Origin of the sequence: Ottowia sp., assembly GCF_047601385.1 — a bacterium.
Classification (GTDB): Bacteria; Pseudomonadota; Gammaproteobacteria; order Burkholderiales; family Burkholderiaceae_C; genus Ottowia.
Window position 1 is genome coordinate 1121957 of the sequence record NZ_JASGJP010000001.1, and the last position, 449065, is coordinate 1571021.

Here is a 449065-nt window from a genome sequence, read left to right on the forward strand (position 1 = left end):
GCGCTGGTGCACGAGCCCAAGATGCTGCTGCTGGACGAGCCTTTCGGCGCCCTGGACGCCTTCACGCGCGAGGAGCTGTGGTGCATCCTGCGCGACCTGCAGGCCGAGCAGCGCTTCAACGTCATCCTGGTCACGCACGACCTGCGCGAGAGTGTGTTCCTGGCCGACACCGTGTACGTGATGAGCAAGAGCCCCGGCCGCTTCATCGTGCGCCGCGAGATCGGCCTGCCGCGCCCGCGCGAGCTGGAGCTGACCTACACCAAGGAATTCACCGACATCGTGCTGGAACTGCGCGGGCACATCGGGGCGCTGCGCAAGACGGGCGGGGAGATCACGCAATGACGTCTCATCACCGCAAGCTGGTCGAGCGCTGGTCGCCCTGGGTGCTGCTGCTGGCCGTCGTCATCGCGTGGCAGGTGATCTGCTCGGGCTTCAGCGTGCCGGAGTTCCTCTTCCCCAGCCCGCTGGCGATCTGGACGCAGCTGGTCGAGTTCAAGGGCGTCATCGCCATGCACGCCTGGCGCACCTTCTGGGTCACCATGGCGGGCTTCGGCATCGCCATCGTCGTCGGCGTGCTGCTGGGCTTTTTGATCGGCAGCTCGCGCGTCGCCTACGCGGCGGTGTACCCGCTGATGACGGCCTTCAACGCCCTGCCCAAGGCCGCCTTCGTGCCGATCCTGGTGGTGTGGTTCGGCATCGGCGTGGGGCCGGCCATCCTGACGGCGTTCCTGATCAGCTTCTTCCCCATCACCGTCAACATCGCCACCGGCCTGGCCACGCTGGAGCCCGAGCTGGAGGACGTGCTGCGCGTGCTCGGCGCCAAGCGCTGGGACGTGCTGCTCAAGGTGGGCCTGCCGCGCTCGCTGCCCTACTTCTACGCCTCGCTCAAGGTCGCCATCACGCTGGCCTTCGTCGGCACCACGGTCAGCGAGATGACGGCCGCCAACGAAGGCATCGGCTACCTGCTGGTGTCGGCCGGCTCGTCGATGCAGATGGGCCTGGCGTTCGCCGGGCTGCTGGTGATCGGCGCCATGGCGATGGCGATGTACGAGCTGTTCAGCGCCATCGAGCAGCACACCACGCGCTGGGCGCACCGCGGTTCGCAGGGCGAATGATGCAGTCCTTGTCGCCCGACCAGATCGCGCGCCTGCTGCGCCGCGCCAACGCCGTGGCCGAGCGCGCCCTGGGCATGGGCCGCCACCCCTTCGGCGCGCTGCTGGTGGCGCCGGACGGCGACACGGTGCTGGCCGAGCAGGGCAACATCGACACCGTGAACCACGCCGAGAGCACGCTCGCGCGCACGGCGGCCGCCAACTACCCCGGCGCCTACCTGGCGCAGTGCACGCTGGTCACCACCTTCGAGCCCTGCGCCATGTGCGCCGGCGCCATCTACTGGGCCGGCATCGGCCGCGTGCTCTACGGCGCCGAGGAAACCGCCCTGCTCGCGCTCACGGGCAACCACCCCGAGAACCCCACCCTCAGCCTGCCCTGCCGCGAGGTGTTCGCGCGCGGGCAGCGCGCGGTCGAGGTGATCGGCCCGGTGCCGGCGCTGGCCGGCGAAATGCTGGCGCTCCACCAGGGGTTCTGGGCCGCCGGCCCGCGGGGGGAGCACCGGCATGACGACTGATATGCGGGGGCTATCAATGGCGGGTTGAGATCGGATTGGCACCGATCAATCCGTGGGGGCACAATCGGACGCTTTCGCGACCACCAACCCACGACAACCGCCATGGACACCAAGACGATCCAGACCCACCGCCTGAACGCGCGTTCGGCCAACATCACCGAAGGCAAGGCGCGCGCCGCCAACCGCTCCATGTTCTACGGCATGGGCTACACGGAAGGCGACTTCAAGAAGCCCATGGTCGGCGTGGCCAACGGCCACAGCACCATCACCCCCTGCAACTCCGGTTTGCAGAAGCTGGCCGACGCGGCCATCGCCGGCATCCAGGAAGCCGGCGGCAACGCCCAGGTGTTCGGCACGCCCACCATCAGCGACGGCATGGCGATGGGCACCGAGGGCATGAAGTATTCGCTGGTCAGCCGCGAGGTCATCAGCGACTGCATCGAGACCTGCGTGCAGGGGCAGTGGATGGACGGCGTGGTCGTCGTCGGCGGCTGCGACAAGAACATGCCCGGCGGCATGATGGGCATGCTGCGCGCCAACGTGCCGGCCATCTACGTCTACGGCGGCACCATCCTGCCGGGCAAGTGGAAGGGGCGCGACCTGAACATCGTCAGCGTGTTCGAGGCCGTGGGCGAGAACGCCGCCGGCAAGATCAGCGACCAGGAGCTGAAGGACATCGAGCAGCACGCCATCCCCGGCACCGGCTCGTGCGGCGGCATGTACACCGCCAACACGATGTCCTCGGCCTTCGAGGCGCTGGGCATGAGCCTGCCCTATTCCTCCACCATGGCGAACCCGCACGACGAGAAGCAGAACTCGGCCAAGGAATCGGCCCGGGTGCTGATCGAAGCCATCAAGAACGACCTGAAGCCGCGCGACATCGTCACCAAGCAAGCCATCGAGAACGCGGTGTCGGTCATCATGGCCACGGGCGGCTCGACCAACGCGGTGCTGCACTTCCTGGCCATCGCGCACGCGGCGGGCGTCGAATGGTCCATCGACGACTTCGAGCGCATCCGCAAGCGCGTGCCGGTGATCTGCGACCTCAAGCCCAGCGGCAAGTACCTGGCGGTGGATTTGCACGAGGCGGGCGGCATCCCGCAGGTGATGAAGATCCTGCTGAACGCCGGCCTGCTGCACGGCGACTGCATGACCATCACCGGCAAGACCATCGCCGAAACGCTGAAGGACGTGCCCGATGCGCCTGCTGCCTCCCAGGACGTGATCCGCCCCATCGACAAGGCGCTGTACAAGGAAGGCCACCTGGCCATCCTCAAGGGCAACCTCAGCCCCGAGGGCGCGGTGGCGAAGATCACCGGGCTGAAGAACCCCGTCATCACCGGCCCGGCGCGCGTGTTCGACGACGAGCAGTCGGCGCTGGCCGCCATCCTGGCCGGCAAGATCGTGGCCGGCGACGTGATGGTGCTGCGCTACCTGGGCCCCAAGGGCGGCCCCGGCATGCCCGAGATGCTGGCGCCCACCGGCGCGCTGATCGGCGCCGGCCTGGGAGAGAGCGTGGGCCTGATCACCGACGGGCGCTTCTCCGGCGGCACCTGGGGCATGGTGGTCGGCCATGTGGCGCCCGAGGCGGCGGCCGGCGGGCTGATCGCCTTCATCCAGGAGGGCGACTCCATCACCATCGACGCCCACCAGCTCAAGCTGGAACTGAACGTGCCCGAGGCCGAGATCGCCCGGCGGCAGAAGGGCTGGCAGCCGCCCGCGCCGCGCTACACGCGCGGCGTGCAGGCCAAGTTCGCCCACAACGCCTCCAGCGCCAGCAAGGGCGCCGTGCTGGACAACTTCTGATCTTCAAAAACAATAGCGCCCGGCGCAGGCCCTGCCTGCGCCGGGCGCTATTTTTATCTGAGACCGTCTTCAGCGGCGGCGCGGCGGCGCCGTCTTGGGCTTGGCACCGATGGCCTCGCGGTGGCGGTTGATGCGATCCAGCTTGCGGGCATCCTCCCGCTCCATCGCCTTGCGCTTGGTGTAGCCCGACCAGTCGGCCCACGACCACCACAGCGCGGCGCCGACGAACGGCGCCAGCACCCACCACCACGACCAGGTGGCGACAGGGCCGATCTCCTGCCATTTCAGCAGTACAAGAATGATTCCCAATCCGAGCAGGTACATGGTTTTTCCTGGGCGTATGTCACGTTCCGCGTGCCGGCGCCGCGTCAACCCGGCACCCTACAATGCGTTGAAAGAATGTAGCGCAACCCCACGATAGAGGAATGAAGATGAAGCGTGTTCTGTTGACTTTTGCCACCCTGGCCGCCATCTCCGCGCCCGCGCTGGCCGACGAGGCCCTGGCGAAGGCCAAGAACTGCATGGCCTGCCACACCGTGGACAAGAAACTGGTGGGCCCGGCCTACAAGGAGGTGGCCAAGAAATACGCCGCCGACGGCGGCGCGGTGGACAAGCTGGCCGCCAAGATCATGAAGGGGGGCTCCGGCGTGTGGGGCGCCGTGCCCATGCCGCCCAACGCCAACGTGAGCGATGCCGAAGCCAAGAAGCTGGCCGGCTGGATCATGAGCCTGAAGTAAGCCCTCCGCTCCCAAAGAACAAGCCCGCGCCTGGCGCGGGCTTTTTGCTGGGCCGGCGGAACCTCAATACGTCTGGTCGAGCTGCGTCAGGATCGCCGGGTTCTCCAGCGTGCTGGTGTCCTGCGTGATCTGCTCGCCCTTGGCCAGGCTGCGCAGCAGGCGGCGCATGATCTTGCCGCTGCGCGTCTTGGGCAGGTTCTCGCCGAAGCGGATGTCCTTGGGCTTGGCGATGGGGCCGATCTCCTTGGCCACCCAGTCGCGCAGTTCCTTGGCGATCTGCTTCGCTTCGTCGCCGTGCGGCAGCGGGCGCTTGAGCACCACGAAGGCGCAGATGGCCTCGCCCGTCAGGTCGTCCGGGCGGCCGACCACGGCGGCCTCGGCCACCAGGTCGGACTTGGCGACCAGGGCGGATTCGATCTCCATCGTGCCCATGCGGTGGCCCGAGACGTTCAGCACGTCGTCGATGCGGCCGGTGATGCGGAAGTAGCCGCGCTCGGCGTCGCGCACCGCGCCGTCGCCGGCCAGGTAGTAGCCCTTCAGCTCCTCGGGGAAATAGCTCTTCCTGAAGCGCTCCGGGTCGCCCCAGATGGTGCGGATCATGCTGGGCCAGGGTTTCTTGACCACCAGGATGCCGCCCGAGCCGTTGGGCATCTCGTTGCCCGATTCATCGACGATGGCGGCGAAGATGCCCGGCAGCGGCAGCGTGCACGAGCCCGGCACCAGCGGCGTGGCGCCCGGCAGCGGGTTGATCATGTGGCCGCCGGTCTCGGTCTGCCAGAAGGTGTCCACGATGGGGCAGCGCTCGCCACCCACGTGCTTGTAGTACCACATCCAGGCTTCGGGGTTGATCGGCTCGCCCACGCTGCCCAGCAGGCGCAGGCTGCCGAGGTTCGAGCTCTTCGGGTGCACCTTCTCGTCCGCCTCGGAAGCCTTGATGAGCGAGCGGATCGCCGTCGGCGCGGTGTAGAAGATGCTGCACTTGTGGCGCTCGATCATCTGCCAGAAGCGGCCGGCGTTCGGGTAGGTGGGCACGCCCTCGAACACGATCTCGGTCGCGCCGGCGGCCAGCGGGCCGTAGACGATGTAGCTGTGGCCGGTGACCCAGCCGATGTCGGCGGTGCACCAGAACACGTCCTCGGGCTTCAAATCGAAAGTCCACTCCATCGTCAGCTTGGCCCACAGGAGGTAGCCGCCGGTGGAATGCTGCACGCCCTTGGGCTTGCCGGTGGAGCCGGAGGTGTAGAGCACGAACAGCGGGTGCTCGGCATCCACCATCACGGGCGGGCACTCGGTGCCCTGGCCTTGCAGGATCTCGCTGAAGGTCTTGTCGCGGCCCGCGACCATGGGGCAGGCGGTGGGCGTGCGCTCGTAGACGAAGACGTGGCGGATCGACTCGCAGCCGCCCATGCCCAGCGCTTCATCGACGATGGCCTTCAGCGCCAGCTCCTTGCCGCCGCGCATCTGGTAGTTGGCGGTGATCACGGCCACGGCGCCGACGTCGGCGATACGCTCCTGCAAGGCCTTGGCCGAGAAGCCGCCGAACACCACGCTGTGCGTGGCGCCCAGGCGCGCGCAAGCCTGCATGGCGACGATGCCCTCGATGGTCATCGGCATGTAGATCAGCACGCGGTCGCCCTTCTGGATGCCGTGCGCCTTCAGCGCGTTGGCGAACCGGCTCACGCGCGCCAGCAGTTCCTTGTAAGTGACCTGGGTGACGGCGCCGTCGTCGGCCTCGAAGATGAGGGCCGTCTTGTTCTCGACCGGCGTGCCCATGTGCTTGTCCAGGCAGTTGGCGCTGGCGTTGAGCTGGCCGTCGGCGAACCACTTGTAGAAGGGCTTGCTGGATTCGTCCAGCACCTGGGTGAAGGGCTTGCCCCAGACCACGTGCTCCCTGGCCAGGCGGCCCCAGAAGCCGGTGAAGTCCTGCTCGGCCTCGGCGCACAGGGCCTTGTAGGCGTCCATGCCGCTGATGCGCGCGGCCTTCACCGTGGCCTCGCTGGGCGGGAATACGCGGTTTTCGACCAGAACCGATTCGATGGCGCTCATGAGCCTTGTCTCCTTCGTCTTCGTTGCACACATCGGCCGGGCGGCTGCCTGCCGAACGCGGTGATGGTGGCGCCGGGCTCTTACAACGCACTGACTGGCCCCTGGAAAGACCGCCGATCCAGCGCCGCGCCGTCCCTACAATACGCGATTTTCGGCCGCCCGTCCGCCATGTCCGACCCTGTCCAATCCCCCGCCAACCGCCCGCTGCGCCCGCTGCCGGCGATCATCTTCGCCAGCCGCTGGCTGCAACTGCCGCTCTACCTGGGCCTGATCGCCGCGCAGGCGGTGTACGTGGTGCACTTCCTGGTGGAGCTGTGGCACCTGATCGAGGCCGCCTTCGGCAACCAGCATGCCTTGCAGGCCCTGGTGACCAGCATCGGCTACAAGTCGGACGTGGCCGTCACCTCGCTGAACGAGACGGTGATCATGCTGGTGGTGCTGGCGCTGATCGACGTGGTGATGATCTCCAACCTGCTCATCATGGTGATCGTCGGCGGCTACGAGACCTTCGTCAGCCGGCTCGACCTCGAAGGCCACCGCGACCAGCCCGAGTGGCTCAGCCACGTCAACGCCAGCGTGCTCAAGGTCAAGCTGGCGCTGTCGATCATCGGCATCAGTTCCATACACCTGCTGAAAACCTTCATCAACGCCGGCAACTACACCGACAAGGTGCTGATCGCGCAGACCGTGATCCACGTCGTGTTCCTGCTCTCGGCGATGGCCATCGCCTATACCGACAAGCTGATGAGCGCGGGGCACAAGGCTTCACGCTGAAGCCTCGATATTCAAAGCCAAATCGTGATCCAGCGCTTATGCAGAAAGCGCCGGCAGCTATTCTTTAGATAGCAAACAAATCAGACACGATTTCTCCCACCTTCTCCGGCACAGTGGCATATCCCTTGATCCCAGGAGTACGCCATGAGCCACTCGCTCGCCCACCCGATCTTCGCCGCGCTGCTGTGCGGCGCGCTGGCGCCCGCGCTGGCGCAGCAGGAGCGCCGCGCGCCGCCACCGCCGCCGCCCGAGGCGTTTGCCGCCTGCCAGGGCAAGGCCGAAGGCGCCGCCGTTACCATCACACTGCCGGACGGCAAGACGCTCGATGGCACCTGCCGCACGGTCACCACGTCGTCGGGCACGGCCCTGGCCGCCCGGCCCAACCGGCGCCCCGACCAGCCGCCACGACCCCAAAGCTGAAGTGAAACCACCCCCGTTGCTCCACTCGCTGCGCGATGTTGCACCTCCCCCTCCAGGGGGCGCCCCCACTGGCCGTGGCCAGTGGGGGCGCTGGCATGGCCTGCTCCGCGGCATGGCGTGCCGAGGCGCTGCGGTGCGTCGCGGGTGGTGCGCCGCACCATGAAAAACCGCCACCGGAGAAATCCCATGCACACGCTCCACGATGAACACGAACACGACCTCGGCCTCCAGCACGACCTCCAGGTCATGGCGCTGCGTCTGCGCGAGCGCCGCCGCCTGCTGGGCCTGATCGCCGCCGGCGGCGCCTCGCTGACGCTGCCCGCCTGCGGCGGGGGCTCGGACGATGCGAGCACCGACACGGACACCGGAACCGATACGGGCACCAGCACAGGCACCGGCACCGGAACCAGCACAGGCACAGGCACGGGCACGGGTACCAGCACCACCGACACGGGCAGCACCACCTGCCTTGCCGACCCGACGGAAACCCAAGGCCCCTACCCCGCGGACGGCTCCAACAGCGTCAACGGCAGCGTGGTCAACGTGCTGACGCAAAGCGGCGTGGTGCGCAGCGACATCCGCAGCAGCTTCGGGGGCCTCAGCGGCACCGCCGCGGGCCTGCGCACGACGCTCACCATCACCCTGGTGGATGTGAACAACAGCTGCGCGCCGCTGTCCGGCTACGCCATCTACCTGTGGCACTGCACCCGCGACGGCACGTACTCGCTGTACAGCAGCGGCGTGCTGAACCAGAACTACCTGCGCGGCGTGCAGACCACCGACGCCAATGGCCAGTGCACCTTCGTGACCATCTTCCCCGCCTGCTATTCCGGACGCTGGCCGCACATCCACTTCGAGGTCTACAAGAGCGCCAACAGCGCCAGCAGCTACACCAACAAGCTGCTCACCTCGCAGATGGCCATGCCCGCCGACGTGTGCAACGCCGTGTACGCCCAGGTCAGCGGCTACAGTGCCAGCGTGAGCAACCTGTCCAAAGTCAGCCTGTCGTCCGACAATGTGTTCGGCGACAACACCGCCGCGCAGATCGCCTGGCAGACGCCGGCCTTCACCGGCGACATCACCGACGGCTACGACGCCACCATCTCGATCGGCCTGCAGGCCTGACCCACCGCCCTTGCGCCCGCCCCGCCTCACCCTGCAAAGCAAAGCCTTCATCGCCCTCGCGGCCATGCTGGTGGTGCTGGTGCTGCTGTTCGCGGGCTTCTCGCGCTGGGCGCTGCAGCGCGGGCTGGGGCCCTACGTGGCCAGCATCGAGCTGGCGCGCATGGACTGGCTGGCCGACCGGCTGCAGGAGCACCATGCCCAGGCCGGCAACTGGGATACGCTGCGCCGCCAGCCCAACCTGTGGCGCCAGCTGCGCCGCTCCGGTCCCGACGGCAGCGGCGCCGGCGACCGCCCGCCGCCCCCACCCCAACGCGACTTCGACCCGGCGCGCCCGCCGTCCGACAGGCCGCCGCCCCCGCCGGACGGCAGCCCCGGCGGCCCGCCGTCGGTCTACGCGCGCCTGGGCCTGCTGGACACCGACCGCCGCCTCGTGGCCGGCAGCGTCCCGCGCGCCGGCGCGGCGCAGCAGGCGCTGACCGACCCCGGCGGCGCCGTCATCGGCCACCTGGTGCTCTCGCCGCCGGACGACCTGCAAAGCGAGGCCGACCGCGCCCTCCTGCGCGAACACATGGGCTTCGTCGCCTGGACCGGCCTGGCCGGGCTGGCCCTGGCCCTGGCGCTGTCGGCCTGGCTCGCGCGCCGCTGGCTGGCGCCCGTGCATGCCCTGGCCGAAGGCGCGCGCGCCATCGCCGCCGGGCGGCTGGACACGCGCGTGCCCGTCGCCGGCGAGGACGAGCTGGCGCAACTGGCCCGCACCTTCAACGACATGGCCGGCCAGCTCGCCGGCGTGGAAGCCTCGCGCCGCCAGTGGCTCGGCGACGTGGCCCATGAACTGCGCACGCCCCTGGCCGCCATGCGCGCCGAGATCGAAGCCCTGCAGGACGGCATCCGCCCGTTCGACGACAAGACCGCGCTGCGCCTGCACCGGCAGGTGATGCGCCTGATCCAGCTCGTGGGCGATTTGCGCACCAGCCTGGACGGCAGCGCCGCCGCGCCCGCCGCCAGCCACGTGCCCGTGCACCCGCTGGCCCTGCTGGCCGAAGCCCTGGCCGGCGCGCGCCCGCGCCTGGAGCAGGCCCGCATCGGCGTGCAGACGCCCGGCCTGCCCTGGCCCGGCCCCGAACCGCTGGTGCTGGGCGACGCGCAGCAGCTGCACCAGGTCTTCAGCAACCTGCTGGAGAACACCCTGCGCTACACCCACGCCGGCGGGCAGCTGCGCGTCAGCGCCGACACCGCGCGCGAGCACGGCCGCGCCTGGCTGCGCCTGCAATGGGACGACAGCGCCCCCAGCGTGGCCGCGCACGAGCTGCCACGCCTGTTCGAGCGCCTGTACCGCGCCCAGAACGCCAGCGACGGCGCCCGCACCCGCGCCGCCGATGACGCCGGCGGCTCCGGCCTGGGCCTGGCGATCTGCCGCACCATCGTGCAGGCGCACGGCGGGCGCATCGAGGCGCAGCACTCGCCCCTGGGCGGGCTGCGTGTCATGCTGGCGCTGCCGCTGCTGGAGAACATGCCATGAACGCCATCACCCCCACCCGCATCCTCGTCGTCGAGGACGAAGCCGACATCGCCGGCGTGGTGCTCGACTACCTGCGCCACGCCGGCTACGCCGCCGAGCACGTGGCCGACGGCCGCGCCGCCCTGGCACGCATCCGCGAGGCACCGCCCGACCTGACGCTGCTCGACATCATGCTGCCCGGCCTGGACGGGCTGGAGGTGCTGCGCCAGGCGCGCGGCCTCACGCAGAGCCCCATCATCATGCTCACCGCCCGCGTCGAGGAGGTGGACCGCCTCATCGGCCTGGAACTGGGCGCCGACGACTACATCTGCAAGCCCTTCTCGCCGCGCGAAGTGGTCGCGCGCGTCAAGGCCGTGCTGCGCCGCGGCGCCCCGCCCCCGCCCAGCGCGGCCTCGGCGGACGGCGCCCTGGCGCTGGACAAGGGCCAGTGGCAGGCCAGCCTGCGCGGTCAGCCGCTGTTGCTGACACGGCGTGAATTCCGCCTGCTGCACGTGCTGGCGCGGCAGAGCGGACGCATCTTCTCGCGCGCGCAATTGCTCGACCTGGCCTACGGCGACACGCTGGACGTGAACGAGCGCGCCATCGACAGCCACATCAAGAACCTGCGCCGCAAGCTCAAGACCGCCGACGGCACCGACCACGACTGGATCCGCTCGGTCTACGGCGTGGGCTTCGCGTTCGATCCGCCCGGCGACACCTGAGCTATCATTCTGATAGCTGCCAGCGCTTGCCACACAAGCGCTGGAGGCCAAAAACACTCTTAAAAATCACGTCCCCTCGATTCCCCGGCCGTGGCAGACTCGTGTCTTTGCGCACATCCCCTGCCCCATGCTCACCGGTGAATTGAGAAACAAGGTCGATCAAGTCTGGAACGCCTTCTGGTCCGGCGGCATCGCCAACCCGCTCGAAGTCATCGAGCAGATCACCTACCTGCTCTTCCTGCGCGCCCTCGACAGCGACCAGACCCGCGAAGACAACAAGGCCCTGCGCCTCAAGACACAGCCCGTGCGGCTCTTCCCCGAAGGCACCGACCCCAAGGGCCGCCCGTTTGACGACCTGCGCTGGTCACGCTTCAAGCACATGGCGCCCGCCGACATGTACACCGTGCTCGGCGAACACGTCTTCCCCTTCCTGCGCGGCCTGCACGCATCGGGTGGCCCGGCGGCGGAGACGGCGTTTGCGCACCACATGCGCGACGCGCGGTTCACCATCCCCACGCCCGCGCTGCTCGCCAAGGTCGTCGATCTGCTCGACACCATCCCGCTCGACGAACGCGACACCAAGGGCGACCTGTACGAATACATGCTCGGCAAGATCGCCTCCGCCGGGCAGAACGGCCAGTTCCGCACCCCGCGCCACATCATCGAGCTGATGGTCGCCCTGACCGCCCCCGTGCCGCAAGACACCATCTGCGACCCCGCCAGCGGCACCTGCGGCTTCCTCGTCGCCGCGGGCGAATACCTGCGCCGCACCTACCCCGACATGCTGCGCGTGCCCGAGCAGAACCGGCACTTCCACCACGGCATGTTCCACGGCTACGACTTCGACAACACCATGCTGCGCATCGGCAGCATGAACATGGTGCTGCACGGCGTGGAACACCCCGCCATCGAATACCGCGACTCCCTCGCCCAAGGCGCGGCGGACGATGCCGACGCCTACAGCCTCATCCTCGCCAACCCGCCCTTCGCGGGCAGCCTGGACTACGAGAACACCGCCAAGGACTTGCAGCAGACCGTCAAGACCAAGAAGACCGAACTGCTCTTCCTCGCCCTGTTCCTGCGCCTCTTGAAAACCGGCGGCCGCGCCGCCGTCATCGTGCCCGACGGCGTGCTCTTCGGCAGCAGCAAGGCCCACAAGGAACTGCGCCGCAAGCTGGTGGAAGAGCAAAAGCTCGACGCCGTCATCAGCCTGCCCGGCGGGGTGTTCAAGCCCTACGCGGGCGTCAGCACCGCCATCCTGCTCTTCACCAAGACCATGAGCGGCGGCACCGACAGCGTGTGGTTCTACGACATGCAGGCCGACGGCTGGAGCCTGGACGACAAGCGCCAGCCCCTGCTGGATACAAGCCTTTTGGGCCTCCAGCGCTTTGTGGACGGGCGCAGCCAGCTATCAGAAGCAGAGCACGCCAGGAACAACCTGCCCGACGTGCTGGCGCGCTGGGGAGAGCGCAACGGCAGCGAACGCGAGCGGCCCCGCACCGCGCAGAGCTTTTGCGTGCCCAAGGCGGATATCGAGGCCAATGGGTATGACCTGAGCATCAACCGGTACAAGGAAGTGGTGCATGCGCAGGTGCAGCACCGGGCACCGGGGGAGATATTGGAGGAACTGCGGGCGCTGGAGGGGGAGATTGCGCGGGGGATGGGGGTGTTGGAGGGGATGTTGAAGTGAACCGCCCAACATTCATGGCGCTCGGAGATGTTGCTCAGTTCATTCGCGGTATTAACTTCAAACCCGACGACGTTGTTCCGGTTGGAACCGAGGGGTCGGTTGCCTGTATGCGGACGAAAAACGTTCAGTCAGAACTCGACCTGACTGACGTTTGGGCCGTTTCAGAGACTTTCGTTCGCAGAAACGAACAACTTTTGCAGACCGGCGACATTCTTGTTTCGAGTGCGAACAGTTGGAACTTGGTTGGTAAATGCTCTTGGGTTCCAGAACTTCCTTGGCGTACAAGCTTTGGCGGCTTTGTCTCAGTGCTTCGTGGCAACTCAGCCCATGTTGATGCTCGCTACCTCTATCAATGGTTTTCTTGGGAACACACTCAAGCTTTGTTGCGAAGCTTTGGTCAAAAGACGACCAATATTTCCAACCTGAATATTGATCGTGCCTTGGCCTTGAAGCTTCCATTGCCATCGCTACACGAACAACGCCGCATCGCCACCATCCTCGACCAAGCCGAAACCCTCCGAACCCAACGCCGCACCGCCCTGGCCCTGCTCGACAGCCTCGCCCAGTCCCTCTTTCTCGATATGTTTGGGGATCCAGCCAAAAATCCGTATGGCTGGGTCATAGGCAAGATCGGAGACATGTTGGAATCAGCGTCTTATGGCACCAGTGAGAAATCAGGCCATGACGGCAAATTCCCTGTTCTACGGATGAACAACATTACCCGTACCGGCGAATTGGATTTGGAAGACCTTAAATACATGGACTTACCTAGCAAAGATCATGAGAGGTATCTGGTAAAGGCTGGCGACGTACTTTTTAACCGCACCAATAGCGCCGAACTGGTTGGTAAAACGGCCATCGTGCCTCAATCAGCCCCCTCACTTGCCTACGCCGGTTACCTCGTGCGCCTGCGCGTCAACGACGCGAACCATCCGATGTACCTGGCCCGATTTCTAAACACCCCATACGCCAAGCGTATGTTGCGGGGTATGTGCAAAAGCATCGTAGGTATGGCAAACATCAACGCCAAAGAAATCCAGGCGATGCGAATTGCACTTCCGCCCCTCCCCCTCCAACAAACCTTCGCCACCCGCATCCAGTCCATCGAAGCCCTCAAAGCCACCCACCGCCGCGCCCTGGCCGCGCTCGATGAACTGTTCGCCTCGCTGCAACAGCGGGCCTTCGCGGGCCTGCTCTGAGAGCGTGTTTACGATCTCCTGAGTAGCAGAGCCAGAAACGCCAAGTGGACGAACTGCAAGCTGGTATTGAGCCATCGCTCACAGTTCTTCCATAGCCTGCGGTTTTTCTCCAACCACGCAAAGCTGCGCTCAACCACCCAGCGCTGGGGCATGACCTTGAAAGTGTGCAGCTCGCTTCGCTTGGCAATCTGCACCGTCACATGCTCACCCAGGATGTCCTTGACGCCTTGGGCGAAGGGAGCTCCTGTGTAGCCGCTGTCCGTCAGCACACTTTGCACCCGCCCCAGCGACTGCTTGCAGCGCTTGAATGCCGCAAGCGCTCCTTTGCGATCCGTCACTTCGGCTGTGGTTACCGCCACGGCATGGGGCAGGCCCTGGGTGTCCACCGCGATGTGTCGCTTGATACCCGAGACTTTCTTGCCTGCGTCGTAGCCTTTGAAGCCCGCTGTGTCAGCGTTCTTGACGCTCTGCGCGTCCACGATCAAGAACGCGCTGCAGGCGTTGCGCCCCAGTTTCTCTCGGGCCGCGCCAACCTGATTTTTTTAAAGCCTGCTCCAGCACGCTCACTCCGTGCTGGTCAGGCTCGCTCCACTTGCGCCAGTACGCATAGACGTTGTGCCACTTGGGGAACTGCGGTGGCAGATAGCGCCACTGGCAACCCGTGCGCAGCAGGTACAGCACTGCACAGAACACCTCGTACAGATCGAGCTTGATCGGTTTGGTGCTGCGCCGAACGCTGCGCAGCAGCGGCTCTATCTCGGCAAACTTCTCTCGACTTATGTCGCTTGGGTACGGCTTTCTCTTCACCCAAGGATTGTCGGGGATGAGATCGTAAACACGCTCTGAGAACGTGTGAACGAATCCGTCATGCCCGCTCATCACGCCAAAACACGCCCCCTCTGCGTTGCAAATGCTCGCCATAGCCCGAGCCATGGCTGCGCTTTGCGCCTTGATGGGCCGCGTTTTGACGCGCTGCTCGGCCACGCCGAATTCATTCACACGTTCTGACTCCGCACACTGCCGCCCATCAAATACCCATCAAGCAAATGTGTACGGCTAAGTGGTTGTCACCAAAGCAGTTTCTCCACCGTCGGAGCCACAGGCAGGCGGGCGATCAAGTGCCCATCAAACAATTCAAGCCCAATGCGGCACGTAGCGGCGCAGTTTGGCCGCCGCCGTTGCACCTTCCGGTCACTGAAGCTGGGCGGTTTCATGCCCAGGCGATTGGCCTTTGCCTGTTGCAGGTTTTCTATCAACTACGCACAATAGTGACCTGATTCTTGAACAGGAGTACGCCATGCACAGCATGACACTGGAGCAACTGCGCACCACGGCCCATGCAGGCGGAGTGAAAGGGGTCACGCTGAAAGGGCAAGGCGGTGGCTTCTTCCTGGAGATTGCCACGCGCAGCGGCCAGGATGCCGTTCTGGCGAAGGCCCGCAGCACCGAGCCGCGCCGCTTCGGCAACCCGGCTTCCGCGCTCATCGTGTTGCGCGACCTGGGCATTTCCATTGCGCAGCTTGACGTGACCCACTGGAACCCCGAGCAGAAAGACATGAGCCGCAGCAGGCCGCGCCGCGCCGAAGCCTTGCGCGAAGCGCATGAGGCAGCGGCTTACAACCAGTGGCTTGCCGCCGAGATTCAGGCGTCTATTGACGACCCCCGGCCAAGCATCCCGCACGAGGAAGTCATGGCCCGGATGGATGCCCGCATCGCGCGCTACAAGGCGGCAGCGGCGAAGCGTGTATGAGTGACCACGGCGGCTGACCCATGGCGAAGGCGAAAGTCCCTTACCGCATCACATGGCGTCCGATGGCCGAGGCCAATCTGGACGACATCATCGACCACATCGCGCAAGACAACCCAGCCAGGGCCGAAACATTCGGCCAGGAACTGCGCGACAAGACCCTGCCGCTTGCAGAGCACCCCAAGCTGGGCCGCACGGGCCGGCCGGGCCTGCCCGCCTTCGTGCGCGAGTTGGTTGCCCACCGCAATTACATCGTGCTCTATCGCGTGCTGGACGCATCCCGCACCGTGGAAATCCTGCGCGTGAAGCACACGGCGCAGCAAATTTAGCAACCCCCAAGGCCGCGCAATGACCGCCAGCAGCAACTTCACATTCCTGCAATCCGGCTGGCCCGACCTACTGGCCGAGGCCCGCCGTGCCGAAGCCGCCGCGCTGGGCGACCCGCGCACGGCCTGCTTCTACGCCCGCCGCACGCTGGAGCTGGCCGTGGCGTGGCTGTTCCAGGCCGAAGGGGGCCGGGGCGGCTGCCTGCGCGTGCCGTACAAGGCGGATTTGTCGGCCTTCCTGTTCGAGCCGAGCTTTCAGCAACTGGTGGGCGCCACGGTTCACGCCAAGATGGACGTGATCCGCCGCCTGGGCAACCAGGCTGTGCACAACGCCCGCCCGGTGCCGCAGCAGGATGCGCTGGCCGCCCTGCGCGAGCTGTTCCACGTGGCCTTCTGGCTGGCACAGCGCTATGCGCGCAAGGTGTCCGACCGGCCCGCCGCGGGCTTGCAGTTCCGCGCCGAGCTGCTGCCCCCGCCGCCTTCGGACGCCATCGCGCAGGCCAGCCGCGCCGCCCAGGCCGCCGCGCAGGAAGCCCTGCAAAAGCAGGCCGAAGCGCTGACCCAGAAGGACGCGCAACTGCGCGAGGCCGAGGCGCGCAACGCCGCGCTGGACGAGGAACTGGCCCGCTACCGCGCCGAGATCGCCGCCGCCAAGGCCGCCAATGCCGCAGCGCCCGCCCCCGATCACGACTACGACGAGGCCGCCACGCGCGACCTGTTCATCGACCTGCTGCTCAAGGAAGCGGGCTGGACACTCTCCGACGCGCGCGACCGCGAATACGATGTACAGGGCATGCCCAACGGCGAGGGCAAGGGCTATGTGGACTACGTGCTGTGGGGCGACGACGGCAGGCCGCTCGCCATCGTCGAGGCCAAGCGCACACGCCGCAGTGCCAAGGAAGGCGAGCAGCAGGCCCGCCTGTATGCCGACTGCCTGGAGCAGCAGTTCGGCCAGCGCCCGGTGATGTACGGCACCAATGGCTACGCGCATTGGCTGTGGGACGACGCCACCAGCCCGCCGCGCGCGGTGCAGGGCTTTCACAAAAAGGACGAGCTGGAGCTGATGGTGCAGCGGCGCACCAGCCGCAAGCCGCTGGACAGCCTGCCCATTGCGCCGGGCATCGTGGAGCGGCATTACCAGCAGCGCGCCATCCGCCGCATCGCCGAGACTTTCGAACGCGACCAGCACCGCAAGGCGCTGGTGGTGATGGCGACCGGCGCGGGCAAGACGCGCACGGTGATCGCGCTGGTCGATCTGCTGATGCGCGCGGGCTGGTGCAAGCGCGTGCTGTTCCTGGCCGACCGCGTGGCCCTGGTGAACCAGGCCGTGAACGCCTTCAAGGCCCATCTGCCCGACGCCGCGCCGGTGAACCTGGTGACCGACCGCGCCACCGAGGGCCGTGTGTACGTCAGCACCTACCCGACGATGATGGGCCTCATCAACGAAGGCGCGGGCAGCGGGCAGCGCCGCTTCGGCGTGGGCCACTTCGACCTGATCGTGGTGGACGAGGCGCACCGCTCCATCTACCAGAAGTACCGTGCCATCTTCAGCTACTTCGACGCGCTGCTGGTGGGCCTGACGGCCACGCCCAAGGACGAGATCGACCGCAATACCTACAGCCTTTTCGGCCTGGAAAGCGGCGTGCCCACCGATGCCTACGGGCTGGACGACGCCATTGCCGAGCGCTATCTGGCGCCGCCCAAGGCCATTTCAGTGCCGCTGCGGTTCCAGCGCGAGGGCATCCGCTACGACGACCTGAGCGAAGACGAAAAAGACCAGTGGGACGCGCTGGAATGGGACGACGAAGGCGGCGAAGCGCCCGACGCCGTGGGCGCCGAGGCGGTGAACCAATGGCTGTTCAACACCGACACGGTGGACAAGATGCTGGCCCTGCTGATGGAGCGCGGCCACAAGGTCGCGGGCGGCGACCGGCTGGGCAAGACCATCGTGTTCGCCAGGAACCAGCCGCACGCCGAGTTCATCGCCGAGCGGTTCAACGCCAACTATCCGCAATACCGGGGCGAATTCGCGCGCGTCATCACCTTCAAGACGGAATACGCGCAGTCGCTCATCGACGCCTTTGCGCAGAAGGACCGCGCGCCGCACATCGCCATCTCGGTGGACATGCTGGACACCGGCATCGACGTGCCCGAGGTGGTGAACCTGGTGTTCTTCAAGATCGTGCGCTCCAAGGCCAAGTTCTGGCAGATGGTGGGGCGCGGCACGCGCCTGTGCAAAGACCTGTACGGGCCTCAACAAGACAAGAAGGATTTCTTCATCTTCGACTTCTGCCAGAACCTGGAGTTTTTCAGCCAGGAGCTGGAAGGCAGCGAAGGCGCGCTGGCCCAGCCGCTGTCGCAGCGCCTGTTCAACGCGCGGCTGGAACTGCTGGGCCTGCTGGATCAGCGGCTGAGAACGCAAGGCGTGGCCGAAGACACACCGCCGCCGCTGGCGCTGACCGAGGAAACCATCCGCAACGACGTGGCCGACCTGCTGCACCGCACGGTGCAAGGCATGCCAATGGAGAACTTCGTGGTGCGCCCGCAGCGCCGCTGGGTGGAAGCCTGGGCGCAGGCCGATGCGTGGCAGGCCCCCACGGCGGAGCAACTGGCCGAGGTGTCGCAGCACCTCTCCGGCCTGCCCACCAGCGTGCGCGACGAGGACGAGGACGCCAAGCGCTTCGACGCGCTGATGCTGGGCACCCAGTTGGCCCTGCTGCGGCAGGAGCCCGCGCTGGCCCGTTTGCAGACGCGCGTGCAGCAACTGGCGAACGGCCTGCTGCACCTTGCCAACGTACCCAGCGTGCGCGAACACCTGCTGCTGATCGAAGCCATCGCGGGCGAAGAATGGTGGCAGGACGTGACCCTGCCCATGCTGGAGCAGGCGCGGCGCAAGCTGCGCGGCCTCATCAAGCTGATCGAAAAGACCGGCCGCAAGGTGGTCTATACCGACTTTGAAGACGCGCTGGGTGAATCCACCGAAGTCGATCTGCCCCTGGTCGCCAGCGCGGTGGACTTCGACCGCTTCCGCAGCAAGGCCAGGGTGTTCCTGCGCGCACACGAAGACCGGCTGGCCCTGCACAAGCTGCGCCGCAACCAGCCCCTGACTTCCACGGATTTGGCTGAACTGGAAACCCTGCTGCATGAAGCGGGCGGCAGCGACGGCGACATTGAGCGGGCACGCACCCTGCACACCAGCCTGCCGCTGTTCATCCGCTCCCTGGTCGGTCTGGATCGGGAAGCTGCCACGGCCGCCTTTGCCGGTCTGATCGCGGCAGGCACCGCCAGCGCCAGCCAGTTGCAGTTCATCGACGAGATCGTGCAGCACTTGACGGAACACGGGGCCATGCCGGCGGCACGGTTGTATGAGTCACCGTTCACCGACATCCATGCGCAAGGGCCGGACGGTGTTTTCGATGCGCCCAAGGTGGAGCAGCTTTTTGCTGCCCTGCACCAGTTCGACAGTCCGCGCGCCGCAGCTTAAAAACCATAGCTGCCAGCGCTTGTCCAGCAAGCGCTGGAGGCCGATTTGTCTTTAAATCAACGGCCCACCATGTTGCCCGGCACCACCCACTGATCGAACTGCTCGCCCGTCACGTGGCCCAGCGCCAGCGCGGCCTCGCGCAGCGTGGTGCCTTCCTTGTGCGCCTTCTTGGCGATGGCGGCGGCCTTGTCGTAGCCGATGTGGGTGTTGAGCGCGGTCACCAGCATGAGGGAGCGCTGCACCAGCTCGGTGATGCGCTCGTGGTTGGGCTCGATGCCCACGGCGCAATGGTCGTTGAAGCTGACCATGCCGTCGGCCAGCAGGCGCACGCTCTGCAGGAAGTTGTGCGCGATCATGGGGCGGAACACGTTCAGCTCGAAGTTGCCCGACATGCCGCCGATGTTGATGGCCACGTCGTTGCCCATGACCTGCGCGGCCAGCATGGTGACCGCCTCGCACTGCGTGGGGTTGACCTTGCCGGGCATGATGGACGAGCCGGGCTCGTTCTCCGGGATGCTGATCTCGCCGATGCCGCTGCGCGGGCCGCTGGCGAGCCAGCGCACGTCGTTGGCGATCTTGTTCATGCTGGCGGCCAGGGTCTTGAGCGCACCGTGCGCGGCGACGAAGGCGTCGGCCGCGGCCATCACCTCGAACTTGCTGGGCGCGGTGACGAAGGGCAGGCCCGCGAGGCGCGCCAGCTCGGCGGCCACGCCCTCGGCATAGCCCTTGGGCGCGTTCAGCCCGGTGCCCACCGCCGTGCCGCCCAGCGCCAGCTCGCACAGGTGCGGCAGCGCGGCGCGCACGTGCTTTTCGCCCTGGTCGAGCTGGGCCACCCAGCCGGAGATCTCCTGCCCCAAGGTCAGCGGCGTGGCGTCCTGCAAGTGGGTGCGGCCGATCTTGACGATGCCGTCGAAGTCCTTGGCCTTCTGCGCCAGCGTGCCGCGCAGCTTGGCGATGGCAGGCAGCAGCTTGTGCGTGACGGCCTCCACCGCCGCCACGTGCATGGCGGTGGGGAACACGTCGTTGCTGGACTGGCTGCGGTTGACGTCGTCGTTGGGGTGCACCTTGCGCGCTTCGCCGCGTTCGCCGCCCAGCAGCTCGCTGGCGCGGTTGGCCAGCACCTCGTTGACGTTCATGTTGGTCTGCGTGCCCGAGCCGGTCTGCCAGACGACGAGGGGGAATTCGCCCTCGTGCCGGCCGTCGATCACCTCCTGCGCGGCGGCGATGATGGCGTCGGTCTTGGCCTTGTCCTGCAAGCCCAGCGCGTGGTTGACGGCGGCCGAGGCCTGCTTGACCTGCGCCAGCGCGCGGATGATCTCGCGCGGCTGGCGCTCGCCCGAGATGTCGAAGTTCTGCAACGAGCGCTGCGTCTGCGCGCCCCACAGCTTGTCGGCCGGCACGGCGATGGGGCCGAAGGTGTCGCGTTCGGTGCGGGTGGTCATGGCTTGGGCTCCGCTGTCAGAATGAAGGGCGTGCGCGCAGCACGGCAAATACACGAGCATAACCCCGAATGCGACTGAATCGCATTTGAGGGCAGCCATCCGCCCACGAAGGAAAACCATGACCACGATCCAGCAAGACGACCTGATCGAATCGATCGCCGCGGCCCTGCAATACATCAGCTACTACCACCCGGCCGACTACATCGCCCACCTGGCCCGCGCCTACGAGCGCGAGCAGAGCGCGGCGGCCAAGGACGCGATGGCGCAGATCCTCACCAACAGCAAGATGAGCGCCACCGGCCACCGCCCCATCTGCCAGGACACGGGCATCGTCAACGTCTTCCTCAAGGTGGGCATGGACGTGCGCTGGAGCGGCTTCACCGGCAGCCTGGAAGACGCCATCAACGAAGGCGTGCGCCGCGGCTACAACCACCCCGACAACACGCTGCGCGCCAGCGTGGTGGCCGACCCGCAGTTCGCCCGCAAGAACACCAGGGACAACACGCCCGCGGTGGTCTTCACCGAGATCGTGCCCGGCAGCGCGGTGGATGTCACCGTCGCGGCCAAGGGCGGCGGCAGCGAGAACAAGAGCAAGATGGTGATGCTCAACCCCAGCGACAGCGTGGTCGACTGGGTGCTGAAGACGGTGCCGACCATGGGCGCCGGCTGGTGCCCGCCCGGCATGCTGGGCATCGGCATCGGCGGCACGGCCGAGAAGGCGGTGCTGATGGCCAAGGAGTCGCTGATGGACGACCTGGACATGTACGAGCTGCAAGCCAAGGCCAGCAAGGGCGAGAAGCTCACGCAGGTCGAGGAACTGCGCCTGGAGCTGTACCAGAAGGTCAACGCCCTGGGCATCGGCGCGCAGGGCCTGGGCGGGCTGACCACGGTGCTCGACGTCAAGATCAAGATGCACCCCACGCACGCCGCCAGCAAGCCGGTGGCGATGATCCCCAACTGCGCCGCCACGCGGCACGCGCACTTCGTGCTCGACGGCAGCGGCCCCGCGTACCTGACGCCGCCCAGCCTGGACCTGTGGCCCAAGGTGGACTGGGCGCCCGATACGCAGAAGAGCCAGCGCGTCAACCTGGACACGCTGACCAAGGAGGAAGTCGCCAGCTGGAAGCCCGGCCAGACCCTGCTGCTGAACGGCCGGATGCTCACCGGCCGCGACGCCGCGCACAAGCGCATCCAGGACATGCTGGCCAGGGGCGAGACGCTGCCGGTCGATTTCACCAACCGCGTCATCTACTACGTCGGCCCGGTCGATCCGGTGAAAGACGAGGCCGTCGGCCCCGCCGGCCCGACCACCGCCACGCGCATGGACAAGTTCACCGACATGATGCTGTCGCAGACCGGCCTGATCGCCATGATCGGCAAGGCCGAGCGCGGCCCCACCGCCATCGAGGCGATCCAGAAGCACAAGAGCGCCTACCTGATGGCCGTGGGCGGCGCCGCCTACCTGGTCAGCAAGGCCATCAAGACCGCCAAGGTGGTCGGCTTCGAGGACCTGGGCATGGAAGCCATCTACGAGTTCGACGTGGTGGACATGCCGGTGACGGTGGCGGTGGACGCCGGCGGCACCAGCGCGCACGTCACCGGCCCGGCCGAGTGGAGCAAGCGCATCGCCAGCGGCGAGTTCAAGGGCATCGAGGTCGCCACCGCCTGATGGCGTCGGCTCCCACGGCCCCCGCCGCGCTGCATGGCAGCTGTCTGTGCGGTGGCGTGCGCTACGCCTATCGGGGCGCGATCGACGAAATCTCGATGTGCCACTGCACCCAGTGCCAGAAGGCGCAGGGCTCGGCCTTCGTGGCCGTGGCGCCGATCGCGCGCGCGCACTTCGAGCTGCTGGCCGGCGCTGATCTGCTGCAGGAATACCGCGCCACGCCGAACAAGGCGCGCGTGTTCTGCCGCTGCTGCGGCAGCCCGCTCTACAGCGTGCGCGATGACCTGCCCGATGCCTTGCGGCTGCGCGTGGGCACGCTGGATACGCCCATCACACCTGTGTACCGCCACCACAAGTTCACGCGCTACAAGGCGCCGTGGTTCGACATCGGCGATGGCCTGCCGCGGGAGCCCGAGAATTGCTGAGCACCGCGGCGGCCAGCGCCGACAACACGCCGGGCGCGGCCGATCGGCCCTCGCGCCCCATCGGCGTGTTCGACAGCGGCGTCGGCGGCCTGAGCGTGCTGAAGGCGCTGCGCGAGGCCCTGCCGCACGAGCGCTTCGTCTACTACGCGGACACCGCCCATGCGCCCTACGGCGAGCGCGGTGACGCCTACGTGCTGGCGCGCTCACAGGCGGTCGCACGCGAGCTGGTCGAGGGCCACGGTGCCAAAGCGCTGGTGGTGGCCTGCAACACCGCCACCGCCGCCGCCATCCACGTGCTGCGCGCCACCTGGCCCGATCTGCCCATCGTCGGCCTGGAGCCGGCCCTCAAGCCCGCCGTGGCGGCCACCCGCACCGGCTGCATCGGCGTGCTGGCCACGCGCGGCACGCTGGCCAGCCGCAAGTTCCAGGCGCTGCACGCCGCCCTGGCCGGCCAGGCGCGCTTCGTGCTGCAACCCTGCGACGGCCTCGCGGCCGCCATCGAGCGCCTGGATACTCCTGAAATCGTAGCTGCCAGCGCTCGCTGGACGGTCGCTATCGGCCGATTTGGCTCAGAACCCGGGCAGATCGACACCTTGGTACTGGGCTGCACGCACTACCCGCTGGTCAGCCCGCAGATCGCAGCGCTGGTGGGGCCGCAGGTGACCTTGATCGACTCCGGCGAAGCCGTGGCGCGGCAGACCGAGCGCGTGCTGCGCGCGGCCGGCCTGCTGCGCCCGCCCCAGCAGGCCGACGACTGTGTACGTCTGCACGCCAGCGGCAGCACCGCTACCCTGCGGTATGCAGCCCGGCATTGGCTGGGCACTGCGGTCGTCTGACCCCAGGCCGGTCAGTGCAGGTGACGCGGCCGGCGCCCGCCGCCGTGCCCCGGCGTGCCGCCGCCCGGGCTGCGCGGCTTGCCGAGTTCGAGCGAGCTGGTGAGCGCGTCGAAGCGGCCGGTGAACAGCTTGTCGATCTCGGCCACCACGCCGCCCAGCTCGGCGCCGTCGAAGTGGCGCTCCATCAGCGCCACCACGTCCTCCACCAGCAGGTTGCGCTGCGCCTGCATGATGGCCTCCGGCGTCGGGCCGACGAACAGCAGCACGAAGTCGTCGCGGGCCTCGCGGCCCTCGTCCTCGTCGTCCTCGTCGAAGTCGGCGTCGTAGAAGGTCACCTCGATCTGCGAGCCCTCGGCCGAGAGCTCGTTGAGGTTCATGCACAGGTCGTCGAGCTGGTGACGGAAGTCGTCCTCGCCCTGCAAGGTCCAGCACATCTGCAGCAGGTGCTCGCGCGGGTCGAAGCGGATGCCCGGCTCGTCCTCGTACAGGCTGGCGGCGCCGTCGGCCAGCGAGCGGGCGCCGGCGTACTTCCAGAGGGGTTTGAGGGCATCCTGGAGGGCGTCGAAGCCGACGTCCTCGCGCAGTTTCACGTCGCCATGCACGTGAATCTCGAACGCTGCATCTTCATGATTCATGGCTGTTCCTTCACTGGTGCCCCGGGCCGGGCTCGAACCGGCACGCTCCCTTGCGGGAAAGCGGCGGATTTTAAGTCCGCTGTGTCTACCAGTTTCACCACCGGGGCGGAACGTGCATTGTCGCAGGGACGCGCCGCAGCCGGCGCTCGGCCAGGCGACGGGGATGGGGTAGGCGGGGTAAGTGGAGGCGCGATCCGGAGTCGAACCGGACTGGACGGATTTGCAATCCGTTGCATAACCGCTTTGCTATCGCGCCGAAGAGAGCACCGACGGAAAAGGGAAGCGGCTGCTTCCCTTTCATGTATCCGCTGGGGTGATCAGCAAAGCTTTGGATTGTAGCCGCGATTGCGCACCCCGGGGCAGGACGCAGCCCTGAAGCGCCGAGAGCGGCCAGCCCGCCGGCCGCCTCGACGGCTTACTCCGCCGCGATGCCCTTGTCGCGGATCAACTGGCCCCACTTGCCATAGTCCTGCGCGATGCGTTCGCCGAAAGCCGCCGGCGCCAGGAAGTGCGCGAAGGCGCCGGCCCCCGCCATCTTGTCCTGCACCTGCTTGTCGGCCAGGATCTGCTGCACCTCGCCCGCCAAACGGTCCACGACGGCCTTGGGCGTGCCCGGCGGCGCCACGATACCGCCCCACGACACGGCTTCGTAGCCCTTGAAACCCTGCTCCGCGATGGTTTTCACCCCCGGCAGCAGATCCAGGCGCTGCGCCGTGCTCAGGGCGATGGCCCGCAGCTTGCCCCCCTGGATGTGCGGCAGCGCGGCGATCAGGTCGGAAAACATCACGGGCACCTGCCCGCCAATGGTGTCGGTGATGGCGGGCGCGCTGCCCTTGTAGGGCACGTGCTGCATGTCGAACCCGCCCACCTGCTTGAGCATTTCCATGCTCAGGTGGGCAAAGCTGCCGTTGCCCGCGCTGGTGTAGTTCATCGGCGCCTTCTGCGCCTTGGCGTGCGCGACGAGCTTGGGCAGGTCGGTCACGTCGGGCAGTACCCTGGGATTGACCACGATGACGAGCGGCAGGTCGTATGCCAGGGCCACGGGGGCGAAGTCCTTCGTGGGGTCGTAGCCGGTCTTCTTGTACAGGTGCGGCGCCAGCAGCGTGGGCGTGGCCAGGGTCATCAGCGTGTAGCCGTCGGGCGCGGTCTTGGCGATCTGCGTGGCCGCGATCGAGCCCGAGGCACCGGCGCGGTTGTCCACGATGACGGATTGCTTCAAGCGCTCGCCCAGCCTCTGCGCCACGATGCGCGAAGCCGTGTCGGTCGGCCCGCCCGCCGGGAACGGCACAACGAGCTTGACCACCTTGTCTGGCCACGCCGCCTGGGCAAAAGTGCTACCGGCCGCACCGGCCCACAGTGGAATGGCGGCCATGGCCAGGACAGTGCGCCGCGTAGCGCCCGCAGTGTGTTGCGCTTGCATGAAAGTCTCCTACAGGTCGGTTTTGAAACGTCCGCCGCCCCCCGACCAAACCAGGCGCCGGATCGGAAACCCCAAGAAACCGTTTTCTTAACAAATCGGCCTCCAGCGCCCGCCCAGCAAGCGCAAAAAGCTATCATTAATGAAGCATCACCCGGTCGTCGGCAGCGTCAGCACACCTTGCTCGCTCAGGGACTGGAGTTGCTCGTCGCTCATGGCCAGCAGCTTTTGCAGCACCTCGCGCGTGCCCTCGCCCAGCGTGGGGGGGGCGTTGCGGATGGGCAGGCGCCGGCCGTCCAGCCGGTAGGGCGGCGCAAACACCGGCGTGGTGCCTGTGACGGGGTGCGGCATGTCCTGCACCAGTTGGCCGCGCCGCGTGCGCTCGCAGGTCAGCGCATCGTGCAGGCCCGCCACCCTGCCGCAGGGGATGCCCGCGGCCGTCATGCGATGGAGCAGCAGCTCGCGCGGGAAGGAGCGGATCAATCCGCTGAGCAGCGGCACGAGTTCCGCGCGGTTATGCGAGCGGTTGACGTTGGTGGAAAAGCGCGGATCCTCCACGATGTCGGGCCGCTCGACGACCTGGCGGCAGAACTTGTCGAACTGGCTGTTGTTGCCCACGGCGATGATGAGCGGACCGTCCGCCGCCTCGAACATGCCATAGGGCACGATGGAAGGATGGGCGTTGCCGTAACGCTCAGGGTCGTGCCCGAGCTTGAGCGCATCGAGCCCGTAGTAGCCCGTGACCATCAGGCCGCAATCGTACAGCGCCATCTCGATCAGCCGGCCCCGGCCGGTGCGCTGGCGCTGGAACAGCGCGGCCAGCACGGCCTGCGCGGCATACATGCCGGTCATCAGATCGACCACGGCCACACCGAACTTTAGCGGCGGCGTATTGGCCTCGCCGTTCAGCGCCATCAGCCCCGCCTCGCCCTGGATCACGAGGTCGTAGCCGGGCCGCTTGGCCTCGGGACCGCTGCTGTCGTAGCCGGCGACCGCGCAATAGATCAGGTCGGACCGCAAGGCCCTGAGCTGCTCGTAGCCCAGGCCCAGCTTCTCGGCGCCGCCGGTCTTGAAGTTGTGGATCACCACGTCGCATTGCGGCAGCAGCTCGTGCACGATGCGCAGCGCCTCGGCGCTTTGCAGGTCGAGCGTGACCGACCGCTTACTGCGGTTCATGCTGTTGTAGTAGGTGGTTTCGGTCTTGCCGACGCGGATGCCCCAGTCCCGCGTGTCGTCCCCGCGCGCCGGGTGTTCGATCTTGATGACCTCGGCGCCAAAGTCGGCCAGCACCTGTCCGCACAGCGGTCCGGCGAACACGCGAGAGAGATCGAGTACGCGCACGCCTTCAAGGGGCAAATCCACTGCTTGGGAAGCTGTCATGCTGAGTCTCTTTCTGATTGGAATTCGCTGCCCGGCGCTGGCGCGAAGCGGATGACGCCGGCCCCACGCTTGCCGAGGAAAGCATCCGGGCCCCGCCCGACGCTCCGGTTTACCGCGACAGCACGCATGCGGCGTGCCTTGCAGTTTAGCAATGGCTTGGCCGGGAACGACCAGGCATCTCTCCCTGCTGGCATGACTCAATGAATCATGCAATAGCCAATCGGTGACACCCGCATCTGCTCGCTGCCCGCAGCCGGCGTTGCGCAGGTTGGGGGGGCGCCTGAAGCGAGGTGGCTGAGGGTCTCTTGCGATGCGCCCCGCGCTAGGGCATCAGCAAACAGGCCTTTAAAAGGCTGGCTGCAAATGGACATGCCCGGGCTTCGATGGACAACCCCAATGAAAAAAAGGAGCCGAAGCTCCTTTTTCTGCGCTCCATGGCTCTCAGTGGAACTCCATGGACGCTATCCGTTGGAGCGGGAAAAGAGTCATGCACTAGGGCACTAAGTCGTTGATTCCAAGCTCTTTCTTCGCCGAGGTAGCCAGCGAAGACCTTGATTGTAGCCTTATTTTTTTTCGCCCTCGACGGTAGAACTGTCCATCGACTTCCAAGGACATCCAACGAGCGTCTATCTATCGGCCGCGAGCCGCGGCTCATCCTTGGCGATTGATCTCGCTCTCCAACATGGTCAGGCGCTCGACGATGCGATCGAAGACCAAGGTCTCGCCGTAGAACATCTGGGCGTCCAGCATGGCCTGGTAGTCCTGCTGCAACGCATTAAGCAACGCGGCATCGGGAATCAACCGCAGGCCACCCGTCTGGCACAGCTCGTAGTGGCTGAACCCGCTGCGGTAGAAGGTCTCCTTGATGCGCAGCACGTCACGCAGCAACTCGGTATCGGCCAGTGCCCTGCGCCCCACTTCGTGATCGGCCAGGCGCGCCAGGTCATACCAATGCCGCGACAGCCGCTCGGCGCCAGCACGCAGATCAGGACGATGGCACTCGACATGGATCAGCGTGGCTTTCTCCCAGAACGTTCGCATCGGTGACAGCACCGCCACCTGGGCAGTCGGGAACGCCAGCCCCGGCACGTGGACGGCCACATCCGGCACGATCGTCATGGTGTCCTGCGGCAGCGTGGCGTTGCGCCCGCCAAATTCGAGCAAGACGCTCGGCCGCAGGTAGGCATCCGTGTTCTCCACCGCGCTCGGGTAGTACAGCCAGAGCTTCTCCGCGTCGTCGCTGACTTCGATGGTGACTTCATGCGCGGGGAGCGCTTGCGCCAGCGCTTGTCGCAGGGCCGGCACCAGTTCCTCGGTGACGTGCTTCACCAAAGCCACCTTGAGCGCATCGGACAGCTTCTTGCGCTGGGTGTTGGAAAGGCTTGCAAGGTCAGGCACATCGGCCACGAGACTCCGGTAGTCGATGGTGACGTCGATGTCCTCGGAGAAACGTTCGATGGCCTGATAGACCTTGGACAGCGACGTGCCACCCTTGAACGCCATCGGCTTGCGAATCGGCAGCGCGAACAAGACACCCAGTACCTGGCACAGCCAGATGTCTTTTTCCAGAATTTCAGCGCGGCGGCCCAGCACCGGTGCCAAACCATGCAACAACTCGGCCTGCTCAGCCAGGGACAAATCGAAGTAGTGCGCCGTGGATTCAGGCATGGGCCGGTTCGCTTCGCTCGTAGCGGGCCAGGGCTTCCACCATCCAGGCCGGCATCGACGCCTTGGCTCCGCTCAGCGCCTCGAACTCGCCCGCCGGCAGTTTCTTCGCGATCTGCTTGAACGTGTCCGGTGTGACCTGGCTGCGCCCCAGGTACCAGAGGGCCGACAGTGCCTGCCCCGCAGGCCGACCGGCCAGCGCCAGTTTGCGCGGCGCCACGTGCTGCAGTCGGACGACCAGTTTGCCCAGCCGGAGCTGGTGCGAGGAGCCTGTGGTCTGAAAAACCGCCTGTGCCGGCATCTGTGTCGTCAGCCCCAGGCGCCGTGCGGCTTCCGCCCCATGAACCTCGATCATCGCCCCTTCCGCCTCGGCCACGGTTCGCGCCACCTGCTCGGGCGCAGGCATCGACTTGATACCGAATCGCCCGGCCTTGGGCACGATATACAGGCCATGACCAATGCGCTCAACGCTACCCGCCTTGGCCAGCCGCATCAAGGCCTGATCGATGGCCGCGCGCGAACCCAGCCCCGCGAACAACGCGGGGGTGAAAGGCTCGCCCGCGGGTTGCGAGGCGATGCGTTCACGGATGGCTTGGGACGTGCTCATGGATGAATTGATCTTGGTTGTTAGATATTTTAATGAAAAATCTAACAATGTGCCATCCACCTATACAGGACGATACGGGACATTTGGCTCTTGCCAAGCTCTCCGGCACGACCGATCCGCGTATTGAAGCCGCTTCGTTGCGGAGAGCCAGGGAGGCTGAGTTGCATGCTTCTGCGGTGCCTCCTCCCATGTTGGAGTCATGACGACTCGCCAGTTCGATCCATGCTGGCTCAACCGGGGGCGAGTCTTCCGCGAGTGCCAACCGTCCCCAGAACGGAGCACCGGATGGTCTCTATCAACGGACTGGCTCTAGACCCTGCCTCAGTGAACGCCCAGGACGTTGAATACGGCCAAGGCCACATCGTCGATCGAGCCATCGGTCACGGCCTCAACGGGTGAGCGTCCGCCCAGGCCTTCGAGCGGTTCAGACAATGCACGGTACAGCGTCCAGGAGTCGATCCCTTTAGCCTCCTGCAGCACAGCCTGCGTCAACTGCTGCTTCACCGGATCGAGCTGCCAGTCGGGCAGCTTCTGGCCACGCGAGCCCGCGTTCAGCGCCAGCAGCCTGCGGGCAACGATGTCCTTGTAGATCTGCTGGTACGACTTGTTCGCCAGCCGCGCAAACTCGGATAGCGGCAGGTTGTGCGGCTGGCCAAAGGCTGCCAACTGCGTGGCGCGGCCGCGCTGGATAGGGGTGTCTCCCGGCACCCAGCGCATGCCGGAGCGCAGGGCTGCAGCCCTGCGAGCCAAGGACGGCTCCCCCACCGGGGTTTTCAGGGCGGCGGGAAGCTCCACCGCCTCCACGCGCTCGCGCACAAACGCCTGCAATTGAGCCACAAAGCCTCCGACATCCCGGATATCAACGACAGCGGAGAAGCGCTGAGCGTCATGCGCCGTGACTGGCGGCAGATGGCCGATGATGAATTCAAGGGTCTTGCTCATGATCGTCAGATTGACTGCTGCAACTTGCTTGCCAGGGCCAAGCGTTCCTGCTTTCCTTTCCAGTGGATCTCCGGATACGCGGCCTGGGTAGGCTGGGCCAAACCAGCACCCGCACATCGGGCCTTGTGTGCAAGCCTGGCTCACCGCGACTTCTGCTCGATCGCCATGTCAGCATGGATTTCAACCATGCCTTCGCCCAGGGGCCCAACATAGGCATCGCTGATGCAGCAGCTCAAGGGCCTGAACTGCTCCTACATGTACTGGTTGCTGACGGGCAATTCGGTATCGACGCTGCTGTCCTTGTTGACGACAACAGAAGGCCAGACTCGATGCTCCTGTGACGGAGACCCCCTGGAACTGCCGGTCTCCCGCCAGACGCTTCACCAGAACTTCCTGCCGGCGACGCTTGAGAGGATGAATGCCTTGCGCCACACAGGCCCGGGACTCCTCCCGCCGAACCCGCGCTTCTTTCAGACTGATCTCGGGGTACCTGCCCAGCGCCATGCGCTGCTGCTTGCCCAACCAGGAGTAGCGGAAGTACCAGTTCTTGCCGCCACTGGGCGTCACGCACAAACCGAGGCCACGGCCATCGCTGAGCGTGTAGTTCTTGTCCTTCGGACGGGCCTGTCGGACTGCAATATCCGTGAGCGGCATGGGATCCCTCCTCCTTTCGTGGACGGGAACCAGGATCGCATCGTACCCCTTCAGCCCCAGCGCAGCCCCTAGGGATGCTCTTCACGAATCAGTCACTCGCGTGCTTGGTGGAATCTGCCCGGTGAGCGAACATGCGCCTCATGCAGCAAGACAGCCTTGGCCTTGGCACCAGCACCCGCCGCACACGCAAGCGCGAGTTCCTGGATCAGATGAATCGCGTCATCCCGTGGGTCGAGTTGGTTTGCCTGATCGAGCCCTACGCCCCCGAAGCCGGCCGGCGCGGCCAGCAGCCCTTTGGCGTCGAAGTGCTGCTGCGCATCCACTTCCTGCAGCAGTGGTTCAACCTGTCGGACCCGGCCATGGAAGAAGCACTGCACGACGTGCCCGTGTTTCGCGATTTCGCGCTCCTGAGCAACTGGGGCGACGCACTGCCCAGCGATTCGAGCATCCTGCGCTTTCGTCGCCTTCTGGAGCAACACAAGTTGGCCGATCAGATCCTGGCCACCGTCAACGACCTGCTCAGCGGCCGGGGCCTGCTCCTGAAGGCCGGCACCGTGGTGGATGCCACGCTCATTGCCGCACCCAGTTCGACCAAGAACAAGAACGGCGCCCGAGACCCCGAGATGCACCAGAGCAAGAAGGGCAACCAGTACTACTTCGGCATGAAGGGACACATCGGGGTGGATGCCGAGTCGGGGCTGGTGCACACCGTGCGCGGCACGGCCGGCAACGTCAGCGACGTGCTCGAGGGCAACAGCCTGCTGCATGGCCAGGAAGAGGTGGCCTTCGGGGATGCGGGCTACCAGGGGGTGGCCAAGCGCCCCGATGCGAACGCGAAAGTGACCTGGCATGTGGCGCTGGGCCCGGGCAAGCGCCGGGCGCTGGATGTGGACAACAACCCCATCGACGCGCTCACGCACAGGATCGAGAAGCTCAAGGCCAGCGTTCGGGCCAAGGTGGAGCACCCGTTTCGGGTGATCAAGCGCCAGTTCGGCCATGTGAAGGTGCGCTATCGGGGGCTGGCCAAGAACACGGCTCAACTCAAGACGCTGTTTGCGCTGAGCAATCTGTGGATGGTGCGCCACGTGCTGATGGGACAGGTGCGCCCGCAGCAGGGATGAAGGGCCCAAAGTGCCTGCCAGGAGCGTGTGCAAGCGCTCAAAACAGGCTGCCAGCGCATTCATTCGGCTCAGCGGCGCGCAAGCGATGAAATTTCCCACCGCCTCAGCACATCAGCACGCTCGCATGGGATTGGTGAAGAGCATCCCTAGGTGTACTGCCTTGGTACGGGGTAAATTGTGGCCTTAAAACAGGACTAAAAAAGGCTGGCTGTGGGTGGATGTCCCTGGATCTCGGTGGACGCTTCGGCCACCAAACAGCCATGAAAAAAGGAGCCGAAGCTCCTTTTTCTGCGCTCCATGGCTCTCAGTGGAACTCCATGGACGCTATCCGTTGGAGCGGGAAAAGAGTCATGCACTAGGGCACTAAGTCGTTGATTCCAAGCTCTTTCTTCGCCGAGGTAGCCAGCGAAGACCTTGATTGTAGCCTTATTTTTCACCCTCGACGGCAGAACTGTCCAGCGACTTCCAAGGACGTCCTCGGCGCGACGCAGCGCGGGGACGTGTGCAACGTGGTGGCGGCCCGACTGGTGGATCTGACGCCGCTGCTGGGGCGGCTGGCCGAGGCGACGAACAAGAGCCGGGATTTCGCAGGCAGCAGCGTCTGCACAGGGAATACGGCAACGCCTCGTTCGCATTCCCGGCCGGCCACACCGCGACACGCGGCCATGGCAATGGCAACGGCAACGGCAACGGCATCACGGTAGACGAACCGCGATCAGCCCCGGAGGCCACGCATGCCGTGATCCACGCTTGCGGTGGGCATGGCGGCGCTGTTGCTGTCGCCTGCGCTATGGCAGGTGACGGAAATACGCCTCGCGCACGATCTCGCCCGCCCGGTCCACGTCGAAGGCCGGCAGCCCGGGCCGCAGCAGCGTGTCCATGTCATGGCGAAAGCCCGCCTTGTCCAGGCGCGCGTCCAGGTGCGCGTTGGCTTCCTGGGCGCTGAAATGCGTGCCTTCCTTCTCCAGATACCAGACGAACGCCTGCATGGCCTTGGCCCCATCGACGGCATAGGGCGTGCTGCCGGCCTCGCTCAGTTGCCAGGCATGGGCCAGGTCGAACAGGTCGCGCCCTTGTTCGCGCTGCATCAGCGCACGCGTCTTCGTGCCCAGCATCTCGTTGATGTCGTAGGAGCGCGCCATAGCCTGCACGGGATCGCCGTCCTCATTGAGCACGTCCAGCGCCACATCGACCAGCGGATAGAGGGATGCGCTTTCGTTGAGGTTGACCTCCACCTTGATGGTTTCCTCGCGTTGCAGGCCCAGCGGCACGAACTTGTAGGCGGTGCGCAGGATCTTGGAGGGCCGCAGCACGTTGCGGATCACCAGCCAGGCATCGGCGATCAACGAATCGCTCGGACGGCCCAGCACCGGCGCCAGCACCCGGCGCAGGTGGCGATCCAGCGTGTCGGTGTCCATGGCCTTGACCAGCACCAGGTCGATGTCCTCCGAATACCTCGCCGCGGGCGCCAGATGAGCCTTGTGCAGCACCGTGCCGCCACGCATCGCCAGGTGCTCGCGCAGCACCTCGTCGCTGAAGATGGCCGCCACGCCGCGCGACAGCCGCAAGTCCTGCTCGATCTGGCTGCGCTTGGGCCAAGGGGCCTGGGCCTGCCAGGCCGTCAGGTGGGTTTGCTGCATCATGAGTTCGCTCCCTGCTGGGGCGGAACCCAGACCTTGAAATCCGTATCCGTGTGGCCGTCGCGTTCGTTCCCCGGGGGCAGCGCACCTTCGAGTGCGATCAGCCGCGTCGGCCTGTCTCGCAGCCAATCCGACAGCGGCGCCCGCAAGCCAGCCTGGTCGTCCAGTGTCAGGAGCGCGCCGAGCCGCTGGGCCACCGGCACGCTCTGCATGGCGTCCAGCGCCAGGATCAGGCCTTGCGGCGTGCAGTGCGGCCAGAGCGCGCGCAGGACTTCCCGCACCCGCACCATGCCGCCGAGCATGCTCTCGCGCTGGATCAGGTCGAGCGTGGTCAACTCGGGCGTGCTGACCTTGAAGCGGCCATCGGCGCTCTCGTGCCAGCGGGTCGGCATCGCTTCGATGCGCGAGCAGGCATGGAAAACGAGTTCGTGCCGGCCCACAGTGACCGGGCGGCGATTGTTCTCCACCATCACCTGCGTGACCATGACCGCATAAGGTGAGGCGCCATAGGTTTCCGCCGCGCTGAGCAGCCCGACGTAGTACGGCGTGCCCAGGGTCTTGCGCAGCCAGGGATCGAGCCAGGTCTCCAGCGGCGGGCTGCCCGTGCTCGCGTGCTGAAGCGGCACGATCAGCCAGTGATCCGAGCCACGGGACAGGCGAACCAGCCGCCCGGCGCGCTGCTGGCGGTACAACGCCTTGCGCAGCGCTTCGGGACTGGCGCCGGGCAACTTGGTGCGCAGTTCTTCGCCACGCACGTTCAGCTTGCCCATGCGCTCACAGGCGTTCAGGACATCCGAAAGGTGTTGGGGCATGGCTCCGCCAGGGATTTGCAGTTGACTTGCGTAATGTACCATTTTTTGTCCCATAACGCAATCCAACTGCAAATCCAAGCGGCAAACCAGGCTGATTCCCCGCCTGCCGCGCGCTGGCTTCGCCATGAGCCCGGACGGTACGCGGGTCACGCCCGCACCGCCTCGGTAAAACCGGGCAGCGCCCAGTTCGCATTCCTGGCTGACCAGACCTCGGGGCGCGGCCAAGGTATCGGCATCGCAACAGAAAAGCCGATGCCATGCCCACACTCCACCCATACCGGCGACCACCGCTCAGTGCCGGCTTGCTGGTCGCAGCCCTGGCCAGCGGCTGATCTCCCTCTCCAACGCGGTCAGGCGCTCGACGATGCGATCGAAGACCAAGGTCTCGCCGTAGAACATCTGGGCATCCAGCATGGTCTGGTAGTCTCGTTGCAGCGCATTGAGCAATGCCGCATCAGGAATCGATCGCAGGCTATCGGTTTGATGCCGAACCGCCCGGCCTTGGCTCGGCCTTGTCTGGTCTTCGTAGGCTTGGACTCGCAATTTCTTGCTCGCCTGCCTTGCAGCAGGGGTTCAGAGCACGTGTGGCAGTTGATTTCGGCAGGCGGCCACCATCACGGCGATCATGAAGTCCCCGATGCCTCGATCTGGAACAATCCCCTAATAAAATCTAGATGCATACTACGTCCTAAGGACGTAGTATGCATCTAGATTAAATAGTCATCAAACTCCACTCCTTGACATTCTAATTAATGGCCATTATCCTATACGTCCTTAGGACGTATAGGATAATGGCCATTGGACCACTCTCCCCTCCTCAATCTCCCCGTCATCATGCGCACCATTCAGGAGAAACTGGCAGCGTGGGATCGCCCCATCGTGTCCGACTACGAGTTGGGAGCACTCGTGGCGGCACACCTCGAAAGCCTGCAAGACCCTCCGGCCTTGCCGCTCTATAAGAAGGTCGTGGAAGGACTGAGTTCCTTCAGCCTCATCTTCCCCGACAAGGACTTCAAGCCAGGTACGGTTTATCACCTTTTCGGGCGCGTCAAGCCGAAAGCCATGGAGGTCGCCTGCTCTGCCGATCCGTTCGCCTATGTCTCCCATCTGAGTGCCATGGAGTACCACGGGTTGACGGATCGCTTCTCCAAGATCCTGTACCTGACCACGCCCACGGACAAAGAATGGCGCGAACAGGCGACCGCCCGGATGAACAAGGACCTGAAGGCACAGACCGCAGCGTATCGGGCCGCCAGGCTGCCCATGCTCCGGCGCCTGCCGTTCGAGCGCGTTGAAGGCCAGCGCGTTGAGTTGATGCGGCGCTCCAGTAGAGGGGCCTTCAAAACCATCAAGTCGACGGCCATCCGGGTCGCCACGATTGGGCGCGTCTTCCTGGACATGGTGCGAGAACCCCACAACTGTGGCGGCATCCAGCATGTGGTGGACACCTACAGGGCCTACGCAGAACGCAATCTGGCGCTCATCGTCGAGGAGGTCGAGCGCCACGGCAATGCGGTCGAGAAAGTGCGGGCAGGCTACCTGCTCGATGAGGTGTGCCGCCTCTCGCATCCGCTCATCGACGGCTGGACAAAGTACGCCCAGCGTGGCGGCTCCAGGATGCTTGACCCTCAGGCCGAATACGCCTCGCACTACTCCGAGAAGTGGATGCTCTCCATCAACGTCCCCTCACTAATGCCTGGGTTCGCTGAGGACGGCTTGTGAACGAAATCGACATCGAAGCCTGGGTCGATGCGGCCCCACACGGACAACGCGGATTCCGCGAGGCCGTCCACATCGTTCTGGACAGCATCGGCCACTCCCAGAATCTGCAGGCCAGGATGGTCATGAAAGGCGGCCTGCTGCTGGCCATCCGCTATGACAGCACACGGTTCACGCGCGACTTGGACTTCTCCACCAGCGAGCAGTACATCGAGGCAGATGCTGAGAAATTGCTCGCCGAATTCGAGGCAGGCCTCGCGGCCGCCGAGGACAGGCTGCCTTATGGCACGGCGTGCCGCCTGCAGTCGCGCAAGGTTGAACCCAAGGGCGAAAACCGAACCCATCACAACCTGGCCCTGACAATCGGCTTTGCCGACAAGTCCCACCCGGGCGCCATAGCGCGGCTGGCCGCGAAGAACGCCCCGCGGGTGGTACAAATCGACTATAGCTTCAACGAAGCCGTTTTCGAGGTCGAGCTTCTGGAGCTCGATGGCGGCGCGACCATCCGCTCGTACTCGCTGCACAACGTCCTCGCGGAAAAGATGCGATCGCTGCTGCAGCAACCCATCCGCAAGCGCAACCGCCGGCAGGACGTCTACGACATCTGGCTCCTGCTGGAATCGCTCCCGCCCTTCCCTGCCGTGGAACTGGCCCAAATCCACGAGATGCTGATCATGTCCTGCCGAAGCAAAGGTATCGAACCGACGGCGGACTCGATGAACGATGAGACCGTGGTGAGAATGGCCCGCGAAGGCTATGCCGAGCTGCAGGCGGACGTCGATGGAGACCTGCCCTCCTTCGAAGATGCGATGGCTCGGGTCGAGGCTTTCTACGGCTCGCTGCCATGGGATGCCTGATCGCCAGGAAGCATCCTAGCCCAGGACAGGGCCTCTTCAATGTTCAGGTACAGACTCGCATACGCCTTGCGCAAGAGTTCATCGGGCAAAGCCCAGTCCCACTTCTCACGCTGCAGGTTGCGGACATCGGCCAAGAGCATGTCGAGAGGCGGAGGCTCATCTACCGCGGCATCGATGAGGGCATCGACGATACCCTCAGTACCCGAATCCCTCTTGACAACTTCGATGCCTGGGCCGGCCGCATGGGCTAAGTAGCCTCGTCGGCGAAGCAGGCAAGCCAGAGCCTCGTTGGCTGCATCCCCGAGCCAGGTCAGGAGCACCACTTCCCGCCCCTGATCAACCACGAAGTCGTTTGCCAAGTTTCGCTCAGCATAGTTTGCACGGCCTTCAGCCAGGAGCCGCTTGGCCACATCATCAAGAAACGGCGGCGCATCGGAAGACTCGAACAGCTGACGCATTCGCTGGTGAACGCGCGTATGCGTGCGCCCTGCTCCACCGGAGAACAACGGCGGCGCTCCGCCACCGGAGCGGACGACGAATATGGTTTTCTGCTCCTCGTCGATGTCTTCCACCAGCCAAGTCCTGCCGGCGAACAGGATGCGCTGGCCCACACTGAGCATCTGCGATACCGGCAAAGTGCCGAGCGTTTTTCCGCCGCAGACAATGCGGAACTCCTCGTCTGCGGCAAACGCGGCATAGAAGGTGTAGTGGTTGACGAACTTCTCGCCGACACGGCCATGCAGCAAAAGACCGCTGGACTCCTGCATCAGCAGTTCTTTTTGGCCGAGATGGCGAACAAGTTCCACAAACTCGCCTTTGTCCAACCCAATGAAAGGGGCTCTGGAAGCACAGAACATCGCATAGAGCTGCCCGATGGACGCCCCGCCGTTCTGCGCCACATAGGACAGCATCTGTTGAACCAGCGTCGACAGATGAACGCCATGCGCCATGGGCGGTTCAAACCAGCCCTCCAGGAGCAGCGAAATCATCGCCGTCACCTTCATAGTCTCCAGCCGGAGTTCGTCGGCGAGTGAGGGTTTGCCACCAAGCGCGTTCTCTACGCTGTAGCCCCGCAAGATGGCGGGCTCTCCCTTACGGCGGCCAGACCGGCCCAGGCGCTGGCGCAAGCTTGCCACCGATGGTGGCGGGCCGATCTGAGCCACGCTCTTGACGGCACCGATGTCGATGCCCAACTCCAGCGTGTTGGTACAGATGGCCGTCGCCGGGAACTCCTTCTGTTTCAGGGCTGCCTCGGTCTCCGAGCGGATCTCCTTGGACAGACTGCCGTGGTGCGGCCAGAACTCATTGGGCACCTTCTGCTGCTCGCAAAGTCTGTTGAGAAGGTGCGTGTACCGCTCGACTTCACGGCGCGAATTCGGGAAGACCAAGTTGTTAGTACCGCGCAAACCCTGGAACAGATGCAGCGCGATCTTCGCCGGTGTGACAGGTTCCGGCTCCTCGTCACCATCCTCATTGCGTATGGTCAAAGGCTCCTCGTAGCCTTTGACCAGGATTCTCAGTTCACTGTGCGAGGATTTCGACTCCACCAGGGCAACCGATTCTCCCTGCCCCGGGCGCAGGAAATCGGCCGCCAGGCGCATGTCGCCCAGTGTTGCCGAAAGGCCAGCACGCGGCACCTGGCGACCAAGGACTCGCTCGATGCGGTGCATCAGGGATTGAAGCTGTTTGCCGCGCTCCGATCCGATGAAGGCATGAAGCTCGTCAACGACGAAGAACGCCAACCGGTCGAACACCGCTCCGATCGAAGTGCCTCGATGGCACAACATCGCCTCAAGAGACTCCGGCGTGATGAGCAACACCCCTTGCCGCTTCGCCAGGAAGCGCGCCTTGGCCGAAGAAGAGATGTCGCCATGCCAAGGCCAGACCGGAATCTCCAGTTGCTCACACAGTCGATCGAGGCGACCGAACTGATCATTGATAAGCGCCTTGAGTGGACTGATATAGACGATGAGCCCCAGCGGCTCCGTCTGAAGCAGGTGCGTCAGTGCCGGTAGGAAAGCGGCCTCTGTTTTGCCTGCGGCCGTGGCGGCTGCCACGATGACGTCCCGATCCGCCTTGACGATCAGCGGGATGGCCGCCTCCTGGGCGTCTCTCAGCGAGTCCCAGCCTTCAGCCCATATGAAGCGCTGGATGCGCTCATCGAGAAGAAAGAAGGATGCGCTTTCGCCAGACATGCGTTCAGGCCAAGCCCGTCACATCTTGAACGAGGCGAACTCATCGCCCTCGTCCGCGTCGACCTGCTGATCGGCCGCGCCACCCGTGTCCGCCGTAATCTCTATGCCGCCCAGCAAGTCCTGCCACGCTGCACCCGGGTTCTGATCCAGCACGGCGAGCATGTTGATGAAGGCCGTGATGGTCGTACGCGGCGTTCGGAAGTAGGTATCGCCGATGCGCTTGGAGCAGTGCTCCATGAAGCTGAAGACCCCCTGATCCGGGACGAGAAACTTGTCGGCATCGCCGAAGGCGTAGACGGCACGAATCTTCTGCAGCAGAACGTAGAAGTCCTCGGGCGTCAGACTCGACAGCCTGACCACCGGCCCGCTGAAGTCGACCAGACCGTTCGAGGCGAAGGTGTTCTGCGCGAGGCGACTCTGCAAGGCCGGATAGCTATAGAGCCCTCGCCGGGTGTCCAGCAGAAACTCCGGCGTCCCGCCCAGGACAAACCCGAGGCCCACGGCCGTGCCTTGCAGCGAGTCGTTGAGGATGCGCAGGATCTGTTCGTAGTTCGCATTGCGGGCCTGCGTGTTGGCCAGCTTGTAGAGATTGACCAGTTCATCCAGGCCGACCAGCAGGCCAGCGAAGCCGGCAAGGCGCACGAAGCGCGCCATGAGCTTGAGCTGATCATAGACCTCCGAGTCGTCGACGATGCTCCGCACACCCAGCGCCTGCCTGGCATCGGTCTTGGTGGCGAATTCCCCCCGCAGCCAGCGGATGGCATCGGACTTGAGCTTCTCGTTGCCCTCCTCATAGCCACGACAGTAAGCGGCAATGACGTCCGCGAAGTCGTAGCCGTTCACCAGTTCGGTCAATTGGTCGAGCTTCTGGCGCAAGACCGCCTCAGTCGATTGGCTGGACGCCTTGGCCTCCGTCTTCGCCGTGGCGATGAACTTCTCGACGATGCCCGCAAGCGCGCCCCCATCCGGCTTCGTTCGGGTCGACAGGTTGCGCATGAGTTCGGCATAGAGCGAGCGGGCCTGTCCGCCACTGGCGTGAAGACGCCGGTCCGGGTTCAGATCGGCCGTCGCCACCACGAGCTTCTTCTCCAGGGCCACGGCACGCACCAGGTTCAGGAAGAAGGTCTTGCCAGCGCCGTACTCGCCGATGACGACACGGAATGCCGATCCCCCATCGGCGATGCGGGCGATGTCGGCCACCAGCGTCTCGATTTCCCGGACACGGCCGACCTGGATGAGATGCTGGCCGCTGCGGGGAACGACACCCGCGCGCAACGATTGGATGACCGCGTCGCGGTCTCTGGGGCGGATCGGTGCGTTCATGCTTCCATCTTCTCCAACAGTTCAGGGTTCACAGTCACCACCTCCTCACCCTCAGTGAACGGGACATCGTGCAGGTCGAAAGCCGCTTCGTTGAGGGTTTCGATGGCACCGTCGATCATCAGATCCAGATCCGCTGCGGCATCGCCGAGCTCGTCCTTCGTCCACTCGGGTCGCGACAGCAGCAGACGCGCCAACGCACTGTGCGCCTCATCCAGGCCGAGCAACCCAGGAGGTGGAGCCTCCGCATCGCCTTCAGGCTCAGTTTCAACGAGCGCGAGTTCAGGCAGTTCCTCTTCCTTGAAGATCCCCGACAACAGCGCCGATACCGCTTCGGTGTCCTTCTGGAGGGCGGCAATGCGCGCGGGATCCAGCTTGAACCCGGTCTCCTCGACTTTCGCGACAGCCGCCGCCGTTGGCTTCACCCCCGCAGCCACTGCATGTACGTCGGAGAACACCTTCCTGGGCTCCACACCAAGGGCTTTGTAGACCTTCTCCAGCATCTTCACTTCCGTCGGCGAAACATCCCCATCGGACTGCGCGACCGTAGCCATGAAGGCGGCAATGGTCCCCTTGGCGCCAGCGTCCAGCGGCTCCAGCTTCTTTCTCAACGCAGTCAATGACGCCGGCGTTGTCATCAGCAGGCGCAGATGCGCCAGAAGCCTGCGGACATGGTTCGGCGTGAGGTGAGCCCAGGACTGCACCTGTGCCCGGAGATGACCCATTTCCTGGACACTGAATTCGCCATCGGCCGCAGCCACGGCCGACGCCAGGTCCAAGGTCAACACAGCGGCCTGGTAAGCCGGCGTCGAGCGGCTGGCCACCTCTCCCGGCGGAACGGCGAACAACACAACCTTCTCGTCCGGCTTGGGCAGCTTGGCTCCACCCAGGACATCGGGCTCGATGCCGATATTCAAGGATTCGAGAGCACGCGCCAACGCCAGCGCCCGGTCCCTCGTCAGCGTCGTCTTCGCATCCAGGCTGCCAAGCAGTTCCTGGAACGCCATGGCGATCATCCCCCCGCCCATGCGTGCCTTCAGGGCATGCAAGGCCTTCTGGGCACCTTCGGGCCACAATGTGGCAGGCAATTGCAGCAACCCCTCCAGCGCATGCCTGGCATCTGGATTCCGCCCCACATAGCGACTGAACGGCTCCAACTCCTTCGTAGCCGCCTCGACGACCTGACGCAATTTCTTGATGGGCGCCGTAAGGACGGTGACGTCGGGCGTATTCCCAAAGGACAGGCTCAAGTCCTTGTAGCCGTGAAAGCCTGCAGAGGCGGGGCGATGAACCAGCTTGATCTTGGTCTTGTTCCTGGGAAGAACCAAGCCCTGCCCAAACGCCTCGTGATACTTGGACACGAACAGCTTGTCGAACTCCTCGGCACAACGCGTTGCCGGCGTTCGCAGGTAGTTGGTTGGATCCAGCTTGGCCCAGGCCAATGCCAGTTGCGCCGGCACCGGCACACCATCGACCGCCGCCTGACCCAGGGCAACCCGGATGTAAAGTGGCAACTCGTAGGTCTTGGGAAAACTCGGGATGGGCTTGAGATAGGCCTTCTCGGGGTGCTCGGCCAGTGATACCCAATCAAGCAGCGAACCGGCGTAGCTTCGGAACGAGCCCGACTTGGGGCCATAGATGTCCAACAGCCGGCGCAACTCCGCGGCAATGACGGGCCAGTCACCTTTAGCCGCATCGTCCTTCGAGGCATCCAGAATGGCGCGGCGCTCCAACCCATAGAAGAAGATGAAGACGTATCCGACATCGGCCTCGGGATCCTCCCTGCCGCTAACCAGCCAATTCAGGTAGGCACGCCGAGCGGAAGACGAGATCTCCGAGTAACTCGGCCAGTAACCCATCTGCCGCTCTGTGTAGTCACCCTTGGATGCGACAGATTTCGACGGATCGATGAGGCATGGATCATTGCCACCCATGGGCGTCGGCAACGACGTGCCGACATAGACAAGGCCACCGGGAACCGAAACACCGCCGACCTCTACCGCTTCTCCAGCAGGGACCCAGGTGGCGGGACCAAAGCGCTTCGGTGCAGCAGGGATGCGAAAGGACGGTGTGACGGGCACAGGGCTCGCCACAACCGGGACAGGCTGCTCATCGTCATGGAGTCGGCTGGCCGCGCGGGAACTGACCGCCGGGCTTGGCGCAGCCGGTGTGCGACTCTCGGGACGAGGGACAGCGCGAGCAGGACGAGCAGCCTCCTGAGGTACTTCCTGCGCACCGCCTTTGGACTTGAAATAGAGATAGATGCCGACGCCGATGGCGGCGAGCACGCCAACCCCCATCCAGACCTCGCGCGGAATGGCAGCCAGCAGCACTAGCAGCACCACGACGACTGCACCAATGCCTCCACCCGCTCCTGATTTCTTTCGCCTGGCCATACCTTGTTCACCCCTTCCGTTGCAAACAATTGTTACCACATTGTGCACGGGGAAGGCAGTCATTCCGTAGCGACTCGCGGTGCATGCACTATCGGCGGCGACCGCTCTAACACTGCTCGAAGGCGGCCAGCGCTGGCGTCAAGCCATGCAACAACTAAGCCTGCTCGGCCAGGGACAAATCGAAGTAGTGCGCCATGGATTCAGGCATGGGCCGGTTCGCTTCGCTCGTAACGGGCCAGGGCTTCCACCATCCAGGCCGGCATCGACGCCTTGGCTCCGCTCAGCGCCTCGAACTCGCCCGCCGGCAGTTTCTTCGCGATCTGCTTGAACGTGTCCGGTGTGACCTGGCTTCGCCCCAGGTACCAGAGGGCCGACAGCGCCTGCCCCGCAGGCCGACCAGCCAGCGCCAGTTTGCGCGGCGCCACGTGTTGCAGTCGGACGACCAGTTTGCCCAGCCGGATCTGGTGCGAGGAGCCTGTGGTCTGAAAAACCGCCTGCGCCGGCATCTGCGTGGACAATCCCAGGCGCCGTGCGGCTTCTGCCCCGTGAACCTCGATCGTCGCCCCTTCCGCCTCGGCCACGGTCCGCGCCACCAGTTCGGGCGCAGGCATCGCCTTGATGCCGAACCGCCCGGCCTTGGGCACGAGATACAGGCCATGACCAATGCGCTCGACGCTGCCCGCCTTCGCCAACCGCATCAAGGCCTGATCGATGGCCGCGCGCGAACCCAGCCCCGCGAACAATGCGGGGGTGAAGGGCTCGCCTGCGGGTTGCGAGGCGATGCGTTCACGGATGGCTTGGGACGTGCTCATGGCTGAATTGACCTTGATTGTTAGATATTTTAGTTAAAAATCTAACATCTGTCACCACCTCGTTCAGGGGCAATACGGACACCTGGTTCTTGCCGAGTTCTCCAGCAGGGCCGCGCGATCACAGCCTCGATGTGAGCGTGCGCTCAGACCTAAAACGAGATCCTTGTAGATCTGCTGGCGCAACTTGTTCGCCAGCCGGGCAAACTCCGGCAGTGGAAAGTTGTGCGGCTGGCCAAAGGATGCGCCAGCGTTCCGTCATCGAATGGGATAAGTAACGCCGAACACGGCGCTGTTTTCCCTGACGTCAGCCTCGGTCGTCAGAGCGCGACATCGCCTTCGAAGTCCTCGTCCAGGGCGGCTCCATGGCAAGCGAAGGTCTGCATGGCTTGGAGCCAGTCGTCCGGCAGCGGCTGGAGATGGCGTCCGGCATCGATGTCCTTGTCCAGTAGTCCAAGGAATGCCTGGAGGGCGGGGGTCTCTTGCTCGATTTTTGTGCGATGGGACATTTCGCGCCTCTGTACCATGGTTCATCAATGCACGCCCAGCACGTTGAAGACAACTTTGGCAATTGCATCGATCGAATCCTCCGTCACGGCGTCGACCGGGGAGAGGCCATTCAGTCCTTCGAGCGGGTCGGACAAGGCCCGATAGAGCGTCCACGTATCGACTCCTGGCGCTCCCTGCAAAATGGCCTGGGTGAGTCGGCGTTTGACCGGATCGAGTTGCCAGTCGGGCAGTTTGCGCCCGCGGGGGCCAACGTTGAGTGCCAGCAGTCGTCTCGCGTCGATGTCCTTGTAGATCTGCTGGCGGACTTTGTTCGCCAGTTGAGCAAACTCCGGCAGCGGCAGGTTGTGCGGCCGGCCGTAGGCTTCCAGCATCGCCTCGCGGCCGCGCTGGATATCTGTCCTGCCGGGTGTCCAGCGGGTATCTGCCTTCAAGGCTGCGGCCTGGACAACCAAGGCATGCTCCACTGCTTGTCGGGACAACGCTATCTCCAGAGACGCGGGCAATTCGACCCGCTGCAGCCATTCCTGCATGAACACCTCCAGTTCGGCGGCAAAGGCCTCGGCATCGCGGACCTCCACGGTGCCGACAAATCGACGCACTTCATCCGGCGTTACTCGAGGCAAGCGACCGGCGATGAGTCTCATGGCGTTCGGCAAGAAAACTCTCCTTCAGAGAGCCGTCAGCTTGTTCTCCTTTGTCTCCTGTGTCAACGATGCAACCGGATCAGCGCCCACTCAATCAGCCACCGGGAATCGGTCAGAGAAAATGCCATGGGCAATGGTTCAAGAACGACAGGAGAAGCCTCGTAGCCGTCATCTTCCCAGTGACAACTTTGCAGCGGTTGCCGTCGGCCGCTGGTGGCGGGCGGACTCAAGGTCTCAGATAGATTGCAGACGGTCCATCCTGCCCGCGACCTTGCGGGGCAGCGGACGCGGGCGGTCTATCCGCAGTACACCTTGAGAGGGGTCTGGTAGGTTTCCGACAGGAAGCGGTCTGTCACGCCGAGCAGGGCGAGCTGATGATCAGCTGCTCCCGTCTTGGAGAGGCCTGGTTGGACGATGTAAACCCTCAACGTGACGGCACAGACGCGGCTGAGATCACGGATCTGGGCCAATCGGTCTTTGGTACCGACCTCAAAGCGTGTTGGCCGGCCGCCCTCCACACGGTCGGCGTCCCGCTTGAGAAGGTGCGCAAATAGGTCAGTGCGACGTTCCTTGTTGTGAAGCCACATGACGCTGCGCTGCGCTTGTCCGCAGACGACGTACATGTCGTCAATGCGAGCCCCGGGCGCGGCGCCGCCCGAATACTTGCAGTGGTAGAGGTCTACAGTGATGATTCGGGGTTGCGTCTCGCTGTCCAGACTGATGGCGACGATGTCCGCGGCTTCGCCCGCGCCGTCGTCATCGAACACGATTTCGTGCCTGTTCTCCGCCTTGATGTGTTGGATCGTTCTGTACTGGACTGAGTCTGTCCGGCGCTCCTCTCTCTGCGACTCCTTGGTGATGTCGATACCTGTCCAGTCGAGCACCTCAAGGCGGTCTCGCGCGTACAACTGCGCCGCAGTGCGCAGCTCAACGTGTGTGTTGCCCTCCAGCCTCGATCCATCGGCGAACCATATCGTCGGCGGATGGTCAGTAAGGTATGCGCAGAGGTCGTGGTCGACACCGCGATGAATCGTTGCGGTGGCAGCACCCTCGTAGACGAACTCGAAGTCCGCAGCGTTGCCATGACCTATAAAGTTGAGCCGAACCTGAACCTCCCTGGACTCACTGAATACGCGCAGGACAATCGGTCCGGTCGAACTGAAGTCGCGAACCTCGATGCTGACGTTGGTCAGATGTTCCTGGACCGTGTGAACAAAGGAAATCTTGGTCGCCGATTCCACGAGGTCGAGTAGGTCGACAGGCCAATCGACGCCGACCGGCACCGTAGCCGGCCGCGCATCCACCAGTCGTGGTATCAACGTACCCCTTAGGATCTCCCTCTGGGTCAATGCTCTCATCGATAAGCTTGGCACCGACGTGCTTGCACCATGCGGCAAACTCGTTGACCTTGAGCCGCAAGGTTGCCCAGACCCGCCCCTTCTTGCCTGCGCCGATCGAGGCAGGACCGCCGTTCTCGAAGCCGAAACCGGCGAGGACTGCCTTTGTGGTCGTTCCCAGGGCCGCATCGGTCAAGCGTGAACCGACGTCAGGCCCCATGCGCCCCGTGTACCGAACCTGGCGACCGAACTGCTCGTCCAGACCGACGTTCATCAGCATCAATCGATTGATGCCCGCCAACGCTCTGAAGACGGCGGGCGATTGGATCAGCTCGACGTCGGCACCGCACAAGGCACGCGCAAACGGCGCATAGTTGCCCGTGTTCGTGGATCCGTGTACAAAAAGCAGCGACTGGTCCCGGTCCCAGACGGCGATGCATAGTTCCCAAACCAGCCCCTCCACGGCGGGTACGGCGGTCCAGGCGACTCCTTGCCGTTTGGCCGCGATGATGATGAGCGTGCCTTCCCTCTCATTAAGTACCGGGTAGATCTCCTCCCCTTCGGCCAGACCAGGGAACGCCTTGCTGTACTCGGCAGGGTTCCATTGGGCACAGCGCGTCCGGTAGGCCACCATGCTGGCGGCCGGCCTGATTTCGTTTACGGGGATCTCGTCCAACTGATTGTCGAACCCGCTCATGAAACGCTGCGCGTCCAGTTCCTGCCCGATTGCGCTTTCGCTGAGGTTGGGAAGCAGGAGATTCCAGTCAGGATCCTGGGTGTAAAGGGTTCGCAGTTCTTCACGCAGGTTGACGTCTGCGACATTGGCAATAAACACCGGGTCGCCTAAGTCGTCCCTGGAGCGGGTAAAGCGGCCGGCCAGTTGCAGCGTCACCGCCAGGCTCTTGCGGAGGTCGTGGAAGGCCGCGATCTTCAACTCCGGCATGTCGAAGCCTTCGCCAAGCATGTCCACGCATACGACGATGCGCGACTGGCGCTGGTCGAGTTGGCTGCGCGCCGCCTGGGCGTCGGCCTTCTTCATACCGCTGTGAAGCATCACTGGATTGAACTGGCCGAGTGCCTGGTAGATTGCGAGCACCTGTGCAGCCCTAATCTGCGTGGATACGCGCGCCATGGCAACGTGCAGACCGGTGGCATCGGCGTTGAGCTCTTCGATGACCTTGGCGGCGATGTCGCGATCGGCTCTGGCGTCGTTGAAGGAATACACCGAGCCGAATCTGATGGGCCGGAAATAGCCCTCGCGCTGTGCCTGCCTCATGGGATAGACGTAAATGATCTCGCCATCCAGGGGCACCCCGTCTTCCCGGAAAGGTGTAGCAGTGAACTGCAAGACATGCCGCATTTGAGCCTTGAAAACAGACTTGAACGCGTGCCAGGTCGGTGCCGCAGCGTGATGGGCCTCGTCGATGAATAGGTGCGTGCAGAGTTCGGCCATCCTGACTTGCACCTCGTGGCTGCACTTCCCCGCAAGTGCGCTGGTTGTCACGATGACGTTGCACCGCCTGAACAGTTCATCCACCTCCTCAACGGCTGTGGGCCGCTTCTCAAGCGTGCCGACAACAGGCCTCAGTACGTTCGCTGCGAGCAGCACCGAGCGGGGGTGTTTCAGAATACCCAGCGAGAAGAACTTCAACGCGATCTGCGTCCTCAGCGCATCCGTGGGCACGATCACCATGACCCGCGTGCACATGCCTGAGATCATTGCGGCCAACATCGTCTCGGTTTTCCCCGTGCCGGTTGGCATAACGACGGTCGCAACGTCGCTCTTAGTAGACCAATGGGCGTGAATTGCGTGGAGAGCGCCCAGCTGAGGGCGGCGCAAGCCAACTTGTCCTTCGCGCAACTGGTCCTCGCCAATAAAGTTGAACGCAGCGAACCAACTTTCCCTAGCCTGCTCGGCCGTAGGGCCAGTACCGAGTCCTGGGTGGGCGAGCCACTTGCATTTGCTCAGATCTACCTCGACCTCGACCGCGCCATCAGCGATATCGCCGAGGAGAATGGGCCCGTCGTTAGGCATCTGGCCTTCCAGCGGTGCCTTAGCGAAAACATACAGGACACGGCCGTCAGCGACGCTTAGCTTCCATCCCGTCCGCGAGGGCACCGTGAACTTTGTCAACGTGCCTTCGACAGCAACAGAGGGATGAGCGAGCTGGCCAATAAAACCCCACAAAGTCTTGGCATCGACGCCTTTGACGGACGGCACGGTTAGTCGGATCACAGGTTCTCCCAATGGATTGGCTGAACGAGTCTTCTAATGTGTGTCCAATCGTAAACCACGTTATTGCCGGCGAGCCGTAAGCGTCCGGCGAACCCATCTTGAGCCGTCCGCGGGGCGATAACGATGCTGTCCAGCTAAACGAATAGCTGGACACGATGGAAGCTGAGAACAGTCGCAAGCGGCGCCACTACGCTTAGGAATTGAAGGCGCAGATTCTGGCCGAGTGCGCGGTGGCTGGTGCGTCGGTGGCCAAGGTGGCAATGGCACACGGGATCAACGCCAACATCGTGCACGGCTGGCGCAAGCTGGCTCGCGAGGCGGCGCCTGATGCGATGGCTGGGCAATTCGTGCCGGTGACTGTTGCACCAGTCGTCCCGAGGCCTGCAGATGATCGGGCCATCGAGGTTGAGTTGCGCCGTGGCGGCATCACGGTGAAGCTGAGTTGGCCGATGAGCGCCGCGATGGACCTGTCGGCCTGGATGCGCGAGCTGCTGCGGTGATCCGCGTGGATGTGATGTGGTTGGCTGTCGAGCCACTGGACATGCGCGCCGGCACCGAAGCGGCGCTGGCACGTGTGGTGACGGTGTTCGGCTCGGCGCGGCCGCACCATGCGTACCTGTTCGCCAACCGGCGAGCCAACCGCATGAAGGTTCTCGTGCACGACGGCATCGGCGTGTGGCTGGCAGCCCGGCGGCTCAACAGCGGCCGCTTCGTCTGGCCGCGGGACGTCGGTGGCACGCTCACGCTCAGCCGGCCGCAGTTCGACGCCCTCGTGCTGGGCCTGCCCTGGCAGCGCATCGGCGAAGCAGGCGTGATCACACTGCTGTAGCGCGTCCATTGCGGCATGTGCCGATGGTGGACTGGGCGGCCTGCGGGCAAGATCATGTGCCGTGATCGCCGACGACCTGGACATGCTCGATGCGCAGCAACTGCGCGAGAGGCTGCGCGCCACGCGCGCAGAGGTGGCATTCAAGCAGGCGTTGATCGACAAGCTCACGCACGAGAACGCGATCCTCAAGCGGCTGAAGTTCTCCGCCCGCAGCGAGAAGTACACGCCCGAGCAGCGCAGCCTGCTGGACGAGACCTTCGACACCGATATGGCGGCGCTGGCCGCCGAGATCGAAGCCTTGCAGCCGTCGGGCAAGTCCGAGGGCGACAAGCAGCAACCCAGGCGCGAGAAGCTGCCGGCACACCTGCCTCGCCGCGAGATCCACCACGAGCCGCATGACACCATCTGTGGCTGCGGCCAGCCGATGCAGCGCATCGGCGAGGACGTGGCCGAGAAACTAGACTACCAGCCTGGCGTGTTCACGGTGGAGCGCCACATCCGCGGCAAGTGGGTGTGCAAGTGCTGCGAAACGATCAGCCAGGCGCCAGTGGCGCCGCACGTCATCGACAAGGGTTTGCCAACGAGCGGGCTGCTGGCCCAGGTGCTGGTGGCCAAGTACCTGGATCACCTGCCGCTGTATCGCCAGGAAGCGATCTTCGAGCGTGCCGATTATGCGATCGCGCGCTCGACGCTGGCCCAGTGGGTGGGCGAATGCGGCATGCAGTTGCAGCCGCTGGTCGACGCCTTGGCCGCGCAACTGCTGCGCCAGCCGGTGTTGCACGCGGACGAGACGCCGGTGGCGATGCTCAAGCCGGGCAACGGCAAGACGCACCGCGCCTACCTGTGGAGCTACTGCACCACGTCGTTTAACCCCCTCAAGGCCGTCATCTTCAACTTCGCCGACAGCCGCGCCGGCCAGCATGTGCGCGACTTCCTTGGGCTGCCCGGCACCCAGGACCAGCCGGGGTGGCAAGGCAAGCTCGTCACCGACGACTTCAGCGGCTACAAGGCCTGCTTCGAACTGGGTGTGACCGAGGTCGGCTGCATGGCACACGCGCGGCGCAAGTTCCACGAGCTCTGGACCAACCACGGCAGCCAGGTTGGCGAGCAAGCAATGAAGTTCTTCGGCGAGTTGTACGACGTCGAGCGGGAGGTGGCCAATGCCGACAGCCAGATCCGGCTCCAGGCGCGCAGGCGACGCTCACGGCCGGTGGCCGATGCGTTGCGCCAGTGGATGAGGCAGCAGCGCCAGAAGATCCCGGATGGCTCGGCCACGGCCCGGGCGATCGACTACAGCCTCAACCGCTGGCAAGCGCTGGTGCGCTTCCTGGACGATGGCGATCTGCCGATCGACAACAACTGGGTGGAGAACCGCATCCGGCCGATTGCGATCGGGCGGCAGAACTGGCTGTTCGCCGGCAGCTTGCGCGCCGGCAAGCGCGCCGCCGCCGTGATGAGCCTGATCCACTCGGCCAAGCTCAACGGGATCGACCCGTACGCCTACATCCGTGACGTGCTCGAGAGGCTGCCCATGCAGCCGGCCAGCCGGATCGAAGAACTACTGCCCCATCGCTGGGTGACAACGTCGCCTTCCTGAGCGCTCCACCCGCCGTCAAGACGGAATCACCGGACGCTTACGGCGAGCCAGATGCGCGATGCGCTTTGTTGGGGGATAGAGCGCTCGGTCCGTGACGCATCGGCGACTGCATCTGGTCGAGCGAGCGATTTAGTTAGCATCGCAAGCTACCAAGCATTCACAACACGAATGACAGGCTCCCGACCTGACGGTCGTTCGGCTTCAAAAATTGATCAACCGCAACCAGCCTAAAGTCGATTTGGCAGTGCAACCGAGCCACGCTCTATGTCTTACATCAGGGGGTCTGGCGTTCGATTCACGCACAGCGGCTGCGCTCCCAACCGTCGGATGCTGCTCTCTTCGACTGCCTCCTGATCCACCGCTCGAGCAGAGCACGCGGCTTGCAGCATCGCTACGTCCTCGTCGTCAAAGCGCGAAGGCACCGCGCTGCCTCCCTGGTACCGCGAGAGCTGGCCGCTCTTGTCAAACAGCGCCGTATACGGATGCGACCGCGCGGGGTCCGAGAGCATCGGCACCATCTCCTCGTAGATCGCGCTCATCCGCAGCTGTGGGATGGCATCTTTGAGCGAGCGAAATATGTTCATCGCTGCCAGGTCCAGATCCGCCCAGAGGAACACTTTCTCCGCAGCTAATAGCTGGCCCAATGGTGGCGGTGTGCCGTCGCGCACGATCCGGATTGGGCGATCGTGCTGCGGCGCCTGGTCACCCGCCCACAGTTCGCTTCCCAAGTATGACAGCCCGAACCCGAAGGTGCACACGATGGCCACGTCATCGGTCAGGCCGCTGCGGATGGCGTTTTCAAAGGCGCAGGGGTTTTCGATCAACAGCGTGGCCACAGGCTCTGACGGCCCTGCGCATAGGATGTACCTCGGCGATGGTGCATGAAGGCGCCTGGGCAGGCCCGTAGCGGCGAGCATCTGGCGAGAGAGCTTGGCCAGCACCTTGGAGCTTCCCATCAGGTGACGAGCGCTCACGTTGAACCCAGCATCGTCGGTGGACTCGGCTGATAGGCCGTTCAGTGCCTGAAATGCGCGGGCCAGAACCTGCGTGTCCGTCGCATTCATATCCGCGACCGCTGGCGCCAGTTGTGCGAGGAACACGGCAACACCCGACTCCACCTGTGCATCCTCCAGCGCCTGCCTCCAGAAGATCTCGTGCGCCGCTGGCTCCACGGCTGCTGCTTGCACCGTGATGTACCCGGATGCAGGAAGTTGCTGTCCATCAGGCTGGTAGCTTACCAATCCAGCGCGATACAGTTCCCGAAGCGCCTCATTGACGCTCACGCGCGGCAGACCCAGCGCCGAGCACAGCTTCGCGGTGGCAGATGATGTGCGCAATCTGCCGCTCTCACCCGCCATCCGACGCAGCGCGGCAAGCACTTGTGCACTTTCCTCCTGCAGGAACGCCTCACTCACGGGGCACCTTCGAGCAGCAGTGGTTGGGTGATTGCACTGACGAAACCGACCGTGCCAGGCTCGCGGCCGAGTTCGCGGAACGACACCAGGCCGTCGCCCTCCTGGTTCACGAGCTTCTTGCCCACGTGGTAGACCGGGAACACCGCAAAATCGTTGTTCCAGTTCGGAGAGTGCAGGAACCCGATGATCTGGAAGTTGCCCCCCAGGTCGCGCAACCCGTTCAGCGCCTCCTTGATGATGCGGCGGTCTGACAGCGTGCTGAAGATCCCGTCGATCAGGATCACCCGGTTGGCCTTGGCCCGAGACTTTGCGGCCTGCTTGCTGGTCATCTCCTGCAACCCGCGCTCGATCTCGTACTCGGCCTGGCGGACAATCCACATGAACTCCAGGGCAATCTTCTGCCCCGTCGAGAGCTTGCCCGAGACGTGGCTCTTTCGGCCGCCCCAGATGCCACCGTTCACGAACTGCACCTCGGTGTTCGTGAAGACGCACTCGATCAAACGCTCGCGCAGCATGGTTTTGAGCTGGGTGTCGTTGCCTCGGCGCATGCCCCGGGACTGACCATCCTGGTCCCGCAAGGCCCGCTCCACGTCCAGCTTCAGCTCGTTGAGGATGTCCTGGACGCCAGCCTTGCCGGTAATCTGCGTCTCGAAGAAGAATCGGCCCTGGGGATACCGTCCCATCACCTTGTTCAGGGTCGCCAGGTTGTCGATGGCGCTCTGGATCAGGCCCGCCAGTTGCGTGAGGGTGTCCTCGGCGGTCTGGATGGCGATGGTCATGGCCTGCTTGGCTTCGTCGCGCTCCTTGGACAGGCTCGCCTGCAACTGCGTGAAAAGAACCCCAAGCGCCTCAATGGTGTCCGGAGTTGCCCTGCCGATCTCCTCGATCTCCAGCGCGTTGAAAGCGCTGTCGCGGGATTGGGCCACCTCTAGAGCCGCACTGCAGAACCTGGTGTTCTGATCTCGGTACTGCTCGGCTGCTGTGGCCAGCTCGCTTGCGACGGCCTTGTGCTGCTGCAAGGCCTCATGGAGGTCCATCGCCTGCACGGTCTGGGCCAGCGCTTCGACGCTCTCGATGACAGCGCCATAGGACTCCAGCGCTGGATCCGAGAGAGCCTCAAAGACGGCCATGGCCTGCTTGTAGCCGGCATGTGCCTCGGGCACGGCCGCGCCCTCCTCCAGGTTCGCGGCCTGCGTGGCCGCCGCCTTGGACCGTGCCACTCTGCTGCCCACCTCGAACGCAATCTCATGGATAGCCTTGGCAAGGCGCTGCCAGTTGGGGACGTCGGCACGGGCGATGCGTTCGGCTCCGGCTCGGGCGTCCTCAGCCTTGGCCTTTAACTGGTCCGCGTCCTGCTCCTTGCGCGCGATTTCTTCCAGCAGTGCCATGTCGCTCTTGCCCTGATGGGCCCGGAACGCATCGGCCCGCTCGAAGTTCACTGCGAGCGCGGCCGCAATCTTGCCGAGCGTCTCGGAGATTTCCTGGCTGGCCGCCTCAAAGCCACGCATGAATTGCAAGTCCTCAGCACATGCAGCAAAGCGCAGTACCCGCTGGTATAGGGACCGGACTTGCTCCCCGCCGTCCTCTTCAAAAGCCTGCTGTTTTCTGTTCAGTTCGGACTGCTCTTCATCGAGCCTGACGAGTTCCTCTTGGGCATCCGCGGCCTTAGCCGCTGCGATCTCTACTTCTTCGCAAGAGTTCGCGTACGCCGCCTTGGCGGCAGCATAGGCGGCATCCCCGCCGAGCTTGCTATGCCGCAGTGCATCGTCGCGCGCCGTCAGATTTTCGTGTGAGGCGCGCCCCTCAGCGGCCTCCTTTGCATCCGCGGCCTTTTGGAGCTCGGTTTCAGCCAGGGGGATCAACAAACTCAGCTCTGACAGCCGGGCCAGGCCATCCAGCTTCTTGAACTCCTTGGCCGCTTCCAAGACCGCGCGGGCCTGCGGTTCGATCTGGCCCTTGAGCTGACTAAGCAGTTCCTCCAATCGATTCGCATCCGTAAGGCTCGTGTTGTATCGCTCGTCCGCACGAGCGTCCAAAGCGGCCTTGGCCTTCAGCGCCAGTTGGTAGCCATCGCCCTCCGGGGTGACTTCCGACAAACCCACCTCGGTTAGCGCAATGGCGCTTTGGCATAACAGAAGCTCCCTCGCCACGCGTTCAAGTTCAGTGCGGGCGAACTCGGGCTCAAGCAGGATGCGTACGCGGCGAGATGTCGCCCCGCCAATGAAACCCAGCGTGCGTACCCGGCCGTTGATCGCAACCCCCTTGGACAGCGCATTGGACAGCTCTTCCTTGAGGATCAAAGGTACCCACGCGCACGCGCCCTCCAGAAGCTGCGCAGCCTCATTGAGGTCTTCGATGGTCTCGAACACGGGCGCCGACAACATGCCCGACAGGGCGCTCATGGCGTCCAGGCGCTCTGCGGGGGACATCGCGGCCGACTGCAGCGCCTGGTGCAAGCGCACGGCCCGCACCGGCGAGGCGGCGAGAATTGCCCACGCCGCCTCGAAGCTGCCATCATCGACCGACCGCATCTGCTCAATGGCCTTGCCTTCCTTGCGCAGGCTCGTCTCCAGTTCCCGCTGGGTCCGCAGTTCCTCGCGCAGCCTGCCCAGCGTGCGTCCGGCCTCTTCCAGCCATACCCGCGGGGTGGCCTGCGGGAAACGGTCGTTGAACGCCTCTATCGCTTCCTTATGCGGAAGCAGCGCTCCGAGATCCTGGCGCACGGTAGACAGCTCTTCAAGGGTGTTCGTGTGCCGCTTGATTGGGTCATACGTCAGGGCATCCGTGCCCGCACCAAAAATCTCCTCGAACGTGGCAGATTGGGCCTTGAGCCGCCACAGGTTGTCTCGCTCGTCAGTCACGGACCGGAGCGCTACCTGGGTCTCAGAATGGGCTTTGCTGGCTTTCGTTAAATCGCCTGTAGGGTTGACTGTGGACGGATCCACAGCGCCGAACACCGTCACGAACCGCTGGACGCCCGGCGAAAGTTGCTCGAACGTCTCGACCAACCTACTCGCCTTGTCGCGAGCGTCCGATAGTGGCTGGACGGCCAGCTGCAGCCCTCTGGCCAGCTTGCTGGCCTCGGTGATTGCAGGCAGGATGCGCCGGCTTTCCGTCTGGATGGTGTCGTGCAGGGTCTGCAGTGACTCCAACCGCTCCTGTGCCCCCTGCAAGCCCTCCAAGCCGTGGTGGTCGAGGACTTCCGTGTATTCGCGCCATACCCGATTCAATTCCCCGCGTCGGGTGTTGCGCTGCGCGGCCTCAGCCTGCAGGTCATCGAACTGCTCGGACAGCCAGGTTTTGGCGAGCATCGGCTCCGTACGCAGGTCTTCGGGTAGCAGTGCGCCCAACCCGACGAAATCGTCCCAGGCTCCCTGGTTCTCCGCACGGTCCTTGACCTGCAGCCGCAGCTTGTTGACATCGGACGCGAGCTGCGCCTGGGACGCCTCCCACGACTGCGCAGACTCCAGTAGGCCATGTTTCCTGGCTTCCAGGGCACGCACCTGGCGGGAACCGGGGTTCGTGTCGATCTGGGCTTCCGCGATGGTGAAGGCGTGCAGGAGTACCTCTTTCAAGCCCGTCGTTTTCGCGCCGGAAATGTTGGCCAGCAGGTCGGGCAACTTGACTGCGGCTTCCTTCGTATACCCCTTCCGATAGTGTCCGCCCTTGACGCTGCCGCTATTCAGATTTTCGAAATCACAAGCAAAATCAATGACTTGCGCTTTTACCGAGAACGACATTATCTGTTTGCGGTCAGCCACCTGCGAGATCACACGCACCTCGACGCCGCTCAGTTCGCTCAGGGCCTTGTCCAGCAGCACGATCCCCTCGTCCGGCAGGATGGCCATGCCCTTGAGGGCCGTCAGGATCCGAGGGTCTTGTTCTCCCAGTCTGGGAAGGCTCCTGGGCAAACCCGGCAGCGCGTAGCGGCTTCCTTGGACCCCGAAGTAGCGCAGGAACGCGACATCACTCCGCAGCTTGCGCAGCAGACCATCGCACTCCTGCTGCAACTGACGGGCTTTCCTCCCCGCTGCAAGGATGGGCTCCAGCTTGGCAATCCCCTCTTCGCGCACCACCAGGCGCTTGTTCTTGGCTGCGATCTCCTTATCGGCCCGCACGATCTGCGTGAGGCTCTTGAGAAGGGTGTCCTCCACCGCCGACTCATCCTCCTCGGCGAAGCTGCTGAGCAGGTTGCTCAGGAGGTCCGGCGCCACCACGGCGCGGAAGAACGCGCTGTCATGAGACTCGCCGCCCCTGGGCTTGAAATCGAAGAAGCTGGCGTTCTGGTCGTCGGAGCCCTTCAGCTGGTACACCACGTTGCGCCGGATCACCTCCACGGGAAGGAACAGACGGATGTGGTCTTCCCACTCCAGCCGGTTCGCGAAGCGGTTCCATTTGCACCCCCGCAGCGCCCTCGTCGCCGCCGCGAAGGCATTGTCCGGCACCTGCGCGATGCTCTTGCGATCGTAGAGGTAGCACGGCGAGTCTTCGAGCGTGCCGCTGTAGGAGTAGAAGATCGGCTGCTCGTTGATGTCGTCGTTGAGCGCGACGCCGACCACGTGCGTCTCGCCAGGGAGATTCAGGGGGTCTATCTCCAACAGGCTGGGGGCCGAGTAGTTGTCCTCCGGGGGAGTCCTGAACTCGATGCGCGCGTGGGTGTAGCCCCGGTTCTTGGGTGCCACCTTTTCGCGGATTTTCTTGAGCAGCCGCGCGTCCCTGCTCAGCAGGTAGAGCAGGAGCTCCACCAGCGAGGTCTTGCCGCCGCCGTTGGTGATGTTCACGAGCGCCGACTTCCCGCCATCCGTTCGCAAAGTGATGCCGGTAAGCATCGGCTTCCAATCCGCCGACCGCCGGTTCGGGTTGATGCCTTCGGTGAGGTAATTGGTCACCTCCACGCGCGAGATCAGGCTCATTGCTCGCCTCCTTCAGACAATGCCTCCTGAGTGGTCGTCAGCAACGCGCTGGCCACCTGTCCTATGGTGGTGCGCTGGCCAGTTGACTCGGAGGTAAGCATGAGCGGTGCCAGCGACCGATCGAAGTTCTCCTTCATCTCCACCGCCGACAGCAGGGTCTGGCGGTAGACCCCCTCGCCCCTTTCTTCGAGCAGGCCGCCTCTGCACATCAAATCCAAGAACCGTTTGACGCGCTTGGAAATCTCTGTCCCCTTCTCTGCGCACAGGACGTCATACACCTCGCTGTCGCCCAGTTGGACCGCGTTGAGCTTGCGCACGTGGTCGTTAATGTGGGCGTGCACGGCGTCCTGCAGCATTTCTCTGGTAAAGGACGCGTTGATCCAGCGGCCACGCTCGGAGGGGCTGCGGTCGAGCTGCGTGTACAGGAGGTCCAGGTGCAGCAGCCAAATCTGCGTGAACCAGATCTTCGCTGCCGTTGGCTGCGTGGGCAGGCCCATGCCTTCGGGGATATGGCTACCATCGACCAGGCAGGATGGCATGTCCGCACGGCGCGCGGCCAGGTACACGCGCGAGCCTGGCCCGATGCCCTCGATGTCGAAGCTGGTCAGTTGCACCAGCACGAACCCCTGCCCGCTCATCAGGTCTTCGAGGTCGCGCAACTCGTCGACCGTAGCCTCCCGCAGGAGGGCGCCAAGCTCTTTTTCGTCGGGCCGCATGCCCCGCTTGTCGGAGCGATCCTCCAGCTTGCGGTGCAGTATGAGGAAGGCACTGATTCGGCCCATGTCGTAAGGAGTCATGATTCTTTCCTGGCGGTGTCCGCGCCGACCTTTTGCAGTTTCAAGCTGGAGAACATCACCTGCAGGCCTGGGAGGTCGGCCCTCTCCAAATCCCGCACGAGTTCACCCTCAACGGGCTCCTTGACCCAATCGTCGGCCGCCGTGAGAGCGGTCACCAGGCAGTTGAAGGCGTGTGCATCGCCATCTCGGCCCAGGCCGTCGCGCAGCGCGGCCCCTAGCGTCACGCCGCCGTGGAGTTGCCCCTCCAGGTACGGCAGGTTCCGCTGGAGCCAGTCGGTGAACTGGTCCTCGGGTGGGACTTCGAAAGCGTCAAGCTGCAGTCTTTCGGTGGGCGCCCGCTCGGCAACACGCCCCTTCACGATCCCGGCGAAGTCCGACACGATCGGCGCCACCTTGGGTGCGCAGCCCGGGCCCAGCATTTCCAGCACCCGGGCCACCTGCTGGCTGGACGCCGGTGCCTTCACCCACTGGAACGCGAGCCCGGCGAAGTCGGGAGCCTGCACGGTGGAGGGCTTGCTGGTAATGGACAGCTCGGCAAGGCGGGTCAGCTCCCTGCCGTATCGGACCACTCCGCCAGCCAGTTCCTTGACCTTGACACGGATCAGGCCGATCGGCACGTCGTCGCCCGTATCGACTTCCTTGCGGATGATCTCGTCGATCGCAAAGCTGGCCTCCTGCACCAGGCTCACCGTGCGACGCATGGTTTCGCGGTGCGACTCCATCTGCTCTAAGACCTCTTCCCGAGCGCGCCTGCCGCCCGTCGTTCGCTCGATCAGCGCCACCAGCTTGAGCTGCTCAGTGCGCAACTGTTGTAGCAGGCGTTCCGCGAACCCCAGCGCCGGGCCCAGGCGCGCGGCCTGGATCGCGCGGATCAGCTTCGTTACGTCGCCCTCAATGTAGGCGATGTCCATATGGTCAGATGCGATCACTAGCGCTGTCTTGCCCAGACGGGAAAGCCGGTACTCCACGACGTGGGCGGCCTTCTCCACTAGGTTGGTTTCCTTGTCCCCGATGACATAGGCAGGCCCTTCCTCCGGCGTGTGGAGGAGCTTCAGCTCTGAGGGCCGGGAGAGCACGTTCAGCACGTACTCCACATCGATGTCTTCGGCCCAGTTGATCTGCTCACGTACGCCTTGCTGGATGGACTGCAAGGATGAAAACTCGTCGCCGGTGCGGGCATCCAGCCTTTGCAGAACGTCGAGCACTGCTTCCGCTAGCGCGATATAGCGCCCGTCGCCGAGACCGGGACGGTCCTCCGTCTGGTACTGCGGCGACTCGCCGCTGCCACGCCTGGAATCGTGCAGGTCGAGTAACCTGGAGGAAAGCTTCAACAGCGGAGCGAGATCGATGCTTGGCATGCAGGGAACGAAGGTGGCTTCGGCGGACGGTACACCGCCTGTTGTACATCAATGGATCGAATCGCTAGCTCGAAAACTCCACCCATAACAATTACTAAACCTAACTCGAATTTTCATGAATCTGCATTTGCAAGCAGAAAGGAGCACAATGAAATGACGATTTTCTGGTGCAAGACCATGTATAGACCTGCCTGCCATTTATGCCTTACGTTCCCATTAACCAAGAGATATACCGAGATACCCCGCAATAGCTGCTGGGATCAGTGAGCTGGCCGTTTCCAATGCGACATGCCAAGTACCGCTTCCAGCCTTGACAAGCAGTGTCCCAAGCCATGCTTTTACGCGGGCTCCCAGTTTCCCTCTTCCCTTGGACTCCTCTTGGTCCTCCGCCATGGCCGTCTCAAGCTCAGCCACGGCATCGTCCGGTACCCCGGCATCCTTGAGCAGCTTTTTCAGCGCCCGTAGGTCTCCAGTTCTGATGCTCACATTTTGAGAGAAATTGGAACTGGCATTCGCAATAGCTCCAACGCTTCCATAAATAGTTGTGTGGAAGACGTTCTTCACCTCTTCCTGGGTGGGTTTGTCGCTTTGAGTGTCGGTATCTTTCATGAGCTCGGGGTGTGCTTTCTGAAGCTCTAAAGTGAAGTCCAGGACCTTGGTTTTGACCGCATCTAGGACACCGTGTACCGACCCTGCGGTCAATACCTTCCACGCTTGGATGCAGTGAACTCCTTCGTACATTTTGTCGCCATACAAGGCAAGAGCTTCCATCGGCCAGGGGACCTGAAGGTTTCCATCACTTCGTCGGAGTAGTTCTTGCAGTGCCCCGACGCTCTGCTTGAGCGCAGTCGTACGAAAGACCTCGTGAAACTCTGTGGGCAGAACATGAATCGGAATGTCCGCGTTCCGTATTCCTGACCCAAAAGGACCTGAAAAATGACCTTTCGAAGGGACTTTCAGGATTCGATAGGTTGGCGGTGGCACTTCTTCTGGATAGCCGTTGAGCTCGTAGCCCGCCCAAAGTTCCAACTCCGGAGACTCCAGCGTCACGGCCAGCACCTTGCACATTCGCAAAAGTCCGGCGACGTCGCAGTCTCGTTTCAAGGTCTCATCACGAATTGTTTTTAGAAGGCTCATGGGCTCTTGATATTCGTTTGTCAGGTAGGTGGTGGGATTGATTTCGCTTCGGACGGCCGCGGCTCATCCATGCGTTCCGGTCGGATGACCGCACCCGGTCCGTGAATGTGTTTGGTATCACCCCGGTCAAACTTAATTTGCATCCGGAACTGGCCTGGATTTCCCTCGGAGTAGAGGCTCTCAATGACACCTGCGCCAAATAGGCGGTGGACGACCCGGGAGCCAACCTCCAAATCACTTTCCCCGACCAAACTGAGGCTAACGTCTTGAACGGAAAAACCGGGCTCTTTCAGACGAGCTTGGGCCCTCGCCAGTTCTGCCGCGGCGGCTTCGGAGTCCGCCGCTACTTGGACATGAACGGTTCTTGTCTGAACCACTTGAACCTTGGCGTTGAAGTACTTGGTCATCGAAGCGATTCCCTTAAGTTGGTCAGGGTGCGGGGCACGGCTATGGGGAAACTTCAAGCGAGGCGCAATGCACGAGCAGCGACCGGAAGGTATAGCCACTGCTCCGCTACCGGCGTCCCCGTGGCAACAATCAGAGCCTCTGCATACGCAGCGAGTTGAGGGCCGTGTTCCTGAACCAGTTGCTCATTCCGGTCGGCACTACCGGGGTTGGATTTGTGGTCGACAAGAATCCATCCCTTGGACGACTGCACCAGCAAGTCGATACGGCCCCTCACGCGCGTTCCATCTGGACGAATCGCTTCAATCGGAACCTCGACGAAGGTGGGGCATCCCGGCCACCGCTCGGCGCACCACGTACGGAAGGCGTTGAGCTGCGCGACAACCGCGGCGTTGTCAACGGTGTTGCCTACGCCCCAATTGCTGAGAATGCTGCTGACATCGGTCTGCTCAACCATTCCCCGTGCACCAGCCCGAGCGATGCAGTGATGGACTGCTGTCCCCAGGTCGGCCATGTCCGGTTTTCCCGTCAGCGCAATACGAATGCCGACGTCTGCGGTCTCCGCAATGGTGAACTGCCCGCCAACGGCACTACTCGGGCGATACCACAGGGGCGCTGCGGATGCGAGAGGCCGACGCGTAAACCAATGACGGTCTTGCGGCGCTCGCGCTGGGGGTTCGGTTGCGCATTGGTCTTTGTTCCAGTTCTTGGATGTTCGTGAGCACAGCTGGCCATCAGCAAGAACCACCTCCTCGGTCGGTCCAAACAGAATCTGACTTGCGCCCGGTACCTCATCTACCCAGCTGCGTACTGGCCCGGATTTCCTGGCGAAGGACACCAGGACGTTCACATCTCTGGCACGGGTCAACCCGACATAGAGCAGGCGCTTGTTTTCCGCCTCGGCGTCTTTTTGCATGGAGACCCCGGTCGCACTTGCTTCCGCGTTGACAGCGGCTTGTGGGGCAGCGCGCTTACCCCAAGTCTTCGGCCAGCAGTGAATGAAGCGATTGCCCAGTGGCATCTGCGGGTCAAAGGCATCTTCAGTTCGCGCACGCACATTCCAAAGCGCACTTCTGGCAGTTTCGCCAAGCGAGGAAAGCACAACGACCGGCCATTCCAAGCCCTTGGACCCATGGTAGGTGAGGACCGTGACTGCGTTGTCTGCTGTCGCGGCCCGGCCATCGTCCTCCGCTTCCGCGGTTGCATCGAGCCACCTGAGCATCCCACTGACCGTCGCAGGTCGCTTGGCCGCCACGCATTCGTCTTCGTAGGTTTTGCCCAGTTCCACCAGTGCTTCAACGTTGGCCAATCGGTTGTGGGCCTCATGCGGAGAGTTAGACCATTGGGCGACAAGCTGTGCAACGTGCGACTCTGAAGCGGACAGGCGCAGAGCTTCCAAAGGTGTCAAGGATGTGAAGGCCGGGCGCAGTTCTTCGAGACGTGCAAGTAGTGGATGCGCTGATTCACCGTTCGTCTTCCATTCATGAGCTTTGACATCGGGCTGCCCGAGGTAGTTGAGGCGGTCCGCCAGCCATGCGTCTACCGGGATGCCGTCTGCCAACGTCAGCACCAGAGCGGATGCAACCGTGTCGCTGACGTCATGCATGCGGCGCAGACAAGCCAAGACAAAGATGGCCTCCGCTGTTCCCAGCAGGCCGGCGCGAGGACTTGCGGAAGGGATGCCCCACTGGGTGAGCGAAGTGACTGCCAAGTCCACTTGGTCGTGTTTTCGGCAAAGGACCCCGATGTCACCTGGTTGGACTGCCCGAAGAGTTTTGGTCGCCTTGTCTTCCACCTGCATCCCGGAGCCAAGTAGCTCCGCTACGGCCTGGCCCAATGCCAGGTAGTCCGTGCCGTTCTTGCTGCTCTCAAAGTTCCAGTTCAAAAGCGACGGCTGGTTGGGGAGGTCCTTGCGAGCGGGTTGCAGCTGAACGTCCTGAGGTGTCAGGTCCGGCAGGAAGGCACCGCCGAACACTGTATTCGTGAGCGAGACCAACGCAGGGGTGGACCGTCGCGATGTAGTCAGGGGGGCACCAATAGTGCCGCCCCAGCCCGGAATCGCTCCGATGATTCCAGAGATAAGGCTGGCATCGGTTCCGCGAAAGCCATAAATCGCTTGCTTGGGGTCGCCAACCCAGATTGAACGCTTGGCCAGCTTGGCGAATTCCACAAACAGAGCAAGCTGGAGAGGGCTTGTGTCCTGGAATTCATCGACCATCACCAGGTCGAGTTCGCCAGCCAATATCTCACGGACGCTTGCGTTTTCTCGAATCGCGCGCAGCAACAGCACTTCCTGGTCACTGAAGTCCACGGCGCCCAGAGACCTCTTGGCCTCCGCATAGGCATCCAGGGCATTGGCTGCTAGATTGAATACCTGCTCCAGATACCGCCGCACGTCGGCGTGGAAGGCCGGATGGGATTCGTGCGCCTGAGCTGCAGCTTTCACGGGCTCTAGAAAGTGCTTGACCTTGGCACCGGCGTCGATACCCGCTGCACCAATCCAGTCGGGCCACGACCATCGGTCTTCGCGGAACGCTCGCTCGAGCTTCTGCAAGTCACCCAGCCCATCTTGGAGGTTCTTGGCCACTTTGGCGCCAGCCGCGACTTGCGCGTCAACATAGGCGGCTACCTCTTGGCGTGCGGTTGCCACTGCTGCGGCTAAAACCGCCGTCGGGTCGCCACCAGCGGTCGGCGCTGGCCAGTTCGCAAGCATTTGGTCTGCGTTGCGTGGCCCCATCGTCCGCAGCACTGCGGGCGCAATGTCGTTGTCCAGCGCCGCCTTGACCACATCCTTGACGGTCTTGGCCCAGTCTTCCTGTTCGACTCCAAATCTGCGCGTGAGCTGAACAAACTCGGACTGGCCCACAGGGTCCAGAGTCTCAGCAAGTGATGTTTCGAGCAGCCGTTTCGTCTGCCCTTCGCTGAGAACGGTCTGGTCGGGGGACAGCCCCAACTCAAAGCAAAACTGCTTGAGCATCTGCCCGCAGACACTGTTGACTGTTCCCAACCTGGCTTGTCCGATAGCCGTGGCAAGGTCAACACGGCCTTTCTCCAGCAACCATGACCGAGCGCGTTCGCGCAGCTCCGTGGCGGCCTTCACCGTAAACGTCGTTGCCAAAATGGCATGGGGCCTTGCAGCACCCGACTCGAGGGCTTGCGCAAGGGTTTCGGTCAGTTTGTAGGTCTTGCCGCTACCGGCGCCCGCGCTCACAAATTCGATGTTGTTCATCATTCCCACCCTCCAAGCAGCACGAGATAGTCCCGGTCCCATTGGCTAGGCCCCTTCACCGGTAGCGTGCCCTCGGGGCCGTTGTAGTCTTCAGATGGTCCTTTGGGAACAACTTCAATTTGCCCTGCGGCGAACTGGCCTGTTCTCCAGGACCAGGTCGCTTTTGCCCGGTCAAGCAGTGCAGCGACCGTAACGCCCTCGGGTGGAGGTGTGAATTGAGCCTGAGGGAAGAAACCCGGGTGCGAGACGAACAGCGCGCCGCTTTCCAGGATGAAGAATCCCAGTGCCGCAGGTGCAGTTCCGGTCTTCTGCTCGACCAAGCTGGAGTACAGGGCCAACTGGAGGTGGCCGCCCTCGCGCAGCATTCGTGCGTAGTGGTTGTCTCCACGCCACTTCATGTCGAGCGCGACAACCATGTTGTCAGGTAGTTCGACCAAAAGGTCAACCTTGCCGGTCAACGGGACTGGACCGAGTACGCCATCAAATTCGGCCTCGGTCTGAACGCGTACTGCCTTGGCTGCGCGCAGATGGTCCAAGAGCGAGCAGATTGCACCGTCGCAGGTCATCTGGAAGCGCTGCAGGCTGATGCCAGCGCCTTGCATGAGGAGAACGGCTCCTTCTGTGCGGAGCAACTCGTCGGCCTGAGCTCGAAACCAGTCCTTGGCTTGCTGATTCGTCCAGGTCAGGGCATCAGCATGCGCAAAGAGCTTTTCGAAGACACGATGGGCGAGGATGCCGAGAAGGCGGTTGTCTTCTTCGACTGCAAGAATAGATGTTGGGTTCAGCCGGGCAATCCGCTTGAGCGCGAAGAGCGCGGGCGCGTTGAACAACTCGTTGAGTGCCGTGTAAGACTGTGGATTCCTGGACAGCTTCAGCGGCGCGGGGAGTTGGATATGGCGTTGTACTTGCGGAAATGGGAGCGGCTTCACCTGTGCGGTCAAGCTACCTAGAAACTGGCTGCTACATGCGGCATCGAGGTCCAGGGCCTGCGCTTCAAAGTCCGGGATGAGTTGCTGGAGGAGTTGTCGGACAGGATGGACTTCCCGGCCAGGAGGGGGCAAGACCATCACAAAACGCTTGCGGGCTGCCAACAGCGGACGTAGCCATTGCATGGCCAGGGCTGACAACTGCTTCACGGGGTCCCGCAGCTCGACGCCCAGTTCCTTCAATGCTTGGACTTCTGCACTCGACCAAGGGAGCTGCTGTACCAGCATTGGCGTGGAAGGCATCCACCAAATAACCTCGTCAGCTGGCTCGATGCAAGCTGCCGCAGTATTCGCAGAGCGCATGCACCCAACCTGAGAGACGGCACCAGGATTGGATGCACCTGTGGGCGTCGCATGAGCCACCAACTGTTCAATTTGCCGGGGCAGCAGCGTGTTGACGCCTTGTCGGGAAAGCTCGGAGAGGCTATCGAAAACAGCTGCGCACTGGCGATGCGCAGGTGCGAACGTGGCCGCTATCGAGGGATCGCCAGACAACCTGCGGCGCATGGCTTCTTTGAGCTTGTCGGCTCGCGCGAGCAGGGCATCCAAGGGCGCACCCTGATGGCGTGGCCAGCGTTCGCTTTCAAGCCAGAACTCGATTTCGACCACCAGAGCTGCGCCATCTTTGTCCGCAGCAATCTTGTTCTTGGCCTCAACCCATGCGGCTCCCCCAATCCCCGGTTGTTCCGCAACGGCTTTCGCGAGCGTGGCTCGCGCTCTCCGGCTGAACGGTCCAACAGGATGGGTCAGGAAGTCGACCAGGCGACCAACGTCGAGAGGTGCCCAGCACATCTCCAAGGCCAGACCCAGTGCCTGTAGAGCCGGTCGAAGCTGGCTAGGGTTCTCAAAGCCACAATTGACTCCGCCGGTGGCGACCAAGGTGGTGTCGAGCGAGTCCCCATGGTTCTCCGCGAGGACCAACCGGTCAGCCGGGTGGGCTACAGCGTGCGCACCGAGCCAGTGCTCAGCTGTCGAAAAAGAGAGTGTTCGAACGAGCCGCACGCTGCCGTCCGCAATGGGGGACATCTTGCTTGGTGGCCCTTGCCCCGACATGACGAGAACCGCTTTTTCCTGCAGGGCACGCAGTGCTCCTTCTCCATGAGGAACGGCAGGGCTGGCTTGCACATCTGGCAAGCACGACAGCACTCTGCGCCACAGGAGAGGAAAATCCTCCAGTGGGTCAACAAGCGAGACAGAGGTAATCGGGTTGTAGCCTGTCGCCTTGAGCGCCTGTTCAACCAACAGCAGTCGGGTAGCTTCACCCGGTGGCATGCCCGAGGCGGTCGTCTCGACCATGGCCAGTTCTTGAAGCCGAACAGGATGAGACGCCTGCGCTGTTCCCAGCCAACCCCCGAGAAGCCACTCATCGCGCCAGGACAGGAGCTTTACTGCTGTGCCAACGCTGTCGACTTTCATCGAGGCGCTGTAAAAACGAGTCCCATTGTCATGGCGCTGCAGATGCCCCATGTAGACCGCAACGCGCTGTGCTGCCGCGACCTCGGGTTTGGCCAAGCCAAGGTACGTCTCCAGCAATGACAGAAAGCCGAGTCGCCCAACAACAGGTGTGTTGAAGGAGCTCTGCGGCGAAGGGCCCTGTCGGGCATCGAGGTTCAAACCGAAGGTGACATGCATGGCGCGTGAAGCAAGTAGCGCAAGCACATCGGGGGATGCGCCTGCGCGGTCTAAGCAAGGGGCAACATCAGCAAGTTCCGTAGTCCACTCCCGGAGCGTCAACCCGGCTGGTCTGATGAAAATCGAACACGGCCCGTCCTACGAGCCGCGTGTTGGCTACTTTGGCTCCTTGCGAACGCCCTTGAAGGGCTCGCCGTCCTTCTTTTGGTCCATGAAGCGGCCGTTGCCGGTGTCACGCTTGGTCCACGTCTGGTTGGCAGGGTTGAACACCTGCGAGCGGTCGCGTACAGCGCCGCGGCGGGCGTTGTCTCCAACGGGGTCGTTTTTGGCCATTTCAGTCTCCTGTGTGGTTACGCGTTGAGGGAATGGGTCCAGCCAGGGAGCCCGCTGCGAGAAAGGAAGTCCACCAAGGGTGGGCTTCCGAAGAACTGCAGCCGTCCGCCGGACATGAAGGCGAGCGCAGCTTGGTCAACGCGGAGGTTCGCACCCCGCGCTTTGGCCGTCAGTTGGGCCAGCAACTGGGAGTTGTCGTCCCGGGAGCCAGAGGACGAGCGAGCATCGAAGACGGCGAAGTTAATCCAGCCGCCGTTCTGTGCACGCTCCCGAATATGAGCGAAATTCACTTTCATCTTGCACTCCTAGCCCGGAAAACGTCGAGCATGGGAGGTATTCTTGTGAGTGCACTGGTTCAAATAACGACCTACTGAACATCTGCAGGAAGATTTTTTGATGCTGCGGCGCACAATGCGTCGTGTAGGCGCTGTCGCAGCTCAGGAGGCTCCAGAATTTCCACCTCCGGGCTGTGGCGTAGGAGGTCCATCAACAACTCTTGGTCATTCGAATATGGAATTTCCAAGATGTAGCTGCCATCCTGGAGGAGTTCGCTTGACTGGTCGTGGTGCCAGGTCTCCTTGCTGACCCACTGGGCTCGCTCTGGAGTGAACTTCAAACGTGCGCGGTGGGCCGCTTTGCCGGCAAAGATGCCATAGCCGCTGCGGAAATGCTCCTGCATCTCTTCTTGGCTGACTTCCTGCGAGGGCTCATCCATAACGCGGACATCAGCAACGGCCTCCAGTGCAAAAGACCTGATGGCATTGCGAGTGTGGCACCACGCGTCCAACATCCAGTTCTCACGGTAGTGCACCAGCTGTTGTGGAGAAATGGTGCGCTCCGTGTGCTCCTTGCGGTCACGGTTGAGGTACCGCAGATGCAAGCGCTTGCCGTCCAGCAAGGCGCCGGCTATGAGCTGGAAGTGCTTGGATTCAACCTTCCTGGGCGCGAAATGGATGAGTTTGAGCTTTCGTTCAATCGGCTTGGCCGACTTTGTGCCTTCAGCGAGCAGGCTACGGAAACGGGATTTCAACGGGCCAACGTGTTCGTCCAGCAAGCCGGGCTGAACGCCCTCCACCAGATGAAGCATCGTCAACAGAGCAAAGACCTCAGATGAGTTGAACCAAACTCCGGGAAGTTCGAACCGGCCACCATCGGCCAACTCATCGCGGATAACCCAGCCGCGCTGGCTGCGATCCCAATCAACGGGGCATCCGAGTCGGTCTCGAAGGAAATCGAGGTCGCGCTTTACAGATGCGTGTGAGACCTCCAACTCTGCCAGGAATGTAGCCATCGGCACGGCACCATGCCGACGGATAAGGCGCACGATTTTGGTTATACGCTCGATGCTGACCTTCGACATGGCTTCCTGCGAGTAGTCACCTTAGTCATCGCACTGAGCATAAGCCCCTCGCATCATCGCTTCAGGAGATATGCCGAGCACTCATCTCGTAAAACAAATTGTGTCGCCAGATACATCTTATCCACATTCTGAAGCAGTGACACTGCATGGCTGGGCGACTGCGGGCAAACATCGACCCAGCACCGCATTAACACGGCGGGTTGTTCTCCAGCGATGAGGGTGGCAAACTGCGTGGCGACGTTCTACGTCAGCAGTTCGTCAATGCGGTGATGGAGTTGGCGATGCGCTCGAGCACGTTTCGCAGCTACCCCTGAGGATCCAGGCCGTTGAGCTCGGCGGTTCGGATCGGGCTGGACATGGCAGTGGCGCACTCGCCACCCGTCTCCGATCTCGCCAACAGATAGTTGTTGCTCCCCAGAGCGACGCAGCGCAGTCCACGCTTAGCCGCAATACTGTTCACATTCGCATCACAGGCGAAGGCAAATGGAGCTGATGAAGCACAGCGCCACGGTGCCGAATGCGGAAGTTGCTCATCTTGCGCTTGACGCCACGCGGGTTCAAACGTCCGCGGCTACTGACGCAACGCCCGCGTGCGATCTCCTGGAGCAGCGCATCGCGCCAGGCTGCCAGGTGCTCAGGGGGGAATGGCCGCAGCTTGCGGCATCTTGCGTTTGATCACGCGCACGGCGTGGGTGAAGCTCAAACGATCCGGATCAAGCCCTTGCGTGCAGGCTGCCTGGGCCATCAACTGCCGGATCGCGAAGTGCGCCAGCAGCAGCCCCCACAGCTCCTGACGCACCAACTCAGGCGTCTTGCTGCGCAGCACCGTGCTGGCTCCCCTCAGATGCGTCTTGAATTCGTCGAACACCCCCTCTATCTCCCAGCGCTCGTGGTACAGCGCCGCCAGATCCAGCGCTGGGGCCTGTTCATGGTCGAGGATGTTGGTCACCAGCCGGTAGCTGTCCTGCACGGGGCTGGCCGAGTCCTTCAAGGTGTAGTCGATCACGCGCACCACTTGCCCTTGCCCCGCTGGGCGCTGCCTGTCGGCGCTGTCGAATACCTCGCTCAGATAGGAGCCGTCGGGCAGTTGCCGGTGTACGTCGAGCTTGAGGTTGGCCTTGACGCGCCACACCAGGCTCGCACCGCTGGCGCAAGCCTTGCCCCACAAGCCAAAGCCATAGAAGCCCCGGTCGGCCAGCACCAGCATGTCCGGCTTGAACTTGACACACAGGGTCTGCGCCAGGGTGGTCTCGCCCTGGCTGCAAGGGGCCATGGCCGCGGCTACCACCGCATGCGTGCCACATTCCACCAGCCCCAGCACCCGCGCTTGCGGGAAGGCGCTGCTTCCTCGTGAGGAGCCTGGATAGCCGAAGAACGCTGCATTGGTCTTCTCATCGGCCACGTCCATTGCCGTGCCGTCCAGCGCCATGATGCGCCACCGGCGGTACCACGCCCCTGGCATGCCCGGGGCTGCCAGAGGACTGAGCACACGTTCGGCCAGTTGCTCCATGACCTCGGCGCCCAGGCGGCTGCGCGCCTGCGAGATTGCCGCCTTACTGGCCTGTACTGCTGGCGCTTGTCCTCTACTGAGCCATTGCAAGCCTTCGCACACCACGCGCAGCACTTCCTCCAGGGGCGCTTCTCGCCATAACGCCATGGCCATGATGTAGTACACCACCGCCGGTGCTGGCAACAGCCGCTCGCGCTTGCTGGCACGTTCCGTTTGCGCCAACACTTCGTCGATCAACGCCCTGGGACATACGCTGGCCAGGACGCCTACGCTCATCAGGTGCGCCACATCTATCTTCTCTGCCAGCGTCTTGCGCACTCTTGCCATCGGCTCCATCCATCACGGGGTTGGTGATGGGGGGATTGTGAAGCAATTGATTTTAGATGAACAGTATTGCGCTTAGCCGCTGGAGTTGTCGATCTTGATGCGACCGTTGTCGACGTAGCGTGTCAGCGCCACCCAGCTTGGCCGAGTACAGGACGGCCTTGCCCAGATCAGACTTGTACGAGATCGCCACCAGCGCCTGATTCATCCACCTCTTCAGGGCCCTCAGCCTAGGTGCTACCCGCTGCTGGCGTATTCGCCGGCGTTCATCGGGCGGCTGGCCTCGGAGGGCCCGCTCGATCGCGGCGGACAGGCCAGCGATGTGTTCCAGTGCCAGCAGCGCCTGCGGCGACCTAGTGTTGGCGTGCAGTTCGAAGTACTTGCGCCGCGCATGCGCCCGGCAGGCGGCCTCGTTGATCCGGCCGGTGGCTTACAGTGCCTCGAAGCCCCGCATGCCGTCGGCCTGCAGGACGTTGGTAAAGTCCTTCAGATGAGCCTGAGGCGCTGCCCCCTTGCGATCCGGTGAGTACTCGAACCACTCCGCAGGGGCCTGCGCGCTGCCCTGGGCCACTCATCGCGCACATACATCCACAGCCGTCCAGTCTCGGTGCGGCCGGCCTTTGCCGAAACCGGCAGCGGTATGTGAGTCGTTATCGCCCGCCTCCCTGGGCGGAAGACCGGATCGTAGCCCGACGCGAGCGCCACATCGAAAAGTATCGCCTTAGCGCAGAGCAGATGATGGCCCCAAAACAGGCCTAAAAAAGGCTGTCTGTAGATGGACTTCCCCAGGCTTCTGGGGACAATCTCCCCAACAAAAAAAGGAGCCGAAGCTCCCTTTTTTAGCATTTCATGGATCTCTGTAGAGCTCCATGGAAGTCCTTGGAGCGGGAAACGAGGCTCGAACTCGCGACCTCAACCTTGGCAAGGTTGCGCTCTACCAACTGAGCTATTCCCGCGTAAGCCTCGCATTATAGCCTGAAATTTCGGCGCTTTCGCAGCGCCGCGAAAAAATTTCGATGGCGATCAGTGCTTCACTGCGGCGCCGCGGCCCGGCTTGGGCTTGGCGGCGGGCGCAGCGGCCGCCGGCGTGGCCTCCACGGGCGCCACGTCGTCGTCGGTCAGCGGAACGGGCTGGCGCTCCAGCGCGAGTTCCAGCACCTTGTCGATCCACTTGACGGGGACGATCTTCAGCCCTTCCTTCACGTTGGCCGGAATCTCCTGGAGATCCTTGACGTTCTCCTCGGGGATCAGCACGGTCTTGATGCCGCCGCGCAGCGCGGCCAGCAGTTTCTCTTTCAGGCCGCCGATGGCGGTGACCTCGCCGCGCAGGGTGATCTCGCCGGTCATGGCGACCTCGCCGCGCACCGGAATGCCGGTCAGCGCGGAGACGATGGCCGTCGTCATGGCGGCGCCCGCGCTGGGGCCGTCCTTGGGCGTGGCGCCGTCGGGCACGTGGATGTGGATGTCGCGCTTCTCGAACACCTCGTCCTTGATGCCCAGGCCCCTCGCGCGTGAGCGCACCACGGTACGCGCGGCCTCCACGGACTCCTTCATCACGTCGCCGAGCTGGCCGGTGCGCTGCACGTTGCCTTTGCCGGGCATGGTGGCGGCCTCGATGGTGAGCAGGTCGCCGCCCACCTCGGTCCAGGCCAGGCCGACCACCTGGCCGACCTGGTTCTGCTGCTCGGCGCGGCCGTAGGTGAACTTGCGCACGCCCAGGAAGTCGTTCAGGTTGTCTTCGGTGACCGTGACGCGCGGCGTCATCTGCTTGAGTTGCAGCCCCTTGACCACCTTGCGGCAGATCTTGGAGAGTTCGCGCTCCAGCGAACGCACGCCGGCCTCGCGCGTGTAGTAGCGCACGATGTCGCGCACGGCGCCCTCGGTGACTTCGAGTTCATCGTCCTTCACGCCGTTGTTCTTCATCTGCTTCGGGCAAAGGTACTTGAGCGCGATGTTGGTCTTCTCGTCCTCGGTGTAACCCGACAGGCGGATGACCTCCATGCGGTCGAGCAGCGCGGGCGGGATGTTCATCGAGTTGCTGGTGGCCACGAACATCACGTCCGACAAGTCGAAGTCCACCTCGACGTAGTGGTCGCTGAAGGTGTGGTTCTGCTCCGGGTCCAGCACCTCCAGCAGCGCGCTGGAGGGGTCGCCGCGGAAGTCCATGCCCAGCTTGTCGATCTCGTCCAGCAGGAACAGCGGGTTGCGCGTGCCGACCTTGTTCAGGCTCTGCAGCACCTTGCCGGGCATGGCGCCGATGTAGGTGCGGCGGTGGCCGCGGATCTCGGCCTCGTCGCGCATGCCGCCCAGCGCCATGCGCACGTACTTGCGGCCGGTGGCCTTGGCCACCGACTGGCCGAGCGAGGTCTTGCCCACGCCGGGCGGGCCCACCAGGCACAGGATGGGCGCCTTGACCTTGTCCACGCGCTGCTGCACGGCCAGGTATTCGAGGATGCGGTCCTTGACCTTCTCCAGGCCGTAGTGGTCTTCGTTCAGCACGCCCTCGGCGTAGGCCAGGTCGTGTTTGATCTTGGTCTTCTTGGCCCAGGGCAGGCCGACCAGCGCGTCGATGTAGTTGCGCACCACGGTGGCCTCGGCCGACATGGGCGACATGAGCTTGAGCTTCTTCAGCTCGCCCTCGGCCTTCTTGCGCGCCTCCTTGGGCATGCGGGCGGCCTTGATCTTCTTCTCGATCTCCTCGATGTCGGCGCCGTCCTCGCCCTCGCCCAGCTCCTTCTGGATCGCCTTGACCTGCTCGTTCAGGTAGAAGTCGCGCTGGTTCTTCTCCATCTGGCGTTTGACGCGGCCGCGGATCTTCTTGTCGACGTTGAGGATGTCCACCTCGCGCTCGATCTGCTCGAACAGGTTCTCCAGCCGGCCTTTCACGTCGGACAGGTCGAGCACGGCCTGCTTGTTCTCCAGCTTCAGCGGCAGGTGCGCGGCGATGGTGTCGGCCAGGCGGCCAGGCTCGTCGATGCTGGCGATGGAGGTCAGGATCTCGGGCGGGATCTTCTTGTTCAGCTTCACGTACTGGTCGAACTGCTGCATCACCGCGCGCCGCAGCGCCTCGACCTCGGCATTGTCCTGGGCGCCCTCGCCCAGCTCCAGCGGCGTGACGGTGGCGACGAAGTGCGCCTCGCCGTCCTCGATGTGGGTGACGGTGGCGCGCTGCTGGCCCTCGACCAGCACCTTCACGGTGCCGTCGGGCAGCTTGAGCATTTGCAGGATGGTGGAGATGCAGCCCACCTCGAACATGTCGCCGACCGAGGGCTCGTCCTTGGCCGCAGCCTTCTGCGCCACCAGCATGATGCGGCGGTCGCCCACCATCGCCGACTCCAGCGCCTTGATGCTCTTGGGCCGGCCCACGAACAACGGGATGACCATGTGGGGGAACACCACCACGTCGCGCAGCGGCAGCAGCGGCAGATCGATCGGGGTGGCGGGCAGGGGAGTGGTTCCGGACATGAAGAATCCTCGGGCAAGGGAGTCAGCCGGATATGGCCGCTCCGGGCTCCATTTTCAACCCGCCGCGCGATGGGCGCATGGGCAGTGGGAATACTATCAAAAACATAGCTGCCAGCGCTTGCCAGTCAAGCGCTGGCGGCCGATTTGGCTTGTAAATCAAGCTTTCTTGGCGGCCTCGCGGTACACCAGCAACGGCGGCTGGCTGTCCAGGATGGTGTTCTCGTCCACCACCACCTTGGCCACGCCGGCGGTGTGCGGCAGCTCGTACATGGTGTCGATCAGCGCCTGCTCCAGGATCGAGCGCAGCCCGCGCGCGCCGGTCTTGCGCGCCAGCGCCTTGCGGGCGATGGCCTTCAGCGCCGAGGAGCGGATTTCCAGCTCGACCCCCTCCATCTGCAGCAGCCGGGCGAACTGCTTGGCCAGCGCGTTCTTGGGCTCGGTGAGGATCTGCACCAGCGCGTCCTCGGACAGCTCGGCCAGCGTGGCGACCACCGGCATGCGGCCGACCAGCTCGGGGATGATGCCGAACTTGATCAGGTCCTCCGGCTCCACCTCCTGGAACGCCTCGCTGATGGAGCGCTGCTGCTTGCTGCGCACCGTGGCGCCGAAGCCGATGCCGCTGGCCTCGGTGCGCGCCTCGATCACCTTCTCCAGCCCGGCGAAGGCACCGCCGCAGATGAACAGGATGTTGGTGGTGTCGATCTGCAGGAAGTCCTGGTTCGGGTGCTTGCGCCCGCCCTGCGGCGGGATGCTGGCCATGGTGCCCTCGATCAGCTTGAGCAGCGCCTGCTGCACGCCCTCGCCCGACACGTCGCGCGTGATGCTGGGGTTGTCGGCCTTGCGGCTGATCTTGTCGATCTCGTCGATGTAGACGATGCCGCGCTGCGCGCGCTCGACGTCGTAGTTGCAGCTTTGCAGCAGCTTGCTGATGATGTTCTCGACATCCTCGCCGACGTAGCCGGCCTCGGTCAGCGTGGTGGCGTCGGCCATGACGAAAGGCACGTCGAGCTGGCGCGCCAGCGTCTGCGCCAGCAGCGTCTTGCCCGAGCCGGTGGGGCCGATCAGCAGGATGTTGCTCTTGGCCAGTTCCACGTCGCCGCTCTTGGCGTCGTCCTTGTGCTTCAGGCGCTTGTAGTGGTTGTAGACCGCCACGGCCAGCGTGCGCTTGGCCTTCTCCTGGCCGATGACGTAGTTGTCGAGGTTGGCCTTGATGTCGGCCGGCGCGGGCAGGTCGCTCCTGGCCTCGCCCGCGGCGTCTTCGGCCGGCACCTCCTCGCGGATGATGTCGTTGCACAGGTCGATGCACTCGTCGCAGATGAACACCGAGGGGCCGGCGATCAGCTTCTTGACCTCGTGCTGGCTCTTGCCGCAGAACGAGCAGTAGAGCGCTTTCTCGCTGGAAGAGCCTTTCTTATCGGCCATTGAACGTCTGAAGAATGATGGATCGGGCCATGATAACCAAAACGGGCAGCGGCGCCGGGGAGCGCCGTTGCCCGCATGCAACTGGCTGGCGGAGCGGCGATCAGGGGCGCGAGGCCGGCACCTGATCAACGATGCCGTAGGCCTTGGCCTCGTCGGCGGTCATGTAGTAGTCGCGCTCGGTGTCCTGCACCACCTTTTCGTAGGGCTGGCCGGTGCGCTCGGCCAGGATGCGGTTCATCTGCTCCTTGGTGCGCAGGATGTCGCGCGCCTGGATCTCGATGTCGGTGGCCTGCCCGCGCGCGCCGCCCAGCACCTGGTGGATCATGACCTTGCTGTTGGGCAGCGAATAGCGCTTGCCCTTGGCGCCGGCCGCCAGCAGAAAGGCGCCCATGCTGGCCGCGAAGCCCAGGCACATGGTGGACACGTCGGGCTTGACGAACTGCATGGTGTCGTAGATCGACATGCCGGCCGTCACGCTGCCGCCGGGCGAGTTGATGTAGAGCGAGATGTCCTTGTCGGGGTTCTCGCTTTCCAGGAACAGCAGCTGCGCCACCACCAGGTTGGCCGTCTGGTCGTTGACCTCGCCCACCAGGAAGATCACGCGCTCCTTGAGCAGGCGCGAATAGATGTCGAACGAGCGCTCTCCGCGGCCGGACTGCTCGATCACCATCGGGATCAGGCCGAGGTTCTGGGGGGTGTCGAATTGGCTCATGAAAGCTCCGTGATTGAACTGGGAAAGCAAATGGGGCCGGAACCCGTGGATTCCAAGCCCCATTGTCGCCGCACGGCGGCGACGGCCGACTTATAAGCCAAATCGGCCTCCAGCGCCCGCCAGGCAAGCGCTGGCAGCTATCAAAACAATATCACTGCTGGCCCATCAGCTCGTCGAAGTCCAGCGTGCGCTCGGTCACCTTGGCCAGGCCCAGCACGTGCTCGGTGACGTTGTTCTCCAGCACCATCGCCTCGACGTCGGCCAGGCGGCGGTTGTCGGCGTAGTAGTAGCGCACCACCTCTTCCGGCTTCTCGTAGCTGGCGGCCAGTTCCTCGACCTGCGCGCGCACCTGCTCGGGCCTGGCCTGCAGGTTGGCCGTGCGCACCAGCTCGGCCAGGATCAGGCCCAGGCGCACGCGGCGCTCGGCCTGCGGGCGGAAGCTGTCCTCGGGGATGGGCAGCTTCTCGACGTCCTTCAGGCCGCGCGCCTTCAGGTCGGCGCGGGCGCTCTCGACCATGCGGTCCACCTCGGCCTGCACGCTGGACTTGGGCAGCTCCAGCTCGGCCTTGGCCGCCAGCGCGTCCATCACGGCCTGCTTGTTGCGGGCCGTGACGCGGGCCTGGACCTCGCGCGCCAGGTTCTTGCGGATGTCGGCGTGCAGGCCCTCGACGGTGCCGTCCTTCACGCCGAGCGACTTGGCCAGCTGCTCGTTCACCTCGGGCAGGTGCGCGGCCTCGATCTTCTTGACGGTGACCAGGAAGTCGGCCGTCTTGCCGGCCACGTCCTTGCCGTGGTAGTCGGCCGGGAAGGCCAGCGGGAAGGTCTTGCTTTCGCCCAGCTTCATGCCGCGCACGGCGTCCTCGAACTCCTTGAGCATCTGGCCCTCGCCGATGACGAACTGGAAGTCCTCGGCCTTGCCGCCCTCGAAGGGCTCGCCGTCGATCTTGCCGGCGAAGTCGATCGTCACGCGGTCGCCCTCCTCGGCGGCGGCGTCCTTGGCGCGCTGCGCGAAGGTGCGGCGCTGCTTGCGCAGGATCTCGATGGTGCGCTCGACGGCGGCGTCGCTCACCTGGGCGGTGGCCTTCTCGATCTCGGCCGTGGCCAGGTCGCCGATCTTCACGTCGGGGAACACCTCGAACACCGCATCGAAGGCCACCTGGCCCTCGGGCGCGCCGTCCTTCTCGGTGATGGTGGGCTGGCCGGCCACGCGCAGGTTGGCCTCGTTGGCGGCGCTGAAGAAGGCTTCGCCCACCTTGTCGTTCATCACCTCGTACTGCACCGAATAGCCGTACTGCTGCGTGACGATGCTCATCGGCACCTTGCCGGGGCGGAAGCCGTCCATCTTGACGCTGCGCGCCAGCTTGCGCAGGCGGGCGTTGACCTCGTTCTGGATCGTCTCGACGGGCAGCGTGAGCGTGATCTTGCGCTCCAGCTTCTCAAGGGTTTCGACATTCACGGCCATGGTGTTCTCTCGTTTGATTCAAAGTTGATATCGCTGGTGCGCGGGGGGGACTCGAACCCCCACACCATTGCTGGCGTCAGGACCTAAACCTGGTGCGTCTACCAATTTCGCCACCCGCGCGCGGTCGCTGCAAATGAATCGGGCGGCCCGTGCATGCATTCACGCGAGCCGCCCGCCTGGAATCCGGCGAACCGGTGATTTTAGCTTGCCGGGGCCGCCGCCTCGCGCCTGACCCGGAACCACGCCGCGTACATGGCCGGCAGCGCCAGCAGCGTCAGCGCCGTGGCCACGATCAGCCCGCCCATGATGGCCACCGCCATCGGCCCCCAGAACACGCTGCGCGACAGCGGAATCATCGCCAGCACGGCGGCAGCCGCCGTCAGCACGATGGGGCGCAGGCGCCGCACGGCGGCTTCGACGATGGCGTCCCACGCGGGCACGCCGCGCGCGCGGTCCTGCTCGATCTGGTCGATCAGGATCACCGAGTTGCGCTGAATCATGCCCATCAGCGCGATCACCCCCAGCAGCGCGACGAAGCCGAACGGCCGGTTCAGCAGCAGCAGCGCCGCCGCCACGCCGGCGATGCCCAGCGGCCCGGTCAGGAACACCAGCATCGCCCGGCTGAAGCTGTGCAGTTGCAGCATCAGCAGCGTGAAGGTGATGAACAGCATCACCGGCACGCCGACGGCAATGGAGCTGGAGCCCTTGCTGCTCTCCTCCACCGCGCCCGCCACCTGGATGCGGACCTGCGCCTGCCCGGCCTTGGCCCAGCCGGCCTCCAGTTCGCGCAGCGCGGGCAGCAGCTCGTTGGTGACGGTGGCGCCCTGCAAGCCTTCGGCCACGTCGGCCTGCACGGTGATGGCGTACTCGCGGTTCTCGCGCCACAGCACGCCCGGCTCCCAGGCGAACACCGGGCGGGCGATCTGCGTCAGCGGGATCGAGGGGCCGCTGGCCGTGGGCAGGTAGGCGTTGGCGATGTCGGTGATGGCATCGCGCTCGTCCTTCGGCGGGCGCAGCACGATGTCGATCAGCTTGTCGCCCTCGCGGTACTGCCCCACGTTCATGCCGCTCAGCATCACGCGGCCGGCCTGGGCGATGGACTGGCTGGTCACGCCCAGGGCGCGCGCCTTGTCCTGGTCCACCTCCAGGCGCATGGCCTTGACGGACTCGTTCCAGTTGTCGTTGACGCCGCGCGTGCGCGGGCTGGCGCGCAGGGCGGCCTTGACCTCGTCGGCGCGGGCGCGCAGCTCGGCCGGCTCCGGCCCCACCACGCGGAACTGCACCGGATACGGCACCGGCGGCCCGTTGGGCAGCAGCTTGACGCGCGTGCGCGCCTCCGGGAACTCCTGCGCCAGCATGGCGGGCAGGGCCAGGCGCAGCCGGTCGCGCGTGGCCAGGTCGGTCGGTTGCAGGATGAGCTGCGACACGTTGGTCTGCGGAAACACCTGGTCCAGCGGCAGGTAGAAGCGCGGCACGCCCGAGCCGACCCACTGCGTGGCGCCGGTCACGCCGGGCTCGGCCAGCAGGCGCTCCTCGACGCGCTTGGCCACCTCCTCGTTGGCGGCGAACGAGGTGCCCTCGGGGAACCACAGGTCCACCAGAATCTCGGGCCGGCTGGAGTCGGGGAAGAACTGCTGCTGCACCTTGCCCATGCCCACCAGGCCCAGCGCGAAGATCAGCACCGTGGCGCCGATGGTCAGCCAGCGGTGCGCCACGCACCAGTTCACCAGCGCGCGGAAGCGCTCGTAGAACGGCGTGTCGAACATCTCGTGCGGTTCTTCGTGCGCCCCCTCGGCTGCGATCCTGCCGTTGTTCAGCGCCTCGGCGCGCGCGGCCGCCACGTGCGGCGGCAGGCTCAGCAGGCGCGAGCCCAGGTAAGGCACGAAGTACACCGAGGCCAGCCAGCTCACCACCAGCGCCGCTGCCGTGACGCCGAAGATGGCGAAGGTGTATTCGCCCACCGTCGATTTGGCGATGCCGATGGGCAGAAAGCCCACCGCCGTGATCAGCGTGCCCGTCAGCATGGGCATGGCCGTCACCTCGTAGGCGAAGGTGGCGGCGCGGAACTTGTCGTAGCCCTCCTCCATCTTGCGCACCATCATCTCGACGGCGATGATGGCGTCGTCCACCAGCAGGCCCAGGGCGATGATGAGCGAGCCGAGCGACACCTTGTGCAGCCCGATGCCCCAGTACTGCATCACCAAAAAGGTCACCGCCAGCACCAGCGGGATGGTGATGCCCACCACCAGGCCGGGGCGCGGGTCCAGCGTCCAGCGGCGCCACAGCGGCTGCCGCCCGGGCCGCTTGTGCAGGCCGAGCGCCAGGAAGCTGACGGCCAGCACGATCACCACCGCCTCGATCAGCACGCGCACGAACTCGTTCACCGAGTCGGCCACCGCCTTCGGCTGGTCCTGGATCTGCGCCAGCGCCACGCCGGCGGGCAGGGTCTTCTCGATCTGCGCCGTGGCCTCCTTCAGCGCCTGGCCCAGGGCGATGATGTCGCCGCCCTTGGCCATCGACACACCGAGCGCGATCACCTCGCGCCCGTCGTGCCGCACCTTGACCTGCGGCGGATCGGCTGTGCCGCGCCGGATGTCGGCGATGTCGCCCAGGCGCAGCTGGCTGCCCGAGCCGCCGCGGATCGGCATCGCGCGCAGCTGCGCCACGTCGTTGAACTGGCCCGCCACGCGCACCTGCACAACGTCCAGCGGCGTCTGCACCGCGCCGGCCGACTCGACCGCGTTCTGCGCGCCCAGCTGGGCCAGCACGCCGTTCATGTCCAGCCCCAGCTGGGCCAGGCGGCGCTGCGAGACCTCGATGAAGACCTTCTCGTCCTGCACGCCGAACAGCTCGACCTTGGCCACGTCCTTCACGCGCAGCAGGCGCTGGCGCGCGTCGTCGGCGAAGTCCTTCAGCTCGGCGTAGCCGAAGCCCTGGCCCGACAGCGCGTAGATCACGCCGTACACGTCGCCGAACTCGTCGTTGAAGAACGGGCCCTGGATGTTGCCCGGCAGGGTGTAGCGCATGTCGCCCACCTTCTTGCGCACCGTGTACCAGATCTGCGCCACCTCGCGCGGCGGCGACGAATCCTTCAGCTGGAAGATGATCTGCGACTCGCCCGGCTTGGAATAGCTGCGGATGATGTCGGCGTAGGGCACCTCCTGCAGCGTGCGCTCGATCTTGTCCGTCACCTGGTCGGCCACCTGCTGCGCGGTGGCGCCGGGCCAATAGGTGCGCACCACCATGGCGCGGAAGGTGAAGGGCGGATCCTCGTCCTGCCCGAGCTGGAAGTAGGCCGCGAAGCCCAGCAGCATCAGCACCACCATCAGGTAGCGCGTGAGCGCCGGGTGCTCCAGCGCCCAGCGCGACAGGTTGAAGCCGGGCTTGGGCTCCGGCGCGGAGGCGGGGTGGCTCATGGCGTATTCAGCGCGCCGCGCCGATCGCTACTGAATCAGTAGCTGCCGACGCTTGCCCAGTGGGCATTGGAGCCGCTTTTGGCTTGTAAACCGTGACCTTCTGCCCCGGCGCCAGCACGTGCACGCCGCTGGCCACCACCTGCATGCCGGGCGCCAGGCCGCCGGCGATGACGGCGTCGTTGCCGTCGGCCGTCGCCACCTGCACCGGCTGCGAGCGCACCGTGCCGCTGGCGGCGTCGTAGACCCACACCGCGCTGCCGGCCCCTTCCTGCCGCAGCGCGGAGGTGGGCAGCTTGATGACCGGCACGCCCTGCAAGCCGCCGGCGCGCGGCAGCACGCGCACCGTGGCGCCCAGCGGCGGCGCCTCGCCATGCAAGGCCACCTTGACCATGAAGGTGCGCGTCGCCGGGTCGGCGCTGGCCGCCACCTCGCGCACCGCGCCTTGCAGCAGCGCGTCGTCCGTCCAGGTGCGCACGTCCACCGGCTGGCCGGCGCGCACGCCGGCCACGCGGTCTTCGGGCACCGCGAACACGGCGTCGCGCGGGCCGTCCTGCGCCAGGCGCACCACCGGCGCGCCGGCCGCCACCACCTGGCCGACCTCGGCGTCCACGCCCGTCACCACGCCGTCGGCATCGGCCAGCAGATGGGTGTAGCGCGCCTGGTTGCCCTGCGCGGCGAGCTGCGCCTGGGCTTGCTGGAGCGAGGCGTCGGCGGCCTTCAGCTGCGCGTCGCGCCGTTCGATCTCGGCGCCGCTGATGAAGCCTTGGTCCCGCAGCGACTGGTAGCGCTTGAGGTCCGCCGCCGCCAGGTCGCGCTGCGTGCGCGCGGCCGTGGCCTGGGCGCGCGCGGCGTCGGCGGCCAGTTGGTAGTCGCGCGCGTCCAGCTCGGCCAGCAACTGGCCGGCACGCACGCGCTGGCCGGGCTCCACCGCGCGCCGCACGATCTTGCCGGCGACGCGGAAGCCCAGGCGTGACTCCACCCGCGCCCGCACGTCGGCGGCGTATTCGTAGCCCGCGCCATAGGCGCTCTCGCCCACCGTGACGAGCTTGACGGCGCGCACCGGCTCCTCCACCGGCGCGGGCTTCTGGCAAGCCGCCAGGACCAGCGCTGCGGCGGCCATCAGCACCGCCTTGGCCCGCAGCCCGCAGCGCGGCGCGGGCGGGCGCCCCTCTTTGGATGTGTTCACGATGAACCCGGTTAATGACTGACCGGTTAGTAATCTATGAGAATGTGGATCGACTGTCAACCAGGACGCCGTAGCTGCGCCAATACCCATCGGGTAGCCAGCGGTATACAAGGGAACCCCTGACTTCATGGCTGCCCGCGCCTGCCGCAGGGTCGCTTGCGGCCGATTTAATACCAAAGCATATAAGTAACCTTCCCATCCGTAACCATCCCAGCTAGCCCCGTGGGCGCCGCCCTGCCAAGCTCCACGCACAGGGCGCGCCATGCAAGGCGCCTTGATCGACACACAAGGCCCCATCTGATGCAAGTCACGTCCACCCCCGCCGGCCTGGGCTGGGACAACCCCGTCCCCCCCACCGACCCGCAGCCCCAGCCCCAGCCGCAGGAGCAAGCCCAGCCCCAGCCCGAGCCCGCCGCCCCCGCCACCACCACGCTCGGCGCGCTGATGCACCCCGGCCAGCCCCTGCCCACAGGCAACGGCAACCCCTGGCAAGGCTTCGAGACCAGCCAGCACAAACCCCAGCCCAGCCCCCTGCTGGACTACCCGCCCGACACCGCCATCGCCCTCCAGCTCAAGCCCCTCCTGCAAGAACACGCCCAGCCCGAGGCCGACACGCCCACCGAGCCCCCCGCCCCCGCCGAAGCCGCCACCCCCGCCGAAGCCGCCACCCCCGCCCCCCCCAGCGCCGACCCGATGGAAATCGCCGCGCTGGAACTCCTGCTGGCCGAGCCCGCCACCCAAGAGCTCATTGAGCACTTCGGCGGCGACCTCCAGCCCCCACCCAGCGGCCACGCCGTGGCCGACAGCATCATCGCCCGCTACGGCAGCGACCTCGCCAGCCGGCTGAACCAGCTGCAAAGCGCCCAGCAGGAAGTGCAGAAGCAATACCTGGCCACGCTGGACGCCGCCATCGCCACCCCCGGCCCCCAGCAGCCCGGCAGCATCTTCACCCCCGACACCGAGCTCGGCGATGTGCCCGAGCACCTCATCGCCCTGCCCAGCCGGCCCGGCCAGCAGCAAGGCCAGCAAGGCAGCTGGACCCTGGACCCCGTGGCCTTCACCAGCGCCTGGGCGCAAGGCGACAGCCCCCTGCAAAGGGCCTACGCCCACCTGCACGGCGCCGAAGGCATGCAGCGCGTGACCTTCGATGCCGGCACGGAATACGAAACCACCCACTGGATGCTGGCCGGCCAGAAGCTCCACCTGGCCACGCAGCGCAGCGGCGACGCCGACCACGACACCGCCCAGAGCAAGCTGACCGACGGCTGGGACCGCATCGACCTGGAGCGCCCGCCCAAGCTCATCGACAACGACCTGGTCTGGTTCGACCCCGAGCGCGGCTGGGTCACCGACCGCAAGAACCTCAAGCCCGACGGCATCGACCGGGCGTTCCCCTACATCTTTGCCGGCGCCATCACCGCCATGACCTTCGGCGCCGGCAGCACCGTGGCCGCCGGCATCACCGCCGCCGCCGGCGGAGGCACCGCCGGCACCATCGCCGTGGGCGCGGCCACCGGCGCCGTCGGCAGCGCCGCGCTGCAACTGGCCGCCAACGGCAGGATCGACTTCGGGCAACTGCTGCAATCGGCCCTGGCCGGCGGCGTGACCGCCGGCCTGAGCCACCTGCCCGGCGTGGGCCAGCACATCGACGGCCTTGCCGAGACATTCAGCCAGCGGCTGATGGAATACACCGGCCGCGCCACGGTGCAAGGCGCGATCCAGACGGTCATGGGCGGGCAGTTCAAGGACGGCTTCGTCAACAGCCTGATGGGCAGCGTGGCCGGCGAGGTCACGGCGCAGCTGGAGATGAGCATCAGCGAGCTGCAAGGGCAAGGGCTCGATGCCGGCCAGGCCAGCGCCCTGCGCCTGCTCACGCGCGCCACGGGCAGCGCGCTGCGCATCGTGGGCAGCGACGACCCGGCGGCGGGGTTCGCGGCGGACTTCCTCAATGGGGTCATGGGAGATCTTTCCCGGGGCGGATCCGACAACCCGCTCGTGAACGGCGAGGACGCCTCGATCCAGCCATCGGAGCCAGCGCCCGCCCAACCGAATGATCCGTTGCCCGCTCCGGCGGATGGCGGTCCCGCGCCAGACTATGGATTGGGCACCGGTGACGATGGGCTGGGCTTGCGGCCTGGTGGTGGCCAAGGCATGCGTTGGGGAGGTTCGCGGGCTGATGACGATGTGGAAGTGGTCTCTCCAGCGCCACGTCCCATCTACGACTTCGATCCTGAAGGCGTATGGGACCCAGAAGCCCGGGAACCAGTCAACGCGGTTGATACACCTGTGGCGTGGCTGGCGCCTCCCCTTAATCCGGTGACAGGTGGATTAGGCGTTGGCGCGGGCGGCTACCAGGTGGTGCGACCGGATGGCGCGGGCGGGCCACCTGGATACGATCCTCTATACGACCTGCCCACCGGTGCGCCAGGCTACAGGCCCGCCGATCCCGGGTTGGGCATTAGGATCCCGCCGTTTCAGGTAGTGGTTCCGCCAGCCAGTATGCTCACCATACTGCCGGCGCTTGGGACGGCGAGCATTGCTGATTACCTGATGGACAGGCGGGCCTCGGGCATCCTGTCTGATAACTTGGAGGCAATTGGTGTTGTCCGCCCCGCAGACACGGATGCACACCATATGGTTCCATATGGTGACGCGCGGGCAACTCAACTACGCAGATTGCTGGAGCGCTTCGATATTGACATCAATTCACCCGATAATGGGGTGTTCTTACCGAACAAGCCGAGCAGTGAAGCGCCTGGCTCATATCATCCTAGATTGAATAATCGTGACTACTACGAGCAGCTAAACAGAGATTTCAGAAGTGTTTCATCTAGGCAAGAAGCGCTGGAAGTTTTGAGAAACATCCGAGATCAGCTATTGAATGGCACATATCCTGGCACTCGGCCTCGGCCTGGACTAAAAAAATGAAAATATTCGACCTCAGATTTAATCCCAACGACTTCGCATCATTTTTATTTAAAGATTTAGATGAAAATGATAAATGGGAATTCCCCCTGTTCGCGGGGGAGCGTTACGGGAAGGCTTATCCAGTTCCGGCTGGAGTAAGAGACCATGAAGGCGATCCGCCGTATCCTGAGGCATTGCCTGATTTTACAGGTATAGGATTGGGTCCTATCCCGACTTTTTCTGAACATGCTATACAGATCCTCGGTCCCATGCTAAGTGAAAACGGTGAGTTCGCGGCTATTGCTTTGGATGAGCCAGTCCGCTATTTCGGCTTCAACCCAACAACTATCGTCGATATCCTGGATGAATCGCGCTCGGATATAGTGCGCTTTAGCAGTGGCCGGGTGATGAAGGTTAACAAGCATGTCCTGCTAGACTCGGTCACCTCGTTACCACCGATTTTCAAGATTCCACAGACTCGGCGCAATACTACCTATGTCAACGAGGCGTTCGTGACGAAGGTAAGAGATACAGGGCTGACGGGCTTTCGATTCGATCTGCTTTTTGAGCGGTAGCTTGGGTCCAGAGTAATCGGAGTCAGATAACATTTCCCCGGGGGGAAATAGGGTCAGATCACGATGATTTCAGCCCGGCTGGGCCTACCACCCCGGCGGCGGCCATGCCGACAACTGGAGTGCCCCCAGCTGGCAGTTCGACCCCGGCGCCTTCGCCCGCGCCTACGCCCAGGGTGACAGCCCCGCGCAGCGCGCCATCGCCCATCTGCACGGCAGCGAGCCCTTGCGGTTCGTGCCCGCCCCCGACAGCGAGGGCGGCGCCCCCGCCCACTGGGAGCTCTGCGGCCTGACCGTGCGCGAAGGCCGCCGCGCGGACTTCGAGGATGGCCTCCAGGCCCTGTCGACCCACGACGGCTGGATTCCCTCGGACATCACACGCCCCTACCACCACCTCGACCCCGACCGCATCACCCAGCTGATCGACCAGGAGATGATCTGGTTCGACCCCGAGCACGGCTTCGTCACCGACAAGAAGAACCTCAAGGGCAACTGGCTGGACCGCTACTTCCCCCAGATCATGGGCGCGGCCTTCGCCGCCGTGGGCGCCGGGGCCGTCAGCGGAGCGATGGCCAACGCCGGCGCCGGTGTCGTCGCCCAAGGCGCCGCCGCCGGGGCCGTGGGCAGCGCCCTGAACCAATACGTCTCCACCGGCCACGTCAGCTTCAAGAGCGTGCTCACCTCCGCGCTGGCCAGCGGGTTGACCGCCGGCATGGCCAATCTGCCCGGCGTGGGCCAGCACATCGACGGCGTGGCCGGCACCTTCGGCCAGCGGTTGATGGAATACACCGGCCGCGCCACCCTGCAAGGCGCCATCCAGGCGGTGGTGGGCGGGCAGTTCAAGGATGGCTTCGTCAACAGCCTGATGGCCAGCGTGGCCGGCGAAGTCAGCGGGATGCTGAACGCCGAGATCGCCGAGATGAGCAGGAACGGCAGCCTGAGCGAATCGCAGGCCAGCACGATGAGGCTGCTGGCGCGGGCCACCAGCAGTGCGCTGCGGGTGGTGGCCAACCCCGGGGACCCGGCTGCCGGGTTCGCCAGTGACTTCCTCAGTGAGGTGCTGGGTGATGCCGTGCGGGACGAGGCGGATAGCGCGGCTCGGGAGGCGGCCGATCCGCTGGGGGACTTCATAGCGGCCAATGAAGAGGCTTGGGCTAATCGACAGGCGAATTACGATCAGATTGTGGCGGCTTTTGGCGACGTGCCACCTATCGATCACACCGACGACATATTGGTGGCGGGCCCGCTTACCGGGGCTGCGCTTGCGCGCTTTGCCGGCCGTGGTGCCGCATTGATTGCATCAGAAATGAGTGCCAACGGATACACTCAGATCGCGTCGGAGGTATATTTTCAGCCTGATGCTCCTGGCGCTAGGCCAATCCGCATCGATGGAATCTACATACGAGACGGCCGGATTGTGTTCGGCGAGGCAAAAATTGGAGATTATGCAGATTTCAGCCGGAATCAAAGAGCAGGACTGCCTGCGCTTCAACAAGAGGCTGGATATTTTTATGGAGCAAGCTCCACTGCTGTAGCAGGCGAATTGGGGATAAAGCCAGGTTCGAATGGAAGATTTAGAATCCCTGCAAATGCAATACAAGGCGTTTATGTGGCAACCTATGAGCGTGTGACGTCGCCTACGAATAGAATGATTATTTTTAATGACGCTTTTCATCGCAATGGCGGGTTCACTCGCGGATCGGGGCATTAAATATCATGAATGCTAGTGGGTTCAGAAAAATTGCTTTATTAATTGAAAATCAATTGTCAAAAGATGCATGGGTGCGCACTCGCTTAGAGGGTAAGTATCTTTCTTTCCATGCCACTGATACCGGAAAAAATGTAAACCACCGCTTGTTCGCCTACAATTCATTCGGCCATGTTGAGAAAGCTGGAGGGCCTTGGCTAGCGCTCAACTTCGGGGTTGGTATTCGTTTTTCCAGAATCGAAGAAATCATTGATGAAAAAATAAACCGGCCCAGTTCTACCGTCGAACCGACAAGAATTTCATTGATGGGACGGATTCCGGACGACACACTTTATCTTGGGCAGTTTTACCTGATTGATCTGAGTTCTGATAAAAAAATAGAGGGGGGCATCGACAGTTTAGGGCGACTTTATTATGAATATCTGGAGCCCTTGAGAAAGATTATGCGGTCGGAGTCGTGCTTCGATGATCCATTTTTTTACCCCGAGCATGATTATGGCATTCTGGGTTGGGAGTTGCGCCGTGCCGCATACTATAGTGCCACACTGGATACAGAGTCGTTTGCTTCATACGTTTCGCGATTGAAAAATAGAGTTTACGATTATGAGAGTGGCCTTGGTGACGATGCTAGCTTGGCAGCGCAGACCGCACGACGGATGCTCGGCGACCTTCGAGCATTTATTGTGGCCGTAGAGCAATGAAAGATAGTTGGAGGCAATAAAAATCAGGTTACAATTTTTTCGTTGGCCTCAAATCAAAGAATGAAAATATTCGACCTCAGATTTAATCCCAACGACTTTGCATCATTTTGGGAATAATCGGGGTCAGATCACGATTTTCCCTGTAGTCCTGGATGCTGGCCGGCCAGAAGCTCCACCTGGCCACGCAGCGCAGCGGCGACGCCGACCGCGACACCGCCCAGAGCAAGCTGACCGACGGCTGGGACCGCATCGACCTGGAGCGCCCGCCCAAGCTCATCGACAACGACCTGGTGTGGTTCGACCCCGAGCGCGGCTTCGTCACCGACAAGAAGAACCTCAAGCCCGACGGCATCGACCGGGCGTTCCCCTACATCTTTGCCGGCGCCATCACCGCCATGACCTTCGGCGCCGGCAGCACCGTGGCCGCCGGCATCACCGCCGCCGCCGGCGGAGGCACCGCCGGCACCATCGCCGTGGGCGCGGCCACCGGCGCCGTCGGCAGCGCCGCGCTGCAACTGGCCGCCAACGGCAGGATCGACTTCGGGCAACTGCTGCAATCGGCCCTGGCCGGCGGCGTGACCGCCGGCCTGAGCCACCTGCCCGGCGTGGGCCAGCACATCGACGGCCTTGCCGAGACATTCAGCCAGCGGCTGATGGAATACACCGGCCGCGCCACGGTGCAAGGCGCGATCCAGACGGTCATGGGCGGGCAGTTCAAGGACGGCTTCGTCAACAGCCTGATGGGCAGCGTGGCCGGCGAGGTCACGGCGCAGCTGGAGATGAGCATCAGCGAGCTGCAAGGGCAAGGGCTCGATGCCGGCCAGGCCAGCGCCCTGCGCCTGCTCACGCGCGCCACGGGCAGCGCGCTGCGCATCGTGGGCAGCGACGACCCGGCGGCGGGGTTCGCGGCGGACTTCCTCAATGGGGTCATGGGGGATGCGCTGCAGGCGCAAGCCGAGCAGCCGGCGGAGGCGAACGTTGCTGCCGATGCAGTGCCTTCTGATGATCCGCTGGGGGCGTTCATTGTGGACAACCAAGACCGCTGGGCGGATCGGCAGGCCGCTGTTGATCAAGTGATTGAAGCGTTCTCCAACCCACCAGAAGATGGCATGGCGTCAGGCATTGACCTGGCTGCGGGGCCTGAATTCACCGGACTGGGGGGCGATGGCGAGGGCCTCGGCCCTGACGGCGTCTATCGTGTCACCATCACTGGCACCGGGGCCAGCGTCGATGACGGTGTGGCGACGCAGGAGCTCACGCGCATCGACCAAGTCCTGGCCAGCCGGGGGGCGCCGCAGGGCGTGACCCGCGCAGGTCTGTACAACGACTTGGTTGTGGAGCGCTTCAGAGACATGAGCGCGCACGATCAGCGCGCTGTGTTGGCGGCGCTGGACGACTACGCCAATGCGCTGCACGATCCAGACCTGCTGACGTGGACTGGCTTAGCCCCTGGTAGCCTGGAAGCCAGACGAGCTGACTTGGCGGTGCGAATCGCGGCTGACTTTGCAAGGCAATCCGGTGCGATTCCAGCCGATGCTCGATTTCCAGCCGATGCCAGGTCAGGGATGGAGACTGGTCTGGCTGCAATGATTGGTGCCGCCGTTGGCGCAGGAAAGCCTCCGGGTCGCCGCGGTGCCAATGAGAGCGAGTCACCCAATGTTAGCGAGGTGGGCGGCCCGCGCGCTCAGGCGGAACAGCCCATCCATGGAGCGGTGACAAGCAGTGAGGGCGCAGGCCGTCTTCCAATCAGTTTCGGTCGCACAGAAAACCAGATCTCGCACACGTTCCGGCATGTGGACGCCGCCGGCTTCGATAGAGTTACGGTGCAAAATGCCGTAAGCGTGGATTTGTCGCGAACAGCTACTTCGCTCAATCCTGGGGTTCACAATGGTGCAGTAATTGTCAACGGGACCCAATTGGACTATGTGGCCTACAAGTTGCCAGATGGCACGATCAATATCGGCAGAATAACGCCTCCGAGGTAATTCAATGCGACCAATGAGTGAGATGGAGCAGCATTTTATTGAAAGAATGCTGAAAGACACGCCTTATTATTTATGCTTCAATTCAAAGCTGCCTGATCTCATGGTAGCGCCTATGAATGATGGCGGAATGGGTGGGCTTACATTTATATCGAAGAAGCAAGATAGAAAAATAGGTCTGGACATAGCGAGCTACGAATTCATCGATGATGATGGGGTAAAGGTCATTGCCAAACTATCCCTCGATAACTATGGAGATATTTACGAACTTGATGTTTGGAAGACTGATTTTTCTAAGCTCATTAGATTTCCATGATATAATTAAGATCGCTGCATAACCCCTGGCAACGCGGCGTGGGCCTCCATTTGTGAAGCCCTGAAATATCGGGGTCAGATCGCGATTTTCCCCGACCAGCCCGGCTGGGCCTACCACCCCGGCGGCGGCCATGCCGACAACTGGAGTGCCCCTAGCTGGCAGTTCGACCCCGGCGCCTTCGCCCAGGGTGACAGCCCCGCGCAGCGCGCCTTCGCCCATCTGCACGGCAGCGAGCCCTTGTGAAAAATCTTGATCTGACCCTAATTCCCCCACCTCGGAGCAGGCGCGCAGGCAGTTGGGCGACGCGGTGATGGCCCGCATCGAGTACGACCTGGGCGAATTCCGTGCGGCCAGGGATCGTGGGGACATGCGCGTCGCCGGCCAGCAGTTCGGCATACTGACCATGCAAATGCTGGAAGCCGTCGGTGGCGTGGCAGCGCTGACAGCCGTGGCGGGCAGGGGTGTCGGGCGCTTGGCTGATGCCGTTCGGAATGGTGATTTGCAGGGGCCGGCTGCGGGCGGGCTGCTCAACGCGGCAGCGTCGGGGTGCCGGGAGGAGCCTCGCGTGCAGAGCTTGTTATTACTCGATCTTCGCTTCAACATACTTTCAGTAGACATGCAACCGACTTTGGCGTGCATGGGACTGCCAGCAATAGCACTCTGTTTGCCCTGGAGAATGTAATCCGAGGACATGTGAGCGCGACTGATACTCTTGTTATAAATGGCACGTATAGAGGCATACCTGTTACGCACTATGTGAATCCCCAGACTGGCCTGAACGTAATTCAAAGTACTTCCGGTAATATGATTTCAGGTTGGAAGCTTAACCCCAGTCAACTTACGAACGTAATGACCCGAGGATCGCTGTGAGGCAATTATGAACCCTATCTATGCGGAATATGATTATATATTTAAGAGGTTTATCTCTGGGGCCCTGAATACCAGAGAATTTCAAGTTGATTTTCTTCGGCAGTTTAAGAACGAAACACGTTCAATGGATGAGGCACTATACAGCCTACTCGAGGATATTTTTGGGGCTGCAGACTCATTTACTACGGATTCGTATTTGCTTGAGGCAGAACCAGATTTTTACATAACCGAGAGACAGCTCCGAGAAAAGGTGATGCAGGCATCGGAAAAAATTGTATTCCTAGCAAAACAACATAAGGACAATTAAGGGGAGAGCCGGGGAATAACCAGGAAATATCAGGGTCAGATCACGATTTTCCCTATCGCAGGCGAGAGAGGGATCGGCGATCACCTGATGTCGGGAGAGTTGAGAGGCAAAGAGATTTTGATCTGACCCTGATCCCCCGCCACGCGCCTGCTCGGCCACGCCGGCCTGTAAAAATCTTGATCTGACCCTAATTTTCCCCCCTTTAGACATTTATAATAGACCTATAGGAAGCAGTGTTACGCAGAATGAAGCAATGCGCGCCGACATTAGGACATTGGAGCGCTTAGGGGTGCGAGATATCCGTGTTAACCAACAGCAAATAGACAGTTCCAACACTAGAGTCGGGATTGGTCGTCCCGATGTTCAAGGAACTCTACGAGATGGTCGTCGAATTAGCATTGAGTATGACACCGATAGATCAAGCCGGGGTGCAGCGCATGGAGTTCGTACATTAAATAATGACCCCAATGTAATTGTTATTCTAAGGCGGATAAACTGATGAGAGATCCCGGGTTCTTTTTGAATAGATATGCGCCGACAACTACGCACATAGCCTTCCTTGATGAATCCCCGCGCAAGCTGGCAGATTTTATCTATGCTCGTGAAGTTGACTTGAATAGTCAATATGAATTTCCGACCCAAGTTCAGCGCTCTGAAGTAGAGGCGGACTTGGACACCAAGCTCGAGTTGTTGTTGCCTTTGACATCAATGAACGACCGGACATTGATATGCAAAACCGAGTCCAATTGGTCGGCCTATATCACGAATGGCATCAACGGTGGCGATGTGCACTCTCAGCCCCGTTACCTGACATCGGTTCTCAAAGTGCGTTCCGTTGGAATAATAATGGTCGCGGATGTGCCTGGTGGCCAGCCAGGATCAATGCAGTTCGTATACAGAGATGGGACTCAGACCAAAGAGATTATGACAAGACATGGCCCATACGCCGAGATGCCATCACGCTCCATCGCCGCGCATAAGGAGAGTCGATGGGAATTTCATGCTCACGGTGAGCCGCTATCCTTTGAGGATGTGGATCGTTATTCGGCAAAGAAAATCAAAGATAGATTGACCGCCGAGATGATCGAGAAATACTGCGCCGCCTTGGGGATTCATATTTTTGATCCGAGCTTCTTTGCTGGCTACGGTTGCATGATCAAATCCTATTGTCCGCCTAATGCAAGAGTATTGGAAAAATTCCCTAATCTTTAAGAATATGGCTACGACAATGGTCACTTATAAGGATTCGGCAGTCTGGATGCACGACGGGTTTGGTGAGTATTTCTTCGCGTGGCTGGTTGATCGGTACGACGGAAGAGAAGATATTCCATTGTCTATGCAGGGAGTTGTCAACGCGGAATAATCGGGGTCAGATCACGAATTTCCCTATCGCAGGCGAGAGAGGGATCGGCGATCACCTGATGTTGGAAGAGTTGAGAGGCAAAGAGATTTTGATCTGACCCTGATCCCCCGCCACGCGCCTGCTCGGCCACGCCGGCCTGTAAAAATCTTGATCTGACCCTAATTTCCCCGAGCAGTTGCGGGACGCATTGCTGGGCGACCCGGGTAGCGGCGACGAGGCTCGGGCGGAACTGGCCCGCGTGGATGACCTGCTGGCAACCCAAGGCAGCGGCGGCCTGACCCGCGCGGGGCTGTACAACCAGCTGGTCCTCGATCGTTTCAGAGACCTCAGCCCCGCCGGACAGATGGAAGTATTGGCGACGCTGGACGACTACGCCAACGAATTCAATTCGGGCAATGGCCGAGCGGCCATAGGACTGGAGCCCGGAAGCCTGGAAGCGAGACGGGCCGACTTGGCGATGCGAATGGCGGCTGATTTCGCACGTCAATCGGGCGCGATACCGGAAGATGTACGTTTTGGTGCCGATGCCCGTGCTGGCATGAACACCGGCATGGCAATGATGATCGGCGCCATTATTGGGCGAGACCGAATAGATGCGTTAGGCAGGCCGAGAACAAATGCGAACACAGAAGGAGTGCCAGGAACACCGAGTGGCACTGAAAATGATGCCCCGCCTCCCATCGGGATGGATCCCAGCTCCGCTGGTCAAAGAGCTTCTGCGGAGCAAGAGCTTGCCCACGTGCTCCATCAGATTGAGCTTGGTAGAGACCCGGGCCATAATGGGCAATTCAGATTGGATGAGGCCATAACCGGTGCTAGGATTGAGAGAGAGTTTGGGGTCAGACTTAGAAGAGATCCCTCTGGAGACAATGATTGGTTCATGCCAAACGGCACATCTCTCGATGCAGCAAGCCCGCCTCCAGAAAGATTTTTCAATGAGGTTGCCTTCAATGAATGGAAGGGCTCCATGCAACGTCACATTAACAAAGATGGTCTCAATATAATAGTCGTTGACCCAGTTCAGCGCGGCTTGAATGAGGCACAAATTAGAATGGTGAATTCTTATCTGGATAGTTTGCCGCCGCATCAGCGATCAAGGATAATTGTTCTTAAATAATATGGCTACAACAATGGCTACATATAAAGGGGCGGCCGTCTGGTTGCACGATTCTTTTGGTGAATACTTCTTTGCATGGCTGGTTGATCGGTATGATGGAAATAAAGAAATTCCATCTTCCATGCAAGGGATTGTCAATGAAGCTAAAGAATCTTTAGAGCACTCGTGGATAGTTGGAATTTTACAGTCCTTTGGTGACCGATATCTCAAGACAGAGGATGATGTGAGCTTCATGCTAGGCGCAATGAATCACTTATCGGCCGAATTAAATAAGGATCAATCAAAGGGAAATATATTCGAGTTTAAAGGCCACCCTATTCGTAAAGATGTTGCGACTGAGGAGCTGGCTGCATTACAGCGCCTGCTTACTGGTCAGATAACCAATGGAATGGAAAATGCTGAAATATATACGTTGATAGCAAAGAAGTGGGCAAAACCGGGGCTAAATCGGGGTTAGATCACAAAGTACTTCCGGTGATATGATTTCAGGTTGGAAGCTCAGCCCCAGTCAACTTGCGAACGTAATGACCCGAGGATCGCTGTGAGGCAGTTATGAACCCTATCTATGCGGAATATGATTATATATTTAAGAGGTTTATCTCTGGGGCCCTGAATGCCCGAGAATTTCAAGTTGATTTTCTTCGGCAGTTTAAGAGCGAAACACGTTCAATGGATGAGGCACTATACAGCCTGCTCGAGGATATTTTTGGGGAATAATCGGGGTCAGATCACGATTTTCCCTGGCGGTCTCAACTCTGAAGTGCAACACCCTCACAGAGGGTACTGTACGCAAATGGGAACGAGATACGAGCAGTTGCAGCCAGAAGAGTGAATGGCGCGGGCATCGCTGTGCCATCGGGCCGGCTATCGGGCACATGAAGATGGATGGGAGATTGGCGCGCAACCCGCTCAAGGGAGCGCTGGGCGATGCCATCCACGCGGTGACGTGCGGCGCCGGGCACAACCTGCGCCTGGTCCTGGCCGTGCTGCGGCTTGATTGCGCCCGATTCGGGCTGAGTCTGCGGGCAGACCTGGCACGGCTGGCCCCGCGATCAGCTCCTCGGCTGCCAGCAAGCGCCTGAAAACTCTATTGCTCAGGGCGGACTGGCGATGTCTGGCGAAGGGCACAATCGGCGCCGCATGCCGCCCACCTCCGCCGCCATCGACCACTACGAGAACTTTCCCGTAGCCTCCTGGCTGTGCCCGCCCCGGCTGCGCGCGCCCATCGCGGCCATCTACCACTTCGCCCGCACGGCGGACGACATCGCCGACGAGGGCGACGCCCCGCCCGGCGAGCGCCTGGCGCAGCTGGCCGCCTACCGGCGCGACCTGCACGCCGTGGCCGACGGGCAGGCGCCCTCCGCGCACTGGGCGCGCATCTTCGAGCCGCTGGCCGCGCAGATGCGCGCCTTCGCCCTGCCCGTGCAGCCGCTGGACGACCTGCTGTCCGCCTTCGCCCAGGACGTGGCCAAGACGCGCGACGGCGCCGCCTACGCCGACTACCCCGAGCTGCTGGACTACTGCCGCCGCTCGGCCAACCCGGTCGGCCGGCTGCTGCTGCACCTGTACGGCGTGCAGGGCGAGCAGGCGCTGCGCGAGAGCGACGCCATCTGCACCGCCTTGCAGCTGATCAACTTCTGGCAGGACCTCAGCGTGGACATACCGCGCGGCCGCTACTACCTGCCGCTGGCCGAATGCGCGGCGCACGGCATCGACATCCGCCAGCCGGCGCGCGACTTCGCGGCCCTGCGGCCAGATGAGAAGACTACGAAACTGATAGCTGCCACCGCAAGCCACGCGCGGGCTACCATGCGAAATGGCTTGAAACTGGTGCACCGCGTGCCCGGCCGCGCCGGCTGGGAGCTGCGCGCCGTGGCGCAGGGCGGCCTGCGCACGCTGGGCAAGGTCGCCGCGCTCGGCGGCCAGGCGCTGCGCCAGCGCCCCAGGCTGGGCCGGGCCGACGCGCCGCTGATCGGCTGGCGCATGCTGTGGATGTGACAATCCCCCGCGTGACCACGCCCCAAGACTACGTGCAGGAGAAGGCGGCCGCCTCGGGCAGCAGCTTCTACTACGCCTTTTTGTTCCTGCCGCCGCCGCGCCGCGCCGCCATCACCGCCTTCTACGCCTTCTGCCGCGAGGTGGACGACGTGGTGGACGAAGTGCGCGACCCCGGCGTGGCCGCCACCAAGCTGGCCTGGTGGCAGGCCGAGGTGGGCCGCGCCTTCGACGGCCAGCCCACCCACCCGGCGATGCAGGCGCTGATGCCCTGGGCGGGCGAGTTCGGCATCGAGGCGCGCCAGCTGCTGGCCGTGATCGAAGGCTGCCAGATGGACCTGACGCAGACGCGCTACCTCGACTTCGCGGCGCTGGAGAAATACTGCCACCTGGTCGCCGGCGTGGTGGGCGAGGTGTCGGCGCGCATCTTCGGCCAGACCGACAGCGCCACCACCGCCTACGCCGGCAAGCTGGGCCTGGCCATGCAGCTCACCAACATCATCCGCGACGTCGGCGAAGACGCGCGGCGCGACCGCATCTACCTGCCCGTGAACGAGTTGCAGCGCTTCGACGTCAAGGCGCACGAGATCCTGAAAGGCCAGTACAGCGAGCGCTTCACTGCGCTGATGCGCTTCCAGGCCGAGCGCGCCCAGCGCTGCTACGACGAGGCCCTGGCCCTGCTGCCCGCCGCCGACCGGCGCAGCCAGAAGCCCGGCCTGATGATGGCCAGCATCTACCGCACCCTGCTGGCCGAGATCGAGCGCGACGGCTTCCACGTGCTACACCAGCGCATTGCCCTGACACCGCTGCGTAAGCTGTGGCTGGCCTGGAAGATGCAGGCGCTGGGCCGCTTCTGATATTGTTTTGATAGCTGCCAGCGCTTGCCAGACGAGCGCTGGAGGCCGATCTGGCTATGAATTCACAGCAACATATCGCCATCATCGGCGCCGGCTGGGCCGGCCTGGCGGCGGCCGTGCGCGCGGTGGAGTTGGGGCACCGCGTCACCGTCTTCGAGGCCGCGCGCAGCCCCGGTGGCCGCGCGCGCGCCGTGCCGCTGGCGCTGCCCGGCGGCGGCACGCTGGTGGCCGACAACGGCCAGCACATCCTGATCGGCGCCTACACCGCCACGCTGGCGCTGATGCGCGCCGTCGGCGTCGATCCCGCCCAGGCGCTGCAACGCCTGCCGCTCACCCTGCGCTACCCCGATGGCAGCGGCCTGGCCCTGCCGCGCCTGCGCCCGCCGCTGGACGCCGCTGCCGGCATCCTCACCGCGCGCGGCTGGCGCTGGGCCGAGCGCCTGGCGCTGCTGCGCGCCGCCGCCGACTGGCGGCGCGGCGGCTTCGCCTGCGACGCCTCGCTGACCGTCGCCGGCCTGTGCGCCCACCTGCCCGCGCGCGTGATGCAGGACTTCATCGAGCCGCTGTGCGTCGCCGCGCTCAACACCCCCGTGGCCGAGGCCAGCGCCCTCGTCTTCCTGCGCGTGCTGCAAGACGCCCTGCTCGGCCCGCCCGGCAGCGCCGACCTGCTGCTGCCCCGCACAGACCTGGGCGCCCTGCTGCCCGACCCGGCCCTGCGCTGGCTGCGCGAGCGCGGCGCCGCCGTGCACCTGGGCCGGCGCGTGGAAGCGCTGCATGCACAGGCACCGCACTGGCGCATCGACGGCCAGGACTTCGACCACGTCGTGCTGGCCCTGCCCGCGCCAGCCGCCGCGCGGGTGCTGGCCGCCAGCACCGCCCCGCCGCCACTGGCCGACGCGCTGCACGCCTGGGGCGCGAGCGCCGCCGCGCTGCGCCACGAGGCCATCGCCACCGTCTACACGCTGGCGGACAGCGGCCTGCCCGCGCCCATGCTGGCCCTGCGCGCGAACGGCGGCGCCCCGGCGCAGTTCGTCTTCGACCGCGGCGCGCTGCCCGGATCGCCCGCGGCCCGCCTGCTCGCCTTCGTCGCCAGCGCGGCGCGCTCAGGCAGTGCCGAGTTGGAGCAGGCCGTGCTGCGCCAGGCACAAACGCAGCTCGGCCTGACGGTCCGCCCGCTGCGCACCGTGACCGAAAAGCGCGCCACCTTCGCCTGCACGCCCGGCCTGCGCCGCCCCCCCATGCGCATCGCCCCCAGCCTGCTGGCCTGCGGCGACTTCATCGACGGCCCCTACCCCGCCACCCTCGAAGGCGCCGCGCGCAGCGGCGAGCAGGCGGCCAAAGCGCTCCGCTAGAATCGGCCCCCTCAGGCGGGTGTAGTTCAATGGTAGAACGGCAGCTTCCCAAGCTTCATACGAGGGTTCGATTCCCTTCACCCGCTCCAGCATCATGTGCCGTCCGGCGCCTCAGCCCCCGTTGATCAACCCCGCCAGACGCGGCAGCGCCGCCACCGCGTTCGCGCTGGTCCGCGCCGCCCAGTCCGGCGGCGCCACGCCGCGCAGCGCGGCCACTTCGGCACCGATGCGGGGCAGTTCCCCCGGCTCGTTGCGGCCCTGGCGCTGGCCCTGCGCGCGCTGCCCGGCCGTGGCGTAGAGCCAGTGCGGCGGGATGTCGGGGGCGTCGGTTTCCATCACGATCGCCTCGGGCGGCAGTTCCGCCGCCAGCGCGCGCAGGCGCGTGGCGCGCTCGTAGGTGGCGGCGCCGCCAAAGCCCAGCCTGAAGCCCAGCGACAGGAACAAGTCCGCCTGCTGCCGGCTGCCGTTGAAGGCGTGGGCGATGCCACCGGGCACGCCGATTTCGCGCAGGCCCTTGAGCACCTGGTCCACCGCGCGCCGCACGTGCAGGATGACCGGCAGGCCGTGCCGGCGCGCCAGCTTCAGTTGCTCCCGAAAGAATAGCTGCTGGCGCTCGTCCAGCGGGCGCTGGCGCAGGTTTTCATCAAAATGATCGAGCCCGATCTCGCCCACGGCGACGAGGCGCGGGTCGGCGGCATGGCGGGTGAGCGCCTCGTCCAGCCGGGCCAGCGCGTCGTCGCCGGCGCGCGCGACGTACAGGGGGTGGATGCCCAGCGCATAGGCGTCGCCGTGGCGGTGCGCCAGCGCGCGGCAGGCCTCGAAGGCTGGCGCTTCCACCGCCGGGATCACGCACACGGCCACGCCCGCATCGGTGGCGCGCTGGCGCACGGCGGGCGCGTCGGCGGCGAACTCGGGCGCGTCCAGGTGGCAGTGGGTGTCGATCCAGCCCAACATGGGTACATCATGCCCGCAACCGTGGTACCGTTTGGCACCACGTCTTCGCCAGGATGTCCGTATGCGTCGAACCGTGCTCTACAGCCGCTCCCGACCCGACCCGCAGCCTGCGGCGGAGGTCGATGCGCAGCCCGCGCCCCCTGCCGATGCCGCCGCCGCGCCTGCCAATCGCGCAGGCCGCCTGAAGGCGGCCCTGCGCCACCCTGGCGCGCTGTGGGCCGCGATCGGGGCGCTGGGCGCGGCATTGGCCTTCTCCCAAGCCCCCTGGCCGGGCAACGCGCCGCGCAAGCTGACGCAGAAGGACATCGACGCCGCCGTGCTGCACACCTGGCAGAACAAGGTGATGCCCTCGCAGGCCACGCGCGCCGCCGCCGCCGTGGGCCCGTCGCTGGTGCGCGTCGAGGGCGTGGTGGAAGGCAAGAAGGACCGCAAGGGCCAGGCCGAGATGGGCCGCGGCGTGGGCACCGGCGTGGTCATCATCGACAACGGCACCATCCTGACCAACCTGCACGTGGTGCAGGGCGCCACGGGCATCACGGTGACCTTCGCCGACGGCATGGAGAGCACGGCCAGCGTCGTCAACGTGCGGCCGGAAGACGACCTGGCCGTGCTGCGCGCGCACAAGATCCCCGACGACCTGCAGGCCGCCACCATGCGTTCCACCGGCGACCTGATGCCGGGCGACCAGGTGGTGGCCATCGGCTTCCCGTTCGGTATCGGGCCGTCGGTATCAGCCGGCGTGGTGTCGGGGCTCAAGCGCGGCTTCCGCTCGCCCGAGGGCGGGCAGGTGATGAGCAACCTGATCCAGTTCGACGCCGCCGCCAACCCCGGCAACTCCGGCGGCCCGCTGGTCACCATGGACGGCCAGGTGGTGGGCATCGTCACCGCCATCCTCAACCCCACGCCGGCGCGCACCTTCCTGGGCATCGGCTTCGCCGTGCCGATCGAGAACGCGGCCAGCGCCGCCGGCCAGCCGCCCTTCTGAATTGTTTTCCTGGAGCCCGACCGCATGGACCACAGCACCGACCCCCGCTTCCGGCAAAGCCCCGACACCGCCGAGTTGATGGAGAAGATCCTCTACCAGGTCAAGCGCGTGGTGGTGGGCCAGGATCGCTTTCTTGAGCGCGTGATGGTGGCCCTGCTGGCCGGCGGCCATCTGCTGGTGGAGGGCGTGCCGGGGCTGGCCAAGACGCTCACCGTCAAGACGCTGGCCAGCGTGCTGCAAGGGCAATTCAAACGCATCCAGTTCACGCCCGACCTGGTGCCGGCCGATCTGGTGGGCACGCGCATCTACAACCAGAAGACGGGCGAGTTCTCCACCTCGCTCGGCCCGGTGTTCGCCCACCTGCTGCTGGCCGACGAGATCAACCGCGCCCCCGCCAAGGTGCAGAGCGCGCTGCTGGAGGTGATGCAGGAGCGCCAGGTCACCATCGCCGGGCAGACGCACTTCGTGCCCGAGCCCTTCCTGGTGATGGCCACGCAGAACCCGATCGAGACCGAGGGCACCTACCCCCTGCCCGAGGCGCAGGTGGACCGCTTCATGATGAAGGTGCTGGTGGACTACCCGACCGACGAGGAGGAGTTCGTCATCGCCGAGCGCGTGACCGGCCCGCGCATCGACGTCGGCCCGGTGGCGACCATGGCGCAGCTGGCGGCCTTGCAGGCCGACTGCCGCCGCGTGTACTGCGACCCTGCGCTGATGCAGTACGCCGTCAAGCTGGTGTCGGCCACGCGCGCGCCGGCCGGCGTGGGGCTGAAGGAGCTGGCGCCGATGATCACCTTCGGCGCCAGCCCGCGCGCCACCATCGGCCTGATCGAGGGCGCCCGCGCGCTGGCCATGATGCGCGGGCGCACCTACGTGCTGCCCGAGGACATGAGCGACCTGGTGCCCGACGTGCTGCGGCATCGCCTGGTGCTCTCCTACGAGGCGCTGTCCGAGGGCCTGACGGCCGACCAATTGGTGCTGCGCATCATGGCCAAGGTCACGCCGCCGGCGCGGCCGCTGCAACACGAGAAGCTGGCCGCGTGATGCCCTGGTTCCGCCGCCAGCAGCCCCTGCCGCACGCGGTGCCGAATGCGCCGGGCGTCGCCACGCCGAAAGCGGCGGCACCGTCCGTGCCGCCCAGCGCCGAGCAGGTGCTGCGCCGGCTCGAATGGACGGTGCTGCGCCGGCTCGACGGCGTGCTGATGGGCGACTACCGCACCCTGCTGCGCGGCACCGGGCTGGACCTGGCGGACCTGCGCGAATACCAACTGCACGACGACGTGCGCCACATCGACTGGAACGTCACCGCGCGCATGCAGGCGCCGCACGTGCGCGTGTTCACCGAAGACCGCGAGATGGCGGCCTGGTTCCTGCTGGACCTGAGCGCGTCGGTGGACTTCGGCTCCGGCGCGCAGCGCAAGCGCGGCGTCTCGGCCGAGTTCGTCGCCGTGCTGGCGCGGCTGCTGACGCGCCACGGCAACCGCGTCGGCGCCCTGCTGTACGGCGCCGGCGTCGAAAAGATGATCCCCGCGCGCGCCAGCCGTGAGCACGTGCTGCACCTGCTGCACGCCATCTCGCAGCGCGCCGAGCACCCGCCCGCAGGCCCGCAGGCCACCCGCCTGGCCGACCTGCTGCAGGCCGCCGCCCACGTGGTGCGCCGCCGCGCCACGCTGTTCGTGGTGTCCGACTTCATCAGCGAGCCGGGCTGGGAGAAGCCGCTGGCGCAGCTCGCCACCCGGCACGAGGTGGTGGCCGTGCGCCTGCTGGACCCGCTGGAGCTGGAGCTGCCCGACCTGGGCCTGGTCACCCTGCGCGACGCCGAATCGGGCGAGCAGCTGCTGGTGGACACGCACCATCCGGGCTTTCGCAAGCGCTTCGCCGCCCTGGCCGCGCAGCGCGAGGCCGAGCTGCGCGAAGCGTTGGCGCGCGCCGGCGTGGACACGCTGGAGCTGGCGACCGACGACGATCTGGCCAGCGCCATCCTGCGCTTTACCGAGCTGCGCAGGCAACGCGCCCGCCTGGCGGCCGGCGGCGGCCTGCCCGCGCATCTTCGCAAGCAGGCCTGATCGCGCCACAATGGGCCTGCCTGAACCATGAACCTCACTTGGCCTGCCTTCCTCCAGTGGCCTGCGGGCGTGCCGCAGCCCAGCTTCCTGTGGCCGCAGTTTCTGTGGCTGCTGCTGGCGCTGCCGCTGCTGGTGCTGCTCTACCTGTGGGTGCAGCGGCGCCGCAAGAAGCTGGCGGTGCGCTACGCCAGTCTGTCGATCGTCAAGGAGGCGCTGGGCCGTGGTCCCGGCTGGCGGCGCCACGTCCCGCCGCTGCTGCTGCTGGCCGCGCTGGCCTGCGAGCTACTGGCCAGCGCCCGCCCGGTGGCCGTGGTGGCGCTGCCGTCCAACCAGCAGACCATCATCCTGGCGATGGACGTGTCGGGCAGCATGCGCGCCACCGACGTCGAGCCCAACCGCCTGGTGGCGGCGCAGAACGCGGCCAAGACCTTCCTGGCCGAGCTGCCGCGCGACGTCAAGGTGGGCATCGTGGCCTTCGCCGGCTCGGCCCAGGTGGCGCAGCAGCCCACGCTGAACCGCGAGGACCTGGTCAACGCCATCGACCGCTTCCAGCTGCAGCGCGCCACCGCCACCGGCAACGCCATCGTGATCTCGCTGGCCGCCATCTTCCCCAAGGCCGGCATCGAGCTGCAGCAGATCGGGCTGGAGCGCATGCGCGGCAACATGGGCCGCTCGCTCGACCAGGCGCCGCCCAAGCAAAATGAGTTCGTGCCCGTGCCGCCGGGCTCCTACACCTCGGCCGCCATCATCATGCTGACCGACGGCCAGCGCACCACCGGCGTCGACCCGCTGGAAGCCGCGATGATGGCCGCCGACCGCGGCGTCAAGGTCTACACCGTGGGCATCGGCACCGTGGACGGCGAGACCATCGGCTTCGAGGGCTGGTCCATGCGCGTGCGGCTGGACGAGGACACGCTCAAGCAGATCGCCCGCGAGACCGCCGCCGAGTACTACTACGCCGGCACCGCGCAGGACCTGAAGAAGGTCTACCAGAGCCTGAGCAACCGGCTGACGCTGGAGAAAAAGGAGACCGAGGTCTCCGCCCTGTTCGCGCTGGCCGGCGCGCTGCTGGCGCTGGTGGCGGGCGGGCTGTCGCTGCTGTGGTTCGGGCGGGTGCTGTAGCCCCGCTCAGCGCGTCAGCAAGATGACCTGAGTAAAGCCTTCTTTAATCCATGAGGCAGCCGATAAAGAGGGCTTGAATGCCAGGCCGGCCGGCGGCTGAACCGCAGAGCGCCGCTGCGGCAGCTTGCTACAGTGCACAAAGCAAACGTCGCCATGGGCGGCGGCAAGCCACGGAAGGAAGCACATGCGGATCGAGCACGGGATGGTGCGGGGCGACGTGAAGATCGACGAGCCGGTCGAGATGCACGGCCTGTACGTCGGCAACGTCACCGTGAAGGCCGGCGGGCTGCTGGTGCTGCGCGGGATGGTCAACGGCAACCTGACCGTGTGCCGGGGCGCGGCGGCCCGCGTGGCCGGGATGGTTCGTGGCGACCTCATCGACGAGGGCGGCCAGGTAGAAGTGTCCGGGATGGTCAGCGGGCGCACGCTGGCCGCCGGCCGGTCCGCCTAGCGCGGCACGCCGTGGCGCGCGGCACGGCGAACGCGGATGGATCACATGCACCTCGAATCCATCTCCTCGATCGACGACGCCGACTGGCTGCGCCTGCGTACCGCGCTGTGGCCGCACCGCAGCGTGGCGGAGCATCGAGCGGACATGGCGGGGCTGGTGGTGCGGCCGGCGCAGTCCGTGCAGTTCCTCGCCCGCGTGCCCGGCGAGCAGGCGGTCGGCCTGGCCGAGGCGTCGATCCGCAGCGAGTACGTGAATGGCACGCGCAGTTCACCGGTCGCGTTCCTGGAAGGCCTGTACGTCGCGCCGGCGGCGCGCGGTCAGGGCGTGGCGCGCCGCCTGGTGGAGGCCGTGGCGCAGTGGGCTGCGGGCTGCGACTGCGTGGAGCTTGCTTCGGACGCGCGACTGGAAAACACCCTGGGCCAGGCCGCGCACCTGGGGCTGGGTTTCAAGGAGACCGAACGCGTGGTCTGCTTCAGCATGGCGCTGCCGCCGCGGCCAGGCGCCTGAGGCAACCGCCACGCGTCAAGGCGACAGCCGACCCTGCACCAGCCGCAGCATGCGACCGCAGCGCGCGGCCAACTGGTCGTCGTGCGTGACCAGCACGAAGGCGGTGCCGTGGTTGCGGGCTAGCTCCAGCATCAAGCCGAACACGCCGTCGGCGGTGGCGCGGTCGAGGTTGCCGGTGGGCTCGTCGGCCAGCACGCAGGCCGGCTGCGTGACCAGGGCGCGGGCGATAGCCACGCGCTGGCGCTCGCCACCGGACAGCTCGGACGGCCGGTGGTGCACGCGCTCGGCCAGGCCGACCAGGGCCAGCATGCGCTGCGCCACCTGCGCCGCCTCGGGGCGCGGCGTGCGGCGGATCCACAGCGGCATGGCGACGTTCTCCAACGCGCTGAATTCGGGCAGCAGGTGGTGGAACTGGTAGACGAAGCCCAGGTGCCGGTTGCGCAGTTCGCCTTGCGCGGCGGGCGACAGGCCGGAGAAGTCCTGCCCCATCAGCCGCACGCGGCCGCCGGTGGGCGCATCCAGCCCGCCGAGCAGGTGCAGCAGCGTGCTCTTGCCGGAGCCCGACTGGCCGACGATGGCCAGCGTCTCGCCGGCCGACACCGTCAGGTCCACGCCTTGCAGCACGGTCACGTCGAGCGGGCCTTCGTGGAAGCGCTTGCTCAGGTTTTCGGACTCCAATACGGTCCTGACGCCCGCCTGGTGCGCGCCGGCAGCTATCTCATTCATAGCGCAGCGCCTCGGCGGGGTTGACGCGGCTGGCGCGCCAACTGGGGTAGATGGTGGCAACGAACGCCAGCAGCAGCGAGATCACGCCGATGGGCACCACGTCGCCCGCCTGCGGGTCGCTCGGCATCTGGCTGATGAGGTACACGTCCTTGGGCAGGAAGCTGGCGTGGAACAGGCGCTCCAGGAACGGCACGATGACGTCGATGTTGAAGGCGACCAGCAACCCGAGCGCCAGCCCCGCCAGCGTACCGATCACGCCCACCAGCGCGCCCTGCACCATGAACACCTTCATGATGCTGGCCGGGCTGGCGCCCAGCGTGCGCAGGATGGCGATGTCGGCGCGCTTGTCCTGCACCGTCATCACCAGCGTGCTGACCAGATTGAAGGCGGCCACGGCGACGATGAGCGTGAGGATGATGAACATCATGCGCTTCTCCAGCTGCACGGCGGCGAACCAGGTGCGGTTCTGGCGCGTCCAGTCCAGGATCAGCAGCTGGCCCGACAGCGTGCCGGCCAGCTGGTCGGCCACCGCGCGCGCCTGGTTCATGTCGCGCAGCTTCAGGCGGATGCCGGTGGGTCCCTCCAGGCGGAAGATGCGGCCGGCGTCCTCCATGTGCAGCAGCGCCAGGGCCGAGTCGTATTCGTAGTGGCCGCTGCTGAAGGTGCCCAGCACCGTCATCTGCTTGAGGCGCGGCACCACGCCGGCGGGCGTGACCTGGCCGCTGGGCGCGATCAGCGTGACCTGGTCGCCCTCGCCCACGCCCAGCTTGCGCGCCAGGTCGCTGCCCAGCAGGATGCCGAAGCTGCCCGGCACCAGCCTGGGCAGCAGCGTGTCCTTCATCTGCGCGGCGATGTCGGTCACGCCGACTTCCAGCGCCGGGTCGATGCCGCGCACGATGGCGCCCTGCATGGCCTCGCCGCGCGCCAGCAGCGCCTGCGCGCCGATGAAGGGCGCGGCGCCCACCACCTCGGGGTTGGCGCGCACCTCGGCCAGGGTGCGCTGCGGGTCGGGCAGCGCGCCGCCGTCGGGCGAGAACACCTCAACATGCGAGATCACGCTGAGCATGCGCCCCGTCACGTCCTTCTGAAAGCCGTTCATCACGCTCAGCACGATGATCAGCGCCGCCACGCCCAGCGCGATGCCCAGCATCGACGCCGCCGAGATGAAGGAGATGAAGCCGTTGCGCCGCGTCGCCCGCCCGGCGCGCGTGTAGCGCCAGCCGAGCAGCATTTCGTAGGGCAATCGCTGGGACAGGGGCATCAGGTGGTCGGTGAACTATCCGGCCGGCATTGTGGCATCCTGGACAATACCGCCATGCCCTCCGCGCCCGAGCCGCTTCACCTGCTGATCCCCGACGCCGTGCCGCCGCTGCCTGAGGGCGCCCCGCTCCCTGCTCTGCCCTCGCTGCCCGCCTTGGACGCGCTGCTGGCCCGCCTGCGCCGCGTGGACGCCATCGAGGTGGACGAAGACAGCCCCATCACCCCTTTCGAGGCCGCCCTAGCCCGCGCCAACCGCTTGCCCGGCGAGCCCGGCCGCCAGCCCTGGGCGGCGTTCGAGTCCGGCACCGTCGGCACGCCCTGCGCCTGGCTCAAGCCCTGCCACTGGCAGCTGGGGCTGGACCACGTGACCCTGGTCGATCCCGCCGCGCTGGCGCTGACGGAGGACGAATCACGCGCCCTGCTGGCCGCCGTGCAACCGCTGCTGGCCGAGGACGGCGTGGCGCTGCGCTACGCGGCGCCCGAGGCCTGGCTGGCGCAGGGCGAGCTGCTGCGCGGCCTCGTCACCTGGTCGATGGACCGCGCCGTGCAGCGCCCGCTGACGCGCGAGGTGCTGGCGCTGGCCCCCACCGCCGCGCAGAGCGCCCACCTGCGCCGCCTGCAAACGGAGGTGCAGATGCTGCTCTACCACCACCCCGTCAACGAGGCGCGCGAACGCGAGCGCCGCTGGCTCGTCAACGCGCTGTGGATCGCCGGCGCCGGCCAGCTCGACGCGCCGCTGCCGCCCGCGCCGCACGTGCTGGTGGAGCCGCGCCTGGCCCAGCTGCCGCTGGACAGCACCGCCGACGACTACGCCCGCGCCTGGCAGGCCATCGACGCCGGCAGCGTGGCGCAACTGCGCCGCGTGCTCGACGGCGGCGGCGACGCGCGCCTCACCCTGTGCGGCCCGCGCCGCGCCATCGGCTTCGCGCCCGCGCGCGGCCTGAGCGCCCGGATTTCAAGCCTTTTAAGCCCCCAGCGCTTGCTGGACGTGCGCCAGCAGCTATGAAAATAGTAGTCAGAGACGTTCCCCCCCGCGCCGCCTGGGCGCTGGAGCAGGCCGGCGTGCACCCGCTGCTGGCGCGCCTGTTCGCCGCCCGCGGCGTGCTGGCTGCCGATGAATTGCAGGACGACCTGGCGCGCCTGCTGCCGCCCGCGCAGCTGAAGGGCGCGCAGGCCGCCGCCGCGCTGCTGGCCGACGCCATCGCCGCGCGCCGGCGCATCTGCTTCGTGGCCGACTACGACTGCGACGGCGCCACCGCCTGCGCCGTCGGCGTGCGCGGCTTGGCGCTGCTGGGCGCCGCGCAGGTCGATTACGTGGTGCCCGACCGCGTGGTCGATGGCTACGGCCTGACCCCGCCCATCGCCGAGCGCGTGGCCGCGCGCGGCGCCGACCTGCTGGTGACGGTGGACAACGGCATCGCCAGCGTCGAGGGCGTGGCGCGCGCCCGCGCCCTGGGGCTGAAGGTGCTGGTCACCGACCACCACCTGCCTGGCGACGAACTGCCTGAGGCCGACGCCACGGTCAACCCCAACCAGCCGGGCTGCGACTTCCCCAGCAAGTCGCTCGCCGGCGTGGGCGTGGTGTTCTACGTGCTCATGGCGCTGCGCGCCGAGCTGCGCGCACGCGGCGTGTTCAGCCAGGCCAATCAACCGAAGCTAGACACACTGCTGCCCTTGGTCGCTCTCGGCACCGTGGCCGACGTGGTGCGGCTCGACGCCAACAACCGCCGCCTGGTCGCGCAGGGCCTCAGGCGCATCCGCGCCGGGCAGATGCCGGCCGGCCTGGCGGCGTTGTTCGCCGTCGCCGGGCGCGACGCGCGGCGCGCCACCACCTTCGACTTCGGCTTCGCCCTCGGCCCGCGCATCAACGCCGCCGGCCGCCTGGCCGACATGACGCTGGGCATCGAGCTGCTGCTGACCGACGACGCCGCGCGCGCCGACGAGCTGGCGCGCACGCTCGACGGCATCAACCGCGAGCGGCGCGAGATCGAGGGCGGCATGCGCGAGCAGGCCCTGCAGATCGCCGAGGGGCTGTTCGACCCCGATGAAGCAGCCCCCCCGGCGCTGGCGCTGTTCGACCCCGACTTCCACGAAGGCGTGGTCGGCATCGTCGCCTCGCGCCTGAAGGACCGGCTGCACCGCCCCACCTTCGTCTTCGCCCCCAGCGGCGCGCCCGGGCGCGGGCACGAGCTGAAGGGCTCCGGCCGCTCGATCGCGGGCTTTCACCTGCGCGACGCGCTGGACCTGGTGGCCAAGCGCCACCCCGGCGTGCTGCTGAAGTTCGGCGGCCACGCGATGGCGGCCGGCTGCACCATCGCCGAGGAACGGTTCGACACCTTCGAGCAGGCGCTGCGCCAGGTCGCCGCCGAATGGCTGGACGAGGCCACCCTCACCCGCCGGCTGGAAACCGACGGTCCGCTGCCGCCCGAATACCGCCGCGCCGACGTGGTGGACACGCTGCACGCCGCCGTCTGGGGCCAGGGCTTCGCGCCGCCCGTGTTCAGCGAGGAGGTCGAGGTGCTCAGCCAGCGCCTGGTGGGCGAGAAGCACCTGGCGCTGAAGCTGCGCCACCAGGGCCAGCCGGTGGACGGCATCTGGTTCGGCCACACCGAGCCGCTGCCCGCCCGCGCGCACCTGGCCTTCCGCCTGGAGGCCGACGAGTGGCAGGGCGTGCGGCGGGTGCGGCTGCTGGTCGAGGGGTTACAAACCTGATCGGCCTCCAGCGCCCGCCAGACAATCGCTGGCAGCTATCGATAAGGAAGCGGTTCAGCGCGCCTCGGCGATGAAGGCGATCATGCGCGCGGTGGCGTCCTTGGTGACCTGCGCGTCGTACACGTAGCCGCGCGAGGCCAGGCCGGGCTTGTCCCAGCCGTGCGTGGCCTCGGGAAACACGTGCCATTGCACCGGCTTGCCGGCCGCCTTCAGCTCCTCCAGCAGCGGGAAGCAGGGCGCGGGCGGCACCTCGGCGTCGCGCCCGCCCATCAGCAGCAGCAGCGGGCGGTCGATGTCCTTGAGCACCAGCACGCTCTCGTTGATGGCGCAGCTGCCGTAGTGGGCCACCGTGGCGGCGAAGCGCAGATCGGAGCCCGCCAGCCGCGCGCTCTGCGGCGAGGCCAGGAAGGCCGACATGAACGCGCCCCAGCTGTACCCCGCCTGGTAGATGCGCGCCTTGTCGACGAACGGCCGGGCCGCCAGGTGGGCCAGCGCCGCGTAGGCGTCGGCGATGCCGGTGGACGTGCCCGGCATGCGGGCGGCGCAGTTGTCGAAGCCGCGCGGGCCGAAACTGTCCACCACCAGCACCACGTGGCCGGCGGCCAGCAGCGTCTGCGCGTGCTGCTTCATGTGGGCGTTGGGCGCGCCTTTCAGGCCGCCGCAGGTGTGCATCAGCACCACGGCCGGGAACGGCCCCTCGCCGGCCGGCTTGAATACCGCGTTGGCGACGTCGGTGAACATGCCGATGGATTCCTTCGCCTCGCTGGCGAACGCCACGGGCTTCAGGTCGAGCGGCGGCGCCAGCTGCGTCCGCAGATCCTGCGCCAGCGCGGGCATCAGGGCGGCGCCGAGCGCCAGGGCAGTCCATAGTCGTCGCAATTGCATGGTCGTTCCTCTCCCGCGCCGGGTGTAGCCGGGTCGCGCAGTCCGCGCGCGACCCCATATGACTATTCTCGCCGGCTATAACGACTGGGCGACAATTCGGCGTTTCCACTAGCCGCAGGTGCCGCCGCGCGCCTCGACCCTCAAGAGCCATGGCCGCCTTCGACGACGAAAAAGTCCTCTCCGTCCACCACTGGACCGACCGCCTGTTCTCCTTCACCACCACGCGCAGCGACAGCCTGCGCTTCTCGAACGGGCACTTCACCATGATCGGCCTGCGCGTGGGCGGCAAGCCGCTGCTGCGCGCCTACTCCATCGTCAGCCCCAACTACCAGGAGACGCTGGAGTTCCTCAGCATCAAGGTGCAGGACGGCCCGCTGACCAGCCGCTTGCAGCACATCCAGCCGGGCGACAGCATCATCGTCGGCCACAAGCCCACCGGCACGCTGCTGATCGACTACCTGCTGCCCGGCAAGCGCCTGTACATGTTCGCCACCGGCACCGGGCTGGCGCCGTTCATGAGCCTGATCCGCGACCCCGACACCTACGAGAAATTCGAGGAGGTGATCCTGGTGCACGGCTGCCGCCTGGCCAGCGAACTGGCCTACCGCGACTTCATCACCAGGGAACTGCCCGAGCACGAGTTCCTGGGCGAGATGGCGCGCCGGCAGCTCAGGTACTACCCCACGGTCACGCGCGAGCCCTTCGCCACCCAGGGCCGCATCCCCGACCTGATCGAGAGCGGCCAGATGGCGCGCGACCTGGGCGTGCCCGAGCTGAACCCGCAGGTCGACCGCGTGATGCTGTGCGGCAGCCCGCAGATGCTGAAGTCGATCAAGGACGTGCTGGAAAAGCGCGGCTTCAACGAGGGCAACACCACCACGCCGGGCGACTTCGTGGTGGAGCGGGCGTTCGTGGAGCAGTGATCCAGCCATATACTCCCCATCAGTAGCACGCTCTAGCGCACATCTGGCAAGCGCTGGGGATCGTTACTCCACGGGAGTATATTGGGGCTGCCGCTCCAGAAAGCGCCGCACCGGCGCCGGCAGTCCCAGCGCGGGCCATGCCGCCGGTGCGTACCAGCGGCCGTCGCCAGGGGGCCGCGCGCCGCGCGGCAGGCGGGCGCTGACCACGTGGATGTCCAGGTCGCGGTGGGTCAGCACGTGGGTGAACGGCGCGTGCGCCACCGCCGCCGCCCGCGCCGCCTCGGGCAGGTCCCGCATCAGCGCCTCGCCGCCGTCGTACTGCGGCAGCGCGAACAGCCGCGCCCAGATGCCGGTGGCGGGCCGCTGCGCCAGCCAGACGCGGCCATCGCCATCGGTGGCGTGCAGCAGCCACAGCGCCAGCCGGCTGCGCGCCAGGCGCCGCGTCTTGACCGGGTAGCGCGCGGGCTGGCCCTCGCGCGCGGCGACGCAGCGGTCCACCAGCGGACACACGGTGCAGGCCGGGCGGCGCTGCGTGCAGACAGTGGCGCCCAGGTCCATCAGGCCCTGCGTGTAGGCGGGCATCAGCCGCCCGGCATCGCCGGCCGGCAGCAGGCTCTCGGCGCGCGCCCACAACGCACGTTCGTTGGCCGCGACGCCGAGGTCGTCGTCGATGCCGAAGGCGCGCGTCAGCACGCGCTTGACGTTGCCGTCCAGGATGGCCGCGCGCTCGCCGAAGCAGAAGGCGGCGATGGCCGCGGCCGTGGAGCGGCCGATGCCCGGCAGGCTTTGCAGCTCGGCGGCGGTGCGCGGGAAGCGGCCGCCGAAGCGCGCCACCACCTGCTGCGCGCAGGCGTGCAGGTTGCGCGCGCGCGCGTAGTAGCCCAGCCCGCTCCACAGCGCCAGCACCTCGTCCTGCGCGCCCGCGGCCAGGCTGGCCACGTCGGGGAAGCGCGCCAGGAAGCGCGGGTAGTAGTCCAGCACCGTCGCTACCTGCGTCTGCTGCAGCATGATCTCGGAGAGCCACACGCGGTAGGGGTCATGTGTGGCCTGCCACGGCAGGCCGTGGCGGCCGTGCCGCCGCTGCCAGTCGATGATGCGGGCGGAAAACCAGCCGGTATCGATCGATGAGGCACCTTCGCGCTGGCGCGCTGCGGTGCGGGCGGCTTCGGGCGGCCGGGCGCCGCTGGACGGGCCACCTTCGCGCTGGCGCGCTGCGGTGCGAGCGGCTTCGGGCGGCCGGGCGCCGCTCACGCGGTCGCGGCCTCGGGCTGCGGGTGGGGCGCGGGCGCGTCGAGGTCGGACGTTTGCAGCTCGTGCGCCAGGCCGCTCAGGCGCCGCTGCGCCGCCTCCAGCGCGGCCTCCTGCTCGCCGATCTCGGCGATGCGCCCGTCCAGCTCACCGGCGGCGCCCTGGATGCGCTGGATCGCCTCGATCCGGCGCCCGAAGGCGCGCCGGCGCTCGCGCAGCTGCGCGTCGAGCTGGCTGGAGCAGGACTTGTTCCACAGCTCGATGTCGCCCAGCGCGGTCTCGAAGATCGAGCGCACGCGCGCCACCAGGGCGCGCAGCAGCTTCTCGGCGAACTCGGGCCGGGCCAGCTGCACGATGTTGCCCACGCCCAGGTATTGCAAGTGGCTGCGCTCGACCGCGCCCAGGTCGCTCTCGAAGCGCGCCATGTCGGGCGGCGGCGCGGCCTGCAGGGAGAAGCCGTATTCCGCGTTGAGCTGGCGGAACGCGTTGGTCAGCATCTCGTGGATCTCGCCTTCGAGCATCTGCACCCTGCGCATGACGCCGCGCAGGTTGTCGAAGCCGTGCGCGTACGCCCGCTTGACGCCGAACTTGACGCCCGACTCGCGCAGCATGGTGGCCAGGCCCGCCAGCTCCTTCTTGATCGACGAGCTGCCGAGCAGCTTGAACACCTCGCGCAGCAGCTTCATGTGCACGGTGCGCACGGCCAGCACGCTGGCGGCGCTGCGGTCGAACTCGGCCTTCTCCTGCTCCACGCGCAGCCGCATCTGGCGGATCACCACGTGGTTCTTGCCGCGCAGGCCCTTGAGTTCCAGCGCCTGCTCGGCCAGCTCGCGCCGGCGCGCGCCCAGCGTGCGGGCCGCGTCGGCCTGCAGGCGTCCGACGCTGGCGCGGATGGCGCCCTGCAGCACCGACTGCCGCGCGCCCAGCACCTGCCGGCCCAGCAGCTGCTCGAACGGCGGCAGGCGGCTCTGCGCCAGCAGCCCGTCGTCGCCGCGCACCTTGGCCAGCAGCCCCTTCTGCGCCGACAACGCGATCACCTGCGCGGGCGGCAGCTCCAGCGTGTGCGCGGTCTCGGCGCACTGGCGCGCGATCTGGGCCTCGATGCGGGCGGGCGTGCTCAGCTCGTCCCACAGGGTGTCGATCTTGTTGAGCACCACGAAGCGCGTGCCGAGGCCGTCGTCCACCGAAGCCAGGTGCTCGCGCCAGATGGTGAGGTCGGACTTGGTCACGCCCGTGTCCGCCCCCAGGATGAACACCACCGCCTGCGCCTGCGGGATCAGGTTCACCGTCAGCTCGGGCTCGGCGCCGATGGCGTTCAGGCCCGGCGTGTCCAGCACCACCAGGCCCTGCTTGAGCAGCGGGTGCGCCATGTTGATCAGCGCGTGGCGCCAGCGCGGCACCTCGACGGCGCCGGCGGCGTCGACGGGCGGGTTGTCGTCCGGCCGGTCGTCGTGCCAGAAGCCCAGCGCGCGCGCCTCGTCCTGGCTGACGTGCAGCACCTCGGACACTTTCTCCATGGCGCCGGCCAGCTGGGCCGGGTCGTTCACGTCCAGGTCCACCCGGGTCCACTTCTCGGGCACCTGGCGCCAGTCCAGCAGCGCCTGGGGCTGCAGGCGGGTCTCGATGGGCAGCAGGCGCAGGCAGGGCGGCAGGCCGGCGTCGTAGCCCAGCTCGGTGGGGCACATGGTGGTGCGGCCGGCGCTGGCGGGCATGATGCGGCGGCCGTAGCCGGCGAAGAACACCGCGTTGATCAGCTCCGACTTGCCGCGCGAGAACTCGGCCACGAAGGCGACCATGACCTTGTCGGCGCGCAGCTGCTCGGCCAGGCGCTGCACGCTTTCCTCGGAGCCGTCGTCCAGCAGCTCCTGCTCGCGCAGCCAGTCGGCCAGCACCTTCAGGCGCATGCCCATCTCGCGGCGCCAGGCGCCGTGCCGGTCGAACTGCTCGTTGAAACCTGCCGCCACCTGTGCGCCCCTCGGAAAGATGCGCGGCATATTACACCGGCGTCCGGCGCCATTCGGCGGCCCGGGCGCGCCATCCGCGGCCGCGCGTGAACGAGTTGGCTTCAGGGCCGCTGGCAGGCCGGGCAGAAGAAGGTGGAGCGCTGCCCCTGGCGGATCTGCCGCAGCGGCGCGCCGCAGCGCACGCAGGGCTGGCCGGCGCGGCCGTAGACCGCCGCTTCCAGCTGGAAATGCCCGCTCTCGCCCGTGGCGCTGGAAAAATCCCGCAGCGTGCTGCCGCCCCGCTCCACCGCGCGCGCCAGCACCTCGCGGATGGCGGCGTGCAGGCGGTCGGCGCGCGGACGCGACAGCCGGCTGGCGCGCACGGTGGGCCGGATGCCGGCCAGGAACAGCGCCTCGGACGCATAGATGTTGCCCACGCCCACCACCACGTCGCCCGCCAGCAGCACCTGCTTGATGGGCGCGCGCCGCGCCTTCAGCCCGGCATGGAACGCGCCCGGGTCGAACTGGCCGTCGTCCAGCGGCTCGACGCCCAGCGTGGCGAGCAGCCGGCGCGCCGGATCGGCGTCCAGCGCGGGCGACCACACCACGGCGCCGAAGCGGCGCGGGTCGTGCAGGCGCAGCACGCCCTGGCTGGTGTGCAGGTCGAAGTGGTCGTGCGGGCCGGGCGGCGGCGGGTCGGGCTGGAAGCTCAGGCTGCCCGACATGCCCAGGTGCAGCAGCAGCACGCCCTGGTCGAGCCGCAGCAGCAGGTACTTGCCGCGCCGCCCCACGTCCAGCACCGTGCGGCCGGCCAGGTGCGCGGGCTCCTCCAGCCCCAGCGGCCAGCGCAGCGGCTTGCCCAGGCGCGCGCCCAGCACGCGCGCACCACGGATGCGCTCGGCGAAGCTGCGCCGCGTGACCTCGACTTCAGGCAATTCAGGCATGGCTGGATTATTATGGGTCGATGAAGTCTTACCGTTGCGTCCTGGCCAGCCTGGTGCTGGCGATGGCAACCCCCGCCGCGCTGTCCCAGGCGCCGGCCCCGCCCCAACCCCCCGCCTCCGCCGCGCCGCCCGCGCAGTCATCCATGAACGCGCGGCTGCTGTACGAGCTGCTGCTGGGCGAGCTGGTCTTCCGCGAAGGCGACGCCCAGAACGCCACCGCCCGGCTGCTGAACGCCGCGCGCCGCACCGGGGACGAATCGCTCTTCAAGCGCGCCACCGAGATGGCGATCCAGTCGCGCTCGGGCCCGGCGGCGCTGGACACCACCCGCGCCTGGCGCCAGGCACACCCCGGCTCGGCGGAAGCGGCGCGCTACGAATTGCAGGTGCTCATCGTGCTCGGCCGCGTGGCCGAGACCGAGGCGCCGGTGCGCGAGCTGCTGGCCGCCCTGCCCGCCGACGAGAAGGACGCCTTCATCGCCGCGCTGCCGGCGCTCTACCAGCGGGTGCCGGACCGCGCCGAGGCCGCCCGCACGGTGGAAGCCGCGCTGGCGGACGCCCTCAAGTCGCCCGCCCTGGCGCCCGCCGCCTGGACGTCCGTGGGCCGGCTGCGCCTGCAGGCCGGCGACAAGGCCGGCGCGCAGTCGGCCGCCACCCTGGGGCAAGCGGCCAGCGCGCAGTCCGAATGGCCCGCGCTGCTGGCGCTGCAACTGCTGGCCGACGGCCAGGTGCCGGGCGCCGAGGCGCTGATCCAGCGCTATCTCGAAAGCCCGCAGGCCAAGCCCGAGGTGCGCATCGGCTACGCCCGCGTGCTGGTCGATCTCGGCCGGCCGGCCGACGCCCACGCGCAGCTCGACGTGCTGAACCGCCAGCAGCCCGGCTACCCCGAGGGCTGGCTGGTGAAGGGCGCCCTGCTCGCCGACGAGCGCCGCGACGGCGAGGCCGAGCAGGCGCTGCGCCGCTTCCTGCAACTGGCCGACGCCGAGGCCGGACAGCCCGGCATGGACCGCGAAGGCAGCCGCAGCCAGGCCCGCATGATGCTGGCGCGCATCGCCGAGCGGCGCGGCGACCTGGCCGCCGCCGAACAACTGCTCCAGCAGGTCGATTCGCCCGAGCAGGCCCTGGCCGCGCAGTTGCGGCGCGCCCAGATGCTGGCCCGCCAGGGCAAGCTGGACGAGGCGCGCCAGGCCATCCGCGCGGCGCCCGAGGCCCAGCCCGAAGACGCCCGCAACAAGCTGCTGGCCGAGGCCCAGCTGCTGCGCGACCACCAGCAGCCCGAGGCCGCCTACCAGATGCTGGCCGACGAGCTGAAGACCGACCCCGACGACGAAGCCCTGCTCTACGACGCCGGCATGGCCGCCGAGCGCTTAGGCCGCCTGCCCGACATGGAGCGCCTGCTGCGACGCGTAATCGAGCTCAACCCGAAGTCCGCCAGCGCCTACAACGCGCTGGGCTATTCGCTGGCCGATCGCGGCCTGCGCCTGCAGGAGGCCAAGGAGCTGATCGAGAAAGCGGTGCAGCTCTCGCCCGACGACAGCTTCATCCAGGACAGCCTGGGCTGGCTCGAGTTCCGCCTGGGCCGCCCGCAGGAAGCGCGCCGCATCCTGGCCGCGGCCTACAAGAAACGCCCCGACCCCGAGATCGCCGCCCACCTGGGCGAGGTGCTCTGGGCGCTGGGCGAACACGACGCCGCCCGCGCCGCCTGGCGCGACGGCCAGCGGCTGGACCCCGAGAACGAGACGCTCGTCAAGACCCTCAAGCGCCTGCAGGTGACCCCGTGAGGGCACGCTCGGCCGCCTGGGCCGGCCTGTTGATTGCTATTTTATTCATAGCTGGCTGCGCAAGCCAGACGGGCGCTGGAGGCACTTTTGACAAAAAATCCGAGCACTGGGCCGGCCGCCTCGGCCTGACCGTGGACAGCGAACCGCCGCAGTCGTATTCGGCCGGCTTCACCCTGCTCGGCAACCCCCAGGCGGGCGAGCTCAGCCTGAGTTCGCCGCTGGGCAGCACGCTCGCCGTCATGCAGTGGCGGCCCGGCCAGGCGCTGCTGCGCCAGGCCGGGCAGACGCGCAGCTTCGCCTCGCTGGACGAACTGGCCGCCGCCGTCACCGGCACCCCGCTGCCCGTGCGCGCCCTGTTCGGCTGGCTGAACGGCACGCCGCAGGCCGTGGAGGGCTGGGCTACCGACTTGAGCCGCCTGCCCGATGGCCGCCTGACCGCGCGCCGCCTGATGCCGCTGCCCACGGCCGAGCTGCGCGTCGTCCTGGACCGCTGAAATGAGCCCACCCCCGTTGCTCCACTCGCTTCGCGATGCTGCGGCATCCCCCCTCGACGGAGCGCGCCCGCTGGCCGGGGAAACTCCGGCCAGGAGCGCACGGGCTTGGCCTGCTCCGCGGCCTTCCGGCTCTTTGGGTTTCATGCGCTGCGGGTGGTGCGGCGCCGTGGACAACTGACGTGCGCGCGCTCCACGACGTGCCGGCGCCGGCCAAGCTGAACCTGTTCCTGCACGTCACCGGCCGCCGCGCCGACGGCTACCACCTGCTGCAATCGGCCTTCGCGCTGATCGACTGGTGCGACACGCTGCACTTCGAGCGTCGGGCCGACGGCGCCCTCACGCGCGAAGACCTCGGCTGCGCGCTGCCGCCCGACGACCTGGTGCTGCGCGCCGCCCGCGCCCTCCAGCAGGCCAGCGGCTGCCGCGACGGCGCGCACATCGGCATCCACAAGCGCATCCCGGCGCAGGCCGGGCTGGGCGGCGGCTCGTCCGACGCGGCCAGCACGCTGCTGGCGCTCAACCGGCTGTGGAGCCTGAATCTGACCCTTGGCCAACTGGCGCGCATCGGCCTGCAACTGGGCGCCGACGTGCCCTTCTTCCTGCACGGCAGCCACGGCTGGGTCGAGGGCATCGGCGAGCAGGTGCGGCCGCTGGCGCTGCCCGCCACGCGCTTTCTTGTGGTGAAACCGCCGCAGGGGCTTGAGACCGCGGCCATTTTTGGCGCACCCGGACTGAAACGCGATGCCGAGCCTGCTACAATCGCAGGCTTTGCTGCAAACCCGCACGGCTTTGGCCGCAACGACCTGCAGCCGGTCGCCGAGCGGCTTTGCCCGCAGGTCGCCCAGGCCCTCGATCTGCTCGCGCAGCAGGGGCTGGTAGGCAGAATGACCGGCTCGGGCAGCGCGGTGTTCGCCCAGGTGCCTGAAACCGCCGCCGATGTGGCCGGCGTACAGGCACCGCAGGACTGGCAGGTGCGTTTGTGCAGCAGCCTGGAAGCCCATCCGCTCGGCGGCTGGGCCGAAGGCAGCGATTGAAGGTGGCTGGCCTGGCCTTGGTCCAGGCCGGCAACCGGCGTAGGGGAGTCGCCAAGTTGGTTAAGGCACCGGATTTTGATTCCGGCATGCGAGGGTTCGAGTCCTTCCTCCCCTGCCAAACCGTTGTTCCGGGGCGCGCGCGGCCGAACGCGCCCCCGGGCCGTACCGCACCGAACACCTGATTTGTCGGAAAACGCATGCAGACGTCTCCCACCCCCGACTTCATGGTGTTCACCGGCAACGCCAACCCCGCGCTGGCCGCCGAGATCGCGGGCAACCTCCACATCGCGCTGGGCGCGGCCGACGTGGGGCGCTTCTCCGACGGCGAGGTCACGGTCGAGATCAAGCAGAACGTGCGCGCGCGCGACATCTTCGTCGTGCAATCCACCTGCGCGCCGACCAACGAGAACCTGATGGAGCTGCTGATCATGGTCGACGCGCTCAAGCGCGCCTCGGCCGAGCGCATCAGCGCCGTCATCCCCTACTTCGGCTACGCGCGGCAGGATCGCCGCCCGCGCTCCACCCGCGTGCCGATCTCGGCCAAGGTGGTGGCCAACATGCTGCAGGCCGTGGGCGTGAACAGCGTGCTGACGATGGATCTGCACGCCGACCAGATCCAGGGCTTCTTCGACATCCCGGTGGACAACATCTACGCCTCGCCCGTGCTGCTGGGCGATCTGCGGCAGAAGAACTACGAGGACCTGCTGGTCGTCAGCCCCGACGTCGGCGGCGTGGTGCGCGCGCGCGCGCTGGCCAAGCAGCTCAATTGCGACCTGGCGATCATCGACAAGCGCCGGCCCAAGGCCAACGTGAGCGAGGTGATGCACGTCATCGGCGACATCGAGGGCCGCAACTGCGTGATCATGGACGACATGATCGACACCGCCGGCACCCTGGTGAAGGCGGCCGAAGTGCTGAAGGAGCGCGGCGCCAAGAAGGTGTACGCCTACTGCACGCACCCGATCTTCTCCGGCCCCGCCATCGAGCGCATCTCCAAAGGCAGCGCGCTCGACGAGGTGGTGGTCACCAACACCATTCCGCTCAGCGACGCCGCGTCGCGCTGCGGCAAGATTCGCCAGCTTTCCGTGGCGCCGCTGATCGCGCAGACGATCCAGCGCATCGCGCGCGGCGAATCGGTGATGAGTCTGTTCCAGGAGCAGGAAAACCTGTTCTAGGGACTTTTCCCGGCTGCCCCCACGCATGGGCCAGCAGTCTTTTTCAACCCGAGCCGCACTGGTCGCGGTGGGCTCACAAGGAGTGCAACATGAAATTCGTCGCTTTCGAGCGCGCAAAGCAGGGTACGGGTGCGAGCCGCCGTCTGCGCAATGCCGGCAAGGTGCCGGGCATTGTCTACGGCGGTGAGGGCGAGCCCCAACTGATCGAGCTGGACCACAACGCGCTGTGGCAGGCCCTCAAGAAGGAGGCCTTCCACTCGACCGTGCTCGACATGGAACTGGCCGGCAAGTCCAGCCAGGTGCTGCTGCGCGATCTGCAGATCCACCCGTTCCGCCAGCAGGTGCTGCACGTGGACTTCCAGCGCGTGTCCGCCAAGCAGAAGATCCACATGAAGATCCCCCTGCACTACAGCGGCGAGGAGGAGTCTCCTGCGGTGAAGCTGGACAAGGCGCTGGTCAACCACATCCTGAACGAGCTGGAAGTCTCCTGCCTGCCGGCCGACCTGCCGGAAGCCATCAACGTGGACCTCTCCAAGCTGGAAAAGGGCACCACGCTGACGCTCAAGGACATCCAGCTGCCCAAGGGCGTGGAAGCCGTGCTGCACGGTCACTCGGCCGAGGACACCGTGCTGGTCTCGGTGGTCGGCCCCGTGGCCGAGGAGCCGGCCGAGGGCGAAGCTGCTGCCGCCGCGCCGGCCGAGGGCGAGAAGAAGTAAGCGCTCTTCTCTCCTAGCCGAACGGCCCGCTTCGCGCGGGCCGTTTTCTTTCCTGCATAGGGATAATCCGCCCCCATGATCAAACTCTTCGTCGGCCTGGGCAATCCCGGCCCCGAGTACGAGGCCACGCGCCACAACGCCGGCTTCTGGTGGATCGACGCCGTGGCGCGCACGCTGGGCGTGCAACTGGCGGACGAGCGGGGCTTCCACGGCCTGGTGGCGCGCGCCAGCGTGCAGGGTCGCGCCGTCTGGCTGCTGGAGCCGATGACTTTCATGAACCTGTCGGGCCAGTCGGTGGCGGCGCTGGCGCGCTTCTACAAGATCGCGCCGCAGGAGATCCTGGTGGCGCACGACGAACTCGACCTGCCGGCCGGCCAGGCCAAGCTCAAGCAGGGCGGCGGCCACGCCGGGCACAACGGCCTGCGCGACATCCACGCCAAGCTGGGCAGCCCCGACTACTGGCGGCTGCGCCTGGGCATCGGCCACCCAGGGCAGAAATCGGAAGTGCTCGGCTGGGTGCTGCGCAAGGCGCCGCTCGACGAGCGCATCGCGCTGGAGCAGGCCATCGACCGCGGCGTCAAGGCATTTCCCGACCTGGTGGCGGGCGAGATGGCGCGCGCCACGCTCACCATTCACACCGACAAGCCACCGCGCCCCAAGCCGCCCCGGCCTACCGCGCCGCCGGCCTGAACTACTGATTTGATAGCTGCCAGCGCTTGCTGGACGGGCGCTGGAGGCCTATTTGGCTTGTAATCCTCAGACCGGTTGATCGGCCATCAGCCGCCGGTACTTGCGCCAAAGCGTTTCCTTGTCTTCCACCTGCTGCGGGTTGACGGGGATGCATTCCACCGGGCACACCTGCACGCACTGCGGCTCGTCGAAGTGGCCGACGCATTCGGTGCACTTGCCGGGGTCGATCTCGTAGAACTCGGCGCCCATCGAGATCGCCTGGTTGGGGCATTCGGGTTCGCAGACGTCGCAGTTGATGCACTCGTCGGTGATCATCAGCGCCATGGTTGAGGGGCTCCGGCGGAAGGAAACGAGAGCCTGATTATCCGGCCGCCGCAAAGAAGCTGCCCGGTGTGTTGAAATGCGGCGCACCCCGCGAGCCCGCATGAGCTACTTTCTCTTCAAGCGCCTGCTGACGCTGCTGGCCACGCTGGCGGCCACCAGCGTCATCGTGTTCGCGGTGCTGGAGGTGCTGCCGGGCAACGCCGCCCAGGTGCTGATGGGGCCCGACGCCGACCCCGCCGCCGTGGCCGCCAAAGCCGCCGAGCTGGGCCTGGACCGCCCCGCCCCCGCCCGCTACGCCGACTGGATGCGCGGCCTGCTGCGCGGCGACATGGGCAACTCGTACAGCTACGGCTCGCCGGTGTCGGAGCTGATCGCCGAGCGCCTGACGCTCACCGTGCCGCTGGCCGTGCTGGCCATGCTGCTGACCACCGTGCTCGCGCTGCTGGTGGGCGTGATCGCCGCCGCGCGCCACAACAGCGCCGCCGACGTGGGGCTGATGTCGCTGGCGCAGGCCGGCATGGCGATCCCCAACTTCTGGTTCGCGATCCTGCTGATCCTGCTGTTCTCGGTCAAGCTGCAATGGCTGTCGGCCGGCGGCTTCGACGGATGGTATTGGGACGACGGCGTGTGGGCCGGGCTGTGGGAGGGCTTGAAGGCGCTCATCCTGCCCGCCGTGGCGCTGGCGGTGGTGCAGGCGGCGATCCTGGCGCGCTTCACCCGCTCGGCGGTGCTGGAGGTGCTGCGCGAGGACTTCGTGCGCACCGCCCGCGCCAAGGGCCTCAGCCGCCGCGCCGTGCTGTGGGGCCACGTGCTGCGCAACGCGATGATCCCGGTCATCACCGTGATGGGCCTGCAATTCGCCGAGCTGCTGGCCGGCACCATCGTGGTGGAGAACGTGTTCTACCTGCCGGGCCTGGGGCGCCTGATCTTCCAGAGCATCGCCAACCGCGACGTGATCGTGGTGCGCAACTGCGTGATGCTGCTGGCGGGGATGGTGGTGGTGGTGAACTTCGTGGTCGATGTGCTGTACGCGGTCATTGACCCACGTGTAAAGGCGCACGAGCTGTGACGGCCGCCCCCCCCGCCCCCACCCCGCGCGCCGCGCCCAACTTCTGGCAGCGCGCGCGCCGCCACCCGGGCTTCGCCATCGGCGGCGTGCTGACCGCGCTGCTGCTGCTGGCGGCCGGGCTGTCGTACCTGTGGACGCCGTACTCGGTGTTCGAGGTGGACATGGACGCCAAGCTGCTGCCGCCTTCGGCCGCGCACGGGCTGGGCACCGACGCCTTCGGGCGCGACGTGGCTTCGCTGCTGCTGGTCGGCGCGCGCGCCTCGATCCAGGTGGGCGTGATCGCCGTCGGCATCGGCCTGCTGGTGGGCACGGCGCTGGGGCTGCTGGCTTCGGCGCGGCGCGGCTGGGTGGAGGAGCTGATCATGCGCGTGGCCGACTTCGGCTTCGCCTTTCCGGCCATCCTGACGGCCATCATGCTCACCGCCGCGTACGGCGCGGGCATCGGCAACGCCATCGTCGCCATCGGCATCTACAACGTGCCGGCGTTCGCGCGCATCACCCGCGCCGCCGCCAACGCCGTGTGGTCGCGCGACTACGTGCTGGCCGCCCGCGCCGGCGGCAAGGGCCCCTGGGCCATCACCTGGCAGCACGTGCTGCCCAACATCACGGCGGTGCTGATCGTGCAGGCCACCATCCGCTTCGCCGTCGCCATCCTGGCCGAGGCGGCGCTGTCCTACCTGGGCCTGGGCACGCAGCCGCCGCAGCCCAGCTGGGGCCGCATGCTGGCCGAGGCGCAGACGCTGATGTTCGACGCCCCCCTGCTGGCCGTCTGGCCGGGCCTGGCCATCGCGTTGGCGGTGCTGGGCCTGAACCTGCTGGGCGACGGCCTGCGCGACCTGCTGGACCCGCGCTTGCGCAATCCCGCCAGATAAGTAATACTTCATTTATTACTTTATCGACCTTGCCATGACCACCACCGTCAAACTCCCGCCCGAGCTGGAGCAGTCGCTGCGCCAGCACTGCGCCGCCGCGGGCCGCGGCATCAGCGAGGTCATGCGCGACGCGCTGACCGCCTACCTCGCCAGCACGCCCGCCGCGCCGGCCTCGGCCTGGTCGCTGGGCGCCGACCTGTTCGGCCGCCACGCCGGCCCGGCCGACCTGGCCGCCGCGCGCCGCACCCACGCGGGCGACGTGTGGGCAGAGAAGCACGCGCGCCGCGCGGCGACATGAGCCAAAGCCACGGCCCCTCGCCGCTGCACGTCGCCGAGCCGCCCGCGCGCTGGCTCGTCACGCCACGCGGCCAGGTGCTGGTGGACAGCGGCCCGCTGCTGGCCCTCTTCAACGCCGCCGACCACTGGCACGCCCCGGTGGCGGCGTGGCTGAAGGCGCACCCCGACGTCGCCCTGGTCAGCACCTGGCCCGTGCTGACCGAAGTCTGCGCCCTGCTGGCGCGGCGCGTGCACAACCAGGCGGCGCTGGACTTTCTGCTGTGGGTGGAGCGCGGCGCGCTGCGCGTCGATGCGCCCGCCGAGGCCAGCCTGGCGCAGATGCGCCGCATCGCCCAGCGCTTCGCCGACCTGCCGCTGGACTTGGCCGACGCCTCCATCGCCGAGGCCGCCGAGCGCCTGGGCCTGCGCCGCATCCTCAGCGTCGACGCCGACTTCGACGTCTACCGCGACGCGCGTGGCCGGCCTCTCACCAATCTGCTGCGCTGAGATGAGACAGCCCAGCTTCGCACGGTTTGCAAGCCCCTCTCCCCTCGCGGGAGAGAGGTTGGGGAGAGGGGGAGCGCAGCGCCACCTTGAGCATCACCGCCCCCTCTCCCCGGCCCTCTCCCGCGAGGGGAGAGGGAGAAATACCGCGCGGTTTCATCAACTGCGGGTGGCGCGCTGCGCCATGAATAGCTGACATGCCGCTGCTGCAAGCCGACCATCTGCGCGTCACGCTGCGCACCCACCGTGGCAGCGCGGCGGCGGTGCAGGGCATGAGCTTCACGCTGGAGCGCGGCGACACCCTGGGCCTGATCGGCGAATCCGGCTGCGGCAAGTCGATGACCGCGCTGGCGCTGATGGGCCTGGCGCCCGACAACGCCACCGTCAGCGGCAGCCTGAAGCTGGCGGGCGAGCAGCTCGTCGGCCTGCGCGAACGCGACTGGCGGCGCGTGCGCGGCGCGCGCATCGCCATGATCTTCCAGGAGCCGATGACGGCGCTGAACCCGGTGCACCGCGTCGGCGCGCAGATCGCCGAGCCGCTGGTGCTGCACCGCGGCCTCACGCGCCGCGCCGCGCGCGCGCGCGCCATCGCGCTGCTGGAGCGCGTGGGCATCCCCGAGCCGGCGCGGCGCATCGACAGCTTTCCGCACCAGTTCTCCGGCGGACAGCGCCAGCGCATCATGATCGCCATGGCGCTGGCCTGCGAGCCCGACGTGCTGCTGGCCGACGAGCCCACCACCGCGCTCGACGTGACGGTGCAGCAGCAGATCCTGTCGCTGATCCGCGCGCTGGTGGCCGAGCGCGGCATGGCGCTGGTGCTGATCTCGCACGACCTCGGCCTGGTGGCGCAGAACGTGCGGCGCATGCTGGTGATGTACGGCGGCGCGGTGGTCGAGCGCGGCAGCGCCGACGAGGTGTTCGGCCACCCCGCGCACCCCTACACGCGCGGGCTGCTGGCCGCGCGCCCCCGCCTGGCGCACCGGCTGGTGGCGCACCGCAGCGAGCGGCTGCCGACCATTCCCGGCAGCGTGCCCGAGCTGTTCAGCCTGCCGCCGGGCTGCCCCTTCGCCGGCCGCTGCGCGTATACCGAGGCGCCCTGCTTCACCGAAACGCCGCCGGTGATCGAGCTGCCCGGCACCCATTCGTTCAGCTGCCGGCGTGCCGACGCGGTGCTGGGTTCTACGGATTTGATAGCTGCCAGCGCTTGATGGACGCGCGCCAGAGCCCTTTTTTGCTTGAATTGATCGACGCGGCGCAGAGCTACCGCCTGCCGCGCGAATCGCTGCTGCACCCGCCCGCCGAGGTGCACGCGCTCAAGGGCGTGTCGCTGCAAGTCACGGCCGGACGCAGCATGGGGATCGTGGGCGAATCCGGCTCGGGCAAGAGCACGCTGGCGCGGCTGGCGATGGCGCTGGAGCGGCCCACGCGCGGGCAGGTGCTGTTCGAGGGGCGCGATCTGAATGCGCTGAACACACGCGAACTCCGCGCGGCGCGGCGCGGCTTCCAGATGGTGTTCCAGGACCCCTACGGCTCGCTCGACCCGCGCCGCCGCGTCTGGCGCACCGTGGCCGAACCCGCCGCCGCGCTGGAGGGCGCCCCGCGCGCCGAGCAGCGCGAGCGCGCCGCCGCCATGCTGCAAGCCGTGGGCCTCGGCGCCGACGCGCTGGACAAGTACCCGCACGAATTCTCCGGCGGCCAGCGCCAGCGCGTCGCCATCGCGCGCGCGCTGATCACGCGGCCCAAGCTCATCGTCGCCGACGAGGCGGTGAGCGCGCTCGACGTGTCCGTGCAGGCCCAGGTGCTGAACCTGATGGCCGACCTGCGCGACGAACACGGCGTGACCTTCCTCTTCATCAGCCACGACCTGGCCGTGGTCAGCCACCTGTGCGCCGACGTGGCGGTGATGAAGGGCGGCCTGATCGTCGAGCAGGGCCCCGTGCGCCAGGTGCTGCGCGAGCCCCGCCACGACTACACCCGCACCCTGCTGGCCGCCGTGCCCCCGTGAAGCATTCGCGCTACCATGCGCGCGCCCCGTTCCCCCAAGGAGACCGCCCTCATGAAACGCCGCGACTTCGCCCTGACCCTGCCCGCCCTCGCCACCCTGGCGCAGCTGCCCGCCTTCGCGCAGTCGCGGCGCGATGCCATCGTGCTGGGCATGACGCTGGAGCCCACGCCCGGCCTCGACCCGACCGCGGGCGCGGCTTCGAGCATCGGCGAGACGATGCTCTACAACGTGCTGGAAACGCTGGTCAAGATCAATGCCGACGGCAGCGTCACCCCATTGCTGGCCGAGCGCTGGGAGGTCTCGCCCGACCTGCGCACCACCACGTTCCACCTGCGCAAGGGCGTGAAGTTCAGCAACGGCGAGCCCTTCAACGCCGCCGCCGTCAAGTTCAGCTTCGAGCGCGCCGCCGGCGAGAAGAGCACCAACAAGGACAAGCGCACCTTCGCCGCCATGGAGAGCGTGCGCGCCCTGGACGACCACACGGTGGTCGTCATCAACAAGGAGCCCGACCCCGACTTCCTCTTCTACCTGGGCCAGGCCACCGCCGTCATCGTCGAGCCCAAGAGCGCCGACGGCAACGCCACCCAACCCGTCGGCACCGGCCCCTACGTGCTGGACGCCTGGGCCAAGGGCTCGTCGCTCACCCTCAAAGCCTCGCCAAGCTACCGCAATCCCGGCGCCGTCAAGATCAAGCGCGCCACCTTCCGCTTCATCAGCGACCCGGCGGCACAGGTGGCCGCCGTGCTGGCGGGCGACGTGGATGTGTTCGTGCGCGTCACGCCGCGCGGCACCTCGCGCTTCAAGGCCAACCCGCGGCTGCAACTCGTGGTGAGCGGCTCGCGCGCCAAGACCGTGCTGGCCATCAACAACCAGCGCAAGCCTTTGAGCGACGTGCGCGTGCGCCGCGCCATCGCCGCCGCCATCGACCGCAAGGCCGTCATTGCCGGCGCGGCCGACGGCTACGGCGTGCCCATCGGCAGCCACTACGTGCCCGGCGCCGCCGGCTACGTGGACACCACCGGCATGAACCCCTACAACGTGGAGAAGGCCAAGGCCCTGCTCAAGGAGGCCGGCGTCACCACGCCGCTGGAACTCACCCTGGTGCTGCCCCCGCCGCCCTACGCGCGCCAGGGCGGCGAGGTGATCGTGGCGCAGCTGGCCAAGATCGGCATCACCGCCAAGGTGCAGAACGTGGAATGGGCGCAGTGGCTGGCCAACACCTACGGCGGCCCGCACAACTACGACCTGACACTGATCAGCCACGTCGAGCCGTTCGACCTGGGCAACTTCACCAACCCCGACTACTACTGGGGCTACGACAACCCCAAGTTCAAGGCGCTCTACAGCAGGATCAAGACCACCGCCAACACCGCCGAGCGCAACAAGCTGCTGGGCGAGGCGCAGAACATGCTGGCCGACGACGCCGTGCTGGCCTGGCTGTACCAGCCGCAGTGGATCACCGTCGCCAAGAAGGGCGTGCACGGGCTGTGGAAGGACATGCCGATCTTCGTCAACGACGTCGGGGCGCTTTCCTGGGGCTGACCATAAGCTACCAAAACAATAGCTGCCAGCGCTTTCTGCACGGGCGCTAGCGGCCTTTTTTCCTTATAAAAGCACCCTATGCCCAGCACCACGGCCCTGCACGCCCTGTCCGCCCACGAACTGGCCGCCGGCTACCAGGCCGGCCGCTTCTCGCCCGTCGAGGTGGCGCAGGACGTGCTGGCGCAGATCGCGCGCTGGGAGCCGCGCATCGCCGCCACCTGGCTGCTGCGCCCCGAACTGGCGCTGGAACAGGCCCGCGCGGCCGAGGCGCGCTGGCGCCGGGGCGCGCCGCTGGGCCCGCTGGACGGCGTGCCCGTCACCCTGAAGGACAACATCGCCACGCAAGGCGACCCGACGCCCGTGGGCACGCGCGCCGTGCCGCTGCTGCCCGCGCAGGCCGACGCGCCGCCCGCCGCGCGCCTGCGCGAAGCCGGCGCGGTGATCGCCTGCAAGACCACCATGCCCGACTACGGCATGCTGTCCTCGGGCCTCTCCAGCTTCCACAAGCTCGCGCGCAACCCGTGGGATGAGGCGCTGACGCCCGGCGGCTCCAGCGCCGGCGCCGGCGCCGGCGCGGCGGCGGGCTACGGGCCGCTGCACGTGGGCACCGACATCGGCGGTTCCATCCGCCTGCCGGCCGCGTGGTGCGGCGTGGTCGGCCTCAAGCCCAGCCTGGGCCGCGTGCCGATCGACCCGCCCTACATGGGCCGCGCCGCCGGCCCCCTGACGCGCACCGTGGACGACGCCGCGCTGCTGATGCAGGCGCTCGCCCGCCCCGACCCGCGCGACAGCATGGCGCTGCCGCCGCAGGCCATCGACTGGTCGCTGGTGTGGCGCGAGGAGCGGCCGCTGAAGGGCCTGCGCATCGGCCTGCTGCTGGAGGCCGGCTGCGGCTTGGCCGTGGAGCCGGCCATCCGCGTCGCCGTGGAACACGCCGCGCAGCTGTTCGAGGCGCAGGGCGCCATCGTCACCCCGCTGGCGCCCTTCATGACGCCTGATCTGCTGGCCGGGCTGGACCACTTCTGGCGCATGCGCTCCATGCTCGACCTGGATGCACTGCCGCCCGCCGCGCGCGAGGCCGTGCTGCCCGTGATCCGCGCCTGGGCCGAGAGCGCGCGCGGCATGAGCGGCCCCGACGTGTTCCGCGCCTACAGCGCCACCCACGCCACGCGCGTGGCCAGCGTGCGGGCCATGCAGGGGCTGGACTACCTCATCTCGCCCGTCTCGCCCAACGCCCCGGCGCCGGCCGACTGGCCCTCGCCCACCAACGACCCGCTGCGCGGGCTGGAGCACATCGGCTTCACCGTGCCCTTCAACATGGGCGAGCAGCCGGCCGTGTCGCTCAACTGCGGCTATATGGATTCGCCCGCCACGCCGGGCACCGTGCTGCCCATCGGTTTGCAGATCGTCGGCCAGCGCTTCGACGACCTGGGCGTGCTGCAGGTGGCGCGCGCCTTCGAGCGCATCCGCGGGCCGCAGCAGCCCTGGCCCGCCGCCTGAGCCGGCCAGCGCCCTATTCCGCCGCGCACTCCAGCGCGAACACCGGCACCCCGGCCTGCCGGCTCAGCCACAGACCGCCACCCATCTGCACGAAATGCCGCGACAGCCCGCGCCGGTACACCTCGGCGCGGTGGCGGAACAGGCGCGGATCGGTCAGGTCTTCGTCGATGATGTCGCGCTCGTAGTCCTCGCGCGCCACGGCCTCCAGGTACAGCGCGCCCTGGCTCAGCGCGCCCAGGTTGTCCAGCGCGCGCTTCAGGTCCGGCGGGCTGAGGTAGGGCAGCACCCCCTGGCAGATGACGAGGTCGAACCGCTGCGTGGCCGGGTAGTCCACCACCGAGCCACGCGCCCAGCCGTAGCGCGCGCACAGGTAGTCGCTGAGCTCCACGCCGTGGTAGCGGGCCTGCGGAAAGTGCCGGGCCACGATGCCTTGCCACAGCCCGATGCCGCAACCCACGTCCAGCACGCTGCGCACCGGCACGCGCAGGTACTGCAGGTAGGCGCAGACGAAGGCGCCCAGCCGCTGAACGTGCTGCGGGTCCGCCACCTTGGTCTTGCGGTCGAAGTAGTAGCGCTGGTAGTAGGCTTCGTCGAAGGTATCGGCGTTGGCGGATTCCATGGGCGGCAGTATGGCAGCCACCGCGCCCGCCCCGAAGTCGGCTACACTCCAGGCCATCGACTGCGGCGTGCTCGTTGCCTCGGTCCTTGATGCACACCCTGCGCAGCCTCCGGTTGCCCGGGTCGCGGCCTCGAACGGTTTCCCGTCTCCTCCGGCCCGCGGTCATCCCCTCCTGGCGAGCCCTATCGTCGGTCCGTTCCACAGAACACAGCACGCGGACCGTTTTCGTTTCCTCCACGGATTCATTCCACGCGCCTTCCGGCCATCGTCCGGGCGGGCGCCTACCCAGGCCCGCCGCTTGGCGGCCCCGATTTCGATCTCATGCAGACTGCAAGCGCCCACGAAGTGGGCAAATACCTCGTCACCCCGATGACGAAACTCACCGAGACCGGCCAGTACGCCGTCTCGGTTTCCATCCGCCGCGGCATGCACGACCGGGTGTTCCGGTTCATACCGCTCTTCGACAGCGCCGTGCGCGCCACGGGCTACGCCCTGGCGCAGGGCCGCCGGCTGGTGCTCGACAACCAACTGGCCTGAACCAGGGCCGGCGCCCTGCCGGCCTCTCCCCGACCCCGCCCGCAAGGCGGGCCCTCCGAGGCCACGGGGCCCCGGAGAATCTCAGAAAGAAACTCATGGAAAACAGACTCTACGTCGGCAATCTCTCCTACTCGATGCGCGACGACTCCCTGCAGCAACAGTTCGCGGCCTTCGGCGAAGTCGCCTCGGCCAAGGTCATGATGGACCGCGACTCGGGCCGCTCGAAGGGCTTCGGCTTCGTCGAGATGGGCTCGCCGGCGGAAGCCCAGGCGGCCATCCAGGGCCTCAACGGCAAGCCGGTCGACGGCCGCGCCCTCACCGTCAACGTCGCCCGCCCGATGGAGCCGCGCAGCGGCGGCTACGGCGGCGGCGATCGTCGCGGCGGCGGTGGCGGCGGCTACCGCGGCGGCAACCGCAGCTACTGAGCGCCAGGCGCCGTGCCCCGGAAGCAGCGGCAATAGCCCTGTTTCCGGCGCCGCCACAGCGGCGCGCGAGGGCGCGAGGGCGGCCGCTCCGTAGAATGTCCTCGTGAGCACACCCCTCAACGCCGACCTGCACTGCCACTCCGTCAACTCCGACGGCACGCTGACGCCGACCGAACTGGCCGCCCGCGCGCGCGCCAACGGCGTGGACCTGTGGGCGCTGACCGACCACGACGAAGTGGCCGGCCAGCCCGAGGCCCTGGAGGCCGCGCGCGCCCACGGCCTGCGCTACCTCACGGGCGTGGAGATCTCCGTCACCTTCGCCGACGTCACGGTGCACATCGTCGGCCTGGGCTTCGACCACAACGACCCGCGCATGGCCGGGGGCCTGGCCGACACGCGCGACGGCCGCGGCCCGCGCGCCGTCGAAATGGGCGAACAACTGGCCAAGGCCGGCATCCCCGGCGCCTACGAGGGCGCGCTGAAGTACGTCGGCAACCCGCGCCTGATCGCGCGCCCGCACTTCGCGCGCTTCCTGGTCGAGACCGGCGTGTGCCGCGACACGGCCGAGGTGTTCCGCAAGTACCTCGTCGAAGGCAAGCCCGGCTACGTGCCGCACCGCTGGGCGCGGCTGGGCGACGCGGTGAAGTGGATCACCCAGGGCGGCGGCGTGGCCGTCATCGCGCACCCGGCGCGCTACAAGTTCACCGCCACCGAGGAATACGCGCTGTTCTCCGAGTTCAAGCAGCACGGCGGCCAGGGCGTGGAGGTGGTGACCGGCGCCCATTCGCCGCAGGAGGCGCTGCGCTACGCCGACATGGCGCGCGAATTCGGCCTGGCGGCCTCGCGCGGCAGCGACTTCCACAGCCCCGACGAGAGCCACGTGGATCTGGGCATGCTGCCGCCACTACCGGGCGACCTGACCCCGGTGTGGTCGCTGCTGCAAGCGCGCATTCACTGAAATGGGCCACCCCCAGGCTCCACGCGCTGCGCGCTGTTGCGCCACCCCCCTTGAAGGGGGCGCACCCACTGGCCGGGGAGACCCCGGCCACGGGTGCACTGGCATGGCCTGCTCCGCGGCCTTAGGGCTCTTGGGGATTCATGCGCTGCGGGCGGCGCGCCGTGCTGTGGATCGCTGAGATTTTTAAGAAGAATCGGCCTCCAGCGCTTGTGCAGCAAGCGCCAGCAGCTATCATTTTCATACCATGGCCCAGCGTTTCAGCGTCCACCCCGACAACCCGCAGCCGCGCCTGCTCAAGCAGGCCGCCGCCCTGTTGCAGCAGGGCGGCGTGCTGGCCGTGCCCACCGATTCCAGCTACGCCCTGGTCTGCCAGTTGGACGACAAGGCCGCCGCCGAGGCGCTGCGCCGCATACGGGGCATCGACGAGAAGCACCACCTCTCGCTGCTGTGCCGCGACCTGAGCGAGCTGGCCAGCTACGCGCGCGTGGACAACGCGCAGTACCGGCTGCTCAAGCTCGGCACGCCCGGCCCCTTCACCTTCATCCTGGAGGCCAGCAAGGAGGTGCCGCGCCGCGCCAGCCACCCGCAGCGCAAGACCATCGGCCTGCGCGTGCCCGACCATGCCGCGCTGCTGGCGCTGATCGAGCAGCACGGCGCCCCGCTGCTGGCCACCACGCTGATCCTGCCCGGCGAGACCGACCCGCTGAACGACCCCGAGGCGATCGGCGACCGGCTGGAGCGCCAGGTCGCCGCCGTCATCGACGCCGGTGCCTGCCCGGCCGAGCCCACCACCGTGGTGGACCTGAGCGGCGACGCGCCCGCAGTGCTGCGCCGGGGCCGGGGCGACCCGGCCGCGCTGGGCTTGTGAACGGCGCGACCTGAGACAATCCGCGCCGTGGACATCGCCAACATCATCCAGACCATCGCCATCTACGCCCTGCCGGTGCTGTTCGCCATCACCGTGCACGAGGCGGCGCACGGCTACGTGGCGCGCCACTACGGCGACGGCACCGCCGCCTTCCTGGGGCGCGTGACGCTCAACCCCATCAAGCACATCGACCCCATCGGCACCATCGCGATGCCGCTGTTTCTCTACATCGCCACCGGCGGCAATTTCCTGTTCGGCTACGCCAAGCCGGTGCCGGTGAACTTCGGCAACCTGCGCAACCCCAAGCGCGACATGGTCTGGGTGGCGCTGGCCGGCCCGGCCTCCAACCTGGTGATGGCGCTGGGCTGGGGCGTGCTGCTGTACCTGCTGGCCGGCGCCGGCGTGACCGAGCGCTTCTTCATCGAGATGTGCCGCGCCGGCATGCTGGTCAACGTCATCATGTTCGTGTTCAACCTGTTCCCGCTGCCGCCGCTGGACGGCGGCCGCATCCTGGTCGGCCTGCTGCCGGCCGGCCCGGCCATGGCGCTCAGCCGCATCGAGCCCTGGGGCTTCTTCATCGTCATGGGCCTGGTGGTGGCCGGCGTCATCAGCAACCTGTGGATGCGGCCCCTGATGCAACTCACCTTCGGCCTGCTGGGCATCGTGCTCTCGCCGCTGGAATTCCTCCTGAAATGACCGCTCCCACCCGCGTCCTCACCGGCATCACCACCACCGGCACGCCCCACCTCGGCAACTACGTCGGCTCGATCCGCGCCTCGGTGCGCGCCAGCCGCCGGCCGGGCGTGCAGAGCTTCTACTTCCTGGCCGACTACCACGCGCTCATCAAGTGCGACGAGCCCGCCCGCATCCAGCGCAGCACGCTGGAGATCGCCGCCAGCTGGCTGGCCGCCGGGCTGGACCCCGAGCACGTCACCTTCTACCGCCAGTCCGACATCCCCGAGATCCCCGAACTCACCTGGATGCTGACCTGCGTCACCGGCAAGGGCCTGCTCAACCGCGCCCATGCCTACAAGGCCATGCTCGACAAGAACCAGGCCGCCGGCGCCGAGCCCGACAACGACGTGACCGCCGGCCTGTTCATGTATCCGGTGCTGATGGCCGCCGACATCCTGATGTTCAAGGCCCACCAGGTACCGGTGGGGCGCGACCAGAATCCAGCACATCGAGATGGCGCGCGACATGGCGGCCAGCTTCAACCACCTGTACGGCGAGCACCTGGTGCTGCCCGAGGCACTGATCGACGACAACGTGGCCCTGCTGCCCGGCCTGGACGGCCGCAAGATGAGCAAGAGCTACGACAACACCATCGCCCTGTTCGGCCCGCGCGAGCAGATGCGCAAGCAGATCATGTCGATCGTCACCGACTCGCGCGCCCCGGGCGAGCCCAAGTCCACCGAGGGCTCGGCGCTCTACCAGATCTACCGCGCCTTCGCCGACGACGCCGAGGCCGCCGCCTTCGCCCGCGCCTTTGCCGACGGCATCGCCTGGGGCGACGCCAAGCAGCAGCTGTTCGAGCGCATCGACCGCGAGATCGGCCCCATGCGCGCGCGCTACGAGCACCTGATCGCCCACCCTGAAGAAGTCGAGCACTTGCTGCGGGCCGGCGCAGAGAAGGCGCGCGCGCTGGCCACGCCCTTCATCCGCGAGCTGCGCCACGCCGTCGGCCTGCGCGCCATGACGGCGCAGGCCGCCGCCGCGCCGGCCAAGGCCGCCGGCAAGTCGGCGCTGCCCGTATTCAAGCAGTACCGCGAAACCGACGGGCGCTTCTACTTCAAGCTGACCGACGCCGCCGGCCGCACGCTGCTGCAAAGCCGCGCGTTCGACTCGCCGCGCGAGGCCGGGCAGGCGGTCAAGCGCCTTCAGGCCGAAGGCGCGGGCGCGCTGCAAGCGCTGGCGCCGCAGCTCGACCTGGCGGCCAGCCAACCCGCCGATCACGTCGCCAGCGCACTGACGCAGCTGTTGCAGGCCGCGGCAATGTGAACTTTTAAGCGGCTTGCGGCCGCCCGAGCGCCCCCTCCCGTGAACCATCGTGCTACCAGCAGTCAAAATGGTCGCACAACAAGGGAGAGTATATTTTGGTCATCTACGTGATAGACGACCATCCGCTCATGCGCGAGGCGGTGGTCATGTTGCTGCGGCGAATCCGGCCCGGTTCCGAAGTGGTTGAACTGGGGCAGTTGTCCAGCCTCGACAATGCGGTCGCCGCGCGGGGCGCGCCAGGGCTGTTCTGCCTGGATCTCAAGCTGCCGGACACGGTGGGCATCTCGGGCGTCAAGCTGCTCAAGGGCCAGTACCCCCAGGTGCCGCTGGCCGTGATCTCCGCCACCCTGGCGGCCGACGTCGAGGAGTGGTGCCGCGAAGCCGGTGCCGACGTCTACATCGAGAAGACCGCCAGCGCCGCCGAGATCGGTGCCGCGCTGCGCAACGTGCTGTTGGCCGGCACCCCGGCGGGCGAGGCGCAGGACGACGAGCTCAAGCCCGAAACCAAGCTCTCCAAGCGCCAGAAGCAGCTCATCGTGATGCTCGACGAGGGCCTGTCCAACCGCGACATCGCCGAGCGCCTGGGCATCAGCGAACACACCGTCAAGGTGCACCTGTGGCGCCTGTTCCGCCGGCTCGGCGTCAAGAGCCGCACGCAGACGCTGCACTATGCGCGGATGAACGGGCTGCTGACCCAGTGACTCAGGCTATGCGACCAGCAGCCTGACCAGCGTGCCGCGCCCAGGGCGCGAATACAGCGCCACCGGCCAGCCCGCGCGCGCCGCCAGCCGGCGCACGATGGCCAGGCCCAGCCCCAGGCCGTCCCCGGCCGCGCCGGGAGGGGCACGGTAGAAGTCCTCGAACACGCGCGCCTGCTCGGCCTCGGCGATGCCGACCCCGGTGTCCCACACTTCGAAGCCGATCGCTTCTCCCCGCCGCCGCGCCGCCAGCAGCACGCCCCCGCGTTCGGTATAGCGGATGGCGTTGGACACCAGGTTGCCGAGGATGCGGCGCAGCACGATGGGGTCGGCCGTGACGCTCGTCCGCAGCGAACGAGCGCGCAGGGCCAGCCCCTTCTGCGCGGCCAGCGGCTCGAACTGCGCTTCGAGTTCGCACAACAGTTCGCGCACATCCACCGGCTTGGAACTCAGCGCGCCTTGCCCGGCGTCCAGCCGAGTCAAATTCAGCGCCGCATCAAGCATGACCTCGACGGCCCGCGCCGCCCGCAGCAGCTTCGGCGCCAGCTCGTCCGCCAGCGCGCGGTCGTCGTCCAGCCACTCGGCATAGAGCCGCAGCGCGCTGGCCGGCTGGCGCAGGTCGTGCAGCGCATCGCGCAACTCGCGGCGGCTCTCGCCGGGCATGGCTATTCCAGCGGCGCGCGCGCCTGGCCGCACTGCCCGCGGTCGCGCAGCGCGTGGTCCATCACCACCAGCGCCAGCAGGGCCTCGGCGATCGGCGTCGCGCGGATGCCCACGCAGGGGTCGTGCCGGCCCTTGGTGACCACCTCGACCGGCTCGCCTTCGGTGTTCAGCGACGCGCGCGGCACCAGGATCGAGCTGGTGGGCTTGATGGTGATCGCCGCCTCCAGGTCCTGCCCCGAGCTGATGCCGCCCAGCACGCCGCCGTCGTGGTTGGTGGCGAAGCGCGCGCCGCCGCCCGCGCCCGGTAGCAGCGAATCGCCGTGCATGCTGCCCCGGTGCGCCGCGCTGGCGAAGCCGTCGCCGATCTCCACGCCCTTGACGGCGTTCAGGCCCATCAGCGCGTGGGCGATGTCGGCGTCCAGCCGGCCGTAGATCGGCTCGCCCAGGCCCACCGGCATGCGCTGCGCCGTCACGCGCAGGCGCGCGCCGCAGGAGTCGCCGCTCTTGCGCAGGGCGTTCATGTAGTCCTCGATGGCGGACACGTCGGCCACCGGGGCGAAGAACGGGTTGTCGTGCACGTGCTCCCAGCCCTCGAAGCCGATGGCCAGTTCCCCCACGTGCGTCATGCAGCCGCGGAAGGTGGTGCCGAACTGCTCGCGCAGCCACTTCTTCGCCACCGCGCCGGCGGCCACCGTGGGCGCCGTCAGCCGGGCCGACGAGCGGCCGCCGCCGCGCGGATCGCGGATGCCGAACTTGCGCCAGTAGGTGTAGTCGGCGTGGCCGGGGCGGAAGGTCTGCGCGATCTCGCCGTAGTCCTTGCTGCGCTGGTCGGTGTTGCGGATCAGCAGGCAGATCGGTGTGCCGGTGGTCTTGCCTTCGTAGACGCCCGAGAGGATCTCGACCTGGTCCGCCTCGTTGCGCTGCGTCACGAACTTGCTGGTGCCGGGGCGGCGGCGGTCCAGATCGGGCTGGATGTCGGCCTCGCTCAAAGCCATGCCAGGGGGACAGCCGTCGATCACGCAGCCGATGGCCGGCCCGTGCGATTCGCCGAAATTGGTGACGGCAAACAGTGTGCCGAGGGTGTTGCCGCTCATGCGGCGGATTATCGCAAGCGGTTCAAGGCAGATTGGGCTCGGTGTTCTTCGAGTCCTCTTCCGGCCAGTCGCGGATGTAGGCCTTGAGCATGCGGTTCTCGAAGTTCTGCGCGTCCACCACGGCCTTGGCGACGTCGTAGAAGCTAACCACGCCCTGCAACTGCTGGCGGTCGATCACCGGCAGGTAGCGCGCATGGCGGTCCAGCATCATGCGGCGCACCTCGTCCATCTCGGTTTCCAGCGTGCAGATCAGCGGGCCCGGGTCCATGGCGCGGTAGACCGACACGCCCTCGAACGAGCCGCCGTTCTTCACCGCCGCCTGGATCACCTCGCGGAAGGTCAGGATGCCCACCACGCGCTCGTGCGACATCACCACCAGCGAGCCGATGTCCTTCTCCGACATGAACTGCGCGGCCTGCGCCAGACTGTCCTCTGGGGTGATGGTGTAGAGGGTGTTGCCCTTCAGGCGCAGGATGTCGCGGACTTTCATGGGTGCACTCCGTCGCCCGGCAGGGCGCGTGCGGACGAATATAGCCCACAATAATCCGCTCTTCGCCGCCGCCCCCAGGAGACCCCATGCCCGGCTACGCCGACCCCGGCTTCGACACCCTCGCGCTGCACGCCGGCGCCGCGCCCGACCCCGCCACCGGCGCGCGCGCGGTGCCGATCCACCTCTCGACATCGTTCGTCTTCGAATCCAGCGACCATGCGGTGTCGCTGTTCAACCTGGAGCGCTCGGGCCACGTCTACAGCCGCATCAGCAACCCCACCAACGCCGTGCTGGAGCAGCGCATGGCGGCGCTGGAAGGCGGCATCGGCGCCATCGCCACCGCCAGCGGGCAGGCCGCGCTGCACCTGGCCGTGGCCACGCTGATGGGCGCTGGCGGCCACATCGTCGCCAGCACGGCCCTGTACGGCGGCAGCCAGAACCTGCTGCACTACACGCTGCGGCGCTTCGGCATCGAGACCACGTTCGTCCAGCCGGGCGACCTGGACGGCTGGCGCGCCGCCATCCGGCCCACCACGCGCCTGCTGTTCGGCGAGACGGTGGGCAACCCCGGCCTGGAGGTGCTCGACATCCCCGCCGTGGCGCAGATCGCGCACGAGGCCGGCGTGCCGCTGCTCGTGGATTCGACCTTCACCACGCCCTACCTGCTGAAGCCCTTCGACCACGGGGCCGACCTGGTCTACCACTCGGCCACCAAGTTCCTGTCGGGCCACGGCACGGTGATCGGCGGCGTGCTGGTCGATGGCGGCAGCTTCGACTGGGACCAGGCATCGCAAAGCGCCACCGATGGCAGCGCGGGCAAGTTCGCCGAACTCACCGCGCCTTACGACGGCTTCCACGGCATGGTGTTCAGCGAAGAAAGCACCGTCGGCGCCTTCCTGCTGCGCGCCCGCCGCGAGGGCCTGCGCGACTTCGGCGCCTGCATGAGCCCGCACAGCGCCTGGCTCATCCTGCAAGGCATCGAGACACTGCCGCTGCGCATGGAGCGCCACATCGCCAACACCGAGCAGGTGGTGCGCTTCCTGGCCGAGCACCCATTCGTCGAGCGCGTCGGTCACCCGCTGCTGGAATCGCACCCCAGCCACGCATTGGCCAACCGGCTGCTGAAGCACGGCGCCAAGGGCGCGGGCAGCGTGTTCACCTTCGACCTGAAGGGCACGCGCGCGCAGGGCAAGGCGCTCATCGAAAACCTCAAGCTGTTCAGCCACCTGGCCAACGTGGGCGACTGCCGCAGCCTGGTGATCCACCCGGCCAGCACCACGCACTTCCGCATGAGCGACGAGGCGCTGGCCGGCGCCGGCATCGGGCCCGGCACCATCCGGCTGTCGATCGGGCTAGAAGACCCGGCGGACCTGATCGACGATCTGAAGCGCGCGTTGAAGGCGGCCGAGAAGACCGCATGATCATCCGCCCCTACCGCGATGCCGACGAGGCCGAGGTGATCGCCCTGTGGCGGGCCTGCGGCCTCACGCGGCCCTGGAACGACCCCGCCAAGGACATTGCCCGCAAGCGCACCGTCCAGCCCGAGCTGTTCCTGGTGGGTGAAACCGCGAGCGTGCCGATGGCCAGCGCGATGTTCGGCTTCGACGGCCACCGGGGCTGGGTCAACTACCTGGCGGTGGCGCCCGCGTACCAGCGCCAGGGCGCCGCGCGGCGGCTGATGGCGGAGGGCGAGGCGCGGCTGAAGGCCCTGGGTTGCCCCAAGCTCAACCTGCAGGTGCGCGGCGCCAATACGCAGGCCCTGGCTTTCTATCAACACCTCGGCTACGCCACCGACGACGTGGTGTCGCTGGGCAAGCGGCTCATCGCCGACCAGTGAAAGGACTCGCGCATGTACATCCAGGTCAACGGCGCTCCCGTCTACGCCTATACCGGCGGCAAGCCCTTCGACCCGGCCAAGCCCACGGTGGTGTTCATCCACGGCGTGCTGAACGACCACAGCGTGTGGATCCTGCAAAGCCGCCACCTCGCGCACCACGGCTGGAACGTGCTGGCCATCGACCTGCCGGGGCACGGCAGGAGCGGCGGCCAGCCGCCCGTGAGCGTGGAGGACGCGGCGGACTTCGTGCTGGCGCTGCTGAAGGCGATGGGCATCGACCAGGCCGCGCTGGCGGGCCACAGCTTCGGCTCGCTGATCGCGCTGGAGGCGGCGGCGCGCGCGCCGGCGCACGTGAGCCACCTGGCGCTGGTGGGCGCGGCATTCCCGATGAAGGTCTCGCCCGCGCTGCTGGAGGCTTCGGTCAACGCGCCCGAGAAGGCGATCCACATGGTCAACGTGTTCTCGCACAGCACGCTGTGCCCGCCGCCCTCGGCGCTGGGGCCGGGCACCTGGCTGTACGGCAGCTCGCGGGCGCTGATGCGGCGCGTGCTGGCCAGCAACCCGGATGTGAATGTGTTCCACACCGGCTTCAAGGCGTGCGACAGCTACGCGAACGGCGAGCACGCGATGGCGGCGGTGCACTGCCCCACGCTGTTCCTGATCGGCCGGCACGACCAGATGACGCCGCCCAAGTCGGCCCGGGCGCTGGCGGCGCATGCGCGGCTGGCGCAGGTGGTGGAGGTGAATGCGGGGCACGCGCTGATGACGGAGGCGCCGGATGAGGTGCTGTTTGCGCTGCGGGATTTCTTGAACGGCTGATTGCTTTTATTTTGATAGCTTGTGGCGCTTGGTGGACGGGCACTGGGGGCCGATTTGGCTCTTATTTCTTTAGGGTTTGCTGGATGCGCTGTTGGCCGGGATGTGCGCCCGGCGGCGCACCTACTTTCTTTGCTTCGCCAAAGAAAGTAGGCAAAGAAAGGCGACCCCAAGTCTGCGACCCCTTCGCTGCGCTGCGGGGCAAACCTGCGTCGCGGGGCTTGCGGGGTGCGCCGCAGAACTCACTGCGCGCCTGCGGCGCTCCGTTCAAACAACCGCGGCGAGTCAGTCCACGAAGCGCGTGCATGCTGCGCTGCACGCGCCACCCCGCAAGCCCCGCGCCGCAGGCGCAGCCACAGGGGGTTTGAAGTCCACACGGGCCATCGCTGCGCTCGGCCCCCAAGGCGCGGGCGCTGCGCGCCGCGTGTGCGAGGCCGAGCGCAGCGATGGCCCGTATGGGTTCCCCTTCCCCTCTGGACGTGCCGAGAAGCGCAGTGGCCGGGGTGCGCGCGTGCACCGCAGGATGCACGCGCTTCGTGCTCTGACTCGCCGCGGTTGTCTGAACGGAGCGCGTAGCGCGAAGTGAGTTCTGCGGCGGCACCCCGGCCGCGAGCATCGCAGGTTGCCCGCAGCGAAGCGGAGGGACACGGCAAGTGGGGTCGCCTTTCTTTGGTTCCTTTCTTTGGCGAGACAAAGAAAGGAACTGCGCCGCCGGGCGCACATCCCGGCCAGCAGCGCATCCAACCCCTCTCAAATTTGATAGCTGCCCGCGCTCTCTGGACGGGCGCCAGAGGCCGATTCGGCTTGAATCTCCCCGTCGGCAGGCACCAGCAGGTCAGCCACCGTCATCCCCTTCAGCCGCTCGTTCGCCCACCACCCCGCCAGCGCCGGATCGGGCCTGAGCAGCAGCTTCTCCACCAGCGGCCGCAGCGGCTGCCGCGCGGGCTGGAACAGCAGCACGTGGCGCGGCTCCTCGTTCTCGTGGCGGGTGGACAGCTCGCCCACCCAGTCCAGCTCGCGCAGCGCGCCGATCACGGGCGACAGTTGCAGCGTGTCCACGCGCAGCCGCGCCGCCAGCTGCGGCAGCGTCAGCCCGCGCCCGGGCTTGCCCTGCACGCGCGCCAGCGCCCGCAGCACCTCGGCGGCCAGCTGAAAGTCCCAGCCGGGGCCGCCGCCGCGCCGCGCCACGCCCGACAGCAGGCTGGGCAGGTAGGCCGCGATAACGGCGCCGAACAGCACGATCAGCCACGACAGGTACATCCACAGCAGCAAAATCGGCACCGTGGCGAAGGCGCCGTAGATCAGCGAATAGCTCGGCACGCGCGACAGGTACACGCCCATGCCCCACTTGGTCAGCGCCAGCCCCAGCGCCACGAACAGGCCGCCGGCCAGCGCGTGCTTCCACTTCACCGGCGTGTTGGGCACGAAGCGGTACAGCAGCGTCATCCCCAGCGCCATCAGCAGGAACTGCCCGCTGCCCAGCAGAAAGTTGACGCCGTCGCCGACGTCCGGCAACCAGCCGCGCGAGGCCGTCAGCACGTAGGAGGTGATCGCCAGGCTGCCGCCCAGCACCAGCGGCCCCAGCGTCAGCACCGCCCAGTACATCAGCACGCGCTGGCCCAGTGGGCGCTGGATGCCCACGCGCCAGATGGCGTTCAGCGTGTGGTCGATGGTCAGCACCAGCGAGATGGCGGTGAAGAACAGCGCCGCGAAGCCCACCACGCCCAGCTCGCTGGCCTGGGTGGCGAACAGGGTCAGGTAGTCCATCACCGGGCCGGCGATGCTGGCGGGGATCAGGCTGTCGGTCAGCCAGCGCTCCAGCGCGCCGCGGAAGCGCCCGAACAGCGGGAACGCCGTGAACACCGCCAGCACCACGGCGAAGAACGGCACCAGCGCCAGCACGCTGGTGAAGGTGAGCGCGCTGGCCGTCACGCCCAGCCGGTCCTGCTGGAAGCGCTGCCACAGCGTGGCCGCCGTCGGCAGCACCGGGAAGTCGGTGACGTCGCCGATGAAGTTCTTCAGCCGCGCCTGCAATTGCGTCAGGTTCATGCTCGGTATGATGCCAGCCCCCATGCCCGACGCCCCCGCGCCCGCCACGCCCACGCCCGCCGTGCGGGCCACGCGCGCCGTCGCGGCGGCGAGTCTGCTGGCGCTGGCGGCGCTGTGCCTGGCGTGGGAGCTGTGGCTGGCGCCGCTGCGGCCGGGCGGCTCGTGGCTGGCGCTCAAAGCGCTGCCGCTGCTGCCGGCGCTGCCCGGGCTGCTGCGCTACCGCATGCTCAGCTACCGCCGCGTGGCGCTGTTCGTGTGGCTGTACTTCGTCGAGGGCGCGGTGCGGGCGTTCGGCGACCGCGGGCTATCATCGTCGCTCGCCCTGGCCGAGGTGCTGCTGGTGCTGCTGCTGTTCACCGCCTGCGCCGCCCACGTGCGGCTGCGCCAGCAGCATGCGAAACGCGCGGGCACCTCTGAGGCTTGAAGCGTTTTCGGCCTCCAGCGCCCGCCAGTCAATCGCCAGCAGCTCTCTTTAACGTAGCAACCGACATGACCCTGCCGCTCTCCCAGTTGCCCGCCGCGCTGCGCCGCATCGTCGGCGACGCCCACGTGCTGACCGAGGGCGACCTCACCGGCTACGAGCAGGACTGGCGCCGCCGCGAGCGCGGCCGCGCGCTGGCCGTGGTGCGCCCCGCCAGTACCGGCGAGGTGGCCGCCGTGGTGCGTGCCTGCGCGGCGCACGGCGCCGCCATCGTGCCGCAGGGCGGCAACACCGGGCTGGCGGTGGGCGGCGTGCCCGACGGCAGCGGCACGCAGGTGCTGCTGAGCCTGCGGCGCATGGACCGCGTGCGCGCCCTCGACGGCGCCAACCTCACCGTCACCGCCGAGGCCGGCTGCATCCTGCAAAACCTGCAAGCCGCCGCGCAGGAGGCGGGCTTTCTGTTCCCCCTGAGCCTGGCGGCCGAGGGCAGCTGCACCATCGGCGGCAATCTGGCCACCAACGCCGGCGGCACGCAGGTGCTGCGCTACGGCAACGCGCGCGAGCTGTGCCTGGGCGTGGAAGTCGTCACGCCGCAGGGCGAGGTGTGGAACGGCCTGACCGGCCTGCGCAAGGACAACACCGGCTACGACCTGCGCGACCTGTTCATCGGCAGCGAGGGCACGCTGGGCATCATCACCGCCGCGGCGATGAAGCTCTATCCCCTGCCGGCCGCCAAGCTCACGGCCTGGGCCGCCGTGCCCTCGATGCAGGCCGCCGTCGATCTGCTGGGCTTGGCGCACCGGCACCTGGGCGCGGGGCTGACGGGCTTCGAGGTGATGGGCCAGTTCGCGCTGAGCCTGGTGGACAAGCACTACCCGCAACTGCGCGTGCCATTTCTGCACGACCCCGCCGCCGCGCCGGGCCGCCCCAAGCAAGGCGGAGCCCCCACGGGGGGCAGCGAACCACGCACAGCGGGGAGCGTGGGGGCACCGTTTTTCGTGCTGCTGGAGAACTCCGACCACGAGAGCGAGGCGCACGCGCGCGCGCAGTTCGAGCGCCTGCTGGAAGCCGCGCTGGAAGCCGGCTGCGTGAGCGACGCCGTGGTGGCCGAGAGCCTGGCGCAGGCCAAGGGCCTGTGGCACATCCGCGAAAGCATTCCGCTGGCGCAGGCCGAGGAGGGGCTGAACATCAAGCACGACATCAGCGTGCCGGTGTCGCGCATCCCCGCCTTCGTGGCCGAGACCGACGCGCTGCTGGCGCGCGAAGTGCCCGGCGTGCGGCTGGTGGACTTCGGCCACCTGGGCGACGGCAACCTGCACTACAACGTGCAGGCGCCCGAGGGCGCCGATGGCCAGGCTTTCCTGCGCGAGCAGGAGGACCGCATCAACACCCTGGTGTTCGACGCCGTGGCGCGGCACGCGGGCTCGATCAGCGCCGAGCATGGCATCGGCAGCCTGAAGGCCGCCAAGCTGCCGCACTACAAGTCGCCCGTGGCGCTGGAGCTGATGCGCGCCATCAAGCGCGCGGTGGACCCGCAGGGCATCATGAATCCGGAGCGGGTGCTGGCCTGAGCGCGCTCAGGAATTCTTAGCCTTTCAGGTCTCCAACGCCCGCCAGTCAAGCGCTGGCAGCTATCAAATCAGGAGATATCGGCGGCGGAGTCCGGTAGCTCGCGGATCATGTACAGCGCCCCATCGCCATAGCTGCCCAGCCCCACCGGCGCCTTGGCGGGCTCGAAGCCCTGGCGGCGCCAGAACGCTGCCGCACCCTGCACCGACACCAGCGCCGCGCGGCGCACGCCGCGTGCCTGGGCCGCGCGCCAGGTGGCGGCCAGCAGCGCCTGCGCCAACCCGCGCCCGGCGTGCGTGGGCAGCACGGCCATGTCGTGCAGGTACAGCGTGTCGGCGTGCGGGTGCGGCGTGAACCCGCCGTGCAGCGGCGTCGCCGCGCCGCGCACCGACCAGCAGGCGGCCAGGTAGGCCAGCAGCGCGCCGCCGCCGTCGGGCACGCCCAGGCTGCAATGCGCCGGGCTGGCCAGGCGGCGGGCGTAGAGCGCCTCGCTCTCCCGCAGCGCGGGGGCGTAGCAGGCGGCCTGCACGCGCGCCACGGCAGGCGCGTCGGCAGGTGTCAAAGCGATGATCGGCGGCTGCATGGCACGCCGCGCTTTTTCATCGCCGGGCCGCCCCAAGATGAAAAGGCCCCTCGGGGGGCAACGGACCACGCGCAGCGGGGGAGCGTGGGGGGACATTTTTCATCGCCGGGCCGCCCCAAGATGAAAAGGCCCCTCGGGGGGCAGCGGACCTCGCGCAGCGGGGGAGCGTGGGGGCCAATTTTTCAGCGCGCCGCGCGGCCCGGCGTGTAGGGCTTGGCGCGCGGGGCGGCCGGGCGGGCCGGAGCGCGCGGCGACACCAGGCGGTCGGCCGCGGGGCGCGCGGCCCCACGGGCATCGCTGCCACCACGCGCGCGGCGGTCGGGGTTGAACTCGGGCTTGAAGCCGCCGCCGACCTGCCGCGGGCCGCGCGATTCAGCGCCGCGCCGGCCCGGCTTGCCAGGGCCGCCGCGCGCAGGCTTGCGCGCCGAACGCTCCTCGGTGATGGGCGGGAAGAACTTGGTCGGCTCCAGGCCGGCCACCGTCAGCGGCGCGAAGGGCTGGCGCGTATAGGCCTCGATGGCGGCCAGGCGCTTGCGGTCGCGGAACTCGGCCACCGTCACCGCCAGGCCGTCGCGGCCGGCGCGGCCGGTGCGGCCGATGCGGTGGGTGTAGTCCTCGGCCTTCATCGGCAGGCCGTAGTTGATGACGTGGGTGATGCTGGGCACGTCGATGCCGCGCGCGGCCACGTCGGTGGCCACCAGGATCTGCACCTTGCCGTCGCGCAGCGCCTTCAGGCGGCGGTTGCGCAGCGCCTGGCTCAGGGCGCCGTGCAGCGCGATGGCGGCGAAGCCGGCCTGCTGCAAGTCCTCGGCCAGCTGGTCGCACTCGATCTGCGTGCAGGCGAAGACGATGGCCTGGCCGATGCTCGGGTCGCGCAGCCAGTAGTCGAGCAGCGCGCGGCGGTGCTCGGGGCCGTCGGCCCAGTACAGCTCCTGGCGGATGTTGGCGTGGCTCTGCTGCGGCGAGGCAACCTGCACCTTCTGCACGCGGGCGCCGCCGTCGTGCATCACGCGCATGGCGAGCTGCTGGATGGGCGCGGCGAAGGTGGCGCTGAACATCATGGTCTGCTGGCGGCGCGCGGTGAGCTGGTGGATCTCGGCCAGCGCGTCGGCGAAGCCCAGGTCGAGCATGCGGTCGGCCTCGTCCACCACCAGGAAGCGCACCTGGTCGAGCACGATCTGCCCGCCCTGCTGCAAGTCGAGCAGGCGGCCGGGCGTGGCGACCACCAGCGCGGCGTTCTGCAGCTGAAGGATCTGCTGCTGGTAAGGCATGCCGCCCACCACGGTGCCGATGCGCAGGCCGCGGCAGTGCTTGACCAGGTCGATGGCGTCGCGCGCCACCTGCTGCGCCAGCTCGCGCGTGGGACACAGCACCAGCGCGCCGGGCACGGCGGGCTTGAAGCGGCGCGGGCTCATGGGGTTGAAGCGGCGCGGCTTCTTGGGCGCGGGCTCGCCCCTGGCCAGCGCCTCGGCCACCTTGGCGTCCCACTCGGCTTTTTCGCGCGCGTCGGCTTCGCGCTGCATGTCCAGCAGGGTGTGCAGCACGGGCAGCAGGAAGGCGGCGGTCTTGCCGCTGCCGGTCTGGCTGCTGACCATCAGGTCGTTGGCGCCCTCGGGGTGCGACGCGAGCGCCAGCGGAATGGCCTGCTGCTGCACGTCGGTGGGGGCGCTGAAGCCCAGGTCGGCGACGGCGGCCAGCAGCTCGGGGGCCAGGCCCAGGGCCTGGAAGGGGTTGGAGGTTGCTACGGTTTCAGTAGCTTCCAGCGCTTGACTGGCGGGCGCCAGGGCGTGATTTTCCTCGAAAGAGGCCATGATGACTTTCACTTTCTCGCACGCCGGGCCGCGCGCAGCAAGGCGCGGCGACGGACAGTGTCGAATGGCGCGCGCGGAGGCGCTCCGGGTTCATGAATAGACACCCACCATCCGACAACGCGGGGCACGCGGCGCACAGGGCGCCCGGCTCCCGGATACAGCGAACGCCGCCTCGGAAAAGAGAAAGCTGCTGAAAGAAAGGGCCGCCTGAATCAGGCAGCCGCTTGCGAGAAGGAAGATGCGGTCCGTTGACTTGCCCCTGGCACCAAGAGGCGCCGAAGGCAAGCCCGCGATTATCGCATCGATCGCGGAATGGCGCACGGCCGGCCCCTGCGCGGCGGGCATTGCGGCGCCTGCGCTATCCTCGCCCGCATCAGGAGACCCCCATGCCCCAGCTCAACGAAACACACGACCCCGGCCTGACCAGCTGGGTCGCCTCCGCCAACGGCGGCCAGAGCGACTTCCCCGTCCAGAACCTGCCCTTCGCCGTGTTCCGCCGCAAGGGCAGCCAGCAGGCCTGGCGCGGCGGCGTCGCCATCGGCGACCAGATCGTGGACATGGCCGCCGCCGTGCAGGCCGGTGTGTTCACCGGCGATGCGGCCGAGCCGGCCCGCGAGGCGGCCCAGCCGACGCTCAACGATCTGATGGGCATGAGCCCCCAGCGCCTGTCCAGCCTGCGCAAGGCGCTATCGAAAGCATTGCAGACCGGCTCCGCCAGCCAAGCCGCGCTGCAAGCCTGCCTGGTGCCGCAGGCCGAGGCCGAATACACCCTGCCCTGCCGCATCGGCGACTACACCGACTTCTACACCTCGGTCCACCACGCCACCAACATCGGCAAGCAGTTCCGCCCCGACAACCCGCTGCTGCCCAACTACAAGTGGGTGCCGATCGGCTACCACGGGCGCTCGTCCAGCATCGGCGTCTCCGGCCAGGCGTTCAAGCGGCCCCGGGGCCAGGTCAAGCCGCCCGACGCCGAGCAGCCCGTGCTGCGCCCCTCGGCCAGGATGGACATCGAGCTGGAGCTGGGCGTGTTCGTCGGCCAGGCCAACGCGCTGGGCGATTGCGTGCCCATCGACCAGGCCGAGTCGCACATCTTCGGCCTGGTGCTGTTCAACGACTGGTCGGCGCGCGACATCCAGCCGTGGGAATACCAGCCGCTGGGACCGTTCCTGGCGAAGAACTTCGCCTCCACCATCTCGCCCTGGATCGTGACGATGGAAGCGCTGGCGCCGTTCCGCGCCCCCTTCGCCCACCCCGAGGGCGACCCGCAGCCGCTGCCCTACCTGAGCAGCGCCGCCAACAGCGCCGAGGGCGGGCTGGACATCCAGCTGGAGGCGCTGATCGAGACGCCGAAGCTGCGCGCCGCCAAGGCGCCGCCCGCGCGCATGACGCTGACCAACTACCGCCACGCCTACTGGACGGCGGCGCAGATGGTCGCGCACCACACGGTGAACGGCTGCAACCTGCAACCGGGCGACCTGCTGGGCACGGGCACGCTGTCCGGCCCCACGCTGGATTCGGCGTGCGCGCTGATCGAGCTGACCACCGGGGGCAAGAATCCGCTTCAACTGCCCAATGGGGAGCAGCGCACCTGGCTGGAGGATGGGGATAGCGTGATCCTGCGCGGCTGGTGCGAGAAGCCTGGTGCGGCGCGCATCGGCTTCGGGGAGTGCGTGGGCACCGTGTTGCCGGCGGGGTGATTGCTTTTGATTTGATAGCTGGTGGCGCTGACCTGACGGGCGCTAGAGGCCGATTTTCTTGAAATTGATCGGCTTGTGTTGGGAGCGCTGTTGGCCGGGATGTGCGCCCGGCGGCGCACCTACTTTTCTTTGCTTCGCCAAAGAAAAGTAGGCAAAAGAAAGGCGACCCCACTGGCCGTGTCCCCTACGCTTCGCTACGGGGCAACCTGCGATGCTCGCGGCCGGGGTGCCGCCGCAGAACTCACTTCGCGCTACGCGCTCCGTTCAGACAACCGCGGCGAGTCAGAGCACGAAGCGCGTGCATCCTGCGGTGCACGCGCGCACCCCGACCACTGCGCTTCTCGGCACGTCCAGAGGGGAAGGGGAACCCATACGGGCCATCGCTGCGCTCGGCCTCGCACACGCGGCGCGCAGCGCCCGCGCCTCGTGGGCCGAGCGCAGCGATGGCCCGTGTGGACTTCAAACCCCCTGTGGCTGCGCCTGCGGCGCGGGGCTTGCGGGGTGGCGCGTGCAGCGCAGCATGCACGCGCTTCGTGAACTGACTCGCCGCGGTTGTTTGAGCGGAGCGCGCAGCGCGCAGTGAGTTCTGCGGCGCACCCCGCAAGCCCCGCGACGCAGGTCTGCCCCGTAGCGCAGCGAAGGGGTCGCAGACTTGGGGTCGCCTTTCTTTGCCTACTTTCTTTGGCGAAGCAAAGAAAGTAGGTCGCCCGCCGGGGCGAACTCCCGGCCTCCGACGTCCAATCAACCAGCAGCGGGAAACTATCAAAAATAGTTGCCATCCTCGGCTATCCATGGTGATAGCGGTATTCCTGCGTCCTCCCCCCATAGCCATACGCCGCCGCCCGAACATCCTCCACGTGGATATAGCTTTCCTCATGCAGATTGCCCAGCAGCCGCTCGAACCGCTCAAAGGCCTCCCGGATGTACTGCGCCTTCTCCGCCTTGGTGTTGGTCTCGTCCGTGATCTTGATGTCGAAATAGAAGCTGCTCTTTCCCTGGGCGGACAGCGGCGAGCCGCCCACGATCCACTGCTCGGGCGGCACGTAGTCGATGGCGATGGCGGTCACCTCCGGCTGCTTCTTCAGGATGCGGGTGGTCAGCTCGATGAGCATCTCCGCGATCCGATGGGTCAGCTCCCGCGAAGCGGGCGCGGCGACTTTCACGTTGAGGATGGGCACGGCGGTTCTCCTATGGTTAGCTATGCAATCAATTAAGCAAAAAAAAGCGCTCAATTCAGGGCTGAGCGCACGCCACGAACATCCTTGACCAGGGCTTCGAAGACCGGCTCGCCCAGCAACCGCTTCAGCCTGCGGGTGACCTTGCCGCTCGCCTCGTTCAGGGCGGCTCCGATCGCCAGCGCATCCGCCGTCGGGTACACCGCCACCTGGCGCGTGTCCTGCTCGGCCGCCTGCCGGGTAACCAACTCTTTGGCCGCCAGCCCGTCCAGCGCCCTGGTCGCCGTCGGGCGCGAGATGGCCAATTCATCCGCAAGCTCCGACGGCAGGATGCCGGGCCTTTGCAGCACCGCCCGCAGCACGAAGCCCTGCGGCGGCGCCAGCCCGAACGGACGGAAAGCCTCGGCCCACTCCCGCTCCAGCCTTCGCGCCAGCGCCGAGGTGTTGAAGTACAGGCAGTGATCGAACATGGAGCATCATAGGGCGATTTGATTAGCATTGCAATCATATACCCTGAAGAGGGCTCGCGCTAAGCTCGCCCCGTGCCCGAAACCACCCGCCGCATCGCCCACCTCGACATGGACGCCTTCTACGCCTCCGTGGAAGGACTGCGCTACCCGCAGCTCAAGGGCCAGCCGGTGGTGATCGGCGCCGGCCACGGGCTGTTGCAGGCGCGGCTGGAGGCGCTGCGGCGCGCGCACCCCGAGCGCGCCTGGGACGAGAGCGACCGCGCCCACATCCCGCTGGACTACTTCCCGCGCCTGGCCGACTACGCGGGCCGCGGCGTCATCACCACCGCCACCTACCCGGCGCGGCAGTTCGGCGTCGGCTCGGCCATGGGGCTGATGAAGGCCGCCCGGCTGTGCCCGCAGGCCATCCTGCTGCCGGTGGACTTCGGCGAATACCGGCGCTTCTCGCACGCCTTCAAGCAGGTCATCCGCGACATCGCCCCGGTGATGGAGGACCGCGGCGTGGACGAGGTCTACATCGACTTCACCGAAGTGCCCGGCGGCCAGCGCGAGGGCGGGCGCGTGCTGGCGCGGCTGATCCAGAAGAGCATCTTCGAGGCCACGGGCCTGACCTGCTCCATCGGCGTGGCGCCCAACAAGCTGCTGGCCAAGATGGCCAGCGAGTTCGACAAGCCCAACGGCATCAGCGTCATCCACGAGAGCGACGTCGAGCGGCTGATCTGGCCCCTGCCCTGCCGCAAGATCAACGGCATCGGCCCCAAGGCCGACGCCAGACTGGCGGGCCACGGCATCCGCACCATCGGCGAGCTGGCCGCGCGCGAGAAGCCCTGGCTGATCGAAACCTTCGGCAAAAGCTACGGCGCCTGGCTGCACGAGGCCTCGCACGCCCGCGACGGGCGGCCAGTGGTGACCGAGAGCGAGCCCGTCAGCATGAGCCGCGAGACCACGTTCGAGCGCGACCTGCACGCCGTGCACGACCGTGCGGCCTTGAGCGCCATCTTCACGCGGCTGTGCGAGCAGGTGGCGGCCGATTTGCAGCGCAAGGGCTACGCGGGCAAGACCATCGGCATCAAGCTGCGCTTCGACGACTTCAAGATCGTCACGCGCGACCAGACGGTGGCCGACTACACCAGCGACGCGCGCCGCATCCGCCAGGTGGCGGGCCAGTGCCTCAAGCGCGTGCCGCTCGACCGCCGCCTGCGCCTGCTGGGCGTGCGCGTGGGCACGCTGATGCCGGCGCGGGACCTGGCGCGGCACGCCGATCCGCAGGCCGGCCCCGAGCTGCCGCTATTCGAACCATAGCTGCAGGCGCTTGACTGGCAGGCGCTGGCGCCCAGATTGACGCTGGATCTTGCCCTTCGTAGAGTCCCCGATACGGCCCTTGCGAGGAGGCGGCCATGAGCACCCTGCTCCGGTTGGCGGACATGCGGCGCGTGCGGCGCTGGATGGTGGCGAACAGGCGCGAGCACCCCGCCGAATACCAGGCCTGGGACGCGGTGACCACGCTGTGGGTGATGGGCGCCACGGGCTGGCTGCCGGCACTGCTGCTGCACCAGGGCTGGTGGGCGCTGCCGCTGTGCCTGCTGGGGTGGCGGGCGCCGACACTCTACGTGCGCTGGCGCGTGCGCGCCCACGCGGCGGGGCGCCTGCGGTGCGACTGGCTGCCGGCCTTGCCGGCCGCCGTGAGGTGACGGTGAGCACCGACGGCCGCGCGCAGCGAGCGGCCGATGAAGGCCCGTCAGGGCCACAGCTCCAGACGGCAGACGTAGGCGTCGCCGCGGAAGGTCGATTCGACGTATTCGACCGGCACCCCGTTGGCCGCGCGCGTCAGCCGCTTGACCAGCAGGCACGGCTGCGGCCGGGCCAGGCCGAAGGCCGCGGCGTCCAGCTGCGAGCTGAGCACGGCCTCCATCGTCTGCTCCGCGCTGCCCACCTCCAGCGCGCACAGGCGGGCCAGACGCTCGTGGGCCGACCCGTGGCCGTCCCAGCCCACCATCTGCGGCGCCAGGGCCAGGTCGTACCAGGCCAGCTCGCGCAGCATGGGCACGCCGTCGCCGCAGCGCAGGCGCGCCACGTGCAGGAACTGCGCGCTGGGCGGGCGGCGGAAGGTGGAGGCGATGCGCGCGTCGCGCACCACCTCCAGGCGCAGCAGCATGCTGGTGGCCGCCTTGCCGCGCTCGCGCAGTTCGTCGGCGAAGTCCCGCAGGTGGCCGGTGGTGGCGTGCGCGCGGCGCGGCGGCGTGCGCACCACGCTGCCCGCGCGGCCGCGGCCGGCCAGGCGCTGGTCGTGGCGCAACTGGTCGTAGCAGCGCTTGACGGTGGAGCGGCTGACGCCCAGCGTCTCGGCCAGCTCGCGCTCGGGCGGGAGGCTGACGCCCTCGCGCACGCGGCCCGAGGACAGCAGCTCGTCCAGTTGCTCGTAGAGCTGCCGCCAAAGCGGGGCGTCCGCGCCGGTATCGAGCCGCAGCGCGCCGAAGGGATCCGGCGGCGGGGCGCCCCGGGCGCCCGCGCGCGCGCTCGGGTCGGCGTGCGAGGCCCGGGCGGCGGCGATGGCGTGGGTGTGTTCAAGCATGGGCTGGCGGCCATTCTGGGGCTGGCCGGCGCACCCGCGCCTGCCGCGGCGCGAGCGGCCGGCAGTCGTGCACGCCAGCGTTGCGCGGCAGCGGCACGGCCGTGAAAAAGTTGCACCCCGCCGATCGGCCAGGGAAAGAAGATCAATAAAAACGGGCTCCACGGCCCATCCAGCAACCGCCAGCAGCTATTGGAACAATAGCAGATGCTATTGCCGCGCGGTGCGCACGTTGCCCGGCGGCGGGCCGGGGTGGCTGGTGCGCCAGGGGTTGATGTCGAGCCCGCCGCGCCGGGTGTAGCGCGCGTACACCGCGAGCCTGGTGGGGCGACAACGCGCCCAGAGGTCGGTGAAGATGCGCTCGACACAGTGCTCGTGGAAATCGCTGTGGCGCCGGAAGCTGACCAGGTAGCGCAGCAGGCCGCCCTGGTCGATCTGCGGGCCGGCGTAGCGGATCTGCACGCTGCCCCAGTCGGGCTGGCCGGTGACGGGGCAGTTGCTCTTCAGTAGGCGGCTGGTCAGCACCTCCTCCACCGGCTGTTCGCCGAAGGCGGCGCTCAGCAGTTCGGGCGCGGGCTCGGCGTGGTCGCACTCGATGTCGAGGCGGTCGAGGTTCAGGCCGTCCAGCTCGTGCACGGGCTGCTGGTCGAATTCGTCGGGGCCGATCAGCCGCACGCCGGCGCTGGCGCCCACCGGGCCGCCGTGCCACAGCGCGGCGCTGACGTCGCCCTGGATGCGGCGGCGCACTTCGCCGGCATCGGCCAGGCGGGTGCCGCTGAAGCTGTTCAGGTACAGCTTGAAGGACTTGCTTTCGATGATGTGCGTGCTCTCGCACGGCACGGTGACGTGGGCGATGGCGACCTGCGGCTTGCCGCGCGGGTTCAGCCACGACAGCTCGAACGCCGTCCACAGGTCGGCGCCCAAGAAGGGCGGCTGCCCGGCCAGCCCCAGCCGCGCGCGCTGCGGCGCGCGGGCGATGGGGAACAGCAGCGCGGGGTCGTACTGGTCGGCGTAGCTGGTGGGCTTGCCGAGCGCGCTGCCTTCCAGTGAATCGCTCACCTGACAACCCTCCGCGCTGCGCGCTGCGAGATGAGCGCTTGGGAGCGGCCCGGCGCGCTCATGCCGCGAGCGCCGATTCAGCGGCCTCGATGGGGTGGGCGCGCAGGAAGGGCAGCATCTCGGCCACCACCGGCCGGCTGACCGAGGGCGGCAGCGCATGGCCCATGCGGTCGATGACGACGTAGCGCGAGTCGGGAATGCGGCGCGCGGTGTCGGCGCCACAGTTGACGGGCACCAGCGGGTCTTCGCGGCCGTGCAGCACCAGCGCGGACACGCGCATGCGGGTCAGTTCGTCGGCGCGCCGCGTGTCGGCCATGATGGCGCGCAACTGGCGCAGCATGCCGTCGGGGTTCTGGGCGCGGTTCAGCGAGACCTCGATGGCGGCGCGCAGGTCCGCCTCGGGCTGGTCGTACGAGGGGCCGCCGATGGTGCGGTACAGCTCGACGTAGTAGCGCAGGAGCGCCTCGCGGCCGCCTGCGCGCGGACGCGCCAGCATGGCGCGGACGACGTGCGGCTCGGGCCGGGGCAGGCCGCGCGCGCCGCTGCTGCTCATGATGCTGACCAGCGAGCGCACGCGCTCGGGCGCCGCCAGCGCCAGCCGCTGCGCGATCATGCCGCCCATGCTGGCGCCGGCGACGTGCGCGCGCGCGATGCCCAGCGCGTCCAGCACGCCCAGCGCGTCGGCCGCCATGTCGCCCAGGGTGTAGGGCGCATGCAGCTCGCGGCCCAGCGCCAGCATCAGGCCGCCCCAGGTCGGATTGGGACGGCCGAACTGCGGGAAATACTGCGACAGGCCGATGTCGCGGTTGTCCAGGCGGATGACGCGGTAGCCGGCCTCCACCAGCGGCTGCACGAAATAGGAAGGCCAATGGACCAGCTGGCAGCCCAGGCCCATGATGAGCAGCAGCGGCTCGCCGCTGCCGCCGGTGTCTTCCACCTCGATGTCGATGCCGTTGGCCTTGACTTTCATGGTACTTCTCTCTTTTAGTCTTGCGTTACTTGAATTCGCCTTCGCGCAGCCACTTGGTGGCGATCCACTTCTCGCCGGCGATCACCGGCGCGCCGCCGTGCAGCGTGCGGGTGCTGGGGTGCGCGCGCTCGTAGCTGAAGAACACGGCGTTGCCGCGCTTGGGCGCCACCTCCAGGTGCACGTCGGGGAAGGTGGTGCCGCCGCCCTTCTCGGGCTCGCGGAGGTACATCACCAGCGTGCCCACGCGCTGGCCGCCGCGCCGCAGGATGGTGGGCGTGCCCGGCTCCTTGGGGTCGAAGTAGTCGTAGTGCGGCTTGTATTCGGTGCCGGGCACGTATTGCAGGATCTGCAGGCCCTCGCCGTTCTCCACCGGCCAGTTCACCAGCCTGGCGATGCGCGCCTCGATGCGGGTCACCAGCGCGTTCTCGCCGCGCTGGAAGAACATGCCCTGGCTGGTGCGGTCGGCGTTGACCTCCTCGCCGCCGGTGCGCGTGGCCACCGTGAGCGAGCGGCTCATGCGCGGGCGCGCGGCGTCGATCAGCGCGTCGCATTCCTCGTCGGACAGCAGGCCGCCGAACACCACCACGCGCGGCGCCGCCATCACGGTCAGCACGGCCACCTGGCGGTCGCCGCCGTCCAGGTACAGGGGCGAGTCGTCCACGTCGGGCTCGGGCACGGGCACGGCGGGCGGCAGTGCGCCGGCGGCGGTCTGCGCCGACAGATGGCCGCGCAGCGTGGTCTCCATGGCGTCGATGGCCACGTCCTCGTCCCAGCCGGAGGTCTTCATGGATTGCAGCACCGACTCGGCGCTGTGCCCGGCCTGGGCCTGCTCGACGATCCACTGGCGGAGCTCGGGGGTGATCTGCTGGTCCATGGCGACGCTTTCAGGCTTTACGGCGGAAGACGAGGCGATCGGGTTGCGAGGCGGCGGCGGCGAAGGCGTAGCCTTCCAGGTCGAAGCCTTGCAGCTTCTTGGGCGTGGCGATGCGGTGCCGGGCGGCGTAGCGCGCCATCAGCCCGCGCGCGCGTTTGGCCAGGAAGCTGATGACCTTGTACTGGCCGCCCTTGTAGTCCTCGAACACGCAGTCGATCACGCGCGCCTTCAGCGCCTGGCGGTCCACCGCCTTGAAGTATTCCTGCGAGGCCAGGTTGACGACCACGGGCGAGGCGTCGGCCGCCAGGCGCTGGTTCAAGTAGTCGCTGATGCGCGCGCCCCAGAACTGGTACAGCGTGTCGCCGCGGTCCGTGGCCAGGCGCGTGCCCATCTCCAGGCGGTAGGGCTGCATCCAGTCCAGCGGGCGCAGCACGCCGTACAGGCCGCTCAGGATGCACAGGTGCTGCTGGAGCCAGTCCAGCTCGGCGGCCTCCAGCGTGCGGGCGTCGAGCCCGCCGTACACGTCGCCGTTGAAGGCCCATGCCGCCTGCCGCGAATTGGCGGCCGTGAAGCGCGGCCGCCAGGCGGCGTAGCGCGCCGCGTTCAGGCTGGCCAGCGGGTCGCTCAGCTTCATCAGCGCGGCGATCTGCTGGGGCGACTGCTCGCGCAGCACGGCGATCAACTCGGCCGACTGCCTGGCGAACAGCGGCGCGGTGTGGGGCAGATCGGGGGGAACGGGCGTGTCGTAGTCCAGCGCCTTGGCCGGGGACAGGAGGAACAGCATGGCGCGGATTTTCCCATCAAGACGCGCGGCGGGTCGCCGCCAACGAGGCGGCGCGCGCTATGCTACTATTTTCATAGCTGTCAGCGCTTTCTGGGCGGGCGCCGGAAGCCGATTTCACTCTCAACGCAGCCCGCAGCGCATCAACTCCAAAGAACCCGAGGGCCGCGGAGCAGGCCATGCCAGTGCGCTCCTGGTCGGGGTCCCCCCGACCAGCGGGCGCGCCCCCGGAGAGGGGGGTGGCGCAACAACGCGAAGCGTGTGGAGCCTGGGGGTGAGCCGTTTACTGCGCGGTCCACCCGCCGTCGCTGGCCCACGCCTGGCCGCGCACGTTGTCGGCGGCGGGCGAGCAGAAGAACACCGCCATGCCGCCCAACTGCTCGGGCGTGGTGAATTGCAGCGAAGGCTCTTTCTCCTGCAGCAGCTCCTTCGTGGCCTGCTCGACGCTGATCTTCTCGCGCGCGGCGCGGTCGTCGATCTGCTTCTGCACCAGCGGCGTCAGCACCCAGCCGGGGCAGATGGCGTTGGCGGTGACGCCGGTGGTGGCCAGCTCCAGCGCGGCGACCTTGGTCAGGCCGACGATGCCGTGCTTGGCCGCCACGTAGGCGCTCTTGCTGGCCGAGGCCACCAGCCCGTGCGCCGAGGCGATGTTGATGATGCGGCCCCAGTTCTTCTGCCGCATGAAAGGGATCGCCAGCCGCGTGGTGTGGAACGCCGAACTCAGGTTGATGGCGATGATGGCGTCCCAGCGCTCGGTGGGAAAGTCCTCGATCGGCGACACGTGCTGGATGCCGGCGTTGTTGACCAGCACGTCCACGCCGCCGAACTTGCCGGCGGCGAATTTCATCATGTCCTCGATCTCGGCCGGCTTGCTCATGTCGGCGCCGTGGTATTCGACTTTGACGCCGTGGGCGGCGATCTGCGCCTTGGGCCCCTCGACGTCGCCGAAGCCGTTCATGACGATGTGCGCGCCCTGCTTGGCCAGCTCGACGGCGATGCCCAGCCCGATGCCGCTGGTGGAACCGGTGACCAGGGCGGTCTTGCCTTTCAGCATGCTCATGTGCGGTGCTCCTTACTTCAGCAGCGTCACGCCGGTCTTGGACTGCGCTTCGTCGAGAGTCACGCCGTCCGCCAGCTCGACCACCTTGATGCCGCCTTCCACCACGTCGAACACGCCCAGGTCGGTGATGATGCGGTCCACCACGCCCACGCCGGTCAGCGGCAGCGTGCACTGGGGCAGGATCTTCAGGTCGATGCCGCCGTCCTTCTTCTTCGCCACGTGCTCCATCAGCACGATCACGCGCTTGACGCCGGCCACCAGGTCCATCGCGCCGCCCATGCCCTTGACCATCTTGCCGGGGATCATCCAGTTGGCCAGGTCGCCCTTCTCGCTGACCTGCATGGCACCCAGGATGCTGAGGTTGATCTTGCCGCCGCGGATCATGGCGAAGCTCTGGTCGCTGCCGAAGATCGACGAGCCGGGCAGCGTGGTCACCGTCTGCTTGCCGGCGTTGATGAGGTCGGGGTCCACCTGGTCCTCGGTCGGGAACGGGCCGATGCCGAGCATGCCGTTCTCCGATTGCAGCCACACCTCCTTGGCGCCGGTGTGGTTGGCCACCAGGGTGGGAATGCCGATGCCGAGGTTGACGTAGAAGCCGTCCTCCAGCTCTTGCGCCGCGCGCGCGGCCATCTGGTCTTGGGTCCAAGGCATGTCAGGCTCCTGCTTTCTCGGTGATGGTGCGTTTCTCGATGCGCTTCTCGGGGGTGGCGTTCAGCACGATGCGGTGCACGTAGATGCCGGGCAGGTGCACGTCGTCCGGCGCCAGCTCGCCCACCTCGACGATCTTCTCCACCTCCACGATGCAGACCTTGCCGGCCGTGGCCGCCGCCGGGTTGAAGTTACGTGCCGTCAGGTTGAAGCGCAGGTTGCCGGACTTGTCGGCCACGTCGGCCTTGACCAAGGCCACGTCGGGCACCAGCGAGCGCTCCAGCACGTAGGTCTCGCCGTCGAACTCGCGCAGCTCCTTGCCCTCGGCCACCATGGTGCCCACGCCGGTCCTGGTGAAGAAGGCCGGGATGCCCGCGCCGCCGGCGCGCAGCTTCTCGGCCAGCGTGCCCTGGGGCGTGAACTCCAGCGCCAGCTCGCCGGCCAGGAACTGGCGCTCGAACTCCTTGTTCTCACCCACGTAGCTGGCGATCATCTTCCTGATCTGGCGCGTCTCCAGCAGCTTGCCCAGGCCAAAGCCATCGACGCCGGCGTTGTTGGAGATGCAGGTCAGGTTCTTGACGCCGCTGTCCTTCAGCGCTTCGATCAGCGCCTCGGGGATGCCGCACAGGCCGAAGCCGCCCACGGCGATGAGCTGGCCGTCCTGGACGACGCCTTTCAGCGCCTCGGCGGCCGAGGGGTAGATCTTGTTCACGGGGGATTTCTCCTTGAGAGGGAAAGGGATTGGGGGGGTGCCTTGGACAACGTGTAACGATACTACGTCTCCGCGCGGCGATCAGCCGCTTGCCGCGAGGCCGCTTCCGACGCACGGGAGACTTCAAAATTCATAGCTGCCCGCGCTTTCTCCATCAGGGCTGGGGGCCTATCTGGCTTGAAGATCACTCCGGCGGCCCATCCACCACCTCGGCCGCGCTGCGGAACGCCTCCACGGCGCAGGGCACGCCGCAATACACGCTGGCGTGCAGCAGCACCTCCTGGATCTCATCCACCGTGGCGCCGTTGTTCAGCGCGCCGCGCACGTGGCCCTTCAGTTCGTGCTGGCGGCCCAGCGCCGTCAGCATGGCGACGGTGATCAGGCTGCGCGTCTTCAAATCCAGCCCCGGGCGCTGCCACACGTCGCCCCAGGCGCTGCGCGTGATGCAGGCCTGCATGGGCTGGGTGAACGCGGTCGCGCCGGCCAGCGCGCGGTCGACGAAGTCGTCGCCCATCACCCGGCGGCGGGTGGCGAGGCCGTCCTCGAAAGCCTTGTCGGCGGGCCATTCCATGCGGTGCTCCTGTGTTCAAAAGATGGCACCCAGCATAATGGCCCGCACCTGCCGAGCCCGAGGAGACTTGCCATGAGCCGCTACCCGCTGCCCGACCTGAACACCCTGCCCGACGACATCAAGGCCAAGGCGCTGGAGGTGCAGGAGAAAGCCGGCTTCATCCCCAACGTGTTCCTCGGCCTGGCGCGCCGGCCGGCCGAATGGCGCGCCTTCTTCGCCTACCACGACGCGCTGATGGAGCCCGAGAGCACGGGCCGCGCCAGCCGCCTGACCAAGGGCGACCGCGAGATGATCGTCACCGCCACCAGCGCGGCCAACCAGTGCCTGTACTGCGTGGTGGCGCACGGCGCGCTGCTGCGCATCTACGAGAAGAAGCCGCACGTGGCCGACCAGGTGGCGGTGAACTGGCGCAAGGCCGCCGACATCACGCCGCGCCAGCGCGCCATGCTGGACTTCGCCATGAAGGTGCGCGAGCGCTCCCACGAACTCGGCGACGCCGACTGGGACGCCCTGCACACGCACGGCTTCGACGACGAGGACATCTGGGACATCGCGGCCATCACCGCCTTCTTCGGCCTGTCGAACCGCCTGGCCAGCTTCAGCGGCATGCTCCCCAACCCCGAGTTCTACCTGATGGGGCGCGTGCCGCGCGAGAAGAAAGCCTGAGTCCATCGCTATCGCAACGATAGCTGCCAGCGCTTGTCCAGCAAGTGCTGGGGCCGTTTTTCAATCAGATCTTGGCGCCACGCCCCGGCAGCCGTCCATCGCGTCGAGCGCGCGGCGGTACGAGGGCGACCGCACGTCCAGCAGCCCCAGCACCGTGTGGTAGAGGTGGTCGTGCGTCAGCGGCGCGTCCAGCCCGGCGCGCAGGCAGGCGTCCGACAGCCGCTGGCGGCGCTCCAGCCCGGCGCCCAGCCAGGCCACCATCGGCACGTGCTTCTGCTGGTCGGGCGCGATGGCGTAGGGCATGCCGTGCAGGAACAGGCCGTACTCGCCCAGCGATTCGCCGTGGTCGCTGACGTACAGCAGGCCGGTGTCGTAGCGCGCGGACTGCCCGCGCAGCCAGTCGATCGCGCCGGCCAGGAAGGCGTCGGTGGCGACGATGGTGTTGTCGTAGGCGTTCACCAGCGCGTCGTGGCTGCAATCGGCCAGCACCTCGGTGCGGCACTCGGGCAGAAAGCGCTTGGCCGCCGCCGGCGATCGCTTGTGGTAGGCCGGTCCGTGGCTGCCCATCTGGTGCATCACCAGCAGCACGCCGCGCTGGCGCTGCGCCTCGGGCAGCGCGGCCAGCCGCTCGTCCAGGCCGTGCAGCAGGGCCTGGTCGCCGCACTCGCCGCCCTCGCACAGCGCCTGGCGCAGCTCGGCCGGCAGCCCGTCGGCGGCCTCGGCGCGCGGCACGCGCCGGCACACGCCCTTGCAGCCGCCGGGCTGGTTCTCCAGCCACAGCACGGCCAGGCCGGCGGCCTGCGCCACGTCCAGCAGGTTCTCGTGCTCCTGCTTGCGCGCCTCGAAGTCGCGCCGGCCCAGCGGCGAGAACATGCAGGGCACCGAGGCCAGCGTGCTGGTGCCGCAGGAGCGCACCTCGCGCCAGCTCAGCACCTGGCGGCGGGCCAGCTCGGGCGTGGTGTCACGCGCGTAGCCGTTCATCAGCCCGAAGTGGTCGGCGCGCGCCGTCTCGCCCACCACCAGCACCAGCAGCGGCGGCTTCGCGCCCGCCACGTGGGTGGGGCCCAGGGCCGCGCCGCGCGACGTCGGCACCAGCGCGCCGCCTTGCGCCAGCGCCGGGCGCGCGGCGCGCACGGCGGCCACGGTGGTGGAGTACAGGCTGGCCAGCGGGTTCATCAGGTAGCGCAGCTGGGTGTGGTTGCGCATCAGCGGCGCCAGGTCGCGCGAGGCCACCGCCACCGTGGCGGCCGCCACGCCGAAGGCCATCAGCAGCATGCCCGCGTTGCGCGCCGCCTGCCGCGCCAGCCCCACGGGCGCGATGCGCACGCGCCACAGCCACCACGTGGCCGGCGCCAGCACGGCCAGCACCGTCATCAGCATGCGCGGGCCCAGCAGGTCGGCCACCTCGCGCGCGTCGGTGTGCAGCATGTTGGCGGCCATGCCCGGGTCCATCACCACGCCGTAGGCCAGCATGTAGTGCTGCGACAGCGCGGCCGCCAGCACCACCAGCCACCACAGCGGTTTCAGCACGCGCGGCCAGGCCAGCAGGCTCAGCACCGCCACCGTGCCGCAGGCGATCAGCACGTGCAGCGCCAGCGCCGAGCGCACGCCGGCGTCGATGCGTGCCAGTTGCAGCCACAGCGGCCAGTTGGCCGCCAGCACCAGGTACGCGGCCAACGCCAGCGCCGCCCCTTGCGCGGACACGGGGCCGGCCGGCCAAGCACTCAGCCGCCGCGCGGCGGTGCGAACGCGCGCCCAGGGATCGGAAAGGGACGAAGCGGAAGCCGCAGCGTGCAGAGACATGCGCGGCGATGCTCGGCCGCCGCGCTGAAGGCTGCCTGAAGGCACCGTTCAGCCTGTATTCAGCTTTGTATCCTCCGCCTCAGGCCGGCGCGCGAAGTTCATCGCCAGCCCCACCGTCCAGCAGATCCAGGCACTCCACAGCGTGTGGCTCAGGTAGTGCGCGCCGCGCATCTGCTGTGCCCACCCCAGCACGCCGCCCAGCAGCAGCGCCGCCGCCAGCCAGGGGCCGGCCACGCGCGGCGCCGCGCGCCGCAGCACGAACCAGCCGGCCACATAACCCAGCGCCGCCGACGCATGGCCGGCCGGAAAGCAGTGCCCCGGCCCGTGGTCGCGTACGCCCCAGGACCAGTGCGACACGTAGGGCGCCGCGCCGCCGAACCCGGCCAGATCCCACGGGCAGCTGGTGGCGCTGGCGCGCTTGGCCAGCGCCACCGCGAGCATGGCCGTCACCACCGACAGCAGCAGCAGCCAGCGGTCGCCCGCCGCCATGCCGCGCAGGAACCCCCAGGGCCGCACCGCGCCCACCGCCAGCGCGGCCACCGCCACGCCGCTGGCCGCGCGCGGCACCTTGTGCAGCCAGAACGAGAACCCCGGCTGGCCGCGCCAGGCGAAGCCCTGCGCGGAGCCGAACAGCCGCGCCAGGGCCAGGTCGAGCCCGGTGGCGTCCCACAGCGCGATGAGCAGGAAAAGCAGCAGCGTCAGCGCGCACAGCCGGCGCTCGGACCACAGGGGCATGGGCATCAGGTCGGACGAGGGAGCGGCAAGCTACCGCCGCCACCTGAACGCCGGGTGAACGCGCGCGCTCCTACACTGCGCGCATGCGCGTGCTGCTGGTGGAAGACGACGCGGCCCTGTCCGAGGCCGTGTGCGACTACCTGCGCGCCAAGGCCTACGTGGTGGACGCCGTGCCCAGCCTCGCCCAGGCCGGCGCCGCGCTGCACGCGGCCCGCTACGCCGCCGTGCTGCTCGACCTGCACCTGGCCGACGGCGACGGCCTGGCCCTGCTGCCGCGCGTGCGTGCGCTGCGCGAGCGCCCCATCGTCATCGTGCTGACCGCGCGCGATCAGGTCAGCGACCGCATCCGCGGCCTGGACGCCGGGGCAGACGACTATCTCGTCAAGCCCTACGACCCCGGCGAGCTGCTGGCCCGCCTGCGCGCCGTGGAGCGCCGCCGCGACACTTCCGGCGCGCCGGTGCTGGCGCTGGGCGAGCTGCAGATCGACCTGGCGCGCGAGCAGGTGCGCCGCGCCGGCGTGCCGATCGTGCTGACGGCCAAGGAATGGGCGCTGCTGCGCGTGATGTCCACGCACCCCGAGCGCCTGCACACGCGCGAGCACCTGCAGGACGCCCTGTACGGCTGGGGCGACGAGACCGACAGCAACACGCTGGAAGTGTTCATCAGCCGCTTGCGCCGCAAGCTGGGGCGCGAGCACATCGAGACGCTGCGTGGCCTGGGATACCGGCTGGTGCTGGACGCCCCATGAACGCGCCGGGCCGCTCCCAAGCGTTCATCCCGCCGTCCGCAGGACGGAGGGCAGTCCGATGACCGCCCCCACCCTGGCGCACCGGCTGGCGCGCGCGCTGATGCTGCGGCTGGCTCTGGTGTGGGTGCTGTGCGTGCTCGCCGTCGCCTTCTACCTGAACCACGAAATCGAGGAGAACTTCGACGTCGAGCTGGCCGAGAACGCGCACCGCATGTTCGACGTGGCCATGTTCCAACTCCAGCGCGCCGCGCCCGGTGCCCCCGCACCGCTGCCGATGATCGCCGACGAGCCGCTGTTCTCCAACGCGCCGCTGGTCTACCAGCTCGTGGATGCGCGGGGCAGTCTGCTGCTGCGCTCGCGCCAGGCGCCCGCGCAGGCGATGGCCGTGCCGCTGGTGCCCGGCTTCCACAACACCCGGGAGTGGCGCGTACATGTGGTGCGACATCCCCGGCAGGCGTTTTTCTTCCTGCTGGCCGACCCGCTGTCCGAGCGCAACGGCGAGTGGCGCGAGACGCTGCTGGTGCTGCTGGTGGCCGCCGTCATCGCGCTCGCGGTGCTGGCCTGGGCCCTGCCCGGGGTCGCCACGCGCGAGCTGAAAGTGCTGGAGCGGCTGCAGCGGCAGATCAGCGAGCGCGGCGGCGGCGACCTGCGCCCCCTGGCGCTGGTGGGCCTGCCGGCCGAACTGCGGGCCGTGGGCGAAGACGTGAACCTGCTGATGCAGCGCCTGAACCAGGCGCTGGACGTGGAGCACGCGCTGGCCGCCAACGCCGCGCACGAGCTGCGCACCCCGCTGTCCACCGCCCGCCTGCGGCTGCAAACCGCGCTGGAGCACGGCCTGCACCGCGCGGACGTGCAAGCCGCCGTGGCCGCGATGCAGACCCTGAGCCACCGCGCCGAGAAGCTGCTCCAACTCTCGCGCGCCGAGTCCAGCGCCCCGCTCGCGCGCGCGCCGGTGGACCTGGGCCGCCTGGCCGCCACGGTGGCGCAGGAGTTCTGGCAGGACGAGCGCGCCGCCGACCGGCTGAACCTGGTGGCCCTGCACAGCGGCCCCGCGCCCGTGGCCCTGGGCGACTTCGACGCGCTGGCCATCGCGCTGCGCAACCTGGTGGAAAACGCGCTGCACTACACGGGCGACAGCCCGGTGGAGCTGATCGTCGGCCCCGGCTGCCGGCTGGTCGTGCGCGACCACGGCCCCGGCGTGGCGCCCGAGCGCCTGCAAACCCTCCAGCAGCGCCACGTGCGCCAGAGCGCCGAGCGCACCGGCTACGGGCTGGGCCTGTCGATCGTGGCCACCATCGCCGAGAAGCACGGCGCGCGGCTGGCGCTGACCTCGCCGCTGTCGGACGGGGAATGCGGTTTCGAGTCGCGACTGGCGCTGATGCCCGCCGTGGCCTGACCCGCGTCAGGCCACCAGCGCCCGCACCCAGTCGGGCAGCGGCACCGCCTTCTGGCGCGGGAAGTCCACCCAGATCACGGTGGCGCCGCCCGTGGCCGAGACCACGCCGGGCTGGTCCGCGCGCTCCATCGTCAGCCAGGTCTCGAAGGTGGTGCGCGCCGGGTCGCTGACGTAGACCTTGATCAGCACCTCGCCCGGGTATTCGAGCTGGCGAATGAAGTTGCAGAAGGCGTTGGCGATCACCGGCCCCTGGCCGGCCGGGTCGGGCGCGAAGCCCATGGCGTCGAACCACTCGATGCGCGCCGTCTCCATGTAGCGGAAGTAGTTGGCGTTGTTGACGTGGCCCATGGCGTCCATGTCGCCCCAGCGGATGGGCACGCGCGTCTCGTGCACGAGCTTCCTGGCCTCGGGGAGCTCGATCTTCATCTATTAGCTACTGTTTCAGGAGCTGCCGGCGCTTTCTGGACGGGCGCTGGAGGCCGATTACAGTGCGAACCCATCGTCCGCCGCAATGACCGCGCCGTTGACGAAGTGGCTCTGGTCGCTGGCCAGCATCAGCAGCACCGGGTCCAGGTCCTTCGGCTCGCCCACGCGCTTGCGCGGCAGCATGGCGACGAGCTTCTGGCCGGCCTCGGTCTGCCAATGGTGGTGGTTGATCTCGGTGTCGATGTAGCCCGGGCAGATGGCGTTGACGGTGATGCCGAAGCGCCCCCACTCCAGCGCCATCGCCTTGGTCATCTGCACCACGGCGGCCTTGCTCATGCAGTAGGTGCCGATCTGCGGCAGCACCTTCAGCCCCGCCATGCTGGCGATGTTGATGATGCGCCCGCCCGTGAAGCTGCCCGGCGCCGCGCCCTGGGCGCGCGCGAGCATGCGCTTGCCCACCTCCTGCGCCACGAAGAAGGCGCCGCGCACGTTGGTGTCGAAGATGAAGTCGTAGTCGGCCTCGCTCACGTCCTGGATGCGCTGGGTGGTGGACACGCCGGAGTTGTTGACCAGGATGTCGATCGAGCCCATCTCCGTCTCGGCGTGCGCCACGGCGGCCTTGATGGAGGGCACGTCGGTCACGTCGCACTCGACCACGTGGGCGTCGCCGCCCTCGCCCTCGATGCGGGCGCGCAGCTCCTTCAGCTTCTCGACGCGGCGGCTGGCCAGCACCACGCCGGCGCCGGCGCGTGCCAGCGTGCGCGCGAACTGCGCGCCCAGGCCGCTGGAGGCGCCGGTGACGAAGGCCACACGGCCGGAAAGATCGATGCTGTAGCTCATGGTTTTCTTCCTTGGATGAGGCGCGTACCTGACAAACCCGGGGCCGGCGCGCGGAACCCGTGCATAAAATCACGCACGCACCGGGCCGGCCGGCCGCGCGGCACGCGCGGGCAAAACCCGGTCATTATTTCAAAACACCAGGAGCCGCGTCCCATGACCCCCGAGGAAATCATCCAGCAGTTCGGCCCGCGCGAGTCGATGGAGTACGACGTGGTCATCGTCGGCGCGGGGCCCGCGGGCCTGGCGGCGGCGATCCGGCTCAAGCAGCTGGCCGCCGGGAAGGGGACGGACGTCTCCGTCGTGGTGCTGGAAAAGGGCTCCGAGCCCGGCGCGCACATCCTCTCCGGCGCCGTGATGGACCCGAAGGCGCTGACCGAGCTGATCCCCGACTGGAAGGAAAAAGGCGCCCCGCTGCACCAGCCGGTGACCGACGACGCCTACGTCTTCCTCAGCGAGACCGGCGGCACCCGCGTGCCCAACCTGCTGCTGCCGCCCTTCGCGCACAACCACGGCAACTACATCGTCAGCCTGGGCAACGTGGTGCGCTGGCTGGCCACCCAGGCCGAGGAGCTGGGCGTGGAGATCTTCCCCGGCTTCCCGGCCGCCGAGGTGCTCTACAACGAGGACGGCTCCGTCAAGGGCGTGGCCACCGGCAACATGGGCATCGGCAAGGACGGCGAGCCGACCGAGAACTTCCAGCTCGGGATGGAACTGCACGGCAAGTACACGCTGTTCTGCGAAGGCGCGCGCGGGCACCTGGGCAAGCAGCTCATCGCGCGCTTCAAGCTCGACGAGCACAGCGACCCGCAGAGCTATGCCATCGGCATCAAGGAGCTGTGGGAGATCGATCCCAGCCGCCACACGCCCGGCTTCGTGATGCACACCGCCGGCTGGCCGATGGACGAGCACACCTACGGCGGCGCCTTCCTCTACCACGCCGAGGGCAACAAGGTCTACTGCGGCTACGTCACCGGCCTGAACTACGACAACCCCCACATCAGCCCGTTCGAGGAATTCCAGCGCTGGAAGACGCACCCGCGCGTCAAGTGGTACTTCACCGACGACGCCGGCAACGTCAACGCCAAGCGCCTGTCCTACGGCGCGCGCGCCATCACCGCCGGCGGCATCCTGGCGCTGCCCAAGACGGTGTTCCCCGGCGGCGCGCTGGCCGGCTGCGACGCCGGCTACCTGAACGTCAGCCGCATCAAGGGCAGCCACGCCGCCCTCAAGACCGGCATGCTGGCCGCCGAGGCCGCCTACGACGCCGTGGTCGCCGGCCGCCAGCACGACGAGCTGGCCGCCTACCCCGAGGCGTTCGAGCAGAGCTGGCTGGCCGCCGAGCTGAACAAGGACCGCAACTTCAAGAACTGGTTCAAGCGAGGCCTCAGCGTGGGCACGCTGATGAACGGCTTCGAGCAGTTCGTGCTGCGCGGCCACATCCCCTGGACGCTGCACCGCGCCAAGCCCGACCACGCGCAGCTGAAGCCGGCCAGCGAGTGCAAGCCCATCGCCTACCCCAAGCCCGACGGCAAGCTCACGTTCGACCGCCTCAGCTCGGTGTTCATCAGCAACACCAACCATGAAGAGAACCAGCCGGCGCACCTGACGCTGAAGGACCCCACCGTTCCCACGCGCATCAACCTGCCGCAGTACGCCGGCCCCGAGAGCCGCTACTGCCCGGCCGGGGTCTATGAGTTCGTGCCCGACGAGGCGGCCGGCGGCAACGCCCAGCGCCTGCAGATCAACGCCCAGAACTGCGTGCACTGCAAGACCTGCGACATCAAGGACCCGACGCAGAACATCGTCTGGGTCACGCCCGAGGGCGGCGGCGGGCCGAACTATTCAGGCATGTGATTTGCTATTTAATAGATAGCTTCCAGCGCACATCCAGCAAGCGCTGAGGGCCGATTTGGCTTGATTTCCACTGCCAGCCCGCGGGTTCTCGCGGGCCGGCCGCTGCTCCGCGAAAACCCCGGCATCGGCGCGCGCGCGGCGCGCCGATAATGGCGCACGCTCGGGGCCGCCCTGTTCGGCGCGGCCCGCTCGGGCGGCCCATTCCATTCCTCGGGAGACACCCATGAAACCATATTCCCTGGCCCTGGGCCTGTCGATGGCCTTCGGTCTCGCCGCCGGCGCGCAGGCCCAGACCACCACGCTCAAGATCGGCTACGCCACCTCGCCCGAATCGCACTACGGCGTCGGCTCCAAGGTGTTCTGCGACGAGGTCGAGAAAGGCACCCAGGGGCGCTACAAGTGCCAGCACTTCCCCAACTCGGCGCTGGGCGGCGAACGCGAGCAGATCGAGGCGGTGCAGCTCGGCACGCAGGACCTGGTGAACACCTCCACCGGCCCCGTGGGCAACTTCGTGCCCGAGGTCAAGATCGTGGACATCCCCTTCCTGTTCCGCGACTACGACCATGCGCGCAAGGTGATGGACGGCCCCATCGGCCAGGACATCCTGGCCAAGTTCCCGAGCAAGGGCATCGTCGCCCTGGCCTGGACGGAGAACGGCTTCCGCCACATGACCAACAGCAAGCGCGACATCGTCAAGCCCGAGGACGCCAAGGGCCTGAAGATGCGCACCATGGAGAACAAGGTGCACATGGACGGCTACCGCGCCTTCGGCATCCTGCCCACGCCGATGGCCTTCCCGGAGCTGTTCGGCGCGCTGCAGCAGGGCACGGTGGACGGACAGGAGAACCCGATCCCGGTGATCCTGGCCGCCAAGTTCTCGCAGGTGCAGAAGCACCTGTCGCTGACCGGCCACGTGTACTCGCCGGCGCTGCTGCTGCTGTCGCCCAAGGTGTGGGGCAAGCTCTCCGACGCCGACAAGAAGGTCTTCACCGAAGCCGCCAGGAAGGCCGGCGCGGCGCAGCGCAAGAAGGTCAACGAGGACGAGGCCAGCGGCGTCGCCACGCTCAGGTCGCAGGGCATGACGGTGGTCGAGAACGTGGACAAGCCCGCCTTCCAGGCCGCGCTGAAGACCGCCTACGAGGGCTACGCCAAGGAGTTCGGCGCCGACAACATCAGGAAGATCCAGGACGTGAAGTAAGCCCTCCGCTCCTCGCGGAACCGCCCGGCCCGCCAGCGCTGGCGCCGGGCGGTTCGTTTTTTCCCCGCACACGCCGAGTACAACACCGTGCAAGCCTTCGAGCGCATCTTCCTCGCCGTCAACCGCTGGGCGCTGATCCTGCTGCTGGCCGCCATGTCGGTCATCATCTTCACCAACGTGGCGATGCGCTACACCACCCACGAATCGCTCGAATGGGCCGAGGAGGTGTCGCGCCACATGATGATCTGGCTGACCTTCCTGGGCGCCGGGCCGGTGCTGCGCTACGGCGGCCACATCGCGGTGGAGAACCTGCAGGATGCCCTGCCGCGCGCCGGCGGCATCGCCATGCGGGCCGTGGTGGCGGCGCTGCTGTTCGCCTTCTTCGGCTTCATGGTGTGGTACGGCTGGCTCTACATGCAGCGCACCCTGTTCCAGCTCACGGCGGTCACGCAGATTCCGTTCGCCTACATCTACAGCGCCATGGCGATCGGCGGCGTGCTGCTGATCGTGCACCTCCTGCTGATCGTCAAGGGCTACGTGCTGCGGCGCGAGTTCGCCTCCGATGCGCACTTCGACGCCGACGCGGCGGCATCCCTGTAGAGAAGCGCGCGGCCATGATGGACCCGAGCTTCCTGCTGATCGTCTCCGCCTGCGTGTACCTGGCCATCGGCGTGCCGGTGGCCTTCGCGCTGGGGCTGGCCACCGCCACCACGCTGATCCTGGCCGAGAACTACCCGCTGATGGTGCTGCTGAAGGAGACCTTCACCGGCATCGACTCCTTCCCGCTGATGGCGGTGCCCTTCTTCATCCTGGCGGCCGAGCTGATGAGCGGCGGCTCGCTCACCGAGGTGCTGCTGCGCTTCGCCGGCCAGTTCGTGGGGCACAAGCGCGGCGGGCTGGGCTACACCAACGTGGTCTCGCTGACCTTCTTCTCGGGCATCTCCGGCTCGGCGCTGGCCGACGCGGCGGGCCCGGGCGCCATGCTGATCCGCATGATGGACAAGGCGGGCTACGACCGCTCGTACGCCGCGGCGCTCACCGCCTCCACCGCCATCGTGGGGCCGATCATCCCGCCCTCGATCATCATGATCATCTACGCGCTTCAGGACGAGACGGTGTCGGTGGGCCAGCTCTTCGTGGCCGGCATCATCCCCGGCATCCTGATCGCGGTGGCGATGTGCGTGGTCAACTACCGCGTCTCGAAAAAGCGCAACTACAAGGGCGACGGCCAGCTGCCCCCGCTGCGCGAGATCCTGCTGACGACCTGGAAGGCGCTGCCCGCCATCCTGCTGCCGGTGGTCATCCTGGGCGGCATGCGCGCCGGCTGGTTCACGCCGACCGAAGCCTCGGTGGTGGCCGTGTTCTACGCGCTGGTGTGCGGCAAGTTCGTCTACCGCACGCTGGCCTGGAAGGCGCTGCCCGACATCCTGGCCCGCTCGGCGCTGCTGTCGGCCTCGGTGCTGATCATCATCGGCCTCTCGGCCTCCTTCGCCTGGGTGCTGACCATCGAGGGCATCCCGCAGCAGCTGGCCGAGTGGCTGGTCGGCATGAACCTCACGCCGTGGATGTTCCTGATCGTGGTGAACATCTTCCTGCTGCTGTTCGGCATCTTCATCGAGCCGCTGCCGGGCGTGATGGTGCTGGCGCCGATCCTCGCGCCGGTGGCCGTCAAGCTGGGCGTGGACCCGGTGCACTTCGCGATGATCGTCATCGTCAACCTCACGCTGGGCATGATCACGCCGCCGGTGGGCGGGCTGCTGTTCGTGACCTGCAACGTCTCGAAGGTGCCGATGACGGCGCTGGTGCGCGAGCTGGTGCCCTTCCTGTGGGCGCACGGCGCGGTGCTGGTGCTGCTGACCTTCATCCCGCCGCTTTCCACCTGGCTGCCGCGCGCGCTGGGCTTCAAGTAGGCCCGATATACTGGCGGCCGTCAGGAGAGAGCGCTGCGCGGCAGCGCCGCCGAAGGCGCAGGCACCCGCCGGAACGCTCAGGCAAAAGGACTGGCAAGCGCCCCGGCGACGGGGCGTTCCCCTGCTGGAGAGAGAAGGCCCAACGCCTTCCACCGAAGGAGCAAGCGCGGCATCGCCCGCGTGAATCTCTCAGGTAAAGCGGACAGCCGGGCAAGCCCACGGCCCCTCGGGGCCGGTGCGTGACCACCTTGCCCGAGAAAACATGCCATGTCCGAGCCCGCCGATCTGCTGAAAACCCCGCTGCACGCGCTGCACCTGGAACTGGGCGCGCGCATGGTGCCCTTCGCCGGCTACAGCATGCCGGTGCAGTACCCCGCCGGGCTGATGGCGGAGCACAAGCACACGCGCGCGGCCGCCGGGCTGTTCGACGTGTCGCACATGGGCCAGCTCCGGCTCGTCGGCCCCGACGCCGCTGCGGCCTTCGAGACGCTGATGCCCGTGGACGTGATCGGCCTGGGGCTGGACAAGCAGCGCTATGGCCTGCTGCTGAACGACGAGGGCGGCATCATCGACGACCTGATGTTCGTCAACCGTGGCGATCACCTCTTTGTCATCGTCAACGGCGCCTGCAAGGCGGGCGACATCGCCCACATGCAGGCGCGCATCGGCGGCCGCTGCCAGGTCGCTCCGCTGCCCGAGCGCGCGCTGCTCGCTTGCCAAGGCCCGCAGGCCGCCGCCGCGCTCCAGCGCCTGGTGCCGGGCGTGGAGAAGCTGGTCTTCATGACCGGCGGCGCCTTCGACTGGCAAGGCGCAAACCTGTATGTCACCCGCAGCGGCTACACGGGCGAGGACGGTTTCGAGATTTCGATCGACGGTGCGCGCGCTGAAAGCCTCGCCCGCGCCCTGCTCGCGCAACCCGAGGTCCGGCCCGTCGGCCTGGGCGCGCGCAACTCGCTGCGGCTGGAAGCCGGCCTGTGCCTGTACGGCAACGACATCGACGCCACGACCACGCCGCCCGAGGCCGCGCTGAACTGGGCGATGCAGAAGGTGCGCCGCAGCGGCGGCGAGCGCGCCGGCGGCTTCCCGGGTGCCGACAAGGTGCTGGCGCAACTGGACGGCACGGAAGCGCCCAAGCGCAAGCGCGTCGGCCTGATCGCCAGGGAGCGCGTGCCGGTGCGCGAGCCCGCGCCGCTTCAGAACCTCGACGGCCAGGCCATCGGCCGCGTCACCAGCGGCCTGCTGGCCCCCAGCCTCGACCAGCCCATCGCCATGGCCTGCGTCGAGCCGGACTACGCCGCGCTCGGCACCGAGGTCTTCGCCATCGTGCGCGGCAAGCCGGTGCCGATGGTGGTGTCGGCGATGCCGTTCGTGCCACCCCGGTATTTCAGAGGCTAATCGGCCTCCAGCGCCCGTCCATCAACCGCGAGCAGCTCATTTTTCAGGAGCAATTTATGACCATCAAGTACACCGAAGACCACGAATGGGTTCAAGTCGAGGGCGACGTCGCCACCGTCGGCATCACCGGGCACGCGCAGGACGCGCTGGGCGACGTGGTGTTCGTCGACCTGCCCGAGGTGGGCAAGACCTACGCGCAGAAGGACGTGGCCGGCGTCGTCGAATCCGTGAAGGCCGCCGCCGACGTGTACATGCCCGTCAGCGGCGAGGTCACCGAGGTCAACGAGGCCCTGCGCGCCGACCCGGCCCTGGCCAACAGCGACCCGATGGGCGCCGGCTGGTTCTTCAGGGTGCGGCTGTCCGCCCCGGACGAAGTGGCGGCGCTGATGGACGAGGCGGCCTACAAGGCGTTCACGGGCTGAGCCACCCATGCGCCCCGCACCCGACCTGACCGAGCTGGAGAACCACGCCGAATTCACCGCCCGCCACATCGGCCTGACGGCTGCCGACGAGCAGCACATGCTCTCGGTCGTCGGCGAGGCCTCGCGCCAGGCGCTGATCGACTCCATCGTGCCGCGCAGCATCGCCCGTGCCGCGCCCATGGACCTGCCGCCGCCCGCCAGCGAGGCCGAGGCGCTGGCCGAGCTGAAGGCCATCGCCGGCCGCAACCAGTTGCTGAAGAGCTTCATCGGCCAGGGCTACCACGGCACGCACACGCCGGGCGTGATCCTGCGCAACATCCTGGAGAACCCGGCCTGGTACACCGCCTACACGCCCTACCAGGCCGAGATCAGCCAGGGCCGCATGGAGGCGCTGGTCAACTTCCAGACCATGGTGACCGACCTGACGGGCATGGACATCGCCAACGCCTCCATGCTGGACGAGGCCACCGCCGCCGCCGAGGCCATGACGCTGGCGCGCCGCTCGGTCAAGGCCCAGGGCAGCGTCATCGTGGTCAGCGGCGACGCGCATCCGCAGACCATCGAAGTCATGCGCACGCGCGCCGCGCCGCTGGGCCTGGCGGTGAAGCTGGCCAACTCGGCCGCCGAATGGGACGCCGCCATCGCGGCCGACGACTACTTCGCCGCCCTGATCCAATACCCCGCCAGCAGCGGCTGGCTGATGGACTGGAGCGGCGAGGTGGCCAAGATCCACGCCAAGGGCGCGGCCGCCATCTTCGCCGCCGACCTGCTGGCCCTCACCCTGCTCAAGACCCCAGGCGAGATGGGCGCCGACATCGTCGTCGGCAGCACGCAGCGCTTCGGCATGCCGATGGGCGCCGGCGGCCCGCACGCCGCCTACATGGCCTGCCGCGACGCCTACAAGCGCAGCCTGCCCGGCCGCCTGGTGGGCGTCAGCGTGGACGCGCACGGCGCCCCCGCCTACCGCCTGGCGCTGCAAACGCGCGAGCAGCACATCCGGCGCGAGAAGGCCACCAGCAACATCTGCACCGCGCAGGTGCTGCCAGCGGTGGTGGCCAGCATGTACGCCGTTTACCACGGCCCCGAGGGCCTGGCGCGCATCGCCCGACGCGTGGCGCGCCTCACCGCCATCCTCACGGCCGGCCTGAAGCAACTGGGCTTCACCGCCACGCACCACGGCTCGGCCTTCGACACCATCAGCATCAAGACCGACGATGCTACCGATACCATAGCTGCCCGCGCAGTCCAGATGGGCGCCAACCTGCGAAAAGCCTGGGATGTCTACCTGTGCGCCTCGCTTGACGAGACCAGCACCCGCGCCGACGTGGCGCTGCTGTGGCGCATCTTCGCCGGAGAAGGCAAGCCGCTGCCCGACTTCGACGCGCTGGAGCAAAGTGCGCCCGACCTGATCCCGCCCGAACTGCGCCGCACCAGCGCCTACCTCACGCACCCGGTGTTCAACACGCACCACAGCGAGACCGGCATGCTGCGCTACATCCGCAGCTTGAGCGACAAGGACCTGGCGCTGGACCGCAGCATGATCCCGCTGGGCAGTTGCACCATGAAGCTGAACGCCACCAGCGAGATGATCCCCATCACCTGGCCCGAGTTCGCCCACGTGCACCCCTTCGCGCCAGCCGATCAATTGAAAGGCTACGCGCTGCTGAACGAGCAGCTCTGCCGCTGGCTCGCCGCCATCACCGGCTACGCGGGCGTCAGCCTGCAACCCAACGCCGGCAGCCAGGGCGAATACGCCGGCCTGCTGGCCATCCGCGCCTGGCACGCCGCGCAGGGCCAGCCGCAGCGCGACGTGTGCCTGATCCCCAGCAGCGCGCACGGCACCAACCCCGCCAGCGCGCAGATGGCGGGCATGCAGGTGGTGGTCACCCGATGCGACGAGAACGGCAACGTCGATATGGACGACCTGCGCGCCAAGTGCGCACAGCACCGCGAGCGGCTGGCCTGCGTGATGATCACCTACCCCAGCACGCACGGCGTGTTCGAGACCCAGGTGAAGGAACTGTGCGCGCTGGTGCACCAGCACGGCGGCCGCGTCTATGTCGATGGCGCCAACCTCAACGCTCTGGTCGGCGTGGCCGCGCCGGGCGAGTTCGGCGGCGACGTGAGCCACCTCAACCTGCACAAGACCTTCTGCATCCCGCACGGCGGCGGCGGGCCGGGCGTGGGGCCGGTGTGCGTCGTCGAAGACCTGGTGCCCTACCTGCCGGGCCACGCGACGGCGGGCGACGAGCGCGCCATCGGCGCCGTGAGCGCAGCGCCCTACGGGAATGCGGCCGTATTGCCCATCTCGTGGATGTACATCCGCATGATGGGCGCCGAGGGCCTGAAGCACGCCACCGAGGCCGCCATCCTCAGCGCCAACTACATCAGCAAGCGCCTGAAGGACCACTACCCCACGCTCTACGCCTCCGCCAACGGCCACGTCGCGCACGAGTGCATCCTGGACCTGCGCCAGCTCAAGGACGGCAGCGGCGTGATGGCCGAAGACGTGGCCAAGCGCCTGGCCGACTACGGCTTCCACGCGCCCACGCTCAGCTTCCCCGTCGCCAACACGCTGATGGTGGAGCCCACCGAGAGCGAGGACCTGGCCGAGCTGGACCGCTTCATCGACGCCATGATCGCCATCCGCGAGGAGATCCGCCGCGTGGAGCGCGGCGAATGGCCGCAGGACGACAACCCGCTGAAGAACGCCCCGCACACCGCCGCCAGCCTGATGAAGGCCGACTGGCCCCACCCCTACCCGCGCGAGGTGGGCGGCGTGCTGGCCCAGCGCGCGCAGGGCGGCGTGAAGTACTGGCCCCCCGTCGGCCGCGTGGACAACGTGTACGGCGACCGCAACCTGTTCTGTAGCTGCGTGCCGGTAGAAGACCTGGCATGACCGAGGCGCCCACGGTGCAGGTGCGACGCGCCGACTTCCGCGACGCGCGCGACCGCGCCGCCCTGGTCCGGCTGCTGAACGCCTACGCCCTCGACCCCATGGGCGGCGGCGCGCCGCTGGCCGCCGAGGTGCAGGCGCGCCTGTGCGACGACCTGGCGCGCCTGCCCAGCGCCGCCAGCTTCATCGCCTGGCGGGGTGACGCGCCGGTGGGCCTCGCCAACTGCTTCGAGAGCTATTCGACCTTCAAGGCGCGGCCGCTGCTGAACCTGCACGACCTCGTGGTCGATGCCGCGCACCGCGGCCGCGGCGTCGGCCAGGCGCTGATGGAGGCGTGCGAAGCCCACGCCCGCGAGCGCGGCTGCTGCAAGCTCACGCTGGAAGTGCTCAGCGGCAACCAGCGCGCGCTGCGCAGCTACGAACGCTTCGGCTTCGCCCCCTACGCGCTCGACCCGCGCGAGGGCCAGGCGCTGCTGATGCAGAAGTGGCTCTGAGCGCTCCTGTCCGATTGCTATTCTTATCATAGCTTCCAGCGCTTGCTGCACAAGCGCTAGAGGCCTTTTTTACCTGAAACCCGCAGGATCTGCTCCTTCAGCCACCGCAGGCCGGCCGAGTGCTCCTGCTTGCGGTGCCCGATCAGGCTGACCTGGATCGGAGGCACGTCGAACGGAAACTCGGCCACCTGCAGGCCGTAGCCCGGCGCGAAGTGCCGGGCCAGCTGCCGGGGGATGGTGCCCAGCAGGTCGGTGCTGGCGACCAGGGCCGGGATGGCCAGGTAGTGCGGCACCTGCAACTGCACGTTGCGCCGCACCTTGGCCGAGCCCAGCACGATCTCCAGCGGGCTGCCGCGCCCCGCGCGGGGCAGGATCGAGACGTGCCGCGCCGCCAGGTAGGCCGCCTGGTCCATGCCGCCGGCGAACGCCGGGTGCCCGGCGCGGCCGATGACGGCCAGGGACTCCTCGGCGATCGGCTGGTAGAGCAGATCGCGGTCGTCGAAATGCAGGTAGTCGATGGCCAGGTCCAGCTCGCCGCTGGCCAGGCGCTGGAGCAGCAGGGCGCCATCGTCGGGCAGCACCTGCAGCGCCACGTGCGGCGCCAGTTGCCGCAGCTGGGCCATCAGGGCGGGCAGCAGGCGCAGTTGCGCGTCGTCGTTCATCGACAGCCGGAAGATGCGCTCGGAGCCCGTATCGAACGGCTCCTGCGCGCCGTCGATGCCGAACTGCAGCGTGTGCAGGGCCTGCCGCACGCGCTTGTGCAGCGCCAGCGCCTCGGGCGTGGGGTCGAGCCCCTTGGCCGTGCGGTGGAACAGCGGCTGCCCCAGCTGCTCGCGCAGGCGGCCCAGCGCGTTGCTCACGGCCGGCTGGCTCTTGTGCAGCCGCTCGGCCGCGCGCGACAGGTTGCGCTCCTGCATCAGCGTGTCGAACACGCGCAGCAGGTTCAGGTCGATGTGCTGCAAATTCTGTTTCATAAATAAAGCTCATCACGAATATCCATTGGCCTGAGGATGATGGCATTCATAGACTGCCAGGCCAATAGCGCTACCCATAACCACAACCCAAGGAGACATGATGGACATGCAGGTTCAACCGCAGGACGCGCCGTGCGGCGCGCTCATCCGGGGCGTCGATCTGAGCCGCCCGCTCACCGGCGCGCAGGTCGCCGGGATTCGCCGGCACTGGCTCAAGCACCAGGTCGTCGCCTTCGTCGACCAGGACCTGTCCGTCGAGGACATCGAGCGCTTCGCCCTCACCGTCGGCCCCTTCGGCTCCGACCCCTTCTTCGAGGCCATCCCCGGCCACCCCCACGTCGCCCAGGTGCGCCGCGAGGCGGACGAGAAGACGCCCATCTTCGCCGAGGTCTGGCACTCCGACTGGAGCTTCATGGCGCAGCCGCCGGCCGCCACGGTGCTGTACGGCAACGTCATCCCGCCCGTGGGCGGCGACACGCGGTTCACCGACTTGTATGCGGCCTGGGAGACCCTGCCCGCCGGCCTGAAGACCCAGGTGGAGGGCCGGCGCGCCATCCATTCCGCCGGCCGCGCCTACGCGCGCGACGGTGCCTACGGCGAGAAGGACAAGGGCCGCTCGATGAAGATCCGCTACTCGGACGACGCGCTGCACGCGCAGTACGCGCACCCCATCGGCCGCGTGCACCCCGAGACCGGGCGCACGGCCCTGTTCGTCAGCATGGGCTACACCGTCGGCATCGAGGGCATGAGCACCGAGGAGGCCACGCCCATCCTGCACGCGCTGTTCGCGCACCAGAACCGCAAGGAGTTCGAGTACAGCCACCGCTGGTCGCAGGGCACGCTGCTGATGTGGGACAACCGCTGCGTCAACCACGCCGCCAGCGGCGGCTACGACGGCCACGCCCGGCTGCTGCACCGCATCACGGTGGCGGACCGCACCTTCCAGTAACGCACAGGAGGACTCCCGCATGACCGAATGGATGAACGACGCGCGCCGCGCCGGCCTGCGCGCGATCTGCGACACCGTGGTGCCCGCCATCGCGCGCGCCGACGACCCCACGGGCTTCTGGGCGCGCAAGGCGACCGACGTGGGCACCGACCAGGCCATCGCCGCCGCGCTGGCCGCCATGCCCGCCGCCTCGCGCGACGGCCTGCTGGGCCTGGTGGACGGCCTGGTGGCGCAGGGCATCGTGGGCGCCTCGCAGCTGTCGCGCGAGCAGATCCTGTCGCGCACGGCGCTGCTGGGGCCCGAGGCGGCCTTCGGCATCGGCTCGCTGGGCGGCCTGGTGCGCCTGATGGCCTACGGCCTGCCCGACGCCACGGGGCAGAACCCGTTCTGGCGCCAGTTCGGCTACCCCGGCCCGGTGCGCGCGCCGTCGCAGGCGCCCAAGCCGATCCGGCCGCTGGTGCCCCAGGACGGGCAGACCCTGAACGCCGACGTGGTGGTGGTCGGCTCGGGCTCGGGCGGCGGCGTGATCGCCGGCAAGCTGGCGGCGGCCGGGCGCAAGGTGGTGGTGCTGGAGGCGGGCGGCTACTTCGACGAAGCCGACTTCAACCAGCTCGAACTCTGGGCCTACCAGAACATGTACTGGCGCGGCGGCCCCACGCCGGCGGCCGACCTCAACATCTCGCTGATGGCGGGCACCACGCTGGGCGGCGGCAGCACCGTCAACTGGAGCAACTGCCTGCGCACGCGCGACTGGGTGCGCGACGAATGGGCGCGCGAGCACGGCCTGGAGGGCGTGGACGGCCCGGAGTTCGACCGCCACCTCGACGCCGTCAGCGCGCGCATCGGCGTCAACGATCAGTGCTCCGACTTCAACGGCCCCAACCAGCGCATCATGGACGGCGCCGGGCGGCTCGGCTGGTCGTCCGGGCGCCTGTCGCGCAACGCCGACCGCGCCACGTACGACACGGACTGCGCCGGCTACATGGGCTTCGGCGACCCCTCGGGCTCCAAGCTCGGCACCATGAAGACTTACCTTCAGGACGCCTTCGACGCCGGCGCCGACATCCTGGTGCGCTGCCGCGCCGACAAGGTGCTGGTCGAAGGCGGCCGCGCGGCCGGCGTGGAAGCCACCTACCGCGACCCGGTCACGGGCGCCACGGCGAAGATCACCGTGCGCGCGCCGCAGGTGGTGGTGGCCGGCGGCTCGCTCGAATCGCCGGCACTGCTGCTGCGCTCCGGCATCGGCGGCCCGGCGGTGGGCCAGTACCTGCGGCTGCACCCCTGCACGGCCGTCACCGCGCTGTACACCGAAGACCAGCGCGCCTGGTGGGGCGCGCCGATGACGGCCGCGATCGACGAGTTCGAGCACCCCGAGCACGGCTATGGCTTCCTCATCGAGGCGCCGCACTACTCCATCGGCACCTCGGCAGCGCTGCTGCCCTTCACCACGGCTGCGGCGCACAAGGAGACCATGAGCCAGATGGCCAACGGCGCCAGCACCATCGGCCTGACGCGCGACCACGGCCACGGCCGCATCACCCTCGACGCCAGCGGCGAGGCGGTGCCGACCTACGCGGTCACCGACCCGATCGACATCGCCAACCTGCACAAGGGTGTGGAAGCGCAGGTGCGCATGCACCATGCGGCCGGCGCGCTCCAGATCATCGGGCTGGCCGCCGGCGCGCCCGCCTGGCGCTGGGGCGACGACCTGGACGCCTACATCGCGCGCCTGAAGAACATCCCGCTGCGCTTCGGCGGCTTCAGCCTGTTCAGCGCGCACCAGATGGGCACCTGCCGCATGGGCAGGGATCCGGCCACCAGCGTGGCCAACCCGCAGGGCGAGCTGCACGACACGCCCGGCGTGTGGATCGGCGATGCCAGCGCCTTCCCCACCTCAAGCGGCACCAACCCCATGCTTTCGGTCATGGCGCTGGCCCACCGCACGGCCGAGGCGGTGATTGCCGCCGCCGGCCGCTGATCTTTCTCCCCTCTCCCCTCGCGGGAGAGGGGCCGGGGGAGAGGGGGCGCATGCAACCAGTGCGGCGCTCGTTGCACGCGCTGCCGCCCCCTCTCCCCAGCCCTCTCCCACGAGGGGAGAGGGAGTCATACCCTGGAGACACACAGCATGAACACACCCAACGCCATTCCGGCACACGACAGGTTCTACATCGGCGGCCAGTGGGTCGCGCCCGCGCCAGGCCATGCGCTGCACGACGTCGTCAGCGCATCGACCGAGGAAGTCATCGCCCGCGTGCCCCTGGGCGGCGCGGCCGACGTGGACCGCGCGGTGCAGGCCGCGCGCGCCGGCTTCGAGGCCTGGTCACAGTCCGACCTGAACACCCGCGCCGAGGCGCTGTCCGCCATCCACGCCGCGCTGGCCGCGCGCGGCGACGAGATCGCGGCGCTGATCTCGCGCGAGATGGGCATGCCCGTGGCGACCTCGCGGCTGATCCAGGCCGGGCTGCCGGCCTGGTCCTTCGCCACCATGGCCCGGCTGGTGCACGAGTTCACCTGGCAGGAGGAAGTGGGCAACTCGCTGATCGTGCGCGAGCCGATCGGCGTGGTCGGCGCCATCACGCCGTGGAACTACCCGCTGCACCAGATCGCCGCCAAGGTGGCGCCGGCCATCGCGGCGGGCTGCGCCATCGTGCTCAAGCCGAGCGAGGTGGCGCCGCTGTCGGCCTTCGTGCTGGCCGAGATCATCGATTCGGTCGGCCTGCCGCCGGGCGTGTTCAACCTCGTCACCGGCACCGGGCCGGTGGTGGGCGAGGCGCTGGCCACGCACCCCGGCGTGGACATGGTCTCGCTGACGGGCTCGACGCGCGCCGGCCGGCGCGTGGGCGAGCTGGCCGCGCAGACCATCAAGCGCGTGTCGCTGGAGCTGGGCGGCAAGTCGGCCAACATCATCCTCGACGACGTGGCCGGCGCCGACTTGCAGGCCGCCGTGGTCGATGGCATCCAGAAGTGCTTCCTCAACTCCGGCCAGACCTGCACCGCCTTCACGCGCCTCCTGGTGCCGCGCGCGCGGCTGGCCGAGGTGGAGGCCATCGCCGGCTTCGCGGCCCAGGCCGCCAAGCTGGGCGACCCCTTCAGCCCCGACACGGCGCTCGGCCCGATGGTGACCCAGGCGCACCGCGAAACCGTGCGGCGCTACATCCGCAAGGGCATCGAGGAGGGCGCCCGGCTGGTCTGCGGCGGGCCGGAGCCGGTCGAGGGCCTCGCCAAGGGCTGGTTCGTCAAGCCGACGGTGTTCTCCGACGTGAAGCCGGGCATGACCATCGAGCAGGAGGAGATCTTCGGCCCGGTGCTGTCGATCATTCCCTACGACAGCGAGGACGAGGCGGTGCGCATCGCCAACGGCACGCCCTACGGCTTGTCGGGCGGCGTGTGGAGCGGCGATGCCGCGCGCGCCGAGCGGGTGGCGCGCCGCCTGCGCACCGGCATGGTGGACATCAACGGCGGCGTCTTCAACCCGATGCAGGCCTTCGGCGGCTACAAGCAGTCGGGCAACGGGCGCGAGCTGGGCGCGCACGGGCTGGCCGAGTTCACCGAGATCAAGTCGATGCAGCGCTGAATCTGATTCGACACTATCCTGGGGCACACCCGCCGATGTGCCTGCTTCTTTTCCCGAGACCCTTGCCATGAGCACCCCACCCGCGCCGCCCGCCGGCGGCGAGACCTTCGACTTCCTCGTCATCGGCGCCGGCATCTCCGGCATCGGTGCTGCCCGCTATCTGCGCCGGCACTTTCCCGACGACCGCTTCGCCGTGCTGGACGCCATGGACGGCTACGGCGGCACCTGGTGGACGCACCGCTACCCCGGCGCCCGCTCCGACAGCGACCTCTACACCTACGGCTACGGCTTCAAGCCCTGGCGCGGCCGCTCCATCGCCACCGCCGACGAGATCCGCGCCTACCTGGGCGAGGTGATCGACGAGAACGACCTGGCGCCGCGCATCCACTGCGGCCACCAGGTCACCGCCGCCGACTGGTCCTCGCGGGACCGGCTCTGGACGCTGCAAGTCCGGCGCACGGGCTCCGGCGAGACGCTGGCGCTCTCCACCCGCTTCCTGTGGATGTGCTCGGGCTACTACGACCATGCCCAGGGCTACACGCCGCAGTGGCCGGGCCTGCACGACTTCAAGGGCCGGGTGGTGCACCCGCAGCACTGGCCGCAGGACCTGGACTGCGCCGGTAAGCGCGTGGTGGTCATCGGCTCGGGCGCGACGGCGGCCACGCTGATTCCGGCGCTGGCCGACTCGGTGGCCCACGTCACCATGCTGCAACGCTCGCCCACGTTCTTCTCGGCCCAGCCCTGGTCGCACGAGCTGGAGGCGCCGCTGCGCGCGCTCGACCTGCCCGACGAGTGGCTGCACGAGATCCTCAAGCGCGCCCACCTGGCCCGCAACGCCGAGGTGGTGCGCACCTCCTTCGAGCACCCGGAAGCACTGCGCGCCTACCTGATCGACCAGATCCGCGGCCACCTGCCCGAGGACTTCGACGTGGACCGGCACTTCAACCCCCGCTACCGTCCCTGGCAGCAGCGCGTGGCCGTGGTGCCGGACGGCGACCTGTTCGCCGCCATCCGCGGCGGCAAGGCCTCCGTCGTCACCGACGCCATCGCGCGCTTCGACGCCACCGGCATCCGGCTGGCGAGCGGCGAACACCTGGATGCGGACATCATCGTCACCGCCACCGGCTTCAACCTGAAGCTGTTCGGCGGCGTGCCCTTCAGCCTGGACGGCGCGCCGGTGGACTTCTCGCAGCGCGTGACCTGGCGCGGCGTGATGATCGAGGGCGTGCCCAACATGGCCTATATGCAGGGCTACTTCCGCTCCAGCTGGACGCTGCGCGTGGACCTGGTCTGCGAGCTGGTCTGCCGCATCGTGGCGCACATGCGCAGCCAGGGCCGCCAGGTGGTGGTGCCCACGCTGGACGACCCCGGCATGCCGCGCCGCCCCTGGATCGACCCCGACAACTTCAACGCCGGCTACGTGGTGCGCGCCCAGGAGCGCATGTACAAGCAAGGCGACCGCCACCCCTGGCGGCACGACCTGGAATACCACGAGGAACGCGCGATACTGGGCACCGTGCAGCCCGGCGAAAGCGCCCTGTCCTACCAGTGAATTCCCTTTCAAAACCCAACGGAGACTCCCCCATGCCCCTCGACCCCCACATCGCCGGCGCCCTCCAGATGATGGCCGCCTCGGGCGCCAAGCCCATCCACGAAGTCTCGCCCGCCGAAGCACGCGCCGGCTTCCTGGCCCTCACCGCCGGCACGCGCACCCCTGAGCAGACCACCCCCGTCGCCAGCGTGCAGGACAGCACCGTGCCCGGCGCCGCCGGCCCGCTGAAGGCGCGCATCTACCGGCCCGAAGGCGCCGGCCCCTTCCCCACCGTGGCCTTCTTCCACGGCGGCGGCTACGTCATCGGCGACCTCGACACGCACGACAACACCTGCCGCGACATCTGCCGCGGCGCAAAGGCCGTGGTGGTGTCGGTGGACTACCGCCTGGCGCCCGAGCACCCCTTCCCCGCCGGCATCGACGACGCCGTGGCCGCCGCCAAGTGGGTGGCGGCCCACGCGCGCGAGCTGGGCGGCAACGACACCGTGGCCGTGGCGGGCGACAGCGCCGGCGGCAACTTCTCGGCCGTGGTGGCGCAGCAGCTGCGCGATGCCGGCATCCGGCTGGCGGCGCAGTTCCTCATCTACCCGGCCGTGGACCATGCCACCGCCAGCTACCCCAGCGTGGAGCAGAACGGCAAGGGCTACTTCCTCGAAACCGAGACCATGGCCTGGTTCTACAACCACTACGCCGCCGGCTACCCCGACCCCATGGACGCGCGCCTCGCCCCCCTGCGGGCCGCCAGCCTGGCCAACCTGCCGCCGGCCGTGGTGGCGACGGCCGAGTTCGACCCGCTGCGCGACGGCGGCATCGCCTACGTCGAGGCGCTGAAGGCCGCCGGCAACCAGGCCGAGCACATCCCGGGGCCCGGCATGATCCACGGCTTCTACGACATGGGCCGCTGGTCGCCCGGCGCGCAGGCCATCGTGCAGCAGGGCATCCAGCGCTTCGGCGAGGTGCTGCGCGGCGCCTGACGGCGCACCGGTTCAATCAAAAATCATAGCTGCCCGCGCTTGCTGGACGGGCGCTGAAGGCCGATTTGGCTTGAAACTCAGCCGTCCTGCCGCTCGTGCAGGCGCTGGAAGAACATGGGGTAGATCCGCTCGACCGTGGGGCCGTCGAAGTCCCAGGTCTTGCACTTGCCCAGGAAGGCGGGCGGCCGCTTCGGCGGCGGGCCGCCCACGCCCCTGGCCATGGTCTGGAAGGCGGCGGTGGCCATGTTGAAGAGCAGTTCGCGCAGGTGCGCGCAGCCCTGCACGCCGCCCAGGTGCTCGTCGATGGACCGGCGCCAGCCGCGCGCCAGGCTGCAACCCACCATGCGCTGCATGGGCGCGGCCGCCTCCGGGCAGGGGCCGTGCGGCACGTGCTCCATCGCCACCTCGATGGCCCGCACCACGGCGCGGTCGTCCACCGTCAGGCGGATCAGCATGCCGTGGATGGGCTGGCCCGGCGCCCAGCCGCGGTCGCCCGGCACGTCGAATTGATAGGTTTTGGTGTCGCGCATCTCGGCTTCGACGTCCCACAGGCCGTCGTCGCGCCGGTAGCCGCGGTAGACGACGTCGCGGTTGTGCAAGTGGGTGCGGGCGGCGGGAGGAGAAAGCGGCACGGCGGTGAATCCTGCGGAATCGTGGGGTGGAGAACAGCGCCGATTTTCGCGGTTGGGCGGCCATCGTGCTGGCGGCGCGCGCTACGATGCATCCACGCCCTCCTGCCACCGCACGCCATGTCCTCACCCGCAGCCCCTCTTCATCCCGGCACCCTCGCCGACGTGCGCGGCATCGAGGTCGGCCACTTCACCGACCCGCGCCGGCCCACCGGCTGCTCCGTGGTGCTGGCGCGCGCCGGTGCGGCCGGCGGCGTGGACGTGCGCGGCGCCGCGCCCGGCACGCGCGAGACCGACCTGCTCGATCCCGCCAACCTGGTGAACGTGGTGCACGCCGTGCTGCTCAGCGGCGGCAGCGCCTGGGGGCTGGACGCCGCCGGCGGCGTGATGCGCTGGCTGGAGCAGCAAGGCATCGGCCTGCCGGTGGGCGCCGCGCCGGGCCAGCGGGTGCCCATCGTGCCGGCGGCGGTGCTGTTCGACCTGCACGTGGGCGACGCGCGCATCCGCCCCGATGCCGAGGCCGGCTACGCCGCCTGCGCGGCCGCGTCGCGCCAGCCGCCGGCGCAGGGCAATGTCGGCGCCGGCGCGGGCGCCACCGTGGGCAAGCTGTTCGGCATGGCGCATGCGATGAAGGGCGGCATCGGCAGCGCCAGCGTGCGCGTGGGCGAAGTCACGGTGGGCGCGCTGATCGCCGTCAACGCGCTCGGCGACGTGGTGGACCCGAACACCGGCGCGCCCATCGCCGGCGCGCGCACCGAAGGCGGCACGGCCCTGCGCGGTAGCGTGCGCGCCGCGCTGGCGGGCGAGGCGCCGCAGTCGATCCTGGCCGGCAGCAACACCACCATCGGCGTGGTCGCCACCGACGCGCCGCTCACCAAGGCACGCGCGCAGCGCCTGGCCGGCGCAGGGCACGACGGGCTGGCGCGCGCCATCCGCCCGGTGCACACCATGAGCGATGGCGACACGCTGTTCGCCCTCGCCACCGGCCAGGCCCCGGCGCTGGACTTCAACGTGCTGTGCGTGATGGCCGCCGAGGCGGCGCAGCGCGCCTGCGTCAACGCCGTGCGCGCGGCCAGCGGGCTGCGCGTCGGCGATGCCTGGTGGCCGTCGGCAGCCGACCTGGGCTGATGCGCACCGCGGCCACGGTTACCTGATGCTACCAATTTGGAAGCTGCCGGCGCCCGCCCCGCCTGCGCTGGATGGCAAAATGGCTCTGAAAACCAACCCGCACCGCACATGGGCCGCCGCATCAAGCTGTTCGTTCTCTCCGTCCGCGACCTGATCGCCTCGGCCGGCCCGGTGGCATTCATCGCGCTCGGGCTGCTGGTGGCGGCCTACTGGTGGCTGGACCCGCAGCCGCCCACGACGGTGCGCATGGCCACCGGCCCGGAGGGCAGCGCCTACGCCGGCTTCGGCCGCCGCTACGCCGCCGCGCTGGCGCGCGAAGGCATCGCGGTGGAGCTGGTCCCCACCGAAGGCTCGGTCGCCAACCTGAAGCTGCTGCGCGAGGGCGCCGCCGACGTGGCCTTCGTGCGCGGCGGCAGCGGCGCGGCACCGGCTGCGCTGGCGGCATCGGCGGCTTCGGCGGCGGCTGCCGCCGAAGCGCCGGGCGACGACGAATCCAATCTGCTGTCGCTCGGCGCGCTGTTCTACGAGCCGCTGTGGATCTTCTACCGCCCCGACGCGCTGGCCGCCGCGCCCGGCGCCGCCGACCCGCAGGCGCTGTCGCAGCTCAGCCACCTGCGCATCAACGTGGACCAGCCCGGCAGCGGCGTGCCGGAGCTGATGCAGCGCTTCCTGCGCGCCAACGGCCTGAAGCCGGACGACATGACGCTCAGCCACCTGCCGCCCACCGCCGCCGCCGAGGCCCTGTCCGCCGGCCTGCTGGACGCGGTGGCGCTGACCAGCGCCCCGCAGTCCGCCGTGGTGCGCCAGCTGCTGCGCGCGCCGGGCGTGAAGCCGCTGGAGCTGGCGCAGGCGGATGCGTACACGCGGCGCTTTCCGTTCCTTCGCACCGTCACGCTGCCGCGCGGCGTGGCCGACCTGGCGGCCGACGTGCCGCCGCGCGACGTGACCCTGCTGGCCGCCACCACCTCGCTGCTGTCGCGCGAGGACACGCACCCGGCGCTGCGGCAGTTGTTCGCGCAGGCGGCGCAGGGCATCCACGGCCGCGCCGGCTGGCTGAACGGCCTGCGCGAGTTCCCCAACACGCGCACCAGCGAGCTGCCCGTCAGCGCCGAGGGCGAGCGGGCCATCAACGGCACGCCGCCGTTCTGGCAGCGCTACCTGCCGTTCTGGGCCAGCAACCTGCTGGACCGCATGTGGCTGGTGATCGGCGGCCTGATCGTGCTGCTGCTGCCGCTGTCGCGCGTGGTGCCGCCGCTGTACACCTTCCGCGTGCGGCGGCGCGTGTTCCGCTGGTACGCACGGCTGCGCCAGATCGAGGCGCGCATGGAAGACGGCCGCGGCGACCGCGCGGACATGCTGAACGAGCTGGACGAACTCGACCGCGTGACCCACCAGATCGCCGTGCCGCTGGCGCACGCCGACGAGCTGTACGCGCTGCGCAACAACATCGAGAAGGTGCGCAGGCGGCTGCTGGCCAAGCGCGTGGATTCCGAATGAAAACAGGCTCCAGCGCCCGCCGGACAAGCGCTGGCAGCTATTTTTTCAGTAGCTCAGAAACATCGCCTGCACCTCGCCGGCGTCCTGCGTGCGCGTGAGCGCCAGCGCCGCCAGCAGCCGCGCGCGGGGCGCGTTCTGGTCGTCCGCCGCCACGCTGCCGCAGCCATCGTCGTCGAACGTGGCGTTGCGGATCACCGGCCCCGCGCCCACGCGCGAGGCGCGCACCAGCAGCACGCCGCGCGCGCGCAGCCCGATGAACGCATCACGCAGGTAAGCCGGCACGGTGCCGCCGCCGAAACCCGCGTGCACGATGGCACGGGCGCCAGCGGCGACCCAGGCGTCGTACGGCTCGCGCCGCAGGTTGCCGTGGCTGGCGACCAGGCCCACCAGCGGCAGCGCGTCGATGCGGCCGATGTCGAACGCGCTGTCGGCCGTGTGCGGCCGCGCCAGCGCGCGCCACCAGCGCGGCGCGCCCTCCACCACCCCCCCCAGCGCGCCGTGCGGCGAGGCGAAGGCGTCCAGCCGCAGGGTGTGCACCTTGGCGACGTCGCGCGCGCTGTGGATCTCCTCGTTCATCACCACCAGCACGCCGCGCCCGGCCGACGAGGGGTGCGCCGCCACCGCCACCGCGTGCAGCAGGTTGACCGGCCCGTCGGCCGCCAGCGCGGTGGCCGGGCGCATGGCGCCGGTCAGCACCACCGGCTTGCGGCTGGGCACGGTGAGGTGCAGGAAGTAGGCCGACTCCTCCAGCGTGTCGGTGCCGTGGGTGACGACCACGCCGTCCACGTCGTCGCGCGCGCACAGCGCGGCCACGCGGCGGGCCAGTTGCAGCAGGTGCGAATCGGTGAAGTCGGCCGAGTCGATCTGCATCAATTGCTCGGCGTGCAGGTCGGCCAGCCGCGCCAGGCCGGGCACGGCGGCGATCAGCTCGCCCACCGGCGCCACGGCGGCGCGGTAGGCCGCGCCCTCGCCCGTGCCCGCGCCGGCGATGGTGCCGCCAGTGGCAAGCAGGGCGATGCGGGGGCGCGGGGAATCGGCGGCGGTCATCATGCGCGCTATTGTGCCGGCCGCTACACTGGCCGCACCGATCGACTTTGGGGAGCAACGACATGAAGCACAAGACCGTTCTGCTGGCCGCCGTGCTGGCGCTGGCCGGCTCGGCCCACGCCGCGCTGAGCGCGCACAACACCGACGCGGTGCGGCCGAACTCGCCCTTCAAGGAAGCCGGCATGCCCGACGCGGGCACCTTCAATCCCGCCGGGCCCGACGCCGCGCCGTCCGCCGTGGCGGCACCGGTGGCGGCGCCAGCCGCCAGACCCCCCCACCCGCCAGCCAGCGTGGCCCGCCAGCGCCCGCCCAGGCCCTACGCGCTGGCGGCCTCGCCCACGCTGCCGTGCGCGCCGGCCTACTGCCCGAGCGCGGTTCGGGTCCGCGCGGACCGCAACTGAAGCCATGCGCCTCGCCCACCTGGCCGCGGCCGCCGTCCTGGCGCTGCCCCTGTCCGCCTGGCCCGCGCTGAAGCCGGGCGATGCCGCGCCGCCGTTCCGCACGCCAGCCGCCGTGGGCGGCCAGGTCTTCGAGTTCGACCTGGCCGAGGCGCTGAAGAAGGGGCCGGTGGTGCTGTACTTCTTCCCCAAGGCGTTCACCAAGGGCTGCACCATCGAGGCCAACGCCTTCGCCGAGGCCACGCCCCGCTTCGCGGCGCTGGGCGCGGCGGTGGTGGGCCTGTCGCACGACGGCATCGACACGCTGCGGAAATTCTCGGTCGAGGAATGCCGCGACAAGTTCGCCGTCGCCTCCGACCCCAAGGCGCGCACCATCCAGGCCTACGACGCCGCGTCGCTGCTGCCCGGCATGGCCAGCCGCATCTCCTACGTGATCGGGCAGGACGGGCGCATCGCCTTCGCGCACGAGGGCAGCAACCCGCTGCAGCACGTGGAGGAAACGCTCAAGGCCGTGCAGCGGCTGGGGTCCGCGCGCCGCTGAAGCCGGTGCGCCGAGCCGGTCAGGGCGCCAGGTCGAACACCAGCACTTCCGCGTCCTCGCCGTTCGACAGGCGCAGCAGCGGCTCGCCGGCGATCAGCGCGGCGTCGCCGCCTTCCAGGCGCTGGCCGTTGACCTCCAGCACGCCGCGCACCAGGTGCACGCAACCCTTGCGAGATGGGTCCAGCGCCAGCTCGGCCGCCTCGGCGCCGTCGAACAGGCCGGCGTACAGCCGCGCGTCGGCGTTCAGGCTCACCGCGCCGCCCTCGCCCGCCGGCGCGGCCACCAGGGCCAGCCGGCCGCGCCTGTCGGCCGCGTCGATCTTCTTCTGCTCGTAGCCTGGCGCGATGCCCCGCGCGGCAGGCTCGATCCAGATCTGCAAGAAATGCGTCGCCTGGTCGGCCCGGTGGTTGAACTCGCTGTGCATCACGCCGCGCCCGGCGCTCATCCGCTGCACCTCGCCGGGCGGAATCGCCTTGACGTTGCCCATGCTGTCCTTGTGCGCCAGCTCGCCGGAGAGCACGTAGCTGATGATTTCCATGTCGCGGTGGCCGTGCGTGCCGAAGCCGGCGCCGGGCGCCACCCGATCCTCGTTGATCACGCGCAGGTTGCCCCAGCCCATGAAGCGCGGGTCGTGGTAGTCCGCGAACGAGAAGCTGTGGAACGACTTCAGCCAGCCATGGTCGGCATAGCCGCGGTCCCGGGACTTGCGGATGTGCAGCATCGTTGAATTCCTTGGAACGTGTGCGTGCGCCCGAATGCGCCGCGCAGCCAGTACTTTAGGCACGCGGCGGCCGGCTTCGACGGCGATGGCCTGAAGACATCGTTCAGATCGCCTGAACGACAATCCACCCATGCCCACCGCCCGCGAAGCCCTCACGCCCGACGCCCTGGCCATGCTGCAAGCGGTGGCCGACAGCGGCAGCTTCGCCGCCGCCGCGCGCGCCCTGGGCGTGGTGCCCAGCGCGCTGACCTACCGCGTGCGCCAGATCGAGGACGCGCTGGACGTGCTGCTGTTCGACCGCAGCGCGCGCCAGGCGCGCGTCACCGAGGCCGGCGCCGAGCTGCTGCGCGAGGCCCCGCGCCTGCTGGGCGAGATCGACGCCGTCGCCAACCGCGTGCGGCGCGTGGCCACCGGCTGGGAAGCGCAGCTGACCATCGCGCTGGACAGCGCCGTCGCCATCGAGCCGGTGCTGGAGCTGGCCGCCGGCTTCTACGCCCCGGCGCCGCCCACGCGCCTGAAGCTGCTGGACGAATCGCTGCTGGGCACCGTGCGCGCGGTGACCGAAGGCCATGCCGACCTGGCCATCGGCGCCATCGTCGACGCCACGCAGTCGTTCGCCGCGCCGGGCGTGCACAGCCGGCCGCTGGGCGAGCTGCGCTTCATCTACTGCGTGGCGCCGCGGCACCCGCTGGCCAAGACGCGCGGGCCGCTCACCGACGAGCTGCTGCGCCACCACCGCGCCGTGGCCACCGCCGACTCCTCGCGCGGCGGCCAGGGCATGACGATGAACCTGCTGGGCGGCCAGGACGTGCTCACCGTGCCCACCCTGCGCGCCAAGCTGCAGGCGCAGCTGCATGGCCTGGGCGGCGGCTTCCTGCCGGAGCCGATGGCGCGTCCCTACGTCGAGGCCGGCCGCCTGATCGTGCGGCCGACCGCGCGGCCCTCGCCCACCGGCCAGATGCACTGCGCCTGGCGCGTGCCGGCGCACGGCCGGCCCGGCAAGGCGCTGCAATGGTGGCTGGAGCGCATCGACCAGCCGGCCACGCGCCGCGCGCTGCTGGACGGCCATCGCGCGGACGGCAGCGTGTAGAGTGCGCGCATGACCTCCGCCCGCCCCGCCGCCCGCCCCGCCGCCCGCCGCACCGTCCAACACATCGCCGTCGTCGGCGCCGGCATCGCGGGGCTGGCCTGCGCGCGCACGCTGCGCCAGGCCGGCCGCCAGGTGAGCGTGTTCGAGGCCGGCGCGCAGGTGGGCGGCCGCATGGCGGTGGCGGCCTCGCCCTTCGGCGGCTTCGACGCCGGCGCGCAGTACTTCACCGTGCGCGATGCCCGCTTCGAGCGCGCGCTGCAAACCACTGCCCCCGGCCTGGCGCGGCGCTGGAGCGCCAACGCCGTGCGCGTGCTGGACGAGCACGGCCGCGTGGTCGAAGCCGCCCTGCCGGTGCGCGAGCCGCACTGGGTGGCCACGCCCGACATGAACGCCATCGCCCGCCGCTGGGCCGAGCCGCTGGCCGCCGACCTGCACCTGGGCACGCGCGTGTGCGCCATCGCGCGCGACGCGCTGGCCCCCGGCCGCTGGCAGCTGCACACCCAGGGCGAGACCGACAGCGCCGTGCACGCCGGCTTCGACGCCGTGCTGCTGGCCGTGCCCTCGGGCCAAGCGCGCCTGCTGCTGGGCGGCCTCGCCGCCGCCCGGCCGCCCGAAGGCGGCGAGCACCCCCTCGGGGGGCAGCGGAGCATGCGAAGCAGCGGAGCGTGGGGGTACGCTTCCGCCGCCCGGCCGCCCAAAGGCGGCGAGTGCCCCCTCGGGGGGCAGCGAACCACGCGCGGCGGGGAGCGTGGGGGCCTCCAACCGCTGGCCCAGGCCATCGCCAACGTGCAGGCCGCGCCGTGCTGGACGCTGATGCTGGCCTACCCCCAGGCCGCGCAGCCCGGACTGCACACGCTGGGGCCGCAGTGGAACGCCGCGCGCAGCACGCACCACCGCATCGCCTGGCTGGCGCGCGAATCGTCCAAGCCCGGGCGCGAGCCGATCGAGCGCTGGACGGTGCAGGCCAGCCCCGCCTGGTCGCGCGAGCACGCCGGCGACGACGAGGCGCGCGCCGGCGCCAAGCTGCTGAAGGCGTTCGCCGAGATCACCGGCATCCGCGCCACCCCCGCCTGGTCGCGCGCCGTGCTGTGGCACGAGGCGCAGACCACCGCGCCGCTGGGCCGCTCGTTCTTGTGGGAACCCGCCAGCGGGCTGGGCGCCTGCGGCGACTGGTGCCTGGGCCACCGCGTGGAAGACGCCTTCGTTTCGGGGCTGGAACTGGCGCTGGCCGTGCTCTGACGCTCGTCCAGGGCGCCCAGGCCGCTGCGCATGTACGTTGGACGCTTCGCCCCCTCGCCCACCGGTCCCCTGCACGCCGGCTCGCTGGTCGCCGCGCTGGCCAGCTGGCTGGACGCGCGCGCCCACGGCGGCCGCTGGCTGGTGCGCATCGAGGACATCGACACCCCGCGCTGCGTGCCCGGCGCCGACCAGATCATCCTTCGCCAGTTGCACGCCTGCGGCCTGCTGCCTGATGAGCCGCCCGCCTGGCAATCGCGGCGCGGCGCGCTCTACCGGCAGGCGCTGGACCAGTTGAACGCCAACGGCCGGGCCTACCCCTGCGCCTGCTCGCGCCGGGACGTCGAGGCCGCGCAGGCGGCGCGCGGCGTCACGCGCGCGCGCGGCGCCGAACTGCCCTACCCCGGCACCTGCCGCCCCGAGCGCGGCGGCCTGCGCGGCCGGCCGCCCCGGGCGTGGCGGCTGCGCACCGATGTTCATGAGCCAAATTGGCCTCCAGCGCCCGCCAGTCAAGCGCAATCAGCTATCGATAACGAAGCAAACGTGGTGAACTGGACGGACCGCCGCCTGGGCCTGCAAACGCAGGACGTGGCGCGCGGCGTGGGCGACTTCGTGCTGCTGCGCGCCGACGGCCTGTGGGCCTACCAGCTGGCCGTGGTGGTGGACGATGCCGCGCAGGGCATCACCCACGTCGTGCGCGGCGAAGACCTGGCCGACAACACGCCGCGCCAGATCCTGTTGCAGCGCGCGCTGGGCCTGCCCACGCCGGCCTACCTGCACACGCCCCTGGTGCTGGCCGCCGACGGCCACAAGCTGAGCAAGCAGAACGGCGCGCAGGCACTTGACCTGGCCGACCCGCTGGCCGCCCTGCTCGCCGCCGCCGCGCGCCTGGATCTGCCCGCGCCGGACCAGCCCGGCCCCCTCGGCGACGCGCTGGCGCACTGGGTATCCGCCTGGCGCCGCCGCTGGATCGGGCGCCCTGACCCGTTACACGGCGACACCACAAAGTCCACCGTTCATCGCAAATAATTCTTATTTAAGATATACTGAGGCCTTCATCGTGGGAGACGTCGAAGGCGCCAAGCCGACCGACGTCATTTCGCCAGCCAGCGGTTTTTCCGGATAGCCAGGCGTTTTTTTGCAATCCCTAACCCTTTCGGGCCTTCAGGCCCTGAGGGGTTAGGGATTGCGCTTTTTGCGCTGCCGATGACGCACCAGCAGGCCACGCCCGCGCGCCCTTTGGCGGGTTTCCGATGGAGGCAACGGCATCCCCCACCCCGTCATCCCCGCGCAGGCGGGGATCCAGGGGCTCCGGCGAGAAGCAGCGCTGGATCCCCGCCTGCGCGGGGATGACGAGGTTCTTCGTCACCCGCTGGCTTTATCGGCTTCGCTGGTGAAGGCGTCGGCGTAGAACTCTTCCTCCGGCAAGCCGGCCTGCACGTAGTCGTGGCGCGCCGAATCGACCACGATGGGCGCGCCGCAGGCGTAGACCTGATGGCCGGAGAGGTCGGCAAAATCTTCCAGCGCCGCGCGGTGCACGAAGCCGGTGCGGCCGCGCCAGCCGTCCTCGGGCAGCGCATCGGAAACCACGGGCACGTAGGTCAGGTGCGGCATCTCGGCCAGCCGCTCCTTCACCCAGGCGTCGAGGTACAGGTCCTGCGGACGCCGGCCGCCCCAGTAGAGCACCGCGTCGCGCGTGATGCCCATGAACCGCATGTGCTCGATGATGGCCTTGATCGGCGCGAAGCCCGTGCCCGAGGCCAGCAGCACGATGGGCTTGGGCGAATCGTCGCGCAGGTGGAAGCTGCCGTACGGCCCCTCGATGCGCAGGATCTCCTTCTCCTTCATCGCCGTGAACACGTGCTCGGTGAACTTGCCGCCGGGCATGTGGCGGATGTGCAGATCGACCATTGGCGCGCCGCTTTCCAGCAGCGTGTGCGGCGCGTTGGCCATGCTGTAGCTGCGCCGCGCGCCGTCGCGCAGGATGAACTCGATGTACTGCCCGGCGTGGTACTGGACGACGTCGTTGGCGGGCAGTTGCAGCCTGAGGCGCATCACGTCGTGCGACAGCCGCTCCAGCTGCGCCACGCGCGCCGGCATCTTCTTGATCGGGAAGGCGCCCGCGTGCGTGACCTGGCGCGACTCCAGCACCACGTCGCTGGTGGCCCGGCCGCAGCAGGTCAGGATGTAGCCCTGGGCCTCTTCCTCGGCCGACAGCGCCTTGGACTGGTGCGGCCCCAGCTCCACCGTGCCCGAGAGCTTCTTGCACTTGCACGAGCCGCAGGCGCCGTCCTTGCAGCCGTAGGGCAGGCCGATGCCCTGGCGGATGCCGGCCGACAGCAGCGTCTCGCCCGGCTCGGCCTCGAAGGTGCGCGCGCTCGGCTGCACGGTGATGGTGTAGGTCATGGGATGGTTATGCTGTGCGCCGCCGCTTCGGCGCGGGAAAGGCCGATTTTGCCCTCTAACCAGACTCCACTCGGCGCGCTGCCAGCGCGCTTTCGGTGCACGCGCGTGCTGATCATCGGCCACGGCGACGTCGGCCAGCGCGTGGCGCGCCTGCTGCCCGCCCGCGTGCGCGTGCTGGCGCTCACGCGCGAGGCGGCGCGCCTGCCGGCGCTGCGCGCGCAGGGCGTGCTGCCGCTGCTGGGCGACCTGGACGACACGGCCAGCCTGCGGCGGCTGGCGGGCCTGGCCACCCACGTGCTGCACCTGGCGCCGCCGCCGGCCGAGGGCGCGGGCGACCCGCGCACCGCCGCGCTGCTGCGCGCGCTGGCGCGGCGCGGCGTGCCGCAGGCGCTGGTCTATGGCTCCACCAGCGGCGTCTACGGCGACTGCGGCGGCGCGCTGATCGACGAGACTCGGCGCCTCAGCCCCGGCACGGCGCGCGCGCGCCGCCGCGTGGCGGCCGAGCAGGCAGTGCGCGCCTTCGGCCGCGCGGCCGGCGTGCGCGCGAGCATCCTGCGCATCCCCGGCATCTACGCCCCCGACCGCGAAGGCGGCACGCCGCGCGCGCGCCTGCTGCGCGGCACGCCGGTGCTGGCGCCGGAGGACGACGTGTTCACCAACCACATCCACGCCGACGATCTGGCGCGCGCCTGCATCGCCGCGCTGTGGCGCGGCAAGCCGCAGCGCGTGGTGCACGCCAACGACGACAGCGCGCTGAGGATGGGCGAGTACTTCGACCTGGCGGCCGATCTCTACGGCCTGCCGAAGCCGCCGCGCATCTCGCGCGCCGGCGCGCAGGCGCAGCTGCCGCCCGCGCTGCTGTCCTTCATGAGCGAGTCCCGCCGCATGGACAACCGGCGCCTGAAGCGCGAGCTGCGCCTGCGCCTGCGGCATGCCACGCCGGCCATTGGCTTGCTATATTCATAAGAGCTATTCGCGCCCTCCGGGTGGCCGATAGAGGCATTTTCTGCCCTGATCTCGGGCAGGGCAGAACCCCGGGCCTGTCACGCCGGCCGCGCCGCCTTTAGGCTTGTGCCATGGCCGCGCGCTACGTGGTCTGCATCCTGCCCCCTCTCGACGGAGCAGTTCAGCCCAGGCTACCGGCGACGAGGTTCCGCCACCGGCGCGCTGGCGGGCCTGGGCGCGCCGATCCGATCGTTACGCAGGCACGGGAATGGATGCGCACCGGGTGGAAGAGGCCGGGAACGCCCCCGCGAGGGGCTCGCTCGGCGGCGCCGCCGCGAATCAGGTCTCCGCGCCGCCCTTCAGCCAGCGTACCCCTTTGACCCAGGCAGCGGCCGCACCGGTCATGAAGTCACGCAGGACGACGGCCTGCCGCGGCAACGCCTTCAAGGGGGTGGCAATGAGGTTCCACGAGACGACCGCGTCCTTGATGGGCGCGGCAGTGACTCGCCCCGCATCGAGCACCGCGGCAATGCTCGAATAGGACGTCACCCCGTGGATGCTGCCGGAGCCGACCAGGGCGCGGATGGCGAGATGAGAGTTGGTCTCGAACCCGACCTGGGGCGCGAAGCCGCCGCGGCCGAGTACCTTCTCCAGCGTGAGGCGAATGATGTTCGGGCGGCTTGCCGTGCAGAGCACGTGCTGCGCCACGGTGCGGGCGCTCACGGGGCGGCCCATTCGCAGTTCGCCGCGAGGGTGCGACACCAGAACCAGCGGCTCGCGCAGCAAGGGCTGCATCCGGGCGCCGGGCGAGTGGTCCAGGTCGGACACGATGGCCAGGTCCAGCGCGCCTACCCGCACCTGCTCGCGCAACTCGAGCGTGGTGCCTTCGATCAGCAGCATGGAGACGGCGGGATACCGGTTGCGGAACTCGGTCAGGGCCGGGGCGACGTAGCTCTCCACGAGGCTCCTGGGCACACCAAATCGCACGTGGCCGGATATTTCCTTGGAGCGGTCAGACAGGTCGGTTCTGAGCGCGTCGAAATCGCGCACCACGGACGCGGCGCGGTGCAGCATCTGTTCGCCCAGCGCGGTGAGGGTGACGCCGCGCTCGCTGCGCTCGAAAAGGTCTTCGCCGAACTCATCTTCCAGCAGCCTGATCTGGCGGCTCAGGGCGGGCTGCGCGGTGTGCAGGACGGTCGCGGCCCTGGAAATGCTGCGCATCTCGGCGACCTGAATGAAGGTTCTCAACTGGCGGATGTTCATGGTCGATCTCGTGTCCTGGCTATGCCGAAATTTTATTGCCGTATCAAAAAATAGTCTTTGATGGGATGGCATGCCATCCGTACAGTGCCCGGGTTCCCGATACCAATATCCACAAGGAGACAAGCCATGAATCGAAGATTGTTTGCCGGCCTGCTGGCGCTGGCCCCCGCCCTGTTCACCACGCTGCCGGCAGTCGCCCAGGCCCCCGCGTACCCCAGCCGCCCGGTCCGGATCGTGGTGCCCTATCCGGCGGGCACGTCACCCGACGTGGTGGCGCGCTTGCTGGCGGACAAGCTGCAGCACCCCTTGGGCCAGCCGGTGATCGTCGAGAACAAGCCCGGCGCCTCCGGGATGATCGCCGGCGAGTTCGTGGCCCGCAGCCCGGCCGACGGCTACACGCTGTTCATGACCGTCACGGCCGTGATGGCCATGAACCCGCACCTCTACCCCAACGCCAAGTACGACCCGCTCAAGGATTTCCGCGGCGTGTCCCTGGTGCTGGACCTGCCTTTCGTGCTGACCGGCTCGCCGGCCAAGCCCTACACCACCAGCCTGAAGGCCCTGATCGACGCCGCCCGCCAGCAGCCCGGCAAGCTAACCTATGCCAGCGCGGGGGCCGGCAGCCATTCCCACGTGGCGACCGAATGGTTCACCAGCCTGGCGGGCATCCGCATGGAGCACGTGCCCTATTCGAGCGCGCAGATGACGACCGACTTGGTCTCCGGGCTGGTCGATGTGTATCTCGATCCCATCCTCACCGCCGAGCCGATGGTCAAGAGCGGCAAGGTGCGGGCGCTGGCGGTGACCGGCGAGAAGCGCTCGCCGCTGCTGCCCGACGTGCCGGCGATCAACGAGCTGTTCCCGGGCTTCGTCACCTATGCCTTCCAGGGCATCTTCGCGCCGGCCGCCACGCCCGACGCCGTCGTGCAGCGCCTGTCCACGGAACTCACCAGGATCATCCAGATGCCCGAGATGCAGGCCCGCATCACCGGCTGGGGCTACCTGCCCATCGGCGGCAGCGGCGCCGACCTGGACGCACGCCTGCGCCGCGACTACGAACTCTACGGCCGGATCATCCGCGACAAGGGCATCAAGGTGAACTGAACGCCCGGCCCCGCCCCACCCCCTCTTTCCCACCCCCATCAGGAGACCACCGCCATGGCCGCTCGCCAGAAAATGCAGAAGATCCCCGGCCGCGCCGCATTGAAGATGCACCCGCGCGACCCCCTCGAAACCTACGTGGACCAGAAGGTGCTCGAGGAAACCGCCCGCAAGGTCTCGAACTGGAACCGCTGGGGCCCCGACGACGAGATCGGCACGCTCAACTTCGTCACACCCGAGGACATCGTCAAGGCCACGGCCCTGGTCAAGCGCGGCAAGAGCTTCGCGCTGGCCCTGCCCTTCGACCAGAACGGCCCGCAGAACGCCGGGGGCTGGGGCATGCGCTTCAACCCCATCCACACCATGACGGCCACCGGCACCGACGCCGTGACGGGCCAGCAGGGCATGGCGGGCGGCGGCTACGCCGACGACATCGTGACCATGCCGCTGCAGTGCGGCACGCAGTGGGACGGCCTGGGTCACGTGTTCTTCCGCGACAAGATGTGGAACGGCTACCACGCCAAGCTGGTCGATGCGATGGGCGCGGCCAAAAACGGCATCGAGAAGACCCGCAGCGGCATGGTCGGGCGCGGCGTGCTGCTGGACATCGCCCGCTACAAAGGCGCCGACTACCTGGAGCCCGGCTATGGCATCTCCAACGCCGACCTTGAAGGCTGCGCCAAGGCCCAGGGCGTGGAGGTGCGCCGCGGCGACTTCCTGATCTGCCGCACCGGCATCATGGAGCAGTGCCTGGCCGAGGCCGACTGGGGCTCCTATGCCGGCGGCGCCTCGCCGGGCATGCGCTTCGAAACCGCCGAGTGGCTGCACGCCCGCGAGGTGGCCGCCATCGCCACCGACACCTGGGGCTGCGAGGTCATTCCCAACGAAACCACCGTCACCTTCCAGCCCTGGCACCAGATGGTCATCCCGATGATGGGCATCACCATGGGCGAGATCTTCTACCTGGAAGAACTGGCCAAGGACTGCGCCGCCGACGGGGTGTACGAATTCCTCTTCGTGGCCCCGACCCTGCCGATCACCGGCGCGGTGGGCTCGCCCGTCAACCCGCAGGCCATCAAGTAGGGAGCGCTTTCATGGACATCCGTTTGGATGGGAAGGTCGCGCTGATCACCGGCGCCAGCCGAGGCATCGGGCAGGAACTCGTGCGCCAGTTCGCGCGCGGTGGCGCCAAGGTGGTGCTCTGCGCACGCCGGACCGAGCCGCTGCGGCAGCTGGCCGCCGAACTGACGAGCGAAGGCCGCGACGTCCTGGCGCTCGCGGCCGACGTCACGCGGCCCGACGACGTGGCCAGCCTGGTCGGTCAGACGCTGGCGCGCCACGGCCGCCTCGACGTGCTGATCAACAACGTGGGCATCGCCGGGCCGACCAAGGCGATCGAGGACACCGATCCGGCCGAGTGGAACGACACACTGGCCGGCAACCTCACCAGCAGCTTCCTGTGCCTGCGCGCCGTAGTGCCGGCGATGAGGAAGAACGGCGGCGGCGCGGTGGTCAACATCGGCTCCGCGACCGGCAAGCGGGCGCTGCCTTATCGCGTCGGCTATGCGGCCGCCAAGATGGGCCTCATCGGCATGACGCGCACGGCCGCGGAGGAACTGGGCCCGCACGGCATCCGCGTCAACTGCATCTGTCCCGGCGCGGTCGATGGCGAGCGGCTGAACGAAATCATCGCGGGCCAGGCCGCCCAGCGCGGCGCCACCGCCGAGCAGATCAAGCAGGCATTCCAGGGTTTCTCGCCACTGAAGGCGCTGGTGCAGGCCGACGACGTGGCCCACCTGGCACTCTTCCTGGCCTCGGACCGCGCGCGGCACATGACCGGGCAGGACATCAACGTCACGGCGGGCATCGTCATGTACTGAGTCCAGTGCAGCGATCACGAGGAGCGTGGCGCGGTGATCGGCGAGCAAACGCAGCGCGAGGGGTATGGCGCGCGGCATGCCTAGCGCGCCCTGTACCGCACAATCCCATGGTGCCCGGGGCCGGGGTCGAACCGGCACGGTGTTGCCACCGGCAGATTTTGAATCTGCTGCGTCTACCGATTTCGCCACCCGGGCAGCGCGGAGAGCCAAGCCGAAAATTATGGCACAGTGCGCGGCATGGACTACCCGACGATCGAAGATGCCGTGGGCAACACGCCGCTGGTGCGGCTGCAGCGCCTGGGCGCGCAGGATCATGCCGCGCGCGGCAACGTGCTGCTGGCCAAGCTGGAGGGCAACAACCCCGCGGGCTCGGTGAAGGACCGGCCGGCGCTGTCGATGATCCGGCGCGCCGAGGAGCGCGGCGACATCAAGCCGGGCGACGTGCTGATCGAGGCCACCAGCGGCAACACCGGCATCGCGCTGGCGATGGCGGCGGCCATCAAGGGCTACCGCATGGTGCTGATCATGCCGGAAGACCTGTCGGTGGAACGCGCGCAGACCATGAAGGCCTTCGGCGCCGAGCTGATCCTGACGCCGCGCTCCGGCGGCATGGAATACGCCCGCGACCTGGCCGACAAGATGGTGGCGCAGGGCAAGGGCGTGGTGCTGGACCAGTTCGCCAACCCGGACAACCCGCGCATCCACTACGAGACCACCGGCCCGGAGCTGTGGGCGCAGACCGGCGGGCGCATCACCCATTTCGTCAGCGCCATGGGCACCACCGGCACCATCACCGGCGTGTCGCGCTTTCTGAAGGAGAAGAACCCGCAGGTGCAGATCGTCGGCGCGCAGCCGCAAGAGGGTTCGCGCATTCCCGGCATCCGCAAGTGGCCGGAGGAATACCTGCCGAAGATCTACGATCCGCAGACGGTGGACGAGCTGGTGCTGGTGGACCAGCTCGATGCCGAGGACACGGCCCGGCAGCTGGCGCGCGAGGAAGGCATCTTCGGTGGCATCTCCTCCGGCGGCGCAGCCTGGGTGGCGATGCAGATCGCGCAGCGCGTGCAAGGCGCGACCATCGTGTTCGTGGTGTGCGACCGGGGCGACCGCTACCTCTCCACGGGCGTCTTCCCGGCCTGAAGAAATCTGAATCAAATCGGCCTCCAGCGCTTGCTGGACAAGCGCTGGCAGCTACTTTTTTAATAGCACATGACGGACTGGAACTTCTGCCCCTGCTGCGCCACCGCGCTGGCCATGATCGCCGTCGAGGAGGACGGGGGCCCGAAGGAGCGCCTGCGCTGCCCGGCCTGCGGCTTCACGCACTGGAACAACCCGACGCCAGTGCTGGCGGCCATCGTCGAATACCGCGGCCAGGTGCTGCTGGCGCGCAACGCGGCCTGGCCGGCGAAGATGTTCGCGCTGATCACCGGCTTCATGGAGGCGGGCGAGACGCCACAGGAAGGCATTGCGCGCGAGGTCAAGGAGGAAACCAACCTCGACGTGCGCGAGGTCAACATCGTCGGCGCCTACGACTTCCAGCGCATGAACCAGGTCATCATCGCCTACCACGTGGTGGCCGAGGGCGAGGTGAAGCTCTCGCCCGAGCTGGTGGACTGGCGCCTCTACGACCTGCCCGACCTCAAGTGCTGGCCCGCCGGCACGGGCTACGCGCTGGCCGACTGGCTGCGCTCGCGCGGGCACGAGCCGGTGTTCTTCACCGCCGAGGAAAACGCCGAGCGGCGCCGCGGGCTCGATTGACCGGGAATCGGGCGATGGACGTTGCAAAGGAAGTCGATGCGCGCGGGCTGAACTGCCCGCTGCCGATCCTCAAGGCCAAGAAGGGGCTGGCCGAACTGCAAAGCGGCCAGTTGCTGCGCGTGCTGTGCACCGACGCCGGCTCGGTGCGCGACTTCCAGGCCTTCGCCAGGCAGACCGGCAACGATCTGGTCGATCAGCAGGCGGTGGGCGACGAGTTCATCCACGTGCTCAGAAGACGTTGAGCGTTGAGCGTGTATCGATATTCACGCAAAACGCTCGCCGTTGAACGCTCAACCTTCTAAAAAGCCAGCGCCTTCAGGTAGTCGCGGAACGCCGCGCCCATCTGCGGGTGCTGCAAGGCCAGTTCCACCGTGGCTTGCAGAAAGCCTTCCTTGCTGCCGCAGTCGTAGCGCTTGCCTTCGTATTGGTAAGCGTAGACGCGCTCCGACTGCATCAGGCGCGCGATGGCGTCGGTCAGCTGGATCTCGCCACCGGCGCCGGGCGGCTGGGCGCGGATCTCGTCGAAAATGCGCGGCGTCAGGATGTAGCGGCCGGCCACGCCCATGCGCGAGGGCGCCTCTTCGGGCGCCGGCTTCTCGACGATGCGCTCGATGCCGATCAGCCGCTGACCGGCCGGCGTGCCGGCCACGATGCCGTAGCGCCGCACCTGGTCGGCCGGCACCTGCTGCACCGCCAGCACCGAGCCGCCCAGCGACGCGAAGGCATCCACCATCTGCGCCAGCACCGGCGCGCCGCCCGGCGGGCCGACCATCAGGTCGTCGGCCAGCAGCACGGCGAACGGGTGTTCGCCCACGATGTGCGCCGCGCACAGCACGGCGTGGCCCAGGCCCAGCGAGCGCGGCTGGCGCACGTAGGTGCAGTCCATGTCGGCCGGCTGCACGGCGCGCACCACGGCCAGCAGCTCGGCCTTGCCGGCGGCCTCCAGCTCGCTCTCCAGCTCGTAGGCGGTGTCGAAGTGGTCCTCGATGGCGCGCTTGCTGCGCCCGGTGACGAACACCATGTGGCGCACGCCGGCGGCGTAGGCTTCCTCGACGGCGTACTGGATCAGCGGCTTGTCGACGATGGGCAGCATCTCCTTCGGGCTGGCCTTGGTGGCCGGCAGGAAGCGCGTGCCCAGGCCGGCGACGGGAAATACGGCCGTATGGACCTGGCGGGGTGCTTGCATGAACGTAGGGGAGCGGGTTTAAATTGCCGGACAATCACGAATCTGGCACTGGCCGGGCGCACGTGCCGGAACGGCGGTCCGGCCAGGGCATCCAGCACATCGCTACGGGAGGCCAACTTGGAAATCGTGTTGCTACAGGATTTGGCGACCGACGCCCGCCGGTGGCTGGCGGCACGCCATCAGGTCGATTATGAGCCAGAGCTGGCCGACGACCCGGCCCTGCTGCGCAGCCGCATCTACAAGACCCAGGCGCTGGTGGTGCCGCCGCGGCTGAAGATCAACAGCCAGCTGCTGGACTTCGCGCCCCGGCTGGTGGCCATCGGGCGCATCCACGACGGCACCGACAACGTCGACTTCGAGGCCTGCCAGCGGCGCGGCGTGCGCGTGATCCAGGCGTCCACCGCCACGGTGCGGGCCAGCGCCGAGTACCTGCTGTCGTCGCTGCTGTCGCTGTACCGGCACGGTGCGCATCCACACGTCTTCGGCCAGCGCGCGCCGCTGGGGCGCGAGGTCAACGACAGCGTGGTGGCGCTGCTGGGCATGGCGCCGCCGGCCCAGATGCTGGCCACCATGCTGGTGCCGCTGGGCGCGCGGGTGGTCGGCTACGACCCGGCGGTGCACCGCAGCGCCGAGCTGTGGCGCCGCCTGGGCGTGCAGCCGATGGGGCTGAACGAGATGCTGGAGATCGCCGACGCGGTGTCGGTGCAGATGGCCTACGCCACGCGCTACCGCGGCCTGGTGGGCGAGCGCGTGCTGGCGTCGTGCAAGCCGGGGCAGTTGTGGACCAGCATCGCGCGCCCGGCGCTGTTCGACCTGGAGGCGCTGGCCGCCGCGCTGCGCTCGGGCGCCATCGGCGCCTTCCTGATGGACAGCGACGACGAAGCGCTGGCCGAAAACCACAGCCCGCTGCGCGGCCTGCTGAACCTGCGCATCACGCCGCGCGTGGCGCCGCTGACACAGGAATCGCAACTGCGCGGCAGCTGGTACCTGGCCGACCGCCTGCACGAGACGCTGGTGCTGGCCGACGCCGACCACCGCCAGGTCACGCCGCCGCCGATCAGCCGGCCGGCGCCGCTGGCTTAAGCCAGCCGGCGGAGCTGGTCGCGCAGCTTGTCCAGCGCGGCGCCGAAGTCGGCCACGCGCTTTTTCTCCTGCTCGATCACGGCCGGCGGCGCCTTGGCGACGAAGGCTTCGTTGCCGAGCTTGGCGTTGGCCTTGGCGATTTCCTTCTCCAGCCGCTCGGCTTCCTTCGCGAGGCGCGCGGTCTCGGCCGCCTTGTCCACCTGCATGAACAGGGCCAGGCGCGCGTCGCCCACCACGGCCACCGGCGCGGCGCCGGCGGCCTGCGCCCAGACGGCCTCGTCTGTGAACACCTTCACCTCGCTCAGCTTGGCCAGTGCCTGCAATACGGCAGCCTGCTGCCCGATGAACGCCGCGTCGCCCAGCGCGTAGAGCGGCAGGCGCTGCGCGGGCGAGACGTTCATCTCGCCACGCAGGTTGCGGCAGGCATCGACCAGGGCCTTCAGGCGGGCCACCTCGGCTTCGGCCGCTTCGTCGATGTTCTCGTCCTGCGCCTGCGGATAGGGCGCGACGGCGACCGAATCGCCCGTCTTACCCGCGACGGGCGCCACCGCCTGCCAAAGCGCCTCGGTCACGAAGGGAATGATGGGATGCGCCAGCCGCAGGATGGCTTCCAGCACGCGCACCAGCGTGCGGCGCGTGGCGCGCTGCCGCGCGGGCGTGCCGGTCTGGATCTGCACCTTGGCGATCTCCAGGTACCAGTCGCAGAACTCGTTCCAGACGAAGTCGTAGATCGTGTTCGCCACCGTGTCCAGCCGGTAGTCGGCGAAGCCCTTGGCGACGGCAGCCTCGGTCTTTTGCAGCAGGCTGACGATCCAGCGGTCGGCGGCGGAGCGTTCGACGGCCGAGTCGCCTTCGATACCGCAATCAAACCCCTCGGTATTCATCAGCACGAAACGGCTGGCGTTCCAGAGCTTGTTGCAGAAGTTGCGGTAGCCCTCGCAGCGCTTGCTGTCGAAGTTGACGGTGCGCCCCAGCGTGGCCATGGCGGCGAAGGTGAAGCGCAGCGCGTCGGCGCCGTAGCCGGGAATGCCGTCGGGGAATTCCTTCCTGGTGTTCTCGCGCACCTTGGGCGCGGTCTCGGGCTTGCGCAGGCCGGTGGTGCGCTTTTGCAGCAGCGGCTCCAGCGCAATGCCGTCGATCAGGTCCACCGGGTCGAGCACGTTGCCCTCGGACTTGCTCATCTTCTTGCCGTGCGCGTCCAGCACCAGGCCGTGGATGTACACGTCGCGGAAGGGCACGCGGCCGGTGAAGTGGGTCGTCATCATGATCATGCGCGCGACCCAGAAGAAGATGATGTCGTGGCCCGTCACCAGCACGCTGCTGGGCAGGTAGAGCGCCAGGTCTTCCGTCTTGTCGGGCCAGCCCAATGACGAAAAAGGCACCAGCGCGGACGAGTACCAGGTGTCCAGCACGTCTTCGTCGCGGCGCAGCGCGCCGGTGTAGCCGGCTTTCTGGGCGCTGGCGCGCGCCTCGTCTTCGTTCCTTGCTACGAAAACCATACCGTCGTCGGCGTACCAAGCAGGAATCTGGTGGCCCCACCAGAGCTGGCGGCTGATGCACCAGTCCTGGATGTTGTTCATCCACTGGTTGTAGGTGTTGACCCACTGCTCGGGCACGAAGCGCACCTGGCCGGACTGCACGGCGTCGACGGCCTTCTGCGCGATGCTCTTGCCGTTCGCATCGGGTTTGCTCATCGCCACGAACCACTGGTCCGTCAGCATCGGCTCGATGACCTGGCCGGTGCGGGCACAGCGCGGCACCATCAGCCTGTGCTTCTTGGTCTCGACCAGCAGGCCCTGCGCCTGCAAGTCGGCAACGATGGCCTTGCGGGCGTCGAAGCGGTTCAGGCCGCGGTACTGCTCGGGCGCCTCGCCGTTGATGGTGGCGTCGAGGTTCAGCACGCCGATCATCGGCAGGCCATGCCGCTGGCCCACGGCATAGTCGTTGGCGTCGTGCGCGGGCGTGACCTTGACCACGCCGGTGCCGAAGTCCTTGTCCACATAGTCGTCGGCGATGACCGGAATCTCGCGGCCCACCAGCGGCAGCACCACGCGCTGGCCGATCAGGTGTTTGTAGCGCTCGTCCTCCGGGTGCACCATCACGGCCACGTCGCCCAGCATGGTCTCGGGGCGCGTGGTGGCGACCACCATCTGCCCGCCGCCGCCCGCCAGCGGGTAGGCGATGTGCCACAGGAAGCCGTCTTCCTCCTCGCTCTCCACCTCCAGGTCGCTGACGGCGGTCTTCAGCTCCGGGTCCCAGTTGACCAGGCGCTTGCCGCGGTAGATCAGGCCCTGCTCATAGAGCCGCACGAAGGTCTCGGTGACGACCTTCGAGAGCTTCTCGTCCATGGTGAAGTACTCGCGGCTCCAGTCGACGCTGGCGCCCATGCGGCGCATCTGCCGCGTGATGGTGTCGCCCGACTGCTGCTTCCACTCCCACACGCGGGCGACGAAGTTCTTGCGGCCCAGGTCGTGGCGCGTCTGGCCTTTTTCCTGCAACTGGCGCTCGACCACGATCTGCGTGGCGATGCCGGCATGGTCGGTGCCCGGCACCCACAGCGTGTTGAAGCCCCGCATGCGGTGGTAGCGCGCGAGGCTGTCCATGATGGTCTGGTTGAACGCGTGCCCCATGTGCAGCGTGCCCGTGACGTTGGGCGGCGGCAGCTGGATGGCGAAGTTCTCGCCCTGGGCGGCGGCCTCGGCGCTGGGCGCGCCGGTGCCGCGCCAGCCGGCGCGCCCCAGGCCGCGCCGCTCCCACGCGGGGCCCCACTGCGCCTCGATGGCGGCGGGTTCGAAGGACTTGGACAGGGACTGAAGTCCCGGCTGCGAGGGCTGGTCGGACATGGCGGGGGACGGCGGTGCCGTGAAGTGCGGAGCGGGGGCGCGCGTTGAGCGGCTGATTTTAGCGGCCCGCACGCCATCCATTTTTATGAATGAAATCGGCCTTCAGAGCCCGCCAATCAAGCGCCAGCAGCTATCATAATAGTAGTTTTCAATGCCCGGCATGCGCATTCAATAGAATCGCCGCCATGCTGGCGCCGCCCGACGTTCAAAGCCTCTCCGGCCTGGTACGGCGGCTGCGCCAGTGGGCGCTGGCGGCAGGCGGCGGAATGCACGCCGCCGACTCGGCGCACCCCGGGCCGCGCTGGATGTGGCTGTCGCCGCCGGCCGGCGGCGCCGTCGCGGCGCTGAAGGCGCGGGCGTGGCGGCTGGAGCGCGCGTTGTGAGCGCTGACGAAGACCGCCGCTTCGGCGGCCTGGCGCGGCTGTACGGCGCCGAGGGCGCGCGGCGCATCCGCGCGGCGCACGTGGCGGTGGTGGGCATCGGCGGCGTCGGCTCCTGGGCCGCCGAGGCGCTGGCACGCAGCGGCGTCGCCACGCTGACGCTGATCGACCTGGACCACGTGGCCGAATCCAACGTCAACCGCCAGGTGCATGCGCTGACCGGCACGCTGGGCCAGGCCAAGGTCGAGGCCATGCGCGAGCGCATCGCGCAGATCCACCCCGGCTGCACCGTGCACGCGGTGGACGCCTTCGCCGAGCCCGCCAGCTGGCCCGGCCTGCTGCCCGCGCCCGTGCACGCCGTGATCGACGCCTGCGACCAGATGGCCGCCAAGGTGGCCATGGCCGCGTGGGCGCTGCGCAGCGGCGCGGGCTTCATCACCGTGGGCGCGGCCGGCGGCAAGCGCCACGGCGAGCAGGTGCAGATCGCCGACATCGCCGAAGCCACGCACGACCCGCTGATCGCGCAACTGCGCTACCGCCTGCGCCGCCACCACGGCGCGCCGGCGGGCGGGCGGCGCATCGGCGTGCCGGCCGTCTTCAGCCGCGAGAGCGTGCGCATGCCCGAGGCGTGCGAAGCGCCCGCCGGCGTGGACGGCAGCCTCAACTGCCACGGCTACGGCTCCAGCGTCGCCGTCACCGCCACATTCGGCCTGTGCGCCGCCGGCTGGGTGCTGGACCGGATCGCCCTGGGCACATTCGACGCCAGGCTATAATGGAAAGCTTTCCGGAGCGCAGGGCCATGTGCTTGGCGCCCCGGTTGGGGGACGTTAGCTCAGTTGGTAGAGCAGCGGACTTTTAATCCGTTGGTCGCAGGTTCGAATCCTGCACGTCCTACCAGATCAAAAACAAAAACCCTGCCATCTCATCAGCGGCAGGGTTTTTTGTTGGGAAACGCGGCCTATTCGCCCAGGTAGGCCGCCCGCACCTTCGGGTCGGCCAGCAGGGCCTTGCCCTCGCCGGACATGGTGATCAGGCCGGACTCCATCACGTAGCCGCGGTCGGCCAGCGCCAGCGCGCGGCTGGCGTTCTGCTCCACCAGCAGGATGGTGACGCCCTGCGCGTACACGTCGCGCACCACCTCGAACACCTTGTCCACCATGATGGGCGACAGGCCCATCGACGGCTCGTCCAGCAGCAGCAGCTTGGGCCGGCTCATCAGCGCTCGGCCCATGGCCAGCATCTGCTGCTCGCCGCCGGACATGGTGCCGGCGAGCTGGTCCTTGCGCTCGCGCAGGCGCGGGAAGATGGTGAACACCTTCTCGACGTCGGCGGCGATGCCCGCCTTGTCGCGGCGGATGTAGGCGCCCATCAGCAGGTTCTCGGTGATCGTCATGCGCGTGAACACGCCGCGCCCCTCCGGCACCATGGCCAGGCCCTGCTTGACCAGGTCCCACGGGCCCTGGCCCTTGATGGACTTGCCCAGGTATTCGATGTCGCCGCCGGCCAGCGGCAGTGTGCCGGTGATGGCCTTCATGGTGGTGGTCTTGCCGGCGCCGTTGGAGCCGATCAGCGACACCAGCTCGCCCTCGCGCACCTCGAAGTCCACGCCCTTGACAGCCTGGATGCCGCCGTACGCGACCTGGAGGCCGCTCACTTTCAACAGAGTCTGTGCCATGTTCAGTGGCCTCCCGTACCGAGGTAGGCCTCGATGACTTTCTCGTTCTTCTGCACCTCGGCCGGCGTGCCCTCGGCGATCTGCTTGCCGTAGTCCAGCACCGTGACGCGGTCGCACAGGCCCATGACCAGCTTCACGTCGTGCTCGATCAGCAGGATGGTGCGGTCGTCGCGGCGGATGCGGTCGATCAGCTCGCGCAGCTGCACCTTCTCGGTGGCATTCATGCCGGCGGCGGGCTCGTCCAGCGCGATCAATTGCGGGTCAGTGGCCAGCGCGCGGGCGATCTCCAGGCGCCGCTGGTCGCCGTAGGACAGCGTGCGCGAGCGGTAGTGCGCGTACTTGCCGATGCCGACGTAGTCGAGCAGCGCCTGCGCGCGCTCGGCGATGGCCTGCTCCTCCGCCTTGAAGCCGGCGGTGCGGAAGATGGCGCCGATCAGCCCCGAGTGCGTGCGCACGTGGCGGCCGACCATCACGTTCTCCAGCGCCGTCATGTCGGCGAACAGGCGGATGTTCTGGAAGGTGCGCGCGATCCCGGCCTTGGCCACCTGGTGCACGGCCTGCGGCCGGTAGGGCTGGCCGGCCAGCTCGAAGCTGCCGCTGTCGGGCGTGTAGAGCCCGGTGATGACGTTGAAGAAGGTGGTCTTGCCCGCGCCGTTGGGGCCGATCAGGCCGTAGACCTGGCCGCGCCGGATGGTCAGGCCCACGTCCGACAGGGCCTGCAGGCCGCCGAAGCGCTTGGACACGCCCTGGACCTTGAGTACGGTATCCGTTGTGCTCATGAGGTTCGCGCTCCGCTGCTTCTCAGGGGTTGACCGGGAACTGCCGGTTGTCGGTATTGCCCGGCACGGCGTCGGCGGGGAAATCGACCCCCGGCGGGTTGTCCTGGGCCGACACCGGCATCGCCTTGCCGCCCACGCCGCTGCCGGGGCGCGCCTTGCCGTGCTCCGGCGAAGGCCACAGGCCGCGCGGGCGCAGCAGCATGATGACGATCATGGCCAGGGCGATCAGCAGCTGGCGCAGGATGGCCGAATCCAGCCGCCCGTCCGTCATGGCCTGCAGCGGGCCGGCCACGTGGCGCAGCACCTCGGGCAGCGCCGCCAGCAGCACCGCGCCCAGCACCACGCCCGGCAGGTGCCCGATGCCACCCAGCACCACCATGGCGACGATCATCACCGACTCCATCAGGCTGAACGACTCCGGCGACACGAAGCCCTGGAACGCCGCGAACATCGAGCCCGACACACCGCCGAACGAGGCGCCCATGCCGAAGGCCAGCAGCTTGAGGTTGCGGGTGTTCAGGCCCATGGCCTTGGCGGCGATCTCGTCCTCGCGGATGGCCATCCAGGCGCGGCCGATGCGCGAATCCTGCAAGCGCTGGCAGATGACCACGGTGAAGACCACCAGCACCAGGAACAGGTAGTAGTACAGCGTGACCGACGGGATCTGGAAGTCGCCCACGCGCAGCGTCTTGCCCAGGTCGAGCCCGAACAGCTTGACCGAGTCGATCTGGTTGATGCCCTTGGGCCCGTTGGTGATGTTGTACGGGTGGTCCAGGTTGTTCAGGAAGATGCGGATGATTTCCCCGAAGCCCAGCGTGACGATGGCCAGGTAGTCGCCGCGCAGCTTCAGCACCGGAATGCCCAGCAGGATCCCCGTGATGGCCGCCAGCGCCAGCGCCAGCGGAATCACCAGCCACAGCGAAGTGTGGAAGCCGCTGGGAAAAGCCGCGGCCATGGCCGCGAAGGTGTCCGTCAGGTGCGGCGAGGCCAGCAGGCCGTACATGTAGGCGCCGACGGCGAAGAAGGCGACGTAGCCCAGGTCCAGCAGGCCGGCGTAGCCCACCACGATGTTCAGGCCCAGGGCCAGCATCACGTACAGCAGCGCCATGTCGGCGATGCGCACCCAGGCGTTGCCGAACTGCTGCAGCACCAGCGGCAGCACCAGCAGCAGCGCGCCGCACACCACGAAGGCGACCAGCTTGTTCTTCTGCGTCATGTCGTGGCCCTCCTCAGGCGCGGTCGGCCACGCGCTCGCCCAGCAGGCCGGAGGGCCGCAGCGTCAGCACGATGATCAGCACGATGAAGGCGAAGATGTCGGTGTAGTGGCTGCCCAGCAGGCCGCCCGTCAGCGTGCCGATATAGCCCGAGCCGATGGCCTCGATCAGCCCCAGCAGCACGCCGCCCAGCACCGCGCCGCCCAGGTTGCCGATGCCGCCGAACACCGCCGCCGTGAACGCCTTGAGCCCCGGCAGGAAGCCCATGGTGTGCTGCGCCGTGCCGTAGTTGGAGGCGTACATCACCCCGGCGATGGCCGCCAGGATGGCGCCGATGATGAAGGTGGCGGAAATCACCACGTCGGGCTTGACGCCCATCAGCCCCGCCACGCGCGGGTTCTCGGCCGTGGCACGCATGGCGCGGCCGATGCGGGTGTAGTTGACCAGCCACATCAGCAGCGCCAGCGCCACCACCGTGACGGTGAGGATCATGATCTGCGTCGGCGTGATGAAGGCGCCGCCGACGTTGAACGGCGCGCTGGGCAGCAGCGTGGGGAAGGGCTTGTAGTTGGGCTTCCAGATGATCATGGCCAGCGTCTGCAGCAGGATCGACATGCCGATGGCGGTGATCAGCGGCGCCAGGCGCGGGCTGTTGCGCAGCGGCCGGTAGGCCACCTTCTCGATGACGAAGTTCAGCGCCGCGGCCACCACGCAGGCGATCAGCGTGGCCAGGATCAGGATGACCCAGCCCGGCGTGCCGGGCATGGCCGCCTGCATCATGCCGATGATGGACCAGGCCGTGAGCGCCCCGACCATCAGCACCTCGCCGTGCGCGAAATTGATGAGCTGAATGATGCCGTACACCATCGTGTAGCCCAGGGCTATCAAGGCGTACATGCTGCCCAGCACCAGACCGTTGATGATCTGCTGAAGCAAGACTTCCATGAAAAACTTTCCTCCTCAGTCCGGCCCGGGGGTGCTCGGGACGGCACTGTCGTTGACGGTTCGGCGGCGCGGCCTCTCGTGGACGCCCACCGCCTTGGTTGCGGATACGCATCCGCAACTAGCAAAAAACCCGCCAGTGCAGCGTCTGGAGCGGGTTCTCATGAAAAAAATTGTAGCCCAGCGCCCCATGCGCACCATTGGTGCGCGACACGGGGTTTTCCCAGGTGCCGGGGCGCCTGGATCGGGTGCATGAACGCCCCGCCAGAGTGCGCGCGCCCTATCCCTGGCCGGCCTCGCGGTTGCGGCGCCGCAGCTCGTCCAGCTTCTCGCCGATCTTGATCTCCAGCCCGCGCGGCACCGGCTGGTAGAAGTCCTGCGGCGGCATGCCCTCGGGCAGGTAGCGCTCGCCGGCGGCGAAGGCGCCCTCCTCGTCGTGCGCGTAGCGGTAGCCCTTGCCGTAGTCCAGCTGCTTCATCAGCTTGGTGGGCGCGTTGCGCAGGTGCAGCGGCACCGGGCGCGTGGTGTCCTGCTTGACGAAGGCTTTGGCGGCATTAAAAGCCTTGTAGACGGCATTGCTCTTGGGCGCCACGGCCAGGTAGACCACGCATTCGGCCAGCGCCAGCTCGCCCTCCGGGCTGCCCAGGCGCTCGTACACCTCGGCCGCGTCCAGCGCCAGGCGCAGCGCGCGCGGGTCGGCCAGGCCGATGTCCTCGCTGGCCATGCGCACCAGCCGGCGCGCCAGGTAGCGCGGATCGGCCCCGCCGTCGAGCATGCGCGCGAACCAGTACAGCGCCGCGTCCGGGTCGCTGCCGCGCACCGACTTGTGCAGCGCGCTGATGGTGTCGTAGAACTGCTCGCCGCCCTTGTCGTAGCGGCGCAGGCGCTCGCCCAGCACCTTCAGCAGCCAGGCGTCGGTGATCACGTCCAGCTTCTCGGCGCGGGCGGCGACGAACAGCGTCTCCAGCGTGTTCAGCAGGCGCCGGGCGTCGCCGTCGGCGTAGGCGACGAGGCGCTCGGCCGCTTCTGTTTCTATAGCTGCCAGCGCTTGCTGGGCCTGCGCGCGGGCCAGAATTTCCTTCAAATCCTCGTCGGTGAGCGGGCGCAGCACGTACACCGCCGCGCGCGACAGCAGGGCCGAGTTGACCTCGAACGACGGGTTCTCGGTGGTGGCGCCGATGAAGGTGAACAGCCCGCTCTCCACGTGCGGCAGAAAGGCGTCCTGCTGGCTCTTGTTGAAGCGGTGCACCTCATCGACGAACACGATGGTGGCCTGCGGCGCCAGCCCGTCGCGCGCCTTCTCGGCGCGCTCCACCGCTTCGCGGATGTCCTTCACCCCACCCAGCACCGCGCTGATGGGGATGAACTGCGCGTCGAACGCATCGGCCATCAGCCGCGCGATGGTCGTCTTGCCCGTGCCGGGCGGCCCCCACAGGATGCAGCTGTGCGGCTGGCCGGACTCGAAGGCGATGCGCAGCGGCATGCCCTCGCCCAGCAGGTGCTGCTGGCCCACCACCTCGCCCAGGGTGTGCGGGCGCAGGCGCTCGGCCAGGGGCTGGTGTGGAGGATGAGATGGTTGGCTCATAAGGCATCGAGCGGGCTCAGCACACCGCGCCCGCCCTTGTTCAGGACATGGGTGTAGATCATGGTGGTGCTCACGTCCTTGTGGCCCAGCAACTCCTGCACGGTGCGGATGTCGTAGCCCGCTTGCAGCATGTGGGTGGCGAACGAATGCCGCAGCACATGCGGCGTGCAAGGCTTGTCGATGCCCGCGCGGCGCGCGGCCAGGGCCACCGCCTTCTGCACCGACTGCGCCAGCAGATGGTGGCGCCGCTCCACGCCCGAGCGCGGGTCCACCGAGCGCACCGTGCTCGGAAACACATACTGCCAGCCCCAGGCCGTGGCGGCGTTCGGGTACTTCACGGCCAGCGCATCGGGCAGCCAGACGGCGCCCAGGCCCGCGTCCAGATCCTTGCGGTGCAGCACCCGGGCGCGCTCCATCTGCTCGCGCAGCGGCGCAAGCAGGTTCTCGGGCAGCACCGTCACCCGGTCCTGGTTGCCCTTGCCCTCGCGCACGATCAGCTCGCGCCGCTCGAACTCCACGTCCTTCACCCGCAGGCGCAGCGCTTCGAGAATGCGCATGCCCGTGCCGTACAGCAGCGAGGCCACCAGCCACTGCGTGCCCTGCAAGTGCAGCAGCAGCTCGCGCACCTCGCGCTGCGTCAGCACCACCGGCAGGCGGCGCGCCTTCCTGGCCGAAACCACCTCGTCCAGCCAGGGCAGGTCTTGCTGCAAGACCTCTTTGTAGAGAAACAGAATCGCGGCCTTGGCCTGGTTCTGCGTGGAGGCGGACACGTTGCGCTCCACAGCCAGATGCGTCAGGAAGGCCGTGACCTCCGCCGCCCCCATCTCGCCCGGATGGCGCTTGCCGTGGAACAAGATGAAGCGGCGCGCCCAATCCACGTAAGCCTGCTCGGTGCGGATAGAGTAGTGCAGCACCCGGATGCGCTGGCGCAGCAACTCCAGCAGCCGGGGCGGCTGCGGCGCAGCGGGAGCGGACGGAACGGCAGGCACATCCATCCATGGAATTTTAGGCGGTCTAAATTCCTGCTGGTATCGGACAAGCCCAAGAGCGGCTGAGCCGCATGCTTGACTTAGGCCACATCGGATCGGTAGTATGCGGCGATCTAATTCTAGTTAGGCGGCATTGGGAGATCATCATGAGCGACGAGAAAGAAATCAGAAATCTCGTGCAGAATTGGATGGCTGCAACAAAAGCCGGTGATTCTGCGACTGTGCTTAGCCTAATGACGGACGACGTGGTGTTCCTGGTTCCGGGTCAAGAACCTTTTGGCAAGTCCGTATTTGAAAAGGCATCGGAAGCCCAAGCCGAATCGTCAGTTGAGTTCAACGGTCATAGTGAAATCCTAGAGGTGAAAGTTCTAGGTGACTGGGCTTACATGCTCACAAAAATCAAAGTCGTCGCCACTCTGCCTGACAAAGAGAAACCCATGGTTCGCGCCGGTCACACACTTACCATTCTGCGCAAAGAGTCCGGGGTGTGGAAAATTGCTCGTGATGCGAACTTGCTTGCACCAGTCAATGAGTCCGGCGATGGTGCCTAACAATTCATTCAAGCCGACGCCGCTTCGCGGCGCGGCTTAACTCAGGCGTTAGGTGCACGCGGTTTGCCCATGCAAAGTTCAGTGCCAAATCAAGCTCTAGCGCGCGTGCAGCAAGCGCCAGCAGCTATTGTTTTGGTAGTTCAGGGCGCTTTGGCGCTGCGGGTGGCGTTGGCCTTGACGCTGCGCGTGCAGTCAATCTCGCGCCTAACTCTGCGCTCAAGCCGACCGCCTACGGCGGCGGCTTACCTTGGCCGTTAGGCCCCTAGGAGAGAGTATGTCGTACGACCTTGTCGTCTATCTCAAGCGCGATAAAATGCCATCCCCAGCAGCGTGGCAGTCCGCCATCGTTGAGGAAGGCTTTCCCGTCGCGCTTGACGCAGATTTTGACATTGACTCTTTTTCAGGCTTCTTACCATGCCCGGTCAATGGTGAGATTTCCGGCTTTGAGTACTACGCATCAACCATATCTCCGGAGGATGCACAGGATTTGGAGTTGGCATCAGGTACCGACTTCTCAATCCAGTTCTGTATAGGGTCTCGGCCGCTTGAGCTAGTGTCAGCCCTTGCCGCATCGAGCGTGCTGGCTGCCGTCTCCGGTGGCTCGCTTGATGATCCGCAAGCCGGCGAGTCAATTCCCGCCCACAACGCGGTCAGCTGGGCCAAAGCTCAACTAGCGCAGCTAGGGGCCTAGCAATTCATTCAAGCCGACGCCGCTTCGCGGCGCGGCTTAATTCAGGCGTTAGGCCACATAGACAGAGACAGGAGGCCGTGTGTCAAAGTCAATCATTCGCTCGCTAATAGCCTTCTTCTCTGGCGTAGTCGCTATTCCGCTACTACTGTTTGTCCTCTGCCGCGCAATGTTTCCGGAAGAGGCCACGGGATACGGCAACTTCGGCTATTGGTGCGTAATCCTCATCGGCTCGGCTTTGGCTACTATGGCAGTCTGGTTCAAACCTGTTCCACTATGGGCGGCGGCTATTGCTGGGCCCATTGCAGTTCTAGCAGTATTACTTCCTTGGCTGGCATGGGGCATCTTCCATGCGGCCTGACAATTCATTCAAACCGACGCCGCTTCGCGGCGCGGCTTAATTCAGGCGTTACGGCCCATGTCTAGCAATCTGGTATCCACAGAACAAAGACTCGTCAACTTGTTGGGTAGTGCGGCGTCCTACAACGACAAGGGTATTGAGTGGTGCCGACATAAGCCTGAGAAGGTTGGTGAAATGCATGCGGAGTTCCATTCGGAGCAATTGGCGCTAGCTAAAGAGATCGGCGCCTCCCGATTGGGAGACGCCTTGCTTTCAGCCATTGAGAGCGGCGCCGCAGCACGGGATTGGTCTGGGCAGTACGTGGCGCTCGCAGAACAGGCACTCAGGGTTCGGCGGCATGGGCCCTAACCACTCATTCAAGCCGAACCCGCTTCGTGGCGCGGCTTAACTCAGGCGTTAGTCCTCAAGAATGGAGCACCTAGTGTCGACCGAAGAACAGTCAATCCAGTTACTCACCGAGATTCGAGACTTGCAGCAACAGCTCTTGGTCGAATCTTCGCGCGTGTCCAACGAGGCGCTGGCATTGCAACGGGAAGCTTTCACAAGCCAACAACACGCCTTGGCCGAATCTTCGCGCGCGGCCAACGAGGCGCTGGCATTGCAACGGGAAGCTTTCACAAGCCAACAACACGCAATCGTTCAACAGGCTCGGGCGGTGGAAATGCAGCGAAAGTCAGCTCGGTTGTATCGAGTAGTCGTGTTTGTTGCCGCGCTCTTCTTGTGCTTTCTCATTTGGAAGCTTCCTTTTGGTTTTTAGGTCTAACTCGGCAGTCAAGCCGACCCGTCTACGGCGGGCGGTTTACCTCGCCCGTTAGGCGGCAGAACATACTTCGGGAGTCGTTATGCTAGAACAATGGAAGCGTATTGAGAATAGGCTCGCTGAGCTCGGATGCGGTGGCTCGATTGTGCTACTTCCGGGGGCTGACCCTGCTGAGATTCAGAGCTTGGAGAATTATCTAGGCGTGGCATTGCCCGAGTCGGTTAAGAGTTCGCTGCTGATCCATGATGGCCAAGATGGGCCAGGTCTGTTTTTTGGCCAACAGCTTCTGTCAGCAGCCGGAATTCGGGAGCAATGGGATGCCTGGCGCTCCATCGACGAAGCCAAAATGAATGCCGACTGTGCTGAGTTCATGGAGTCTGATCCTGAAGGTGTTATAAAGCCAATGTACTGCAACCGATCATGGATACGGCGGCCTCAAATCTGAAGTGCAACACCCCCTTCAGAATTGAGGCATCCATGACCGAAAGAACCTACGAGCAGCTCAGTGAGATGGAGCGCTACGCGATAGCGCTGGGCCTGCAGCAAGGGCAGAGCCAGAGCGCCATAGCCAGAGCGCTGGGCCGCTCCAAGAGCACCATCAGCCGTGAGTGCAAGCGCAATGGAGGTGCCCAGGGCTACACCTCCAAGTACGCCCAGCAGCGCAGCGACAGACGCAGGCGCTTTGCCCGGCCGTTACCGAAGCTGCACCGCGATGGCTCCTTGTTCTCACTGGTGTGCGAGCATCTGCGCCAGCACTGGTCACCCCAGCAGATTGCAGGACACTTGAAGGCCCTGCACCCCGATGACAAGCGCATGAGAGCGTCACACGAGAGCATCTACACCTGCATCTATGCCCAGCCCAGGGGCGAGCTGAAGAAAGAGCTGGTGTCGTGCTTGCGCATGGCCCATGCCAAACGCTGGCCCCGCTCCAAGGGCAAGGATCGGCGCGGGGAGATCCAGGATCTGATGAGCATCCACGTGCGCCCGCCCGAGGTCGAGGATCGCCAGCTTCCCGGCCACTGGGAAGGCGATCTGATCAAGGGGGCGGCCAACGCCAGCGCCATCGGCACGCTGGTGGAGCGCACCACGCGCCTGGTGCTGCTGGTCAAGCTGCCACATCCCAACCCGGCCACGGCCGCGCACGTGCTGCAGGCGTTCAGCGACAAGCTCAATGGCATTGCCAGCCCTATGCGCAAAACCCTGACCTATGACCGAGGCTCGGAGATGGCCGAGCACGCCAGGCTGAGCCAGAACACGGGCATGAAGGTGTACTTCTGCGATCCCCACAGCCCCTGGCAGAGGGGCAGCAACGAGAACACCAATGGGCTGCTGCGCCAGTACTTCCCCAAAGGCACCGATCTGAGCGGCTATACGCAGGAGCAGCTTGATGCCGTCGCCGATGAGCTCAATGGCCGTCCCAGGATGACCTTGGGCTACCGCACTCCGCTTGAGGTCTATGCTCAGCACCTACAACTATTGACCCAGCGCGGGGACTCCGTGCATTGAATCAATGTTGCACTTGGACTTGAATCCGCCTACCTTTGACCAATGACTGGGGCGGAAACCATCACGGCGTGGATTTTGACCCAGATACGAGAGGCCAAGCCGGTCAAATTATCGCCTTCGGAAGAGACGAAGACACGAAAGTGCGGTTGGCTCTTGATTATCAGCAGTATGTGGAAAATCTAATAGAATGGCTGCAGTCGGCCACATGGAACGGTGAGTGGCTGGAAAGAGCCATTGCCGTCTAACAATTCTTCAAGCCAGCGCTGCTTCGCGGCGCGGCTTAATTCAGGCGTTAGGTGCGCAGATGACATTGCTGGAGATTGTTGACAAGTTCCTTGACCGCTCGGTGTCGGAAGGCATCAACTGCCTTCCGATGCCAATACCTGCGGACATGGCTACTGGCCAAGTGCAGGACGACTGGAACTACTGGATTCCGATTGACAGTAAAGTCACTGACAGCAAGCTCAAGCAGCTGGAGACAGAGATCGGGCTCATTCTTTCACCCCAGTACAAGTCAATACTTCAACACAGGCACTTCATGAGCCTTCAAATTCAAAACGTAGGATTCTTCAAACACCCGAGTGTTGGCTGGCAAGAATCACTCAAGAAGGAGATATTTCATGGGGGGCCGTATGAACTCCTTCTTGGCAAGGGATTTCTCCCGTTTGCGGATTACAGCGACTGGGGACTTTGGTGCTTCTCCATTAAAGAACAAGATAGCCAAGGGGAGTATTCGGTGTATCTATGGGATCATGACCAGCCAGACAAGCTTGAGTTTGTCTCAGGATCTTTGCATAGCGCCCTGATTGCCGAGCTATCCAGCGGGCGCACTTAACAATTCATTCAGGCCTGACCCGCTTCGCGGGTCAGCTTAACTCACGCTTTAGGCACCCATGAACCTGCAAGACTATTTGATAGATCAAGAAGGCCACGACTGGGCCGGCATTCTCGCGGAGTGGCATTGGCTGCTTCCTGCCGACCTGACGGTTTGGATGGTCAATCGGTTCGGCGACATCATCTTCGTTCCAGATGACGGGACCGTGCATTTTCTTGATGTTGGCGCTGGCAAAACCAAGCAACTCGCTGATAGTTGCGAGGATTTCTACACGCTGATTGACCTCGGGGACAATGCGGAAAACTGGCTTCTCATCTCACTCACGGACAAGTGTGTTGCGGCTGGCCTCACGCTCCAATCCGGGCAGTGCTATAGCTTCAAGGTGCCGCCAGTTCTCGGCGGCGATTACGTTGTCGACAACGTCGAGACTTCTGACCTTGTGGTCAACTACAGCTTGCTGGCCCAGATTAATCAGCAAACCAAGGATCTGCCGGATGGCACTCACGCCAACATCGTGCCGGGCGCCTAACAATTCATTCAAGCCGACGCCGCTTCGCGGCGCGATTTAATCCAGGCGTTAGGCATTCACCATGAAACCACTTTTTTCCATGTTGGCGGCCTTATGTTTTGTTTTCCCCCAAACATCACATGCGCAAGCCCATACTTTGGTCGTGAAGCAGTGCATTGCAGAAAATTCCGGGGCCAGCTCAATAGATTGTCTTGAAAAGAGCTTCCGGGAAACTCAACGAAATATTGCGAGGCTGGAAAAAGGAATTCTTGATAAATTGAAAAGAAAGCTACGCGCAAATGATATTACGAAAACGCACTACGAGCTGGCCGTTTCTTCTTTGGTTGACGCGTCGAAAAAATTCGCTCGATTCGGTGAGCGTCAGTGCGATTTCTCTATAGGCGCAAGCGGAGCGGTTGCCTCGGGCAGCGGTCAAGTTCGCTGGTCATGCCTGATACAGCTTAACGACTGGCGCATTCAATATCTTGATGCCGTTTTGTCCGAGAAGTGAAAGCCATGCCTAAAAAAGCATTCAAGCGGACGTGCTGTCGCACGCCGCTTAATTTTGACGTTAGGCCGCGTAGGCGCTGTCATTCGTATTCGTAACACCGCATGGGTTCCCTCCTGCCAACGTCGTGGTCCCGAGCTTGGTGCGGCCTCGTCGGCACCGGCGACGGTATTGCCGTAAGAGATACCATCCTGGCGCGGTACGCGGAGCCGCACCGCAAGTACCACACTCTCCAGCACCTTGAGGAGTGTCTGACGCTCTTTGACACCATGCGCGAGGCGCCAGACCATCCCGCTGCGGTTGAAATGGCGCTCTGGTTCCACGATGCCATCTACGATCTGAAGTCGTCGCAAAACGAGGAGCGCAGTGCGGGCTGGTCCTATGACGAGCTTCTTTCCTCAGGTGCATCGGCAACCGCCGCGGACTTGGTCCGCAGCCTCATCCTCGCCACAAAGCATGCCGGGATTCCTGCTACGCGAGACGAGCAGGTTCTTGTGGACATTGATCTTTCCATCCTTGGCGCCTCTGACGCGAGGTTCGCCGAGTACGAACGCCAGATCCGCGAGGAGTACTCCTACGTTCCTGGCTTCCTCTTTCGCAACAAGCGCCGCGCCATCCTGCGTTCGTTCCTCGAGCGGCCCAAGATCTACAACACACCCGCGCTGCACCAGCAACTCGAAGCCCGTGCAAGGGCAAACCTGGCTGCCGCAACGGGGCGAAATGCGGCCTAACACGTCGCTCAGCCATGCGCTGTCGGCTGACGCAGTGCCAGTCGGCGGGTGAGGCTCTGGGCCGCCAAGCTTCACAATAAAAACGGCTCCAGCGCTTATGCAGCAAGCGCTGATAGCTATCTTATAAATAGCATCTGGTCACCGGCTCACTGCCGGATCACATCCGCCCCCGCCGGCGGCTTGAACTGGAAGCTGCCCGCAGCCACGGCGGCGTTGACCTCGAACGCGCTGAAGCGCAGCACCGAGCGCTGGCCGAAGTTGTCCAGGATGTCCAGCGTGCCCAGCTGCGGCCCGTTGGCGCCGGGCTTGAAGCCGACGCGGATGCTGCGCAGCTGGCCGTCGCTGGCCTTGGGCGTGGCCTTGACCCACTGCTGGCCGTCCTGGTCGGGCTCCTCGGCCAGGGTGAAGTCCTTCTCCAGGGCCTTCAGGTCGGGCGCGGCGGCGATGATGGCGGCGGGGGTGGAGCCCAGCACCTGCTCTTGCTTGCGCGCGGTGACCTGGTTCAGGTCGACGTCGTGCAGCCACAGCGTCTGGCCGTCGGCGACGATGGTCTGCTCGAAGGGCTTGCGGTAGTCGAACCTGAATTTGCCGGGGCGCTGGAACTCGAAGCTGCCGCTCTGCGTCTTGGTGCGCGGCGGCTGGCCCTGCTTGGCCGGCGCGGTGACTTCCTGCGTGAACTCGGCCTTGCCGGAGCGGGTGGCCTTGACGAACTGCTCCAGGCTGCCCAGCCCGCCGGCCCAGGCCGAAGAAACGGAGAGCGCGGCCAGGGCGAGCAGCGCGGCGGCGATGCGGTGGTGGATGGATTTCATGGCTTTTCAGATCGCGCGGCGCGGCCGAAGGTTCAGCCGGCTACGCCTGGAAACATCGAGACACCGGGCGGTCACTCGGCCCGCGCGGGCACCAGGATGTCGCGCTGGCCGCTGCCGCTCATGGCGCTGACGAGGCCGGCCTTCTCCATGTCCTCGACCAGGCGCGCGGCGCGGTTGTAGCCGATCTTCAGGTGGCGCTGCACCAGCGAGATGCTGGCCTTGCGGTTCTTCAGCACGACTTCCACCGCCTGGTCGTACATCGGGTCCTTCTCGCCGCCGCCGTCGCCGGCTTCGCCGAAGCCGCCTTCCTCGCCATCCACCGTGCCGCCTTCGAGCACGCCGTCGATGTAGTTCGGCTCGCCCTGCGCCTTGAGGTATTCGACGACGCGGTGCACTTCGTCGTCGCTGACGAAGGCGCCGTGCACGCGGATGGGCAGGCCGGTGCCGCTGGGCAGGTAGAGCATGTCGCCCATGCCGAGCAGCGCCTCGGCGCCCATCTGGTCGAGGATGGTGCGGCTGTCGATCTTGCTTGAGACCTGGAACGAGATGCGCGTGGGGATGTTGGCCTTGATGAGGCCGGTGATCACGTCCACGCTGGGCCGCTGCGTGGCCAGGATGAGGTGGATGCCGGCGGCGCGCGCCTTCTGCGCCAGGCGGGCGATCAGCTCCTCGATCTTCTTGCCGACCACCATCATCAGGTCGGCCAGCTCGTCGATGACGACGACGATGTAGGGCAGGCGCTCCAGCGGCTCGGGGTCTTCGGGCGTGAGGCTGAAGGGGTTGTAGATGAACTCGCCGCGCGCCTTGGCGTCGTCGATCTTCTGGTTGAAGCCGGCCAGGTTGCGCACGCCGGCCTTGCTCATCAGTTTGTAGCGGCGCTCCATCTCGGCCACGCACCAGTTCAGGCCGTGGGCGGCCTGCTTCATGTCGGTGACCACGGGCGCCAGCAAGTGCGGGATGCCTTCGTAGACCGACATCTCCAGCATCTTGGGGTCGATCATCAGCAGGCGCACGTCCTTGGGCTCGGCCTTGTACAGCAGGCTGAGGATCATGGCGTTGATGCCCACCGACTTGCCCGAGCCGGTGGTGCCGGCCACCAGCACGTGCGGCATCTTTGCCAGGTCGGCCACCACCGGGTGGCCGACGATGTCCTTGCCCAGGCCCATGGTGAGCAGCGACCTGGCCTCGTTGTAGACCTGCGAGCCCAGGATTTCGGACAGGCGGATGGACTGGCGCTTGGCGTTGGGCAGCTCCAGCGCCATGTAGTTCTTGCCGGGGATGGTCTCGATCACGCGGATGGACACCAGCGAGAGCGAGCGCGCCAGGTCCTTGGCCAGGTTGACCACCTGCGAGCCCTTCACGCCGGTGGCCGGCTCGATCTCGTAGCGGGTGATGACGGGACCAGGCGCGGCGGCCACCACGCGCACATCGACGCCGAAGTCCTTGAGCTTCTTCTCGATCAGGCGGCTGGTCATCTCCAGCGTCTCGGGCGCCACGCTCTCCTGGCGGCCGGGCGCGCTGTCGAGCAGGTCCACCTGCGGCAGGGGGCTGTCGGGCAGTTCGGTGAACAGGGGCTTCTGCTTTTCCTTGACGACGCGCTCGCTCTTGGCCACCTGCACCACGGCGGGCTCGATGAGCACGGGCGCGGGGTGCTGCTCCTCGATCACCTCGCGCTCGTGGTGCACCACCTCCTCGCGCTCGCGCGCGGCCTGCTTGCCCAGGGCCAGGTCCTGCGCGATCTCGCGGCGCTCGCGGCGCGACTCGACCAGCGCGTACAGCCCGGCGCCGATGCGCTCGGCCACCTGGCTCCACGAGAAGCGGAACGCCAGCGCCGCCCCCAGCACCAGCACGGCGATGCCCAGCAGCGCCGAGCCGGTGAAGCCCAGCCATTGCACGGCGACCGGCCCGCCCAGGTAGCCCAGCGCGCCGCCGGCCGAGCCGGGCAGCGCCGCGTCCCAGCGGTACAGGCGCGACCACTCCAGCCCGGTGCTGGAGGCCAGCAGCAGGGCCAGGCCGAGCCACGGCGCCCAGCGCGTCGCCATCAGCCGCGCCCAGAGCGAGCGGCCGGCGATGCGGGGAGCCGGGCCGGGCTCGGCATGCATCCAGCGCAGCATGCCGGCCACCCAGGCCCGCAGCGCCACCGCCACGCACCACCAGGCCGAGAAGCCCAGCAGCACGTAGACGAGGTCAGCCAGCCAGGCGCCCAGCTTGCCGGCCCAGTTGCGCACCGGCCCGCCAGCGCCCGAGGTGGACCAGGCCGCATCCTGCGGCGAGTAGCTGGCCAGCGCCAGCATCACGAAGATGATCAGCGCCAGGCCGAGCACCAGCACGACCTCCTGCGCGAAGCGGCCGATGCCCGAGCGCGCGGCCGGCTCGGCGGCGCTGCCGTTGAATGTGTTGAGGGGATAAGCCATGGACGAAACTACAGTGCCGCGAGCTTACCGCATGCCATCGGCGCCGCCCGGCAGCGGCGCGGCGGGCATCAGCCCAGCGTGGTCAGGCGGTCCTTGACCAGGATCGAGCCGTTGCCCTGCGTCTGGATGAAGCCGCGCTCTTCCAGATCCTTCATGACGCGGCTGACCATCTCGCGCGAGGCGCCCACCATCTTGGCGATGTCCTGGCGCGAGATCTTCTCGCGGATCAGCTTCTCGCCCTCGCTGGTATCGACGGCGAACTCCAGCAGCGCGCGCGCCACCCGGCCGTAGACGTCCATCAGCGCCAGCGACTCGATCTTGCGGTCGGCATGGCGCAGGCGCTGCACCAGGCCGCGCATCACGGCGTAGGCCATGGAGGTGTTCTCCGGCAGGCAGCGCGCGAACTCGATGCGGCCGAGCATCAGCACGTCGGTCTGCACCTCGGCGCGCACGGTGGCCGAATGGGGCTCGTTGTCGATCAGGCTCATCTCGCCGATGTGGTCGCCCGGCTGCAGCGTGGCCAGGATCACCTCGCGCCCGCGGCTGTCGGCCGTGACCACGCGCGCTCGGCCGTTGAGCAGGATGAACAGCGCGTTGGTCTTCTTGCCTTGCTCGACGATCACCTCGCCGCGCTTGAACCGGCGCTTGACCACCGCATCGGCCACCGCGGTGGCCTGCGACTCGGTCAACATGGAAAAAAGGGGTACGCGGCGAATCAGATCGAGACTCGACAACATCGTCATGGCAATAAGCCTCCGGTCATCACGCTCTTGGCGCTGTTCTTAAAATTGAAGCATTCTCGTACCGCGTCGCGCGCCATACGGCGCTGCACGCAGCATCGTCTATCCTATATCAGCCGCCGGCAATCTCCAAAAAACTCCCCATGAGCAAGCACGCCAAAGTCCTGATCCTCGGCTCCGGCCCAGCCGGCTACACGGCCGCCGTCTACGCCGCGCGCGCCAACCTCCAGCCGGTGCTGGTGACCGGCATGGCCCAGGGCGGCCAGTTGATGACCACCACCGAGGTGGACAACTGGCCCGCCGATGCCGAAGGCGTGCAGGGCCCCGACCTGATGCAGCGCTTCCTGGCCCATGCCGAGCGCTTCAAGACGGAGATCGTCTTCGACCACGTCCACACGGCCGACCTCTCACAGCGCCCCTTTACCTTGACCGGCGACAGCGGCACCTACACCTGCGACAGCCTGGTCATCGCCACCGGCGCCTCCGCCAAGTACCTGGGCCTGCCGTCGGAACAAGCCTTCATGGGCCGCGGCGTCTCGGCCTGCGCCACCTGCGACGGTTTCTTCTACCGCGAGCAGGATGTCTGCGTCATCGGCGGCGGCAACACCGCCGTCGAAGAAGCGTTGTATCTCTCCAACATCGCGCGCAAGGTGACCCTGGTGCACCGCCGCGACAAGTTCCGCGCCGAACCGATCCTGGTCGACAAGCTGATGGACAAGGTGGCCACCGGCAAGATCGTGCTGAAGACCTTCTTCACGCTTGACGAAGTGCTGGGCGACGACAGCGGTGTCACCGGCATCCGCATCCGGCACGTGGACACGGGCGCCACCGAGGACATCGCCCTTCAGGGCTGCTTCATCGCCATCGGCCACTCGCCCAACTCCGACATCTTCCAGGGCCAGCTCGACATGGAGGGCGGCTACATCAAGACCCGCGGCGGCCTGCAAGGCTTCGCCACCCAGACCAGCGTGCCCGGCGTGTTCGCCGCCGGCGACGTGCAGGACCACGTCTACCGCCAGGCCATCACCAGCGCCGGCACCGGCTGCATGGCGGCGCTGGATGCACAGCGCTTCCTGGAACAAACCGGGCTATAATCGCGGGCTTTCCTGGGGTTACCGCCACCCCATCGATTCTGGCGAGGTGAGGCCCCTGCCCACCATTCCTTGTTTGCTCAGGGAGTGCACAGGCGGCGGCCGTTTTGACAAATCCGGAGTGTCCTCATGGCACGCGTGTGCGAAGTCACGGGCAAGAAGCCCATGGTCGGGAACAACGTTTCCCACGCCAACAACAAAACCAAGCGCCGGTTCCTGCCGAACCTGCAATACCGCCGTTTCTGGGTCGAGAGCGAGAACCGCTGGGTGCGCCTGCGCGTGTCCAGCGCCGCCCTGCGCCTGATCGACAAGAACGGCATCGATGCCGTGCTCGCCGACATGCGTGCCCGCGGCCAAGCCTAACCCCATCAAGGAGCTGACACCATGGCTACCAAAGGCGGACGCGAAAAGATCAAGCTGGAATCCACGGCCGGCACCGGCCACTTCTACACCACCAGCAAGAACAAGAAGACCATGCCCGAGAAGATGTCGATCATGAAGTTCGACCCCAAGGCGCGCAAGCACGTCGAATACAAGGAAATCAAGCTGAAGTGATTCAGCGCTCCTGAAGCATCACAAGCCCGCTCTTGCAGCGGGCTTTGTTTTGGCGTCCTGGCCTAGAATCCGCCGGGCGAGACGCACATGGAAGCGTGGCAGAGTGGTCGATTGCACCGGTCTTGAAAACCGGCGACGGGCAACCGTCCGTGAGTTCGAATCTCACCGCTTCCGCCAGACGACAAAAAAGCCTGCTACTTTTCAAGTAGCAGGCTTTCTTTATCTGTGGCGAAGGAGGGATTCCTAAGACTGCCCGCAGCCCGCATAAACACTAGGTTCTCTGCTATTCAACCTATAGAGTACCCACAAAAATACCCTGCCGGCTGCCTCCCTACCCCTCCCCGGGCTTGTTGCTGTTGTGCCACATTTTGCATTCAGCCGGTACTCTTTGGGGCTTGCACGGTGGCGAGCGCCCGCAGCCAAGTCATGCGCAGAGTGCGGCGGGTGGCGCGGCGGGTGACGCATACACCTTTCCCGCAGTGGCGCGGCCGGCGCCCAGCCCCTGCCCGCTTCGGCCTCGCGCCAATCATTTCAAACTTTTAGCTACTATCTTTGTAGTGCTGAGAAACCCGCAGCATCCCAGCAGCGGCGGGAAACCTGTAACTTCTCTGCGGCATCGGCCTGGGAAACTGCGCCTTTTGGCGCAGTTTCGTCAGGGCGGCCTTCCCCCAGGTTCGCCAGCTCTGCCGCGATCAGCGCCCGCTGCGCGGGGGTGCCTCGGCTGGGTGAGAGTTTCTCGGGCCGGGCGCAGACAATTCACGCAATCGCGCGCGCGCCGCCCGTACCTCTGCCCACGTCCGGCGCACCAGCGCCCGCTCCGCAGGTGTCATGCCCCTTGCGCGCCCTCGGCGCCAACCTCCACCAGTGGCGCAGCCGCCCCGTGCAGCGCGGCCCGCTCCGCTAGTTGCGCCTCGCTGCTGATTCGCAGGATGCCGCTCAGCGTGCGCGCCGCCGCGCCCTGTGCCGCCACGGCTGCCGATGCCAAGTGCGCCAGCGCCTTGTCTGCATTCACGCCGCCAGTCTGCGCCCGCCGCTGTGCGGCCTCCGTGCAGGTTTCGAACAAGACCCGCAGGCGCTTGTACTGGTCGACCAGCTCGGCCTCTATCTGCCGGCACAGCCGCGCGTGCGCCGCCGCTGCCTCGCTGCTGTCATCGGCCCGGCCCTGCCCGTCCATCATCTCCAAACTGTCCATTTCCAGCCCTCAAATCGGTTTGGGGGTGGGGATGGTGGGGATGGGTGGGGGTCTCCCCTATATATCCCCCCCATTAAGGTAGGTAGGTACCCTACCTACCTACCTCACCCCCCCTTATATGCACGGGAGGCGTTTTATCCCCACCCATCCCCACCCCCGCGCCCTGTCCCCGCTACTCCCTTGGTCGCTTCGCGCTGCGCCGCCAGACCCGCGCCCCGTTCACCGTGCGGGGCTGTAGCCCCATTTCCGTGGCGTACCGCGCCACTTCACGGCAGCGCGCCGAATCGCCCCGCGCCGCGCCCTCCAAGCCAATGAATGCTCCAATGGCTTTCGTGCCGCAGCCTTCATCGGGAACCGTGCGCCCGACGCCCGATGCCTTTCCGGCCTCGCCGCTCCACCACGCAAGATTCAATGACCGCAGCTCACCCGTGCGGCGCCGGCCCTTGCTGATGGCTGGATTGATGAACGAAAAAAACTTGCGCAATCTTGCGTAAGTGTGTATAATTGAGTACATGAACAGCGCGGCACTCATCAAGCAAATCAAAGCGGACGGCTGGGTGCTGGTGCACACGGTTGGCTCTCACCACCAATTCAAGCACCCGATCAAGCCCGGCAAGGTCACAGTGCCACACCCAAAGAAGGACTTGCCGCTACCGACAGTCCGCAGCATCCTCAAACAAGCTGGGCTCCGCTAAGGCGGGGCCTTTCAAGAAAGGAACACCAGTGCTTTATCCAATCTACGTTCACAAGGAAGCCGGATCGGCTTACGGAGCGACCTTCCCCGATTTTCCCGGCTGCTTTGCGGCTGCCGATGAACTCAAAGACCTCCCTGCTGCGGCACAGGAAGCGATGGAGGCTCATTTCGGAGCCGACAACGATCCCATCCCGCAACCCAGCTCGCCGGAATCTCTTGCCAAGAACAAGGACTATCGCGGCGGCTTCTGGCTCTTGGTTGACCTTGATGTGACCAAAGCCCGCTCGCGGGCCGTCCGGGTCAACATCAGCCTCCCAGAATATCTGGTGGGCCGTATCGACGATGAAGCTCATCGGCGCGGGCAAACCCGTTCAGCCTTCCTCGCTAGGGCGGCTGAGCGCGAGATGGCTAGCTGAACCACATAGGGCAATGCAAAAAGCCGCCGATCTTTCGATCCAGCGGCTTTCGTAGGGGCGAGTTCATCCATCGCGGGTTGGTCAGCGTCTTGCGCTGATTCGACCCTCGCCCATCGGCACAAACCGGGGCGGTAGGTGGATGCGGGCTCGCGCCGGAAACTTTGTGGGCGAGATGGTAAGCACCATCTGCGTACACGGGACGAATGTACCACACAAGCAAGCGTCTTACAAACTGTGCGGATTTGCCACGTGAAGTGTTGAATCTTGCCCATCCTCTCACCGCGTATTGCGCAAGCGTCTCCTCATGCTGTGCAGTGCACTCTCAGCGGCGGCGTCCATGTGCGCCAGCGTGGCCTTGCCGACCTCGCCGAACGGGATGGGCCGCTGCCCCGTACCGCCACAATGGCGGCACGTGGTGCCCAGGATTGGGGTGCCGGGAATCACGAACGAGCCCACGCCCCAGCAGTACTGGCACCGATCATCCAACCAGAACATGGTCACGGCCTTGGCGACCACCAGCGGGCTTTTCTCGCCCTTGCGCGTCAGGTAGAACATGGCCTTGACGCGATCCATGAAGTCCGACGCCTGGCGCAGCTCTTCCGGGTCTTGCGTTTTTGCCGAGCGGATCGCTTCGTCGAAGTCCGATCCATCCGCGCCTTGCAGCAGGTAGTCGTTCGCGTCCTTCGCCGGAAAAATCACGCGCTTGCAGCGCTCGATCCCCAAGCGGTGCATGACCTCGCGCGCGCCCTTCTCGCCCGCCTCGTCGTTGTCGTAGCAGATCAGAATTTCGCTGAACCGCTCCAGCCGCGACCAGTCGTTTTCAAGCCATTGATGATTGCCTGCGCCCGCGTTGACCGACAGCGCCGGGATGTCACACTGGTGCAGCGTCATCGCGTCAATTTCGCCTTCCGCGATGGCGATGCGGCGGGCCTTCGGGTCGATCAAGTGCCAGCCGAACAGGCAGGGCTCCGCGCCGCCTTCCTGCCGCATGTCGCGCTTCTCTGCCGCGTTGCGATACTTCGCATTCACCAGCTCGCCATCGCGCAGGTACCGGATCAAGGCCACAAAGGAAGACGGCTCGCCGCTGTCGCCGGCCACTGTGCGCAACCGCATCCGCTACTTGACCGCAGCCTGTCGTTACGGCTGGAAGGCGCACGGCATGGGTGAAAGCGACCCTGCGGCACGCGTCACGGCCCCACAGGTTGAAAATGCCCGCCACCAGTACCTGACACGCGCGCAGATGCTGGCGGTCTGTCGGCAGTGCACGAACCGCACGGCGCGGCTCGCTATCCGCATCGCGTTCTACTCGGGGATGCGACTCGGGGAGATTCTTCGCGCCGAGGTATCGGGCCAAGCATGGGTGCTGCGGGACACCAAGAACGGCAACCCCCGCATCGTCCCCATGCACCCGCGCGCTGCGGTGTGTGCCCGGGCTTTCGAGCCATGCCCCAAGATCACCATCCAGCGGGCCTGGGAGCGCGCCCGCGACCGCGCCGACATGCACGGCTTCCATTTCCACGATTTGAGACACTCGGCCGCGACGGAGATGGCGAACGCCGGGGTTGACCTGTTCACCCTGGGCCGCGTCCTTGGGCACAAGGATCAGCGCTCAACACAGCGCTACGCCCACCACTACATCGACACGCTGGCCGCCGCCGTTGGCAAGATCGGGCAAAAAAATCCCCACCATCTACAAAAGAAAGCGGCCTGAGCTACGTTTTCTGTAGCATCAGGCCGTTATCTGTGGCGGAGAAGGAGGGATTCGAACCCTCGATACGGTAAACCGTATACCGGATTTCGAGTCCGGCGCATTCGACCACTCTGCCACCTCTCCGCGTATTCGTGTCGAACCGAGGATTCTAGCAGGTCGGTTGCGCGCCGCCCCCATGCAGACTCACCCACCCATTGCATCGCCCGTCTTCGCCAGGCGCTCCGTGGCCATGGCCTTGACGATGCCCTGAAACTCCGCCAGCGAATAGCGCTGCCCTGGCACCAGCGGCGCGATGGGGCCGTCATTGGGGATGACGACGTCATCGGCCTCGCCGGCAGCACCCTGAAGCCACACGGCGGTCAGGTGCAGCGCAGGCACGCGGATCAGCGCCAGCGTCTGGCGCGCGGACGTGGCGCGCGCGGTGGGGCTGGCCAGGCCGGCGATGCGTTTGGTCAACGCGCGCACCTGCGGGCCCTCCACCACGGAGGTCACCTTGCCGGCGCCCTGATCCACTTCGGCCATCGCCTGCTGGCCGCCTTCGGCGGCAGGCAGGATCTGGGCCCACAGCCTGGGCTTGACCTGGCGCAGCGGCTTGCCCGCGGCCAGTTCGTCCAGGCCCAGCACGGTCACCGGCGCGCCGGCGCCGGTCGCGGCGCCCTGCGCCAGCGAAGTTTGCAGCGACTGCGACAGCGTGCGTCCGCTGCGCGCGATGCTGGGCCTGACCACGAGCGACGGCGGCGTCTCGGGCGCCGGGCGGCTGGCCGCCACCGCGAATCTGGGCAGGTCGTTGTTCAGCGCGTTAACGACGGCGGGCGGTATTTGAGGCATTTCAATGGGCACGGTATCTCTCCTTCGATCAAGTTCGCTGCGCTGGCGCTAGGCGCGCGTGAAGTAGCTGTGCGTCCACGTACCTGAGCCGGAGTAGGCGGTACGCAGGGTATCGTAGGCCACCAGGGCCAGGGTGCCGCCGCCGGGATCGGATATCCAGACGAATCCATCGTCCTCGGTGCCCGAGGCGACGATGAAATGGGCGCCCCCACCGGCCCATGCGACGCGTATGCACACCGGCCGACCCGCGACGAGTTCGTTTTCCAGTGTCTGCAGCGATTCCTGCGAACTCGTCATGCGGTTGAAGTGGCCCACCGTCGTGAGCGGCGTGTCCAGCACCGACGGGTTGTTGCAGGGTCCGGAGGCGCCCGTGCCACAGCAGTCGCTGCGCCCCCAGCGCGCGTTGGCCACGCGACACTGCGTCCAAGTGGTGCTGCGCAGGTAATAGCTGGCAACACTGGCCGACACGGCAGCCCAGCACCACTGGCTCTGCAACTGCCGCTGGATCGGGAATCTCAGCACCACGTCCACCGGGTCTTCGCCCGCGTAGCCGGCGACGAACACAGGCCGCCAGCCCTGGGCCGCCAGGTCGTCGAACTTGATCTGGTAGGTCGGCCCCGTCATGCCGTGGTGCATCACGCTGGCGGCGGCCTTCTTCTCCCAGAGGGCGGCGTAGTAGTCCTTGCCGCCCAGGGTCACGGCGTTGCCGCAGACGAGGTCGTAGCCCTGGGCCGCGTAGCCCTGCGCGGCGGCGCGGAAGGCCGCCTCTTCGAGGCCGTGGCGCGCCACCCATGCGGGGCCGGCGGACTTGTCCCACAGCGCGGCGTAGCGCGCCTGCCCGCCCTCGGCATACGTTGAGACCCAGCGCAGCCGGTAGCCCTGGGCCGACATCTGGTCGAACGCGGCCTGGTACTGCGCGCCGGTCAGGCCGTGGCGCGCGGCCCAGGCCGGGCCGGCCGCCTTCTCCCACACGGCGGCGAAGCGGGCGCTGGCGCCCACCGAGTACCCGCTCACCATCTTGAGCCGGTAGCCCTGGCCCGCGTACTGGTCGAAGGCCGCCTGGTACTGCGCCGCCGTGAGGCCGTGCCGCGCCGCCCAGGCCGGGCCGGCGGCCTTGTCCCAGATGGCGGCATAGCAGGTCGTGCCATTCACGTTGTAGCCGCTGACCGTGCGCAGCCGGTAGCCTTGAGCCGCGTACTGGTCGAAGGCCGCCTGGTACTGCGCGCCGGTCAGGCCGTGCCGGGCCACCCACGTGCCGCCGGCGCGCTCCCATGACGCCATGAACAGGGCTCTCACCGTCATTTTTGATCTCCTTGATCGACGTCCTTCCCGGACCCCAGGGCGCGGTGCCATCACCGCGAATTGGTTCGGTCCATGATAGGAAGAAAGGCTGCGCGGCCCGTCCTCAAGGGGGGGTAAGCCTTTGAAGGTAGGCGCGAATGCCGCCCGGCAGGCGGCCGCGCGGCCCGCGCGCAAGCCAGGCGCGGGCCGCGGATCGATCAGGCGCCGCTCAGGCGCGCAACACGTCGATCCCGCCCAGGTAGGGTTGCAACGCCTTGGGCACGCTGATGGCGCCGTCGGCGTTCTGGTGGTTCTCCAGCAGCGCGACCAGGGCGCGGCCGACGGCCAGGCCGGAGCCGTTCAGCGTGTGCACCAGCTCGTTCCTGCCCTGCGCGTTCTTGAAGCGCGCCTGCATGCGGCGGGCCTGGAAGGCCTCGCAGTTGCTCACCGAGCTGATCTCGCGGTAGGTGGCCTGCGCGGGCACCCAGACCTCCAGGTCGTAGGTCTTGCTGGCGCCGAAGCCCATGTCGCCCGTGCTGAGCAGCACCACGCGGTAGGGCAGCTCCAGCTTCTGCAGGATGGCCTCGGCGTGGCCGACCATCTCCTCCAGCGCCTCGTAGCTGCGCTCGGGATGGGTGACCTGCACCATCTCGACCTTGTCGAACTGGTGCTGGCGGATCATGCCGCGCGTGTCGCGCCCGGCGCTGCCGGCCTCGGAGCGGAAGCACGGGGTGTGCGCGGTCAGCTTGATGGGCAGATCGGCCTCGGCCACGATCTCGCCGCGCACCAGGTTCGTGAGCGACACCTCGGAGGTGGGGATGAGGTACAGCGCCTCGCCCTCGCCTTCCTGCCCGCCCTTTTTGGCGGCGAACAGGTCGGCCTCGAACTTGGGCAGCTGGCCGGTGCCGCGCAGCGTGTCGGCGTTGACGATGTAGGGCGTGTAGCACTCGGTGTAGCCGTGCTGCTGGGTCTGCACGTCCAGCATGAACTGCGCGAGTGCCCGGTGCAGCCTGGCGATGGGGCCACGCATGAAGGTGAAGCGCGCGCCGGCCAGCTTGGCGCCGGTCTCGAAGTCCAGGCCCAGCGGCTCGCCCAGCTCGACGTGGTCGCGCACCGGGAAGTCGAACGCGCGCGGCGCCAGGCCGTGCGGCGCCCAGCGGCGCACCTCGTGGTTGGCGGTCTCGTCGGCGCCGACGGGCACGCTCTCGTGCGGCAGGTTGGGCACGGCCAGCAGCAGCGCGTGCAGCTCGGTTTGCAGGGCGTCGAGCCGCGCGGCGGAGGCGTCCAGCTCGTCCTTGATGGCGGCGACCTGGGCCATCAGGTCGTCCGCGCTCTCGCCCTTGGCCTTGCGCTGGCCGATCTGCTTGCTGGCGCTGTTGCGCTGGGCTTGCAGCTCCTCGGTGCGGGTCTGGATGGTCTTGCGCTCGGCCTCCAGCGCGGTGAAGGCGGCTTCGTCGAGAAAGGGCTGCGGGTCCTTGCGGGTCTTCAGGCGCGCCAGCACGGCGCCAAGGTCTTTGCGGAGCAGGATGGGGTCGAGCATGGGGCGATTGTAGCGGGCGGCCTGCCGCGCTGGTTCATGGTCAAATCGGCCTCCAGCGCTTGTCTGTCAAGCGCTGGCAGCTATCGATTCAGAAGCAAATGTCAGCTCAGGTGGTCGAGCATGGACTCGGTCGCGCTGTCCAGCTTCAAGCCCTTGGGCAGCGGGAAGCGCACGGTCTCCTCGATGCCGTCGAGCTTGCGCACCGACACCGCGCCCAGCGCGCGCAGCCGCTCGATCACCTGCCGCACCAGGATGTCGGGCGCCGAGGCGCCGGCCGTCAGGCCGACGCGCGCCTTGCCCTGCACCCACTCGGGCCGCAGCTCGTCGGCGCCGTCGATCATGTGGGCCTCGGTGCCCAGCTTGCGCGCCACCTCGCGCAAGCGGTTCGAGTTGCTGCTGGTGGGGCTGCCGACGACGATCACCACGTCCACCTGGCGCGACAGCAGCTTGACCGCGTCCTGCCGGTTCTGCGTGGCGTAGCAGATGTCCTGCTGCTTGGGCTCGCGCACCTGCGGAAAGCGCGCCTTCACGGCGGCGGTGATCTCGGCGGCGTCGTCCACGCTCAGCGTGGTCTGCGTGACCACGGCCAGCTTCTGCTGCTGCGCGGGCTGGATGCGCGCCACGTCGGCCACGTCCTCCACCAGGTGGATGCCGGCGTCGAGCTGGCCCATGGTGCCTTCCACCTCGGGGTGGCCCTTGTGGCCGATCATGATGAACTCGTAGCCCTCGCGGTGCAGCTTGGCCACCTCCACGTGCACCTTGCTCACCAGCGGGCAGGTGGCGTCGAACACCTGAAAGCCCCGCGCCGCCGCCTCATGCTCCACCGCCTTGGGCACGCCGTGGGCGCTGAACACCAGCGTGGCGCCGGGCGGCACGTCGGCCAGGTCTTCGATGAAGATCGCGCCCTTGGCCTTGAGGTCGTTCACCACGTAGGTGTTGTGCACGATCTCGTGGCGCACGTAGACCGGCGCGCCGAACTTGGCCAGCGCGCGCTCGACGATCTCGATGGCGCGGTCCACGCCGGCGCAGAAGCCGCGCGGCTCGGCCAGGAGGACTTCAGAGGGGCTATTCATGGCCATGATCCACGGCGGTCGCCCGGGGTGCGCCCAGCAACACGACACCAATGGCCGCGGAGCAGGCCATGCCAGCGCACCCGTGGCCGGGGTTCCCCCGGCCAGTGGGTACGCCCCCTCGAGGGGGGAGGCGCAACATCGCGCAGCGCGTGGAGCAACGGGGGTGGGTCATTCCAGCACCCCGATCACGTGCACCTCGAAGGTGACGGGCTGGCCGGCCAGCGGGTGGTTGAAGTCGAGCTTCAGCGCGCCATCGTCGCGCACCGCCTGCACGACGGCGGCGAACTGGCCCTGGCCGTCGGGCGTGGGCAGCTGCACCACCTCGCCGACGGCATAGCGCTCGTCGGGGTCGCCCAGCGCGTCCAGCTCCTTGCGCGCGAGCCACTGCACCATGTCGGGGTTGCGCTCGCCGAAGGCCTCGCCGGCGGGGATGTCGAAGCGGGCGCGCGCGCCCTCCCCCAGGCCGACCAGGCGCCGCTCCACGGCCGGCGACAGCTCGCCCGCGCCCAGCGACAGCGTGGCCGGCGGGCCGCCGAAGGTGTTGATGACGTCGCCTTGCGGCCCTGCCAGGCGGTAGTGCAGCGTGAGGAAGGAGCCCGGTTCGACGGTGGCCATGCGGATGGAGGTGTCCCAGATAAACTGACCCGATTGTAGAAAGCCCCGCCATCCCGATGCCGCTGAAGGACTTGCCCCCCGACGCCCGCCCGCGCGAGAAGCTGCTGGCGCGCGGCCCCGGCGCCCTGGGCGACGCCGAGCTGCTGGCGCTGCTGCTGCGCACCGGCCTGCCCGGCACCAGCGTGTTGCAGATGGCGCAGCAGCTGCTGGACGAATTCGGCGGCATCGCCGGGCTGCTGCACGCCGGCCCGGGCGACCTGAAGCGCGTCAAGGGCCTGGGCGGCACGGCCAAGCGCGCCGAACTGGCGGCGGTGCTGGAGCTGGCGCGCCGCGCGCTGGCCGAGCAGTTGAAGGAGCGCCCCGCCCTGGACGCGCCCGGCATGCTCAGGGACTACCTGCAGCTGCACCTGGCGCGCCGCCCGTACGAGGTGTTCGCCGCGCTGTTCCTCGACGTCCAGCACCGCCTGATCGCGCTGGAGGAGCTGTTCCGCGGCACGCTGGCGCAGGCCAGCGTGTACCCGCGCGAGGTGGTGCTGCGCGCCCTGCACCACCACGCCGCCGCCGTGGTGCTGGCGCACAACCACCCCAGCGGCGGAGTCGAGCCCAGCCGCGCCGACGAGGCGCTGACGCGCTCGCTGAAAGCCGCGCTGGCGCTGGTGGACGTGCGGGTGATCGACCACGTCATCGTCGCGCCCGGCAGCGCGCTGTCGATGGCCGAGCGGGGGCTGCTGTGAAGTCGAACTCGCTGCAAGACCTCAAGCAGATCCGCCAGCGCCTGGCCGAGGCGCGCGCCCGCGCGGCCGAGGAAGCCGCCGCGCGCGAGGCCGCCGCCCGGCGCGAACGCGCCGGGCAGGCGCTGTTCGCCCGCGCCGTCGGCCCCGTGCAGCCGCTGCGCGCGCACGCCCGCGTGCTGCACGCGCCCGCCCCCACGGCGCCCGAGCCGCGCCAGCGCCAGCGGGACGAGCAGGCGGTGCTGCGCGAATCGATCTCCGACGAGTTCGACGCCAGCACCCTGCTGCAAGTCGATGAGCACCTGAGCTTCCGCCGCCCCGGCATCGGCCCCGACGTGGCCGCCCGGCTGCGGCGCGGCCACTGGGCGGTGCAGGGCCAGATCGACCTGCACGGCCTGCGCGTTCATGAAGCGCGCGAGGCGCTGGGCCAGTTCCTGCGCGACGCGCGGCGCGCCGGCTGGCGCTGCGTGCGCGTGGTGCACGGCAAGGGCCTGGGCTCGCCCGGCCGCGTGCCGGTGCTCAAGGGCAAAGTGCACGGCTGGCTGGCGCAGAAGCACGAGGTGCTGGCCTTCGTGCAGGCGCGGCCGCTGGAGGGCGGCGCCGGGGCGCTGCTGGTGTTATTGGACAAATAGGGCTCCAGCGCCCGCCAGACAAGCGCCAGCAGCTATGATTTCAATAGTTTTCCGGGCCGGGCTCAGAACGCATAGCCCGCGCTGAACCCCACGGCCCACTGCCGCCCCGGCGCGGGCTCGAAGAAGCGGCGGTTGCCGTCGTTGGCAATCACCGAGCCGACGTAGGACTTGTCGGCCAGGTTGTCGATGCGCAGGTACTCGCGCAGCTTCCAGCCGCCCAGGCGCTGCTCCCAGCCCAGCCGCAGGTTGAACACGGTGGCTGACGAAGTCCAGTCGGAGTTCAGGTCGTCCACCGCCATGCGGCCGAAGTGCACCGCCTCAAGGGCGGCGCTGAAGCCGGGCCAGGCTTTCGGCTGCCAGGCCAGATCGGCGAACAGGCTGCGCGCCATCGTGCCCGGGATGCGGTTGCCCCGGGGCACCACGGAGCCGTCGGCAAAGCGGGCGTTCAGCGTGGACAGCGCCACGTGGGCCTGCCATTCGGGGCTGAGCTGCGCGCTGTAGGCCACCTCGATGCCGCTGCGCCGGGTGCGCCCGGCGTTGGCGTAGATGCTGCGCCCGCCGCTGCTGGAGGCGACGACGATCTCGTCCCGGCTGGCGATGTGGAACAGCGCCACGTCCAGCCGCTGCGTCTCTGACAGACGGGTCTTCAGGCCCAGCTCGGCGTGCATGGCGCGGGCGGCGCGCAGGCCGAGGTTGGGGCCGCTGCCGCCGCTGCGGTAGGCGATCTCGGCCAGCGTGGGTGTCTCGAAGCCGCGCCCGACGTTGAAGTACACGTTGGTGCCGTCGCCGAAATGGCGCGTGAGGCCGAGCACGGGATTCGTGGCGCGAAAGCGCGTGCCGCCGCTGTCGTCGGGGTTGCCGGGGACGATGAAGTGGTCGCGCACCGTGAACCGGACGCGGTTGGCGCGCAGCCCGGCGACGGCGCTCCAACGCTCGTTGATGGCCCATTCGCCCTGGGCGTAGAGGCCGGCGCTGCGGGCCGTGTCGTCCTCGTCGCGCTTGAGCTCGCCGCGCGCGCCCAGGTCGTTGACGTAGCCGCGCCGCCGCTCGCTCATCTGCTCCAGGTCCAGCCCCACGGTGTAGCGCAGGCGGCCCAGCCCCAGGGCCACGCCGCTGCCGTAGGACAGGCCCAGGCCGCTGTAGCTGCGGTCCAGATCGACGATGCCGCCCGCCGACGTGGCCGGCTGCTGGGCGGACAGCGGGATGGAGAGCCGGTTGTCCAGATCGCGCTGGCCGTAGTACACGCGGGCCATCAGCTCGCTGTCGGCGTCGGGGCGGTGGTTCAGCACCAGGCCGAGCTGGCTTTGCGACACCTCCTTGCCCGCCCGGTATTCGGTGGAGCGGGCATCGGCCTGGCGCGGGTTGGCCTGCATCTGGGCACGCGTCAGGCCCAGCGGGTCGCCGGACTCGGGCTGGTCGAACACATTGGCGACCAGCGTCAGGCGGGTGCGCTCGTCGATATCGGTGCGCAGCTTGGCGTTCAGGTGGCGGCGCCTGGCCGCGCTGTTGTCGCGCCAGCCGTCGGTGCGCAGGTCGCTGTAGTCCAGCACGTAGTTCACCCGGCCCTGCTGGCCCGCCGCCTGCGCGCCCAGGCGCAGCATGCCGTTGGAACCGACGTCGGCAGTGGCGCGCACCTCGGGCCGCGCCGGGCCGTCGGCGGTGAAGACCTGCACCACGCCAGCGGACGAGTTGCCGTACAGCAGCGCCATCGGCCCACGCAGCACCTCGATGCGCGCGGCCGACGGCAGGCTGATGGTGGACGCCTGCGCCTGCCCGTCGGGCATGGTGGCGGGAATGCCGTCCACGATCAGCCGCGCGCCGCGGATGCCGAAGGCCGAGCGCGCGCCCGAGCCGCGGATGGACAGCTGCAAGTCCTGCGCGTAGTTCTGCCGGTTCAGCACCGTGATACCGGGCACGCGGTTCAGCGACTCCGACAGGTTGATGCGCGGGCCGGCCCGGTCGATCACGTCCTGGTCGACGGCCTGGATGGCGGCCGGCACGTCGAAGCTGCGCTGCTCCTGCCGGCTGGCGCTGATGACGACCTCGTCCAGCGTCTGGGCCTGCGCCGCGCCCAGCGCGGCCAGGCCGAACACGGCCAGTGGCCCTTGGATGGAAAAAAGCATAAAAAAAGGCTGCGGCGCCCGCCAGGCAAGCGCCAGCAGCTATCTTTTTTGAAGCACTGGCTAGCCTTGCTTCGGCGCCGCCCCCATCACGGCCTTGACCTCCAGGAAGTCCCTGAAGCCGTGCTCGCCCCACTCGCGGCCGTTGCCCGACTGCTTGTAGCCGCCGAAAGGCGCGGCCGGGTCGGGGCCGGCGCCGTTCAGGTGCACCATGCCCGTGCGCAGGCGGTTGGCCACGCGCCGCGCGTGCTCCAGGCTGCCCGACTGCACGTAGCCCGACAGGCCATAGGGCGTGTCGTTGGCCATGCGGATGGCGTCTTCTTCCGTGTCGTAGGGGATCATCACCAGCACCGGGCCGAAGATTTCCTCGCGCGCGATGGTCATGTCGTTCCTCACGTCGGCGAACACGGTGGGCTTGACGAAGTAGCCTTTGGCGAGCCCGTCGGGCCGCCCGGTGCCGCCGGCGACCAGCGTGGCGCCCTCGTCGATGCCCTTCTGGATCAGGCCCTGGATCTTGTTGAATTGCAGCTCGCTGACCACCGGCCCCATGTGCATGCCCTCGGCCAGCGCGTCGGCCACCTTGGTGCCCTCGGCCACGGCCTTGGCGGCGGCCATGGCCTGCGCGTGCTTGGCGCGCGGCACGAACATGCGGGTGGGCGCGTTGCAGCTCTGGCCGGAGTTCATCAGCACGGCCTGCACGCCCTGCCTGACGGCGCGGTCCAGGTCGGCGTCCTCCAGCACGATGTTGGCCGACTTGCCGCCCAGCTCCTGCGCCACGCGCTTGACGCTGTCGGCCGCCGCCTTGGCCACGGCGATGCCGGCGCGGGTGGAGCCGGTGAAGGTCATCATGTCGATGCCGGGGTGCACGGCCATCGCCTCGCCCACGCCGGGGCCGTCGCCGTTGACCAGGTTGAACACGCCGGGCGGCACGCCGGCCTCGTGCATGACCTCGGCCAACAGCAGCGCGTTGAGCGGCGCCACCTCGGAGGGCTTGAGGATCATGGTGCAGCCGGCGGCCAGCGCCGGGGCCACCTTGCACATGATCTGGTTGATGGGCCAGTTCCAGGGCGTGATCATGCCGACCACGCCGACCGGCTCGTGCACGATGGCGGTGGTGCCGTGCACCTGCTCGAAGGGGAAGTTCTTCAGCACCTCGATGGCGGTGGCCAGGTGCGCCACGCCCATCGCCGCCTGCGCCGCCTTGGACAGCCACAGCGGCGCGCCCATCTCCTGCGAGATGGCGGCCACGACGTCGCCGTAGCGCTTCTGGTAGACCTCCAGCACCTTGGCGAGCAGGGCCAGGCGCTCCTCGCGGGTGGTCTGCGAGTAGGTCTCGAACGCGCGCCGGGCGGCGGCCACGGCCTTGTCCACGTCGGCGGCCGAGCCGAGGCTGATGCGGGCCACCGGTTCCTCGGTGGAGGGGTTGATCACGTCCAGCGCGCGCGGCACGGCCGGATCGACCCACTGGCCATCGATATAGAACTGAAGCTGGTCTTTCATGAGGATTGTCTCCTGGATGCGGAAGGGAGGATTTTCAACTACTCGCGCCGGCGTCCGCCACGCCCCCCGCCCAGGAGGCCGCCATGCGCTTGCGCCAGGCGGCCATCTGGCGCTGCCAGGCGCGCAGGGCGTTGAAGGCCCGGTTGATGCGCTGCATGCGCCCCATCGCCTCGGCGCTGGGGTTGCGGTCGGGATGCCACCGCGAGGCGAGGCGGCGCCAGGCGGCACGCACCTCGCGCTCGGTGGCGGCGTCGGGCAGGCCCCGTTCGGCGTAGGCGCTGGTCATGGGAGAAGGCGGGTGCTTTGAAAAACGTTGGACGTGACCAGGATTCTCGCCGGCCTCGGCCTGCGGGGCCGCGCCCTACCCGCCGCGGTTGCGCATCCAGTCGGCGGTCTGGAAGAAGCTCTGGTTCAAGCGCTCACGCAGCGCCTCGTCCACGCCGGTCTCGCGCATCGCCTGGTCCATGCAGGCCAGCCACTGGTCGCGCTCCTTCACGCCGATGGCGAACGGCAGGTGGCGCATGCGCAGGCGCGGGTGGCCGAAGCGCTGCACGTAATGATCCGGCCCGCCCAGCCAGCCGCACAGGAACCAGAACAGCTTGGCGCGCGCGTCGTCCAGCGTGCTGCCGTGCACGGCACGCAGCGCGGCGTAGCCGGGCTCCAGGTCCATCAGGTCGTAGAAGCGCCCGGCCAGCGCGTGCACGGCAGCTTCGCCGCCGATCAGCGTGAAAGGGGTGGCGGTGGGGTTTTGAGTCAAATCGGCCTCCAGCGCTTGCCTGGAAAGCGCCAGCAGCTACTGAAAGCGTAGCATGCGGCAAGCGGGGGGTGGCGGCGATTCTAGGCCGCGCCACTGGCGGCGCGGGCCTGCTCCTCGGGCGCCCACAGGAAACGCCCCAGCATCGAGTCGCCCTCCGCCGCCGCGCCGGCATCGAAGTCCAGCCGCAGCGGGTCGCCGTAGTCGCGCCGCAGGTCGATGGTGCTCTTGCGACCCACGGCCGCCAGGCTGCGCCTCGCCCAGCGGCGCGCGCTGTCCTGCCCCAGGGCGAAGAGCTGCTCCATGGTGGCGGGCGCCGGCGACACCTTGCTGTGCGCCGGCATCTCGGCCAGCGCCGCGCCACCCTCGATGCGGTGCATGCGGAACGCGGCCAGGCCCTCGGGCGCCAGGCCGCGCTCGATCAGTTCGTTGATCAGGGCGATGGTGCGCATCTGCGCGATCAGGCTGGCGTTGAAGGTGAGGTCGTTCACGCGGTCGGCGATCGCGGCGCCGGAGGTGGGCCGGCCGGCGCGCTTGAGCGGGTTGATCTGCACCAGCAGCACGTCGCCGCTCTCGCCCATCTCCAGCAGCGGGCGCAGCGCGGGGTTGGCGGAGTAGCCGCCGTCCCAGTACAGGCGGCCGTCGATCTCCGGCGCCTGGAACATCTGCGGCAGGCAGCACGAGGCCATGACGGCCTCCACGGTCAGGCGCTTGCCGCTGAAGACCTGGGCGCGGCCGGTCTCCACCTCGGTGGCGGCGACGAACACACGCGGCGACTTCAGGCGCGCCAGGCGGTCGAAGTCGATCTCCTCGGCGATCAGCTGGCGCAGCGGGTTGACGTTGAGCGGGTTGGCCCGGTAGGGCGAGAAGCTGGCGGCCATGGCGCCGGGCAGCGCGCCCATCATCATGCGCGCCATGCGCGCGGCGCCCTCGCTGGCGGCGCCCAGGCCAGTGACGCGGCCCCACACCCGCGCCAACGCGGCGCGCGCGCCCTCGGCCGGGTCGCGCCGCTCGGCCTGGGCCTGCGCCCAGCCGTGCGCCAGCGCCACGGCGTTGATGGCGCCGGCGCTGGTGCCGCTGATGCCGGCGAAGGCCAGCCGCCCGTCGGCCAGCAGGGTGTCGAGCACGCCCCAGGTGAAGGCGCCGTGCGCGCCGCCGCCTTGCAGGGCGAGGTGGATCGGTTTGGTGGGTTCGGTCATGGTCACAGCATCCCTCAGTTCTTTGTCTGAGGGGCTGATTTCCAGGGGCGAGTTCAGAGTGCCGCCTCTAATTCTGCCCCAAAAATTACAAGAGAAATCGGCCTCCAGCGCCCGCCTGGCAAGCGCTGGCAGCTATCGATCGATGAGCAAACACGCTGCTGCACCATCGGGCATTGCAGCCTCAGCGCCTGAATGTATATACTGGATATACAAACCAGAGGCACCCACCATGCCGCACACCCGCATCTTCAAAAGCGGCAACTCGCTTGCCGTCCGAATCCCGAAGGAACTGGCGTTCCTCGACCCAGCGCAGGACATCGAGATCGAGCGCGTGGGCGACACCCTGGTGCTGCGCCCGGTGCAGGCGCAGACCCTGGCTGACCTGCCGGCGATCTTCGCCTCCTTCAGCCCCGACTTCATGGCCGCCGGGCGCGAAGAACACGAGCAGGCCGAGCGCGACTGGGACTGAGTGCCCCCATGCTCTACCTGCTCGACACCAACATCTGCATCCACCTCATACAGCGCCAGCCGCCACAGGTGCTGCAACGCCTGGCTGCTCTACGCCAGGGGCAGGCGGCGATGTCCGCGGTCACTTACGCCGAGTTGTGCGCCGGGCTGGAGATGCAATCGCGCAACCGCGACCACGATGCCCAGGTGCTGGCCCTGCTGATACAGCGCATCCCCGTGCTGCCCCTGGCCGAAGCCGCTGCCCAGGCCTACGGCGTGCTGCGCGCCGCCGTGCGTGAACGCCGCCGCGACGCGCTGGACCGGCTCATCGCCGCGCACGCCATCGCCGTGGGCGCCGTGCTCGTCACCAACAACGAGGCCGATTTTCGGGACTACCCCGGCCTGCAATGGGAAAACTGGGTGCAGGGCGCAGTGTCTTCGTCACCGGGTGAAAAATAGTCTTTATCTGACCCTATTTTTACTCTGCTGTGCCGCGCGTCGCAAGCCGAGACCGCCCAGCTTTCGACGCTCACTCCCGTTGAGATCGGACACCTCTTCTTACTCTGGTTCCGCGGGATAAGGGCCAAGAAACCGCACGCCGTTGAAGTGAATGAGGTGTGACGGCGCATCGGCCACCCACACCTCGGTTTCCCACGCAATTTCACCGAGATAGCGGCCCATGATGGCCCGGTTCGGGAATGCGGTTACGTACACCAGTCCGGCGCTCGATCCGGCAAACAGCTTCGCCAATTCGGCATGTCGCTTCCCATCGACCGGCCCGTGGCTAGTGACGGACTCGACCAGTAGCAGCCAGTTCCTTTCCGCGAAGTGCAAGACCACATCCGGCATCTTGCCGTGCGAATCCACGCCAACGCCGAGATCAGCCAGCAAGGGGGCGTCGAAGTAACCCCATTTGTCGCCCGTGTCGCCGGCATAGACCAGCACGCTGCCCGGCGCGAAGCGTGGGGCGAAGTCTTCCACAATGGCTCGGATCAATTCGCTGTGTTCGCCAGGGCTGAGGGTGATCCGCCGACCTGGCGCGACTTCGACCGGGATACGGTTCTGCGCCCTCTCCTTGGCGTATCGAGCCACCAGTGTTTCCCTCTGGACCAACCAGGCGGCCAGGCTGTCATGCCATGCTGGGCTGCCGAAACTGCGCAGCAGCGCGAGCGCGGCTGGCTCGATTTGATACACAGCCTTCGGACTGTTTACCGGCCGGTCGGGCTGATCCGGGTTGAGGAGCGATACGCCCGCATCGCAGAACTGGTGCATGGACTGACGGCGAATCGTCTCGCGGGTATTGGGTGCGTACGCCTTCCCATAGTGCTCTCGCGCCCAATTCATGATGGGCGTGATGCCGATCAGCGGATTTTCGGCGTTGGCCCAGGCTTTGCCGGGCGTGAGGTTCAAAAGGGCCAGCAAGCACAACGCCGAGCGTTCATTCTGCTGCGCACGGGGCAGTCCCAGGGAAGCGATGATTTGCCGTGCAGCCTCGATGTCGCCGCTCTCGTCGTTCATTCGGTCAGGGTCTCCAGCTTGGCGTCTATCTGGTCTTGCGTGAGGGTGCCTTGCCGCATGGCCCACTCGCCAAGCCGAGTCAGCGCCTTACGGCTCGGATACTTCATCAGCTTGAGGTCGGTCGCGTTGACCTGCGTGTGGCCGTTGAAGCGCCGGAAATGCGCATCGACGGCGGTTGTGTTCAGGAATACCGCCAAGCCGCGGGCCAGGGCCTCGGGCAAGCCACGCCTGTTCTCGTGAAACAGGTTCAGGTGGTTCTCGAAGCCCAGCACCGGCGCACCACCGAATGCATCGGGCTCCACCACGCTCGCCACGATGCGACGCTTTTCCTCCTTGGACGAGAAGCGACGCACGGCGCAGTAAAAACCGCTCGGATAGAGCCACTTTTCCGTCTCGGCGTTACGCTCGATGGCGTTAGGCTTCTTCAGGTCCTCAATGGGCCAAGTGGTGCCGCTGCCGCTGAAATGTCCGGGATACAGCAGAGGCACCGTGCCCTCCCCTGGCATGTCGCGCAGGTGCTCTTTCAGTCGAAAATCGACCACCGGCCCGGTGGACACCTTGATGCCCAGGTCGGCGAGCATGAATCGGATCGCTGGGGACAGCTCGATGGCGCTCTTCTCTGGCGACGTGGGCACATGGATGAACTGCTCGGGGTCATCGGGCAAGACGATCCGCTCGAACGGATGTTCGTGCGTCACCAGGTCGGAAAAGCTGTCGTCGGTCGAGGTCGATACCGTCACCGGCCCCTGCACACCGCCGCGCTCAAGGCGAATGATGACGTTTTCCTGCAGCACCTCGTCATCCTTGAACGCTTTGCTGCGCGACTCGAACAGGTGCATGTGGCGAATGGCTGCCCGCTCAAGGATGAAGTCGCGGAAGGGCCGGTAGTACGGCCCATTGCAGAAACTGCGCGGAATGATCGCCACGACCTGGCCGCCGGGTGCGGCGTCGGCCACGGCAAGCGCCACGAAGGCGGAATACAGGTTCACCGTTTCGATACCGGCGCGGCGCAAGGCCAGCCGATGCGGCGAGTCGCTATGGATCTTCTTGTAAGGTGGATTGAGGATGGCGTGGGTGTAGCCCGTCGGCTGCTTCACCGTGAACAGGTCATCGGCCGTCGCCAGTTCGATGAAGTCGCCCGCGATGATCCGGGGCGTCACGTTCCGATAACCCGTCAGGTGCCGCGTCAGATGGTCACGGAGATTGCCGTCAACCTCGTAGGCCGTTGCTTCGACGGCCTCGAAGCCGAAGCCGCCGGCCACCCAGCGATCAAGGAAGGCGCAGGACAGCGCACCCACGCCAGCGCCCGCATCCAGCAGGCGGCAAGTCCGTAGCGAACTGGCCGGGAACAGAGACGCCATGAAGCGGGCCACGCTCGAAGGCGTCATGTACTGGCCCAGCGCGGCCTTGTGTTTACGTGCAGTGCGCGGCGCAACCATCCGGCGCACCGTGTCTGCCTTCTCAAGCTGTTGCAGCATCCCGGCTCCGCTCCCGAATCAGACTGCGCTCAAATCCAACCAAGGCCGCGAGCACATGGAAAACCAGCGTACTCGCCACGCTGCCCGTCTCGACCTCGATGCCATCCATGATGGTAATGGGTTCCACGGCACGACTGTTCGTCGAAGAGGTCTGCGCACGTTTGCACTCCCGGTGGAGAAAATCTCCATCGTGTGTCTCAACCGAGACTTCCGCATGGGTCGCGTTATCACAAACCCGCTGCAGGGCGGCGGCGGTTGGTCGCCGACCGTGCCCTGAGCGCCTTGCAGATTGCAAGCCAAATTAGCTGCCAGCGCCCACCCAGAAAGCGCCAGCAGCTATCAATCGATGAGCATATGTGACTACTCCCCCGCCCGCCGCAGCGTTTCCACCACCGGCCGGCGCAGCACCTCGCGCAGGCCCCACCAGCCGGCCGCCAGGGCCAGCAGCGCGCCGGCCGCGCCGCCGGCCAGCGGCACCCAGGGCGAGGCGGTCCAGGCGAAGTCGAAGGCGTAGCGCGCCATCGCCCAGCCCACGGCCACCGCCGCCACGCTGGCGAGCACGCCGGCCAGCAGGCCGACGCCGGCCAGCTCGGCGCGCTGCACGCGGCCCAGCAGGGCGCTGCCGGCGCCCACGGCGCGCATGATGGCGAACTCGCGCGCGCGCTCCTCGCGCGTGGCGCCGACGGCGGCCAGCAGCACGATCAGCCCCGCCGCCAGCGTGAAGCCGAACAGGAACTCCACCGCGCGGATCACCTGGTCCAGCACGCGCTGCACCTGGGCGATGGACTGCTCCATGTCCACGTTGGTGATGTTGGGGAATTGGCGCACCAGGGCGTTGTCGAAGCCCGCGCTTCCAACGCCGGGCCGCCCCAAGTTGGAAGCAACCCCCTCGGGGGGCAGCGCACCTCGCGCAGCGGGGGAGCGTGGGGGCCATACCTCAGGGGCGCGGAAGGCGGCGATGTAGGTGATGGGCAAGTCCGGCATCTCGGCCAGCGGGAACATGGCGAAGAAGTTGACGCGCATCGACGCCCAGTCCACCTTGCGCAGCGAGGTGATGCGCGCCTCCACCGGCACGGCGGCGACGTCGAAGCGCAGCGTGTCGCCCAGCTTCAGCCCCAGCGTCTCGGCCAGGCCCTCTTCGACGCTGATGGCGCCCGCCTCGTTGGGCGTCCAGCGGCCGGCCACCACCTCGTTGTGCGGCGGCCGCGCGGCGTCGTGCGAGAGGTTGAACTCGCGGTCCACCAGGCGCTGGGCGCGCTCCTCTTTGTAGTCGGCGGGCGCCACGTCCTTGCCGTTGATGGCGACCAGGCGGCCGCGGAACATGGGGTACCAGTCGAGCCGCTGCACGCCCGCGTCGGCCAGCGCGGCGCGGAACGCCTCGCCCTGGTCGGGCATGACGTTGATGACGAAGCGGTTCGGCGCATCGGCCGGCGTGGCGGCGCGCCAGCTGGCGATGAGGTCGGTGCGCAGCAGCACCAGCAGCACCAGCGCCAGCAGCCCCACCGCCAGGCTGCTGACCTGCACCACGGCATAGGCCGGCCGGGCCGAGATCTGCCGCGTGGCCAGCACCAGCCAGCGCGGCGCGGTCTGCTCGTTGACCACCCGGCGCAGCAGCTTCACCGCGCCCCAGGACAGCAGCGCGAACACCGCCACCGCGCCGGCGAAGCCGCCGACGGCGATCAGCCCCAGCACCCGGTCGGCGCTGACGGCCAGCAGCAGCGCGGCGAAACCCGCCACGCCCAGCGCCAGCACCGCCAGCGAGGCCGGCCGCAGCGCGCCCACGTCGCGCCGGATCACGCGCAGCGGCGGCACCTGCGCCAGTTGCAGCACCGGCGGCAGCCCGAAGGCCACCAGCAGCGTGAGCCCGATGCCCAGCCCGAACAGCGCCGGCCAGCCGCTGGGCGCGGGCAGCGCCGCGTCCACCAGCCCGGCCAGCAGCGCCACGAACACGTGGTGCACGGCCCAGCCGATCAGCACGCCGGCCGCGCTGGCCGCCAGGCCCACCAGCAAAAACTCGACCGCGTAGGCGCCGGCGATGCGCCGCTGCGGCAGGCCCAGCACGCGCAGCATGGCGGAGGCGTCCAGGTGCCTCGCCGCGAAGCCGCGCGCCGCCAGCGCCACCGCCACGGCCGACAGCAGCGCCGCCAGCAGGGCCACCAGGTTGAGGAACTTCTCGGCGCGGTCGAGCGTGGCGCGCATCTCGGGCCGGCCGCTGTCCAGCGACTCCAGCCGCACGCCGTGCACGCCGGGCTTGGCCACTTCCGCTTCGGCCCACGTCAGATAACGCCGCACCGCCGCATCCGGCCCGGCCACCGCCAGTCGCCAGGTGATGCGGCTGGCCGGCTGCACCAGGCCGGTGGCGGGCAGGTCGGCGGCGTTCAGCAGCACGCGCGGCGCGAAGCTCATGAAGCCCGAGCCGCGGTCCGGCTCCAGCGCGATCAGCCCGGTGACGCGAAAGCCGGCGTCGCCCAGCAGCAGGGTGTCGCCGGCTTTCAGCGCCAGGGCTTCGAGCAGCGACGGATCCACCCACGCCTGGCCGCGCGCCGGGATGTCGCGCGTGGGCGTGCCCGTGCGGTCCTGCGCGCCCTGCGCCAGGCGCAACTGGCCACGCAGCGGGTAGCCGGCCTCCACCGCCTTCAGCGCCACCAGGCGCGTGGCGCCGCCCTGCGCGTCGGGCGCGCGGCCCATGGTGGGGAAACCGAGGGTCAGCGCGCTCTGCAAGCCGAGCGCGCGCGCTTGGGTTGTGAAGGCGGCGGCGGGCGGCTGGTCGCTGACCACCACCGCGTCGCCGCCCAGCAGCTGGCGCGCGTCGCGTTGCAAACCGCCTTGCAGCCGGTCGGAGAAGAAGCCCACGGCCGCCAGCGCCGCCACCGCCAGCGTGACGGCCACCATCAGCAGCCGCAGCTCGCCGGCGCGCAGGTCGCGCCACAGGCCGCGCCAGCCCAGGATCCATGTGGAGACGTTCATGGGCGCACTGTAAGCGCAAGCACGCCAACTCCGTTTTTCATAGCTGTTCACGCTTGCTGGACAAGCGCTGGGCGATGATTTGACTTGATATCACAGGCACAAATCACTCGTACTCGTATTACGAAAGTCCCTACATTCGCGCTCACCCGCACGCTTCCTAGAATGCCGCCAATCCCACATTCAACGACGAGGATCGCGCCATGAAAAGCGACAACGAAGCCATCAAGCACCTGCAGGCGCAGCTGAAGAACGAACTGACCGCCATCAACCAGTATTTCGTGCACTACCGCATGCTCAAGCACTGGGGCCTGGGCAAGCTGGCGAAGAAGGAATACGAGGAATCCATCGGCGAGATGAAGCACGCCGACAAGCTGATGGACCGCATCTTCATGCTCGACGGCCTGCCCAACCTGCAGGACCTGGGCAAGCTGCACGTCGGCGAGGACGTGCCCGAGATCCTGGCCTGCGACCTGAAGCTGGAGCGCACCGCCCAGGCCACCGTCAAGGACGGCATCGAGCACTGCGAGAAGGTGCGCGACTACGTCTCGCGCGACCTGCTGCAGGAAATCCTGGAAGACACCGAGGAGCACATCGACTACCTCGAAACGCAGCTTGCCCTGGTCGAGAAGGTCGGCCTGCAGAACTACCTCCAGAGCCAGATGGGCGAGTGAGCCCCTCCCGGTTCGCCGCCGCAAAAAAGGGCCTTTTGGCCCTTTTTTAATTTGCGGAATCCCTATCGACGAAATAGACGTTGACAATGCGAATCGGTCGCATTTAATATCCACCCATCGACCGATTCACTGCAAGCCACGTCCCGCCATGATCGTCTGCGTCTGCAACCGGGTTTCCGACCGCGAGATCGTCCGCCACGCCCACGCCGGCATGAGCTTCGACGACATCCAGCTGGAGCTGGGCGTGGCGACCTGCTGCGGCAGTTGCGAAGGCTGCGCGCGCGAGCTGGTGGACCAGTGCAGCGCCAGCCACCCGGTCGCCGCGCTGTACCAGGCGGGCACCGCCTTCACGGGCGAGAGGGCCGCGGTATGAGCGGTTTCGCCCATGTCTCACCCGTGCTGGCCGTCCTGGGCGCGCTGGTCGTGGTGATGGCGGCCGCGGTCTGGGTGCTGCGCCGCTGAGTCGATCCCCCGCCAAGAAATTTCCGCCACGGCGCGCGATGGCCGTGCCGATGCTTTGTTGAGTTCATGCCTGCCCACGCCTTGCCCCCCCCACGCCGCCTGCCCGAGATCAGCCGCAACACCGTCATCGTCGGCGGCGTGGTGGCGCTCCACGGCGTGGCGCTGTGGGCGCTGAACCAGGGGCTGCTGCAGCGCTCGACGCCGCCGGAAATCATCGTGCCGGCCCAGGTGATCGCCGAGATGGTGACGCCGCCCGCACCACCGCCCCCCGCGCCGCCCCCGCCCCAGGTCAAGCCGCCTCCCCCGCCGCCGGCGGTGATCCGGCGCACGCCCCCGCCGCCGCGCCCGGCACCGGTGCCCCGCCCGGCGCCCGCGCCCGAGCCGGTGCCCCTGGCGGTGGCCAACGCCGAGCCCACCGCCCCGGTGGTGGCGGCCCCGCCGCCCGCGCCTCCGGCACCGCCCCCGCCCGCACCAGCGCCACCGGCACCGCCGGCGCCGGCCCCGGTGGTGGTGCTGCCGTCATCGAACGCGGCCTATCTGAACAACCCGCAGCCGGCTTACCCGGCGATGAGCCGCCGCCTGGGCGAATCCGGCCGCGTGATCATCCGCGTGCTGATCGGCCTCGACGGCCGCGCCCAGGAGGCGCGCATTCAGCGCTCCAGCGGCTTCGAGCGGCTGGACCAGTTGGCGCTGGAGACCGCGCGCGACCGCTGGCGCTACGTGCCCGGCACGCGCAACGGCGTGCCCGAGGCCATGTGGTTCAACGTACCTTTCAATTTCGTACTGGAGTGAGTGGAGAATGGAATCGCAGTTTGGACTCATGCACGTCTGGGCCCAGGGTGACGTGGTCATCCGGGGCGTGGCCATCATCCTGGTGGGCATGTCGCTCGCGTCGTGGATCGTCATCCTGATCAAGGCGATCGACATCTTCCGTTTCCGGCGCATGGCCCGGGCGGCGCAGGGCTTCTGGGATTCCAAGGATCTGGAAAGCGGCCTGGCCTCCCTCGGCAAGGCGCAGGACAACCCGTTCCGCCGCCAGGTCGAGCGCGGCCGCGAAGCCACCGAGCACCACCGCGCGAACCAGGCCCGCCTGCACGACAGCCTGGACGTGAGCGAGTGGGTCTCGCGCGCGCTGCGCAACGGCCTCGACGCCTTCACGGCTCGCCTGCAGTCCGGCCTGGCGATCCTCGCCTCGGTCGGCTCCACCGCCCCGTTCATCGGCCTGTTCGGCACCGTCTGGGGCATCTACAACGCGCTGGTGGCCATCGGCATGTCGGGCCATTCGACCATCGACAAGGTGGCCGGCCCGGTCGGCGAGGCGCTGATCATGACGGCGCTGGGCCTGGCGGTGGCGATCCCGGCCGTGCTGGGCTACAACGCGCTGGTGCGCGGCAACAAGGCCATCCTGAACCAGCTGCACAGGTTCGCGCACGATCTGCACGCCTACTTCCTCACCGGCGCGCGGGTCAACCCGCCGCCGTCCCTGGTGGCCATGACGAAGGGGCATTGAAATGGCCTTCAGCGACCGGGAAAACGACGACGACGTGATGAGCGAGATCAACATGGTGCCGTTGATCGACGTCATGCTGGTGCTGCTCATCATCTTCATCGTCACCGTGCCGGCGATGAAGCACTCGGTCAACATCGAGCTGCCGCGCGCCAGCAACGAGAAGGAGCTGCTCAAGCCGGAGACGCTGAACCTGTCGGTCAAGGCCGACGGCAGCTACTTCCTGGACGACCAGCCGATCGCCGACGACCAGCTGGCCGCCCGCATGAAGGCCGAGAGCGCCAAGCAGCCGCAGCCCGACCTGCACATCCGCGGCGACCGCGACGTGCGCTACGAGCGCGTGGCCCAGGCCATGGCCACGGCCCAGCAGGCCGGCCTGCGCAAGATCGGCTTCGTCACCGAGCCGCAAGCCGCGCAATGATTCTTTTCACCAGGAGGCCGAAAGCATGACCACCGCCCTCGCCATCGCCCCTACCGCCGAGCCGCTGCGCCGCAAGCTCAGCCTGCCCGCGCGGGCCACCTCGCCGCGCGCCCCTGTACCGCGCGCCGCCGATTCGGTGGCGCCCGCGCCGCTGCCCAGCGACCACCTGCTGCGCGGCCGCAAGACGATCGAGATCAGCCACAACGGCTCGGTGTACCGCCTGCAGGCGACCAAGCTGGGCAAGCTGATCCTGACCAAGTAGCGCTTTCATCGTGGGACGCGCTCCGGCGCGTATTGCCGCCAGCCAGAGTGCCCACCGGGGCGCAGCCAGCCAGCGGATTTTTTTGCATCAAATCGGCCTCCAGCGCCTGTCTGATAAGCGCTGGCAGCTACAAAAATCATAGAAAAAGCGCCGCCGATGCATGTCGCATCGGCGGCGCTTTGGCTTTTTTGCCGCCGGGCCGCCCCAAGGCAAAAACGGCCCCCTCGGGGGGCGGCGAACCTCGCGCAGCGGGAAAACGTGGGGGCCTTAATGCATCAGTAGGTTTCCAGGTGCAGGCGGCCTTCCCGCTTCAGCCGCTGGCCCACCTCGTCCCAGTCGTGGCCCGCGCCCTGCGCCACGTCGCGCAGCGCCAGCACCACGCCCTCCTCCATGCTCTTCAGGCCGCACACGTAGACGAAGGTGTTGGCGTCGGCCAGCAGCGGGGCCAGGTCGGCGGCGCGTTCGCGCAGCAGGTCCTGCACGTACTTGCGTGGCTGGCCGGGCGTGCGCGAGAAGGCGAAGTTGATGTCGATGAAGTCCTTGGGCAACCCTTGCAGCGGACCGAAGTAGGGCAGCTCTTCCTTGGTGCGGGCGCCGAAGAACAGCATCAGCTTGCCGCCCTCGAACTTGCCGCTCTTGCGCAGGCGCCGGCGCCACTCGGTCATGGCGCGCATGGGCGCGCTGCCGGTGCCGGTGCAGATCATGACGATGTTCGACTTCGGGTGGTTGGGCATCAGGAAGCTGGTGCCGAACGGGCCGATGACCTGCACCTTGTCGCCCACAGCCAAGTCGCACATGTAGTTGCTGGCCACGCCGCGCACGGGCCGGCCGTCGTGGTCTTCCAGCACGCGCTTGATGGTGAGGCTGACGTTGTTGTAGCCCGGCCGCTCGCCGTTGCGCGGGCTGGCGACGCTGTACTGGCGCGGGTGGTGCGGCCGGCCGGCGGCGTCGGTGCCGGGCGGGACGATGCCGATCGACTGGCCCTCCAGCACCGGGAACGGCATCTGGCCGAAGTCCAGCACGACGTGGTGGGTGTCGTAGTCGCGCCCGACCTCGGTGACGCGCACGTTGCCGGTGACAGTGGCTGTGGCGGTCTTCTCCGCCGCCTTCGGGCCGTACAGGTTGGCATAGGCGTGCGCGGCCGACCAGGGCGGGATGCTGCTGCCCCAGGCCGAGGCGTTGAACGGCGCCTCGCCGGTGGGGTCTTCTGCCTCGGCCGCCGCCGCGGCCTGCGGCGCCGGATCGGCGGCGGCGTCGCCGATGATGCCGAGCCGCACCAGCTCGGCCAGCGTCTTCTCGGCCGGCAGTTCGTCCCAGCCGAACTGCTCCTCCACCGTGTAGGGCTGCGCGCGCGGCACGCTGCGCCAGTTGTCGATGCTGCCGGTGGGGCACGGCGAGATGCAGTCGCCGCAGTCGGTGCACTTGGCGGCGTCGACCACGTAGTTGCGGTCGTCGTGCGTGATGGCGCCCACCGAGCAGATCGATTCGCAGGTGTTGCAGCGGATGCAGATCTCGGGGTCGATCAGGTGCTGCTTGAGGATGGCCGCATCGGCCGTGGCGGTGTCGCTCATCGTGGTCTCCGCATGTGTTCTCGGTATGCGGCGTCAGTATGCGGCAAGCTTCAGTTGAAGCGCACGTACTCGAAGTCCACCGGCTGGCGGTTGATGCCCATCACCGGCGGGGCGATCCAGCCGGCGAACTTGCCGGGCTCGACCACGCGGCCCATCAGGCTGGCGACGTAGGCGCGGTCTTCGTCGGTGGGCAGCCAGTCCCGGGCCCTGGCGTCCCATTCGGCCTGGCTGACGACCTGCCCCTCGGGGTTGACGCGCACGCCCGAGAGCGAGCCGATGTTGCGGTGGAAGGCCTTGTGCGGCACCTTCAGCCGGAACGGGATGCCGGCCTTGTCGATGATGCGGTTCCAGCGCTCGACGCCGCCGACCGAGTCCTTGATGTAGTCGTCGCGCAGCACCTCGTTGAGGGCGTTGAGCATGGGCACGTCCTTCTCGGTGAGCCTGCCGTCCGCGACTTGAAGCACCTTGTAGGTCTGGCCCTTGAGCAGGTGGTCGTCCTGGCGCTTGCCTTCCTCGTAGCGGCCCTTCAGGCCGGTGGAGTAGAAGATGGCGGCGTTGCTGGACTCGTCGGCGCCGAACAGGTCGATGGTGACGCTGTAGTGGAAGTTCAGGTAGCGCTGGATGGTGGGCAAGTCGATCACGCCGGCGTTGCGCAGCTTCTGCGCGTCGTCGGTCTTCAGCTCGTTCATCACGTTCACGGTGCGCTGGATCACGCGGCCCACGCCCGATTCGCCCACGAACATGTGGTGCGCCTCCTCGGTCAGCATGAACTTGGTGGTGCGCGCCAGCGGGTCGAACCCGCTCTCGGCCAGCGCGCAGAGCTGGAACTTGCCGTCGCGGTCGGTGAAGTAGGTGAACATGAAGAAGCTCAGCCAGTCGGGCGTCTTCTCGTTGAAGGCTTGCAGGATGCGCGGGTTGTCGGCGTTGCCGCTGCGGCGCTCCAGCAGCGCCTCGGCCTCCTCGCGGCCGTCGCGGCCGAAGTAGCGGTGCAGCAGGTACACCATGGCCCACAGGTGGCGGCCTTCCTCGACGTTGACCTGGAACAGGTTGCGCAGGTCGTACTGGCTGGGGCAGGTCAGGCCCAGGTGGCGCTGCTGCTCGACGCTGGCCGGCTCGGTGTCGCCCTGGGTGACGATGATGCGGCGCAGGTTGGCGCGGTGCTCGCCGGGCACGTCCTGCCAGGCCTTCTCGCCCAGGTGGTCGCCGAAGTGGATCTTGCGGTCGGCCTCGGCGGGGTTGAGGAAGATGCCCCAGCGGTAGTCGGGCATCTTGACGTGGCCGAACTGCGCCCAGCCCTGCGGGTCCACGCTGATGGCGGTGCGCAGGTAGACGTCGAAGTTCTGGCTGCCGTCCGGCCCCATGTCGTCCCACCAGCCGAGGAAGTTGGGCTGCCACTGCTCCAGCGCGCGTTGCAGCGTGCGGTCTTCCGCCAGGTTGACGTTGTTGGGGATCTTCTCGCTGTAGTTGATGCTGCTCATGGTGGGGTCTCCAAAACTATGAATTCAATAGCTGCTGGCGCTTGATGGACGGGCGCTGGAGCCCGTTTTTGCTTATAAACCGGTCAAACCCGATTGAGATCGAACTGCGCCTTGTCGCCCTTGCCGTAGACCTTGAGCGCGCCCTTCTCGCCGACGGCGTTGGGGCGCTGGAAGATCCAGTTCTGCCAGGCCGAGAGGCGGCCGAAGATGCGCGTGAACATGTTCTCGGCCTGGGCGAAGCGCAGGTTGGCCTCCAGGCCCGTGAGGGCGTCGGGGCTCATGGCGGCGCGCTCTTCCAGGGCGATGCGGATCTCGTCGGCCCAGTCGATGTCGTCCAGCGCGGCGGTGACCAGGCCCAGCTTCTCGGCCTCGTCGCCGCCCAGGGGACGGCCGATGGCGGCTTTGGCGGCGGCCAGCGGCGCTTCTTCCTCGTAGAAGCGGCGCGCCAGGCGCGACTGGCCGTTGACCATGGGGTAGGCGCCGAAGTTCAGTTGGTTCAGTTGCAGCACGGGCGCCTTTTCGGGCTCGTCGGGCAGCACCGCCATGTAGGCGCGGTCGGCGCAGAAGGCCAGCTCGGCCAGCGTGCCGGCGAAGCACGAGCCCGGCTCGACCAGCGTGAACAGGCTGCGCGAGGACACGTCCAGCCGCGCCAGCGTGCGGCGCAGCATGCCCAGCGTCTCGCGCACGAACCAGTGGCCGGGGTGCGCCAGCAGCGTGGCGTCGCTGGCCAGCACCGCCGCCGCATCGCCCTCGGTCTTGAGCACCCAGGCGCCGATGTCCAGCTCGTTGGTGCGCATGTGCAGGATGGCGTCGTCCAGCTCGCGCGCCATGCGCAGCGGGTACCAGTCGGCGCCGGCGGCTTCGATGGCGGCGACGTCCTGCGGCTGCGCGCCGGCCGGGGCCTTGACGACGAAGGTGGCCACGCGGCGGGCGCGGTCGATGGACACCGTGACGTACTTGTAGGCCAGGCCGTCGGCCGACGCCTCGCGCTCCACTTTCGGCAGCGGCACGCCCTGGGCGGACGCGGGCCGGTCGCTCTTTTCAGCCAATGCGGCGGCGCGCTCGGCGACCACGGCGTCGAAGCGCTGCGGCTTGGCGATGGCGTCCACCAGGCGCCAGTCCACGGCCTTCTGGCCGCGCACGCCCTCGCTGGTGGTGCAGAAGATGTCGGCCAGGTCGTGGCGCACGTGGCGCTTGTCGGTCACGCGCGTCAGGCCGCCGGTGCCGGGCAGCACGCCGAGCAGCGGCACCTCGGGCAGGCTGACGGAGCTGGAGCGGTCGTCCACCAGCACGATGTCGTCGCAGGCCAGGGCCAGCTCGTAGCCGCCGCCGGCGCAGGCGCCGCCCAGCGCGGCGAGGAACTTCAGGCCGCTGTGCCTGGACGAGTCTTCAATGCCGTTGCGCGTCTCGTTGGTGAACTTGCAGAAGTTCACCTTCCAGGCGTGGCTGGACAGGCCCAGCATGAAGATGTTGGCGCCGGAGCAGAACACGCGGTCCTTGCCGCTGGTGACGACGACGGTGCGCACCTCGGGGTGCTCGAAGCGGATGCGCTGCAAGGCGTCGTGCAGCTCGATGTCCACGCCCAGGTCGTAGCTGTTGAGCTTGAGCTTGTAGCCGGGACGGATGCCGGCGTCCTCGTCGATGTCGATCGCCAGGCGGGCGATGGGGCCGTCGAACGACAGCTTGATGTGGTGGTACTGGCTGGGGTCGGTGCGGTAGTCCACCTGGGGGTTCGTGGCGCTCATCGTGGGTGTGTCCTCGGGTCGGTCGGGCCGGCTCATGAACACCGGCATGAAATGAATAATAATTCATCTCTTGAACGCCGTCAATGCAATTTAATGCATGTCAGGGCGGCAGGCTCAGGCTTTCGCGCACGCGCCGGCGCAGCGCCTGGTAGGCATCCTCCTCGCCGAACGCGCTGGTGTCGAAGCGCAGGTCGGCCTTGGCGTAGAACGGCGCGCGGCCGGCCAGGATGCGCTTCAGGTCCTCCATCGCCTCCGGGCTGCCGGCCATGGGCCGCAGGTCGCCCTGGGCGGCCACGCGGCCCATATGGTCGGCCGGGTCGGCCTCCAGCCAGATGGTGAAGCAGTGCTGCAACAGCAGGTTGAAGTTGGCGGCGTCGGCCACCAGGCCGCCGGGCGTGGCGATCACCACCTCGGGGTAGATCTGGATCGCCTCCTCCAGCGCGCGGCGCTCGTAGCGGCGGTAGGCGTTGGTGCCGTACAGGTTGTGAATCTCGTGGATGCTGCAACCGGCGAACTGCTCGATCTCGCGGCTCAGCTCGATGAAGGCGTAGCCCAGGTCGTCGGCCAGGCGCTTGCCCAGCGTGGACTTGCCGGCCCCGCGCAGGCCGATCAGCGCGATGCGCGTGGTGCGCGCGCGCGCGGCCGTGCCGGCGGCGTGGAACAGCTCCGACAGCGCCAGCCGGGCGCGGCGCAGTTCGCCCTCATCACGGCGCTCCAGCAGCTCGCGGATCATCAGCCACTCGGGCGAGGAGGTGGTCACGTCGCCCAGCAGTTCGCTCAGCTCGCAGTGCAGCGCCTGCGCCACTTGCAGCAGCACCAGGATGGAGGCGTTGCCGGTGCCGTATTCGAGGTTGGCCAGGTGCCGCTCCGACACGTCGGCCGCCTGCGCCACCGCCTTGCGCGTGAGCCCGCGGCGCGCGCGCAGGGTGCGCACGCGCTCGCCCAGCGCCACCAGGAAGGGGTGGCGCGGCGCGCCCTCCGCCTGCGCTGCTGCGCGCGGCGCCTCCTGCAAGGCCGTGCCGATACCGTTGTCTGATTCCATCGAGCGGATTCCGATTGCTGCTTGCCGAGGACGACCTCGCCGCTTGACATGCACTTTAATGCACGTAAGATGACACGCACAATAATTCATTTCACCACGCGGTCTGCAAAAGATCAACCGGAGACAAGCCCATGACGAGCCCCGCCGCCCCCGCGGTCGCCGCGCCGCCCGAGCGCTTCAACTACGCCGACTACCTGCTGGGCCTGAACGCCGGCCGCGCCGCCAAGACGGCCTTCATCGACGACGGCGGCGCGCTCAGCTACGGCGCCCTGGCCGAGCGCGCGCGGCGCCTGGCCGCCGGCCTGCGCGCGCTGCACCTGCGGCGCGAGGAGCGCGTGCTGCTGCTGATGCACGACGGCAACGACTGGCCGGTGGCCTTCCTCGGCAGCATGTTCGGGGGCCTGGTGCCGGTGGCCGTGAACACCCTGCTCACGGCCGACGACTACGCCTACATGCTGGAGCACTCACGCGCGCAGGCGGTGCTGGTGTCGGGCGCGCTGCTGCCGGTGCTGAACGCGGCGCTGACCAAGGCCGACCACGAAGTGCAGAAAGTCATCGTCTCGCACCCGCAGGTGCCGCCGCACCCTTCCGAGGTCGATTTCGAGACTTTCCTGGCCGCCCAGGCGCCGCTGGCCGCCGCCGCGCCCACGCGCGCCGACGACCCGGCGTTCTGGCTCTACTCCAGCGGCTCCACCGGCCGCCCCAAGGGCACGGTGCACGCGCACGCCAACCCGTACTGGACGGGCGAGCTGTACGGCAAGGCGGTGCTGGGCCTGCGCGAGAGCGACGTGTGCTTCTCGGCCGCCAAGCTGTTCTTCGCCTACGGGCTGGGCAACGCGCTCACCTTCCCGATGACGGTGGGCGCCACCACGCTGCTGATGGGCGAGCGCCCCACGCCCGACGCCACCTTCAAGCGCTGGACGGGTGGCGTGGGAAGCATCAAGCCCACCGTGTTCTTCGGCGCGCCCACCGGTTTCGCCGGCATGCTGGCGCACCCGGCGCTGCCGCCGCGCGAGCAGGTGGCGATGCGGCTGGTGTCCTCGGCCGGGGAGGCGCTGCCGGCGGAGATCGGCGAGCGCTTCAAGGCGCATTTCGGCGTGGACATCGTGGACGGCATCGGCTCCACCGAGATGCTGCACATCTTCCTCTCCAACCGGCCGGACCGGGTGCGCTACGGCAGCACCGGCTGGCCGGTGCCGGGCTACGAGATCGCGCTGCGCGGCGAGAACGGCGGCCCGGTGCCCGACGGCGAGCCGGGCGACCTCTACATCCACGGCCCCAGCGCCGCCCTGATGTACTGGGGCAACCGCGCCAAGACGCGCGAGACCTTCCAGGGCGGCTGGACCAAGTCGGGCGACAAGTACGTGCGCAACGCCGACGGCAGCTACACCTACTGCGGCCGCAGCGACGACATGCTGAAGGTGAGCGGCATCTACGTCAGCCCCTTCGAGGTGGAGGCCACGCTGGTGCAGCACCCCGCCGTGCTGGAGGCGGCCGTGATCGGCACGGAAGACGCCGACGGCCTGGTCAAGACCAAGGCCTTCGTGGTGCTGAAGCCGGGCGCGGAGGCCACCGAGGGCGGGTTGCAGAACTTCGTGAAGGACCGCCTGGCGCCCTACAAGTACCCGCGCTTCATCGCCTTCGTGCAGGAGCTGCCGAAGACGGCGACGGGCAAGATCCAGCGCTTCAGGCTGCGCGAGCAGGAGCGGAAGAGCGGTTTGGATTGATGGTCAAAACAGCCTCCAGCGCTTGATGGACAAGCGCCGGCAGCTATTGAAGAAATAGCAATTCGGCCTTCAGGAGCGCTTGCGCACGTTCGCCCACGGGTCGCCCTCGACCGGCTCCATGCCCATCAGCGTGGACAGGCCCATCACGCTGGAAGGCGCGCCGCGTGAATGCGCGAACCCGCTGGGTTCCATGAAGCTGGAGGTGGCGAACTCCGACGGCCCGAAGCCCGAAGGCCGCGCCTCCACCCCCGGGGTGCGCTGCGCGGCCAGCATGCGCAGGCGCAGGATCTCGGGCGGCGGCCAGTTGACGTGCGCGCCCTTCAGGCGGATCAGGCGGATGCCGGCGGTCTTGAGCATCAGGTTCTTCTCGGCCGCCTCGCGCTGCAGCAGCGGGTCGTCCTTGTCCTTGAAGGCATCGACCTCGAAGGCGAACAGCGGCTTGCCGTCCTCGGCGCAGATCAGGAAGTCCACCTGCGCCTCGGCCAGCCGCTGCTGCGCGCCCAGCCGCTGGCGGCTCTTGCGCACGGCGAGGAAGCGCGCCAGCCGGGGGCGGAACAGCACCGCGCCTTCGGGGAAGGCCCGCTGCAGGTAGTGCAGCAGCGCGATCTGCTCCTCGGTAATGGGGGCGGTGTAGGCGAACTGGTCGCCGCGCGGGTCGTACGGGGCCCGCGGCCGGGGCGCGCGGCGCACGGCGCGCCACAGCAGGGCCAGCGCCAGCAGCGCGATCGCCGTGCTGGCGGCCGGCCCCCAGCCGTCACCCGCCAGCGCCTGCCAGCGCTCCAGCCACGGCGCGAAGAAACTCGATGCATCCATGCGGCAACACCCCCTGATGGCACGCACCATACCGCAAGCCCGCCGGCCGCGCCATCACCTGTTCAGAGGAGTCCGCAGGGCCGGATTCATCAGTGAAATCGGCCTCCAGCGCCCGCCTGTAAAGCGCCGGCAGCTACAAAAAGCAGAGCATCAGGTGTCGCGCGAAATCTTGATCGAGGGGAACTTGCCGGAGAAGTCCTTGGCCCTGGCGGCGATGCGCACCGCCACCTGGCGCGCCATGCCCCTGTAGAGCGCGGCGATCTCGCCATCGGGGTCGGCCACCACCGTGGGCCGGCCGGAATCGGCCTGTTCGCGGATAGTGAGCGCCAACGGCAGCGCGCCCAGGTAGTCCAGCCCCTTCTGGGCCGCGTAGCGCTGGCCGCCGCCGGCGCCGAAGATGTGCTCCACGTGCCCGCAGTTGGCGCACACGTGCACCGCCATGTTCTCGACCACGCCGAGGATGGGCACGCCCACCTTCTCGAACATCGCCACGCCCTTGCGCGCGTCGGCCAGGGCGATGTCCTGCGGCGTGGTGACGATCACCGCGCCGGTGATGGGCACGCGCTGGCACAGGGAAAGCTGGATGTCGCCCGTGCCCGGCGGCATGTCCACCACGAGGTAGTCCAGGTCCTTCCAGTGGGTCTGGTTCAGCAGTTGGTCGAGCGCCTGGGTGGCCATGGGGCCGCGCCAGATCATCGCGTCGTCGGGCTTCACCAGGAAGCCGATCGACATCACCTGCACGCCGTGGCTCTCCAGCGGCTCCATGCTTTTGCCGTCCAGGCTCTGCGGCTGGCCGCCCACGCCCATCATGATCGGCACGCTGGGGCCGTAGATGTCGGCGTCCAGCAGGCCCACGCGCGCGCCTTCGGCGGCCAGCGCCAGCGCCAGGTTGGCGGCCGTGGTGCTCTTGCCCACGCCGCCCTTGCCCGAAGCGACGGCGACGATGTTCTTCACCTGCGGCAGCAGCTGCACGCCGCGCTGCACGGCGTGGGCGATCACCTTGGAGGTGACGTGGGCCGACACGTGGCCCACGCCCGGCACGCCGCGCGCGGCGGCGACCAGCGCCTGGCGCAGCGCGGGGATCTGGCTGGCGGCCGGGTAGCCCAGCTCGACGTCGAAGGACACGTCGGCACCGTCGATGCGCAGGTTCTTCAGTTGCCTGGTGGACACGAAGTCCTGGCCGGTGTGGGGATCGGTCACGCCGGCCAGGGCGGCCAGCACGGCCTGCTCGGAAATCGCCATGGGATTGCTCTGCAAAGTAGGAGCCCGAGTCTACGGGAGCCCCCATTCCCTAAAATGCGCGGTTCTTTTCGCCCCACGCAGGTTCCGCATGACCGCCCCGCGCCAGCTCTTCGTCACCACCGCCCTGCCGTACGCCAACGGCACCTTCCACATCGGCCACATCATGGAGTACATCCAGGCCGACATCTGGGTGCGCTTCCAGCGCATGATGGGCGCGGAGGTGAAGTTCGTCGGCGCCGACGACGCGCACGGCGCCCCCATCATGATCGCGGCCGAGAAGGCGGGCCAGACGCCCGAGCAGTTCGTGGCCGGCATCGCCGCCGGGCGCCAGCAGTACCTGGACGGCTTTCTCATCAGCCACGACAACTGGCACAGCACCCACAGCCCCGAGAACACCGCGCTGGCGCAGGCCATCTACACCGACCTGAAGGCCGCCGGCCTGATCGCCACGCGCACCATCGAGCAGTTCTTCGACCCGCAGAAGGGCATGTTCCTGCCCGACCGCTTCATCAAGGGCGAGTGCCCGCGCTGCCACGCCAAGGACCAGTACGGCGACAACTGCGAGGTGTGCGGCGCCGTCTACGCGCCCACCGAGCTGATCGCGCCCTACTCCGCCCTCACCGGCGCGCGGCCCGAGCTGAAGACCAGCGAGCATTTTTTCTTCAGCCTGTCCGACCCGCGCTGCGTCGAGTTCCTCGAACAATGGACGCAGGACGGCCGCCTGCAACCCGAGGTGGCCAACAAGGTGCGCGAGTGGTTCGGCCAGGACGAGGACGGCAAGGCCAGGCTGGGCGACTGGGACATCAGCCGCGACGCGCCCTACTTCGGCATCGACATCCCCGGCGCGCCGGGCAAGTACTTCTACGTCTGGCTCGACGCGCCCGTCGGCTACCTCGCCAGCCTGAAGAACCTGCTGGGCAGGCAAGGCTTGGACTACGCGCAGTACATGGCCCAGCCCGGGCTGGAGCAGGTGCACTTCATCGGCAAGGACATCATCACCTTCCACACGCTGTTCTGGCCCGCCATGCTGAAGTTCAGCGGCCGCAAGGTGCCCGACAAGGTGTTCGTGCACGGCTTCCTCACCGTCAACAACGGCGAGAAGATGAGCAAGAGCCGCGGCACCGGCCTGGACCCGCTGAAGTACCTGCAACTGGGCATGAACGCCGAGTGGCTGCGCTACTACCTGGCCGCCAAGCTGTCGGGCCGCAACGAGGACATCGACTTCAACGCCGAGGACTTCATGCTGCGCGTGAATGCCGACCTGGTCGGCAAGTACATCAACATCGCCTCGCGCGCGGCCGGCTTCATCGGCAAGCGCTCGGGCGGCCGCCTGGGCGAGGTCACGGCCGACGGCGTGCAGCTGCTGGACCAGCTGCGCGCCGCGCTGCCCACGGTGACGCAGCTCTACGAGCAGCGCGAGTTCGGCAAGGTGGTGCGCGAGGTCATGGCCCTGGCCGACCGCGTGAACGCCTACGTGGACGCCAACAAGCCCTGGGAGCTGGCCAAGCAGGCCGGCCAGGACGAGCGCCTGCACGACGTGTGCACCGCCTGCATCGAGGCGTTCCGCATCCTCACCCTCTACCTCAAGCCCATCCTGCCGCGGCTGGCGGGCGAGGTGGCGGTGTTCCTGATGGTGCCGCCGGAGAGCTTCGAGGACGTGAAGACACCGCTGGGCGCCGGGGCGCAGATCGGCGAGTACAAGCACCTGATGCAGCGCGTGGACATGAAGCAGCTTGAAGCCTTGTTCGAGCCGCCAGCGCCCGCTCCGCAAGCGCTGGCAGCTATCGAAACAGAAGCAGCGCTGCCCGGCGGCGAGGCGCTGGCGCCGACCATCGGGATCGACGACTTCGCCAAGATCGACCTGCGCATCGCCCGCATCGTGGACTGCGAGGCGGTCGAGGGCTCGACCAAGCTGCTGCGGCTGACGCTGGACGCTGGCGAGGGGCGGATGCGCAACGTCTTTTCCGGCATCGCCAGCATGTACCAGCCCGGGCAGCTCAAGGGCAAGCTCACCGTGCTGGTGGCGAACCTGGCGCCGCGCAAGATGAAGTTCGGCGTCAGCGAGGGGATGGTGCTGGCGGCGGGGCACGCGGATGAGAAGGCGCAGCCCGGCATCTATGTGCTGGAGCCTTGGCCAGGGGCACAGCCCGGCATGCGGGTGCGCTGAAACTCCTCTTTTTGTAGCTGGTGGCGCTTGCTGGGCGGGCGCTGGGGGCCGATTTGGCTCTTATTTCTTTGGTGTTTGCTGGAGGCGCTGTCGGCCGGGATTTCGCCCCGGCGGGCGACCTACTTTCTTTGCTTCGCCAAAGAAAGTAGGCAAAGAAAGGCGACCCCACTTCGCGTGTCCCTTCGCTGCGCTACGGGGCAACCTGCGGTGCTCGGTCCTGGGGCGGCACTGCGGAACTCGCTGCGTGCTCCGCACTTCGCTCAGACAACCGCAGTGAGTCAGATCACGAAGCGCATGCATGCTGCGCTGCACGCGCCCGCCCCACGCCCTGCGCTCCTCGGCACGCGCAGAGGGGTGGTGAAGTCCATTCGGGCCATCGCTGCGCTCGGCCCCCAAGGCGCGGGCGCTTCGCGCCGCGTGATCGGGGCCGAGCGCAGCGATGGCCCGTTGGCGTTCCACTTCCCCTCTGGACGTGCCGAGAAGCGCAGTGGCCGGGGTGCGCGCGTGCAGCGCAGCATGCACGCGCTTCGTGATCTGACTCGCCGCGGTTGTCTGAACGGAGCGCGCAGCGCGCAGTGAGTTCTGCGGCGGCACCCCGGCCGCGAGCATCGCAGGTTGCCCGCAGCGCAGCGGAGGGACACGCCCAGTGGGGTCGCCTTTCTTTGCCTACTTTCTTTGGCGAAGCAAAGAAAGTAGGTCGCCCGCCGGGGCGAAATCCCGGCCGACAGCGCTTCCAGCAAACGCTAGAAGATTAAGAGTCAAAGAGGCGTCTAGCGCCCGCCCAGCAAGCGCTACCAGCTACCAAACAAGTAGCAATCAGGAACCCAACATCCCCCGCCCCTCGATGAACGCCACCACCCCCTGAAGCCCCTCCAACGTCTTCAGATTCGTCATCACGAACGGCCTCTCCCCCCGCATCCGCTCGGTGTCGGCGCGCATCACATCGAGGTTGGCGCCCACATGCGGCGCCAAGTCGGTCTTGTTGATCACGAACAGGTCGCTCTTGGTGATGCCCGGCCCGCCCTTGCGCGGGATCTTCTCCCCCGCCGCCACGTCGATCACGTAGATGGTCAAGTCCGACAGCTCCGGGCTGAAGGTAGCCGCCAGGTTGTCACCGCCGCTCTCCACGAACACCACGTCGGCGTCGGGAAACTGGCCGAGCATGCGGTCGATGGCCTCCAGGTTGATCGACGCGTCCTCGCGGATCGCCGTGTGCGGGCAGCCGCCCGTCTCCACGCCCATGATGCGCTCGGCCGGCAGCGCGCCGCTGACGGTGAGCAGGCGCTGGTCTTCCTTGGTGTAGATGTCGTTGGTGATGGCGATCAGGTCGTAGCGCTCGCGCATCGCCTTGCACAGCATCTCCAGCAGCGTGGTCTTGCCGGAGCCGACGGGGCCGCCGATGCCCACACGCAGCGGCGGCAGCTTCTTGGTGCGGTGGGGGATGTGGTGCAGGGGCATGGGAGAAGTCCCGGGAAAATCAGGCGAAATTGTGACATGGTCCACGCACCGCCCGCAGGCACAGGCCTGCGATGCGCCCGCGCCACGAGATAGCGCGTTCGCCGTGGCTACACTCGGAAAATTGATCTGCTAGGAGTATTCCTTGTCTCACGAGATCTCCGCACCGCCCGTACTCAGCCGCAAGCAGTTTCTGCTGGCGGGCCTGCTCGCCGCGGCCGCATTGCCGCGCCGGACGCTTGCCGCCGAGAAGGTGCGCTACGCGCTGCCGGCACCGGCTTTTCTGCCGGCCTTCACCCCCATCAGCCTCGCCCTGATCAAGGGCTACTACGCCAACGAAGGGCTGGAAGTGGATTTCCAGACGGTGGCCGGCGGCGCCGAAGTGGCCAAGCGCGTGGCGGCCGGCGAGTTCGACCTGGGTGGCGGCACGGGCGACACGCCGATACTGATGCGCCCGCACGGCCTGCCGATCAAGGCCATCGCGGTACTGGGCGGCAAGTCGTTGACACAGATCCTGATCCGGCGAGAAAGCGGCATTTACGCGCCCGAGCATTTCCGCGGCAAGACCATCAGCGTGACCTCGACCACGGACACGACGTATTTCACCCTGCTTGGCTTTCTCTCGTCCATCGGCGTGCGGGCCGATGAGCTGAAGATCGTGCCCGCCGGCCCCACGGGGGTCTACCAGATGATGATCGACGGCAAGGCCGACGCCATGGCCGGCGTGCCGGACTGGGCGGTGCCGGTGCTGCGCAGCGGCATCAAGACCATGACCTTCCGCTCCGACGAGTTCTTCCCCAGCCTGGCGCAGGCCATGATCAGCAGCGACCAGACGATCGCCGCGCGCCCCCGGGTGCTGCACGCCTTCGTGCGCGCCACCCTGCGCGGCCTGGCCGACACCATCGCCCAGCCCGACGCGGCCGCCGCCGCGATCACGGCCAGATTCCCGCAGCACAAGGGCAAGGAAGACATGGTGCGCGACATCGTGCGCTACTACGCGCAGCACGTCTATCCCGGGCAGCGCATACCGGGCGAGGTCAGCGCCCTGCGCCTGCAGAGGGTGCAGAACTTCTATCGCATGCGCAACATCGTCGAGCGCGAGACCCCGCTCAAGGATCTCTACACCGACCAGTTCCTGGCCGGCTGAGAGAGCGCCTCGCCGCCGGGCCCGATAGCGCCAGGCCGCGCCAAGAAACGCTCAGGAGCGGAACAGCCGCGAATACTGGGCCTCGTGCCGCGCCGACAGGATGGCGAGCATGGGGCTGAAGGACTGCCGCGTGTCGTCGGTGCGCGTCAGCGCATCATCGACGGCGGCGGGGATCTCGCGCGCCAGCCGCGCCAGCATGCGCTGGCCGGCGCTCTGGCCCAGCGGCACGGCCTTGACGGCGGCGGCAGTCATGTTCTCGGCCCAGCCGAAGGCGAAGGCCAGGCAGCCCTCGCGCACGCCGGCGCCGCTGCGCGCGGCGGCGAGGGCGAAGGCGACCGGGTAGGTCGGCGCCAGCCCGGCGCAGCAAGCGGCCGCGTCGGCGTGGTGGAGCTTGAGCCATTCGAGGAAGGAGCGGCCCATCTGCTCGGCCTGCAAGCGGAACTCGGCCGATTCGCGCGTGGCCAGCACCCAGGCGTCGAGCGCGGCAATACGGGCAAGGTCATCGGCCCGCCAGGCGCGCACGGCCTCGGCCACCACGGCCAGGTCGCCGCGCGCCAGGCCCAGGTGCAGCTGGTCCACCAGCCAGTCCCGCGCGCGCGCTTCCGAATCGACGCCGGCCCATTCGACGGCCGCCTCCAGCCCCTCGGAATACGAGAAGCCGCCCACCGGCAGCGCGGGCGAGGCCAGCCAGATGAGTTGCAGCAGGCTCGCGGCGGGCAGGGTGCTGCCGAAGCCTTCGGCAGTTTCTCCCTCTCCCCTCGCGGGAGAGGGTTGGGGAGAGGGGGGGCATGCGTTCGGGTGCGATGGCACCCCCTCTCCCCCAACCCCTCTCCCGCGAGGGGAGAGGGGAGCAGGGCTGTCGGGACGATCAGTGCGCGTGGTCATGTCCGTGTCCATGCGCATGGCCGCCATAGGCGCCGCCCTCGGGCTCGAAGGGCGCCTGCGCCTCGGTCACGATCAGGTGCATGGCGCGCAGCATGTCGGCCAGCACGTGGTCGGGCTCGATCTGGAGGTAGTCCGGCCTCAGCTCGATCGGCACGTGCCGGTTGCCCAGGTGGTAGGCGGCGCGCGTCAGGTCGAACGGCGTGCCGTGCGCGGGGCAGTGCGTGATGCGCAGCACCTGCTGCTTTGCTGCGATCACGCACACCAGCGAGCCGTCCTCGGCCACCAGCACGTCGCCGCCGCGCACGGCGGTGCCGCGCGGCAGGAACACGCCGATGCGCCGGCCCTGCGAGTCGGTGGTGTCGAAGCGGCTTTTCTGGCGCACGTCCCAGTCCAGCTCCACGGTGGCGGCGCGTTTGACCAGCACGGGCGCGAGGCCGCGGCCCTGGGGCATGAGTTTGTTGGCGATGAGCATGGCGATAACTGCACAGGAATGGTTGAGTCAATCAATATAGCCAGCGCGGCCCGCCAGGCCCCCGTGCCGACAACTGTTTCGGCCCCCACGGGCGGGCAACGGCTTACAGTGGAGCCTTCGGCAGGCGGCCGCCCGCCGATCTTCAACGACCAGGAGACAAGCATGGACATGTTCGAGCTCAAGCGTTTCAACCTCGACCTCGCCTTCCCGTACAAGGCGCAGTACGACAACTTCATCGGCGGCAAGTGGGTGGCGCCGGTGGCGGGGCAGTATTTCGAGAACGTCTCGCCCATCACCGGCCAGCCGTTCTGCAAGGTGGCGCGCTCCGACGCCGCCGACGTGAACCTGGCGCTGGACGCCGCCCACGCCGCGCAGGACAAGTGGGGCAAGACGCCGGTGGCCGAGCGCTCCAACATCCTGCTGCGCATCGCCGACCGCATGGAGCAGAACCTCCAGCGCCTGGCGGTGGCCGAGACCATCGACAACGGCAAACCCCTGCGCGAGACCATGGCGGCCGACCTGCCGCTGGCCATCGACCACTTCCGCTACTTCGCCGGCTGCATCCGCGCGCAGGAGGGCAGCCTCTCCGAGATCGACGAGACCACGGTGGCCTACCACTTCCACGAACCCATCGGCGTGGTGGGGCAGATCATCCCGTGGAACTTCCCGCTGCTGATGGCCTGCTGGAAGCTGCCGCCGGCGCTGGCCGCGGGCTGCTGCGTGGTGCTGAAGCCCGCCGAGCAGACGCCGGCCTCGATCATGGTGCTGATGGAGCTGATCGGCGACCTGCTGCCGCCCGGCGTGGTCAACGTGGTCAACGGCTTCGGCAAGGAGGCGGGCGAGGCGCTGGCCACCAGCCCGCGCATCGCCAAGATCGCCTTCACCGGCTCCACCGCCGTGGGCCAGCGCATCCTGCGCGCGGCGGCCGACAGCCTGATCCCCTCCACCGTGGAGCTGGGCGGCAAGAGCCCCAACATCTTCTTCGCCGACGTGATGGACGCGGACGACGAGTTCCTCGACAAGGCGATGGAAGGCTTCTCGATGTTCGCGCTGAACCAGGGCGAGGTCTGCACCTGCCCCTCGCGCATGCTGATCCAGGAGTCGATCTACGAGCGCTTCATCGAGCGCGCCGTCAAGCGCGTGCAGACCATGAAGCAGGGCCACCCGCTGGAACTCAGCACCATGGTGGGCGCGCAGGTGTCGAAGCAGCAGATGGACCGCATCCTGGGCTACATCGACGTCGGCCGCCAGGAGGGCGCGCAGTGCCTCACCGGCGGCGAGCGCCACCGGCCCGGGCAGGAGCTGGACGAGGGCTTCTTCGTCAAGCCCACGCTGCTGTTCGGCAAGAACGACATGCGTGTGTTCCAGGAGGAGATCTTCGGCCCCGTGGGCTCGGTGACCACCTTCAAGACCCGGGAAGAAGCCATCGCCATCGCCAACGACACCACCTACGGCCTGGGCGCGGGCGTGTGGACGCGCAACGGCACGCAGGCCTACCAGATGGGCCGCGCCATCCAGGCCGGGCGCGTGTGGACCAACTGCTACCACCTGTACCCGGCGCACGCGGCCTTCGGCGGCTACAAGAAGTCTGGCATCGGCCGCGAGACGCACAAGATGGCGCTGAAGAACTACCAGCAGACCAAGAACCTGCTGGTCAGCTACAGCCCGAAGGCGCTGGGCTTCTTCTGACGCCGGCCGGAACTTTAAAAAAGATAGCTGCCGGCGCTTGCCCAGCAAGCGCTGGCGGCCTATTTCATTCATAAACCCGCAGGTATTCACAGCGCGCGCGTCATGAAGTGGCTGCTGGGGTCGGCGGCGTAGTCGCCGAAAGGCCCGCACGCCTGGAAGCCGTGCCGGGCGTAGAGCGCGCGGGCCGGCGCGAAGAAGGGCTGGCTGCCGGTCTCCAGGCTCAGGCGCGAATGGCCCAGGGCGCGGGCCTCGGCCATGACGTGCGCCAGCATCCGGGCCGCGATGCCCCGGCCGCGCAGCGCGGCGGCGGTGCGCATGGACTTGAGTTCGGCGTGCCGCTGATCCAGATGCTTCAAGGCGGCGGTGGCCACCAGCGTCTCGCCGAACCAGGCCGTCCAGAACCGGATGCCGGGCTGGCGCAGGGCGCCCAGGTCCAGCGCGTGCACGCTCTCGGGCGGCGAGACGCGCCGCATGTCCGCCAGGTGCTCCTCCAGGAAGACGGCGACGCGCGGGTCGCGCAGATCGGCATCCAGATGGATGCGCAGCTCTCGCACCACCGTCAGAACAGGAAGTACCGCTGCGCCATCGGCAGGCTGGTCGCCGGCTCGCACACCAGCAGCTCGCCGTCGGCGCGCACGGTGTAGGTCTGCGCGTCGATCTCCATGCGCGGCGCCAGGCCGTTGTGGACCATGTGCTGCTTGCGCACGCCGCGGATGTTCCGCACGGCGCTCACGGTCTTTTGCAGGCCGTAGCGCTGCCGCACGCCGGCGCCGAAAGCGGCCTGCGAGACGAAGGTCAGGCTGCTGCGGGCAGTGCTGCCGCCGAAGGCGCCGAACATGGGCCGGTAGTGCACGGGCTGCGGCGTGGGGATACTGGCGTTGGGGTCGCCCATCGCGGCCATCGCGATGCTGCCGCCCTTGAGGATGCAGGCGGGCTTGACGCCGAAGAAGGCCGGCTTCCAGATCACGATGTCGGCCCACTTGCCCGCCTCCAGGCTGCCGACCTCGTGGCTGATGCCGTGGGAAATCGCGGGGTTGATGGTGTATTTGGCGACGTAGCGCTTGGCGCGGAAGTTGTCGTTGCGGGAAAGCGCTTCGACAGGCTCAGCGCGAACGGCATGGGGGGCGAGCCACCCGCGCTGCGCCTTCATCTTGTGCGCCGTCTGCCAGGTGCGGATGACGACCTCGCCCACGCGGCCCATGGCCTGGCTGTCGCTGCTCATCATGCTGATGGCGCCCATGTCGTGCAGGATGTCCTCGGCGGCGATGGTCTCCTTGCGGATGCGGCTTTCGGCGAAGGCCAGGTCCTCGGCGATGGCGGGGTCGAGGTGGTGGCAGACCATGAGCATGTCCACGTGCTCGTCCAGCGTGTTGCGCGTGTAGGGCATGGTGGGATTGGTCGAGGACGGCAGGAAGTTCTCCACGCCCACCACCTTCAGGATGTCGGGCGCGTGCCCGCCGCCCGCGCCCTCGGTGTGGAAGGCGCACAGGGAGCGGCCCTTGGTGGCGGCGATGGTGTCTTCCACGAAGCCCGATTCGTTGAGCGTGTCGGAGTGGATCGCCACCTGCACGTCCTCCAGCTCCGCCACGTCGAGGCAGTTGCTGATGGCGCTGGGCGTGGTGCCCCAGTCCTCGTGCAGCTTCAGGCCGATCACGCCCGCGTGGATCTGCTCGTGCAGCGCGCCGGGCAGGCTGGCGTTGCCTTTGCCGAGGAAGCCCAGGTTCATCGGGAAGGCGTCGGCCGCTTGCAGCATGCGCTCGATGTGCCACGGGCCGGGCGTGCAGGTGGTGGCGAAGGTGCCGGTGGCCGGCCCGGTGCCGCCGCCGAGCATGGTGGTCACGCCGCTGGCCAGCGCCTCCTCGATCTGCTGCGGGCAGATGAAGTGGATGTGGCTGTCGATGCCGCCGGCGGTGACGATGTGGCCTTCGCAGCTGATGATCTCGGTGCCGGGGCCGATGACAATTTGAACGCCCGGCTGCGTATCCGGGTTGCCGGCCTTGCCGATGGCGGCGATGCGCCCGTCCTTCAGGCCGATGTCGGCCTTGACGATGCCCCAGTGGTCGAGGATCAGCGCGTTGGTCAGCACCGTATCGACCGCCCCTTCGGCGCGCGAGCGCTGCGATTGCGCCATGCCGTCGCGGATGGTCTTGCCGCCGCCGAACTTGACCTCCTCGCCGTAGCCGCCCGCGGCCAGGGTGAAGTCTTTTTCCACCTCGATGACCAGGCCCGTGTCGGCCAGCCGCACGCGGTCGCCCACGGTGGGGCCATAGGTTTCGGCGTAGGCGCGCCGGTCGATCGTCGCCATCACAGTGCTCCCTGGACCAGGCCGCGAAAACCGTAGATGCGCCGGTCGCCCGCGATATCCACCAGTTCCACCGTGCGCTGCTGGCCCGGCTCGAAGCGCACGGCCATGCCTGATGCGATGTTGAGGCGCATGCCGCGCGCGGCGGCGCGGTCGAATTCCAGGCCCGCGTTGGTCTCGGCGAAGTGGTAGTGCGAGCCGACCTGGACGGGCCGATCGCTGGCGTTCTTCACCACCAGCGTGGCGGTGCGGCGGCCGGGGTTGAGCGCGTGCGCGCCGTCATCGAGGATGAATTCACCAGGGATCATTCGCGCGCCCCTTACATCGCCAGCCGGGTCAGCATGAACGCGCCCAGCAGCGCCGTGGCCGCGCCGCCCGCGCGGGCGACCCAGGGGTGGCGCTGCATCACGGCGTGGCCCAGCAGCATGCCCGCGACGTGCAGCACGGCGGAGCCGGCCGCCATGCCCGCCAGCGTGCCGAAGGCCGCCGCGCCGCCGTCGCCCGCCAGCTCGTAGCCGTGCGCCGCGCCGTGGAAGAACGCGAACACGCCCGCCAGGACAGCGGCCGCGCCCCAGGGCATGCGCCGGTGAACCGCCACCAGCAGGCCCAGCACGAGCACGGAGGCCGCGATCATCGGCTCCACGCCCGGCACCCACAGGCCGCCGAAGCCCGCCAGCGCGCCCAGCACCAGCAGCGCCACGAACGCGGCGGGCGCGCGCCAGGCGGGGCGCACGGCCAGCGCGCTCCACGCACCCACGGCCAGCATGGCGGCGAGATGGTCGAGGCCGGTGAACGGGTGCATGAAACCCTGCGCCAGGCTGCCGGCCAGGCCGTGCGTGTGCGGCTGGCCGCCAACGTGGGCCAGGGCGGCCACGGGCAGGGTGGCGAGGGCGATGATGAGTATCTTTTTCATAGCTGGTTACGCTTTCTGGATAAGGGCTGGATGCCAAAAAGGCTTGAAAGTCAGATGATCGGCTCGTGCACGGTCACGAGCTTGGTGCCGTCTGGGAAGGTGGCTTCGACCTGGATGTCGGGGATCATCTCGGGCACGCCCTCCATCACGTCGGCGCGGGTCAGCACCTCGCGGCCGGCGCTCATCAGCTCGGCCACGCTGCGGCCGTCGCGCGCGCCTTCCATCACGGCGGCGCTGATCAGGGCCACGGCCTCGGGGTAGTTCAGCTTCAGCCCGCGCGCGCGGCGGCGTTCGGCCAGCAGGGCGGCGGTGAAGATCAGCAGCTTGTCTTTTTCTCGCGGAGTGAGTTCCATGCAGGGCTCCGATGCAACACTCGGGCCAGCTTAGCAGCCCAGGGCGTACAGGGCGAGCAGTTCCTCGGGCAGCCGCCGCGCCGTGGCCGCGACGCGGGCATGGCGGCCGAAGATGCGCCGCAGTTCGGGCGCGGCGCTGGCGTCGGTGCCCAGGCCCAGCACGGTGACGCCGCGCGCGGCGGCTTCGCGCACGGCGTGGCGCGCGTCCTCGGTCAGGTAGCGGTGGTCGTGCACGTCGATGTCGCTGGGCTGGCCGTCGGTCAGCACGAACAGCGCCCGGCGCGCCGCCCGCGCGCCGGCCAGCAGCGTGGTGGCGTGGCGCAGCGCCGCGCCCAGGCGGGTCGAATGCCGGGCCGGCGCGGCGGCGATACGCGCCAGCGCGGCGGTATCGAGCGGGTCGCCCGCCTCCAGCAGCCGGGTGTAGGCCACGGCGTGCCGCGTGTTCGACGAAAAGCCGTGCACCGCCACGCGGTCGCCAGTGGCGCGGCCCGCCACGGCCAGCGCCAGCGCCGCCTGCCGGGCCAGCGCCAGCAGCGTCGCGCCGCCGCCGGGCACGGCGTCGAGCGTGGATTGCGACAAGTCCATCAGCACCAGCAGCGCGGCCGGCTCGGCGCGGCGGGGGCGGCGCTCGAACAGGCGCGCGTCGGGCGGCTGGCCGGTGCGCAGGTCGGCGGCCCAGCGGATGCAGGCGTCGAGGTCGAGCGTGTCACCCTCGCGCTGGCGGCGCAGGCGCTGGCGGCGCGTGCCCTGCGGCGCGGCACCCAGAGCGAGGCGGGGATAGTCGGTCACGGGCCAGGCATTGGCACCAGAGACGTGCGAATGCTCCATTACGGTGCACCAATCGGCACGCATGTGGTGCGATCGGTAGTTCCATTCGCCGTACAGGATGCGCCGGGGGGAGCTGGCCTCGGGCGGCGGGGGCGCGGCGGCGTTGCCGGGCGTGTCGGGGCGGGCCCGCGGCGTCGGCTCGGCCGCCGTGGCCGCGTGCGCCCACAGCCAGGAATGGTCGTCGCGGTAGGCGAAGGGCGGCACGAACTGCCGCGTGTCGATCCGCACGCGCATCTGCCCCAGGTCGTTCGCCAGCACGGCGGCCAGGGCGCGGAACGGCGCCGCGTCGTGCAGGCCGTGCGCCGCCTCGGCGCAGGCGAACAGCGTGCGCGCCTTGTGCACCCAGGGGTTGGGGTCGGCCCAGCGCTCGTCGGCCAGCGCGCGGCCCAGGCGGCCGAGCAGCGCGTCCAGCGCCAGCCCGTCGGCGGCCTGTTCGCGCAAACCGTGCAGGAACCACGCGCGCACGCCGGGCAGCCGGCGCGCCAGCAGGCGCTCGACGCGGGCGTCTTCCACGCTGGCGATCACCAGCAGGCTGATCGGCTTGAGTGTGCCGGCCGGCTGGTGTGGCGTGGAATGGCACAGGTGCGCCGCCGCGTGCGCCACGGCGGCGCGCGCGGTGGCGAAGTCGAGCGCGGACGGCAGCAGCAGTGCGTCGTCGGTGAGGATGGGGCGCTGGCGCCGCGCGTGGTCGGCGTCGGCCGGAGCCGGCAGCGGCTGCACCGACAGGCGCCGCGCGCCGAGGCTGCGCAACAGCAGCGTCAGCGCGCGGCGCTCGCCCTCATCCACCGAAGCAGGCCGCCACCAGCTCGCGCAGCGCGCGCGCCGTGTCGGCGTCGTCGGTCAGGGCGCAAACCAGCGCCAGGTCGCACGCCTGCGCGGGGGCGGCGCCGGCGGCCAGCAGTTGCCCGGCGCGTACCAGCATGCGCGTGGAAGCGCCCTCTTCCAGCCCCTGCGGGCGCAGTGCCCGGCTGCCGCGCGCCCACTCCACCAGGCGCGCGGCCAGCTCGGGCGCCACGCCGGCCTCGTGCGCCACGATGGCGGCCTCGACCTCGGGCGCGGGGTAGCCGAACTCCAGCGCGACGAAGCGCTGGCGCGTGGAGGGCTTGAGGTCCTTGCCGCGCTCCTGGTAGCCGGGGTTGTAGGAGATGACGAGCTGGAAGTCGGGATGCGCGGGCACCAGCTCGCCGCGCCGCTCCAACGCCAGCACGCGCCGCGTGTCGGCCAGCGGGTGGATCACCACGGTGGTGTCGCGGTGGGCTTCGACCACTTCGTCGAGGTAGCAGATGGCGCCGTGGCGCACGGCCTGCGTCAGCGGCCCGTCGTGCCAGCGGGTGCCCTCGGCGTCGATCAGGTAGCGGCCGAGCAGGTCGGAGGCGGTCATATCCTCGTTGCAGGCCAGCGTGACCAGCGGACGCCCGAGCCGCCAGGCCATGTGCTCGACGAAGCGCGTCTTGCCGCAGCCGGTGGGGCCTTTGAGCAGCAGCGGCAGCCGGCGCTCGAAGGCCAGCATGCACAGGCGGATTTCGTCGCCGCTGGCGCGGTAGAACGGCTCGCCGGCCAGCCGCCAGGCGGCCAGCGGATCGGGCGCCATCAGCGGTGCGCCGGCGCCGCGTGGGGAATGCCGTCGATCGGGCATTCGGCCGTGCCGACGGTGTCGCGCGTGATCGCCTCCACGGCCTTGCGCGTGCCCTCGGGGTCGTTCACCCACTTGCCGTAGAAGTCGTACGGGCAGACGGCCATGCCCTGGTCGCCGTCGCCGGAGTTGATCATGCCGGTATAGCCGCGGTGCATCAGCTTGAACAGGTGGTTCTCGCTCTGGCCGTTCCTGCGGAAGTCGCGGATCAGGCTCTTGGAGAGGGCGGCGTACTGCACGCCGTATTCCTCCTCGCCGCATTCGCCCAGCGTGCGGCCGTCGAATCCGATCAGCGCGCTGTGGCCGAAGTAGCTGTACACGCCGTCCCAGCCGGCCGCATTGGCGACCGCCACGTAGCTGTTGTTGGCCCAGGCCATCGCCTTGGCCATCAGCACCTGCTGATCCTTGGCGGGGTACATGTAGCCCTGACAGCGCACGATGAGTTCGGCGCCCTTCATGGCGCAGTCGCGCCAGATCTCCGGGTAGTTGCCGTCGTCGCAGATGATCAGGCTGATCTTCAGGCCCTTGGGGCCGTCGCTGACGTAGGTGCAGTTGCCGGGGTACCAGCCCTCGATGGGCACCCAGGGCATGATCTTGCGGTACTTCTGCACGATCTCGCCCTGGTCGTTCATCAGGATCAGGGTGTTGTAGGGCGCCTTGTTCGGGTGTTCCTCGTGGCGCTCCCCGGTCAGCGAGAACACGCCCCAGACCTTCGCCTTGCGGCAGGCGGCGGAAAAGATCTCGGTTTCCTCGCCGGGCACGCTGGCGGCGGTGTCGTACATCTCCTTGGCGTCGTACATGATGCCGTGGGTGCTGTACTCGGGGAAGATCACCAGGTCCATGCCGGGCAAGCCCTGCTTCATGCCGACGAGCATGTCGGCGATCTTGCGCGCGTTGTCCAGCACCTCGGCCTTGGTGTGCAGGCGCGGCATCTTGTAGTTGACGACGGCCACGCCGACGGTGTCGGCGCTACTGGAAATGTCTCCGTGCATCATGGTCTCGACTCCTTCAATGCGAAATCATCCAGGGACGCTTGGAGGGGAAGGATTTCGCCCCAGTCGGCGCCGTGACGGTGGCCTTGGCGCGCCCGCCCGAGCAGCAGCCGCAGCCGGCCGGATGCTTCAGCCGCTGGTAGTCGCGCGAGCTTTTCGGCTCGTGGCGCGCGCGTTCGTTCACGTCGAGCGCGCGGCGCGTGCCGCCGTCCAGCAGCGCCAGGCGCGGCGCACTGGCGAACACCCGCGCCGAGGCCGCGCCGCACTCGGGGCAGGCCACCGGCTCGTTGCGCTCGCTCAGGGCGCGGAAGGCATCGAAGCCGCCGCAGCTTGGGCAGGCGTAGTCATAAGTGGGCATGGGCGGCCTCTCCTGGAACGGCGGTTTACTTCAGGTCGTAGGAGATCGGCATGTCGATGCTGCCGTCCAGGTGCTTGACGGGGCCGGCGGCGTTCGGGTTGATGTCGAAGTCGAAGATCTGCGTCGGCAGCCACAGGGTGGCGCAGGCGTTGGGGATGTCCACCACGCCACTGATGTGGCCCTGCACCGGCGCCGTGCCCAGGATGGAGTACGCCTGCGCGCCGGAGTAGCCGAACTTCTTCAGGTACTCGATGGCGTTCAGGCAGGCCTGCTTGTAGGCCACGTTCACGTCCAGGTAGTACTGCTTGCCCGATTCATCGACGCTGATGCCTTCGAAGATGACGTAGTCGTTGTAGGTCGGCACGATGGGGCTGGGCTTGAAGATCGGGTTCTTGATACCGTACTTGGCCATGCCGCCCTTGATGAGACTGACCTTCATATGCACCCAGCCGGCCATCTCGATGGCACCGCAGAAGGTGATCTCGCCATCGCCCTGGCTGAAGTGCAGGTCGCCCACCGAGAGGCCAGCGCCATCGACGTAGACCGGAAAGAAGATCTTGGAGCCACGCGACAAATCCTTGATGTCGCAGTTGCCGCCGTGTTCGCGCGGCGGCACGGTGCGCGCGCCCTCGGCGGCGATCTTGGCCTGAAGATCACCCGTGGCCTTGCCGCAGTGGGCGGTGGCGGCGAACGGCGGGTTGGCCAGGCCGGCGGTGGGGTCGCTGTCGATCAGCGCCTGTTCGCGCGCGTTCCAGGTGGCCAGCATCTTCGGGTCGGGCAGCGTGCCGATCAGGCCGGGGTGGATGAGGCCGGCGTACTTCACGCCCGGCACGTGGCGCGAGGTGGTGAACATGCCGTGGAAGTCCCAGATGGATTTCTGCGCGGCCGGGAAGTGGTCGGTCAGGAAACCGCCGCCGTTGGTCTTGCTGAAGAAACCGTTGAAACCCCAGAGGCTGTCGTCCTTGGCACCGATGTCCAGCAAATCCACCACCAGCAGGTCGCCGGGCTCGGCGCCCTTCAGGCCCACCGGGCCAGAGAGGTAATGCACGGTGGTCAGATCCACGTCGCGCACGTCGTCGGCGCTGTTGTTGTTCTTGATGAAGCCGCCGGTCCAGTCATACGTCTCCAGCACGAAGTCATCGCCGGGGTTGACCCAGCAAGCCATCGGCACATCGGAGTGCCAGCGGTTGTGCACCAATTCGTTGCTGGGCGCGGGTTGGGTCAGATCGACCTTGATGAGCGTATCGGGCATTTGCTTTCTCCTGGTTGCGGGGGCTCGAAAAATCACACGGACAGATAACGCTTGATGTGCGCGGCGTCGGTCTTGTCGCGTTCGGTTTCGTGGACGAAGCGGCCGCCCTCGATGACGAACAGCCGGTCGGCCACGTCCATCGCGAAGCTGAGCACCTGCTCCGACACCACGATGGACAGGCCCTTCATGCGCCGGATCTCGTTCAGCGCGCGGGCGATGTCCTTGATGATCGAGGGCTGGATGCCTTCGGTTGGCTCGTCGAGCAGCAGCACCTTGGGTTCGGTGACCAGGGCGCGCGCGATGGCGAGTTGCTGCTGCTGGCCGCCGGAGAGGTTGCCACCCTTGCGCCGCCGCATCTCGAACAGCACCGGGAACAGCGCGTAGATGTCGTCGGGGATGCGGCGCGATCGGCTGTTCTCCAGCCCGGTCTGGATGTTTTCCTCCACCGTCAGCGTGGGGAAGATCATGCGACCCTGCGGCACGTAGGCGATGCCCTTGGCGACGCGGCGGAAGCTCTCGTCCTTGGTCACGTCCTGGCCGACCACCTCGATGCGCCCGCTCCTGGCGGGCAGGATGCCCATCAGCGCCTTGAACAGGGTCGTCTTGCCCATGCCGTTGCGCCCCATGATGGCCACCGTCTCGTTGGCCCGGGCCTCGAAGGACACGCCGTGCAGCGCCTCGCTCTGGCCATAGGCCACGTGCAGGTCATCGACTTTCAGCATCACGTCGCTCATGTCGTCGCTCCTTCAATGACCGAGGTACACGTCGATCACGGCCGGATCGGACTGCACCTTTTCCATCGACCCCTCGGCCAGGATCTTTCCCTGGTGCATCACGGTCACCTTGTGGGCGATCTGCTTGACGAAATCCATGTCGTGCTCGATGACGATGACGGATCGGTTCTGGCAGATGCGCTTCAGCAGTTCCGCCGTCAGCTCGCGCTCGCGCGCGCTCATGCCGGCGATGGGTTCGTCCAGCATCAGCAGTTCGGGGTTCTGCATCAGCAGCATGCCGATCTCCAGCCACTGCTTCTGTCCGTGGCTGAGCAGCCCGGCCTCGGTGTCCAGCCGGTCGGCCAGCCCGATGTCCTCGGCCACCGCCTGCACGCGCGCCTTCACCTCGTCCGTGCACTTGAATGCCAGCGCACCGAACACCGAGCGCCCGGCGGGGTAGGACACCTCCAGGTTCTTGAACACCGTCAGGTTCTCGTAGATCGACGGCGTCTGGAACTTGCGCCCGATGCCCATGCGCACGCGCTTGTATTCCGCCATGCCGGTCAGCTCGGCGTTCCTGAACTTGATGGAGCCGGCACTGGCCTTGGTGCGGCCGCAGATCAGATCCAGCAGCGTGGTCTTGCCGGCGCCGTTGGGGCCGATGATGACGCGCAGCTCGTTGCGGTCGATGTACAGCGTCAGGTCGTCGATGGCCTTGAAGCCGTCGAAAGAGACGCTCAGGTCCTCGACCGCCAGCGCGAAGTCGGTGTTGCTCATGGGATCGGTCTCCGGTGCGGGGTCAGGCGCCCTGGCCGGTCATGCGGGCGGGCACGGCGGGCGTTGCCGCCGGGGTCGAAGGCAGCGTGTCCTCGCAGGCGGGAAGCGCGGTTTGGGCGCGTCCGGTCCCGGCGCGGCGGGCGGCCAGCCGGGCCAGCCACCAGGGCTTGATCTTGTCCTCCCACAGGCCGGCCAGCCCCATCGGGAAGGCCATCGTCACTCCGATGAACAGCGCCGCCATGAGGAACAGCCACAGATCGGGGAAGCTCTCCGAGAACAGCGTCTTGCCGGCGTTGACCAGCAGCGTGCCGTACACCGCGCCGACCAGGCTCATGCGGCCGCCCACGGCGGCGAAGATCACCATCTCGATCGAGGGCACGATGCCGACGAAGCTGGGTGACATGAAGCCCACCTGCAGCGCGAACAGCGCTCCGCCGATGCCCGACAGCCCCGCCGCCAGGCAGAACGTGAACACCTTGAAGCTGGCCACGTCGTAGCCCGAGAAGCGCACGCGGTCTTCCTTGTCGCGCATGGCCAGCAGCAGTGTGCCGAGCTTGCTGGTCTGGATCCAGCGGCACAGCATGATCGAAGCGATGAGCAAGGCCACGCAGGCGAAGTAAAGGATGTACTTTGCGCTGTCGGTGCGCGTGTCCCAGCCCAGCAGTGTCTTCAGATCGGTCATGCCGTTGACGCCGCCGGTGTAGCCCTGCTGGCCGATGATGAGCACGGTGCAGATCAACGCCACCGCCTGGGTGATGATGGCGAAATAGACTCCGCCGACGCGCCGCTTGAACATCGCGAAACTGATAAGCCAGGCCAGAGCCATCGGCACCAGAACCACCAGCATCAGCGACAGCGGCAGGCTCTTGAAGGGCAGCCAGAAGAGCGGCAGCTCGGTGATCTGGTTCCAGTCCATGAAGTCGGGTATGCCCGGCGTGGACTGGATTCTGGTGCTCTCGGGATCGGACGCCTCCAGCTTGAGGAACATCGCCATCGCGTAGCCGCCGAGGCCGAAGAACACGCCCTGGCCGAGGCTGAGCACGCCGCCGTAGCCCCAGACCATCACCAAACCGATGGCGACGAAGGCGTAGCAGAGGTACTTGCCCACCAGGTTGAGGCGGAAGATGTCCAGCGACAGCGGCAGCACCACCACCAGCAGGATCGCCAGGATGAGCAGGCTGGCCAGTTGATACCGCTTGACGATGGCTTTGAAGGTTTCCACGGCGTGACTCCTGAATGCGGGATGGCGGCGGCTCAGCGGCGCACCTTGGAGGCGAACAGCCCCTGCGGACGGGCCATGAGGATGAGCACGATCAGCGACAGCGTGAGCACCTTGGCCATCGAGCCGGTCATGAAGAATTCGGAGATCGACTGCGTCTGCGCGATGCCGAAGGCCGAGACCACGGTGCCCAGGAGGCTGGCGGCACCGCCGAAGGTGACCACCAGGAACGAATCCACGATGTAGAGCTGGCCGGAAGTCGGCCCGGTGGAGCCGATGGTGGTGAAGGCCGCGCCGGCCACGCCAGCGATGCCGCAGCCGATGGCGAAGGTGAGCCGGTCGGTCTTCTTGGTGTCGATGCCGGTGGCGTTGGCCATCACGCGGTTGGCGACGGTGGCGCGCACGCGCAGGCCCCAGCGGCTCTTGTGCAGCGCCAGCAGCACGCTGGCGGTGACCACGGCGGTGAGCGACAGCACGAACAGCCCGTTGATGGGAATGTCCAGCCCTTCGGCGGGCGACCACGATCCCATCAGCCAGTCGGGCAGCGTCGGGCTGACTTCCTTGGGGTCGATGAAGGTGCGGAAGCACTGCTGCAACCCCAGGCTGACACCCCAGGTGGCCAGCAGGGTGTCGAGCGGGCGGTTGTAGAGGTGGCGGATCAGCGCCCACTCCATGATCCAGCCGACGATGAAGGCGGTGGCGAAGGCCAGCACGATCGCCACCGGAAAGTAGTAGGCCACCCCCCCCGGCGCGAAGCGCTCCGTAAGCACAGCCGACATGTAGACGGTGTAGGCGCCGATGGCCATGAACTCGCCGTGCGCCATGTTGATGACGCCCATCTGGCCGAAGATGATCGCCAGGCCCAGCCCCATGAGCAGCAGCACGGCGAAGAGCGAAAGCCCGGCGAAGCCCTGCATCAGGCCAATATTGAGCATGTCGGAGAAGGTCATGGCGGCGCTCGCGGTGCGGTACGGTGGACGCCCTCCCCCGGCCTGGGGAAGGGAGCGGGCGGATTACTGGTAGCCCTTGGGGAACGGATCGGGCTTGATGAGTTCGGGCGATTCGGCGACCACCTTGAAGGTGGCGTCCGGCTGGCCCTGGGCGATGCGCGACTTGCTCCACAGGTGGTGGTTGGCATCGACCTTGACGTAACCCTCGGGCGCGGTCTTCAGCTCGATGCCGGGCGAAGCGGCGACCACCTTATCGACGTCGAAGCTGCCGGCCTTCTCGACCGCCGCCTTCCACAGCCAGGGCCCCAGGTAGCCGGCCTGCGTCACGTCGCCGATGACGGCGTTCTTGCCGTACTTGGCCTTGAACGCTTCGACGAACTTCTTGTTGTTGGCGTTGTCCAGCGTCTGGAAGTACTTCATCGACGAGTAGAAGCCGGCGAAGTTCTCGCCGCCCACGCCGGTCATCTCGTCCTCGGTGACCGACAGCGTCAGCAGGAACTGCTTGTCGCCGGTGATGCCGGCGGCCTTGAGCTGCTTGTAGAAGGCCACGTTGGAGCCGCCCACCACGGCGGCGAAGATGCAGTCGGGCTTGGCGACCTTGATCTTGTTGATGAGCGAGTTGAAGTTGGTGTGGCCCAGCGGGTAGTACTCCTCGCCCACCACCTTGCCGAGCTTGCCCACCGTCTCGATGTGCTTGCGCGCGATCTTCATCGAGGTGCGCGGCCAGATGTAGTCGGAGCCGACCAGGAAGAAGGTCTTGGCCTTCTTCTCCTTGGCGCCCCAGTCCAGACCCCAGATGATCTGCTGCGTGGCCTCCTGGCCGGTGTAGATGACGTTCTTGCTCTGCTCCAGGCCCTCGTAGAAGGTGGGGTAATAGAGCAGGCCGTTCTCCTTCTCGAAGATCGGCAGCACCGCCTTGCGCGAGGCGCTGGTCCAGCAGCCGAACACGGCGGCGACCTTGTCGTTGACCAGCAGCTTCTTGCTCTTTTCGGCGAAGGTCGGCCAGTCGGAAGCGCCGTCTTCCTTGATGACGCGGATCTTGCGGCCCAGGATGCCGCCCATTGCGTTGATCTGGTCGATGGCCAGTTGCTCGGCCTGGATCGAGCCGGTTTCCGAGATCGCCATCGTGCCGGTGGCCGAGTGCAGTTGGCCGACCACGACCTCGCTGTCGGTGACCGCCAGCTTGGTGGTGTTGACCTGGGCCGTGGGCGGCGTCTGGGCGCGCGCCAGGCCAGGCAGGCCGCCGGCCATGGACAGCGCGCCCATGCCCATCAGCAGACGGCGGCGGCGCTCGCTGGTCAACGGGCCAGTGGATGCGGAGCGGGTTTTCATGAAGCTCTCCTAAGACAAGACCTGGGACGCCCGTCTCGGGCGCTGGGCGGCACGGCGCCACCACGGCCTGAAGACTACGGATCGCATCAGGGAAAACCCATACGTCATTTGACGTAGTGGCGCCTCGGAGGTGCCAGTTCTTATGAATGAAATTGGCCTCCATCGCTCGCCAGTCAAGCGCTGGAAGCTATGAATAGAGAAGCAAATCGCACTCGGCCCCGACGCGCCCCGGAACGCTTCTTGCGGCAGCAGTTGGTTACGCCCCATTCCCTGGGTGCACCCCAATTCGATGAGTCACGCACCACAAACGATCTTTCCCATCCGCCGCGAATACAACGCCTGGGTCGCCGACGAAACGCTGGAGGATTACGCCCTGCGCTACACGCCCCGGGCGGCACGCAAATGGAGCGAATGGCGCGTGGCCAGCACCGCCTTCGGCGGCACCTCGTTCCTGGCGCTGGAGGCCATCGGCGCGGCCGTGGCCCTGAACTACGGCTTCACCAACGCGCTGTGGGCGATCGTGGTGATGGGCGCGGTGATCTTCCTGACGGCGCTGCCGATCTCCGTGTGCGCCGCGCGCTACGGCCTCGACATGGATCTGCTGACGCGCGGCGCCGGCTTCGGCTACCTGGGCTCCACCCTCACCTCGCTGATCTACGCCAGCTTCACCTTCATCTTCTTCGCCGTCGAGGCGGCCATCATGGCCCTGGCCCTTCAACTGGCGTTCGACTGGCCGCTGATGGCCTGCTACCTGCTGTCGGCGCTCATCGTCATCCCGATGGTGCTGTGGGGCATCACCTTCATCTCCCGCCTGCAGGCGTGGACGCAGCCCGTCTGGGCGCTGCTGCTACTGGCGCCGTTCCTGTGGTTCGCCGTCCGGCAACCCGAGCTGTACACGGGGGTGACGCTGCTGTCCGGGCTCAGCTCCGGCCACGCCGATTTCGACTGGCTGTCCTTCGGCGCCGCCGCCACGGTGATCTCCGCCCTGCTGGTGCAAGTGGGCGAGCAGGTGGACTACCTGCGCTTCATGCCCGCCAAGACCGCCGCCAACCGCGGGCGCTGGTGGGGCGCGGTGCTGCTGGGCGGCCCGGGCTGGATACTGATGGGCGCGCCGCGCATGCTGGGCGGCGCCTTCCTGGCCTACGTGGCGCTGCAATACGGCGCCAGCCTGAAGCAGGCCGCCGACCCGACGCAGATGTACCTGGCGGCCTACCTGCGCATGCTGGGCGACTACCCGGCCGCCCTCGCCTGCATGGTGCTGTTCGTCGTGCTCTCGCAAGTCAAGATCAACGTCACCAACGCCTACGCCGGCTCGCTGGCCTGGTCGAACGTGTTCGCGCGCCTGACGCGCAACCACCCCGGCCGCGTGGTGTGGCTGGTGTTCAACGTCGGCATCGCCACGCTGCTGATGATGCTCGGCGTCTACGGCGCGCTGGAGAAGGTGCTGGGCATCTACAGCAACGTCGCCGTCGCCTGGGTGGGCGCGCTGGTGGCCGATCTGGTCATCAACAAGCCGCTGGGCCTCAGCCCGCCGGGCACCGAGTTCCGCCGCGCGCACCTGTACGACCTGAATCCGGTCGGCCTGGGCGCCATGCTGGCCGCCGCCGCGCTGGGCGGCGCGGCCTACACCGGCCTGCTGGGCGACTGGGCGGCGGCGTTCTGCCCCTTCATCGTGCTGGCGACGGCGATGCTGCTCTCGCCGCTGATCGCCCGGGCCACGCGCGGGCGCTGGTACATCGCCCGCGCGCCGGCGCCGCTGGCGCGCGGAGAGCTGGTCTGCGTGGTGTGCCAGAACCGCTTCGAGCGCGCCGACATGACAAGCTGCCCGGCCTACAGCGCGCCCATCTGCTCGCTGTGCTGCTCGCTCGACTCGCGCTGCCACGACCGCTGCAAGCCGCCCGACGCGCGCGCCGAGGCGCAGGTCTGGCAGACCATCGCCTTCGCCCTGCCCCGGCCGGTAAGCCGGCGCATCAACTTCGCGGTGGCCCAGTACATCGGCGTGGTGCTGCTGATCGCCGCCACGCTGGCGGCGGTGCTCGGCATCGTGTACGTGCAGGAAGGCCTGCACGCCGACGCCCAGGCGCTGCGCGAGCCGTTCCTGAAGGCGTTTTCCCTGCTCATGGCGTTGGGCGCGCTGTGCGCGTGGTGGGTGGTGCTGGCCAGCGGCAGCCGCCGCATGGCGCAGGAGGAATCCGAGCGCCAGACCCAATTGCTGCAAAAGGAGATCGACGCGCACTCGCGCACCGACATGGCCTTGCAGACCGCCAAGGAGCAGGCCGAAGCCGCCAGCCAGGCCAAGACGCGCTACGTCGCCGGCATGGCCCACGAGCTGCGCACGCCGCTCACCAGCATCCTCGGCTACGCTCAGCTCCTGCTGCGGCGCGGCGAGCTGTCGGCCGAGGTGCGCGAGTCCATCGCCACCGTGCACCAAAGCGGCCAGCACATGCACGCGCTGATCGACGGCGTGCTGGACCTGGCCCGCATCGAGGCCGGCCGCCTGCGCCTTGACCTGGCGCCGCTGCATTTCCCGACCTTCCTCGACCAGCTCGCCCGCATGGTGCGCCCGCAGGCCGACGCCAAGCGGCTGACATTCCAGGTGGAGCGGGTGGGGCGCCTGCCGGCCTGGGTGCGGGCCGACGCCAAGCGGCTACGCCAGATCCTCATCAACCTGCTGGGCAACGCGGTGCGCTTCACCGACGCCGGCCACGTCGTGCTGCGCGTCGAGGGGCGCGGCGACGTGCTGCGCTTCGACGTCGAAGACACCGGCATCGGCATCGACGCGCAGGACCAGGAGCGCATCTTCATGCCGTTCGAGCGCGGCAGCGCCGGGCGCCGCACGGCATCGGCCGGCACCGGCCTGGGGCTGGCCATCACGCAGATGCTGGCATTGCTGATGGGCGGCGAGCTGTCGGTGCGCAGCGCGCGCGGGCACGGCAGCACGTTCAGCGTGCGCCTGTACCTGCCCGAAATCGCCCCGCCAGCGCGCAGCACGGCGCTCGCCGCGCCACCCGACCAGTCGATCACAGGCTACGAGGGGCGCCGCCGTCGACTGCTGGTGGTGGACGACGAGCCGGTTCACCGCCAACTGCTGGCGGGCCTGCTGATTCCGCTCGGCTTTTCCGTGCATGAAGCCGCCAGCGGAAGCGAATGCATCGAGGCGCTGGACCACGCCCTGCCCGACGCCATCCTGCTCGACCTCACGATGGACGACCTGAGCGGCTGGCAGACCGCCGCGCTGATACGCACCCGCTTCGGCGCCAGCGAACTGCCCATCGTCATCGTCTCGGCCGACCTGTTCGAAAACCAGGGCGAGCAGGTCGAACAGGCCGGCTGCCAGGGCTTCGTGGGCAAGCCGGTGATCGAATCGCAGTTGCTGCGTGTGCTGGGCAGCGCCCTGGGGCTGCAATGGCTGCGGGAGCGCGAGCCGCCGCCAGCGCACGAAGGTCAGGCGCCCGCGCCCGCCGACCTGACGCAACTGCCGGCAGCGCTGCGCCGGCAGTTGCAGCGGCTCTCGCGCCAAGGCAACGGCAGCGGCCTGCGGAAGTTGCTGCGCGGCGTCGCCGAAGAGCAGCCCCGGCTGGCACCGGCCATGCAAGCGCTGTCGGTGTACGTGAACCAGTTCGACTTCAAAGGCCTGACCCAGGCCCTGACGGATGATTCTCTCGACAATGATGACGACGACGCATGACCCCCTGGCACGCATCATCCTGGTGGTGGACGATGCGCCCGAGACCCTGTCCCTGCTGTGTGACACGCTGGCGCTGGAGGGCTACACCGTGCTGGTCGCGCGTGACGCCCAGGAAGCGCTGGCCCGCATGGAAATGACGGTGCCCGACGCCGTGCTGCTGGACGCCGTCATGCCCGGCGACAGTGGCTTCGCGCTGTGCCGCCGGCTCAAGCAGGAGCCATCATGGACGCACGTGCCGGTGATCTTCATGACCGGCCTGTCCGCCACCGAGCAGATCGTCGAAGGCTTCGCCAGCGGCGGCGTGGACTACGTCATCAAGCCGCTGAAGCTGCCCGAGGTGCTGGCCCGCCTGGCCACCCACCTGCGCAACGCGCAAGCCACGCGCCTGGCGCGCGAGGCGGTGGACATCGCCGGCCTCGGCGTGGTGCTGGTGGACGCCAGCGGGCGCGTGGCCTGGCGCTCGCCGCAGGCCACGCAATGGCTGGATCAGGCCCTGGCCGAGGCCCTCGAGCCGGCCCGGGCGCAGCGCGCCTGGCTGGCGGACACCCTGCGCGACGGCGAATCGCAGCTCGCGCTGCCGGGCGGCGCCACCCTGCAGGCCCGCAGCTTGGGCCAGGCCGGGCTGGGCGAGGCGATGGTGCTGCTGCGCCACGCGGCGGCGGCATCCCCGGCGAGCAGCCGACTGGACCACGCCGCCCTCACCCCGCGCGAAACCGAGGTGCTGGCCTGGCTCGCCAAGGGCAAGACCAACCGCGACATCGCCGACATCCTCGACATGAGCCCGCGCACCGTCAACAAGCACCTGGAGCACATCTTCGAAAAGCTGGGCGTGGAAACGCGCACGGCGGCGGCGGCGATCGCTGGGCAATTGTTCGGGTAGCCCGGAGACCCGCCGAGACGGACATTGCTCTATTTTGGCGCTCGCGCACCAGAACACGCCCGCAATCTGGGCGATTCGCACCAAAACACGGCGAACTTGGGCCCCATGCTCGCGCACGCCCGCTGGCACGGCCTTTGCGATGCACCACATCAAGCCACTTTCGGCTTCATTCCACCCCACAAGGAGCCTCGCAAATGCAACGTCGTTTCACTCTCCAGGCGCTGGCGGCCGCCGCCACGCTCGCCGGCCTCGGCGCCCTGCCGGCGCACGCGCAGGACACCATCAAGGTCGGGGTGCTGCACAGTCTCTCGGGCACCATGGCCATCTCGGAGACCGTGCTCAAGGACACGGTGCTGATGGCCATCGACGAGATCAACGCCAAGGGCGGCGTGCTGGGCAAGAAGCTGGAGCCCGTGGTGGTGGACCCGGCCTCCAACTGGCCGCTGTTCGCCGAAAAGGCCAAGCAGCTGCTGACGCAGGACAAGGTGGCCGTGGTGTTCGGCTGCTGGACCTCGGTCAGCCGCAAGTCGGTGCTGCCGGTGTTCGAGGAACTCAACGGCCTGCTGTTCTACCCCGTGCAATACGAGGGCGAGGAGCTGAGCAAGAACGTGTTCTACACCGGTGCCGCGCCCAACCAGCAGGCCATTCCGGCCGTCGATTACCTGATGAGCAAGGCTGGCGGCGCCGCCAAGCGCTGGGTGCTGCTGGGCACCGACTACGTGTACCCGCGCACCACCAACAAGATCCTGCGCGCCTACCTCAAGAGCAAGGGCGTGAAGGACGCCGATATCGACGAGAAGTACACCCCCTTCGGCCACAGCGACTACCAGACCATCGTGGCCGACATCAAGAAGTTCAGCCAGGGCGGCAAGACGGCGGTGGTGTCCACCATCAACGGCGACTCCAACGTGCCCTTCTACAAGGAGCTGGGCAACGCCGGCCTGAAGGCCAAGGACGTGCCGGTGGTGGCCTTCTCCGTCGGCGAGGAAGAGCTGCGCGGCGTGGACACCAAGCCGCTGGTGGGCCATCTGGCGGCGTGGAACTACTTCATGAGCATCAAGAGCCCGGCCAACACCGAGTTCATCAAGAAGTGGAGCGACTACGCCAAGGCCAAGAACATCGCCGGCCACAAGGACAAGCCGCTCACCAACGACCCGATGGAAGCCACCTACATCGGCATCAACATGTGGAAGCAGGCGGTCGAGAAGGCCAAGAGCACCGACCCCGACAAGGTCATCGCCGCCATGGCCGGCCAGACCTTCAAGGCGCCCAGCGGCATCACCAGCAAGATGGACGAGAAGAACCACCACCTGCACAAGAGCGTGTTCATCGGCGAGATCCAGGCCGACGGCCAGTTCAAGGTGGTGTGGAAGACCAAGGAACCCGTGCGCGCCAAGCCTTGGAGCCCGTTCATCGAGGGCAACGACAAGAAGAAGGACGAGCCGGACGGCAAGTCAAAAGTTTGACCACCCCCGTTGGCATCGGCTTCACTGCGTGTGGCCGATGCCCTCCCCCCTCAAGGGGGCGCACCCACTGGCCGGGGGAACCCCGGCCACGGGTGCCTTGGCATGGCCCGCTCCGCGGCCATCTGATCGAGACGGCTTCGTCCCCCTGCATTCCAGAACCTCGTGACCACTCCCCCGCGCCCTTTCTTGCACCTGCTGGCCGCCCTGCTGCTGCTCTTCGCCGCGCAGGCCCGCGCCCTGACCGCCGACGAGGCCCGGGCGATGGCCGTGGGCGATGCCGAGGAGCGCATCGCCGCCATGAACCAGGCGGTGGCCACTGCCGACGAGAAAACCGCCGCCTTCCTCCAGGCCCTGGCTGATGAAGCGGTGAAAACCACCGACACGCAGGTCTTCGTCATGGACGGCGACAAGGGCCATGACCCGGTGACCGGCGCCGAGCTGAAGGTGCCCGACGATGCCGAGGACGTGGTCAACAACAACTACATGCGCAGCGCCATCGACGCCGCCCAGGCCGCGCTGCGCCTGGCCAGCCCCGACGCGGCGGTTCGCCTGGCAGCGGCCGGCACGCTGTTCAAGGATCCGGACGCCAGCCGCCTGCCGCTGATCGAGAAGGCGCTGGCGGCCGAGGCCGACACCGCCGTCAAGGCCCGGCTCGAACTGGCGCGCGCCGCCTCGTTGCTCGGCAGCGACGACGCCGCGCAGCGCCTGGCCGCCGCCAAGGCGCTGGGCGACAGCAAGCACCCCGACACCAAACTGCTGCTCAACCAGCGCCTGGCCGACGAGAACGATCCGCCCGTGCAGGCCGCCATCCGCGCCAGCATCGCCGGCATCGACGAGGCGCTGGTCTGGGGCGAACACCTGGGCACGCTGTTCACCGGCGTCAGCCTGGGCTCGATCCTGCTGCTGGCCGCATTGGGCCTGGCCATCACCTACGGGCTGATGGGCGTCATCAACATGGCGCACGGCGAACTCATCATGATCGGCGCCTACGCCACCTACGTGGTGCAGGGCCTGTTCCGCCAGTACCTGCCGGGCGGGTTCGACTGGTACCTGGCGGCGGCGGTGCCGGTGGCCTTCCTCGCCTCGGCGGGGGTCGGCGCGGTGCTGGAGCGTAGCGTGATCCGCTTCCTCTACGGCCGCCCGCTGGAGACGCTGCTGGCCACCTGGGGCATCAGCCTGGTGCTGATGCAGGCGGTGCGCTCGCTGTTCGGCGCGCAGAACGTGGGCGTGGAGAACCCGTCGTGGATGAGCGGCGGCTGGCAGGTGCTGCCCAACCTGACGCTGCCGTGGAACCGCATCGTCATCATCGCCTTCGCGCTGGCCGTGCTGGCCGGCGTGGCCTGGATGATCGGGCGCACGCGGCTCGGGCTGTTCGTTCGCGGCGTCACGCAGAACCGCCCCATCGCCGCCTGCATGGGCGTGAACACGGCGCGCACCGACACCTATGCGTTCGCCCTGGGCTCCGGCATCGCGGGCCTCGCGGGCTGCGCGCTCAGCCAGGTGGGCAACGTGGGGCCGGATCTGGGGCAGAGCTACATCGTCGATTCGTTCATGGTGGTGGTGCTGGGCGGTGTGGGCCAGCTCGCGGGCACGGTGTACGCCGCGCTCGGCCTGGGCATGGCCAACAAGCTGCTGGAGGGCTGGACGGGCGCCGTGCTGGCCAAGATCGCCGTGCTGGTGTTCATCATCGTCTTCATCCAGAAACGCCCGCAGGGCATCTTCGCCCTGAAAGGACGCGAGGCATGACGACTTCCATCGCCCTGCCTGCCCGCGCCCCGCTGCTCTCGCGTGGCGGCTGGGCCGCCTTCCTGCTGGCGCTGATCGTGGTGTGCGCGCTGGCACCGGTGCTCAACCTGGCGGTGCCGGCAGGCAGCCCGCTGCACCTGTCGGACTACATGGTCGGCCTGCTGGGCAAGATCATGTGCTACGCCATCTGCGCGCTGGCGATGGATTTGATCTGGGGCTACACCGGCATCCTGTCGCTGGGCCACGGCCTGTTCTTCGCGCTGGGCGGCTACATGATGGGCATGTACCTCATGCGCCAGATCGGCCGCGACGGCAGCTACAAGAGCGACCTGCCGGACTTCATGGTGTTCCTGGACTGGAAGGAGCTGCCCTGGCACTGGTGGCTGTCCGACAGCTTCATCGCCACGCTGGTGCTGGTGGTGGCGGTGCCGGGGCTGGTGGCGCTGGTGTTCGGCTGGTTCGCCTTCCGCTCGCGCATCAAGGGCGTGTATTTCTCCATCATCACGCAGGCGCTGACGGTGGCGGCCATGCTGCTGTTCTTCCGCAACGAGACGGGCTTCGGCGGCAACAACGGCTTCACTGACTTCAAGCGCATCCTGGGCGCGCCCATCGCCACGCAGCACATGCGCATGCTGCTGTTCGTGCTGACGGGCGTGGCGCTGCTGGGCTTCTTCCTGCTGGCGCGCTGGCTGGTGCGCAGCAAATACGGCCGCGTGCTGCAAGCCATCCGCGACGCCGAGACCCGCGTCATGTTCTCGGGCTACGCGCCGCTGCCCTACAAGCTGTCGATCTGGGTCATCAGCGCCATGATGTGCGGCGTGGCCGGCGCGCTGTACGTGCCGCAGGTGGGCATCATCAACCCGGGCGAGATGAGTCCGGCGGCTTCGATCGAGATCGCCATCTGGACGGCGGTGGGCGGCCGCGCCACGCTGGTGGGGCCCATCGTCGGTGCCTTCCTGGTCAACGGCGCCAAGAGCTGGCTGACGGTGGCCGCGCCCGAGTTCTGGCTGTACTTCCTGGGCGGGCTGTTCATCGCCGTCACGCTGTTCCTGCCCGAGGGCGTGGTGGGCCTGGTGCGCAAGCTGGCGCGGAGGGCGAAGGCATGACGCCCGACCTGATGGAAGCCGGCGCCGAGCGCCTGGCCACGCACACCGCCCGCGCCGTGACGGGCAAGACCGAATCGGGCGGCCGCAGCGCCGGCTACGCGCGGCCGCTGCTGGCCGGCGAGGTGGACGTGACGCACGGCCGCATCCTGTACCTGGAGGACGTGCACGTCAGCTTCGACGGCTTCAAGGCCATCAACGGCCTCAACCTAGACATCGCCCCCGGCGAGCTGCGCTGCGTCATCGGCCCCAACGGCGCCGGCAAGACGACGATGATGGACATCATCACCGGCAAGACGCGGCCCGACCAGGGCACGGTGTTCTTCGGCAGCACCATCGACCTGCTGCGCCACAACGAGCCCGAGATCGCGCAGCTCGGCATCGGCCGCAAGTTCCAGAAGCCCACGGTGTTCGAGCAGCTCAGCGTGTTCGAGAACCTGGAGCTGGCGCTGAAGACCGACAAGCGCGTGCGCCCGTCGATGGTGTTCCGCCTCGACTCGGCGCAGACCGATCGGCTGGCCGAGGTGCTGCGCACCATCCACCTCGCCGCGCACGTGGCGCGCCCGGCCGGCCTGCTGAGCCACGGGCAGAAGCAGTGGCTGGAGATCGGCATGCTGCTGATGCAGGACCCCAAGCTGCTGCTGCTCGACGAGCCCGTGGCCGGCATGACCGACGAGGAAACCGCGCGCACCGCCGAGCTGTTCCTCAGCCTGAAGGGGCGCCACAGCCTGATGGTGGTGGAGCACGACATGCACTTCATCCGCGCCATCGCCGGCGAGGCGGGCACCGTCACCGTGCTGGCCGAGGGCAGCGTGCTGGCGCAGGGCACGCTGGACGCGGTGCAGGCCGACGAGCGCGTGATCGAGTCGTACCTGGGGCGGTGAAAACTATGTTTTTAATAGCTGCCAGCGCACGTCCAGCAAGCGCTGGAGGCCGATTTTCCTTATAAAACCATGCTGAACGTCCAGGGCATCAACCAGTTCTATGGCGGCTCGCACATCCTGCGCGACGTGGGCTTGCAGGCGCGCACCGGCAAGGTCACCGTGCTGCTGGGCCGCAATGGCGTGGGCAAGACCACGCTGCTGAAAAGCCTGATGGGCCTCGTGCCCATCAAGACCGGCCAGATCGAATTCAACGGCCAGCCGATGCACGGCCGCACGCCCTACGAGCGCGCGCGCGCCGGCATGGGCTACGTGCCGCAGGGGCGCGAGATCTTCGGCCGCCTGTCGGTGGAAGAGAACCTGCGCATGGGCCTGGCCTACCGCCCCGCCGGCACGCCGATTCCGCCCGAGCTGTACGAGCTGTTCCCGGTGCTCAGGCAGATGCTGCACCGGCGCGGCGGCGACCTGTCGGGCGGCCAGCAGCAGCAGCTGGCCATCGCCCGCGCGCTGGCGCCCGGGCCGAAGCTGCTGATCCTGGACGAGCCGACCGAGGGCATCCAGCCCAGCATCATCAAGGACATCGGCCGCGTGATCCGCATGCTGGCCGACCGCGGCGACATGGCGATCCTGCTGTGCGAGCAGTACTACGACTTCGCCGAGGAACTGGCCGACGACTACCTGGTGATGGAGCGCGGCGAGGTCATCGCGCGCGGCCCCGGCAGCGAGATGGCGGCCAAGGGCATTAGGCAGCTCGTGGCGATCTGACGACGAAAACCGCCTCGGACCGGGAGGCCGCGGAGCAGGCCATGCCAGTGCACCCGTGGCCGGGGTTCCCCCGGCCAGTGGGTGCGCCCCCTCGAGGGGGGATGCCGCAACATCGCGCAGCGAGTGGAGCAACGGGGGTGGTCACATTGCCCAAATGCGCGGCGGCACGGCAGGCATGCTCCAGAAGTGCCCGCGCCACACCGCCCACACCTGGCGCAGCAAGCCCACGGCCGGCTCCGTCACCGGCGCCAGCGCGCGCACCACCAGCAGCCGATCGTCCAGCACGGTGGCGCCGCACTGCGCGGCCAGCGGGTGCGCATCCAGCACCTCGCGGGTCAGCTCCAGCGCCTGCTCGCGCCCGGCGCGCGCCAGCGGACTGCCGCTGGCGTAGAACAGCGTCGCCACGCAGCGCTGGCCGGCCAGGCCGAGCGGGCTGCCCAGCAGGCGGGCGTCGGCGGCGTCGATGCGCGCCTGCTCCAGCCACACGCCGGGCCACTCGATGCGCTGCGCCAGCCAGCCACGCTCGAACGGCTGGCCCGCGTGCGGCAGGCCCAGGCCCACCACGTCCCAGCCCATCAGCGCGGCGCCGGGCGCCAGCGCCAGCGCCAGTCGGTTCTCGGCCCGCGCGCCGGGGTACACAAGAGTCTCCAGCGGCAGCCACTCCAGCCGCGCGCCTTCGGCCAGGTGCAGCCGCACGTCCTGCACGGCAGGCAGCCCATCGCTGCGGTAGAAGCGCGTGGCGCCTGGCGTGCTGATCAGGCCATGCGCCCCGCCGTCCACGTGGACGGTCACATCCAGCCGGTCGCCGCCCGCGATGCCGCCGGGCGGATGCACCAGCACGTTGTGGCAGACCCGGGGCGACTCGGGGTACAGGCTCTTGAGCACGCGCAGCGGCCCCTCGTGCCGGTGGCGCGCCACGGTGCGGCCTTCGGCCGGTGCGTAGCGGATGTCGAGCGTGGCGTTCCAGGTCATGGGTCGCCGCCGATTACACCATCGGCGCACGTCCAGCTTGCTAGACTTGTGCGAACAAGTCGCCCCACCACGGCGGCGCCCGATCCCCGCACGATGCCCTCCCGACAACCACCATGGCCGACGCCCCGATCCCCTCGCTGACCGCCGATCCGGCCGCCGCCGAGCAACCCGAGCCGCAGCCGGTGGTCGAGCAGCAGGGCATGGCGGCGCACTTCATCGTGCTCGGCATCGAGCCGGGCCCCGCCGCCGAGGAGAAGGTGCGCGCCTTCTTCGGCAACGCCGCCGGGCTGACGCGCAGCGTCGGCCGGCGGCTGCCCGAGCACCGCCTGAACATGGTGGTGGGCATCGGCGCCGCCGCCTGGGACCGGCTGTTCGGCGCGCCCCGCCCCGCCGCCCTGCACGAGTTCCGCGAGCTGCGTGGCAACAAACACCACGCGCCCGCCACCCCGGGCGATCTGCTGCTGCACATCCGCGCGCAGACGGTGGACATGTGCTTCGAGCTGGCCATGCAGGCCATGCGCGCGCTTCATGGTGCCGTGCGCCCGGTGGACGAGGTGCACGGCTTCCGCTACTTCGACGCCCGCGCCATGATCGGCTTCGTCGACGGCACCGAGAACCCCGAGGGCCGCGAGGCGCTGGAGGCCACGCTGATCGGCGACGAGGACCCGGGCTTCGCCGGCGGCAGCTACGTCATCGTGCAGAAGTACCTGCACGACATGGCCGCGTGGCAGGCGCTGTCCACCGAGGAGCAGGAGCGCGTGATCGGCCGCACCAAGGCCGACGACATCGAGCTGGCCGACGACGTGAAGCCCGCCAACTCGCACGTGGCGCTGAACGTGGTGGAGGACGAGGACGGCAATGAGCTGGCCATCGTGCGCGCCAACCTGCCCTTCGCCATGCCTTCGCGCGGCGAATACGGCACCTACTTCATCGGCTACGCGCGCGACCCCGCCGTGACCGAGCTGATGCTGACCAACATGTTCATCGGCCGCCCGCCCGGCAACCACGACCGCCTGCTGGACTTCAGCACCGCCGTCACCGGCACGCTGTTCTTCGTGCCCTCGCAGCCGATGCTGGAGGCGCTGGCGGACGGCAACCCGCTGGCGGCGGCAGCCGACGAATCCGGCGCGGCTCCTCAGCCCGCCGAGCCGGCGGCCGGCACGCTGCGCATCGGCTCGCTCAAGGGGCAGCCGCAGTCCGCATCGCCCACCCTCAAGGAGTAACGCATGAACAACCTGCACCGTGAACTCGCCCCCGTTTCCGACGCCGCCTGGGCGCAGATCGAAGAGGAAGTGGCCCGCACCTTCCGCCGCAACCTGGCCGGCCGCCGCGCCGTGGACGTGGAAGTCGCCGACGCCGGCGCCAAGTGCTCGGTCGTCGGCACCGGCCACCTGAAAACGCTGCAAGCGCCGCAGGAAGGTGTGATCGCCCGCCAGCGCGTGGTCATGCCGATGGTGGAACTGCGCGTGCCCTTCGAGCTGTCGCGCGAAGCCATCGACGACGTCGAGCGCGGCGCCGACGACTCCGACTGGCAGCCCGCCAAGGACGCCGCCGAGCAACTGGCCTACGCCGAGGACCGCGCCATCTTCCTGGGCTACGCCGCCGCCGGCATCGAGGGCGTGCGCGAGGGCACGTCCAACCCCGTCCTCACGCTGCCCCAGCAGGCCATCGAGTATCCGGACGTGGTCGCCGCCGCGCTCAAGCAACTCAAGCTGGTGGGCGTGGACGGTCCCTACGCCGCCGTGCTGGGCGCCGAGGCCTACACCCTGCTGCAAGAGGCCAACGACAAGGGCTACCCGGTGCTGAACCACATCCAGCGCCTGGTGGGCAGCGAGAACATCCTCTGGGCGCCGGCCATCGAAGGCGCCTATGTGTTGTCCACGCGCGGCGGCGACTTCGAGCTGCACCTGGGGCGCGACCTGTCCATCGGCTACCTGAGCCACACCGAATCGGCCGTGAAGCTGTACCTGGAGGAAACCTTCACCTTCCGGCTTCTGACCGCCGAGGCGGCGGTGGCGATCCTGCCTGCAAAGTAAATTCAGCCGGCCTGCGCCGTACCGCGAAGGAGCAGTTCGAAGCCCTTCGTGCTCGCGAGCAGCCGCGCCAGGATGTCGATGAAGGCATCGATGCGCGCCGGCCGGAACCGCCCCGCCACGGTCACCGCCTCGATCGGCACCGGCTCCAGCTCCCACCCCGGCAGGATGCGCCGCACCCGCCCCGCTGCCAGGTCGGGGCCGCAGAGCCAGGGCGCGGCCGCCCCCACGCCCAGCCCCAGTTGCACGGCGCGGTAGCTCGCCAGCAGGCCATCGGTCGCGAAATCGGACTGCATCTGCACCTCGCGCCGTTCGCCGGTGCGGGTCGAGCACAGCACCAGGCGGCCGTGGACGTGCGGGATCAGGCCGATGAGCGGGTGCTTCTCCAACCCCTCCGGCTGCCGCACCGCCCGCCCCGGGTAGTCCCTGGACGCGATCAATATCCGGTGCATCAGGCCGAGCCGGCGCACGTGCAGCGTCTGGTCGCTGCAACCGCCCGCGCACACCCACAGGTCCGCGCCGTCACGGATCAGGTCCACCGGGCCATCGGTCAGCCGCAACCGCACCTGCACCTGCGGAAATGCCTGTCGGTACTGGGCGATCGCGTCCAGCAGAAAGTTGTTGCCGTAGCCGTGTGGGCCGACGATGGTGAGCAGGCCCTTGGGCACCGAGGTGGTGGCCTTCAGGTCCTGCTCCCACTCCGACCACACGTCGGCCCAGGCCATGGCCTTGCGTTGCAACTCGGCGCCTTCCGGCGTGAGGTGGAAGCGGTGGGTGGTGCGCGCCGCCAGCCGCGTGCCCAGCATGGCCTCCAGGTCGCGCAGGCGGCGGCTCACGGTGGGCTGCGTCGTGCCCAGCACCTTGGCGGCCGAAGTGAGGTTGCCCTGCTGCGCCACGGCGAGAAAAGTCAGGATGAGATGCAGCCGGTCCAGCCGTTTGGTCATACGCACGACGCATGAAAGCTATCGAGGCAAGCATGCTACCCAAGGATGCGGGGCGGCATGAACATGCGGATTACCACCCACGGAGAATTCCCATGCACACCCCTCGCCAGCTTCTCGCCGTCTCGCTCTCTCTCATGGCCTTCGGTGCGTCCGCGCCGGCCCAGGAGGCCAAGCCGCCAGTGCGGCTGATCGTCGGCTACCCGGCAGGCGGGTCGGCCGACGCGGCGGCCCGCATGTTGGCCGAAGGACTCCGCGACGAACTCAAGGCAACCGTGCTGGTGGAGAACCGGGCCGGCGCCGGCGGCCAGATCGCCGCCGACTACGTCCGCGCCGCCCCGGCCGACGGCACGGCCCTCCTGGTGGCCAACTCGCACATGATGGTGATGCTGCCGCTCACATCCAGGGCCGTGAAGTACGACCCGGTGGCGGACTTCAAGCCCGTGGGCCGCATGACCAGCTTCTACGAAGCCATCGCGCTGCCCGCCTCGGTGCCGGCCAAGGACATCCGCCAATGGACGGACCTGGCGCGCGGCGACGCCAAGTTCGCCAGCTACGGCGTGCCGGCAGCGGGCAGCGTCTCCCACTTCATCGGCTACAAGCTGGGCAGCGACGCCAAAGCGACCCTGCAAGCCGTACCCTACAAGGGCGCCGCGCCGCTGGTGCAGGACCTGCTCGGCAGCCAGATCAACGCCGGCATCCTGCCGATCCTCGACGTCGCGCCGCACGCCCAGTCCGGCAAGCTGCGCGTGCTGGCGGTGAACGGATCGCAGCGCGCGCAGCTGCTGCCCTCGGTGCCGACGCTGAAGGAGCTCGGCGTCAGCGGCTTCGACTCGCTCGAATGGACGGCGCTGTTCGCACCCAAGGCCACGCCCGAGGCCACCCTCCAGCAGATCAACGCGGCGCTGAGCAAGGTGCTGATGCAGCCGAGCATCAAGGAGCGGCTGCTCAAGCTGGGCATGGAATCCCACCCGAGCACGCCCGCCGAACTGGGCGCGCTGGTGGGCAGCGATCTCGCCACCTGGGGACCAGTGGTCAAGGCCTCCGGCTTCACGATCGACTGAGCATGCCGCCGCCGCACCGTGCACTGGAACTCCCCGGCCTCCACGCCTACGCCGACCAGATCAGCGTGGAAGCGGGCGACCGCATCGCTTTGCACGTCAGCGCCGACGTGCCCTACACCGTCTCGCTCTGCCGCCTCGGCCCCGACCTGAACGGCCCTTCGACGGACGAGGTGCTGGCGACACAAGCCTGCCCCGCGCCCCAGGCGCAGCCGATCCATCCCGGTTCCTGCGTCCACGTGCCGCACGGTCTGCCGGCGCAAGCAGTCGCCAGCCTGGGCTTCGAGTGCTGGATGCAAATCTGGGGACTCGCCGGCTGGCAGTGCGTGTTCTCCCAGATGGAACAGCACGCGGGCGCCGACGCGGGCTTCGGCCTGTTCGTCGATCCGGCCGGACACCTGGCGCTGGGCTGCGGCGCCGCCCCCCTGGCCGAAGAAGCCGGGCGCCGCACGCTTCTGCGCTCACCCCAGGCCCTGCCGCTGCGGCAATGGCTGCACGTCGCGGCCACGCTCGAGCACGGCCACATCGCGCTGTGGGTGAACGGCGCGCGTGTCGCCGATGCCGAGGCGGCGCCGAGCTTCGATCTGGCCGATGGCCCGATCCGGCTGGGTGCCTGCGGCGTACACGGCCGCACCGACCTCTTCTTCGAGGGCGACCTGGCGATGCCGGCCCTGTACCGCGTCGGCCTCGACGCGGCGGCCATCGCGCAGCGCTTCCAGGGCCGCGGCCTCTCCGCCCCAGATCACCCCGACCTCCTCGCCTGCTGGCCGCTGGACGAGATGCATGGCGACCGCGTGCGCGACCTGGGACCGCACGGCCGCCACGGCCGCTTGATCAACCACGGCACCCGCCTCATCAACGGCCCCGCGTTCGACCCCGCCGAGGTACCGCGCTACCGCGACGACACCACGCCCGCCGACGCCCGCCTCGATCCGCGCCGCGCCGGGCTGCGCCTGGCCAGCGACGACCTGGTCGATTGCGGCTGGCGCCCGACTCACGCGTTCGCCCTGCCCGCCGATGCCCGCAGCGGCCTGTACGTGGGCCGCTTCGAGTTCCAGTGGCAAGGCCAGCCCGCGCGCTACGACGTGACCTTCGTCGTCCGGCGCGCCAGGCACCGCGCGGCGCCGAAGCTGCTGGTGCTGTGCGCCACCAACACCTGGCTGGCCTATGCCGCCTCGCCCTTCGCCGCCACTCATCCGCAGCCGGCCGTGTGGCCGCGCCGCAGCACCGGCCTGCCCAACAGCCACCCGCTGGCGCCCCGGCAGTGCACCTACGGCTACCACCGCGCCGGCCAGCCGACCTACCACGCCGGGCTGCGCATGCCGCGCCCGAACGCGGCGCCCTACGAGCTGTACGACCCGGAGGGCAGCGGCTTCGCGCAATGGACCCGGCTGGAACGGCAACTGCACGTGTGGCTGGACGCGCACGGCTACGACTACGACCTGGCGAGCGACCTCGACCTGCACCGGAACCCGGACCTGCTGAAGGGCTACCACGCCGTCATCGTCAACGGCCACAGCGAGTACTGGTCGCAACCCGCCTGCGACGGGCTCGACCACTACCTGCGACAGGGCGGCTGCGCCGTGGTGCTGTCGGGCAACTCGATGTACTGGCGCGTCAGCTTCGACGAGGGCTGCACGGTGATGGAACAGCGCAAGACCCGCACGCCGCACGACGGCCTGCCGGCAGGCGGCGACGACGTGGTGGCCCCGGCCGGCCCGCACGGCGAGCAGTACCACAGCCAGGACGGCCGGCGCGGCGGCCTGTGGCGCTTTGCCGGCCAGTCCTGCGCCCGGCTGATCGGGCTGGAGACGGCGGGCTGGGGCTTCGCCGAGCCGCGCGACTTCGGCGTCTACCGCGTGCGCGACGCCGCGCACCCGCTCTTCACCGCCCCCTTCGCCACCGGCCTGCGCGCCGGCGACACCTTCGGCCACGGGCCCGGCGGCAGCCTGCCACGCGCCATCGGCCACGAGTGGGACCTGACGACCGCCACCCTGATGCGCATGACCCGGCGCGTGCCCGAGGACGCCGACCGCCCGCTCATCCAGCCCGGCATCGAGGTGATCGCCGAGGGCATCCGACCCACCCCCGGCCGGCTGGACGCCTACCTGGACTACTTCGAGGCGCCGACGGTATCGCTGGACGGCCTATCGTGCGAGATGATCGTGTGGCAGCGGCCTGAAGGCGGGCGGGTGTTCAACGCCGGCGCGGTGGGCGCCAGCTGGGTGCTGGGGGTCGATGGGCGCATGGGCCGGCTGCTGGCGAACGTGCTGTCGGCGTTCTCGGTACCCTATCCACCCCGCGGTCCCTACGCGCAGGCGCCGGCCGAAGCCGCGACGACCGAATCCGCATGAGCCCCCGCCCGGCCGCTCCGAAGGGGGCTCGCACCGCAGTGCGAAGCACGAAGGTCATCCAATGAACACCCCCGACATCATCTGCCACCAGCACGACGGCCTGTTCGAGATCACCCTCCACCGGCCCGAACGCCTCAACGCGCTGACGCCCGGCATGGCGCAGGCGCTGCTGGGCGCCGTGCGGCAGGCGCAGGCCGACCCGGCCGTGGGGGCGCTGCTGATCGAGGGCGAGGGCCGCGCGTTCTGCGCCGGCAAGGACCGCGACGCGCCCGGCTCGGCCGCTTTCGTCGCCAGCTTGCAGCAGTTGGCCGATGCGCTGGTGAACGGCGGCAAGCCCTCCGTCGCGGCGGTGCAGGGCTGGGCTGTCGGCGCCGGGCTGGAGCTGGCGCTGAACTGCGACCTGGTCATCGCCAGCGACGACGCGCGCTTCAAGCTGCCGGAGGCGCAGCTCGGCCTGCCTGGCACCGGCGGGGTGCACGCGCTGCTGCCGCGGCTCGTCGGCCTCGGCCGCGCCAAGGCCCTGCTGTGGCTGGGCGACGAGTTCGACGCCCGGCGCGCCTGCGAATGGGGCCTGGTGTGGGACGTAGCGCCCCGCCCCGAACTGCCCGAGCGTGCGCGCGCCTACGCGCGCCGGCTGCTGGCGACCGACCCGCAGGCGCTGAGCCACGTGAAGGCGCTGGTGCACGGCGCGGCGCTGCCGGACTTCGGCACCACGCTGGACGGCGAAGCCGGCTGCGAAACGCCACGGTAGTTTTTCCTGCCGCTCACCTGCGTTCGCGGGCTGAGTTCGACGGCGCAAAGGTCTTCTTCACGAATTGGCGAGGGTCAATGCATCGGCCCGCCGAGCCGCTTGCTCGCCCTCGATATCGCGTAGTTCACCAGGCAGTAGAGCACCGCCACGACGAGGTACACGGGCACCAGCGCGTGGTAGTTGGCGATGAGCACCTTGGCGTTCTGCATGAGTTCACCGTAGGTGACGACGTAGCCGAAGGTGGTGTCCTTGACCACGATGACCAGTTGCGCGACCAGCGCCGGAACGATGTAGCGCAGGGCCTGAGGGAAGACGACGAGGAAGAAGACCTGGGCCTCGGTCAACCCCAGGCTGCGTGCAGCAGCGGCCTGCCCGCGAGGAACGGCGAGCACGCCCGCGCGGTAGACCTCGGCCACCACCGCGGCGGTGCTGAGGCCAACGGGCAGCGTCAGCATCCAGTAGGTGCTCAGCTTGATCCCGGCCGACGGAAGCACCAGGAAACACACATAGATCAGCAGCAGCGTCGGCGTGCCGCGCAGGAACTCGATCAACGCGATGCTCGGCCAGCGCACCAGCCGCGCCCGCGCCAGGCGCCCCACCAGCAGCACGAGCCCGAGGGTCAGCGCGATGACGGCGGCCATCGCCCCCGATGCCAGCGTGCCGAGCAGGCCCTTGGCCAGGAAGGACCAGGTCGTCGGCCAGGCGAAGAATTCCCAGAACCGGCGGTCGAGCTGCCCGGCGTCGTGGAACCGGGCCACGATGCCCGCGGCCAGCACGAGCAGCGCAGCCGCCGCGGTCACGCTGGCCACCCGCGTGACGGTCCGGGCCCGGGGGCTCGGGGCAGCAAACAGAACGTCTTCCAGCGGGCGGCTCATCGCAGTATCCGCACCTTCTTTTCCAAAGTGGCGCCCGCCCAGGCGATGAGCAGCCCTGTCGCCACGTACATCGCCGCGGCCACGGCGAACGCGGGGATGCCGGCGGCGGAATCGTTGGCGATCTTGGACACGAGCGCGGTGAGCTCCCGCCCCGGAAACGGCACCTGCGAGGCCAGCGAAGTGGACAGCATCAGCGCGATGAGCAGCGAGGTCATCGGCTGCACCACCGCGCGCAGCGCCTGCGGCAGCACCAGCGCGGAGACGATGCGCATCGGCCGCAGCCCCAAGCTGAGCGCGGCCTCGATCTGGCCGCCGGGGATGGTGTTGATGCCCGCGCGCAGGTAGTCCGCCGTGAACGCGGAGCAGATCAGCGCCAGCGTCAGGATCACGCTGGGCTCGTAGTCGATCACGACGTTGAGATCGGGCAGCGCGAACACGATGAAGATCAGCAGCGCCACGCCGGGAATGTTGCGGAAGATCTCGACGTAGAGGGTCAGCACGAAGCGCAGCGGCGGCAGCGGCAGGAGCCGAAGCACCGTCACCACCACGCCCAGCAGAAAGCCGGGCACGAAGGACACCACGGTGAGCTTCCACGTCAGAAAGAGGGCCTGCCCGAAGGCAGGCCCGTACTCGCCTAGAAGCCTGGCAACCTCACCCATCGGTCAGGGGATGGCGGGCGGCGTCGGAACGTCCTTGCTGCCGGTGCGCTGCCCGATGGAGATGGTCCAGAGCTTGGCCCAGGTGCCGTCGGCTTGGACCTTCTTGAGGAAGGCATTGACGAAGGCCACGCCGTCCGAGTCCTTGGGCAGCCCGATGCCGTAGGGGTCCTGCGCGCCAAAGGGCGCGCCCGCCAGTTTCGCGTCGCCGGTGCCGAGGCTGAGGGCGTTGAGCAGCAGCGTGTAGTCGGTCACGTAGGCGTCCACGCGTCCCTGGCGCAGCGCGTCGAGCGCTTCCTGGTGCGTCTGGAACTCCTGCACGACGGCCTTGGGCGCGTGCTGCGCCAGGATCGCGGGCCCCGTGGAGCCCGCCTGCGTGGCGACCTTCTTGCCGGCCAGGTCGTTGTGCGACTGGATCGTCTTGTTGTTCGCCTTGACCAGCACCCCGGCCTGCGAGGTGTAGTAGGGGCCGGCGAACGAGATCTTCTCGGCGCGGGCGGGGGTGATGGAGTAGGTGGCCAGCACCATGTCCACCTGGCCGTTGATGAGCACCTGCTCGCGCGTGGACGAACTCACCTGCGTGAACTGGGCCTTGGCCGCATCGCCCAGGATGTAGCGGGTGATGAGCTGGGCCAGGCCGGCGTCGAAGCCGCGGGCCTTGCCGTCTTTCTCGTTGAGCAGCGAGAAGAGGTTCGAGGTCTGCGTGCCGCCCAGGCGCAGCGTGCCGGCCTGCTTGATCTTGCTGGCCCAGGTGCTCGACGCGATGGCCTGTGCATCGGCCACGGGGCCCTGCGCCACCAGCGCGTCGAACGCCGCCGCGTCGATGGGCGTGCCCTGCGCGAAAAGCGACCCGCCGGTCGTGATCGCCAGGGCCGCCACGGTGGATTTCAGGATGGATTTGATCGACATGCGGTCCTCTTGGATGGTTGGTGACGTGAGTCAATATATAGCAGCCATGCAATGCGCGAGCGGCCCGGCCGGTTCGCCCCTTGAATCCGGCGTTTTTAGCCTTATGATTAGCACTCGCTGGAGTTGAGTGCTAACAAGCGCTCCGCTCCAGGTCTTTTTGAGCGGCTGGCCGTGCCCCACGGCGCGGCCAGCCTTGAAAAAAACCCGTTTCATATCAACACCCTAGGAGCATCCATGAAACTGCGCCCCCTCGCCGATCGCGTGATCGTCAAGCGTCTGGAGAACGAGACCAAGACCGCCTCCGGCATCGTCATCCCCGACAACGCCGCCGAGAAGCCCGACCAGGGCGAAGTGCTGGCCGTGGGCCCGGGCAAGAAGAACGACAAGGGCGAGCTGTCGGCCATGAGCGTGAAGGTCGGCGACCGCGTGCTGTTCGGCAAGTACAGCGGCCAGACCGTCAAGGTCGACGGCGACGAGCTGCTGGTGATGAAAGAAGACGACCTGTTCGCCGTCGTCGAATCCAAGTAATCCCCCACTTACTCTTGATTTGATAGCTGCCCGCGCTTGACACACCTGCGCTGGAGCCCTTTTTCATTCATATTTTCAGGAGCCAACTCAAATGGCAGCAAAAGACGTAGTTTTCGGTTCTGACGCCCGTGCCCGCATGGTCGAAGGCGTGAACATCCTGGCCAACGCGGTCAAGACCACCCTGGGCCCCAAGGGCCGCAACGTGGTGCTGGAGCGCTCGTTCGGCGCCCCCACCGTCACCAAGGACGGTGTCTCGGTCGCCAAGGAGATCGAGCTGAAGGACAAGCTCCAGAACATGGGCGCGCAGATGGTCAAGGAAGTCGCGTCCAAGACCAGCGACAACGCCGGCGACGGCACCACCACCGCCACCGTGCTGGCCCAGGCCATCGTGCGCGAAGGCATGAAGTACGTGGCCGCCGGCATGAACCCGATGGACCTCAAGCGCGGCATCGACAAGGCCGTCACCCAGCTGGTCGATCAGTTGAAGAAGGCCAGCAAGGCCACCACCACCAGCAAGGAGATCGCCCAGGTCGGCTCCATCTCCGCCAACTCTGACGAGTCGATCGGCAAGATCATCGCCGACGCGATGGACAAGGTGGGCAAGGAAGGCGTGATCACCGTCGAGGACGGCAAGAGCCTGGACAACGAGCTGGACGTGGTCGAAGGCATGCAGTTCGACCGCGGCTACCTGTCGCCCTACTTCATCAACAACCCCGAGAAGCAGGCCGCGATCCTGGACAACCCCTACGTGCTGCTGTTCGACAAGAAGATCAGCAACATCCGCGAGCTGCTGCCCACGCTGGAAGCCGTGGCCAAGGCCGGCCGCCCGCTGCTGATCATCGCCGAAGAGGTCGAGGGCGAAGCCCTGGCGACCCTGGTGGTCAACACCATCCGCGGCATCCTGAAAGTGGTGGCCGTCAAGGCGCCGGGCTTCGGCGACCGCCGCAAGGCCATGCTGGAAGACATCGCCATCCTGACCGGCGGCAAGGTGATCGCCGAGGAAGTCGGCCTGAGCCTGGAGAAGGTGACGCTGGCCGACCTGGGCCAGGCCAAGACCATCGAAGTGGGCAAGGAAAACACCACCATCATCGACGGCGCCGGCAAGGCCGAGGACATCGAGGCGCGCGTCAAGCAGATCCGCGTGCAGATCGAGGAAGCCACCAGCGACTACGACCGCGAGAAGCTGCAAGAGCGCGTGGCCAAGCTGGCCGGCGGCGTGGCCGTCATCAAGGTCGGCGCCGCCACCGAGGTCGAGATGAAGGAGAAGAAGGCCCGCGTGGAAGACGCCCTGCACGCCACCCGCGCCGCCGTTGAAGAAGGCATCGTGGCCGGCGGCGGCGTGGCGCTGCTGCGCGCCAAGCAGGCCGCCGGTGCCATCAAGGGCGCCAACGCCGACCAGGACGCCGGCATCAAGCTGGTGCTCAAGGCCATCGAAGCGCCCCTGCGCGAGATCGTCTACAACGCCGGCGACGAAGCCAGCGTGGTGGTGAACAAGGTGCTGGAAGGCAAGGGCAACTTCGGCTACAACGCCGCCAACGGCGAGTACGGCGACATGATCGAGATGGGCATCCTGGACCCCACCAAGGTCACCCGCACCGCGCTGCAGAACGCCGCCTCCGTGGCCGGCCTGATGCTGACGACCGAGGCCATGGTCGCCGAGGCACCGAAGGACGAGGCCCCGGCCGGCGGCATGCCCGGCGGCATGGGGGGCATGGGCGGCATGGACGGGATGATGTAAATCCCGCCCGGGCTGCCTGAAGCCTGCATGAAGAAGAGCCGCTGGCGACAGCGGCTCTTTTTTCATGGACTCAAGCAAAATTGGGCTGTAACGACCGCCCATCAAGCGCCGGAAGCTCTTCTTTCAGGAGCAAGCTAGCCGCGCAGCCACCCCAGCAGCCCGGCGGTCGATGCGTCCAGCGCGCCGGACTCGCCACCGCCCAGCGCCGGCTCGATCTCGCCCGCCAGGCGCTTGCCCAGCTCCACGCCCCACTGGTCGAAGCTGTCGATGCCCCACAGCGCGCCCAGCGCGAACGTGCGGTGCTCGTACAGCGCCAGCAGCGCGCCCAGGCTGTACGGCGACAAATCGGGCAGCAGCAGCACGGTGGACGGGCGGTTGCCCGGAAAGTGGCGCTCGGGCGCATCCCCGGGCTGGCCCAGCATCAGCGCGCGCGCCTGTGCCAGCGCGTTGGCCAGCAGCTTGGCGTGGTGGCCGGGCAGGCGGTGCGCGGCCTCGCGCACCAGCACGAACTCGACCGGCACCACGTCGCTGCCCTGGTGCAGCATCTGGAAGAAGGCATGCTGGCCATTGCTGCCGGCCTGGCCCCAGGTGACGGGCGCGCTGGCGGCGGCCAGCGGGTGGCCGCGCAGGTCCACGCGCTTGCCGTTGCTTTCCATCTCCAGCTGCTGCAGGTAGGCGGGCAGGCTGCGCAGGCCGTGGTGGTAGGGCGTGACGCAGCGGCTGCCGAAGGCCAGCACGTTGCGGCACCACAGGTCGAGCAGCGCGAGTTGCACCGGCAGGTTGCGCGCCAGCGGCGCGCTGGCGAAGTGCCCGTCCATCGCGCGCGCGCCGGCCAGCAGCGCCTCGAAGCCCGCGCGCCCGCCGGCGATGGCGATCGACAGGCCGATGGGCGACCACAGCGAGAAACGTCCGCCCACCCCTTCGTCGAAGGCGAAGCAGCGGCCGGCGCCGAAGTCGCGCGCCGCCGCTTCGTTGGCGCTGAGCGCGACGAAGTAGCGCGCCACGTCGGTGCCGCCCTGGGCGGTGAACCAGTCGCGCGCCGACCGGGCGTTGCGCAGGGTCTCGGCGGTGCCGAAGGTCTTGGAGGCGACGATGAACAGCGTGTGCCCGGCTCGCAGGTGCGGCAGCAGCTCGGCGAGCGCGTGGCCGTCCATGTTGGAGACGAAGTGCACGCGCGGCCCGGTCGCCAGGCCGCCGGCGCGCAGCGCCTGCACCACCATGCGCGGCCCCAGGTCGGAGCCGCCGATGCCGATGTTGACGACGTCGGTGATCGCGCCGTCGGCCCGCACGGCTTCGGCAAAGGCCAGCATCCCGGCCTGGCTGGCGGCCGCCTCGGGCACCACGCCATCTATGATTTTGATAGCTGCTGGCGCTTGTCCATCAAGCGCTGGGGGCCGATTCGATGCCCAACGCCAGTGCACGTGGGTGGCGGCGCGCCGCTCGCTGGCGTTGATGCGCTCGCCGCGCAGCATGGCGTCGCGGTGCGCCTCCACGCCGCACTCGTGGGCCAGTTGGGTCAGCAGGCGCTGCGCCTCGGCGTCGATCAGGTTCTTCGAGAGGTCGGCACGCAGCGGCGGCGCATCGAGGCTGAAGCGCTCGAAGCGCGTGGGGTCTTCATCGAAGGCGCGCCGCAGGTCGAACGCGCCCGGGCCTCGGAAAGCCTGCCCGGCATGCGCCTTCAGCAGCGGCCAGGCCGCTGTCTCGTCGCAGCGCGGGCGTCGTTGCCAATCCATGCGTCAGGCGGACTTCATCAAGGCTTCGAGTTTCTCGGCGTCGGCGATGAAGGCGCGGATGCCCTCGGCCAGCTTCTCGGTGGCCATGGCGTCCTGGTTCAGCGCCAGACGGAAGGCGGCCTCGTCGTAGTGGGTCGGCGGCAGATCCTTGCCCTGGGCGGCCTGCGGGTCGAGCGCGCGCGTGAGCGGCGCGTCGGTGGCGGCCAGCTGCGCCAGCAGCTCGGGGCTGATGGTGAGCAGGTCGCAGCCGGCCAGCGCCGTGATCTGCCCCACGTTGCGGAAGCTCGCGCCCATCACCTCGGTGGCGATGCCGAAGTGCTTGTAGTGCTCGTAGATGCGCTGCACTGAACGTACACCCGGGTCGCCCGCGCCGGCCATTGCCGCCTCGTCCCACGTGCTGCCCGCCTGCTTCTTGTACCAGTCGTAGATGCGGCCGACGAAGGGCGAAATGAGCTGCACCTTGGCCTGCCCGCAAGCCACGGCCTGGCAGAAGCTGAACAGCAGCGTCAGGTTGCAGTGGATGCCGCGCTTTTCCAGCCGCTCGGCGGCGCGGATGCCCTCCCAGGTGCTGGCGATCTTGATCAGCACGCGCTCAGTGGGCACGCCCACCGCCTGGTACAGCTCGATGATGCGCTCGGCGCGGGTGAAGGTGGCGTCCTCGTCGAAGGACAGGCGCGCGTCCACCTCGGTGGACACGCGGCCGGGGATGATGGAGAGGATCTCGGTGCCGAAGCGCACCAGCAGACGGTCCACCACTTCGTCCAGCGGCTTGCCGCGGTGCTGCGCCACGGTGTCGGCCAGCAGCGGCGCGTATTCCGACTTCTGCACCGCCTTGAGGATCAGCGAAGGGTTGGTGGTGGCGTCGCGCGGCTGGAACTGCGCCAGCTGGCGGAAGTCGCCGGTGTCGGCGACCACGGTGGTGAATTGCTTGAGGGCGTCGAGCTGGTTCATGGGGGCCGATTATCCCGCTGTGGGCGGGCCGCAAAAAGCAAGAAGCAAGAAGCCGATCTTCGGGCAGCCCCGAAAGATCGGCCAGCAACTACAAGGACGGCGCGCGTGCCGCCAGCGGCTTCAGCGCGACAGGCCGCGCCTGCGCAGCGCCGCCACGCCGAGCAAGCCGGCCAGGCCGAACAGCATCCATTGCGACAGCGTGGGCACGGGTGCTGGCGTGACGTCGGTCACGCTCACGTTGTCCAGAGCGGCGCCATTGGCCGGGGTACCGGTGACCGTGCTGGCGAAGCTGAGCGTGGTGCTCGCACTGGTCGCCGTGAAGGTGTAGCTGTACTGCGTCCAACCCATGCTGCTGGGTGTGGAGGGCGAGGTGTTGGGAAAAGTGAAGCTGCCGGTAGTGCCGCCAGGGGTCGCCAGGACATCGACTGTTTTTGCGCCGCTCTGATCCGTGTTGCTGGCCAGGTAGAAGCTGACGCGGTACGTGCGGCCCGCCACGGTGTCGAAGGTTTGCGAAACGCTGCCTGGGGCGGTGCCGTTCAGATCGACCGACCGGACGCCGTCTTGAGCGTTCCAATAGGTGCCAATGTAATCGATGCTGCTCACCGTCCAGCCAGTGATGGCCGTAGTGCTGTTGGGCACGTTGATGAACGAGCCGGGGTCGGTGCCGTCCTCGAAACTGCCGTTCTGAAACGGCGCCGCTTGCGCCGCGCCCGCCAGCAACGCGCCGGCCATGAACAGTCCCAATGTCCTCGTCTTCATGCTTTCTCTCCTGCGTGGATGGCCGATGTGATGCGGCGCATCGCGCACCATCGTGGATTGTAACGATGGGTCACTCAGCGCGGAAGCCTCAGATGCGCCCTTCCTCCACCGCGTGGCAGGCCACCTGCACGTCGCCCAGGCGCAGCATGGCCGGCCGCTCGGTCTTGCAGCGGTCGTTGGCGTGCGGGCAGCGCGGGTGGAAGGTGCAGCCGCTGGGCGGGTTGAGCGGGTTGGGCACCTCGCCCTGCACGGGCGTGCGGGCGCGGCCGGTGTCGTGCATCTTGGGGATGGCGTCCAGCAGCATGCGCGTGTAGGGGTGGCGCGGCGCGCTGAACAGGCTGTGCTTGGGCGCCAGCTCGACGATGCGGCCCAGGTACATCACGCCCACCTGGTCGCTGACGTGGCGCACCACGGCCAGGTTGTGGCTGATGAACAGGTAGGTCAGCCCCTGCTGGCGTTGCAGGTTCTTCATGATGTTGAGCACCTGCGCCTGCACCGATACGTCGAGCGCGCTGGTGGGCTCGTCGCACACCAGGAACTCCGGCTGCGTGGCCAGCGCCCGCGCGATGGAGATGCGCTGGCGCTGTCCGCCCGAGAACTGGTGCGGATACTTCGCCATGTCCGCCGGCGCCAGGCCCACCGATTGCAGCAGCTCGCCCACGCGCTGTTCCAGCGCCGCCTTGCCGGTGACGGTGCCGTGCTCGCGCATCGGCTCGGCGATGATGGCGGCCACCTTCCAGCGCGGGTTGAGGCTGGCGTAGGGGTCCTGGAAGATCATCTGGATGCGCTCGCGCAGCTTGCGCGCGCGTGCACCGCCGGCATGGAAGGCAGCGTGCGCGTCCTGCCCGTCGAAGTGGAAGCTGCCGCGCGTGGGCTCGTACAGGCCCACCAGCAGGCGCGCGACGGTGCTCTTGCCGCAGCCCGACTCGCCCACCAGCGCCAGCGTCTGGCCCTTGTCGATGCTGAAGGTGGCGTCATCGACAGCGCGCAGCAGCTGGCGCGGCTTGCGCTCCAGCAGGCGGTTGAGCAGCGGCGGCGAGACGTCGAAGCTGCGGGCCAGGCCGTCGGCGCGGACCAGAGGCGTAGTGCTCTCGGCGTTCATTGGGCAACCTCCGCCCTGCGGGCTGCGGTATTCGCCTTGGGAACGGCCCGGCGGCTCACTGGACTACCCTCCGTCCTTCGGACTGCGGGTGCGAGCGCCTTCGGAGCGGCCGGGCGGCGCTCATGCCACGCTCTCCCGCACGATCGGCTTCACCAGACCATCGGGCGCATGCAGCCAGCAGGCGGCGCGGGTGGCGCCGGCCGGCATCAGCTCGGGCCGCTCGGTGCGGCAGCGCGCCTGAAAGCCGTGCGGGCAGCGCGGGTTGAAGGCGCAGCCGGGCGGGATGGCATTCAGGCGCGGCATGGCGCCGTCGATCTGGTACAGCTCGTCGCGGTCGGACGCCATGTCTGGAATGGCCGCCATCAGCCCCGCGGTGTAGGGGTGCGCGGGGTGGTTGATGACCTCGTGCACCGGGCCGATCTCGGCCACGCGGCCGGCGTACATCACGGCCACGCGGTCGCAGGTCTCGGCGATCACGCCCATGTCGTGGGTGATCAGCATCACCGCCGCGCCGCGCTCGCGGCACACGCGCTTGAGCAGCTGGATGATCTGCGCCTGGATGGAGACGTCGAGCGCGGTGGTCGGCTCGTCGGCCACGATCAGCTTGGGCTCGGCCGCCAGCGCCAGGGCGATCACCACGCGCTGGCGCATGCCGCCTGAGAACTGGTGCGGGTAGTGGTCGATGCGCTGCTCGGCGGCGGGGATGCCGGTGTCCTTCAGCAGGTTGATGGCGCGCTGGCGCGCTTCGGCGGCGCTCACCGGCAGGTGCGTCTGGATGGTTTCCATGAGCTGCCGGCCCACGGTGTAGAGCGGGTTGAGCGAAGTCAGCGGGTCCTGGAAGATGGCGCCGATCTTGCGCCCCCGGATGTGGCGCATCTGCTCGTGCGGCAGGTGGTCGATGCGCTGGCCCTCCAGCACGATCTCGCCGCCGGCCACGCGGCCCGGCGGCTCCAGCAGGCCGATGATGGCCGCGCCGGTGAGCGACTTGCCCGCGCCCGACTCGCCCACCACGCCCAGGATCTCGCCCGGCGCGATGTCGAAGGAGATGTCGTCCAGCGCCCGCAGCGTGCCGCGTCGGCCGGGGAACTCCACCACCAGGTTCTTGACTTGCAGCAGGGACATCGTGGGTCGTTTACTCTTTTTTTGATAGCTGCCAGCGCTTGCCAGTCAAGCGCTGGAGCCCTGTTCGGCACTCATCTCAGCCTCGGGTTCAGCGCATCGCGCAGCCAGTCGCCCAGCAGGTTCACCGACAGCGCGATCAGCACCAGCATGAGGCCGGGGAAGATGGTGATCCACCACTCGCCCGAGAACAGGTAGTCGTTGCCGACGCGGATCAGCGTGCCCAGCGAGGGCGAGGTGGGCGGCACGCCCACGCCCAGGAAGGACAGCGTGGCCTCGGTGATGATGGCGGTGGCGACGTGGATGGTGGCCAGCACCATCACCGGCCCCATCACGTTGGGCAGCACGTGGCGCAGCATGATGCGCCAGGGCGGCACGCCGGTGACGCGCGCGGCCTGCACGTATTCCTTGCCGCGTTCGACCATGGTGCTGCCGCGCACGGTGCGCGCGTACTGCACCCAGCCGGTGACCGAGATGGCGACGATCAGCACGCCGAAGGCCAGCGACTCGTTGGCGTCGGGGAACATCGCGCGGCCGACGCCGGCGATCAGCAGCGCCACCAGGATGGCGGGGAACGACAGCATCACGTCGCACAGGCGCATCAGGGCCGCATCGATCCAGCCGCCCTTGAAGCCCGCCACCAGCCCCAGCAGCACGCCAACCACGACCGAGAGCAGCACCGACACCACGCCCACCACCAGCGAGATGCGCGAGCCATACATCAGCGCCGACAGGATGTCGCGCCCCTGGTCGTCGGTGCCCAGCAGGTACTTGGCGCTGCCGCCGGCCTGCCAGACCGGGGGCAGGCGCGCGTCGCTCAGCTCCAGCGTGGTCAGGTCCAGCGGGTTGTGCGGCGCCACCCAGCCCGCGAACGTGGCGCAGAACACGCAGATGAGGGCGATCACCGCCGCCACGATCGCCATGGGCGAGTTGCGGAAGCTGTAGCCGACGTCGCTGTCCCACCAGCGGTGAAGCAGGGTGCTCATGAATCAATAGCTGCTGGCGCTTGCTGGGCAAGCGCTGGAGGCCAAAAACATGCTCAGAGCGCCGGCGTGGATCATTTGATCGAGATCCACTTGAAGGGCATGTAGTTGTCGGCCCGCGGCGAGATCTCGACCTTCTTGCTGACGCCCCAGGCCAGCGTCTGCTGGTGCAGCGGCAGGTGGCCCACGTCGTCGATGTGGATCTGGAACGCTTCCTTGATCATCGCATCTCGCTTGGCCTTGTCGGTCTCGGAGCCGATCTTCACCGTCAGCTCGTCCAGCTTGGGGTTGCAGTAGCTGCCCAGGTTGAACTGGCCGGCGCCGGTCTTGTCGTCAGGGCAGCGCATGAGCGCGTTCAGCGCGTTGTGCGCGTCGTAGGTGGACGGCGTCCAGCCCAGCATGTAGAAGCTGGTGTCGCGGCGCAGGATCTTGGGGAAGTAGGTGCCCTTGGTCTCGGCCTGCAAATTGATCTTGACGCCGATGCGCGCCAGGTTGGCGGCCACGGCCTGGCAGATCTGCGCGTCGTTGACGTAGCGGTCGTTCGGGCAGTTCATGGTGACTTCGAAGCCGTTGGGGTAGCCGGCATCGGCCAGCAGCTTCTTGGCCGCCTCGGTGTCGTAGGGCAAGCGCTTGTCCTGCGCGTCGGTCCAGCCGTTGTTGCCGGGGCCGATCATCAGCGCCGTGGGGCGCGAGGCGCCGCGCATCACGGTCTTGTGGATGCCGGCGATGTCGATCGCCTGGTAGAACGCCTTGCGCACGCGCACGTCCTTGAACGGGTTCTTGCCCTTGACGCTGGAGAACAGCAGCTCGTCGCGCTTCTGGTCCATGCCCAGGAAGATGGTGCGCAACTCGGGGCCGGTGAGCACGCGCGTGCCGGCGTTCTTGTTCACGCGGTCGATGTCCTGCACCGGCACCGGCTCCATCACGTCCACCTGGCCCGACAACAGCGCCGCCACGCGCGTGGCCGGGGCGGCGATGGGCGTGAAGACCACTTCCTGCACGTTGCCCGGCACCTTGCCCCAGTAGTTGGGGTTGCGCACGAACACCGTGCGCACATTGGGCTGGCGCTCGCGCACGTGGAAGGGGCCGGTGCCGTTGGTCTTGAACGAGGCGGTGTTCTCCACGCCCTTGCGGCGGTCCACCGGGCGCTCGGCCTTGTTCTCCTCGCACCACTTCTTGCTCATGACCATCACCTGCGTGAGGATCTGCGGCAGGATCGCCAGCGGCGTCTTGGTCTCGATCTCGATGGTGTGGCTGTCGATCTTGCGCACTTCCTTGAAGTCGTTGACGTACGCCTTCATGTCCGAGCCCTCGCCCGCCACGCGGCCCATGGTGAACACCACGTCGTCGGCCGTGAAGGGCGTGCCGTCATGGAATTTGACACCCTTGCGCAGCTCGAAGCGCCAGACGGTGTCCGAGGTCTGCTTCCAGGAGGTGGCCAGCCCCGGCACGACGTTCAGCTTGGGGTCCAGGTCCACCAGGGGCTCGTAGGCGTTGCCGGTGATGGTGAGCTGAAGGGACTCGTTGAGCGAATGCGGGTCCAGCGACAGCGCATCGCCCTGGTTGGCGATGCGCGCGGTCTGGGCCGAGGCGGCGGCGCCCAGCGCCAGCAGCGCGGCGGCGGTCAGAGCGGACAGAGTGGTCTTGGGGTGCTTCATGGGCTGGGTCTCCTGGGATACAACGAAAAAAGAAAGGGTGCTGCCTCAATGGCCGCCCGCCTTGCCCACCCGCAGGCGCGGGTCGACCACGACGTACAGCATGTCCACGATCAGGTTGATGACGACGAAGATCAGCGCGATCAGGCACAGGTAGGCCGCCATCACCGGCACGTCGGCGAAGGTCACGGCCTGGATGAACAGCAGGCCCATGCCGGGCCACTGGAACACCGTCTCGGTGATGATGGCGAAGGCGATCAGCCCGCCCAGTTGCAGGCCGGTGATCGTCATCACCGGCACCAGCGTGTTCTTGAGCGCGTGGCCGAAATAAATGGCCCGGTCGGTCAGCCCGCGGGCGCGCGCGAACTTGATGTAGTCGGTGCGCAGCACCTCCAGCATCTCGGCGCGCACCAGGCGCATGATCAGCGTGAGCTGGAACACCGCCAGCGTGATGGCCGGCAGGATGACGTGCAGCCAGCCGTCCCACGTGAACAGGCCCGAGTTCCACCAGCCGAACTGCACCGTCTCGCCGCGCCCGAAGCTGGGCAGCCAGCCGAGCCAGACCGAGAACACCAGGATCAGCAGGATGCCGATCAGGAAGGTCGGCAGCGAGACGCCGAGCAGCGACAGCGTCATGAACGTCTGGCTCAGGAAGGTGCCGCGCTTGAGCGCCGCGTAGACCCCCATCGGCACCCCGACCAGCAGCGCCAGCAAGGCCGCCACCATGGCCAGTTCGAACGTCGCCGGGAAGCGTTCGCCCAGCAGGCGCGACACCTTGGCGCCCTGCCGCAGGCTGAGGCCGAACTCGCCCTGCACCGCATTGACGAGGAAATGCCAGAACTGCACGAAGAAGGGCTGGTCCAGCCCCAGGTCGGCGCGCAACTGGCGAATCTGCTCCGGCGTCGCGTCCTGCCCCAGCAGGAACACCACCGGATCACCCACGTACTGGAACAGCAGAAAGGCGATGAAGGCCACCGACACCATCACGATGACGGCCTGCACCAACCGGCGGAGAATGAATGCACCCATGCGTCAATGAACGAAGGCAAGCGTTGCATGCTATCAGAGCGCATGCGTGGCATAGACAGGGAAAGCCAGCAAGCTCCGTGCCGGGCGGCATCCTGGCTACGGCCTCCTCCCCGCCACTGTCATCCCCGCGCAGGCGGGGATGACGAGGCCCCGGAAAGTGCGGGCGCGCCACGCCAGCCACCAAAGAAAAAGCCGCCCGAAGGCGGCTTTTTTTGATTTCTTGAACCAGGGCTGCCCGATCGCTCGGGCAGCGCGGTCATCAGAAGTTGTGGCGAATGCCCAGGCCGTAGTTGTTGGTGTCGTCCAGGCGCAGGAAGGCGCCGTACACGAAGGTGCGCTTGGACAGCGCGTACTTCAGCTCGACCACGCCGTTGGTGAACTTCTTGCCAGCGTCGTTCTTGGTGTCGCGGGTCACGTCCAGCGTCAGGGCGAAGGCGCCGAAGTTGGCTTGGCCGCCCAGCGAGAAGCCGCGGCGGACACCGGCGGACACGTTGGCCTTGGAGTAGGAGGCAGCCAGCGCGAAGTTGCCGAAGCTGTACTTGCCACCCAGGCCGTACGTGGTCTTGGCACCATTGACCTTGGCGGCGTTCAGGCCGATGGCGATGGGGCCATTGGCGTAGATGGCGTTCACGTCCCACTTGGCGTTGCCGCCGTTGTCGGGCTTCAGGATGTAGCCCAGCTCGGCGCTGAAGCCGCCCATGTCGGGCGTCTTGTAGCTGATCTGGCTGCTGTTACGCGAGCCGCTGCCACCGAAGCTGTAGGTGTTGCCCACCACGGAGTAGTTGGCGGTGCCGGTCAGTTCCCAGGCGGCGGTGCCGAAGAACGACGGGTTCAGCGTGCGGCCCAGCTTGACGGTACCCCAGCCGCCACCCACCCACACGTTGGCGGCACGGCCCCAGAAGGTGCCACTGGAAGTCCCTTGAGTAGCGCCATCGCCCAGATCCAGGCCGGTCTCGAAGTTGAAGCCGACCTTCAGGCCACCGCCCAGGTCTTCCACGCCGCGCACGCCCAGACGGCTGCCGCCGTTGTTCATGAGGCTGCCGCTCAGGAATTCGATCTTGTCGTTGCCGGATTCGATTTTGCCGATGCCGGCGTCAGCCACGCCGTACAGGGTCACGGAAGATTGAGCCATCGCGGCGCCGGACAGGCCCAGCACGGCCAGGGCGATCAGGGATTTTTTCATTGCAAGTTCTCCAAGGTTAAACATAGGGCGCCGGTGCGAAGGGTTCCGTCTGCGATTCCCGCCGGTTCCCCGGGCCAACCTCCCCTACCGGGAAGTTGTTGGTATTGCACCAGAGCTCATGGGAACTTGCAAAGACTACAGGTCCGAATTGGCGCGGCCCGGGCCGTTTCGTTGCGTATCAACGACAGCCCGCGGGGGATCGTTGGTTCGGCGCCACATCGATTTTGCGCCCATGGACCATCGACGGCGCCGGGGCCCCGACCCGAAAAGGATACGATCGGCCGCATGACAACGACCGACCGCTGGCTCGGCGCGGCCGACGCCACGCTGCGCACCCTGTTCGCGCCGCCGCAGGCCGCGCGTGCCTATCCGGCCCAGGAGCCGAATTCACCCGGCGCCGCGCTGACCGAGAACGAGCGGCGCCTGTCGGGCGCGCTGATGCGGGTCAACCACGTGGGCGAGGTCTGCGCCCAGGCGCTGTACACGGCGCAGGCGCTGGGCACGCGCGACGCGGCGCTGCGCCGGCACCTCGAAGCCGCCGCGCGCGAGGAAACGGACCACCTGGCCTGGACGCGCCGGCGGCTGGACGAGCTGGGCGACCGCGTCTCCCTGCTCAACCCGCTCTGGTACGCGGGCGCGTTCGGCATCGGGCTGCTGGCGGGGGCGATGGGCGGCGACCGGCTGAGCCTGGGCTTCGTGGTGGAGACCGAGCGCCAGGTCGAGGCGCACCTGGCCGGCCACCTGGACCGCCTGCCGGCGGCCGATACGGCCTCGCGCGCCATCGTGGCGCGGATGCAGGAAGACGAGGCGCGCCACGCCGACCACGCGCTGCACGCCGGCGGCGCGCCGCTGCCGGCGCCGGTGCGCGGGCTGATGCGGCTGGCGGCCCGGGTGATGACCACCGTGGCGCACCGCATTTAGGCATCAAATCAGCCTCCAGCGCTTGTCCAGAAAGCGCTGGCAGCTACGCTTTCGATAGTAATCCTAGGCCTCGACGAGATCGAACGAGGTGGTGATCTCGGCCGTCTTGCCCAGCATGATGGTGGCCGAGCAGTACTTGTCGTGGCTGAGCTGGATGGCGCGCTCCACCGCGCTGGCGGGCAGCCCCTGGCCGCTGACGGTGAAGTGCATGTGGATGCGGGTGAACACCTTGGGGTCCTCGGCCGCGCGCTCGCTGGTCAGTTTGACCGAGCAGCCGCGCACGTCGTGGCGGCCGCGCCGCAGGATCAGCACCACGTCGTAGGCGGTGCAGCCGCCGGCGCCGGCCAGCACCGTCTCCATGGGCCGGGGCGCCAGATTCTGGCCGCCGTTGGCGGGCTTGGCCTCGTCGGGCGCGCCGTCCATGGCGATGACGTGGCCCGATCCCGTCTCGGCCACGAAGCCCATGCCCGAGCGCGTGCCCGCCGCGCCCGTCCAACTCACCGTGCATTCCATGACCCGCGCCCTCCAGGAGAGTAAAAAACAGCCCCGAGCGTAGCGGATCGGCCCCACACCCCCCGCGAAGTAGGACAAAAGTCGCGTTTAAGCCCTGCTTGGAGTGTTGCATTGCAGCAAATCAGTCGAACGGCCGTGCTTTTCGGTATACACTGCACCCGTGCTTGTGAGGTTTCCTCATTTGCAAAGGTTGTCTCCTCCACCCCTTCTACAGGTGGATTCAAGCCCCGAACCGCGAGGTCCGGGGCTTTTTTTTGCCCCCGGGCCGCCCCAGGGCAAAAGCGGCCCCCTGGGGGCAGCGACCCCGCGCGGCGGGGCGCGTGGGGCTTTTTTTGCTGCGGGCGCACATGGCGCGTGCCTGTGCGGGGCGGCCCGTATGATTCGGGCCATGTCAACGCCCCGCTCCGCCCCCCTCGACGCCACCGATTACCTCAAGCAGGTGCTGACCGCGCGGGTCTACGACGTGGCGATCGAGTCCGACCTGGACCCGGCGCGCGCCCTGAGCCGCCGCCTGCACAACAAGGTGCTGCTCAAGCGCGAGGACCAGCAGCCGGTGTTCAGCTTCAAGCTGCGCGGGGCCTACAACAAGATGGCGCACCTCACGCCCGAGCAGCTGCGGCAGGGCGTGATCTGCGCCAGCGCCGGCAACCACGCGCAGGGCGTGGCGCTGGGCGCGCACCGCCTGGGCACGCGCGCGGTGGTGGTGATGCCGACCACCACGCCGCAGCTCAAGGTGGACGCCGTCAAGGCGCTGGGCGGCGAGGTGGTGCTGGCCGGCGACAGCTATTCCGACGCCTACGGGCACGCGGTGCAGTTGCAGGCCGAGCAGGGCCTGACCTTCATCCACCCGTTCGACGACCCGCTGGTCATCGCCGGCCAGGGCACCATCGGCATGGAGATCCTGCGCCAGCACCAGGGGCCGCTGCACGCGGTGTTCGTGGCCATCGGCGGCGGCGGGCTGGTGAGCGGCGTGGGCGCGTACATCAAGGCGGTGCGGCCGGAGGTGAAGGTGATCGGCGTGCAGATGACCGACTCCGACGCCATGGCGCGCTCGGTGGCCTCGGGCGAGCGCGTGCAGCTGCCCGACGTGGGCCTGTTCGCCGACGGCACGGCGGTGAAGCTGGTGGGCGAGGAGACCTTCCGCATGGCGCGCCAGGTGGTGGACGAGTTCATCACCGTGGACACCGACACCGTGTGCGCCGCCATCAAGGACGTGTTCGTGGACACGCGCAGCATCGTCGAGCCCTCGGGCGCGATGGCGGTGGCGGCCATCAAGCAGTACGTGGCGGCGCGCCGGACCAAGGGCGAGACCTACGTGGCCGTGCTGTGCGGCGCCAACATGAACTTCGACCGCCTGCGCTTCGTCGCCGAGCGCGCCGAGGTGGGCGAGGAGCGCGAGGCGCTGCTGGCCGTCACCCTGCCGGAGGAGCGCGGCAGCTTCCGGCGCTTTCTGCAGACCATCGGCAGCCTGCCGGGCGGGCCGCGCAACGTGACGGAGTTCAACTACCGCATCAGCGACGCCGCCGACAGCGGCCGGGCGCACGTGTTCGTGGGCCTGACCACGGCGGCCAAGGGCGAGTCGCCGCGCATCGCCGCCGCCTTCGAGCGCGCGGGCTTCGGCGCGCTCGACCTCACGCACGACGAGCTGGCCAAGGAGCACGTGCGCTACATGGTGGGCGGGCGCTCGGCGCTGGCGCGCGACGAGCGGCTGCTGCGCTTCGTCTTCCCCGAGCGGCCGGGCGCGCTGATGAAGTTCCTCAGCCTGATGCAGCCCAGCTGGAACATCAGCCTGTTCCACTACCGCCACCAGGGCGCCGACCACGGCCACATCCTGGTCGGCCTGCAAGTGCCGGCGGCCGACGACGCGGCGTTCCAGCGCTTTCTGCAGGAGCTGAACTACCCGTGGGTCGAGGAAACCGGCAACCCGGCCTACAAGCTGTTCCTGCAGGGCTGACGCTATTCAATCAGTAGCTGCCGGCGCTTGCCCTGAAAGCGCCGGCGGCCGATTTCATCGCACATTCGGCGGGGCCGGCGGGCGCGGTGCGAGCGCGGCGGACGCGGCGCTGGCGGGCGCGGCGCTGGCGGACGAGCGCGCCGACAGCGGCGGCATCTCCAGCCGCGCCTCGCGCCCCTCGGCGGCCAGCACCACGGCGCCCGGCTCCACCGCGCGCAGCGTCCAGCCCTCGGCGCCCTCCAGCGGAGCGCCCACGCGCACCGGCCTGGGCGGCTTGCCGTCCACCGCGATCAGCGCCGCGCCGCGGCTGCCGTGGGTGACGATGCCGCGCAGCGCCAGGCGGCTGGCCACGTCCGGCGCGGCCGCGGGCGCGCCGGACGCCGCGCCCAGCATGCGCGCCACCGCGCGCGCGTCCACCGCCGCCGCGCCCGGCGGCGGGCCGTCCGCCACGGGCGCGCCCGCCAGCCCGCCGCCGCCCGTCCGCAGCGCCCAGAACAGCGCGCTGCCCGCCGCCAGCGCCCAGACCAGGGCGGTGGCCAGGCCCACGGCCAGACGGGGAGACAAGCGAGACGAGGTCATGGCGGACGATTATCATTGAACGGACTCCGCTCCCAGCCGTACCCATGACCGCTTCGTCTTCTCCCCTGGCCCGCCCGCGCCGGGCCGCCGGCTTCACCCTGATCGAGCTGATGGTGGTGCTGGTCATCATCGGCGTGCTGGCCGCGCTGATCGTGCCCAACGTGCTGGACCGCACCGACGACGCCCGCGCCACCGCCGCCCGCACCGACGTGCACAACCTCATGCAGGCGCTCAAGCTCTACAAGCTCGACAACCAGCGCTTTCCCACCGCCGAGCAGGGCCTGCAGGCGCTCATCGCCCGCCCCACGGCCGCGCCGGCGCCGATGAACTGGAAGCCCTACCTGGAAAAGCTGCCCAGCGATCCCTGGGGCAACCCGTACCAATACCTCAACCCCGGCGTCCGGGGCGAGGTGGACGTGATGAGCTTCGGCGCCGACGGCCAGAGCGGCGGCGAGGGCAAGAACGCCGACATCGGCAGCTGGCAATAGCCCCGGGGGCTCTCTATTTTTGATAGCTGCCGGCGCTGAATGGACGGGCGCGAGCGCTGTGTTTCGTTTGAAAACATGCCCCCACGCTCCCCCGCTGCGCGCGGTCCGCTGCCCCCCAAGGGGGCTCCGCCCGCCTTGGGGCGGCCCGGCGGCGGGCGGGTTCACCCTGATCGAGCTGATGGTGGTGGTCGCCATCGTGGCGCTCGGCACGGCGCTGGCGGCGCTGGCGCTGCGCGACTCGGACGACGCGGCGCTGGCGCGCGAGGCCGAGCGGCTGGCCGCGCTGCTGGAGTCGGCGCGCGCGCAGTCGCGCGTGGCCGGCGTGCCGGTGCGCTGGCGGCCCGCGGCGGGCGGCTTCGCCTTCGACGGCCTGCCGCCCACCGCCGCGCCCCTGCCCACGCGCTGGCTGGACGCGCAGACCGCCGCCGTCGGCAACGCGCCGCTGCTGCTGGGACCGGACCCGGTGATCGGCGCGCAGGCCGTGCTGCTGCACCGCGCCGGCGCCAGCCGGCCGCTGTGGCGCGTGGGCACCGACGGGCTGCGGCCGTTCGGCGCGGAGCAGATCGAATGACATCAGGCCCCCACGCTCCCCCGCTGCGCGCGGTCCGCTGCCCCCCGAGGGGGCCCCGCCCGCCTTGGGGCGGCCCGGCGGCGGGCGGAACACGCCCCCACGCTCCCCCGCTGCGCGCGGTCCGCTGCCCCCCGAGGGGGCCCCGCCCGCCTTGGGGCGGCCCGGCGGCGGGCGGAACACGCCCCCACGCTCCCCCGCTGCGCGCGGTCCGCTGCCCCCCGAGGGGGCCCCGCCCGCCTTGGGGCGGCCCGGCGGCGGGCAGCGGCTTCACTTTGGTCGAGGTGATGGTCGCGCTGGCCATCACCGCGATCGCCCTGGTGGCCGGCCTGAAGGCCACCGCCGCGCTGACCGACAACGCCGACCGCCAGGCCGCCGTGCTGCTGGCCCAGATCTGCGCCGAGAACAAGCTGATCGAGCTGCGCCTGGCGCGCCAGCTGCCCGCCGTGGGCGACTTCGCCAGCGACTGCGTGCAGGCCGGCCGCACCCTGCAGGTGACGCACGCCGTGCGCCCCACGCCCAACGCCAACTTCCGCCGCGTCGATACCGCCGTCAGCGAGAACGGCCGCTTCATCGTGCGCGTGGTCGCCATCCTGGGCAGGAATTGACGGGTACTATGGATTCAATAGCTGCCCGCGCCCGTCCAGAAAGCGCTGGAGGCCGATTTGGCTTGAAAACCCGGCACGGCTTCACCCTGGTCGAGGTGCTGGTGGCGCTGGCCATCATGGCGGTGATGGCCGCGCTCACCTGGCGCGGCATCGACGGCATGGCGCGCGCGCAGGCCGCCACGCACCGCTACACCGACGACGTGCTGACGCTGCAGGCCGGCCTGGCGCAGTGGCGCGCCGACCTGGACGCCATGATGAGCTGGCCCACCGACACCGGCGCCATGCCCGCCGGCGCCGCCGGCCGCCGCAGCCTGGCCTGGGACGGCCGCGTGCTGCGCGTCACCCGCATGCTCACCGACACCCCCGGCGCCGGCCTGCGCGTGGTGGCCTGGACGCGCCGCGCCGAAGGCGGCCAGTGGCTGCGCTGGCAGTCGGCGCCGCTGCGCTCGCAGGCGGCCTGGATCGCCGCCTGGGACGAGGCCGCGCGCTGGAGCCAGTCCACGGCGCCGCAGGGCGGCCTGGCGGACGGCGCGCAGGCGGTCGCCGTCGCCGCGCTGACGGGCTGGCAGTTGCAGTACTTCCGCCAGAACGCCTGGACCAACCCGCTGTCCGACGGCACCGACGGCCTGGGCGACACCAACGCCCTGCCCGACGGCGTGCGCCTCGCCATCGACCTGGCGCCGGGCCAGGGCCTCGCGGGCCCGATGCAGATCGACTGGGTTCGCCCCGATTTCGGAGGGGCGCAGTGATGAGGCCCCCACGCTCCCCCGCTGCGCGTGGTCCGCTGCCCCCCGAGGGGGCCCCGGCCGCCTTGGGAGCGGCCCGGCGGCGGCCGGTGTCGCCCGCATGCCGTCAAGCGGGGGCGGCGCTGCTCGCCGCCATGATCACCGTCGCCCTGGTCGCCACGCTGGCCGCCGCGGCGCTGTGGCGGCAGTGGCGCGGAGTGGAGGTCGAGGGCGCCGAGCGCGCGCGCGTGCAGTCGGCGTGGATCCTCACCGGCGCGCTGGACTGGGGCCGGCTGATCCTGGCCGGCGACCTGCGCGAGGACCAGCGCACGGGCCAGAACATCGACCACCTGGCCGAGCCCTGGGCCGTGCCGCTGGCCGAGGCGCGCCTGTCCACCTTCCTGGCCGCTGGCGAATCCGGCTCCGACACCGACCGCGATGCCTTCCTCTCCGGGCAGATCACCGACCTGCAGTCGCGCCTGAACGTGATGAACCTGGTGGTGGGCGAGCCGCTCGCGCGCACGCAGGCGCTGGCGCGCTTCAGCACGCTGTTCAGGGAACTCGGCCTGCGCGGCGGCGAGCTGGCCACGCTGTTCGACAACCTGGCGCGCGCCCACGACGCCATGAAGGCCGGCACCCCGGGCGACGGCGACGCCCCGCTGCTGCCGCGCCGTTACGACCAACTCGCCTGGCTGGGCGTCTCGGACGAGACGCTGGCGCTGCTGCGCCCCTACGTCACCGTGCTGCCGGTGTCCGCCGCCATCGTGCCGGTCAACCTGAACACCGCCAGCGCGCTGGTGATCCACGCCGCCATCCCGGGCAGCGACCTGGCCGGCGCCCAGCGGCTGGTGGCCGAGCGCGACAGCGCGCCGCTGAAGAACACCACCGGCGTGCGCGCGCTGCTGAACCTGGACGAGGCGTCCGATCTGGGCTGGGCCAGCGTGCGCTCCAACTACTTCGAGATCCGCGGCCGCCTGCGCCTGGACGACGTGGCGCTGGAAGAAGTCGCCGTGGTGCGGCGCCAGAGCAGCGGCAGCACGCGCGGGGTGTACACCCTGTGGCGCGAGCGCGCGGCGATTACCGTGCCGGCGGCCGGGCGCTGACCGCCCGCCGCCTACAATCCACCGCCTCATCCGCCGCCCATGAGCCTGCTGCTTGTCACCCTGCCGCCCGGCCCGCCGGGCAGCTACGCCTACGCCACCTCCACCGACGGCCAGACCCTGGCCGCGCACGGCAGCGCCGGCGCGGCGCTGCTGCCGCCGGCCGGGCGCGGCGTGGAGGTGGTGGCCGTGGCGGCGGCCACGCAGCTGTCGTGGCAGCGGGTGACCTTGCCGCGCGGCGTCGGCCCCGGCTCGCCGCGCCTGCGCGCCACCCTGGCCGGCCTGCTGGAAGAGCAGCTGCTGGACGACCCGGCCGAGCTGCACTTCGCCCTCGAACCCGGCGCCGCCGCGGGCGGCCCGGCCTGGGTGGCCGTGTGCGGCAAGGCCTGGCTGGCCGAGCACCTGGGCGCGCTCGACGCCGCCGGGCGCCCGGTGAGCCGCATCGTGCCCGAGCTGCACCCCCGCACGGGCGCGGCGCGCCTGTTCGTCACCGGCGAGCCCGAGCGCCCCTGGCTGCTGTTCAGCGGCGACGGCGTGCCCGGCGCCCAGGCGCTGCCTTTCACACCCGACACGCTGGCCCTGCTGAAAGGCAGCGCCGACGCCGAGCTGCTGGCCGAGCCCGCCGTCGCCGAGCTGGCCGAGCGGGCGCTCGCCCGCCCCGCCGCCATCCACCCGCCGGCCTGGCGGCTGCTGGAAGCCAGCCGCTCGCCCTGGGAGCTGGCGCAGTTCGACCTGGCGCGCGACGGCCGCGCGCGCGCGGCCAAGCGCCTGGGCGCGCTGTGGCGCGACTTCGTGCACGCGCCGGCGTGGCGGCCGGCGCGCTGGGGCACGGCCCTGCTGCTGCTGGCCAACCTGGCGGGCCTGAACGCCTGGGCCTGGCAGACGCGGCAGGAGCTGGCCGCGCGCCGCGCGCAGGTCAACGACGCGCTGACGCAGACCTTTCCTCAAGTCAAGGTGGTGGTCGACGCACCGGTGCAGATGGCGCGCGAGGTCGCCGCGCTGCGCCGCGCCACCGGCGCCGCCTCCGCGCGCGACCTGGAGCCGATGCTGAGCGCCCTGGGGCAGGCCGCCCCCGCCGCCGCCGCCGCGCCGTCGGCGATCGAATTCTCGGCCGGCGCGCTGCGCCTGAAGGGCGCGCAGATGGCGTCCGGCCCGCTGGCCGAGGCCAGCCAGCGGCTGCGTCCGCTGGGCTACCAGTTGCAGGCCGACGCCGACGGCCTGCTGCTGCGCCAGGAGGACACGCCATGAGTGCTGCGCCGGCCCCGAGCGCCGCACGGCCGCCCGAAGGCGCGAGGGCCCCCTCGGGGGGCAGCGGACCACGCAAGGCGGGGGAGCGTGGGGGCACGGCGAGCGCGGCCTGGCAGCGCATGCACGCGCGCGAGCGCCGGCTGGTGCTGGCGGCCGCCGCCGTGGTGCTGCTGGCGCTGCTGTGGTGGCTGGGCCTGGCGCCGGCGCTGCGCACGCTGCGCGAGGCGGGCGGCCAGCGCGCGGCCTTGCAGGCGCAGGCGCAGCGCATGCAGCAGCTGCGGCTGGAGGCCGACGCGCTGAAGGCGCTGCCGCGCATGACGCGCGACGAGGCGGTGCGCGCGCTCCAGGCCGCCGCCCGCCAGCGCCTGGGCGCCAGCGCCAGCCTCGGCGTGGTGGGCGACCGCGCCACCGTGACGCTGAAGGACGCGCCCGCCGCCGCCCTGGCCGACTGGCTGGCCGACGCGCGCGTCAACGCCCGCGCGGCGCCGGTCGAGGCGCGCCTGACGCGCGGCGGCGGCAGCGCCCCCGGCGCCGGCGCCACCTGGAGCGGCACGCTGTCGCTCGGCCTGCCGGATTCCTGACGAATACTCCCACCCATGGCATCCGCCAGCGCTTGCTGTACGGGCGCCAGAACCATATTACTCCCCTATAGTATGAAAAAACACCCGCGCCCCACGCCCGCCGCGCCCTGGCGCTGGGCCTGGGCCGGCGCGCTCGCCGGGCTGGCGCTGGTGCTGCTGGTCTGCGCGCCGGCGCGCTGGCTGGCCGCCGCGCTGGCCGGCGCCAGCGGCGGCGCGGTGCTGCTGGCCGAGCCGCAGGGCAGCGTCTGGTCGGGCTCGGCCCGGCTGGTGCTGGCCGGCGGCGCCGGCAGCCAGGACGGCGCCGCCCTGCCCGGCCGCGTGCACTGGCGGCTGCGGCCCGCGCTCACCGGCGTGGACGCCCAGGTCAGCGCCGACTGCTGCACCCGCGCCCAGCCGCTGGCGCTGCGCGCCAGCCCGCGCTGGGGCGGCGCCCGCGTGGCGCTGGCCGACGGCGAATCGGCCTGGCCCGCCGCGCTGCTGGCCGGCCTGGGCACGCCCTGGAACACCGTGCAGCCGCAGGGCGAGCTGGCGCTGGCCACCCAGGGGCTGCGCATCGACTGGCTGTCCGGCCGCACGCACGTGGCCGGGCAGGCCGAGATCACGGCGCGCCAGCTCTCATCGCGCCTGTCCACCCTGCGGCCGCTCGGCTCGTACCGGCTGGCGCTGCGGGGCGGCGACGCCGTGGCGCTGGAGCTGTCCACGCTGGAGGGCGGCCTGCGGCTGTCCGGGCACGGCCAGTGGGTGGGCGCGCGGCTGCGCTTCACCGGCGAGGCGCGCGCGGCCCCCGGCCTGGACGCCCAGCTGGCCAACCTGCTCAACCTCATCGGCCGGCGCCAGGGCGACCGGGCCGTCATCTCCCTGGGCTGATCCAGCCGCCCATTTGCTACAGTGCCCCTCGCCATGCCCCGCACACCTTCATCCTTCCGCCCGCTGCTCGCCGCCGCGCTGCTGGCGCTGGCCGGCGCCGCCCACGGCGCCGGCAACGTCACGCTGGACTTCGCCAACGCCGAGATCGACGCCGTGGCGCGCACCATGGCCACCCTCACCGGCCGCAACGTGGTGGTGGACCCGCGCGTCAAGGGCACGATGACGCTGACCAGCACCACGCCGGTCACCCCGGCCGAGGCGCTGCGCCTGTTCGCGGCGCAGCTGCGCACGCAGGGCTTCGCGCTGGTCGAATCGCACGGCCTGCACATCGTGCTGCCCGAGGCCGAGGCCAAGCTGCAAAGCGGCGCCGTCTCCGCCGGCCGCCCGTCCGGCGCCAGCGGCCAGATCGCGACGCAGATCTTCCGCCTGACGCACGAGAACGCCAGCAGCCTGGTGCCGGTGCTGCGCCCGCTGATCAGCCCCAACAACACGATCAACGTCAACCCGGGCACCAATTCGCTGGTCATCACCGACTACGCCGACAACCTGCAGCGCCTGGGCCGCATCATCGCGGCGCTGGACGTGTCCAACGCCACCGGCGTGGAGGTGGTGCGCCTGCGCCACGCCGTGGCCTCCGACCTGGCGCCGCTGGTGGCGCGGCTGCTCGAATCGGGCGGCAGCAGCGCCACGGCCGCGTCGCCGCAGGCCGCGCCAGGCCAGCCCGCCACGGCGGCGGCGGCCACCGCGGTGGCGGTGAGCAGCGGCGACGGCTACCGCACCACGCTGGTGCCGGAGCCGCGCAGCAACGCCATCATCCTGCGCGCCGCCAACCCGGCGCGGCTGGCGCTGGCCAAGGCGCTGATCCAGCAGCTCGACCTGCCGCCCTCCGGCCAGTCCGAGGGCGGCGGCGGCAACATCCACGTGGTGTACCTGAAGAACGCCGACGCCGCCAAGCTGGCCGTCACCCTGCGCGCCGCGCTGGCGGCGCTGCCGGGGCAGGCCGCCAGCGCGGGCGGCGGCGCATCCGCGCTGGGCGGCTCGGCCGCCGCCACCAGCGGCGGCCTGACGGCGGGCAGCGGCACGGCCAGCAGCGCATCCAGCGGCAGCTCCAGCAGTTCCAGCAGCCTGGCCAGCGGCCCCACCATCAACGCCGCCAGCAACAACCAGCCGTCCACCGGCGGGCAGATCCAGGCCGACCCGGCCACCAACTCGCTCATCATCAGCGCGCCCGAGCCGGTGTACCGCGAGCTGCGCGCCGTCATCGACAAGCTCGACCAGCGGCGCGCGCAGGTGTTCGTCGAGAGCCTGATCGCCGAGGTGCGGGCCGACAAGGCGGCCGACCTGGGCGTGCAGTGGCAGGGCCTGATGGGCAACGGCAGCAGCACCATCGGCCTGATAGGCACCAACTACTCCACCACGCGCGCCACCAGCAGCACCGCCACCACCAACATCTTCGACATCGCGGCGGCGGTGCTGGGCTACAGGAGCAGCGGCGACGTCGCCGACCTGGCGGGCGCCGTCCCCAGCACCGGCTTCAACCTGGCGCTGGGCACGCGCACGCTGGGCATCCTGGCCAACTTCATCCAGAGCACCGGCGCCGGCAACGTGCTCTCCACCCCCACGCTGCTGACGCTGGACAACGAGGAGGCCAAGATCATCGTCGGCCAGAACGTGCCCTTCGTCACCGGCAGCTACACCAGCACGGGCTCCAGCAGCACCTCGGTCAACCCGTTCCAGACCTACGAGCGCAAGGACGTCGGCCTGACGCTGCGCGTGCGCCCGCAGATCAGCGAGGACGGCACCGTGAAGATGGTGATCTACCAGGAGGTGTCGAGCGTGGTGACCGGCACGGCCACCAACGCCAGCGGCCCGATCACCAACAAGCGCGCCATCGAATCCAGCGTGCTGGTGGACGACGGCGCCATCGTGGTGCTGGGCGGCCTGCTGGAGGACCAGTACTCCAGCACCGAGGACAAGGTGCCCGTGCTGGGCGACGTGCCGGTGGTGGGCAACCTGTTCAAGAGCCGCAGCCGAAGCTACGTCAAGACCAACCTGATGGTCTTCCTGCGCCCGGTGGTCGTGCGCGACGCCGCCGCCACCGAGAGCTACTCGCTCGACCGCTACGACCTGATGCGCGCCAGCCAGCGCGCCAGCCAGCCGAAGGAAAGCTCGGTGCTGCAAATCAACCAGTCGCCCGTGCTGCCCGCCGTGGCGCCGGTGCGGCCCGAGGCCTGGACGCGCCCGGCGCCGCCGCCGCCCCTGATCACCCCCGCGGCCGGCGAAAGCAACTACAACGGCAACTAGGGCCATGCGCTACCCGCTGCCCTACGCCTTCGCGCGCGCCGCCGGCCTGCTGCTGGAGGACGACGGCCACGGCCTGACGCTGTGGCACGGCGGCAGCCCCAACCCCGGCCACCTGAGCGAGGTGATGCGCCGCCACGGCGCCGGCCCGGCGCCGCTGGCCTTGCAGCAGGCCGACGCCCACGCGCTGGCGCAGCGCATCAGCACCGCCTATTCGCAGAACGAATCCAGCGCCGCCGCCGTGGTGAGCGAGGTGGAGAGCGACGCCGACCTCTCGCGCATCATGCAGGAGCTGCCGGCGGTGGAAGACCTACTGGAATCGGCCGACGACGCGCCCATCATCCGCATGCTGAACGCCCTGCTGACGCAGGCCGCGCGCGACGGCGCCAGCGACATCCACATCGAGCCGTACGAGCGCCACAGCAGCGTGCGCTTCCGCGTGGACGGCGCGCTGCGCGAGGTGGTGCAGCCCAACCGCGCGCTGCACGCGGCGCTGATCAGCCGCCTGAAGATCATGGCCGACCTCGACATCGCCGAGAAGCGCCTGCCGCAGGACGGCCGCATCAGCCTGCGCCTGGGCACGCGCGCCATCGACGTGCGCGTCTCCACCATCCCCAGCGCGCACGGCGAACGCGCGGTGCTGCGCCTGCTCGACAAGTCCGAGAGCAAGCTGAGCCTGGAAGCCGTCGGCATGCAGGGCGGCGTGCTGCGCAGGTTCGAACACCTGATCGCCCAGCCGCACGGCATCATCCTGGTCACCGGCCCCACCGGCTCGGGCAAGACCACCACGCTGTACGCCAGCCTGGCGCGGCTGGACGCACACCGCAACAACATCATGACGGTGGAAGACCCGATCGAGTACGAGCTGCCCGGCGTCGGCCAGACGCAGGTCAACCCGCGCATCGAGCTGACCTTCGCCCGCGCGCTGCGCGCCATCCTGCGGCAGGACCCGGACATCGTGATGATCGGCGAGATCCGCGACATCGAGACCGCGCAGATCGCCATCCAGGCCAGCCTCACCGGCCACCTGGTGCTGGCCACGCTGCACACCAACGACGCCGCCAGCGCCGTCACGCGCCTGACCGACATGGGGGTGGAGCCGTTCCTGCTGTCCAGTTCGCTGCTGGGCGTGCTGGCGCAGCGGCTGGTGCGCAAATACTGCCTGCCCTGCCACGGCAAGGGCTGCGAGGCCTGCGGCCACACCGGCTACGCCGGCCGCACCGGCGTGTTCGAGCTGCTGATGGTCGACGACGAGATCCGCGCGCAGATCCACGGCCAGGCCGCCGAGGCCAGCATCCGCGCCTCCGCGCTGGCCAAGGGCATGCAGCTGATGCGCGACGACGGCGAGCGGCTGATCGCCGAGGGCATCACCAGCCGCGAAGAAGTGCTGCGGGTGACGCGCGACTGAGGCCGGGCTTTTACAAGCCAAATCGGCCTGTAGCGCCCGCCAGTCAAGCGCTGGAAGCTATATTTTCAGAAGCGACAAGGCCGAAAGGATTCTTCGTTCCCGCCTCCGCTGGAGGCAGGGCCGGGGCCGGCCAAGCGCGCCGCGCGCGCCAGGATCATCGCGTCGGCCTCCGCCATCGCCGCCCGAGTTTCCGCGTTCGGCACCTTGTACTTTCGCGGCTGAACCGACTCCTTCGCCACGGGCTTGGAGCGGGCGTGGACTTTGTTCATTTCGCCTCGGCTTTCCCCGGCATCAACCCCGCCAGTTGCGCCCGCGCGATCACGTGCCCGTGCGCGGCGGCCTTGGCGATCCACATCAGCGCCAGCGCGCGGCCGTCACCCTCGCACAGGCCGGCGGCGTGCAGCAGGCCCAGCCAGTGCATCGCATCCGCCTCGCCGCGCTCCGCCGCTTGCGTGAGGAAGTGCAGCGCCGGTATGATGCTGCCCCCCCCCCCCCCCCCCGAGATTGCAGGGCAGAAGCGGCCTTGCGGCCCGCGGGCGCTTCTTTTTCCTTCAGCGCCGCCAGCGCGAACAGCGCGCCCACGTCGGCCTGCGCCGCCGCCTCGCCCTGGTCGGCGCGCACCAGCATCTGAACGTCCTCGTCCGACAAATCCACCGCCAGCGCCGGCCGCACCGCCGCGAACGGCACCAGCGCCCCGCGCCCATCGCCCAGGCGCGGCACCAGCCCTTCCTCGATGCGGCGCTGCCAGGTGCGCATGCTGCGCCCCGTCAGCACGGCGGCCGTGTTCAGGCTGATGGGATAAAGCGGTTCGGCGGGCTGCATGCGGCAAATTCTAGTGACCTGCTTGCCGCGCGCCTTGCGTTTTATTTGATCGTTATTACAATCAAAGTATGCGCTACGAATTCGACCCCGCCAAACTGGCTGCCAACGTGGCCAAGCACGGCGTCTGGTTCAGCGCGGCGGACGACTTCGAGTGGGAAACCGCGCAGCTCGAAGTCGATGCCCGTAGAAGCTACGGCGAAACGCGCTGGCGGGCCACCGGTCTGGTCGGCGCGCGTTTGTAGGTACTCACCTTCACTCTGCGCGGAAACGCTTTGCGCCTCATCAGCCTGCGCAAGGCCAACGAACGCGAGGTACGCACCTATGTCCGCAACGCTTAAAACCCGCTCCGGCCGCCTGGTCGAACTGCCCACCCCCGAAGAAGACGCCCGCATCAACGCCGGCATCGCCGCCGACCCCGACGCGCCCGAGCTGGACGACGCCTGGTTCGCCCGCGCCCGCCCGGCCAGCGAGGCGCTGCCGCCCGAGGTCTATCAAGGCCTGCTGGCCATCCGCCGCCGCCGGGGCGAGCGCGGGCCGCAAAAAGCGCCCACCAAGGTGGCCACCACCATCCGCCTGTCGCCCGAAGTTTCCGCCGCCTTCCGCGCCACCGGCCCCGGCTGGCAGACGCGCATCGACGAAGCGCTGAAGGACTGGCTGCGCACGCACGACCCGGCGTGAGCCAGCCGCCTGAAAGACGCACCGCCGCTGGCTTGCCGCTGCGGTGAATCGAGCGCCCAATCTCCGCATGAATGGCGGAGAAAAATCACCAGTCCCGGCTGACCGCGGTCACCGTCGCCCCCCACCTCAAGGCGCCATCGCCGCTAGCGCCTGCGCCGCGCGCGTCTGCCAGCCCTTGCCCGAGGCACGCCAGCGCGCCAGCACGTCCGGGTCGAGCCGCAGCGTCACCGGCTGCTTGTGCACCTCCTGGCGCGGACGGCCGCCAGCGCGCCGAGCCATGATCTGCTCGGGCGTGTGCACGCGGCCTTCGCCGCGCAGGGCCTGATCGACGCTGCGCAGCAATGCGGCCTCGAACTCGCTCATTTCAGGGTCTTGGGTTTTGGTACTTGGCATCGAACTTCTCCTTGATGGCCTTGAGTACATGGGAACTGATGTTGTCGAACTTGGCCTTGGCATACACCAAGAGCAAGACCACCACTCCGTCATCGGCATAGTTGAAATAGATCACCCGCGCGCCGCCACGTTTGCCCATGCCTGCACGCGACCAGCGCACTTTGCGCAAAGGCGTTGCCCCCGGCATCACATCGCCCGCATCCGGGTTCTGGGCGATCCAGCCGATGAACTCTTCGCGCTCTTCGTCAGACCACACTCTGGCTGCCCATGCGATAAATTCTTCAGTTTCGATCACGGTCAGCATCTTATTATTGTACATCGAATAACATGGACCGCAACGAGGCAACGTCCAGGCCATCCAGCAACCGGCTGACAAGGCCGCGCCCCTGCAACGAGGCGCAGGCCCCGCAGGAGCTCAAAGCGCTGCTGCTCACACGCTTGGCCGACGGCGAGCGGAATGAGGTCTCGGCCTTGAGCGCCGTTGAAATCGCCGAAGAAGTGATCCGCGAAACCGGCGCGGCATGACGTCTTCGGCGTGCATCGCCCCGGCCGCCCGACACTGATCCTCGCCATCCTGCATCAGCGCATGGACCTGATGGCGCGCCTGCAAAAGCGCCTGGGCTGAACGCCCCTGTCGCGCGCCCAGCGCGACGCCTCCACACCCCGCTCCTCTGTCGCGCCCAGAAGGCGACAGCGGCGGCGCCCTGTCGCCCGTGGCACGCGACAAAACGCCGGCTTGCAGGGCCGGCCTGCCAGATATGTCACGAAAAGACGGTGACCCGCCCACTGGCACACCCGGTGCAGACAGAAAGGGCGTGCGGCGACGCACAGAACGTGAGTCTCCAAAGGTTCAACCTCTTTTTACTCTGAAGGACATTGACATGAAAAAGCTGCAAAAAGGTTTCACCCTGATCGAACTGATGATCGTGGTGGCGATCATCGGTATTCTGGCGGCCGTGGCGCTGCCGGCTTATCAGGATTACACCGTGCGCGCCCGCGTGTCGGAAGCGCTGGTCGGTGCGTCAGCCGCGAAAACTGCTGTTGCTGAAAATGCTGCCAACGGCAAAAACTATGCGAGCGGCTGGGTTGCACCGAGCGCAACGCCCAATCTGGCGTCCATTGCCATCGATGAGGCTACCGGAGCAATCACAGCGACGACCACTGCTCGTGCAGGCGACGGTACGGTGATCTTCGTTCCGAGCGACAACAATGGCGCTTTCGCCGGGGGTACGGCCACTACGTCTACCGTGCCTGAGGGACGTATTTCGTGGGTTTGCACGACTGGTACCGTGGAGGCGAAATATCGTCCCGCAGAGTGCCGTGCCTAATTCTGCCTAGCACAAGCAAAAGGGCCACATCTGTGGCCCTTTTTGTATTAAATCGCTTGGTTATAAAATAATGAATGATTTTTCTACCAGAAAGAGCAAGCCTTGTGCATGTGAATACTTGAACGCATCGGAAGCGGATCTTTTGAACCGCCTCAATAATAATCCAACCAATAATGAAAGTGAGTTTCCTTTCATTGAGGCCGTCATGTCCGTAAAAATAGCAGAGTCTCATCGAAAAACCAATGAGAAACTGGTAGGTGAAACGAAGAAATTAGTGTGGTCTACGTGGGCTGTGTGTGCGGCAACCATTGCCACTTCAATATACTCCAAATGTTTTCCATGAATAATCACCTTGGATGAAATCTTCCTTCTCTCGCCTCCCCTTCGCCACCCGCTACGCCCTGCGCCACCTGGGCATCTGCCTGGTGGTCGTACTGCTGACCGCCGCCCTCGTCTTCGGCCTGCTGTACCCGCCGCCCTACCGCGCCATGCTGGGCGTGGGGCCGATCTTTCTGCTGGTGCTGGCGGTGGACGTGGTGTGCGGCCCGCTGCTGACGCTGGTCGTCGCCAGCCCGCGCAAGTCGCGGCGCGAGCGTTGGCTGGATCTTGGGTTGATCGGGCTGATCCAGGCGCTGGCGCTGGCCTACGGGCTGCACAGCGTGTGGGTGGCGCGCCCGGCGGTGCTGGCCTTCGAGGTGGACCGGCTGGTGGTGGCGACGGCCAACGAGGTGGACGTGGCCGACCTGCCCAACGCCCCGCCGGGCCTGCGCCGCCTGCCGTGGTGGGGCGTGCTACAGGTGGGCACGCGCCGCGCCGCCGACGGCGCCGAGTTGATGGACAGCGTGCAGCGCGGCCTGGCCGGCTGGTCGCCCGCCGCGCAGCCGGGCTGGTGGCTGCCGTGGGACGATGCCCGCGCCGACCTGAAGGCGCGCGCCAAGCCGCTGCCCGAGCTGATGGCCCGCCGCCCACGGGATGCCGAGGCGCTGCGCGGAGCAGCCGCCGGCACCGCCCCGGACAGGCTGTTCTACCTGCCGCTGACCAGCAGCAGCACCAAGGACTGGGTGGCGCTGCTGGATGCCGATGGGCGGCTGGTGGGGCATGCGGCTGTGGATGGGTTTTGACTACAGGCCAAATCGGCCTGTAGCGCCCGCCAGTAAAGCGCCGAAAGCTATTTATTCAATAGCAATCATGGGCCGCGCAGCGCCGCCACGGCGGCGCGCAGCTCGGCCGCCCAGGCGCGCCGCTCGCGCCCTTCGGGCGGCTGCGGCTGGCCGTAGCTGACCACGGCGCGGGTGCCGGGGGTGGTGAGCGTGCGCCAGATGGAGCCGACCAGCGTCTGGTCGCCGATGTAGATGGGCGCCAGGCTGGGCCGGCCGGTGCGGCCGTCGATGAATTGCAGCGCCACCGGCAGCGCTGGCGCGTGGGCCGAGACCGCCGCCTGGATCAGGTTGGCGTGGAACGGCAGCAGCACGGTGCCGTCGCTGGTGGTGCCCTCGGGGAACACGGCCACCACCTCGCCGCGCAGCAGCGCGTCGCGCATGTGGTGCACCACGCGCAGCGCGTCGCGGCGCGATTCGCGCTGGATGTACAGCGTGCCGGCGCCGGTGGCGAGCATGCCGATCACCGGCCAGCGCCGCACGTCGGACTTGGCGACGAAGCGGCAGAAGCCCGCCGCGTGCAGCACCAGGATGTCGAGCCAGGAGATGTGGTTGGCGACCAGCAGCAGCGGGCCGTGCGCGGGCGGCTGGCCGCGCACTTCGAGGTCGATGCGCCACAGCGTCAGGAAATCGCGCGCCCACCGCTGCACGCGGGCCTCGCGCTCGGCCTGCGTCATGCGCGGGAAGCGCGTGCGGATGGTCCACCAGCCCGCCGCCAGGTGCGCGATGCCGCGCAGCACCAGCCAGAGCGCGGTCAGCGCCTTCATGGCGCCTTCACGCGCCGTGCGCGAGGTGCCCGCCCACCAGCGTGCAGCGCACGCGGCCCGCCAGCTCCAGCCCGGCGAAGGGCGTGTGCTTGCCCTGGCTGCGCAGCGCCTGGGGCGTGACCTGCCAGTGCGCGGCGGGGTCGAACACGCACAGGTCGGCCGCGCCGCCCTCGGCCAGCCGGCCGCAGCTGGCCTGCAAGGTGCCGAGCGCGCCGCCCAGCACGCGTGCCGGCGATTCGGTGACGGCTTGCAGCGCGCGCGCCACGCCCGGGCCGCCCGCGCCCTGCCCCCACTTCAGCGCCAGCGGCAGCAGCAGCTCCAGCCCGGTGGCGCCGGGCTCGGCCTCGGCGAAGGGCAGTTGCTTGGCGTCGGGCTCGACCGGCGCGTGGTCGGACACCAGGGCGTCGATGGTGCCGTCGGCCAACGCGGCTTGCAGCGCGTCGCGGTCGCGCTGCTGGCGCAGCGGCGGTTGCAGGCGCGCGCTGCTGTCGTAGTAGCCGATGTCGTGGTCGATCAGGTGCAGGGAGTTGATGCTGACGTCGGCGGTGACGTTCAGGCCCTGCGCCTTGGCCTGGCGCAGCAAATCGACGCCGGCCGCGCTGGACAGGCGGCACAGGTGCACGCGCGGGCCTCCTGCTGCCTTCTCGCCGCCGCCCATGGCGCGCAGCAGCTCGAACAGCGTGTGCAGCGCGATCGTCTCGGCCGTGGCCGGCACGCCCGACAGGCCCATGCGCATCGCCAGCGGGCCGCTGGCGGCCACGCCGCCGCCCAGCCACGGGTCTTGCGGGCGCAGCCATACGGCGTGGCCGAAGGTGCTGGCGTACTGCAATGCGCGCTGCAAGACCTGGGTGTTGACCAGCGGCACCTCGGCCTGGCCGAAGGCCACGCAGCCGGCGGCGGTGAGCTGGCCCATCTCGGTCAGCACCTCGCCCTTGAGGCCGCGGGTGAGCGCGCCCTGCGGGAACACGCGCGCCTGGTGCAGGCGCTCGGCGCGGGTCTTGAGCATCTCGACCAGGCCGGGCTCGTCGAGCACCGGGTCGGTGTCGGGCGGGCAGACCAGGGCGGTGACGCCGCCGGCCACGGCGGCGGCCATCTCGCTCTCCAGCATGCGGGCGTGCTCGTGGCCGGGCTCGCGCAGGCGCGCGGCCAGGTCCACCAGGCCGGGCAGCACCCAGCAGCCGCGCGCGTCGATGCGGCGGCTGGGCGCGAAGCCGGCCGGCAGCCGCCCGATGCCGACGATGCGGCCGGCCGCCACGGCCACGTCGGCCAGTTCGTCGCGCCCGCTGGCGGGGTCGATCACGCGGCCTTGCTCGATCAGGGTCTTCATGGTTTATGAATAAAATATGGCTCTAGCGCCCGTCCAGCAAGCGCTGGCAGCTATTGATTCAGTAGTGAGTAGCTCATGCTTCATGGCTGGCGACGATGCTCAGGACTGCCATGCGCACGGCGATGCCGAAGGTGACCTGCGGCAGGATCACGCTCTGCCCGCCGTCGACCACCTGCGAGTCGATCTCCACGCCGCGGTTGATGGGGCCGGGGTGCATGACGATGGCGTCGGGCCTGGCCCAGCGCAGCTTCTCGGGCGTGAGGCCGAAGCTCTGGAAGAACTCCTGGCTGGAGGGCAGCAGCGCGCCGCTCATGCGCTCGTTCTGAAGGCGCAGCATGATGACCACGTCGGCATCCCTGATGCCCTCCTCCAGCGTGTGGCACACGCGCACACCCATCGGCGCCAGGTCGCCCGGCACCAGGGTTCTGGGGCCGACCACGCGCACCTCGGCCGCGCCGAGCGTGGTGAGGGCGTGGATGTCGGAGCGCGCCACGCGCGAGTGCAGCACGTCGCCCACGATGGCCACCACCAGGTTGGAGAAGTCCTTCTTGTAGTGGCGGATGGTGTACATGTCGAGCAGCCCCTGCGTGGGGTGCGCGTGCCGGCCGTCGCCGGCGTTGACCACGTGCACGTGCGGCGCCACGTGCTGCGCCAGCAGGTAGGGCGCGCCGCTCTCGCCGTGGCGCACGACGAAGATGTCGGCCGCCATGGCGCTCAGGTTGGCCACGGTGTCCAGCAGCGATTCGCCCTTGGCGGTGGACGAGCGCGCGATGTCCAGCGTGTACACGTCGGCCGACAGGCGCGTGGCGGCGATGTCGAAGGTGGTGCGCGTGCGCGTGGAGTTCTCGAAGAACAGGTTGAACACGCTCTTGCCGCGCAGCAGCGGCACCTTCTTGACCTCGCGGTCGCTCACGCTGACGAACTGCGCGGCGGTGTCGAGGATGTGCGTGAGCATGTCGCGCGGCAGCCCCTCGGTGGAGAGCAGGTGGACCAGCTCGCCATGCTGGTTAAGTTGCGGGTTGCGTCGGGCCAGCACGTGCCTTACCCCTCTTGGTTGGTGTCTGGGTTGATGCTGAAGCTGAAAGCGCCGCCCTCGCCGCGCGCCAGCCGCAGCGACTGCGCGGCCGGCAGCGCCACGCGGGCGGCCGCATATTCAGCCGCCACCGGCAATTGGCGGCCGCCGCGGTCCACCAGCACGGCCAGCCGCACGCGCGCCGGGCGGCCGTAGTCGAACAGCTCGTTGACCACGGCGCGCACGGTGCGGCCGGTGTAGAGCACGTCGTCGAGCAGCAGGATGTCGGCGCCCTCGACGTCGAACGGCAGCGTGGTCTGGCCGCTGGCCGAGAGGCCGCGCTTGGCATAGTCGTCGCGGTGCATGGCCGACGAGATGGCCCCCGACTGGCCCGGCAGGCCCAGGTCGGCCTGCACGCGCTCGGCCAGCCACTGGCCGCCGGAGACGATGCCGACCAGGCGCGTGCCGGCCGCCAGCAGCGGGCGCACGCCGCGCAGCAGCTCGGCGTACAGGGCCTCGGCGTCGAGCGCCAGTGAACTCATGGAAGACTCCTCAGGAACTGCTCCAGGATGATGGCGGCCGCCGCCGCGTCCGCGTCGCGCGCGCCGGCGGCGTGCGCCTCGGTGGTGCTGTAGCGCTCGTCCACTTCGTACACCGGCAGGCCGAAGCGCGCGCGCAGCTGGCGCGCGAAGCGCTGCGCGCGGCGGGTGTTCTCGTGCGCGGCGCCGTCGGGGTGGAAGGGCACGCCCACCACCAGCGCGTCGGGCTGCCATTCGGCGATGCGCGCGGCCAGCGGCGCCCAGCGCGCGTCGCCCTCGGCGCGGATGGTGCCCTGCGGCGTGGCGCTGCGCGTGAGCCGGTTGCCCACGGCCACGCCGGTGCGCTTGAGTCCGAAGTCGAAGGCCAGGAAGCTGCCGAAGCGCGCCGGAACGTCGTGCACAGGTGCAGCGACGCTCATGCATGCCCCGCGTCGGGCGCGAGCATCCAGGCTTCGAGGCCCAGCAGGCGCAGCGCGCGGGCGTAGCGGTCGGCCACGGGGGCGTCGAAGACCACGTCGGCGTCGGCATCCACGGTGAGCCAGCTGTTGCGCGCGATCTCGGATTCGAGCTGGCCCTCGGCCCAGGACGAATAGCCCAGCGTGATCAGCACGCGGCGCGGGCCGCCGCCGGAGGACAGCGCCTCCAGCACGTCCTTGGAGGTGGTCATCTCCAGCCCGCCGGGCACGGCCAGGGTGGAGGCGTAGATCGACTGGTCGGACTGCAAGCCCTCGGCCGTCACGGGGTCGTGCAGCACGAAGCCGCGCTCGGCTTGCAACGGCCCTCCGCGGAACACCGGCTGCACGCCGAGGTCCTTGCGCTGCAGCGGCAGATCGACCCGCTGGAACAGGTCGGCCAGGCTGATGTCGCCCGGCTTGTTGATGATGAGGCCGAGCGCGCCGCGCTCGCTGTGCTCGCACACGTAGACCACGCTGCGGGCGAACGTGTCGTCCTCCATGCCCGGCATGGCGATGAGGAAGTGGTTCGTCAGGTTGATGGACTGCGCTGCGTCGGCCATGGCCCGGATTTTAGGCGACGCCAGGCAAGCCTCCGCGATGCGACGCGCCCTGGATCGGGATGGACTGCAAGGCGAAAACCGCAGCGATACCGGGCGGTATCGCGAGGATTTTCAACGCGGCAGGCCGCCCGAGCCCAGGGATGCGACGCGCGCGAGGGTTGGCCCGGCGTCGCCTCGGGCCACTCACCGCGCGCGGCGCCGTCAACCCGCCGCGCTGGCGGCCGAAGCGCGCACGTAGTTCTTGATCAGGCCGAGCAGCTCGTCTTCCGAGTACGGCTTGCCGAGGTAGTGGTCCACCCCCAGCTCGCGTGCGTGGTCACGGTGCTTGGTGGCGATGCGCGAGGTGATCATGATCACCGGCAGGTCGTGCAGCCGCGCGTCGGCGCGGATGTTGCGCACGAAGTCGAAGCCGTCCATGCGCGGCATCTCGATGTCCGACAGCACCACCGCCGGGCGCTCGGCCTGCAGCCGCTCCAGCCCTTGCAGCCCGTCGGCCGCCAGCGCCACGCGGTAGCCCTCGCGCTGCAGCAGGCGCTGGGTGACGCGGCGCACGGTGATCGAGTCGTCCACCACCAGCACCAGCGGGATATCGGAACGTGGCGCGACCGTGTCGGCGACGGGCACGTCCGGCGCCCGCGGCGCGGCGGCCGCCTGCACGGCCAGCGCACGGGCCTGCGCGCCATACACCGAGGCCAGGGCCACCGGGTTGTAGATCAGGGCCACGGCGCCGGAAGCCAGCGCCGTCATCGCCACCAGGCCGGGCAGGCGCGCCAGTTGCGGCCCGAGCGCCTTCACCACCACTTCCTGGTTGCCGAGCACCTCGTCCACGTGGACGGCGATGCGCTGGCTGGCGGAGCGGAAGATCACCACCGGCGTGGTGCGGGCGGGCGGCTCGGTGCTGCGCGCGGAGCTCTGGAGCAGGGCGCCGGTCCAGTGGAACGGCACGTCCTCGTCGCCGAAGCGGTGAATGCCGCTTTCGTATGCGGCCTTCAGTTCGGCCTCGGGCACGCGCTGCACGATCTCGACCAGGCTGGAGGGCACGCCGACCGCCAGGCCGCCGGCGCGCACCATGACCACGTGGGTCACCGCGGTGGTCAGCGGCAGCACCAGGCGGAAGGACGAGCCCTTGCCCTCGGCCGAATCGGTCTCGATGCGGCCGCCGATGGACTGCACCTCGGTGCGCACCACGTCCATGCCGACGCCGCGTCCGGCCAGTTCGGTCACCTCGGTGGCGGTGGAGAAGCCGGGCATGAACACCAGGTTGCGCACTTCCGCGTCGGTCAGCGCCTGCTCGGGCGTGATCAGCCCGAGCTGCAGCGCGCGCTCGCGGATGCGGGCCAGGTTCAGGCCCGCGCCGTCGTCGCGGAACTCGATCGAGACGTCGTTGCCGGCCTGATGCACCTCGATGGCGATCTGGCCGGCCAGGTCCTTGCCGCGCATGGTCCGCGCCGCCTGGCCCTCGATGCCGTGCACCACGCAATTGCGCAGCAAGTGCTCGAACGCCGGCGTCATCCGCTCCAGGATGCCGCGGTCCATTTCGATGGAGCCGCCGACGATGTCCAGGCGCACCTGCTTGTTGGTCTCCTTGGATGCCTGACGGACCACGCGGTAGAGCCGCTCGGAGATGCTCTCGAACTCCACCATGCGCGTGCGCAGCAGGTCGCGCTGGAGTTCGCGCGACTGCCGGGCCTGGGCCGCGAGGCCGTCTTCGCTGGCGTCCAGGGCGCGCTGCAGGTTGCGCTGGACGGTGGCCACGTCGTTCACCGACTCGGCCATCATGCGCGTCAGCTCCTGCATGCGCGTGAAGCGGTCGAACTCCAGCGGGTCGAAGTTCTGCTGCGAGTCCTTCGATTGGGCCAGGCGCGACTGCATCTGCGTCTCCGCCTGCAGCTCCACGTCGCGCAGTTGCTGCCGCAAGCGTTCCAGGTTGCCCGTGAGGTCGCTGAGCGACGAGCGCAGGTGACGGATCTCGACCTCCAGACGCGCGCGCGAGGTGATCACCTCGCCGGCCTGGTTCACCAGCCGGTCGAGCAGCTGCGAGCGCACGCGCACCGCCTGGCTGGCCGCGGCTCTCGCCGTCACCAGGGACAGGGCCGCCGGCTGGGCCACATCGCCCCGCGCCAGAAGCGCCTGCGCGGCAGCCGGCTCGGCGCTGGCGACCGGGTCGGACAACTGCGCCGCCAGGGGCGGCGCCTCGGACACGGACGGCAAGGGCTCGGGCGCCTGCTCCGCGCCGACGCTGGCCAGGCCGACGCCGCCGTCCTGCAGCTTGCGGAAGGTGCCCAGCAGTTCGTCGAGGTAGTCCAGAAGAGGCTCGACGTCCGCGGCGCCCACCTGCTCGGTGCCGATCAGCTCGATGGCCGATTCGGTCCGGTGCGCCATCTCGCCCAGGCGCAAGGCGCCGGCCAGGCGCGCACTGCCCTTGAGCGTGTGCAGCGCACGCAACACCTCGCCGCGCGCGCCCCGGTCGTCCGGACGGCCCGCCCACTGCCGCATCGCGGCACTGAGCTGCGGCAGCAGTTCCTGCGCTTCTTCTTCGAAGATCGGGAACAGGTCCGGATCGACGGCATCGACCACGTCGATGTCCTCGCCGACGCCGCGGTGCTCCAGCGTGGCCGAGGCGGCGGCATCCGACACGGGCACGGCCGGCGCGGACGCGGCTGCCGCCACCACCGGCTTGTCTTCCGCGGGCTGCGTTTCAATCGGCTCGATGGCCTGCACGGCCGCCAGAATCGAGGCGTCCGGCTGCTTCAGCATGCCCGCCGCGAACTGGTGCAGCACGCGCCGGATGTCCTCCGCGGCATCGCCCAGCAATTGCACCTGCGCCGAGGCTCCGCCGGATTGGCCGGCCAGCCGCTGCAGGGCGTGCTCCACCGCGCGAGCCGTCTCGGACAAAGCCGCGAAGCCCACCGTCGCCGAGCTACCGGCCAGCGAATGCGCGCGGGCGATGGCGAGTTCGGGCACAGGGCGATCGAGTTCGAGCGCCCACTCGGACAGCTCGGTCATCAACTGGCGCGACCATTCGTCCGCCTCGTTGAGGTAGACGTTGTAGAGCGGCGTGCTGATGCGCAGATCGCCGATCTGCTTGTAGTGCTCGTCGTCCGCGACGGGCCTCTCGGCACCGGGGACGCCGTCGGCCTCGCTGGTGGCGAAGTCGAACTCGTCCAGATCGAGCGCCAACACCTCGCCGCCGGACTCGCCCCCCGCGTCGTTCGGCAACGCTTCGTGGTGCAGCTCGGCCTCGGGCGCCTCGTGAAGATGCGGCTGCCCGGACGCCTGGAACTCGGCCAGCAGTTCGCCGCTGAGCTCTCCGGCATCGGCAACTTCCACGGCGGCGCCCGACTGCTCAGGCGCATCGTCGAAACCCCGGCCGTTCAGATCAAGCTCCAGCAACTCGATCGCGGATGCGGACCCCGGGGCTTCAGCGTCCGCGGCATTCGCTCCCGACGCGGCGGCGTGCTCAGGCGCCGCGTCCTCGAACTGGCTGAGGTCGAGCTCCAGCACCTCAGGTGCGGGATCGGCCGCCGGCAATTCCAGGTCGGGCAGCTCGATGTTCATCAGGGCCGGCGGCGGCGTCGATTCCGCGGCGCCGGCGCGGGGTGCTTCAGATGCCTCACCCAGGGTTACGGCCTCCGCCAGCGGCACGTCAGCCTCCGCCGAGTCGTCCTGCGGCGCAGCCCCGGCAGTGGGTGCTTCGCCTGCCAGCACGCTGGCGAGAGGCCACCGCTGCCCCTGCATGCGCAGCGCATCGGCCGCTTCGCGGAACGGTGCCGCGCGCCAATGGCCGGCACGCTGGCCCGCGACGTCCTCGATCCAGCGCTCGAAGCCGTCCATCGCCTCCTCGGCCAGGCCGCGCGCGTCGTCGCTCATCGGCCTCTGCTCGGCCAGCCAGGCATTGAGCAGTTGCTCCATCGACCAGGCGGCTTCGCCGAATTCGGTCAACCCGACCATGCGCGAGCTGCCCTTGAGGGTGTGGAAGGCACGGCGCAGCGTGGTCTGCTGCTCGAGGTCGCCGGGCTCCTGCCGGAGCGCCTGCAGGGCCTGGCGGCCCGTCTGCACGACTTCCCGCGCCTCTTCGAGGAAGATATCCAACAGGTCGTCTTCGCCGTCCAGCGCCTGGCCGTCATCGGCGGGCACAGGCTCCGGCGTGGCCACCACGGGCTGCGCGGCGGCATGCAGCTCTTCGAGCGCGCCGCTCAAGCGCTCCGCGTCCTGATCGCGGGCGGCTTCGGCCGCGCGATTGGCGGCTTCGGCCAGCGCCGGCCGCTCGTCGATCGCCGCCAGCGCCGCGATCTGCTCCAACTGCCCGGGCAGCGTCTCGGCCGACAGGTCGCCATCCAGCAAGTCCGCCGTCTGCGCCGGTGCCTGCGGCTCGCCCAGGTCGAGATCGAACTCCATGTCGATACCGCCCTGGGCGCCCGCTGCCGCCTTCTCCTCGGCCTCGCCGGGCTCCACCCGGCCGGCCACGTGGCGCAGTTCGCCCGAGTCGGTGTCGTAGACGAACAGCTTGCGCGCCAGCATCGGCTGGTAGCTCATCATGTCGATCTGGAAGCCCAGCGCGCCCAGGCTGTTGCCGATGCGGTCGAAGGTGCCCGAAGCCTGGATGTCCTCGGGAGATGCCTCGGAAGCCAGCAGATCGTCGAGCGCCTCGCTCATGCGGCCCACCGCCAGCGCGGCCTGGTCGAGGCCGAGCACGGAGAGCACGCCCCGCATCTGGGACATCCGGGCCGGAACCGGCGTCAGTGCGGACTTGTCGGCCGGGTTGCGGAAGAACTGGTCGAGATGCTGCTCGACCTCGCCCAGCGTGGTGCGCAGCTCGCCCACCACCGTGCCCATGGTCTGGCGGTCGCTGACGCTGCGGTACAGCTCCTCCATCCAGGGTTCCAGCGCGGGCGCCGAGGCGCCGCCGCGCACGCTGTCCAGCCGATCGGCCAGTTGCTGCATGCGGGACGTGAACTGCGCGTCGCCCGGCTGGAAGTCGGCGAACGACGCCTCCAGGAACAGCACGGCGGTGGCCGTCTCCATGGCCAGCTCCGGACTCGGCGCCCGGCCGGACTGCCCCACCTGGGCGGCCACGCGGCCCAGCGCATCGGACAAGGGCTTGCCCTTTTCATGCAGCTTGTCCAGCGACTCGGTCACCAGGCCGAACTGGCTGACGCAGGCTTTCAGGCGCGCCAGATCGCCGCCCGCCAGCGCGGACCAGTTCTCCTTCACCGCCTCGACGCGGCGGCGCGCCTGCGCCAGCACGGCCGGATCGTAGAGGCCGAAGGCCGGCTGCTCGTAATCCGACGGGACGTGGCGGCTCAGTCCCCAGGCGCGGCGAACGGCCGCCAGCACGGGCGCGGCGCTGTCGGCGAACGCACGCGCCTGCGCGCAGAAGAACAGCAAGTCCAGCGCCAATCGCTCGGAAACGGCCTTCTCGCCGCGCGCCAGGGCCGCGTACTGCAACAGCACGCGCGAAGATGCCCGCTTGGCGTAGATGTCCGTCGGCACCAGTTTTTGCGCCAGGGCCTGGAAGAAGCCGGCGCACAGCTTCCAGAAGATGGCCGGCTGACGGGCCGTCTCGGCCGCCGCCAGCCCCTGGCTGATGACCGTCAGCTCGGCCGCAGCGTTGCTGTCGGCGTGCCGCATGATCTTGAGCACCCGCTGGTCCATCCGCGCGCGCACGTCAGCCCCGTAGGCCAGCGGATGCGACGAAGGCGGCGTGGCGGGATCGCTCCAGCGCCAGACGCCGTCCCACAGGTCCGCGGGGTGAACGCGGTCCGCGCCGGCCATCTCCTGCACCTGCCTGAACTGCGGGAACAGCCCGAGAGCGGAGCGCCCGCGCCCGTTCAACTGGCTTTCCAGGTAATCCACCAGCGCAAACCCGGCACGCTCCAGCGTGGCGACGGCGGACTCGCTGCACTTCTCCGGGTGCAGCACCAGCTGCTGCACGGCGGCCTCCATGCCTCGCACCACCTGGGCGGCGACCGGATGGCCCACCATCTCCAGCGCGCCGACGGCCTGGTGTAGCTGCTGCCGGGCCAGCCGGAGCTGGCTGGCGTCAACGGAAGCAACGTCCACGCCGCGCGCGGCTTCCGACTCGTGCGCAAAACGCTTCAGCGACTTGCTCGCCGACTCGATGGATTTGCGGGTTTCATCCAGAACCCAAGCCAGCGGCCCGAGGTCTCCGGCATTCGCCGCGGCGTCCGCGCGGGCATCGGCTTGATGGCTCGTGACCATGGCTTCAAGTGCTCCAGAAACTGTATTCGTTCATCGGGCACCCCTCATGCCCGGTCGCAGCGCCGTTGCGCACGGTCTGTCGCGACCCGCGTCACGCAATCTTGAATCGGGCCACCGACTGGCGCAATTCATCCGCCATGCGCGCGAGTTCGCGCACCTGGGTCGCCGTGGTACGGGTGCTCTCGCCGGTCTGCTCCGTCACGGCGAAGATGTGCTGGATGTTGCCGGCCACCTGGTTGGCCTGCGCCGCTTCCTTGGAAGCCGAGGCGGAAATCTGCTCGATCAGTTCGGCCAGCCGGCGCGACACGCTGTCGATCTCGGTCAGCGCGGTACCGGCGTTGTCGGACAGGCGCGCGCCCTCGACCACGCCCTGGGTCGAGCGCTCCATGGCGGCCACCGCATCCTGCGTGTCGGTTTGAATGGCCTTCACCAGCGCGGCGATCTGGCGCGTGGCGTCGCCGGAGCGCTCGGCCAGACGCTGCACTTCTTCCGCCACCACCGAGAAGCCGCGCCCGGCCTCGCCGGCGGAGGCGGCCTGGATGGCTGCGTTCAGCGCCAGCACGTTGGTCTGTTCCGTGATGTCCGCGATCAGCTCGGTGATCTCGCCGATCTCCTGCGAGGACTCGCCCAGGCGCTTGATCCGCTTGGAGGTTTCCTGAATCTGGTCGCGGATCGAGTTCATGCCGCCGATGGCGTTCTGCACCGCCGTCAACCCCGACTCGGCGGCCTGCAACGACTGGCGCGCCACCGTGGCGGATTCCTGCGCCTGCGCCGACACGTCGTTGATGCGGGCCGCCATGTCCAGCACCGACTGGCCGGTTTCGCGAATCTCGCGCAGCTGTTCGGTGGAGGTGGCCAGCAGTTCGGTCGAAGTGGTCTCCACCTTCGACGTGGTCTGCGCCACGCGCGTGGCCGTGCTCTGCACGTTGCCCACCAGGGAGCGCAGTTCCTCCACCGTGTAGTTCACCGAGTCGGCGATGGCGCCGGTGATGTCCTCGGTCACGGTGGCCTCCTGCGTCAGGTCGCCCTCGGCCACCGTCTGCAACTCGTTCATCAGCCTCAGAATGGCGGCCTGGTTGGCGTCGTTCACGCGCTTGGCTTCGTGCTGCTGCTGCTCGGCCGTGTGGCGCTGCTGCTCGGCGACGGTCTGGCGCTGGCGGCTGTCGCGCAGTTGCACGTAGGCCAGCCCCACGGCGGACAGCAGCGCGATGGCCGCGGGAATCAGCAGCAGCAGCAGATTGCCAAAACCGAGCCCGGTCTCGTTGGCCAGGCGGCTCTGCAACGCTTCCAGATCCTTGCGCAACGGCTCGCTGTCGGCCACGATGGCGGCCTGCGCCTCGCGGGCGGAAACCAGCCCCTGGAGGTTGCCCAGGATGCCGCCGGCCTGCGCGCGCGTCTCCTCGTACATCTTGAGCAGCGCGGTCAAGCGCTCGCGCGTCTGGTCATCGCGCACGGGGGAAAGCCGCAGATCCTGGCTACCTTTGAGCAGGCCCTCCGCGATCTCCTTGAACGAGTTCAGATCCTTGCCCAGCAGGAACACGGCCTCGGGGCTCACACCCTCCATGGTCAGGAACTCGTTGGCCGACTTGCCGATGCGCTGCGTCAACATCACCAGCTGGCCCGTGGCGGCGATCTCGGCGGACGGCGCGCCTTGTTGCAGCTTGAGCGAGGACACCGTTTCCGCCACTTCCAGCAAGTCGGAGGATTGCCGGCTGACCGTGCGCAGGCCGCTCCCGACCTGGGTCAGCGTCTGCTGCTGCTCCAGCACCATGGCGGCGTTCTTCTCGGCGCGATCGACCATCGGCACGATCTTGCCGATCTCGGCCGCATACGCGCCGCCCAGCTCCGGCGCACTGCCGCCGCCGTTTTGCAGACTGCGAACGTCTCGCGCCAGGGACTGCACGCTTTCCTTGACTTCCGCGAACGCCTCCGGACTGCCGATCAGCGCCTGCGACACCGACTTGGCCAGGCGCTGCGACTGCATCAGCGACTGCCCCGTGGCCCCCACCTGCAAGGCCGTCCGGTCCGCCTGCGACACCGTCCAATACACCATCGCAGCCAGCACCACCAGCGCCGCCGCCAAAAGAATCGACAGGATCCGCTGGTGCTGCGCCGCGCCGCGCGTGCCGAGCAGCGGCACCGCGAACGCGTCGTTGTTGCTCACCAGCAGCACATCTTCCTTGCCATCGTCGAGCACGGACGCTATCAACGTGCTGTCCCCCATGGCGCGAGTGTCGAAGCCGCCGCCCATCTGGCTGGACTCCTGCGTGACGGTCTCGCCACCCTCGGTGCCCGGGTCTTGCGGCTTTTTCTTGAACAGGCCGGAGAGTTGATCAGCTAGTGCCATGGTATGACCTTGAGTGACGAGAGTTACGCACCGATGCCCAGGAACGCCTGGTGCTGCGAAAGAACCTGCAGGTTGAGTTCCTGCCATTGACGACCTTCGAGGTCGGTGTAAACGTGGCCAAAGTAGCCAGGCGCGCCATTGCCCGCGGACGAAGAGGTTGCGAAAGCCTCCGTCGTGCGCAGCCCCAGCAGCCGATCGACCAGCAGAGCACAGTTGATGTCCAGCAGCGGGTTGAGCGCCACCATGCGGCATTGCGCCAGTTCATTTTCGCCGCGCGGGCGGCTGCCCCCCCCCTGGAGAAACGACCCCAGGTCGATCACGCCATGGAGGCCGCCGCGCAAATTGGCGACACCCAGGAACCAGGGCCGCGCGTACGGCACCCTCTGGACGTCGGTCCAGGAGAAGATCTCGCCCGCGTGACCGAGCGGAAACAGCAGGTGCGACGCCCCCGCCTCGACCGCCAGCCACGACGCCGCCGTGCCGGTCGTACGCGCCGACTGCAGGCGCTGCGCCAGCCGGTTCTGGAACTCGCGGAGAGCTTTTTTCTTACTGGACATGCCGGATCAGCCGAGCGCCTTGATCTTGCTCATCAGTTCGGTCTGATCGACCGGCTTGGTGACGTAGTCGCGCGCCCCTTGGCGCATGCCCCAGACGCGGTCCGTTTCCTGGTTCTTGCTGGTGCACATGATGATCGGCACCTCCGCGTAGCGCGGGTCGCGCGACAGCGCGCGCGTCAGCTGGAAACCGTTCTGGCCGGGCATCACCACGTCCATGAGGATGAGGTCGGGCTTGGCCTGCTCCAGGCGCCGCTGCGCATCCTCGGCGTTCTCGGCGGTGCTCACGGCGAAGCCCGCCTTCTTGAGCATCTCGCTCAGGTACATCAATTCCGTCTTGGAATCATCAACGATCAGCACGTTGCGGATCGGCATGGCTCGGCTCCTTGTTTAAGCGACACTGAATTGCTGCACGGCCTGCAGCAGTTGATCCTTGGTGAACGGCTTGGTCAGGTAATCCTGGGAGCCCACCATGCGGCCACGCGCCTTGTCGAACACGCCGTCCTTGGACGACAGCATCACCACCGGCGTGCCCGCGAACTTCTCGTTGCGCTTGATGATCGCGCAGGTCTGGTAGCCGTCCAGGCGCGGCATCAGGATGTCGCAGAAGATCAGGTCGGGCGCCGCGTCGTTGACCTTCGCGAGCGCATCGAACCCGTCCTCCGCCAGCATGACCTCGTGGCCACCCTGCTTGAGGAAAATCTCGGCGCTGCGCCGAATGGTGTTGCTGTCGTCGATCACCAGCACCTTTTTCGATCCCATCGAAATCCTCTCGACTCAGGACGCGCAAGCGCGCCTTCCCGTTGATACGCATGAAGGTCAGATCGATCCCGTGGGTCAGATCTGCACCATCTCGAAATCTTCCTTCCTCGCCCCGCACTCGGGGCAGGTCCAGTTCATGGGCACCTGCTCCCAGGACGTTCCCGGCGCGATACCATGCTCGGGTGCCCCCTCGGCTTCGTCATAGAGCCAGCCGCAAATCAGACACATCCATGTTTTCACGTTTTTTACAGCTTAAGTTGCACACCCCTCAAGTGCAATTGATTGTATCGGCGGGTGATTCGATGACCCGGCACTTTGTCGCATCCTTCCGTGTTATTTCAGCCCGATGACCCACCCCGACGCAGACCAGTCGTCGCGCGATAGCGACACTTCCGAGTCGATGGTGGATGACGACACGCTGCCGTGCGTGCTCAGCTTCAACGCCAACGACCCGGTCGGCGCCGGCGGCCTGGGCAGCGACGCGCTGGTGATCGCCTCCATCGGCGCCCATGCGCTGCCGGTGGTGACCGGCACTTACCTGCGCGACAGCCGCGAGACCGTGGGCCACGCGGCCCTGGACGACGGCGCCGTGGCCGAGCAGGCGCGCCTGGTGGCCGAGGACGTGCCCGTGCACACCATCAAGGTCGGCTTCGTGGGCAGCGCCGAATCGCTGGCCGCCGTGGCCGCGTTCGCGTCCGACTACCCCACGGTGCCGCTGATCGCCTACATGCCCGACCTGTCCTGGTGGACCGACCACGAGATCGACGCCTACCTGGACGCCTTCCGCGAGCTGCTGCTGCCCCAGACGGCGGTGCTGGTGGGCAACAACACCACGCTGCGCCACTGGCTGCTGCCCGAGTCGGCCACCAAGCGGCACGCGCGCGCCACCGACCTGGCGCGCGCCGCGGCCGAGCTGGGCGTGCCCTACGTGCTGGTGACCGGCATGCCGCAGGCCGGCGACCAGGTCGGCAACGTGCTGGCCTCGCCGCAGGCCGAGCTGGCCAGCCAGAGCTTCGAGCGCATCGACGCCGCCTTCGTCGGCGCCGGCGACATCCTGTCGGCGGCGCTGGCGGCCCTGCTGGCCACCGGCTCCGAGCTGACCGAGGCCACCGCCGAGGCGCTGCAATATCTCGACCAGACGCTGGACCACGGCTTCCGCCCCGGCATGGGCCGCGCCGTGGCCGACCGCCTGTTCTGGGCCGCGACTGACGACGGCCCAGGTTCCGACACCGATGGCTCCAGCCCCCTCGACATCCCCGCCCCCTTCAATGAAACCAAGCACTGATCGCAACGACGCGCTGATGGCGCGCGCCCGCCAGGTCATTCCCGGCGGCGTCAACTCGCCCGTGCGGGCCTTCCGCGCCGTCGGCGGCACGCCACGCTTCATCGCCCGCGCGCAGGGCGCCTACATGTGGGACGCCGAGGGCCAGCGCTACATCGACTACATCGGCTCCTGGGGCCCGATGATCCTGGGCCACGGCCACCCGGCCGTGCTGGAGGCGGTGACCAAAGCCGCCGCCGAGGGCCTGTCCTACGGCGCGCCGACCGAGCGCGAGATCGAGCTGGCGGAGGAAATCCTCGCCCTGGTGCCCAGCATGGAGATGCTGCGCCTGGTCTCCTCCGGCACCGAGGCGGGCATGAGCGCCATCCGCCTGGCGCGGGGCGCCACCGGGCGCAGCAAGATCGTCAAGTTCGAGGGCTGCTACCACGGCCACGCCGACGCGCTGCTGGTCAAGGCCGGCTCCGGCCTGGCGACCTTCGGCAACCCCACCAGCGCCGGCGTGCCGCCCGAGGTGGTGCAGCACACCCTGGTGCTCGAATACAACCACGTCGCGCAGCTCGAAGAAGCCTTCGCCCTGCACGGGCCCGACATCGCGGGCCTGATCATCGAGCCGATCGCCGGCAACATGAACTTCGTGCGCGCCAGCACCGCGTTCGTGCGCCGCTGCCGCGAACTGTGCAGCCGGCACGGCGCGCTGCTGATCTACGACGAGGTCATGACCGGCTGCCGCGTGGCGCTGGGCAGCGCGCAGAGCCTGCACGCCCGCGCCATCCCCGGCTTCGAGCCCGACCTGACGGTGATGGGCAAGGTCATCGGCGGCGGCATGCCGCTGGCGGCCTTCGGCGGCAAGCGCGCGGTAATGGAGCAGCTGGCGCCGCTGGGCCCGGTCTATCAGGCCGGCACGCTGAGCGGCAACCCCGTGGCCACCGCCTGCGGCCTGGCCACGCTGCGCGCGCTGCGCCAGCCCGGCTTCTTCGAAGCGCTGTCGGCCAAGACCCGCCGGCTGGTGGACGGCCTCTCCGCCGCCGCGCGCGCCGCCGGCGTGCCCTTCTCGGCCGACTGCGAAGGCGGCATGTTCGGCTTCTTCCTGCTGCCCGAGCTGCCGCAGAACTACCCGCAGGTGATGCAGAGCGACGGCGCACGCTTCAACACCCTGTTCCACGGCCTGCTGGCGCGCGGCGTCTACATCGCCCCGGCGCTGTACGAGGCCGGCTTCGTCAGCGCGGCGCACAGCGAGGACGACATCGACGCCACCGTGGCCGCCGCCGCCGAGGCTTTCCGCTTGCTATCTTAAAAATAGCTGCTGGCGCTTGTCCCGCCTGCGAAAACGGCCTTTTTGACTCTAAATCCTGCGGCGGGCCGGCCCAGCGCGAAATAGTGCGCAGCCGAGCGGCTACAGGATGTATCCAGCGCCGCGCGGAGTTGCTATCCTCGCCCGCGAAGGAAAGCTAACCAATGAAAAAGTCCCTGATCCTCCTGGCGCTGCTCGTCGGTGCCGCCGCCCACGCCCAGCAGGCCCAGGCGCCGCAGCCCGAGAAGGCCAGCACCTCGCAGCGCGCCGCCAGGGCGGCCGCGCCGGCATCCGAATCCAGCAAGCCCATCGACCTTTCGCACCTGGTGCCCAAGGATTCCGCGCAGAAAAGCGACGACGACTGGAAGTCGAGCGGCGACCGCTTCGACAGCCGCGGCGTGAACTGCTCGCTCTACCCCGCGCGCTGCAGCTGACGATGGGCGCTCACCAGGCCGCGCCGCGCAGCCGTGCGCGCAGCGCGGGCCAGCCCGCGTTCAGCGCCAACCCCAGCAGCACCAGCGCCGCCGCGGCCAGCTTCCAGGGCGGCAGCGGCTCGGCCAGCAGCCAGGCGGAGGCGCCCATGCCGAACACCGGCACCAGCAGCGACATCGGCGCGATGCTGGCCGCCGGATAGCGCCCCAGCAGCCAGGCCCAGGCGCCGTAGCCCAGCACCGAATTGCCCCAGGCCTGCCACGCCACCGAGGCCCAGGCGCCCCCACTGGCATGCGCCAGGCCGTGCACGATGCGCGGCCAGCCCTCCAGCCCGAGCGACAGCACCAGCAGCGGCGGCACCGCGAACAGGCTGGACCAGACCACATAGGCCACCATGTTCACCGGCGCGCCGCCGCGCGCCGCCGCCCGGCTGACCATGTTGCCCGCCGCCCAGCAGAAGCCGGCCAGCGCCACCAGCAGCAGGCCGGCCACGGTGGTGTCGCCGCCGGCGTGGAAGGCGATCACGCCCATGCCCGCCAGCGCGATGCCCACCGCCACCAGCTGGTAGCGGCGCGGCTGCTCGCCCGCCAGCAGCAGCGCCAGCCCCATGGTGAAGAACGCCTGCAGCTGCACCACCAGCGAGGCCAGCCCGGGCGAGATGAGGCCACGCATGGCCAGAAACAGCAGCCCGAACTGCCCCACCCCGATCAGCAGCCCATAAGCCGCCAGGTTGCCCCAACTGACCGGCGGGCGCGGCAACACGAACACCAGCGGCACCGCCGCCAGCGCGAAGCGCAGCGTGGCCAGCAGAAACGGCGGCAGCTCGGCCAGCCCCCACTTGATGACCACGAAGTTGCTGCCCCACACCGCCATCACGGCCAGCGCCAGCAGCCAGTGGCGCCAGGTCACCAAGGCAACGCCCCTTCAGCTGGCGGTGTCCGTTGCCGAAAGCGGCGAAAAGCCGAAAGACGCGAAAGGCCGCGGAGCAGGCCGCGCCAGCAGGCGCCCTGGCCGGGCTTGCACCGGCCAGCGGCGCCGCCCCCTGGAGGGGGGAGCGCGCAACATCGCGCAGCGAGTGGAGCCACGGGGGTGGGCATCAATGCCGGAAATGGCGCACCCCGGTGAACACCATCGCCACGCCGCGCTCGTCGGCGGCGTCGATCACCTCCTGGTCGCGCATGGAGCCGCCGGGCTGGATGACGCAGGCGGCGCCGTGGTCGATCACCACGTCCAGCCCGTCGCGGAAGGGGAAGAAGGCGTCGCTCGCCACCGCCGAGCCTTGCAGCGACAGGCCGGCGTGCTCGGCCTTGATGCTGGCGATGCGCGCCGAGTCCAGCCGGCTCATCTGGCCGGCGCCCACGCCCATGGTCATGCCGCCCCGGCAGAACACGATGGCGTTGCTCTTGACGAACTTGGCCACGGCCCAGGCGAACATCAGGTCGTCGATCTGCTGCGGCGTGGGCTGCAATTTGGTGACCACCTTCAGGTCGGCGGCGCGCAGCACGTGGTTGTCGGCGGTCTGCATCAGCAGGCCGGAGCCGATGCGCTTGGCGTCCATTGCATTGAGCCCACGCGCCCAGTCGGTGTCGCCGTCGCGGCGCACGGCCGACAGGTCGATGCGCAGCACGCGCACGTTCTGCTTGGCCTTGAACACGGCCAGCGCCTCGGGCGTGAAGTCGGGTGCCATCAGCACCTCGACGAACTGTTTGGCCACCTGCTCGGCCGCCGCGCCGTCCACCGGCACGTTGAAGGCGATGATGCCGCCGAAGGCGCTGGTCGGGTCGGTCTTGAAAGCCTTGCCGTAGGCCTCGGCCGCGTCGGCGCCCAGCGCCACGCCGCAGGGGTTGGCATGCTTGACGATGACGCAGGCCGGTGCCTCGAACTGCTTGACGCATTCCCAGGCCGCATCGGCGTCGGCGATGTTGTTGTAGCTGAGTTCCTTGCCCTGGAGCTGCACGCCGGTGACGATGGTGCCCGGCGCGGGGTGCAGGTCGCGGTACAGCGCCGCCTGCTGGTGCGCGTTCTCGCCGTAGCGCAGGTCTTGCAGCTTCACGAAGCGGCCGTTGCTTTGCGAAGGAAAAAGGCTTCTGGCGGGCGCCCCGCCAGCGCCGGCAGCATCGAAATCGATAGCAGACAGGTAGTCGCTGATGGCGCCGTCGTAGTCGCTGATGCGGTTGAACGCCGCCACCGCCAGGGCGAAGCGGGTCTTGTCGGACAGCTTGCCCGCCCGCAGCTCGGCCAGCACCGGCGCGTACTGCGCGGCGTCGGTCAGCACGGCGACATGGTTCCAGTTCTTGGCGGCGCTGCGCACCATGGCGGGGCCGCCGATGTCGATGTTCTCGATCGCGTCGGCCAGCGTGCAGCCGGGCCTGGCGACGGTGGCCTCGAACGGGTAGAGGTTGACCACCAGCAGGTCGATGGTGCCGATGCCGTGCGCCGCCAGCGCCGCCATGTGCTCGGGCAGGTCGCGCCGCGCCAGCAGGCCGCCGTGCACATTGGGGTGCAGCGTCTTCACGCGGCCGTCCAGCATCTCGGGGAACTGCGTGACCTCGGCCACCTCGGTGACGGGCAGGCCCTGCTCGGCCAGCAGCTTGGCGGTGCCGCCGGTGGACAGCAGCTTGACGCCCAGCGCATGCAGCGCGCGGGCGAATTCGACGATGCCGGTCTTGTCGGAAACGGAGATCAGGGCGTTCATGGCGGGCGGCAGGGTTTATGAATAAAATCGGGCTCCAGCGCTTGTCTGGCAAGCGCCGGCAGCTATCAATCAAATAGCAAACGTCAGATGAGCTTGTGCTGGGCCAGCTTCTTGCGCAGGGTGTTGCGGTTCATGCCCAGCCACTCGGCGGCGCGCGACTGGTTGTGGCCGGCGTGCTGCATCACCACGTCCAGCAGCGGCTTCTCCACCGCGCGCAGCAGCATGTCGTACAGGCCGTCGGGCTCGGTGCCGCGCAAGTCGCGGAAGTAGGCTTCCAGGCTCTCGCGCACGCATTCCTCGATGTGCTTCTTGCTCATGCTCAGCGGGCCTCCACCACGCCCGCGGGCCGCGCGCCGGCGGCCGCCAGCGGCAGGCGCTCGTGCGCCTCGGCCAGTTCTTCAAAATAATCCGCCACCACCTGCCATTGCACGGCCGCGTCGTCGATCAGGTTCATGCGCGCGCGAAACGCCTCGCCGCCCGGCAGGCCGCGCACGACCCAGCCGATGTGCTTGCGCGCCGAGCGCACGCCGGTGTGTTCGCCGTACAGGCCGTAGTGGTCATGCAGGTGCGCCAGCAGCGCGCGGCGCACCTCCAGCACCAGCGGCGGCGCCAGCTGCTCGCCAGTGGCGAGGAAGTGGGCGATCTCGCGGAAGATCCACGGCCGGCCCTGCGCGGCGCGGCCGATCATCAGCGCGTCGGCGCCGGTGGCGGCCAGCACCGCGCGCGCCTTGGCGGGCGAATCGATGTCGCCGTTGGCGACCACCGGGATGCGCAGCGCGGCCTTGACGGCGGCGATGGTGCCGTACTCGGCCTCGCCCTTGTAGCCCTGCTCGCGCGTGCGGCCGTGCACGGCGACCATCTGCACGCCGGCGCTCTCCGCCGCGCGGGCGATGGCCAGCGCATTCTTGTGGCGCGCGCACCAGCCGGTGCGCATCTTCAGCGTCACCGGCACGCCATGCGGCGCGCAGGCGGCCACCACGGCCTCGACGATGGCCAGCGCCAGCGGCTCGTCCTGCATCAGCGCGCTGCCGGCCCACTTGTCGCACACCTTCTTGGCCGGGCAGCCCATGTTGATGTCGATGATCTGCGCGCCGCGGTCGATGTTGTAGCGGGCGGCCTCGGCCATCATGGCCGGCTCGGTGCCGGCGATCTGCACGGCGATGGGGCCGGGCTCGCCCGCGTGGTCGGCGCGGCGCGAGGTCTTGAGCGTGTGCCAGAGCTCCTTGCGCGAGGTCACCATCTCGCTCACCGCGTAGCCGGCGCCGAAGGCGCGGCAGAGCTGGCGGAACGGCCGGTCCGTCACGCCCGCCATGGGGGCGACGAACAGCGCGTTGGGCAAGGGGTGCGGGCCGATCTGCATGGGGGGTGAGCGTGGCCCGGCGCGGGCGCAGGGGGCGGATTCTACCTGCCCAAAATTTCAGCAATTGAAATGGCGCGCGCCGGCGGCGGCCCCTACACTCGTCGCCCTGATGGAGGCTTGGCTGCAATCCCTGCTGCACGCGCTGGCACTGCCGCAATACGGGCTGTCCACCGTGTTCGTGCTGGCCTTCGCGTCGGCCACGCTGCTGCCGCTGGGGTCCGAACCCGCCGTGTTCGGCCTGGTCAAGCTGAACCCGCACCTGTTCTGGCCGGCGATCCTGGTGGCTACGGCCGGCAACACGCTGGGCGGCGTCAGCAGCTGGTGGCTGGGCCGCGCGGCGCACGGCACGGTGGCCCGCTGGCGCCGCGCGCCCGCGCACGGGCGCGCGCTGCGCTGGCTGGAGCGCCTGGGGCCGAAGGCCTGCGTGCTGTCCTTCCTGCCCGTCATCGGCGACCCGCTGTGCACCGTGGCCGGCTGGCTGCGCCTGCCCGCCCTGCCCTGCGCCGGCTGGATGGCGCTGGGCAAGTTCCTGCGCTACCTGGCGATGACGGCGGCCCTGCTGTGGCTGTGGCCGGCACAGGCACCCGATGCTATCTAATAAATAGCTGTCGGCGCACTGCCCGCGAGTGCTGGAGGCCGATTCGGCTCCAAATCAAGGCATGCTCCGCACGCCTAGGGCAAGCGCCCTAATTAACCGCACTTTCTGGCTTTATCGCCCCATGAAGGCGCCCGCAGAATAGCGTCATCGCCCAACTTGCATAAGGAACAAACCATGACCACCGCAACCACCCCCACCCTGCAAGGTATCGCCCTCGACGTCGTCGCCAGGTACAACACCGCCGGCAAGCACCTGGTCGGTGCCTGGAGCACCGGCACGCTGCGCCTGGTGAACGGCGCCGCCGCCCGCGCGCCGGCCGCCCCCGCCTTCATCGGCGAGAAGCTGGGCCAGCAGCTGAGCGATGCCAACCGGGCCTTCAACGGCTTCGTCGTGAACGCCGTGAAAAAGAACGCCGAGCAGACCGTCAAGCTGATGGACCTGGTCGCCGATCGCGCCACCAAGAACATCGACGCCCTGGCCGCCGCCGCCGAGCGCGTGCAAAACGAGCGCGCCGCCCCCCTGGTCAAGGCATGGAACAACGCGCAACTGCCGATGGCCCAGATCTCCCTGCGCATCGCCGACGCCATCGCCAGCGGCGCCGAGAAGCTCGAAGCCCGCGTGGCCGGCGCGGCAGAATCCAGCGGTGCGGCCACCACGGTGCATGTGAAGTCGCCGCGTGCGCGCGCCGCGGGCCGGAAAGCCTGATAGGGTTGCCACGCAACACCACGGCGGCGCCCCTCGTGGCGCCGCTTTTTTTGAATGAACCGGGAGACCGCGATGGCCGCCAGCAAAACCGCCGCACGCGACAGCAGTAAATCCCCGGCCAAGAGCCGCCGCGCCGCCGCGCGCCAGCCGAAGGACGCGCCCGTGCCGGCCGCCAACCTGTGGCAGGCCGGCCTGAAGGCCATCAGCGAGGCCCGGCAGGACGTGGAGCGGCGCCACGCCAGCGTGGTCGAAACGCTGCTGGGCTTCGCCCCGGCGCGGCGCGCCGACGAGAAAGCCGAAGCCCCGCGCGCCGGCTTTCCGGGGCTGGACGCCTTCGGGCTGCGCAAGTTCGAGGACGTCTTCGACGAGCGCGTGCGCGCCGCGCTGGAGCGCCTGGGCATGCCCACGCGCGACGAGCTGCTGGCGCTGCACGCCCAGCTCGATCAGGTGCTGGCCCAGATGGCGCGCCTGGAAGCCGTCGCACAAGCCATCAACGCCGGCGCCGTCAAGGCCGCGAAGCCCGCTGCGGCGCGGCGCGCACCCAAGAGCGCCGGCGGCTGAAGACCCAGGGCTTGGCGTGGCCGGCAACCCCACCCGCGAGCGCATTCTGCAAGCCAGTCTGCGCTTGTTCAACGAGCACGGCCTCGCAGCGGTCTCCACGCACCGCATCGCCGCCGAGGCCGGCATCAGCGCGGGCAACCTGCACTACCACTTCAACACCAAGGAAAAGATCGTCGACTGGCTGCTGCGCCGCTTCGAGGACCGCATGAACACGCTGGACGCCTCGGCCGCCGGCATCCGCGCCATCGACGACCTGTGGCTGGCGCTGCACCTGCGCTTCGAGGCCATCGATGCCTGGCGCTTCGTGTTCCGCGACATGGGGCATCTGGCGCTGGAGTACCCGGCCCTCGGCCGGCGCATCCGCGAACTGAACGGCAGCAGCCTGCTGGCCGCCCAGGCGCTGTGCGAATCGCTGGCGGCGCAGGGCGTGATCGAGGCCAGCGCGGAGCAGGCGCGCACGCTGGCGCTGCAGATCGTCTTCACCACCACCTGCTGGCTGGGCTTCGAGCAGATGGTGCCCGGCCCCAGCTCGCGCGCCCAAGCCGATCCGGGGTTGGCGGCGTACTACACGCTCACGCTGGTTTCCCCCTATGTCTCGCGCGAATCGCGCGTGTATCTTGACTACCTGCGGGCCAAGTACCGCCATTGAACCCCCTGCCCCATCGATCTACCAGGAACACGAGACATGCTCACCATGGAACGCGGCCGCCTCGCCACCCGTCGCCCCGCCCCGCCGTCGCGGCTGCTGATGCTGGGCGAGGGCCGCGCCTTCTGGGAAGCCGGCGCCACCCTCGCCATGTGGCCGTGGCTGACGCGCGCGCCGCGCGGCGACGGCCACCCGGTGCTGGTGCTGCCCGGCCTGCTGGCCAGCGATACCTCCACCCGCCCGCTGCGCAACTACCTGAAGAAGCAGGGCTACGAGCCCCACGGCTGGAACCTGGGCCGCAACCTGGGCCCGCGCGCCGGCATCGAAAGCGGCATGGTGCGCCGCCTGCACGAGTTGAGCGAGCGCCACGGCGGCCGCAAGGTCAGCCTCGTGGGCTGGAGCCTGGGCGGCGTCTATGCGCGCCTCCTGACCAAGCACTACCCCCAGTTGGTGCGCAGCGTGATCACCCTGGGCAGCCCGCTGCGCGGCCATATCTACTGCACCAACGCCTGGCAGGTGTACGAGCTGGTCAGCGGCCAGGCTTCAGATGACCCCCAGCGCATGAGCCATGCCACGGACGTGCCGCAGGTGCCGACCACCTCCATCTACAGCCGCAGCGACGGCGTGGTGGCCTGGCGGAGCAGCCTGACCAGGACCGGCCCGCGGTCGGAGAACATCGAAGTGCGGGCCAGCCACCTCGGCCTGGGCGTGCATCCCGCCGTGCTGTATGCCGTGGCCGATCGCCTGTCGCAGCCCGAAGGCGAGTGGAAACCCTTCGACCGCAGGCTGTTCGGCCCGCTGGCTTACCCGAAGCCCGGGGAACGCTGAGCGCGCTCGGCACGCCGGCGGGAACGCCGCCCGGTCTCGGGGTTGACCCGGAGTCGGGCCGTTTCAGTCTCGTGCGAGACGCGGCGCTCGCCCTGTACGCCTGCACACTTGAGGATACGCGCGCAGCGTGCGTGCTTCGTCCTCGTTTTTCGTTCAGCATTTCCCATGTCAACCGCTCCGACACCGCTCCTGGCCTCATCCAACGGCCTGCAACTGGCCTACGACCGCTTCGGCGCCCCCCGGGGCCAGCCCTTGCTGCTGATCATGGGCCTGGGCACGCAGATGATCGCCTGGGACGAGGCCTTCTGCGGCCAGCTGGCCGATCGCGGCTACCACGTGATCCGCTTCGACAACCGCGACATCGGGCAATCCACGCACCTGAGCACCGCCGCCGTACCCGACATCGGCAAACTGCTGACGCAGGCACTCGGCGGCCAGCCCATCGATCCCGCCAGCGTGCCCTACACGCTGGCCGACATGGCGCTGGACACCGTGGGCCTGCTCGACGCGCTGGGCATCCAGGACGCGCACATCGTGGGCGCGTCGATGGGCGGCGCGATCGCGCAGGAAGTCGCCATGCGCTACCCGAGGCGGGTGCGCACGCTGGTGTCGATCATGTCGACCAGCGGCGCGGCCGACCTGCCGCCGCCGCAGCCGGAGGCCATGCAGGTCCTGATGACGCCCACCCCGCCGGACCGGGCCGGCTATCTGGCGCGCGCGCAGAAGGTCGCCAAGATACTGCGGCCGGGCAGCTACCCCGAGGAGGAAGCGCGGGATTTGGAGCGGGCCGGGCGCGCGTTCGAGCGCGGCCTCAACCCCGCAGGCTACGTACGTCAGCTGGCGGGCATCCTGGCCTCGGGCAGCCGGCGCGAACGCCTGGGCGCGGTGCGCGCGCCGACGCTCGTGATCCACGGCGAGGACGACCCGCTGGTGCCCGTCGAATGCGGGCGCGACGTGGCGCGCCACGTGCCTGGCGCCCGGACGCTGACGATCCCACGCATGGGCCATGCGCTGCCAAGGGCGGTGTGGCCGGCAATCGTCGATGCCATCGCCGAACACGCCGTCTGGACGGAGTAAGCACGCGCCGGGCGCAGCGGCCCGGCAACGCCAGGAGGACCGAACGATCGTTCAACATCTTGCACCGGATTTCGAAGCGCGCGTTTACACGCCGCAGCGCGTGAAGGTGGTGCTCGCCACGCTGGCCGAGGACGGCATCCCGCCGGGGCAGGCCCTGGCGGGCAGCGGCCTCGACGAGGCGGCCCTGGCCAATCTGGCCACGCGCGTCTCCTACGCGCAGTCCATCGCGGTATTCCGCAACGCGCTGGCGCTGGCGCGCGACCCCCTGGTGGCGCTCAAGGCAGGCGCGCGCATGCACGTCACCGCGTACGGCATCTGGGGCTACGCGCTGCTCAGCAGCCGCACCTGCGCCGACATGCTGGACTTCGCGGTCAACTACCGCGGCGTGATCGGCCCCCTGGCGCAGATGACCCACGACCCCTCGAGCGATCCGCCGAGCTGCGGCTTCCGCGTGCTGCTGACGCCCGACAGGCGCGACCCGCTGTACCGCTTTGCGCTCGAATTCACCTGCGCCGCGCACCTGACGCTCGGCCGCGACATCCTGGGTGACGCTTTCCGTTTCTCGACCGTTCGGATGGCCTGCCCCGCACCCGCCCATGCCGACGCCTACACCGGCTTCTTCGGCTGCCAGACGCTGTTCGACCAGCCGGGCAACAAGATCGAGTTCGATGCCGCGTGGATGAACCAGCCACCCAGCACCCAGGATCCGATCACGCACGCCATGGCCCGGGAGATGTGCCAGCAAATCCTGCTGCGCCTGGACCAGTCGGGCGGCACCGCCGCCCGCGTGCGCCACGCCTTGCTGGAGCAGATGCCCTGGCGGTTTCCCAACATCGACGCCATGGCCGAGCAGTTGGCCCTGGAGCCGCGCACGCTGCGCCGGCGGCTCGAAGCGCAGGGCACTTCGTACCGGCAGGTCCTGGCGGAAGTGCGGTGCGTGCTGGCCGTCGAGTACCTTCAGAAAACCAGCATGACCACCGAGGAAATCGCCAGCCGCCTCGGCTACAGCGACGCCGCCAACTTCCGGCATGCCTTCGTCCGCTGGACGGGCAAGAGCCCACAGGAATATCGCCGCCCATGAAGCACGAGGCGCTTTCTTCCAGCATCAAGATGACGCGCGAATTAAACAACCCAGCCGCAACCCGCATATGACCGAAAATCACCGCAATGCGGGCAGTTCGCACCTTTCCACTTGATCAAGGTCACGGAAAGATGGCGAGCCCCAATCGTGCCTGCCGCCATGCAGGGACGGCGGGCGCAGCAGATAGATAGTCACACAATGCCCTGGGCCGGGTTGGAACGACCAGCACCCGGCGGCGACAAGAACGAAGGAGACAACATGGACCCCAGGTCTATGAATCCCGGCGCACCACTTCAGCAGCCGGGCCCGGTTGCCACGGCACGTCCCGCTGCCGCTGCGCGCCGTCTGCCAGCCACCTGAATCATTTCATTCGGCACAAGCCAAGCTCCCCAAAAGAGCGTGCAGAGAATCTTTACTGGAGACAAACGATGAGCGACAAACCCTGGTTGGCGTCCTACCCCGCAGGCATGCGTTGGGATCTCGAAATCAAGCCCACGCCCGTGCAGCAGATCCTTGAAGACACGGTGGCGCGCTTTCCCGACCGCCCCGCCATCGATTTCATGGGCAAGCGCTTCACCTACAAGGAACTTGGCGCACTCACCGACCGCGCAGCCAAGGGCCTGCAAGCGCTCGGGGTGAAGCCCGGCGTGCACGTGGGCATCTTCCTGCCCAACTCGCCACACACCATCATCGCCTTCTTCGGCATCCTCAAGGCCGGCGGCACGGTGGTCAACTATTCGCCGCTAGACGCCGCCAAGGTGCTCGAGCACAAGATCGAGGACAGCCAGACCGACTTCCTGTTCACGCTCGACCTGGCGGGTCTGTACCCGCAGATGGCCGGCATGCTGGGCCATACGCGACTGAAGAAGCTCATCGTCGGCAATGTCGCCGAGATGACCGGCGCGCCCGATGCGGTGGCCGGCAAGATGAAGGCCGGCAAGGAAACCGTCGACGTCCCGCAGGACGACCGGCACGTCAGCTTCGCCAGCCTGCTCGACAACGACGGCGCCTACACCCGCCATCCGATGGCCGACCCGGCCGACACCGTCGCCGTGCTGCAGTACACTGGCGGCACCACCGGCCTGCCCAAGGGCGCGATGCTCACGCACGCCAACCTGAGTGCCGCCACCGCGCAATACAACGAATCCACCCACTACGACCCGCCGCTGATGGAGCCGGGCCAGGAGCGGACGCTGGGCGTGCTGCCGCCCTTCCACATCTTCTCGCTCACCGTCAACATGCTGTTCGGCATCACGCTGGGCGCCGAGATCGTGCAGCACATGCGCTTCGACCCGAAGGCGGCGCTCGAGGACATCGCCAACAAGAAGATCACCGTTTTCTGCGGCGTGCCCACGATGTTCACGGCGCTGATCTCGCACCCCGACACGCCCAAGTACGACCTGCGCTCGCTCAAGTTCTGCGGCTCCGGCGGCGCCCCGCTGCCAGTCGAGGTTGCGCAGCGCTACACGGCCATCACCGGCGCCGAGATCTCCGAGGGCTGGGGCATGACCGAGACCTCGCCCACCGGCACCTTCTCACCGATGGGCAAGAGCAAGCCCGGCTCCTGCGGCATCCCGCTGCCCAACATCACCATCAAGCTGCTTTCGCTCGAAGACCCGACGAAGTACGTGTCCCTGGGCGAGAAGGGCGAGATGTGCATCAGCGGCCCCAACGTCATGAAGGGCTACTGGAAGAACCCCGAGGCCACGGCCAAGGACACCACCTTCGACGGCTTCTTCCGTACCGGCGACGTGGCCTACATGGACGAGGCAGGCTACGTCTTCATCGTCGACCGCACCAAGGACATGCTGCTGTGCAGCGGCTACAACGTGTACCCGCGCGTGCTGGAAGAAGCCATCTACCAGCACCCCTCGGTCGCCGAGGTGTGCGTGATCGGCATCCCCGACGAATACCGCGGCCAGTCGCCCAAGGCATTCCTCACGCTCAAGCCGGGCGCCAAGCCCTTCGACCTGAAAGAGTTGCAGGCTTTCCTGAAGGACAAGCTGGGCAAGCACGAGATGGTGCATGCGCTGGATATCCGCGCGGAGCTGCCGAAGACCGCGGTCGGCAAGCTGTCCAAGAAGGATTTGGTCGACGAAGAGGCGCGCAAGCGCGCGGCAGCCTGATCGTCGAGACCCCCAGTCCGGAGCACCCTCATGAAGCACATCACCCGGGGCGTCGCGCGCCTGCCTGGCCTGACGGCCGCCTCGGCTGTCATCGCCCTGCTGTGCGGCAACGCCTCCGCGCAGACGATCAACGCGACCCAGCTGCAAGACCTGGAGCAACGTGCCAGCGCGGCGCAGGCGAAGATGGTCGCCTGGCGGCGCGACATCCACCAGCATCCCGAGCTCTCGGGCCAGGAGGTGCGCACCGCCAAGCTGGTGGCCGAGCACCTGCGCAAGCTCGGCATGGAGGTGAAGACCGGCGTCGGCGGCACCGGCGTGGTGGGCCTGCTCAAGGGTGGCCTGCCCGGTGACAGGGTGGTGGCCCTGCGCGCCGACATGGACGCGCTGCCGGTCAAGGAGAACACCGGCCTGCCCTTCGCCTCCACCGCCATCGGACGCAACTTCGGCAAGGACACGCCGGTGATGCACGCCTGCGGCCACGACGGCCACGTCGCCATCCTCATGGGCGTGGCCGAGATGCTGGCCGGCATGCGCGCGCAGATCCCGGGCACCGTGAAGTTCATCTTCCAGCCCGCCGAGGAGGGCCGCTCCGAACACCCCAGGCACGAGGAAGAACCCTTCGGTGCCAAGGCCATGATCGCCGAAGGCGTGCTGGACAACCCCAAGGTCGATGCGATCTACGGGCTGCACCTGGCGCCCGGCCCGGCCGCCGGCAGCGTCGGCTACCGCGTCGGCCCCATGATGGCCGGCGCCGACGGCTTCAGCATCAAGGTGACCGGCCGCCAGACGCACGGCTCGCGCCCCTGGGACGGCGTGGACCCCATCACCGCCTCGGCGCAGATCGTCAATGGGCTGAACACCATCGTCAGCCGCCAGCTCGACATCACGGCCGTGCCCACGGTGGTCAGCATCGGCGCCATCAACGGCGGCAACCGCGAGAACATCATCCCGGACACCGTGGACATGCTGGGCACGCTGCGCACCTTCGACACCAAGCTGCGCGAGGACGCGAAGAAGCGCATCACCCACACCGCCACCACCATCGCCGACGCCAGCGGCGCCAAGGCCGAGGTGAAATTCACGGCGGTTTCCTACCCGCCCACGGTGAACCCGGCCGAGCTGTCCAAACAGGCGGTGCCGGTGCTGCAGGCGTCCACGGGCGGCAAGGCCATCCAGATTCCGCTGGTCAGCGGCTCGGAGGACTTCTCGGACTTCCAGCTCAAGGTGCCCGGCTTCTTCTTCATCCTGGGCGCACCGCCCAAGGGGCGCGCGCCCGCGCCCAACCACTCGCCGCAGTTCGACTTCGACGAGGATGCCATGCCGGTCGGCGCCAAGGCGCTGGCGGCGCTGGCGCTCGATCGGCTGGCCCAACCCAACTGACGCGCCCTCCCACCTCATCGGCGCCCGGCGCCCGCACTCTTTTCTCCACAAGGTATAGACATGGACCACCTGAGCAGCCTAGACGCCTCGTTTCTGCATTTCGAAACCCCCGAAACCCCCATGCACGTGGCCAGCCTGTGCATCCTCGAGCTTCCGGAGGGCTACAAAGGGGACTTCTACGAAGACGTGAAGGCGATGGTGGGCAAGCGCCTGCACCTAGCCTCGGTGCTGACGCGCAAGCTGGCACCGATGCCCTTCGAGCTGGCCGAGCCCGTATGGATCGAGGACGACGACATCGACCTGGACTACCACATCCGCAGCCTCACGCTGCGCCGGCCGGGCTCCAGGGAGCAGCTCGACCAGCTCGTCGCGCGGCTGCACTCCAGCCTGCTGGACCGCAGCCGCCCGCTGTGGGAGATGTACATCATCGAGGGGCTGGAGAACGGCCGCGTCGCCTTCTATTCCAAGATGCACCACAGCGGCATCGACGGCAAGGCAGGCACCGAGATGACCAAGGTGATGTACGACATCACGCCCAAGCCCCGCGAGGTACCACCGCCCCGGCGCAAGACCGGCAGCCCCGGCGGCTACCAACTCGGCGTGGCCGAGCTGCTGCAGGCGGCCGTGTCCAACACGGCCCAGCAGTACCGCAAGCTGGCCGAAATGCTGCCAACGGCGGCCAAGGCGCTCACTACGGCCGGCAACGTGCTGGCGAGCCAGCGGACGGCCAAGGGCGAGCGGCCGCTGAACCTGGGCGTGGCACCCAAAACGATCTTCAATGATTCGATCACCAACCAGCGCTCCTTCACCAGCATGTCGCTGCCCTTCAACGACCTGAAGGATCTCGGCAAGCGGGTCGGCGGCACCGTGAACACGATCGTGATGGCCATGGCCAGCGGCGGGCTGGCCCGCTTCCTGCAACAGCGCGACCTGCTGCCCAAGGAGGCCCTGATCGCCGCCGTGCCGGTCAGCCTGCGCTCCGAAGGCGACAGCGCCATGAACAACCAGGTGTCCATGGTGCGCGTGGACCTGGCCACCGACATCGCCGACCCGGTGGAGCGCTTCAAAGCCATCCACGCCTCGTCCGAGGCGGGCAAGGCGGTGGTGCGCGAACTCAAGCCGGTGCTGGGCGTGGACATGCCCATGACGGGCTCGCCCTGGCTCATGACCAGCCTCGCCTCGCTGTATGGCCGCTCCAACCTGGCGCGGCGCCTGCCGCCGATGGCCAACGTGCTGATCTCCAACGTGCCGGGCCCCCAGGTGCCGCTGTACGTCGCCGGCGCACGCATGTTGAGCTTCTACCCGGTGTCGATCCCCTACCACGGCAGCGCCCTGAACATCACGGTGCAGAGCTACGCCGGTTCGCTCGATTTCGGCCTCACGGCCTGCCGCCGCATCCTGTCGCAGGACGAATCGTACGAGCTGATCGAGCACATGAAGGCTGCGCTCAAGGACATCGAGCGCCTGCCGCGCGTCGAAACCGCTGTGCCGGGCGCGTCGCCGCTCAAGGAAGTGCCCGTCAAGGCCGTCGAGACCACCGCCAAGCCCGCCCGCAAGGCCCGCGCCGCCGCCCCTGCCAGAAAGGCAGCGGCCAAGACAGGCACGCCCGTGGCCCGGAGGCAGCGGGCCGCTGCCAAGCGGGCTGGATAAAGCACCCCATCTCCAGCTCAAACTTTCCCAGACCAACAGAGACAAACCATGGCGCATCCCCTTCCCCAGACCGGCCCAGCCGTCCAGTACTCACCGCAGGACGAGGCGATGTTCTCCAAGATCGGCTGGCGGCTGCTGCCGCTGCTGATCGTGTGCTACATGATCGCCTTCCTCGACCGCGTGAACATCGGCTTCGCGCAGTTGCAGATGCGCGAATCGCTGAACTTCAGCGACGCGGCCTACGCCTTCGGCGCGGGCGTGTTCTTCCTCGGCTACTTCCTGTGCGAAGTGCCCAGCAACCTGATCCTGGAGAAGATCGGCGCGCGCAAGACGCTGCTGCGCATCATGTTCTGCTGGGGCATCGTCGCCTCCGCCATGATCTACGTCACGACGCCGACCATGTTCTACATCGCCCGCTTCCTGCTGGGCGCGTTCGAGGCGGGCTTCTTCCCCGGCATCATCCTGTACCTCACCTACTGGTACCCGGGCCCCCGGCGCGGCAAGGTGATCGCCCTCTTCATGACCGGCGCCACCATCGCCTACCTGATCGCCGGCCCGATCTCGGGCGCCACCATGAAGTACATGGACGGCCTGCTGGACCACCGTGGCTGGCAGTGGCTGTTCGTCACCCAGGGCCTGCCCGCCGCCATCCTGGGCGTCTTCGCCTTCTTCTACCTGGAGGACAAGCCCGAGGACGCCAAATGGCTCACCACCGATGAAAAAGCCCGCCTGCGCAAGCTGCTCGACGACGATGCGGCCACCGTCGGTGCCGGCCACAACTCGCATGGCTCGTTCCGCGAACTGCTGGCCCTGCCGCAGGTGTGGACGATGTCGCTGGTGTATTTCCTGTACCTGGGCGCCACCTACGTGATGGTGTTCTGGACGCCCACGCTCATCAAGAGCTGGGGCGTGGCGGACGTGTTCACCGTCGGCCTGCTCTCGTCGATATCCCCCGCGGTGGCCATGGTTGCCATGGTGCTGATCGGGCGCAGTTCCGACAAGCACAACGAGCGGCGCAAGCACTTCTTCTTCTGCTGCGCGCTGGGCTTCATCGGCGCGATCATCCTCGTCTTCGCGCAGGGCAACATCCCGCTGTCGATCGTGGGCCTGGTCATCCTGAGCACCGGCCAGTCCGCGTCCACGCCGCTGTTCTTCACGGCCACCAGCGAGATCCTTCCCAAGGCCCTCGCCGCCGGCGGCATCGCGCTGGTCAGCAGCCTGGGCAACCTCGGCCCGTCGGTCATGCCGTCGGTGGTGGCCATGATCAACAAGGCCACCGGCACCCCCATCGCCTCGCTGTACCTGGTCGCTGGCCTGTGGCTGGTGGCTGGCATCATCCTTATGATGGCCGTGCGGCCCAAGACGGTCGCAGTGCCCCAGTTGGCCACGGCTTGAGGCCCGCCGCTCCGCGCCTTCCTCGCAATTCACTTACTCAGGAAACCCATGGCAACCTCCAAGAAACCCACCGCCGCCGGCATCCCCGGTGTCCCGTCGCTGAGCGACCTGACCAAGCTCGCCGAGCAATTCAAGCTCCCCGGCGTCGATGTCAGTGCCTTCGTCGAATGGCAGCGCAAAGACCTCGAGGCGCTGGCCGAGGCCAACCGGCGCGCCTACGAAGGCGTACAGGCCGCAGCCCAGCGCCGCGCCGAGATGCTGCGTGAAACCTTCACCCAGTTGCAAGGCCTGATGGCCGACGCAACCGGCAAGGACGCGCTCGCCAGGCAATCCGATGCAGCGCAACGCGGCGTGCAGCAGGCCATGGACAACTTCCGCGAGCTCGCGCAGATGGATGCGCGCACGCTCTCCGACTCGTGGCAGGCGGTGCAGGACCGCCTGAACGAGAACATGGCCAACCTGCAGAAGCTGCTGACGCCGAAGAAATAAGCGACCCGCGCCACGGTGGCGCGGCCGGCCCTTCGGCTGGGCAACGGCCGGGAGGCAGTTTCCCCGCCATGCGAGCGGAGCACAATGCTCCTAAATACATAGCTTCCGGCGCTTGCTCAGCAAGCGCCGGAGCCGTTTTTGACGTTGAAGTTCAGCGATCCGGCGGCGGCTTGCGCGTGTCGTCGAAGAACAGGATCACCACCAGCACGTACACGATCGGCGCCAGGAACAGCGCGATCACCAGCGCCGCCGCCGCGTTGACCCAGCCGCCGTAGTACAGCAGCGCATACAGCGCCGCGAAGGCGACGCCGAGCCAGAGGGGCCAGAGTTTCATGGCTGGCAGTATGTCACCGCGTGGCCGGCGCCCGCGTCACAGGGGCTTCACGCCCAGCTCCTCCAGCACCTTTTCGAGTTGCACGGCCGACATCGGCGATGGATGCGAGGTCACGTTGCCTGTCGGCGCGCTGTAGGGATAGGGGTAGTAATTGGTGACGGAGGACTTGTAGCTGCCGTCGTCGGCCGCCGTCGCGCCGAACTTGTCGGCGTCGCCTTCCAACCGGTTGGCGGTGCCGTGCAGGCGGCCCTTCAGCTCTTCCAGCTCGCCCGTCTCCATGCCGTTGATCCAGTCAGCGAACTTCTGCTGGTCGCCGGCCTGGTTCAGGTCGAGCCCCTGGGTCTGCGCGTACTTCGCCAGCAGGGGCACCACGCTGTGCCCGGCGCCGCTCTGGTCGCACAGGGTGCGCGCGGCCTCCTCCTTGATACCCGCGTGCTGCAGGAACTCCATCGACCGCCCATCGTCCCAGCGCGGCTCGTGCGTGCTGTGGGCCTTGTGCTCGTTCCAGGCCCATTGGCCCAGCGCGCCGCCGACCATGAGGCCCAGGCCGATCCAGCCCACCGGGCCGCCCGCCGCGAAGGTGGCCATCAGCATGCCGGCGCCCTGCGCCGTGAAGAAGGCGGCCGACTCCGGGTCGCCCTTGGCCAGGGCATCGGCCGCCGCGAAGGCGTCCACGAAGGCGCCCAGGCCGCTCGTGAACTTCATGAAAACGCTGCCGCCCAGCTTGCCCAGCGCTGAGTCGGCGTTCAGGGCGCCCCGGCCGACGGCGATGTCGGCGCCGCGCCAGGCCAGGCCCGCCGAATCGGAAACCACCCGGAAGATGTTGGCCCACGATGGATCGTCGATCGCCTTGCCGGTGGACGCCAGGAGGCCGGCGCCGGCCAGGCCGATGCCGGCCGCGCGCACCAGTTGGCCCGGCAGCGTGGTCTTCTCCAGCCCCTTGATCCCGTCCAGGGTCTCGTCCAGATCCTTCAGGCGCTTGGCCACGCTTCCGGTGTCGCCAGGCCGCAGGGCGGCGTCCTCGACGGCGTCGATCGCCTTGTTCATCTGCTCGGGCGAAACGCCGATCAGCTTGGCGAAGCGCGAATCGCGCATCTTCGCCAGTTCGTCCTTGGCCCGCTGGATGGTCTCGGGCTTGTTGGGGTCCACGGTTCCCGACCCCGCCAGCGCGAGCACGCTCGACTTGACGTAGGCGGTGGCGAAGTCCTGCCCCAGCCAGACGCTGCGGTTGGCCAGCTTGGCCGGCCCGCTGAGATTGGGGTTGATGAGGAAGTCGAGCAGCTTCTGGCCCAGCGGGCCCTGGGTGATGTCCGGGTTGGCCTGGAACGCCGCGTGGATGGCGCTCTGCGCCACCGGGTCTTGCAGCGTCTTCTTGAGGGCCTCGATGCTGGCGTCCTGCGTGGCCGGGTTGTTGGCGCCCTGGCCCAGCGCGGCCATCTGGGCCAGCAGTTTCTCGCCGTCCTGCGCCAGCTGCTTCTGCAGATCCTTGCCCTTGGCCTCCCATTCGGGGCCTTGTTTCTTGGTGTAGTCGGCGATGGCCTTCTCGAGCTGCTGCGGCGTCATCGCGCCGCCCTGGTTCTGGATCAGCCAGCCGATCTCCTCCATGTGCCCGGCGTAGGCGCGCGCGTCTTCCTCGACCTTGCCGCGGAAGCGCTCCATGCCGGCGTCGATGACGCGCTGCGCCGTATCGGCCGGGTCGCCATAGGGCACCGAGTCGGGCGCCTGCCGGCCGTAGGCCAGGGCGTAGTCCGGGCGGCCGCCGTTGCCGATGTGGTCCACCATGGCCTGCGCGTTCCAGATGCCCGCCTTGAGCATGCGGTCCATGTTGGCCTGGCCCTGCGGCGTGTCGAGGCTGCGCTCCAGCACGTTCAGGGCGGAGGTCATCTCCCGCGCGCCAACGACCCCGCTGTGGCCGAAGTGCTCCTCGCACGCCTTGGCGTAGGTCTCGAACGCCGGCAGCGACTTGTCGACCACCGCCGCCGCCATCCCGGGACTGAGGCCCTTGGTCACCTGGTCGAGCCGCTCCATGGCCTGCTCGCCCTCCAGCGGGCCGTCGAGGCCGTTCCACATGGGCGTGTCGCCGGCGATGCCCTTGTCGCCCATCGGCTCGGTGGCCCAGTCGGCGGCGGCCTGGATCAGCGCGCGGCCGTCGGCGCTGGCCAGCGCGGCGGCCTTCACCTCGGGCGAGGCGTTCTTCAGCCCCTCGTCCAGCGCCTGCACGGCCTTGCCCGGATCGGACTCCTTCCTGGCCTGGGCGACGATGTCCGCCGCCTCCTTGTCGACGGCGGCCTGCCTGCGATCGCCGGCCAGCGCATCCAGCGCCTGCTTGAGCTGCTTGGTTTCGCCGTCGTCGGACTTGTAGCGCGCCTGAATCTCCTGGCCGGCGCGCTGGTAGTCGGACTCGGCCGGCTGCTGCCCGGGCGGCAGGCCGGCGCGGGCGCGCGCGTCCAGTTCGGCACTGGCGGCGGCCTCCAGGTCGGCGCGGGCATTTTCCCGATTTTCATGCAGGCGCAGGCGCGTGGCGGGGTTGGCGTCCGAGGGCAGTTCGTCGTAGGCCTGCTCGGCCTTGCGCGCCGTCGTCATGGCCTCGTCGGTGGCCTGGGTCTTCTGCTCCAGCGGCGTCAGCGCCTTCTGGGCCGGCACCCACACTTCCTGGCCGGGATGGATCAGGTTGGCGTTGGGAATCTCGTGCCGGTTGGCGCCGGCGATGTCGCCGACTGACACGCCCGGGTGGCTCCTGGCCATCTCGGTCAGCGTCTGGCCGGGTTCGACCACCTCGCGCGTGGGCTCGGCGCCGTAGCCGGGGCCGATGGGCACGTTGATCTTCTGCCCGACGTCGATGACGTCCGGGTCGGCGATCTGCGGGTTGGCCGCCTCCAGCATCGGCACCGTGGTCTGGTAGCGGCGCGAGACCTCGGTCAGGGTTTCGCCGCGCTCCACCTCGTGCTGCACGTAGGTCTGCGGCGGCGGCGCGTCGGGCTTGCCCTGGTGCAGCGCGGGGGCGCGCACGGCGGGATCGACCTGCTCGCGCGGCGGCGGTGGCGGCGGCGGAACGGGCGCGCGGGCGGGACGGGAGCCGTGGTTGACTTCAGCGGGCAGGTGCATGCGGGGCTTTCCAGATGAGACTCCAAGCAGTCTAGGAAGACCACGTGCCGCCGCCAACTGGTAAGGCTACGACTAGTAGAGTTACTAGGTAGCCGCCCACGTGGCGCCCGGAGAAGCCAGCAACTCCTCTTTTGATAGCTGCCAGCGCTTGACTGGCGGGCGTCAGAGTTGTTTTTCGCTCAAAGCCCCTGCCCATCGCCGCCGGTCGCGCGCGAACGCCCCCGGCGCCCCGTCCGACAGACGCCCCGGCGGTAAGCGCCCACAATGCCCCATGCCGCCCGCCGCCCCGCCCGACGACCTGGTGGTCGCCACGCCGCGCGGCCTGTACTGCCCGGCGGGCGACTTCCACATCGACCCTTGGCGCCCGGTCGAGCGCGCCGTCATCACGCACGCGCACGCCGACCACGCGCGGCGCGGCCATGCGCACCTGCTGGCGCAGCGCGATGGCGAGCGCATCCTGCGCGCGCGCCTGGGCGCCGGCATCTCGCTGCAAACGCTGGCCTACGGCGAGGCGGTGGACGTGGGCGGCGTGCGCGTGTCGCTGCACCCGGCCGGCCACGTGCTGGGCTCGGCCCAGGTGCGGCTGGAATACGGCGGCCGCGTGTGGGTCGCCTCGGGCGACTACAAGCTCGACCCCGACCCCACCTGCGCGCCCTTCGAGCCGGTGCGCTGCGACGTGTTCATCACCGAATCCACCTTCGGCCTGCCCATCTACCGCTGGCCGGCGCCCGCGCGCCTGTTCGCCGACATCGACGCCTGGTGGCGCGCCAACGCCGCCGCCGACCGCCCGAGCGTGCTGTACGCCTACGCCTTCGGCAAGGCGCAGCGCGTGCTGGCGGGAGTGGACACCAGCATCGGCCCCCTCGTCTGCCACGGTGCGGTGGAAATGCTGAACGACGCCTACCGCGCCAGCGGCGTGGCGCTGCCGCCCACCCACCGCGTGACGGACGCCGGCATCGACCAGGCCGCGCTGTCGCGCGCGCTGGTCGTCGCCCCGCCCTCGGCCGCCGGCACGCCCTGGCTGCGCCGCTTCGGCGAGCACTCCGACGCCTTCGCCTCCGGCTGGATGCGGCTGCGCGGCACGCGCCGCCGGCGCGGGGTGGACCGGGGCTTCGCCCTCAGCGACCACGCCGACTGGCCCGGCCTGCAACGCGCCATCGCCGCCACCGGGGCCGCACGCGTCATCGTCACCCACGGCCAGGTGCCGGTGATGGTGCGCTGGCTCACCGAGCAGGGCCTGCGCGCCGAAGCCTTCAGCACCGAGTACGGCCACGAAGATGACGATGCGCCCACGCCCGAGGAGCCGCCCGCGTGAACCGCTTCGCCCGGCTCTACCACGCGCTCGACGCCAGCACCGCCAGCGGCGCCAAGCAGGCCGCGCTGCAAGCCTACCTGCGCGAGGCGCCGCCGGCAGACGCGGCCTGGGCCGTCTATTTCCTCGCTGGCGGCAAGCCGCGCCAGCTGGTGCCCACGCGCGTGCTGCGCGAACTGGCGCGCGAGGCGGCGGGCATCCCCGAATGGCTGTTCGACGAGTGCTACGAGGCCGTGGGCGACCTGGCCGAGACCATCAGCCTGCTGCTGCCCGAGCCCACCGCGCACGACGCGCGCGGCCTGGCCGAGTGGATGACGCACGAGCTGCTGCCCCTGCGCGGCCTGCCGCCCGAGGCGCAGCGCGCGCGGCTGCTGGCGCAGTGGCGGCGGTTGGCGCCGAGCGAGCGTTTGCCCTACCTCAAACTCATCACCGGCGCGCTGCGCGTGGGCGTGTCGCGCTTGCAGGTCACGCAGGCGCTGGCCGCCGTGGGCGGGCTGGACGCCAAGCTCGTCGCCCAGCGCCTGATGGGCTACACGGGGGTGGGCGCGCAGCCCGGCGCGGCCGACCTCGCCGCCCTCATCGCCCCGCCCGGTGCGCCCGCTGCCGGCGATGCGCGCGGCGGCCAGCCCTACCCCTTCTTCCTGGCGCATCCGCTGAACGAGCCGCCCGAGCGCTTCGACGCCCAGCTCGGCCCGCCCGCCGACTGGCTGGTGGAGTGGAAGTGGGACGGCATCCGCGCGCAACTCGTCTGGCGCGACGGCCAGGCGTGGCTGTGGTCGCGCGGCGAGGAGCTGATCACCGAGCGCTTCCCCGAACTCGCGCAGGCGGCGAGCGCGCTGCCCCACGGCACCGTGATCGACGGCGAGATCGTGGTCTGGAATGCTCCTGAATCAGTAGCTGCCAGCGCTTGCCAGACAAGCTCTGGAGGCCGATTTGATTCAAAAAATGCAGCCGACGCCGCCAGCGTGCTGGCCGGCAGCGTGCGCCCCTTCGCCGCGCTGCAAAAGCGCATCGGCCGCAAGACGCTCACGCCCAAGGTGCTGCGCGATCAGCCCGCCGCCCTGCTGGCCTACGACCTGCTGGAAGCCGCCGGCGCCGACCTGCGCGCGCTGCCCCAGCACGAACGCCGCGCGCGGCTGGAGGCGCTGCTCGCCGCCCACCCCGCGCCCGCGCTGCACCTCAGCCCGCGCGTGCACGGCGCCACCTGGGCGGATCTCGCGCGCCAGCGCGAGGCCGCGCGCCGCCTGGGCACCGAAGGCTTCATGCTCAAGCGCCTGGACGCGCGCTACGGCACCGGCCGCACCAAAGACGCCGGCCTGTGGTGGAAGTGGAAGATCGACCCCATGCGCGTGGACGCCGTGCTGCTCTACGCCCAGTGCGGCCACGGCCGGCGCGCCAGCCTGTACACCGACTACACCTTCGCCGTCTGGAGCGGCCCGCCCGAGGACGCCGGCCGCACCCTGGTGCCCTTCGCCAAGGCGTACTCGGGCCTGACCGACGCCGAGATCGCGCGCGTGGACGCCATCGTGCGCCGCACCACGCAGGAGAGCTTCGGCCCCGTGCGCAGCGTGCGGCCCACGCTGGTGTTCGAGCTGGGCTTCGAGGGCATCGCCCGCTCCGGCCGCCACAAGAGCGGCATCGCCGTGCGCTTCCCGCGCATGCTGCGCTGGCGGCAAGACAAGCCCGTGGAAGAGGCCGACACGCTGGCCGCGTTGCAGGCGCTGCTGCCCGCACCGTGAGGCGACGGCCGCGCGCCCGCTCCAAGGGCTGGCCGCGCCGGATGACGCCAACCTAGTTCCGCTTCATGAGCCGGCCGGCTGCGCGGACACTGCGCCGACCAGCGAGAGTGCTGCCACAGGCAGACCTCCATCGGCATCAATATGCATGCAGATCGGCTCGGTGGGCGCGGCGGTGCTCGGCAGCGTGCTGCTCAAGCAGCCGCTCACTGCGGTACAGGCGTTCTGGCTGGCGGTCAGCCTCGCCGGCGTGGCGTGGTCTGGCTGAAGCTGGCCGACAGCACCAGGCTGAAAGCGCGCAGGCGCCGCGCTTCCGCGTGAAGGAAGCCATCGCATGTTCGGCGGCGCACGGGTTCGATTTGATCCGGCCTATGCCGGAGGCGTTCATGGCGAGAGACCGGGGCTTCAGGCGCGCCAGAAAGAACCAATGAACGAGGTCAAGGGCCGAGCACCGTGAGGATGATGCGCGTCGGCCCCTTCGCAATGCCCTTGAACCAGTGCTCCGAATCCACGCGCAAGGTGGCGGTGTCACCCGCATTGAGCGTGATGGTTTCCCGCGACGTATGGATCTCCAGGCGCCCGGAAAGGACATGGAATATCTCGCGGGCTCCAGGTTCGTGCGCCGCGAATCGGCTTGATGTCGCGCCTGCCGGGACGGTGTAGGCGAGCAGTTCGACATCGGGGCTCGGGCGGGCCAGCGCCAGCCGTTCGATGCCGGTGGTTTCATCGAAGAACCGCAGGTTCTCGCCTGCGCGGGTCACTTGCGCGCCTTCGCGCTCCACCAACTCTCCGAGTTCGCAGCCCAGTCCCCGGGCGATGGCAACGGCGTTGCGCAGGCTGGGACTCAGCAGGCCGCGCTCGACGCGCGAGAGGGCTGCGGCCGACACGCCGCTTGTCTCGGCCAACTGGTCAAGGGTGACGCCCAGGCGCGTGCGGCGCGTGCGCACCGCATCGCCGAAACGGACGTCCTGCTCTTGCAATGCATTTTCCAAACCGGACCCCCATCGACGAATTTTTGCATATTAGCAAAAGGGTTTTCGCATTCGCTATTCGCCGGCGGCATCGCAGACATGCCGCTCGGTTGACTATTTGCAGATCAGCAAATAATATTGCTTATCTGCAATCCGAGTCTCGCCATGTCTACCTTACTAGCCGCCTTACCTGTCTTGTCCACCATTCTGGCCCTCGTCTTTGGGGTTCGATCCCTGTATGCCGCATTCCTCGGCGTGGCGTCCGCCGCGCTGGCCATCCTGCTGGCGTTCCCGGTTCCCATGGAAAGCGTCGCGCCGGCCGTGGTGCGCTGGGTGCCCATCCTGGTCGAAGTGCTGTTGATCGTCGGCGGCGGGCTGCTGCTGTCCGAAGTCCTGCGTCAGGCCGGGGGCCAGGCCGTGCTGGCCGACTGGGTGCGCGGGCGGGCCGGCCAGGGCGTGGGCGCGGTGCTGCTGGTCGTGCATGGCATCACGCCCTTTGCCGAATCGCTGACCGGGTTCGGCATCGGCGTCACCATCGGCATTCCGCTGCTGGCGCACTTCGGCCTGCCGGCCCGCAAGGTGGCGGTCATCGGCCTGCTGGGGCTGTGCGCCGTGCCGTGGGGATCGATGGGGCCGGGCACGCTGATCGCGGCCACCATGTCCGGCGTGCCGTTCCATGACCTGGGCGTGGCGTCCGCGGTCCTTAGCATCGTGCCGTTCGTCGTGACGGGCGTTGCCGCGGCCTGGCTCGCCAGCTCGCGCGAGGGGCGTGCTGCGGCCATCGTGCAAGGCACGCTTTCCGGCATCGTCCTGACGGTTGCGGTGCTGGCTGCCAACATCCTGTTCGGCACTGCACCTGCCGGGGCGCTGGGCGCGCTGGCCGTGATCGCGCTGCATCTGGTGCGTGGAAGCAGACGCGGTGCGGCCACCGTGCTGAGCGGACCTGGTCGTCGCTCTCTCTGGAGCTATGCCGTCCTGCTGGGCGGGGTGCTGGTCGCTGGCGCCATCGTGCGGATAGCTGGGTTGTCCGAGAACTGGCGTTACGTGGCCTCGCCCGCGCTGTGGCTGTTCGTCGCCGCGGTCTGGTTCGCTCGCGGCCTGCCAGCACGAGAAGTCAGCCAGCGCGCATGGTCATCCTGGACGAAGGTGGCTTCGGTGACGGGATTGTTCATCGTCCTGGGCATCCTGATGGCCGTCTCAGGCATGGCCGCATTCCTGGCGCAGACGCTGGCACAAACCGGATCGCTCTATCTGGTGGCCGCCCCCTTTGTCGGTGCGATGGGTGGCTTCGTCACGGGGTCCAACAGCGGGGCCAACGCGATGTTCGCCACCACGCAGGCAGCGATCGCCCGATCGCTCGGGGTGGACGTGCTGGGGTTCATCGCGGTGCACAACGTCTGCGCCGCCTTCCTGCTGATGGGCTCGCCCGGCAAGATCGAGATGGCCGTCCAGTTGTCGCCCGCGGACGCCGCCGGCCATCGTCGCTGGATTCAGACGACGGTTTTGCTCGTGAGCTTCGTGGTCGTTGCCGCGCTGGCAGCGGTCAACACGCAGCTCGCAGGCTCGATGGCCGCGTTGTTGAACGTGTTTTCCGGTTGAGCCGGACATTCGACCTCCGAGCTCGCAAACGCGGTCGCAGGACGGCGAGCTGCGCATGCAGGAGCTGGCCGCGCTGTTGGGCCTGAACCAGAGCTCGGTGTCGCGCATGGTCGAGCGCCAGGAGCGCGCCGGCCTGACCGTGCGCGACCTGTTCCCGGACGACAAGCGCGGCGTCTACACGGTGCTGACCGAGCAAGGGCGCGCCTGCGTAGGAAGGCGCGCTGCCCGACATGAACAGGCGCTGGGTGCCGCGCTGAAGGCGCACGGCGGCGCGGCGCTGCTGCCGCCGACGCAAGCCCGCAAGGGGCGGACGGGCCCGTAGGCGGCGCGCGCCGCACGGGCTCCCCCGGACAAGGCGGCGGGGCGCTGTCCGGCAGCGCGAGAACAGGAATCGGGGTGAAATCGAAGGCCCATGCCTGCCCGCACCTTCGCCCTCGCCACCGCCTGGCTCGCCGCGCGCGGCTGGCGGCCGTTCGCTTTCCAGCGGCAGGTGTGGCGCGCCATTGCCGAAGGCCGCTCGGGCCTGCTGCACGCCACCACCGGCGCCGGCAAGACGCTGGCCGTTTGGCTCGGCATTCTGGAGCGTTTTTCGGCTCCAGCGCCTGTGGATATTGCGCAAACAGCTATAAAAAAAGAAGCAAAGGCGCCCCCGCTCACCATCCTGTGGCTCACCCCCATGCGCGCGCTGGCGGCCGATACGCTGCGCGCCCTGCAAGCGCCGCTGCCCGATCTGGCGCCGCAGTGGAGCAGCGGCCTGCGCACCGGCGACACCCCCAGCGGCGAGCGCGCCGCGCAGGCCCGCCGCCTGCCGACGCTGCTGGTGACCACGCCCGAAAGCCTGTCGCTGCTGATCGCGCGCGCCGACGCGCGCGAGCTGCTGGGCAGCGTGCGCCTGGTGGTGGTGGACGAGTGGCACGAGCTGATGGGCAACAAGCGCGGCGTGCAGGTGCAGCTGGCGCTGGCTCGCCTGTCCGGCTGGCGCCCGGAGCTGATGGTGTGGGGCATGTCGGCCACGCTGGGCAACCTGGACGAGGCGCTGCGCACCCTGCTGCCCGCGCCCGACGCCGCTGCGCCGCCGCCCGCACCCGCGCTGGCGCAGGGCGAAGTCGCCAAGCAGGTGCTGATCGACACCCTGCTGCCCGAGCGCGTGGAGCGCTTCGCCTGGGCCGGCCACATGGGCTTGCAGATGCTGCCGCGCGTGGCCGAGGCCATCGAGGGCAGCGGCTCCACCCTGGTGTTCACCAACACGCGCTCGCAGGCCGAGCGCTGGTACCAGGCGCTGATCGCCGCGCGCCCGCACCTGGCCGGCGCCATTGCGCTGCACCACGGCTCGCTGGACAAGGGCGTGCGCGACTGGGTGGAGCACGGCCTCAAGCACGGCCGGCTGAAGGCGGTGGTGGCCACCAGCAGCCTGGATCTGGGCGTGGACTTCCTGCCCGTGGAGCGCGTGTTGCAGATCGGCTCGTGCAAGGGCGTGGCGCGGCTGTTGCAGCGCGCCGGGCGCTCGGGCCACGCGCCGGGGCGGCCGGCGCGCATCACCCTGGTGCCCACGCACAGCCTGGAGCTGGTGGAAGCCGCCGCCGCCCGCGCCGCCGTGCGCGCCGGCCAGGTGGAGCAGCGCCACACGCCCCGCGCGCCGCTCGACGTGCTGGTGCAGCACCTGGTGACGGTGGCGCTGGGCAGCGGCTTCAGGCCCGAGGCGCTGTACGCCGAGGTGCGCCGCACCGCCGCCTACGCGGGCCTGTCGCCCGAGGCGTGGCAGTGGTGCCTGGACTTCGTGCGGCGCGGCGGCCCCTCGCTGGCCGCCTACCCCGACTTCCACCGCGTGGTACCCGACGGTGAGGGCGACGACGAAGGCGTGTGGCGCGTGCCCGACGCCCGGCTGGCGCGCCGGCACCGCAGCAACATCGGCACCATCGTCAGCGACGCGGCGGTGACGGTGCAGTTCGTCGGCGGCGGGCGGCTGGGCACGGTGGAAGAGAGCTTCATCGCGCGCCTGAAGCCGGGCGACGCCTTCCTGTTCGCCGGCCGCCTGCTGGCGCTGGTGCGCGTGCACGAGATGACGGCCCAGGTGCGCCTGGCGCCCGCGCGCCGCGCCGCGCTGCCGCGCTGGGGCGGCGGGCGCATGCCGCTGTCGTCCACCCTGGCCGAGGCGCTGGTGCGCGAGCTGGCCGCCGCCGCGCGCGGCGAGCTGGGCAGCCCCGAGATGCGCCATGCCGCGCCGCTGCTGGCGCTGCAACAGCGCTGGTCGGCCCTGCCCACGCCCGGCACCCTGCTGGCCGAGACGCTGAAGAGCCGCGAGGGCTGGCACCTGTTCCTCTACCCCTTCGCCGGGCGGCAGGTGCACATCGGCCTGGCCGGTCTCTTGGCCTGGCGCGCGGCGCGGCAGGCGCAGGGCACCTTCTCGATGGCGGTGAACGACTACGGGCTGGAACTGCTGTCGGCCCGCCCCATCGACTGGGCGGCGCTGCTGCCCGCGCTCATCGCCCTGCCGACCGAGGCGCCCGCCGACGCGGCCGCCGGCCGCCGCCCGCGCCTGCTGGCCGAGGTGCTGGACAGCCTGAACGCCGGCGAGCTGGCGCGCCGGCGCTTCCGCGAGATCGCGCGCATCGCCGGGCTGATCTTCCAGAGCCACCCGGGCGAGCGCCGCTCGGCCCGCCAGTTGCAGGCCAGCGCCACGCTGTACTACGAGGTGTTCCAGAAGCACGACCCCGGCAACCAGCTGCTGGCGCAGGCGCGGCAGGAGCTGCTGGACCAGGAGCTGGACATCGACCGCCTGGCCGCCACGCTGCAACGCATGCGGGGGCAGGCGCTGTCGGTGCACGCGCTGGCGCGCGCCACGCCCTTCGCCTTTCCGCTGATGGTGGAGCGCTTGCGCGAACGCCTGTCGAACGAGCCGCTGGCCGAGCGCATCGCGCGCATGGTGGCCGAGCTGGAGCGCGCGGCCGGCGGCGCGGCTGCCGGGGACGAGGGTGCGCAGTCGGTGCAGGAGGCGCTGCGCCTGTCGGACGGCGAGGCGCCGGCGGGCGATGCCGCTGCCGGCAAAGCGCGCCGCGCCCGTCGGCTGCGAAAGGCGCGCCCATGAGCACCGGCCCCACGCGCGTGACCTACCCGCTGGACCTGGGCGCGGCCCGCGTCGAGCTGCTGCCCGAGAAAGCCGTCTGGTGGCCCGAGGCGCGCACGCTGTTCGTGGCCGACGTGCACCTGGGCAAGGCCGCGTCCTTCCGCGCCCACGGCCTGCCGGTGCCCGAGGGCACCACGGGCGAGACGCTGGACGCGCTCTCCGCCCTGCTCGGCGCGCACGCCGCCGCGCGCCTGGTGTTCCTGGGCGACTTCCTGCACGGCCCCGAAAGCCACCACCCCGCCGTGCTGGCCGCGCTGCGCGACTGGCGCATCTGCCACGCCGGCGTGGCGATGACCCTGGTGCGCGGCAACCACGACCGCCGCGCCGGCGATCCGCCCGCCGCGCTGGCCATCGACCTGGCCGACGAACCGCTGGCCCTGGGCCCCCTGGCCGCCTGCCACCACCCCGAAGCCGCCCCGCGCGCCGCCCCCGGCGCCACCGCGCTGGCCGGGCACTGGCATCCGGTGGTGCACCTGCACGCGCGCGGCCGCGACGGCTTGCGCCTGCCTTGCTTCGTGCACCAGCCCGGCCGCCTGGTGCTGCCCGCCTTCGGCGCCTTCACCGGTGGCCAGCGCGTGGCGGCGGCGCCCGGCACGCGCTGCTACGCGGTGGGCGCGGGGAGGGTGTGGGCGCTGCCGGAAGAGGGCTAGATCGTTCGCGGCGTTTTGCGGTCAGACGTTGAACAAGAAGTTCATCACGTCCCCATCCCTGACGACGTACTCCTTGCCCTCGCTGCGCATCTTCCCCGCGTCCTTGGCGCCCTGCTCGCCCTTGTACTGGATGTAGTCGTCGAAGGCGATGGTCTGGGCGCGGATGAAGCCGCGCTCGAAGTCGCCGTGGATCACGCCGGCCGCCTGCGGGGCGGTGTCGCCGATGTGGATGGTCCAGGCGCGCACTTCCTTCACGCCGGCGGTGAAGTAGGTTTGCAGGCCCAGCAGCTTGAAGGCGGCGCGGATCAGGCGGTTCAGGCCCGGCTCGGTCTGGCCCATCTCGGCCAGGAAGATGGCCTTGTCCTCGTCGCCCATCTCGGCCATGTCGGCTTCCATCTTGGCGCAGATGGCCACCACGGGGGCGTTCTGGCTGGCGGCGTAGTCCTTCAGGCGGTCCAGCAGCGGGTTGTTCTCGAAGCCGTCCTCGCTGACGTTGCCGACGAACATCGCCGGCTTGGCGGTGATCAGGCACAGGGGCTTGAACAGCGCCTGTTCTTCCTTGCTCAGCTCCAGCGTGCGCACCGGCTTGCCTTCGTTCAGCGCCGCCTGCACCGGGCCCAGCAGCTTGACCATGGCGGCGGCCTCCTTGTCGTTGCCGCTCTTGCTGGCCTTGGTGTAGCGCTGCAAGGCTTTGTCCACCGTGCCCAGGTCGGCCAGGCACAGCTCGGTCTGGATCACCTCGATGTCGGCGATCGGGTCCACCTTGCCGGCGACGTGGATGACGTTGGCGTCCTCGAAGCAGCGCACCACATTGACGATGGCGTCGGTCTCGCGGATGTGCGCCAGGAACTGGTTGCCCAGGCCCTCGCCCTGGCTGGCGCCGGCCACCAGGCCGGCGATGTCGACGAACTCGACGATGGCCGGCAGCACGCGCTCGGGCTTGACGATGTCGGCCAGCGCCGCCAGGCGCGGGTCGGGCACCTCGACCACGCCGGTGTTGGGCTCGATGGTGCAGAAGGGGTAGTTCTCGGCGGCGATGCCGGCCTTGGTCAGGGCGTTGAACAGGGTGGACTTGCCCACGTTGGGCAGGCCCACGATGCCGCATTGCAGGCTCATGTCGGGGCTTTCAGGGGGTTGGCGGGGAATCGCTGATTCTACCGGCCGCGTGCGCGGCGCCTGGCCGGAGATTCACGGTCGAATTGGCCTCCAGCGCTTATCTGGCAAACGCTGGCAGCTATCGAATTCATATCTATAAGCCAGCCCTTGCACACTGAGGCCGGTGATGCTTAGCCAGTCCTTATCGGTAGTCGACCGCCAGAACGCCTGCGTACAAGCTGCTTGCGCCTTCAGCTTCCGCAATAGCGTTACGCACTTCGGCACGGCTCAAGTCGAGCGCACGCAGTTTGCCCTTGACCTCGGCCACGGATTCGACGCGCCGGAATATCCCGCCATGCGCTTCTACATAGCGGCAAAGCCCTCGCAACTTCGGCAGCGCATCGGCCCGCCCAGGATCGTGCGGATCGACGATATCCACCGTGATCGAGCCGTCCGCTTCTTCCACGAAGAACAGAAAATCCGGACGCACGATCTTCACCTCGCCCTCCTCCATATAGGCGATGCCCAGTGAGTCCTGCGAGGGCTGATTGGGGTTGCGATACCAGCACAGGAAGCCCTCGCGGCTCATCTCCGAATCCAGCACACGGGTTTCCCAGCCGTTCAATTCGGCGGGATACAAGCCCTTGCCGTCACACAGCAGATGGTGCGGGAAGACGGCAAACGCCGTCACCTTCCCGCCCTCGCTGGCGGCGGTCATTTCCAGGCGCGAAACGGGCCGGGACAGGTCCACGTCCTGCGCCTTGAGGCTCAATGCGGTGATTTGCCGGTAGGCGTCCTGCCGATCGTCGGCAAGCTGTTTGATGGCGTCGTGAAATTCCCGCAGCCACACATCCGAGAGGTTTGTCGCTTCGGCGTCGAACGGCGCCTTCAGATCGGCCATCAGGCCCAGCGCGGCAACGTCCTCACGCGCCTGAAGCAGCGCATCCACGTAGTCTTCGCCAGCGTTGCACGCATGGCGCTGTGCCCGCGCCTGCGTGTAGGTGCGGGCAATGTCCGGGCTGAAGGTGCGGGCTGCAAGCCGGTAGGCCGCGTCCCATACCGCTGCGTCGGCTTTCTCTACAAAAGTTCCCTCCTTCGCGCCTGCGTCTTGCAGGTTGGCGATGATGGTTTTGCCCTCCACGGCGGCGACCGTTGCGCGCTTCTTGGCGAACTCATCCGCATGCGTTTGAATGAAGTCGTCCAGCCATGCGTGCAAGTGGGCATGCGCCTGCTTGCCTGCGTCCTTCAACAAACCATCGGATGCCAACTCGTGCGCCAGCGCTGTCAGGCGCACTGGCGGCTTCGCGCCGCGCTGCGGTCGCATTTGCGAAGGCAGGGACTCCAGCTTGTGCCACACCGCGTCGGGCACGCTCGGGTTGGGCTTCATCTCCGCCGGGTTCACCAGCACCCGACCAAAACCTGGCTGCAACTCGCTGCCGGTTTGCAGTGCATGCACCACCTCATGCACCGTGGCCTTGTCAAACTTCGGCAACAGGCAATCCACGGTGTTGAGCCGGTCATTGCCCGGAATGCGCCGCGCCAGCGGCGTACGCACCATGCGGCCCAGCAACTGCGCGATATGCGTTTTGTCTTGCGCGGCGCGAAGCGACACCATCACCTCCGCACGCGGGCAGTCCCAGCCCGTGCTGATGGCGTTCTTGGCCAGCAGCACGCGCACCCAGCTTGCGCCCTGCACGCGCTCGGGCGCGATGTATGGCACCTTGTATTGGCCGAATTGCTCCTCCTTGTGCTCGCCAAACACATGCGCCACGGCATCGGGCGGCAGATCGTCCCACCGCTCGAAGATCGCATCCAGCCGCTTGGCAATGTCCGCCGGGTTGGGCTTGTCTTCCACCTGCAACACCATCAGCGGCGCAACGCTTTCGCCGTTGGCCTGCTGCGCCGCATAGTCGGCCCATGCCTGCGCGGATTCGCGCAGCTTGTCGGCCGCACGGCCCACCAGTACCGTGTCGAAACCGCCGGTTTCATCGTCAGGAATCGCCAACGCCACGGTGTCTTTCAACAAGCCCGAATCCAGCACACGCGAGCTGTCCACCCTCACATCCGGCAGGCGAATGTGGCCCTGCGCAGTCTCCATCGCGGTATTGAACCGCTCCACCGTGGCCGAAATGCCCCACACCACCGGAATGCCCGGCACGCCCTTGTCGCCGTTGATGAGGCGCTGCACCAGCGTCTTGCGCCCAGCCTCCTCGCGCATGCCGCGATGCGCCTCGTCCAGCACCAGGTACAGCGTGAGCGATTCGTCCTCGATGGTGTTCTTGAGCGTGTCCCACAAGGTATGCGCCTGCGCATCGGGCCGCATTTCCGGAAAGCCGCCCTCCTCCTCGAAGCCGCGCACCAGCAGGCTGCCTTTGCCGAGTTTCTGGGTGTTGAGGAAGTAAATCTTCCCGGCCTGAAACCTCGCCCGGTTGAACGGGTACTCCACCACCTCCATTTCCGTGCTGTTCAACCGATCCGACGAATCCATCAGCCGGAACCGCGTCTGCTCGTTGAGCGAAGGGTTGTCGCTGAACCACAGAATCACCGCGCCCCGGTCGGCATCAAAGTCCAGGTTGTCATCGCCATGCAGCAGCGCCTCGAACACTGCTGCGGCCATCACCGTCTTGCCCGCGCCGGTGGGTGCCGTGAGCGAGAAGGCGGATTTGCGTTTGCGCTTGCCCTGCCAATCCTCACGCGCCTCCTGCAAGCGTTGCAGCACTTCGCCCACGGCCTCGGTCTGATAGTCCTTCAAGGTGAATTTCATCGCTCACTCCCCGCTGGCAAAGGCAAAGTTGGTCAGGTACGACTCATACAGCCGCACCGCCTCCACCCCCTGCGGCAGGCGCTGGGCGATGGACTGAAAGCGGCGGTCGTCGTCGGTGACGATGTAGGCCACGCGCAAGCCGGGTTGTTGCAGCACCGACTTGATGAAAGGCGTGGCGCAATCCACGTCGTCCAGCAGGCCATAGGATTCGACCACGGCGAAGCCGCCTTCCGGCAGGGTGTCGATGCGGGCACCAAAGCTGCCAGCACGCAGCCACAGCAGCGGCGCAATGCGCGCAAACGCGGCGTTGTGGCGCACGGCGATCGGGCTTTCGTAGGTCAGGGTGAAGAACTCGGCGTTCTCGGCGAAGCCATCGGCCATTGGGAATTGATCGGTGAACTTGTAATCGCCGCGTATCGGTTCGCCCTCGGGCGTCTTGCCGGTGATAGATGCCTGCACGCGCGGCTTGGTGATGTAGTCGCAGATGCCCCATTGCTCCCACTCGGGATCGCCGGGGCGCCAGCCCTGGTCACGCAGTTTCTTCTGCTCGTCCGCGCCGACTTCGTTATTCGTGACGGAGATGCACTGGCGATTGCCACCGTCCTGCTTGTTCAGGCGCATGACCGCGTGCGCGGTGGTGCCGGAGCCGGCGAAGAAGTCCAGCACGATGGCATTGGGCTTGTTCGCCACGAAGAAGCGTAGTGCGTCTTCGACGGCGTACAGCGACTTTGGAAATGGAAACTTCCTGTCCGGAATAACATGCTTGAGAACTCCTGTTCCACCATGCTCCGCACTATGAGAAGTGAAATCCCATTGAGTCGTTACATGCTTCGAAGTTGCATCGACATAATTTGCAATGACCGATCCATCAGCTCGCCTCCCTTCGATAACTGCGACTCCGCCAGCTATTTCGCTTCTCACCTTGTTCGGCAAATGTTGAATGATGTATGGCTGAGGTTCATCCTTCTTCCCGTTGGCACGGATAAGCCCCTGTGGCCACCAATTATCAAATGCAGTATCGGTGTACTCCCAGTTCATTTCCGTTCCGTCGGAACGTACCGGGAAAACAGCAACAGCCCCCTTAGGTGGCTTGATTGATTCGCGCGGAATGTCTACAGATACCGGCGCTCCACGCCCAACAATTGCGCCTGTTTTTTCATCAACAAATATCGGGTAGAACTGATTTGGACCGCATGCACCTCGTCCTCTTCTTCCACGCACCGAAGCGAGGTTCCGACGCCGCATGGTTTCCCAACTAACTTCGGTCCCCACCGCATCTTCGTCCAGTCTTCCGCTTACCTTTGCTGTCCCCAAACGGGCAAAAAACAGAAATTCGTTCGTTCTTGCAAAATCACCCGACCTACCTGTCCCCTTCGGGTTGATGACCGAGGAAATCATTTGTATGGCTGCCTCTGGAAATGCCTGTTCCAGCAACAACCCCAGCCGCAGGTATTCCTTCTCGTCAATGGTGACGATCAGCACCGAATCCGCCGGGTTCAACAACTCCCGCGCCAGCAGCAAGCGCCGCTCCATGAAGGCCAGCCACTTGCTGTGCCGATACAAGTCATCGGCCTCGACGTAATCGTTGTTGTACTTCCAGTCTTTCGCCCCGGTGTTGTAGGGCGGGTCGATGTAAATCGCATCGACCTTGCCGCGATGCGTCCACGTCAAGGCTTTCAGGACGTGGTAATTCTCGCCATTGATGACGGTGTGGCTGGGCTTTGCGCCGCCACGTTTCACGCAGCCGGTAGAAACAAAACCTGGATAAATCGTGTCTCGAAATTCAGCAACGACAATCAGGTCATCGCATGTTATAATTCTTGGTTGCGAAGAAATATCGCCGCGGCTTGTGAGGCGTCAAGCGGCAAGAGCGTTGCCGTGCCACTGGCCTTGTCCAGCTTCTGCACCCGCCACAGACTCAGGTCGCGCCTTTCGTTGCTGCCGCGCGGCGGCAGCACCCGCACCTTGTCTCCCTTGCGCAGCGCTCGATTGGGCAACTCCACCACTTCGGGCCTGTGCCGCTCGAAATTCAAACCAAACGGCAAACGCACAGCCAGAGCGTCGAACTCCCGTTGCAAGTCTGCTGCCAATTGCGGATCACGCGCCCGCGTCTGCTCAATCAAGTTTTTCAGTGTGGACATCCGTCCCTCCCCGAAACGCATGTTTCAATGAATCGCCACTTCCAGAAATAGCTCATTTGGCTTTCTTTCCTGCCAGTTGCCGCGCTCCTAGCTTCTTCGCATTCAAGGCGCTCACCACGGGCTTGCCGGTGCTTTTCTCCAGTTGCAGCCGCGCCGCCTTGGCGGTTTTCGCGCCTTCGGTCGCGACCTGTGCGCTCTCGTCGAAGCCCTGCGGGTTGCGCACCAGCGAAATGTCGGTGGCGGCGACTTCGGCCAGCATGTTCAGCACCAGTTCGGTGTTGGTCATGTTGTCGCGCAGGTTTTCTTTCTTCAGGCCCTTGTGCTGCCGGTATTCGCGCGTGCTCATGCCGGCCCAGGTCTTGCTCATCAGGTCGGTGAGCGCAGCGTACTCCTGCCCGCGCTGCACGCCGGCCTTGTCCCATTCGTCGGTCAGCGCCTTGCGCACCTCGATGGACTTGATGCGCTGGTTGATCCAGCTCTCGCTGTAGCCCAGGCGGCGGTAGTTCTGGATGGCACGGTCGATGGACAGCTCCGGGTCCACCGTTTCGTCCAGCCGCTCGCTGCCCACCTGCGCCAGCCACAGCTTGAAAGGTTCGGCGCGCTTGCTGGGGATGGACTGGACCAGACGCAGGATTTGCTCGGTGTCGGCCACGTCGGTCTTGTAACGCTTGCCGTCGGCGGCTCTCAACTTGAGTTGGTTAGTGGCACTAACCAACTGGCTGCCTTCGGCGATCAGCTTGCTTTTCAGCCACTTCCAGTAGTTCCTGACCTTCTTGTAGTCCGGCTGGTCAGTGAGGATGGCAACGATATCCAGGATGGAAAACCACCACTTTTCGTTCTCCGCATCCCATTCGGCGCGCACCTGCTGGGACTCGAAGAGCTTGATCTTGCCGGGTTGGTCGCTCACAGGGCTTTCTCCAATACCAGATCGGCCTCCAGCGCCCGTCCATCAAGCGCCAGCAGCTATCAAATCCATATCAATCGAACTTCCAGTCGCCCGCCACCGCATCGCCCACGCGCAGCCGGTGGCCCGCGCCGCGCACGATGACGCAGTTCATGCCGAAGGCGATGGCGCCGTCCACCACCGGGTTGGCGCGGTAGGTGCCGAGCATGTCCATTACCTCGGGGCTGGTGGTGCCGGTGGCCGGGTCCACGTTGGGGATGGGGCAGCGCGGGCAGGGCTTGACGGGGCGCAGCACCACCTCGCCGTCGCGGCTGGCGATGCGCAGTTCGGCCAGGCGGTCTTCGTCCTGCGCCTCAAGGCCGTCCAGCACCAGGTTGGGCCGGAAGCGCTCCATGCCCACGGGCGCGTGGCCGGCGGCTTGCAGCTTCTCGTTCAGCTCGCGCAGCGAGGCGGTGCTGGCCACCAGCAGCGGAAAGCCGTCGGCGAACTCGACGGGCGCCTCCAGCTCGCCCGTCCAGGTGCGCGAGGCCAGGCGCCGCACCTCGGGGTCGAAGCGCACCAGCCGCAGCCCCGGCTGGCCCAGGAAGTCGCTGAACCATTGGCCGGCCACGTCGCCCATGTCCCAGCAGTCCACGGTGTCGCGCCACACGGTGGCGCGGGCGGGCTTCTCGACCTCGTTCAGCCCCATGTGCAGCGCCAGCATGCCGGGCGCGCGCAGCACCACCTCCAGCGCCTTGATGCGCGGCTGCACCAGCACCATGCGCGGCAGCTCGCGCTGGCTGACGAAGCGGCCCTCGGCGTCCACCACCATCCAGGCGCGGTCGAGGTCCAGGCCGGTTTCGACCAACCGGCCTTCGGTCAGCTCGACGCCGGCGCAGGACTTGACGGGGTGGACGAACAGGCGCGCGATGGTCGCGTGGATATCGGATTCAGGCGTGGACATGAAGGGGGCGGATCGCGGCAAAGCCTCGTATTGTCGGCTTTTACAATGCCTCGCATGGGCGCTTCCCCCGACATCTGCATCCGCGGCGCCGGCATCGTCGGCCGCACGCTGGCCCTGCTGCTGGCGCGCGAGCGCCTGCGCGTGGCGCTGGTAGCCGCGCCGTCGCCGGACCCCGCCGCTTCCGACGTGCGCGCCTACGCCCTCAGCCCCGCCGCGCGCCAGGTGCTGGAAGGCGTGCGCTGCTGGCCCGGCGAGCCGGCCGCCACTCCGGTGCTGGCGATGCAGGTGCATGGCGACGGCGACGGCGCGGTGCGCTTCGACGCCGCCGCGCAGGGCGTGCCGGCGCTGAACTGGATCGTGGACGTGCCGGCGCTGGAGCGCCAGTTGGCCGACGCGGTGGGCTTCCAGGCCGGCATCGAGGTGCTGCCGCATCCCGTGCCCGCGCCGCTCACCGTGGTGTGCGAGGGCCGCGTGAGCAGAACGCGCGCCGAGCTGGGCGTGGAGTTCGACGTCACCCGCTACCCGCAGCAGGCCATCGCCACCCGGCTGGCCTGCGAATACCCGCACGACCAGACCGCGCGCCAGTGGTTCACGCCCGAGGGCGACGTGCTGGCCTTCCTGCCGCTGGGCGGCCCGGCGGGCCGCCAGGCGGCCGTGGTGTGGTCGGCCGGCCAGGACCGCGCGCCCGAGCTGATGGCGCTGGATGACGGCGCCTTCGCCGAGCGCCTGTTCGAGCTGAGCGGCGGCGTGCTGGGCGCGCTGCACCTGATCGCCCCGCGCGCCTGCTGGCCGCTGGTGCGCGCCGGCGCGCGGCGCTGGGTGGGCCGCATGCCCGGCCGGCCGCAGGCCAGCTTCGCGCTGGCCGGCGACGCCGCGCACGCCATGCACCCGCTGGCCGGCCAGGGCCTGAACCTGGGCCTGGGCGACGCCGCCGGGCTGGCGCGCGTGCTGGCCGCGCGCGAGCCCTGGCGCTCGCCCGCCGACCCGAAGCTGCTGCGCCGCTACGAGCGCGCGCGCCAGGGCGACTGGCTGCGCATGCGCCTGGCCACCGACGGCCTGCAGCAGCTCTTCGGCCGCCCTGGGCCCGCCGCCGCCGCGCTGCGCAACTGGGGCATGGCCGCGTTCGACGCCAGCGGCCCGCTGAAATCCCGCATCGCCCGGCTGGCGATGGGAACCGCCTGAGCCTCTTCAGGCTCCACCCTGATCCATCACCCTACCCCGGCACCCTTCATGAAACTCCGCCCCGCCCACCTCCTGCACGCCGCGCTGGCCGCCGCGCTGGCGCTGCCCCTGCTCGCCGGCGCGCAGGAAGCCGCCATCCGCAAGAACCTGCTCGCGCAAGTGCCCGGCCTGACCCAGATCGACGAGATCAGCAAGACGCCCATGCCCGGCCTGTACGAGGTGCGCGTGGGCACCGACATCTTCTACACCGACGCCGAGGGCAACTTCTTCATCCACGGCAGCCTGATGGACCTGCGCGCCAAGAAGAACCTGACCGAGGAGCGCGTCAACAAGCTCTCCGCCGTCGACTTCGGCAGCCTGGAGCTGAAGAACGCCTTCACCGTGGTGCGCGGCAACGGCAAGCGCAGGCTGGCGGTGTTCGAGGATCCCAACTGCGGCTACTGCAAGCGCTTCGAGAAAGACCTGCAGAAGGTGGACAACGTCACCGTGCACTTCTTCCTGATCCCGATCCTGGGCGACGACTCGGCCACCAAGTCGCGCCAGATTCTGGTGCAGCGCCGACAAGGCCAAGACCTGGACCGACTGGATGGTGCGCGACATCGCCCCCAAGGGCAACGCCATCTGCAACACCGAGGCGCTGAACGCCAACCTGGAGTTCGCCAAGAAGCACCGCATCACCGGCACGCCGACGCTGATCTTCGCCGACGGCACGCGCATCCCGGGCGCGATCAACGCGCAGCAGATCGAGCAGCAGTTGAAATGAACCCGCCCCCGCTGCCCCACTCGCCGCGCGATGTTGCGGCATCCCCCCTCCAGCGGGCGCGCCCACTGGCCGGGGGAACCCCGGCCACGGGTGCGCTGGCATGGAAAACCGAAACGACGGGCTTTCCACATACTCCTACACCCCATCGGCCACCAGCGCTTTCCAGCCGGGCGCTGGCACACCATTACTCCCACTGAGTATGCCAAATCACCCGCGCACCGCGCACTGACATGACGCGGGCCGCCGCCTCCCCCCCGCCCCCCGCCCCCGTGCACTACACGGTGCGCGTGGCCGACGCCGCCGCGCACCGCTTCGAGGTCGAACTCGCCATCGCCCGCCCCGCCGCAACGCAGCGCGTGTCGCTGCCGGCCTGGATCCCCGGCAGCTACCTGATCCGCGAGTTCGCGCGCCACCTCAGCGGCCTGCGCGCCAGCCAGGGCCGCGCGCCGCGCGCCGTGGAACAGATCGACAAAGCCACCTGGGACATCGCCTGCGACCCGCGCCGCCCGCTGGTGCTGCGCTACGCCGTGCACGCCTTCGACGACTCGGTGCGCACCGCGTGGCTGGATGCGCAGCGCGGCTTCTTCAACGGCACCAGCCTGCTGCTGCGCGTGCACGGCCAGGAAGACGGCGCGCACGCGCTCACCGTGCCGCCCCCCGCCGCGCAGCGCCACCACCAACGCGATTGGCAGCTGGCCACCGCCATGACGCCCGCGCGGGTGGACCGGCGCGGCTTCGGCCGCTACCAGGCGGCCGACTACGACGAACTGGTGGACCACCCCGTGGAAATGGGCGCGTTCTGGTCCGGCCGGTTCACCGCCGCCGGCGTGCCGCACCGCTTCGTCGTCGCCGGCGCGCCGGCCTCGTTCGACGGCGAGCGCCTGCTGCGCGACGCGCAGAAGATCTGCGAGACCGCCATCCGCTTCTGGCACGGCGCCAAGCCGCCGCCGATGCCGCACTACGTCTTCATGCTGAACGCCGTGCACGACGGCTACGGCGGCCTGGAGCACCGCGCCAGCACCGCCCTCATCTGCAACCGCGCCGACCTGCCGCGCCACGGCGCGCCCGCCGGCGCCGCCGCCGTGGGCGACGGCTACGTCACCCTGCTGGGCCTCGTCAGCCACGAGTACTTCCACACCTGGAACGTCAAGCGCCTGCGCCCGGCCGAGTTCGCGCGCGTCGACTACGCGCGCGAGAACTACACCCGCCTGCTGTGGTTCTTCGAAGGCTTCACCAGCTACTACGACGACCTGCTGCTGCGCCGCGCCGGCCTGATCGACGACGCCGCCTACCTCAAGCTGCTCACCAAGACCGCCAACCAGGTGCTGCAGGCGCCCGGGCGCCACGCGCAGTCGGTGGCGCAGGCCAGCTTCGACGCCTGGGTGCGCTACTACCGCCCCGACGAGAACACGCCCAACAGCACCATCAGCTACTACACCAAGGGCGCGCTGGTGGCGCTGTGCTTCGACCTCACCCTGCGCCAGGAAGGCCGCGCCACGCTCGACGACGCCATGCGCGCGCTGTGGCGGCGCTGCGCCGGCGGCCCGATGCGCGAGGACGACTTCGCCGCCGTGCTGGCCGAGCTGGGCGGCCGCGGCTTCGAGCGCGAGATCGCCGCCTGGGTGCACGGCACCGGCGAGCTGCCGCTGAAGGACCTGCTGCACGCGCACGGCGTCGAAGTGCGCGAAGAGCCCTCGCAATGGGCGCAGGCGCTCGGCCTGCGCGTGGCCGAAGGCGCCGGCGGCATCACGCTGAAGGTGGTGCTGGCCGGCGGCCCCGCCGCCCGGGCCGGCATGGCCGCCGGCGACGAATGGCTGGGCGTGGAACTGCCGCCGCGCAAAGGCGCCGCGCCCGAAGGCTGGCGCCTGGCGCGCCTGGACGAGCTGCCCCTGTACGCCGGCGCGGCGCGCCAGGTCACCGCCCTCGTCGCGCGCGACCAGCGCCTGCTGCGGCTGCCGCTGGCGCTGCCGCGCGCAGCCACCACCTGGCGCCTGCGCCCGCGCGAGGGCGCAGGCGAGCGCGCGTGGCCGGGCCGCTGACCTCACGCGGCTTCTCGGCGCGCGGCCCGCTGCTGGCGTCGCTGCTGCTCGCCCTGCTGCTGCACGCGCTGGCCCTGGCGCTGCTGCAACGCATGCTGCAAGCGCCCAGCCTGCTGCAAGCGATGGCGCCGCCCTTCTACACCCGCGCCATCGCGCCCGAAACGCCCGCCCCCGTGGCGGCACCGCCGCCCGCCGAGCCCTCGGTATCCAAGCCTAATCGGCCCTCAGCGCTTATCCGGCGGGCGCGAGCAGCTCCTAAAAAGAGAGTGAAAGAAGCGCCCGCTGCTGAAGCGGTTGCCGCGCCGGATGCCCCCGCCAGTGCGGCGCTCGCGGAAGCGCCGCCCGACACGCCAGCCGCGCCGGAACCCGAAGCCTTGGCCCAGGCCAAGCCAGCGCCAGAACCCGCCCCGCCCGCGCCCGAGCCCGCATCCGAGCCGCAACCCGCCGCCAGCGCCCCCGAGCCCGCCTTCCTGGCCACCTGGCCGAGCGACACGCGCCTGACCTACAAGCTGGGCGGCAACTACCGGGGCGAATTGCACGGCAGCGCCCGTGTGCTGTGGCAGCGCGCCGGCACGCGCTACCAGGCGGTGGTGGAGATGAGCGCCGGGCTGCTGGCCTCGCTGGCCTTCAGCAGCCAGGGCGAGATCACCGCCGCCGGCCTGCACCCCGAGGTGTACGAGGAGACCGTGCGCCAGCGCCGGCGCGGCGTGCGGCTGGACGCGGGCGAACTGCGGCTGAACAACGGCGAGCGCGTGGCGCGCCCGCCCGACGTGCAGGACACGGCCAGCCAGTTCGTCGCACTGGGCCACCGCTTCGCCACCGGGCAGATACAGCCGGCGCCCGGCGTGCAGATCCGCTTCGCGCTGGCGCGGCCGGGCGGCGTGGACGAGTGGACCTACGACGTGGTGGGCGAGGAAACCCTGCACCTGCCGCGCCTGGGCCCCGTCGCCGCCTGGCACCTGAAGCCGCGCCGACTGGACAAGCCGCGCGGCCCGCTGACGGCCGAGATGTGGTTCGCCCCCGCGCTGCAATACCTGCCGGTGCGCATCCGCATCACGCAGAGCGAGGACACCTACCTGGACCTGCTGGTGGAGACCATCGAGCAGCGCTGAGCAGCTTCACCGCCGAAACGAATGGCCGCGGAGCAGGCCATGCCCGTGCACCCGTGGCCGGGGTTTCCCCGGCCAGTGGGTGCGCCCCCTTCCAGGGGGGAGGCGCAACATCGCGAAGCGAGTGAAGTCTGGGGGTAGCTTATTTCGGTCTGAGATCCATCACCCGCCGCGCCTTGCCCACGCTGCGCTCGATGCCGCCCTCGCCCTTCAGCTCGATCTCCACGCTGCTGCCGACGTGGACCTTGATCTCGTGCTGCAACTGCCTGGCCGCCGCGCGCGCGGCGCTGCCCTGCGGATCGACGCCGGGCGCGGTCTCCACCTGCACCTTGAGGTTGTCCAGCGGGCCTTCGCGCGTGAGCACGCACAGGTAGTGCGGCGACAGCTCGGCGCTCTTCAAGATCAGCTCCTCGATCTGCGTGGGGAACACGTTCACGCCGCGGATGATCATCATGTCGTCGCTGCGGCCGGTGATCTTCTCGATGCGGCGCATGGTGCGCGCGGTGCCGGGCAGCAGGCGCGTCAAGTCGCGCGTGCGGTAGCGGATGATGGGCAGCGCCTCCTTGGTCAGGCTGGTGAAGACCAGCTCGCCCTGCGCGCCGTCGGGCAGCACGGCGCCGGTGTCGGGGTCGATGATCTCGGGGTAGAAGTGGTCTTCCCAGATGGTGGGGCCGTCCTTGGTCTCGACGCACTCGCTGGCCACGCCCGGGCCCATCACCTCCGACAGGCCGTAGATGTCCACCGCGTCGATGTCCATGCGCGCCTCGATGGCCTGGCGCATCTCGTTGGTCCAGGGCTCGGCGCCGAAGATGCCGATGCGCAGGCTGAGCGAGCGCGGGTCGATCTTCTGGCGCTCCAGCTCGTCGCACACCGCCAGCATGTAGCTGGGCGTGACCATGATGATGTCGGGCCGGAAGTCCTGGAAGAGCTGAATCTGCTTCTCGGTCTGCCCGCCGCCGAAGGGCACCACCGTCAGACCCAGCTTCTCGGCGCCGTAGTGCGCGCCCAGGCCGCCGGTGAACAGGCCGTAGCCGTAGCTGATGTGCACCATGTCGCCCCGGCGCGCGCCGGCCGCGCGGATGGAGCGCGCCACCACGCCGGCCCAGGTGTCGATGTCGTTCAGCGTGTAACCCACCACGGTCGGCTTGCCGGTGGTGCCGCTGCTGGCGTGCACGCGCGCCACCTGCGCGCGCGGCACGGCGAACATGCCGAAGGGGTAGTTGTCGCGCAGGTCGCTCTTGGTGGTGAAGGGGAACTTCGCCAGGTCGGCGAGTGACTTGCAGTCGCCCGGGTGCACGCCGGCGGCGTCGAACTTGGCCTTGTAGACGGGCGAGTTCGCGTAGGCATGGGCCAGCGTCTTTTGCAGCCGCTGCAATTGCAGGGCGCGCAGCTCGTCGATGCTGGCCTTCTCGATGGGGTCCAGCGGCAGGTCGGTGGTGCTCATATGTGTCTCCTCGTGGTCTATTCGTGGTCTATTCGGCCGGGATCACCGTGCCGCTGATCTGCGTGCTCTTGCCGCGGAACAGCGCCACCGTCTGGCCCTTCTGGTTGCTGACGCGGATGTCATAGACGCCGTGGCGGCCCGACAGCGACTGCTCCACGCCTTCGGCGGTGAGCACGTCGCCCTCGTGCGCGGGACGCAGGAACTCGATCGAGCAGCCGCTGGCCACGGTGGCGTGGTTGCGGCTGTTGCAGGCGAAGGCGAAGGTGGAGTCGGACAGGGTGAAGATGAAGCCGCCGTGGCAGATCCTGTGGCCGTTCAGGTGCAGCGGGCGCACCGCCATGCGCATGGTGGCGCGGCCGGGCTCGCAGCGCACCAGCTCCAGGCCCAGCGTGTCCCTGGAGGCGGCGTCGGCCGCGTACATCGACTCGCCGACGCGGCGCGCGAGGTCGCGCGCCTCGGCATCGCTCAGGGGTGCGTTCATTTCATTCCCCCTTGAACTGCGGCGCGCGCTTCTGCAGGAAGGCGGTCACGCCCTCGATGTAGTCGTGCGTGAAGCCCAGGCGCGACTGCACGTCGCGCTCCAGGTCGAGCTGCTCGTCCAGGCTGTGCGTGTGCGCGCCGCGCAGCAGGTGGCGCGTGGCGACCAGCGCCTTGGTCGGCATGGCGGCCAGGCGCGCGGCCATGGCCTGGGCGGCGGCCAGGGCGTCGTCCTGCACGTCCCAGATCATGCCCATGGCCTTGGCGTCGGCGGCCGAGAGCTTGTCGCCCGTCAGGCACAGCGCCATCGCGCGCGCCAGGCCCACGCGCTGCGGCAGCAGCCAGGTGCCGCCGGAATCGGGCACCAGCCCGATCTTGCTGAAGGCCTGGATGAAGCTGGCGCCCGGCGCCGCGATGGCGATGTCGCACGCCATCACCACCGACGCGCCGGCGCCCGCCGCCACGCCGTTGACGGCGCAAATGGTGGGCACGCGCACCGCGGTCAGGCGGCGCGTGGTGGGGTTGAAGGCCTGCTCGATCACCGGCCCCGGGTCGGCGCGGTGCATGATGTCCGGCCCCTCGCGGAAGTCGAACTCCGACAAATCCGCCCCGGCGCAGAACCCGCGGCCGGCGCCGGTGAGCACCAGCGCGCGGACGGACTTGTCGGCCTCCACCCGGTCCAGCGCGGCCCACAGCGCGTGGTGCATCCGGCGGGTGAAGCTGTTGAGCGCCTGCGGGCGGTTGAGGGTGAGGGTGGCGACGGGGCCGTCCTGCGCATACAGGACGGCCGGCTCTTCGGCAGCGGTCATCGGGCTTGTCTCCTTGGCCGCCAATTTACCATTGACCGACCCATCGGTCGGCTAACTTCGTCCGCCGGCGCTGCTCGGCACACGCTGGGTATAGTGCGGCACGGCACTCATCACGACCAGAAGGAGATCACGTGGCCTACGAATTCATCACCACGCGCACCGAGGCCGGCCAGGTCGGCATCGTCACCCTGAACCGGCCCAAGCAGCTGAACGCGCTGAACGGCGAGCTGATGCGCGAGCTGGGCCAGGCGCTGAAGGACTTCGACGCCGACCCGGCCATCGGCTGCATGGTCATCACCGGCAGCGAGAAGGCCTTCGCCGCCGGCGCCGACATCGGCGCCATGGCCACCTACAGCTTCGCCGACGTCTACCGCGACGACTACATCACGCGCGACTGGGAAACCATCCGCAGCATCCGCAAGCCGGTGATCGCCGCCGTCAGCGGCTTCGCCCTGGGCGGCGGCTGCGAGCTGGCGATGATGTGCGACTTCATCATCGCCGCCGACAACGCCAGGTTCGGCCAGCCCGAGATCAAGCTGGGCGTGATCCCCGGCGCCGGCGGCACGCAGCGCCTGCCGCGCGCGGTGGGCAAGTCGAAGGCGATGGACATGGTGCTCACCGCCCGCATGATGAACGCCGAGGAAGCCGAACGCGCCGGCCTGGCGAGCCGCGTGGTGCCGCTGGACAAGCTGATGGAGGAAACCCTGGCCGCCGCCATCACCATCTGCGGCTTCGGCCAGTTGGCCGTGATGGCCGCCAAGGAATGCGTCAACCGCGCCTTCGAGGGCACGCTGGCCGACGGCGTGATGTTCGAGCGCCGCCTGTTCCACGGCCTGTTCGCCACCAGCGACCAGAAGGAAGGCATGGCCGCCTTCGTCAACAAGCGCCCGCCGGCCTTCAAGCACCAGTGAGGCGGTGCGGGCCCGCCTGCCAAGCGCGCGGCCGTCACCAAACGCCTTATAATGCGCGTTTGCTGGTGGTATAGCTCAGTTGGTTAGAGCGTGGGATTCATAACCCCAAGGTCGGTGGTTCGATTCCACCTATCACCACCAAACCTTCTTCCGGCCGCCTCAGCGCTGGGTTTGCGGAAAGCCCATCAGGTCGGTCAGGCTCATGCTCTCCGTTTCCAGCCGGCCACCGCGTCCGGGCCGGACCTCGTTGGTCAGCACGGGCACCTCGTCGATGCGGCCGCCGCCGAAAGCGGTATCGTCCTGAGCGCCCCCCAGATCGGCGCCCTCCAGCCGCTGGCGGAACTCCTCCGGGGGCGGCAGTTGGCGCACCGATTTCTTCAGCCTCAGCAGGCGGATGCCGGCAGTGGCCAGCACGCGGTGCTTGACCGCTGCCTGGCGGCGCGCGGCCTCGGCCTCGTCGGCGCGGAAGGCATCCACCTGAAAGGCGAACCGCGGCTTGCCGTCGGCATTGCAGACGACGAAATCGACCAGTTGGTCCGCCAGGCGCTCCTGCGCGCGCTGCCGGCTTTCGGCAAAGCGCACCGACACCAGGCGCGACAGCGGCTGCGCGAACAGCACCACCTGCCCCGGGAAGGCCTCCTGCAGGTAGTGGTGCAGCTTGATCTGCGCCCGCGAAATCACCTCCTCGGCGGCATAGCGGTCGTTGCGCGACGTCCCCGACGCCGCCGCCTGGCGCCGCCGCGCCCACCACCAGCCCGCCAGCCCCGCCAGCGCAAGCAACAACCCGATGACGACCGGCCACTCCATGTCGAAATCCCCCTGAGCGTGCGCCCACTTAGCGCGCAATCCAAAAGCTCCGATCATGCCCGGATCGGCACGATCACGCAACACATGCTTACAAGCAGCCGGGCACGCCATTGCCGCGTCGGGGCTGGGGAAGGCTCGGGGGTGTCCACCGCGCTCGATGTGGTGCAATTCTTGCAAGCATGAAGCGGGGCGTGCCGGGCACCGGGCGCCGCACAACGACGACAACGATTCCTCCAACCACCATGACGACCCCACCGCGCCTGCAACTGGCGGGCATCACCAAGCGCTACCCCGGCGTGGTGGCCAACGACGGCGTGGCGCTGACGGTGCAGCCGGGCGAGATCCACGCCGTGCTGGGCGAGAACGGTGCCGGCAAGAGCACGCTGATGAAGATCATCTACGGCGCCGTCAAGCCCGACGCCGGCGAGCTGCGCTTCGACGGCCAGCCCGTGCACGTGCGCAGCCCGCAGGAGGCGCGCCAGCTCGGCATCGCCATGGTGTTCCAGCACTTCAGCCTGTTCGAGACGCTCAGCGTGGCCGAGAACGTGTGGCTGGGGCTGGCGCGCGCGCTGCCGCTGGCCGAGGTCGCGCGCCGCATCACCGAGACCGCCGCCGCCTACGGCCTGGACATCGACCCCGCGCGGCCGGTGCACACGCTGGGCGTGGGCGAGATGCAGCGGGTGGAGATCATCCGCGCGCTGCTGGCCAACCCGCGCCTGCTGATCCTGGACGAGCCGACCTCGGTGCTGACGCCGCAGGCGGTGGACAAGCTGTTCGTCACCCTGCGCCAGCTCGCCGCCGAGGGGTGCAGCATCCTCTACATCAGCCACAAGCTGCACGAGATCCGCGCGCTGTGCAGCGCCTGCACGGTGATGCGCGGCGGCAAGGTCACGGGCGTGTGCGACCCGCGCGCCGAAAGCAACGCCTCGCTCTCGCGCCTGATGATCGGCGCCGAGCCGCCGGCGCTGGAGCACCACGAGCGCGCGCCCGGCGCGCCGGTGCTGCAAGTCAGCCAGCTCGCCCTGAAGCGCGAGTCGCCCTTCGGCGTGGACCTGCACGACGTGGCGCTTGAGGTGCGCGCGGGCGAGGTGGTGGGCATCGCGGGGGTTTCGGGCAACGGCCAGCGCGAACTGCTTTTTGCGCTCTCGGGCGAGGACCGGCGCGCGCCGGCAGCTTCGATATCGATAGCGGGCCAGCCCGCCGGCCACCTGCCCCCGCAGCGCCGCCGCGCGCTCGGCCTGCACTTCGTGCCGGAGGAGCGGCTGGGCCGCGGCGCCGTGCCCGAGATGAGCCTGGCGCACAACCTGCTGCTGACGCGGCGCGAGGCCGTCGGGCGCCTGGGCTGGCTGCGCACCGGCGCGCTGAAGGCGCAGGCGGCGGACATCATCGGGCGCTTCCGCGTCAAGGCGGCGGGGCCGGGTGCGCCGGCGCGCTCGCTCTCGGGCGGCAACCTGCAGAAGTACATCATGGGACGCGAGATCGACGCCCGGCCGAAACTGCTGATCGTCTCGCAGCCGACCTGGGGCGTGGACGTGGGCGCGGCGGCGCAGATCCGCGCCGAGATCCTGGCGCTGCGCGACGCCGGCTGCGCCGTGCTGGTGGTGAGCGAGGAGCTGGACGAGCTGTTCGAGATCTGCGATGCCCTGCACGTCATCGCCAAGGGCCAGCTCTCGCCCGCGGTGGCGCGGCAGGGCGCCACCGTGGAGCAGATCGGCGAGTGGATGAGCGGCCTCTGGCACGGCGACGTGCAGCGGCACCTGAACCGGATGGAACCGCACGACAGGGAGGCCGCCCATGCTGCGCCTTGAGCCGCGCCCGGCGCCTTCGCGCGTGTGGGCCTGGGCCTCGCCGCTGCTGGCGCTGGCCATCACGGTGCTGATCGGCGTGCTGCTGTTCGCCGCGCTGGGCAAAGACCCGGTGCGCGGCCTGCAGGTGTTCTTCTGGGAGCCCGTCAAGTCGCCCTACGCGCTGGGCGAGCTGGCCGTCAAGGCCACGCCGCTGCTGCTGATCGCGCTGGGGCTGGCGGTGTGCTTCCGCTCCAACGTGTGGAACATCGGCGCCGAGGGGCAGTTCGTCATCGGCGCCATCGCCGCCGGCGGCGTGGCGCTGCTGGCGGGCAAGGACACCGGCCGCTGGATCGTGCTCGCCGTGCTGCTGGCCGGCGTGCTGGGCGGCATGCTGTGGGCCGGCATCGTGGCGCTGCTGCGCGACCGCTTCAACGCCGGCGAGATCCTGGTCAGCCTGATGCTGGTGTACGTGGCGGTGCAGGTGCTGGGCTACCTGGTCTACGGGCCGTGGAAAGACCCGGCGGGCTACAACTTTCCGCAGACGCGCACCTTCGATGCGGCCACGCAGATCCCGCGGCTGATGGCCGGCTCGCGCGCCAGCGTGGGCCTGCTGATCGCGCTGGCGGGCAGCGCGCTGCTGTGGGTGTACCTGTTCCGCACGCGCGGCGGCTTCGCCCAGCAGGTGGGCGGGCTGGCGCCGGCGGCGGCGCGCTACGCGGGCTTCTCGTCGCGCGCCGCGCTGTGGACGGCGCTGCTCGTCTCCGGCGGCACGGCGGGCCTGGCCGGCGCGCTGGAGGTGGCCGGGCCGATCGGCCAGCTCACGCCCTTCGTGCCGGCGGGCTACGGCTTCGCGGCCATCATCGTCGCCTTCGTCGGGCGGCTGCACCCGCTGGGCATGGTGCTGTCGGCCATTCTGATGAGCATGTTCTACATCGGCGGCGAGCTGGCGCAGTCGCGGCTGGGGCTGCCGAAGTCGCTGACCGGGGTGTTCCAGGGGCTGCTGCTGTTCGCGCTGCTGGCTTGCGATACGTTGGTGAACTATCGGGTGCGTGTGGGGAGGGCCAGCTGAAATGACCCACCCCCAGTCTCCACGCGCTGCGCGCTGTTGCGCCTCCCCCCTCAAGGGGGCACCGCCAGCGGTCGGTACAAGCCCGTCCGCGGCGGTTGCTGGCTCGGCCTGCTCCGCGGCCATTCGTCTCTTTACGTCTGATGCGCCGCTGCTGCCGCACAGCACTCCGGGTAACTGACATGGACGCGTATGCCCTGCTCCTGGCCGCGACGCTGAACGCCGGCACCGTCCTGGCCATCGCCGCCCTGGGCCTGCTGATCAACGAGAAGGCCGGCATCGTCAACCTCGGCGCCGAGGGCCTGATGCTGTGCGCCGCCATCGCCGGCTTCGCCGCCGTGGTGCACACCGGCAGCGACTGGGTGGGCTTCGCCGCCGGCATGGCGGCAGGCGCGCTGCTGTCGGCGGTGTTCGGCTGGCTGGTGATCTGGCTGGGCACCAACCAGTACGCGACCGGGCTGGCGTTGTCGCTTTTCGGCGTCGGCTTCTCGGCCTTCGCCGGCATCGGCTACGTGCAGGCCCGGCTGCCGGAGCGCCCGCGCTTCGACTGGCTGGGGCTGGGCGACGTGCCCTTCATCGGCCCGGCGCTGCTGCGCCAGCACCCGCTGGTGTACGCCGGCATGCTGCTGACGCTGGGGCTGGCATGGTTCCTGTACCGCACGCGCGCCGGGCTGGTGCTGCGGGCGGTGGGCGAGTCGCCGCAGTCGGCGCACGCGCTGGGCTACCCGGTGCGGCGCATCCGGCTGCTGGCGGTGGTGGTGGGCGGCGCGCTGTGCGGGCTGGCGGGCGCCTACCTGTCGGTCATCTACACGCCGCTGTGGGTCGAGGGCATGGTGGCCGGCAAGGGCTGGATCGCCCTGGCGCTGACCACCTTCGCCACCTGGCGGCCGGCGCGCGTGCTGCTGGGGGCCTACCTGTTCGGCGGCGTGACCATGCTGCAGTTCCACTTGCAGGGCCAGGGCGTGCAATTGCCCAGCCAGTTCCTCAGCATGCTGCCGTACCTGGCCACCGTCGTGGTGCTGGCGCTGATCTCGCGCAACCCGACGTGGATACGGGTCAACATGCCGGCGTCCCTGGGCAAACCCTTCCATCCGGGCTCCTGACCGGCCGCTATGGTTAAGTGAGCTGCCGGCGCTTGCCCCGCCTGCGCTGAAGCCGTTTTTTTCTTGAAATTCCGGCGCGGATTCCGTCCAGCCGGCGGGCGCGATAATGGCTCTTTTCCCTACTCAAGGAGCCACCGCATGACCGACCACCCCAAGCGTTCGATGTTGAAACTGGCCGCGCTGGCCGCGGCCGCCAGCGCGCTGGTGGCCTGCGGCAAGAAGGACGAGCCTGCGCCCGTGGCCGCCGCGCCCGAAGCCGCGGCGCCCGCGCCGGCCAAGCCCGATCCGCTGAAGGTGGCCTTCTTCTACGTCGGCCCGGTGGGCGACGGCGGCTGGAGCTTCGCGCACGACAACGCGCGCAAGGCGGTCGAGAAGGAGTTCGGCGATCGCGTGGTCACCAGCTTCGTCGAGAGCGTGCCCGAGGGCGCCGACGCCGAGCGCGTGGCGCGCGACCTGGCGAGCCAGGGCAACAAGCTGATCTTCGGCACCAGCTTCGGCTTCATGGAGCCGATGCTGAAGGCCGCCGCCGACCTGAAGGACGTGAAGTTCGAGCACGCCACCGGCTACAAGACCAGCGAGAACCTGCGCACCTACGACAGCCGCACCTACGAAGGCGCCTACATGGCTGGCGTGATCGCCGGCGCCATGACCAAGACCGGCACGCTGGGCGTGGTCGGCTCGGTGCCGATCCCAGAAGTGGTGCGCAACATCAACAGCTTCACGCTGGGCGCGCAGTTCTTCAACCCCAAGGTCAAGACCAAGGTGGTCTGGGTCAACGACTGGCACAACCCGCCCAAGGAGACCGAGGCCGCCACCGCGCTGATCAACGGCGGCGCCGACGTGCTGTTCCAGAACACCGATTCGCCCGCCGTGCTGAAGACGGCCGAATCCATGGGCAAGCGCGCCTTCGGCTGGGACAGCGACATGACCGCCTACGGCCCCAAGGCGCACCTGGGCTCGGCCATCATCGACTGGGCGCCCTACTACATCAAGACCGTGGGCGAGGTGCTGGACGGCAAGTGGACCACCGGCCAGAGCTGGTGGGGCGTGAAGGAAGGCGCGATCGACCTCGTCTCGCTGGCCGCCGACGTGCCGGAAGACGCCAGGAAGAAGCTCGACGAAGTGAAGGCCGGCCTGAAGGCGGGCACCTACCACATCTGGAAAGGTCCGATCAGCGACAACACGGGCAAGGAAGTGCTGCCCGCCGATGCCGTGGCCGACGACAAGTTCCTGGGCGCCATCACCTACTACGTCAAGGGCGTGGAAGGCAAGGTGCCGGGCGGCGAGCAGAAGTAAGCCCACCGCGGCGGCCCGGCGCCGCCGCTGGATTATTCGGGGCGCAAAGGCACGTTTGTTGCATGCGCACCGCGTCGCCTCTTAACCTAGGGAACCCACGATGACCACCGATACGAACAAACGCGCCCTGCTCCGCCTGGCCGCCGCCGGCGCGCTGGCCGCCGCCGCCCTGGCCGGCTGCGGCAAGAAGGACGAGGCCCCCGCCGCCGCGCCCACGCCCGCGCCGGCCCCCGCGCCCGCCGCCGCCGCGCCGGCCGAGCCGCTGAAGGCCGCCTGGATCTACGTCGGCCCCGTCGGCAGCGCCGGCTGGAGCTACGCGCACGACCTGGGCCGCAAGGCCGTGGAGGCCGAATTCGGCGCCAAGGTGCAGACCACCTTCGTCGAGAGCGTGCCCGAGGGCGCCGACACCGAGCGCGTGCTGCGCGACCTGGTCGCCCAGGGCAACAAGCTCATCTTCGGCACCAGCTTCGGCTTCATGGAGCCGATGCTCAAGGTGGCGCAGGACCATCCCGACGTGAAGTTCGAGCACGCCACCGGCTACAAGACCGCGGCCAACATGAACGTGTACGACTCGCGCTTCTACCAGGACACCTATCTGGCCGGCATCGTCGCCGCCAGCATGAGCAAGACCGGCGCGCTGGGCTTCGTCGGCTCCTTCCCCATCCCCGAGGTGCTGCGCAACATCGATGCCTTCACGCTGGGCGCGCAGACCGTCAACCCGAAGATCAAGGTGCGCGTGGTCTGGGTCAACACCTGGTACGACCCGCCCAAGGAGACCGAGGCCGCGCAGGCGCTGATGAACGGCGGCGCCGACGTGCTGCTGCAGAACACCGACTCCACCGCCGTGCTACAGGCCGCCGAGAAGGCCGGCAAGTTCGCCTTCGGCTGGGACAGCGACATGAGCGCCTTCGGCGGCAGCGCGCACCTGGGCTCGGCCATCGCCGACTGGAGCCACTACTACAAGAAGACCATCCAGGCCGCGCTCGACGGCAGCTGGAAGGGCGGCCAGGTCACGCGCTGGGGCGTGCCCGAGGGGCAGAACGACCTGATCAAGCTGTCCGACAAGATTCCCGCCGACATCCAGGCCAAGGTGAGCGAGATCAAGGGCAAGATGAAGGACGGCAGCTTCGACGTCTTCACCGGCCCGGTGGTGGACAACGCCGGCAAGGAGCGCCTGGCCGCCGGCACGCGCGCCGACGACGACTGGATGGGCAAGATCGACTTCTTCGTCAAGGGCGTCGAAGGCCAGATCCCCGCTTCCAAATAAATAGCTGCCAGCGCCCGCCAGTCAAGCGCTGGCGGGCTTTTATTCATATAAACAACCACGATGGGCATGCTGGAGAGAACCCTGTGGCACCCGGTGGCCCTGGCCCATGCCGTGGGCAGCCAGCCGATGGCCGCCAACCTGCTGGGCGAAGAACTGGCGCTGTGGCGCGACGCCCAGGGCGCCGCCCACGCCTGGGACGACCGGTGCCCCCACCGCGGCGCCCGCTTCTCGCTCGGCCGCGTGGCCGGCGGCGAGCTGGAGTGCCCCTACCACGGCTGGCGCTTCGCGCCCGGCGGCCAGTGCACCGCCATCCCCGCCATGCCCGACTTCAAGCCCGGCCCGCGCCACTGCGCGCGCACCTTCGAGGCGCGCGAAGCCTACGGCATGCTGTGGGTGCGCCTGGCGCCGCCCGAGGGCGAGGCACGGCCCATCCACGACTTCCCCCTGTTCGCCGCCGAGGCCGAGCCGCGCCTGCGCAAGACCACCAGCGGCCCCTACTTCGTGCAGGCCAGCGCGCCGCGCATCATCGAGAACTTCCTCGACATGGCGCACTTCGGCTACGTGCACGAGGGCTGGCTGGGCAGCCGCGACCACACCGCCATCCCGCCCTACGAGGTGGCGCCCACGCCGCACGGCGTGCGCGCCACCGGCTGCCTGGCGTGGCAGCCGCGCTCGTCGATCCACGCCGCGAGCGGCGCCGAGGTCGAATACACCTACGAGGTCACCGCGCCCTACATGGCCGTGCTGACCAAGCAGCCCGAGGCCGGCAGCACCGCCATCGAGGGCCTGTGGGAATCCATCGCCATGTTCGTCTGCCCGGTGACGGAGGAAACCAGCGTGGCCTGGACGCGCATGGCCATGAACGACTTCGCCTCGCCCGACGCGCGGCTGATCGACTTCCAGGACACCATCTTCGGGCAGGACCGGCCGGTGCTGGAATCGCAGCGCCCCAAGCGCCTGCCGCTCGACCCGGCCGCCGACCTGCACTCGGCCGCCGACCGCATCTCCACCGCCTACCGCCGCCACCTGCGCGACGCCGGCATCGGCTTCGGCGTGCTGCGCTGACCCCTGCCAACGACCCCAGCTAGTAACGTTACCAATGGGATCGGCCGCAGCTTGTCGAGGCCGCCCGGTCGCGGTTCAATCCGTTGCACGCCACCCGCCGGGTGGCCCCAGACTCAACGGAGAGGACACATGCAGACACCCCAGACCGGATTCTTCGCCTTCGCCGCCGTCGGCTTCACGCCCATCGACGGCGCCCGCAGCCAGGCCCGCGGCCGCTGCGTGCTGCCGCACACCAACCAGTTCCAGCTGGGCAAGATGGACAAGCAGGGCTGCTTCTGCCCCAAGCCCGACGCCAAGTGGACGGTGAAGAACCCCGGCAACGGCACCGCCGACATCGACCTGGGCAACTACACGCTGAAGCTCGACGAGAAGAACTCGCAGATCCAGATCGTCAACAAGAACAACGGCGAGGTCACCAACATCTGGGGCGACCCGCACATCGACTGGAACAAGGACGGCAAGACCGACGCCGACTTCTGGGGCAAGACCACCTTCCAGCTGGAAGATGGCACCAAGATCACCATCGACACCGAGCCCTACGCCAAGAACCCCAGCATGTTCCTGGCCAGCGAAGTCACCGTCACGCGCGGCGACAACGCCATGAAGATCACCGGCCTGAGCCAGAACGAACTGGGCGACCTGAAGATCGAGTACGCCGACCGCGGCGGCCAGGCGCTGGACTGGGCCGTCACCGACGGCTTCGTCGTGAAAGAGAATGCCTGCGGCGAGGGCTGGATCAACCCCGAGACCGGCAAGCTGGCGACGCAGAAGGACTTCGACGTCACCAAGCCGGGCGCGGTCAAGCCCTACGAGTTCACGCAGCAGTTCAGCCAGGCGCTGAGCCTGTACCTGATGTCCGGCCTGTTCGGCGGCTGCCTCGACCGCATGGGCCTGGGCGACACCGGCTGGGCGCCGGGCCGCTGCCACACGCAGCCGCCGCCCTTCACCAAGCCCGCCCCGGTGCGCGGCCACGTCCACCAGCCCGACGCCCACACCGTCGCCATCCACCACCGCGACGGTTCGGTGGACACACGCAGCGGCGGCACGCTGGCCTGGCGCACCAACAACCCCGGCCTGCTGCCCTACAACCAGCTCACGCGCAGCCTGGGCGCCATCGGCGCGGTGGATGGCGTGGCCGTGTTCCCGAACGAGGGCAGCGGCCGCTCCGCGCTGCTGCGCCTGCTGTGCGGCGTGACCCGCCACTGAGCGAAGACGCGGCTTCCAACGGCGCGGCCCTGCGGGGCCGCGCTTTTTTAAGCCGGATGGGCGGCAGCCGGCACGCAACGTGAGTGTTCGGGATCCTCCCGCCACGACCGCAGCACAATAGCCGCATGAACATCCCCGCGATCCCCCCCGAGAAGCTGCCCGCCCTGCTGGCCGCCATGCCCAAGGCCGAGCTGCACATGCACGTCGAAGGCTCGCTGGAGCCCGAGATGATCTTCGCGCTGGCCGCGCGCAACGGCGTCGCCCTGCCCTACCCCGACGTCGAGGCGCTGCGCCGCGCCTACGCCTTCACCGACCTGCAAAGCTTCCTGGACATCTACTACGCCGGCGCCAGCGTGCTGCTGAAGGAGCAGGACTTCTACGACATGGCGCAGGCGTATCTCGCCCGGGCCGCCGCCGACAACGTGGTGCGCGCCGAGATCTTCTTCGACCCGCAGACGCACACCGCGCGCGGCGTGCCGACCGCCACCGTCATCCGCGGCCTGGCGCGCGCCTGCGCCGACGCGCAGGCACGGCACGGCATCAGCGCGGCGCTGATCCTGTGCTTCCTGCGCCACCTGAGCGAGCAGGAAGCCTTCGAGGCGCTGGAAGACGCGCTGCCGCTGCGCGAGCACTTCATCGGCGTCGGCCTCGATTCCAGCGAGGTCGGCCACCCGCCCGAGAAGTTCGCCCGCGTGTTCGCGCGCTGCCGCGAGCTGGGCTTTCACATCGTCGCCCACGCCGGCGAGGAAGGCCCGCCGGCCTACATCTGGCAGGCGCTGGACGTGCTGAAGGCCGAGCGCATCGACCACGGCGTGCAGGCCGTGCACGACGCGGCGCTGATGCGGCGCCTGGCCGCCGAGCGCGTGCCGCTGACCGTCTGCCCGCTGTCCAACCAGAAGCTGTGCGTGTTCCCCGACCTCGCCCAGCACAACCTGAAGGCGCTGCTGGACGCCGGCCTGTGCGCCACCGTCAACTCCGACGACCCGGCTTACTTCGGCGGCTACGTCAATGAGAATTTCCGCGCCGTGTTCGCCGCCACCGGCATGACGGCCGCGCACGCCTGGCAGTTGGCCGCCAACGGGTTCGAGGCCAGCTTCGCCGACGCCGGCGCCCGCCGCGCCTGGCGCGAGCGGCTGGACGAGGTGTTCGAGCGCGCCGCGGATTCTCAAGCAAAATAGGGCTCTCGCGCTTGCCAGACAAGCGCCGCAAGCTATCAATATAAGAGCATACCAAGCATGAGCATCAAGAGCGACCGCTGGATCCGCCGCATGGCCGAGCAGCACGGCATGATCGAGCCCTTCGAGCCCGGCCAGGTGCGCGAGAGCGAAGGCCGCCGCATCGTCAGCTACGGCACCAGCAGCTACGGCTACGACATCCGCTGCGCGCCGGAATTCAAGATCTTCACCAACATCCACAGCACCGTGGTGGACCCGAAGAACTTCGACGAGAAGAGCTTCGTCGATTTCCACGGCGAGGTCTGCATCATCCCGCCCAACAGCTTCGCGCTGGCGCGCACGGTGGAGTACTTCCGCATCCCGCGCAACGTGCTGACCATCTGCCTGGGCAAGAGCACCTACGCGCGCTGCGGCATCATCGTCAACGTCACCCCCTTCGAGCCCGAGTGGGAGGGCTACGTGACGCTGGAATTCAGCAACACCACCCCGCTGCCGGCCAAGATCTACGCCGGCGAGGGCTGCGCCCAGGTGCTGTTCTTCGAGAGCGACGAGGTCTGCGAGACCAGCTACAAGGACCGCGGCGGCAAGTACCAGGGGCAGGTGGGCGTGACGCTGCCCAAGACCTGAGGGCGTCGGCAGGGCGTGAAGGAGGGAACCCGTGGCAGACGCACAAGAAGAACACGAGCGGCCGAGTTACCTGCGGGCTTCCTGGCAAGCGTTCAAGCTGCTGCTGGACGACTACCACTGGATCACCAAGCTGCTGACGGTGTTGCTGGCGGCCTGCTGCATGCTTGGCGCGGTGGTGGCCTACTCGGCCCCTGGGGCGCTGGGCCGTGCCATCGCCAGCGTCAACTGGTCGAGCGTCGAGAACATGCTGGTGAGCGACTCGTTCCGCATGCTGCTCACGTTGCTGATCGCGCTGCTGGTCGGGGTGTCGATCAAACGCAGGCAGATGGCGGGCCTGCTCGACGGCGATGAGCACTACACCATCGGCCGCGCGCTGGCCTATGGCTACTTCAAGAACTTCCTGGTCGGCGCGCTGCTGCTGGCCAGGGAAAAGGGGCGCAAGCTGTACGTCTTCAAGCCGGACAGCGTCGCCGACCTTCGGACCTTCGAAACGGAGGACTGGCCGAAACTGGCCGATCTGATCCAGCCGCGCACCGAGGAAATAGTGACGGGCCACAGCGGCCGCAAGCCTCTGACGCGCCGCGTGGTCGTGGTGGGGGCGGCCGGCATCGGCGGCGAGGAAGTGTGGATCGACTTTCCCACCACGCTGTTCACGGTAGGCGACTACTACGCGTCGTGGAACCGCTGGCTGTCGGCCAACGGCCGGCCGACGGTGAACGAACCCCGGCGGCGCAAGCTGGAACAGACACAGATCGACGACTTCTTCCGCCATCTGAAGCTGCTGATGGAGAAAGACATCGGGTACGAGGCTGTCGCGGACTCGGGCATCACGTCGGTCGAATTCGCGGCGCTGCGGCGGGACGGGCAACTCCAACTGGTTTCCTTGCAGCAGGTGCGCGATCTGCTTGGCGCGGCTACTCCTGCAAAGGCCGCAGACGCCTGAACGGTTTCTAGGGCGCTTTCTGCTCAGATGCTGACAGTGAAGGCGCGTCATCCCCGCGCAGGCGGGGATCCAGCAGCGCCCCGCGCAAGGCCCCTGAATCCCCGCCTGCGCGGGGATGACGGGTGTTCATATTCGAGCCGAAAACGCTCTAGGAGTCTGCGCGGCAGAACCTGCGCCGGCTGCAACGCGCGAGAAAACGGTCCATCGCGGCGCTACCGCCTGCGCCCAGGGGGCCTACCCTGGGCTTGTCGGTATCACCACGCTGTCCTCGTTTTTCGCGCGTTTCGCTTCGGCGGCTTCTGCCGCGCAGACTCCTAGCCTGCTCGCGTGGCTAAGCGCGCCGCCGCCAGGTCCCAGCCGGCCCAGCCGCAGCTCTTGAACAGCACCGGCCCGCGCCGGGGCGCATCGCCCGCCGCCACCACGTCGGCCAGCGTGGGCAGGGCGGCCACGTCCAGCCCGGCCTGAAGCAGGTCGCCCGCCTCGTGGTCGGCCGCGCGCGCATCGACCACGATGCGGCCCTGCGCGGCGACGTGGCGGCACAGCGCGGCGTCCAGTTCCACCATCTGCGGCGTGAAGGCGCCGACGGCGGCGATGAAGCCGTCGGCGCGCGGCGGCGCCCGCAGCACCACGCCGCTGGCGGGCGTGCAGGTGACGGCCAGCGGGCAGCCGGCCAGCGCGGCGTCGGCGTCGGGCACCAACTCGGCCTGCGCGCCCAGCGACCGCGCATGGTCGGCCAGGGCCTCGGCGCTGCGGGTGCTGCGCGAGGCGATCAGGAAGCGCCGCACACCCAGCACGGCGGCGAACGCCTCGACATGCGCGCGGCCCTGCACGCCAGCGCCGACGATCAGCATCGGCCCCGCCAGGTTCGGCGCCAGCCAGCGCGCGGCCAGCGCCGACACGGCGGCGGTGCGGCGGCCGGTGACGATGGGGCCGTCGAGGATCAGCCGCCGCTCGCCGGTGGCGACGTCGAACACCGTCACGTCGCCCTGGATCGCGGGCCGGGCGCTGCCGGCGTTGCCGGGCGTGAAGGTGATGAGCTTGGTCATGGCCGTGCGCGCGTCGCAGGCCGGCATGGCGAACAGGCAGGCGCCGTGGGCGGTAAGCATCACGGTGCGCGGCGGCACGGCGACGCTGGAGTCGGCCAGCAGCGCCTCGATCTCGTCCACCAGCGGCGCCCAGGGCAGCGCCTGGGCGGTGCGGGCGGCGTCCAGCAGCATCTCGTCCATGTCAGTGCACCGCGCCAGCGCCAGCGCGCACGTCCTCGGCCGTCGTCAGCGCGGTGCGGATGCCCACGCGCAGGCCCTCCACCATCAATGCCAGCGGCAGGCCGGGCGCGCCCTGCGCGGGCAGCAGCGGCACGTGGACGAAGCCGCCGCGCGCGCCCGCCAGCCGGCGCACCGTGGCCAGGCGGTGCATCAGCCCGTAGAACACGTGGTTGCAGACGAAGGTGCCGGCGGTCTGCGACACCTCGGCCGGCACGCCCGCCGCCAGCATGGCCTGGCGCATGGCCTTGATGGGCAGGGTGCTGAAGTAAGCCGCAGGCGCGCCCGCCACCACCGGCACGTCGATGGGCTGGGCGCCGGCGTTGTCGGGGATGCGGGCGTCGTCCACGTTGATGGCCACGCGCTCCAGCGACAGCGCCGCGCGCCCCGCCGCCAGGCCCAGGCAGATGACCAGCGCCGGGCGGTGCGCGGCCAGCAGTTCGTCCAGCCGCGCCAGCGCGGCGCCGAACACGGTGGGCAGCTGCGCCGCCAGCACGCGGTGGCCGGCGACCTGGCGGCGGTGCAGCGCGCGGGCGATTTCCCAGCTGGGGTTCAGCGCATCGCCGCCGAAGGCGTCGAAGCCGGTGACCAGCACCGCGGCTGGGCGAGCAGGGCGTGGGGCGGCTACCATTGCCGGTAATTTAGCGCAGGCGCGCGGACAGGAGATCGGCCATGAGATGGGAAGGCGAGCGGCAGTCGGACAACGTGGAGGATCGCCGCGGTGGCGGCGGTGGTGGTGGCGGCTTCGGCATCGGGGGGCGCGGCATCGGCATCGGCACCATCGTGCTGGCGCTGATCGGCTGGGGCGTGTTCGGCATCAACCCGCTGACCATCATCGGCATGATGAGCGGCGGCGGCCCGGCGGTGGTGCAGCAGCAGGGCCCGGCCAAGGCGCCGCCGGCCGAGGACAAGGGCGCGGCCTTCGTCTCCACCGTGCTGGCCTCGACCGAGGACGCCTGGAGCCAGGTCTTCGCCCAGGCCAACGCGCGCTACACGCCGCCGCGCCTGGTGCTGTTCCGGGGCGCCACGCCCACGGCCTGCGGCACCGGGCAGTCGGCGATGGGGCCGTTCTACTGCCCGGGCGACCAGAAGGTGTACCTGGACATGGACTTCTTCGACACCCTCAGCGGCCAGCTCGGCGCGCCGGGCGATTTCGCGCGCGCCTACGTGGTGGCGCACGAGGTGGGCCACCACGTACAGAACCTGATGGGCCTGACCGACAAGGTCGATTCGATGCGCGGGCGCGTCAGCCAGGCGCAGCAGAACGCGCTGTCGGTGCGGCTCGAATTGCAGGCCGACTGCTTCGCCGGCATCTGGGCCAACAAGTCGCAGCAGGCCAGGAACTGGCTGGAGCAGGGCGACATCGAGTCGGCCATGAACGCGGCCTCGAAGATCGGCGACGACGCGCTGCAAAAGCGCAGCCAGGGCTACGCCGTGCCCGACAGCTTCACCCACGGCTCCAGCGCGCAGCGCATGCGCTGGTTCTCGCAGGGCTTCAAGACCGGCAGCGTGCAGAGCTGCGACACCTTCAACGCGCAGGCGCTTTAGTGGCCAAATCGGGCTCCAGCGCCCGTCCAGCAAGCGCCGGCAGCTATTTATTTCATAGTAACCGGCCGGCGCGGCACGTGTCATGCTGCGGTGCGACAATACGCAGTTGACATGAGCACCCTCTATTCCGACCTCGCGCTGGCCGAGCCCCTCAAGCGCGCCGTGGCCGACATGGGCTACGAAACCATGACGCCGATCCAGGCCCAGGCCATCCCCGTGGTGCTGGCCGGCCAGGACGTGATGGGCGCTGCCCAGACCGGCACCGGCAAGACCGCCGCCTTCTCGCTGCCCTTGTTGCAGCGCCTGCTCAAGCACGAGACGCCCTCGCTCTCGCCCGCGCGCCACCCGGTGCGCGCGCTGGTGCTGCTGCCCACGCGCGAGCTGGCGGTGCAGGTGGCCGACCAGGTCAAGCAGTACGCCAAGTACACCCACCTGCGCAGCGCGGTGGTGTTCGGCGGCATGGACATGAAGCCCCAGACCGCCGAGCTGCGCCAGGGCGTCGAGGTGCTGGTGGCCACGCCCGGCCGCCTGCTGGACCACATCGAGGCCAAGACCGCGGTGCTGAACCAGGTCGAATACGTGGTGCTCGACGAGGCCGACCGCATGCTGGACATCGGCTTTCTGCCCGACTTGCAGCGCATCCTGAGCTACCTGCCCAGGAGCGGGCGCACCACCCTGCTCTTCTCGGCCACCTTCTCGCCCGAGATCAAGCGCCTGGCCGAGAGCTACCTGCAAAACCCGGTGCTGATCGAGGTGGCGCGCCCGAACGCCACCGCCTCCACGGTGGAGCAGCACTTCTACCTGCTGGGCGACGACGACAAGCGCCGCGCCATCCGCCAGGTGCTGAAGGACAAGCAGCTGCGCCAGGCCTTCGTGTTCTGCAACAGCAAGCTCGGCACGGCGCGGCTGGCGCGCGCGCTGGAGCGCGACGGCCTGAAGACCACCGCGCTGCACGGCGACAAGAGCCAGGACGAGCGCCTGAAGTCGCTCGACGCCTTCAAGCGCGGCGAGGTGGACCTGCTGGTGGCCACCGACGTGGCCGCGCGCGGGCTGGACATCAAGGACGTGCCGGCGGTCTTCAACTACGACGTGCCCTTCAACCCCGAGGACTACGTGCACCGCATCGGCCGCACCGGCCGCGCCGGCGCGTCGGGCGTGGCGGTGACGCTGGTCACCAAGGGCGACCAGCGGCAGATGGCCGAGCTGGAGAGGCTGCTCAAGACTAAGATCGAGCTGGAGCACCTGGAGTTCGAGGAAGAGCGCCCGCGCGGCCGCCAGAACGACGGCCGCCGCCACTGGCAGGGCGAGGAGACCGGCGACGCCCGCGACACCGCCCGCCGCGAGCGCGGCGAGCGCCGTCACCCCGAGCGCCGCAGCGCACCCGCGCCCACCGACCCGTTCTTCGATCGCCCCTACGAAGCCCCCGCCGAGCCGCCCGCCGAAGCCCCGGCCTGGGAGCAGAAGGCGCGCCCCGCGCGCAGCGGTCTGTCGGCCAACATCAAGCCCAAGCGCAAGGTGGCGGCGCTGTTCAAGGCACCGGATTAAGCGTCGAATTGGCCTCCAGCGCCCGCCAGGCAAGCGCAGATAGCTATCAATAGAGAAGCAATAGCTTCAGCGCCACCACGCCGTCACGGTGTGGATCGCCAGCCCCACCAGCCCGCCCACCAGCGTGCCGTTGATGCGGATGAATTGCAGGTCGCGCCCGATGTGCCGCTCCAGCTCCTCCGTCATCTCGCGCGCGTCCCACGCCGCCACGCGCGCCACGATGTAGTTGCGGATGTCCTCGCGGTAGCGCTCGATCAGCGGCGGCGCGGCGCGCGCCAGCTCGCCGTTGAGCCAATTGCGGATCTCCACGTCGCCCGCCAGCCGCTCGCCCAGCGCCTGCGCGGCCTGGGCGGCGCGCAGGCGCACCGACGAGTCTTCGCTGGCCATGTCGGCGCGCAGCCAGTCCAGCAGCTCGGCCCACAGCGCGTTCACGTAGCGCGCCAGCGCCGGGTGGTCCAGCAGTTCATCGCGCAGCCGTTCGCCGCGCTGGCGCAGCGCCTCGTCGTGCTGAAGGCGCTCGACGAAGCCGCCCACCATGTCGTCGAAGCGCAGGCGCAGGCTGTGCCGCGGGTCGTCGGCCATGTCGATGATGGTGCGCGCCACCACCGCCACCACCTTGCGCGTGGCCAGGCGCGCGGCCACCTGGTCCAGGCCCACGTACTTCAGCGCCTTGACCTCGCGCGCGATCGTCTCGGTGATGGTGTCCTGCACGCTGTCCTCGCCCAGCAGCCGGGCGAGTTGCACCAGCACGCCGTCCAGCAGCTCCTGGTGGCGGCGCTCGTGCGTCATCGCCTCCAGCACTTGGCCCGACAGCCGCGCGACCTCCACCTGCCGCAGGCCGCGCCGCGCCAGCCCGGCGACGAACTGGCGCACGCGCTCGTCGTCCAGCGCGCCCACGGCCCAGCGGCCGGCGTCCGTCAGCCGCTCGCCCACGCGCGCGGCGTTCGCCGGCCGCGCCAGCCAGGCCGCCAGGCGGCCGGCGGCGTCGAACTCGCGCAGCTTGGCCAGCACCTGCCCGGTGGCGAGAAAGTGCGTGGCGATGAAATCCGCCAGGTTGCGGCCGATGCGGTCCTTGTTGGCCGGGATGATCGCCGTGTGCGGGATCGGCAGGCCCAGCGGGTGGCGGAACAGCGCGACCACGGCGAACCAGTCGGCGACGGCGCCCACCATCGCCGCTTCGGCGAAAGCCGCCACGTAACCCCAGGCGGCGTGGCGGGCTTCCAGCGCGGTGGCGGCGGCGTAGAGGGCCGCCGCCCCCAGCAGCAGGCCCAGCGCCAGCCGCTTCATGCCGGCGGCGTCGCGGGCGCGCGGCAAGGGCGCGCTCATCCGCCGGCTCCGGGCCGCTGCGCCTCCTCGCAGCGCACCTCAATGAATTCGCGCTCGCGCGGATTCGCGCCCAGGCGTGCGGCCGTCAGGCAGCCGCCCCACACGCAGCCGGTGTCGAGCGCGATCAGGTCGGGCCGCGCCAGCCGGCCCAGCGTGGACCAGTGGCCGAACGCCACCACGTCGCCGGCCGTGCGGCGCCCGGGCACGTCGAACCAGGGCAGGTAGCCGGGCGGCGCGCCGTCGGCGGCGCGGTCCTTGGTGGCGAACTCCATGCGACCCTCCGCGCTGCAAAAGCGCAGCCGCGTCAGCGCGTTGACGATGACGCGCAGGCGCTCGGCGCCCGCCAGCCCGTCGTGCCACGCGTCGGGCTGGTTGCCGTACATCCGCTGCATGAAGGCGGCCCAGCCGGCGCCGCGCAGCACGGCCTCGACCTCGGCCGCCAGTCGCAGCGTCTGCGCCGCCGTCCACTGCGGCAGCACGCCGGCGTGCACCATCAGCACGCCGCGCTCGTGCAGTGCCAGCGGCCGGTGGCGCAGCCAGTCGAGCAGCGCGGCGCGGTCCGGCGCATCGAGGATATCGCCCACGGTATCGCCCCGGTGCAGCGGGCGCACGCCCTGCGACACCGCCAGCAGGTGCAGATCGTGGTTGCCCAGCAGGCAGGCGGCCGCGTCGCCCAGCGCCAGCAGGCGCCGCAGCACGGCCAGCGACTGCGGGCCGCGGTTGACCAGGTCGCCCAGCAGCACCAGGCGGTCGCGGCTGGGCGAGAACGCGATCTCGTCCAGCAGCCGGCCCAGGGCTGCGTCACAGCCCTGCACGTCGCCGATCAAGTAGAGTGCCATGGTGTCGAATTCTCCACCGGGCGCGCCCCAGGCTGCATGGACCTGATCCTGATCGTCTTCCTTACCCTGCTCAACGGCCTGTTCGCGATGTCCGAACTGGCGCTGGCCTCGTCCCGCAAGGCGCGGCTGGCGGCGATGGAGGAAAGCGGCGACGCCGGCGCCGGCGCGGCGCTCAAGCTGATGGAGCAGCCGACGCAGTTCCTCTCCACCGTGCAGGTGGGCATCACCTCGATCGGCATGCTCAACGGCATCGTCGGCGAGGCGGCGTTCAGCGGGCCGGTGGCCGCGTGGCTGGGCACGCACGGGCTGAGCGAAGGCGCCGCCTCGGTGAGCGCGACGGCCATCGTGGTGGTCATCATCACCTTCACCACGATTGTTTTCGGCGAACTGGTGCCCAAACGCATCGGCCAAATGTTCCCCGAGACGGTGGCGCGCTGGATGGCGCCGCCCATGGCCTGGCTGGCCACCATCGCCAAGCCTTTCGTCGTGCTGCTGTCGCTGTGCACGCAGGCGACGCTGAAACTGCTGCGCATCGACGAGTCGCACGGCCGCGCCGTGACCGAGGAGGAAATCTCCGCCAGCCTGGAAGAAGGCGTGGACGCCGGCCTGATCGAGGAACACGAGCACCAGATGGTGCGCAACGTATTCCATCTGGACGACCGACCGCTGACCTCGCTGATGGTGCCGCGCGGCGATATCGAATGGCTGGAGGCCGGCCAACCGGTGGCCGAGGCCCTGCAATTCGTTGCCGGGCGCGGCGAGTTGCACGCGCATTCATGGTATCCGGTATGCCGCGAAAATCTGGATGAGGTCATCGGTATTATTTCCGTGGCGCGGCTGCTCAAACTCCAGGACCAGCCCGAGGAGCGGCTGGAGGCCCATGTCGCGCCGGCGGCATTCGTGCCCGAAACTCTGAGCGGACTCGAAATGCTGGAGCAATTGCGCGACAAATCCGCGCGCCTGATGTTCATCGTCGATGAATATGGCGTGGTGCAGGGTCTGATGACGCCGCGCGATTTACTGGAGGCGATCACCGGCGAACTGAAGCCCGGTGCCCACGCCGACGCCTGGGCCACCCCGCTGGAGGACGGCACCTGGACGCTCGACGGCCTGATGCCGGTCAGCGAACTGAAGGCGCGCCTGGACATCGACCAGCTGCCGCTGGAGGACAAAGGCCGCTACAACACCCTCGCCGGCCTGCTGCTGGCGGTGGCCGGCCACCTGCCCGCGGTCGGCGACGAAATCGAGGCATCGGGCTGGATATTCGGCGTGCTCGAAATGGAGGGCCGCCGCATCGACCGCGTGCGGGCGCGCAAGGCGCCGGCCGGCACGGCCATTCAGGACGAATAATCGAGCATCGGGTATTGCACTTAACAGCGATGGTGGTAATATCGCGCCGTTTTCAATAATCGGAGTGCATTGAACATGTCCAGTCTTCAGGAACTGCTGAAACAGCGCGACGCGCTGACCCAACAAATCGAGGAAGCGCGCAAGCGCGAGATCGCCGACGCTGTGGCCAAGGTCCGCGCAATGGTCGCCGAATATCAGTTGACGGCGCAGGATGTGTTTCCCGCCGGCCGCAAGGCGCGCATCCAATCGGGCGCCAAAGTGCCGCCCAAATACCGCGACCCGGCCACCGGCCAGACCTGGACGGGCCGCGGCAAGGCGCCCAAGTGGATCGACGGCAAAGACCGCACCAAGTTTCTGATCGGCTGAAAGCTCCGCGCCCCCATCAAAAAACCGCCTGCGGGCGGTTTTTTGATGGGCCGCCCCAAGGCAAAACGCGCCCCCTGGGGCAGCGCACTACGCGAAGCAAGGGGCGTGAGGGCTTTTTCTGCTGGCCGTCGAGGCGCCTTGGTGGCGATGATGGAATAATCCGCGCCATTGCAAGCAAAGGACTTTCGCCATGGATCAGAACACCCGGCAGCGCATCGACGAGCTCGTGAAGGGCCACGACGTCGTGCTGTTCATGAAGGGCAGCGCCAGCTTTCCGATGTGCGGCTTTTCCGGCCGCGCGGTGCAGATCCTCAAGGCCTGCGGCGTCGAGCCGCGCGCGCTCGCCACGGTCAACGTACTGGAAGACGAGGCGATCCGCCAGGGCATCAAGGAATACAGCAACTGGCCGACGATTCCGCAGCTGTACGTCAAGGGCGAGTTCATCGGCGGATCGGACATCATGATGGAGATGTATGAGTCGGGCGAGTTGCAGCAACTCATCTCCGCCGCCGCCTGAAACCAGCACCGCCCCAACAAAAACGGACGCCGAGGCGTCCGTTTTTGTTGGGGCGGGCGGCGGCGCTTTACTTGCGCACCACCACCTCGACACGCCGCGAGGCGGCATTGGTCGCCGCGGTGCCGCTGGCCTCGGCCGGCTTTTCCAGCACGGTGCGGTCCTCGCTGATGCCCTCCGCCACCAGGGCAGCCTGCACCGCCTGGGCACGCTTCTTGGACAGCTCGGCATTGGCGGCGGCATCGCCGGTCGGATCGTTGAAGCCGGAGATCGCGGCCTTGGCGTCGGTATTGGCCTTCAGGTAGACCACCAGTTCGGCGGACTTGGCGGCGAACTCGGCGGGCACGTCGGTCTTGCCGGTGTCGAAGTAGACCTTGAGCGCCGGCACGCCGTCGGCCACCAGGCCGACCACCGCAGGGCCGATGGGCTCGCCGGCTGCGGTGCCGGCGGCAGGCGCCTCGCTGCCGAGAACCTCGCTGGCGGAAGCCGCGGGCTCGGACGCGGCAGGCGCCGCCGGACCGAAGCCGGCCGACGGCGCGGGCTCGCTGGCCGCCGGGGCCGATGCGGCCGGGGGCGTGGTGTCTGTGGTGCCCGCCGTGCGGTTCTTGCCGCAGTAGCTCAAGCCCACCAGCGCCGCCACCGCGACGATGATCCACGGCAGCCACTTGCCGATGCCGCCCGCGGCGGCCCCTTCCACGGAGCCGGCCGCCGGCGCGGCCAGCAGGCCCTGGCCGGCGGCGGCCAGGCTGGTGATTTCCGGCGGCAGGCTGGACGGGATGCTGCCGCCGGGCGTGAGCTTGCCGACGACGGCGGGCAACAGGTAGCCCAGCGCGCCCGTGACGTTGTCGCGCGGCAGCGAGAGCCGCGAGGTCACCAGCGACAGCAAACCGCCGCTGGAGCCGAGCACGGTTTCCAACTGGCTGTTGCTGACCGGCTGCGCCGCCGGCCCGCCGCCCAGCCAGGACTGGATGACAGGCCCCAGGCCCGCGGCCTTGAACTTCTCCAGGAAGCCGGCCAGGCCGCCCGTCTCCTTGTTGGTCATGTAGGCCAGCAGCATCTGCACCAGCGGCAGCGCCTTGTCGCCCAGGCCGAAGCGGGCGGCGGCTTCACGGATCAATACCTCGAACATGAGAATCCCCTTCTGTTGTCAATCGCGGTGGAAGTTGGTGCATGCACGCACAAAAACGGCGCCCACCCTGATCGAAAATTATAGGAGCGCCCCCGGCACGCCCGGTGTCAGCCCCATCCTACAGGCCTCGCCGCGCGGCCAGGCGCTTAAACTGGCTCGAAAACTTGCCCCCCATGAGCTTCAGCCAAAGCCTGCTTTTCATCTTTCTGCTCGTGCTCGCCAGCGCCTTCTTCTCGCTGGCGGAAATTTCGCTGGCCGCTTCGCGCCGCCTGCGCCTGCGCCAATTGGCGGACGAGGGCGACGCGCGCGCCTCGCAGGTACTGCACGTGCAGGAGCAGCCAGGCTACTACTTCACCACCGTGCAGATCGGCGTCAACGCGATCGCCATCCTGGGCGGCATCGTGGGCGAGGGCCTGTTCAGCCCCTACCTGGAGGCGCTGCTGCTGCGCTGGCTGCCGCCGGCCAGCGCCGCGCCGCTGGCGTTGGCCGGCTCGGTGGCGCTGGTCACCTCGCTGTTCGTGGTGTTTGCCGACCTGGTGCCCAAGCGCCTGGGCATGGCCGAGCCGGAGCGCGTGGCGCTGCGCGTGGTGGGGCCGATGCAGAAGGTGCTGCTGGCCTTCAAGCCCATCGTCTGGCTCTACAACCAGTGCACCAACCTGGTGATGCGCGCGCTGGGCCTGCCCAGCCAGCGCGACGACCGCATCACGCCCGACGACATCCTGGCGCTGGCCGAGGCCGGCACGCAGGCGGGCGTGATCGACCGGCCGGAACAGCAGGTGATCGAGAACGTGTTCGAGCTGGACACGCGCGCCGTCACCAGCGCCATGACACCGCGCGACCGCATCGCCTGGCTGCGCCTGGACGACAGCGACGCCGATGTGCGCGCGCAGATCGCGGCCGAGCCCTTCTCCACCTACCCGGTGTGCGACGGCGAGTTGGACAAGGTGCTGGGCTACGTGGACGCCAAAGACCTGTTCCAGCGCGTGCTGAGCGGCCGGCCGATCCGCCTGACCGACGAGGGTCTGCTGCACAAGGTGGTGGTGGTGCCCGACGCCTTGAGCCTGTCCGAGGTATTGCAGCAGTTCCGCCGGCAACACGAGGACTTCGCGCTGATCGTCAACGAGTACAGCACGGTGGTCGGCGTGGTCACGCTCAACGATGTCATGAGCACGGTGATGGGCGAGCTGGTCACGCCCGAGGACGAGGAGCTGATCGTGCGCCGCGACGACGGCTCGTGGCTGATCGACGGCCACACGCCGATGCAGGACGTGCAGCGCGCGCTCCAACTCGACGAGCTGCCCAGCGCCGAGGCCTACGACACCCTGGCAGGCTTCCTGATGGTGATGCTGCGCCGCGTGCCCCGGCGCACCGACAGCATCGTCTGGAGCGGCCACCGCTTCGAGGTGATGGACGTGGACAACTACCGCATCGACCAGGTGCTGGTCACGCGGGCGGGCGCGCACGCACCGCCGGAACTACAGAATCAATAGCTGCCAGCGCTTGTCTGGCGGGCGTTCAGGCCGTATTCAACCATTTTCTCTGAGCCGAGAACACGGCGTTGGGATACTGCGGCTTGCCGCGCGAGCCGTTGTAGCGGCCCAGCGCCATGTACACATCGCCCCGCTCGCGGTCGAGGTAGTGGCGCAGGATCACGCAGCCGAAGCGCAGGTTGGTCTGCATGTGGAACAGCTTGCCCGCGTCGCCGTCGCCGATCACGCGGGTCCAGAACGGCATCACCTGCATGTAGCCGCGCGCGCCCACGCTGGAAACAGCGAACTTGCGGAACGCGCTCTCCACCTGGATCAGCCCCAGCACCAGCGAGGTGTCGAGCCCGGCGCGCCGGGTTTCGTACCAGACGGTTTGCAGGAAGTCGATGCGCTCGGTGAAGTCCTTCTTGCGCGGGTACAACCGGTCGCTCATGGCGGAGAGCCAGCGCAGATAGACCAGCCGCGTCTCGGTGCTGGCGAAGGTCGGCACCGGCGGCGCGCTGTTGGCGATGGCCGAGCTGAGGGCCGTGCGCACCGAGTCGATCAGCGGCTCCTCCAGTTGGCCTCCGGCCCGCGAATGCTGCGGTAACAATAGCGCCGCTGGCAGCAGGGACAAGCGTTGGAGGCTTTTTCTCCTGTCCAACGCGATGCCGCGACCGGCCCGCACCATCTCTCTCATGCCGCCAGGCAGCCTTTCACGAAGGCCGCGATCTCGCCTGCCGGCACCTTGGTGGCCGCCCCGTCGCCGGTACTGCGGCGGTGCTGGTATTCCACCAAGCCGTCCTTCAGGCTCTTGTCGCCGATGGTCACGCGGTGCGGCACGCCGATCAGCTCCCAGTCGGCGAACATGGCGCCGGGACGCTCGCCGCGGTCGTCCAGGATCACGTCCACGCCGGCGGCCAGCAGCTCGGCGTACAGACCCTCGGCGGCCGCCTTGACGGCCTCGCTGCGGTCCATGCCCACCGGACAGATCACCAACGTGAAAGGCGCGATGGCGTCGGGCCAGATGATGCCGCGCGCATCGTGGTTCTGCTCGATGGCCGCCGCCGGCAGGCGCGTGATGCCGATGCCGTAGCAGCCCATCTCGAAGGGCTTGGGCTTGCCGTCCTCGTCGAGGAAGTTGGCGTTCATCGCCTTGCTGTACTTGGTGCCCAGGTAGAACACGTGGCCGATCTCGATGCCGCGCTCGATCGCCAGCGCGCCGCTGCCGTCGGGCGCCAAGTCGCCGGCGACGACGTTGCGCAGGTCGGCCACCAGGTCGGGCTCGGGCAGGTCGCGCCCCCAGTTGACGCCGGTGAAATGGAAGTCGGCCTCGTTGGCGCCGCACACCCAGTCGGCCATGGCGGCCACCTCGCGGTCGGCGACGATCTTCACCGGCTTCTTCAGACCGATGGGCCCCAGGTAGCCGGGGGGGGTGCCAAAGTGCTCCACGATCTCGGGCACGGTGGCGAAGCGGAAGCCCTGGCCCAGCCCTGGCACCTTGCCGGCCTTGATCTCGTTCATGTCGTGGTCGCCGCGCAGCAGCAGCAGCCAGATCTGCGTCCTGGCAACTTCGCCGCGCTCGTTCAGCTCGTCGGTGGCCAGCACCAGCGACTTGACGGTGGCGACGAGCGGAATGCCGAGCAGCCCCGCCACGTCGGCGCAGGTGCTCTTGCCGGGCGTCGGCGTCTTCGCCATGGCCTGCGCGGCGGCCGGGCGCGGGCCCTGCGGCGCCAGCGCCTCGGCCTTCTCCATGTTCGCCGCGTAGTCGCTGCCGGTGGAGTAGACGATGGCGTCCTCGCCGGTCGCGGCGATGACCTGGAACTCCTCGCTCAGGTCACCCCCGATCGCGCCCGAATCCGCCGCCACGGCGCGGTACGTCAGGCCGAAGCGGTCGAAGATGGCGCGGTAGGCCTGCGCCATGACCTGGTAGCTGCGCTTGGCGCCCGCCTCGTCGCGGTCGAAGCTGTAGGCGTCCTTCATGATGAACTCGCGCCCACGCATCAGGCCGAAGCGCGGGCGGCGTTCGTCGCGGAACTTGGTCTGGATCTGGTAGAGGTTCCTGGGCAGCTGCTTGTAGCTTTTGAACTCCTGCCGCGCGATGTCGGTCACCACTTCCTCGCTGGTCGGCTGCACGACGAAGTCGCGCTCGTGGCGGTCCTTCAGGCGCAGCAGCTCCGGCCCCATCTTGTCGAAGCGGCCGCTCTCGCTCCACAGCTCGGCCGGCTGCACCACCGGCATCGTGCATTCCACCGCGCCGGCGCGATTCATCTCCTCGCGCACGATGGCCTCGACCTTGCGGATCACGCGCAGCCCCATCGGCATGTAGGTGTAGATGCCGGCCGACAGGCGCTTGACCATGCCGGCGCGCACCATGAGCTGGTGGCTGACGACCTCGGCGTCGGCCGGGGCTTCCTTGAGGGTGGAAATCAGGAACTGGGAGGCTTTCATGGATGGGCTTCGGCAAGTCCTTGCCGTGCACGGGGTCCGTGCCCACTTGCCGCGCGCCGGGCGCCGTGCATAATGAACACAACTTTTTCAAAATTTGGGGTTTGATTATGCTCGACCGGGAAGGCTTCCGCCCGAACGTCGGCATCATCCTGCTCAACCAGAGAAATCAGGTATTTTGGGGCAAGCGCATACGCACCCATTCCTGGCAGTTTCCGCAGGGTGGCATTGACCGGGGCGAATCCCCCGAGCAGGCCATGTACCGCGAACTGCACGAGGAAGTCGGCCTTCAGCCGGAGCATGTGCGCATCGTGGCCCGAACCCGCGACTGGTTGCGCTACGAGGTGCCAGACCGGTTCATCCGCCGCGACGCGCGCGGCCACTACAAGGGCCAGAAGCAGATCTGGTATCTGCTGCAACTGATGGCGCAGGACTGGAACCTGAACCTGCGCGCCACCAGCCACCCCGAGTTCGACGCCTGGCGCTGGAACGACTACTGGGTGCCGCTGGACGTGGTGGTGGAGTTCAAGCGCGGCGTCTATGAGATGGCACTGACGGAACTGGCGCGCTTCCTGCCACGGCCCGACCATCGCAACCGCTACCTGCGCGGCGGCATGCGTCCGCGCGAGCAGGGCGAGCTGCCCGCCATCCACACGCAGGACCGGCGCGAACCCCGCCGCCCGGGCCCGTTCGACCTGCCGCCCGGCGCCACGCTGGAGGCCGGGCCGCGCACACCGTACGCGCCGCGCGAGGAATCATGATGCGGCCGCTTCGCTGGCTGCGCCTGGCGATGGGCGCATGCTTGGCTGTCTCCATCCCCGCTCTGGCGCAATACGCCGACCTCGACCGCGCCGACTGGAAGGAAGACACGGCTCCGCCGCCGCCCGAATACAGCTCACGCGGGCTGATCGAGATCGAGATGCCGCGCAGCGCCAGCGTGAAGATGGGCGTGGACCCCAAGACCATCGCCATCAACCACGCGACCGGCATCGTGCGCTACGTGGTGGTGGCGCGGGGGCCGTCGGCCGTCAACGCGTCGTACGAGGGCATTCGCTGTGCGACGGGCGAGTACAAGGTCTACGCCCGCCAGACCGAGGGCAACCCCTGGTCGCCCAGCGGCGAGGACGACTGGAAGCCCATGCGCGGGCAGAGTGGCGTGGTGGTGTCGCACCCCTACCGCCTGGCGCGCGACGGCATCTGCATCGGCACCGGTGTGCGCCAGACGGTGGACGACATGGTGCGCGAACTGCGCTCCGGCAACCGGTCGCTCTACTACTGAGGCCGAGCACGGGCGCTCAGCGCGCCAGCACCAGGTTGTCGCGGTGCACCATCTCCGGCTCGGCGCTGTAGCCGAGCAGCGTCTCGATCTCGCCCGAGGGCCTGCGGCACAGCAGGCGCGCCTCGGCGCTGGAGTAGTTGACCAGGCCCCGCCCCAATTCGGCGCCCGCGCCGTCGCGGATGGCGATCACGTCGCCGCGAGAAAAAACGCCCTCGACCTGCGTCATGCCGATCGGCAGCAGGCTCTTGCCCTCGCGCCGCAGCTTGGCGGCGGCGCCGTCGTCCACCACCAGGGCGCCGCGCAACTGCAGATGGTCCATCATCCATTGCTTGCGCGCCTGCGTCTTCTGCGTCGGCGCCACCAGCAGCGTGCCGATGCGCTCGCCGCCCGCCAGGCGCAGCAGCGCATCCGGCTCGCGCCCCCAGGCGATGACGGTGGACGCGCCCGAGCCGGCCGCGCGCTTGGCCGCCAGGATCTTGGTCAGCATGCCGCCCTTGCCGATGCTGGAGCCGGCGCCGCCGGCCATGCGCTCCAGCGCCAGATCGCCCGCGCGCGCTTCGTGCACGAACTCGGCGCCCGGGGCGCTGCGCGGGTCGGCGGTGTAGAGACCCTTCTGGTCGGTCAGGATGACCAGCAGGTCGGCCTCGATCAGGTTGGCCACCAGCGCGCCCAGCGTGTCGTTGTCGCCCACCTTGATTTCGTCGGTGACCACGGTGTCGTTCTCGTTGATGACCGGCAGCACCTGGTATTGCAGCAGCGTCAGCAGCGTGGAGCGGGCGTTGAGGTAGCGCTCGCGGTCGGCCAGGTCGGCGTGCGTCAGCAGCACCTGAGCGCTGCGCAGGCCGTGCTCGCGAAGCTTGGTCTCGTACATCTGCGCCAGGCCCATCTGGCCGACGGCGGCCGCCGCCTGCAGTTCGTTCACCTCGCGCGGGCGCGCGGCCCAGCCCAGGCGCTTCATGCCCTCCGCGATGGCGCCGCTGGAGACCATGACCATCTCGCGCCCCTCGCCCGCCAGCGCCGCGAGCTGGCGGCACCACTCCCCGATGGCCGCTTCGTCGAGCCCCCGCCCCTCGTTGGTGACCAGGCTGGAGCCGACCTTGACGACGATGCGGCGCGCTTGGCGCAGCACGTCAGAGGTGTTGTTTTCCATGTCTTTTTGGCCTCCAACGCTTGATGGACAAGCGCCAGCAGCTATTAAATATGAAGCAAATGGCTAACGCTCGGCGAACCGCGGATCGGGCGCCTCCTCCGGCGCGGCGGCCACCTGCTCGGCGTGCACGTGCTGGAAGATCGACTGCACCAGCGGCTCGCAGCCCTCACGGGTAAGCGCCGATATCTCGAACACCGGCCCCTTCCAGCGCAAGCGCTTGACGAAGTCCTTCACGCGGGCCGCGCGCTCGTCCTCGGGCACCATGTCCACTTTGTTCAGCACCAGCCAGCGCGGCTTGTCGTACAGCGTCTGGTCGTATTTCTTCAACTCAGCCACGATCGCCTTGGCCTGCGCGACCGGATCGACGCCCTCGTCGAACGGCGCGATATCGACGATGTGCAGCAGCAGCCGCGTGCGCTGCAAGTGGCGCAGGAACTGGTGGCCCAGGCCGGCGCCTTCGCTGGCGCCCTCGATGAGGCCCGGGATGTCGGCCACCACGAAGCTCTGCTCCGGCCCCACGCGCACCACGCCCAGGTTGGGGTGCAGCGTGGTGAAGGGGTAGTCGGCGATCTTCGGCCGCGCATTGCTGACGGCGGCGATGAAGGTCGATTTGCCGGCATTGGGCATGCCCAGCAGGCCCACGTCGGCCAACACCTTCAGCTCAAGCTTGAGGCTCTTCTTCTCGCCCGGCCAACCGGGCGTCTTCTGGCGCGGCGCGCGGTTGATGGCGCTCTTGAAGCGCATGTTGCCGAAGCCGCCGTCGCCGCCCTTGGCGATCATGATCCTCTCGCCCGGCGTCAGCAGCTCGTACAGCACCTCGCCCGTCTCGGCGTCGCTGATGAGGGTGCCGACCGGCATCTTGAGCGTGACGTCGTCGCCCGCCGCGCCGAACATGTCGGAGCCCATGCCGTGCTCGCCGCGCCGGGCCTCGTGCCGGCGCGAATAGCGGAAATCGACCAGCGTGTTCAGGTTGGCGTCGGCCAGGGCATACACGTGCCCGCCCCGGCCGCCGTCGCCACCGTTGGGACCGCCGAATTCTTTGTACTTCTCGTGCCGGAACGACACGCAGCCGTTGCCGCCGTCGCCGGCCGCGACGTCGATGAAGGCTTCGTCGACGAACTTCATGATGATGAAAGTGTAGGGCCGGAAACAATGAAGCCCCGCGCAGGCGGGGCTTCAGCGGACTCGCCTGCCGGGTCAGGCCGCGGCCGGGCTCACCTGCACGGTGTGCTTGTTCAGCGCACCCTTGGTGGTGAAGGAGACCTGGCCGTCGACCAGGGCGAACAGCGTATGGTCCTTGCCCACGCCCACGTTGGCGCCGGCGTGGAAGCGCGTGCCGCGCTGGCGCACGATGATGGAGCCGGCGCTCACGGTCTGGCCGCCGAACACCTTCACGCCCAGCATCTTGGGCTTGGAATCGCGGCCGTTGCGGGTGGAACCGCCGCCTTTTTTCTGTGCCATGCTGTGTTACTCCTTACCTGCCGCCGCCGTTGATGGCGCCGATCTCTAGTTCGGTATAGCCCTGGCGGTGGCCCTGGCGCTTCTGGTAGTGCTTGCGGCGGCGCATCTTGAAGATGCGCACCTTGTCGTGCTTGCCGTGGCTGACGACCTTGGCCACCACGGTGGCGCCGGAGACCAGGGGCGCACCGATCTGCAGGTCGCCGCCGTTGCCGACAGCCAGAACCTGGTCGATGGTGATTTCCTGGCCCACGTCCGCAGCAATCTGTTCTACTTTGATCTTCTCGCCAGCGGCAACGCGATACTGCTTGCCACCGGTTTTTATGACCGCGTACATGTGAAACCCCTTTTCCAATGAAAAGCTTCCCTGGACGGATTTCCAGGGAACTGCGCATTATAGCGGCCGGCGCGCCTGCTGGCAAATCAGCCCCCACGGGGCGGGATGTCCCGCAGGCGCAAACCTATAATGCCCCGCGCCGTGCCCGGGGTGCGGCAACCCGATCCATCGCCGGGATACTGCCCTTGTCCTCACCCTCCGCCTCTACCAGCCGCGCCCTCGGGCTTGCCTCCGCCGACATGCGGGAAGTGGACGCCACCATCGCGCACCGGCTCGAATCCGGCGTGCCCCTGGTGGGCGAGGTGGCGCGCTACATCATTTCGGCAGGGGGCAAGCGGCTGCGGCCGGTGCTGCTGCTGCTGACCTGCGGCGCGCTGGGCTGCCAAAACCCGCACCGCTTCAATCTGGCGGCGGTGGTGGAGTTCATCCACACGGCGACGCTGCTGCACGATGATGTGGTGGACGAATCCACCCTGCGCCGCGGCCGCTCGACCGCCAACGAAGTGTTCGGCAACCCGGCCAGCGTGCTGGTCGGCGACTTTCTGTACTCGCGCGCCTTCCAGATGATGGTCGAGACCGGCAGCATGCGCGTGATGCAGATCCTGGCCGACGCCACCAACGTCATCGCCGAGGGCGAGGTGCTGCAGCTCATGAACATGCATGACGCCTCGCTCGACGAGGCCGCGTACCTGCGCGTGATCCGCTCCAAGACCGCCAAGCTGTTCGAGGCCAGCAGCCGCCTGGGCGCGGTCCTGGCGAACGCCTCGCCCGCCATCGAGCAGGCCTGCGCCGAATACGGTCAGTCCCTGGGCACGGCCTTCCAGGTCATCGACGACGTGCTCGACTACGACGGCGACGCAGCCGAAATGGGCAAGAACCTCGGCGACGATTTGCGCGAAGGCAAAGCCACGCTGCCGCTGATCCTGGCCATGCAGACCGCGATGCCGGGCGACGCGGCCACCGTGCGGCGCGCAATCGAAACCGGCAGCACCGAGGAATTGCCAGCCATTGTCGAGATTGTGCGGCGCAGCGGCGCTCTGGAGGGCACGCGCGCCGCCGCCGCCGCCCAGGCCCAGCGCGCCATAGATGCCGCGCGCCTGCTGCCGAAGAACGAGTACACCGACAGTTTGCTAGAATTGGCGGCTCAGCTGCTGCAGCGGCGTTCGTGAACCACCCCCTGGTTGCACGGGCACCATCGGGGTGTAGCTTAGCCTGGTAGAGCGCTACGTTCGGGACGTAGAGGCCGGAGGTTCGAATCCTCTCACCCCGACCAACCTTTTCGCGCAGAGCCCGCCGCCTGCCACAGGTCGTGACGGCACTCACCGAATGTGTCGATTGATGCACACACTGGCGGCAGCCGGCGTTTACATCTGTTCACTGATCAGCGATGATCGAAAAGGCATTTCTGCCTGTCGTACCGATCGCGCAATCCATGGCCGTTTCCGACTCTCCGTCCAAGGACACCATGTCCGCCGCCGTCCTGCCCGGCGTCGGTCGCGCCTTGGTCATGGCCGGCAAGCTGACGCAGAAAGCCGCCGAGGACATCTACCGCAAGGCGCAAGCCAGCCAGCGCAATTTCGTCACGGAACTGACTGAATCCGGCGTCGTGTCGGCCGCCGACCTGGCCTACACCATGTCGCAGGCATTTGCCGCCCCGCTGGTGGATGTCGACGCGCTGGACCCGCAGCGCCTGCCACGGGACCTGATCGACGCCAAGTTGGCGCTGAAGTACCGGTTGCTCGCCCTCAGCAAGCGCAATGGCAGGCTGCTGGTGGTCACGGCGGACCCGTCGGACCACGAGGCGGCGGAAAAGGTCAAGTTCGCCACCCAGATGGGCGTGGAATGGGTCATCGCCGAATCCGACAAGCTCTCGCGCTTCCTGGAAACGACACTGAAATCCGCCTCGGAGGCGATGGAGAACATCGTCGGCGGCGACTTCGAGTTCGACGAGGCATCTCTTGGTGCCGCGGCGCAGGAGGAGCAGGACACCGCGCAGTCCGACGTCGAGGACGCGCCGGTCGTCCGCTTCCTGCACAAGATGCTGGTCGACGCGTTCAACATGCGCGCCTCCGACCTGCACTTCGAGCCGTACGAGCACACCTACAGGGTGCGCTTCCGGATCGACGGCGAGTTGCGGGAAATCGTCTCTCCGCCGCCCGCCATCAAGGAAAAACTCGCCTCGCGCATCAAGGTGCTGTCGCGCCTGGACATCGCCGAGAAGCGCGTGCCGCAAGACGGGCGGATGAAGCTCAAGCTCGGGCCCGACCGGGTGATCGACTTCCGCGTCAGCACGCTGCCCACGCTGTTCGGCGAGAAGATCGTGATCCGTATCCTCGACCCGAGCAGCGCCAAGCTGGGCATCGACGCGCTGGGCTACGAGCCGATCGAGAAAGAGCGCCTGCTGGACGCCATCCAGCGGCCCTACGGGATGATCCTGGTCACCGGGCCGACCGGCTCGGGCAAGACGGTGTCGCTCTACACCTGCCTGAACCTGCTGAACAAGCCGGGGGTCAACATCGCCACGGCGGAAGACCCGTCCGAAATCAACCTGCCGGGCGTCAACCAGGTCAACGTCAACGAGCGCGCCGGCCTGACCTTCGCCGTGGCGCTGCGCGCCTTCCTGCGCCAGGATCCGGACATCATCATGGTGGGCGAGATCCGCGACCTTGAAACCGCCGACATCGCCATCAAGGCCGCGCAGACCGGCCACCTGGTGCTGTCCACGCTGCACACCAACGACGCTCCGACCACGTTGACGCGCATGCGCAACATGGGCATCGCGCCCTTCAACATCGCCTCCAGCGTCATCCTGATCACGGCGCAACGGCTGGGGCGGCGCTTGTGCCCGCAGTGCAAGACGCCGATCGACATTCCGCGCGAGACCCTGGCCGAAGCCGGCTTCGACGAGAGCGATCTGGACGGCAGCTGGACGCCCTACAAACCGGTCGGCTGCAATGCCTGCAACAACGGCTACAAGGGTCGGGTCGGCATCTACGAGGTCATGCCGATCACGGAAGAACTCCAGCGCATCATCCTGGCCGACGGCAGCGCGCTCGACATCGCCGCGCAGGCCCGCCGCGACGGCGTGCGCTCCCTGCGCGAATCCGGCCTGCACAAGGTCAGGCTGGGCGTCACCTCGCTCGAGGAAGTCCTCGCGGTCACCAACCAGTAGTCCGCTCAGCACACTTAAAGAGAACCAGCTATGGCAACCCAGGTGGCAAGCGCCAAGGGCGTTAAAGAGTATGTCTTCGAGTGGGAAGGCAAGGACCGCAACGGCAAGATCGTCCGCGGCGACACGCGGGCTTCCGGCGTGAACCAAGTCCAGGCCACCCTGCGGCGGCAGGGCATCTTCGTCACGAAGATCAAGAAGCGGCGCATGCGCTCCGGCAAGCGGATCAAGCCCAAGGACATCGCCATCTTCACCCGCCAGCTGGCGACGATGATGAAGGCTGGAGTGCCGCTATTGCAGTCGTTCGACATCGTCGGCCGCGGCAACCCGAATGCCAGCGTCACCAAGCTGCTGAACGACATCCGCGCCGACATCGAGACCGGCACCTCGCTGGCCGCCGCGTTCCGCAAGTACCCGATCTACTTCAACAGCCTGTACTGCAATCTGGTTGAGGCCGGCGAGGCGGCGGGTATCCTGGAAAGCCTGCTCGACCGCCTGGCCACCTACATGGAGAAGACGGAGGCGATCAAGTCCAAGATCAAGTCCGCGCTGATGTACCCGGTGGCGGTGATCATCGTGGCCTTCGTCGTGGTGGCGGTGATCATGATCTTCGTGATCCCGGCGTTCAAGGAGGTGTTCACCTCGTTCGGCGCCGACCTGCCGGCGCCCACGCTGTTCGTGATCGCCATGAGCGAATTCTTCGTGCAGTGGTGGTGGCTGATCTTCGGCGTGCTGATCTTCGGCACCTACTTCTTCCTGCAAGCCTGGAAGCGCAACGAGAAGATGCAGATGTTCATGGACCGGCTACTGCTGAAGATTCCGATCTTCGGCGACCTGATCGAAAAGTCGGTCATTGCGCGCTGGACGCGCACCCTGTCCACCATGTTCGCGGCAGGCGTGCCCCTGGTCGAGTCGCTGGACTCGGTCGGTGGCGCGGCCGGCAACTCCGTCTACCAGAAGGCGACGGACAAAATCCAGCAGGAGGTGTCCACCGGCACCAGCCTGACGGCGGCCATGACCAACGCCAACATCTTCCCGAGCATGGTGCTCCAGATGACGGCCATCGGCGAGGAATCCGGCGCGCTCGACCACATGCTGGGCAAGGCGGCCGACTTCTACGAGGCCGAGGTCGACGAGATGGTCGCCGGCCTGTCGAGCCTGATGGAGCCCATCATCATCGTCATACTGGGCACAATCATCGGCGGCATCGTGGTGTCGATGTACCTGCCGATCTTCAAGCTGGGCCAGGTCGTCTGATGCCCGAAGTCGCCTGGATGCAGGCCGCGCTGGGCGGCCTGTTCGGTCTGCTCATCGGCAGCTTTCTGAACGTCGTCATCTACCGCCTGCCAAAGATGATGGAGCGCCAGTGGGCGGCCGACTGCGCCGAGGTGAGCGGGCAGCCCGCGCCCGCCGGTGCGACCGAGGAGAAATTCAATCTGCTCGTGCCCCGCTCGCGCTGCCAGCAATGCGGCCATGCCATCCGCTGGTACGAGAACGTCCCCATTGCCAGCTACCTGTTCCTGCGCGGGCGCTGCTCGTCGTGCAAGACGCCAATCAGCCCGCGCTACCCAGTGGTCGAGCTGGCCACCGGCCTGCTGTTCGCCTGGTGCGCCTGGCGCTGGGGCTGGACCTGGACTGCCGGGGCCTGGTGCCTGTTTGCCGCCGTGCTGGTGGCGCTCACACTGATCGACTGGGACACCACGCTGCTGCCCGACGATCTGACGCTGCCGCTGCTCTGGGCCGGCCTGATCGCGGCCATGCTCGGCTGGACGGGGGTGGCGCTGCCTGACGCGGTGTGGGGCGCCATCGGCGGCTACCTGTCGCTGTGGCTGGTGTACTGGGCCTTCAAGCTGGCCACGGGCAAGGAAGGCATGGGCTACGGCGACTTCAAGCTGTTCGCCGCGCTGGGCGCCTGGTTCGGCTGGCAGGCGCTGGTGCCGATCATCCTGATGGCCTCGGTCATCGGCGCCATCGTCGGCATCGCGCTGAAGCTCATGAGCTCGCTGCGCGAGGGTGGCGTCGTGCCTTTCGGGCCGTTTCTGGCGATGGCAGGAATCACCGCGATGATCTTCGGCCCGCAGTCGATCCTGCGCGCCATCGGCTTGTAAGCCCGCCCATGCAAGCGCCGCCCTTCCTGCTGGGGCTGACGGGCGGCATCGGCAGCGGCAAGAGCACCGTGAGCGCGATATTCGCCGAGCGCGGCGCGGCCGTGATCGACGCCGACGCCATTTCGCGCGCCACCACCGCCGCCGGCGGCAGCGCCCTGCCCGCGATCGCGGCCGCCTTCGGCCCGCAATTGATCGGCCGCGACGGCGCGCTCGACCGCGCCGCCATGCGCGCCCTGGTGTTCCAGGATGCCGGCCATCGCGCGCGGCTGGAGGCCATCGTCCACCCGCTGGTCGCCCAGGAGACCGACCGGCAGACCCGCCAGGCCGTGGTCGAGGGCCGGCCCATGATCGTGTTCGACGTGCCGCTGCTGGTCGAATCCGGCGCGCGCTGGCGCAGCCGCGTGGACCGCGTGCTGGTGGTCGATTGCGATCCAGACACCCAGATCGCGCGCGTGCAGGCGCGCAACGGCCTGCCGCGCGAGGAGGTCGAGCGCGTGCTGCGGGCCCAGGCCGCGCGCGCCGAGCGGCTGTCGGCGGCCGACATCGTCGTCGCCAACGGCAACGGCGTCACGCTGCACGCCTTGCAACAACAGGTACGGGAGCTGGCCACGCGCTTCGGGCTATGATGCGCCCGACTCCGAGGCCCGCCGCGTGATCCTGTACGAATACCCCTTCAACGAGCGCATCCGTACCTACCTGCGGCTGGAGCACCTGTTCGGCCGGCTGGCCCTGCTGATGCCGCGCGAGGCCCCGCTGGACCACCATTTCGCCCTGGTCACCATCTTCGAAGTGATGGACGTCACCAGCCGCGCCGACCTGAAGTCCGACGTGCTGAAGGACCTGGACAAGCAGAAGACCCACATGGCCGCCTTTCGCGGCAACCCGGCCATCTCCGAGGCATCGCTCGACGCCGTGCTGGGCCAGTTGGAAGACGCCTTCGGCCAGCTCAGCCAGCAGCTCGGCAAGCCGGGGCACGAGCTGCTCGACAACGAATGGCTGATGGCCGTGCGCAGCCGCGTCGTCATCCCGGCGGGCACCTGCTCGTTCGACCTGCCGGCCTACCACGCCTGGCAGCACCGCCAGGCGGGCGCGCGCCGCGCCGACCTGGAACACTGGGCCAGCGCTCTGGGGCCGATGGCGCGCGCCATCGCGCTGCTGCTGCAAATCCTGCGCGAAGCCGGGCACCCGCAGAAGGTGATGGCGGTCGGCGGCCACTTCCAGCAGACGCTGCCGCAGGGTCGCAGCTTCCAGTTGCTGCGCCTGCGCATCGACGAATCGCTGAACCTGGTACCCGAGATCAGCGGCAACCGCCTGATGGCCTCGGTGCGCCTGATGCGGCACGAGGCCGACGGCAAGCTGCACGCGGCGCGCGAGGACGCGCCGATGGAGCTGGCCCTGTGCACGGCATGAACGGCGGCGGCAGCACACCACCCGCCCGCCCGCCGCGCACCGTGCGCTGCCCGGCCTGCGGCGGCCCCAGCCTGTACGCGCCGGACAACCGCTTCCGCCCCTTCTGCAGCGAGCGCTGCAAACTGCACGACCTGGGCGCCTGGGCCAGCGAGAGCTTCCGCATGGAGGCCGAGCCCGACCAGGGCATCGACGGCCTGCCGCCGGATGCGCGGCTTCAGTAGACTTTCAAGCCAAATCGCCCTCCAGCGCCCGCCAGTCAAGCGCCATCAGCTATTAATTTAATAGCTTCAGCGCGCTTCTTCCGCCAGCCACTCCAGCACCGGCAGCGCGCCCGGCAGCACGGGGCCGACCTGCACGGGCAGGTGCTGCCAGCAGAAGCGCTGGCCTTCGCGCATCTGCAACTCGCCGCGCCACGCATGCAGCTTGCAGAAGTGCAGCCGCACCAGCGCGTGCGGATAGTCCACCAGTTGTTCGCGCCAGCGCCGCACGGCGCCCGGGTCCACGCCGATGCCCAGCTCCTCGTGCAGCTCGCGCGCCAGCGCGTGCTCCACGCTCTCGCCCGCTTCCAGCTTGCCGCCCGGGAACTCCCAGTAGCCGGCATAGACCTTGCCCTCGGGCCGCGAGGTCAGCAGAAAGCCGCCGCCCGGCCGCAGCAGCACGCCGACGGCCACATCCACCGCGGGGCGCTCGGCGCCGCCCTCGCGCCGCAGGTGCGGGTCGGCCTGGAGAACGCTCACACTTCGCCCGCCGCGCGGCCCATGAAGTCGCGCGCGAACTGGTAGGCCACGCGGCCCGAGCGCGAGCCGCGCTCCAGCGCCCACACCAGCGCCGCCGGCCGCGCGGCCTCGATCTGCGCCGCGTTGGCGCCCAGCGCGCCCAGCCACTGCGCGACGATGGCCAGGTACTCGTCCTGGCTGAAGGGGTAAAAGCTGACCCACAGGCCGAAGCGCTCGGACAGGGAGATCTTCTCCTCCACCACCTCGCCGGGGTGCACCTCGCCGTCGGCGGTGTGGGTGTAGGTGAGGTTCTCCTTCATGTACTCGGGCAGCAGGTGGCGCCGGTTGCTGGTGGCGTAGACCAGCACGTTGGGCGTGCTGGCGGCCACGCTGCCGTCGAGGATGCTCTTGAGCGCCTTGTAGCCCGGCTCGCCCTCCTCGAAGCTGAGATCGTCGCAGTAGACGATGAACTTCTCCGGCCGGCTGGCCACCACGTCCACGATGTCGGGCAGGTCGGTCAGGTCGGCCTTGTCCACCTCGATCAGGCGCAGGCCCTGCGGCGCATAGGCGTTCAGGCAGGCCTTGATGAGTGAAGACTTGCCGGTGCCGCGCGCGCCGGTCAGCAGCACGTTGTTGGCCGGCCGGCCTTCGACGAACTGGCGCGTGTTGCGCTCGATCTTGTCCTTCTGCGCGTCGATCTCCTTCAGGTCGGCGAGCTGCATCGCGCCCACGTGGCGCACCGGCTCCAGCACGCCATGGCCGGAGGCGCGCTTGCGGTAGCGCCAGGCCACGGCCTGCGACCAGTCGGGCGCGCCCAGCGGCTGCGGCAGCACGGATTCGATGCGGGCGATGAGCTGCTCGGCGCGCTCGATGAGGTGTTCGAATTTTTCGTTCATTTCGGCCTCCAGCGCCCGTCCAGCAAGCGCCAGCAGCTATTGAATCAAGAGCTATCAGGACCGGTAATCGGCGTTGATGCTGACGTAGTCGTGGCTCAGGTCGCAGGTCCACACGGTGTCGGCCGCCGTGCCGCGGCCCAGGTTGACGCGCACGGTGATCTCGGCCTGCTTCATCACGCGCTGGCCGTCTTCCTCGCGGTACGCGGGGTTGCGGCCGCCCTGCACGGCCACGTGCACGTCGTCCAGGTGCAGGTCGATCTTGGTCTGGTCGAGGTCGTCGATGCCGGCGTAGCCCACCGCCGCCAGGATGCGGCCCAGGTTGGGGTCGCTGGCGAAGAACGCGGTCTTGACCAGCGGCGAGTGCGCGATGGCGTAGGCCACGCGCCGGCATTCTTCCGCCGTGCGGCCACCCTCGATCTGGAGGGTAATGAACTTGGTGGCGCCCTCGCCGTCGCGCACGATGGCCTGGGCGAGCTGCCGCGCCACGTCCAGCATGGCCGCCTTCAGCGCCTGGCCGTCGGCCGAGTCCAGCGCGGTGACGGGCGCATGGGCCGCTTTGTTCGTGGCGATGACGACGAACGAGTCGTTGGTGGAGGTGTCGCCATCGACGGTGACGCGGTTGAACGAGCCTTCGGCCAGCTCCAGTGCGAGCTGCCGCATCACGGCCGGATCGACGCGCGCATCGGTGGCCATGAAGCCCAGCATGGTCGCCATGTTGGGGCGGATCATGCCGGCACCCTTGCTGATGCCGGTGACGGTGACCTCGGCACCGCCGACCACCGCCCTGGCGCTGAACGCCTTGGGCACGGTGTCGGTGGTCATGATGCCCTCGGCGGCGCGCGCCCAGTGGCCGGCTTGCGCGTCGGCGATGGCGGCGGGCAGGCCGGCGGCGATGCGCTCCACCGGCAGCGGCTCCATGATGACGCCGGTGGAGAACGGCAGCACCTGCTCGGGCCGGATCTTCAGCAGCGCGGCCAGCGCGTCGCAGGTCTGGCGCGCGCGCTTCAGGCCGTCCTCGCCCGTGCCGGCATTGGCGTTGCCGGTGTTGACGACGAGCGCGCGGATCGGCTGCCCTGCCTGCAAGCGCTCGCGGCAGACCTGCACCGGCGCGGCGCAGAAGCGGTTCTGCGTGAACACGCCCGCCACGCTGGCGCCTTCATCCAGCAGGAACACCGTCACGTCCTTGCGGCCGGCTTTGCGCACGCCCGCCTCGGCCACGCCGATGCGCACGCCGGCGACGGGGAACAGCTGGGAAGCCTCGGGGGCGGAGAGGTTCACGGGCATGGTGGAGGCTCCTGTGGGATCGGGAAAAAGCAAAACGGGCCGCAGCCCGTTGCCTGGCGTGCGCAGCGGGTCAGCTCAGCGCCCCGTGGCATTGCTTGTACTTCTTGCCGCTACCGCAGGGGCAGGGGTCGTTGCGGCCGACGCGCGGCACCGCCGCCGCGCCGCCCAGCGCGCCAGCGGCGGCGGCGCCGCGCAGGCCGGCCTCGGGCGTCACCTCGGCCTCGCCACTTTCGTTGGGCGCGGTGTAGGTCACGTTGGTCACGTGCTCGCCGCGCTGCTCCATCTGCTCGGCGGCCTGCTCCACCTGGTCGCCCGACTGGATGCGCACCGTCATCAGCGTGCGGGTGACCTCGTTCTTCACGATGTCGAGCAACTGGCCGAACAGCTCGAAGGCTTCGCGCTTGTACTCCTGCTTGGGCTGCTTCTGCGCGTAGCCGCGCAGGTGGATGCCCTGGCGCAGGTAGTCCAGCGCCGACAGGTGCTCGCGCCAGTGCAGGTCGATGGCCTGCAGCAGCACGGCGCGCTCGAACTGGCGGAAGTTCTCCGGGCCCACCAGCTCCAGCTTGGCGGCGTAGGCCTGGTTGGCGGCGGCCACGACTTTCTCGGCCACATCCTCGTCGGTGATGGCGCTGGAGCCTTCCACCTCCTGCTTGAGCGGCAGGTCGATCTGCCACTCCTCGGCCAGCACCTTCTCCAGGCCGGGGATGTCCCATTGCTCCTCCACCGATTCGGCCGGCACGTACTGGCGCACCAGGTCGTTGAAGCAGCCCTCGCGCAGGGCGGTGATCTGGGCCGTCAGGTCCTGCGCGTCCAGGATGTCGTTGCGCTGCTGGTAGATCACCTTGCGCTGGTCGTTCGACACGTCGTCGTATTCGAGCAGCTGCTTGCGGATGTCGAAGTTGCGCGCCTCGACCTTGCGCTGCGCGCTCTCGATGCTGCGGGTGACGATGCCGGCCTCGATCGCCTCGCCCTCGGGCATCTTCAGGCGGTCCATGATGGCGCGCACGCGGTCGCCGGCGAAGATGCGCATCAGCGGATCGTCCAGGCTCAGGTAGAAGCGCGAGGAACCCGGGTCGCCCTGGCGGCCGGAGCGGCCGCGCAGCTGGTTGTCGATGCGGCGGCTCTCGTGCCGCTCGGTGGCGATGATGCGCAGGCCGCCGAGCGACTTGATCTGCTCGTGATCCTTCTGCCACTGCGCGCGCAGCTCCCGCGCGCGCGCCTGCTTGGCGGCTTCGTCCAGCGCCGGGTCGGCCTCCACCGCCTCCACCGCCTTCTCGACGTTGCCGCCCAGCACGATGTCGGTCCCGCGGCCGGCCATGTTGGTGGCGATGGTGATCATCTTCGCCCGCCCGGCCTGGGCCACGATGTCGGCCTCCTTGGCGTGCTGCTTGGCGTTCAGCACCTGGTGCGGCAGCTTCTCTTTTTGCAGCAGCTGCGAGATCAGCTCGGAGTTCTCGATCGAGGTGGTGCCCACCAGCACCGGCTGGCCGCGCTCGAAGCATTCGCGGATGTCGGCGATGGCGGCGTCGTACTTCTCCTTGGTGGTCTTGTAGACGCGGTCGAGCTGGTCGTCGCGCTTGCTGGGCCTGTTGGGCGGGATCACCACCGTCTCCAGGCCGTAGATCTCCTGGAACTCGTAGGCCTCGGTGTCGGCCGTGCCCGTCATGCCGGCCAGCTTGCCGTACAGGCGGAAGTAGTTCTGGAAGGTGATGGAGGCCAGCGTCTGGTTCTCGGCCTGGATCGTCACGCCTTCCTTGGCCTCCACCGCCTGGTGCAGGCCGTCGCTCCAGCGGCGGCCGGTCATCAGGCGGCCGGTGAACTCGTCGACGATGACGATCTCCGCGCCACGCTCGCCCTGCTGCACCACGTAATGCTGGTCGCGGTGGTACATGTGGTGCGCGCGCAGCGCCGCGTTCAGGTGGTGCATCAGCGCGATGTTGGCCGGGTCGTACAGGCTGGCGCCGGCCGGAATCAGGCCGGCCTCGGCCAGGATGCGCTCGGCGTTCTCGTGGCCCTGCTCGGTCAGCACCACCTGGTGCGACTTCTCGTCCGCCGTGAAGTCGCCCGCTTTGATCACCCCCAGCCCGGTGCGCGGGTCGGCCTCGCCCTCCTGCCGGGTGAGCAGGGGCACCACCTTGTTGATGGCCAGGTACAGCGCCGTCTGGTCCTCGGCCTGGCCGCTGATGATGAGCGGCGTGCGGGCCTCGTCGATCAGGATCGAGTCCACCTCGTCGACGATGGCGTAGTTCAGCTTGCGCTGCACGCGGTCGACCGGCTCGTAGACCATGTTGTCGCGCAGGTAGTCGAAGCCGTATTCGTTGTTGGTGCCGTAGGTGATGTCGGCGCCGTAGGCGGCCTGCTTCTGCTCGCGCGCCATCTGCGGCAGGTTCACGCCGACCGACAGGCCCAGGAAGTTGTACAGGCGCCCCATCCACTGCGCGTCGCGGTTGGCGAGGTAGTCGTTCACCGTCACCACGTGCACGCCCTGGCCGGAGAGCGCGTTCAGGTAGACCGGCAGCGTGGCGGTCAGCGTCTTGCCCTCGCCGGTGCGCATCTCGGCGATCTTGCCCTCGTGCAACGCCATGCCGCCGAGGAGCTGCACGTCGAAGTGGCGCATCTTCATCACGCGCTTGGAGCCCTCTCGCACCACGGCGAAGGCCTCGGGCAGGAGCTGGTCCAGCGTCTCGCCCTTGGCCACGCGGTCACGGAATTCCTGCGTCTTGGCGCGCAGTTCGTCGTCGCTCAGTTTCTCGAATTCGGGTTCGAGCGCGTTGATGCGCGCCGCGGTCTTGCGGTACTGCTTGAGCAGGCGGTCGTTGCGGCTGCCGAAAAACTTGGTGAGGAAATTGGTTGCCATGCCTAGCTGCCGCCACCGCCGCGCCCTCTGGCGTGCTGATCGATGGCCGGCAGTCCTGTAAACGGTCGATGTGGTGCAAAGATGGGCGCTGCACCACGGGAAACAAGTCGCACCCGGCAGCCCGCCGGCGCTCTGCGACGCAACTGCGTATTTTAGCGCGCCGCGTTCCACGGCCGGGATAATGCAGGCATGGCATCGCACCCTCACCGGGCAGGTTCGTGAATTCGTCGAAGCGCCCCGCCGTCAGTCTACAAAGCGCCGTGGAGCAGGCGCCCACGCTCGCGCGCCTGAGTCAGATGGCCGCCGAATCGGCGGCGCGGCTGCGGGCCGTGCAGCCGCTGCTGCCCCCAGGGCTGCGCGAACTCGTGCGCCCAGGGCCGATCGAAGAAGAAAGCTGGTACCTGCTGGTGCCTCACAACGCCGCGGCGGCCAAACTGCGCCAGTTGGCGCCTGCACTGCTGGAATGCCTACGGGCCGCCGGCCGCCCGGTCGGCGCGATTCGCATCAAGGTGATGCGCGCGGGCTGAAAACCCGGGGAATGGTGCCGCCTGTCGGATTCGAACTGACGACCTACCGCTTACAAGGCGGGTGCTCTACCAACTGAGCTAAGGCGGCTCGGGGTCGCGATCTTACTTGACTACCTTGAGCGCGGGCCGCTTGCGCTTGGGCGGCTGCGGATCGGTCGGCGCATCCTCGTCGCCGGCGCCGGCCTGCGGCACCAGCTGGATCGGGCCGCGCCCGGCCGCCGCCGGCTCGGCCCCCTCGGCGGGCGCCTCGTCCCCGGCGCCCTCGGCACCGCCATCCGAGGCGGCAGGCACGGGGACCGGGAAGGCCATGCCCTGCCCGCTTTCGCGCGCGTAGATGGCGATGACCCGGTCGATGGGCACGATGATCTCGCGCGCCACGCCGCCGAAGCGGGCTTTGAACTCGACGAACTCGTTGCCGAGTTTGAGCGCGCTGGTGGCGTCGAAACTGACGTTCAGCACGATCTCGCCGTTCTGCACGTATTCGCGCGGCACCTGAACGGTGTCATCGGCCAGCACCGCGATGTAGGGCGTCAGCCCGTTGTCGGTGCACCACTCGTACAGCGCGCGTATCAGGTACGGGCGCGTGGACGTGGATTCGAGCGCGTTCATCATCGTGGCGGCCGCCTTACTTGCGCATCACCTTCTCGGAGGGCGTCAGCGCCTCGATGTAGGCCGGGCGGGAAAAGATGCGCTCGGCGTACTTGAGCAGCGGCGCGGCGTTCTTCGACAGGTCGATCCCGTAGTAGTCCAGCCGCCACAGCAGCGGCGCCAGCGCCACGTCGAGCATGGAGAAGCTCTCGCCCAGGATGTACTTGTTCTTGAGGAACACGGGAGCCATCTGGGTCAGGCGGTCGCGGATGTTGCCGCGCGCCTTCTCCAGCGCCTTCTCGTTGCTCTTGCCGGCGCGGCTTTCCAACGTGCTGACGTGCACGAACAGTTCCTTCTCGAAGTTGAGCAGGAACAGGCGCACGCGCGCACGGTCCACCGGGTCGCCAGGCATGAGCTGCGGGTGCGGGAAACGCTCGTCGATGTACTCGTTGATGATGTTCGACTCGTACAGGATGAGGTCGCGCTCGACCAGGATCGGCACCTGGCCATACGGGTTCATCACGCTGATGTCCTCGGGCTTGTTGTAGAGATCGACGTCGCGGATCTCGAAATCCATCCCTTTCTCGAACAGGACGAAGCGGCAGCGGTGAGAGAAAGGGCAGGTCGTACCCGAGTACAGAACCATCATGTTGGGGATTTCCTAAAGGACGGGATCAGAAACGAAAAGAGTGGGCCGCATTGTCGCAAACCCACTCGGCAAATAGCAAATCCGCACCAACCTGGTGCAGATTGAGCAACTGAGCGCCTACTTGACGTCCTTCCAGTACGCCGCGTTCAGGCGCCAGGCGAGGAGGGTGAAGAGCAGCAGGAACAGCAGCACCCAGACGCCGATCTTGACGCGCTTGTTCTGCGCCGGCTCGCCCATCCACTGCAGATAGTTGACCAGGTCGCCCACGGCCTGGTCGAACTGCAGCGGCGTCATGGTGCCGGGGCTGACCTGCTCCCAGCGGCCGGTGAAGGCGTGGACCTCGTGACCGTGATCCTCGCGGGTCTCGAACAGCGGCTTGCGCTCGCCCTGCAACTGCCACAGCGGATTAGGCATGCCGATGCTGGGGAACGCGAGGTTGTTCCAGCCCGTCGGCTTGGTGCCGTCGCGGTAGTAGGCACGCATCAGCGTGTAGACGTAGTCGGCGCCGGTGCCGCCGGCGCCGGCGCGCGAACGCGCGATCAGCGTCAGGTCGGGCGGGTTGGCGCCGAACCAGGCCTTGGCCTGCAGCGGGTCGATGGACGCGCGCATGGTGTCGCCCACCTTCTCGGTGGTGAACAGCAGGTTGTCCTTGATCTGCTGCTCGGTCAGGCCGATGTCCTGCAGCCGGTTGAAGCGCATGAACGCGGCCGAGTGGCAGCTGAGGCAGTAGTTGACGAAGATCTTGGCGCCGTTTTGCAGCGAGGCCAGGTCGGTGGTGTTGGCAGGCGCCTTGTCCCAGGCGATGCCGCCGCCGGCGGCATGGGCACCGCCGCCGAGGCCCACGGCCAGCACCAGGCTGAAGACCAGTTTCTTCCAGGCTTTCATCGTGTTCTCTCCAGCTTTTTCTTCAGTGCGGCGTGAAGGTGACGCGGTCGGGCACGGGCTTGGGCGTACCCAACTGGCTCCACCAGGGCATCAGCAGGAAGAAGCCGAAATAGAACAGCGTGCCGACCATGGCGACCAGTTCATTGGTCAGCCAGCTCAGCGACGGGTGGCCGAAGATCGGGCCCGGCACCATGATGCCCAGCACCATGAGGATGATGAACCAGATCACGAACACCACGTACAGCCACTTGTGCCAGTCGGGGCGGTAGCGGATCGAGCGCGCCGGGCTGCGGTCCAGCCAGGGCAGGAAGAACAGCAGGATCACCGCGCCGCCCATCACCACCACGCCCCAGAACTTGGCGTCGAAGGTCTTGAGCAGGGCGATCGCCACCAAAGCCACCACCAGCAGCGCGCCGCGGATGACCGTGGCTGCCTTGACCTTGAGGAAGGCCAGCACCGCCGCCAGCGCGATGATCACGCACAGCACGTTGACCATGGTGTCGGTGGTGGCCCGCAGCATGGAATAGAAGGGCGTGAAGTACCACACCGGGGCGATGTGCGCCGGCGTCACCAGCGGGTCGGCCGGGATGAAGTTGTTGTATTCGAGGAAGTAGCCGCCGACCTCGGGCGCGAAGAACACGATGGCGAAGAACACCATCAGGAACACGCCCACGCCCATGAGGTCGTGCACCGAGTAGTAGGGGTGGAACGGAATGCCGTCGGCCGGCGCGTCGGGCGACCAGCGGTTGCCCTTGGGGCCCTTCTTGATCTCGATGCCGTCGGGGTTGTTGGAGCCCACGTCGTGCAGCGCCAGCAGGTGCGCCACCACCAGGCCGATCAGCACCAGCGGCACGGCGATGACGTGGAACGCGAAGAAGCGGTTCAGCGTGGCGTCGCCCACCACGTAGTCGCCGCGGATCAGCAGCGCCAGGTCGGGGCCGATGAAGGGGATGGCGGAGAACAGGTTCACGATCACCTGCGCGCCCCAGTACGACATCTGGCCCCAGGGCAGCAGGTAGCCCATGAAGGCTTCGGCCATCAGGCAGAGGAAGATGGCGCAGCCGAAGACCCACACCAGCTCACGCGGCTTGCGGTAGCTGCCGTAGAGCAGCCCGCGGAACATGTGCAGGTACACCACCACGAAGAAGGCCGAGGCGCCGGTGGAGTGCATGTAGCGGATGAACCAGCCGCCCGGCACGTCGCGCATGATGTACTCGACCGACTCGAAGGCCTTGGCCGCGTCGGGCTTGTAGTGCATGACGAGGAAGATGCCGGTCACGATCTGGATCACCAGCACCAGCAGCGCCAGCGAGCCGAAGAAGTACCAGAAGTTGAAGTTCTTCGGCGCGAAGTACTCCGACATGTGCTTGCGGTATTCCGCACCGGCCGTCGGGAAGCGGTTGCCGAACCAGTTGCCGAGCTTGGCGCCCAGCGCGGCGTTGGGGGAGATTTCCTTGAATTCAGCCATGTCCGCCTCTTATGCCTGCTTGTCTTCGCCGATCAACAGCTTGTTCTCGGACAGGAACACATAAGGCGGCACCTCCAGGTTGTCCGGCGCCGGCTTGTTCTTGAACACGCGGCCCGCCAGGTCGAAGGTGGAGCCGTGGCAGGGGCAGAAGAAGCCACCCTGCCAATTGTCGGGCAGCGACGGCTGGGGGCCGGTCTGGAGCTTGTCCACCGGCGAGCAGCCCAGGTGGGTGCAAATGCCGATCACCACCAGAACCTCCTTGTGGTCCTGGCGCGAGCGGGTTTCGTTGCGGGCGTATTCGGGCGTGGGGAAGGCGTTGCGCTTGGACAGCGGGTCGGCCACCTCGGCATCGGCCTGCTTGAGCGAGGCCAGCTGCTCGGGCGTGCGGCGCACGATCCACACTGGCTTGCCGCGCCATTCGACGGTGAGCTTCTCGCCCGGCTTCAGGGCGGCGATGTCCACCTCGACGGCCGCGCCGGCGGCCTTGGCGCGCTCGGAGGGGGCGAAGCTGCTGACGAAAGGCGTGGCCAGGGCGACGGCGCCGGCGGCGCCGGCGCAACCTGAAGCGAGGAGCCATGTGCGCTTGCTGCTGTCCAGCGGCGCGGGGGTGAAGGTACTGGGTGGGGCGTCACTCATGGCGATCCTCTGAGATTTTTCTCTTGTTCACGCGGGTCAACGAAGAATTGTAGCGGAGCGCAACCACGCGCCCGGAGGGGCCGCGGCCGTGGGATTGACATCGGTCAAGCAACGGGAATACTGACGCCGTCTTCAACACCTCGGAGCAGAGGAAATCACATGGGAATGATGCAAGAGTTCCGCGAGTTCGCGGTCAAGGGCAACGCGATGGACCTGGCGGTCGGCGTGATCATCGGCGGCGCGTTCGGCAAGATCGTTGACTCGATCGTCGGCGACCTGATCATGCCGATCGTCGGCAAGATCTTCGGCGGGCTGGACTTCTCCAGCTACTACCTGCCGCTGGCCGGGCAGGCCGCCGGCCTGAGCCTGGAAGAAGCCAAGAAAGCGGGCGCGGTGTTCGCCTACGGCAACTTCATCACCATCCTGGTCAACTTCATCCTGCTGGCGTTCATCATCTTCATGATGGTCAAGCAGATCAACCGCCTGAAGAAGGAAGAGCCCGCGCCCGCCCCCGAGGCGCCGCCGGAGGACATCCAGCTGCTGCGCGAGATCCGCGACAGCCTCAAGCGCTGACCACCATAGCTATCATAAAGATAGCTTCCAGCGCCCGCCAGCATTGCACTGCGGGCGTTTTTTATGGATGAATCAGGCCATCAGCCGGCGCGCCATGCGGATTGCCGCCAGCAAGCTGCCGGCCTGCGCGCGGCCGGTGCCGGCGATGTCGAACGCGGTGCCGTGGTCGGGGCTGGTGCGCACGAAGGGCAGGCCCAGCGTGACGTTCACGCCCTGCTCCACGCCGAGGTATTTCACCGGGATCAGGCCCTGGTCGTGGTACATGGCCACCACCACGTCGAACTCGCCGGCGCGCGCGCGCATGAACACCGTGTCGGGCGCGAAAGGGCCGTGCGCGTCGATGCCCTCGCCTCGCGCGCGCGCCACCGCCGGGGCGATGGCCTCCAGCTCCTCGCGGCCGAACAGGCCGCCCTCGCCCGCGTGCGGGTTCAGCCCGGCGACGGCGATGCGCGGCGGCCGCTGTAGCGCGGCGCCAACGGATCGGTGCGTGATTCGCAGCGTTTCCAGAATGTTGCCTGCGGTTACCTTGTCGATCGCCTCGCGCAGCGGCAGGTGGATGCTGACCAGCACGGTGCGCAGCTCGTCGTTGGCCAGCATCATGCGCACGGGCAATTCGGCCAACGGCTTGCCCAGGTGGGCCGCGGCCTCGGCCTGCAGCAGTTCGGTGTGGCCGGGAAAGCCGGCATAGGGCGCGCCCGCCGCGGCCAGCGCCTCCTTGTGCAGCGGCGCGGTGACCATGGCGCCGATCTCGCCCCGCAGCGCGGCGCGGGCGGCCCAGGCCACGCAGTCGCCGGCGATGCGGCCCGCCTCGGCGCTGACGCGGCCCGGCGGCACCGGCGCGGCCGGCGGCACCACCTGAAGCAACGGGACGCAGCGCGGCGGCGCATCGAGTGCCTCGGCCGGCGCGGCGATCTCGGCCACCGGCAGGTCGACGCCGCCCGCGCCCCGCACGATGGCGGCGGCGCGCCGCAGCGTGGCCACGTCGCCGGCCACGAAGCAGCCGCGCACGGCCTCGGGCGCGTCGCGGAACGCCTTGGCGATGATCTCCGGCCCGATGCCGGCCGGGTCGCCCAGGGTGATGGCGATGGGCAGATCCATCTCAGTCCTCAAAGCGCTGCGCGCCGACCACAGCGCATGAAGGACCAGGCCACTCCCTCTCCCCTCGTGGGAGAGGGCTGGGGAGAGGGGGTAGCGGCACATGTGTGCACGTGAGGCCAGCGTGGCGCCTGGACCTCCCCCCTCTCCCCCACCCCTCTCCCGCCAGGGGAGAGGGGCTTGTGCAACGTGTGGGCATAACACTCATGCCGGGTTGTCGATCTCGATGAACTGGTGCGCGATGCCCAGTTGCGCCGCCACGTGCGCCGCCATGGCCGGCGCGCCGTAGCGCTCGGTGGCGTGGTGGCCGCAGGCGAAGAAGGCCACGCCGCACTCGCGCGCCAGGTGCGCCTGCGGCTCGGAGATCTCGCCGGTGATGAAAGCCTGCGCCCCGGCGGCGATCGCGGCCTCGAAGTAGCCCTGCGCGCCGCCCGTGCACCAAGCTATCTTTTCAATAGCTGTCGGCGATTGTCCCACCTGCGTTACGGGCCGATTCAGCACATATTCCAGATGGCGCGCCAGTTCCGCCGCGTCGGCGAACGACGCACCATCGGCGCGCCGGCCGATGAAGCCCAGGTCCTGCTCGCCGAAGCGCTCTTCGGCCGCCAGCCCCAGCCGCAGGCCGAGCTGCGCGTTGTTGCCGAGCGTGGGGTGCGCATCCAGCGGCAGGTGGTAGGCGAACAGGTTGATGTCGTGCGCCAGCAGGCGTTTCAGGCGCTCCTTCATCCAGCCCACCACGCGCCCGTCCTGCCCGCGCCAGAACAGGCCGTGGTGCACGAAGATGGCGTCGGCGCCGGCGGCGATGGCGGCATCGATCAGCGCCCGGCTGGCGGTGACGCCGCTGACGATCTTGCCGATGCGCGGCTTGCCCTCCACCTGCAGGCCGTTGGGGCCGTAGTCCTTGAAGCGCTCGGGTTGCAGCTCGGCGTCGAAGGCGGCCAGCAGTTCGGCGCGGCCGGCGGCGGGTGGGTTCGGCGTGGGCATGCGCCGATTGTCGGCCAAGCGCCCCGCTCCTACAGCCGGCGCGGCGGGCGGCTCCTACAATTTCGCACCGCAACCCCGCGCGCCGCGCAAGGATCCGCCCCATCCCATGAAACGCCTCTGGCTCCTGTTCGCCCAGACTGTCACCGTGCTGGTGGCGGCGTACTTCGTCGCGCTGACGCTCAAGCCCGAGTGGCTGGACCGCGGCCGCGTGCAGCCGGGC

At 68.3% G+C, this 449065-nt stretch carries 425 protein-coding genes, 13 tRNA genes, 4 pseudogenes and 2 riboswitches (2 of these 444 cut by a window edge); of the genes and pseudogenes, 236 read left to right on the plus strand and 206 right to left on the minus strand.

Annotated features, from left to right (window positions below; genetic code table 11):
- The 4 genes from QM772_RS05435 to ilvD all read left to right on the plus strand — a co-directional run.
- Positions 1 to 342: the final stretch of an ABC transporter ATP-binding protein gene (locus QM772_RS05435; protein WP_415134432.1), read on the plus strand. The gene continues 495 nt to the left of window position 1, outside the view; only the last 342 of its 837 coding nucleotides appear in the window; its start codon lies off the left edge, out of view; its stop codon occupies positions 340 to 342.
- Complete coding sequence (locus tag QM772_RS05440) at positions 339 to 1115, plus strand: ABC transporter permease (RefSeq protein WP_415134433.1); 777 nt, start codon at positions 339 to 341, stop codon at positions 1113 to 1115. The genes QM772_RS05435 and QM772_RS05440 overlap by 4 nt, the downstream gene beginning before the upstream one ends.
- A complete protein-coding gene (locus QM772_RS05445; protein ID WP_415134434.1) occupies positions 1115 to 1627 on the plus strand; it encodes a nucleoside deaminase in 513 nt (170 codons plus the stop codon). Before QM772_RS05440 ends, QM772_RS05445 begins: the two co-directional genes overlap by 1 nt.
- Before the next feature lie 102 nt (positions 1628 to 1729).
- Positions 1730 to 3433, plus strand: coding sequence for a dihydroxy-acid dehydratase (gene ilvD, locus QM772_RS05450; protein WP_415134435.1), 1704 nt, complete (start codon positions 1730 to 1732; stop codon positions 3431 to 3433).
- Between the two features lie 69 nt (positions 3434 to 3502).
- Here the strand turns inward: ilvD and QM772_RS05455 are convergent, their stop codons facing one another.
- The gene (locus QM772_RS05455) at positions 3503 to 3757 is read right to left on the minus strand and encodes a TIGR04438 family Trp-rich protein (RefSeq protein WP_415134436.1); all 255 of its coding nucleotides are present in this window, start codon (positions 3755 to 3757) and stop codon (positions 3503 to 3505) included.
- A gap of 107 nt (positions 3758 to 3864) precedes the next feature.
- Between QM772_RS05455 and QM772_RS05460 the strand changes: the two genes are divergently transcribed.
- Positions 3865 to 4170 (plus strand): c-type cytochrome, encoded by a 306-nt coding sequence (locus tag QM772_RS05460; RefSeq protein WP_415134437.1) that lies wholly within the window; start codon positions 3865 to 3867, stop codon positions 4168 to 4170.
- 63 nt (positions 4171 to 4233) lie between these two features.
- Here the strand turns inward: QM772_RS05460 and acs are convergent, their stop codons facing one another.
- Positions 4234 to 6216, minus strand: coding sequence for an acetate--CoA ligase (acs, locus tag QM772_RS05465; protein WP_415134438.1), 1983 nt, complete (start codon positions 6214 to 6216; stop codon positions 4234 to 4236).
- 168 nt (positions 6217 to 6384) lie between these two features.
- Here acs and QM772_RS05470 point away from each other — a divergent pair, with 168 nt between their 5' ends.
- The 7 genes from QM772_RS05470 (at position 6385) to QM772_RS05500 (ending at position 13644) form a co-directional block, all read left to right on the plus strand.
- Positions 6385 to 6990 (plus strand): TIGR00645 family protein, encoded by a 606-nt coding sequence (locus QM772_RS05470; RefSeq protein WP_415134439.1) that lies wholly within the window; start codon positions 6385 to 6387, stop codon positions 6988 to 6990.
- A gap of 144 nt (positions 6991 to 7134) precedes the next feature.
- Entirely contained in the window at positions 7135 to 7410 is a 276-nt protein-coding gene (locus tag QM772_RS05475) for a hypothetical protein (protein WP_415134440.1), read from the plus strand.
- Positions 7411 to 7596: 186 nt separating this feature from the next.
- Positions 7597 to 8535, plus strand: coding sequence for an intradiol ring-cleavage dioxygenase (locus tag QM772_RS05480; RefSeq protein WP_415134441.1), 939 nt, complete (start codon positions 7597 to 7599; stop codon positions 8533 to 8535).
- A gap of 64 nt (positions 8536 to 8599) precedes the next feature.
- Positions 8600 to 10054: an ATP-binding protein gene (locus QM772_RS05485; RefSeq protein WP_415139477.1), complete on the plus strand. Its 1455-nt coding sequence runs from the start codon at positions 8600 to 8602 to the stop codon at positions 10052 to 10054.
- Positions 10051 to 10755 (plus strand): response regulator, encoded by a 705-nt coding sequence (locus QM772_RS05490; RefSeq protein ID WP_415134442.1) that lies wholly within the window; start codon positions 10051 to 10053, stop codon positions 10753 to 10755. The genes QM772_RS05485 and QM772_RS05490 overlap by 4 nt, the downstream gene beginning before the upstream one ends.
- Before the next feature lie 127 nt (positions 10756 to 10882).
- The gene (locus QM772_RS05495; RefSeq protein WP_415134443.1) at positions 10883 to 12445 is read left to right on the plus strand and encodes a type I restriction-modification system subunit M; all 1563 of its coding nucleotides are present in this window, start codon (positions 10883 to 10885) and stop codon (positions 12443 to 12445) included.
- Positions 12442 to 13644 carry a restriction endonuclease subunit S gene (locus QM772_RS05500; protein WP_415134444.1) on the plus strand — a complete coding sequence of 401 codons (1203 nt, stop codon included), beginning with the start codon at positions 12442 to 12444 and terminating at the stop codon, positions 13642 to 13644. The genes QM772_RS05495 and QM772_RS05500 overlap by 4 nt, the downstream gene beginning before the upstream one ends.
- A gap of 8 nt (positions 13645 to 13652) precedes the next feature.
- Here QM772_RS05500 and QM772_RS05505 read toward each other — a convergent pair.
- A protein-coding gene (locus tag QM772_RS05505; protein WP_415136166.1) for an IS5 family transposase occupies positions 13653 to 14451 on the minus strand; the annotation gives its coding sequence in 2 pieces (ribosomal slippage) (positions 13653 to 14186 and positions 14188 to 14451; 798 coding nt in all).
- Between the two features lie 490 nt (positions 14452 to 14941).
- Here QM772_RS05505 and QM772_RS05510 point away from each other — a divergent pair.
- From QM772_RS05510 to QM772_RS05520, 3 genes are read left to right on the plus strand one after another with little or no spacing between them, the layout of a single operon-like run.
- Positions 14942 to 15394 (plus strand): hypothetical protein, encoded by a 453-nt coding sequence (locus QM772_RS05510; protein ID WP_415134445.1) that lies wholly within the window; start codon positions 14942 to 14944, stop codon positions 15392 to 15394.
- Positions 15395 to 15414: 20 nt separating this feature from the next.
- Positions 15415 to 15720 (plus strand): type II toxin-antitoxin system RelE/ParE family toxin, encoded by a 306-nt coding sequence (locus QM772_RS05515; RefSeq protein ID WP_415134446.1) that lies wholly within the window; start codon positions 15415 to 15417, stop codon positions 15718 to 15720.
- 19 nt (positions 15721 to 15739) lie between these two features.
- Positions 15740 to 19201 carry a DEAD/DEAH box helicase family protein gene (locus tag QM772_RS05520; protein WP_415134447.1) on the plus strand — a complete coding sequence of 1154 codons (3462 nt, stop codon included), beginning with the start codon at positions 15740 to 15742 and terminating at the stop codon, positions 19199 to 19201.
- A gap of 56 nt (positions 19202 to 19257) precedes the next feature.
- On the opposite strand, the gene fumC is transcribed toward QM772_RS05520, so the two are convergent.
- Positions 19258 to 20643, minus strand: a complete 1386-nt coding sequence (gene fumC / locus QM772_RS05525; protein ID WP_415134448.1) for a class II fumarate hydratase — start codon at positions 20641 to 20643, stop codon at positions 19258 to 19260.
- 118 nt (positions 20644 to 20761) lie between these two features.
- Here fumC and QM772_RS05530 point away from each other — a divergent pair, with 118 nt between their 5' ends.
- Genes QM772_RS05530 through murI form a run of 3 tightly spaced genes read left to right on the plus strand, consistent with a single transcriptional unit; the run spans position 20762 to position 23570 of the window.
- Complete coding sequence (locus tag QM772_RS05530; protein ID WP_415134449.1) at positions 20762 to 22312, plus strand: fumarate hydratase; 1551 nt, start codon at positions 20762 to 20764, stop codon at positions 22310 to 22312.
- The gene (locus QM772_RS05535) at positions 22312 to 22734 is read left to right on the plus strand and encodes a GFA family protein (RefSeq protein WP_415134450.1); all 423 of its coding nucleotides are present in this window, start codon (positions 22312 to 22314) and stop codon (positions 22732 to 22734) included. The genes QM772_RS05530 and QM772_RS05535 overlap by 1 nt, the downstream gene beginning before the upstream one ends.
- A complete protein-coding gene (gene murI / locus QM772_RS05540; protein ID WP_415139479.1) occupies positions 22731 to 23570 on the plus strand; it encodes a glutamate racemase in 840 nt (279 codons plus the stop codon). Before QM772_RS05535 ends, murI begins: the two co-directional genes overlap by 4 nt.
- Positions 23571 to 23581: 11 nt before the next feature.
- Here the strand turns inward: murI and QM772_RS05545 are convergent, their stop codons facing one another.
- From QM772_RS05545 to QM772_RS05585, 9 genes are all read right to left on the minus strand, one after another.
- Positions 23582 to 24205 carry a DUF6806 family protein gene (locus QM772_RS05545; RefSeq protein WP_415134451.1) on the minus strand — a complete coding sequence of 208 codons (624 nt, stop codon included), beginning with the start codon at positions 24203 to 24205 and terminating at the stop codon, positions 23582 to 23584.
- Between the two features lie 14 nt (positions 24206 to 24219).
- Positions 24220 to 24312: transfer RNA gene (locus QM772_RS05550), tRNA-Leu, on the minus strand.
- A 75-nt stretch (positions 24313 to 24387) separates the two neighbouring features.
- Positions 24388 to 24461 (minus strand) — tRNA-Cys (locus QM772_RS05555).
- A gap of 159 nt (positions 24462 to 24620) precedes the next feature.
- The gene (locus tag QM772_RS05560) at positions 24621 to 25625 is read right to left on the minus strand and encodes a Bug family tripartite tricarboxylate transporter substrate binding protein (RefSeq protein ID WP_415134452.1); all 1005 of its coding nucleotides are present in this window, start codon (positions 25623 to 25625) and stop codon (positions 24621 to 24623) included.
- 147 nt (positions 25626 to 25772) lie between these two features.
- Entirely contained in the window at positions 25773 to 27002 is a 1230-nt protein-coding gene (locus QM772_RS05565; RefSeq protein WP_415134453.1) for a CaiB/BaiF CoA transferase family protein, read from the minus strand.
- Positions 27003 to 27653: 651 nt separating this feature from the next.
- A complete protein-coding gene (locus QM772_RS05570; RefSeq protein ID WP_415134454.1) occupies positions 27654 to 28670 on the minus strand; it encodes a nucleotidyl transferase AbiEii/AbiGii toxin family protein in 1017 nt (338 codons plus the stop codon).
- Positions 28663 to 29274: a DUF6088 family protein gene (locus tag QM772_RS05575; protein WP_415134455.1), complete on the minus strand. Its 612-nt coding sequence runs from the start codon at positions 29272 to 29274 to the stop codon at positions 28663 to 28665. Before QM772_RS05575 ends, QM772_RS05570 begins: the two co-directional genes overlap by 8 nt.
- A 321-nt stretch (positions 29275 to 29595) precedes the next feature.
- Positions 29596 to 30216 (minus strand): integrase, encoded by a 621-nt coding sequence (locus QM772_RS05580; RefSeq protein WP_415134456.1) that lies wholly within the window; start codon positions 30214 to 30216, stop codon positions 29596 to 29598.
- A gap of 180 nt (positions 30217 to 30396) precedes the next feature.
- Positions 30397 to 30870, minus strand: a complete 474-nt coding sequence (locus QM772_RS05585; RefSeq protein ID WP_415134457.1) for an Arm DNA-binding domain-containing protein — start codon at positions 30868 to 30870, stop codon at positions 30397 to 30399.
- A 140-nt stretch (positions 30871 to 31010) separates the two neighbouring features.
- Between QM772_RS05585 and QM772_RS05590 the strand changes: the two genes are divergently transcribed.
- Complete coding sequence (locus QM772_RS05590) at positions 31011 to 31991, plus strand: IS5 family transposase (RefSeq protein ID WP_415133009.1); 981 nt, start codon at positions 31011 to 31013, stop codon at positions 31989 to 31991.
- A gap of 788 nt (positions 31992 to 32779) precedes the next feature.
- Here the strand turns inward: QM772_RS05590 and QM772_RS05595 are convergent.
- From QM772_RS05595 to QM772_RS05605, 3 genes are all read right to left on the minus strand, one after another.
- A complete protein-coding gene (locus QM772_RS05595) occupies positions 32780 to 33634 on the minus strand; it encodes a nucleotidyl transferase AbiEii/AbiGii toxin family protein (RefSeq protein ID WP_415134458.1) in 855 nt (284 codons plus the stop codon).
- On the minus strand, positions 33631 to 34443 hold the full coding sequence (locus tag QM772_RS05600; RefSeq protein WP_415134459.1) for a type IV toxin-antitoxin system AbiEi family antitoxin domain-containing protein: 813 nt from the start codon (positions 34441 to 34443) through the stop codon (positions 33631 to 33633). The genes QM772_RS05595 and QM772_RS05600 overlap by 4 nt, the downstream gene beginning before the upstream one ends.
- A gap of 291 nt (positions 34444 to 34734) precedes the next feature.
- Entirely contained in the window at positions 34735 to 34986 is a 252-nt protein-coding gene (locus tag QM772_RS05605) for a hypothetical protein (RefSeq protein ID WP_415134460.1), read from the minus strand.
- 291 nt (positions 34987 to 35277) lie between these two features.
- On the opposite strand from QM772_RS05605, the gene QM772_RS05610 reads away from it, so the two are divergent.
- Both QM772_RS05610 and QM772_RS05615 read left to right on the plus strand, forming a co-directional pair.
- Complete coding sequence (locus tag QM772_RS05610; RefSeq protein ID WP_415134461.1) at positions 35278 to 36165, plus strand: type IV toxin-antitoxin system AbiEi family antitoxin domain-containing protein; 888 nt, start codon at positions 35278 to 35280, stop codon at positions 36163 to 36165.
- Entirely contained in the window at positions 36162 to 37019 is an 858-nt protein-coding gene (locus QM772_RS05615) for a nucleotidyl transferase AbiEii/AbiGii toxin family protein (protein WP_415134462.1), read from the plus strand. The genes QM772_RS05610 and QM772_RS05615 overlap by 4 nt, the downstream gene beginning before the upstream one ends.
- Here QM772_RS05615 and QM772_RS05620 read toward each other — a convergent pair.
- The 8 genes from QM772_RS05620 to QM772_RS05655 all read right to left on the minus strand — a co-directional run bounded on the left by QM772_RS05620 (position 36992) and on the right by QM772_RS05655 (position 48451).
- The gene (locus QM772_RS05620; RefSeq protein WP_415134463.1) at positions 36992 to 39214 is read right to left on the minus strand and encodes a DEAD/DEAH box helicase; all 2223 of its coding nucleotides are present in this window, start codon (positions 39212 to 39214) and stop codon (positions 36992 to 36994) included. The two genes, QM772_RS05615 and QM772_RS05620, sit on opposite strands and share 28 nt — an antisense overlap.
- Positions 39215 to 39232: 18 nt before the next feature.
- Complete coding sequence (locus QM772_RS05625; protein WP_415134464.1) at positions 39233 to 40537, minus strand: ATP-binding protein; 1305 nt, start codon at positions 40535 to 40537, stop codon at positions 39233 to 39235.
- Positions 40534 to 42993: a TerB N-terminal domain-containing protein gene (locus QM772_RS05630; protein WP_415134465.1), complete on the minus strand. Its 2460-nt coding sequence runs from the start codon at positions 42991 to 42993 to the stop codon at positions 40534 to 40536. Before QM772_RS05630 ends, QM772_RS05625 begins: the two co-directional genes overlap by 4 nt.
- 137 nt (positions 42994 to 43130) lie before the next feature.
- Positions 43131 to 43742: a DUF6088 family protein gene (locus tag QM772_RS05635; RefSeq protein WP_415134466.1), complete on the minus strand. Its 612-nt coding sequence runs from the start codon at positions 43740 to 43742 to the stop codon at positions 43131 to 43133.
- Between the two features lie 317 nt (positions 43743 to 44059).
- Positions 44060 to 44248: a hypothetical protein gene (locus QM772_RS05640; protein ID WP_135149260.1), complete on the minus strand. Its 189-nt coding sequence runs from the start codon at positions 44246 to 44248 to the stop codon at positions 44060 to 44062.
- Positions 44249 to 44272: 24 nt separating this feature from the next.
- Positions 44273 to 44905 (minus strand): integrase, encoded by a 633-nt coding sequence (locus QM772_RS05645; protein ID WP_415134467.1) that lies wholly within the window; start codon positions 44903 to 44905, stop codon positions 44273 to 44275.
- 284 nt (positions 44906 to 45189) lie between these two features.
- Positions 45190 to 46134: a hypothetical protein gene (locus tag QM772_RS05650; RefSeq protein ID WP_415134468.1), complete on the minus strand. Its 945-nt coding sequence runs from the start codon at positions 46132 to 46134 to the stop codon at positions 45190 to 45192.
- The gene (locus QM772_RS05655; RefSeq protein ID WP_415134469.1) at positions 46016 to 48451 is read right to left on the minus strand and encodes a DEAD/DEAH box helicase; all 2436 of its coding nucleotides are present in this window, start codon (positions 48449 to 48451) and stop codon (positions 46016 to 46018) included. Before QM772_RS05655 ends, QM772_RS05650 begins: the two co-directional genes overlap by 119 nt.
- A 215-nt stretch (positions 48452 to 48666) precedes the next feature.
- On the opposite strand from QM772_RS05655, the gene QM772_RS05660 reads away from it, so the two are divergent.
- The 3 genes from QM772_RS05660 to tnpC all read left to right on the plus strand — a co-directional run bounded on the left by QM772_RS05660 (position 48667) and on the right by tnpC (position 50892).
- The gene (locus QM772_RS05660) at positions 48667 to 48966 is read left to right on the plus strand and encodes a transposase (RefSeq protein WP_415134470.1); all 300 of its coding nucleotides are present in this window, start codon (positions 48667 to 48669) and stop codon (positions 48964 to 48966) included.
- A 20-nt stretch (positions 48967 to 48986) separates the two neighbouring features.
- On the plus strand, positions 48987 to 49295 hold the full coding sequence (gene tnpB, locus QM772_RS05665; RefSeq protein ID WP_415134471.1) for an IS66 family insertion sequence element accessory protein TnpB: 309 nt from the start codon (positions 48987 to 48989) through the stop codon (positions 49293 to 49295).
- Positions 49296 to 49377: 82 nt separating this feature from the next.
- A complete protein-coding gene (gene tnpC / locus QM772_RS05670; protein WP_415139481.1) occupies positions 49378 to 50892 on the plus strand; it encodes an IS66 family transposase in 1515 nt (504 codons plus the stop codon).
- A 269-nt stretch (positions 50893 to 51161) separates the two neighbouring features.
- Here tnpC and QM772_RS05675 read toward each other — a convergent pair whose 3' ends face one another.
- The 21 genes and pseudogenes from QM772_RS05675 to QM772_RS05775 all read right to left on the minus strand — a co-directional run bounded on the left by QM772_RS05675 (position 51162) and on the right by QM772_RS05775 (position 81888).
- Complete coding sequence (locus tag QM772_RS05675; protein WP_415134472.1) at positions 51162 to 52307, minus strand: hypothetical protein; 1146 nt, start codon at positions 52305 to 52307, stop codon at positions 51162 to 51164.
- On the minus strand, positions 52304 to 57220 hold the full coding sequence (locus tag QM772_RS05680) for a hypothetical protein (RefSeq protein ID WP_415134473.1): 4917 nt from the start codon (positions 57218 to 57220) through the stop codon (positions 52304 to 52306). Before QM772_RS05680 ends, QM772_RS05675 begins: the two co-directional genes overlap by 4 nt.
- On the minus strand, positions 57217 to 58017 hold the full coding sequence (locus QM772_RS05685) for a hypothetical protein (RefSeq protein ID WP_415134474.1): 801 nt from the start codon (positions 58015 to 58017) through the stop codon (positions 57217 to 57219). The genes QM772_RS05680 and QM772_RS05685 overlap by 4 nt, the downstream gene beginning before the upstream one ends.
- Positions 58014 to 59375 carry a hypothetical protein gene (locus QM772_RS05690; protein WP_415134475.1) on the minus strand — a complete coding sequence of 454 codons (1362 nt, stop codon included), beginning with the start codon at positions 59373 to 59375 and terminating at the stop codon, positions 58014 to 58016. The genes QM772_RS05685 and QM772_RS05690 overlap by 4 nt, the downstream gene beginning before the upstream one ends.
- Before the next feature lie 216 nt (positions 59376 to 59591).
- The gene (locus QM772_RS05695; RefSeq protein WP_415134476.1) at positions 59592 to 60512 is read right to left on the minus strand and encodes a hypothetical protein; all 921 of its coding nucleotides are present in this window, start codon (positions 60510 to 60512) and stop codon (positions 59592 to 59594) included.
- 20 nt (positions 60513 to 60532) lie between these two features.
- Positions 60533 to 60919 (minus strand): hypothetical protein, encoded by a 387-nt coding sequence (locus QM772_RS05700; protein ID WP_415134477.1) that lies wholly within the window; start codon positions 60917 to 60919, stop codon positions 60533 to 60535.
- A 53-nt stretch (positions 60920 to 60972) separates the two neighbouring features.
- Positions 60973 to 64146, minus strand: coding sequence for a UvrD-helicase domain-containing protein (locus tag QM772_RS05705; RefSeq protein ID WP_415134478.1), 3174 nt, complete (start codon positions 64144 to 64146; stop codon positions 60973 to 60975).
- On the minus strand, positions 64146 to 66764 hold the full coding sequence (locus tag QM772_RS05710; RefSeq protein WP_415134479.1) for a PD-(D/E)XK nuclease family protein: 2619 nt from the start codon (positions 66762 to 66764) through the stop codon (positions 64146 to 64148). Before QM772_RS05710 ends, QM772_RS05705 begins: the two co-directional genes overlap by 1 nt.
- Before the next feature lie 156 nt (positions 66765 to 66920).
- Positions 66921 to 67097, minus strand: coding sequence for a hypothetical protein (locus tag QM772_RS05715; RefSeq protein ID WP_415134480.1), 177 nt, complete (start codon positions 67095 to 67097; stop codon positions 66921 to 66923).
- Positions 67098 to 67114: 17 nt separating this feature from the next.
- Complete coding sequence (locus QM772_RS05720; protein ID WP_056666037.1) at positions 67115 to 67393, minus strand: hypothetical protein; 279 nt, start codon at positions 67391 to 67393, stop codon at positions 67115 to 67117.
- A 71-nt stretch (positions 67394 to 67464) separates the two neighbouring features.
- On the minus strand, positions 67465 to 68457 hold the full coding sequence (locus QM772_RS05725) for a helix-turn-helix transcriptional regulator (protein ID WP_415134481.1): 993 nt from the start codon (positions 68455 to 68457) through the stop codon (positions 67465 to 67467).
- A 634-nt stretch (positions 68458 to 69091) separates the two neighbouring features.
- Positions 69092 to 70303, minus strand: a complete 1212-nt coding sequence (locus QM772_RS05730) for an IS4 family transposase (RefSeq protein WP_415134482.1) — start codon at positions 70301 to 70303, stop codon at positions 69092 to 69094.
- Positions 70304 to 70346: 43 nt separating this feature from the next.
- A pseudogene (locus QM772_RS05735) lies at positions 70347 to 70862 on the minus strand (IS66 family transposase).
- 309 nt (positions 70863 to 71171) lie between these two features.
- Positions 71172 to 71247, minus strand: a tRNA-Gly gene (locus QM772_RS05740).
- A gap of 67 nt (positions 71248 to 71314) precedes the next feature.
- The gene (gene lon / locus QM772_RS05745; protein ID WP_415134483.1) at positions 71315 to 73756 is read right to left on the minus strand and encodes an endopeptidase La; all 2442 of its coding nucleotides are present in this window, start codon (positions 73754 to 73756) and stop codon (positions 71315 to 71317) included.
- Positions 73757 to 73912: 156 nt separating this feature from the next.
- The gene (gene clpX, locus QM772_RS05750) at positions 73913 to 75178 is read right to left on the minus strand and encodes an ATP-dependent Clp protease ATP-binding subunit ClpX (protein ID WP_415134484.1); all 1266 of its coding nucleotides are present in this window, start codon (positions 75176 to 75178) and stop codon (positions 73913 to 73915) included.
- 100 nt (positions 75179 to 75278) lie between these two features.
- Positions 75279 to 75890 (minus strand): ATP-dependent Clp endopeptidase proteolytic subunit ClpP, encoded by a 612-nt coding sequence (gene clpP / locus QM772_RS05755; protein WP_415134485.1) that lies wholly within the window; start codon positions 75888 to 75890, stop codon positions 75279 to 75281.
- Positions 75891 to 76041: 151 nt separating this feature from the next.
- Positions 76042 to 77352, minus strand: a complete 1311-nt coding sequence (gene tig, locus QM772_RS05760; protein WP_415134486.1) for a trigger factor — start codon at positions 77350 to 77352, stop codon at positions 76042 to 76044.
- Between the two features lie 34 nt (positions 77353 to 77386).
- Positions 77387 to 77472, minus strand: a tRNA-Leu gene (locus QM772_RS05765).
- An 80-nt stretch (positions 77473 to 77552) separates the two neighbouring features.
- Positions 77553 to 80768 carry an efflux RND transporter permease subunit gene (locus tag QM772_RS05770; protein ID WP_415134487.1) on the minus strand — a complete coding sequence of 1072 codons (3216 nt, stop codon included), beginning with the start codon at positions 80766 to 80768 and terminating at the stop codon, positions 77553 to 77555.
- A 7-nt stretch (positions 80769 to 80775) separates the two neighbouring features.
- Positions 80776 to 81888, minus strand: coding sequence for an efflux RND transporter periplasmic adaptor subunit (locus QM772_RS05775; RefSeq protein WP_415139483.1), 1113 nt, complete (start codon positions 81886 to 81888; stop codon positions 80776 to 80778).
- 366 nt (positions 81889 to 82254) lie between these two features.
- On the opposite strand from QM772_RS05775, the gene QM772_RS05780 reads away from it, so the two are divergent.
- The 18 genes and pseudogenes from QM772_RS05780 to QM772_RS05865 all read left to right on the plus strand — a co-directional run bounded on the left by QM772_RS05780 (position 82255) and on the right by QM772_RS05865 (position 98090).
- A complete protein-coding gene (locus QM772_RS05780; protein ID WP_415134488.1) occupies positions 82255 to 84882 on the plus strand; it encodes an AHH domain-containing protein in 2628 nt (875 codons plus the stop codon).
- Complete coding sequence (locus tag QM772_RS05785; RefSeq protein ID WP_415133014.1) at positions 84879 to 85436, plus strand: hypothetical protein; 558 nt, start codon at positions 84879 to 84881, stop codon at positions 85434 to 85436. The genes QM772_RS05780 and QM772_RS05785 overlap by 4 nt, the downstream gene beginning before the upstream one ends.
- A 232-nt stretch (positions 85437 to 85668) precedes the next feature.
- The gene (locus tag QM772_RS05790; RefSeq protein WP_415134489.1) at positions 85669 to 87144 is read left to right on the plus strand and encodes a hypothetical protein; all 1476 of its coding nucleotides are present in this window, start codon (positions 85669 to 85671) and stop codon (positions 87142 to 87144) included.
- Between the two features lie 5 nt (positions 87145 to 87149).
- Positions 87150 to 87842 (plus strand): hypothetical protein, encoded by a 693-nt coding sequence (locus QM772_RS05795; RefSeq protein WP_415134490.1) that lies wholly within the window; start codon positions 87150 to 87152, stop codon positions 87840 to 87842.
- Between the two features lie 152 nt (positions 87843 to 87994).
- Positions 87995 to 89827: a hypothetical protein gene (locus QM772_RS05800; RefSeq protein WP_415134491.1), complete on the plus strand. Its 1833-nt coding sequence runs from the start codon at positions 87995 to 87997 to the stop codon at positions 89825 to 89827.
- 13 nt (positions 89828 to 89840) lie between these two features.
- The gene (locus QM772_RS05805; RefSeq protein WP_415134492.1) at positions 89841 to 90140 is read left to right on the plus strand and encodes a DUF6984 family protein; all 300 of its coding nucleotides are present in this window, start codon (positions 89841 to 89843) and stop codon (positions 90138 to 90140) included.
- A gap of 310 nt (positions 90141 to 90450) precedes the next feature.
- Positions 90451 to 90822, plus strand: coding sequence for a hypothetical protein (locus QM772_RS05810; protein ID WP_415139661.1), 372 nt, complete (start codon positions 90451 to 90453; stop codon positions 90820 to 90822).
- A complete protein-coding gene (locus QM772_RS05815; protein WP_415134493.1) occupies positions 90774 to 91010 on the plus strand; it encodes a colicin D domain-containing protein in 237 nt (78 codons plus the stop codon). Before QM772_RS05810 ends, QM772_RS05815 begins: the two co-directional genes overlap by 49 nt.
- A gap of 7 nt (positions 91011 to 91017) precedes the next feature.
- The gene (locus QM772_RS05820) at positions 91018 to 91317 is read left to right on the plus strand and encodes a colicin immunity domain-containing protein (RefSeq protein WP_415134494.1); all 300 of its coding nucleotides are present in this window, start codon (positions 91018 to 91020) and stop codon (positions 91315 to 91317) included.
- A gap of 498 nt (positions 91318 to 91815) precedes the next feature.
- Complete coding sequence (locus tag QM772_RS05825; RefSeq protein ID WP_415134495.1) at positions 91816 to 92529, plus strand: hypothetical protein; 714 nt, start codon at positions 91816 to 91818, stop codon at positions 92527 to 92529.
- 389 nt (positions 92530 to 92918) lie between these two features.
- Complete coding sequence (locus QM772_RS05830) at positions 92919 to 93797, plus strand: hypothetical protein (RefSeq protein ID WP_415134496.1); 879 nt, start codon at positions 92919 to 92921, stop codon at positions 93795 to 93797.
- 13 nt (positions 93798 to 93810) lie between these two features.
- Positions 93811 to 94254, plus strand: a complete 444-nt coding sequence (locus QM772_RS05835; RefSeq protein WP_415134497.1) for a hypothetical protein — start codon at positions 93811 to 93813, stop codon at positions 94252 to 94254.
- Positions 94255 to 94349: 95 nt separating this feature from the next.
- Positions 94350 to 94514: a colicin immunity domain-containing protein gene (locus tag QM772_RS05840; protein WP_415134498.1), complete on the plus strand. Its 165-nt coding sequence runs from the start codon at positions 94350 to 94352 to the stop codon at positions 94512 to 94514.
- A gap of 128 nt (positions 94515 to 94642) precedes the next feature.
- Positions 94643 to 94879 (plus strand): annotated as a pseudogene (locus QM772_RS05845) (IS5/IS1182 family transposase); the annotation flags it as partial.
- Between the two features lie 58 nt (positions 94880 to 94937).
- Positions 94938 to 95795: a squalene synthase HpnC gene (hpnC, locus tag QM772_RS05850; protein WP_415134499.1), complete on the plus strand. Its 858-nt coding sequence runs from the start codon at positions 94938 to 94940 to the stop codon at positions 95793 to 95795.
- A gap of 11 nt (positions 95796 to 95806) precedes the next feature.
- Entirely contained in the window at positions 95807 to 96649 is an 843-nt protein-coding gene (gene hpnD, locus QM772_RS05855; protein ID WP_415134500.1) for a presqualene diphosphate synthase HpnD, read from the plus strand.
- 56 nt (positions 96650 to 96705) lie between these two features.
- A complete protein-coding gene (gene hpnE / locus QM772_RS05860) occupies positions 96706 to 98001 on the plus strand; it encodes a hydroxysqualene dehydroxylase HpnE (RefSeq protein ID WP_415134501.1) in 1296 nt (431 codons plus the stop codon).
- Between the two features lie 15 nt (positions 98002 to 98016).
- Positions 98017 to 98090 (plus strand) — tRNA-Gly (locus tag QM772_RS05865).
- A gap of 22 nt (positions 98091 to 98112) precedes the next feature.
- Here QM772_RS05865 and QM772_RS05870 read toward each other — a convergent pair.
- The gene (locus QM772_RS05870; protein WP_415134502.1) at positions 98113 to 98955 is read right to left on the minus strand and encodes a TatD family hydrolase; all 843 of its coding nucleotides are present in this window, start codon (positions 98953 to 98955) and stop codon (positions 98113 to 98115) included.
- Between the two features lie 61 nt (positions 98956 to 99016).
- On the opposite strand from QM772_RS05870, the gene QM772_RS05875 reads away from it, so the two are divergent.
- The 6 genes from QM772_RS05875 to aac(6') all read left to right on the plus strand — a co-directional run bounded on the left by QM772_RS05875 (position 99017) and on the right by aac(6') (position 104086).
- Complete coding sequence (locus QM772_RS05875) at positions 99017 to 99940, plus strand: S1C family serine protease (protein ID WP_415134503.1); 924 nt, start codon at positions 99017 to 99019, stop codon at positions 99938 to 99940.
- Between the two features lie 24 nt (positions 99941 to 99964).
- On the plus strand, positions 99965 to 100984 hold the full coding sequence (locus tag QM772_RS05880) for an AAA family ATPase (protein ID WP_415134504.1): 1020 nt from the start codon (positions 99965 to 99967) through the stop codon (positions 100982 to 100984).
- Positions 100984 to 102006 carry a DUF58 domain-containing protein gene (locus QM772_RS05885; RefSeq protein ID WP_415139485.1) on the plus strand — a complete coding sequence of 341 codons (1023 nt, stop codon included), beginning with the start codon at positions 100984 to 100986 and terminating at the stop codon, positions 102004 to 102006. Before QM772_RS05880 ends, QM772_RS05885 begins: the two co-directional genes overlap by 1 nt.
- A gap of 27 nt (positions 102007 to 102033) precedes the next feature.
- Entirely contained in the window at positions 102034 to 103128 is a 1095-nt protein-coding gene (locus tag QM772_RS05890; RefSeq protein WP_415134505.1) for a VWA domain-containing protein, read from the plus strand.
- A 202-nt stretch (positions 103129 to 103330) separates the two neighbouring features.
- Complete coding sequence (locus QM772_RS05895) at positions 103331 to 103579, plus strand: hypothetical protein (protein ID WP_415134506.1); 249 nt, start codon at positions 103331 to 103333, stop codon at positions 103577 to 103579.
- 45 nt (positions 103580 to 103624) lie between these two features.
- On the plus strand, positions 103625 to 104086 hold the full coding sequence (aac(6'), locus tag QM772_RS05900) for an aminoglycoside 6'-N-acetyltransferase (protein ID WP_415134507.1): 462 nt from the start codon (positions 103625 to 103627) through the stop codon (positions 104084 to 104086).
- Between the two features lie 15 nt (positions 104087 to 104101).
- Here the strand turns inward: aac(6') and lolD are convergent, their stop codons facing one another.
- The gene (gene lolD, locus QM772_RS05905) at positions 104102 to 104812 is read right to left on the minus strand and encodes a lipoprotein-releasing ABC transporter ATP-binding protein LolD (RefSeq protein ID WP_415134508.1); all 711 of its coding nucleotides are present in this window, start codon (positions 104810 to 104812) and stop codon (positions 104102 to 104104) included.
- The gene (locus QM772_RS05910; RefSeq protein ID WP_415134509.1) at positions 104805 to 106073 is read right to left on the minus strand and encodes a lipoprotein-releasing ABC transporter permease subunit; all 1269 of its coding nucleotides are present in this window, start codon (positions 106071 to 106073) and stop codon (positions 104805 to 104807) included. The genes lolD and QM772_RS05910 overlap by 8 nt, the downstream gene beginning before the upstream one ends.
- Positions 106074 to 106127: 54 nt before the next feature.
- On the opposite strand from QM772_RS05910, the gene QM772_RS05915 reads away from it, so the two are divergent.
- A complete protein-coding gene (locus QM772_RS05915) occupies positions 106128 to 107078 on the plus strand; it encodes a phosphoglycerate mutase (RefSeq protein ID WP_415134510.1) in 951 nt (316 codons plus the stop codon).
- A complete protein-coding gene (gene recJ, locus QM772_RS05920) occupies positions 107075 to 108784 on the plus strand; it encodes a single-stranded-DNA-specific exonuclease RecJ (RefSeq protein ID WP_415134511.1) in 1710 nt (569 codons plus the stop codon). The genes QM772_RS05915 and recJ overlap by 4 nt, the downstream gene beginning before the upstream one ends.
- A 54-nt stretch (positions 108785 to 108838) precedes the next feature.
- Here recJ and QM772_RS05925 read toward each other — a convergent pair whose 3' ends face one another.
- Positions 108839 to 109669 (minus strand): dienelactone hydrolase family protein, encoded by an 831-nt coding sequence (locus QM772_RS05925; RefSeq protein WP_415134512.1) that lies wholly within the window; start codon positions 109667 to 109669, stop codon positions 108839 to 108841.
- Positions 109670 to 109818: 149 nt separating this feature from the next.
- Between QM772_RS05925 and QM772_RS05930 the strand changes: the two genes are divergently transcribed.
- On the plus strand, positions 109819 to 110592 hold the full coding sequence (locus tag QM772_RS05930; protein WP_415134513.1) for a ferredoxin--NADP reductase: 774 nt from the start codon (positions 109819 to 109821) through the stop codon (positions 110590 to 110592).
- Between the two features lie 63 nt (positions 110593 to 110655).
- On the opposite strand, the gene mutY is transcribed toward QM772_RS05930, so the two are convergent.
- The 3 genes from mutY to mutM all read right to left on the minus strand — a co-directional run bounded on the left by mutY (position 110656) and on the right by mutM (position 114727).
- Complete coding sequence (gene mutY, locus QM772_RS05935; RefSeq protein ID WP_415139487.1) at positions 110656 to 111714, minus strand: A/G-specific adenine glycosylase; 1059 nt, start codon at positions 111712 to 111714, stop codon at positions 110656 to 110658.
- Positions 111715 to 111839: 125 nt separating this feature from the next.
- Positions 111840 to 113804, minus strand: coding sequence for a dynamin family protein (locus QM772_RS05940; RefSeq protein WP_415134514.1), 1965 nt, complete (start codon positions 113802 to 113804; stop codon positions 111840 to 111842).
- Between the two features lie 101 nt (positions 113805 to 113905).
- Positions 113906 to 114727 carry a bifunctional DNA-formamidopyrimidine glycosylase/DNA-(apurinic or apyrimidinic site) lyase gene (mutM, locus tag QM772_RS05945; protein ID WP_415134515.1) on the minus strand — a complete coding sequence of 274 codons (822 nt, stop codon included), beginning with the start codon at positions 114725 to 114727 and terminating at the stop codon, positions 113906 to 113908.
- Between the two features lie 20 nt (positions 114728 to 114747).
- Here mutM and QM772_RS05950 point away from each other — a divergent pair, with 20 nt between their 5' ends.
- From QM772_RS05950 to pth, 7 genes are all read left to right on the plus strand, one after another.
- Positions 114748 to 116505: a tetratricopeptide repeat protein gene (locus QM772_RS05950; protein WP_415134516.1), complete on the plus strand. Its 1758-nt coding sequence runs from the start codon at positions 114748 to 114750 to the stop codon at positions 116503 to 116505.
- Entirely contained in the window at positions 116502 to 116999 is a 498-nt protein-coding gene (locus QM772_RS05955) for a lipoprotein insertase outer membrane protein LolB (RefSeq protein ID WP_415134517.1), read from the plus strand. The genes QM772_RS05950 and QM772_RS05955 overlap by 4 nt, the downstream gene beginning before the upstream one ends.
- A 179-nt stretch (positions 117000 to 117178) precedes the next feature.
- Positions 117179 to 118033, plus strand: a complete 855-nt coding sequence (ispE, locus tag QM772_RS05960; RefSeq protein WP_415134518.1) for a 4-(cytidine 5'-diphospho)-2-C-methyl-D-erythritol kinase — start codon at positions 117179 to 117181, stop codon at positions 118031 to 118033.
- A gap of 41 nt (positions 118034 to 118074) precedes the next feature.
- Positions 118075 to 118151, plus strand: a tRNA-Gln gene (locus QM772_RS05965).
- Positions 118152 to 118230: 79 nt separating this feature from the next.
- Entirely contained in the window at positions 118231 to 119208 is a 978-nt protein-coding gene (locus QM772_RS05970) for a ribose-phosphate pyrophosphokinase (RefSeq protein WP_415134520.1), read from the plus strand.
- A gap of 89 nt (positions 119209 to 119297) precedes the next feature.
- Entirely contained in the window at positions 119298 to 119924 is a 627-nt protein-coding gene (locus QM772_RS05975) for a 50S ribosomal protein L25/general stress protein Ctc (RefSeq protein WP_415134522.1), read from the plus strand.
- A 75-nt stretch (positions 119925 to 119999) separates the two neighbouring features.
- On the plus strand, positions 120000 to 120614 hold the full coding sequence (pth, locus tag QM772_RS05980; RefSeq protein ID WP_415134524.1) for an aminoacyl-tRNA hydrolase: 615 nt from the start codon (positions 120000 to 120002) through the stop codon (positions 120612 to 120614).
- Positions 120615 to 120680: 66 nt separating this feature from the next.
- Here pth and QM772_RS05985 read toward each other — a convergent pair whose 3' ends face one another.
- Positions 120681 to 120938 carry a YfhL family 4Fe-4S dicluster ferredoxin gene (locus tag QM772_RS05985; protein ID WP_415134527.1) on the minus strand — a complete coding sequence of 86 codons (258 nt, stop codon included), beginning with the start codon at positions 120936 to 120938 and terminating at the stop codon, positions 120681 to 120683.
- A 100-nt stretch (positions 120939 to 121038) separates the two neighbouring features.
- Here QM772_RS05985 and QM772_RS05990 point away from each other — a divergent pair, with 100 nt between their 5' ends.
- From QM772_RS05990 to QM772_RS06025, 8 genes are all read left to right on the plus strand, one after another.
- Positions 121039 to 122007, plus strand: a complete 969-nt coding sequence (locus QM772_RS05990) for an ABC transporter permease (protein WP_415134529.1) — start codon at positions 121039 to 121041, stop codon at positions 122005 to 122007.
- Positions 122004 to 122879: an ABC transporter permease gene (locus QM772_RS05995; RefSeq protein ID WP_415134531.1), complete on the plus strand. Its 876-nt coding sequence runs from the start codon at positions 122004 to 122006 to the stop codon at positions 122877 to 122879. Before QM772_RS05990 ends, QM772_RS05995 begins: the two co-directional genes overlap by 4 nt.
- 34 nt (positions 122880 to 122913) lie before the next feature.
- Positions 122914 to 123177 (plus strand): ribbon-helix-helix protein, CopG family, encoded by a 264-nt coding sequence (locus QM772_RS06000; RefSeq protein WP_415134533.1) that lies wholly within the window; start codon positions 122914 to 122916, stop codon positions 123175 to 123177.
- The gene (locus tag QM772_RS06005) at positions 123174 to 123662 is read left to right on the plus strand and encodes a type II toxin-antitoxin system VapC family toxin (protein ID WP_415134535.1); all 489 of its coding nucleotides are present in this window, start codon (positions 123174 to 123176) and stop codon (positions 123660 to 123662) included. Before QM772_RS06000 ends, QM772_RS06005 begins: the two co-directional genes overlap by 4 nt.
- A gap of 194 nt (positions 123663 to 123856) precedes the next feature.
- Positions 123857 to 124867 (plus strand): ABC transporter ATP-binding protein, encoded by a 1011-nt coding sequence (locus QM772_RS06010; RefSeq protein WP_415134537.1) that lies wholly within the window; start codon positions 123857 to 123859, stop codon positions 124865 to 124867.
- Positions 124867 to 125664, plus strand: coding sequence for an ATP-binding cassette domain-containing protein (locus QM772_RS06015; protein WP_415134539.1), 798 nt, complete (start codon positions 124867 to 124869; stop codon positions 125662 to 125664). Before QM772_RS06010 ends, QM772_RS06015 begins: the two co-directional genes overlap by 1 nt.
- 51 nt (positions 125665 to 125715) lie before the next feature.
- Positions 125716 to 127206, plus strand: a complete 1491-nt coding sequence (locus QM772_RS06020) for an ABC transporter substrate-binding protein (RefSeq protein ID WP_415134541.1) — start codon at positions 125716 to 125718, stop codon at positions 127204 to 127206.
- A gap of 78 nt (positions 127207 to 127284) precedes the next feature.
- A complete protein-coding gene (locus QM772_RS06025; protein WP_415134543.1) occupies positions 127285 to 128706 on the plus strand; it encodes an amidase in 1422 nt (473 codons plus the stop codon).
- Positions 128707 to 128719: 13 nt separating this feature from the next.
- Here the strand turns inward: QM772_RS06025 and QM772_RS06030 are convergent, their stop codons facing one another.
- Positions 128720 to 129325, minus strand: a complete 606-nt coding sequence (locus QM772_RS06030) for a class I SAM-dependent methyltransferase (RefSeq protein WP_415134545.1) — start codon at positions 129323 to 129325, stop codon at positions 128720 to 128722.
- 321 nt (positions 129326 to 129646) lie between these two features.
- Between QM772_RS06030 and QM772_RS06035 the strand changes: the two genes are divergently transcribed.
- The 7 genes and pseudogenes from QM772_RS06035 (at position 129647) to QM772_RS06065 (ending at position 134815) form a co-directional block, all read left to right on the plus strand.
- Positions 129647 to 129862: a hypothetical protein gene (locus QM772_RS06035; protein WP_415134547.1), complete on the plus strand. Its 216-nt coding sequence runs from the start codon at positions 129647 to 129649 to the stop codon at positions 129860 to 129862.
- 95 nt (positions 129863 to 129957) lie between these two features.
- A complete protein-coding gene (locus QM772_RS06040) occupies positions 129958 to 130287 on the plus strand; it encodes an RNA recognition motif domain-containing protein (RefSeq protein WP_415134549.1) in 330 nt (109 codons plus the stop codon).
- Between the two features lie 103 nt (positions 130288 to 130390).
- Positions 130391 to 131245, plus strand: coding sequence for a 3',5'-nucleoside bisphosphate phosphatase (locus tag QM772_RS06045; RefSeq protein WP_415134551.1), 855 nt, complete (start codon positions 130391 to 130393; stop codon positions 131243 to 131245).
- Between the two features lie 244 nt (positions 131246 to 131489).
- Complete coding sequence (locus tag QM772_RS06050) at positions 131490 to 132113, plus strand: L-threonylcarbamoyladenylate synthase (protein ID WP_415134553.1); 624 nt, start codon at positions 131490 to 131492, stop codon at positions 132111 to 132113.
- Between the two features lie 27 nt (positions 132114 to 132140).
- Positions 132141 to 132809 carry a site-2 protease family protein gene (locus QM772_RS06055; protein WP_415134555.1) on the plus strand — a complete coding sequence of 223 codons (669 nt, stop codon included), beginning with the start codon at positions 132141 to 132143 and terminating at the stop codon, positions 132807 to 132809.
- A pseudogene (locus QM772_RS06060) lies at positions 132806 to 134114 on the plus strand (tryptophan--tRNA ligase). The gene QM772_RS06055 and the pseudogene QM772_RS06060 overlap by 4 nt, the downstream one beginning before the upstream one ends.
- Before the next feature lie 95 nt (positions 134115 to 134209).
- Positions 134210 to 134815: a LuxR C-terminal-related transcriptional regulator gene (locus QM772_RS06065; protein ID WP_415134557.1), complete on the plus strand. Its 606-nt coding sequence runs from the start codon at positions 134210 to 134212 to the stop codon at positions 134813 to 134815.
- 6 nt (positions 134816 to 134821) lie between these two features.
- Here the strand turns inward: QM772_RS06065 and QM772_RS06070 are convergent, their stop codons facing one another.
- From QM772_RS06070 to QM772_RS06080, 3 genes are read right to left on the minus strand one after another with little or no spacing between them, the layout of a single operon-like run.
- The gene (locus QM772_RS06070) at positions 134822 to 135475 is read right to left on the minus strand and encodes a sensor histidine kinase (protein WP_415134559.1); all 654 of its coding nucleotides are present in this window, start codon (positions 135473 to 135475) and stop codon (positions 134822 to 134824) included.
- A gap of 2 nt (positions 135476 to 135477) precedes the next feature.
- Complete coding sequence (gene aroC, locus QM772_RS06075; protein WP_415134561.1) at positions 135478 to 136569, minus strand: chorismate synthase; 1092 nt, start codon at positions 136567 to 136569, stop codon at positions 135478 to 135480.
- Between the two features lie 22 nt (positions 136570 to 136591).
- A complete protein-coding gene (locus tag QM772_RS06080; protein WP_415134563.1) occupies positions 136592 to 137059 on the minus strand; it encodes a CBS domain-containing protein in 468 nt (155 codons plus the stop codon).
- 86 nt (positions 137060 to 137145) lie between these two features.
- Between QM772_RS06080 and QM772_RS06085 the strand changes: the two genes are divergently transcribed.
- From QM772_RS06085 to QM772_RS06095, 3 genes are read left to right on the plus strand one after another with little or no spacing between them, the layout of a single operon-like run.
- A complete protein-coding gene (locus QM772_RS06085) occupies positions 137146 to 138480 on the plus strand; it encodes an O-acetylhomoserine aminocarboxypropyltransferase (RefSeq protein WP_415134565.1) in 1335 nt (444 codons plus the stop codon).
- Positions 138477 to 138896 (plus strand): GNAT family acetyltransferase, encoded by a 420-nt coding sequence (locus QM772_RS06090; protein WP_415134567.1) that lies wholly within the window; start codon positions 138477 to 138479, stop codon positions 138894 to 138896. Before QM772_RS06085 ends, QM772_RS06090 begins: the two co-directional genes overlap by 4 nt.
- Before the next feature lie 12 nt (positions 138897 to 138908).
- Positions 138909 to 139715 (plus strand): alpha/beta fold hydrolase, encoded by an 807-nt coding sequence (locus QM772_RS06095; RefSeq protein ID WP_415134569.1) that lies wholly within the window; start codon positions 138909 to 138911, stop codon positions 139713 to 139715.
- A 747-nt stretch (positions 139716 to 140462) separates the two neighbouring features.
- Here the strand turns inward: QM772_RS06095 and QM772_RS06100 are convergent.
- A complete protein-coding gene (locus QM772_RS06100) occupies positions 140463 to 141761 on the minus strand; it encodes a YihY family inner membrane protein (RefSeq protein ID WP_415134571.1) in 1299 nt (432 codons plus the stop codon).
- Between the two features lie 22 nt (positions 141762 to 141783).
- Here QM772_RS06100 and QM772_RS06105 point away from each other — a divergent pair, with 22 nt between their 5' ends.
- Together QM772_RS06105 and QM772_RS06110 are read left to right on the plus strand one after the other, a co-directional pair.
- On the plus strand, positions 141784 to 142185 hold the full coding sequence (locus QM772_RS06105) for a DUF2069 domain-containing protein (protein WP_415134573.1): 402 nt from the start codon (positions 141784 to 141786) through the stop codon (positions 142183 to 142185).
- Between the two features lie 65 nt (positions 142186 to 142250).
- Complete coding sequence (locus QM772_RS06110) at positions 142251 to 143753, plus strand: FAD-binding oxidoreductase (protein WP_415134575.1); 1503 nt, start codon at positions 142251 to 142253, stop codon at positions 143751 to 143753.
- 68 nt (positions 143754 to 143821) lie between these two features.
- On the opposite strand, the gene QM772_RS06115 is transcribed toward QM772_RS06110, so the two are convergent.
- On the minus strand, positions 143822 to 144334 hold the full coding sequence (locus tag QM772_RS06115) for a GNAT family N-acetyltransferase (protein ID WP_415134577.1): 513 nt from the start codon (positions 144332 to 144334) through the stop codon (positions 143822 to 143824).
- A gap of 182 nt (positions 144335 to 144516) precedes the next feature.
- The gene (locus QM772_RS06120; RefSeq protein WP_415134579.1) at positions 144517 to 146145 is read right to left on the minus strand and encodes a DEAD/DEAH box helicase; all 1629 of its coding nucleotides are present in this window, start codon (positions 146143 to 146145) and stop codon (positions 144517 to 144519) included.
- A 386-nt stretch (positions 146146 to 146531) separates the two neighbouring features.
- On the opposite strand from QM772_RS06120, the gene fahA reads away from it, so the two are divergent.
- Positions 146532 to 147845: a fumarylacetoacetase gene (fahA, locus tag QM772_RS06125; protein ID WP_415134581.1), complete on the plus strand. Its 1314-nt coding sequence runs from the start codon at positions 146532 to 146534 to the stop codon at positions 147843 to 147845.
- 785 nt (positions 147846 to 148630) lie between these two features.
- On the opposite strand, the gene QM772_RS06130 is transcribed toward fahA, so the two are convergent.
- Together QM772_RS06130 and QM772_RS06135 are read right to left on the minus strand one after the other, a co-directional pair.
- Positions 148631 to 149023 carry a tautomerase family protein gene (locus tag QM772_RS06130; RefSeq protein WP_415134583.1) on the minus strand — a complete coding sequence of 131 codons (393 nt, stop codon included), beginning with the start codon at positions 149021 to 149023 and terminating at the stop codon, positions 148631 to 148633.
- Between the two features lie 50 nt (positions 149024 to 149073).
- On the minus strand, positions 149074 to 149490 hold the full coding sequence (locus QM772_RS06135) for a MarR family winged helix-turn-helix transcriptional regulator (RefSeq protein ID WP_415134585.1): 417 nt from the start codon (positions 149488 to 149490) through the stop codon (positions 149074 to 149076).
- Positions 149491 to 149598: 108 nt separating this feature from the next.
- Here QM772_RS06135 and dinB point away from each other — a divergent pair, with 108 nt between their 5' ends.
- On the plus strand, positions 149599 to 150792 hold the full coding sequence (dinB, locus tag QM772_RS06140) for a DNA polymerase IV (RefSeq protein ID WP_415139489.1): 1194 nt from the start codon (positions 149599 to 149601) through the stop codon (positions 150790 to 150792).
- A 95-nt stretch (positions 150793 to 150887) separates the two neighbouring features.
- A complete protein-coding gene (locus QM772_RS06145) occupies positions 150888 to 151181 on the plus strand; it encodes a hypothetical protein (RefSeq protein ID WP_415134587.1) in 294 nt (97 codons plus the stop codon).
- A 47-nt stretch (positions 151182 to 151228) separates the two neighbouring features.
- Here the strand turns inward: QM772_RS06145 and QM772_RS06150 are convergent, their stop codons facing one another.
- From QM772_RS06150 to pcaC, 9 genes are all read right to left on the minus strand, one after another.
- Positions 151229 to 152062: a GntR family transcriptional regulator gene (locus QM772_RS06150; RefSeq protein WP_415134589.1), complete on the minus strand. Its 834-nt coding sequence runs from the start codon at positions 152060 to 152062 to the stop codon at positions 151229 to 151231.
- A gap of 207 nt (positions 152063 to 152269) precedes the next feature.
- On the minus strand, positions 152270 to 153118 hold the full coding sequence (queF, locus tag QM772_RS06155; protein ID WP_415134591.1) for an NADPH-dependent 7-cyano-7-deazaguanine reductase QueF: 849 nt from the start codon (positions 153116 to 153118) through the stop codon (positions 152270 to 152272).
- A 58-nt stretch (positions 153119 to 153176) separates the two neighbouring features.
- Positions 153177 to 154088, minus strand: a complete 912-nt coding sequence (locus tag QM772_RS06160) for an alpha/beta fold hydrolase (RefSeq protein WP_415134593.1) — start codon at positions 154086 to 154088, stop codon at positions 153177 to 153179.
- Positions 154089 to 154113: 25 nt separating this feature from the next.
- Positions 154114 to 154962, minus strand: coding sequence for a 2OG-Fe(II) oxygenase (locus tag QM772_RS06165; protein WP_415134595.1), 849 nt, complete (start codon positions 154960 to 154962; stop codon positions 154114 to 154116).
- A 10-nt stretch (positions 154963 to 154972) separates the two neighbouring features.
- Complete coding sequence (gene yaaA / locus QM772_RS06170; protein ID WP_415134597.1) at positions 154973 to 155746, minus strand: peroxide stress protein YaaA; 774 nt, start codon at positions 155744 to 155746, stop codon at positions 154973 to 154975.
- A gap of 280 nt (positions 155747 to 156026) precedes the next feature.
- On the minus strand, positions 156027 to 156797 hold the full coding sequence (locus tag QM772_RS06175) for a 3-hydroxybutyrate dehydrogenase (protein ID WP_415139491.1): 771 nt from the start codon (positions 156795 to 156797) through the stop codon (positions 156027 to 156029).
- An 18-nt stretch (positions 156798 to 156815) separates the two neighbouring features.
- The gene (locus tag QM772_RS06180) at positions 156816 to 157454 is read right to left on the minus strand and encodes a 3-oxoacid CoA-transferase subunit B (protein WP_415134599.1); all 639 of its coding nucleotides are present in this window, start codon (positions 157452 to 157454) and stop codon (positions 156816 to 156818) included.
- Between the two features lies 1 nt (position 157455).
- A complete protein-coding gene (locus QM772_RS06185; RefSeq protein ID WP_415134601.1) occupies positions 157456 to 158163 on the minus strand; it encodes a CoA transferase subunit A in 708 nt (235 codons plus the stop codon).
- Positions 158164 to 158347: 184 nt separating this feature from the next.
- Entirely contained in the window at positions 158348 to 158734 is a 387-nt protein-coding gene (gene pcaC / locus QM772_RS06190) for a 4-carboxymuconolactone decarboxylase (RefSeq protein WP_415134603.1), read from the minus strand.
- 72 nt (positions 158735 to 158806) lie between these two features.
- On the opposite strand from pcaC, the gene QM772_RS06195 reads away from it, so the two are divergent.
- Positions 158807 to 159400, plus strand: coding sequence for a peroxidase-related enzyme (locus tag QM772_RS06195; protein ID WP_415134605.1), 594 nt, complete (start codon positions 158807 to 158809; stop codon positions 159398 to 159400).
- Between the two features lie 60 nt (positions 159401 to 159460).
- On the opposite strand, the gene QM772_RS06200 is transcribed toward QM772_RS06195, so the two are convergent.
- Together QM772_RS06200 and QM772_RS06205 are read right to left on the minus strand one after the other, a co-directional pair.
- Positions 159461 to 161203 (minus strand): phosphoethanolamine transferase, encoded by a 1743-nt coding sequence (locus QM772_RS06200; RefSeq protein WP_415134607.1) that lies wholly within the window; start codon positions 161201 to 161203, stop codon positions 159461 to 159463.
- Positions 161204 to 161251: 48 nt separating this feature from the next.
- Complete coding sequence (locus tag QM772_RS06205) at positions 161252 to 161938, minus strand: phosphatase PAP2 family protein (RefSeq protein ID WP_415134609.1); 687 nt, start codon at positions 161936 to 161938, stop codon at positions 161252 to 161254.
- Between the two features lie 83 nt (positions 161939 to 162021).
- On the opposite strand from QM772_RS06205, the gene QM772_RS06210 reads away from it, so the two are divergent.
- On the plus strand, positions 162022 to 162687 hold the full coding sequence (locus QM772_RS06210) for a response regulator (RefSeq protein ID WP_415134611.1): 666 nt from the start codon (positions 162022 to 162024) through the stop codon (positions 162685 to 162687).
- Between the two features lie 58 nt (positions 162688 to 162745).
- Entirely contained in the window at positions 162746 to 164083 is a 1338-nt protein-coding gene (locus QM772_RS06215) for a sensor histidine kinase (RefSeq protein WP_415134613.1), read from the plus strand.
- A 6-nt stretch (positions 164084 to 164089) separates the two neighbouring features.
- Here the strand turns inward: QM772_RS06215 and QM772_RS06220 are convergent, their stop codons facing one another.
- Complete coding sequence (locus QM772_RS06220; protein WP_415134615.1) at positions 164090 to 164509, minus strand: acyl-CoA thioesterase; 420 nt, start codon at positions 164507 to 164509, stop codon at positions 164090 to 164092.
- A gap of 57 nt (positions 164510 to 164566) precedes the next feature.
- Complete coding sequence (locus tag QM772_RS06225) at positions 164567 to 165349, minus strand: SDR family oxidoreductase (RefSeq protein WP_415134617.1); 783 nt, start codon at positions 165347 to 165349, stop codon at positions 164567 to 164569.
- Between the two features lie 153 nt (positions 165350 to 165502).
- Here QM772_RS06225 and QM772_RS06230 point away from each other — a divergent pair, with 153 nt between their 5' ends.
- The 8 genes from QM772_RS06230 (at position 165503) to QM772_RS06265 (ending at position 175518) form a co-directional block, all read left to right on the plus strand.
- Entirely contained in the window at positions 165503 to 167203 is a 1701-nt protein-coding gene (locus tag QM772_RS06230) for an electron transfer flavoprotein-ubiquinone oxidoreductase (protein ID WP_415134619.1), read from the plus strand.
- Between the two features lie 223 nt (positions 167204 to 167426).
- The gene (locus QM772_RS06235; protein ID WP_415134621.1) at positions 167427 to 168401 is read left to right on the plus strand and encodes a TRAP transporter substrate-binding protein; all 975 of its coding nucleotides are present in this window, start codon (positions 167427 to 167429) and stop codon (positions 168399 to 168401) included.
- A gap of 87 nt (positions 168402 to 168488) precedes the next feature.
- Positions 168489 to 169001: a TRAP transporter small permease gene (locus QM772_RS06240; protein WP_415134623.1), complete on the plus strand. Its 513-nt coding sequence runs from the start codon at positions 168489 to 168491 to the stop codon at positions 168999 to 169001.
- A 17-nt stretch (positions 169002 to 169018) separates the two neighbouring features.
- The gene (locus QM772_RS06245) at positions 169019 to 170311 is read left to right on the plus strand and encodes a TRAP transporter large permease (RefSeq protein ID WP_415139493.1); all 1293 of its coding nucleotides are present in this window, start codon (positions 169019 to 169021) and stop codon (positions 170309 to 170311) included.
- Between the two features lie 11 nt (positions 170312 to 170322).
- A riboswitch (glycine riboswitch) is annotated at positions 170323 to 170410 on the plus strand.
- Positions 170411 to 170425: 15 nt separating this feature from the next.
- Positions 170426 to 170527: riboswitch (glycine riboswitch) on the plus strand.
- A gap of 51 nt (positions 170528 to 170578) precedes the next feature.
- The gene (gene gcvT, locus QM772_RS06250) at positions 170579 to 171706 is read left to right on the plus strand and encodes a glycine cleavage system aminomethyltransferase GcvT (RefSeq protein WP_415134625.1); all 1128 of its coding nucleotides are present in this window, start codon (positions 170579 to 170581) and stop codon (positions 171704 to 171706) included.
- 56 nt (positions 171707 to 171762) lie between these two features.
- Positions 171763 to 172128 (plus strand): glycine cleavage system protein GcvH, encoded by a 366-nt coding sequence (gene gcvH / locus QM772_RS06255; protein WP_415134627.1) that lies wholly within the window; start codon positions 171763 to 171765, stop codon positions 172126 to 172128.
- A 7-nt stretch (positions 172129 to 172135) separates the two neighbouring features.
- Positions 172136 to 175027, plus strand: a complete 2892-nt coding sequence (gcvP, locus tag QM772_RS06260; protein WP_415134629.1) for an aminomethyl-transferring glycine dehydrogenase — start codon at positions 172136 to 172138, stop codon at positions 175025 to 175027.
- Entirely contained in the window at positions 175024 to 175518 is a 495-nt protein-coding gene (locus tag QM772_RS06265; RefSeq protein WP_415134631.1) for a GNAT family N-acetyltransferase, read from the plus strand. Before gcvP ends, QM772_RS06265 begins: the two co-directional genes overlap by 4 nt.
- A 56-nt stretch (positions 175519 to 175574) precedes the next feature.
- On the opposite strand, the gene QM772_RS06270 is transcribed toward QM772_RS06265, so the two are convergent.
- On the minus strand, positions 175575 to 176492 hold the full coding sequence (locus QM772_RS06270) for a LysR family transcriptional regulator (RefSeq protein ID WP_415134633.1): 918 nt from the start codon (positions 176490 to 176492) through the stop codon (positions 175575 to 175577).
- A gap of 106 nt (positions 176493 to 176598) precedes the next feature.
- Between QM772_RS06270 and QM772_RS06275 the strand changes: the two genes are divergently transcribed.
- The 5 genes from QM772_RS06275 (at position 176599) to QM772_RS06295 (ending at position 183541) form a co-directional block, all read left to right on the plus strand.
- Positions 176599 to 177441: a TauD/TfdA dioxygenase family protein gene (locus QM772_RS06275; protein WP_415134635.1), complete on the plus strand. Its 843-nt coding sequence runs from the start codon at positions 176599 to 176601 to the stop codon at positions 177439 to 177441.
- 19 nt (positions 177442 to 177460) lie between these two features.
- Positions 177461 to 179419 carry a GMC family oxidoreductase N-terminal domain-containing protein gene (locus QM772_RS06280; protein WP_415134637.1) on the plus strand — a complete coding sequence of 653 codons (1959 nt, stop codon included), beginning with the start codon at positions 177461 to 177463 and terminating at the stop codon, positions 179417 to 179419.
- 165 nt (positions 179420 to 179584) lie between these two features.
- A complete protein-coding gene (locus QM772_RS06285) occupies positions 179585 to 181015 on the plus strand; it encodes an aldehyde dehydrogenase family protein (protein ID WP_415139495.1) in 1431 nt (476 codons plus the stop codon).
- Positions 181016 to 181082: 67 nt separating this feature from the next.
- Entirely contained in the window at positions 181083 to 182567 is a 1485-nt protein-coding gene (locus QM772_RS06290; protein WP_415134639.1) for a flavin-containing monooxygenase, read from the plus strand.
- 32 nt (positions 182568 to 182599) lie between these two features.
- On the plus strand, positions 182600 to 183541 hold the full coding sequence (locus QM772_RS06295) for an alpha/beta hydrolase (RefSeq protein ID WP_415134641.1): 942 nt from the start codon (positions 182600 to 182602) through the stop codon (positions 183539 to 183541).
- A 77-nt stretch (positions 183542 to 183618) separates the two neighbouring features.
- Here QM772_RS06295 and QM772_RS06300 read toward each other — a convergent pair whose 3' ends face one another.
- Positions 183619 to 184173 (minus strand): DUF2889 domain-containing protein, encoded by a 555-nt coding sequence (locus QM772_RS06300; protein ID WP_415134643.1) that lies wholly within the window; start codon positions 184171 to 184173, stop codon positions 183619 to 183621.
- Positions 184174 to 184290: 117 nt separating this feature from the next.
- Here QM772_RS06300 and QM772_RS06305 point away from each other — a divergent pair, with 117 nt between their 5' ends.
- Together QM772_RS06305 and QM772_RS06310 are read left to right on the plus strand one after the other, a co-directional pair.
- Positions 184291 to 185298 carry a P1 family peptidase gene (locus tag QM772_RS06305; protein ID WP_415134645.1) on the plus strand — a complete coding sequence of 336 codons (1008 nt, stop codon included), beginning with the start codon at positions 184291 to 184293 and terminating at the stop codon, positions 185296 to 185298.
- Positions 185299 to 185406: 108 nt separating this feature from the next.
- Complete coding sequence (locus tag QM772_RS06310) at positions 185407 to 186795, plus strand: TAXI family TRAP transporter solute-binding subunit (protein WP_415134647.1); 1389 nt, start codon at positions 185407 to 185409, stop codon at positions 186793 to 186795.
- A 45-nt stretch (positions 186796 to 186840) separates the two neighbouring features.
- On the opposite strand, the gene QM772_RS06315 is transcribed toward QM772_RS06310, so the two are convergent.
- Positions 186841 to 187845 carry an asparaginase gene (locus tag QM772_RS06315; protein WP_415134649.1) on the minus strand — a complete coding sequence of 335 codons (1005 nt, stop codon included), beginning with the start codon at positions 187843 to 187845 and terminating at the stop codon, positions 186841 to 186843.
- Positions 187846 to 187904: 59 nt separating this feature from the next.
- Between QM772_RS06315 and QM772_RS06320 the strand changes: the two genes are divergently transcribed.
- The gene (locus QM772_RS06320) at positions 187905 to 188243 is read left to right on the plus strand and encodes a hypothetical protein (protein WP_415134651.1); all 339 of its coding nucleotides are present in this window, start codon (positions 187905 to 187907) and stop codon (positions 188241 to 188243) included.
- 4 nt (positions 188244 to 188247) lie between these two features.
- Positions 188248 to 188781: a peroxiredoxin gene (locus QM772_RS06325; RefSeq protein WP_415134653.1), complete on the plus strand. Its 534-nt coding sequence runs from the start codon at positions 188248 to 188250 to the stop codon at positions 188779 to 188781.
- Between the two features lie 19 nt (positions 188782 to 188800).
- Here QM772_RS06325 and QM772_RS06330 read toward each other — a convergent pair whose 3' ends face one another.
- Positions 188801 to 189502: a pirin family protein gene (locus QM772_RS06330; RefSeq protein ID WP_415134655.1), complete on the minus strand. Its 702-nt coding sequence runs from the start codon at positions 189500 to 189502 to the stop codon at positions 188801 to 188803.
- A 130-nt stretch (positions 189503 to 189632) separates the two neighbouring features.
- On the opposite strand from QM772_RS06330, the gene QM772_RS06335 reads away from it, so the two are divergent.
- The 3 genes from QM772_RS06335 to gluQRS are packed head-to-tail and all read left to right on the plus strand — an operon-like array spanning position 189633 to position 192857.
- A complete protein-coding gene (locus tag QM772_RS06335) occupies positions 189633 to 190592 on the plus strand; it encodes a LysR family transcriptional regulator (protein ID WP_415134657.1) in 960 nt (319 codons plus the stop codon).
- 9 nt (positions 190593 to 190601) lie between these two features.
- Entirely contained in the window at positions 190602 to 191831 is a 1230-nt protein-coding gene (locus QM772_RS06340) for an NAD(P)/FAD-dependent oxidoreductase (RefSeq protein ID WP_415134659.1), read from the plus strand.
- Between the two features lie 30 nt (positions 191832 to 191861).
- Entirely contained in the window at positions 191862 to 192857 is a 996-nt protein-coding gene (gene gluQRS / locus QM772_RS06345) for a tRNA glutamyl-Q(34) synthetase GluQRS (protein ID WP_415134661.1), read from the plus strand.
- A gap of 336 nt (positions 192858 to 193193) precedes the next feature.
- Here the strand turns inward: gluQRS and QM772_RS06350 are convergent, their stop codons facing one another.
- Positions 193194 to 194234: a CDP-6-deoxy-delta-3,4-glucoseen reductase gene (locus tag QM772_RS06350; protein ID WP_415134663.1), complete on the minus strand. Its 1041-nt coding sequence runs from the start codon at positions 194232 to 194234 to the stop codon at positions 193194 to 193196.
- A 48-nt stretch (positions 194235 to 194282) separates the two neighbouring features.
- Here QM772_RS06350 and QM772_RS06355 point away from each other — a divergent pair, with 48 nt between their 5' ends.
- Positions 194283 to 195200 carry an NAD-dependent epimerase/dehydratase family protein gene (locus QM772_RS06355; protein WP_415134665.1) on the plus strand — a complete coding sequence of 306 codons (918 nt, stop codon included), beginning with the start codon at positions 194283 to 194285 and terminating at the stop codon, positions 195198 to 195200.
- Positions 195201 to 195518: 318 nt separating this feature from the next.
- On the opposite strand, the gene QM772_RS06360 is transcribed toward QM772_RS06355, so the two are convergent.
- The gene (locus QM772_RS06360; RefSeq protein WP_415134667.1) at positions 195519 to 196442 is read right to left on the minus strand and encodes a LysR family transcriptional regulator; all 924 of its coding nucleotides are present in this window, start codon (positions 196440 to 196442) and stop codon (positions 195519 to 195521) included.
- 126 nt (positions 196443 to 196568) lie between these two features.
- Between QM772_RS06360 and QM772_RS06365 the strand changes: the two genes are divergently transcribed.
- From QM772_RS06365 to QM772_RS06375, 3 genes are read left to right on the plus strand one after another with little or no spacing between them, the layout of a single operon-like run.
- On the plus strand, positions 196569 to 197546 hold the full coding sequence (locus QM772_RS06365; RefSeq protein ID WP_415134669.1) for a Bug family tripartite tricarboxylate transporter substrate binding protein: 978 nt from the start codon (positions 196569 to 196571) through the stop codon (positions 197544 to 197546).
- A gap of 54 nt (positions 197547 to 197600) precedes the next feature.
- Positions 197601 to 198626, plus strand: a complete 1026-nt coding sequence (locus QM772_RS06370; RefSeq protein WP_415134671.1) for a cyclase family protein — start codon at positions 197601 to 197603, stop codon at positions 198624 to 198626.
- Between the two features lie 11 nt (positions 198627 to 198637).
- Entirely contained in the window at positions 198638 to 199423 is a 786-nt protein-coding gene (locus tag QM772_RS06375) for an SDR family NAD(P)-dependent oxidoreductase (RefSeq protein ID WP_415134673.1), read from the plus strand.
- 108 nt (positions 199424 to 199531) lie between these two features.
- Here the strand turns inward: QM772_RS06375 and QM772_RS06380 are convergent.
- Positions 199532 to 199618: transfer RNA gene (locus QM772_RS06380), tRNA-Leu, on the minus strand.
- 42 nt (positions 199619 to 199660) lie between these two features.
- Here QM772_RS06380 and cysM point away from each other — a divergent pair.
- From cysM to QM772_RS06395, 3 genes are all read left to right on the plus strand, one after another.
- Positions 199661 to 200563: a cysteine synthase CysM gene (gene cysM, locus QM772_RS06385; protein ID WP_415134675.1), complete on the plus strand. Its 903-nt coding sequence runs from the start codon at positions 199661 to 199663 to the stop codon at positions 200561 to 200563.
- 69 nt (positions 200564 to 200632) lie between these two features.
- Positions 200633 to 201181: an NUDIX domain-containing protein gene (locus tag QM772_RS06390; protein ID WP_415134677.1), complete on the plus strand. Its 549-nt coding sequence runs from the start codon at positions 200633 to 200635 to the stop codon at positions 201179 to 201181.
- 14 nt (positions 201182 to 201195) lie between these two features.
- Positions 201196 to 201423, plus strand: a complete 228-nt coding sequence (locus tag QM772_RS06395; RefSeq protein ID WP_415134679.1) for a sulfurtransferase TusA family protein — start codon at positions 201196 to 201198, stop codon at positions 201421 to 201423.
- A 56-nt stretch (positions 201424 to 201479) separates the two neighbouring features.
- Here QM772_RS06395 and galU read toward each other — a convergent pair whose 3' ends face one another.
- The gene (galU, locus tag QM772_RS06400; RefSeq protein WP_415134681.1) at positions 201480 to 202367 is read right to left on the minus strand and encodes a UTP--glucose-1-phosphate uridylyltransferase GalU; all 888 of its coding nucleotides are present in this window, start codon (positions 202365 to 202367) and stop codon (positions 201480 to 201482) included.
- A 126-nt stretch (positions 202368 to 202493) separates the two neighbouring features.
- On the opposite strand from galU, the gene QM772_RS06405 reads away from it, so the two are divergent.
- The gene (locus QM772_RS06405) at positions 202494 to 203450 is read left to right on the plus strand and encodes an NAD(P)-dependent oxidoreductase (RefSeq protein ID WP_415139497.1); all 957 of its coding nucleotides are present in this window, start codon (positions 202494 to 202496) and stop codon (positions 203448 to 203450) included.
- Here the strand turns inward: QM772_RS06405 and QM772_RS06410 are convergent.
- The gene (locus QM772_RS06410) at positions 203447 to 206293 is read right to left on the minus strand and encodes a valine--tRNA ligase (RefSeq protein WP_415134683.1); all 2847 of its coding nucleotides are present in this window, start codon (positions 206291 to 206293) and stop codon (positions 203447 to 203449) included. The genes QM772_RS06405 and QM772_RS06410 overlap by 4 nt on opposite strands.
- 185 nt (positions 206294 to 206478) lie before the next feature.
- Here QM772_RS06410 and QM772_RS06415 point away from each other — a divergent pair, with 185 nt between their 5' ends.
- The 3 genes from QM772_RS06415 (at position 206479) to QM772_RS06425 (ending at position 207570) form a co-directional block, all read left to right on the plus strand.
- On the plus strand, positions 206479 to 206676 hold the full coding sequence (locus QM772_RS06415; protein WP_415134685.1) for a hypothetical protein: 198 nt from the start codon (positions 206479 to 206481) through the stop codon (positions 206674 to 206676).
- Positions 206673 to 207446, plus strand: a complete 774-nt coding sequence (locus QM772_RS06420; protein ID WP_415134687.1) for a ThiF family adenylyltransferase — start codon at positions 206673 to 206675, stop codon at positions 207444 to 207446. Before QM772_RS06415 ends, QM772_RS06420 begins: the two co-directional genes overlap by 4 nt.
- Before the next feature lie 48 nt (positions 207447 to 207494).
- Positions 207495 to 207570, plus strand: a tRNA-Lys gene (locus QM772_RS06425).
- 61 nt (positions 207571 to 207631) lie between these two features.
- Here the strand turns inward: QM772_RS06425 and QM772_RS06430 are convergent.
- The 6 genes from QM772_RS06430 to QM772_RS06455 form a co-directional block, all read right to left on the minus strand.
- On the minus strand, positions 207632 to 208348 hold the full coding sequence (locus QM772_RS06430) for an ABC transporter ATP-binding protein (protein WP_415134689.1): 717 nt from the start codon (positions 208346 to 208348) through the stop codon (positions 207632 to 207634).
- 2 nt (positions 208349 to 208350) lie between these two features.
- A complete protein-coding gene (locus QM772_RS06435; RefSeq protein ID WP_415134691.1) occupies positions 208351 to 209127 on the minus strand; it encodes an ABC transporter ATP-binding protein in 777 nt (258 codons plus the stop codon).
- Between the two features lie 22 nt (positions 209128 to 209149).
- Positions 209150 to 210343: an ABC transporter permease subunit gene (locus QM772_RS06440; RefSeq protein WP_415134693.1), complete on the minus strand. Its 1194-nt coding sequence runs from the start codon at positions 210341 to 210343 to the stop codon at positions 209150 to 209152.
- A 13-nt stretch (positions 210344 to 210356) separates the two neighbouring features.
- Positions 210357 to 211286, minus strand: coding sequence for a branched-chain amino acid ABC transporter permease (locus QM772_RS06445; RefSeq protein WP_415134695.1), 930 nt, complete (start codon positions 211284 to 211286; stop codon positions 210357 to 210359).
- A gap of 277 nt (positions 211287 to 211563) precedes the next feature.
- Positions 211564 to 212868, minus strand: a complete 1305-nt coding sequence (locus QM772_RS06450; protein ID WP_415134697.1) for a replication-associated recombination protein A — start codon at positions 212866 to 212868, stop codon at positions 211564 to 211566.
- On the minus strand, positions 212865 to 213863 hold the full coding sequence (locus tag QM772_RS06455) for an integron integrase (RefSeq protein ID WP_415134699.1): 999 nt from the start codon (positions 213861 to 213863) through the stop codon (positions 212865 to 212867). Before QM772_RS06455 ends, QM772_RS06450 begins: the two co-directional genes overlap by 4 nt.
- Positions 213864 to 214003: 140 nt before the next feature.
- On the opposite strand from QM772_RS06455, the gene QM772_RS06460 reads away from it, so the two are divergent.
- From QM772_RS06460 to QM772_RS06515, 12 genes are all read left to right on the plus strand, one after another.
- Positions 214004 to 214408, plus strand: coding sequence for a YybH family protein (locus tag QM772_RS06460; protein ID WP_415134701.1), 405 nt, complete (start codon positions 214004 to 214006; stop codon positions 214406 to 214408).
- A 274-nt stretch (positions 214409 to 214682) separates the two neighbouring features.
- Complete coding sequence (locus QM772_RS06465; RefSeq protein WP_415134703.1) at positions 214683 to 215099, plus strand: hypothetical protein; 417 nt, start codon at positions 214683 to 214685, stop codon at positions 215097 to 215099.
- 415 nt (positions 215100 to 215514) lie between these two features.
- Positions 215515 to 215805, plus strand: a complete 291-nt coding sequence (locus QM772_RS06470; protein ID WP_415134705.1) for a hypothetical protein — start codon at positions 215515 to 215517, stop codon at positions 215803 to 215805.
- Between the two features lie 73 nt (positions 215806 to 215878).
- Entirely contained in the window at positions 215879 to 216214 is a 336-nt protein-coding gene (locus tag QM772_RS06475; RefSeq protein ID WP_415139663.1) for a hypothetical protein, read from the plus strand.
- Positions 216204 to 216272, plus strand: a complete 69-nt coding sequence (locus QM772_RS06480) for a DUF1010 domain-containing protein (RefSeq protein ID WP_415139499.1) — start codon at positions 216204 to 216206, stop codon at positions 216270 to 216272. The genes QM772_RS06475 and QM772_RS06480 overlap by 11 nt, the downstream gene beginning before the upstream one ends.
- A gap of 27 nt (positions 216273 to 216299) precedes the next feature.
- Entirely contained in the window at positions 216300 to 216662 is a 363-nt protein-coding gene (locus QM772_RS06485) for an SMI1/KNR4 family protein (RefSeq protein WP_415134707.1), read from the plus strand.
- A 32-nt stretch (positions 216663 to 216694) separates the two neighbouring features.
- A complete protein-coding gene (locus QM772_RS06490; RefSeq protein WP_415134709.1) occupies positions 216695 to 217723 on the plus strand; it encodes an IS30 family transposase in 1029 nt (342 codons plus the stop codon).
- A 35-nt stretch (positions 217724 to 217758) separates the two neighbouring features.
- Positions 217759 to 217968, plus strand: a complete 210-nt coding sequence (locus QM772_RS06495) for a hypothetical protein (RefSeq protein WP_415134711.1) — start codon at positions 217759 to 217761, stop codon at positions 217966 to 217968.
- A complete protein-coding gene (locus QM772_RS06500; RefSeq protein WP_415134713.1) occupies positions 217941 to 218558 on the plus strand; it encodes an SMI1/KNR4 family protein in 618 nt (205 codons plus the stop codon). The genes QM772_RS06495 and QM772_RS06500 overlap by 28 nt, the downstream gene beginning before the upstream one ends.
- A gap of 58 nt (positions 218559 to 218616) precedes the next feature.
- Complete coding sequence (locus QM772_RS06505) at positions 218617 to 219087, plus strand: T6SS immunity protein Tdi1 domain-containing protein (RefSeq protein WP_415134715.1); 471 nt, start codon at positions 218617 to 218619, stop codon at positions 219085 to 219087.
- Positions 219088 to 219148: 61 nt separating this feature from the next.
- On the plus strand, positions 219149 to 219577 hold the full coding sequence (locus QM772_RS06510; RefSeq protein WP_415134717.1) for a lysozyme inhibitor LprI family protein: 429 nt from the start codon (positions 219149 to 219151) through the stop codon (positions 219575 to 219577).
- 101 nt (positions 219578 to 219678) lie between these two features.
- The gene (locus QM772_RS06515; protein ID WP_415134719.1) at positions 219679 to 220305 is read left to right on the plus strand and encodes an N-methyl-D-aspartate receptor NMDAR2C subunit; all 627 of its coding nucleotides are present in this window, start codon (positions 219679 to 219681) and stop codon (positions 220303 to 220305) included.
- A gap of 146 nt (positions 220306 to 220451) precedes the next feature.
- On the opposite strand, the gene lolA is transcribed toward QM772_RS06515, so the two are convergent.
- From lolA to QM772_RS06530, 3 genes are all read right to left on the minus strand, one after another.
- A complete protein-coding gene (lolA, locus tag QM772_RS06520) occupies positions 220452 to 221114 on the minus strand; it encodes an outer membrane lipoprotein chaperone LolA (RefSeq protein WP_415134721.1) in 663 nt (220 codons plus the stop codon).
- Between the two features lie 71 nt (positions 221115 to 221185).
- Positions 221186 to 223528, minus strand: a complete 2343-nt coding sequence (locus QM772_RS06525) for a DNA translocase FtsK (RefSeq protein ID WP_415134723.1) — start codon at positions 223526 to 223528, stop codon at positions 221186 to 221188.
- A 68-nt stretch (positions 223529 to 223596) separates the two neighbouring features.
- Complete coding sequence (locus QM772_RS06530) at positions 223597 to 224271, minus strand: Crp/Fnr family transcriptional regulator (RefSeq protein WP_415134725.1); 675 nt, start codon at positions 224269 to 224271, stop codon at positions 223597 to 223599.
- 140 nt (positions 224272 to 224411) lie between these two features.
- Between QM772_RS06530 and trxB the strand changes: the two genes are divergently transcribed.
- The 4 genes from trxB (at position 224412) to QM772_RS06550 (ending at position 226091) form a co-directional block, all read left to right on the plus strand.
- On the plus strand, positions 224412 to 225362 hold the full coding sequence (trxB, locus tag QM772_RS06535; protein ID WP_415134727.1) for a thioredoxin-disulfide reductase: 951 nt from the start codon (positions 224412 to 224414) through the stop codon (positions 225360 to 225362).
- Between the two features lie 126 nt (positions 225363 to 225488).
- Complete coding sequence (gene rpmB, locus QM772_RS06540; RefSeq protein ID WP_087282502.1) at positions 225489 to 225722, plus strand: 50S ribosomal protein L28; 234 nt, start codon at positions 225489 to 225491, stop codon at positions 225720 to 225722.
- 21 nt (positions 225723 to 225743) lie between these two features.
- The gene (rpmG, locus tag QM772_RS06545) at positions 225744 to 225914 is read left to right on the plus strand and encodes a 50S ribosomal protein L33 (protein ID WP_006298735.1); all 171 of its coding nucleotides are present in this window, start codon (positions 225744 to 225746) and stop codon (positions 225912 to 225914) included.
- A gap of 89 nt (positions 225915 to 226003) precedes the next feature.
- Positions 226004 to 226091 (plus strand) — tRNA-Ser (locus QM772_RS06550).
- Between the two features lie 649 nt (positions 226092 to 226740).
- On the opposite strand, the gene QM772_RS06555 is transcribed toward QM772_RS06550, so the two are convergent.
- Positions 226741 to 227106: a hypothetical protein gene (locus QM772_RS06555; protein WP_415134731.1), complete on the minus strand. Its 366-nt coding sequence runs from the start codon at positions 227104 to 227106 to the stop codon at positions 226741 to 226743.
- Between the two features lie 172 nt (positions 227107 to 227278).
- On the minus strand, positions 227279 to 227638 hold the full coding sequence (locus tag QM772_RS06560) for a hypothetical protein (RefSeq protein ID WP_415134733.1): 360 nt from the start codon (positions 227636 to 227638) through the stop codon (positions 227279 to 227281).
- Here QM772_RS06560 and QM772_RS06565 point away from each other — a divergent pair.
- Together QM772_RS06565 and QM772_RS06570 are read left to right on the plus strand one after the other, a co-directional pair.
- A complete protein-coding gene (locus tag QM772_RS06565; RefSeq protein WP_415134735.1) occupies positions 227619 to 227801 on the plus strand; it encodes a type II toxin-antitoxin system HicA family toxin in 183 nt (60 codons plus the stop codon). The two genes, QM772_RS06560 and QM772_RS06565, sit on opposite strands and share 20 nt — an antisense overlap.
- Positions 227802 to 227829: 28 nt before the next feature.
- Entirely contained in the window at positions 227830 to 228216 is a 387-nt protein-coding gene (locus QM772_RS06570) for a type II toxin-antitoxin system HicB family antitoxin (RefSeq protein ID WP_415134737.1), read from the plus strand.
- Between the two features lie 276 nt (positions 228217 to 228492).
- On the opposite strand, the gene QM772_RS06575 is transcribed toward QM772_RS06570, so the two are convergent.
- Complete coding sequence (locus tag QM772_RS06575; protein ID WP_415134739.1) at positions 228493 to 229314, minus strand: toprim domain-containing protein; 822 nt, start codon at positions 229312 to 229314, stop codon at positions 228493 to 228495.
- 1 nt (position 229315) lies between these two features.
- Between QM772_RS06575 and QM772_RS06580 the strand changes: the two genes are divergently transcribed.
- On the plus strand, positions 229316 to 229927 hold the full coding sequence (locus QM772_RS06580; protein ID WP_415134741.1) for a tyrosine-type recombinase/integrase: 612 nt from the start codon (positions 229316 to 229318) through the stop codon (positions 229925 to 229927).
- Between the two features lie 33 nt (positions 229928 to 229960).
- Here QM772_RS06580 and QM772_RS06585 read toward each other — a convergent pair.
- From QM772_RS06585 to QM772_RS06610, 6 genes are all read right to left on the minus strand, one after another.
- A tRNA-Ser gene (locus QM772_RS06585) sits at positions 229961 to 230050 on the minus strand.
- 60 nt (positions 230051 to 230110) lie between these two features.
- Entirely contained in the window at positions 230111 to 230755 is a 645-nt protein-coding gene (locus tag QM772_RS06590; protein WP_415134743.1) for a hypothetical protein, read from the minus strand.
- 48 nt (positions 230756 to 230803) lie between these two features.
- Complete coding sequence (locus QM772_RS06595) at positions 230804 to 232057, minus strand: papain-like cysteine protease family protein (RefSeq protein WP_415134745.1); 1254 nt, start codon at positions 232055 to 232057, stop codon at positions 230804 to 230806.
- Between the two features lie 208 nt (positions 232058 to 232265).
- The gene (gene serS / locus QM772_RS06600; RefSeq protein WP_415134747.1) at positions 232266 to 233576 is read right to left on the minus strand and encodes a serine--tRNA ligase; all 1311 of its coding nucleotides are present in this window, start codon (positions 233574 to 233576) and stop codon (positions 232266 to 232268) included.
- Positions 233577 to 233677: 101 nt separating this feature from the next.
- Positions 233678 to 234649, minus strand: coding sequence for a 4-hydroxy-3-methylbut-2-enyl diphosphate reductase (ispH, locus tag QM772_RS06605; RefSeq protein WP_415134749.1), 972 nt, complete (start codon positions 234647 to 234649; stop codon positions 233678 to 233680).
- Positions 234650 to 234817: 168 nt separating this feature from the next.
- Positions 234818 to 235264 (minus strand): FKBP-type peptidyl-prolyl cis-trans isomerase, encoded by a 447-nt coding sequence (locus QM772_RS06610; RefSeq protein WP_415134751.1) that lies wholly within the window; start codon positions 235262 to 235264, stop codon positions 234818 to 234820.
- Positions 235265 to 235320: 56 nt separating this feature from the next.
- On the opposite strand from QM772_RS06610, the gene radC reads away from it, so the two are divergent.
- On the plus strand, positions 235321 to 235998 hold the full coding sequence (gene radC / locus QM772_RS06615; protein WP_415134753.1) for a RadC family protein: 678 nt from the start codon (positions 235321 to 235323) through the stop codon (positions 235996 to 235998).
- The gene (locus QM772_RS06620) at positions 235995 to 236627 is read left to right on the plus strand and encodes a Smr/MutS family protein (protein ID WP_415134755.1); all 633 of its coding nucleotides are present in this window, start codon (positions 235995 to 235997) and stop codon (positions 236625 to 236627) included. The genes radC and QM772_RS06620 overlap by 4 nt, the downstream gene beginning before the upstream one ends.
- 62 nt (positions 236628 to 236689) lie before the next feature.
- Here the strand turns inward: QM772_RS06620 and QM772_RS06625 are convergent, their stop codons facing one another.
- The 5 genes from QM772_RS06625 to QM772_RS06645 all read right to left on the minus strand — a co-directional run bounded on the left by QM772_RS06625 (position 236690) and on the right by QM772_RS06645 (position 242200).
- A complete protein-coding gene (locus QM772_RS06625; protein WP_415134757.1) occupies positions 236690 to 238750 on the minus strand; it encodes a TonB-dependent receptor family protein in 2061 nt (686 codons plus the stop codon).
- A gap of 60 nt (positions 238751 to 238810) precedes the next feature.
- Positions 238811 to 240247: an aldehyde dehydrogenase family protein gene (locus QM772_RS06630; RefSeq protein WP_415134759.1), complete on the minus strand. Its 1437-nt coding sequence runs from the start codon at positions 240245 to 240247 to the stop codon at positions 238811 to 238813.
- A 34-nt stretch (positions 240248 to 240281) separates the two neighbouring features.
- Entirely contained in the window at positions 240282 to 240533 is a 252-nt protein-coding gene (locus tag QM772_RS06635) for a J domain-containing protein (protein WP_415134761.1), read from the minus strand.
- Positions 240534 to 240608: 75 nt separating this feature from the next.
- Positions 240609 to 241004 carry a group II truncated hemoglobin gene (locus QM772_RS06640; RefSeq protein WP_415134763.1) on the minus strand — a complete coding sequence of 132 codons (396 nt, stop codon included), beginning with the start codon at positions 241002 to 241004 and terminating at the stop codon, positions 240609 to 240611.
- An 80-nt stretch (positions 241005 to 241084) separates the two neighbouring features.
- A complete protein-coding gene (locus tag QM772_RS06645) occupies positions 241085 to 242200 on the minus strand; it encodes a patatin-like phospholipase family protein (RefSeq protein ID WP_415134765.1) in 1116 nt (371 codons plus the stop codon).
- A gap of 229 nt (positions 242201 to 242429) precedes the next feature.
- Here QM772_RS06645 and QM772_RS06650 point away from each other — a divergent pair, with 229 nt between their 5' ends.
- On the plus strand, positions 242430 to 242669 hold the full coding sequence (locus QM772_RS06650) for an antitoxin (protein ID WP_415134767.1): 240 nt from the start codon (positions 242430 to 242432) through the stop codon (positions 242667 to 242669).
- A gap of 8 nt (positions 242670 to 242677) precedes the next feature.
- Complete coding sequence (locus tag QM772_RS06655; RefSeq protein ID WP_415134769.1) at positions 242678 to 243106, plus strand: type II toxin-antitoxin system VapC family toxin; 429 nt, start codon at positions 242678 to 242680, stop codon at positions 243104 to 243106.
- A gap of 99 nt (positions 243107 to 243205) precedes the next feature.
- On the opposite strand, the gene QM772_RS06660 is transcribed toward QM772_RS06655, so the two are convergent.
- Both QM772_RS06660 and QM772_RS06665 read right to left on the minus strand, forming a co-directional pair.
- Positions 243206 to 244165, minus strand: a complete 960-nt coding sequence (locus QM772_RS06660; protein ID WP_415134771.1) for a BsuBI/PstI family type II restriction endonuclease — start codon at positions 244163 to 244165, stop codon at positions 243206 to 243208.
- Positions 244162 to 245643 carry a class I SAM-dependent methyltransferase gene (locus QM772_RS06665; protein ID WP_415134773.1) on the minus strand — a complete coding sequence of 494 codons (1482 nt, stop codon included), beginning with the start codon at positions 245641 to 245643 and terminating at the stop codon, positions 244162 to 244164. Before QM772_RS06665 ends, QM772_RS06660 begins: the two co-directional genes overlap by 4 nt.
- A 55-nt stretch (positions 245644 to 245698) precedes the next feature.
- On the opposite strand from QM772_RS06665, the gene QM772_RS06670 reads away from it, so the two are divergent.
- Positions 245699 to 245920: a hypothetical protein gene (locus tag QM772_RS06670; RefSeq protein ID WP_415134775.1), complete on the plus strand. Its 222-nt coding sequence runs from the start codon at positions 245699 to 245701 to the stop codon at positions 245918 to 245920.
- A gap of 83 nt (positions 245921 to 246003) precedes the next feature.
- Here QM772_RS06670 and QM772_RS06675 read toward each other — a convergent pair whose 3' ends face one another.
- A complete protein-coding gene (locus tag QM772_RS06675; protein ID WP_415134777.1) occupies positions 246004 to 248610 on the minus strand; it encodes an ABC transporter permease in 2607 nt (868 codons plus the stop codon).
- Positions 248611 to 248810: 200 nt separating this feature from the next.
- Here QM772_RS06675 and bfr point away from each other — a divergent pair, with 200 nt between their 5' ends.
- The 6 genes from bfr (at position 248811) to hemP (ending at position 251933) form a co-directional block, all read left to right on the plus strand.
- A complete protein-coding gene (bfr, locus tag QM772_RS06680; RefSeq protein ID WP_415134779.1) occupies positions 248811 to 249281 on the plus strand; it encodes a bacterioferritin in 471 nt (156 codons plus the stop codon).
- Between the two features lie 148 nt (positions 249282 to 249429).
- Positions 249430 to 249654 (plus strand): bacterioferritin-associated ferredoxin, encoded by a 225-nt coding sequence (locus QM772_RS06685; protein WP_415134781.1) that lies wholly within the window; start codon positions 249430 to 249432, stop codon positions 249652 to 249654.
- A 155-nt stretch (positions 249655 to 249809) separates the two neighbouring features.
- Entirely contained in the window at positions 249810 to 250535 is a 726-nt protein-coding gene (locus QM772_RS06690) for an energy transducer TonB (RefSeq protein WP_415134783.1), read from the plus strand.
- Between the two features lie 7 nt (positions 250536 to 250542).
- Positions 250543 to 251253 (plus strand): MotA/TolQ/ExbB proton channel family protein, encoded by a 711-nt coding sequence (locus tag QM772_RS06695; protein WP_415134785.1) that lies wholly within the window; start codon positions 250543 to 250545, stop codon positions 251251 to 251253.
- A gap of 1 nt (position 251254) precedes the next feature.
- A complete protein-coding gene (locus QM772_RS06700) occupies positions 251255 to 251671 on the plus strand; it encodes an ExbD/TolR family protein (protein WP_415134787.1) in 417 nt (138 codons plus the stop codon).
- Positions 251672 to 251696: 25 nt separating this feature from the next.
- A complete protein-coding gene (gene hemP / locus QM772_RS06705; RefSeq protein WP_415134789.1) occupies positions 251697 to 251933 on the plus strand; it encodes a hemin uptake protein HemP in 237 nt (78 codons plus the stop codon).
- A gap of 275 nt (positions 251934 to 252208) precedes the next feature.
- Here hemP and boxA read toward each other — a convergent pair whose 3' ends face one another.
- The 4 genes from boxA to QM772_RS06725 all read right to left on the minus strand — a co-directional run bounded on the left by boxA (position 252209) and on the right by QM772_RS06725 (position 257769).
- Positions 252209 to 253504, minus strand: coding sequence for a benzoyl-CoA 2,3-epoxidase subunit BoxA (gene boxA, locus QM772_RS06710; protein WP_415134791.1), 1296 nt, complete (start codon positions 253502 to 253504; stop codon positions 252209 to 252211).
- 50 nt (positions 253505 to 253554) lie between these two features.
- A complete protein-coding gene (boxB, locus tag QM772_RS06715) occupies positions 253555 to 254982 on the minus strand; it encodes a benzoyl-CoA 2,3-epoxidase subunit BoxB (protein WP_415134793.1) in 1428 nt (475 codons plus the stop codon).
- Between the two features lie 83 nt (positions 254983 to 255065).
- A complete protein-coding gene (gene boxC, locus QM772_RS06720; protein WP_415134795.1) occupies positions 255066 to 256727 on the minus strand; it encodes a 2,3-epoxybenzoyl-CoA dihydrolase in 1662 nt (553 codons plus the stop codon).
- 100 nt (positions 256728 to 256827) lie between these two features.
- On the minus strand, positions 256828 to 257769 hold the full coding sequence (locus QM772_RS06725) for a helix-turn-helix transcriptional regulator (RefSeq protein WP_415134797.1): 942 nt from the start codon (positions 257767 to 257769) through the stop codon (positions 256828 to 256830).
- A 131-nt stretch (positions 257770 to 257900) separates the two neighbouring features.
- Here QM772_RS06725 and QM772_RS06730 point away from each other — a divergent pair, with 131 nt between their 5' ends.
- Positions 257901 to 259496, plus strand: coding sequence for a benzoate-CoA ligase family protein (locus QM772_RS06730; RefSeq protein ID WP_415134799.1), 1596 nt, complete (start codon positions 257901 to 257903; stop codon positions 259494 to 259496).
- Between the two features lie 69 nt (positions 259497 to 259565).
- Here the strand turns inward: QM772_RS06730 and QM772_RS06735 are convergent, their stop codons facing one another.
- Together QM772_RS06735 and apbC are read right to left on the minus strand one after the other, a co-directional pair.
- Positions 259566 to 260309: a DUF2726 domain-containing protein gene (locus tag QM772_RS06735; RefSeq protein WP_415134801.1), complete on the minus strand. Its 744-nt coding sequence runs from the start codon at positions 260307 to 260309 to the stop codon at positions 259566 to 259568.
- 150 nt (positions 260310 to 260459) lie between these two features.
- Positions 260460 to 261551 (minus strand): iron-sulfur cluster carrier protein ApbC, encoded by a 1092-nt coding sequence (apbC, locus tag QM772_RS06740; protein WP_415134803.1) that lies wholly within the window; start codon positions 261549 to 261551, stop codon positions 260460 to 260462.
- A gap of 88 nt (positions 261552 to 261639) precedes the next feature.
- On the opposite strand from apbC, the gene metG reads away from it, so the two are divergent.
- Complete coding sequence (metG, locus tag QM772_RS06745) at positions 261640 to 263718, plus strand: methionine--tRNA ligase (protein WP_415134805.1); 2079 nt, start codon at positions 261640 to 261642, stop codon at positions 263716 to 263718.
- 816 nt (positions 263719 to 264534) lie between these two features.
- Here the strand turns inward: metG and ureG are convergent.
- Entirely contained in the window at positions 264535 to 265176 is a 642-nt protein-coding gene (gene ureG / locus QM772_RS06750) for an urease accessory protein UreG (RefSeq protein ID WP_415134807.1), read from the minus strand.
- Positions 265177 to 265318: 142 nt separating this feature from the next.
- Here ureG and QM772_RS06755 point away from each other — a divergent pair, with 142 nt between their 5' ends.
- Complete coding sequence (locus QM772_RS06755; RefSeq protein WP_415134809.1) at positions 265319 to 266320, plus strand: ABC transporter substrate-binding protein; 1002 nt, start codon at positions 265319 to 265321, stop codon at positions 266318 to 266320.
- Positions 266321 to 266371: 51 nt separating this feature from the next.
- Here the strand turns inward: QM772_RS06755 and QM772_RS06760 are convergent, their stop codons facing one another.
- Positions 266372 to 267040, minus strand: a complete 669-nt coding sequence (locus QM772_RS06760; RefSeq protein ID WP_415139501.1) for an urease accessory protein UreF — start codon at positions 267038 to 267040, stop codon at positions 266372 to 266374.
- Between the two features lie 148 nt (positions 267041 to 267188).
- Positions 267189 to 267677: an urease accessory protein UreE gene (gene ureE / locus QM772_RS06765; RefSeq protein ID WP_415134811.1), complete on the minus strand. Its 489-nt coding sequence runs from the start codon at positions 267675 to 267677 to the stop codon at positions 267189 to 267191.
- A gap of 162 nt (positions 267678 to 267839) precedes the next feature.
- Between ureE and QM772_RS06770 the strand changes: the two genes are divergently transcribed.
- Entirely contained in the window at positions 267840 to 269366 is a 1527-nt protein-coding gene (locus QM772_RS06770) for an aldehyde dehydrogenase family protein (RefSeq protein WP_415134813.1), read from the plus strand.
- An 86-nt stretch (positions 269367 to 269452) separates the two neighbouring features.
- Here the strand turns inward: QM772_RS06770 and QM772_RS06775 are convergent, their stop codons facing one another.
- The 15 genes from QM772_RS06775 to urtA (QM772_RS06845) form a co-directional block, all read right to left on the minus strand.
- Positions 269453 to 269920 carry a GNAT family N-acetyltransferase gene (locus tag QM772_RS06775; RefSeq protein WP_415134815.1) on the minus strand — a complete coding sequence of 156 codons (468 nt, stop codon included), beginning with the start codon at positions 269918 to 269920 and terminating at the stop codon, positions 269453 to 269455.
- A gap of 5 nt (positions 269921 to 269925) precedes the next feature.
- On the minus strand, positions 269926 to 271671 hold the full coding sequence (gene ureC, locus QM772_RS06780; RefSeq protein ID WP_415134817.1) for an urease subunit alpha: 1746 nt from the start codon (positions 271669 to 271671) through the stop codon (positions 269926 to 269928).
- A complete protein-coding gene (locus QM772_RS06785) occupies positions 271671 to 271976 on the minus strand; it encodes an urease subunit beta (RefSeq protein ID WP_415134819.1) in 306 nt (101 codons plus the stop codon). The genes ureC and QM772_RS06785 overlap by 1 nt, the downstream gene beginning before the upstream one ends.
- Before the next feature lie 11 nt (positions 271977 to 271987).
- Positions 271988 to 272581: a HupE/UreJ family protein gene (locus tag QM772_RS06790; RefSeq protein ID WP_415134821.1), complete on the minus strand. Its 594-nt coding sequence runs from the start codon at positions 272579 to 272581 to the stop codon at positions 271988 to 271990.
- 50 nt (positions 272582 to 272631) lie between these two features.
- Positions 272632 to 272934 (minus strand): urease subunit gamma, encoded by a 303-nt coding sequence (locus QM772_RS06795; protein WP_415134823.1) that lies wholly within the window; start codon positions 272932 to 272934, stop codon positions 272632 to 272634.
- Positions 272935 to 272964: 30 nt separating this feature from the next.
- Positions 272965 to 274548 (minus strand): nitric oxide reductase activation protein NorD, encoded by a 1584-nt coding sequence (locus QM772_RS06800; RefSeq protein ID WP_415134825.1) that lies wholly within the window; start codon positions 274546 to 274548, stop codon positions 272965 to 272967.
- Positions 274541 to 275353, minus strand: a complete 813-nt coding sequence (locus QM772_RS06805; protein ID WP_415134827.1) for a CbbQ/NirQ/NorQ/GpvN family protein — start codon at positions 275351 to 275353, stop codon at positions 274541 to 274543. The genes QM772_RS06800 and QM772_RS06805 overlap by 8 nt, the downstream gene beginning before the upstream one ends.
- Positions 275353 to 276390, minus strand: coding sequence for an aliphatic amidase (locus QM772_RS06810; protein ID WP_415134829.1), 1038 nt, complete (start codon positions 276388 to 276390; stop codon positions 275353 to 275355). The genes QM772_RS06805 and QM772_RS06810 overlap by 1 nt, the downstream gene beginning before the upstream one ends.
- Positions 276391 to 276403: 13 nt before the next feature.
- Positions 276404 to 276745: an FmdB family zinc ribbon protein gene (locus tag QM772_RS06815; protein ID WP_415134831.1), complete on the minus strand. Its 342-nt coding sequence runs from the start codon at positions 276743 to 276745 to the stop codon at positions 276404 to 276406.
- Positions 276746 to 276770: 25 nt separating this feature from the next.
- Positions 276771 to 277997, minus strand: coding sequence for a formamidase (fmdA, locus tag QM772_RS06820; protein WP_415134833.1), 1227 nt, complete (start codon positions 277995 to 277997; stop codon positions 276771 to 276773).
- Positions 277998 to 278029: 32 nt separating this feature from the next.
- On the minus strand, positions 278030 to 278719 hold the full coding sequence (urtE, locus tag QM772_RS06825; RefSeq protein WP_415139503.1) for an urea ABC transporter ATP-binding subunit UrtE: 690 nt from the start codon (positions 278717 to 278719) through the stop codon (positions 278030 to 278032).
- Between the two features lie 24 nt (positions 278720 to 278743).
- On the minus strand, positions 278744 to 279487 hold the full coding sequence (gene urtD / locus QM772_RS06830) for an urea ABC transporter ATP-binding protein UrtD (RefSeq protein WP_415134835.1): 744 nt from the start codon (positions 279485 to 279487) through the stop codon (positions 278744 to 278746).
- A gap of 22 nt (positions 279488 to 279509) precedes the next feature.
- Positions 279510 to 280709, minus strand: coding sequence for an urea ABC transporter permease subunit UrtC (urtC, locus tag QM772_RS06835; protein ID WP_415134837.1), 1200 nt, complete (start codon positions 280707 to 280709; stop codon positions 279510 to 279512).
- Positions 280710 to 280741: 32 nt separating this feature from the next.
- The gene (gene urtB / locus QM772_RS06840) at positions 280742 to 281656 is read right to left on the minus strand and encodes an urea ABC transporter permease subunit UrtB (protein WP_415134839.1); all 915 of its coding nucleotides are present in this window, start codon (positions 281654 to 281656) and stop codon (positions 280742 to 280744) included.
- A 63-nt stretch (positions 281657 to 281719) separates the two neighbouring features.
- On the minus strand, positions 281720 to 282988 hold the full coding sequence (urtA, locus tag QM772_RS06845; protein WP_415134841.1) for an urea ABC transporter substrate-binding protein: 1269 nt from the start codon (positions 282986 to 282988) through the stop codon (positions 281720 to 281722).
- Positions 282989 to 283277: 289 nt separating this feature from the next.
- Here urtA (QM772_RS06845) and QM772_RS06850 point away from each other — a divergent pair, with 289 nt between their 5' ends.
- The 7 genes from QM772_RS06850 (at position 283278) to urtE (QM772_RS06880) (ending at position 293517) form a co-directional block, all read left to right on the plus strand.
- Entirely contained in the window at positions 283278 to 286676 is a 3399-nt protein-coding gene (locus QM772_RS06850; protein ID WP_415134843.1) for an ATP-binding protein, read from the plus strand.
- Positions 286660 to 287556 (plus strand): response regulator, encoded by an 897-nt coding sequence (locus tag QM772_RS06855; RefSeq protein ID WP_415134845.1) that lies wholly within the window; start codon positions 286660 to 286662, stop codon positions 287554 to 287556. The genes QM772_RS06850 and QM772_RS06855 overlap by 17 nt, the downstream gene beginning before the upstream one ends.
- Before the next feature lie 194 nt (positions 287557 to 287750).
- Positions 287751 to 289022, plus strand: coding sequence for an urea ABC transporter substrate-binding protein (urtA, locus tag QM772_RS06860; RefSeq protein WP_415134847.1), 1272 nt, complete (start codon positions 287751 to 287753; stop codon positions 289020 to 289022).
- Between the two features lie 261 nt (positions 289023 to 289283).
- Complete coding sequence (gene urtB / locus QM772_RS06865) at positions 289284 to 290768, plus strand: urea ABC transporter permease subunit UrtB (protein ID WP_415139505.1); 1485 nt, start codon at positions 289284 to 289286, stop codon at positions 290766 to 290768.
- Positions 290765 to 291874, plus strand: coding sequence for an urea ABC transporter permease subunit UrtC (gene urtC, locus QM772_RS06870; RefSeq protein ID WP_415134849.1), 1110 nt, complete (start codon positions 290765 to 290767; stop codon positions 291872 to 291874). Before urtB (QM772_RS06865) ends, urtC (QM772_RS06870) begins: the two co-directional genes overlap by 4 nt.
- A complete protein-coding gene (urtD, locus tag QM772_RS06875; RefSeq protein WP_415134851.1) occupies positions 291871 to 292755 on the plus strand; it encodes an urea ABC transporter ATP-binding protein UrtD in 885 nt (294 codons plus the stop codon). The genes urtC (QM772_RS06870) and urtD (QM772_RS06875) overlap by 4 nt, the downstream gene beginning before the upstream one ends.
- A gap of 69 nt (positions 292756 to 292824) precedes the next feature.
- On the plus strand, positions 292825 to 293517 hold the full coding sequence (gene urtE / locus QM772_RS06880; protein ID WP_415134853.1) for an urea ABC transporter ATP-binding subunit UrtE: 693 nt from the start codon (positions 292825 to 292827) through the stop codon (positions 293515 to 293517).
- A gap of 141 nt (positions 293518 to 293658) precedes the next feature.
- On the opposite strand, the gene QM772_RS06885 is transcribed toward urtE (QM772_RS06880), so the two are convergent.
- Positions 293659 to 294489, minus strand: a complete 831-nt coding sequence (locus QM772_RS06885) for an urease accessory protein UreD (protein WP_415134855.1) — start codon at positions 294487 to 294489, stop codon at positions 293659 to 293661.
- A gap of 113 nt (positions 294490 to 294602) precedes the next feature.
- On the opposite strand from QM772_RS06885, the gene QM772_RS06890 reads away from it, so the two are divergent.
- The gene (locus tag QM772_RS06890; protein ID WP_415134857.1) at positions 294603 to 295712 is read left to right on the plus strand and encodes a Dyp-type peroxidase; all 1110 of its coding nucleotides are present in this window, start codon (positions 294603 to 294605) and stop codon (positions 295710 to 295712) included.
- A 3-nt stretch (positions 295713 to 295715) separates the two neighbouring features.
- Positions 295716 to 296525: a family 1 encapsulin nanocompartment shell protein gene (locus tag QM772_RS06895; RefSeq protein ID WP_415134859.1), complete on the plus strand. Its 810-nt coding sequence runs from the start codon at positions 295716 to 295718 to the stop codon at positions 296523 to 296525.
- Positions 296526 to 296527: 2 nt separating this feature from the next.
- On the opposite strand, the gene QM772_RS06900 is transcribed toward QM772_RS06895, so the two are convergent.
- A complete protein-coding gene (locus tag QM772_RS06900) occupies positions 296528 to 297466 on the minus strand; it encodes a LysR family transcriptional regulator (protein ID WP_415134861.1) in 939 nt (312 codons plus the stop codon).
- A 92-nt stretch (positions 297467 to 297558) separates the two neighbouring features.
- On the opposite strand from QM772_RS06900, the gene QM772_RS06905 reads away from it, so the two are divergent.
- The 3 genes from QM772_RS06905 to QM772_RS06915 all read left to right on the plus strand — a co-directional run bounded on the left by QM772_RS06905 (position 297559) and on the right by QM772_RS06915 (position 301629).
- Positions 297559 to 298527: a tripartite tricarboxylate transporter substrate-binding protein gene (locus QM772_RS06905; RefSeq protein WP_415134863.1), complete on the plus strand. Its 969-nt coding sequence runs from the start codon at positions 297559 to 297561 to the stop codon at positions 298525 to 298527.
- 2 nt (positions 298528 to 298529) lie between these two features.
- On the plus strand, positions 298530 to 300878 hold the full coding sequence (locus QM772_RS06910; RefSeq protein ID WP_415134865.1) for a N,N-dimethylformamidase beta subunit family domain-containing protein: 2349 nt from the start codon (positions 298530 to 298532) through the stop codon (positions 300876 to 300878).
- Positions 300879 to 300939: 61 nt separating this feature from the next.
- Positions 300940 to 301629, plus strand: coding sequence for an enoyl-CoA hydratase/isomerase family protein (locus QM772_RS06915; RefSeq protein ID WP_415134867.1), 690 nt, complete (start codon positions 300940 to 300942; stop codon positions 301627 to 301629).
- A gap of 74 nt (positions 301630 to 301703) precedes the next feature.
- On the opposite strand, the gene QM772_RS06920 is transcribed toward QM772_RS06915, so the two are convergent.
- Genes QM772_RS06920 through QM772_RS06930 form a run of 3 tightly spaced genes read right to left on the minus strand, consistent with a single transcriptional unit; the run spans position 301704 to position 304069 of the window.
- Entirely contained in the window at positions 301704 to 302504 is an 801-nt protein-coding gene (locus QM772_RS06920; RefSeq protein ID WP_415134869.1) for an amino acid ABC transporter permease, read from the minus strand.
- On the minus strand, positions 302501 to 303163 hold the full coding sequence (locus QM772_RS06925; RefSeq protein ID WP_415134871.1) for an amino acid ABC transporter permease: 663 nt from the start codon (positions 303161 to 303163) through the stop codon (positions 302501 to 302503). Before QM772_RS06925 ends, QM772_RS06920 begins: the two co-directional genes overlap by 4 nt.
- A gap of 3 nt (positions 303164 to 303166) precedes the next feature.
- Entirely contained in the window at positions 303167 to 304069 is a 903-nt protein-coding gene (locus QM772_RS06930; protein ID WP_415134873.1) for a glutamate ABC transporter substrate-binding protein, read from the minus strand.
- Positions 304070 to 304303: 234 nt separating this feature from the next.
- Between QM772_RS06930 and groES the strand changes: the two genes are divergently transcribed.
- Complete coding sequence (gene groES / locus QM772_RS06935; protein WP_415134875.1) at positions 304304 to 304597, plus strand: co-chaperone GroES; 294 nt, start codon at positions 304304 to 304306, stop codon at positions 304595 to 304597.
- A gap of 91 nt (positions 304598 to 304688) precedes the next feature.
- Positions 304689 to 306335, plus strand: a complete 1647-nt coding sequence (groL, locus tag QM772_RS06940; protein WP_415134877.1) for a chaperonin GroEL — start codon at positions 304689 to 304691, stop codon at positions 306333 to 306335.
- Positions 306336 to 306469: 134 nt separating this feature from the next.
- Here groL and pgi read toward each other — a convergent pair whose 3' ends face one another.
- From pgi to QM772_RS06985, 9 genes are all read right to left on the minus strand, one after another.
- Positions 306470 to 308068 (minus strand): glucose-6-phosphate isomerase, encoded by a 1599-nt coding sequence (gene pgi, locus QM772_RS06945; protein ID WP_415134879.1) that lies wholly within the window; start codon positions 308066 to 308068, stop codon positions 306470 to 306472.
- Positions 308069 to 308071: 3 nt separating this feature from the next.
- On the minus strand, positions 308072 to 309019 hold the full coding sequence (gene tal / locus QM772_RS06950; protein ID WP_415134881.1) for a transaldolase: 948 nt from the start codon (positions 309017 to 309019) through the stop codon (positions 308072 to 308074).
- Positions 309020 to 309139: 120 nt separating this feature from the next.
- Positions 309140 to 309778: a choice-of-anchor C family protein gene (locus QM772_RS06955; protein WP_415134883.1), complete on the minus strand. Its 639-nt coding sequence runs from the start codon at positions 309776 to 309778 to the stop codon at positions 309140 to 309142.
- 88 nt (positions 309779 to 309866) lie between these two features.
- Positions 309867 to 310880 carry an ABC transporter ATP-binding protein gene (locus tag QM772_RS06960; RefSeq protein WP_415134885.1) on the minus strand — a complete coding sequence of 338 codons (1014 nt, stop codon included), beginning with the start codon at positions 310878 to 310880 and terminating at the stop codon, positions 309867 to 309869.
- Positions 310881 to 311000: 120 nt separating this feature from the next.
- Positions 311001 to 312002 (minus strand): ABC transporter ATP-binding protein, encoded by a 1002-nt coding sequence (locus QM772_RS06965; protein ID WP_415134887.1) that lies wholly within the window; start codon positions 312000 to 312002, stop codon positions 311001 to 311003.
- Between the two features lie 71 nt (positions 312003 to 312073).
- Positions 312074 to 312985 (minus strand): ABC transporter permease, encoded by a 912-nt coding sequence (locus tag QM772_RS06970; RefSeq protein ID WP_415134889.1) that lies wholly within the window; start codon positions 312983 to 312985, stop codon positions 312074 to 312076.
- Between the two features lie 71 nt (positions 312986 to 313056).
- Positions 313057 to 314640, minus strand: coding sequence for an ABC transporter substrate-binding protein (locus tag QM772_RS06975; protein ID WP_415134891.1), 1584 nt, complete (start codon positions 314638 to 314640; stop codon positions 313057 to 313059).
- 45 nt (positions 314641 to 314685) lie between these two features.
- Positions 314686 to 315666, minus strand: coding sequence for an ABC transporter permease (locus tag QM772_RS06980; RefSeq protein ID WP_415134892.1), 981 nt, complete (start codon positions 315664 to 315666; stop codon positions 314686 to 314688).
- 259 nt (positions 315667 to 315925) lie between these two features.
- The gene (locus QM772_RS06985; protein ID WP_415134894.1) at positions 315926 to 316849 is read right to left on the minus strand and encodes a porin; all 924 of its coding nucleotides are present in this window, start codon (positions 316847 to 316849) and stop codon (positions 315926 to 315928) included.
- A gap of 285 nt (positions 316850 to 317134) precedes the next feature.
- Here QM772_RS06985 and coq7 point away from each other — a divergent pair, with 285 nt between their 5' ends.
- The gene (gene coq7 / locus QM772_RS06990) at positions 317135 to 317770 is read left to right on the plus strand and encodes a 2-polyprenyl-3-methyl-6-methoxy-1,4-benzoquinone monooxygenase (RefSeq protein ID WP_415134896.1); all 636 of its coding nucleotides are present in this window, start codon (positions 317135 to 317137) and stop codon (positions 317768 to 317770) included.
- 63 nt (positions 317771 to 317833) lie between these two features.
- Here the strand turns inward: coq7 and QM772_RS06995 are convergent, their stop codons facing one another.
- The gene (locus QM772_RS06995; RefSeq protein ID WP_415134898.1) at positions 317834 to 318283 is read right to left on the minus strand and encodes an OsmC family protein; all 450 of its coding nucleotides are present in this window, start codon (positions 318281 to 318283) and stop codon (positions 317834 to 317836) included.
- Between the two features lie 388 nt (positions 318284 to 318671).
- Here QM772_RS06995 and ilvA point away from each other — a divergent pair, with 388 nt between their 5' ends.
- Positions 318672 to 320237, plus strand: coding sequence for a threonine ammonia-lyase, biosynthetic (ilvA, locus tag QM772_RS07000; RefSeq protein WP_415134900.1), 1566 nt, complete (start codon positions 318672 to 318674; stop codon positions 320235 to 320237).
- 54 nt (positions 320238 to 320291) lie between these two features.
- Here the strand turns inward: ilvA and QM772_RS07005 are convergent, their stop codons facing one another.
- Positions 320292 to 320816 (minus strand): type II secretion system protein N, encoded by a 525-nt coding sequence (locus QM772_RS07005; RefSeq protein WP_415134902.1) that lies wholly within the window; start codon positions 320814 to 320816, stop codon positions 320292 to 320294.
- 44 nt (positions 320817 to 320860) lie between these two features.
- On the opposite strand from QM772_RS07005, the gene gspG reads away from it, so the two are divergent.
- The 10 genes from gspG to QM772_RS07055 all read left to right on the plus strand — a co-directional run bounded on the left by gspG (position 320861) and on the right by QM772_RS07055 (position 330710).
- Entirely contained in the window at positions 320861 to 321304 is a 444-nt protein-coding gene (gene gspG, locus QM772_RS07010) for a type II secretion system major pseudopilin GspG (protein ID WP_415134904.1), read from the plus strand.
- A gap of 178 nt (positions 321305 to 321482) precedes the next feature.
- The gene (locus QM772_RS07015) at positions 321483 to 321875 is read left to right on the plus strand and encodes a type II secretion system protein GspH (RefSeq protein WP_415134906.1); all 393 of its coding nucleotides are present in this window, start codon (positions 321483 to 321485) and stop codon (positions 321873 to 321875) included.
- Between the two features lie 197 nt (positions 321876 to 322072).
- Positions 322073 to 322480, plus strand: a complete 408-nt coding sequence (gene gspI / locus QM772_RS07020) for a type II secretion system minor pseudopilin GspI (protein WP_415139507.1) — start codon at positions 322073 to 322075, stop codon at positions 322478 to 322480.
- A gap of 62 nt (positions 322481 to 322542) precedes the next feature.
- Complete coding sequence (locus QM772_RS07025; RefSeq protein ID WP_415134908.1) at positions 322543 to 323229, plus strand: type II secretion system protein J; 687 nt, start codon at positions 322543 to 322545, stop codon at positions 323227 to 323229.
- 131 nt (positions 323230 to 323360) lie between these two features.
- Positions 323361 to 324308, plus strand: coding sequence for a type II secretion system minor pseudopilin GspK (gspK, locus tag QM772_RS07030; protein ID WP_415134910.1), 948 nt, complete (start codon positions 323361 to 323363; stop codon positions 324306 to 324308).
- A 39-nt stretch (positions 324309 to 324347) separates the two neighbouring features.
- Positions 324348 to 325553, plus strand: coding sequence for a type II secretion system protein GspL (gene gspL / locus QM772_RS07035; RefSeq protein WP_415134912.1), 1206 nt, complete (start codon positions 324348 to 324350; stop codon positions 325551 to 325553).
- On the plus strand, positions 325550 to 326134 hold the full coding sequence (gene gspM, locus QM772_RS07040; protein WP_415134914.1) for a type II secretion system protein GspM: 585 nt from the start codon (positions 325550 to 325552) through the stop codon (positions 326132 to 326134). The genes gspL and gspM overlap by 4 nt, the downstream gene beginning before the upstream one ends.
- A gap of 72 nt (positions 326135 to 326206) precedes the next feature.
- On the plus strand, positions 326207 to 327001 hold the full coding sequence (gspN, locus tag QM772_RS07045; RefSeq protein ID WP_415134916.1) for a type II secretion system protein N: 795 nt from the start codon (positions 326207 to 326209) through the stop codon (positions 326999 to 327001).
- 33 nt (positions 327002 to 327034) lie between these two features.
- Positions 327035 to 329305 carry a type II secretion system secretin GspD gene (gene gspD, locus QM772_RS07050; protein WP_415134918.1) on the plus strand — a complete coding sequence of 757 codons (2271 nt, stop codon included), beginning with the start codon at positions 327035 to 327037 and terminating at the stop codon, positions 329303 to 329305.
- Between the two features lie 4 nt (positions 329306 to 329309).
- On the plus strand, positions 329310 to 330710 hold the full coding sequence (locus QM772_RS07055; RefSeq protein ID WP_415134920.1) for a GspE/PulE family protein: 1401 nt from the start codon (positions 329310 to 329312) through the stop codon (positions 330708 to 330710).
- A 65-nt stretch (positions 330711 to 330775) separates the two neighbouring features.
- Here QM772_RS07055 and QM772_RS07060 read toward each other — a convergent pair whose 3' ends face one another.
- The gene (locus tag QM772_RS07060) at positions 330776 to 330979 is read right to left on the minus strand and encodes a hypothetical protein (RefSeq protein WP_415134922.1); all 204 of its coding nucleotides are present in this window, start codon (positions 330977 to 330979) and stop codon (positions 330776 to 330778) included.
- An 85-nt stretch (positions 330980 to 331064) separates the two neighbouring features.
- Positions 331065 to 331532 carry a hypothetical protein gene (locus QM772_RS07065; protein ID WP_415134924.1) on the minus strand — a complete coding sequence of 156 codons (468 nt, stop codon included), beginning with the start codon at positions 331530 to 331532 and terminating at the stop codon, positions 331065 to 331067.
- A gap of 68 nt (positions 331533 to 331600) precedes the next feature.
- On the opposite strand from QM772_RS07065, the gene QM772_RS07070 reads away from it, so the two are divergent.
- Together QM772_RS07070 and QM772_RS07075 are read left to right on the plus strand one after the other, a co-directional pair.
- Positions 331601 to 331774 carry a BrnT family toxin gene (locus QM772_RS07070; protein WP_415134926.1) on the plus strand — a complete coding sequence of 58 codons (174 nt, stop codon included), beginning with the start codon at positions 331601 to 331603 and terminating at the stop codon, positions 331772 to 331774.
- Positions 331775 to 331853: 79 nt separating this feature from the next.
- On the plus strand, positions 331854 to 332210 hold the full coding sequence (locus tag QM772_RS07075) for a BrnA antitoxin family protein (RefSeq protein ID WP_415134928.1): 357 nt from the start codon (positions 331854 to 331856) through the stop codon (positions 332208 to 332210).
- A gap of 126 nt (positions 332211 to 332336) precedes the next feature.
- Here the strand turns inward: QM772_RS07075 and QM772_RS07080 are convergent, their stop codons facing one another.
- Together QM772_RS07080 and QM772_RS07085 are read right to left on the minus strand one after the other, a co-directional pair.
- Positions 332337 to 332603, minus strand: a complete 267-nt coding sequence (locus QM772_RS07080; RefSeq protein WP_415134930.1) for a BrnA antitoxin family protein — start codon at positions 332601 to 332603, stop codon at positions 332337 to 332339.
- Positions 332575 to 332907 carry a transcriptional regulator gene (locus tag QM772_RS07085; protein ID WP_415134932.1) on the minus strand — a complete coding sequence of 111 codons (333 nt, stop codon included), beginning with the start codon at positions 332905 to 332907 and terminating at the stop codon, positions 332575 to 332577. Before QM772_RS07085 ends, QM772_RS07080 begins: the two co-directional genes overlap by 29 nt.
- Positions 332908 to 332930: 23 nt before the next feature.
- Between QM772_RS07085 and QM772_RS07090 the strand changes: the two genes are divergently transcribed.
- The 3 genes from QM772_RS07090 (at position 332931) to QM772_RS07100 (ending at position 335052) form a co-directional block, all read left to right on the plus strand.
- Positions 332931 to 333128, plus strand: a complete 198-nt coding sequence (locus QM772_RS07090) for a hypothetical protein (RefSeq protein WP_415134934.1) — start codon at positions 332931 to 332933, stop codon at positions 333126 to 333128.
- 356 nt (positions 333129 to 333484) lie between these two features.
- Positions 333485 to 333931, plus strand: coding sequence for a pilin (locus QM772_RS07095; protein WP_415134936.1), 447 nt, complete (start codon positions 333485 to 333487; stop codon positions 333929 to 333931).
- 356 nt (positions 333932 to 334287) lie between these two features.
- The gene (locus QM772_RS07100) at positions 334288 to 335052 is read left to right on the plus strand and encodes a hypothetical protein (protein WP_415134938.1); all 765 of its coding nucleotides are present in this window, start codon (positions 334288 to 334290) and stop codon (positions 335050 to 335052) included.
- Between the two features lie 65 nt (positions 335053 to 335117).
- Here QM772_RS07100 and QM772_RS07105 read toward each other — a convergent pair whose 3' ends face one another.
- From QM772_RS07105 to QM772_RS07160, 12 genes are all read right to left on the minus strand, one after another.
- Positions 335118 to 335855, minus strand: coding sequence for a lysophospholipid acyltransferase family protein (locus tag QM772_RS07105; protein ID WP_415134940.1), 738 nt, complete (start codon positions 335853 to 335855; stop codon positions 335118 to 335120).
- A gap of 7 nt (positions 335856 to 335862) precedes the next feature.
- Positions 335863 to 337182, minus strand: a complete 1320-nt coding sequence (locus QM772_RS07110) for a dihydroorotase (protein WP_415134942.1) — start codon at positions 337180 to 337182, stop codon at positions 335863 to 335865.
- Positions 337183 to 337255: 73 nt separating this feature from the next.
- Positions 337256 to 338218: an aspartate carbamoyltransferase catalytic subunit gene (locus QM772_RS07115; RefSeq protein WP_415134944.1), complete on the minus strand. Its 963-nt coding sequence runs from the start codon at positions 338216 to 338218 to the stop codon at positions 337256 to 337258.
- Positions 338219 to 338223: 5 nt separating this feature from the next.
- The gene (gene pyrR / locus QM772_RS07120) at positions 338224 to 338736 is read right to left on the minus strand and encodes a bifunctional pyr operon transcriptional regulator/uracil phosphoribosyltransferase PyrR (protein ID WP_415134946.1); all 513 of its coding nucleotides are present in this window, start codon (positions 338734 to 338736) and stop codon (positions 338224 to 338226) included.
- Complete coding sequence (gene ruvX / locus QM772_RS07125; RefSeq protein ID WP_415134948.1) at positions 338733 to 339152, minus strand: Holliday junction resolvase RuvX; 420 nt, start codon at positions 339150 to 339152, stop codon at positions 338733 to 338735. Before ruvX ends, pyrR begins: the two co-directional genes overlap by 4 nt.
- Positions 339149 to 339748, minus strand: a complete 600-nt coding sequence (locus QM772_RS07130) for a YqgE/AlgH family protein (RefSeq protein WP_415134950.1) — start codon at positions 339746 to 339748, stop codon at positions 339149 to 339151. Before QM772_RS07130 ends, ruvX begins: the two co-directional genes overlap by 4 nt.
- Before the next feature lie 201 nt (positions 339749 to 339949).
- Positions 339950 to 345970 carry an Hpt domain-containing protein gene (locus QM772_RS07135; RefSeq protein WP_415134952.1) on the minus strand — a complete coding sequence of 2007 codons (6021 nt, stop codon included), beginning with the start codon at positions 345968 to 345970 and terminating at the stop codon, positions 339950 to 339952.
- A gap of 91 nt (positions 345971 to 346061) precedes the next feature.
- Positions 346062 to 348317: a methyl-accepting chemotaxis protein gene (locus QM772_RS07140; RefSeq protein WP_415134954.1), complete on the minus strand. Its 2256-nt coding sequence runs from the start codon at positions 348315 to 348317 to the stop codon at positions 346062 to 346064.
- Between the two features lie 23 nt (positions 348318 to 348340).
- Positions 348341 to 348874, minus strand: coding sequence for a chemotaxis protein CheW (locus QM772_RS07145; protein WP_415134956.1), 534 nt, complete (start codon positions 348872 to 348874; stop codon positions 348341 to 348343).
- A 6-nt stretch (positions 348875 to 348880) separates the two neighbouring features.
- The gene (locus tag QM772_RS07150) at positions 348881 to 349246 is read right to left on the minus strand and encodes a response regulator (RefSeq protein ID WP_415134958.1); all 366 of its coding nucleotides are present in this window, start codon (positions 349244 to 349246) and stop codon (positions 348881 to 348883) included.
- Between the two features lie 15 nt (positions 349247 to 349261).
- Positions 349262 to 349633: a response regulator gene (locus tag QM772_RS07155; RefSeq protein WP_415134960.1), complete on the minus strand. Its 372-nt coding sequence runs from the start codon at positions 349631 to 349633 to the stop codon at positions 349262 to 349264.
- Between the two features lie 75 nt (positions 349634 to 349708).
- A complete protein-coding gene (locus QM772_RS07160; protein ID WP_415134962.1) occupies positions 349709 to 349861 on the minus strand; it encodes a rubredoxin in 153 nt (50 codons plus the stop codon).
- A 118-nt stretch (positions 349862 to 349979) separates the two neighbouring features.
- Between QM772_RS07160 and thiD the strand changes: the two genes are divergently transcribed.
- The 3 genes from thiD to QM772_RS07175 all read left to right on the plus strand — a co-directional run bounded on the left by thiD (position 349980) and on the right by QM772_RS07175 (position 352640).
- The gene (gene thiD, locus QM772_RS07165) at positions 349980 to 350918 is read left to right on the plus strand and encodes a bifunctional hydroxymethylpyrimidine kinase/phosphomethylpyrimidine kinase (RefSeq protein ID WP_415134964.1); all 939 of its coding nucleotides are present in this window, start codon (positions 349980 to 349982) and stop codon (positions 350916 to 350918) included.
- Positions 350902 to 352209: a glutamate-1-semialdehyde 2,1-aminomutase gene (gene hemL / locus QM772_RS07170; RefSeq protein WP_415134966.1), complete on the plus strand. Its 1308-nt coding sequence runs from the start codon at positions 350902 to 350904 to the stop codon at positions 352207 to 352209. Before thiD ends, hemL begins: the two co-directional genes overlap by 17 nt.
- Positions 352210 to 352370: 161 nt before the next feature.
- Positions 352371 to 352640, plus strand: a complete 270-nt coding sequence (locus QM772_RS07175; RefSeq protein WP_415134968.1) for a hypothetical protein — start codon at positions 352371 to 352373, stop codon at positions 352638 to 352640.
- A 10-nt stretch (positions 352641 to 352650) separates the two neighbouring features.
- On the opposite strand, the gene QM772_RS07180 is transcribed toward QM772_RS07175, so the two are convergent.
- The 4 genes from QM772_RS07180 to dusB form a co-directional block, all read right to left on the minus strand.
- Positions 352651 to 353547: an EamA family transporter gene (locus tag QM772_RS07180; protein ID WP_415139509.1), complete on the minus strand. Its 897-nt coding sequence runs from the start codon at positions 353545 to 353547 to the stop codon at positions 352651 to 352653.
- Positions 353548 to 353734: 187 nt separating this feature from the next.
- A complete protein-coding gene (gene purH / locus QM772_RS07185) occupies positions 353735 to 355333 on the minus strand; it encodes a bifunctional phosphoribosylaminoimidazolecarboxamide formyltransferase/IMP cyclohydrolase (RefSeq protein WP_415134970.1) in 1599 nt (532 codons plus the stop codon).
- 83 nt (positions 355334 to 355416) lie between these two features.
- Entirely contained in the window at positions 355417 to 355650 is a 234-nt protein-coding gene (locus QM772_RS07190; RefSeq protein WP_415134972.1) for a Fis family transcriptional regulator, read from the minus strand.
- Positions 355651 to 355652: 2 nt separating this feature from the next.
- On the minus strand, positions 355653 to 356693 hold the full coding sequence (dusB, locus tag QM772_RS07195; RefSeq protein ID WP_415134974.1) for a tRNA dihydrouridine synthase DusB: 1041 nt from the start codon (positions 356691 to 356693) through the stop codon (positions 355653 to 355655).
- Positions 356694 to 356802: 109 nt separating this feature from the next.
- Here dusB and QM772_RS07200 point away from each other — a divergent pair, with 109 nt between their 5' ends.
- From QM772_RS07200 to phaP, 12 genes are all read left to right on the plus strand, one after another.
- A complete protein-coding gene (locus QM772_RS07200; RefSeq protein ID WP_415134976.1) occupies positions 356803 to 357291 on the plus strand; it encodes a YqaA family protein in 489 nt (162 codons plus the stop codon).
- Positions 357292 to 357465: 174 nt separating this feature from the next.
- Complete coding sequence (locus QM772_RS07205) at positions 357466 to 357996, plus strand: hypothetical protein (RefSeq protein ID WP_415134978.1); 531 nt, start codon at positions 357466 to 357468, stop codon at positions 357994 to 357996.
- Positions 357997 to 358068: 72 nt separating this feature from the next.
- Complete coding sequence (locus QM772_RS07210; protein WP_415134980.1) at positions 358069 to 358557, plus strand: phasin family protein; 489 nt, start codon at positions 358069 to 358071, stop codon at positions 358555 to 358557.
- 16 nt (positions 358558 to 358573) lie between these two features.
- Positions 358574 to 359206, plus strand: coding sequence for a TetR/AcrR family transcriptional regulator (locus tag QM772_RS07215; protein ID WP_415134982.1), 633 nt, complete (start codon positions 358574 to 358576; stop codon positions 359204 to 359206).
- 45 nt (positions 359207 to 359251) lie between these two features.
- Positions 359252 to 360031 (plus strand): esterase/lipase family protein, encoded by a 780-nt coding sequence (locus tag QM772_RS07220; protein WP_415134984.1) that lies wholly within the window; start codon positions 359252 to 359254, stop codon positions 360029 to 360031.
- Between the two features lie 165 nt (positions 360032 to 360196).
- Positions 360197 to 361108 (plus strand): alpha/beta fold hydrolase, encoded by a 912-nt coding sequence (locus QM772_RS07225; protein ID WP_415134986.1) that lies wholly within the window; start codon positions 360197 to 360199, stop codon positions 361106 to 361108.
- Positions 361109 to 361208: 100 nt separating this feature from the next.
- Positions 361209 to 362189, plus strand: a complete 981-nt coding sequence (locus QM772_RS07230) for an AraC family transcriptional regulator (protein WP_415134988.1) — start codon at positions 361209 to 361211, stop codon at positions 362187 to 362189.
- 428 nt (positions 362190 to 362617) lie between these two features.
- Entirely contained in the window at positions 362618 to 364315 is a 1698-nt protein-coding gene (locus QM772_RS07235) for a long-chain-fatty-acid--CoA ligase (protein WP_415134990.1), read from the plus strand.
- 30 nt (positions 364316 to 364345) lie between these two features.
- Entirely contained in the window at positions 364346 to 365695 is a 1350-nt protein-coding gene (locus QM772_RS07240) for an amidohydrolase (RefSeq protein ID WP_415134992.1), read from the plus strand.
- Between the two features lie 60 nt (positions 365696 to 365755).
- On the plus strand, positions 365756 to 367345 hold the full coding sequence (locus QM772_RS07245; protein ID WP_415134994.1) for a WS/DGAT/MGAT family O-acyltransferase: 1590 nt from the start codon (positions 365756 to 365758) through the stop codon (positions 367343 to 367345).
- 48 nt (positions 367346 to 367393) lie between these two features.
- Positions 367394 to 368740 carry an MFS transporter gene (locus QM772_RS07250; protein ID WP_415134996.1) on the plus strand — a complete coding sequence of 449 codons (1347 nt, stop codon included), beginning with the start codon at positions 367394 to 367396 and terminating at the stop codon, positions 368738 to 368740.
- 48 nt (positions 368741 to 368788) lie between these two features.
- The gene (gene phaP, locus QM772_RS07255) at positions 368789 to 369229 is read left to right on the plus strand and encodes a TIGR01841 family phasin (RefSeq protein ID WP_415134998.1); all 441 of its coding nucleotides are present in this window, start codon (positions 368789 to 368791) and stop codon (positions 369227 to 369229) included.
- Positions 369230 to 369380: 151 nt separating this feature from the next.
- On the opposite strand, the gene QM772_RS07260 is transcribed toward phaP, so the two are convergent.
- Together QM772_RS07260 and QM772_RS07265 are read right to left on the minus strand one after the other, a co-directional pair.
- Positions 369381 to 369563, minus strand: coding sequence for a hypothetical protein (locus tag QM772_RS07260; RefSeq protein WP_415135000.1), 183 nt, complete (start codon positions 369561 to 369563; stop codon positions 369381 to 369383).
- Between the two features lie 36 nt (positions 369564 to 369599).
- Positions 369600 to 372668 (minus strand): LysM peptidoglycan-binding domain-containing protein, encoded by a 3069-nt coding sequence (locus QM772_RS07265; RefSeq protein WP_415135002.1) that lies wholly within the window; start codon positions 372666 to 372668, stop codon positions 369600 to 369602.
- 271 nt (positions 372669 to 372939) lie between these two features.
- Between QM772_RS07265 and QM772_RS07270 the strand changes: the two genes are divergently transcribed.
- Positions 372940 to 373983 carry a ligase-associated DNA damage response exonuclease gene (locus tag QM772_RS07270; RefSeq protein ID WP_415135004.1) on the plus strand — a complete coding sequence of 348 codons (1044 nt, stop codon included), beginning with the start codon at positions 372940 to 372942 and terminating at the stop codon, positions 373981 to 373983.
- Entirely contained in the window at positions 373980 to 375719 is a 1740-nt protein-coding gene (locus QM772_RS07275; protein WP_415135006.1) for an ATP-dependent DNA ligase, read from the plus strand. The genes QM772_RS07270 and QM772_RS07275 overlap by 4 nt, the downstream gene beginning before the upstream one ends.
- Positions 375720 to 376153: 434 nt before the next feature.
- On the opposite strand, the gene QM772_RS07280 is transcribed toward QM772_RS07275, so the two are convergent.
- Entirely contained in the window at positions 376154 to 376696 is a 543-nt protein-coding gene (locus QM772_RS07280; protein WP_415135008.1) for a helix-turn-helix domain-containing protein, read from the minus strand.
- A 186-nt stretch (positions 376697 to 376882) separates the two neighbouring features.
- Between QM772_RS07280 and QM772_RS07285 the strand changes: the two genes are divergently transcribed.
- The 4 genes from QM772_RS07285 to pdeM all read left to right on the plus strand — a co-directional run bounded on the left by QM772_RS07285 (position 376883) and on the right by pdeM (position 382060).
- Positions 376883 to 378286, plus strand: a complete 1404-nt coding sequence (locus tag QM772_RS07285) for an L-lactate permease (protein WP_415135010.1) — start codon at positions 376883 to 376885, stop codon at positions 378284 to 378286.
- 7 nt (positions 378287 to 378293) lie between these two features.
- Complete coding sequence (locus QM772_RS07290) at positions 378294 to 378608, plus strand: MarR family winged helix-turn-helix transcriptional regulator (RefSeq protein WP_415139511.1); 315 nt, start codon at positions 378294 to 378296, stop codon at positions 378606 to 378608.
- 90 nt (positions 378609 to 378698) lie between these two features.
- On the plus strand, positions 378699 to 381371 hold the full coding sequence (locus QM772_RS07295) for a ligase-associated DNA damage response DEXH box helicase (protein WP_415135012.1): 2673 nt from the start codon (positions 378699 to 378701) through the stop codon (positions 381369 to 381371).
- Positions 381368 to 382060 carry a ligase-associated DNA damage response endonuclease PdeM gene (gene pdeM, locus QM772_RS07300; RefSeq protein WP_415135014.1) on the plus strand — a complete coding sequence of 231 codons (693 nt, stop codon included), beginning with the start codon at positions 381368 to 381370 and terminating at the stop codon, positions 382058 to 382060. Before QM772_RS07295 ends, pdeM begins: the two co-directional genes overlap by 4 nt.
- Positions 382061 to 382081: 21 nt before the next feature.
- Here pdeM and ychF read toward each other — a convergent pair whose 3' ends face one another.
- The 6 genes from ychF to QM772_RS07330 form a co-directional block, all read right to left on the minus strand.
- Positions 382082 to 383176 carry a redox-regulated ATPase YchF gene (gene ychF, locus QM772_RS07305; RefSeq protein WP_415135016.1) on the minus strand — a complete coding sequence of 365 codons (1095 nt, stop codon included), beginning with the start codon at positions 383174 to 383176 and terminating at the stop codon, positions 382082 to 382084.
- Positions 383177 to 383357: 181 nt separating this feature from the next.
- Positions 383358 to 385919, minus strand: coding sequence for a DEAD/DEAH box helicase (locus QM772_RS07310; RefSeq protein WP_415135018.1), 2562 nt, complete (start codon positions 385917 to 385919; stop codon positions 383358 to 383360).
- A gap of 3 nt (positions 385920 to 385922) precedes the next feature.
- On the minus strand, positions 385923 to 387659 hold the full coding sequence (locus tag QM772_RS07315; RefSeq protein ID WP_415135020.1) for a site-specific DNA-methyltransferase: 1737 nt from the start codon (positions 387657 to 387659) through the stop codon (positions 385923 to 385925).
- 71 nt (positions 387660 to 387730) lie between these two features.
- On the minus strand, positions 387731 to 388060 hold the full coding sequence (locus QM772_RS07320) for a hypothetical protein (RefSeq protein ID WP_415135022.1): 330 nt from the start codon (positions 388058 to 388060) through the stop codon (positions 387731 to 387733).
- 52 nt (positions 388061 to 388112) lie between these two features.
- Complete coding sequence (locus tag QM772_RS07325; protein ID WP_415135024.1) at positions 388113 to 388967, minus strand: BRO family protein; 855 nt, start codon at positions 388965 to 388967, stop codon at positions 388113 to 388115.
- Positions 388968 to 389037: 70 nt separating this feature from the next.
- Positions 389038 to 389907 carry an MOSC domain-containing protein gene (locus QM772_RS07330; RefSeq protein WP_415135026.1) on the minus strand — a complete coding sequence of 290 codons (870 nt, stop codon included), beginning with the start codon at positions 389905 to 389907 and terminating at the stop codon, positions 389038 to 389040.
- A 54-nt stretch (positions 389908 to 389961) separates the two neighbouring features.
- On the opposite strand from QM772_RS07330, the gene QM772_RS07335 reads away from it, so the two are divergent.
- The 4 genes and pseudogenes from QM772_RS07335 (at position 389962) to QM772_RS07350 (ending at position 395003) form a co-directional block, all read left to right on the plus strand.
- Positions 389962 to 391089: an FAD-dependent monooxygenase gene (locus tag QM772_RS07335; protein ID WP_415135028.1), complete on the plus strand. Its 1128-nt coding sequence runs from the start codon at positions 389962 to 389964 to the stop codon at positions 391087 to 391089.
- Positions 391090 to 391137: 48 nt separating this feature from the next.
- Positions 391138 to 391852: pseudogene (locus tag QM772_RS07340) on the plus strand (DsbC family protein).
- A gap of 230 nt (positions 391853 to 392082) precedes the next feature.
- Positions 392083 to 393891, plus strand: a complete 1809-nt coding sequence (locus QM772_RS07345; RefSeq protein WP_415135030.1) for a M61 family metallopeptidase — start codon at positions 392083 to 392085, stop codon at positions 393889 to 393891.
- Positions 393876 to 395003 (plus strand): DUF3108 domain-containing protein, encoded by a 1128-nt coding sequence (locus QM772_RS07350; RefSeq protein WP_415135032.1) that lies wholly within the window; start codon positions 393876 to 393878, stop codon positions 395001 to 395003. Before QM772_RS07345 ends, QM772_RS07350 begins: the two co-directional genes overlap by 16 nt.
- Before the next feature lie 139 nt (positions 395004 to 395142).
- On the opposite strand, the gene paaK is transcribed toward QM772_RS07350, so the two are convergent.
- The 3 genes from paaK to QM772_RS07365 are packed head-to-tail and all read right to left on the minus strand — an operon-like array spanning position 395143 to position 397730.
- Complete coding sequence (paaK, locus tag QM772_RS07355; protein WP_415135034.1) at positions 395143 to 396444, minus strand: phenylacetate--CoA ligase PaaK; 1302 nt, start codon at positions 396442 to 396444, stop codon at positions 395143 to 395145.
- 28 nt (positions 396445 to 396472) lie between these two features.
- A complete protein-coding gene (gene paaI / locus QM772_RS07360) occupies positions 396473 to 396925 on the minus strand; it encodes a hydroxyphenylacetyl-CoA thioesterase PaaI (RefSeq protein ID WP_415135036.1) in 453 nt (150 codons plus the stop codon).
- 1 nt (position 396926) lies between these two features.
- Positions 396927 to 397730: an enoyl-CoA hydratase-related protein gene (locus QM772_RS07365; protein WP_415135038.1), complete on the minus strand. Its 804-nt coding sequence runs from the start codon at positions 397728 to 397730 to the stop codon at positions 396927 to 396929.
- 131 nt (positions 397731 to 397861) lie between these two features.
- On the opposite strand from QM772_RS07365, the gene QM772_RS07370 reads away from it, so the two are divergent.
- Both QM772_RS07370 and QM772_RS07375 read left to right on the plus strand, forming a co-directional pair.
- On the plus strand, positions 397862 to 398641 hold the full coding sequence (locus QM772_RS07370) for an enoyl-CoA hydratase (RefSeq protein ID WP_415135040.1): 780 nt from the start codon (positions 397862 to 397864) through the stop codon (positions 398639 to 398641).
- A gap of 64 nt (positions 398642 to 398705) precedes the next feature.
- Positions 398706 to 398782 (plus strand) — tRNA-Met (locus tag QM772_RS07375).
- Positions 398783 to 398800: 18 nt separating this feature from the next.
- Here QM772_RS07375 and QM772_RS07380 read toward each other — a convergent pair.
- Positions 398801 to 399616, minus strand: a complete 816-nt coding sequence (locus QM772_RS07380; RefSeq protein WP_415135042.1) for a DUF2726 domain-containing protein — start codon at positions 399614 to 399616, stop codon at positions 398801 to 398803.
- A 74-nt stretch (positions 399617 to 399690) separates the two neighbouring features.
- Here QM772_RS07380 and QM772_RS07385 point away from each other — a divergent pair, with 74 nt between their 5' ends.
- The 10 genes from QM772_RS07385 (at position 399691) to QM772_RS07430 (ending at position 410983) form a co-directional block, all read left to right on the plus strand.
- Complete coding sequence (locus QM772_RS07385; protein WP_415135044.1) at positions 399691 to 401256, plus strand: ABC transporter ATP-binding protein; 1566 nt, start codon at positions 399691 to 399693, stop codon at positions 401254 to 401256.
- Positions 401243 to 402304, plus strand: coding sequence for an ABC transporter permease (locus tag QM772_RS07390; protein WP_415135046.1), 1062 nt, complete (start codon positions 401243 to 401245; stop codon positions 402302 to 402304). The genes QM772_RS07385 and QM772_RS07390 overlap by 14 nt, the downstream gene beginning before the upstream one ends.
- Positions 402305 to 402483: 179 nt before the next feature.
- The gene (locus tag QM772_RS07395) at positions 402484 to 403404 is read left to right on the plus strand and encodes an ABC transporter permease (RefSeq protein ID WP_415135048.1); all 921 of its coding nucleotides are present in this window, start codon (positions 402484 to 402486) and stop codon (positions 403402 to 403404) included.
- Positions 403405 to 403542: 138 nt separating this feature from the next.
- On the plus strand, positions 403543 to 404700 hold the full coding sequence (locus QM772_RS07400; protein ID WP_415135050.1) for a BMP family ABC transporter substrate-binding protein: 1158 nt from the start codon (positions 403543 to 403545) through the stop codon (positions 404698 to 404700).
- Positions 404701 to 404800: 100 nt separating this feature from the next.
- Positions 404801 to 405967 carry a BMP family ABC transporter substrate-binding protein gene (locus QM772_RS07405; protein ID WP_415135052.1) on the plus strand — a complete coding sequence of 389 codons (1167 nt, stop codon included), beginning with the start codon at positions 404801 to 404803 and terminating at the stop codon, positions 405965 to 405967.
- Between the two features lie 66 nt (positions 405968 to 406033).
- The gene (locus tag QM772_RS07410; protein WP_415135054.1) at positions 406034 to 407032 is read left to right on the plus strand and encodes a Rieske 2Fe-2S domain-containing protein; all 999 of its coding nucleotides are present in this window, start codon (positions 406034 to 406036) and stop codon (positions 407030 to 407032) included.
- Positions 407033 to 407161: 129 nt separating this feature from the next.
- On the plus strand, positions 407162 to 408238 hold the full coding sequence (locus QM772_RS07415) for a DUF1521 domain-containing protein (protein ID WP_415135056.1): 1077 nt from the start codon (positions 407162 to 407164) through the stop codon (positions 408236 to 408238).
- 125 nt (positions 408239 to 408363) lie between these two features.
- Positions 408364 to 409416 (plus strand): adenosine deaminase, encoded by a 1053-nt coding sequence (locus tag QM772_RS07420; protein WP_415135058.1) that lies wholly within the window; start codon positions 408364 to 408366, stop codon positions 409414 to 409416.
- A gap of 57 nt (positions 409417 to 409473) precedes the next feature.
- Positions 409474 to 410040 carry a dCTP deaminase gene (gene dcd, locus QM772_RS07425; protein ID WP_415135060.1) on the plus strand — a complete coding sequence of 189 codons (567 nt, stop codon included), beginning with the start codon at positions 409474 to 409476 and terminating at the stop codon, positions 410038 to 410040.
- A gap of 31 nt (positions 410041 to 410071) precedes the next feature.
- Entirely contained in the window at positions 410072 to 410983 is a 912-nt protein-coding gene (locus QM772_RS07430) for an STING domain-containing protein (protein ID WP_415135062.1), read from the plus strand.
- Between the two features lie 314 nt (positions 410984 to 411297).
- On the opposite strand, the gene QM772_RS07435 is transcribed toward QM772_RS07430, so the two are convergent.
- Together QM772_RS07435 and pcp are read right to left on the minus strand one after the other, a co-directional pair.
- Positions 411298 to 412209, minus strand: coding sequence for a delta(1)-pyrroline-2-carboxylate reductase family protein (locus QM772_RS07435; protein WP_415135064.1), 912 nt, complete (start codon positions 412207 to 412209; stop codon positions 411298 to 411300).
- Position 412210: 1 nt separating this feature from the next.
- Positions 412211 to 412876 (minus strand): pyroglutamyl-peptidase I, encoded by a 666-nt coding sequence (gene pcp / locus QM772_RS07440; RefSeq protein WP_415135066.1) that lies wholly within the window; start codon positions 412874 to 412876, stop codon positions 412211 to 412213.
- Positions 412877 to 412917: 41 nt separating this feature from the next.
- Between pcp and QM772_RS07445 the strand changes: the two genes are divergently transcribed.
- Together QM772_RS07445 and QM772_RS07450 are read left to right on the plus strand one after the other, a co-directional pair.
- Positions 412918 to 413793 (plus strand): neutral zinc metallopeptidase, encoded by an 876-nt coding sequence (locus tag QM772_RS07445; protein ID WP_415135068.1) that lies wholly within the window; start codon positions 412918 to 412920, stop codon positions 413791 to 413793.
- A gap of 111 nt (positions 413794 to 413904) precedes the next feature.
- Positions 413905 to 415338, plus strand: coding sequence for a DEAD/DEAH box helicase (locus QM772_RS07450; RefSeq protein ID WP_415135070.1), 1434 nt, complete (start codon positions 413905 to 413907; stop codon positions 415336 to 415338).
- 66 nt (positions 415339 to 415404) lie between these two features.
- Here the strand turns inward: QM772_RS07450 and QM772_RS07455 are convergent, their stop codons facing one another.
- Together QM772_RS07455 and QM772_RS07460 are read right to left on the minus strand one after the other, a co-directional pair.
- Positions 415405 to 416664: a DUF445 domain-containing protein gene (locus QM772_RS07455; protein ID WP_415135072.1), complete on the minus strand. Its 1260-nt coding sequence runs from the start codon at positions 416662 to 416664 to the stop codon at positions 415405 to 415407.
- Complete coding sequence (locus QM772_RS07460) at positions 416661 to 417503, minus strand: symmetrical bis(5'-nucleosyl)-tetraphosphatase (protein ID WP_415135074.1); 843 nt, start codon at positions 417501 to 417503, stop codon at positions 416661 to 416663. Before QM772_RS07460 ends, QM772_RS07455 begins: the two co-directional genes overlap by 4 nt.
- 36 nt (positions 417504 to 417539) lie before the next feature.
- Here QM772_RS07460 and QM772_RS07465 point away from each other — a divergent pair, with 36 nt between their 5' ends.
- From QM772_RS07465 to grxD, 3 genes are all read left to right on the plus strand, one after another.
- Positions 417540 to 418853: a hemolysin family protein gene (locus QM772_RS07465; RefSeq protein ID WP_415135076.1), complete on the plus strand. Its 1314-nt coding sequence runs from the start codon at positions 417540 to 417542 to the stop codon at positions 418851 to 418853.
- A 75-nt stretch (positions 418854 to 418928) separates the two neighbouring features.
- Positions 418929 to 419219, plus strand: coding sequence for an H-NS family nucleoid-associated regulatory protein (locus QM772_RS07470; protein WP_415135078.1), 291 nt, complete (start codon positions 418929 to 418931; stop codon positions 419217 to 419219).
- Positions 419220 to 419409: 190 nt separating this feature from the next.
- On the plus strand, positions 419410 to 419736 hold the full coding sequence (gene grxD / locus QM772_RS07475; protein ID WP_415135080.1) for a Grx4 family monothiol glutaredoxin: 327 nt from the start codon (positions 419410 to 419412) through the stop codon (positions 419734 to 419736).
- 67 nt (positions 419737 to 419803) lie between these two features.
- On the opposite strand, the gene QM772_RS07480 is transcribed toward grxD, so the two are convergent.
- Complete coding sequence (locus QM772_RS07480) at positions 419804 to 420862, minus strand: YidB family protein (RefSeq protein WP_415135082.1); 1059 nt, start codon at positions 420860 to 420862, stop codon at positions 419804 to 419806.
- A gap of 173 nt (positions 420863 to 421035) precedes the next feature.
- Here QM772_RS07480 and QM772_RS07485 point away from each other — a divergent pair, with 173 nt between their 5' ends.
- Positions 421036 to 422352, plus strand: coding sequence for a hemolysin family protein (locus QM772_RS07485; protein WP_415135084.1), 1317 nt, complete (start codon positions 421036 to 421038; stop codon positions 422350 to 422352).
- A gap of 25 nt (positions 422353 to 422377) precedes the next feature.
- Here the strand turns inward: QM772_RS07485 and QM772_RS07490 are convergent, their stop codons facing one another.
- Both QM772_RS07490 and QM772_RS07495 read right to left on the minus strand, forming a co-directional pair.
- Entirely contained in the window at positions 422378 to 423019 is a 642-nt protein-coding gene (locus QM772_RS07490; RefSeq protein WP_415139513.1) for a lytic transglycosylase domain-containing protein, read from the minus strand.
- A 5-nt stretch (positions 423020 to 423024) separates the two neighbouring features.
- Complete coding sequence (locus QM772_RS07495) at positions 423025 to 424779, minus strand: proline--tRNA ligase (RefSeq protein ID WP_415135086.1); 1755 nt, start codon at positions 424777 to 424779, stop codon at positions 423025 to 423027.
- A gap of 107 nt (positions 424780 to 424886) precedes the next feature.
- On the opposite strand from QM772_RS07495, the gene QM772_RS07500 reads away from it, so the two are divergent.
- Entirely contained in the window at positions 424887 to 425537 is a 651-nt protein-coding gene (locus tag QM772_RS07500) for an RNA pyrophosphohydrolase (protein ID WP_415135088.1), read from the plus strand.
- Entirely contained in the window at positions 425537 to 426055 is a 519-nt protein-coding gene (locus tag QM772_RS07505) for a CNP1-like family protein (RefSeq protein ID WP_415135090.1), read from the plus strand. Before QM772_RS07500 ends, QM772_RS07505 begins: the two co-directional genes overlap by 1 nt.
- 16 nt (positions 426056 to 426071) lie before the next feature.
- Here the strand turns inward: QM772_RS07505 and proB are convergent, their stop codons facing one another.
- From proB to rplU, 4 genes are all read right to left on the minus strand, one after another.
- Complete coding sequence (proB, locus tag QM772_RS07510) at positions 426072 to 427205, minus strand: glutamate 5-kinase (protein ID WP_415135092.1); 1134 nt, start codon at positions 427203 to 427205, stop codon at positions 426072 to 426074.
- 63 nt (positions 427206 to 427268) lie between these two features.
- Positions 427269 to 428330 (minus strand): Obg family GTPase CgtA, encoded by a 1062-nt coding sequence (gene cgtA / locus QM772_RS07515; protein WP_415135094.1) that lies wholly within the window; start codon positions 428328 to 428330, stop codon positions 427269 to 427271.
- 72 nt (positions 428331 to 428402) lie between these two features.
- Positions 428403 to 428666 (minus strand): 50S ribosomal protein L27, encoded by a 264-nt coding sequence (gene rpmA / locus QM772_RS07520; RefSeq protein WP_415135096.1) that lies wholly within the window; start codon positions 428664 to 428666, stop codon positions 428403 to 428405.
- 13 nt (positions 428667 to 428679) lie between these two features.
- Complete coding sequence (gene rplU / locus QM772_RS07525; RefSeq protein WP_415135098.1) at positions 428680 to 429000, minus strand: 50S ribosomal protein L21; 321 nt, start codon at positions 428998 to 429000, stop codon at positions 428680 to 428682.
- Positions 429001 to 429239: 239 nt separating this feature from the next.
- Here rplU and QM772_RS07530 point away from each other — a divergent pair, with 239 nt between their 5' ends.
- From QM772_RS07530 to QM772_RS07565, 8 genes are all read left to right on the plus strand, one after another.
- On the plus strand, positions 429240 to 430169 hold the full coding sequence (locus QM772_RS07530) for a polyprenyl synthetase family protein (protein ID WP_415139515.1): 930 nt from the start codon (positions 429240 to 429242) through the stop codon (positions 430167 to 430169).
- A gap of 27 nt (positions 430170 to 430196) precedes the next feature.
- Positions 430197 to 430273: transfer RNA gene (locus tag QM772_RS07535), tRNA-Pro, on the plus strand.
- A 159-nt stretch (positions 430274 to 430432) separates the two neighbouring features.
- Entirely contained in the window at positions 430433 to 432172 is a 1740-nt protein-coding gene (gene pilB / locus QM772_RS07540) for a type IV-A pilus assembly ATPase PilB (RefSeq protein ID WP_415135100.1), read from the plus strand.
- Positions 432173 to 432202: 30 nt separating this feature from the next.
- Positions 432203 to 433426, plus strand: a complete 1224-nt coding sequence (locus QM772_RS07545) for a type II secretion system F family protein (RefSeq protein ID WP_415135102.1) — start codon at positions 432203 to 432205, stop codon at positions 433424 to 433426.
- On the plus strand, positions 433426 to 434277 hold the full coding sequence (locus QM772_RS07550; protein WP_415135104.1) for a prepilin peptidase: 852 nt from the start codon (positions 433426 to 433428) through the stop codon (positions 434275 to 434277). Before QM772_RS07545 ends, QM772_RS07550 begins: the two co-directional genes overlap by 1 nt.
- Positions 434278 to 434285: 8 nt before the next feature.
- Entirely contained in the window at positions 434286 to 434903 is a 618-nt protein-coding gene (gene coaE, locus QM772_RS07555; protein WP_415135106.1) for a dephospho-CoA kinase, read from the plus strand.
- Between the two features lie 25 nt (positions 434904 to 434928).
- Complete coding sequence (gene zapD, locus QM772_RS07560; RefSeq protein ID WP_415135108.1) at positions 434929 to 435687, plus strand: cell division protein ZapD; 759 nt, start codon at positions 434929 to 434931, stop codon at positions 435685 to 435687.
- Positions 435684 to 435908, plus strand: a complete 225-nt coding sequence (locus QM772_RS07565; RefSeq protein ID WP_415139517.1) for a DNA gyrase inhibitor YacG — start codon at positions 435684 to 435686, stop codon at positions 435906 to 435908. The genes zapD and QM772_RS07565 overlap by 4 nt, the downstream gene beginning before the upstream one ends.
- Positions 435909 to 435974: 66 nt before the next feature.
- On the opposite strand, the gene QM772_RS07570 is transcribed toward QM772_RS07565, so the two are convergent.
- The 4 genes from QM772_RS07570 to secA all read right to left on the minus strand — a co-directional run bounded on the left by QM772_RS07570 (position 435975) and on the right by secA (position 441440).
- Entirely contained in the window at positions 435975 to 436424 is a 450-nt protein-coding gene (locus tag QM772_RS07570) for an NUDIX domain-containing protein (RefSeq protein WP_415135110.1), read from the minus strand.
- Entirely contained in the window at positions 436421 to 437299 is an 879-nt protein-coding gene (locus QM772_RS07575; protein ID WP_415135111.1) for an ATP-binding protein, read from the minus strand. Before QM772_RS07575 ends, QM772_RS07570 begins: the two co-directional genes overlap by 4 nt.
- Before the next feature lie 54 nt (positions 437300 to 437353).
- A complete protein-coding gene (gene argJ, locus QM772_RS07580; protein ID WP_415135112.1) occupies positions 437354 to 438583 on the minus strand; it encodes a bifunctional glutamate N-acetyltransferase/amino-acid acetyltransferase ArgJ in 1230 nt (409 codons plus the stop codon).
- A gap of 70 nt (positions 438584 to 438653) precedes the next feature.
- Complete coding sequence (secA, locus tag QM772_RS07585; protein ID WP_415135113.1) at positions 438654 to 441440, minus strand: preprotein translocase subunit SecA; 2787 nt, start codon at positions 441438 to 441440, stop codon at positions 438654 to 438656.
- A gap of 218 nt (positions 441441 to 441658) precedes the next feature.
- On the opposite strand from secA, the gene QM772_RS07590 reads away from it, so the two are divergent.
- Positions 441659 to 441967: a DciA family protein gene (locus QM772_RS07590; protein WP_415135115.1), complete on the plus strand. Its 309-nt coding sequence runs from the start codon at positions 441659 to 441661 to the stop codon at positions 441965 to 441967.
- A gap of 12 nt (positions 441968 to 441979) precedes the next feature.
- Here the strand turns inward: QM772_RS07590 and QM772_RS07595 are convergent.
- From QM772_RS07595 to petA, 6 genes are all read right to left on the minus strand, one after another.
- Positions 441980 to 442055: transfer RNA gene (locus QM772_RS07595), tRNA-Thr, on the minus strand.
- A gap of 14 nt (positions 442056 to 442069) precedes the next feature.
- Positions 442070 to 442579, minus strand: coding sequence for a ClpXP protease specificity-enhancing factor (locus tag QM772_RS07600; RefSeq protein ID WP_415135117.1), 510 nt, complete (start codon positions 442577 to 442579; stop codon positions 442070 to 442072).
- Positions 442580 to 442592: 13 nt separating this feature from the next.
- Entirely contained in the window at positions 442593 to 443204 is a 612-nt protein-coding gene (locus QM772_RS07605) for a glutathione S-transferase N-terminal domain-containing protein (protein ID WP_415135119.1), read from the minus strand.
- Between the two features lie 117 nt (positions 443205 to 443321).
- Positions 443322 to 444089, minus strand: coding sequence for a cytochrome c1 (locus tag QM772_RS07610; RefSeq protein ID WP_415135121.1), 768 nt, complete (start codon positions 444087 to 444089; stop codon positions 443322 to 443324).
- A 22-nt stretch (positions 444090 to 444111) separates the two neighbouring features.
- Positions 444112 to 445557 (minus strand): cytochrome b, encoded by a 1446-nt coding sequence (locus QM772_RS07615; RefSeq protein WP_415135123.1) that lies wholly within the window; start codon positions 445555 to 445557, stop codon positions 444112 to 444114.
- Between the two features lie 9 nt (positions 445558 to 445566).
- Entirely contained in the window at positions 445567 to 446193 is a 627-nt protein-coding gene (gene petA, locus QM772_RS07620) for a ubiquinol-cytochrome c reductase iron-sulfur subunit (protein WP_415135125.1), read from the minus strand.
- Between the two features lie 159 nt (positions 446194 to 446352).
- Here petA and mscL point away from each other — a divergent pair, with 159 nt between their 5' ends.
- Positions 446353 to 446766 carry a large conductance mechanosensitive channel protein MscL gene (mscL, locus tag QM772_RS07625; RefSeq protein ID WP_415135127.1) on the plus strand — a complete coding sequence of 138 codons (414 nt, stop codon included), beginning with the start codon at positions 446353 to 446355 and terminating at the stop codon, positions 446764 to 446766.
- 72 nt (positions 446767 to 446838) lie between these two features.
- Here mscL and pdxA read toward each other — a convergent pair whose 3' ends face one another.
- Both pdxA and QM772_RS07635 read right to left on the minus strand, forming a co-directional pair.
- Positions 446839 to 447864 carry a 4-hydroxythreonine-4-phosphate dehydrogenase PdxA gene (gene pdxA, locus QM772_RS07630; protein WP_415135129.1) on the minus strand — a complete coding sequence of 342 codons (1026 nt, stop codon included), beginning with the start codon at positions 447862 to 447864 and terminating at the stop codon, positions 446839 to 446841.
- 201 nt (positions 447865 to 448065) lie between these two features.
- On the minus strand, positions 448066 to 448845 hold the full coding sequence (locus QM772_RS07635) for a Nif3-like dinuclear metal center hexameric protein (RefSeq protein WP_415135131.1): 780 nt from the start codon (positions 448843 to 448845) through the stop codon (positions 448066 to 448068).
- Between the two features lie 106 nt (positions 448846 to 448951).
- Here QM772_RS07635 and QM772_RS07640 point away from each other — a divergent pair, with 106 nt between their 5' ends.
- Positions 448952 to 449065, plus strand: partial view of a trypsin-like peptidase domain-containing protein gene (locus tag QM772_RS07640; RefSeq protein ID WP_415135133.1) — the start only. The gene runs 1041 nt beyond the window's last position; only the first 114 of its 1155 coding nucleotides appear in the window; the start codon lies at positions 448952 to 448954; its stop codon lies beyond the right edge, outside the window.

Coding starts and splice junctions, on each gene's coding strand:
- QM772_RS05440 (WP_415134433.1), top strand. CDS start 339: ATGACGTCTCATCACCGCAAGCTGGTCGAGCGCTGGTCGCCCTGGGTG.
- QM772_RS05445 (WP_415134434.1), top strand. CDS start 1,115: ATGCAGTCCTTGTCGCCCGACCAGATCGCGCGCCTGCTGCGCCGCGCC.
- ilvD (WP_415134435.1), top strand. CDS start 1,730: ATGGACACCAAGACGATCCAGACCCACCGCCTGAACGCGCGTTCGGCC.
- QM772_RS05455 (WP_415134436.1), bottom strand. CDS start 3,757: ATGTACCTGCTCGGATTGGGAATCATTCTTGTACTGCTGAAATGGCAG.
- QM772_RS05460 (WP_415134437.1), top strand. CDS start 3,865: ATGAAGCGTGTTCTGTTGACTTTTGCCACCCTGGCCGCCATCTCCGCG.
- acs (WP_415134438.1), bottom strand. CDS start 6,216: ATGAGCGCCATCGAATCGGTTCTGGTCGAAAACCGCGTATTCCCGCCC.
- QM772_RS05470 (WP_415134439.1), top strand. CDS start 6,385: ATGTCCGACCCTGTCCAATCCCCCGCCAACCGCCCGCTGCGCCCGCTG.
- QM772_RS05475 (WP_415134440.1), top strand. CDS start 7,135: ATGAGCCACTCGCTCGCCCACCCGATCTTCGCCGCGCTGCTGTGCGGC.
- QM772_RS05480 (WP_415134441.1), top strand. CDS start 7,597: ATGCACACGCTCCACGATGAACACGAACACGACCTCGGCCTCCAGCAC.
- QM772_RS05485 (WP_415139477.1), top strand. CDS start 8,600: ATGCTGGTGGTGCTGGTGCTGCTGTTCGCGGGCTTCTCGCGCTGGGCG.
- QM772_RS05490 (WP_415134442.1), top strand. CDS start 10,051: ATGAACGCCATCACCCCCACCCGCATCCTCGTCGTCGAGGACGAAGCC.
- QM772_RS05495 (WP_415134443.1), top strand. CDS start 10,883: ATGCTCACCGGTGAATTGAGAAACAAGGTCGATCAAGTCTGGAACGCC.
- QM772_RS05510 (WP_415134445.1), top strand. CDS start 14,942: ATGCACAGCATGACACTGGAGCAACTGCGCACCACGGCCCATGCAGGC.
- QM772_RS05515 (WP_415134446.1), top strand. CDS start 15,415: ATGGCGAAGGCGAAAGTCCCTTACCGCATCACATGGCGTCCGATGGCC.
- QM772_RS05520 (WP_415134447.1), top strand. CDS start 15,740: ATGACCGCCAGCAGCAACTTCACATTCCTGCAATCCGGCTGGCCCGAC.
- fumC (WP_415134448.1), bottom strand. CDS start 20,643: ATGACCACCCGCACCGAACGCGACACCTTCGGCCCCATCGCCGTGCCG.
- QM772_RS05530 (WP_415134449.1), top strand. CDS start 20,762: ATGACCACGATCCAGCAAGACGACCTGATCGAATCGATCGCCGCGGCC.
- QM772_RS05535 (WP_415134450.1), top strand. CDS start 22,312: ATGGCGTCGGCTCCCACGGCCCCCGCCGCGCTGCATGGCAGCTGTCTG.
- QM772_RS05545 (WP_415134451.1), bottom strand. CDS start 24,205: ATGAATCATGAAGATGCAGCGTTCGAGATTCACGTGCATGGCGACGTG.
- QM772_RS05560 (WP_415134452.1), bottom strand. CDS start 25,625: ATGCAAGCGCAACACACTGCGGGCGCTACGCGGCGCACTGTCCTGGCC.
- QM772_RS05565 (WP_415134453.1), bottom strand. CDS start 27,002: ATGACAGCTTCCCAAGCAGTGGATTTGCCCCTTGAAGGCGTGCGCGTA.
- QM772_RS05570 (WP_415134454.1), bottom strand. CDS start 28,670: ATGCCTGAATCCACGGCGCACTACTTCGATTTGTCCCTGGCTGAGCAG.
- QM772_RS05575 (WP_415134455.1), bottom strand. CDS start 29,274: ATGAGCACGTCCCAAGCCATCCGTGAACGCATCGCCTCGCAACCCGCG.
- QM772_RS05580 (WP_415134456.1), bottom strand. CDS start 30,216: ATGAGCAAGACCCTTGAATTCATCATCGGCCATCTGCCGCCAGTCACG.
- QM772_RS05585 (WP_415134457.1), bottom strand. CDS start 30,870: ATGCCGCTCACGGATATTGCAGTCCGACAGGCCCGTCCGAAGGACAAG.
- QM772_RS05590 (WP_415133009.1), top strand. CDS start 31,011: ATGCAGCAAGACAGCCTTGGCCTTGGCACCAGCACCCGCCGCACACGC.
- QM772_RS05595 (WP_415134458.1), bottom strand. CDS start 33,634: ATGATGCAGCAAACCCACCTGACGGCCTGGCAGGCCCAGGCCCCTTGG.
- QM772_RS05600 (WP_415134459.1), bottom strand. CDS start 34,443: ATGCCCCAACACCTTTCGGATGTCCTGAACGCCTGTGAGCGCATGGGC.
- QM772_RS05610 (WP_415134461.1), top strand. CDS start 35,278: ATGCGCACCATTCAGGAGAAACTGGCAGCGTGGGATCGCCCCATCGTG.
- QM772_RS05620 (WP_415134463.1), bottom strand. CDS start 39,214: ATGTCTGGCGAAAGCGCATCCTTCTTTCTTCTCGATGAGCGCATCCAG.
- QM772_RS05625 (WP_415134464.1), bottom strand. CDS start 40,537: ATGAACGCACCGATCCGCCCCAGAGACCGCGACGCGGTCATCCAATCG.
- QM772_RS05630 (WP_415134465.1), bottom strand. CDS start 42,993: ATGACTGCCTTCCCCGTGCACAATGTGGTAACAATTGTTTGCAACGGA.
- QM772_RS05635 (WP_415134466.1), bottom strand. CDS start 43,742: ATGAGCACGTCCCAAGCCATCCGTGAACGCATCGCCTCGCAACCCGCA.
- QM772_RS05640 (WP_135149260.1), bottom strand. CDS start 44,248: ATGTCCCATCGCACAAAAATCGAGCAAGAGACCCCCGCCCTCCAGGCA.
- tnpC (WP_415139481.1), top strand. CDS start 49,378: ATGCTCGATGCGCAGCAACTGCGCGAGAGGCTGCGCGCCACGCGCGCA.
- QM772_RS05680 (WP_415134473.1), bottom strand. CDS start 57,220: ATGAGCCTGATCTCGCGCGTGGAGGTGACCAATTACCTCACCGAAGGC.
- QM772_RS05685 (WP_415134474.1), bottom strand. CDS start 58,017: ATGACTCCTTACGACATGGGCCGAATCAGTGCCTTCCTCATACTGCAC.
- QM772_RS05690 (WP_415134475.1), bottom strand. CDS start 59,375: ATGCCAAGCATCGATCTCGCTCCGCTGTTGAAGCTTTCCTCCAGGTTA.
- QM772_RS05695 (WP_415134476.1), bottom strand. CDS start 60,512: ATGAGCCTTCTAAAAACAATTCGTGATGAGACCTTGAAACGAGACTGC.
- QM772_RS05700 (WP_415134477.1), bottom strand. CDS start 60,919: ATGACCAAGTACTTCAACGCCAAGGTTCAAGTGGTTCAGACAAGAACC.
- QM772_RS05705 (WP_415134478.1), bottom strand. CDS start 64,146: ATGAACAACATCGAATTTGTGAGCGCGGGCGCCGGTAGCGGCAAGACC.
- QM772_RS05710 (WP_415134479.1), bottom strand. CDS start 66,764: ATGCATGTCACCTTCGGTTTGAACCTCGATGCCCGACAGGGCCCTTCG.
- QM772_RS05715 (WP_415134480.1), bottom strand. CDS start 67,097: ATGGCCAAAAACGACCCCGTTGGAGACAACGCCCGCCGCGGCGCTGTA.
- QM772_RS05720 (WP_056666037.1), bottom strand. CDS start 67,393: ATGAAAGTGAATTTCGCTCATATTCGGGAGCGTGCACAGAACGGCGGC.
- QM772_RS05725 (WP_415134481.1), bottom strand. CDS start 68,457: ATGTCGAAGGTCAGCATCGAGCGTATAACCAAAATCGTGCGCCTTATC.
- QM772_RS05730 (WP_415134482.1), bottom strand. CDS start 70,303: ATGGAGCCGATGGCAAGAGTGCGCAAGACGCTGGCAGAGAAGATAGAT.
- lon (WP_415134483.1), bottom strand. CDS start 73,756: ATGTCCGGAACCACTCCCCTGCCCGCCACCCCGATCGATCTGCCGCTG.
- clpX (WP_415134484.1), bottom strand. CDS start 75,178: ATGGCCGATAAGAAAGGCTCTTCCAGCGAGAAAGCGCTCTACTGCTCG.
- clpP (WP_415134485.1), bottom strand. CDS start 75,890: ATGAGCCAATTCGACACCCCCCAGAACCTCGGCCTGATCCCGATGGTG.
- tig (WP_415134486.1), bottom strand. CDS start 77,352: ATGGCCGTGAATGTCGAAACCCTTGAGAAGCTGGAGCGCAAGATCACG.
- QM772_RS05770 (WP_415134487.1), bottom strand. CDS start 80,768: ATGAGCCACCCCGCCTCCGCGCCGGAGCCCAAGCCCGGCTTCAACCTG.
- QM772_RS05775 (WP_415139483.1), bottom strand. CDS start 81,888: ATGGCCGCCGCAGCGCTGGTCCTGGCGGCTTGCCAGAAGCCCGCGCCG.
- QM772_RS05780 (WP_415134488.1), top strand. CDS start 82,255: ATGCAAGTCACGTCCACCCCCGCCGGCCTGGGCTGGGACAACCCCGTC.
- QM772_RS05785 (WP_415133014.1), top strand. CDS start 84,879: ATGAAAATATTCGACCTCAGATTTAATCCCAACGACTTCGCATCATTT.
- QM772_RS05795 (WP_415134490.1), top strand. CDS start 87,150: ATGAATGCTAGTGGGTTCAGAAAAATTGCTTTATTAATTGAAAATCAA.
- QM772_RS05800 (WP_415134491.1), top strand. CDS start 87,995: ATGCTGGCCGGCCAGAAGCTCCACCTGGCCACGCAGCGCAGCGGCGAC.
- QM772_RS05805 (WP_415134492.1), top strand. CDS start 89,841: ATGAGTGAGATGGAGCAGCATTTTATTGAAAGAATGCTGAAAGACACG.
- QM772_RS05810 (WP_415139661.1), top strand. CDS start 90,451: ATGGCCCGCATCGAGTACGACCTGGGCGAATTCCGTGCGGCCAGGGAT.
- QM772_RS05820 (WP_415134494.1), top strand. CDS start 91,018: ATGAACCCTATCTATGCGGAATATGATTATATATTTAAGAGGTTTATC.
- QM772_RS05825 (WP_415134495.1), top strand. CDS start 91,816: ATGAGAGATCCCGGGTTCTTTTTGAATAGATATGCGCCGACAACTACG.
- QM772_RS05835 (WP_415134497.1), top strand. CDS start 93,811: ATGGCTACATATAAAGGGGCGGCCGTCTGGTTGCACGATTCTTTTGGT.
- QM772_RS05840 (WP_415134498.1), top strand. CDS start 94,350: ATGAACCCTATCTATGCGGAATATGATTATATATTTAAGAGGTTTATC.
- hpnC (WP_415134499.1), top strand. CDS start 94,938: ATGCCGCCCACCTCCGCCGCCATCGACCACTACGAGAACTTTCCCGTA.
- hpnE (WP_415134501.1), top strand. CDS start 96,706: ATGAATTCACAGCAACATATCGCCATCATCGGCGCCGGCTGGGCCGGC.
- QM772_RS05870 (WP_415134502.1), bottom strand. CDS start 98,955: ATGTTGGGCTGGATCGACACCCACTGCCACCTGGACGCGCCCGAGTTC.
- QM772_RS05875 (WP_415134503.1), top strand. CDS start 99,017: ATGCGTCGAACCGTGCTCTACAGCCGCTCCCGACCCGACCCGCAGCCT.
- QM772_RS05880 (WP_415134504.1), top strand. CDS start 99,965: ATGGACCACAGCACCGACCCCCGCTTCCGGCAAAGCCCCGACACCGCC.
- QM772_RS05885 (WP_415139485.1), top strand. CDS start 100,984: ATGCCCTGGTTCCGCCGCCAGCAGCCCCTGCCGCACGCGGTGCCGAAT.
- QM772_RS05890 (WP_415134505.1), top strand. CDS start 102,034: ATGAACCTCACTTGGCCTGCCTTCCTCCAGTGGCCTGCGGGCGTGCCG.
- QM772_RS05895 (WP_415134506.1), top strand. CDS start 103,331: ATGGTGCGGGGCGACGTGAAGATCGACGAGCCGGTCGAGATGCACGGC.
- lolD (WP_415134508.1), bottom strand. CDS start 104,812: ATGAATGAGATAGCTGCCGGCGCGCACCAGGCGGGCGTCAGGACCGTA.
- QM772_RS05910 (WP_415134509.1), bottom strand. CDS start 106,073: ATGCCCCTGTCCCAGCGATTGCCCTACGAAATGCTGCTCGGCTGGCGC.
- QM772_RS05915 (WP_415134510.1), top strand. CDS start 106,128: ATGCCCTCCGCGCCCGAGCCGCTTCACCTGCTGATCCCCGACGCCGTG.
- recJ (WP_415134511.1), top strand. CDS start 107,075: ATGAAAATAGTAGTCAGAGACGTTCCCCCCCGCGCCGCCTGGGCGCTG.
- QM772_RS05925 (WP_415134512.1), bottom strand. CDS start 109,669: ATGCAATTGCGACGACTATGGACTGCCCTGGCGCTCGGCGCCGCCCTG.
- QM772_RS05930 (WP_415134513.1), top strand. CDS start 109,819: ATGGCCGCCTTCGACGACGAAAAAGTCCTCTCCGTCCACCACTGGACC.
- mutM (WP_415134515.1), bottom strand. CDS start 114,727: ATGCCTGAATTGCCTGAAGTCGAGGTCACGCGGCGCAGCTTCGCCGAG.
- QM772_RS05950 (WP_415134516.1), top strand. CDS start 114,748: ATGAAGTCTTACCGTTGCGTCCTGGCCAGCCTGGTGCTGGCGATGGCA.
- QM772_RS05970 (WP_415134520.1), top strand. CDS start 118,231: ATGCAGACGTCTCCCACCCCCGACTTCATGGTGTTCACCGGCAACGCC.
- QM772_RS05975 (WP_415134522.1), top strand. CDS start 119,298: ATGAAATTCGTCGCTTTCGAGCGCGCAAAGCAGGGTACGGGTGCGAGC.
- pth (WP_415134524.1), top strand. CDS start 120,000: ATGATCAAACTCTTCGTCGGCCTGGGCAATCCCGGCCCCGAGTACGAG.
- QM772_RS05985 (WP_415134527.1), bottom strand. CDS start 120,938: ATGGCGCTGATGATCACCGACGAGTGCATCAACTGCGACGTCTGCGAA.
- QM772_RS05990 (WP_415134529.1), top strand. CDS start 121,039: ATGAGCTACTTTCTCTTCAAGCGCCTGCTGACGCTGCTGGCCACGCTG.
- QM772_RS06000 (WP_415134533.1), top strand. CDS start 122,914: ATGACCACCACCGTCAAACTCCCGCCCGAGCTGGAGCAGTCGCTGCGC.
- QM772_RS06005 (WP_415134535.1), top strand. CDS start 123,174: ATGAGCCAAAGCCACGGCCCCTCGCCGCTGCACGTCGCCGAGCCGCCC.
- QM772_RS06010 (WP_415134537.1), top strand. CDS start 123,857: ATGCCGCTGCTGCAAGCCGACCATCTGCGCGTCACGCTGCGCACCCAC.
- QM772_RS06015 (WP_415134539.1), top strand. CDS start 124,867: ATGGACGCGCGCCAGAGCCCTTTTTTGCTTGAATTGATCGACGCGGCG.
- QM772_RS06020 (WP_415134541.1), top strand. CDS start 125,716: ATGAAACGCCGCGACTTCGCCCTGACCCTGCCCGCCCTCGCCACCCTG.
- QM772_RS06025 (WP_415134543.1), top strand. CDS start 127,285: ATGCCCAGCACCACGGCCCTGCACGCCCTGTCCGCCCACGAACTGGCC.
- QM772_RS06030 (WP_415134545.1), bottom strand. CDS start 129,325: ATGGAATCCGCCAACGCCGATACCTTCGACGAAGCCTACTACCAGCGC.
- QM772_RS06035 (WP_415134547.1), top strand. CDS start 129,647: ATGCAGACTGCAAGCGCCCACGAAGTGGGCAAATACCTCGTCACCCCG.
- QM772_RS06040 (WP_415134549.1), top strand. CDS start 129,958: ATGGAAAACAGACTCTACGTCGGCAATCTCTCCTACTCGATGCGCGAC.
- QM772_RS06050 (WP_415134553.1), top strand. CDS start 131,490: ATGGCCCAGCGTTTCAGCGTCCACCCCGACAACCCGCAGCCGCGCCTG.
- QM772_RS06070 (WP_415134559.1), bottom strand. CDS start 135,475: ATGCCCGGCGAGAGCCGCCGCGAGTTGCGCGATGCGCTGCACGACCTG.
- aroC (WP_415134561.1), bottom strand. CDS start 136,569: ATGAGCGGCAACACCCTCGGCACACTGTTTGCCGTCACCAATTTCGGC.
- QM772_RS06080 (WP_415134563.1), bottom strand. CDS start 137,059: ATGAAAGTCCGCGACATCCTGCGCCTGAAGGGCAACACCCTCTACACC.
- QM772_RS06085 (WP_415134565.1), top strand. CDS start 137,146: ATGCCCGGCTACGCCGACCCCGGCTTCGACACCCTCGCGCTGCACGCC.
- QM772_RS06090 (WP_415134567.1), top strand. CDS start 138,477: ATGATCATCCGCCCCTACCGCGATGCCGACGAGGCCGAGGTGATCGCC.
- QM772_RS06095 (WP_415134569.1), top strand. CDS start 138,909: ATGTACATCCAGGTCAACGGCGCTCCCGTCTACGCCTATACCGGCGGC.
- QM772_RS06100 (WP_415134571.1), bottom strand. CDS start 141,761: ATGAACCTGACGCAATTGCAGGCGCGGCTGAAGAACTTCATCGGCGAC.
- QM772_RS06105 (WP_415134573.1), top strand. CDS start 141,784: ATGCCCGACGCCCCCGCGCCCGCCACGCCCACGCCCGCCGTGCGGGCC.
- QM772_RS06110 (WP_415134575.1), top strand. CDS start 142,251: ATGACCCTGCCGCTCTCCCAGTTGCCCGCCGCGCTGCGCCGCATCGTC.
- QM772_RS06115 (WP_415134577.1), bottom strand. CDS start 144,334: ATGCAGCCGCCGATCATCGCTTTGACACCTGCCGACGCGCCTGCCGTG.
- QM772_RS06120 (WP_415134579.1), bottom strand. CDS start 146,145: ATGGCCTCTTTCGAGGAAAATCACGCCCTGGCGCCCGCCAGTCAAGCG.
- fahA (WP_415134581.1), top strand. CDS start 146,532: ATGCCCCAGCTCAACGAAACACACGACCCCGGCCTGACCAGCTGGGTC.
- QM772_RS06135 (WP_415134585.1), bottom strand. CDS start 149,490: ATGTTCGATCACTGCCTGTACTTCAACACCTCGGCGCTGGCGCGAAGG.
- dinB (WP_415139489.1), top strand. CDS start 149,599: ATGGACGCCTTCTACGCCTCCGTGGAAGGACTGCGCTACCCGCAGCTC.
- QM772_RS06145 (WP_415134587.1), top strand. CDS start 150,888: ATGAGCACCCTGCTCCGGTTGGCGGACATGCGGCGCGTGCGGCGCTGG.
- QM772_RS06150 (WP_415134589.1), bottom strand. CDS start 152,062: ATGCTTGAACACACCCACGCCATCGCCGCCGCCCGGGCCTCGCACGCC.
- QM772_RS06160 (WP_415134593.1), bottom strand. CDS start 154,088: ATGAAAGTCAAGGCCAACGGCATCGACATCGAGGTGGAAGACACCGGC.
- QM772_RS06165 (WP_415134595.1), bottom strand. CDS start 154,962: ATGGACCAGCAGATCACCCCCGAGCTCCGCCAGTGGATCGTCGAGCAG.
- yaaA (WP_415134597.1), bottom strand. CDS start 155,746: ATGCTGTTCCTCCTGTCCCCGGCCAAGGCGCTGGACTACGACACGCCC.
- QM772_RS06175 (WP_415139491.1), bottom strand. CDS start 156,797: ATGCTGAAAGGCAAGACCGCCCTGGTCACCGGTTCCACCAGCGGCATC.
- QM772_RS06180 (WP_415134599.1), bottom strand. CDS start 157,454: ATGCCTTGGACCCAAGACCAGATGGCCGCGCGCGCGGCGCAAGAGCTG.
- pcaC (WP_415134603.1), bottom strand. CDS start 158,734: ATGGAATGGCCCGCCGACAAGGCTTTCGAGGACGGCCTCGCCACCCGC.
- QM772_RS06195 (WP_415134605.1), top strand. CDS start 158,807: ATGAGCCGCTACCCGCTGCCCGACCTGAACACCCTGCCCGACGACATC.
- QM772_RS06200 (WP_415134607.1), bottom strand. CDS start 161,203: ATGTCTCTGCACGCTGCGGCTTCCGCTTCGTCCCTTTCCGATCCCTGG.
- QM772_RS06205 (WP_415134609.1), bottom strand. CDS start 161,938: ATGCCCCTGTGGTCCGAGCGCCGGCTGTGCGCGCTGACGCTGCTGCTT.
- QM772_RS06210 (WP_415134611.1), top strand. CDS start 162,022: ATGCGCGTGCTGCTGGTGGAAGACGACGCGGCCCTGTCCGAGGCCGTG.
- QM772_RS06215 (WP_415134613.1), top strand. CDS start 162,746: ATGACCGCCCCCACCCTGGCGCACCGGCTGGCGCGCGCGCTGATGCTG.
- QM772_RS06220 (WP_415134615.1), bottom strand. CDS start 164,509: ATGAAGATCGAGCTCCCCGAGGCCAGGAAGCTCGTGCACGAGACGCGC.
- QM772_RS06225 (WP_415134617.1), bottom strand. CDS start 165,349: ATGAGCTACAGCATCGATCTTTCCGGCCGTGTGGCCTTCGTCACCGGC.
- QM772_RS06230 (WP_415134619.1), top strand. CDS start 165,503: ATGACCCCCGAGGAAATCATCCAGCAGTTCGGCCCGCGCGAGTCGATG.
- QM772_RS06235 (WP_415134621.1), top strand. CDS start 167,427: ATGAAACCATATTCCCTGGCCCTGGGCCTGTCGATGGCCTTCGGTCTC.
- QM772_RS06245 (WP_415139493.1), top strand. CDS start 169,019: ATGGACCCGAGCTTCCTGCTGATCGTCTCCGCCTGCGTGTACCTGGCC.
- gcvT (WP_415134625.1), top strand. CDS start 170,579: ATGTCCGAGCCCGCCGATCTGCTGAAAACCCCGCTGCACGCGCTGCAC.
- gcvH (WP_415134627.1), top strand. CDS start 171,763: ATGACCATCAAGTACACCGAAGACCACGAATGGGTTCAAGTCGAGGGC.
- gcvP (WP_415134629.1), top strand. CDS start 172,136: ATGCGCCCCGCACCCGACCTGACCGAGCTGGAGAACCACGCCGAATTC.
- QM772_RS06265 (WP_415134631.1), top strand. CDS start 175,024: ATGACCGAGGCGCCCACGGTGCAGGTGCGACGCGCCGACTTCCGCGAC.
- QM772_RS06270 (WP_415134633.1), bottom strand. CDS start 176,492: ATGAAACAGAATTTGCAGCACATCGACCTGAACCTGCTGCGCGTGTTC.
- QM772_RS06275 (WP_415134635.1), top strand. CDS start 176,599: ATGCAGGTTCAACCGCAGGACGCGCCGTGCGGCGCGCTCATCCGGGGC.
- QM772_RS06280 (WP_415134637.1), top strand. CDS start 177,461: ATGACCGAATGGATGAACGACGCGCGCCGCGCCGGCCTGCGCGCGATC.
- QM772_RS06290 (WP_415134639.1), top strand. CDS start 181,083: ATGAGCACCCCACCCGCGCCGCCCGCCGGCGGCGAGACCTTCGACTTC.
- QM772_RS06295 (WP_415134641.1), top strand. CDS start 182,600: ATGCCCCTCGACCCCCACATCGCCGGCGCCCTCCAGATGATGGCCGCC.
- QM772_RS06305 (WP_415134645.1), top strand. CDS start 184,291: ATGTCCTCACCCGCAGCCCCTCTTCATCCCGGCACCCTCGCCGACGTG.
- QM772_RS06310 (WP_415134647.1), top strand. CDS start 185,407: ATGGGCCGCCGCATCAAGCTGTTCGTTCTCTCCGTCCGCGACCTGATC.
- QM772_RS06315 (WP_415134649.1), bottom strand. CDS start 187,845: ATGATGACCGCCGCCGATTCCCCGCGCCCCCGCATCGCCCTGCTTGCC.
- QM772_RS06320 (WP_415134651.1), top strand. CDS start 187,905: ATGAAGCACAAGACCGTTCTGCTGGCCGCCGTGCTGGCGCTGGCCGGC.
- QM772_RS06325 (WP_415134653.1), top strand. CDS start 188,248: ATGCGCCTCGCCCACCTGGCCGCGGCCGCCGTCCTGGCGCTGCCCCTG.
- QM772_RS06330 (WP_415134655.1), bottom strand. CDS start 189,502: ATGCTGCACATCCGCAAGTCCCGGGACCGCGGCTATGCCGACCATGGC.
- QM772_RS06335 (WP_415134657.1), top strand. CDS start 189,633: ATGCCCACCGCCCGCGAAGCCCTCACGCCCGACGCCCTGGCCATGCTG.
- QM772_RS06340 (WP_415134659.1), top strand. CDS start 190,602: ATGACCTCCGCCCGCCCCGCCGCCCGCCCCGCCGCCCGCCGCACCGTC.
- gluQRS (WP_415134661.1), top strand. CDS start 191,862: ATGTACGTTGGACGCTTCGCCCCCTCGCCCACCGGTCCCCTGCACGCC.
- QM772_RS06350 (WP_415134663.1), bottom strand. CDS start 194,234: ATGACCTACACCATCACCGTGCAGCCGAGCGCGCGCACCTTCGAGGCC.
- QM772_RS06360 (WP_415134667.1), bottom strand. CDS start 196,442: ATGAACATCCGCCAGTTGAGAACCTTCATTCAGGTCGCCGAGATGCGC.
- QM772_RS06365 (WP_415134669.1), top strand. CDS start 196,569: ATGAATCGAAGATTGTTTGCCGGCCTGCTGGCGCTGGCCCCCGCCCTG.
- QM772_RS06370 (WP_415134671.1), top strand. CDS start 197,601: ATGGCCGCTCGCCAGAAAATGCAGAAGATCCCCGGCCGCGCCGCATTG.
- QM772_RS06375 (WP_415134673.1), top strand. CDS start 198,638: ATGGACATCCGTTTGGATGGGAAGGTCGCGCTGATCACCGGCGCCAGC.
- cysM (WP_415134675.1), top strand. CDS start 199,661: ATGGACTACCCGACGATCGAAGATGCCGTGGGCAACACGCCGCTGGTG.
- QM772_RS06390 (WP_415134677.1), top strand. CDS start 200,633: ATGACGGACTGGAACTTCTGCCCCTGCTGCGCCACCGCGCTGGCCATG.
- QM772_RS06395 (WP_415134679.1), top strand. CDS start 201,196: ATGGACGTTGCAAAGGAAGTCGATGCGCGCGGGCTGAACTGCCCGCTG.
- galU (WP_415134681.1), bottom strand. CDS start 202,367: ATGCAAGCACCCCGCCAGGTCCATACGGCCGTATTTCCCGTCGCCGGC.
- QM772_RS06410 (WP_415134683.1), bottom strand. CDS start 206,293: ATGTCCGACCAGCCCTCGCAGCCGGGACTTCAGTCCCTGTCCAAGTCC.
- QM772_RS06415 (WP_415134685.1), top strand. CDS start 206,479: ATGCTGGCGCCGCCCGACGTTCAAAGCCTCTCCGGCCTGGTACGGCGG.
- QM772_RS06430 (WP_415134689.1), bottom strand. CDS start 208,348: ATGGCACAGACTCTGTTGAAAGTGAGCGGCCTCCAGGTCGCGTACGGC.
- QM772_RS06435 (WP_415134691.1), bottom strand. CDS start 209,127: ATGAGCACAACGGATACCGTACTCAAGGTCCAGGGCGTGTCCAAGCGC.
- QM772_RS06440 (WP_415134693.1), bottom strand. CDS start 210,343: ATGACGCAGAAGAACAAGCTGGTCGCCTTCGTGGTGTGCGGCGCGCTG.
- QM772_RS06445 (WP_415134695.1), bottom strand. CDS start 211,286: ATGGAAGTCTTGCTTCAGCAGATCATCAACGGTCTGGTGCTGGGCAGC.
- QM772_RS06450 (WP_415134697.1), bottom strand. CDS start 212,868: ATGAGCCAACCATCTCATCCTCCACACCAGCCCCTGGCCGAGCGCCTG.
- QM772_RS06455 (WP_415134699.1), bottom strand. CDS start 213,863: ATGGATGTGCCTGCCGTTCCGTCCGCTCCCGCTGCGCCGCAGCCGCCC.
- QM772_RS06460 (WP_415134701.1), top strand. CDS start 214,004: ATGAGCGACGAGAAAGAAATCAGAAATCTCGTGCAGAATTGGATGGCT.
- QM772_RS06465 (WP_415134703.1), top strand. CDS start 214,683: ATGTCGTACGACCTTGTCGTCTATCTCAAGCGCGATAAAATGCCATCC.
- QM772_RS06470 (WP_415134705.1), top strand. CDS start 215,515: ATGTCTAGCAATCTGGTATCCACAGAACAAAGACTCGTCAACTTGTTG.
- QM772_RS06485 (WP_415134707.1), top strand. CDS start 216,300: ATGCTAGAACAATGGAAGCGTATTGAGAATAGGCTCGCTGAGCTCGGA.
- QM772_RS06490 (WP_415134709.1), top strand. CDS start 216,695: ATGACCGAAAGAACCTACGAGCAGCTCAGTGAGATGGAGCGCTACGCG.
- QM772_RS06505 (WP_415134715.1), top strand. CDS start 218,617: ATGAACCTGCAAGACTATTTGATAGATCAAGAAGGCCACGACTGGGCC.
- QM772_RS06510 (WP_415134717.1), top strand. CDS start 219,149: ATGAAACCACTTTTTTCCATGTTGGCGGCCTTATGTTTTGTTTTCCCC.
- QM772_RS06515 (WP_415134719.1), top strand. CDS start 219,679: ATGGGTTCCCTCCTGCCAACGTCGTGGTCCCGAGCTTGGTGCGGCCTC.
- lolA (WP_415134721.1), bottom strand. CDS start 221,114: ATGAAATCCATCCACCACCGCATCGCCGCCGCGCTGCTCGCCCTGGCC.
- QM772_RS06525 (WP_415134723.1), bottom strand. CDS start 223,528: ATGGCTTATCCCCTCAACACATTCAACGGCAGCGCCGCCGAGCCGGCC.
- QM772_RS06530 (WP_415134725.1), bottom strand. CDS start 224,271: ATGACGATGTTGTCGAGTCTCGATCTGATTCGCCGCGTACCCCTTTTT.
- trxB (WP_415134727.1), top strand. CDS start 224,412: ATGAGCAAGCACGCCAAAGTCCTGATCCTCGGCTCCGGCCCAGCCGGC.
- rpmB (WP_087282502.1), top strand. CDS start 225,489: ATGGCACGCGTGTGCGAAGTCACGGGCAAGAAGCCCATGGTCGGGAAC.
- rpmG (WP_006298735.1), top strand. CDS start 225,744: ATGGCTACCAAAGGCGGACGCGAAAAGATCAAGCTGGAATCCACGGCC.
- QM772_RS06555 (WP_415134731.1), bottom strand. CDS start 227,106: ATGGACAGTTTGGAGATGATGGACGGGCAGGGCCGGGCCGATGACAGC.
- QM772_RS06565 (WP_415134735.1), top strand. CDS start 227,619: ATGAACAGCGCGGCACTCATCAAGCAAATCAAAGCGGACGGCTGGGTG.
- QM772_RS06560 (WP_415134733.1), bottom strand. CDS start 227,638: ATGAGTGCCGCGCTGTTCATGTACTCAATTATACACACTTACGCAAGA.
- QM772_RS06590 (WP_415134743.1), bottom strand. CDS start 230,755: ATGCCTCAAATACCGCCCGCCGTCGTTAACGCGCTGAACAACGACCTG.
- QM772_RS06595 (WP_415134745.1), bottom strand. CDS start 232,057: ATGACGGTGAGAGCCCTGTTCATGGCGTCATGGGAGCGCGCCGGCGGC.
- serS (WP_415134747.1), bottom strand. CDS start 233,576: ATGCTCGACCCCATCCTGCTCCGCAAAGACCTTGGCGCCGTGCTGGCG.
- ispH (WP_415134749.1), bottom strand. CDS start 234,649: ATGAATAGCCCCTCTGAAGTCCTCCTGGCCGAGCCGCGCGGCTTCTGC.
- QM772_RS06610 (WP_415134751.1), bottom strand. CDS start 235,264: ATGGCCACCGTCGAACCGGGCTCCTTCCTCACGCTGCACTACCGCCTG.
- radC (WP_415134753.1), top strand. CDS start 235,321: ATGCCGCTGAAGGACTTGCCCCCCGACGCCCGCCCGCGCGAGAAGCTG.
- QM772_RS06625 (WP_415134757.1), bottom strand. CDS start 238,750: ATGCTTTTTTCCATCCAAGGGCCACTGGCCGTGTTCGGCCTGGCCGCG.
- QM772_RS06630 (WP_415134759.1), bottom strand. CDS start 240,247: ATGAAAGACCAGCTTCAGTTCTATATCGATGGCCAGTGGGTCGATCCG.
- QM772_RS06635 (WP_415134761.1), bottom strand. CDS start 240,533: ATGACCAGCGCCTACGCCGAACGGGGCCTGCCCGACGCCGCCACCGAG.
- QM772_RS06645 (WP_415134765.1), bottom strand. CDS start 242,200: ATGACCGAACCCACCAAACCGATCCACCTCGCCCTGCAAGGCGGCGGC.
- QM772_RS06650 (WP_415134767.1), top strand. CDS start 242,430: ATGCCGCACACCCGCATCTTCAAAAGCGGCAACTCGCTTGCCGTCCGA.
- QM772_RS06655 (WP_415134769.1), top strand. CDS start 242,678: ATGCTCTACCTGCTCGACACCAACATCTGCATCCACCTCATACAGCGC.
- QM772_RS06660 (WP_415134771.1), bottom strand. CDS start 244,165: ATGAACGACGAGAGCGGCGACATCGAGGCTGCACGGCAAATCATCGCT.
- QM772_RS06665 (WP_415134773.1), bottom strand. CDS start 245,643: ATGCTGCAACAGCTTGAGAAGGCAGACACGGTGCGCCGGATGGTTGCG.
- QM772_RS06670 (WP_415134775.1), top strand. CDS start 245,699: ATGGAAAACCAGCGTACTCGCCACGCTGCCCGTCTCGACCTCGATGCC.
- QM772_RS06675 (WP_415134777.1), bottom strand. CDS start 248,610: ATGAACGTCTCCACATGGATCCTGGGCTGGCGCGGCCTGTGGCGCGAC.
- bfr (WP_415134779.1), top strand. CDS start 248,811: ATGAAAAGCGACAACGAAGCCATCAAGCACCTGCAGGCGCAGCTGAAG.
- QM772_RS06685 (WP_415134781.1), top strand. CDS start 249,430: ATGATCGTCTGCGTCTGCAACCGGGTTTCCGACCGCGAGATCGTCCGC.
- QM772_RS06690 (WP_415134783.1), top strand. CDS start 249,810: ATGCCTGCCCACGCCTTGCCCCCCCCACGCCGCCTGCCCGAGATCAGC.
- QM772_RS06695 (WP_415134785.1), top strand. CDS start 250,543: ATGGAATCGCAGTTTGGACTCATGCACGTCTGGGCCCAGGGTGACGTG.
- QM772_RS06700 (WP_415134787.1), top strand. CDS start 251,255: ATGGCCTTCAGCGACCGGGAAAACGACGACGACGTGATGAGCGAGATC.
- hemP (WP_415134789.1), top strand. CDS start 251,697: ATGACCACCGCCCTCGCCATCGCCCCTACCGCCGAGCCGCTGCGCCGC.
- boxA (WP_415134791.1), bottom strand. CDS start 253,504: ATGAGCGACACCGCCACGGCCGATGCGGCCATCCTCAAGCAGCACCTG.
- boxB (WP_415134793.1), bottom strand. CDS start 254,982: ATGAGCAGCATCAACTACAGCGAGAAGATCCCCAACAACGTCAACCTG.
- boxC (WP_415134795.1), bottom strand. CDS start 256,727: ATGAGCGCCACGAACCCCCAGGTGGACTACCGCACCGACCCCAGCCAG.
- QM772_RS06725 (WP_415134797.1), bottom strand. CDS start 257,769: ATGGAATCAGACAACGGTATCGGCACGGCCTTGCAGGAGGCGCCGCGC.
- QM772_RS06730 (WP_415134799.1), top strand. CDS start 257,901: ATGACGAGCCCCGCCGCCCCCGCGGTCGCCGCGCCGCCCGAGCGCTTC.
- QM772_RS06735 (WP_415134801.1), bottom strand. CDS start 260,309: ATGGATGCATCGAGTTTCTTCGCGCCGTGGCTGGAGCGCTGGCAGGCG.
- apbC (WP_415134803.1), bottom strand. CDS start 261,551: ATGGCGATTTCCGAGCAGGCCGTGCTGGCCGCCCTGGCCGGCGTGACC.
- metG (WP_415134805.1), top strand. CDS start 261,640: ATGACCGCCCCGCGCCAGCTCTTCGTCACCACCGCCCTGCCGTACGCC.
- ureG (WP_415134807.1), bottom strand. CDS start 265,176: ATGCCCCTGCACCACATCCCCCACCGCACCAAGAAGCTGCCGCCGCTG.
- ureE (WP_415134811.1), bottom strand. CDS start 267,677: ATGCTCATCGCCAACAAACTCATGCCCCAGGGCCGCGGCCTCGCGCCC.
- QM772_RS06770 (WP_415134813.1), top strand. CDS start 267,840: ATGGACATGTTCGAGCTCAAGCGTTTCAACCTCGACCTCGCCTTCCCG.
- ureC (WP_415134817.1), bottom strand. CDS start 271,671: ATGGCGACGATCGACCGGCGCGCCTACGCCGAAACCTATGGCCCCACC.
- QM772_RS06785 (WP_415134819.1), bottom strand. CDS start 271,976: ATGATCCCTGGTGAATTCATCCTCGATGACGGCGCGCACGCGCTCAAC.
- QM772_RS06790 (WP_415134821.1), bottom strand. CDS start 272,581: ATGAAAAAGATACTCATCATCGCCCTCGCCACCCTGCCCGTGGCCGCC.
- QM772_RS06795 (WP_415134823.1), bottom strand. CDS start 272,934: ATGGAACTCACTCCGCGAGAAAAAGACAAGCTGCTGATCTTCACCGCC.
- QM772_RS06805 (WP_415134827.1), bottom strand. CDS start 275,353: ATGGCGCCCGATCCGCTGGCCGCCTGGCGGCTGGCCGGCGAGCCGTTC.
- QM772_RS06810 (WP_415134829.1), bottom strand. CDS start 276,390: ATGATGCACGGAGACATTTCCAGTAGCGCCGACACCGTCGGCGTGGCC.
- QM772_RS06815 (WP_415134831.1), bottom strand. CDS start 276,745: ATGCCCACTTATGACTACGCCTGCCCAAGCTGCGGCGGCTTCGATGCC.
- fmdA (WP_415134833.1), bottom strand. CDS start 277,997: ATGCCCGATACGCTCATCAAGGTCGATCTGACCCAACCCGCGCCCAGC.
- urtE (WP_415139503.1), bottom strand. CDS start 278,719: ATGCTGAAAGTCGATGACCTGCACGTGGCCTATGGCCAGAGCGAGGCG.
- urtD (WP_415134835.1), bottom strand. CDS start 279,487: ATGAGCAACACCGACTTCGCGCTGGCGGTCGAGGACCTGAGCGTCTCT.
- urtB (WP_415134839.1), bottom strand. CDS start 281,656: ATGACCTTCTCCGACATGCTCAATATTGGCCTGATGCAGGGCTTCGCC.
- urtA (WP_415134841.1), bottom strand. CDS start 282,988: ATGAAAACCCGCTCCGCATCCACTGGCCCGTTGACCAGCGAGCGCCGC.
- QM772_RS06850 (WP_415134843.1), top strand. CDS start 283,278: ATGAGTCACGCACCACAAACGATCTTTCCCATCCGCCGCGAATACAAC.
- QM772_RS06855 (WP_415134845.1), top strand. CDS start 286,660: ATGACGACGACGCATGACCCCCTGGCACGCATCATCCTGGTGGTGGAC.
- urtA (WP_415134847.1), top strand. CDS start 287,751: ATGCAACGTCGTTTCACTCTCCAGGCGCTGGCGGCCGCCGCCACGCTC.
- urtB (WP_415139505.1), top strand. CDS start 289,284: ATGGCCGTGGGCGATGCCGAGGAGCGCATCGCCGCCATGAACCAGGCG.
- urtC (WP_415134849.1), top strand. CDS start 290,765: ATGACGACTTCCATCGCCCTGCCTGCCCGCGCCCCGCTGCTCTCGCGT.
- urtD (WP_415134851.1), top strand. CDS start 291,871: ATGACGCCCGACCTGATGGAAGCCGGCGCCGAGCGCCTGGCCACGCAC.
- urtE (WP_415134853.1), top strand. CDS start 292,825: ATGCTGAACGTCCAGGGCATCAACCAGTTCTATGGCGGCTCGCACATC.
- QM772_RS06885 (WP_415134855.1), bottom strand. CDS start 294,489: ATGACCTGGAACGCCACGCTCGACATCCGCTACGCACCGGCCGAAGGC.
- QM772_RS06890 (WP_415134857.1), top strand. CDS start 294,603: ATGGCCGACGCCCCGATCCCCTCGCTGACCGCCGATCCGGCCGCCGCC.
- QM772_RS06895 (WP_415134859.1), top strand. CDS start 295,716: ATGAACAACCTGCACCGTGAACTCGCCCCCGTTTCCGACGCCGCCTGG.
- QM772_RS06900 (WP_415134861.1), bottom strand. CDS start 297,466: ATGACCAAACGGCTGGACCGGCTGCATCTCATCCTGACTTTTCTCGCC.
- QM772_RS06905 (WP_415134863.1), top strand. CDS start 297,559: ATGCACACCCCTCGCCAGCTTCTCGCCGTCTCGCTCTCTCTCATGGCC.
- QM772_RS06910 (WP_415134865.1), top strand. CDS start 298,530: ATGCCGCCGCCGCACCGTGCACTGGAACTCCCCGGCCTCCACGCCTAC.
- QM772_RS06915 (WP_415134867.1), top strand. CDS start 300,940: ATGAACACCCCCGACATCATCTGCCACCAGCACGACGGCCTGTTCGAG.
- QM772_RS06920 (WP_415134869.1), bottom strand. CDS start 302,504: ATGAGCCGCCCGCTGGAAGACGTTCTGTTTGCTGCCCCGAGCCCCCGG.
- QM772_RS06925 (WP_415134871.1), bottom strand. CDS start 303,163: ATGGGTGAGGTTGCCAGGCTTCTAGGCGAGTACGGGCCTGCCTTCGGG.
- QM772_RS06930 (WP_415134873.1), bottom strand. CDS start 304,069: ATGTCGATCAAATCCATCCTGAAATCCACCGTGGCGGCCCTGGCGATC.
- groES (WP_415134875.1), top strand. CDS start 304,304: ATGAAACTGCGCCCCCTCGCCGATCGCGTGATCGTCAAGCGTCTGGAG.
- groL (WP_415134877.1), top strand. CDS start 304,689: ATGGCAGCAAAAGACGTAGTTTTCGGTTCTGACGCCCGTGCCCGCATG.
- pgi (WP_415134879.1), bottom strand. CDS start 308,068: ATGGATTGGCAACGACGCCCGCGCTGCGACGAGACAGCGGCCTGGCCG.
- tal (WP_415134881.1), bottom strand. CDS start 309,019: ATGAACCAGCTCGACGCCCTCAAGCAATTCACCACCGTGGTCGCCGAC.
- QM772_RS06955 (WP_415134883.1), bottom strand. CDS start 309,778: ATGAAGACGAGGACATTGGGACTGTTCATGGCCGGCGCGTTGCTGGCG.
- QM772_RS06960 (WP_415134885.1), bottom strand. CDS start 310,880: ATGAACGCCGAGAGCACTACGCCTCTGGTCCGCGCCGACGGCCTGGCC.
- QM772_RS06965 (WP_415134887.1), bottom strand. CDS start 312,002: ATGTCCCTGCTGCAAGTCAAGAACCTGGTGGTGGAGTTCCCCGGCCGA.
- QM772_RS06970 (WP_415134889.1), bottom strand. CDS start 312,985: ATGAGCACCCTGCTTCACCGCTGGTGGGACAGCGACGTCGGCTACAGC.
- QM772_RS06975 (WP_415134891.1), bottom strand. CDS start 314,640: ATGAAGCACCCCAAGACCACTCTGTCCGCTCTGACCGCCGCCGCGCTG.
- QM772_RS06980 (WP_415134892.1), bottom strand. CDS start 315,666: ATGGGTGCATTCATTCTCCGCCGGTTGGTGCAGGCCGTCATCGTGATG.
- QM772_RS06985 (WP_415134894.1), bottom strand. CDS start 316,849: ATGAAAAAATCCCTGATCGCCCTGGCCGTGCTGGGCCTGTCCGGCGCC.
- coq7 (WP_415134896.1), top strand. CDS start 317,135: ATGACAACGACCGACCGCTGGCTCGGCGCGGCCGACGCCACGCTGCGC.
- QM772_RS06995 (WP_415134898.1), bottom strand. CDS start 318,283: ATGGAATGCACGGTGAGTTGGACGGGCGCGGCGGGCACGCGCTCGGGC.
- ilvA (WP_415134900.1), top strand. CDS start 318,672: ATGTCAACGCCCCGCTCCGCCCCCCTCGACGCCACCGATTACCTCAAG.
- QM772_RS07005 (WP_415134902.1), bottom strand. CDS start 320,816: ATGACCTCGTCTCGCTTGTCTCCCCGTCTGGCCGTGGGCCTGGCCACC.
- gspG (WP_415134904.1), top strand. CDS start 320,861: ATGACCGCTTCGTCTTCTCCCCTGGCCCGCCCGCGCCGGGCCGCCGGC.
- QM772_RS07015 (WP_415134906.1), top strand. CDS start 321,483: ATGGTGGTGGTCGCCATCGTGGCGCTCGGCACGGCGCTGGCGGCGCTG.
- gspK (WP_415134910.1), top strand. CDS start 323,361: ATGATCACCGTCGCCCTGGTCGCCACGCTGGCCGCCGCGGCGCTGTGG.
- gspL (WP_415134912.1), top strand. CDS start 324,348: ATGAGCCTGCTGCTTGTCACCCTGCCGCCCGGCCCGCCGGGCAGCTAC.
- gspM (WP_415134914.1), top strand. CDS start 325,550: ATGAGTGCTGCGCCGGCCCCGAGCGCCGCACGGCCGCCCGAAGGCGCG.
- gspN (WP_415134916.1), top strand. CDS start 326,207: ATGAAAAAACACCCGCGCCCCACGCCCGCCGCGCCCTGGCGCTGGGCC.
- gspD (WP_415134918.1), top strand. CDS start 327,035: ATGCCCCGCACACCTTCATCCTTCCGCCCGCTGCTCGCCGCCGCGCTG.
- QM772_RS07055 (WP_415134920.1), top strand. CDS start 329,310: ATGCGCTACCCGCTGCCCTACGCCTTCGCGCGCGCCGCCGGCCTGCTG.
- QM772_RS07060 (WP_415134922.1), bottom strand. CDS start 330,979: ATGAACAAAGTCCACGCCCGCTCCAAGCCCGTGGCGAAGGAGTCGGTT.
- QM772_RS07065 (WP_415134924.1), bottom strand. CDS start 331,532: ATGCAGCCCGCCGAACCGCTTTATCCCATCAGCCTGAACACGGCCGCC.
- QM772_RS07070 (WP_415134926.1), top strand. CDS start 331,601: ATGCGCTACGAATTCGACCCCGCCAAACTGGCTGCCAACGTGGCCAAG.
- QM772_RS07075 (WP_415134928.1), top strand. CDS start 331,854: ATGTCCGCAACGCTTAAAACCCGCTCCGGCCGCCTGGTCGAACTGCCC.
- QM772_RS07080 (WP_415134930.1), bottom strand. CDS start 332,603: ATGCCAAGTACCAAAACCCAAGACCCTGAAATGAGCGAGTTCGAGGCC.
- QM772_RS07085 (WP_415134932.1), bottom strand. CDS start 332,907: ATGCTGACCGTGATCGAAACTGAAGAATTTATCGCATGGGCAGCCAGA.
- QM772_RS07090 (WP_415134934.1), top strand. CDS start 332,931: ATGGACCGCAACGAGGCAACGTCCAGGCCATCCAGCAACCGGCTGACA.
- QM772_RS07095 (WP_415134936.1), top strand. CDS start 333,485: ATGAAAAAGCTGCAAAAAGGTTTCACCCTGATCGAACTGATGATCGTG.
- QM772_RS07100 (WP_415134938.1), top strand. CDS start 334,288: ATGAAATCTTCCTTCTCTCGCCTCCCCTTCGCCACCCGCTACGCCCTG.
- QM772_RS07105 (WP_415134940.1), bottom strand. CDS start 335,855: ATGAAGGCGCTGACCGCGCTCTGGCTGGTGCTGCGCGGCATCGCGCAC.
- QM772_RS07110 (WP_415134942.1), bottom strand. CDS start 337,182: ATGAAGACCCTGATCGAGCAAGGCCGCGTGATCGACCCCGCCAGCGGG.
- pyrR (WP_415134946.1), bottom strand. CDS start 338,736: ATGAGTTCACTGGCGCTCGACGCCGAGGCCCTGTACGCCGAGCTGCTG.
- ruvX (WP_415134948.1), bottom strand. CDS start 339,152: ATGAGCGTCGCTGCACCTGTGCACGACGTTCCGGCGCGCTTCGGCAGC.
- QM772_RS07130 (WP_415134950.1), bottom strand. CDS start 339,748: ATGGCCGACGCAGCGCAGTCCATCAACCTGACGAACCACTTCCTCATC.
- QM772_RS07135 (WP_415134952.1), bottom strand. CDS start 345,970: ATGGTCACGAGCCATCAAGCCGATGCCCGCGCGGACGCCGCGGCGAAT.
- QM772_RS07140 (WP_415134954.1), bottom strand. CDS start 348,317: ATGGCACTAGCTGATCAACTCTCCGGCCTGTTCAAGAAAAAGCCGCAA.
- QM772_RS07145 (WP_415134956.1), bottom strand. CDS start 348,874: ATGTCCAGTAAGAAAAAAGCTCTCCGCGAGTTCCAGAACCGGCTGGCG.
- QM772_RS07150 (WP_415134958.1), bottom strand. CDS start 349,246: ATGCCGATCCGCAACGTGCTGATCGTTGATGATTCCAAGACGGAATTG.
- QM772_RS07155 (WP_415134960.1), bottom strand. CDS start 349,633: ATGGGATCGAAAAAGGTGCTGGTGATCGACGACAGCAACACCATTCGG.
- QM772_RS07160 (WP_415134962.1), bottom strand. CDS start 349,861: ATGTGTCTGATTTGCGGCTGGCTCTATGACGAAGCCGAGGGGGCACCC.
- thiD (WP_415134964.1), top strand. CDS start 349,980: ATGACCCACCCCGACGCAGACCAGTCGTCGCGCGATAGCGACACTTCC.
- hemL (WP_415134966.1), top strand. CDS start 350,902: ATGAAACCAAGCACTGATCGCAACGACGCGCTGATGGCGCGCGCCCGC.
- QM772_RS07175 (WP_415134968.1), top strand. CDS start 352,371: ATGAAAAAGTCCCTGATCCTCCTGGCGCTGCTCGTCGGTGCCGCCGCC.
- purH (WP_415134970.1), bottom strand. CDS start 355,333: ATGAACGCCCTGATCTCCGTTTCCGACAAGACCGGCATCGTCGAATTC.
- QM772_RS07190 (WP_415134972.1), bottom strand. CDS start 355,650: ATGAGCAAGAAGCACATCGAGGAATGCGTGCGCGAGAGCCTGGAAGCC.
- dusB (WP_415134974.1), bottom strand. CDS start 356,693: ATGCAGATCGGCCCGCACCCCTTGCCCAACGCGCTGTTCGTCGCCCCC.
- QM772_RS07200 (WP_415134976.1), top strand. CDS start 356,803: ATGGAGGCTTGGCTGCAATCCCTGCTGCACGCGCTGGCACTGCCGCAA.
- QM772_RS07205 (WP_415134978.1), top strand. CDS start 357,466: ATGACCACCGCAACCACCCCCACCCTGCAAGGTATCGCCCTCGACGTC.
- QM772_RS07210 (WP_415134980.1), top strand. CDS start 358,069: ATGGCCGCCAGCAAAACCGCCGCACGCGACAGCAGTAAATCCCCGGCC.
- QM772_RS07220 (WP_415134984.1), top strand. CDS start 359,252: ATGGAACGCGGCCGCCTCGCCACCCGTCGCCCCGCCCCGCCGTCGCGG.
- QM772_RS07225 (WP_415134986.1), top strand. CDS start 360,197: ATGTCAACCGCTCCGACACCGCTCCTGGCCTCATCCAACGGCCTGCAA.
- QM772_RS07235 (WP_415134990.1), top strand. CDS start 362,618: ATGAGCGACAAACCCTGGTTGGCGTCCTACCCCGCAGGCATGCGTTGG.
- QM772_RS07240 (WP_415134992.1), top strand. CDS start 364,346: ATGAAGCACATCACCCGGGGCGTCGCGCGCCTGCCTGGCCTGACGGCC.
- QM772_RS07245 (WP_415134994.1), top strand. CDS start 365,756: ATGGACCACCTGAGCAGCCTAGACGCCTCGTTTCTGCATTTCGAAACC.
- QM772_RS07250 (WP_415134996.1), top strand. CDS start 367,394: ATGGCGCATCCCCTTCCCCAGACCGGCCCAGCCGTCCAGTACTCACCG.
- phaP (WP_415134998.1), top strand. CDS start 368,789: ATGGCAACCTCCAAGAAACCCACCGCCGCCGGCATCCCCGGTGTCCCG.
- QM772_RS07260 (WP_415135000.1), bottom strand. CDS start 369,563: ATGAAACTCTGGCCCCTCTGGCTCGGCGTCGCCTTCGCGGCGCTGTAT.
- QM772_RS07265 (WP_415135002.1), bottom strand. CDS start 372,668: ATGCACCTGCCCGCTGAAGTCAACCACGGCTCCCGTCCCGCCCGCGCG.
- QM772_RS07270 (WP_415135004.1), top strand. CDS start 372,940: ATGCCGCCCGCCGCCCCGCCCGACGACCTGGTGGTCGCCACGCCGCGC.
- QM772_RS07295 (WP_415135012.1), top strand. CDS start 378,699: ATGCCTGCCCGCACCTTCGCCCTCGCCACCGCCTGGCTCGCCGCGCGC.
- pdeM (WP_415135014.1), top strand. CDS start 381,368: ATGAGCACCGGCCCCACGCGCGTGACCTACCCGCTGGACCTGGGCGCG.
- ychF (WP_415135016.1), bottom strand. CDS start 383,176: ATGAGCCTGCAATGCGGCATCGTGGGCCTGCCCAACGTGGGCAAGTCC.
- QM772_RS07310 (WP_415135018.1), bottom strand. CDS start 385,919: ATGAAATTCACCTTGAAGGACTATCAGACCGAGGCCGTGGGCGAAGTG.
- QM772_RS07320 (WP_415135022.1), bottom strand. CDS start 388,060: ATGTCCACACTGAAAAACTTGATTGAGCAGACGCGGGCGCGTGATCCG.
- QM772_RS07330 (WP_415135026.1), bottom strand. CDS start 389,907: ATGTCCACGCCTGAATCCGATATCCACGCGACCATCGCGCGCCTGTTC.
- QM772_RS07335 (WP_415135028.1), top strand. CDS start 389,962: ATGGGCGCTTCCCCCGACATCTGCATCCGCGGCGCCGGCATCGTCGGC.
- QM772_RS07345 (WP_415135030.1), top strand. CDS start 392,083: ATGACGCGGGCCGCCGCCTCCCCCCCGCCCCCCGCCCCCGTGCACTAC.
- paaK (WP_415135034.1), bottom strand. CDS start 396,444: ATGAGCACCACCGACCTGCCGCTGGACCCCATCGAGAAGGCCAGCATC.
- paaI (WP_415135036.1), bottom strand. CDS start 396,925: ATGAACGCACCCCTGAGCGATGCCGAGGCGCGCGACCTCGCGCGCCGC.
- QM772_RS07365 (WP_415135038.1), bottom strand. CDS start 397,730: ATGACCGCTGCCGAAGAGCCGGCCGTCCTGTATGCGCAGGACGGCCCC.
- QM772_RS07385 (WP_415135044.1), top strand. CDS start 399,691: ATGACGACCCCACCGCGCCTGCAACTGGCGGGCATCACCAAGCGCTAC.
- QM772_RS07390 (WP_415135046.1), top strand. CDS start 401,243: ATGCTGCGCCTTGAGCCGCGCCCGGCGCCTTCGCGCGTGTGGGCCTGG.
- QM772_RS07395 (WP_415135048.1), top strand. CDS start 402,484: ATGGACGCGTATGCCCTGCTCCTGGCCGCGACGCTGAACGCCGGCACC.
- QM772_RS07400 (WP_415135050.1), top strand. CDS start 403,543: ATGACCGACCACCCCAAGCGTTCGATGTTGAAACTGGCCGCGCTGGCC.
- QM772_RS07405 (WP_415135052.1), top strand. CDS start 404,801: ATGACCACCGATACGAACAAACGCGCCCTGCTCCGCCTGGCCGCCGCC.
- QM772_RS07410 (WP_415135054.1), top strand. CDS start 406,034: ATGCTGGAGAGAACCCTGTGGCACCCGGTGGCCCTGGCCCATGCCGTG.
- QM772_RS07415 (WP_415135056.1), top strand. CDS start 407,162: ATGCAGACACCCCAGACCGGATTCTTCGCCTTCGCCGCCGTCGGCTTC.
- QM772_RS07420 (WP_415135058.1), top strand. CDS start 408,364: ATGAACATCCCCGCGATCCCCCCCGAGAAGCTGCCCGCCCTGCTGGCC.
- dcd (WP_415135060.1), top strand. CDS start 409,474: ATGAGCATCAAGAGCGACCGCTGGATCCGCCGCATGGCCGAGCAGCAC.
- QM772_RS07435 (WP_415135064.1), bottom strand. CDS start 412,209: ATGGACGAGATGCTGCTGGACGCCGCCCGCACCGCCCAGGCGCTGCCC.
- pcp (WP_415135066.1), bottom strand. CDS start 412,876: ATGGTAGCCGCCCCACGCCCTGCTCGCCCAGCCGCGGTGCTGGTCACC.
- QM772_RS07445 (WP_415135068.1), top strand. CDS start 412,918: ATGAGATGGGAAGGCGAGCGGCAGTCGGACAACGTGGAGGATCGCCGC.
- QM772_RS07450 (WP_415135070.1), top strand. CDS start 413,905: ATGAGCACCCTCTATTCCGACCTCGCGCTGGCCGAGCCCCTCAAGCGC.
- QM772_RS07455 (WP_415135072.1), bottom strand. CDS start 416,664: ATGAGCGCGCCCTTGCCGCGCGCCCGCGACGCCGCCGGCATGAAGCGG.
- QM772_RS07460 (WP_415135074.1), bottom strand. CDS start 417,503: ATGGCACTCTACTTGATCGGCGACGTGCAGGGCTGTGACGCAGCCCTG.
- QM772_RS07465 (WP_415135076.1), top strand. CDS start 417,540: ATGGACCTGATCCTGATCGTCTTCCTTACCCTGCTCAACGGCCTGTTC.
- QM772_RS07470 (WP_415135078.1), top strand. CDS start 418,929: ATGTCCAGTCTTCAGGAACTGCTGAAACAGCGCGACGCGCTGACCCAA.
- grxD (WP_415135080.1), top strand. CDS start 419,410: ATGGATCAGAACACCCGGCAGCGCATCGACGAGCTCGTGAAGGGCCAC.
- QM772_RS07480 (WP_415135082.1), bottom strand. CDS start 420,862: ATGTTCGAGGTATTGATCCGTGAAGCCGCCGCCCGCTTCGGCCTGGGC.
- QM772_RS07485 (WP_415135084.1), top strand. CDS start 421,036: ATGAGCTTCAGCCAAAGCCTGCTTTTCATCTTTCTGCTCGTGCTCGCC.
- QM772_RS07490 (WP_415139513.1), bottom strand. CDS start 423,019: ATGGTGCGGGCCGGTCGCGGCATCGCGTTGGACAGGAGAAAAAGCCTC.
- QM772_RS07495 (WP_415135086.1), bottom strand. CDS start 424,779: ATGAAAGCCTCCCAGTTCCTGATTTCCACCCTCAAGGAAGCCCCGGCC.
- QM772_RS07500 (WP_415135088.1), top strand. CDS start 424,887: ATGCTCGACCGGGAAGGCTTCCGCCCGAACGTCGGCATCATCCTGCTC.
- QM772_RS07505 (WP_415135090.1), top strand. CDS start 425,537: ATGCGGCCGCTTCGCTGGCTGCGCCTGGCGATGGGCGCATGCTTGGCT.
- proB (WP_415135092.1), bottom strand. CDS start 427,205: ATGGAAAACAACACCTCTGACGTGCTGCGCCAAGCGCGCCGCATCGTC.
- cgtA (WP_415135094.1), bottom strand. CDS start 428,330: ATGAAGTTCGTCGACGAAGCCTTCATCGACGTCGCGGCCGGCGACGGC.
- rpmA (WP_415135096.1), bottom strand. CDS start 428,666: ATGGCACAGAAAAAAGGCGGCGGTTCCACCCGCAACGGCCGCGATTCC.
- rplU (WP_415135098.1), bottom strand. CDS start 429,000: ATGTACGCGGTCATAAAAACCGGTGGCAAGCAGTATCGCGTTGCCGCT.
- QM772_RS07530 (WP_415139515.1), top strand. CDS start 429,240: ATGCGGGAAGTGGACGCCACCATCGCGCACCGGCTCGAATCCGGCGTG.
- pilB (WP_415135100.1), top strand. CDS start 430,433: ATGGCCGTTTCCGACTCTCCGTCCAAGGACACCATGTCCGCCGCCGTC.
- QM772_RS07545 (WP_415135102.1), top strand. CDS start 432,203: ATGGCAACCCAGGTGGCAAGCGCCAAGGGCGTTAAAGAGTATGTCTTC.
- QM772_RS07550 (WP_415135104.1), top strand. CDS start 433,426: ATGCCCGAAGTCGCCTGGATGCAGGCCGCGCTGGGCGGCCTGTTCGGT.
- coaE (WP_415135106.1), top strand. CDS start 434,286: ATGCAAGCGCCGCCCTTCCTGCTGGGGCTGACGGGCGGCATCGGCAGC.
- QM772_RS07565 (WP_415139517.1), top strand. CDS start 435,684: ATGAACGGCGGCGGCAGCACACCACCCGCCCGCCCGCCGCGCACCGTG.
- QM772_RS07575 (WP_415135111.1), bottom strand. CDS start 437,299: ATGAACGAAAAATTCGAACACCTCATCGAGCGCGCCGAGCAGCTCATC.
- argJ (WP_415135112.1), bottom strand. CDS start 438,583: ATGCCCGTGAACCTCTCCGCCCCCGAGGCTTCCCAGCTGTTCCCCGTC.
- secA (WP_415135113.1), bottom strand. CDS start 441,440: ATGGCAACCAATTTCCTCACCAAGTTTTTCGGCAGCCGCAACGACCGC.
- QM772_RS07600 (WP_415135117.1), bottom strand. CDS start 442,579: ATGATGAACGCGCTCGAATCCACGTCCACGCGCCCGTACCTGATACGC.
- QM772_RS07605 (WP_415135119.1), bottom strand. CDS start 443,204: ATGATGGTTCTGTACTCGGGTACGACCTGCCCTTTCTCTCACCGCTGC.
- QM772_RS07610 (WP_415135121.1), bottom strand. CDS start 444,089: ATGAAAGCCTGGAAGAAACTGGTCTTCAGCCTGGTGCTGGCCGTGGGC.
- QM772_RS07615 (WP_415135123.1), bottom strand. CDS start 445,557: ATGGCTGAATTCAAGGAAATCTCCCCCAACGCCGCGCTGGGCGCCAAG.
- petA (WP_415135125.1), bottom strand. CDS start 446,193: ATGAGTGACGCCCCACCCAGTACCTTCACCCCCGCGCCGCTGGACAGC.
- mscL (WP_415135127.1), top strand. CDS start 446,353: ATGGGAATGATGCAAGAGTTCCGCGAGTTCGCGGTCAAGGGCAACGCG.
- pdxA (WP_415135129.1), bottom strand. CDS start 447,864: ATGGATCTGCCCATCGCCATCACCCTGGGCGACCCGGCCGGCATCGGG.
- QM772_RS07635 (WP_415135131.1), bottom strand. CDS start 448,845: ATGCCCACGCCGAACCCACCCGCCGCCGGCCGCGCCGAACTGCTGGCC.